Genomic DNA, 461,373 nt, shown 5'->3' on the forward strand with positions numbered 1-461,373 from the left:
AATTCTAGCTTTTTTATCAAAAGGAGGGACAAGGGGACTCGAGTTACGAAGCCGTCCCCTTATCCCCCTTTAAATCCCCCAAACCCCTCGCACGTTAGAGGTGGCATGTCTCAGTGCTTCGCACTGCATGCAGTTTATTCTAAAAAACCTACCTTAAATTTTAAAATTTCATAAACGAGTAATTTCGGCTCTAAAATTTTAGCTAAGCAATAAGCGAAGTCAAATTTTAGTAGTCAATTCTTAGGGGTGAGTTGAATTTTAAAATTTACAAGATAGTAAATTTCTATTTTTAAAAAACAGACTTTAAATTTAAAAGCTTTTGTTCAAAAAGGATACAAAGGGACTTAAATTACGCTCTGCTTGCAGTTACGAGATGAAGCCCGAGTAAAACCCCTCGGCACATTAGAGTGGTATGCCTCAGTGCTTCGCACTGCATGCGTTTTAAAATTTCATTAATTTTTTAGTGCACTTTATGCGTTGTTTTTTTTAATTTTTAAATACTTTTAGTAGCGCTATATGGCTTTTATTTGTATTTTAGGATAGTCAAAATTTATAAATTTCACTAGCCCCCAAGTGAGACAAAATGGGGCTAGAGTATGGATTATTTTTTAGCTACAAGAGCGTTTTTTAGTACATCATCAATCGTATCAACTGCGATGATCTTCATGTCGCTTTTTACTTCAGCTGGGATATCGACAAGGTCGCGGTCATAGTTTTTACGAGGTATGAGCGCTGTTTTGATGCCAGCTTTGTGAGCGGCGATCAGCTTCTCTTTTAGTCCTCCGATCGGTAGCACTCTACCCGTTAGCGTGATCTCGCCAGTCATCGCCACATCGTGTCTTACTTTTGTATCAGTAAGTATCGATGCGATCGCAGTTGCCATCGTGATGCCAGCGCTTGGGCCGTCTTTTGGCACCGCACCCTCTGGCACGTGCAAGTGAAGGTCATAGCGTCTATAAACGTCGCTGGCTTCTAGCTTGTGTTTGTCATCGTCAAATTTTGGCACGATAGCTATCGGCACTTTTAGCTTTTTGTTATCGATCAGTACTTTTACGACGCTAAATGCGATCTGAGCGCTCTCTTTCATCACATCGCCTAGCTGGCCGGTGATCTGCATATTGCCTTTGCCTTGGATCCTGATAGCCTCGATCCTTAGCACGTCGCCTCCGACACTCGTCCACGCAAGACCATTTACCAAGCCGATCTGATCTTTTTTATCAGCTGGCTCGATCTCATAGACCTTTTTCTCTAAAAACTCTTTTAAATTTTTAGCCGTGACGCTAATCTTGCCTTCATTCTTTTTAGTGAGGATATTTTTGGCGACTTTTCTTAGTATGTCAGCGATCCTGCGGCGTAAATTTCTCACGCCACTCTCTCTTGTGTAGTCGCTAATTATTAGCTCAAGCGCCTCTTTGCTGATGCTCACATCGCTTGGTTTTAGGCCGTGCTTTTTAAGCTCTTGAGGCAAGAGATATTTTTTAGCTATCTCAAATTTCTCTTGTGGGGTGTATGAGCTAAGCTCGATAAACTCCATCCTGTCGCGAAGTGCGGCTGGTATCATACTCACGTCATTTGCTGTGGCGATGAAGATGATCTTGCTAAGATCGATGTTGAAATTTAGGTAGTAGTCTCTAAATTTGTTGTTTTGCTCTGGGTCTAAAATTTCAAGTAAAACAGCGGTCGGATCGCCTCTGTAGCTTCTGCCAACCTTGTCGATCTCATCTAGTACAACCACTGGGTTCATTTGCTTAGCTTCTATGAGCCCTTGCACGATGCGGCCTGGCATAGCGCCTATATAGGTGCGGCGGTGGCCTCTTAGTTCGTTTACGTCCTCGAGTCCGCCAAGTGCGATCCTAACTAGCTCGCGCTTTAGCGCCTTTGCGATCGAGTTTGCAAGGCTGGTTTTACCCACACCTGGAGGGCCTGCAAAGCATAAAATGGCGCCATTATTTACCTTTTCGCCAACGCCCCTAAGCTCCAAAAGCTCACGCAATGCAAAATACTCTTCAATACGCTCTTTTGGCTTCTCTAAGCTGTAGTGGTCAGCATTTAGGTGCTTGCTCACTTCGGTGATAGATGACTTTTTCTTAGCTACATTTTCAAATGGGATCTCAAGTACCCAGTCAAGGTAGCTTTGCAAAGTGTTTGCATCGGCTGAGTCTGGGTGCATGCGAGAGAGCTTGTCTATTTGCTTTTTGATCTCTTTGTAGGCGTCCTCAGCCATAAATTTCTTCTTAGCGTCAAGCTTTTTATTATACTCTTCAAGCTCTTCTTCTCGGCTCGTGTCCGCTCCAAGCTCAGCTTGAATTTGCTTTAGCTGCTCTTTTAGAAAGTACTCTTTATTCGTCTTGTCGATCTTTGAATGGACTTTATTTTTGATCTCTTTTTGAAGCTTGTTTGCCTCGATCTCTTCGATGACGTAGTCGATGAGCTTTAGTAGGCGCTGCTCTAAATTTTCCTCGACAAAAAAGCTATAAGCGATCTGTTTTTTTAGGCGAAGTGCGCTTGAAACTAGGTCACAAACTCTGATCGCTTCAGCACTCTCTTCGATCGTCTTTAAAAGATCAGGCGGAAAAAAGTGGCTAAACTGCGAAAGCTCTCTTACTTTTTCTCTTAAAACCACGATGAGAGCGTCAGTTTTGACCTGTGATGGGCGCTTGACATGGAGCATATCGACGATACCACGGAGCGGATTTATGCCTGATTGTTTTAAAATTTTACCCTTGTCGATGCCCTGAAATAGCACTTTTACGCGTCCGTCAGGTAGAGGCACACGGCGCATTATCGTGCCGATAACGCCTGCGTCATAGATGCCGTCAAAGTCTCTAGCGCCGTCTTGCTGTGGCTTTGTAGGCACGACAAGGATCGGCGTTTCACCTTGTATGGCAAGTTCAAGCGCTTTTAAATTTTCTTCGTCGCTTAAAAAAAGCGGTGTTATCATAAATGGATATAAAAATAGCTCGTCCTCAACGATGATAGGGATCTCAGTTGGGAAGCTTTTGTTTTCGTTTATTTGCAAAATTTCTCCTATTCAAACAGTTTTCTATACCATGCCACGTCTGGTTTGATAAGATCAGAGCTTCTAAATGGCGACTCTTCTAGCTTTTGCTCGTAAATTTTAGCCGAAACGTCACGGCCAGTTCTCTTGTAAAGATCTGCTATTTGCATATCTAAGAAGTAAAGCGCTAGTTTAAATTTGATAAGCATAGTCTCGATAAGTGGCTTATACTCAGTGTTTGGATACATATAAAGAAATTTCTCGATCTCAGTTACGCTATCTTCCATTAGCTTTTGGTTGCGGTTTGGCTGGGTAAATGAGTCAAAATTTGCCTTTATCTTTAGATACTGAGCAAATTCTGTTTTTGGGCCGTTGTCGCCGTATCTTTTGATGTATTCATCAAGATAGTGATTTGCCATGAGATACTCTTCGTCATTTGCGTGAGCTTGGGCAAGGATGAGTAAAATTTGCTCCAAAAGTGGGCTTGCAACGTGCTCGCTAGCCATTGAAACGTAGTGTTTATCAGCTGACTCCAGATCGCCATCTTTGATGTCAGCGATGACCTGAGCGTACCACTCATCTGGGGTTAGATTGTAAAGTTCGGTGTATTTTTCAGCACAACCACTAAAAAGCCCTAAAAGAGCTACGACTGCTAGAAATTTAGAAAATCTTTTCATGCTTTTCCTTAAAAATTTTAAATTCACGTATTCTACATTTTTTGCCATTATTTTTGTATAAATTTTTTAAAACTATGCTAAAATAAGGCAATTTTACAAAACAGGAGTTAGTATGATTTTTAGTGTTAAAAGCCCTATTTTAGGCTTCGAGCATATCAAGACGATGGAACTTATTGAGCTCGACAAATTTTTTGTTAAGCTGGCAAGCAAAGATGACGAAACATCTTTTACTATGATAAATCCTTTTGCATTAAGAAGCTATGAATTTGACATACCAAGTTATTACGAAGAGCTTATGGAGATCAAAGAGAGCTCGCAACTTAGAATTTACAACATCATCGTAGTTGCGCTTCCGCTTGAGAAATCAACCGTGAATTTCGTAGCTCCTATCGTTTGTAATATGGACAACATGACCTTGTCTCAAGTGGTTTTGGATGTAAACAAATATCCACAATACGGACAAGCCGAGATGATAGAAAATTTTATACAAAAGTAAGTCGCAGGGAGGCTTTTAAAAACAATCCTTGGTTTTCTTTTGTATCAAGGAGATTGCAATGAAAACTATATGTCTTCTTCTCTTTATTATTACATTTAGCTGGTGTGCACCTAGGGAATGCACGCCAGACGAGGCAAAGTCTATCGGTTGTAAAGTTACTAAACCTTATAATGAAAATAGCACTAAGGTGCAGTATTTATGCTTTACAGATATTGAAGAGTATGTTGATGGTTCTCCTAAAAATATCCCACACTGCATAACAACTTATCCTAGAACTTGGACGGTAGACACAAAACCTTTTCCTCTTTTTACTTCACTAGCGCAAGATCACTTTCATGGCTATATTTCAAGCGGGTTTAAGTCATTAAAAACTGCTGTTGATGACCATTCTTCAGTAGGACTAAAACAAAGAGTTATAAATGGCAAGCTAAATACAAAAGTAAATGGTGACATGGCCACCATCGGTGCTACTGTTATGATCCAACGAGATGGTGAATATGACTTTGAACCTAACCCAACTAATAATAAATCATCGGTTTATTCTGAAAAAATTTTTAAAAATGATGGTAGCTTTAGTGTTAGTAACTATACGCAGTGTCAAAGTGATTTTATTTATAATCCAAATAAGCTTAGTTATTGCCAAAACTCGGCCTCATCTACATTTAGCTTTAGTGAAAAGAACACTCATATACAAAAATATCTAACTGGCAAAAACGTGGTCTACGCTAGACTATACTGGGGTAGTTCTATCTATCAAAACTGGAAATTTAAAAATGATGTAGCGTCAGATTTTATATCAAATGCATTGAACTTTATAAAAGGATATAGCAGGATAGACTTTAAGGTTCCTGGTGAAGAACAAGCCATAACGATAGACGCCAAACCAGAAGATATCTTTTGGACAGGTTCATTTAGCGAGTATCGACCAAAGTCAATGACTTTTGAAGCATACGATGGAGATCCAAAAGAGCACCACAAAACGGCTGTAAAAGCTGGCATAAGCTACGTATATGTTGCAAGTGCTGATGTAACAAAGATCGTTCAAAAGAGTCTTGGAACAACAGAAGAGGAGAGAACTTTTTCTGCTGGAAATATCAGAGCTACGAATACTCCTTTTAAATACGATTTACTAGAAGATAGTGATAGGTATTTTAGTAGAAATGGAAAATCAGTTGATTTAGGAGGCGTATGGGGCTCATTATTGTTTTCGCCAGTTAATAAAAATAAAAATGGCGGATATTGGATGCAGACACATCCTGCTCAATATGCTGGTTGGAGTCTGGTTATCATCTATGATTTTGATGATGAAACAGCCAGAGAAAATAATATAGAACCAAGGATGGTTAGTATATTTGACGGTCTTGAAAAGCTTGCTCCAGAGTGGCTTACAAATGATGAACTTAAAAAAGGGCCTTCTAAACCAAAAACTTCCAACATAGATGTTGATTTTACTAATCTTAATAATCCAAAACATGGAGATATAGGTGCTGCACTTACGATGCTCTCTTTTGGTGCTAAAAGGGAGGTTGAGGGTGATGATATAGAGATAAAGACAGAGCATAATGTTCTCTTTAAGAGTGTAACCAGTGAAAATAATAAAAAAGGCAATCAGTTTAACTCAACTATGACAAAATTTGGAGAGTTTATAAATCCTGGCAAGAATTTTACTAACCAAATCGATCTAGATATATTTGATATTTCAAAATTTATAAAAAATGAAGACACGAAAGCCCAGATACGTTTTACAGTTGCAACGACTTTGCTAGGAGATGATAACTTTAGGTCGGTAAATGCCGATCGTCCAAATTTAGCCTTAGTTGGTTTTTCTAGTCGTATGTATAGACCAGAAGTTTGTTATGATGAGTATATATACAAAAAAGAGCCAAATAAACCAAACAAGCCCGAAAATAAACCTTTTCAAAAATTTGTTTTTACTAAATTAGAACCAAATAAACCAGAAAAGGTTTCAAAAGATGCCATCTTGACAACAGTAGTTCGGATAAAAAATGAATCACCCAATGAAGATGCTGAAAATTTTGCTTTAAAGGCCATTGTAGCGTCAAGTCAAGAATACATTCAAGAGACAACATATGTAGTTCCAAATATAGATAAGCCATCGATGATGGATAATCTTCGGGATATGCTGAAAGATAATTACTACAACAAAGATAACACAAAACTACAAAAGCTAAACGGCAATGAACTAACCTTTTTCTTGGGGCAAGGCTCAAACATAAATAAAGGTGGGTTAATTAAAAAAAATACAGGCAATTATGCTTATGTAGTATATGATACTATGTTTGATCAGTCTCCAAATAATAACAAGCCTAAAGTCTTTAAAGGACATAGCTATAAATCAATGGTTGTAAATTCTAATAAAATAGAACCTTATGATACATACATTAAAAAATGTGATCCATATGAATACAACATCGCAATAGAAGGAGAAGACGAGCCAAACGACTTCATCCCAAGTAGCAAAGCAGATGATGGCACAGGGGCTTTTAAAAATAGACTTTTAACCCAGATAGTCTCAAAGCCATTTGATATCTATATCACAAACTACGGAGAGGACGGTAAAAAAAGAGCGCCAGATTCTCCAGTAGATGTAAAGGTGGAGTTGGTCACATCATGCGACGCTACATCAAATTTATATGAAAAAGATATAAATTTTAATCAGGATATGATTACAAATAAAATAAGTGAGATCTTACTAAAAGACATCAAAGTAGATAAGGCTTATAGTAGTCTTAAATTTAGAATTTCTCATCCTAACCCTAAGAAAAAAACAGATCCTACAGCACCAGATAAAATCACAGCATGTGAAAATTTAGATGACTTTGCCGTTAGACCAAGCCACTTTAGGCTCTGGGACAATGAGGCAGGTACTATTATGAGTACTTCAACAAAGTCTTTTACTGGCGGAGAGACATATAATGACGCCATTTCGCTTGCTGCTATGAAGCCAAACGATAGCGATCTAGCAAGAGGCTATGCAAATAGTCTATACGCAAGCCTTATAGCTAAAAATGGTAACGTCTGTAATGCCATTTTAGATAGCAAAAACAGACTAAATGTAAATTTTACAGAGGCAAGCGGAGGACTTGGCAAGATCACACGTAGTGCAAATAGCAACGATGGCTTTTCATACTCAGATATAGGTGATACAACTTTTTATGTAGTAGATAGCAGTTATACTTCAACAGATCAGCACGCTTCACCAAGAGGCGATGACTGTGTGAAAAAATATAGAAAACCAGCGTTTGATCCAAACAATCCAGCAGATGATCCAGATGGTATCGGTAGGGTTAGCTGTGATATCGAGCTCAAAAAAGAAGGCAATGTTACGTTTCAATTTATCCCAGAAGATATGCAAATAAGCAATTTAAAAATCGTAAAAGACGACGACGTGACTTATCTTGACAATGACGGCATGCAAAAAGTAAAACTTAGTTTTGATGTGACTGCAAAACTATCTGATACATTAAAAGGTCTGCATCCAGAGCTTTATGGCGACTATAGATACTCAGATGAAAAATATCTACCTGCAAAATTTTATGTCGATGCTTGCTATGCAAATGAGGCTAATTTTGAGCTAAAACTGCATAAAGTCCCTTTAAATTTTACAGATAACAACGGCAATGTTGGCACGCTTGAAAAGGCTAATGAAGAAATTTTGTTTTTTGAAGTTCTTGGATCAAATACTAAAAAATTAGCTGGTTCTAGCGCTAAAAAAGGTATGTTTTATATTAAAAAAAGTGCTTTTGAAGAAGGAAAGGCTAGCGCTGAGGTATTTTTTAACTTTGCTAGAAAAGTAGATCATGCCAAAAACCCTTTTACGGTATCTAGCGATGATTTTAGTCTTGATAATTTAGATACGATTATAAATTCTAAGTCTTATAAATATGAATCTCCAGCCAAAAAAACATCGGCAAATTTCTACTATGGCAGAGTATATGCGCCTTACTACGAGGGTCCTGCAGATGGATTTTTTGCCAAAATTTATTATGGTGTATACTGTGATGATTGCGACAAAGCTACATACTTAACAAGCGGTACTGGTATATGGCAAGCTTTTCCAGCGGCTACTTCATGGTATGTAAATCCTTCACATAAAGTAGGAGTGCTTAAATTTGATGATTTTAGCTTTTCTAATAATACGGTTTTGGGAAATAATGTAAGTGCTGTAAATAATGGCGAACAACTAATTTTCGTAAGCAACCAAAAGCCAGTTAAAGACATAGCAAAGATGCATGCAAATATGTGTCTAATATATAATGAATTTAATAAAGATGCTACAACAAATGATTTTACATTAAAATTTCTAGTGCCAGATGGTAACTGGGCTGGTAAGACACTAAAAGAAGGCTCAGAAAAGGGCGATGTCGGAAATGTAGTGGGCGCTGATGGAAATTTTAAAGACCTAAGCAAGAAGACAAATAGGAGAATTTCTTGGTAGAATCTAGCCATTTTTTTGTAGATTTTAGATTTCAAAAAATAAGCATACATTTAGAACCAAAAAGATATACTTGCCCACTATGGCAAGATGCCAATATGTTAGTTACATTATGGAGATTGTAATTTGAAAATTCTTTTTTTATTGATTCTATCTTTTTCTTATATATTTGCGTCTACAAATGACTTTGTAGTACCAACTGTATCTTGTGTTGCATCGGAGGTAAATAAATGCAATACAAAATACCCTGGTAGTGTTTGCACGGTTGATTACGACGGTCTCAGTCACTGCATTTTACATAAAAACAAACCCAGTATTATATATACAGACGAGATAACAAATCCAAACGGCAACGAGGATGATTATAAAGAACTTAATGGCTTTATAGATGAAAAATATACTGGTTTTAAGCAAAGAAAAAAATATGAAAGAATTATCGGTGATATGGATGTTATCGGTGCTAGCGTGATAGTTGCAAAAAGAGGGTATAGTTTTGAGCCTCGCATAGATGACACTGGAGGCGAACGTTTTGCCACAGTCTCTCGTGTCTTGCCACTTAAATTTGAAAATGAAGAACCTGGTTTGGGCAGTGCGTATGGTGGAAAATTTTTAAACTCATCTCGAGCGACATTTAATTTTAGTGATAAGAGTAATTACGAAAAGCTAAATATAGATAAAAGTAAGATTATTTATGCAAGGCTATATTGGGGTGGTGCTATTTATGAAGATTGGCAAGTAAATGATGCTATAGTAGATAATTTTTTTAAAGAAATCCACGGTATAAGAACGGTAAATTTTAAAACCCCAGATGGTAGAAAACACCGTATAGAAGCGCTCGAAGAAGATATACAGTGGCAAGCCTCTTTTTCAGAGTATCAAAGGCAGTCATCTACATTAAACACTCTTAAACATCTTTGTAAAAAACCTGGAACCAATCAAATAGGACCGTGTAATACAACACTAAATCATACAGTATTTACTGAAGGAATATGTAAGGATCCAGCTAACGGAAACGGCATTAGATGTACCCTTGGCATAAAAAGCGGATACCATATCCAATATCAAGCAAGTGCTGATGTGACCAAACTAGTACAAGAAAGCCTTGGCAAGACTGAAGCAGAGAGAACATTTGCAGTTGGTAATATCGCTTCAAGTATATTTGAGATCAAAAGAGATCTTGGCAATAAAATAAAAATAAATGGCAGCCCCTGGCCAGCTCAAAAATCTTATGGTTCATTTTTATATATGGACGGTGACTGGAGCTCATCTTATATCCCGGCACAATATGGTGGCTGGAGCTTAGTTATAGTTTATGATTTTGGCAACGATGGTATCAATAACAACGTAAAACCAAAAGCCGTAAATTTATATGATGGGCTATTTGTATTATCTACACCGTCATCTACTGCACAAGTAAATATATCAAAGCTTCATCTTAAATTTGATAAATTTTATACACCGTCAAGTGGTAATATTAACTCTAACTTGGCACTTCTTAGCTTCGGCGGTCGTCCAGAGGCAAATGGAGAAGATATCAGAATAAAAAAAGATGGTAATTTTTACAGTATAAATACAGGACCTTTTAATAAGAATATTCTTAACTATGGTGGAAGTCCTTATAATCCAGAAGGCAATCAATTCAACTCATCTATTACAAAATTTAATGTCCCTATGAACCCATATAAGCTTTACAATAATCAAATGGATTTGGACGTTTTTGACATATCTAGTTTCTTAAAACCTATGCAGAATGAAGTTGAACTAGAACTTCAGGCTAGTGTTACAAGAGATAGTGAAGGTAACTATATAGGAGATAGGGTAAATATTGGTATGGCTGGTTTTTCAACGCTACTTTATGAGCCTAATGTTTGCTATATAGAAGAATTGCAAGTTTTAAGAAATGGACAATGGAAAGATGTTCTGAAAAAAGCAGATGTGGGTACTGCAAAAGAAAAAGATAAAATAAAGGTAATAAAAAAAGAAGATCAGTTAAAAATAAAAGTTACCGTTAAAAATAGAGGCAATCAAAATGCCAACAATGTTTTATTAAGGGCTAAACTTGACAATAAAATCATGATTTATAAAGAAAATACTAGCTGTATAGAACTTATAAAGAGTGGTATATATGAAAAAAAATGCCCATTAGACAATAGTTTATCTTATGTTAAATTTAGACGTTCCGCAAACGAAGATATACTAGAATACTTTGTTGGCAATGATGCAACTGGCTCTCACGGTGGAACACTTGAAAAATTATCTAAAAATCCAACTAACATTAATTTTATCAGTACTATAGAATCAGAAGATGAAAAAAAAGAATATAAAAAAATAAACTATGAAGCAGAATATGAAAGCATAATAGATAGTAAGACCATAAGATACCAAGGCGTTATCAATGAATGTACTCCTCAAAATTATATTTTAAGTGTAGAGAATAAAAAAGAAGAAAATGACTTCTACCCAAGAAGTAAAGAAGATGATCCAAATGGAACATTTAAGAATAGACTTTTTACAAAGATAGCGAATAAACCTTTTGATATATATATTACAAACTATAGTAAGGCAGATGCAAAACCAAAAATACCCGACTCACCTGCAGATGTAGATATTAAACTTGTAAAGAACTGCAGCGATGAAAATTCTGTATTAGGTTATCCTGTAACACTTCATTTTACAAATAAGGACACTGAAAAAGTGAATGTAATTGTAAAAAGGCCTTATGAAAAACTTCATATTAAGCTTAAGTATCGTAGCAAGCTTGAAAATAAAGATATGGTAAAGTGTGAAGTCTTTGATGCATTTGCTGTAAGGCCAGCTATGTTTCGGTTATATGATAAGTCAGGCAGTGGCGGTGTATATAATGGTAGTAACGTACTTGTGGGAGGGAAAGACTATAAAGATATAACCTTGGCTGCTTACAATTACAATAAAGATAAAGATAAGGCAACTCTTGCAAATGGATATACAAATACCTTAATCGCAGGTAGCTCTGCAACAGGTGTAAATCGTTATATAGAAAACAATGTATCAATCTTGCCTGTGGATAAGGCAGGGTGCATAATCACCGAAGATACAAAAAAGAGACTAAGTGAAGATAATAAACTAAAGATAGCCTTTGATAATCCAGCAAAAGCAGTAGGCACTATAACTAATATAAAAACAAATAAAGAGGGATTTTCTTTCTCTGATATCGGAAATGCTAAATTTTATGTGGTAGATAAAAGCTATACAAGTATAGATAAAAAAACTCCACCGCTAGATAGTGACTGTGTGCTTGATAGCAGTGAGAATAACGAAGATGGTGAGGGTAAGATCGGTTGCGATATAGAATTTGGCAAGAGAGAATTTGGTTTTGAGCCAAATGATCTTGAAGTAAGCGAGTTTAAAATTTTGCCAAGAGGCATTAGCTACATCGCAAATGAAAACAGTGCGAGCTTTACTCCTATCTTGAGCTTTAAAGTAAAAGCTAGACTTTTTGATGATAATCCTGCACTTTTATATAAAGACGGTTGTTACTCAAACAATACACGCTTTAAGATAAAAGTAGGAGAAATGATAAGTGGCTATACTGATAACAATGGCACCTTACTAAAAAATGATACAGATGGGCTAGCTAAGCTAAATAGTGAAATTTTGTTTTTTGGCAATCTTGATGCTAGTAAAGTCGAAAAAGTAAGTCCATCTTCTTTACACGAAGGACTCTTTGAAGTTAAAAAAGAAGCGTTTAAAGGTGGCTACGCTGATGTAAATTTAAAATTTAATTTCAAACGCGAGAAAAATATGGCTAAAAATCCTTTTGAGGTAACAAGTGATACTTTCACGTTTGAAAGTTTAGTCGATGCAAATAAAACAAAAAATAATGGCAACTACAAAAAGCCAACCACAAAAACATCGGCGAAATTTTACTACGCTAGGACATACGCACCTTACTATGAGGGACCAAACACTGGCTTTAAGGCAAAAATTTACTACGGAGTGTATTGCAATGGTTGCGACGAGAGTAAATTTATGTTGCAAAAACCTGGATCAAGCGCTCGCTGGGAGGAGTTTGCGGGTACGCACTCATGGTATGTAAATCCCCTTCACGATGCTAGTTATGGCAATGTCGATAGTTACAGCTTTTCAAATCACACTACGCGAGATACAGCAAAAGAGACAGCACTTAGTGACGGCATCAGCTACATTTATGTAAAAAATGACCGAGCAGTTACGGATATAGCCAAGATGCATACGAAAAACTGGCTCATATATAATGAATTTGACAAAGACGCAGCGACAAATGATTTCACAGTGAGATTTCTCGTGCCAAATGGTGACTGGGCTGGCAAGACGCTAAAAAGTGGCTCAGGTAAAGGCGATGTAGGAAATGTCATAGGCGGCGAAAACAACTTTAACGATCTAAGCGATAAGACAAATAGGAGAATTTCTTGGTAAAAAGAGGCTTTTCTCTTATAGAGCTTATCCTCTCGATAGTCGTTGTGGCGATCATCAGCACGTCGATACCGCTTGTACTAAAGACCACATCTGAGCTAAATCAAAAGGCGGTTACACAAGAGAGTTTGATGAATGCTAAGACATATATGGGGCTTATCTTAAAAGCTCCTTTTAGCGACAAGGTTATCAAGGTCTCGACAAATGTCGGCGGCAGTAGCGCTGAGACAGCCTACTTTTTTCCTATCATCTTAAAGCCAGGTGATCATAGAAATGAATTTTATAAGATAAATAAAATAACAGGCGACGGACATAGAGTTTTTGCCTATGAAAATTCACCAGATCTAGCACCTGATGCGGCAGTGAGGTCCGTGGATTACTATGGCAGAATATTGGATAAAAATTTAAACACAACAAATCAAACCAGAGACTATATAGTTGGCTCAGAATATAACGTCAGAATAAAAAATGGTAATGGGGATTTTAAGCCAAATTTAGGGCTAGACAACAGCGACGTAAAAGAGATAGTAGTAACTGCAACTTCATACAAAAATGACACAAAACAAGAGACGACATCGGTGCTAAGAGCTTACGCTTTTAACCTAGGCGAGGGCGGCTCGCTAAATACGAAAGCTTGGAAATGAAAAGAGCCTTTACGCTCCTTGAGCTTGTAGTAGTTATAGTCGTACTTGGTATCATCGCTATGATGAGCTTTAACGCTATAATGAACATCTATTCAAACTACTTTCAAACAAGGACAGTAAATGAGCTCGAAACGCAAACAGAGATCGCACTGGAGCAAATTTCAAAGAGGCTAGAGCACCGCATAAAGCCAAGCGTGATAGCTAGAAAACCTAGTGGAGAGTTTTTGGCACTAAATGATAGCGGGGTAAATTTAAATGCCGAGTATGAAATTTTAGAATTTATCCCCTATGCGTATGAAATTTTTAATGACGTTATATCTCTTGATGCTAATGACAATGTCATAGAGCAGGGCGGAAAAGCAGGCAGATATAGTGGTTACGTGGATCTTGCTAAGAGCTCACCAACAACTGGCCTGATAAGTCCTGGAAGTAATTTCACTACTGGAGTGGTCGAGACCATAAAAGATTTAACTTGCAAAGATGATGCAAGAAATAGTAAATGCGTGGATTTTGAAAATAAAGATGGCGGCGTTGTAGCGATATTTTCTGATGTTTATTACAATGTACAAAGCTCTTTTGGGTATAGCAATGGAACTGTGCCTGTTGATCTAGACATAGCAAAAGTTGGCGTAAAAAGCACTGATGGCGATACTCTAGAAATTTCAGGTTTTGCAAACAAGCAAATTTCAGAGCAGTATCATCTAGCCTACACAGCAAACGCCATAGTGCCAGAGCAAAGCGCTGATCCAAAAGATACAGCAAATGGCGTCTTTGATCTAAATTTATACTACGACTATCGTCCATGGATGGGAGAAAAATATAAACCAAATGGCGAAAAAGCAACCCTTGCCAAAAACGTTACGAGGTTTGTTTTTACTGAAAAAAATGGCGTCATCGTGCTAAAACTTTGCATGAGGGCAAAAAACTCAGAGGTAACCATCTGCAAGTCAAAGGCGGTCTATTGATGAGGAGAGGTTTTACACTCATTGCGGCGATATTTTTTGTGGTTATCGCAAGCTCTATTTGTATGCTGGCTCTTTCGATCGCTAGCACTTCAGTTAAGCAAAATAGTGAAATTTATCTAAGAGAGCAAAGTGAGCTAGTAGCTCGCGCAGCGACTGAGTACGCCATGCTAGCTATCATAAGCAATGACTTTAGCGTCACTTGTCTTGGAAATGAGAGCAAAGAAGCAAGTGATGACAAACCAATAAATGGCGAATTTGGCGAGCTTTTTACCTTTAAAGTATATGTAAAATACTTTGGCGATATGGGAGATGCTTGTAAAAACAAAGATGCTGTTATAGTAAAAGGAGCAAACCAAGGTACGATAATGCTCGATGTTTTTGTCAGCTCAAAACCGGGAAAAGCCTCAAATCCTATAAATTTTCACAAACGAACTCTTCAAAAACTTTAAAATTTTATAAAGATTTTACTTTAATTTGCTTTTAGTTTCGTCGTGTTATAATCATCTTACTTTCTATAAAAGGAGATCGCGATGAACATAAGCATTGTAGGAAAACAATTTGAGCTAACAGAGCCCATCAAAAACTATATCCAAGACGCTTTTGACACCCTTGGCAAGTACAACCTTGACATCATCTCAGCAAGATGCGTAGTAGGAGCAGATGAAAAGCAAGGCAAAAAGGGCTTTAATGCAGAATTTTCTCTAAATATGGCGCATAAAGACACGATAGTCGTCCGCCAAAAAGATAAAGATCTCTATGCGGCGATAGATCTTGCTATCGAAAAGGCTTCAAAAGTTTTAAGAAGGGAACATGATAAGAAATTTACCGTAAAAGGCAAGGCCGATGATAAAGAATTTCGCTCAAGAATAGGCGAAGAAAAGATCGAAGGTGTCGAGGAGATCGTGCCTATGGAGCTTGAAATTTACAAACCTCTTGAGGTAGAAGAGGCACTTGATAAACTAAAATCAAGCGATAAACAATTTTATGTATTTAACGATGTCGATGCCAAAATGCGCGTCATCTACAAAAGAACAGACGGAACTTTTGGTCTATACTAAAACTAGGGGCGCTTTGCCCCTAGCTGATTTTTAATATAAAATTTCTATTCTTTAGTTATTTAAGCTATTTTTAAATGATTGCTAACTATAATACGACTTCTTTTAAGTGTTCCGGATTAGCTCAGCGGTAGAGTAGGTGACTGTTAATCACTTGGTCGCTGGTTCGAACCCAGCATCCGGAGCCATTTATCTTCAAAAGTCATTTTAAAATCCCGATTTTAACGATATTTCAAGAACTTTAAGTTTTCTTATTTTTTGTATTTTTCCCTTTATTTCCCCTTAGTTTTATTGCTATTTCAAAGTATATTGTTCTGTTTTGCTGTCAAAACATGATTATATGTCCGGCTTTTGGTGAAGTTAAAATAAATTTCTCCTCATTTATCCTAGCTTCATTTAAGGCTTTTATAATGCGCTCATTCAAACGAAAGTTGGAAATCAAAAATAAAAGGATCAATAATGAAAAATGTATTAGGTACGGCACTTTTGGCAGCAGTTTTAGGAGCGACAAGTTTGCAAGCAGCCATCACATCAAATGAGCCTTAAACATAGCTGAGAAAAACTTCCCAGGCTCAAGCGTCAAAGATGTCGAGATAGACGTAAAAAATGATGCGACATTTTACAAGATAGAGTCTTTTAAAGACGGCGTTAAACAAGATATCAAGATTGACGCCAATAGCGGACAAATCGTCAAAGTGGAAAATAAAAACAAAAAGCACATCTTGCCGATCGAAGCGGTAGATTTTTCAAAATTTGCTCTTAGCATCGACGAGGCTATGGCTAAAGCTCAAGCACTCGAGGCTGGTTGGAGCCTTGATGAGGCAGAGCTTGATAATAAAAATGGTGCTTGGATATACAAAGTAGAGCTTAAGCGTGATAGTAGCGAGAAAAAAGTGATCATAAACGCTCAAACTGGTGAGATAATGGGCAACTATACAAAGTGATCTAGCACCCTTTTTGGGCGTTAAATTTTTATAAAGGTGAAAAAGATGAGTGAAAATTTAGAGCAAAATTTAAACGATAACGTTGGTGAGCAGGGTTTAGAGAAAAATTTGAACGAAAATTTTAGCCAAAGCGTGAGAGAAAATTTAAGTAAAAATGCTGAGGCTGGTGCTAATAAAAATAGTTGCGAAAATTTAGGAGCGGGCGAACAAAGCCATGAAAATTTAGTTAAAAATTCAAGCGAGGCAAGCAGTAGCGCAAAAATTTTAAGCCAAGCAGCTTCAAACTGCAAAGCTAAAAATTTCTTTAAAAATGCGCTTGAAATTTCGATGCAAGGCATCTCTTGTGCGCTCATCTACGCTGGCAAGGCTGGAGTGTAGCTATCATTTGATGTTGATTTTACAGCAGCACTTAAAGGCGGCATGGCGCTTGATAAAACATATACTTTAGTAAGCGCATAAAAGATCATAAATGAGGGCGCTATCTTTAACAACGAGCAAAAACTCGGGGATTTGTTTATGACCTATGCCATAAATGGTGGCAAGATCGAGATGAAGCTAAGTGACAAAAAGGGAGAAAATCCAGCCGTTTCGCCAAATATAGTACAAGAGAGGGTTTCTAAATTTAGTCAAAGAGAAAATAAAATCCTAAGCATGCTAAAAGGCACGCCTGAATTTGTGCAAGCAATCTCAAGTGGTGACGATGAAGCGCTAAGAAAACTAGCACAAAAAGCAGATAAAGATATGAAAGAAATTTCTACTTCGTCGCTTAAAGTGAGTATAAAAGCCTTGCAAAATAGCAACGAGCTGATGAACTCTAGGCTATTTCAGGTCACACAGCTAAGGGCAAAGGCTGATATCTCGCAGTTTAAGCTAGCTGGACTTGAAAGTGACATCATGCCAAGCGCGAAGATGGCTTACGAAGCAGCAGAAGCTAGCAGGGAGAGAAACAACTTCTGGGCAAATGTAAATGGTGCTTATTTTAAAGATAAAATAAGCGATGGCGACCTTAAATTTTATGGTACAAATATCGGCTATGATAGAGGTTATGACGAGTTTATCCTAGGCGTAAGCGCTGGAGTAAGCAAGGCTAAATTTAGCTCAAATGTATTAAAAGACGATGCTAAAATTTATAGTTTTGGTGCGTATGGGCTTTTTGAAAGGGGGAGCTTATGAGATACAAAGCAATCTAAATTTTGCCTTTATAAACTCAAAACGCAGCCTAGATGAGGCGCAAAAAGCTAGTGTAAAAGGCAGAGGCGTCCTCTCAAGCAACTACTATAAATATAAAATTTCACTCTCTAACAGTGGCGAGTATGAGCAAAGCATAAAGCCTCTACTCGCACTAGAGCTTGGCACTAATGGCATTGATGGATTTAAAAATGACCGATATGATCAAAAGAGCATCAATGACTTTAATGTGGCTGTAGCAGCGGGAGTAGAATACGCTTTTAACAGCGATAAAAACGCATTTAGCGTGCAATTTTTAGTAAAACAAAGTGTATATAACTCAGAAGATAAGTCTTATGTTTCGCTTAATAATTCAAATGAGTATGTTGATTACAAGCTTGATAACAACAAGTTAAGCTATAAGCTTACTTTAAACTCAGAAACCAAACTTAGCGAAAATTTGGTTCTCTCTTCTCAGCTAAGTGGCATGCTTGATAATGATAAAAACTACGGCATAAGTGGTGGTTTAAAGATCGAGTATAAATTTTAAATTTATGTCAAAGTGAATTTAAATTTCACTTTGACGTTGTTAAAAAGCAGATTGTTTTAAATTTGGTAATTTTGAAATCTAATGAAAAATAGTGAAATTTAAAGCTTGAAAGTAAGTGGTGGGTTCACCAGGACTCGAACCTGGGACCATCCGGTTATGAGCCGGATGCTCTAACCAACTGAGCTATGAACCCACAGTTGAAAGAAAATCGTATTATACAAGAAAAAGCTTATCTAAATATAAAAAATAGCCTTTTTAATATGGTGTATAAAAACGAACAAATTTAAAAAGAAAAGCCCTAAAATAGGGCTTATAAATTATTTATAATTTTTTATTGCAGCGTCTAAAATCTCTTTTGCAGCATTTGCGTCTTTAAATTCTTTCACTTTAACCCATTTGTTTGGCTCAAGAATTTTATAAGTTTCAAAGAAATTTTTGATCTTATTTAGTGTCGCAGTTGGCAAGTCTTCGTAGCTTTTTATCGCCTCATATCTTGGATCGATTTTTGTAACTGGCACAGCCAAAAGTTTCTCATCCATGCCTGCTTCATCCTCCATCACCAAAACGCCTATCAAGCGGCAAGGGATGACGCTACCAGCTTGGAGTGGATACTCGTTTAGCACCAAAATGTCAGCTGGGTCACCGTCAGCTGCAAGTGTGTTTGGAACAAAGCCGTAGTTTGCTGGGTAGAACATCGCTGAGTAAAGCACGCGATCAACTACGACTGCACCGCTATCTTTGTCGATCTCGTATTTGATATTTGAGCCATAAGGTATTTCGATTACGGCATTGATTTTGTCTGGGTTTGAGCCAAATTTGATCTTTGAAACGTCCATATATTCGTCCTTTATGTTAAAAATTTTTATTTAAGAAAATTATCTTTTACTTGCTTAAATATGGTTTCACCAGTTTTATTAAGCATGCCTTGTGAATCTCCACCAAATGCACCCATTGTCAAACCTCCTTCAACTTTAAAGTCGGCTACTTGTTGTTTTGTATTTGTGTCTACTAGTTTTACTAATGTCATACTTTTGCCACGACCTGCTCCAAAACCTACAAAGTATCTCAAAGCACGATTGCCTTCTACATACTCTGTAACCTCACAATAAATTTCAAGATCGTTGCCTTTTTTCATATTTTTTTCAAGCAACTCATTTATCTTGGCTTCTATTGTTTTATCATTTTGACCATTTTTACACAAAGCATACGCATTATCGTATTTTATACCACTCGTGTTGTGTAAAGGTGTATTTAGCCCAGCTCTAGCACAACCGCTAAAACATAGCACAGCAAGTCCTCCGATCAGTAAAGATAAATATGCTGTTTTTGCCATTTAAGCCTCCTTGTCTAAACAAATTTATGATGTGATTTTAATTCTTTTTCTATTAAACACGGATAAAACTTGGATGCAAAAAAATGACTTAACTTACTTTACAACCTCTACGCTATCTACGTCGATTTCTGTTTTTGTGAAGTCTTTATCCACCTCGCCTCTTATTCTTAAAAGCGTATCTTCGTTGGCTGTTACATTGCCCCATTTTTTGTTGTCGATCTCAACAATGATAACGTCGCCATTTTTATCGACAAATTCATATTTGTCTGATTTGATGTGTGACTTTATCTTGCCCTCAAGCACGACCTTTGTGTCGTCATTTAGCTTTAAAGCCTCTTTTACGCTTATAACATTTTCACTTTGGTGTTTTGAGACAAAGCCTCCAGCTATTGCGATGCTAGCAGCCAGTGAAGCGATAATGATTTTTTTCATTTTTATCCTTTTAAAATTGGTTGTGAAATTTTAAAAGGATATTACATTTTTGGTGTTAATAAATGGTAAGTTTTAAAACCTTGCACCTTTTTGATGCAAGGTCTGTGAGTTATATAAGCTTAGCTAGTAAATTTTTGATGTCAGCTACGATCTCGTCGATGCCGCGTTCGCCATTTACTACGTGAAGTAGCTCTTTTTCGCTGTAAAACTTGCGGATAGGCTTGATCGGATCAAGATATACTTTCATGCGGTTGTTAAAGACTTCGTTGTTATCATCAGCGCCTCTTGCACGGCCAAGCACTCTAGCTCTTGCGACATCTTCGCTAACATCCACTTCGATGACGCCTTTTAGAGAAATTTCATCTTGCTCGCTTAAGACTTTGTCAAGCTCTGTCATTTGCTCAACGCTTCTTGGGTAGCCGTCGATTATGATATTTGATTTATTTGAACTTTTGATGGCTGATACGATCGCATTTACGACGACGTCAAGTGGGACTAAATTTCCTTTTGAGATAAAGCCGTCTATCAGTTTGCCAAGCTCGCTACCACTTGCGACTTCAGCTCTTAAAAGATCGCCAGTTGAAAAGTGTGCAAATTTCTCATCATGCTGTGCGATGATCGATGCGTCTGTTGTTTTGCCGCTGCCTGGAGCGCCTATGATTAAAAATAAATTTTTCATTCTTTCCCTTTTATTGCCTTTGTCTTTTGAGCGCTTTTGCGGAGCTAGTAAAATTTAGCTTGATGAACTAAGTGTTCTATCTGCGCAAAATTTTACGTCGCAACCACAAAAATCATCTCAAACTACTTAGGCAAGTTTTGATTTAATTAGCCGCCAAGTCGGAGGCATCTTTTTATAAATTTAAATTTAGGATGGAATTTTATCTAAGAAAAATATCTAAAGACAAAATTCCATCTCTTTTTAAAGGCAAATTTTAAGCCTTTTGCTCTTTTTCTCTTATCCTTAGTCCTAGCTCCCTAAGCTGTTCGTTGCTAGCGTAGCTTGGCGCCTTTGTGAGTGGGCACTGAGCGCGCTGTGTTTTAGGGAAGGCTATGACATCGCGGATCGAGCTTGCTTTGTTTACAAGCATATTTAGCCTGTCAAAGCCGATCGCGATACCGCCATGTGGAGGCGCACCAAATGTCAAGGCATCAAGTAAGAAGCCAAATTTCTCACGCTGCTCGGCTTCATCTATGCCAAGAAGCTTAAAGACCTTTTGTTGGATGTCATTTTTGTGAATTCTTATACTTCCGCCTCCAAGCTCAAAGCCGTTAAGCACGACGTCGTGAGCGATAGATAGGATGTCCTCAAGATCAGGCTCGTCAATATTTTTTGGCATAGTAAATGGGTGGTGCATCGCAGAGTAGCTGCCGTCGTCATTTTGCTCAAACATTGGGAAGTCAAGCACCCATAAGAACTCAAGTCTATCTTGATCGATGATACCCATTTGCTCTGCTAGGAAAATTCTAAATCTTCCCATATAATCAAGCACGATCTTTTTCTTGCCAGCGCCAAAGAATACAACGTCGCCAACTTTTAGCTCGCATCTTGAGACGATCTCATCAAGATCGCTTTGCTCAAAAAATTTGCAAAGTGGGCCTTTTAGGCCATCTTCTTTCATCTGGAAGTAGCCAAGGCCTTGCGCGCCAAATTTACGTACAAATTCCTCAAATCTATTCATCTCGCGCTTACTAAAGATATTGTCGCCATTTGGCACTTTTAGCGCTTTTATGCGGTTTTTCTTCTTATCTTTTGCGATAGAGCTAAAAATTTCATTGCTTGAGCGCTCGAAAATATCAATGACATCGATCATTTTTAGATCATATCTAAGATCAGGCTTGTCTGAGCCGTAAGTCTCGGTCGCCTCTTTGTAGCTCATACGTCTAAATGGCGTTTTGATGTCGTGTCCGCAGGCTTTAAAGATATCTTTTAACATCGTCTCAGCCATATTTATGATATCTTCTTGCTCGACAAAGCTCATTTCGATATCTATTTGAGTAAATTCTGGTTGGCGATCAGCCCTTAAGTCCTCGTCACGGAAGCATTTTGCTATCTGAAAATACTTATCAAAGCCAGAACACATCAAAAGTTGTTTAAATAGCTGCGGGCTTTGTGGTAGCGCATAAAACTGACCCGGATATACACGGCTTGGCACTAGATAGTCTCTTGCGCCTTCTGGAGTTGCACGTGTTAAAACTGGAGTTTCAAATTCGATAAAGCCCATTTTATCTAGGCTGTTTCTAGCTGCGATAGCTGCGCGAGAACGCATTTTAAAGATATTTTGCAAGCGCTCGCTTCTTAGGTCTAAAAAGCGGTATTTTAGCCTGATGTCCTCATTTACGCTCTCATCGCCTATCATAAATGGTAGTGGCTCGCTTGGATTTTCGATGATGAGCTCGCTTACTATCACTTCTATCTCGCCAGTTTTTAGCTTTGGATTGGTTAGTCCTTCGCCTCTAGCTCTTACTTTTCCTTTTGCTTTTAAGACATATTCATCTCTTACTTTTGCAGCCACGTCGTGTGCTTCTTTACTGTCAGCAGGGTCACAAACTAATTGTATAAGCCCGCTAACGTCTCTTAAGTCGATGAAAACAACGCCACCGTGGTCTCTATATGTGTTTGCCCAGCCACAAAGTATTACTTCTTTGCCGATATCAGCTTTGCTAAGATCGGTGCAATAATGACTTCGCATAAAATGCTCCTTTGCAATGTTTTTTAGGCAATTATAATCGCTTTTTTCTTTTGAAAAGCTTTGTTAAAATAAAATATGTTACAATCATTTCTATGAAAAATGAACAAAAATTTAATACCAAAAACGCCAAAAAAGTGGGACTTATCGCGAAAGATTATCCATTATTTAAGCAGGATTTAGCAAAGCTAGAAAAAATTTTAAAAAAGTATAACGCTGAAATTTTGCTTGAAAAAAGCTGTGCAAAGCAGGTAGAAAAAAGTGGCTTTGAGCTGATAAAATTAGCCAAAGAGTGCGAATTTCTTATCACGCTTGGCGGTGATGGCACGATCATCTCAACTTGTAGAAAGCTAGCTCATATCTCGCCACTAATCCTTGGCATACACGCTGGCAGGCTAGGCTTTTTGACAGATATCACGATAAATGAGAGCGAGAAGTTTTTTAAAGACTTTTTTGATGATAAATTTGAGGTAGAAATGCCTTTTATGCTTGATGTTACGCTTCACAAAAATGATGGCAAAACTGAGAAAAAGATAGCATTTAACGACGCAGTCATCGTTAGTAAAAATGGCGGCTCAATGACGCATATCGAGGCACTTTTAAATGAAAAGTATTTTAACTCATATTACGGGGACGGCGTCATAGTGGCAACTCCAGCAGGCACAACGGCATACAACATGAGCGCAAATGGCCCGATTATATATCCGCTAAGCGAGGTCTTTGCACTAACTCCGATCTGCTCGCACTCGCTCACGCAGCGTCCAGTCGTGCTTACTAAAAATCACACAGTCAAATTTAGAACAAATAGCGACGCCATTTTGGTTATAGACGGTCAAGACCGCTTTGATATGAGTAAAATTTCAGCCGTTAGCATGAGCCTGAGCGATAAAAAAGCGAGGCTGATACGCCATATTGGTAGGGATTATTTTCAAATTTTAAAAGAGAAACTTCACTGGGGTTATAATGATTGATCGAATTTTGATTAAGGATTATCTAAATTTTAAAAATGTCGAGCTAAATTTCAAAGAGGGTCTTAGTGTATTTACGGGCGTTAGCGGCGCTGGTAAGTCGGTGCTGATGAGCGCGATAATGGCTGTTTTTGGTCTAAAAGATAGTGAGGCAAGGCTGATAGAAGCTGACGTGGAGCATAAATTTGAGCTTGATGAGTTTGGCATAGAAAACGAAGAGATCAATATTTTCAAGCTTTTAAAAGATAAGAGCACGAGGTATTTTATAAACCAACAAGCCATTTCAAAGAAAAATTTAGCCCAAGTGGCGCGCGAGCACATCAAATATCTCTCGGCAAAAGAGGCAAATGAATTTGAAAATGAGAAATTTCTAAATTTGCTTGATAGGCTTGAAATTTCAAAAAATGAGAAATTTAAAGAGATAAAGCAGGAATTTGAAGAGGTTTTTTTAGAATTTTCTAAAATTTCAAAAGAGCTAGCCACTATAAAAGAGGAAGAGAAAAAGGTCGAGGAGCTAAAGGAGCTTGCTAGCTTCGAGATCGAGAAGATAAGAAGTGTTGGGCCTAAAAAAGGCGAGTTTGAAGAGCTTATGGAGACTAAAAAAAGGCTTAGTAAAAAAGATAAGATAAATGAGGCGTGGGCTAGGGCTGAGCGGATATTTGAGCTAGAGCATAGCGTAAATGAGGCGCTAAGCATCAGCGACCTTGATAGTGGCTTTTTTGAAGATGCGATGAACGAGCTAAGAGTTGCGCGTGATAGCCTAAACATGGAGGAGCTTGATGATATCGACGTGGAGAGCGTGCTTGATAGGATAGAGGCGCTTAATGCCATCATTAGGCGCTATGGCAGCGAGGAGGAGGCGTTAGAATCGCTTGATAAAAAGGAAAAAGAGCTTGCTAGATATGAAAATTTAAGCTTTGAAAAGAGCGAGCTTGAGAAGAAATTTGAGATTTTAAGCAAAAAGGCAAATGAGCTAGCCAGCACTTTAAGCAAGGCAAGAGGCGTAAATTTAAAAGAGCTTGAAGCGATGATAAATTTATACCTAAAAGAGCTTTATATGCCAGATATCACGCTAAAGATCGAGGGCAAAAAGCTTGATATTTTAGGCGCTGATGAAATTTGTTTAAATTTAAACGAGACCTCGCTTAAAAATTTAAGCTCAGGCGAGCTAAACCGCTTAAGACTGGCCTTCATAGCTGCCTCTAGTGAGATCACAAAAACTGGCGGTGATGTCATCATTTTAGACGAAATAGATGCAAATTTAAGTGGAAAAGAGGCGATGAGTATTGCAAACGTCTTGCTTAAGCTTGCAAATTTCTATCAAATTTTTGCCATTTCTCACCAGCCACAGCTTAGCTCAAAGGCAAATTCGCACTTTTTAGTAGAGCGTCACGGTGAGAGCTCAGTCGTAAGAGAGCTTGACAAAGAGGAGCGAGTAAACGAGCTTGCGCGTATGATAAGCGGCGAGCACATCAGCGAAGAGGCGATAAATTTCGCAAAAGGACTTTTAAAATAGCTTTAAATTTAAGTTTTAAATTTAAGCTTTGTGATTAGGTTTATTTGTTAAAATCCGAGCTAGTTTAATAAAAAATCACAGGAATAATATGGAAAGAATTCTAGTAGTTGATGATAATAAGGCACTTGCTAAGCTAATCGTCATGCAGATGGAAAAGAGTATTGAGGATATGGCGATCGACGTTGCGTATGATTTTGCCGAAGCCAAGATGCTTATTAGCGAGCACGGCAAAGATTATTTTATGACTATCTTGGATCTAAATTTGCCCGACGCACCAAATGGTGAGATCGTTGATTACGTCCTTGCACAAGGGCTCTGTGCTATCGTTTTAACTGGCAGCATTGATGATAAGACGAAAGAATTTTTTATAAACAAAGATATAGTTGATTACGTCTATAAAGGCAACATGGATGATATCAACTACATCTTTCAAATGATAAATAGACTAAGTAAAAATAGACAATACAAAGTCCTTGTTGTTGAGGACTCGCTGCCTTTTAGAAATATGATAAAAAAAATCTTAACTAGCCTTCAGTTTAAGGTCCTAGCAGCAGCCCACGGCGAAGAGGCGATGAGCTATTTTGCTGATAATCCTGATATAAATTTAATCATAACTGACTATAGAATGCCTGTCAAAGATGGTTTAGAAGTCTTAAAAGAGGTGAGAAAAGAGAAAGATAAAAACCACCTTGGCGTGATCGTGATGACCTCGCCTAGCGAAAAAACAGATGCTGCGATATTTTTAAAAAATGGAGCTAGTGACTTTATAGCAAAACCATTTTCTAAAGAAGAGCTTATTTGTCGTATAAATAACACTATCGAGGCGATGGAGAATATAAATAAGATAGCAAATTTTGCTAACCGCGACTTTTTAACTGGCGCTTATAATAGAAGATATTTCTACCAAGATATAGAAGAGTATGTTCAAACAGCTGAAGAGCTTGATGAGCCTTATGCGTTTGCTATGCTCGATATAGATCACTTTAAAAAGATAAACGATACATACGGGCATGATGGTGGCGATAAGATACTAAAGTCACTCGCAAAAATACTAACTGACAACACAAAAGGAAGCGATGTGGTCGCTAGGTTTGGCGGCGAGGAGTTTTGCGTCGTTCTTAAAAAGATAGTAAGAGAAGAGGCGATTAAATTTTTTGTAAATTTAAGAGCAAAAGTGGCTGAAAATGAGGTAGTGATAAAAGATAAAATCGTAAGAGTCACTGTTTCTATCGGCATATCTTTTGGAAAAGGTCACTGCGAGATAGATGATATGCTCGAAGCTTGCGACTCAGCGCTTTATGTTGCTAAAGAAAATGGTAGAAATAGGGTAGAAATAGCTTTATGATTATAGATACGCATTGCCATTTGGATAGTAAAGTTTATGATTTTGACCTAGAGCAAATTTTATTTGAAGCTAGAAATTTAGGGCTAAAAGGCTTTATTATCCCTGGAGCTGATATTAATGATTTACCAAAAGCGGCTAAAATAGCGCACGAAAAAAATGATATTTTCTTTGCCGTTGGGGTTCATCCATATGATAAAGAGAATTTTGATATTGAAACTTTAAGAGAATTTGCCAAAGATAAAAAGTGCGTGGCTATCGGTGAATGTGGGCTTGACTACTACCGCTTGCCAAAAGATGAAGAAGAAAAGATAAGAGAAAAGCAAGATCAAAAACGTGTTTTTTTAGCTCAACTTGATTTGGCTGTTGAGTTAAAAAAACCCGTTATTCTCCACATCAGAGAGGCTAATGAGGACTCTTTTAACATTTTAAAAGAGTATGCGCCAAAGCTTGAAGCTGGAGCGGTTTTGCATTGTTATAATGCTTCGCCACTTCTTTTGGAGCTTTGTAAATTTGGGAATTTTTACTTTGGCATAGGTGGTGTTTTGACATTTAAAAACGCTAAGAATTTAGTTGAAATTCTGCCAAAAATTCCTTTTGATAGGGTATTGATAGAGACTGACGCTCCATATCTCACGCCAGAACCAAATCGTGGCAAGAGAAATGAGCCGGCGTTTACGACATTTGTTGCTAAAAAGATAGCTGAAATTTTAAACCTTGAATTTGAAGTAGTTTGCAAAACGACTTCAAATAATGCCAAAAGGTTATTTAAGTGCTTTGCCTAAATTTTGGGCATTGTGCTTGCTTAAGATGCTAGCATCATTAAGCTTTGACACGAAAAAGGATAGAAATGAAAGCAATGCTTAAGATATTTTTATTATTTGCATGTAGCACCTTGCTACTAGCAAACGCTCCTGAGAAGAGCTCTTATGACACTCAGGTTAAAATTTTAAAGGAGCTAGACATCGATGCTAGCTTTATGAAAACTTCTCACTATGCAAAGATGAGACAAGGCATACAAAACTCACAGGTCAGAACATTTACAGATGCCTTGAAAAATGGCTATATGTATATACCAATGATAAAAGAGCAGATCAAAAAATCAGGCGTGCCCGAGTCATTTTTCTATCTAGCGATGATAGAGTCAGGCTTTTCAAATCACACCGTCTCAAACGCTAAAGCTACTGGTATGTGGCAATTTATGGAGCAAACAGCAAAAATTCACGGCCTAAAAGTAGGACAATATACAGATGAGAGAAAAGATCCAGTCGAATCAACTGTAGCCGCTACAAACTATCTAAGATCACTTAAAAATCAATTTGGCAAATGGTACTTGGCAGCAATGGCATATAACTGTGGCGATGGTGCGTTAAAAAAAGCTATACAAAAAGCTGGCACAGATGATCTTGTAACACTTCTTGATGCTGAGAAAAAATACCTCCCAGCTGAGACTAGAAATTTCATCATTAAAATTTTAAGAGCGGCATATATTGCAAAAGATGCGGACTTTTTGATATCTAAGGAGTCATCTTTACTAAACATAAATGGCGGATTAAGACTTACGAAAGTAAAAGTGCCAGGCGGTACAAATTTAGCTCAGATAGGCGACAGCATCGGTCTTAGCACAAAAAAGATGAAAAGCAATAACCCACATTTAAAATTTGTATTTACTCCTCCAACTTTAAAAGATTATTACGTTTATATCCCTGAAAATAAAAAGCAACTTTTCTCAGATAATTTCAAACCATTTAATGGTAAAAATAACTTCTATGCATACACAGTAAAAAAAGGCGAGACCTTGCTCTCTATCTCTAAAAAAACAGGCGTTAGCCACAGAGCGATCAAGGACTACAACGAGCTTAGCACAAACGCTGTAAGCTACAACCAAAAGCTGATAATCCCTTTTTCTACTCAAAATAAGTCGCAAAACTATGTAGTTCAAACAGGCGATACGATCGCATCTTTATCTAAAAAATTTAATGTAAGCGAAAAAGATCTAAAAGATGCAAATTCTTTAGCTAGTTCAAATTTAAATGTTGGAGCAAGTATTGTCATACCGTAAGAGCCTAAATTTCTACTTAGGACTAAGTTTTACACTTCTAATCACTGGCTGTTCTTGGAGTGGGGCTCCATTTACTCCAAGTGGTCCAACTAATGTAAGAGGCAACAACTCCGCCTCAGTTCAAAAAGCAACAATGAGACCATACACGATAAACGGCAAAACCTACTATCCAACCGTCGTAAGTGTCGGCGACAAAGCTAGCGGAACGGCAAGCTGGTATGGTCCAAATTTTCACGGCAAAACGACCTCAAATGGCGAAGTTTATAATATGTATAATATGACTGCGGCGCATAAGACTTTGCCGATGAATACAATACTTAAAGTAACAAATTTAAGAAATCAAAAAAGTGTTATCGTGCGCGTAAACGACAGAGGACCTTTTGTGGCTGACAGGGTGCTTGACCTTTCAAAAGCAGCCGCTATGAAGCTTGATGTAATTGGCACTGGCACAGCTCCAGTTAGCATGGAGGTTATTGGCTTTAATGAAGACATTAACGCTGTTACAACTGCTAGCGTGCAACCAACAAAACCAACAAGCACTGGCATAAAAGTGCCAAATCCAGTCTCTCCAACGGCCCCAGTTGGCGGCATCGTGATCTCATCAGAGCAACGCGTTGTGGGTGGAGATTTTATGGTACAAATTGGCTCGTTTAAGAACCTTGAAGGCGCAAACAGATACCAAAGAGAGCATAAAAGCATAGATGGTTATAGATCAGTCGTTAAGACATTTACGATAGATGGCTCAACCATTTATAGGGTATTTTTAAATGGCTTTAGAAGCGAGGACGAGGCTAGGGATTACGCGAGAAGCGGTAAATTCCAAGGCGCATTTATAGTAAGAGGTTAGGGCGTGAGAGAGGAAATTTTAGAACTAACTAGAAACACAAAAGAGACGCAAATCTCGATGAAACTTAAAATTTACGGCTCTGGAGTTGCAAAGATAAGCACAGGCATAGGCTTTTTTGATCATATGCTTGAAGCTTTCACCAAGCACTCTTTGCTTGATCTTGAAATTTCATGCAAGGGCGACACGCATGTGGATTTTCATCACAGCGTCGAGGATGTAGGCATAGTTTTGGGACAGCTTTTAAAAGAGGCTTTATATCCATTAAGTGGTGTTGAGAGATTTGGCGAGGCGAGCGTCGTTATGGATGAGGCGGCTGTTTTTTGCGCACTAGATCTTAGTAACAGAGCTTACCTCGTATATGAAAATTTTAATGAAAATGCTAAGGTTGGCGAGTTTGACACTGAGCTTGTGGAGGAGTTTTTTAGAGCAGTTGCGATAAATTCAGCTATAACTCTTCATCTAAATCAAATTCGTGGCAAAAACACTCACCACATCATTGAAGCAACGTTTAAATCATTTGCCGTAGCACTCCGCAGAGCGCTTGCCAAAAATGCAAGGATCGGCACTCCAAGTACAAAAGGCGTTTTATGATAGAAATTATATTTTTAGACGTTGATGGGTGCCTCACTGATGGCAAGATCATCTACAATGCAAACGGCGAAGAGCTTAAATTTTTTGATGTAAAAGATGGCTACGCGATAGAGAGCTGGCTAAAGCTTGGCAAGAAAGTGGCTATCATCACTGGCAGAAAGTCGGCTATCGTTGAGCGAAGGGCTGAGGATCTAAAGATAAACCACGTCTATCAAGGCGTTGGCGATAAATTTGAAGTAGCAAGCGAGATATTAAAATTTGAAGGGCTTAGCTTTAAAAACGCAGCGGCTATCGGCGATGACTACAACGACTATAAAATTTTAGACGCAGTTGCATGGAGCTTTAAGCCAAAAGATGCCATTAAAGAGCTTGATGTAAAGACAAAGCTAAAGCACAAAGGCGGCAATGGCGCTGTTAGAGAGATGATCGAGATGATCATAAAATCAGAAAATTTATATGACGAGTGGTCTAAGCGTTGGTTGTAAAAATTTTCTACTTCGTCGTGGCTATTTTTAGTGCTGTGATGATATTTTTAGCGGCTCAAGACCCATATCTAGCAAACGTGCTAAAGGTTGATACAAAGATATCAAATATGCAGGTAAATGACGTGGTTGATTATGAGATAAACTCGACCAAGATAAGCGGAGTTTATGAGAGTGACGAGCTAAACAGATATAGCGACAGGGATGAATTTTTAGACTTTAAAGCGAGAATTTTAAGGGGAAATTTAAGACATTTTCTAAGCTCAGACAAGGCTATCTCGCAAAACGATGAGATAATCTTTCAAAAAAATGCAAACTATGAAAACAACGATAGTTTGAAATTTAAAAGCGATGAAGTTATATATAATACAAAGACAAAAATAGTAAGATCAGAGGCAAATTTCACCATCACTAGAAACGGCGACAAAGCACTGGGTGATAGCGGAAGCTACGATCTTGGTAAAAAACAAACGCAGATAAAAGGGTTAAGGGCATGGGTAGAAGAAAAGCAGCGATTTTAGCGATGATTTTGGGCTTTACATTTTTAAATGCAGAGCAGGTTGAGATCACTTCAAATGATTTTTTCGCAGATGAAAACAAGCAGATCAGCGAATTTGTAGGCAATGTAAATATCAAAAAGGGTTCATACGATGAGCTAAAGGCAAACAAAGTCGTTGTGCATTTTGATAAAAAGCGCCAGCCAGTAAAATATGTAGCCACAGGCAACGCTAGAGCTAAAATTTTTATGAAAGATAAGCACTATGACGGCAAGGGTGACACGCTTACATATGAGCCTGCAAAGCAGACATACACAGTAACTGGCAACGGCTATTTGCATGAAGTGGAGACTGACAAAAATGTCTATGGCGACAAGATCGTAGTCAATCAAAAAGATGGCACATATAGCGTAAATAGCGATGAGAAAAAGCCGGTTAAATTTATCTTTCAGATCGAGGATAAAAGTAAGTGATAAGAGCTCTTGGCGCTAAATTTATCACTTCAAGCCCAAGCATAAAAGAGGCTCCAAGCTTTGTGACAAGCGAGGTGGTCTTTTTGGGCAGGTCAAATGTGGGTAAAAGTAGCCTCATAAACGCACTTGTAAATCAAAAAAATTTAGCCAAAAGCTCGTCCACTCCTGGTAAAACGCAGCTTATAAATTTTTTTGAGGCTGAGTTTTGCGAACAAAAAGATGAGCAAGAGGAAAAAGAGAAATTTAAACTCATCTTGGTCGATCTGCCAGGTTTTGGCTACGCAAAAGTAGCAAAGTCAAAACACGATGAGTGGCGTAAAAATTTAGATGAGTTTTTGAAATTTAGAAGCGACATCAGACTTTTTATACATCTAATCGACGCTAGACACTTTGACCTAGACATTGACGTGAACGTGGATTCTTACTTAAAAAGCTTTTTAAGAGCTGATCAAAAAATCTTAAATTTATACACAAAAAGCGACAAGCTAAATCAAAGCCAAAAGAGTGCGATAATGAAATTTGACCCAAGCGGCATTTTGGTCTCAACACTCAGTAAAAGTGGCATCGACAAGGCACGGGAAGCTATCATAAACCACGCTCTTGGTAGGTAAAATGCAAACCATAAGCAGCTTGGACATTAAAATTTTTAAAGGCTTTTTGTGGGCCATTTTTTTGCTCTCTTACGAGATCGCAACTACGCAGTTTGGCTTCTTGCCGCCACTTATTGGCATTTTTTTTACATATATGATTTTGGAGTATTCAAGAAAGCAAAAGCAGTATGATGAGTTTAAGCTTTCGTGGTATTTTTCGCTCATTTTCTTGGTCTTTGCTGAGCAAATTCACGGCTTTTATCTCTTTTCAACGATCATTGCATTTTTGCTATTTTACAACTTTGTGCTAGACTGGCTCTATACGACGATGAAGTGGCGAAACTGCCTGCTCATCATCTTTGTCGCCTCTGGCTATGTGCTAACTTTTCTTATAAATAATCTTTTTGCCTACGTCTTAAACAAGCCAAATTTGACTTTTAGCGCAGAGTATCTATTTTTTATAGCGCTTGAAAGTGTGCTTGCTATCGTGCTTTTTAGGGATAAAGTGCTATGAGAATGCGTATAGTTTTTGGCGTGATCGCTCTTTTTTGGATCATGCTTTTGGGGCGGATTTACCACTTAAGTGTCAATTCAAATACCTACTACAACGAGATCGCCGAGCAAAATGCGATAAAAACTATCTACATCCCGCCAGTTAGGGGCATCATCTTTGATGCGCACGACAAGCCTATGGCGGTCAATCGCCTTGGCTTTTCTATCTATGTAAGGCCGCATCTTAGCGCTAATAAAAAGGCGAAAATTTTAGACGATGAGTTGGCTTATATCGGATCGCTATTTGGCGATCTAAATGTCACTAAGCTTAAAAATGAATATATAAAAAACGACTCAGCCTACAACCAAGACTTCATAAACGTAGTCGAATTTGTTGATTATGATAAATTTTTGCCATTTTTTGCGCCCCTTTCTCTGCGTGAAAATTTAGAGATAAGACCAGCTTCAAAGCGCCACTATCCATACAATGACCTAGCTTCTCATATCATCGGCTACGTCGGCAGAGCAAACCAAAAAGATATGGAAAATGACCCTTTAACAAAGCTTACAAACTATATCGGTAGAAGCGGCGTAGAGCGCTTTTATAACCCGATCTTGCAAGGGATTCAAGGTTTTAAAAAGATCAAGGTAAATGCACTAAATGAGGAGATCGAGCAGGTGAGCTACCAAGCGCCACAAAGCCAAAACATAAAGCTTGCCGTCGATCTTGAGTTGCAGCAGTTCGTCGCTGACGTCTTTGGCAAAGATGCAGGAAGCGTCATAGTTATGAGCCTAAAAGATGGCGCTATCATCGCTGCTGGAAGCTTTCCGGAGTACGATCTAAATCCGTTTGTGCTTGGAATTTCTCAGGCTGAGTGGGAGGAGCTTGTAAAAAACGTCGATCACCCATTTACAAATAAGCTGATAAACGGCCTTTACCCGCCAGGATCTGTCGTAAAAATGGGTATGGCGCTTGCCTTTTTGGATAATGGCATGAGCAAATATGATAGCTTTTTTTGTAGTGGCTCGTATGAGCTTGGAGGGCGTAAATTTCGCTGCTGGAACTCGCATGGACACGGCAGCGTCAATATGAACACAGCCATTAGAGAGAGCTGTGATGACTATTTTTACAAGGGTAGCCAAAAGATAGGTATAGACGCCATTGTGCCGATACTTGAGCGCATGGGCTTTGGTAGGAAAACGGAGGTTGATTTGCCAAATGAATTTGTGGGAACACTGCCAAGTAGAGAGTGGAAGATGAGGAAGTATGGCAAGGCGTGGTTTCAAGGTGAGACGCTCATAACCTCTATCGGACAGGGAAATTTTCTAGTCACGCCTATGCAGGTGGCTAAATACACAGCTGGCCTTGCAACTGGGCTAAATGTGACGCCACATTTTTTAAAGAGCATTGATGGCAAGGATGTTGATTTTATGCCAACAGATGATGCTTTTACGCCGTTTGAGAAGTCGCAGCTACCTGCCATTAGGCATGCGATGTATGAAGTGGCAAATCACCCAAGAGGTACGGCAAATAGGCACTTTACAGGAAGCCTTGTAAAGGTTGCGGCAAAGACTGGAACGGCTCAGGTCGTTGGCATTTCACAAACCGAAAAGAAACGTATGAAAGAGGAGGATATGGCGTATCTGCAAAGATCTCACGCGTGGATGACAACCTATGCGCCTTATGAGGATCCACAATACGTCATCACAATGGTTGTCGAACACGGCGGTCATGGTGGTAGCGCTGCTGGACCAAAAATCTCTCAAATTTATAACAAGCTAGTTGAAATGGGATATATAAAACTAGATAAAGTTCAGACTGAGAAAGATAAAAAACAATAAATTCTATCTCTAAAAAAATTACTAAATATGTCTGTGCGTATTTGTTTGCTCGCAAAACGTGAAATGGTTCTTGAAAGATAAAAAATATAATTAATGATTAGCTATCTTATGGATGACATGTATTCTTAATTTTGATATTAATTAAAATGAATATTTAAATTTATAATGAAGTGATTAAAAATAGTTTTTGAAATTTTAGCCCAAGATAGGGCTAAAATTTATGGATTATAGACCTTCAAAAGGATTTGAAGCTACGTCTTTGCGATCAACTATATAAGGTATGATAGCTGCGTGGCGAGCTCTCTTGATCGCTTTTTCTACCATCTCTTGGTACCTTTTTGATGTGCCAGTTAGGCGTCTTGGCATGATTTTAAATCTCTCTGACAAGCAATACTTCAAAAGCGAAGTGTCTTTGTAGTCTATAAAATCAATTTTTGCTTCTGTAAATTTGCAATATTTGCGTGAATATTTTCTTTTTTCTGCCATTTTTTATCCTTTAAAATTAAAACGGTATTTCTTCATTGTTGAAACTATCAGCATCAACGTCTATATCAGGAATTTCTGAATAACTCTCTTGCTTTCTTTGCGGCGCAGCTTGTGGTCTAACTTCTTGTTGGCGGTTATATTGGTTATTTTGATATCCGCCTTGCTGTCCGTAGCCACCGCTATTTTGGCTATTCATAGAGTATCCGCCTTGTTGCGTTTGGTTATTTGAGCCAAGCATTTCCATGCTTTCAACGGCGATAGAGTGTTTTGAGCGATTTTGTCCGTTATTGTCGGTCCATTGGTCAAATTTGAGTCTTCCTTCGATAAGCAGCTTTGATCCCTTGTTGAGATATTGGTTTGCTATCTCTGCACTCTTGCCAAAAAATGATATATCAATAAAGCAAGTCTCATCTCTTCTTTCCCCATTTGAGGTGATTTTGCGTGTCACAGCTATACTAGAATTTCCTATGGCAACGCCGCTAGTAGTATATCTAAGCTCTATATCTCTGGTTAAATTTCCAACTAATACTACTTTATTGAACATTTTTTATCCTTGATTATTCTTCTGTAAATGTTTGCTCGTCTACTTTTTCAACTCTTGGCTCGCGTGGTGCTCTTGGCTCGCGAGGTTCTTTTTTAATAGTTTGCTTGATACCTTTGCAAAGTCTTTCCCAAGCCGCGATTTCGCGTTTGTTTTCATATTTAACGCTTAAAAATCTTATGATATCTTCTGTGATCCTTACGTTTCTTGTAAGCTCTGCAAGAAGTGCTGGTGGAGCTTTGTAGTAGATAACAAAATATGTTCCACGCTCATATTTTTTGATGGCATAAGCTAGTTTTCTAGTGCCCATCTCAACGACAGTAGCGATCTCGCCGCCGTTTTTTGTTATGACTTCTTTTACGAAATCAACCTTAGCTTTAACTTCCTCTTCCGTCAATGTTGGCTTAAGAATAAATAAAAGCTCGTAATGTTTCATTTTTTCTCCTTATGGATATTTAGCTCACTTTGTGAGCAAGGATTTTGCATTAAGCAAGGGTGGATTTTAGCTTAAATTTACTTAATATTTGCTGTTGATATTAGGTGTTGCAGATTTAAAATGGTCGATAAGACGAAAATTTCTTTATCCATTTTTGTATTTGTTTTTAGCTCTAGCTCGGCTAAATTTAGCGTTTTAAATATCTCTAAATAGGCATTTAAACTTAGCTTTAAGCTATTTGCTTTTAGTAAATTTGCCACATTTACAGGTGGCTGATAACCGATCGCTTCATCTAAATTTAAGCGGCCGTTTATCTTGATGTAAGAGTAAATTTTAAATAGCCTAAAAAATGCTTTGTAAAGTGAGTTTAGAAGTAAAATTTCATTAAAATTTGGATCTTCTAAGTAGGTAAAAAAGTCGTTTTTTATATCTTTTAGAGCCATAAATTTATTGAAAAAATCATCAAAATTTATCCCGCCAAGTCCAAAAACTAGCCTTTTTACATCATCTTGTTCGATATGGGTGTTTAGGCTCTTTAGCTTCGTTAGCTCACTTGCTGCAAGGTATAAATTTTCATTATGAGTAAAATAAAGTTCATAAAGTGCATTTTTGGTTATGTTTAGGCCTATTTTGGCTGAGTTTTTGGCTAGTAAATTTATCGCTTCATCTGGAGTTGAGGGCTTGAAAAATCTCGCAAAATTTGTTCCAAAAGCCTTTTGCGTGTCAAAAATTAACTTCATATCGGCCTCATAAAGCTCAAACAAAAAGCAGTTGTCCTGGCTCTTTGAGCAAAGCGAGATGAGCTCTTTTAGCTCTTTTGCCGGGATCTTTTTGTCGCTTTTTACATAGAGGATATTTTTGCCACCAAAAAGCGACTGCTCGCTTAGGTGAGAGCTTGCTTGCGCGTAGTTATACTCGTCAAAATAAAGGCTTAATAAATTTGCATCTTCGCTTGCATAAAAGCTCAAAATTTCCTTACCAAAAAGCTCGATCTGAAACTCGTCCGCCCCAAAAAGCAAGAAGTAGTTGCTTAAATTTGCATTTGCTAAATTTAGCTCCAAATCTTTTCTATACATCGATCTTTCTTACCACTTTTGCAAAAATTTTAGCACTCGCGATGTCGGCCTCTGTGATCTTTACGACAAGCTTTTGAAGTAAATTTGCGCTGTATCCAGTTATGAAAATCCTAGCGCCAACAAAATGATCATCAAGCTTAGCAACCAAAACATTTTGGTTTTCGCTCACGTAGCAACGCACCTCTTTGCCGATATTTGCGGCTGCCCAGCGTGCAAATTTCCTATCCATAAAGTCGTAGGCTACCTTGTCGGCCTCTCTTTCAAGCTCGCTTAAGGTTGCGCATGTGCTTTGGATGTTTAAAAGTAAGAAGTTGTAAAGCTTCTCATCTTTTGAAATTTTAGCCTTTAAAAGTCTGTGTAAAATAAGGTCAGAATAGCGTCTAATAGGGCTTGTAAAGTGTGTATATCTGTCAAATCCAAGCCCAAAGTGGCCTAAATTTTCACTTGAATATTCAGCCTTTTTTTGTGACTTGATAATGAGCTTGTCTATCTCTTCGCGGTTGCCTAGTTCATCGGCCTTTGCTTGGATCTTTCTTATCAAATTTGCAAGGTCGCTCTCGTAGGTAAAGTCAAGCCCTAAAAGCTGCAAGTCCTCAAGCAAGGTATCTATCTTTTTAAAATCAGGCGAAGTGTGGTTTCTAAAAACGCCCTTTGTGATGAGCTTCGCGGCGGCCTTGTTTGCTAAAAGCATGCAGTCTTCAACAAGTCTATGTGAGTCAGAGTCGCTTTCAAACCTAGTTTGCGAAATTTGACCCTCTTCATCAAGGCTCATTCTAAGCTCTTTTGTTCTAAAGTCAAACGCGTGTAAAAGCCTTTTTTTGCGAAGCTTCGTGGTGAGTTTAAAAAGTGGCTTGATCCATGAAATTTCACACTCTCTTTTGCCTTCTAAAATTTCATCGATCTCGTCGTAGTTAAAGCGCCTTTTTGAAAGGATGATCGCTTCAAAAAGCTCCTCTTTTTTTACCTCGTTGTTTGCATCGAGTGAAATTTTAAAACAAAATGCAAGGCGTGGAACGTCTGGCTTTAGCGAGCAGATATTTTCACTTAGCGCGCGCGGCAACATCGGCACTGAAATGTGTGGAAAGTAGATAGAAAAGCCTCTTTTTTTAGCCTCGCTATCAATGGCGCTATAAGCGGTCACATACTCGCTTACATCGGCGATTGCTACGTAAATTTCGCGCTTTTTCTCATCAAAATATATGGCATCGTCAAAGTCTTTGGCATCGACTGGGTCGATCGTGCAAAAGTCTAAATTTCTTAGATCAACCCTGTTTGGATACATGCTAGCATCGACTTCATCGCCAAAAGCCTTTGCTTCAAGCTCGCAAGCCTCGCTAAATTTATCGTTTTTATTGTAAATAGCAAGCGAAATTTTCTCGTCGCTTAATGGATCTTCTAAATTTCCTAAAACCTCGACTATTTCGTTGTTTAGATTGTTTATCTTTAATAGCGTCCCAAGTGGGAGCATCTTTAGACTTTTTTGAGTTGCTTTTAGGGTTGTGCTTAGTCCAGTTTTTAAATTTACCCCTAAAATGGCCGCCCCAAAGCGTTTGGTATAGACTACACTTGTCTCATTTGCAAGCTTTAGGCTCATTACTATTTTAGCGCTTTGGCGTTTTTTCTTAAGCGGCAAAAGCTTTGCTAACACGATATCGCCGAGGTGAGAGTTGTTTAAATTTTTATTTTCAACGATGATATCTTGCTTGAAGCGCTTGTCAAATGGCATGATAAAGCCAGTTGCGTTTTGGCTGATGTCTAGCTTGCCACAGACATAGCCGTTGTTTAGGTAAAATTTATCTTTATGTAAGCTTACGGCACCAAGGTTTAGGAGATTACGTAAGATCTCTTTGTCTTCGTTTGATATCTCTTTTTCTTTGATGCCAACTAGAAGTGATGTTAAAAATTCTTTCACAAATTATCTTTGACTTTGCTAACAGCCATTAAAAATGTATCTCTCTCAAAGCCATATTCATTTATAAGAAGTGTTGCGTTATTTACGCTTACATCGTCAAGCTGGTTAAAGATATTAACCGCTGTTTTTACTACCTTTAGAGCCCTTGCATACTCTTTTATGTGGTCAGGTGCCTCTTCAGGAGTGTTTGAGTAGAGGATAGAATTTCCAAGCTCGATCTCTAAATTCCACTGTTCAAAAATTTGAGCTGTAACCTCTTCGTTTGTGATGTCTAAAATTTCAGACTCTAAAAGCGCAAGATCATAGGTAGATGAAATTTGTTTTAACTTTGTTTTAAACTCAGCAACTTGGTTATTTTCTGTGAGCTCATGTGCTAAAACGATCTTGCCAACTTCAAGCATAAATGAAGCAGGAGAGAGAATTTCTAGATTTTTAGGTTTTATCTTTGAGTACCAGTGATACATCAAAGCATTTTGCATGATTGAGATATTTAAAAAATCTTGTGCGGTAATGTCATACGGCTCTAAATTTATAGAAAAGGTCTTTTTAATGGCACTTGATAGCGCAAAACCACGGATAGTAGCCATGCCAAAAAGTGAAATGGCTCTTGCGATAGTTGTGATCTCTTGAGAAAAACCGTAAAGTGGTGAGTTTGCTGAACGCAAGATATTTGCTGTTAGCATAGGGTCTTTTTCGACCACTTTTGTGAGGTCATTTATCGAGCTATTTTCGTCAGCATGTAGGCGCTGGATCTGTATGACAGTGTCGTCTAGTGGCGGAAGCGCTTTGATTTTTTTAAAAATTGATTCATTCATGTAAAGTGACTCTTTTGGTTAAAAATTTTGTCACATTATAGCAAAAAGCTGCAGCATAAAACTTAAAGATGCTTTTTTGCTCTTTTTCAGCAACGTTTTTGTTGCTAAAATGTATAATTTCGCCAAATTTTAACAATAGGAGAAACAATGGCTATAAATGTTTATTATGATAAAGACTGCGATTTAAGCCTTATTCAGAGTAGAAAAGTAGCAATCATCGGCTTTGGCTCACAAGGTCACGCACACGCTGAAAATTTAAGAGACAATGGTGTAAGCGTCGTAATCGGTCTTGCAAAAGGCGGCAAAAGCTGGGCAAAAGCTGAGGCAAAGGGCTTTGAAGTAAAAACTGTAAGCGAAGCTACAAAAGGCGCTGATGTAGTTATGATCCTAACACCAGATGAGCTTCAAGCTGAAATTTATAAAAATGAGATCGAGCCAAATTTAAAAGATCACGCTGCCATCGCATTTGGACATGGTTTTAACGTTCATTTTGGACAGATCAAAGCTCCAGCAAACATAGACGTCATCATGATCGCTCCAAAAGCCCCAGGACACACAGTTAGAAGTGAATTTGTAAGAGGTGGCGGCATACCTGACCTTATCGCTGTTGAGCAAAATGCAAGTGGAAAGGCTAAAGAGATCGCTCTAAGCTATGCTTGCGGTATAGGTGGTGGTAGAACTGGCATCATCGAAACTACATTTAAAGATGAAACTGAAACAGATTTATTTGGTGAGCAAGCTGTGCTTTGCGGTGGTCTTTGCGCGCTTGTAAATGCTGGCTTTGATACACTTGTAGAGGCTGGATATGAGCCTGAGATGGCGTATTTTGAGTGCTTACACGAGCTAAAACTAATCGTTGATCTAATGTATCAAGGTGGCATGGCTGATATGCGCTACTCTATCTCAAACACAGCTGAATACGGCGACTACGTAAGCGGCGTAAGAGTAGTTGGCGAAGAGAGCAGAAAAGCTATGAAAGAAGTTTTAAGAGAAATTCAAAATGGTAAATTTGCAAAAGACTTCATCCTAGAGAGAAAAGCAGGGTATGTTAGAATGAACGCTGAGCGCGGTATAGCCGAGAGAAGCTTGCTAAATAAAACTGGCAAAAAACTTCGCGCAATGATGCCTTGGATAACTAACGGCAAACTTATAGATCAAAGCAAAAACTAAGCCTTGAGCGAAAAAAAGACTACTAAGAAGCGTCCTGTAAAAAAGAGTGCAGGTCGCTCTCATAATAAAATTTTCCTTGGTATCGGTGTCATCGCTGCAATTTTGATAGTGGCACTCATCGCAGCTCTTAGCATCAAAAACAAAGATGTTGAGCAGATAAGTAAAGTAAATGAGCCAAAGAGCGAGAAGCAAATTTCAAAAAAAGCCGAGCAAAAAGTTGCTAGCAAAGATAAAAAACAAGAGTATGAGAAGAGAAAATACCCTCTAAAATTTGATGAAGATGAAAATTTAAGTAAAATTTTTACCGATCCTAAACACAAAAGCGAACTTGCTCTAAAGCCAAAAACTGAGCCAAAAGAGCAAAAAAAGATAACTCCTGAGATAAAACCTGAAGTAAAAGTAGAAGCTAAAAAAGAAGAGCCAAAAAAAGAGCAAAACGATACTAAAAATTTGCTTGCAAATTTATATAAAAATATGCAAAGTAGCGTAGATACAAGCTCTGAAGCAAAGAGTGAAGAAAAGCCTGAGCAAAAGGTCGAGCAAATAATCGAGCCATTTTACGCAGGCAAAAATGAAGTAAAAGCAGATACAAAAACAGAGCAAAATAAAAGCGCTGAAGCAAATTTAAGCATAAAAGAAAATTTAAAGCATAGTGAAATTTTAAAACCAGAACCTACTAAAAAAAGCGAGGTCGAGCCTAGCAAAAAAGACAAGAAGCAAATTTACAGCGAAAAACCGCAAAAAGAGGGCGCGAAAAAAGATGACTTTGCGGTTGTGCCATTTACTCCAAATAGCAGCGTAAAAGGGCGTGCCAAGCTGGTGCTAATAATCGATGATGTGGCGACATTTGAGCATGCTAGCATGATAAAGTCGCTTGGTCTAAAGATAACGCCGTCCATTTTCCCAGCGACAAAAACTCACCCAGATACACCAAATATCGCTAGGTCGTTTGAGTTTTATATGATACATCTACCGATGCAGGCAAAGCACTTTGATAGCCCAGAGATAGGCACTCTAACGATAAATGAGAGCTTTGAGAGTATGCATGAAAAGATAAAAAAGATACGCAAAGACTTCCCGCGTGCAAAATATACAAACAATCATACAGGATCGCGTTTCACGAGTGATTATGACGCTATGGACAAGGCTTATAGAGCGCTGATAGAGCAGGGCTTTATCTTCGTTGATAGCAAAACTATCGCTCAAACTGCGGTGGCAAGGGCTGCGAAAAAGTATAATCAGCCTTACATTTCAAGAGATATATTTTTAGATGATGATCCATCTGCCGCAGCTGTCAGACGTGAGCTTGTAGCTGCTGTAAATTTAGCCAAAAAAAGAGGCTACGCGATCGCCATCGGACATCCAAAGAAAAATACGATCGCAGTGATAAAAGCTAGCAAAAACAACATCTTAAAAGATGTAGAAGTTGTTTATCTAAAAGATATTTTATGAAGCTTGAAATCATCCCTGAGGTGCTAAATAGGCTAAAAAATCCCCCAAAAGAGCTAAATTTCATAGGCGACACTTCGCTTCTTAGCATGCCAAAAGTAGCAGTCGTTGGCTCAAGAAAGGCAAGTGTCTATACAAAAGAGTGTGTCACAGCGCTTTGTGCAGCGCTAAAAAATGCAAATGTCTGCGTGGTGAGTGGTGGGGCTATCGGTGTGGATATCACGGCGCACAAGGCTGCTATGCCACGAACTATCGGTGTTTTTGCAAATGGACTTGACATCATCTATCCAGCTCAAAATAGGGCGTCGATAAAAGAAATTTATGAAAAAGGCTTGGCTCTAAGCGAGTATGACGATGGCGAGCCACCGATCGCTTATAGGTTTTTAGAGCGAAACCGCATAGTTGTGGGGCTTGCACAAGCTCTGGTTGTCGCTCAGGCTGATCTAAGAAGCGGCTCTATGCAAAGTGCAAGGCTTGCAAATGAGCTTAAAATCCCTCTCTTTGTCCTGCCGCAGCGCATAAATGAGAGCAATGGAACAAATGCCTTGCTAGCTAGCAAAAAGGCCGAGCTTATCGATGATTACGTTAAATTTGCTTCGCTTTTTGGCGAGGTAAAAGAGCAAGAAAAAGCCGATGATGAAATTTTGAAATTTTGCAAAAACGGCGTGAGCCTTGATGAGGCATTGGCTAAATTTGGCGAAATCATCTACGAGTACGAGCTTGATGGGCTAGTTGAGATATCAAATTTAAGAGTGAAAAGCGTGCTATGAGAGAGAAATTTATGGCGATCGATGTTGGGCTAAAGCGCATAGGACTTGCTTTTGGCTTTGGCGAGGTCGTGACGCCCCTTGAGCCAGTTCTCAGAAAAAACAGAAACCAAGCCGCAAGAGATGTGAGCCAAAAAGTAAATGAATACGCTCCAAACACGTTAGTGGTAGGCGTGCCAATCGGTGGTAGTAGCGAAGACGAGATGAGAAGGCGCATAGAGCATTTTGTTTCGCTTCTTGACGTGCAGGCTAATATCGTCTATCAAGATGAGGCCTTTAGCAGCAGCGAGGCAAGTGAAATTTACACAAACACAAAGCGAGATGGCAGGCTTGATAGCGTCTCAGCCGCCATTATCTTAAAGAGATACCTAAAAATTTTATAAATTCCTAGCCACTATCCCCAAAGTCTCGTGCAAACTATCGCTAGTAAATGGCTGTCTAAGCGTAGTCATCTTCTCGCTTTTGATGCTTTTGGCTTCATCCTTGCTGATGATGACGATGTAGAAATTCTTAAGCTTTTGATAAGTTAGCATCTCATCAAACCTTGCTTTATCGCTTAGATACTCCTTTTGCACGAAGATGATGTCTGGCTTAAAAATGGCATCTTTTATGTGTAAATTTAAACTCTCAAAGCTCTTTTGCTTGCTGAGTTTCAGCCCAGTAAAGCTTAGCTCATGACTTAGCGTTAAAAATAAATTTTCATCATCGCAAGCTATTATCGCATTTTTGCCTATAAGGCTTGCTATCTCGACGCTTTGCCTTTTAAATGTCCCGCTTTTTGGTAGTGGCACGCTTATGCTTATATTAAAGCCATCCTCTGCTTTGCTCATCTTGGCATTTAGCTCTTTTAATAGCTCGCCAGCTTCTTTTACTAGCCTCTCATTTGGCTTTTGCGGGCATGAAGTACATCTTATATGTATGTCAAAATGCACCAAACTTAGGCTATAGCTTACTAGAGTAAAGGATATGAGCAATTTTGAGTTGCTAACGCTATTTAGGTAAAATTTGCTTAAATTTTTGATCACGCCTATTAGCTTGTGTGCTTCAAAGCTTAGATAGCGTGGGTAGTTTGGGTTGTAGTTAAAGACGATGGCATTCTTTCCAGCCGCCGCGTCCTTAAAAAGTGCCTCTAAAAAAAGCTCCATTTGCGCGACAAAATCGACATTTTTCATATCACAAGCATCCCATCGCCATAAGAGTAAAATCTATACTTTTCACTAACCGCCGTTTCGTAAATCCTCATCGTCTCATCAAGCCCTATGAAGCTAGTAACTAGCATTATCAGCGTTGATTTTGGTAAGTGAAAATTTGTTAAAAGGTAGTTTTGTCTGATAGGTTTATTGTTTAGATTTAAAAATAGCTTGCAAAAGCCGCTTGGCTGCTTGCTTCTAGCAAACTCTTCAACGCATCTAGTCACAGTCGTGCCAACGCCAAGTATGGGTCTATCTGAGCTTATGATCTCGCGCGCCTGCTCGCTGATCTCGTAAAATTCAGAGTGCATTTTGTGGTCATTTATGTTTTGGCACTCCACGCCTTTAAATGTCCCAGCGCCCACGTGAAGCGTGATGTAGGCGACCTCGTGCTTTGATTTTATCTGCTCTAGTATCTGCTCGCTAAAGTGCAGACTAGCTGTCGGAGCCGCGACTGCGCCGCTATTTTTAGCAAATATGCTTTGATACCAGCTCTCATCGTCCTTTGTATCAGCTCTTTTTATATATGGCGGAAGTGGGACGTGGCCGATCTTTTCAAGCTCGCTAAAAAGCCGCGCCGTATCTAAAATAACGCCATTTTTAGAGAAATTTACCACCCTTGAGCCATCATCGTTTAGCTCAAGCACATTTACCTTTATGCTATCAGCAAAATTTAAAACGCTACCGACACTTACTCTGCCCCTTATATAGACGCTAAATTTATTATCATTAAGCGGTTGATTTAGCATCACTTCGCAGGCACCGCCGCTTTGTTTGTGTCCTAAAATGCGGGCTTTAACTACCTTTGTATTGTTAAAAATGACCGCCGCATCCTCTGGGATGAGGCTGGATAGATCTTTAAATTTATAGTGTTTTATCTCTTTTGTTTTTTTAAGATAAACTAGCAGTCTTGCCTCTTCTTTGGGCAAAACTGGCTCTTTTGCGATGAGCTCATTAGGCAAAAAATAATCATAGCTTGAGATATCGTTTATGTCACTCATCGCCTGCGTCGCTGTTTGTGTCGCTATCTTGTTCATCGTCGTCGCTTTTGCCAGCTCTTTTGGCTACGATGATAGAAATTCCATAAAGTCCGATGAGTGGTAGTGCCATTAAAATTTGACTTATAACATCTGGCGGTGTCACTATGGCTGCAAAGATAAAGATGACGACTACTGCGTATCTGAAGTAGTCTTTTAACATCTTGTCATCGACTAGGCCTATCTTTGCTAAGAAAAATGTAATGACAGGCAGCTCAAATGAAATTCCAAAGCCAATCAGTAGCTTTGTAAAAAAGCCCACGTATTCGCCGATGCTTGGTAGTGCCGTAAAGAGCTGGCCGCCAAAATTTACCAAAAATGTAAAGCCAAGCGGTATGACCACGTAGTAGCAAAACGCCGCCCCGCACGCAAACATAAATGAAGCAGAGACCACAAATGGGATCACATATTTTTTTTCATTATCATAAAGTCCAGGTGCGACAAATAGCCAAAACTGCCAAAAAATGATGGGCAAAGCAAGCACCAAGCCAGCAAAAAAGGCGACCTTCATCGCAGTGAAAAATGGCTCTTGGATCTGTGTAAAGATGATGTTTGAACCAGCTGGCAAGACCTGCTTTAGCGGCTCGCTCATCCATGCAAGCAGTGGATTCCAAAATGTAAAGCAGATGCCAAAACAGACAAAAACGCTTACTATGCTTATAAAAAGCCTCTTTCTAAGTTCGATCAAATGGGGTCTTAGCTCTTCAAACATCACGCCTCTTTTTTATCGTTTAAGATCGCATCTTTAACTAAATTTGTTGGATTTTGTATATTTTCTACCGTTTTTTTCGTGTCGCTTACGACGTTTTGTATGCTCTCAGTGACGTCGCTTGCGCTTTTCTTGATCTCGTCAAGCTCTTCAAAAGTGAGCTTTTTACGCACACTTTGCGCGCTTTGAGTTATGCTCTCTTTGTACTTTTGAGCGTCCTCTTTTAGCTCTGCTATCTTCATCTCTTGATCAAATGTTGATTTTGCGTCATTTATGCCTTTTTTAAACATCTTTAGAAATTTGGCGATCTGCACCATAGCGCTTGGCAGCTTGTCAGGGCCCAAAACTAGCACGGCGATCACGGCGATGACCAAGATCTCAGAAAAACTCATTCCAAACATTTTTGCCTCTGTTAAATTTTATTTAAGCTTTGTATTTTATCTTGACTTTGCTCAAATTTTTATAAATTTAGCCCTCGATAAAGAGTGCGATCTCGTCGCTTAGTAAGAAATTTGGGTTGTAAAATTTGCCATTTTTAAAGAGCAGTTTTTCATTTTCTACAAGTAAATTTGCTCTTTTTTTCTGAGCTTCATTTAAGCGCCCAGTCTCCACGCCTACGATGCTTCTAAGCCCTAAAAATATGTGCTCTCTTACTAGTTCGCTTTGGCTTAAAATTTCTCTTTCTCTATGCGTTGGCTGCGTGATGTAGGCATCTATGCTACTTTTGGCGTAGTATCTGGTGGCGTCCTTAAAGCCCACGCTAAAAGCCCCCACACCAAGGTAGTTTTTGCCTTGCCAGTAGCCAAGATTGTGCTTGCAAATTTGGCCGAAATTTGAAATTTCATACTGCCCAAAGCCAGCCCTCTCGGTCTGCTCTATTATAAATTTAGCCAAAGTGTCGCTATCTTTTTTATAGCTTTTTTTGCCAGCAAATAGGGTGTTTTCTTCAAGTGTGAGCGAGTAGGCGCTTAGATGCGTGATAGCAAGACTTTTTAAGCTTTCAACCTCAGCCAAAAGGCGCTTTTTGGTATCAAATTTAGTATCATAGATGAGGTCTAAATTTATGCTCTTAAAGCCAGCTGCATGGGCATTTTCAACCGCTTTAAAAATTTGCTCCTTGCTGTGGATGCGCCCTAGAAATTTAAGCTTATCTTCAAAAAAGCTTTGCGCGCCAAAGCTTATGCGGTTTGCGCCTAAATTTTTTACATGCTTTAGCCAAGCTAAATTTGCTGAATTTGGATTTGCCTCAAATGTGATCTCGGTTTTAGGCGTGCAAAGTGGAGCTAAAATGCTAAAAATTTCATCATAAAACTTAGCATTTACCGCGCTTGGTGTGCCGCCGCCAAAAAATATGGTTGAAATTTTTTTTACATTTTGGCTTTTTAGCTGGAAATTTAGATCAAGGCAAAGCGCTTTAAAATAGGCGCTAACCTTCTTAAACTCGTCATCGCTTGAGCCAAAGGCGCAGTATGGACACTTACTCTCGCAAAATGGCACGTGGATATAAACTTGCAAATTTCTCTCTTTTTTAAATTTTGGCGATTATAAGAAATTTGGCATTTAGCGTAGTTTAAAAGTAGCTTTTTTGCCTTATTAGCTCGCTTGGTAAAAAGCCAAAAGTGCCTTTAAAAATTTTTGCAAAATGCGCTGCATTTGTGTAGCCAACGATGTTGGCAGCCTCTTTTATGCTGATATCATTTTGCTTTAAAAGGGCAAATGCCAGCTTTAGTCGCTCTTTTGCTAAAAGCTGATAGATCGTATCTTTGAAAAAGAGTTTAAAATTTTTCTTAAGCCAAAAGTCATTAGTGCCGCAAAGATGGGCTAGCTCTTTGATGCTTGGGGGATTTTGCATGCGAGTAAGTAAGATTTTCTTAGCCTTTAAAAGCACTTTTTCTTCGTCATTGCTAAAATAAATTTTCTCATCTTTTAAAGCTTTGCTCTTGTAGATAAGCTCTAAAATTTTTGACTCTATAAAGATCTCTCTCATCATACCATCATATAAATTTGTCGTCTCAAGCTCGTTTAAAACGCAAATTTGAGCCTTATCTTTTTTGTATTTTATAAGATCAAATTTCTCTTCAAGCCTAAGCTCACTAAAAATTTCAAGCTTATTTGCGTAGTGCTCTTCAAAAAGCAAGGTTTTAGTTTTATAAAATTTATTTTGATATTCAAAAACGCCTTTTAAGCTATCATTTACTAGCCCTATGCAAAACTCATCCCTGCTTAAAAGATACTCTTTTTTATCAAGCTTGAAGCAAAGGTTATCTTTTGCTTCGTTAAACATTAAAAATAGATATTTTTTACCTCCCTGGCTCTCTCTTTTGATGATTTCGTTGCATAAAATCTCGCTTTTTAGGTAGCTGATGCCATTATTTTGTTTAAAAAATTCTACATTTATCCGCTTGTTGTTTTGTGAGATTTTGCTTATGCCATATCTTTTATCTAAATTTATCATTTTATCCCTTGAGTGTTAAATTTAATCCCTCTAGCGTTATGTTTGATATTGATAACGATTATTTTATTTTAGTAAAATGTGATTTAAATTTTAATAAGGAGTTTTTTGTGAGAAGTCTATTAAAAATTTCTGTTTGTGCGGCAGTTTTTATAAATTTACCGCTTTTTGCAAATGAAGATAAGCTCTTGCCAGAGGTCAAAGTAGTGAGCGCAACTGGCTTTGAGCAAAACATAAAAGACGCCCCTGCAACGCTTAGCGTCATCACTCAAGATGCGCTAGAAAAGAGAAATCACAAGGACGTTGAAAGCATGGTCAAAGACGTGCCAAGCCTTTTTGGAGCGACACTTGGTGCGGCAAATAGGCGAGGCATCTCCATAAGGGGTCTTCGCAAAGATATACAAAGATCTTAGTAAATGGCATACCAGTGCCAGGAGATAACGCTTACAAAGGTCTAAGAAGCGTTGGAGGCTCATATAGCTTCATCCCTCCAGCAAGTGCGATAAGCCGCATCGAAGTTATACGCGGTCCTATGAGCTCACTTTATGGCAGTGACGCGTTGGGCGGTGTGATAAATATCATAACAGATGAGTTTAGTAACGACTTTCATGCAAATCTTGGCTCAAGCTATAAATTTGCAAGAAATAAAAATATAAGCGGCGAGTTTTATAACAGCCTCTATCTGCACTCTGGGCTAATAGACGATATTTTAAGTATCTCAGTTTATGGTAAAAATTTAAACAAGTCAGAGGATAAAATCTCATACGCAAACAGAGAGCAAAAGGATAGAAATTTTGGCACGAAGCTCTTTTTTAGACCAAATGAAAACAACGACATCACGCTTGAGCTTGCAAGAAGCGATGTGAAGTATAAAAGAAGCAAAGGCAAAACTTTAGCCTCTGGCACAAATAATAGCTCAGTCGATCTTGAGCGCATAAAAGGCGATATGATAAATTTAAGCCACGAAGCAAGGCTTGATGATATCTTGCTTCAAAGCTACCTCTCTTACGGCAAGATAAAAGAGATCGCACAACAAAATTTAACGCTAAAAACACTAAATTTTGATACAAAAGGTTCATATTTTACTGATAACAACGCCTTTACTTTAGGGCTAAACGCCAAAAAAGAAAAGCTTGATGAAAAGGCAACCACTGCAGATGCTGCAAATGTAAAAAGATATGACGTTTCGCTTTACGGCGAGGATGATTATCACCTTACAAAAGACTTTATCTTAAGCGCTGGGGTTCGTTACAACTACGATGAGAACTACGGTTCGCACGTTTCACCAAGAATTTATGGTATCTATAACTTAAATGACTTTTTTGCCCTAAAAGGCGGAGTTAGCACAGGATATGCGACGCCTGATATCAAGCAACGCACGCAAGATCTTGCTATGCCGTTTGCTGGAGGACTTGGAGCACAGCTTGGAAGAAGTGATCTCAAGCCAGAGACAAGCGTGAGCTATGAATTTGGCGGCGTTTATAATGACAATGAAGGCTTTGAAGCGTCGCTAACTGGCTTTTACACAAGCTTTAAAGATATGCTAGGCACCAAGCTTATCTGCACTCCAAGACCTGGCAACCCTTGCACGCATAAAGGTAAAATTTATCGCCGTGGGATTTGGGAGAGTGTAAATGTCGGCAAGGCTGAAATTTACGGAGTCGAACTAACAAATGAGTGGCAAGTCACAAATGCTCTTAGGCTAAATCAAAGCTACGTCTATACAAGATCAAAGCAAAAAGATGGAGCGGAGATAGGCAAAAGTTTAAACAACTATCCGCTTCATACATTTAAATTTGGAGCAAACTACGAGCTAAACAGATGGCTAAATTTCTGGTCTCAGATAAATTATTATGGCAGGAGCAAAGACTCACTTAGCTACGATGATGACATCAGACCTTACGTGATCGCTGATCTTGGCATAAATTACAACGTAACTAAAAATTTCAGCCTAAATCTAAGCGTTTATAACCTCTTTAATGAGTACTTTACGACAAGATCTGGCAGATACGACATCTTGATAGCTGACGGGCAAAAGATCGAGCTTGGGTTTAACCTAAAGTTTTAAAATGATAAAAATTTTGAAAAAATTTCATCTTATCTTGGCTTTTATCTTTGCCTTGCCGCTTCTTGTGCTTAGCATTAGTGGAGCGATCATCTCGTATCACGATGAGATAATCGATATCTTTAGCAAAGATGAGGTCGTTGCTGGCAAAAAGCCTTTAGAGATAGATGAAATTTTAAAAATTTTTAGCAAGAGCGAGCCAAATTTTAATCTTAGCTACCTAAAGATAAGAGCAGAGGCAAACAAAGCTTACGTCATAAGCGGAACCACTGAAAATGGCGAGTTTGAGTCGTTTTTCGTTGATCCTTACACTGGAGAAATTTCAGGCAAAAACAGCGCGGAGAAATTTATAGGGCTGGTTTTAAATTTGCATAAAAACTTAGCCCTCTCTCTTTTTAAAAATGAAAATTTGAGTAAATTTGCAAGCGAGCTAGTAGCGCTCTCTACGCTTGCGCTGCTTTTTATCTTGATAAGCGGTGCGACGATATATTTTTGGAGATTTAGAAGCAGGGTAGGGGAGGCTTTTAAGCTAAATTTAAAGGCAAGAAAATTTGCATTTTTATACTCACTACACGGCTTTTTGGGTATCTATCTTGGCGCTGTTTTAAGCGTGATTTGCATTAGTGGGCTTTACTTTTCTTATGAGAGCTTTGCTAAGGTTATAAATCAAATTTGTGGCGAAGAGAAGGTCTTTAAAAAGCCAAATTTTACAAACAAAAATGGCTTTAGTTTAAGCGATGAGCAAAAGGTGGCAAACCTTAAAAAAGCTTATGAAATTTTCATTTCTAAATTTGGAGACGAGTTTGATGCTTTAAATTTTATAGCAAATAGCGGCGGCGTCAAATTTATGCTCTTTTACCTGCCAAAGGGAGCTAATGAGAGAGATGGCGTTAGGCTTTTAGTAGATACTAAAAGCGAGCAAATTTCAAAAAATGCCATGCCAAAGTCATTTGAAATTTATAAATTTATGCTTGATCTGCACGCTGGATATATCTTTGGTGAGCTTGGTAAATTTATATTTTGTCTAGCATCATGCGGTGTGGTTTTGCTACTTTTTAGCGGAGGTGTGATTTATTACAAACGGCGTAAAAACTAACTCTTATTTATCTATCTCTTAACTCTTTTTCGTTATCATCTCAAATAAAATTTTTTTGGAAAAAACATGCAAAAAAAATATAGACCAAATGTAGCAGCTGTCATTTTGTCTAGCTCTTACCCTTTTAAATGCGAAATTTTAGTCGCAAAAAGGGTTGATATGGACGATATCTGGCAGTTTCCTCAAGGTGGCATAGATGAAGGCGAAAGTCCAAAACAAGCACTAAAAAGGGAGCTTAAAGAGGAGATCGGAACTGATAAATTTGACTTCTTGGAAGAGTATCCTGATTGGCTTAGCTACGACTTTCCAGCAAATGCGTCAAAGAGATTTTACCCATATGATGGGCAGACGCAAAAGTACTTTTTAGTTAGGCTTAAAAATGGTGCGAGCATAAATTTAAAGACCGAGCATCCAGAGTTTAGCGAGTATAAATTTGTAGATATCAACAAGGCTTTAGAGGGGATAAATCACTTCAAAAAGCCTATTTATGACAAAGTTTTGAGTTATTTTAAAGAGAAAGGATATTTTTGATGTTAATCGTTCAAAAATTTGGCGGAACTAGCGTAGGCACGCTTGAGCGCATCGAAGCTGTGGCAAATAGAGTCATAGAGACTAAAAACAGCGGCGCTGACGTGGTTGTGGTAGTTTCTGCGATGAGTGGAGTTACAAATCAATTGGTTGAATATAGTGAGTATTTCTCAAAGCACCCAGACGGCGTTGCTACTGATATGCTTTTAAGCTCTGGGGAGCAAGTAACCACCGCACTTTTGACGATTGCACTTAATGCAAAAGGATATGCGTGCGTAGGGCTAACTGGCGCAATGGCCGGGATAATAACAGATGAAATTCACACAAAAGCTAGGATAGAAAAGATAGACACCACTAGGCTAAAAGCTGAGCTAAAAGCCGGCAGGATCGTCGTAGTAGCAGGCTTTCAAGGCATAGACGACAAAGGCGATATCACGACACTTGGCAGAGGCGGAAGTGACCTTAGTGCGGTTGCATTAGCAGGGGCGCTTGAAGCTGATCTGTGTGAAATTTTTACCGACGTTGATGGCGTTTATACGACTGATCCAAGGATAGAAAAAAAGGCAAAAAAGCTAGAAAAGATAAGCTATGACGAGATGCTTGAGCTTGCCTCTGCTGGGGCAAAGGTGCTTCAAAATCGCTCAGTCGAGCTAGCAAAAAAACTAAATGTCAAACTAATCACAAGAAGCAGTTTTAACCACAACGAAGGTACATTAATAGCAAAGGAAGATAATATGGAAGCGGTTTTAGTAAGCGGTATAGCACTAGATAAAAATCAAGCAAGAGTAACTTTAAGAGGCGTAGTCGATAAGCCTGGCATCGCAGCTGAAATTTTCACAGCTCTAGCTCATCAAAATATAAATGTAGATATGATCATCCAAAACGTAGGACACGACGGCACGACAAATTTAGGCTTTACAGTGCCACAAAACGAGCTTGACCTAGCGAAAGAGACTATGCAAAAGCTCTCAGCTGCAAAGCATGTCGAGTATGACGATGCGATCGTGAAAGTCTCAGTCATCGGCGTGGGCATGAAGAGCCACAGCGGCGTAGCATGTCTAGCATTTGAGACGCTTGCAAAAGAGGGGATAAATATCCAGATGATCTCAACAAGCGAGATAAAAATTTCAATGATCGTCGATCAAAAATATGGCGAGCTGGCAGTTCGCGTGCTTCACGATGCGTATAAGTTAGATAAATAATGCAAGATTTTATCCAATGGACACTTGAGACTATAAGAAGCGAAAGATATATGAGCTGGATGGAGGAGAAGCGCGTCGAATGGACGCCTTTGCTCGCATCTAGGCTTAAATTTTTGCTTGATAGCAAGGCTTTTATAGTCATCTGCGACGATGAGCGAGAGTGGTTTGAAAACTATCTTTTAAGAAATATCAACCGCACAAAAAGCGAGCGTCCGTTTTTGCCATTTTTTAGCCTAAGATCGCTCTATCCAGCCTTTGACAGCATCGAGACAAACGAGCAAAAACAGCTTTTAAAAGATATGCTAAGTCTTGCCTTTCCAAATGGCTACATCTTTTTTTACATCGGTAAGAGCATAGATAAGCGCGTAAATTTAGCCAAGACTGATGAAAACAGCTATATGTGGCTCTTTGACGAGCAGGCGCAAAACAGCTTCACGCTAAGCTCAAGCGATGAAAACTTAGACATCAAACTTCTAAATTTATATAAACTTTTCGACAAGAGCATAGACGCCGTGCTCTTTGCAAAGGTGATGCTCTAAATGCTAAATAAAATCGTCATAACAAGCGATTTTGAAAATTTAAAAGCCAAGCTTGAAGCCGAGTTTGGCGTAAATAATCTAAGATTTTTTATAAGTGATGATTTTTTGCTTGAAAATGCAAAAGAGGTCATCGCCGAAGCTTACATCGCCGAAAAAGATGAAAAAATTTTAGTCATAGAGGCAAAGTCTTTTCGCACCGAGGCTCAAAACGCACTTTTAAAGATCATCGAAGAGCCCCCAAGAAACATCAAATTTATAATAGTAACGCAGAGTAAAAATTTACTTCTGCCAACGATAAGATCGAGGATGCTTATAGAAAACAAGCTCACCAAAAAGCCAAAAATGAGTGTTGATCTAAATTTAAAATCGCTTGGCCTAAAAGAGCTAACAAGCTTTATCGATCAAAAGATAGCAGAGGAGCAGGCGCAAAAATTTGGCAAAAACGAGCTAAAAGAGCTTGTCGGAGCCATCGTAACAAAGGCGGTTGATAGTGGGTATAAATTTAGCGGCGAGGAGATGGAGTATTTTTTCTCACTTATCAAGCTTGCTGATCTAAACGCCAAGTCTCACGCTATTTTGACGCCACTCTTGCTTACTATCTTTGAGAAAGGACGACGTTGAAATTTTATAAGATAAATAACAAAAGCGACTTTAATGAAATTTGCAAGGCCGTCTCACCAAGCCCGGCTGGTGCGAAACTCATGCGTGAAAAGAGCGAGATAAATTTTATTTTTATTGAGGAGATAAAGACCCCAGCGGCAAATATCCTAAAACAAGACGCCCTAAGTGTCGGCGCCGAGCTGGTGACGCATAATGATACGATTTTAGGTCGCGAGAGCCTAAACAAAGCCTTGCTAATGGCGACAAATGCGCAGCTTAGGCAGTTAGCTAAAAAAGAGAAGCTACAAGACTTTGGGCTTAAAAAGCTTGCCGTCTTTTTAGAAACTAAATTTATAAAGCCCACAAAGCCTCTTATAATGGGCGTTGCAAATATAAATAAAGATAGTTTTAACGAGCAAAGCCGCATAAATACGCAAAATGGCATAGCAAAAATAGAAGCCATGATAGAAGCAGGCGCCTACTACATCGATCTTGGCGGCGTTAGCTCAAGGCCAGGGAGCGAGTATTGCGGCCGCGAGGAGGAGTTTAGGCGCATAAAAGATATCGTGGAGGAAATTTATAGGTTAAATTTACACGAAAAGGCGAAATTTAGCCTTGATAGCTTTGATCCTTATTGCTTAGAATTTGCGCTAAATCACGGCTTTAAGATGATAAATGACATCACGGCAAATGTAAATTTAGCCCCGCTTGCTGCAAGATACGACGCCCAGTTTTGTATGATGCACATGCAAGGCGACCCTGCCACCATGCAGATCGCACCAAAGTATAATGACCTAATCGGCGAAATTTCAGACTTTTTTGAGCAAAAGATAGCCCTAGCAAGGGAGCTTGGCGCTAAAAAGATAGTGCTTGATGTTGGCATCGGCTTTGGTAAGACGGCTGAGCAAAATTTGTTGCTTATTAAACATTTGGAGCATTTTTTGAAATTTGGCTGCCCATTGCTAGTCGGTGCTAGCCGCAAATCAGTTATAAATCACTATTATCCAAGCGAGGTCAAAGACCGCTTACCAGGCTCACTTTACCTGCATCTAAAAGCCTTTGAAAACGGCGCGCAAATCATAAGAACGCACGATGTAGCCGAGCACAAGCAGCTTTTTAATATGCACGAGGCGATGAGCCAAGCCACGCTTTGGTAGGACGAGGCTAAATTTTGATAAAAGAGGCCAGATGAGAAATTTACTTCCGCCACCTTGGATTAAATTTCCAAGTATGGATCCATTTTCCATCGGCTGGAGGATGGGCGCTGGCGAGGATTATAAGTTTAAATTTAATGACTGGCTAAAAACACTGAGCCAAGATAAGCAGCGTCAATACCAGCAGCTCTTTGCTGAGCCTGCGACGTGGCGTGGCTACTGGGATGAGAGACTAGGCTCTGATGAAAGCACGCTTTTTATCAAAGATGAATTTGTCACCGATCTTTGGGAGCATGAGCCTAGATATGAGTTAAAGTGGCTTAAAAAGCGCTACAACGCTGGTAAGTCGGATAAATTTCTTCTATTTTGGGGTCATCAAAAGAGTGCAGGCATAAGTGCAAGCTGTCTTAGTCAGTGGTATAGCTCTATCTTTTGGGAAGATGAAACTAAATACATTTGCGCCGAGCAATATATGATGGCTAAAAAGGCTGAGTGCTTTGGTGATAAAGAGGCTTTAGAGCAAATTTTATCCGCCAAAGATCCAGCGCAGATGAAGGCGCTTGGCAGGCAGGTGCGAGGCTTTGATGCTAAGGTCTGGGACGAGGTCAAATTTGGCGTCGTGCTAAATGCTAGCTATCTAAAATTTAGCCAAAATGCCCTTTTGCGAGACTTTTTACTTCAAACTGGGAGCAAAATTTTAGTTGAGGCGAGCCCAGTTGATAAAATTTGGGGTATAGGCATGAGTGCAAGCGATGAAAATGCGCAAAATCCTATGAGGTGGCGAGGGCAAAATTTACTTGGCTTTGCGCTGATGAGGGCGAGAGACGAGATAGCAAAGGTCTATAAAAATGTCCATTTATGTGACGCTAGAGAGCTAAATTTGGATCATTTATAAAGTATGTTTAAGATAAAATGCGGTGTAAATTTGGAGCAAAAATGACAAAACAAGAGTATGAAAAAGCGGTAGATACGCTAAATGCGTGGGCTAAGGCCTACTACGACGAGGACGAACCACTTGCAAGCGACGAGGAGTATGATGCGCTATATCATGCGGTGCTTGAATATGAGAGGGCAAATCCAAGTGAAATTTCGCTATTTTCGCCGACTAAGCGAGTGGGTGGGAGCGTAAAAGAGGGCTTTAGCAAGGCAAGCCACATAAAGCGCATGTGGAGCATGGAGGATATCTTTAGTCTTGGCGAGCTTGATGCGTGGCTAAAGCGTGGCGATAAAGAGAACTTAACCTTTGTTGCTGAGCCAAAATTTGACGGAGCGAGCCTAAATTTACTCTACGAAAATGGCATTTTAGTTAGGGCGATAACCAGAGGCGACGGCGTTACAGGCGAAGATGTGACGCAAAATGCAAGGACGATAAATTCTGTTTTAAAGAGCATTAACTACAAATGGCTCATTGAAATTCGTGGCGAAGTTGTCATAAGAAAAGATGACTTTGAGCTACTAAACGCAGAGCGCGCAAAAAATGGTGAGGCGCCACTTTCAAACCCTAGAAATGCAGCCGCTGGAAGCCTTAGGCAGCTCGATAGCGCGGTTACTGCAAAAAGAAAGCTACTTTTCATACCTTGGGGCGTGGGCGAGCAGAGCCTTGGGCTAAAAGATCACAGCGAGGTGATGAAATTTGTGCGAGATCTTGGCTTTGAGAGGGATGAATTTTTCAAAATTTTAAAAAAAGATGAGCTTGAGGCTGCATACAACGAGCTACTAGCCAGCCGCGAGGCAAAGAGCGTGATGATGGATGGCATGGTGATACGTGTAAATGACCTTGCGCGCTGTGAGCAGCTGGGCTACACGGTCAAATTTCCAAAATTTATGGTGGCGTTTAAATTTCCAGCCATTGAAAAGGTGACTAGGCTAAGAGATGTCGCACTTCAAGTTGGCAGAAGCGGCGTAGTAACGCCTGTTGGTGTGCTTGATGAGATAAATATAGATGGCGCAAATGTAAAATCAGCCACCCTTCATAACTTTGACGAGATAGAGCGCCTTGGCGTCATGAAAAACGACTACATCGGCATCATCCGCTCAGGAGATGTGATACCAAAGATCACAAAGGTCTTTAAAGATAGGCGAGATGGCAGCGAGCAAGCGATTGATAGGCCTAAATTTTGCCCAGTTTGTGGCTCGCACCTGCTTGATGAAGGGGTCTTTGTAAAGTGTCAAAATTTAAGCTGCAAGGCAAGAGTGGTGGGCTCAATAATTCACTACGCATCGAAAAAGTGCCTAAACATAGACGGCCTTGGCGACGCGATCGTAAATTTGCTATTTGACAAGGGGCTGATCGCTTGCATAAAAGATATCTACGCCCTTAAATTTGATGATCTCATGGCGCTTGAAGGCTTTAAAGAGAAAAAGGTAAATAACCTTTTAAATGCCATTGAGGCTAGCAAAGGTGCGGAGCTATCGCGCTTTATCACGGGTCTTGGCTGCGAGCACATCGGCGAAGTGGCGGCTAAAAAGCTAGCAAGTAGCTTTGGACTAGGCTGGCTTGATGCTAGCTTTGAGGAGCTAACCTCACTTGAAGGTTTTGGCGCGGAGATGGCAAATAGTTTAACCGACTTTGCTGAGGTAAATAGAGATGAAATTTTAGCTCTTAGTCAGATCGTGCAGCCAAGCGTGACGCAGGCGCAGAGCATCTCAAACGCGCTAAGTGGCAAAACGGTCGTTATAACCGGCACGCTAAGTCGCCCAAGAGATGAGATAAAGGCGGAGCTTGAGAGCTTTGGTGCAAAGGTTTCTGGCTCAGTTTCTAAAAAAACGGACTTCGTCCTAGCTGGCGAGGAGGCTGGCAGTAAGCTAGAAAAAGCAAACGAGCTAGGCGTGCTGGTGATCGATGAGAGCGAATATGAGAGGCTAAAACTTGAGGTTTGATAACTACGTCGCAAGCGTTTTAAACATAAGTAGAAATAAGGCGAGCGAGCTTATAAAATCTGGCAAGGTGCTTGCAAATGGCGAAATTTGCACCAAGGTTTCAAGCGAGGTTAGCGAGGCTAAAATCTCGCTGCTTGATGAAATTTACGTTGGGCGAGGCGCTTTGAAACTAAAAAGCTTTTTGGAGGCTATGAAATTTGATCTAGCCGGCAAAAACGCACTTGATATCGGCAGCTCAACTGGTGGCTTTATGCAAATTTTACTTGAGCGTGGCGTAAAGAGCGTGACTGGCGTCGATGTGGGCACTGATCAGCTGGACGCCAGCCTAAGAGGCGATGAGCGGGTGAAAATTTATGAAAAAACTGACGTCAGGGTGTTTGCTAAAACGCATAAAAATGAATTTAACATCATAACCTGCGACGTGAGCTTTATCTCTTTGGCTGAAATTTTGCCAGCCATTTGCGAGCTTGCAAGCGAGAATTCGCTCATCATCACGCTTTTTAAACCGCAGTTTGAAGTGGGCGTTGGCGTAAAACGCAACAAAAAAGGCGTTGTCACCGACGCTAAGGCCGTAAATTTAGCGATGAAGCGCTTTGAAGTGCTAGCAAGTAGCTTGAAATTTGAACTGATAGCTTGCAAAGAGTGTGAGGTCAAGGGAAAGGAAGGAAATGCCGAATTTTTCTACGCTTTTAACAAAAGATAACATCACTGCCGTTGCGATCGGGCACTTTGACGGCGTGCATAGGGGGCACAAGCAGCTTCTAAAACAGCTTGGCGAGTTTGGCGGACTTGTCGTCATCGACAAAAACAAAGCCAACATCACGCCAAAGCTAAAGCGAGCCGAGTACTCAAACTATCCTTGCTTCTTGTATGATTTTGAGAGTATAAAAGGGCTTAGTGGCGAGGAATTTATCGCACTTTTAAAGAGGGATTTTAAAAATTTAAAAAAGATCGTTGTTGGATTTGATTTTAGATTTGGCAGAAACAGAGCGTGGGACAAGCACGATCTGAAAAGGATTTTTGATGGCGAGGTGGTCGTCGTTGATGAGGTTTGCTATGACGGCATGGGTGTGCATAGCTCATCAATTAGAGAGCTGATACGCCAAGGCAACATCGATGAGGCAAACAGGCTGATAGGCAGGGAGTACTCGATTGAGGGCAACGTGATAAAAGGGCAGGGCATCGGCGCAAAAGAGCTGGTTGCTACGCTAAATTTAGATATAAAAAGCTATCTTTTGCCGCGCGAGGGCGTCTATGCGACAAGAACGAGGATGGGCTCATACACCTATGGCTCGGTCACTTTTATAGGTAATAGGCTTAGCACGGATGGAAATTTTAGCGTCGAGACGCACATCTTAGACGAGGTCGCGCCAAAAGTGACGAAGCATGTTGCCGTTTGCTTCATAAAACGTTTGCGCGATAATAAAAAATTTAATAATCTTAGCGAGCTAAAAGAGCAGATAAAACGTGATATAAACGAGGCTAGGCAGTGCGTGGGCGTGTGCGATCTCTTTTTTGGAGAGACGATGAGATACTTTGACGGATATGGAGCTGGTATATGAGAGATGAAATTTTTAAAGAGCCTATAAACAAGCAGTTTGAATTTGATGACTTTGTGGCGAGCGTTTTTGATGATATGATCTCGCGCTCGGTGCCGTTTTACGACGTGAGCTCAAATTTAAACGCAAAGTTGCTTGCTAAAATTTTGCCAAAATCAGCAAAAGTGTGCGACCTTGGCTGCTCGACGGCAAACAGCCTGCTTTTGCTAAACAACCTTAGAAACGACCTAGTGCTAAGCGGCGTGGATAACTCTGAGGCGATGCTTGCAAATGCTAAAAACAAGGCAAAAGCTTATGGGGCTGATATTGAATTTGTTTTAGACGACATTTTAGATTGCGAGCTAGAGGGCTTTGACGCTGTTTTGGCAAACTACACATTGCAGTTTATCAGACCGCCAAAAAGGGCTGATCTGGTGCAAAAAATTTATAACGGACTAAATGAAAATGGCGTCTTTTTGTTTAGTGAAAAGATCATTTTTGAAGATAAAAAGCTTACTAAAAGCGTCATAGAAATTTACGAGGACTACAAGCAGGCGCAAGGCTACTCACGCTACGAGATCGCCCAAAAAAGGGAGGCGCTTGAAAATGTGCTGGTGCCATACACTGAAGAAGAAAATAGAAACTTAGCCCTAAATGCTGGCTTTAAGCGTGTCGAGAGCACATTTAAATGGGGAAATTTCATGAGCTTTATTGCATTTAAGTAAAATTTTCATTTAAAAAGTGGTTATTTTTGTAAATTTAAGCTAAATCATATATATATATATATATATATATATATATAGTTACACATAAAAAATAAGGATATTTTTTATGGAGCTAACACTACAAAACATTATAAATAAAGCTGATCAAAGTTTTAGTAAAGAATTTTTAGAACACTATATGTCTGGTAGCTTTGGCTCTATGAGCAAAAGCGAAACGGAAATTCTTATATTTCATCTACTTTCAAAACATTTTGAAATTTCATCAAACTACGAAATATCAAATTTTTTAAAAATAAGCGAAACAAAGGTAAAGAATCTAACTTTAAATGCGCATTTGAGGTATGGTCAAAGCAACAAAGACATCTTAAAAAAAATAATGCTTAGGATTTGCGATACACTCGATGTAAATTTTGATGAAAACATTGGTGAGATAAAAATTTCTGTAGAGAATCCTGTAGAAAAAAGAGAGCTTGTAAATGAGATCAAAAAGTTGGGTTCTTATGCTGACTTTAGTTTTAATAATGAAATTTTAAAAATAAAGATAAACGTTTTTTTAAAACTACTCAATCGTCTTGTTGGAGAAGATAATTTTAAAAAAGTCTTTCAAAAATACCTAAAAGAAAAAACAATTCAAAATGATGCATTATATAGTTCACTCACCACATGTCAGAAAGTGATGAAATTTTTAAAAAACAATAATATAACTCCGATTGAGATTTTAAAACAAATTATTAATATATCTTTTTAAAGGAAAAGAATGACAGAGTATTCAAAAAAGATTTTTGAGGATAGTGACCTTTTACATAAAAAATTAATTATGTATTTTGGTAGTATTGATGCAGCAAATAAGTACTTATTGTTATCGCAGATGTTTTTTGCAAAAGGCGGTAAAGCTTTTTTAAAATTCGATTCAACATGGAACTGGTTTGCTTTTATTTTTTCACCACTTTTTTTACTTTGCAGACGAATGTATTTTCTTGGTTTTTTGGTGATTCCTTTTATATTTATGCCTAATATTATTCTAAATTTTATCTATCCAGGATTACCTGGCGAGATTGGAAAAATAGAGAGTGTAATAAGTGGTATCTTGCTACTTTTTGTGCCTGTTATAATAGGTATGAGCGCTAACTATCTTGTAATTAAGCGATTTGAAAAATTTTTAGATATGCAAAACGACCAGTTGCTGATAAATAAAGGTTCATTAAATATCGTAGGTGGAATTTTACTATTTGTTATTAGCGTTGCACTAGGCGGTTCTTTATTACCAAATAGTAGTGTAAATTCTGATAACGAATTAGAAAATGCGCTTATGCAAAAAGAAGCACCAAAAGAAGATAATGAACCAGGTTTTTTGGATAAGCTGGCAAATGACTGGGAAAATGAGGTCAATAGGGCATTTGGAGGCGGTAGTGCTCGTAGCAACATGTTTATTGTTGAGTTTTTGCCAGGGGTTGCGGTAGTAGGAAATAGTGTAGTAAAAACTCAAGAGCTTGCTATTACTTCAAATGTTGATAGTGTAAAAGTGATCAGTGTTTCTGTAAATAAAGGCAATTGTCTAAGTGTGTCAGTAGATAGGACATTAAAATTTGGCGAATCTTTAAAATATAGTCTGCGTTGCAAACCACTTCAAGTAGATATAAAGACCTATGACGGCGATATGACTTTTAAATTTTAAAACGGAGACAGTATGAAGAAGATTTTATTAATTTTTGTATTTTGTATTTACAATCTTTATGCATCTGGAGAAAAGATGCATATTAAGGCAATAAAGCAAATGCTTGATGATGTTAGCAACTATTATGTAGTTAATGGAAAATTTGATGAATTTTCGAAAATGACAAAAATAAAAACCGAATATGCTGGGAAAGACGAATATGGAGATGATAGATACAAAATATTTTATAAGGGTGTAAATTGTGCTCAATTTTCATTTTCAAAAGTAGATGGCGAATTTTCGGGCGAGGTTGTTAATAAACATTTTGATGTTTGTAAAGAATTTGATGAAGACTTAGATGATATTGATGAATACTATGAAGCTTTTAAAGGAGAAGGGTATTGTTTAAGATATGCGTCAAGAACTAGGTATAAACAGCCATTAAATCAAATTTTGCAGATCATTATCAATGATTTTGAAAAATACAAGAAGAGCTCTAGGGTAGTATCTAACTTAGATGAAATTACAAATATTAGGATAGATAAGCGTCCTGTTTTAAAACCAAATCCAGATGTCGATACTCGCTCTTTATGGGGCTTTGCTGAATGTATTTTAATAGACTTTTATCCGAAACAAAAACGATTAGACGTTATCTTTAATGATCGTAAGTCTACCAGTTGCAAAGAATTTGCGATAGATGAGTGGTATGAGAGAATTTTTGAAAAATATAAGCCAAAAGAATAATCTTATTTTAAGGAGATAATATGACAGAGTATTCAAAGTCGGTCTTTAGTGATCCAAAATTGCTGCGTGAAAAATTGGGGTTATACCTAAAAACAAATGACGCATTAAAAGTAGAAATTTATGCACAAGCTGCTGAAAAATTTTTCTTAAGTGGTGGAAAGATGATGTTAAAATCAACACCAACTTGGTCTTGGTATGCTTTCTTTTTCTATTTCTTGCCACTTGTTTATCGTAAACTTTATGCAAAAGCTGTGATTTATTATTTGCTTAGCATATTTTTACCTATTACAATGATTGTCTTGCCTATGTATTTCAAGTATTATGTTATTAAGCGCTTTGAAAAATATCTTGATCTAGGGGATGATTCAGCACTAGTGCAGTTTGGCGGAAAAAATGTGATAGCTATATGGATTATAACGGTTATAATACCTATTGTATTGAGCTTAGCTATATCAGCAATTTTATTTTTTATGATAAAGAGTGCTGGTTCAAATGATGATGCAAGACAGGAGATGGCAGAGTATTTCTTTGATGAGGCAACAAAGAATTTTAAAACCACTAATAATGCACCAAATCTTGGAAAAATATTACAAGATGCTCTTAAATTTTATGATAAAAATGGCTATATGGATGAACTAGATATGATGACGTCAGAGCCATTAAATAAACCTACAGATGTTGGTGCAGAAGGTACCGTTTATGATTTCTATAATAACAACAAAAAATTGTGCATGAGATTAATCGTCTCTTCTAGAGGTGGTAAGTGGAGAGGCGGATTAAACCAAAAAGATCCAGACTGCAGCGGTTTTATAACTGATGTATTGTCTTCTGGTCATGCGCTAGATATACTTATGGATGAAAATGGTTTTGAACCTATGTCGCTTCGTGCAAAAAATCACTCTACGCCAGAGAATGTCTTAGAAACTTTAAGATTGCTTGTAGGCGATTACGATAAGTATAAAGCTGTAAATGATAAATCCATAACAAAAATCAGTCAATTTTCAAAGGCAAGACTTACGGACGAACTAGTGGATACAGAGGGTAGCGGTGAAGATACAAAGAGTATTTACTATAATAATAGAAATTGTATTTATGTTTATTTTTCACCATATGACGGTGCTTTAACAATGGGCTATCAATATGATAAAGATCATAGATGCGATGATCTTAAAAATAATGTTGAGATCAAAAATATAGTATCTAAATTTGCAACTCAAAATTAAAATTTAGCGGGATAGCTCCCGCTAAATTTACTCATTTATCGCTGCATTTCCGTGGTGGTGGAAGTCATCGTAGATGATCTTTGAAGTTTGGAATTTCTCGCGTTTTAGCTCGCGAACTCGTAAAAATTCCTCTTCATCGATCTTTTTGATCTGGATAGCTGCTTTAAATGTCGGAGTCTTACTGATGTAGTCCCAACCGCTGCTTGTTAGCTCGTTGCAAGAGCTCTCCCAGTAGTGGAAAGTCATCTGGATGATGCCATCAGGCACGATGTCAGTTACTTCAGCTTTTACGACGATGTAGCCGTATCTACTCCAAGCTTTGATAAAGTCGCCTTGTTTTAGTCCGTATCTTTCTGCAAGCGCTGGGCTCATCTCAGCGATAGGTCCGATGCTGTCGCCACCTTCTTCGATAGCACGTGAGCGTCTTGTCATGGTGCCAACTGTGTATTGATAAACTTTTCTTGTAGTTAAAAGCTGTATCGGATACTCAGCGTCAGTCTTCTCATCGACTGAACCAGCCATGATAGGATACTCAGGCGACATATTCATCTTCTTAGCAAACTCAAGTTTTGCGCTCTCGATCTCATCAGCTTTATCCACAAATAGGCATGGTACAAAGCGACCTTTACCATCAGGCGTAAAGAATTTTTTATCAAGATAGAGGCTTTGACCACCCATATCATCTTCAGTTGGGCATGGCCAGTGAAGTCCGTGATATTTTTTAAGCCTATAGTAGCTCATGCCGCCGTAGCGTCTAGGGTCGCATTTTCTAACTTCTTCCCAAATTTCTTCTGGTGAGTTGAAGTTAAAGCCCTCAGTTGCGCCCAAACGACGTGCGATCTCACAAACGATCCACCAGTCTTGTCTAGCATCACCTGGAGGTGTGATGACTGCTTCGTTGTGCTGGACACGGCGCTCTGCGTTTGTGTAAAGACCCTCTTTTTCACTACTTGCAACGCCAGGGAGAACGACGTCAGCTTTTAGTGAAGTCTCAGTTAAAAATAGATCTTGAACCACGTAGAAATCGACATTTGCGATGCCTTTTAAGAAGTGGTTTGTATTTGGCTCAGAGATGACTGGGTTTTCACCGATAGTCCAGAAGAAATGCACTCTGCCATCAAGGATCGCATCAGGTACTTCAGTTTTATGGATACCTATCTTTGAGTTTAAAAACCCAGGCTCAAGGTGCCAAATTTTCTCAAACCAAGCTCTTTGCTCTGGGTCGGTAACTGAGCCAAGATTTGGGAATATGTTTGGTAAAACGCCCATATCGCAGCAGCCTTGAACGTTCTCTTGACCTCTAAGCGGCAAGTCGCCTGTGCCAAGCTCGCAGATATTGCCAGTTATCAAGAATAAATTTGATACATCGCAAACTCCGCCAACGCCGTGGTTGAAGTGAGTTACGCCCATGCCGTGAGTGATGACGGCTGGTTTTGTTGTTGCATACATTCTTGCAGCTGCTCTGATATCCTCTGGATTTAGCCTTGTGTATTTAGCTACAACCTCTGGGGCATAGTCTTTTACAGCTTCTTTAACGTACTCGATGCCTATTGTGTGATCTCTTACAAATTCCTCATTTACAAGGCCTTCTTCGATGATAGTGTAAAGAAGTGCGTTGATAACTGGGATGTTGTGCTCAGGCTCTAGCTGCAAGTGGATGTCGGCTCTACTTGCAAACTCAGTCTTGATAGGGTCGATAACGATCAGTTTTGCACCGCGGTTTAGCGCTCTTTGGATGTGCATAGCTGCGATTGGGTGGCCATTTTCTGGGTTTGAACCTATCATTAATATACAGTTACTATAAGTGCCAATCTCTGTAAAGCTATTTGTGGCAGCTCCGTTTCCGATTGTTTTAGCAAGTCCTGCTACTGTCGGAGCGTGTCAAATTCTAGCGCAGTGATCGACGTTATTTGTACCTATTACAGCGCGCATTAGCTTTTGAGCGACGTAGTTGTCCTCTAATGTACAGCGTGCTGAGAAGTTTCCTGCTAGTGAGTCAGGGCCGTATTTCTCTTTTGCCTCTTTCATCTTTTCTACGACAAGATCAAGCGCCTCGTCCCAGCTGGCCTCTTCAAATTCACCATCCTTTGAAAAGACTCCATTTTTCTTTCTAATAAGCGGCTTTGTAAGTCTGTCTGGACTTGCAACGTAATCCCAGCCATAAAAGCCCTTTAAACATAAATTTCCTTGATTGACTGGATTGTCTTCGACGCCAGTAGCGGCACGAACGACGTTGTTTTCCACGTGCAAGGTTACTTGACAGCCTGTCCCGCAATAAGGACAGATGACTTTGCCTTCTTTCATCACTTTCTCCTTCTAATTATGCATTTTCTGCATATTTATTTTGAGTAATATTACTAGTGCGAAACTTAATCTTTTATGAAAAATTCTTTATTTAAAAAATAAATTTTAATTTTAAGTTATATTTTATATAAAAATTAAAAAGCCGAATATATAGGAATTTAAAAAATATGCTAAATTTGCAGGAATTTCTAAAATTTATCAAATAAGAAATAAATTGTGTAAATTTGACACAGAAGCTGAAAGATTAAAAATTAAATTTAAATTTAGTTTGTAGCAAGATATTTAAACTACAAAAAAAGAGAAATTTTAAGATAAAAAGTGAAATTTAAAAGGAGAGCAGGTCGCTCTCCGTGGGATTATTTATCTCTTAAGCCAAGCTCAGAGATTAGTTTTGAATATGTAGTGTAGTCTTTGTTTTTAAGATACTTTAAAAGTCTTTTTCTTTGACCAACTAGTTTCAAAAGACCTAAACGTGATGAAAAGTCTTTTTTGAAAATTTTAAGGTGTTCTGTAAGTTCAGTTATTCTAGCTGTTAAAAGAGCTATTTGAACTTCTGGAGAGCCTGTATCTCCCTCTTTTCTAGCGAATTTCGCAACTATTTGAGCTTTTTTAGCCGAATCCAAAGCCATGATGACCTCCTGATTGGTGAATTTTGGAAGAGCGATTATAGCATTTAAAACATAAAATTAGATAAAACGGCGCTTTTTAAAAATTAATGAAAAATGCAGTAAAAATTTTATAAAATTAGGGCTATTTAAAGAGTTAAGGAAGATAAATGCTTTTTACAAAGGCAAGCGAATACGCTCTACTTTCGCTTATTTTAATATCTCAAAAATCATCGCCAGTTGATGTCGATACGATCTCAAATGAGCTTAAAATTTCAAAAAGCTTTCTGGCAAAAATTTTACAAAATTTAGCAAAAGATGGAGTTTTAAAGTCATTTAAAGGAGCAAATGGCGGTTTTGCACTAAATGACGAACCTGAAAATTTAAGTATAAAAAAGATAATAGAGTGCGCCGAAAAGCGCGAGCTAAGCGTCTTTGAGTGCTCATCTTCAGCCCTTGGTTGCCCGTCAAACAAAGCCTCAAGCTGTCAAATTTGGTCGATGTTTAGCGGCCTTCAAGGCAAGATCGACGAGATGCTTGACGCGATCAAACTAAGTGACATCGTTAAGAAGTAAAGTTGGCAAAGCAAAAAAATAATATTTTGACTCTTGTCGCACCGTTTCTTGCGCCGATTGTCAAATTTAAAAGTCTTAGCATCGTTGGCATCATCGTTGCCATCCTTGCTATCATCATCGTGCCGCTTCCAAGCGCGGTGCTTGACTTTTTCTTGGCACTTTCGATCTCGATTTCTGTGCTTATTATTTTGATCTCTATTTACGTGCCAAAACCGACTGACCTTAGCACGTTTCCGACGCTTATTCTCATCATCACGCTATTTCGCCTCTCGCTAAACATCGCAACCACGCGTATGATCTTAAGCGAGGGTCATAACGGCCCAGAAGCGGTCAGTGAGATCATCTCAAGCTTTGGAAATTTCGTCGTTGGTGGCAACTTCGTCATCGGCACCATCGTATTTTGTATCTTGGTGCTCATAAATTTCATGGTCGTAACAAAGGGTTCAACCCGCGTGAGTGAGGTGCAAGCGCGTTTTACACTTGATGCGATGCCTGGTAAGCAAATGGCGATAGATGCGGACCTAAACGCAGGTCTAATAGACGAAAAAACAGCGCGCGAAAGACGTCAAGCCATCATCGGTGAGGCAAATTTCTACGGCGCGATGGATGGTTCGTCTAAATTTATAAAAGGTGACGCAGTAGCCGGCATCATCATCACTATCATAAACATCATCGGCGGCTTTGCTATTGGCTCGTTTCAACACGGCCTTGATATGGCGACATCGGCTCAGTATTATACGATCCTAACTATCGGTGATGGCCTTGTGAGTCAGATACCTGGACTTATCACTTCAACAGCGACCGCCATCATCATCACAAGGGCTAGCAAAGACGACGAGGACTTTGCAGAAGGCACGCTAAATCAGCTATTAGGAGACTATAAAACCTTGCTGATAGTGGGTTTCATACTATTTATGTTTGCCCTTGTTCCAGGACTTCCGACGCTTTCGCTTGGCTTTATAGCGCTGCTATTTTTAGGGCTTGGCTACATCATCAAGCAGACCAAAGATGGCGGGCTAAATTTAAACCTTGCGCCAAAAGAAAAAGCATCTGGCAAAAAAGCTGGCGGCGCTGCGCCAAGTGGGGCAGGGGCAGTAGCTGCAAGTGGCGGGGCTGCTAAAACTCCAAAGAAGAGCGACGAAGAGATCGCAAGAGAAGAAGAGACAAAGATAAATGATATCTTAAAGCTTGAAATTTTAGAGCTTGACCTAGGATATGGCCTACTAAAGCTAGCTGACGTGGATCTAATAGAGAGAATTCGCGCTATGAGGCGAAATATCGCTTCAAGTCTTGGCTTTTTGATGCCAAAGATAAGGATCCGCGACAACCTTCAGCTACCACCAAACGAGTACCGCTTCAAGCTAAAAGGCATTGTGATCGGTCAGGGAGAAATTTATGCGGATAAATTTTTAGCGATGGATAGCGGACTAGTGAGCGAAGATATCGAGGGTATTCCGACAAAAGAGCCAGCTTTTGGGCTGGACGCTCTTTGGATCGATGCTAGCGTCAAAGAGGACGCCATACTTAGCGGCTACACGATAGTTGATCCTGCAAGCGTCATCTCAACGCATATGAGTGAGCTCATCAAGCAAAATGCAGCCGAGCTTCTAACTCGCCAAGAGACGCAAAATTTACTAGACAAACTAAAGATCGACTACCCAGTCGTGGTCGAGGATACGCTAAGGATCGCGCCTATAAATTTAATCCAAAAGGTCTTAAAAACGCTGCTTAAAGACAATATCCCGATCAAAGACCTACTTAGCATACTTGAAGCCATCAGCGACATCGCCGAGGTTAGTAAAAATTTAGACATGATCATCGAGCACGTGCGTGCAGCGCTTTCACGCGTCATCACTTCGCTTTATGTAGATGAAAAGGGGCAGCTAAATTTCTACATCCTAGACACCGCCGCGCAGCAAAAGCTCATGGATGCGGTGCAGTATAAAGACGGCGCATATCACTTGATGATAAACGTAGCACAGACATCATCTATCGTGCAAGCACTTAGGCGTGAAAAAGAGAAGCGGCCGATGAGCCAGCACGGAGAGATGGTGCTTTGCGTGGAGCCAAGCTTGCGCAAATTTATAGCAAATATCTGCGCAAATTTTGCCATCGACATAGTGGTGCTAAGCTTTGCTGAGATCTCGGCAAATACGCCATTTGAAACGGTTGGCGTCATAGAAATAGAAAATTTATAAAGGAAAACGATGAAAATTTATCACCTCTCACACACCGATCTTGACGGATACGGCGCACAATACATAACAAATTTTTACTTCAAAGATGTGAAATTTCTAAACTCAAACTACGGCAGAGAGATAGATGATAAATTTGCTCAAATTTTATCTGAGATAGATGCCTCAAACGATGATAAAAACGTTATCTTGATCACTGATCTAAATTTAAGCCTAGCTCAGTGCGAGAGCTTTGAGGAGATGATAGATGGTAAAAATATAAAGCTATTTTTGCTAGATCATCACCAAAGTGGTGCTGAGTGTGCGAGTAGCTACCCTTGGTACTTTTTGGATAGTTCAAGGTGCGCTACGAAGATAACATACGACTTTTTTGCAGGCATTTTTGGTAAAAACAAAGAGCTTGAAATTTTTAGTGACGTCGTAAATGCCGTGGATATCTGGCTAAAAGATGATAAAAATTTCGAGATGGGCAAGGTCTGTTTGGGGCTTGTGGCAAACGCCAAAGAGATAAATAAGGTGATGTTTGAAGCTGAAAACAACCTCTATATGGATCATATCTTAAAAGAAGCGAGCAAATTTTTTAACGAGAAAAACGACTATATCGGCCTTGATATGCAGGTGCATGCCATTAAAAAGTCATTTTTCAAAGAGGACAAGGACGATACGCTAAGCAATCTAATCTCAAACTACGTCGTAAAAAAACTTAGTGAAAATAAAGAGAAATTTAGCATAAGCTATAAAGATCATAAAGGAATTTTAACCTACAATGTCGGCAATGTTTCGGTTATCGGCAACGACTTTTTAGTGGCAAATCCTGAATTTGACTTCTTTATCGACGTGACAAATAAAAAGACGCTAAGCTTTCGTGCAAATGGCAAGCTTGACGTTAGCGCCATGGCTAAGCACTTAGTTGGCGGCGGCGGACACGTCAATGCTAGCGGCGGCTTGTTTGCAAATTTCAAAGATGGCTTTAGCTATGAGCCGATCAAGGCGCAGATAGTTGATCTAATAACTAAAAAAACACAGGAGGAGATATGAAAGAAGAAGAGGTAAGCGTAGAGGAGCTTAGCTACGAGCTTAGCATGGTGCTTGAGGCGATGTTTTACTATGCTGGCGTAAAAAAAGATAAGCTTGAAGAGGCGGCAAATCTCTATGTTGAGTGCATCGACGATGCGTTAGAAAACTCTGACGCTAGCGGTAGCGACGAGGTCATAGAGATAGTTGAATATATGAAAAAACACCATCCAAAGTTATTTAAATAAGGAGAAAATATGAAGAAAATTTTAGTTTTTGCAGTGGCACTTTTTGCGTTAAATGCTATGGCAAATGAAAATTTAGACAAGGCAAATGAGCTTTATGCAAAGAAAAATTTTAACGAGGCCTATCTTGCGTTTAACAAAGCTTGCGGTGAGGGCGAGAAAAAAGCTTGCACGATGAATGCGATCATGCTATTTAACGGCGACGGCGTGGCAAAAGATAGAGCTCAGGCTGAGAAAATTTTTACAAAAATGTGCGACGAAAATGAGGGCATGGCCTGCGAAAAACTAGGCGAAATGACAGCTTATGGCCTTATAAAAGACAAAGACGACAATGAAGCAAAAAGCGAAGAGAAGGCAAAAGCTTTGTTTAAAAAAGCTTGCGATAACGGCTACAAACCAGCTTGTGACTTTGTAGCAAAATAGATCAAAAAGGGCTTAAAATGGGCTACAAACATAAAGATTTGATAGGAACTAGAGAGCTTAGCAAGGAAGAAATTTTATATTTTCTAGAGGCGGCGAAAGAGTTTAAGGAGCTAAATTTAAGCCAAGTTAAAAAAAATGACTACCTTCGTGGAAAGACCACGATCAACGCATTTTATGAAAACTCGACAAGAACTAGAACATCCTTTGAGATCGCGGCAAAGAGGCTTGGGGCTGATACGATAAATTTTAGCTCATCAAGCTCGAGCGTGACAAAGGGCGAGAGCCTAAATGACACGATGAATAACATGGCTGCTATGAGAACTGACATCATCGTGCTTCGTCATCCAAGCTCTGGAGCGGCGAAATTTGCAGCTGATAGGACAGAGGCTAGCGTTGTAAATGCAGGAGACGGCACAAATGAGCACCCAAGCCAAGCTCTGCTTGATCTTTTCACGCTAAGAGAGCATGGTAAAATTTTGGATAAAAACCTAAACGTGGCGATCATCGGCGACATCGCTAGAAGCCGCGTGGCAAGGTCTGACATCTGGGCGATGAAGAAATTTGGCATAAATTTAAAGCTCTTTGCGCCAAGGATGATGATGCCAAAAGACGCTGAGGTATTTGAGTCTCAAATTTGCAAAAATATGGAGGAGGCTTGCGAGGGTAGTGACGTCATCATCATGCTTCGCATCCAGCTAGAGCGTGGCGGTGCGGACGTGGCATTTCCAAGCTCGAGGGAGTACTCGAAATTTTTTGGACTAAATAAAAATAGGATAAAGCTAGCAAAGCCTGATGCGATCGTGCTGCACCCAGGACCGATAAATAGGGGCGTGGAGTTAAACTCAGACGTGGCTGATGGCACACACTCAGTGGTGCTTAACCAAGTAGAAAACGGCGTTGCGATAAGAATGGCGATACTAAATACGCTTGCAAAAAATAGGGGCTAACGATGAAAATAGCAATAATTAACGGCACTATCGTAAATAGCGACGAGAAATTTAAGGCAAATATCCTAATAGAAAACGGCAAAATAGCCAAAATCGGAAGTGAGAAATTTGAGGCAGAGAAGGTTATCGACGCCACAAATAAGCTAGTCATGCCAGGACTTATCGACATGCACGTGCATTTTCGCGATCCTGGTCAAGAGTATAAAGATGATATCATCTCAGGCTCGCAGGCCGCCGTGGCTGGAGGAGTGACCACCTGCCTTTGCATGGCTAACACAAACCCAGTAAACGACAACGCCTCGATCACAAGGGCGATGATAGAAAAGGCTAAAAACTGCGGACTGATCGATCTTTTACCAATCGCAGCCATCAGCAAAGGGCTTGGTGGCAACGAGATCGTTGAAATGGGTGATCTCATAGAGGCTGGCGCAGTTGCATTTAGCGATGATGGCTTGCCAGTTACAAGCTCAAGCGTGATGAGAGCGGCACTTGAGTACTCAAGTATGTTTAACAGCTTTTGCATAAGCCACTCAGAGGACTGCTCGCTTTGCAGGCAGGGCGTCATGCACGAGGGCAAGGTCTCAGCCATACTTGGACTTCGAGGCATGGCAAGGGAGAAAGAGGAGATCGCAGTGAGCCGTGATATGCTACTTGCAAAGCTCACTAAAGCGCACATCCACATCGCTCATGTAAGCTCAGAGTACTCGCTAAAGATCATCGAAATGGGCAAAAAAGAGGGCATAAACATCACTTGCGAGGCGACACCTCACCACTTTAGCTTTAGCGATGATGAAATTTTGAAAAATGCTTACGATACAAATTTCAAAATGTCACCGCCACTTCGTGAGATAAGTGACGTAAAAGCGGTAAGAGAGGCGCTAAAAAGCGGCCTTATAGACGTTATCGCCACCGATCATGCGCCGCACCACACGGACGAAAAGATAGTGGAATTTGACAAGGCGCCATTTGGTATCATCGGACTTCAAACCCTTGTGCCACTTACTCTTAAGCTCGTAAATGAAGGCGTTATAAGCTTAGAGCGCATGGTGGAGCTAACATCTACAAATGCAGCTAAGATGCTAAATTTAAAAGATAAAGGCAGACTTGCTGAGGGCATGCTAGCTGATATCGCGGTGATAGACCCTGAGATCGAGTACGTTTATGACGAGAAGATAAACCGCTCAAAATCGATAAACTCTCCACTCTTTGGCAAAAAGCTAAAAGGCGCAGCGACTACTACTATAAAAAGTGGCAAGATCGTTTATGAGTTTGGAAAATAATCTAAATTTGCTCGTGCGTGTGAGTAAATTTAGATCTACAAGAGCCAAAATTTGCTAGAAATTTCTAGCAAATTTTAGTTTTTTATGAGTTATATTTTTTAACAATACCGCGAACGACTTTTTCGATAAAAAGTGCAGAAGCTACTTCGCAGTGCTCTCTAGTAGAGTGAGGTGAGTAGATGTTTGGTCCTATTGAACATGCACTAAGACCCGCTTTTTTCTCCAAAAGCACTCCACACTCAAGTCCAGCATGCACGGCTGTTATCCTAGCTTCTGGCTTATAAATTTTAAGCTCTTCTAAGATATCGTTTGCAAATTTATCATTAACTGGCTTCCAAGCTGGGTTTCTGTCTTTTGAAATGACATTAAAACCAACTGCTTTTGCAAGCTCAGAAATTTCAAATTCCATTCTATTTAGCCCGTCTTTACTCATTGATCTTGCGAAAAAATTTATACATAGATAAAAAATGTAAATTTTAGTAACCATAGATGGCGCAATAAAGAAGTGATATAAAATATGATAGTGACATTAAATTTGTTAAATTTAGGCTACTAGAACTATCATTTATAGATTTTTGGTAGCTAAGATATATAAACCCATATATAAATAGGTAGGATGAAATTTGTTTTGATAAAAGCCTAAATTTATAGCCCTTATCAAAACGCTTAAATTTAAAGCCAAAATGGCTAAATTTTAACTCTCTTTTCTCTTATTTTTTTGATCTTACTTTTAACTACATGAAATTTTGAAGCCGCAGCCGAGCATAGATCCTTGTAGGTAACCAAAATTTTTGACTCTTTTTTAGTACAAATGACTGCAAAAACGCTCTCAAGGTCGATTCTCTCTTTTTGTGTTAAATTTTCCATCTATTTTCCTAGCAATTTTCTCATCTTATTGACAACAAATAATATTTCATCATCGTCAAGCTCACATAGCAGTTTGCAAACAGCAGCAGCAGCTTGCGGCTTTGAGTTACCAAGCCTCCAGTCCTGATATGTCCTCATAGGCACGCCAAGATCCTCTGCCATTTTTGCTTGTGAAATTTTCTTACCGATATTTTTTGCCTCAACTGCATTGTGAAGCAAATTAAATATATCACTTGTTTCAATCATTGAAGAATTATACGTTATTTATCATTAAATATACCTAAAATATTATATAAATAATGTAAAATAGTATATAAATATCAAAATAAAGTATTAAACATACTAAAAATTATTTATAATATACGTTATAACGTATAAAAAGTTTTTAAATTTTTGAATAAAATTAGAAATTTCGGGTTTTTATGTTGAAGTTAAATTTCTTATTTTGTTTTAAATTTTATTTCTTTTTACACAAAGCTTATATTATAGGCATTAGAAAAGTTTAGTTATATAGGCTAAATATATATAAATAAATTTTTTTAACTTATATACTTGACATTGATAAACTAAAGTTGTATAATCCGCTTAGCAATTAAAAAGAAAGAGTGCTAAAAGTGAGTAAAACAAATAAACGCGATTTGATACTAAATTCTATCATTGAAGCCTATTTGCAGAACAATGCGCCTATTGGCTCAAACGAGCTTGGATCTCGCATGAGCGTGGTGATACCGGCATCTACGATACGTGTTTATTTTAAAAAGCTTTCAGATGAAGGCGAGATCACAAAGCTTCACATCAGTGGTGGCAGAATCCCAACTATCGCTGCGATGAGGAGATATTGGAGCGAAATTTTTGGCGAAAACGACATAAATTTAGAGATAAATGATCCAAGAAGCTTAAAGATGCTCTGTGATGAGTTTGAGCTTTATTGTATGATTTTTGGCACGATCGATAAGGAGTTGCTAGAAATTCTAAATTTAAATGATAGATATCTGGTTTTAAATTTTAGCGGCGATGAGATCGTCATCAAATTTGACGCTAGGATGCATAAATTTTTAAACAACCTTATCGGAGTTAGTTTAGACAAGCTTGAGCTTATCTGTTCTCAAGTTGGTTTAAGCGAACTAAGAAGCAAGATTAGGGAACTTAAAAGGACTAAAATTTACTTTCAAGAAAATGAAATTTTAGCCTTTGATATGTTTAAGGATAGAAGCTTTAAGATGGTTTTTGACCCAAGTTTTAGCTTGCAGATGGATGAAAAACTTACATTTTCTCCTATGTTTGATGAAAATTACATGGGGCTTAAATTTAAAGCAAACTATCTTGGTAGCGAGGCGCAGATGATCTGCGCTGGCAGTGTTTATACTGATTATGCGAAATTTATAAATCTAATAAAGGAGGCCGCGTGAGCGAAAAGGTAAAAGAGCAAAATCTACCTGAGGTCGAGCCAGTGCAAGAGGCAGCTAGCGATAGCGTAAATTTAGACGCACTTGGCGATATCTCAAAAGTTGAGAAGCTCGAAAAAGAGCTTGGCGAGATCACTGATAAATATTATAGAGCAAATGCTGAGTTTGAAAATATCAAAAAGCGTTATGAAAAAGAGAAAGCAGACGTTGCAAGCTATGCAAATGAGAAATTTGCAAGGGACTTGCTACCAGTCATCGATGCGCTCGAGATCGCTGCAAATTTTGACCCAGAGGATGATGAATTTGCTAAAAAGATCAAAGAGGGCATTTTGATAACAATAAATCAGTTTAAGAAATGTTTTGAAAAGCATGGCGTGAGCGAGATCGCAACTGATGCCGAGTTTGATCCAAATGTGCATAATGCCGTTTTAAGGGTCGATAGCGAGGAGAAGCAAAGCGGTCAGATCGTGCAAGCTTTACAAAAAGGCTATATGATAAATGGTAGGGTTTTGCGCCCAGCCATGGTCAGTGTGGCAAACTAAATTTAAAAAATAAATCTAATAAAGGAAAAATATGTCAAAAGTTATAGGTATAGACTTAGGTACAACAAACTCTTGTGTGAGCGTTTTTGAACGCGGTGAGAGCAAGGTTATCCCAAACAAAGAGGGTAAAAACACAACTCCATCTGTTGTTGCTTTTACAGACAAAGGTGAAATTCTAGTAGGTGACGTTGCAAAACGTCAAGCAGTTACAAACCCTGAAAAAACGATATATTCTATCAAACGTATAATGGGTTTGATGAGTAATGAAAAAAATGCTGAAGAGGCAAAGGCTCGCTTGCCATATCATGTTGTAGATAGAAATGGCGCTTGCGCGGTTGAGATCGCTGGTAAGGTCTATACTCCGCAAGAAATTTCAGCAAAAATTCTTATCAAACTAAAAGAAGACGCTGAAGCATACCTTGGCGAGAGCGTGACAGACGCGGTTATCACTGTGCCTGCATACTTTAACGATAGCCAAAGAAAGGCTACAAAAGAGGCTGGTACTATCGCTGGTCTAAACGTGCTTCGTATCATCAACGAGCCAACAGCTGCGGCACTTGCCTATGGTCTTGATAAAAAAGAGGCTGAGAAAATTTTAGTTTATGACCTAGGTGGTGGTACATTTGACGTTACAGTGCTTGAAACTGGCGATAATATCGTTGAGGTTTTGGCAACTGGCGGTAACGCATTCTTAGGTGGTGATGACTTTGATAACAAGATCATCGACTGGCTAGTAAGTGAGTTCAAAAACGAAACTGGTATCGATCTAAAAGGCGATATCATGGCACTTCAACGCTTAAAAGAAGCCGCTGAAAATGCTAAAAAAGAGCTAAGCTCAGCTCAAGAGACTGAGATAAATTTACCATTTATCACAGCTGACGCGACTGGTCCAAAACACCTTGTCAAAAAGCTAACTCGCGCTAAATTTGAAGGCATGATCGACTCACTTGTGGGCGAGACTATCACTAAGATAAATGAAGTCATCAAAGATGCAGGTCTAAGCAAGGGCGACATCAAAGAGGTCGTAATGGTCGGTGGTTCAACTCGTGTACCACTTGTTCAAGAAGAGGTTAAAAAGGCATTTGGCAAAGAGCTAAATAAGAGCGTAAATCCAGATGAAGTCGTAGCTATCGGTGCTGCGATCCAAGGTGCGGTTATAAAAGGCGACGTAAAAGACGTGCTACTTCTTGACGTTACTCCACTTAGCCTTGGTATCGAGACACTTGGTGGCGTGATGACTAAGATCATCGAAAAAGGCACAACGATACCTACTAAAAAAAGTCAAGTCTTCTCAACTGCTGAAGATAACCAAAGTGCCGTTACTATCATGGTTTTACAAGGTGAGCGTGAGTTTGCAAGGGATAATAAATCACTTGGTAACTTCAACCTCGAAGGTATCCCAGCAGCTCCAAGAGGCGTGCCTCAAATCGAAGTTGAATTTGACATCGACGCAAACGGAATTTTAACCGTTTCAGCAAAAGATAAAGCTACTGGCAAAGCCCAAAACATCACTATCTCAGGATCAAGCGGTCTTAGTGAAGATGAGATAAATAGCATGGTAAAAGACGCTGAGCTTCACAAAGAAGAGGATAAAAAACGTAAAGATGCAGTTGAAGCTAGAAACCAAGCCGATGCACTAGTTCATCAAACTGAAAAGAGCATGAGCGAGCTTGGCGAGAAAGTCCCAGCTGATGATAGAAGCAACATCGAAGCTGCGCTAAATGATCTAAAAGAGGTCTTAAAAGATGAAAACTCTTCAAAAGAGCAGATCGATGCAAAAGTAGAAGCTCTAAGCAAAGCTAGCCACAAACTTGCAGAAGCTATGTATAAAAAAGATGAAAACGCTGGTGCAAACGGCAGCAACAACAAAAAAGACGACGACGTAATAGACGCTGAAGTCGAGTAAAAACTCCTAGAGCAGGGCACTTGCCTTGCTCTTTTAGCTTATAAATTTAAACCTCTAAACACTTTTTAATACACGCTTGCTACATCATCTTGTAAGATGAAAAGTATAAATTTTTAAAATTTAGCCACGCCTAAAAATTTAAGACCTTCTTACGATCTCTACCCATCTATCAAGCTCTTGTTGCTCGGCTTTTAGCGTGCTACTTTCGCCGTGCCCTGGGTAAAGCGCGAAGTCGCCCTTTAGATTTTTGCATTTTTCTAAACTTTCTAGCATCTCATTTTTATCTGAAAATGGAAAGTCCCAGCGCCCGATGCTACCTTTAAATAAAAAATCCCCACTAAAGATCGCGTCTTCTATCTCTATCATCGAGCAACCTGGTGTATGTCCTGGAAAATGGTGAAATTTAAAAGAAAAATCACCCACCGCAAAGCTCTCATCGCCTTGAGCTAAAACATCTGGCACAAAGGTATTTTTCATATAGCCAAAAATGTCACTCTCACACATAAAAGCATCAAATTTATTGATATAAACTGGGATTTTTAGCTCATTTTTTAGCTCGCTCACGTCGTAAATATGGTCAAAATGCCCATGAGTGCAAAGTATCGCCTTTAAATTTTGTGCATTTTGCAAAACCCACTCTTTTGCGCCGTCGCCCGGATCTATCACCAAACTTGAGCCATTTTTGGTAACGATGTAGCAATTTGTCCCAAAATCGCCAAAATTTTTATGCATTACTCTCATTTTCTACCTTAAATTTATTATTTCTTAAATATTTGCATCTTTTTACTTAAACTTAAAGAAAAATTTTAAATTTAATTAGTATAATTTTTGCAAAAGGAAGCAAATTTAGGCAAAGGGACAATGAAGGGGTATCAAAAAATAGAAGAAACCTTAGTTTTTAGCTTAAAAGATAAAACTAAAGGTAAAAAACTACTATTAGGCGTAAGCGGCGGTATTGATTCTGCTGTGGTTGCGACACTTTGTGCGAGAGCAAAGCCAGATGAAACTCATGCACTCATCATGCCAACAGCATCATCAAACAGACAAAATATGGATGACGCCTTAAATTTATGCGAAAAACTAAACATAAAATACAAGGTTTTATCCATAGAGGGCATTTTAAATGCCTTTTATGAAACGATAGATGCAAATTTAAGCAATTTAAGAAAAGGGAATTTAGCAGCTAGAGTTAGAATGAGCTTGCTTTATGATTATTCATCTAGTATAAACGCTCTAGTCATCGGCACAAGCAACAAAAGCGAGCTTATGCTTGGCTATGGCACGATATTTGGGGATTTGGCGTGCGCGATAAATCCTATCGGAGAGCTTTATAAGAGTGAAATTTTTGAATTTGCAAAACATCTTGGTGTTGATGAAAATTTTATCAAAAAAGCGCCTTCTGCTGATCTTTGGGATGGGCAAAGTGACGAGGGCGACATAGGTTACAGCTACGCTGTTATCGATGAAATTTTACAAAATTTAGAAAATAACAAGGAGCAAGTCATCAAAAAGTTTGGGTCAAAAGCGGTCTTGGATATAGAAAATAGAGTTGTTTCAAACAGGTTTAAAAGACAAATGCCGTTGATAGTGAAAATTTAAAGGATTAAAGATGAGAGAAATTCCGTTTTACAAACCAACTATCACTGAGCGCGAAAGTGAGCTTATCGAAGAGGCTTTGCATTCTGAAAATACCACTGATACAGTTGCTAAATTTGAAGAAAAGCTAAAAGAGTACTTTGGTGCTAAATTTGTTATCACTACAAACAACATCGCAGCAGCGCATCATCTAGCATTAAGTGCGATGGACACAAAGCGTGGCGATAAGGTCATCTGCTCGGTAAATGCCTTCCCTAGCGTGGCTCAGGCCGTTAGACATTTTGATGCTGAGCCTATCTTTGTCGATATCGATGAAGAGGACTTTAACATCAGTCCAGAAGCCCTTGAAAAGGTGCTAAAAGAGCAAAATCACAAAAAACTAAAGTGCGCTTTCATCTCACACATCGCTGGACAAAGTGCTAAGCTTGATGAGATAAAGGCTATCTGCGAAAAATACGGCATCGTCGTTTTAGATGATGCAAACCGAGGCATAGGACTAACTTATAATGGCAAAAAAGTCGGTTCAGACTCGTTTTTGTCATGCTTTCAGACAAACTCACGCGTGCAAAATCCTATCTCAACAGTTGGATTTTTCACGACAAATGACGAAGAGGTCTATAAAAAAGCAAAACTACTTCGTAACTATGCCCTTGTAAATGGTATAGATAAATTTGGTAGTTTAAGCTACATCTACGACGTTGTTGATATCGGTTTAAAATATGACATAAACTCGATAAATGCGGCATTTTCTATCGCTCAGCTTGAAAAGACAGACGAGCTTATAAAACGTAGAAAAAAGATCGCTGAAATTTACGATAAAGAGCTTAAAGAGTGTCACAACATCACAACTCCAGTCAAAAAACGCGAGCACATCTACACTCAGTACATCATCAAGATAAATAAAAACCGCGACAGCTTTGCTAGAGAGCTTTTGGAGCGTGGAATTCACACTTCGTTGCACTACATACCGATACATTTGCTAAGCTATTATAAAAATAAATATTCGCTTAAAGTAAATGACTTCCCAAATGCTCTAAAAGTGTATCAACAAGTCTTGTCGCTACCTATATATCATAGTTTGAGTGACGAAGAGGTGCAATACATCTGCAGCACAGTAAAAGAAATTTCTAAATCTCGTGTTTAAGAAATTTAACATCCTTTTGCACGCCTGGGCGAATGACTACTTCTTTCGCCCAAATTTCTTTCAAATTTCACTAGCATTTTTACTTCTGCCACTAAGTCTTATCTATGCTCTAGTCGTTATTTGCAAGAAATTTAGCGCGCAAAAAAAAGAGTTTGGTATAAAAATAATAAGCGTTGGAAATTTAACCCTTGGAGGAAGCGGCAAGACCCCACTTTGCGTCGCTATCGCTAAAAATTATGGGGGCGCTTTTATCATCCTTAGAGGCTATAAAAGAAAGAGCAAAGGCATGCAAGTTGTTGCAAGGGATGGAGAAATTTTACTTGACGTTGCAGCGAGTGGCGATGAGGCGATGATATACGCTACAAGCATCAAAAACGCAAATGTGATCGTTAGTGAAGATAGAAAAGTAGCGATAAATTACGCCAAAGAGCACGGCGCAAAGTATATCTTGCTGGATGATGGATTTTCTAAATTTGACATAGCTAAATTTGAGATCCTAGTGCGTCCAAACCCAGAGCCAAAGCTAAAGCTTTGCCTGCCAAGCGGGGCTTATAGATATCCATTTAGCTTTTATAAATTTGGTGATTTCATCGCACGTGAGGGGCAAACTCACTTTAGAAAGAGCGAAATTTTAAACAAAAGCGAAAAAATGGTGCTAGTAACCGCCATAGCAAACCCAGCCCGCCTTGAAGCATTTTTTAGCGAGTGCGTGGGGCAGGTCTTTTTCCCTGATCACTACGACTTTTCAAAAGAAGAGCTAAGTGAAATTTTACAAACCTACGGCGCGACCTCGCTTTTGATGACGCAAAAAGACTATGTAAAGGTAAAGGATTTTGGGCTGAGAGTATCGCTTATCACGCTTGAAGTTACGTTAAGTGAGGAGTTTAAAAAGGTTTTGGTGCAGCAAATTTAAGCCCATTTTGTTATAATGAGCCACTTTTAAAAAGGAAAATTTAGATCAAAATGAGAATTTTAATCACCTCAGTCGCAAAGAAAAAAGAGGCAAAAAAACTAAGCAAAAAGCTCGTGAAAAAGGGACTTGCAGCTTGCGTGAGTAGCTTTAGCGCAAAGAGCATTTATCTTTGGCAAGAGAAGCTTTGTGATGAAAAAGAGCAAATTTTACTCATAAAAACGGACGCGAAATTTAAAAAAGTAGCTAAATTTATAAGAAAGTACCACAGCTACGAAACTCCAGAAATTTTGGCACTTAAACCAAAAGATGTTTTTAAAGAATACGAAAATTGGATAAAAAATCAACCAAAAAAGGCAAAAAATGAGACTAACACCAACAAGAAGCGTAAAAGATGAAAAGGTAAAAAATGTAAATTTAAGCACAGCCATGCTTGCCCCAAGCTCCGCTCACGGCGGACTTTACGCGCCAAAGAAGCTACCAAAGATCACAAAGGCAAAGTGGCAAGAGCTCTCAAGCCTAAGCTACGAAAAGCTCGCACTTCACATCATCTCGCTATTTAAATTTGACGTGCCAGAGGCGTTTTTTAAAAAAGCGCTCAAGAGATATGCAAGCTTTGATGACCCAAAGCACCCAGTTATTTTTAAAAAAATAGATAAAAATTTATACGTAAATGAGCTCTATCATGGCCCAACAAGGGCATTTAAGGACATGGCGCTTCAGCCTTTTGGCTCGCTGCTTAGCCAGCTAGCAAAGGAAAGGGGCGAAAGATACCTTATCATGTGCGCAACTAGCGGTGACACGGGCCCTGCGACACTTCAAACCTTTGCAAACGATGAAAATATCAAGGTCGTTTGCCTCTATCCAGATGGCGGTACGAGCGAGGTGCAAAAGCTTCAGATGCAGACCATGCAGGGTGAAAATTTAAAGGTTTTTGGCATAAAAGGCGACTTTGACGACGCTCAAAGGGCGCTAAAAACGCTGCTTGCAAATGATAATTTTAAGGCCGAGCTTAAGAAAAAGCGCCTTAAACTAAGCGCGGCAAACTCGGTAAATTTTGGAAGAATTCTCTTTCAGATCATCTACCACGCCTACGCCTACGCAAATTTGCTAAAACAAAAGGCGCTTAAGGCAAACGAGAGCTTTGATATCATCGTGCCAAGCGGAAATTTCGGCAATGCACTTGGGGCGTATTACGCTAAAAAAATGGGCGCAAAGATCGGCAAGATCAAGATCGCCTCAAACGCAAATAACATCTTGACGCAGTTTTTTACGACCGGCGTTTACGACCTAAGAGATAAAAAGCTGGTTAAGACGATAAGCCCAGCCATGGACATTTTGATCAGCTCAAACGTCGAGCGCTTGCTATTTGATAAATTTGGCAGCGTTAGAACTAACGAGCTAATGCAAAGCCTCGCTAAAAATAAATTTTATAAGCTTAGCAAGCAAGAGCTTGAAGCGCTAAAAGAGGACTTTGAGGCTAGCTGGTGTGACGATAAAGAGTGTGAGGCATACATCGCAAAGCTCGCAAAGGACGGCTATGCGATCGATCCGCATACGGCAACTTGCTTTAAAATGGTGGATACTAGCCGAGTAAGCGTCATCACATCGACCGCGCACTGGGTGAAATTTACGCCAAGCATGATCAAGGCGTGCCAGATCAAAGATACAAAAGATGAAAAAGATGCGCTGGCAAAGACTGCTAAAACCTTAAACGATCATGTACCAAGCTCGATAAACTCGCTATTTAGTGCGAAAATTTTACACAAAAATATCATAAAAGAGGACGAGATCGAAAAGTGCGTCCTAGAATGGATCGAGCGATGATAATCATCCCAGCCCGCCTTGCCTCAACAAGGTTTAGCAACAAAATTTTAAAAGAGATAAACGGTGTGCCGATGTTCGTGGCGACTGCTCTTAGAGTAAGCGGTGTGGACGATGTGGCGGTTGCTGTGGATGAGCCAAGCGTGCTTGATATCGCCAAGGCTCACGGTATAAAAGCGGTGCTAACTAGCAAAGATCATCAAAGTGGCACTGATAGGATAAACGAAGCGGCGCAAATTTTAGGGCTAAATGGGGGCGAGATCATCATAAACGTGCAAGCCGATGAGCCATTTATCGAGCCTGAAAATATCGCTAAATTTAGGGCATTTTGCGAGCAAAATAAGGGGAAAGCATTTATGTTTTCTTGCTATAAAAAGATGGACGATGAGTTTGCGGATGATAAAAATTTAGTCAAAGTGGTGACTGATTTTGAGGGCTATGCGCTTTACTTTTCAAGGTCAAGGATACCATTTAACAGAAGCGAGTGCAAAAGCTATAAGGCGCATCTTGGCATCTATGGATACAGCGTAAAAAGTCTAAAAGAGTTTTGCGCGCTCATGCCTTCAAGCCTTGAAAATACCGAGAAGCTCGAGCAGCTGCGTGCCCTAGAAAATGGCAAAAAGATAGCGATGCTGGAGGTTGAGAGCCAAAGTATCGGTATCGACAGCGAAGAGGACTACCAAAGAGCGCTAGCTAAATTTGGCAAATGAGCCTAAATCTTGCTCTACTTGGGCGTTTTTGCTGTGGTGGAGCAAATTTTAAAATTTTATAAATTTGGGTAATGGTTTGGCTGATTTTTGCCTTTGATTTTTGAGCTCTTGCTCGCTTGCACGTCGCGATTTTGATTAAGCTCTAGCTGTGTTATTGGTTAAATTTACTACGAATTTCATATTTTTAATTTGTTTGAATAATTTTGCCTATTTGCTGAGATATTATAAATTGCAAACTTGACTGAAGTTTTTGATCTCGTGGTCTTGTCCGCACGTTGTTTGGCAAAAAAATTGATTAAATTTTTAGTTGCGTTGTTGCCTTGGCGCTAAACTAAATTTGGCTTATATTTTTATTTGTTGGCATATTTTAAAATTTGATAAATTTAAAATGATCGCTTGAACGAAGTTTTTATCTTTGGCTTTCGGTCTTGTAGCACGCGATTTGGTGCAAAATTTGATTAAAATTTGGTTGTTTTGCAGTCCTAGAACCAAAACAAATTCGCTGATATTTTTAAATTTTAATAAATTTAAGATGATCGCAAGTTTGCTTTTGCGATTTTACTCACATCACTGCACGATATAAATTTGATAGCCCAAATTTATTTTTTGCTAGATTTCTAGTTAGTTGCAAGGTCTGCAAAGCCTAGAGAAATTTGGCTGATAAATTTAAAATTCCAGCCAAATTTGCCCTTGTAATCTAAATTTTCTCAAGCTTTGCTATGAAATTTTTAGCATTTATAAAGCCGATTGTTCTAAGTGATTTTTGCTCTTCGCCGTTTTTAAAAAGTAGAAGTGCAGGTGGATCGATGAGGCCAAAATTTCTTAACATCTCATCATTTTGCGCCCCGCCACTTGTCACGTCGATGCGAATAAGCGTAAAATTTGCCAAAGCATTTTTCACGCCAGCGTCTTTAAAAGTGATATGCTCTATCTCTTTGCAGCTCGCGCACCACTCGGCGTAAAAATCCACCAGCACTGGCTTGCTTGAGCTTTTTATCATCTCATTTAGTTCGTTTAAATTTCTAGCTTGTTTAAAATTTAGCTCACTCTCGTTTTTGGCTAAATTTAGCCCAGAAAGCGGCGAAAATGCGTCTTTTGAGCCTAAAAATGCGCCAATTATTAACATGAAAGAGTAGATAAAAACTAGCATGCAAAGTGCTTTTTTAAATTTAGCCCAGCCGTTATTTGCTGCCTCAAACGCCCCAAGATAAATGGCTGCAAAGACGCCTATGACGCCATAACCTAGCAGCTCAAAAAACGCTCCAAGCACGCGTACAAGGATCCAAACGGCCATGACGAGCATCAAAAAACCAAAGAGTTTTTTAATTTCGTCCATCCAGCCACCGGGTCTTGGTAGGAGTTTGCCAGAGCTTAGCCCTATCACGAGAAGCGGTGCGCCCATGCCTAGCCCCATGATAAAGAGCATGATGCCCCCATAAATGGCGTCTCCGCTTTGCGCGATGTATAGAAGTGCGCCTGCTAGCGGTGCTGCCACGCATGGCGAAACGATGAGCGCAGAGGCAAAGCCCATGATGAAAACGCCGATGAGACCCGAGCTGTTTTGCGACTTTTTGCTGATCATATTTTCAAATTTAGAGGGCAGCTTGATGTCGTAAAAGCCAAACATACTAAAGCTTAAGATGACAAAAATGGCTGCAAATGCGCCAAGCACGTAGATGTTTTGCAAGGCCCCTGCGATGCCAAAGCCAAGTAGGCTTGCTCCAACGCCAGCAAGTGCGTAAGCAAGGCTCATCGCAACTACATAAACTAGCGAGAGCAAAAAGCCTTTTTTAGCATTTAGGCTGCCGCCCTTTGAGACGATGATGCTTGATAAGATCGGTATCATCGGAAATACGCAAGGTGTGAGCGAGAGTAGGAGGCCGTAGCCAAAAAATGTCGCAAGCGAGATAAAAAAGTTTTTGCTACTTAGCTCGTTTGCGATGCTTTGATCTTCTGAAAGCTCGGTAAATTCAGGATTAGTTTCATCTTTTTGCTCTTTTTCAAAGGCTATGATGCTAAATTTGCCAAATTTCTCAAAGATGTCATAAATTTTGTTTTGCGGGCGGTAGCAAATGCCATTTTTAGCGCAGCCTTGATAGCTTAAATTTAGCCTAGCATTGCCGTTTTTAAGATGCTCTTTTACTAAATTTAGTGGGATAAACAGCGAAAAATCTTTTGGATAAATTTCGTATTCGCCAGTGTTTTCACTCTTTGGCATATTTAGCAAAGAATTTATCTTCTCTTCGCCAAGCTTAACCTCAAAGCTATCTTTATAAAGGTAGATATTTTCGCCAAATTTAAACTTGATCTCAACGCCTTGTTCGTCGATACTTGGGCTTAAAACAAATGCCTTACTGACGTCTAAAACCTCGGCAAAAAGTGAGCTTGCAAACAAAATAAGAGAAAAAATAAATTTAAAAAACATGCTAATCCTTGCTAAATCAAAAGAGATGATTTTAGTCTAAATTCTTAAATTTATTCTATTTTATAGTAAAATCGTGAAAAAGCGTGAAATTTTTAAAAGGAGCGATGATGTCAAAAGATAAAAAACACCAAAAAAGCGATAAACTTGGCTACGAAGAAGAGCTAAGACTGCTTCAGATAGAACTTTTAAAATTCCAAAATCATGTCAAAGACAAGGGACTTAGAGTGCTTATGCTAATGGAGGGGCGAGACGCAGCCGGCAAGGGCGGCACGATAAAGCGCCTAACTGAGCATCTAAATCCGCGCGGTTGCCGTATCGTAGCGCTTACAAAACCAAGCGACGTCGAGAAGACGCAGTGGTACTTTCAAAGGTATGTGACGCATCTGCCAAGTGCTGGCGAGATCGTCATCTTTGATAGGAGCTGGTACAACAGGGCTGGGGTTGAGCCAGTGATGGGTTTTTGCACGCAGGCTGAGCATAAAGAATTTTTGCGTGAAGTGCCAAAATTTGAAGAGATGATCATAAACTCAGGCATCATTTTTTTTAAAATTTACCTCTCGATCACAAAAGAGGAGCAAAAAAAGCGCTTTAAAGAGCGTCTAAACGACCCGCTAAAGCAGTTTAAAATCTCTCCAGTAGATCAAAAAGCGCAAGAACTTTGGGATCAGTACTCCATCGCCAAATACTCGATGCTGCTAGCCTCTCACAATAGCATCTCGCCGTGGGTGATCGTCTCAAGTGACAATAAAAAAGAGGCGAGGTTAAATGTCTTTAAATTTATCCTAACTCACGTAGAATATCCAAAAAAGATAGATGAGTATATAAAATACGACAAAAGCGTCGTAAGAGATGGAAGCGAAGAGATCAAGCGCATAGAAGAGGGGCTTAATAAAGATAAGCTAAAAAGTATCGACTGAAAATTTAATTTTTTTGACTTGGCTGCAAATTTGGGTTTAAATTTACAGCCAAATTTTACTGCTAAACCCACCACATAAATTTAGCCAAAACGACCATTATCAGACAAAGAATAAGAGCTATGAGATGTGAAAATTTACCAAATGGATCTGGCTTTTTTAAGATAGTGACATTAAAAACAGAGATGAAAGTGATAAGACACATAAGAAGCAAAACCGCAATCTTTGCTAACAAGAGCTTTTGAAAGTCGCTTTGCCACCAACCATGCTCGCCTCCAAGATAGTCCTTTGCCATAAAAGCTCCACTTATTAAAAGCAGCAAAAATGCTGTGCCAAAAACCTTTGCACTGCCTTTTGTGTAAGCCTTTTTGACAGCTTCAAGGGTTTGTGGATTTATCGTTTTTTTGGCAAATGGATATATGCAAACATCAAAAAATACATAACCTATAAAAATAATGGCACAAACTAAATGCGTAATGAGAGAAAAAAGATACATTTTTTGCCTTTTTTGTTTGGCATTATATAAATTTTATTAGTTATATTTGCTGATTTTGATTAAGTATTGAGAAGTTGAAAAGATCCGAGCGAAAGCTCGCTCGGATAAATGTTTTTAGAAACTATATTTTGCTTCAAATCTGATACGATCTTGTTTGTAGCTTGCACCATCTTTTTTGTCTTTAGCAGCTGCATACCAAGAAAGGAATGTAAGTTTTTTGCTGTATTTGTAGCTGGCATCAAGATACCACTCGTCTCTTTTTGCTCTATCTTTACCAAGAGCCCAGCTGTGACCTTTGCCTTTAGTATATCCAGCGCCAAAGCCAAATTTATCTATGCTGTATCCAGTATTAACAAACCAGTAGTCGTTGTTTCCTTTGATGTGGTTGTAAAATTGTTGGCTTCCACTCATTCCACCATTTAGGATTTTTGCTGGGTTGATTAGATCACCATTTCCATCAAGTGTTACAAATGATGCCTTATCTTTATTTTTTGTATCACTATCTTTGTTTTTAGCATCAAAGTCTAGGTAGCCAGCATTAAATTTAGCACCATATGCTTTTAGACCAGCTTGAACTGCCCAGAAATTTGCATCAGCTACATTTTTATTATCTGATTCATTATGAACATATTGAGCTTTACCATTGATACTTACATCATCATTGATGTTAAAATTTAGACCAGCATCTGCACCATAGAGTGCGGCAACTTCAGAAACATTTGCGATAGCTATTTTAAATGAAAGTGGATCATAACTTCCAAGAGCTGCTAAATAATAGATATTTGCAGATGAATCGCTAAATGTATTTGAAGTAGTTAAAGTTTTTACTAACGGACCGTTTGTGTCTATATTCTTAGCATCTGAACCATCATCCTCTTCTAATGCATCAAAAGCTGCTGCAGCTAGAGTAAGACCTGAAATATCAGTATTTATTACTTTGATACCTGTGCCAGCTATATCTTTATTATCATAAAAAGTTCCTAACTTTTGTTTACCAGCTGCAACAGTAGTATTGCCTACTTTGTAGCCTAGATACATCTCATATACACCAAATGCTCCAGTTGTATTTGTTTTGTCTGTTCCAGTAGTTGCATCACCTGAGTTATCTTTAGCTTGATATCTTAAATTTAAAACACCAAAGAAGTTATCATCGATCGCAGCTTTAAAAGCTGTTTCCATTCTAAACGTATGATTTGCACTGTGTTTTTTTGTAGGAATTTTTGTGCTATTTTTAGTACTATCATTTGTATAACGATATCTTGCAAATCCTGAAAGATCTACGTTTTTTATAGCTTCTTCAAGCGGAGTTGCACTTGCAACACTTGAAAATGCACCTAAAGCAACCAAAGCAGCTAAGCTAACTTTTGTAAGTTTCATCTAAATATCCTTTTGATAAATATGTTTTGAAAGAATATTATCATAGAAAATTAATTTCATTGCTTAAATTTCGTTAAAAATTTCAAAAATTATTACCGATTGTTTACCAAAATAAGATAATGAGATAAGATTTGTCTTTAAAAATTTGAGTTTATTTGAAGTTAAAAGATGAGAAAATTATATCTCATCAGTTAAATTTAGCCGTTGTTTTTAGCTTGCGCCTCTTCGCGCTCTTTCTTTTGTCTTATGGCGGCTTCTTTTTGGATATTTTTTTGCTGAGTGACAAAGATATGCTCTTCGAGCGTGACTAGCTGAAAGACACCTTCAAAGATCTTGATCTCTTTTACGTAGCCTATCACTTTTACCTCTCTTTTTCTACTCTCTTCAAACCTTGCTTGTGCGTCAAATTCGACCACATCGCCAAGTTTGAGCGGTCCAAAGAAATTTATCCTAGCACCGATGCTAACGCAAAACTCTTCATTTATAGCTAAAAGTGCTGCGTAGTTAGCCCCCATGAAGACAAAACCGCTATGTATGAGCCCCTCAGCATCACTTACCATGTCAGCTGTGGTAAAAAATCTAGTTTTTGCGTGATTTTTCTCAAGTAAAAATGCCGTTCCACTAAAATTTAGCTTCGTCAAAGGTGCTGTTTTTATCTCGTTTCTTAGCGGGTTTTCATCCTCTGGGAGGATTATTTGCGACTCGTCTTTTGCTTCAAAAATATTTTCATCTGCCATATTTATCCTTAAATTTTAACTCTTACATAGGCTCTTTTTGGTGCTGGATAGCCCTCGATGGTCTTTGTGCTGTCATCTGGGTCTAGGAAATTTCCAAGACTCTCACCATCTATCCACTGTGTTTTTCGCTGTTCGTTTAGATCAGTCGCCTTTGTCTCAAGCAGGGTAAAATCCTTAAATTTAGCCCTCTCGCACCAGTTACAAAGCGCGCTAAGCGTTGGCACAAAGTAGATATTTGGGATTTTTGAGTACCTATCTTTTGGGCTTAACGCAAAGTCGCCATCCATATCTATATACATCGTATCTAAAAATAGCTCGCCACCAGGATTTAGCGCGCTTTTTAGCTCTTTTAGCATCTTTATAGGATCGCTTCTATGGTAGATGACGCCAAGGCAAAAAATGGTGTCAAATTTCGCTGCGTATTCTGGCAAGCCCTCTACCCCAAGAAGCTCATAGCTGATATTTGAGCGGATAAATTTATTTAAAAAAGCAAACTGCAAATATGTATGCACGCTAGGGTCAAAGCCAGTTATGCTTTTTGGGCCGTACCCAAGCATCTTAAACATATAATATCCATTGTTGCAACCCACGTCAGCCACGCACTTGCCAGCTAAATTTAGGTGTGGGGCAAGGATATTAAATTTAATAAAACTTTGCCACTCGCTATCTATATATATATCATCAAGTAAAAATGGCCCTTTTCGCCAAGGCTTTAGGCTAAGGGCGAGGTTGTAAATTTCATCTTTTTTAGCTCGGTTTAAATTTTTAAATTTGACATTTACACTATCAGAGAGGCTAAATTCGCAATCAAAATTTGCTAAATTTTCTATTTTATTTAAAATTTGCTTTTGCTGCTCGTTAAATTTGCTAAGATCCACGCTATTTCCAGTCTACGATGTTATGCGGACACTCTTTTTGGTAGGTGCCAGTCGCGTCATAATACTCTTTACAATCATTATAATATTGTGTCGAAACTCCACGCTCGTTCATATAAAGACAACCGTTGCAAAATAGCGCTATAAAGCCTAAAAATATAATCTTTTTCATGTGGCGGATTTTATCATAAATAAAAATTTTATGCTAGAATAGCAGGCAGTTTTAGAGCCAAGTTTGGCTAAGATTAAGCAAAAGGCATTTTATGCAAAGAAGAGATTTTTTTAAATTCAGTAGTTTTTTAGGTGCAGCAAGTCTGCTTCCAAGTGTCACTCTAGCTAGCGACGAGCCAGCAAGCCCAGTAGTTAGAAATTTTGACGTAAATTTCAAACATCTGCTTCTTGAAAAGGGCAAAAGCTCGAGAATTTGGCTACCGCTCCCACTAAGCACCACTTATCAGCAACTAACTCAAGACTACGTCATAAACACAACAGCTAAAAACGTTTATATCTCAGACACGCTAATACCTACAATGTATGGCGAATTTGAAGAAAACGAGCAAAGACCTATTTTAAATATCCAGTTTAAAATCCAAACAACAGAGCGCAATACCGACTTTAGTAAGGTAAATTTCGATCCAAATGAGAAGGTTGATCCTGCTGTTTTGGAGTTTTTAAAACCAACTTCACACATCCCAACTGACGGCGTCGTAAGAGCAAAAGCGCTTGAAATCGTTGGAAATTTAAATGGCGATTTGGAGCGCGCAAAAGCGATATATACGTGGGTTGCAAACACTATGCAGCGTGACAATAGCATCCTTGGATGTGGCACGGGCGATGTTAGAGCGATCCTAGAAAGTGGCAAGCTAGTTGGTAAATGCACCGACATAAACTCAGTTTTTGTGGGACTTTGCAGATCAGTAGGCATCCCTGCTAGAGAAATTTTTGGCATTAGAGTTGGTCAGTCTAGGTTTTCAGACCAAATGGGTAGCGCAAAAGACGGCGTAGCTAAAATTTCAGGCGGACAGCACTGCAGGGCTGAGTTTTATCTAAAAGGCTATGGTTGGATACCGGTTGATCCAGCTGACGTTACGAAGGTAAGACTAGGCGAGAAATTAACAAACGACGACGCTAAAATCGTAGCTGTTAGGGACTATTGCTTTGGTAACTGGGAGATGTGCTGGATAGGCTTTAACTACGGACGCGACTTTATCTTAAAGCCAACTCCAGAGCAAACACCGCTAAACAACTTTGGCTATCCATACGCTGAGGTTGATGGCAACACACAAAACTACTATTCGCCAAAAGAATTTAGCTACGACTACGTCTCAACAGAGCTAAAATGAGAGCCTTTTGGCTGATACTAACATCCATAGGTAGTGCTATCGGCGCTACCTTGTGCTGCTTGCCGGCACTTCTTTTCTTGCTTTTTGGCACATCTTTTTCATTTCTATCTTGGACACAAAATTTATACGAGTACCGCGTCCCTTTAAGCGTCGTGGCAATCATTTGCTTTGTGATCTCTGGTGTAGCTTTATTTTACAAGCCAAAAAGCTGCAACCTAAGCTATAAAAAGAAAAAATGGATACTTATATATATACTTTTTGGAGTGATTTTGCTTTTACTCCTTACATATCCGGAGCTTTTAGGAGAAATTTATGCGTAAAATTTTAGTTTTAACCCTTCTTGCACTTAGTTGCTACGCTGAGAAAACGATAGAAATTTCAGTACCCAGCATGCACTGTCCGCTTTGCACGGCGATAGTAAGAAAGGCCGCACTTAGCGTTGAGGGCGTAAAAAAGGCAGACGTGTCGCTAAAAGAGCGAAAAGCTGTCGTTATAGCAGATGACAAGGTCGATGAAAAAGAGCTTTTAAAGGCGGTTGATGCGACTGGCTATAAGGGCGAGATAAAATAAATTTAAAGGAGGCAAATATGTCAAAGAGTGAAATTCTAACGAAATTTGAGACACTTGCAGCGATACCGCACTGCAGTTACGATACTGACAAGATGCGTGATTTTTTAGCTGATTTTGCAAGAGATAAGGGCTGTGAAGTCGCGGTCGATAGCTTTGGCAACGTTCATGCATTCAAAGGCAAGCCAAAAATTTGCTTGCAAAGCCACTACGATATGGTCTGCATGGGCGATGCGCCAAAGATCGAGATCGTTTATGGCGATGATGGCTACATGAGGGCTAAAAACTCATCTTTGGGCGCTGATAACGGCATAGGCGTGGCCATCATGATGCAGATGATAAGCGAATTTGATGACATTGAGTGCCTCTTTACAAACAACGAAGAGGTCGGCATGGTCGGAGCTGCTTGCTTTAGCGGCGATCTAAAAGCCGATAAGCTTTTAAATTTAGACAGCGAAGAGGACGACCGTGTCACTATCGGCTGCGCTGGCGGTATAAATTTATTTGTCACTATCGCGCTAGATAGTAAAAAAACAAAAGAGAGCACGCTTTATGAAGTAAAAGTGAGCGGCCTACCAGGCGGTCACTCTGGCAATGAGATACATAAAAATATCCCAAATGCGATCAAGGTTTTGGCTACATTTGTCACTAAAAATGGCTGCAAGCTTGTTAAATTTGAAGGTGGCGAGCGAAGCAACTCTATCCCAAGCGGCGCAACTGCACTGGTTTTAAGTGATAAAGAACTAAAGAGCGAGTGTGAAAATTTAAGCGTGAAAAAGCTTGGCATGGGAGATGAAATTTTAGAAAATGGCGAGAAAATTTTAGCTTTAATAAACTCATTTTCACAAGGTGTAAGAGCCTATAACTGCGAACTAGGCATACCGCAAGATAGCGTAAATCTCTCTTTGGCAAAGATCAAAGACGACGGCACGCTTGAAGTGGAGTTTTTTGCTAGATCTATGAGTAAAGACGGGCTAAATAGGATGGAATTTGAAATTTCAGAGCTTGCAAAAGCAGTTGGTTTTAACGTCATTTCAAAAGATAGAAACCCAGCTTGGAAGCCTATAAATGATAAATTTGCAAACGATATCTTAGAAGAGCTTAAAATTTATAAGCCAGAAGCTAGGATAACAGCCGTGCATGCGGGACTTGAGTGTGGAGTGCTTTTGGAGAAAAAAGCGGGTCTTAGTGCATGTTCTATTGGACCAAACATCTACTCACCTCACTCTACAAGAGAGCACTGCGAAGTCGCTTCTGCACTTTTTATAGAAAAAGTCGTTCGCGGTATCGTTAAAAAATATAACTCATAAAAACAAAATTTGCTAGAAATTTCTAGCAAATTTTTCTATATCACCTTGTCTTTGCTTTTGCAAAGATCACTTAATATACACTCAAAACAAAGCGGTTTTTTAGCCTTGCAGGTGTAGCGCCCAAAAAGAACCATGCCTTGATGAAGTTTGCCAAGATCGGTTTTAAAGGCACGGCTTAGATCATCTTCGGTCGCTTCTGGCGTCTTTGCGCTACTTAAACCAAGTCTATGTGATACTCTAAAAACATGGGTATCAACAGCCATTACATTTGCATTTGTAGCTTCCAAAAGCACGACGTGAGCGGTCTTTTGCCCAACTCCAGCAAGCGCTTTTAGCTTCTCTTCATCAAGTGGAATTTCTCCGTCATAAAGCTCAACCACGCTGTTTGCCATTTTGATCAAATTTATGGCCTTGTTGTTAAAAAAGCTGCATGAGTTTATCAACAGTTTTAGACTGGCTAAATTTGCACTTGCTAGCTCAAAAACGTCTTTATATGCCTCAAATAGGGCAGGAGTGATCAAATTTACCCTTTTGTCGGTGCACTGAGCTGAGAGCATGACACAAACAAGAAGTTCATATAAATTTCTAAATTTAAGCTCGCTTTTTGCGTCCTTAAACTCGTCTAAAAGTCTTCTTTTTATCTCTAAAATATCTTTTTTTGTTCTCATTTGGTTATTTTACCTAAAATTACAAGTTAAACGAAAAGTTACCGCATTATTTGATATAATCTTGCCCATAAAATCAATTTTTTAAAGGATTTATATGAAAAAATTTTTGTTTCCAGCAGTTTTAAGTTTAGCTGCAGCTGTCACTCTAAACGCAGCAGTAGTTGCAACAGTTGATGGCGATGCTATAAACGATAGCGATATCTCAGCACTTTTATCAGCAGCTATGCCAGGTTTTGACGCTAGCAAGCTTCAACCAAATGAGAAAAAACGTATAATCGACGATCTAATCAACAGAAAACTTCTTTTAAAAGATGCAAAAGCGACAGGCATTGAAAAAGATGTTGATTACATCAAGGCTGTAAAAGCTGCACAAGAGGGCATCGCAGTTGAGCTTTATATGAGAAAACTATTTGACGGTATAAAAGTAAGCGATAGCGATTTAAGAGATTTTTATAACAAAAACAAAGCTAGCATGAATCAACCAGCTCAAGCAAGAGCAAGACATATCTTAGTTGAAGATGAAAAAACAGCAAATGACATCATCGCTCAACTTAAAAATTTAAAAGGTGAGGCTCTAACTAAGAAATTTGCAGAGCTAGCAAGCCAAAAATCAATCGACAAAGGCTCAGCAGCACACGGTGGCGAGCTTGGCTGGTTTGGTCAAAGCCAAATGGTAAAACCTTTTGCAGACGCAGCATTTTCAATGGCTAATGGCACAGTCTCAACTAAGCCAGTTAAAACTCAGTTTGGCTACCACGTTATCTTAAAAGAAGATGGCAAGGCAGCTGGCACTGTAAGCTTTGAACAAGCAAAACCAGAGATCGAGCAAGCTGTAAAAATGGAGAAATTCCAAGCTGCTGTTAGACAAAAAAGTGAAGCTCTACGCCAAAAAGCAAAGATAGAATACAAATAAAATTTGGAGGATAAAATGGGCGTTTTGGATATCGTAAAACCTGGTGTTTTAAGCGGAGATGATGTAACAAAACTTTATGCTTATGCCAAAGAGCAAGGTTTTGCAATACCTGCTGTAAATGTCGTAGGCAGCGACTCAGTAAATGCTGTTTTAGAAGCGGCAAAGGTTGCTAACTCGCCTGTTATCGTTCAGTTTAGTAATGGCGGTGCAGGTTTTTACGCTGGTAAAGCCTGCGAAAACGCAGCCGTTCTTGGTGCGATCGCTGGAGCAAAGCATGTTCATTTGCTTGCCAAGGCTTACGGCGTGCCAGTCATCTTACACACTGACCACGCTGCTAGAAAGCTTTTGCCTTGGATAGATGAGCTAGTAAAAGCAAGTCATGAGTATAAAAAAACTCACGGCGTGCCACTTTTTAGCTCTCACATGCTTGATCTTAGTGAAGAGAATATCAACGAAAATTTAAGCACGTGCGAGAAGTATCTAAAAGAGCTTAGCGAGCTTGGCATCAGCCTAGAGATCGAGCTTGGCGTCACTGGTGGCGAAGAAGATGGCGTAGATAACACAAGCGTTGATAACGCGCTTCTCTACACTCAGCCAGAGGACGTCGCGCTTGCTTATGAAAGACTAAGTAAGATAAGCGATAAATTTAGCATCGCAGCTAGTTTTGGCAATGTTCATGGTGTCTATAAACCAGGCAATGTTGTGCTAAGACCAGAAATTCTTAAAAACTCACAAGCCTATGTGGCAAAGAAATTTAATACAAAAAGCGACAAACCTGTAAATTTTGTATTTCATGGCGGTAGTGGCAGTGAGCTAAAAGATATCAAAAATGCTGTGAGTTACGGCGTTATCAAGATGAACATTGATACTGATACGCAGTGGGCTTTCTGGGACGGCGTGCGCGAGTATGAGGCTAAAAATAGAGCATACTTGCAAGGGCAGATCGGCAACCCAGAGGGTGAGGATAAGCCAAATAAAAAATACTACGATCCAAGGAAATGGCTAAGAAGTGGCGAGGAGAGCATGGTTAAGCGTCTTCAGACTGCTTTTAGCGACTTAAACTGCCTAAATAGGAACTAGTCCTATGCAAAATCAAAATGATTTTAGTGAGCTAAGCGTGCCAAAAGAGCGCCAAGCTCACTCTTTCTTTGTCTTTTTTAAAGTTATCTTTATCCCTTTAGTCATCTACATCTTGGCGATACTAGCGTATCTTGGCATTATAAATTTTCAGATGAAGCTTCACACCATCGTGATGATGGGCGTTATACTCTTTGTTGCTTTTGTATTTTCACGCCATAGTGCCTTGGTAGCTTACTCAAATTTCTTAACAAATGCCAAAGACTACAAGATAAGGCTAAAAGAATTTATCATCGCTCATCTCTTTGAAATCTCAAGCGTCAAAAAGGCAAACGCTAAATTTGAAGACTTTTTTGAGAGCTATACAAGAAATTTTAGAAATGACAACCTAGCAAACATCGGCCAAGCAGTCTTTCCTATGCTTGGAATTTTGGGCACATTTATCAGTATTGCTATCTCAATGCCAAGTTTTAGCTCAAGCACTGCAAACGGACTTGAAAAAGAGATCGCTATACTGCTAAACGGCGTGGCTACGGCGTTTTATGTATCGATTTACGGCATATTTTTAGCACTTTGGTGGATGTTTTTTGAAAAGATCGGCATTAGTAAATTTGAGAGATTTTACAGCGAGCAAAAAGAGCTAAGCCGTGAGTTTTTCTGGCAGGAAAATGAGCTAAATGCAAATTTCATGAAGGCAAGTGTAGGCTACTTTAAAGATAGTCACGATGCTTTTAAAATGGTGCTTGATGATAAATTTATAAAAGAGCTAAGCGAGCAGACAAATGAGAAATTTAAGAGCCTAAAAGAGCTTTGTGAGGTTGAGAAAAATATCATCAATCAAAGCAAGGCAGAGCTTAGCGCAAGTTTAAAAATGCTAAATGAATCTGGGCTAAAACAAGATGAGTTTGTAAAAATCCACTCCGATATATTAAAGGCAGTTGGCGCATTTTCTAACGCCTTTAAAGATATGGAGGTTAAAATTTTAACCGAGCATGCAAAACTTGGCGAAATTTTTAGTAGAAATTTAAACGCCACAAAAGAGAGCCAGCTTAAATTTGAGCAGACTATCAAGAGTTTTGATGCTATTTTAAAAGAATTTTCTCTCTCTTTGATGAAAGAGCAAAACGAGGCGTTAAAGGCATTTAGAACCTCGCTCGTGGAGAGTGCGACGATATTTAAGGCAGCTTATGAGCAAGAGGGTAGGAGCTTGGAGCGCGAAAAAGAGCGCGAGAGCCTCATTGCTGAGCTTAAGAAGAACATAGACGAGATCGATAAAGAAGCAAATTCTGTAATAGAAAAAATCGAAAATCTAGTGCAATGAAAATAAACAAAAATAACGAGGATCAATCGAGCTTTTGGGTTTCGTACGCAGACTTGATGGCGGGTCTGCTCTTTGTTTTTATGCTGCTAATAGGCGCTGTCGTCGTAAAATACGTCCTAACTCAAAACACTCTTGAAAATAAAGAGCAAGCCATCATCACAGCTTTAGCAAATTTAAAAGACGCTCAGGGCAAAAATTTCACCCTTGAAGAGCTAAATGACGCCCTAAAAAGCGAGCTTTCAAAGATAAGCGACGAAAACATAAATTTAAAAAAATCAAATGAAATTTTTGTCATCCAAATAGACGCCCTAAAAGAAAAACTAGCCCAGCTCATAGAGGAAAACAAGGACGCAAATGCGAGCATAAAAGAGCTAAATGTCAGCATTTTTGATCTAAAACAAAAGATGATCGTGCTAAATGATGAAATTTCATCAAAAGATAGGGCGCTTAGCGACGCAAATGCAAGCGGTGAGAAAAATTTAGCCAAGATCGCCTTTTTGCTCGAGCAAGTGAGCAAAAAAGAGGCTAGATATGACGAGCTTTTAAGGGACTTAAACGTCACTCGTGATAGGGTCAAAAACCTAACTGGCATAAGGGTAAAAGTGATCTCAGCCTTAAAAGATAGGCTTGGATCGAGCATCGAGATCGACCCAAACTCAGGCGCTCTAAAGCTTAGCTCCTCAGTGCTTTTTGATAAGGCAAGTGCGGTCTTAAAAGAAGAGGTCAAAGAGGAGCTAAAGGCGACACTTAGTAAGTATTTTGACGTGCTTTTAAATGACAAAGAGATCGCCTCAAACATCGATCAGATCGTCATAGAGGGATTTACAGATAGCGATGGAAGCTACATTTATAACCTAGAGCTTTCGCAAAAAAGAGCCTACGCCGTGATGGAGTTTATAAACTCATTTAGTGATGATGCACGCCTTAGAAAGCTGCTTGTCGCAAGTGGCAGAAGCTACAACGAGCTAGTTTTTAAAGACGGAGCCGAGGATAAGGACGCTTCAAGGCGTATAGAGATCAAATTTTCACTTTCAAACAAAGAGGCTATCAACGAGATAGAGAAATTTTTGGAGTTTAAGGGTGATTGAGCGGGTAGTCCTTAGGGGGCGAGAGTTTTGGCTTTTAAGAGATGATCTGCTAGGCGAGTTTAATGGTAACAAAGCAAGAAAGCTGGAATATTTTTTAAGCGCTGATCTAAGTGGCTTTGACGCGATCGTATCTCACGGCTCAAGCCAGTCAAATGCCATGTATAGCCTAAGTCTTTTTGCTAAGCTAAAAGGGCTTAAATTTTACTACGTCGTCTCTCATCTAAGCTCAAATTTAGAGCAAGATCCAGTTGGAAATTTCAAATTTGCACTTGAAAATGGCATGGAAATTTTTGTAAAAGAAGAGCGCGAGAAATTTGCTAAAGAGCTAGCAAAGAGCCAAAATGCACTATTTATAAACGAGGGCGTAGCGCAGAGTGAGGCTGAGTTTGGCTTTATCACGCAAGCACGCGAGATAAATGAGTGGAGTAAAAAAAGTGGCATAAGGCCTGATATATTCTTGCCCTCAGGCACTGGTACAAGCGCATGCTACCTAGCAAAGCACACCGATCTTAGGGTTTTTACAGCTCCTTGCGTAGGGGATAGCGACTATCTCAAAAAGCAAATTTACGAGCTAGATAAAGATAGCAAAGTGCAAATTTTAAATCCCCCAAAGAAGTATCATTTTGGAAATTTATACAAAGAGCTTTATGAAATTTGGCTTGAACTGTGCAAAAGCGGTGTTGAATTTGAGCTTATCTACGACCCAGTGGGCTTTATAACGCTTTTTACAAATTTAGATAAGCTTGGGAGCGAAATTTTATATATCCACCAGGGCGGAATTTTAGGTAACATTACACAAAAGCAAAGATATGAGAGAAAACTAAAAATAAAGGATCATAAATGAAGTTTTTACACAGCAGCGACGCTGACTTTGAGAGTAAATTTTCGCAGCTTGTTAGACGAAGTGACAATGACATGAGTGCCGTGATGCCAGTGGTTGCAGGCATCATAGACGAGATAAGAAAAGATGGCGATAGCGCGCTTTTTGCACAGATAGCTAAATTTGATAAATTTAATGTCACAAGCAAAAACGACATAATAATTGACGTAAAAGAGATGGAGGCGGCCTACAACTCGCTAGATAACGCCCTAAGAGTGGCTCTAAATTTAGCCCACGACAGGATAAAAAGCTATCACGAGCGCACGAAACCAAGCGACTGGACATATAAGGATGAGCACGACATCTTACTTGGCGCAAAATACACCCCAGTTGATCGCGCTGGCCTTTATATCCCAGGTGGCAAGGCGGCATATCCTAGCTCGCTTCTTATGAATGCCATCCCAGCAATCGTAGCTGGCGTAAAAGAGATCGTAGTTTGCACCCCAGCGCCAGGTGGCAAGGTAAATCCTCTGCTTCTTGCTGCGATGCATCTATGTGGCATCAAAACAGCCTTTAAAATAGGTGGTGCGAGCGCGATCGCAGCGATGGCTTACGGCACAGCGACCGTGCCAAAGGTCGATGTCATCACAGGACCTGGCAACATCTACGTAGCGACTGCTAAAAAGCTAGTTTATGGCGACGTAAATATCGATATGATCGCAGGCCCAAGCGAGATAGGCGTGATCGCTGATGATAGCGCGGATCCTCGCCATATAGCGATCGATCTACTCTCGCAAGCCGAGCACGACGAGATCGCGAGTGCCTTTTTGATAACGCCAGTGGAGGCCTTTGCAAGGGAAGTGCAAAGACACATAGAGGACGAGCTAAAAACTCTAAAACGCGAACCAATCGCGAGTGCTAGTATGAGAAACAAAGCTGCTATCATTGTCGCAAAAGACTTACAAGAGTGCTTTAAGCTGATGAATGAGCTTGCTGTGGAACACCTAGAGATCGCTACAAACGATGCCTTAAGCTATATGGACGAGGTAAAACACGCTGGAGCGATATTTTTTGGACATTTCACACCTGAAGCGATGGGCGATTATTTAGCTGGACCAAACCATACCTTGCCAACTGGCGGAAGTGCGAGATTTTACTCGCCGCTTGGAGTTGAAAATTTCATGAAGCGAAGCTCTATCATTTCAGTTAGTAGAAAAGGCATCATGCACCTTGGCAAACCATGCATGCAGCTAGCCGAAGCCGAAGGACTAACGGCCCATAGAAAATCAATCGCAGTGAGACTTGAAGACTAAAAAGGGCAAAGAATTTAGGAAAAATGGCTTTTTTCTAAATTCTTTTTATAATATTTTTTGCTTTAAGAAATATTTTTGCAACTTTTTATGAAATTTATAGTAAAATCTATCACGAAACTACTAAAAAAGGAGTTGATATGAAGTTAGGAACTTATACTGCAAACCAGGCTTCAGGAAACTATTATTTAGATCAAGCTAAAAATAGCGAGAAAAAGGCGCTAAACGCCATCTCTGCAAATAGCGAGATCAAAGCATCAGGTGCAAATTTGCAAATCGCAGAGAGCTTACTTTCGCAAACAAATGTCCTAAATGAGGGCATAGCAAATGCAAACGATATGATCGGCATGCTCCAGATCGCCGACTCAACGCTTTTAAATTTAAGCGAGAGCGCGGATAAGATCGGTGAGCTATCAAGCAAGCTTTCAAACCCAGCTATTTCAGCTAACGAGCAAAATGGTATAAAAGGTGAGATAAATGCGCTTAAAAATGCGATGAGTGACAGCGTAAAAGAGGCCAAATTTAACGGTAAAAACGTTTTTGACGCCGAGCTTGGCTTTTTCACAGGCGAGGGCGCAAGAAATGTAAATTTAAGTACAAATGCTCTTTTAAATGTTAAAGAAGATGGCTCAAATTCTGGCGATATCTTGAAAAATATAAATTCACTTCGCTCAGAGATCGGCTCGACACAAAACGCTGTATTTAGAGGTATGAACGCTCTAGCTGCCAGAAGCGTAGCAAACGCTAATAGTGTAGAAAACCTTGATAGTAGCGACATCGCGAAGAGCTTGGAAGAAAATTTACAAGCAAATTTAAAGCTACATGCTGCCTCTTTAGCTAAAGCTCACGATACTACGAGCTTGGCTGCAAAACTAGATAAACTTCTAGGCGAATAAAATTTTACCGGTCTTTGGCCGGTAAAACTCTCTTTTTATTTTTGATGCTTTATTTTTTGATTTTAGAATATATGTTCAAATCAAAAATTTGATATTTCTCGTTTTAAATTTTATAGCAAGCGTGCCCTCAAAACGAAGGTTAAGTTAATTATTCTTTTAGATGAGAGTTATATGCAATGTTTAAAACAATTTTTGTGTATAGATGCTATAAATTTTTTCAAAGAAAAGCCGTCCAAACAAGACCATATACACCAAAGTAGGGCAAGACATACAAAACATTAAATTTCTTACTGGTTTTTTCGCACTTTGGCCGCGAAAATAACTTAATTATAGACTAGAAAGTAAATTTCAGAAATTTAAAGAATTTAGATGCGGACGCCCAAAAGGGCAGGGCTTGTTAGCCCTCGATGTAGTTTTTGAGTTTTCTACCAACTTTTGGGTGTTTTAGTTTTTTGATGGCCGAGCTTTCTATCTGGCGGACGCGCTCACGAGTGACGTTTAGCGCCTTGCCAATCTCTTCAAGTGTGCGGTCGCTCTCATCTTCAAGCAAGCCAAATCTCATCGAAATAACTGCCTTTTCACGCTCATTTAGCTGTGAAAGCACATCGTCGATCTGCTCTCTAAGGTCACTTTTTAAAATTTGATCTATTGGTGATAGCGAAGTTTTGTCTTCAACAAAATCTCCAAATTTACCGTCCTCTTCGTTTGCGATAGGAGCTTCAAGGCTGATAGGCTCTTTTGTGATCTTGATCACCTGTTTTACCTTATCAACGCTTAGTCCGACCTCTTTTGCGATGACGCTTACGTCAGGCTCTTTTCCCTCTTCTTGGAGGTATTTGCGGTTGATTTTGTTGATACGATTGATCGTCTCTATCATGTGGATAGGTATCCTGATCGTCCTTGCCTGATCAGCGATCGCGCGCGAGATGGCCTGGCGGATCCACCATGTGGCGTAGGTTGAAAATTTATAGCCTTTTCTATATTCAAATTTATCAACCGCCTTCATAAGGCCGATGTTGCCCTCTTGGATGAGATCTAAAAACGGCAAGCCCCTGTTTGTATAGCGTTTTGCGATACTTACGACTAGACGTAAATTTGACTTGGCCATTCTAGCTTTTGCTTCGTCTGAAATTTTCTTTCCACGTTTGATCTGCTCTAAAATTTCTTTTAGTCTTGCTGGCTCAAGGTCAAAGCCTTGTTTGCTCGCCTCTTTTGTCGTAAAAAGCTTTTTAATCTCGACGTATGTTGAGACCATCGTAGCCTCTGGCACGCGGGCTGCGATCTCTTCTTTGCTAAGCTTAATGATATCTTTTAAGATGCTTTTGTGATTTTTCTTTAGCTCGTCGCTAAACATCGGCAAGCGATACTCCAAGCGTTTTAGCTCTCTGTCAAATTCATCGTCGCTTTTCAGAGCTGTCTCCATTGATTTTACGATCTCGCTGATTAGCTTACTTGTTGGACCAAGATCCATCAGCTTCTCTTTTAAAATTTTCTTTTTAAATGCAAGCGTCATCTTTGAAGCTGTGTCGTCGCTTTCTACTTTATCTTGCTTGTTTGCGGTCTTTAACCACTCTTTTTTAGCCTTTTCAAGGGCTTTAAAGCTCTCTATAACTTTTTCTGCACGTTTGTCGTTTTTGGCTGATTTTTTAGGAGTTTCGTTCTCTTCGTTCTCCTCATCCTCTTCATCTATATCCTCTTCGCCATCTTCATTTTCGTTTTCGCTCTCATCTTCAAAGCTTTTAAAGAGCTCTTTTACACGGCGTTCTCTGTTGATAAGTGGCTCTTTATAGTCAAGTATGAAATCGATCAAAAACGGCACCGAGCAAAATGCGTCGATGATGATATCCTCGCCAAGCTCGATCCTCTTGCTGATCTCCACCTCTTCTTCTTTTGTAAGAAGCGCGATCTGACCCATCTCTCTTAGATACATCCTTACTGGACTATCTGATCTTGACCACTCTAAAAGGTCGCTCTCGCCTGAAAGATCGAGATCCTCGTCGATATCTTGGTCGCTTTTTTGAGCATTTTCTTGACGTTTTTTGGCGTCAGCTAAATTTCTAAGCTTTGCAGCTTCAGCAGATGTGATGAGCTGAACTTTGTTTGTTTTTGCTAGTTGTTCTATCTTTTTTACTATCGTAGCCGTCGGAGCTTTGTCTAATAACTTTACTAATTTTTCGTATGTCAAAAAGCCTTTTGCATTTTCAACAAAAAGCTCTTCTATCTGAGAAAAAGAGTCTTTTGCGGCGCTCATAAAATTCCTTTCAAATCGTATCATTGTGATTTAAGTGTTGGTTAAAAGAAAATGGATTATACCCAAAATTTTTTAAATATGTATAAAAAGAAAGTTGGAACGATGATTGCTTAGTAGCTATAAAAATCAAATTTTGATTAGGAAAATTTATGCAAAATGGTTATTATCAAGCCACTGCTGGCATGGTAACGCAGTTTAACAGACTAAATGTCATCTCAAACAACCTTGCAAATGTAAATACGATCGGCTACAAGCGAAACGACGTAGTCATAGGTGACTTTGCAAGAATTTTTAAAGAGACGCAAGATGAGCTTCCACTTAAAAATCATACAAAAGATGGAGCGAAATTTCTAAATAGAACGCTTGATCGCGTGCCACAAGTGAGCGAAGAATACACCGACTTTAGCGCTGGTGGCTTTAAATACAGCTCAAACACGCTTGACTTTGCGATAAAAAGAGACGATGCTTTTTTCTTAGTCGATACTCCAAATGGCGTAAAACTAAGCAAAAATGGCTCTTTTAGCCTTGACGGCGACGGATATATCGTCACAAAAGAGGGTTATAGGGTGCTGCCAAGTGGCTATGAAGCGCAAAATCCTGGCCAAAGAGGCATCCAAGTGCCACAAGGCGAGGTTTTGACGGTTGATAAAAATGGAAATTTATACTCAAATAACAATCAATTTTCTAAATTTTATATCGCTCAGCCAAGAGAGATAAGAGATCTAAAAAAGGTCGGCGACAATCTCTTTGAAACGAGAAATTTTGACGACATAACCGAGCTTGACGAGGCTGATAGCGTTATGCAAGGCTACGCTCAGATGTCAAATGTAAATCCAGTCTTAGAAATGGTGGGTCTAATAGAAACCCAACGCTTAGTTGATATGTATCAAAAGGTTATGACAAGCCACATGACTGACCTTAACCAAGATGCTGTTCAAAAACTAGCCCTAAAAGCTTAATAAAAGGATAAAACTATGATGAGATCACTTTACACTGCGGCCACTGGCATGATCGCCGAGCAGACGCAGATAGACGTAACCTCACACAACATCGCAAACGTAAATACCTATGGATATAAGAAAAATAGGGCTGAATTTGCTGATCTTATGTATCAAGTCATGGAGTACGCAGGCACAGCTACGAGCCAGACTACTACAAGCCCGACAGGCATCGAAGTAGGTCTTGGCGTGCGCCCAACAGCGATAAATAAAATTTTCTCTCAGGGCTATTTTAAAGAGACTAGCAACAACCTAGATATGGTCATAGCTGGCAACGGCTTTTTTCAAATTCAACTCCCTGATGGCACGACGGCTTACACTAGAAACGGCGCATTTAAGCTTGACGCAAACGGCACGATCGTAAATAGCGACGGCTACCAGCTCATCCCTCAGATCACCGTCCCTGCAAATGCTACGCAAATTTCAATAGGCACAGACGGCACCGTCTCAGTTTTACAAGCTGGCGAAACAAACATGGCTCAGATAGGTCAGATCGAGCTAGCAAATTTCATAAACCCAGCCGGTCTTCACTCAATGGGCGATAATAACTACCTCCAAACAAGCGCTAGCGGCGACGTGGTGGTAGGTGTAGCAGGCCTCGACGGACTTGGCACCATTAGACAAGGCTTTGTCGAGATGAGTAACGTGCAACTTGTTGAAGAGATGACTGATCTTATCACTGGTCAGCGCGCATACGAGGCGAACTCAAAGGCGATAACTACGAGTGATTCGATGTTAGAGATAGTAAATGGACTTAAAAGGTAGGTAATATGGACGCGACTTTGGCTATTGTTGGACTTATACTCGTTGCTTTTACGCTTGATGTTTTTTACTTTTCACATAAAACTCCAAAGAGCAAGGGTCCAAAAGGGCAGGTGCATTAAATTTAGTTTGGTAATCCAAGCTAAATTTATAAGCCATTGTAAATTTGGCAGTCTTCGTCGTTACCTAGCTCGCAGGACTTGCCAAAGTACTTTTTAGCTAAATTTTTATCTCCTTCTGTTTCATAATAAATAACCCCAAGGTTGTGACAACCATCTCCAAAGCCCATTTCGCAAGCTTTTATAAAGAGTTTGCTAGCTCTTTTTTGATCTTTTTCTACATATTTTCCGCTATGAAGCATCATGCCAAGGCTATTGCAGCCTGCTGGAGCGTCTAGGTCGCAGCTCTTTTCAAAGAGCTCTTTTGCCTTTTTGGCGTCTTGCTTTACGCCATTTCCGTCATAGTATAAAAGTCCAAGGCCGTAGTATCCGTCGCCGTCGTTTAGCTCGCAAGCTCTTAAAAACAGCTCTTTTGACTTTTGATAGTTTTTATCTAGCGTATAGACAAAGCCGAGCCTTGCGCAGCCAAAGCCGTCGTTTAGCTCGCAGCCCTTTTGGTAAAATTTGGCTGTATTTTTGTTATTTACATCTTTTATGTAGTCCATGTCGTAGAGCACGCCCACGCTACTGCAAGCACTTGCGTGTTTTAACTCGCAAGCTTTTTTGTAAAACTCGCCCGCTTTTTGGTAGCTTTTGCTCTCTTGATATTTATTACCAAGTTCAAAGCAGCTTTTAGCCTCTTTGTTTTCGCACCGAGACTCAAGCTCTTTATGTTCTAAATTTGCGCCCCACAAAAGCACCGCAGAGGTTAAAAATAAGAAAGTCTTTTTCATTGCCTACCTTTTTAAAAATTTAAATAAGTTTAGATAAAAAGCTTTAAATTTATAGTAAATATCAAATTTAATACCCAAACTTCTCTAATAAATTTCTCATATCGCAGCCCTTTTTAAAGCCTAGCTCGCATGATCTTTGAAAGTAGCTTTTGGCAGTCGTTTTATCCTCTTTTTTGCCGTTATCTAAAAGCGCGTAGTTAAGAAATCTTGCGTATCTATTTAATATGATAGTTTGATTAAGCTCGCTATCAACGTCATTGTAGCTATTTTGGTAGTTGAGCGCAGCGCTGTAGCAACCCTCTTTCATATCATTTTCGCAAGCTAGTAAAAATATCTCTTTTAGCTTTTTGAAATCTTTATCATCGCTTGAAGAGTTATAAATTTTTGTAGCAGCCTTGTAACAGCTCGTTAAATTTGCTCTTATCTCACCCTCGCTTTGGCACATCTCGTCTAAATTTTCTGCATTTAGAAGCAAAAAGAGAGATAAAGAAAAAATTAGCTTTTTCATAAATGCTCTTTAGTGAAAATCTCTAACTATCTCGCAAGCCTCTTTAAGGCCTAGCTTGCAAGCTTTTTTAAGCTCTTCTTTTGCCAGCTTTTTATTCTTTTTTGTCCCTATACCATGATAGTAAAAGTATGCAAGATGTTTGCACCCACTTGCGCTATCTAGCCTGCATGCCTTGTTGTAATATCTAAACGCCACTTCATCATCTTTTTCTACGCCAAGAGCGTCGTCGTAAAGGCTGGCTAGGTTATTGCAAGCATCGGCAAAGTCAAGCTTGCAAGCTTTAAAATAGAGCTTACTGGCCTTTTCATACTCTTTTTGCTCTTGATATAAGCTCGCTAGGTTGTAGCAAGATATGCTAAAGTCGCTATCACAAGCCTTTTTGTAAAGCTTTACCGCTTCTTTGTAGTCGCGCTTTACGCCAGGCGTGTTGTGGTATAAAACTGCTAGATTGTAGCATCCTTCATAGAAATTTTGCTCGCAAACTTCTTTGTAAATTTTGCTTGCCTTTTTGTAGTCTCTTTTTACGCCGCCGCCGTTATTATATAAAACTGCGACGTTAAAACAGCTTTGTATAAAAGCTAGATCGCAGCCTTTTTTAAAAGCATCTAAAGCCATTTTGTGATCTTTCATCTCTTGATACTCAACACCAAGGTTGTGGCAGGCAAATTTGTTATTTTCATCGCAAGTTTTGTTAAGAATTTCTAGTGATTTTGTCACGTCTTTTTTTACGCCAAGCCCTTTTTTATAAAACTCAGCCAGATAGATGCATGCATCTAAATTTTTAACCTCGCACTCACTTTTATAAATTCCAAATAGCCTTTTATACTCATCCTCGCTGTATCTGCGGCTAAAATCAATGCAGTTATCCTCGATATTACAGCTATTTGCTTGAGGGATTTTGATATTTGGATTTGTTGTTAAAGCTATTAAATTTAGTGTTAAAAATATTAGTAAAACTATCTTTTTCATATAAATTTTCTTTATAAATTTTTGTTGTTATTTTATAAAATTTAGTTTTAAAATGCGAAAAGGTCATTAAATTTATAAGAACAAAATCTATTCTTTAAATTTAACTCTTTTAAATATATTTTTATCTTTTTTTGGTATTTTGAGCTAGTAAATTTTATAAGGAGAAATAATGAAAATAAACAAAATTTTATTTTTAATCGCCATATTTTTGGGCTTTGGCGTGGCAAACGCACAAGACAGCTTTCAGCATATCAGAAACGCTACCGCAAAGATAAACTATGCGGGAGTGAACTTTTTCTTGCACCAAAGGGTAAATATCCTGGCTTTGAGGGGACGCTAAACTCACACCTTAGAAATCCTTTGATGGAACTTCCTATGGATGCAAAAGAGGTGTATAAGGGCGTCGATGCGATCATCGTTACGCACACGCATCCTGATCACTGGGATGAGGTCGCGGCTGAAATTTTACCTAAAAATATCGTTATCTTTGCTCAGCATAACGATGATGCGGCGCTAATCAAAAAGCAAGGCTTTAAAGACGTAAGAGTGCTAGACGAATCGGCTGAATTTAAAGGAGTGAAACTATATAAAGCAGGCGGCGCTCACGGCACAGCAGAGATGTATGAAAACAAGCAGCTTGGTGCTATTTTGGGCGATGCGATGGGCGTAGTGTTTGAAGCAAAGGGGCATAAAACGCTTTACGTCATGGGCGATACACTTTGGACTGCGGACGTAAATAAGGCTCTAAACAAATTTAATCCTAGTGTAGTCGTGATGAATACGGGTGACGCTCGCGTGCTAGCATTTCCTGACAACGGTATCATAATGGGCAAAGCCGACGTAGCTCACGCTGCAAAAGTTCTTAATGGCGTGACTATCATCGCAGTGCATATGGACGCCGTAAATCACACAAGTGTAAGCCGTAAGGATCTTCGTGAATTTGTTAAAAAAGAAGGTATAGAGAGCAAGATCACTATCCCAAATGACGGCGAGATCATCAAATTTTAATCTCAAATTTTACCCTACAAGGCTAGAATTTCTAGCCTTTATCCTAAAATTTTTAAATTTTTGCTAACATTTCGGCTTTTTTATGAAGGTAAAATTTGACATTTAACTACGTTTTTAAACTATCTATTCCTATCTTTATGGGCTATTTCCCGCTTGGTGTCGCCTTTGGCGTGCTGGCAAAAAGCATGGGCGTTAGCGCATTTATCGCTGTGGCGCTTAGCACGCTAGCATACGGCGGCGCAGCGCAGTTTATGATGCTCTCGCTCTTTAGCGTCGGCACGAGCTATGTTGAGGTCTTTGTCGTGAGCTACCTTGTAAATTTGCGCCACACTTTTTATGGAATTTCACTTTTAAAAGAGTATAGCGGGATCAAATTTAGGCTTTTAAACATCGCGCTACTAACAGATGAGACCTTTGCGATATTTAAAAATTTAGGGCTAAAGGATGCAAGTGAGCGAAGTTTTGTCTTTGCCTGGCTAAATTTACTTGCTTGGTCTTACTGGGCGGCTGGAACGCTGCTTGGAGCGATACTTGGTGATCTTATAAAGGCCGATACAAAGGGGCTTGAGTTTAGTTTGACCTCGCTTTTTATAGTGGTTGTCATCGAGATGTTTAAAAATGATAAAAACTACCGCGTGCTCTTTGCGGCAGCGCTTTTTGGCGTGCTTGGAGTAAGCCTGTTTCCAGCTAAATTTGTGCTTGTTGACTCGATGGCGCTTTGTTTTATATTTTTGCTTTTGTTTAAGGATAAAATTTGATAAGTGTAAGCTCAAGCGAGATGGTGCTTTTTGTGGCGGTGCTTTTAAGCGCCCTAGCTACTTTTATCACGAGGGCGACGCCATTTTATGCGTTAAGAAACTATAAGCCAAACCCTTATTTGGACGCTATTGAGAAGCACATGGGCGTGATGATAATGGTCGTTTTGGTCTGCTACGGGCTAAAAGATACGAAATTTAGCGAGTTTCCATATGGCTTAAGCGAGATAGTGGCGGTATTTACAGCTGTTTTGGTGCATTTTAAATTCAAAAATGCCCTTCTTAGCATAGTCGTTTCAACTGGAATTTATATGCTTTTGATAAGAATTTTTTAAATAAATATAAATTTTAAAAATTAATAAATTTTTTAAATATATGACGTTATAATGCTCTAGCAAATTTTAATGCAAAGGAGTTAAAATGCGTTTAATCTTTAAGGCGGTGTTACTCATGATTTTAGGTGCTACTTTAGCGGTTGCAAAGCCAACCATCTACATCCTAGCTACTGGTGGAACGATAGCTGGAAGCGGCTCAGGTTCGCTTGATTCAAGCTATACTTCTGGAACTGTTACGGTCGATAAACTAATAGCAGCCGTGCCAGATATCAACAAGATCGCTACCATAAAAGGCGAGCAAATTTCAAATATCGGCTCACAAGATATGAATAACGAAGTTTGGCTTAAGCTTGCAAATAGAATAAATGAGCTTCTAAACAGCGGCAAAGCTGATGGTATCGTCGTTACTCACGGCACAGACACTATGGAAGAGACAGCTTACTTCTTAAATTTAGTCGTTAAAAGTGACAAGCCAGTTGTGCTTGTAGGTGCGATGAGAAATAGTGGCTCACTAAGCGCAGACGGCCCACTAAATTTATTTAACGCTGTAAATGTAGCTATCAGCAAAGATAGCGTAGGCAAGGGCGTTGTGGTTACTATGAATGACGAAATTCACGCAGCTAGAGAGGTTACAAAAACTAACACAACAGGCGTTGATACATTTAAATCACCAAACAGCGGCAAGATCGGCACAGTCTTTTATGGCAACGTAAAATACTATATGAACCCAATCAGAAAACACACAGCAAGCTCAGCTTTTGACCTAACTGGCGTAAAAGAGCTTCCAAGAGTTGATATCATCTACTCTCACGCAAATGACAACCCTGACTTTGTAAATGTAGCTGTCAAAAACGGCACAAAAGGCATCGTTAGCGCTGGTCTAGGCAATGGTAACCCTTACTTTAGCGTGTTAGAGGCTCTTGGTGAGGCTTCAAAAGCTGGCGTAGTGGTAGTTCGTGACTCACGTGTGGGAAGTGGCGAGACAACTATGAATGGCGAAGTTGATGACGCAAAATACGGCTTTTTAACAAGCGATAACCTAAACGCTCAAAAAGCTAGAGTGCTTTTGATGCTTGCTCTTACAAAAACAAGCGATAAGGCTAAAATTCAAGAGTTTTTCTTAACTCACTAAAATTTTATATTTTGGCAGATATCTCAAGATATCTGCTTTGTTTGTTATTCTAGTGGGTTTGTTAAATTTACTACCCACTGTCTTTTTTTGCAATTTCCTTTTTTCTTGCGGCCTTACGGTGATAATTTTTTCAAAATTTTAGCTTAAGATTAGGATTTTTATGCCAGTCCTGCTAAAATTTGCCTAAAACGACTGTAAGGCTGATCTTGCGAAATAATTAGTAAATTATTTTTGTATATTGCAAGATGGCATTATTAACTCTAACGTTTCAAACAGATTCTTGGAAAAATCATTTATTTGAAAATCTATTGGCAACTTACCATTTCCATCACCGCCTAAATGAGTTAAACCGCTTTTTGATAAAATACCTATTTGTATGAATTTATTAATTGCAATATATTCGCAGTCGTCACTTGTCATAAGCGGACTTTTTGGTTTATTTTTTACTAAATTATAAAAATACATAAAGTCCAAGTCGCTTAAAGAGTTTATGTTGGCAAGCAATGCATGTTCGTAATAATCAAGTTTGCCGTTTTGGAATAATCTACCGTATAATTTTGCCAATATTTTTGCATGTAAATCATAGGTTGTGGTTCTAGCCTTTTCTAATAAATCAAAAAGAATATTTATATTGTTATTGTCTATATCTTCATAAAATTTTTTCTTACTTCTATCACTCGACCGCTCTTCTTCGTGTATAAAATCTTGTAATCTAATTTTAAATCTTTCATCCATAAAACTATGCATAAAGTGTGAAACTACCTCTACTTTTGACTTATATAGCGTGGATGCCGCAGCTTTAATAAGAGCATAACTTTCTTTGCTGGCTAGTTCAACGATTTCTGTCGTGTAATCGCCTATATTGTCTAATAAATTTTCCATTGTAATTCCTTGTCTGTTAGTTAATGTTGCATTGTAATATAGCGCATTATTTATTATTTTATTATTTATTTTAAACTTATCAAATTTGATTTACTATTTGTCAAAAAAAATCAAGGCCTCTTATGAATTTCTTGCTCTTTTTTGTCACGATTTTCCCGATCTCCATGATGCCAGGCATCAACATGACCTATGCGATGAGCGTTGGCATGAGCCTTGGCTACAAGCACTCATTTTTCGTGATGACTGGGCAGCTTTTAGCACTTGCTTTTGTCTCATTTAGCTGTATGCTTGGCGTGGGCGCGGTGCTGCATCATTTTGAGTACGCATTTAAGGCGCTAAATATCATCGCAGGCCTTTATATGCTCTATCTTGGCGCTATGCTCTTTTTTGGCAAGGGCGAGCTTAGCATCACAAATGTCTCAAATTTGCCAAGCAAAAAGCAGATGTTTATAAATGGCTTCATCGTTAGCGTCTCAAACCCAAAGGCGTGGATATTTTTCTCAGCCTTGCTGCCTACATTTTTGGATAAAGACGCTCCATTTAGCCTAGTTCGCATGTGCGTTATCACCGTAACGCTCGTTTTCATCGAGTTTTTATCGCTAAATATCTACGCACTTGGCGGAGCTATGCTAAAGAAATTTTTACAAACGCACCTAAGACTACTTGAAATTTGCACCGCCGTCATCGTCTGCACGATCGGCGTGCTTTTACTTTTTAGATAAATTTATCCCCTTTTTACCTGATTTGGCTAAAATTTTCCAACTTTGCACTACCAAATGCGCAGTTTATCTTGCGTGAAATAGCACCAAAAAGCCAGAAAAACTACGATGCGGGTCTTGTGGCGATGCTAAAGGTTTGTGGTAGCTGCCAAACAAGGTGTGGTTTGCATGTGGGAGAGCCTTATTTTGAGGCTGAGGTGAAAGGTAACATGGATATCTTGTCCGAGTGGGTGAGAGAGTGCGATCAGGTGATGACATTTTAGAGCAAAAAAGGAGAATTTATGAGTTTGACATTTAGTGTAAAAAATAAAAAGAAATTGCTTGGCGGATATGCAAAGGCATTAAGCGAGCGTGAAATTTCAGCTCTTGTAGAGGGGCTTTTCTTTTTTAACAGTGCGCAAGAGGAGCCAGGAGCAAATGAGCTTGGCGCTGACGTGATGATAGCAGGCGTGTGGCAAAAGAGCGTTCGTGGCTTTGAGCTAAACTACGAAGATGGCGAGTATATCGTGCGTGTTTATACTCCAAGTGGCGTCGGCGACTGGCAGATCGCACTTGAGCTACTATCAAAGCTATCGGCTCAAACAGGCTCAAAAATAGAGTGCGACAACGAAAAAATTTATGATAGTGAGCAAATTTTAAAATTTGACTACGAGGCTGACATCATGTGGGGGCTTGAAGCGTTAAAAGATATAAAAGAGAAAAATCAAACTCTTTATATCTCTGGCGTGGAGCGAGACGTGGCGTTTGACGCGGTTATGGTAGATGAAATCTTTGCTAGTGCCAGCCCTGCGGCTAAATTTGATGAGATGATGAGGCATGTGCAGTATCTTGATGCATACAGCGCAAAAGAGCACCTCTATCAAGACAAAGACGGCAACGAAATCTTTGGCACATATACGCTTAGTGAAAATTTACCAACCATCTTGCCTTATGCTCCAGCTCCTTCGTGGCAGGCGCAAGAGGCGCTTGGAGATCGCAAGGTCTCACGCTGGGTGCTTACGCTAGTTGTGGGCGTGGATGATAGTGACGCTCACGTGCTTGATGAGTGTGAGTACGGTGCTTTCATGGCAAATTTACCAAAAGAGAAATACCACTTCATTGACGCTGCAAACGTGCTTGTTGAGCCACTTAGCGAAGATGAGATGAGAGAAATTTTGCAAAAGACAAAGGCTTAAATTTAGGGCTTTTGGGGCTTTAAAATTTGGCTTTTTGATTATTTATTTAGCTTCTTTTGGTTAAAATCAGCCCAAATTTACAAAACTAAAGGTTAAAAATGAAACAAGGCAAAGTTTGGAAATTTGGCGATAATATCGACACTGACATCATCATCGCCGCAAGATATTTAAACACTTCAGACGAAAAAGAGCTAGCAAAACACATCATGGAAGATGCCGATCCTAAATTTAGCTCAAAAATAGCAAAAGGCGACATCATCGTAGCTGGCGAAAATTTTGGCTGCGGTAGCTCAAGAGAGCACGCCCCACTAGCGCTAAAAGAGGCTGGCATAGCGGCTGTTGTGGCAAAGAGCTTTGCGAGAATTTTTTATAGAAATAGCTTTAACACAGGGCTTTTGATACTTGAGATCAAAGAAACCGACGAGATAAACGAGGGCGACACGCTAAAGATCGACGTAGATAACGGCGTCATCATAAATGAAAGCACAAAAAAAGAGTATAAATTTAACGCTATCCCGCCATTTATGCAAGAGCTTTTAAACGCTGGCGGTCTTATCGAGTACGCAAAAGCGAAGATGAACTAAGGGGCGGCGATGAAAAACTATAAAATTTGCGTTATAAAAGGCGATGGCATCGGCCCTGAGATCATCGATGAGGCGATAAAGGTTTTAGACGTCGTGAGCGCTGAGTTTGGTATCAAATTTGAGTATGACTACAAGCTAATGGGCGGCGCAGCTTACGACGTTTTTGGCGAGCCACTGCCAGATGAGACGCTAAGCTCAGCGCTTAGTAGCGACGCTGTGCTCTTTGGTGCGATCGGCGGCGAGAAATGGGACAGCCTGCCAAGACACCTAAGGCCAGAAAGCGGGCTTTTAAAGATCAGAAAAGAGCTAGAAGCTTATGCAAATTTACGCCCAGCCATCATCTTTGACGAACTAGTGGATGCTAGTACGCTAAAGCCAGAGGTGCTAAAAGGAGTTGATTTTGTCGTGGTTCGTGAGCTAACTGGTGGGCTTTATTTTGGACAGCCACGTGAAAAAGGCGAAGATAGAGCCTTTAACACGATGGTCTATACTAAATTTGAGATCGAGCGCATCGCAAAGATCGCCTTTGAGACGGCTATGCTTCGCAAGAAAAAGGTCTGTATGGTCGATAAGGCAAATGTCCTTGAGACAAGCCAGCTTTGGCGCGAGGTGACTAGCGAGGTGGCAAAAGGCTATCCTGAAGTAGAGCTTAGCTTTATGTATGTCGATAACGCAGCGATGCAGCTAGTAAGAGCGCCTGCAAATTTTGACGTCATACTGACTGAAAATTTATTTGGCGACATTTTAAGCGACGAAGCGAGCATGGTTTGTGGCTCGATAGGTCTACTACCAAGTGCTAGCATGGGTGGCAAAGTGGGAATTTATGAGCCTATTCACGGCTCAGCTCCAGACATCGCAGGGCAGGGCATAGCAAATCCGATCGCGACCATTTTAAGTGCAGCGATGATGCTAAGATACGCATTTGGCGAGAGCGAAGCGGCAGACGCGATAGAAAATGCCGTAAAAACAGCACTTGCAAAGGGATATAGGACAAAAGATATCGCCGCTTTTAACGCAGTTGAAATTTGTTCAACAAGCGAGATAGGCGACGTGATAGCAGGATTTATCAAAAAATGAAAAACACAATCACTGAAGCACTGATCTACGAGGCTCAAGGGCTAAAAGATGATGCGCTTGAAATTTACAAGAACATCTTAAAACAAGACCCGTCAAACAAGGACGCCCTTAGCGCGATAAACCGCCTGAGTGGACTTCGCAAAGAGCGCGTGATAAAAAATGAGCAGATGAAAGAGTTTTTTATCAGGATGAAAAGTGACGAAGAGATAAATGAATTTAAAAGGTGGTTGATAAGATTATGAAGCTTGATGATATCGCTAGGATGGCTATTAGTGAGGTTAGCGCCGAGCTTGAGAAGATAGAGGCGCTACAAAGCAAAAAGCAAGAAGAGCTTGAAAGGGAGAATTTAAAAAAAGAGCTTTTGGCTATGGAGACTAGAGAGCAAGAGGCGGCCGATGAGGCAGAGCTTGAAACAAGCGCGCAAAGCGAGCCAGAGCCAAAGGTGGCGCAAATTTCGCCAAAGAGCAGGGAGATAAGCGAGGAGGAAATTTTCTTAGCAAACCTTGCTGAGCGCATCGAAGTGCTTTTTGAGGGGCTTAAGCAAACTAGCGAGCAAGACCTTAGTCAAAGGCTCGAGCTAACGACTAAATTTTTAGAATTTACCCTTGCAAACATCGAAAATAGACTACAAAATCTCTCAAAATAATAAATTTGAGGCAAAAACTGGTATAGAAATCTACAAAAATAGCGAGCTAGACTTCTTTAGATCGCTATTTGCCCCTTTTAGCAAGCGCGTCTATCTAGTAGGTGGCTGCGTGAGAGATGCACTTTTGGGGCGAGAAATTTATGATTATGACATCGAAGTTTATGATATAAAGCCTCTCAAATTTGACGAACTGATGGCCGGCATAAAGGCTAGTGGTGTTGGTAAAAGCTACTTCATCTACAAATACAAAAACTACGACCTTGGCCTGCCACGAAGCGAGAGCAAGACGGGAAATTCGCACAAAGACTTTGCCGTAAGCTACATAAATGATCCAAGTCTTGCAAGTCTTAGGCGTGATTTTACGGTAAATGCCATGATGATGAACATCTTTAACGGCGAAATTTTAGACTTTCATGGCGGCAAAAAGGACCTTGAGAGCAAAACACTAAGGCACATCGATAGTGAGAAATTTAAAGAAGATCCACTAAGAGTGCTACGTGGCGTGCAGTTTAGCGCTAGGCTTGGTTTTAGCATAGCTGACGATACGCTAGAGCTTATGAAAACGCTTGATCTAGCGCATCTAAGTAAGGATAGGATAAATACCGAGCTCATTAAATTTTTTCGCTCAGAGCATCTTGAAAAAGGGGCGTTTTATCTTTTTGCACTCTCTCTTTTTGAGCAAATTTTTGGCGTGCAAATTTGTGAAAATAATGAGTTTTTGTCTGAGCTAAAGAGCGCTAGAAATTTCGTAGATGATGAGAGGCTGTTTTTGTATATGCTTTTTGGTAAATTTGAGCTTGACGCAAAAGAAATTTTAGAAAAAATGCGCCTGCCAAAGAGCTACTTTTCTATCTTAAAAGAGCCATTTTTTAAAGCAATGCCAAGTGATAGAGAGCTACTAGAAATTGCTCTAAATATGCCCTTAAAATCGTGGCTTGGAGCTTATAATAAAGAGCGCATAGAGCGTGCAAAAGAGCTTGGAATTTATGAGCGTAAATTTGAGCCAAAGATAGACGTGAGAGAGATCTTGGCGGCTGGCTTTAAAAACGAGATGATAGCGGCTGAGATAAAACGCAGACAAGAGCTTGAAATTTTAAGCTATCTTAGTAAGCGCAAATTTAGAAAATCTTAATCTTTAAAACTCTTAAAAGCCCATTTTGGCTAAAATGAGCCAGTTTATAACACTTTTTAAGGCAAGAAAAACTTATGTTTAACATAGTCCTAGTCCATCCTCAGATACCGCAAAACACCGGAGCTATCGGTAGAATGTGCGTAAATGCAAATTTAAAGCTGCACATCGTTAAGCCAACTGTCTTTGATCTGAGCGAAAAGGCTGTTAGACGTGCTGGACTTGATTATTGGAAAATCCTAAAGCCACAAATTTGGCAGAGTCTAGATGAGTTTTTGGAGGCAAATTTAAGCCACAAAGAGCGATTTTTCTTTGCTACGACAAAGACAAATAGGCTTTACTATGACGCTAAATTTGAGCCAGGAGATTTTATATTTTTTGGCGGAGAGAGCACAGGCCTGCCAAGAGAATTTATGGATATAAATTTTAAAAATGCCATAACAATCCCGATGGGAAAAGAGGGCAGGAGCTTAAATTTAGCCATGAGTGCTGGCATCATCGCGTATGAGGCGATCAGGCAAAACATCTCTAAATTTGACTTTAGGAGTAAGGTTTGAGAGCGCTTTTTGTATTAGTTTTTGCCGTTTTGGTCGCGTTTGCAAGCGATATAAGCATCGCAACTTATAATGTGCAAAATTTATTTGACTGCAAGGATGATGGCAGCGAATATCCTGACTTTAAATCTGGCACTTCAAAATGGGACTGCGAGGCGGCTAGCTTAAAACTAAAAAGAACAAAACAGGTCATAGACGCTATAAATACCGACATTATCGCACTTGAAGAGGTTGAAAACGAGCAGGTTTTAAGGGCTTTGGTTGATGGCAGTGAGTATAAATTTATAGCCTTTAGCAAGTCAAAAAACTCTCCAGTCGGACTAGCTCTTGTGTCAAAAATAAAGCCAAATGGCAGTGAAATTTTTGAAGTGCCAAATGTAAAAACTAGAAACATTTTAAAGGTCGTTTTTGAGGTGGAGGGTAAGAAATTTAGCGTTTTTGTTAATCACTTCCCAGCTTATAAAAACGGCATAAATATGCAAAAAAAGGCCGAAAGAACGCTAAGAGCAGCTCTTATTGATGAACAAAACGCCATTGTTTTGGGTGATTTTAACTCACCTTATGGGCAAAAATCCATCTTAAACGATATCATCGCAACTCGTGGATTTTACGATCTTTATAGCTTTCTCGCCCCAAAAGATAGATACTCCCATGCAGTTCATGGCAAAAAGCGGGCCATTGATCACGTTTTGCTATCGCCTAGCTTTATGGCAAATGGCGATCTAAGCTATGTTGATGGCAGTTTTGAGGTCTTTAAGCCAAGCTTTGTTGTCGATGAGCATGGCTTTGCAAAGAGTGATCTTTATTCAGACCACTTTGCGCTTAAATTTAAAATCTCAACCAAACCAAGTCCTACTAAATCAAATGAAAATTTAAAAAAAGAAGCTAAAAAAGTAGAGGATCAAAACTATAAAAAAGCTGACATTGACACGCTTTTTGAGCATCCTGAGGATGTGCCAGTGCTAGTTGAAAGAGCTGTTGTCATCTTAAAAGATAAGCATGGCTTTATCATCTCAAAAAATCGCCGTGGAATTTACGTTTTTGATCCTAAAAATAGTGCCGGCGTGGGCGATGAGCTTGACATTTTGATTAGACGAGTGAAATTTTACAAAGAGGCGCTTGAAGTGAGCTCTTATGAGATCATAAATGAGCATGACACAAAAGGCGTGAGTGAAAATTTACTTGATAGCTCAAAACTAAGTGAGGCTAGAAGTGGCGACGTGATCGCTAAAATTTCAGGCAAGCTGGAGAGTGGCTACTTGCATACGCCACATGGCAAAATCAGAGTTTATAGCAAAAAAAGGCTAAAAGATGGCGAGTATAGCTTTGAGCGAGCGAGGGTGAAAATTTATAAAAACGAAAAAGAGATCGTTGTGGAGTAGATGGTGCAAATTTTAGATATTTTTATGATCGCAGCATTTGTTTTGTTTGTGATATTTATGATAAGAGGCGTCATTTTGCAGGCGCAAGAGAAGGAGAGAGTAAGAGAGATGATAAGAGAAAAAAGAGAAAATTTTAATAAAAAGAGTGAGATATGAAAGAGTTGTTACTAGAGATCGGAGTCGAGGAGCTTCCAGCGATACCATTTTTAAGGGAGCTGCCAAACATCAATGCTAAATGGCAGGCTGTACTTGAAAAATACAACATCAAAAGTGAGTTTAAATTTTACTACACGCCGCGCCGTTTGGTCTTTTTCCATGAGAAATTCCCGCAGGCTCAGCCAGATAGTGTGGCTAGTTTCATTGGCGCACCAAAGCAAGTGGCGCTAAAAGACGGAGCTTTTACAAAGGCTGCACTTAGCTTTGCAAATAAATGCGGCATAAGCGAGAGCGAGCTTAAATTTAAAGAGATAGACGGCAAAGAGGTGCTTTACTACGAAAAAGAGGTAAAGGGCGAGCCAGTCGCTAAGATAATGGGCGACATGGTTGAGGAGTTTTTAAAGAGTCTTAGCTTTGGCAAGTCTATGCGCTGGGGCAACGGCGAGTTTGAGTTTATCCGCCCGATAAGATCGTTTTTGTGCTTGCTGGGCGATGAGGTCATTAAATTTAACAAATTTGGCGTAGAGAGCGGCAACTCTACATATCCGCACAGAAGCGTTAGCTACGACATGATAAAAATTTCAAGTATAAAAGAGTATTTTGATGGCTCAAAGAGCCGTGGTGTCGTGCTTGAAGCAGACGAGAGAGAGAAAATAATCCTTGATGAATTTGAAAAGATCAGCCAAAAAAGCGGGCTAAAGATCGAGATCGATAAAGACTTGCTAGCTGAAGTGGTGGCGATCACTGAGTATCCAACAGCGCTTCTTGGCTCGTTTGAAGAGGAGTTTTTGGAGGTGCCAAGCGAGGTCATCATCACATCGATGAAAGAAAATCAGCGCTACTTCCCAGTCTTTAAAGATGGCAAGCTAGCAAATGGCTTTGTTGTCGTTAGTAACGCCATCACAAAGGACTATTCGCTCATCATCAAAGGCAACGAAAAGGTGCTAAGAGCAAGGCTAAGTGACGCGATGTTCTTTTGGCAAAGTGACCTTAAGGCAGAATTTAGCCCAGAAAAACTAAAAAATATAACCTACCTAAAAGAGCTTGGAAGCATCTACGAAAAAGAGCTTAGAGAGCTAAAAGTGGCTAAAAAACTTGCTAGCAACTATGGCGAGCTACTTAAAAAAGAAGCTGGCGAGTACGGAGCTAAGCTGGAGCGAGCTGTGATGCTAAGTAAGGCTGATCTTACAACGCAGATGGTTTATGAATTTACCGAGCTTCAAGGCATCATGGGTGCTTACTATGCAAAGGCTAAAAATGAGGACGAAAACGTCGTTCTAGCCATAAAAGAGCAGTATCTGCCAGACGGCGAAGAGGCGCAGTGCCCAAGCAAGGTCTTTAGCTCGGTTGTGGCACTTTCAAATAAGCTTGATACGCTAATGGGGCTCTTTAGCATCGGCAAAATCCCAAGCGGCACCAAAGATCCATACGCTCTAAGACGCGCGGCAAATGGCGCGATAAAGATCGTTTTGGCACATAATTTGAAATTTAACGTAAAAGAAATTTTAGAAGATATCGCAAAAGAGTATAAGAAATTTGACGTTGAAGTGCTTATAAATTTCATCCTTGATAGGCTCTACACCTTCTTTGACGCAAACGCTTCTATCGTAAAAGCGTGCATAAAAAGCGGCGAAAAGGACATCTTGGAGCTAACTAAGATGATAGAGGCACTTGCTAAAATTTCAAGTGAGCCAAATTTTAGGGAGAATTTCTCGACATTTAAGCGCCTTGCAAACATTATAAAAGATGATAAATTTAGCAAGGTCGATGAGAGCCTCTTTGAGATAGATGCTGAAAAGGCTTTAAATGATGCATTTAAAGCGGTCGATAAGAGCTTGGCATACGAGCCAAGGCTAAAAGCGCTATTTGCTCTAAAACCGCAGATAGATGAGTTTTTTGACAAAGTCATGATAAACGTTGAAAACGAGAAAGTGCGAAATAACCGCGTCGCGATCATTGGTCAAATTTATAGTGAGATACTAAAAGTAGCTGATATAAAAGAGATCAGCTTTTAAATTTGTGCCAGCTTCAGGTTTTACACTTGAGCTGGCTTTTAAATTTACTCCCTAAAAATATCAAATTCTGGCTCGTAAGCCTTAGTTTTTACCCCAAAATATCCAAGCACTGAGCTAAAGACAAAATCATGCGAAAGACTTTCGTCTTTTCTAGATTTTAGCCTTTTTAAAAGCTCGCTATCGCTTGAAAAGATGATGGCTGGGATGTGCTTTTGCTCGTCTGGAGCGATGGAGTAAGGCAGTCCGTGTAAATATATGCCATTTTCGCCCAGGCTCTCTCCGTGATCTGAGAAAAAGAACATGGCAACTTCAAATTTATCTTTTTTTGCTTCAAGGGCGTTTATTAGCTCGCTTTGCAGATAGTCCTCGTATAAAATGGTGTTGTCATAAGTGTTTGCTATCTCATCTGGCGTGCATTTGTTTAGCTCGGCAGTGTCGCAGGTTGGGGTGAATTCTTTAAATTTGCTTGGGTAGCCTTTGTAGTAGATAGGACCATGCGAGCCTTGCAAATGTAGCACGATAAAGGTAGTGGAGTTTGCATCTTTTATGACCTTTTTTGCCTCGTCAAATATTACTTCATCAAAGCCAGCTGCTCTGTGATCTGAAGAGTGGTTTTGATCAAGATTGTCGCAAACGCCCTTGCAGCCGCCACTATTGTTGCCAAAAAAGTATGTTTTTATGCCAAGTTTATTGATGATATCAACTAAATTTTCACGAGCTTTAGCCTCGCGGTTACTAAAATTTTTTCGCTTTAAATCTGAAAATAGGCAAGGCACGCTAGTCTCTGTGGCAGTCCCGCATGAGTAGAAATTTGTAAAACTTACTACATCTTTTTGCTTGGTAAATTTGTTTGTATCGTTTTTAGCGTAGCCATTTAATGAGTAGTTTTTGCTCCTTTGTGTCTCGCCAACTATTAAAACTAAAATTTTCTTTTTATCGTTAGTAAGCGTTGCGTCATCTGCCACGTAGGTAAAAGGGAGCGGTTTTTGAAGCAAAATTTGAGCTAACTTTATGGCAGAATATACTGGATAAGACGGAAGTAAGACCGTTTTTAAGTAAATGTGTTCTCTAAAAAATGGTATGAAAATTTTTGAAGTTAATGAAAAAATAATAGCGATAGTAACGATCGAAAAAGCGATAATCTTTAATCTAATTTTTAGACTATTTTTAAAACTACCATAATTGATTTTTACGAAAACAACATAAATGCATGGCAAAATAGTTGCAAAGACAAACCACAATACTAAATTTATGCTTAAATAGCTAAAAGCTTCTTTATTATCAGTATGAAGGACGTTTAGTAGCATCTCTTTGTTTATGATAACGCCGTAATTTGACATAAAATAAGAACAAATCGAGCTAACAATAATTACAAAAATAGCAAAGGGTTTTAATAAATAAGGCAGAAATACAATGCAAAATACGCTTGCAAAAAGTGACGCAAGAAATATGCACATAATTGCGAAAAATAGGGTAGAAAAAGAAAATGAATTTGTTTCTAAAAATCCTAGAAAAATGCCCTTATATAAAAATATATGATTTATAAAAAGCATATATATTATAAATAAAGTTAAAAATTTAAAAAAACTTACTTCTATAAATTTATTGATATTAATCATTTAAAGATTCCTTTCACTTAAAGCATTTTTTGAAAAATTTAAATTTTTAAACTAAAACTATTTTTTCTTTTTCTTGCTTTTTAGCTTCTTGCTTTTTGACTTCTTTTCAGGCTCAGCTTTTTTCGTCTTTTGACTATCTTTTACACTAAGCTTTTCTTTGACCTTTTGCATGTCGTTAAAGCCGATGCCTTGAACCTTCTCAAGCTCCTCGACACTTGTAAATTTATGAGCTTTTCTATACTTTATGACGTTTAGTGCCTGGCTCTTGTTTAGCCCAAGGCTCATTAGCTCGCTCTTGCTAGCTGTATTTAGATCAGCGCCGTATGCAAGGCCTGCAAGCGCTAGACAAAGTAAAATTTTTAAACTTTTCATCTTATCTCCTAAAATAATAATCCATCGTTTTCTTGATCTTGAATGATGTCGTTTGTTGGCGTATTTTGCGGCAACGGCGAGTCGTTCGTGTAGTACTCATCAGCGCCATTATAGTATCCTTTATAGACGCCATCAGGCTGCTCAAACGCACGTCTTAGGGTAGGGTAGAGCTTGATGTAGCCCTCCATAAATTTCTTAAAGACCGGTGCAGCTGTCCTGCTGCCGCCCTCGACCTTTTTCATAGGGCTGTTATCGTCGTTTCCGTACCAGATGATGGCCTCGATATCAGGCGAATAGCCGCAAAACCAAGCATCGATGCTGTTGTTTGATGTGCCAGTTTTGCCAGCGATCTGGATGCCATTTACCTTTGCGTTGCGTCCGGTGCCGTTGTTTACGACGTTTTGAAGCAATGTTGTCATCAAAAATGCCTGCTCAGGTTTTAGCACTTGCTTCTTTTGAGGCTCATAGTCCATCGACGCGCCAAAGCTATTTTCTATATGCTTGATGAGTGTAGGCTCGACTACTTCGCCATCGTTTGGAAACATCGAGTAAAATTTCGCAAAGTCAAGTGGCGAAATTCCAAAGCTACCAAGTGCGATTGATAAATTTTCAGGGATGTCGTTAAAGCCCATATCCGTAAGCTGTTTGCGAACTGAGCTAAGACCAAGATCGTTTAGTAAATTTATGGTTGCGAGGTTGCGAGACTGGGTTAAGGCTGATTTTATCGTGATGTAGCCTTGAAAGCCGCCGCTATAGTTCTTTGGCGTCCACTCTTTGCCGTTGCCCATGTCAAACGTCTTAGCGATATCAGCTACTTGAGAGACGACTGAGTAGCCGCTATCAAGGGCTATTTGGTAGATAAATGGCTTAATGCTAGATCCTGGCTGGCGCTTGCTTTGGGTAGCGCGGTTGTAGCTACTTTTTGCGTAGTCGATGCCGCCAATTAGAGCTAAAATTTGTCCGCTTTGTGGATGAGTGACGACGATAGCGCCATTTAGCATCTCTGGATTTGCCTTTTTATCTCTTTTTAAAATTTCATTGTAGCCATAGACTAAAGCGTCCTGAGCGATCTTTTGCACGTTTAGATCGACGGTGCTTTGTATCTTGTAGCCGCCAGTTTTTATATCGTCAAATTTCTTTGAAGCCTCTTTTATGATCTCATCGACCACGTAAGGGGCTTTATTGCGTGTGAGCGTATCGTCAAAGACTGCTGGCTCTTCAAGCACGCCCTTGCGGTACTCATCCTCATTTATCCAGCCGATGCTATACATCCTTTCAAGAACCCTGTTTGCGCGGCTAAGAGAGAGGTCGAGGTGCTTTGTAGGATCATATGTGCTTGGCGCTTTTGGCATGCCAACTAGCATCGCTATCTCTTTTATGCTTAGCTCATTTAGCTCTTTTCTAAAGTAGCCCTCCGCAGCCGTTTTGATGCCGTAGTAGCCGTGTCCAAAATATACGTGGTTTAGGTATCTTTCGATGATATCCTCTTTGCTAAGCTCGCTTTCAAGCTTCATAGCAAGCACGACCTCTTTTATCTTTCTTGTAAATTTCTTCTCGCGGCTTAGGGCTAGGTTTTTTATAAGCTGCTGAGTTAGCGTGGATGCGCCTTCAACTAGCTTTCTAGCTTTGATATCCTTTATAGCCGCTCTTGCCATGGCTTCTACGTTGATACCGCCATGCTCAAAGTAGCTCGTATCCTCGATAGCCACGAGCGCTTCGATGACACGTGGCGGGATGTCGTTATACTTTACATAAATTCTGTTTTCTTCAAAGATGTTTGCGATAAGCTCGTTGTTTCTATCAAAAATTTGTGTCGCAAGCTTTGGCTTGTAGTCGATGATGGAGTAGGCGTCAAACCTCACTTGCGAATAAAAGTATAAAAACGCTCCACCAAGTGCGATGGCAACTACAAAGATAAATGCCAAGATATATTTCATAAAAATGCCTTTAATATTTTTAAATTTAGCCCCATTGCCGTGCTTGTCTCGCCGTGCTGGGAGATGATGTATTTTTTATTAAAATTTTCTATCGTCATGGCTCCAGCTTTGCCTTGCCACTCGCCACTTTCTAGGTAGCTTTTTAGATCTTGCTCGCTAAATTTAGCAAATTTATATGTGGTCTTGCTCACATTTATAAGCTCAAATTCGCCTAAAAATATCATCGCCGTATAGACGCTACACTCATTGCCACTTTGTAAATTTAGCATAGAAAGTGCCTCGTTTGTATCCTTTGCCTTGCCTAAAATTTTATACCCACACGCCACGCAGCTATCTGCAAAGAGTAAATTTAAAAGCTTGCCATTTGCCTTTAAAAACTGCTCTTTTTTAGCTTTTACGACGTTTTGGACATAAATTTCTGGTTTTAGGCTCTTTGCTATCATGCTCTCATCAAAACTGCAAGAAATTTGTTTAAATTCTATCCCAGCATCTTTTAGTAAATTTGCCCTTGTTGGCGAGCTAGAAGCAAGAGTGATCATCAAAAGCTCCTATAGCTCACACCAAGATAGACAGCCGCGAGTGAAGCTAGTAAATTTAGAGGCGTGAAGTAGTAGATGATGACGATTAGGCTCTCGTTTAGCTCGATCATCTCGTGTGATCTTAGAGTTTTTAAAGCCTTTTTGTATCTATAAAAGATGTAGCTTAAATTTAAGAGTAAAAATAGCTCTATCGCCCATTTGGTCGCTATTATCGCACTTGCCATCGGATTTTGCATTTTGCCATCATCAAAGTAAAAGATTATTATTAAACTAGTTAGCGCGATGACAAGAACTAGCGCAAAGATGGCTAGTCCAAAGCGTCTTATGATGTGAAGCAGGATGTGATAGCGCTCTTTATCTTCAAATTTATTTTTTATAAAATAGCTTCCAGCAAGCACCAAACCAGCTTGTAGCCCTATAAAAAGAGCTACGAAGCTAATGTGCAAGAAGATGATTAGTTGATCAAATTTAAAAAAAGCGATCTCTTGATGAATCATTTTTCTAAAGCTTGCCTTGCATACTCAAGTGAGCTTTTTATGGCGTCTTCGATAGCTAGAGCATTTTTGCCACCAGCTGTTGCAAAGTCGTCTTTTCCGCCGCCATTGCCGCCAAGAATTTGCGCTGCAAATTTAACCCAAGCGCCAGCTTTTAGTGGAGCATTTTTTACGCCAGCTGCAAGAGAAATTTTACCCTCTTCATCTGTTTGGATCAGTAAAATAGCAGCCTTTTCATGCCCATTTTTAAACTCATCTATCAAAGTTTTTATGTCGCCACCATCGATGTGTGCCACACAAAGTTTAGTTTCATTTACATTTATAAAGGCTAGCTCCCCAGAGCTTTTAGCGTTTTTTAGCTTATCTTTTAAGCCTTTTATCTCGCCTTTTAGCTTTTTAACGGCATTTAGTGGCTCTGTGCTTTTTAGCTCATCTTTTAGCTCTTCAAGCTCAGCTCTAAACGACCTTGCTAAATTTAGCGCAGCCCTTGAACAAACAGCCTCTATACGCCTAACGCCAGCACTTACGCCGCTCTCTTTTGTGATGAAAAACGATCCGATCTCATCTATATTTTTCACGTGTGTGCCACCGCAAAGCTCTTTGCTGACATCGCCAAAGCTCACAACTCTTACTTTGTCGGCATATTTTTCATTAAATAGTGCAATCGCTCCGCTTTTTTTAGCCTCTTCAAGCTCCATAACCTGTGTTTTTGCATGTGCGCCGTTTAAGATCCACTCATTTACAAGGTTTTCGACCTTTGAAATTTCTTCGCCAGTAAGCGCCTTTGGATGAGAGAAGTCAAATCTTAGCCTATCTGCCTCGACGTTTGAGCCAGCTTGAGCGATATGTGTGCCAAGCACGCTTCTAAGGGCTGCGTGAAGCAAGTGTGTAGCACTGTGATGACGTGCGATCTCCGCTCTATCACTGCCCACTTCGAGCTCTACTTCGTCGCCAACTTTTAGTGCCGCGCTAGTTTTTACTAAAGATAAATTTAGCCCGTGGAATTTTTGTGTATCAAGCACATTTGCTTTACCTGCTATCTTACCGCTGTCGCCGCACTGGCCGCCACTTTGAGCGTAAAATGGAGTGACATCAAACATCACCCAGCCCTCTTTGCCAGCATCTAGGCTATCTACATTTTTAAATTCTTCATCAAGTAGGGCTAGAATTTTACTTTTACTCTTAAGCTCTTCGTAGCCTATAAATTTATTCTCGCCAAATTTCTCAAGTAGCTCTTTAAAATCGCCCTTTGCACTCTTGTCGCCACTGCCTTTCCAAGCAGCTTTTGCACGTGCTTTTTGCTCGCTCATAAGCTCATCAAACCTTGCCTCATCGACCTTTAAGCCCTTTTCTCTAAGCATATCAGCCGTTAGATCAAGTGGAAAGCCAAATGTGTCATAGAGCTTAAACGCAGCCTCTCCGCTAAAAATTTCTTTTGTATTTTTAAGCTCACTCTCAAATAGTTCCAAACCACTAGCGATAGTTGCTAAAAATCTCTCTTCTTCAAGCTTGATCTGCTCTTTTACAGCCGCTTTTTTCTCGTTTAGATAGGTGTAGTGCTCTCCCATGAGCTCGCAAACTTTATCGACAAGCTTATACATAAATGGCTCTTTTATGCCTAGCAAGTATCCATGGCGGATCGCACGGCGTAAGATACGGCGAAGCACGTAGCCACGGCCTTCTTTGTCAAATGTCGTGCCCTGAGCTAGCAAAAATGTGACTGAGCGGATGTGATCGCTTATGACGCGGTAGCTAGCGCCACTCTCATAGACGTATGGCTTGCCACAAAGCTTTGCTACTTCGCTAATTAGTGGCATAAAAAGTGTGCTATCGTAGTTGCTAAATTTACCCTGTAAAATGGCAGTAACGCGCTCAAGTCCCATGCCTGTATCGATGCTTGGCTTTGGTAGTGGGCTTAGTTTGCCATCTGCGCTTCTTTCATATTGCATGAAAACAAGGTTCCAGATCTCTAAAAATCTATCTCCATCGCCGCCCATGTAATCTTCTGGTGTGTTAAAGTGCTCAGCGCCTTGATCGTAAAAAATTTCACTGCAAGGGCCGCATGGTCCAGTATCGCCCATTTGCCAGAAGTTATCATGGTCGCCGAAGCGGTAAATCCTCTCTTTTGCGATGTGAGTGCTCCAAATTTCAAACGCCTCATCGTCGCTTTCATGAACGGTTACATAAAGCTTATCTTTTGGTAGTTTTAGCACTTCTGTGACAAATTCCCAAGCGTAAGCGATCGCCTCTTTTTTGAAGTATTCGCCAAAGCTAAAGTTGCCAAGCATCTCAAAAAATGTGTGGTGGCGCGCTGTGTAGCCGACGTTATCAAGGTCGTTGTGTTTACCACCAGCTCTTATGCAGGTCTGACAGCTAGTGCGGATAGGTGGTGTTGGGCGTGGCACTTCGCCTGTGAAAATGCTCTTAAATGGTACCATGCCAGCATTTGTAAAAAGTAGTGTTGCATCGTTTGGCACGAGTGGTGCAGAAGCTACGACTTCGTGACCTTTTGATTTAAAAAAATCAAGATATGCCTTTCTTATATCTAAATTTTGCATTTTTATCCTCGTTAGTTTTAAAATTTTGCTTGATTTTAGCCAAAATTCGTTTGCGAAATTCTAAAAAGAGAAAAAATAGTGATATTTTGAAAACTATCTCTTGTTTTATCTATTTAAAAGCGATTTGTAAATAAAATAATTAAAAATTTCTAAAGTTTTAAAGGGTGAATGTGAAGCTAAAAATCGGCATTATCGGCTATTGCAGCACAGGCAAAAAACATTATTTAGAGCTTAGACGCTCAAACGAGTTTGAAATTTGTGGCATTTTTGACAAAGACAATGTTGATGAGTTTTGCAGAGCTGATTTTTATACTGATTTTAAAGAATTTATAGAGGTTGCCCAGCCTCAAGCAGTCGTGCTTTGCTCGCCAAGAGAGGAGATGGTTGAGGCATTTTGCCAGTGCGCAAAATACTGCCAAAACATCCTCATCTCACGTCCAGTTTTTAAAAGTATCGCAGATCTTAAAGAGATAAAATATGCCGCCAAAACAAATAAAACTAGGGTTTGCACGGGAATTTCTGAGCGTTTTAACCCAACTATCTTGTCACTTAAAAAAGCACTTTTAAAAGAAGAGGAAATTTATAGCATCTCAATCGCTCATTTTAAGCCACTTTGCGATGGAAATATCATAAATGAACTCTCAGTTTCTGACATCGACCTAGCAAAAAATATCATAAATTCTGAAGTCAGCGACTTTTACTACACTCAAACAAACAAGACAAATGCCAAAAGTGCCGATAACGCGGCGATAAGCTTTAAAAGTAAAAATCAAATTCTAGTGCATATCACTGACTCATTTTGTGGCTCACTAGAGCGCTTTAAGATAGAGGTAAATGCGAAAAATGGCGTCTATTTTGGCGATCTCATCGATCACAAGCTTCATCAAGTGAGCGAAAATGGACAGATGAATTTAAAGATAGATACAAATAATAGTGAGCTAAAAGCGCAATACGAGGCCTTTTACGATCTTTGCCAAAGTGGCGAGAGTAGCGAACTTTCAAACATAGATGACGCGATAAAGATAAGAGAACTATTTTGATGAAAAAAGCTCTTTTGCTTTTAAATATGGGCGGTGCAAACAGCCTTGATGATGTCGAAATTTTTTTAACAAATATGTTTAATGACCCATATATTTTGGGTATAAAAAATAAATTTATAAGAAAATTTGTAGCTTTCATGATCACAAAAGGCAGACTAAAATCAGCTCAGCATAACTACATGCAAATAGGCGGCAAATCGCCACTTTGCGAGCTTACAGCTAAGCTTTGTGACAAAATTTCAAGCTTGCAAAGCGAATTTGACGCGGTTGATTTTGCGATGAACTACACTTCGCCATTTGTAAAAGATGTGCTTAAAAAGTATGAAAAATTTGATGAGATAGTGCTTTTGCCGCTCTATCCTCATCACTCACGAACTACGATAACTTCGAGCTTAGCTGATTTTAAAAAGGCAAAAGAGGAGCTTAATTTTAAAGCTAAAATTTCACTTTGCGAGCCATTTTATGATGATGACGCTTACAATAAGATCATTATCTCCCACATCCGTGAAGCGATAAAAGATACCGATATAAGCGATATTAGCCTCATTTTTTCAGCTCACTCTTTGCCTCGCAAGATCATAGAAAATGGCGATATCTACGAAAAACACATAAACGAACATGTGCAAATTTTAGGCAAAATGCTAAAAGAGCAGGGGCTAAATTTTAAAGATGTGAGCCTTGCTTATCAGTCACGTCTTGGCCCAGTTAAATGGCTAGAACCATCTCTAAATGAGGCTTTGGCAAAGTGCGAAAATAAAAAAGCGCTTATCTATCCGCTCTCTTTTTGCATAGACAACTCTGAGACCATTTTTGAGCTAGTTATCGAGTATGCCAAGCTTGCAAAAGAGCTAAGCTTTAGCTTTTATAAAGTGGTAGAGTGTCCAAATTTTAGTGATGAATTTGCTAGTTTTATCCTAGAAAAATCAAAAAGCGCTAGAGAATTTAGCCTTTAGGAATAAATCTTGCTTATAAAGAGCATCTCAAATTTAAAAGGAGATGTATGAAGGTTCAAAATAACGATATTATCGATTATTTGTTGCAGTCAGGCTCAAGCAAAGCTAAAGATAAAAAAAATAGTTTTGATGAAATTTTAAGTCTAACGCTTGATAAGATCACAAGCGAGGCGAAGGTTTCAGACAAGCTTGAGCAGTTTAAGAAAAGGCTTACAGAAATCGGTGCTGCTGGCTTTATAAATGAGCTAAATTCAAACAAGATAGAAGAGAAAATAGCTCAGAAAAAAGAGGAGCTAACTGAGCTTTTAAGCATAAATGATCCGACTAAAACGCAGGATCAAAAAAATGAGCTACTTAAAATAATGGATAAAATTTTAAGTGACTACCGCAAAGAGCTAAACATGGCACTTACGAGCCAAACACTGCTTGAGAAGCAAAATAGCCTTGGCAAAAATACAAATAATTCTGTAAATTTAAGCTCTGTCTTAAATGAACTTGGACTTGCATAAATTCTGGATTTAGGCCGCTTGCCTAGATCCAGAATTTCTACTTTAAACTCTAAATTTGAAATTTAATATTTATATCTTAGAAGTTAAATTTAATCTAATGCTGGTTTTTGCTTTGCTTTGTCGTTTTTGAGCTTGTCTTTTTTAGCTTCAAACTCAGCTATGACATTAGGATCTGGGAATAAATAGCCATCTTCAACCATTAGATCAACTGCCTTTTTAAATGTCGGCAATGCACTTTGCGCACCAAAGTAGTAGTAAGGCTTTTTAGGGTCTCTTGCTAAAACGCCTATAGTGTAGCTGTTGCCTCTCGTGTCATTTACGAAGCCAAAAAACGAGCCATTATAGGTGTTGCTATATCCACCTTTGCCAGAAGCGATGTGTGCGGTACCAGTTTTTCCGCCTATTTCAAGACCTGGCGTAAATGCCTTTAAACCAGTGCCTTTTTCAACTGTTTTTATCAAAATTCTCTTCATTATCTTTGCGGTCTCTTGCGAGATGACCTGCGCTGGCTCTGCTTTTGGCAGATCGTATCGCTTGCCGTTTCGCTCAAGATATGCCACCATGTGTGGCGTCACCTCGATGCCTTTGTTGTTAAAGGTGTTAAAGGCTTTCAAAAGCTGCATAAATGTCGCTTGAAGGCCGTATCCGTAGCTAACTGTCGCTTTATAGGTCAATGAATTTAGTTTAGTAACCGTTGGCATCATGCCTACTTGCTCGTATGGCAGGTCGATGCCAGTCTTTCTTGAAAAGCCAAAATTTAAAAGCCCTTGATAAATTTGGGGACCATTTAGGCGTTCTACTAGCTGGATCATGCCGATGTTTGAACTATGCACGATGATGTCTTCAGCGCTCATAAAAGGCTCTGGGTGGGTATCTTTGATGATCCTTTTGCCTAGCTGATAGCGACCATTATAGGTATTTACTAGCTCAAAAGGATTTACTTTTTTTTCTTGAAGCAGTATGGAGAAGATAAATGGCTTAAAAACCGATCCAACCTCGTATGCATACTCGCTTGCGCTCGAATTTAGCGCGCTGTAATCTTGCTTTCTTATATTTGATGGATCATATCTTGAGCTAGAAGCTAGGGCTAGAATTTCTCCATTTTTGCTATTCATTATGCAGATGATTAGCTCTTTTGCATCTAGAAATTCACGCTTTTCATCTAAAATTTGCTCTAACTTGGTTTGAAATTTAAGCTGTACAGAAAGCACCGCGTTGTAGCCATCAACTCTTGTTGCTAAATTTGAATCACTGGTTAAGATTATATTGTTGCCAATATCACGCGGGCCAAGGATTTTGGCGTTTTGTATCGGAGCTAGGTAGTCCTCGTAGTATCTCTCAAGCCCTTTTACACCTTTGCTTTTGGTAAGTGCGTCGCTCTCTGTTTTACTCACGTAGCCAATAGCTGGCGTTAAGGCGTCTTTTGACATAAATTTACGGTTTTGACCGCTCTCCATCACTCGCATACCTTGAAACGAGGCAAGCCCAGTTTTTGGGTCAAGATATGAGATCAAAATGCCCTTGCGGTTTAGCTTTCTAGAGAGCTCTTGAAGGTAGGTAGCGCCCTTTGCGTCGATGCTGTAAGAGAGCGTGACAAGGCCTTTTGTGCCGTTTATGATCTTTCTTACTTTGTTTGGATCGTCGCCTCTATAAAGCGAGTAGAGCTTGATAAACATCTCTTTTTTGTTTGGATCGATGTTTCTGGTGTCAAGCATCACTTTGTAGAGTTTTTGGCTTGATGAGATGCTAAAGCCGTCTTTTGTGACGATATTGCCTCGGATTGCGGTATTTACGTCGCTTGTCTGAAGCTTAGGAAGCTTTCGCTCGATGCTTGCTCTATAAAATATAACGAGCACAAAGATTGAAATTCCAAAAGTAATTAATAAAAAAAGTATGGTTATTTTTGATTTTCTGGAATTCATTCAATGGCCTTAAATTTGCGTTCTTGAAATTTCTTTGTATGCGCTTAGTGCTTTGTTGCGAATCTCTAGCATAAGCTTCATACTAGTCTCTGCTTTGCCTATCGCGATAGCTGCTTGGTGCAAGTCTTTTACCTCGCCAGTTGCGAGATCAGCTATGGCTTTATCGGCGTTTATTTGAACCTTATTTAGCTCTTTTAAAGAGTCGTTTAGTGCGTTTTCAAAGCCGCCTTCTTCGCCCGCTTTTGCTATTTTGTTTGAATTTTCGTTTTTGTTTAACTTATCTAAATTTATGCTATTTATCATTATGCTTGTCCTGAAATAAGTGATATCGCACTTTGTGCTATTGTCTTTGCGTTTTGAAATGACGCTACATTTGCTTGATAAGCCCTTGTCGCCTCGAGCAAGTCAGCCATCTCGATGACTGGGTTTATATTTGGAAATGCGACGTAGCCATTTGCATTTGCATCTGGGTGGCTAGGGTCGTATTTTAGTTGAAAGTCTTTGTCGTCGCGCACCACTTTATCTACGATCACGCTAGTTAAGGCAGGGTGAGCGTTTTTGGGTGAGCTTGGGTCATCGAGTGGATTTTCATAATCAAGCAGACTTTGTGAGTTTTTAAGTTGATCGTTTAAAATTTTATCAAAGTTCATCTCTTTAAAGATGACCTCTTGTCTTCTGTAAGGACCGCCCTCAGCCGTTCTTGTGGTTTGAGCGTTTGCTATGTTTGAGCTGATGACGTTCATTCTGAAGCGTTGTGCGCTTAGTCCGTATCCACTAATATCAAAATCATTTAAGTATGACATCATCTCTCCTAGTTCTTAGCGCTTGCGTCTATTACGCTTTTAAAGATATTGCCCTGAGCCTTGTATGCGCCATCAAGGGCGTTTATCATAACTGTGTTTTTGCCCATTTCTGTTGTTTCAACATCAAGATCGACCGTGTTTGCGTCATTTCTAGCCATGTGACCATCACGCAAGAAAATTTGAGCTGTGTCGCTTTTTGGAAAATCAACCGCAGCCATGTGCGCTTCGTTTGTTTTAGCTAAATTTAGTTTTTTGCTCTCTGAAACGTTATAAATTTCATTTGCTTTTTCTCTTAAAACATCTTCAAATCTTACATCTCTAGCCTTGTAAAATGGTGTATCAACATTTGCAAGGTTGCCAGAGATGAGCTTTTGGCGTAGTTCTCTGCCTGCAAGGGCTGATTCGACTAATGGGCTAGATTTTGATCTATCTAAAACAAACATTTAAAAATCCTTATAAATTTTCACATTTTTATAAGCAAATGATGTTCCAAATATAAGGCAAATTTATTTTGTTTCATAAATTTTTGCCAAATCTTCTTTCATTTTTGTGACTTTTATGCCGCCAAGATAGTATTTTACTCCGTATTGTCCGCTATCTACGTCTGTTAAAATTTGATATTTGCCGTTTTTTATCACCACCTTAAAAGGTAGTGCGATCTCGTGTTTGTATTCGATATCTCTTACGATTTGCTCGGCAAGTCTGTCATTTATCTTTTGATCGTTTGTTATGAAGTAATAGGCGTTAAATTTTTGCATAAATTCATGCAAAACATACTCATTTGTGACATTTTCAAAGTGAGTTAGTCCGATTATCGTAAATTTATCTTTATTTTCAAGCTGATATTTTGTAAGCTCGGCTGCCTCTTTTTGGCAAGGCGGGCAAAATGTGCCAAAAATGTCGATCATTAAAACCTTATTTTCATCATTTTTGATAGCAAAGCCGTGATCTTTTCTAACCAAAGTAAGCTCCTTGCCGCTTACATCTACGAGCTTAACCTCTTCATTTGGGCTAAATTCTTTAAAATTTGCACTGCTGCTCTCATCATCGCCGCAACCAAAAAAAGCAAATAAAGTGATTATTAAAACGAGTAAATTTTTCATCTTATCCCTTAAACATATCTTTTTATAGCAGCTCTTGCCTCTTTGTCTGCCTCGCGCCTTTTTAAAGTCTCGCGCTTGTCGTGTAAATTTTTACCTTTTGCGAGGGCCAGCCTTGCTTTTACGATGTTTTTATCACTTAGATAAAGTGCTAAAACAACTAGGGCAAGCCCATCTTGTGAGACTTGACCGAAAATTTTATCGATCTGCTTTCTATGCATCAAAAGTTTTCTGGCTGCTCGCTCATTTGGACGAAATGCGCTGTGTGTAGTCTCAAGATAGCTGATATGGGCGTTTAGTAAGAAAAGCTCACCTTTTATGACGCGCACAAAGCTATCTTTTAAATTTGCTCTGCCAGCCCTTAGAGCCTTGACCTCGCTGCCTTTTAGCACGATGCCAGCTTCAAAGGTCTCAAGTATGCTAAAGTCGTGCAAAGCTTTCTTGTTTTTCGCTAGATCTTTTATCAAAATTTTACCTTTTATTTTACGCTAAATACGCTACTGCCGCTGCCGCTTAGAAATTTATCCCTAAACTCGTTCATCTGTGGATAGAGCTTAAAGCATGGGGCAAAAAGATCGTTTAGCTCCTCGTTTTTATAAATTTCAAGTAGCTCTGCGCTTTTTAAATTTTGCATCTTTTTTGCAGCATTAACGTCTATGTATTGTAAGAAATTGCTTCTAAATTCTTGATAAACCATCGGTGTAGAGCAAAAAACATTTGGCGTGAAGATATTTAAATTTGGCACTTCATCATCAAATTCTTCTATGATCTCGCCTATGCCGCTTACATTTGCTGCCTTGTAGCAACTTACAAAAAAGGCCACGTCAGCACCGATTTTAGAGGCTATTTGCATCAAATTTTCGCGTTTTATATTTAAATTTAGCTCGTCATTTACCATAAGTAAAAAAGTGGCGGCGTTTGAACTGCCTCCTCCTAGACCAGCACCTATTGGGATTTGTTTGTTGATGATGATTTTGTGAGAGCTAAAAAACTCATCTAGCTCATTTGAAAAGCCAGCTCTTTTTAGCTCGTCTATCGCTTTTTGTATGATATTCTCTTTTATCTCTTTGTTGTCGCATTCGATAGCAAAAGAATTTGACCTTTCAAAATAAATTTCATCAAAAAGCTGCTCGCAAAGAACAAAACGTGACAAAATTTCGTGGTAGTTGCCTCTGGTGCCAACTACCTTCAAAAATACGTTGATCTTTGCAAAGCTTTTCATTTCTCGATTTTTTTCGCAAGCTCGTGGATATCGGCTTCGCTTGCTTTTTTTGTGGCGTGGATATTTTCGTTTTTGATATCGTTTGCCAGCTCGCTTCTTAGTATCATTGTGTTGCGCGGAGCCTCGATACCAAGCTTAACGGTGCTTTTTGAGATACTTACTACGACGACTTTTATGTCGTTACCTAGTAAAATTTCTTCGTTTTCTTTTCTTGCTAAGATTAACATTTTTCTACCTTGTTTAAAGTGTAATTTATAGTATCATCCATGATTTGGATTACGCTCATAAATTTATCATAATTTAGCAAATAAATTCCTTGTATTTGTGTTTCAAAATCGTTAATTTTTAATTTCTTGCCGTCAAGTATGTTGTTAATATCCCCAAAATACGTATTTTGCTTAATATTTAAAAAATTGCAAATATTTAAAAATTTTTCATTTTCATAGCGAAATTTACCCTCGCTTACCCTCTTTAATGAGCTTAAAGTTACATTATAACCAACTTTTTGCCCAAAAATTTCTGCATAAGAGCGGATGTAACTCCCCTCACTTACGCTTAAACGAAGTGTCAAAAAAGGGTGTGAGTAGTTTAAAATTTGGCTTTCATAAATTTCCATAGTTTCTGGCTTTAGCTCAAATTCTTCGCCGCTTCTTGCTAGCTTGTAAGCTCTTGTGCCATTTACATGTTTGGCGCTAAATTTTGGCGGGATATAGCTTATCTTGCCTATTAGCTCGCCTCTAATGGCTTCAAGTTTTTCTAAACTTAGCTCTTTTACATTTAAAATTTCAGTGATATTTTCATTATCCATGCTTGGACTGCTCGCCCCAAGCCAGATCGTCGCCTCATAGACCTTTGGGCTTTTGTCTAAAAATCTAAAAAATTTCGTATACGAGCCAAAAGCGACTATCAAACAGCCACTCGCAAATGGATCAAGCGTGCCTGAAAATCCAGCCTTTTTGACGCCATATTTTCTCTTTAGTCGCCCTAAAAAGTGGTTTGAGCTCATGCCAGCAGGCTTGTTTGCCACGAAAATGGCGTTCATACGGCCTTTTCCACGAAGCTTGACATTATCTCTCTTACATTGCCACCAAAATTTATAGTCAGTTTAAACTCTTTTTTGATCTTGCTAACCGCGCTTACTCTGCCGATACCAAAAATTTTATGTTTAACAAGGTCGCCTTTTTTAAATTCATTGCTCTGTTCGATAACTAGCGAGCCATGCGTGATACCACTCTCGCTTAAAAATCTACTCTTATTTAGCCTTGTGCGCTGACCTTTGTAAAAGCGCGAATTTGCAAAGCTTAGGCTAAGCGTCTTTTTAGCTCTTGTTATCGCCACGTAAGCGAGCCTACGCTCCTCTTCGATGTCGCTACCATCGCCAATGAGCGGGAAAAATCCCTCTTCAAGGCCGATCACAAAAAGATGCTCAAACTCAAGTCCCTTGCTTGCATGCACGCTCATTATACTAATAGCTTCGTCGCTAATGCCGTCTTGCTCGCTTGTTAGCGTGATCTCGTTTAAAAACTCCTCCAGATCAAAGCTTGGATTTTGCTTGATCTGATCTTTTAAAACGGCATAAAACTCGTCGATGTTCGCCGCTCTTTCAGCTCCATCTGGCAAGCTCTCGTAGTATTTTTTTACGCCAAATTTAGCTTCAAATTTATCTATCAGGTCAAAAACCGAGCTGCTTTCTTGAAGCTCTTTTAGGTTGTTTGCAAACTCAAGAAGGGCTGATTTTACCTTTTTGCTAAAGGCTTCGTCGTTATCAGAGATGTTTGAGATCGCCTCGAAAATAGAAATTTTGCCCTCAAAGGCCATCTTTTCAAGCTTATCAAGGCTCACCTTGCCTAGTCCTCGCTTTGGGCGGTTTATTATGCGCCTTATTGAAAAGTCGTCATTTGGATTGTTTATCAGCCTTAAGTAGCTTATGATATCTTTGATCTCGGCTCTTTCGTAAAATTTAACTCCACCAACCATTTTATAGGCGATCTGTTCTTTGTTTAGCCCATCTTCAAGTGAGCGAGAGAGCGCGTTTATACGGTATAAGATCGCGATATCTTTGGCCTGCACGCCTTTGCTTAAAAGCTCTTTTATATTTTTTGCGATCTTGCCAGCCTCTAAATTTTCATCAAAACTCTCTATCAAATTTACAGCTTCGCCTTCGCCTTTTGTGCCTACAAGCTTTTTGCCAAGGCGGTTGCGGTTATGATCTATCAGTTCGTTTGCAGCCTTTAGTATCGCTTCACTCGAGCGGTAGTTTTTCTCAAGTCTGATAATCTTTACGTTGCTAAACTGATCCTTGAAATTTAAGATATTATCGATCTTTGCACCTCGCCAGCCGTAGATGCTTTGGTCATCATCGCCCACCACGCAGATGTTTTCGTGGCATAGGCAGAGCTTTTTTAGCAGTTTATACTGAAGATCGTTGGTGTCTTGATACTCATCGACCATTATGTATTTGTAGCGGTTTGAAATATCTCTTGCCAGCTCTTCGTTTTCGTCTAAAATTTTATATGTAAGACCTAGTAAATCATCAAAATCAACAAGGTTGTTCGCCTTTAAATAGTCCTCGTACTTTTCATAAATTTGCGCTGCTTGCTTGTAAAAGTTGTCTTTGCTCTTGTCAAAAGAGGAGAAATTTGCGTTTTTATAGACCTCTTCGACGCTTAAAAGTGAGTTTTTATAGTTTGAAATTTCACTTGACAAAATAGCCGTGGCGACTGGGCTTTCAAAGCTTTTAATGATGCGTTTTTTATCGTCTGTGTCGATTATGACGAAGTTGTTTTTTCTGTCAAGCTTTTCTATGTAGAGCTTTAAAAACAAAAGTCCAAATTTGTGAAATGTGCAAAGAAGCGGCGAGTAGTTTTTGCCGCTTTGGCTTAGCATCGCCATGGCTCTGCTGCGCATCTCGTTGGCGGCTTTGTTTGTAAAAGTAAGAGTTAGCGTGTTTGCCGCGTCTATGCCGACCTCGCCGATGAGATAGGCAAGCCTAGTCGTGATCGTCTTTGTCTTGCCACTGCCAGCACCCGCTAGTATGAGCATCGCACCGTCTATGTGGGTGGCCGCTTCGCGCTGGGCTTCGTTTAAATTTGATAGTAAATTTTCCATTTTTCGCTTTTTAAATTTTCTTTTGATTTTAGCCAAAAATGCTTAAAATTACTATCTTTTCTTAAATATATCTTTATTTTTTGGGTTTTGCAAAAAGACTGAGGCTGATTTTTTAGCGTGATCGACTTGCTTCTCTTTTGGCTTGTAGATAGAGAAATTTACAAGGATCGGGCTGTTTTCAACCAAAATTTGAACCACTGCTCCAAGTGGAAAAGAGACCACTGAGGCGAAATTTTCACTACCAAAGCCAGCCTCAAAGCTAAGCTCATCTTGCGTTAGCATGGTACTCTCAAGCGTGTAGCCACCAAGTGAGAACATAATGACTGGCATGCTAAAGCCACTGCTTATCTCATCTGGCAAGCTAGGCTCAAAGCTAACTAGCGGCAAATTTGCCATAACTGAGAAATTTACCCCCTTGTCAAGCAAAAAATCAATGCACTCATAGACGTGCATCTTCATCAAAAGCGCAAATTTCTCATCATCTAAAATTTCATCTAACATTTTATTCCTTTTGAAATTTCTAAAAATTCATCTACTAGCTTTTTAACTTCATTTATGCCTATCTGCCAGAAATTTTTATCATCTATGTCAAAGCCAAATTTGCCTACAAGCTCCCTTGGGCTAAGACTTCCACCAAGGCTTAAAAACTTGGTGTAAATTTCCACAAAATTCTCGCATTTGCCACTTTTGTAAAGTCCAAAAAGTGCAAGCACTAGAAGCTGCGCGTAAGAGTAGGCGTAGCAGTAAAATGGTGTGTGGATGAAGTGTGGGATGTAGCTCCACCAAATTTTGTAGTAGTCATTTAGCGTGACGCTTTTGCCAAACATCTTTTTGCTCTCTTTTAGCCAAATTTTATTTAGCTCATCTAGGCTGATCTCGCCCTCGTGTGCGTGCACGGCGCGCTCAAAGGTGGTGAAATTTATCTGGCGGTAAAGTGTGGCAAATATATCCTCGATCTTGCCAGCAAGCAGTGAAATTTTCTCTTTTTTGCTAAGGCTCTCTTTTATGTGGTCAAAAACTAGCATCTCGCAAAAGACAGACGCCGTCTCAGCCGTAGTTAGCGGAGTGTCTGAGTTTAGGTAGCTTACGCTATAAGAGAGCTTTTGATGCACGGCATGGCCAAGCTCGTGGGCAAGCGTAAAAAGGTCTCTTCTCTGGTTTGTGTGATTTAGCAAAACATAAGGATGCGTGTCACTTGATCCAGAGTGAGAAAATGCGCCACCCCGCTTGTTTGGCGCTGGGTAAACGTCGATCCAGCCGTCATTAAAGGCACTTTTGGCTATATCTCCAAATTTAGGTGAAAATGTCCCAAACGCCTTTAAAACTATCTTTTTGCACTCATCAAATTTATACTCCCCCTCGCTGCTAAGAGGCGCGTATCTATCGTAGTCATAAAGTTTTTTAAGGCCTAAAATTTCTTTTTTTCGCTCGTAAAATTTAGCAACTAAATCAAAATTTTTCTCCGTCACAGCAATTAGCGAATCAACGCTTTTTTTACTAATCTGATTTTCAAGGTGTCTTGGCTCTTCAGGAAGCTTGAAATTTCGCAGCTCGCAGCTCGTTTTTAGATCAGTTTTTATCATATTATATATGTAGCCAAGAAGGTGCTGGTGTTTGCTAAGCTCATTTGAGAGGCTTTTTGCTGCTAGCTTTCGCACGCTTTGGTCGCTCTCATGAAGCTTGGCTAAAATCTCTTCTTCATTTAAAAGCTCGCCTTTAAATTTAAACCTCATCTTGCTCATGCTCTCATCAAAAAGCCTTGAAAAGCCCTCTGCTCCGGTGCTTGCCGTGCGAAGTAGCACTCTCTCTTCCGCAACGCTAAGTTGGTGCGGTTTTGCTTTGGCGAGGTTGCTTAGATAGTAGCCATATTTTTTAGAGCTTTTGATGATCTCTTCTTGTTTTTTAGGGGCAAATTCATTAAATTTGATCTCAAAAAATATCAAATTTTCATTTGCTTTTGTCGCTATCTCATCGATTTTCGCGTAGAATGCACCCTTGCTTGTATCTTTGGCAAAATTTAAAAAAGCGTATGTCATTACTTTTGAAATTTTAGCTATCAAGCTTTCATATTCAGAAAATGCCTTTAAAAACTCGTCTGTTTTTAAAATTTCATAATTTTCAAGGTATTTATCTTTAAATTTCTCGCACTCTTTTTGTAAATTTAGTGCGTTTTGTTCGCACTCTTTTTCGTTTGCAAAAAGTGCTTTTAGATCCCAAATTTGCATATTTATCCTTTAAATTTTTGGGACATTTTACAAAAAAATGGATAAAAGTAAAATTTCAGCCAAAATTTAGCTGAAATTTTATGAAGGTTAGTTTGAAGTCTCTGAGGCTACGGCTGTAAAAAGCACGTCTGATGAGCTATTTAGTGCAGTTTCAACTGAGTCTTGGATGACGCCTATCGTAAAGCCAACTGTGACAAACTGCATAGCGATGTCATTGCCGATGCCAAAAAGTCCGCACGCTAATGGCACTAGAAGTAGTGATCCGCCAGCCACGCCTGAAGCACCGCATGCGCCAAGGGCTGAGATGAAGCATAGAAGTAGTGCATCGCCAAATGTAACCGTGATAGATGGGATAGAATTTACCGCAGTAAGCGCTAGGATGCTAATGGTAACTGCCGCACCGCCCATGTTTATGGTGGCTCCTAGTGGGATAGAGATCGAGTAGAGCTCCTCTTTTAGTCCTAGCTTTTTGCAAAGCGCCATATTTACAGGGATGTTTGCAGCCGAGCTTCTTGTAAAAAACGCTGAGATCGCGCTCTCTTTTAAGCAGATCATCACAAGTGGATAAGGATTTTTCCTAGTTAGTGCAAAAACCATCGCTGGATAGACGATAAATGCCACTACAAGCATCGCTCCAACAAGAACCAAGATCAGTTTGAGATATCCTGCAAGTGTCCCAAATCCAGTGTCATGAATGCTAATAGCAACCATACCAAAGATGCCAAATGGAGCAAGCCTAATGATAAATTTAACGATATGAGTTACGCCGTCGCTTATATCTTTAAATACCTTTTTGGTCTCAGGTGTAGCATATCTCATAGCGATGCCGCCACCTATCGCCCATGTGATGATGCCTATGTAGTTGCCATTTGCTAGGGCGGTTATCGGGTTTTCAACCATTTTATAAATAAGATCTTTTAATACGTTTGTGATGCCTTGTGGGGCAGACATATCAGCACTTTGCAGACCTTTTAGCGGTATCTCGATAGGAAATAAAAAGCTTGCAATGACTGCCACAACAGCTGCTAAAAAGGTACCTATAAGATAGAGTGTGATGATCTTTTGCATGCCTTTTGTATGACCAAAATCTTTTAAAATGATAGAGGTTGCAACTAAAACAAATACAAGAATAGGTGCGATCGCTTTTAGAGCGCCTTTAAACAAATCTCCTAAAACTGAAGCCGAAGCAGCGATAGAATCAGCCGAACTAGCCTTTTCTTTAGCTTCATTAAGCTGTTTTGCTTCATCTTGGCTAAGACGAGTTTTTATAACTTCATCTACGCTTAAGCCACTATCTTTTTGGATGGTTTGAATTTTAGCTGAGATTTGGTTGTAAGGGGCTGCCTGATAATGTGTGTAAAAGCCAACTAGGGCACCTAGGATGATACCAACTAAAATTTGAACGATCAAATTTCCGTCGGCGTATCTTCTTGCAATGTTTTTAAACATATTCATTTGACACCTTAATAAATTAGTTTTTTGTTGATTCTAGCTAAATGATTTTTAAATATAAAGAAATTTAAAAAGATTAATTGGCTTTTTATATAGATTTGTTACAATTGCACGAAAATTTAACCAAGGAAAAGGACTAAAATGTATCTATTTACTTCTGAAGTTGTAAGTCCAGGTCATCCAGATAAATGCGCTGATATTATCGCTGATAGCATTGTTGATACTATCTTAACGCAAGATCCAAATGGACGCGTCGCAAGCGAAGTTTTTGTCGCTGGAAAAAATATAATAATAGGCGGAGAGATAAACTCAAAGGTAAAACTCTCTTATAAAGACTACGAAAAGATCGTAAAAGATGCTCTTGCGCATATTGGATATGACGGAAAGAGCAACTTTACAAAAGAGCAGTGCTTGCACCCAGATGATATCGAGGTCAAAGTCTGCCTAAATCAACAAAGCCCAGATATAAATCAAGGCGTTGATCAAAGTGACGGCGAGATCGGAGCAGGTGATCAAGGCATCATGTTTGGCTTTGCGAGCTGCGAAGCAAAAGAATTTATGCCAGCAGCTATAACTTATGCAAGAATGCTTTGTGAAAAAGTCTATAAATTTGCCAAAGCAAACCCTGATAAACTTGGTGTTGATATAAAAACACAAGTTACGATTGATTATGGCAGTAAAGATAACTTTGAAAACTGCAAACCTCAAAGTATCCACACTATCGTCGTTTCTGCTCCTTGCGTGGAGAGCATGAAGATAGAAGAGCTTCGCGCATTAATACAAAATTTAATAGACGAAACTGGCCTTCCAAAAGAGCTATATAATAAAGAAAAAACGATCATCTATATAAATCCAACAGGTAGATATGTAAATCACAGCTCACTTCACGATAGTGGTCTAACGGGCAGAAAACTAATCGTCGATAGCTTTGGCGGATATAGCCCAATAGGTGGCGGCGCTCAGTCAAGTAAGGACTACACAAAGGTTGATCGCAGCGGACTTTACGCAGCGCGCTGGATAGCTAAAAACATAGTCGCTGCTGGCCTTGCTAAAAAATGTATCGTCCAGATAAGCTATGCAATAGGTGTTGCAAAGCCAACTTCAGTTAGCGTTGATACTATGGGAACTCACGCAAATGGCGTAAATGACGATATGCTTTCAAATTTTGTAAGCGAGCATTTTTCTCTAACGCCTCGCTGGATAACAAATAAATTTGGCCTTGATAAACCAAGCAAAGATACATTTTTATATGCAAAAGTAGCTGCAAAAGGCCAAGTGGGAAATGCAAAATACCCTTGGGAGAAGCTTGACGCAGTCGATACTTTTAAGGCTTTACTAAAAAAATAATCAAAAAAAGTGGCTTTATCTAAAAGCCACTTTAAATTTCTTTTAAAACTCATCCCAAAACGCTTTTTTAGGCTTTATGATCTCACTTTTTGAGCCATTTACGCTGTGATAGACTGCTTTATTATACTTTGTAGCAAGGTGTTTTATAAGCACTCTTTGAAGCACAGGTTCGCTACTTGGCACAAACCAGCCGTTGTTTGTGATGGCCACGACTGCGTCAAATTCGCCCTTATAAAGCTCCTCTCTTGTTGCTTCGTAGCAGATAGCGTTTCTGATTTTAACCCCGTCTATCTCGTAGTCACTAAAATTTTCAGCCTTTTTAAAGTCACTAGCTCCGCCAAAAAATAGCTTATTTACCGCATCTTGCATAAATTTTGGCAAAGGAATTTCTTCTCCAAATGGCACTAAAAATTTCTTATCCATTCGTCTAAGGGCGCCATCTTGAAACAAAAATGCAGAGTTATAAATTTGCTTATTTTCATAAGCAAGCGCGCCAGCTACGATAGTTATCTGCTTTGAAAGCTCTTTTAGCTCATCAACAAGTAGCGGCTCATTTGTCATAAATAATGGAAACGCACTCTCAGGCAGCACAATGAGGTGTTTTTGCTCGGCGATGGCGCTATTTATCATGTCTAAATTTTCATTTGTAAATTTCATGCGTAAGCTTTTATCCCAGCGCACTCTTTGAGCGACATTAGTATTTACTAGTTCTACCTCAAATGGCAGAGTCTTTGCCTCGTTACTTTTAAACTGCAAAGCGGCGATCAGGCAGATAAAAGCTAGGATAAATTTTAAAATTTTGCCTTTTAAACTCAAAAAAATAGCTGCTAAAAAAATAAATATAAGACCTCTCGTGCTTGGCTCAAAAGCGCCTAAAACAAGCGTGGCTTCAAGGTTAAACCAGTTAAAGCCAAATGGGTGCACATAGCTTATTAAAAATAGTAAAACGGCTCTTAGTGTCACAAAGCTTGGAAAAGAGGCTATCCAAAACAAAAGCCCATAAACAAGGGCTACAAAGAGGATGACAAATGGGATAAGCCAGACAAGCTCATAGTAGATAAAACTAAAGCCAATCCAGTAAAACCACAAAATTCCAGTGAAAAAGCCAGCCGCAAAAAAGCCAGCTCTGCTTAAATTTATGATGACATAAATTCCAGCTAGCGTAAGAAAAGGTGAGATGAAATTTAAAATTTGATTTTCAGCCATAGCTAAAAAAATGAAATTAGAAAGCAAAAAAGCACCGACAAAGGCTTTTATTATAATTTTAGTGCTAAAATGTCCGTTTAAAAATCTTACAAATAAGGAAATCCATGCAAAACGCTGATTTTTTAACATCATTACTACCTCTTGTTGTGCTTTTCGCCATATTTTACTTTTTGGTTATCAGACCTCAACAAAAACAACAAAAAGCCCACGCAGCAATGCTTGCAGCTCTTGACAAAGGCGATAAGATAGTAACTAATGGCGGACTTATATGCGAAGTGATTAAAGCCGAAAATGATTTTATCAAAGTTAAACTTAACGATGATGTAATCGTTCGTATAGCACGCGAGTTTGTAGCTAAAAAGATCGAAGATAAATAATGCGTAACGCAAGAGTTACATATAGGCTGATTATATTAATATTAGCCATAGTTTTTGGTTTTGGCTTTTCGGTGCCATCTTTCTTTCAGACCCAAAGCGGAGCTAAAATTTCGCTAGGACTTGACCTTCAAGGTGGTCTTCATATGCTTCTTGGTGTTGAAACTAACGAAGCCATCCACTCTAAGATCAAGTCAATCGCTGGAAGCATAAATTATTATGCCAAAAAAGAAGATGTGCTCATTGATAAATTTAAGATAAAAGAAGATAGTGTTGATTTTGCGCTACTTGATAGTGACGAGGCTCCAAAGGTTGATAAAGCGCTTGCTGAGATAAAAGGGCTTAATATCAAAAAAGATGGTCTAAACTATCACATCACTCTTACAGAGCAAGAGAGGCTTGATACGATCGAGTATGCGATCTCGCAAGCTGTTGAGACCATTAGAAACAGGCTTGATCAGTTTGGTCTAGCTGAGCCAACAGTCGCTAGACAAGGCAAAGATAATATCCTAGTCGAGCTTCCTGGCATAAAGACTGAAGAAGACGAGCAAAGAGCGAGAGATCTTATCGCAAAGGCTGCTCACTTGCAGCTTATGGCAGTTGATGATAAAAGACAAGATCAGGCTAATACCATGAGTGAGGCCGAGGCTGAAAGCTATGGTGACGTGATCTTTAAAGATGCTAAAAATGACCGCGTAAAATATGTCGTTAAAAATATCCCAGTGCTTGATGGCTCGATGCTAACTGATGCAAAGGTCGCATTTTCTCAGCAAAACAACCTACCGATCATAAATTTTACACTAAATTCAGAAGGCGCTAGAATTTTTGGTGATTTTACTGGTGCAAATGTGGGTAAAAGGCTTGCTATCGTGCTTGACGGCAAGGTCTATTCAGCTCCAGTTATAAACGAAAGAATAGGTGGCGGCAGTGGCCAGATCAGCGGTGGTTTTACCCTTGATGAAGCTCACGACGTAGCGATCGCACTTAGAAGTGGCGCACTTTTAGCACCTGTGAAGATGCTAGAAAAAAGAAGCGTTGGCCCATCTTTAGGCCAAGAGAGTATCAATCAAAGCATGGTTGCTCTTGCTGCTGGATCTATTTTAGTCGTGCTATTTATGCTAGTTTATTACGGAATTTCAGGCGTTTTTGCAAATATCGCGCTAGTTGCAGACGTCGTTATATTAGTCGCTGTTATGGCGCTTTTTGGAGCGACGCTTACTCTACCAGGTATGGCTGGTATCGTGCTAACTATCGGTATGGCTGTTGATGCAAACGTCATCATAAATGAGCGTATCCGCGAGCTTTTGCGTGAAGGCGTGGCAATAAGAACAGCTGTTCAAAAGGGATATGAGCACGCTATGAGTGCGATCATCGACTCAAACTTGACTACTATCATCACAGTTGCTGTGCTTTATGCTTATGGCACTGGTCCAGTTAAGGGCTTTGCTGTGACAATGGCGATAGGTATCATGGCTTCGATGCTAACGGCCATTTTAGGCACACATGGCATGTTTGATGCGGTTATGGATAAGATAGAAAAAAGCGGAAATACCAGACTTTGGTTTGGTTATAAAAGGAGCTAGAGATGCAAATTTTTACTAAGGCAAAAGTTTATGATTTTATGCGGTTTAGATTTGCTTCATTGGCACTTTCTATATTTTTATTTGTTGGCTCGATCTTTTTGCTTGCAACAAAGGGTCTAAACTACGGCATCGATTTTTCTGGTGGTACGCTTATCCAGCTAAAATACGACACCAAAGCGCCACTTGATAAAATTCGCGACGCTTTTGGCACAAATGAAGTGCTTAAAAACGCCTCTGTTACTGAGTTTGGAAGTGAAGATGAAGCTGTTATTAGGTTTTCAGGATCAAGTTCAAATTTAACTGGTGACATCGGCACTGAGATAAAGCAAATTTTAAAAGATACTGGAAATTTTGAAGTAAGACGTGTCGATATCGTTGGTCCAAAGGTTGGTGACGAGCTTAGAGAAAAAGGCCTAATGGCCCTTGGAATTTCACTAATTGGCGTGCTTCTTTATATTACATTTAGATTTGAGTGGAGATTTGCGCTAGCTGCGATCGCAACTGAAATTCACGATATAGTTATAACTGTTGGTGCTATTTCGCTATTTGATATAGATGTAAATTTGGACACGCTAGCAGCTGTATTAACAGTGCTTGGCTACTCGTTAAATGATACGATCATCATTTTTGACAGGATCAGAGAAGGCATAAAAGAGAGTAAGAGAACCGATATCGAGGGCGTTATCAACGAGTCAGTCTCAGCCACACTTTCAAGAACTATCCTAACTTCAGCCACTACGATGATGACTGTTGTTGTGCTATTTTTGTTTGGCGGAGATATGATACATGGATTTTCATTTATTCTTATCGTTGGTATAGTTATAGGAACGATCAGCTCGATCTACATCTCATCACCATTTCTTATCTGGTTTAAATTTAGCATCGAGCATTTTAGGGCTAGAGAGGCTGAAAAGCAAAGGATCAAAAAAGAGCGTGATAAAGAGCGTGCTATGTTTGAAAAAGGCGTTGTGTAAGGAGGGATAATGAACTGGGGAAAAGTTATCTACATATTTTTTGCGTTGATGAGTCTTACGACTACGGCGGAGTTTTTATATGATAAAAACGAGATCGCCCTTTTTGTGGCAGCTAGTATAAATTTAGTTTCTACGCTACTTAAGATTGGCGTTAAAAATTTACTATCAGCTGAGCTTTTTGCTAGCTCGCTGGTTGCTGATTTGCACCTTATACCAGCTTTTGTTATTTTGCAAGTATCTGAAAATGCAACGCTTAGCTATTCATTAGCTATTGGCGCAGTCATTGCAAATATATTTTCACTAGCCTTGGTATTAATAGAATCAAGCAAATCACAAGAAGAATTTTAGGAGAAAAAATGGCTGAAAAGAGAAAATATGAGCCTTTAAAGATAGAAAAAAAATGGCAAGAAATTTGGGATAAAAATGAGGAATTTGAGCCAAAAGACGACTTAAGCTTGCCAAAAAAATACATCTTAAGCATGTTTCCATATCCAAGCGGTCGCATACATATGGGGCATGTGAGAAACTACTCTATCGGCGATGCGCTGGCTAGATCATATAGAAAAAGCGGCTACAACGTGCTTCATCCTATCGGATTTGATAGCTTTGGTATGCCAGCTGAAAACGCAGCCATAAAACATAAAATTCACCCTAAAATTTGGACTTATGAAAACATCGACTATATGAAAAAAGAGCTTGCTAGCCTTGGCTTTTCGTTTTCTAAAAAGAGAATTTTAGCCACATCTGACCCACTTTACACAAAGTGGGAGCAAAGCTTTTTTATAAAGATGTTTGAAAAAGGGCTTGTTTATAGAAAAAATGCCATCGTAAACTGGTGTGAATACGATCAAACCGTGCTTGCAAACGAGCAGGTTGAAGACGGCAAATGCTGGAGATGCGGTAATGATGTGGTGCAAAAAGAGCTTCCAGGATATTACTTTAACATCACAAAATACGCTAGCGAGCTACTTGATGACCTAAAGCTTCTTGAGGGCAAATGGCCAAATCAAGTCATCACGATGCAAGAAAACTGGATCGGTAGAAGCTATGGCTTGGAGTTTAAATTTAGCCTTGATGAGGCATCAAAAGAGACTTTGGGCGGTAAATTTGATGGCTTTGAGGTATTTACTACAAGACCTGATACGATTTATGGCGTTAGCTACACAGCCCTTGCGCCAGAGCATCCTATCGTAAAAGCGCTTCTTGAAAGTGATAAATTTGATGAAAATAAAAAGGCAAAGATAAAAGCAATACTTAATCAAAGCCCAAGAGAGCGTCAAGCAAGCGATAAAGATGGAGAATTTTTAGGAATTTACGTCGTTCATCCACTCACAAATGAAAAGGTCCCAGTTTGGGTTGCAAATTTCATCCTAGCTGACTACGGTAGTGGCGCTATCATGGCTGTTCCTGCTCACGATCAAAGAGACTTCGAGTTTGCAAGTAAATTTAATCTACCTATAAAACCAGTCGTAAAGCCACTTGAGGGTGAGAGTGACGACTCTAAGGCGTATTCAGAATACGGAGTTGCTATAAATTCTGAGCTGATAAACGGCCTTAGCTCAGAGGATGCCAAAAGCTTTATAATAGAGAAATTTGAAAAAGATGGTCTTGGTAAAAGGATCACAAACTACAAACTAAGAGACTGGGGAATTTCTCGCCAAAGATACTGGGGCGCGCCAATACCAGTTGTGCACTGCAAATGCTGCGGCGTAGTGCCTGAAAAAGAGGAAAATTTACCTATCGCGCTACCAGAAGATGTCGAAATCACAGGCGAGGGCAATCCACTTGATAAACACCCAACTTGGAAATTTACAAAGTGTCCAAAATGCGGCCAAGACGCGATCAGAGAGAGTGATACGATGGATACATTCGTGGAGAGTAGCTGGTATTTTGCTAGATTTGCAAGCAATGAGAAGACGTGGGAGCAAAAAGCGCTTGATGAAAAGAGCGTGAATTATTGGATGAATGTAGATCAGTATATCGGCGGTATCGAGCATGCGATCTTGCACCTTTTATATGCTAGATTTTTTCAAAAGGTCTTAAGAGATCTTGGCTATCTAAGAGATGATGAGCCATTTGAAAATTTGCTAACTCAAGGCATGGTCTTAAAAGATGGCAAAAAGATGAGTAAAAGCAAGGGCAACGTCGTAGACCCTGATGATATTATTAACAAATATGGCGCCGATACGGCAAGGCTTTTTATTCTATTTGCTGCTCCTCCTCAAAAAGAGCTAGAGTGGAATGATAGTGCAGTCGAGGGCGCATTTAGGTTTTTAAATAGGCTTTGGGAAAAGGCACAAACCATCAAAAAGATGGATAAAATCCCAACTATAAATCACGAAAATTTAAGCAAAGATGAGAAATTTGCAAGGCTAAAAATTTATGAAGCACTTAAAAAATCAACCGAGGTCTTTGGTGATACATTTGCTTTTAATACTTTAATAGCTGCTTGTATGGAGGCGCTAAACGCCATAAATGCGCAGGATAATGAAGACGTAAATGCTGAGGGTTTTTTCATTATCTTAAATTTACTAGAACCAATCGTGCCACACATCGCAAACGAGCTTAGCGAAGAACTTTTTTGTAGAAAAAATTTCACAAAGATAGCTGTAAAAGAAGAGGTCTTTGTAAAAGATAGCATCGCTCTTGCAGTTACAGTAAATGGCAAGAAAAGAGCCGAGTTTGAAGTAGCAGCAAGCGAGAGTGAGAGTGAAATTTTAAAACAAGCTAAGCAAAACGTGGCTAAATGGCTTGAAGGAAAAGAAATTTTAAAAGAGATTTATATAAAAGGCAAATTGGTAAATTTTGTCATTAAAGGATAAATTTTGAGATATTTTTTAGCGTTTTTTATTGCGATATTTATATGCGGATGTGGCTATAAACCAGTTTCAAAGATCTCGCAGGATTTGGTTGGAGATAGAGTTTATGTTGATGTTATTATCAGCAAAGAAGAGCCAAAAAATAGTGTCTGGATAAAAGACGCCGTAAAAGAGGGCATGGTTGCAAGGCTACATAAATCACTATCAAGCAAAGATAGCGCTGATACTTCGATAATAGTTTCGGTGAAAAGCTTAAATTATGAGGCAATCATCTATGATGAATATGGCTATATCACATCTTATAAAGCTCTTTTAACTCTAAACTATAAAACCAAATTTAAAGATGGTCGTGTCATAGATATACCTGCTACTGGCGAGTATGATTTTAGTGTGGCAAGACGTCAAAAGAGCGTAAGATACGCAGATAGTGTTATTAGCGATACTCAAAAATATGAAGCCATAAAAGAGGCTTCAAAAGAGGCTTTTGATGAGTACATCGCAAATTTAGCTGTAAAAGGATACAAAAATGGCAGCAGTAACCGTTAGTCAAATAGTCAAGGAGGCCTTGAGCGAGATAAAAGATCGCCATTTGATGCTAACGCCAGAAAACTACACCGAAGTTTATAATGAAATTTCTAAAAAATATGGCTTTACAACCGAAGAGAGCAAAAAGATAGAAAAATATATCTCAAGGCTCGCTGATGACTACAAGGCGCAAGCTATAAGTCTTCATATAAAAACGGTTGATGAGTTTGTAGCTTTTATGACCGCTAGGCTCTCTCATGGTGCTAAAAATGGCGCAACCCAAGTGGTCGATGATAAAAAGTTAAAGTCACTAAACGCCTTTGCAAGAAGAATCCTTCAAGCCATCTCTATGCTTCATAACAAAGACGCAAAAGCTCTAGCGGAACAGGGCATGCAGCTACTTGCTAGAAGATATGATGAGAAAAATCTTGAAGATATGTGTCTTAAATGGTTTGACTTTGTAAGCTCTTACGATACTGAATTTTTGGACTTTTTGAAATATTACGGCGTGAGAGACTTTGACGATCTAAAGACTATGAGCGCTGAGCTTGAGAAATTCTTATCTCAAAAAAATGAGAGCGGCGAAGAAAACGCTCTAGTGGAGCTTTTAAATTTTGCCCTTGAGCCTTCTATCACAAAGGAGCTTGGCGAAGAGCTCAGCAGCATTAGAAGCGTTTTGAAGCAAAATCCACAAAGCCTAAATAGCAAAGAATTTCAAGATAAGATAAAAGGTTTTGTTGATCGCAGGATCGAAGAAGATAGAACCGAGATCATCGAAAAGGTTGGCTCATTAAACAACATCTTGCAAAGCATAGGCGAGAGGATTTCAGACATCGCAGCTAGCTCTCAAAGTAGCTCAGCTAAGGTGCAAAGCATCAAAAATGATCTTAAAAATGTAAATTTAAATGCAAATAGCATTGATCATGTAAAGAGTATGCTTATCGAGATCGCAGGTGCCTTGGAGATCGAGAGTAAGGAGCTTGGTCTTGAGATGAATAGCAAGCAAGCGACTATTTCTGAGCTTCAAAACAGGGTTATTAGCCTAGAAAAAGAGCTGGAGGCTGCTAAGCTTGAAAGCAAAGAGGACTTTTTAACAAAAGTTGCTACAAAGCGTGCATTGATGACTGAGATGCAGCGTATCGAAGAGGCATATAAGCGCTACGGCACGGACTATTCTATCTGCTTTGTTGATATTGACTTCTTTAAAAAGATAAATGACACATATGGACACGAAGCTGGTGACGTGATCCTTTCTGCAGTGGCTCAGGTGCTTAAGAAAAATGCTAGAAAGGTTGATTTTGTCGGTAGATATGGTGGCGAGGAATTTGTCATTTTGCTACCAAGCACGAGCCTAAAAGATGGAGTTAGATTTGGCGATAAGCTAAGAAGTATGATAGAAAATTTTAAATTTATCTATAAAAACGAGCGCATCAAAGTTACCATTAGCTCTGGTGTGGCTACAAGAAGTGCAAATTTAAGCGACACGATGACGCTTGAGGGCGCTGATAAGATGCTCTATCTTTCAAAAGAGGGCGGCAGAAACCAAGTCATGCCAAAGATAATCGAGGAAAAATGAGCCTAGCAAAATTTCTTGATGGCAAGCCACTTTACTACAAAGAGATCGACTATGGTAGGATCATAAGGGCTTATGATACGATCAAAGGCCATCTAAAGCCTTTTAAGATAATCCACATCATCGGCACAAATGGCAAAGGTAGCACGGGCCGCTTTTTAGCGCAAATTTTAAGCCAAAACGGCGCAAAAGTAGGCCACTACACGAGCCCACATATATTTAAATTTAACGAGCGATTTTGGCTAAATGGCGAGGTCGCTAGCGATGAAATTTTAGAGGTAGCTCATGAGCGTTTGCAAGCTCTTTTGAGTGATGAGTACAAGATAAAAACGAGCTATTTTGAGTATATGACGCTGCTTTCTGCAGTTCTTTTTGAGGGTTGTGACTACTTTGTCTGCGAGGCTGGCATGGGCGGCGTGCTGGATGCGACAAATGTCTTTGAAAAAGAGCTAAGCATCTTTACTCCGATCGGCTTTGATCACACGGCGATACTGGGAAATAGCATAGAAGAAATTTCACGCACGAAATTTGAAGCTATGGGCAAAAGAGCTATTTTAAATGATGAGATGAACGAGATAAGTGTGGCTATCGCAAAAGAGATCGCAAGTGAAAAAGGCGCAACTCTGAGCTTTCCAAGAGAAATTTTGACCAAAGAGAATTTAAGTGAGATTGCAAACTATGCAGATAAATTTAATCTTCCAGAGTTTTTGCGCTCAAATTTAACTCTAGCCTACGCCGCGGCTAAAATTTTAGATAGTAGCATAGATATCAAAAAGCTTGGCGCTTTATCGCTTCGCGGCAGATGTGAAAAGATCGCTTCAAATTTATACGTTGATGTCGGCCACAATGAGCTTGGCGCTAAGGCTGTGGCTAAGAAATTTAGCCAAAAAGAGTTTGGCGGTAAGAAGCTAACACTAATTTATAACTCGTTTTTAGATAAAGATTTCAAGGCAGTTTTAGCAGCTCTTAAGCCAGCCATTGAGGACGTGCTACTTTATCACTACCACTGCGAGGGCAGGGAGCTTGGTGGAGAGCTTATAAATAAGGCTTTAAATGAGCTTGAAATTTCGCATAGAGAGTTTGAGCCAAGCGATATGAACGATATAAAAGAGGCAAAAAACGGCAAAATTTACCTAGCATTTGGCTCGTTTCACCTGGCTGAAGCCTTTTTAAAAGAGTACTATGCAAGCAAAGGTCTATGAGTATCTTTTAACACACGCCCCACAAATTCTCATCTGCGAAGATGACAAAGAGGCGGCACTCTGCGCTGATGCGGCCAGTTTTGCTGGCTTTGGCGCATTTAAACTACCTGATTTTAGAGCTAAAAAGGGCGATGATCTAAGAAGCTTTAACGAAGAGCTCTTTGAAATTTCATCCGTTCTTAGCAAATACTATAAATTTGATGGCAAAAAGATCATCATAAGCCCATTTAGTACGCTTTTAAACCCACTTCCAACGCAAAAAAACTTAGAGAGCTCAACGATCAAGCTAAAAGATAATCTAAATTTAAGCGAATTTGCCGACTTGCTCATACGATTTGGCTACGAGTGCGTCGATATCGTTGAGAGCGTTGGCGAGTTTAGCATACGCGGCGAAGTGATCGACATTTACGGCGTAAATATGGACGATCCTGTTAGAATTTTACTCTTTGGCGATGAGGTGGAGAGTATCAGAAACTACAACACCGCCACGCAAATTAGCAACAAAAATGAGCTAAGCGAAGCCGAGATCGTGCCGTTTATAGCAAATTTGAGCAAAGATGAGTTTGAAAAAGTGAGCCAAAAGATCGAGGATATGCAAAGCGATGCTTTGGTGAGCGATCTAAATTCGCTTGGATTTTGGGCGATAGATAGCTTTAGCGACTATTTAAAAAATTTTAACTCAAAGCTTGTTAAAAAGATCGATTTTGAAATTTATGATGCGCCTGAAGATAAATTTAAGGGCATAGAAATTTTGCCTGAGCCAAAGGTCTATAAAGACCTAGAAGTCACTTTAAATTTGGACTTTTTTGAGCTAAATAAGAGCAAAAGTATAACCGTTCTTTCAAGAAACGAGGGGCTTTTTAAGGGCTATGAGCTTGATGGCTTTGCCAACGTAAAGCTTGAAATTTCGCCCCTTGTTGTAAATTTAACCTCAAATGACAAGATCGTAGTCTCTCTAAATAAATTTGAGAAAAAAAGGCGAGTTAAGCGCTCAAGCCTCGTGGTGGACGAGCTAAAAGTAAATGACTACGTCGTGCATGAAGATTATGGTATAGGCAGATTTTTAGGGCTTGAAAAGATCAAGGTTTTGGGCGCGACGAAGGAATTTGTGGTTATCGCCTACCAAAATGACGACAAGCTTCTTTTGCCGGTTGAGCATCTAAATTTGATAGATCGCTATATCGCTCAAAATGGCTCTATGGCGGTGCTTGATCGCTTAGGCAAGGCAAATTTTGCCAAGATAAAAGAAAAAGTTAGAGAAAAACTCTTCGCGATCGCCTCAAAGATCGTGGCGATGGCGGCAAAAAGGGAGCTAATCGCTGGTAAAATTTTACAAAAAGAGGATATCTCTTATCTAAATTTCGTCCAAGACGCTGGATTTTCATACACGAATGATCAGCAAAAAGCGGTAAATGATATAAAAGATGAGCTAAAAAGCGGCAAGGTGATGGATAGGCTGCTTAGTGGCGACGTTGGCTTTGGCAAGACCGAAGTTGCGATGAATGCCATATTTACCTGCATAAAATCAGGCTTTAGCGCATTTTTCTTCGTGCCAACGACGCTTCTTAGCTCGCAGCACTACAAGACGCTAAGCCAGAGATTTAGCAAATTTGGCATAAAGGTCTTTAGGCTGGATCGCTTCTCAAGCGCCAAAGAAAAATCAAGCCTGCAAAAAGCGCTAAAAGAAAATGAGCCCATAGTTTGCGTGGGTACGCATGCGCTTCTTGGCGTAAAGGCTGAAAATTTAGGGCTTATAGTGGTTGATGAGGAGCATAAATTTGGCGTTAAGCAAAAAGAGCAGCTAAAAGAAATTTCTCAGCACTCACACATCCTAAGCATGAGCGCCACGCCGATACCAAGAAGCCTAAATATGGCGCTTAGCAAGATAAAAACATATAGCATTTTAGCCACTCCGCCAAGCTCGAGGCTAGATGTGAGGACAAGCGTGAGAGAGTGGGACGAAAAGGTCGTCAAAGAGGCGATCATGCGTGAGCTAAGACGCGGTGGGCAGACCTTTTACATCCATAACCACATCGCAGACATCGAGCAGACGGCAAATGAGCTAAGAAAAATTTTGCCAAAGCTTAGAATTTTGATACTTCACTCAAAGATAAATGCAAAAGTCGCTGAAGACGAGATGATGAAATTTGAGCGGGGCGAGTATGACTTGCTACTTTGCACCAGCATCGTTGAAAGTGGCATCCACTTGCCAAATGCAAACACCATAATCGTAGAAAATGCTAATAAATTTGGCATGGCTGACCTGCACCAGCTGCGTGGTCGCGTGGGCAGAAGCGATAAGCAGGCTTATTGCTATTTTTTGGTTGAGGATAAAGAGGCCATTAGTAAAGACGCTCTAAAACGCCTTGTGGCACTTGAAGGCAACTCATTTTTGGGCGCTGGCTCAGTGCTAGCCTATCACGACCTTGAGATAAGAGGTGGTGGCAACATCATCGGCGAGGCGCAAAGCGGTCACATCGAGGCTATCGGCTACTCGCTATATCTAAAGATGCTAGAAGATGAGATAAACAAGCTTCTTAATCAAGACTCCGCAAAGCTTGATAAGATCGATCTAAAGCTTAGTGTGAGTGCCTTTTTAAATCAAGAATTTATAAGAGAAGATAGGCTAAGACTTGAAATTTACAGGCGTCTTAGCAAGTGTAAAGAGGTTAGCGAGGTCTATGAGATACAAAGCGAGCTTGAGGATAGATTTGGCAAGATAGATACATTTACAAAGCAGTTTTTAGACCTTATCATCATCAAAATTTTAGCTCTAAAAGCTGGCATAAAGACTATCTCAAATAGCGAGCAAAATATACTAATAACAAAAAATGATGACGAGAAGATCAGGCTAAAGTCACGTAGCAAGGACGATGACGATGTTTTAGCTGAAATTTTGGTCTATCTAAGAAAGGATAAGAAATGATAGATTGGGGAGTAAAGTACGCAGCGATTTATAAGAGCACAAAAGGGATGCTAAAGCCAGTTGAGGATATCGATTTTGTCGATATCGACTCACTTTATGGACTAGAGAAACAAAAAGAAATTTTGCTAAAAAATACTAGAAATTTTATAGCGGGTGACGAGGCAAATCACGTGCTTCTTTGGGGTGAGAGAGGATGTGGCAAGTCAAGCCTTGTAAGGGCTGTTTTTACTAAATTTTATAAAGAGGGACTTCGCATCATTGAGATTGGCTGCGAGGACCTAAAATACCTTGGCGACATCATCGACGAGATCAGAAAGAGCGAGTTTAAATTTATCATTTTCTGCGATGATCTAAGCTTTGAAAATGGCAGTAATGAGTATAAATTTCTAAAACCTATCATGGATGGCTCTATCCAAAAACCACCAAAAAACGTCCTTTTATACGCCACATCAAACCGCAGACATCTAATAAGCGAGTTTAAAAGCGAAAATGAAAACTCAGAGCTAATAGACGGAGAAATCCACTATAGCGACGCAGCTCAGGAGAAAATTTCTCTCTCAGACCGCTTTGGTCTTTGGATCAGCTTTTATCAAGGCAACTATGACGAGTACTTAAAAATGGTTGATTTTTACTTTAAAGACTACACTGGCGACAAAGAGGAGCTTCATACGCTTGCTAAAAATTTCGCCACGCTAAGAGCCAGCAGAAGTGGCAGGACGGCAAAGCAGTTTTATCTAACTTTTAAAGAAAATTTAAAATGAGATCAACTGATCTGTTTTTGGCTCTGCTAAATCACAAAAAGAGAAATTTTGACGAGCTAAAATGGCCAGGCGAGGGCACTTTTGAGGTTGTTTTAGGAGCTATTTTGGTGCAAAATACCAACTGGAAAAATGTTGAAAAAGCGCTAGATAATCTAAAAAAAGCCAGCAAAGATAGCCTGCAGGGCATTTGCGCGCTTGAAAATAGCGAGCTTGCCACACTCATAAAGCCAAGTGGCTTTTACAACACAAAGGCAAAACGGCTAAAGACGCTTTGCCTAGCTATAAAAAATGAATTTGGTGACTTTGAAAACTTTAAAGAAAACGCTAGCCGTGAGTGGCTCATAAGCGTAAAAGGCGTTGGCGCTGAGACTTGCGACGCGATACTTGCTTATGCTTGCGGCAAGCCTTACATGGTCGTTGATGCTTATGCGCTTAGGATAATGGCATATTTTGACTACATTTTTGAGAGCTACGACGAGGCGGCTGAGTGGTTTAGCTCGCTTGATTATGATGAAATTTACAAATTTCTTGATAGCGAGAAATTTGACGAAACTGAGGTTTTAAAGCTCTATCATGCGCTTATTTTGGAGTTTTGCAAAGAGAATTTCAAAGGCAAAATTTTAAGCCAGAGCGGACAAGAGGTGCTTGATAGCATTAAAAACTAAATTTTTATTTTAAATTTAGCGCAAATTAGGACTTTTTATGTTTTATTTTAAATTCTATGCTAAATTTACGAGAAATTTATTTTAGGAGGAGTGATGATCTACGATAACATCGTAAAAACGATCGGTAATACACCTATCGTAAAGGTTAAAACAGGTGCCAACGAGGCTGAAATTTACGTAAAATTAGAGTTTTTTAACCCAGGCGGCTCTGTAAAAGATAGGATCGCGTTTAATATGATCACTAAAATGCTAGCTGATGGCACGCTAAAACATGGCGACACTATCGTTGAGCCAACAAGCGGCAATACAGGTATCGGCGTAGCTATGTGCGGTGCTGCACTTGGCTTTAAAGTGATCCTTTGCATGCCTGAGAGTATGAGTATCGAAAGACGCAAGATCGTTGCAGCTTATGGTGCTCATCTTGAGCTAACTCCTGCAGCTGGTGGTATGAAAGCAGCGATCGCAAAAGCTACTGAGCTAGCTTCTCAGCCAAATCACGTAATGCTAAGCCAGTTTGAAAACAAGTACAACCCACAAGCTCACGAGCTAACAACAGCTGCTGAGATCGCGGCTGATTTTAGCAAGCTTGATGCCTTTGTAGCAGGCGTTGGCACAGGTGGCACGATAAGCGGCGTGGCAAAGGTTCTAAAAGAAAAAGGCTATGACACTAAGATCATCGCAGTAGAGCCTGAGGCATCACCGGTTTTAAGTGGCGGCAACCCAGGACCACATAAAATTCAAGGCATCGGAGCTGGATTTTTACCAAATACAATGGATATGAGCCTAGTTAGCGAAGTAGAAAAAGTAAGCAACGATGACGCACTAAACGCAGCTAGAGCGATCGCAAAGAGCGATGGTTTGATGATAGGCATAAGCGGCGGCGCTTCTTACGTGGCTGCAAAAAGAGTGGCTAAAAGACTTGGCGCTGGCAAAAAAGTGCTTTTCATAGCTCCAGATAACGGCGAGAGATACCTAAGTACAGAGCTTTACGGAGCGTAAAATTATGTGGGAGAGTCTAAAAGAGCTAGTTCAAACCATCCGTGAAAAAGACCCATCGGTGCATAGTTGTTGCTTTTTGGCGATACTTATAAACACTCCTGGCATCCATGCGGTTTTGTTTCATAAAATTTCACATTTTTTATATGAAAAAAAGTGGTTTTTTCTAGCTAGACTCATCTCGCAAATAGCAAGATTTCTAACAGGCATCGAGATCCACCCAGGGGCCAAGATCGGTAGGAGATTTTTCATAGATCACGGCATGGGCGTGGTTATCGGCGAGACGGCCGAGGTCGGTGATGATGTGATGATGTATCATCAAGTCACACTTGGTGGCACTGGCAAAGAGTGTGGCAAGCGCCATCCGACCATTAAAAATGGCGTGACTATCGCCGCTGGCTCAAAGATACTTGGTGCTATAACGATCGGCGAAAATGCTAAGATCGGCGCAAACTCAGTCGTGCTAAAAAACGTCCCAGCAAACGCAACCGTAGTTGGCATACCTGCAAGGGTTGTCAGGGTAAATGGGACAAAATTTGAACCAGAATTTATCATTTAAAATTTAAATTTACTCTCACTACACCATAAAAATGCAAATTTTTGATACGGCAAATTTACTATCCACTATGCTGCCAGCGTTTTTTAGCTTTGCGCTGCCTATTATAATATTTGTCATTTTAGTAAATTTGATAACAAAATTTATCAGGCGAAAGTTATATCAAAAATCTTACGTAAAATTTAACCAAAGAAATATAGCTGATACGCTTAACGCAACCTTTTATTGATGGCATAGCCTACGCTTATGAAAAAAGAGTGCCGATAAAAGAAGATATATATTGTGATTTTATATACCAAATGCCAAAAAGGATTTTAAAATCTGGTGTGAGTTTAAATTTGTAGAAAAAGGGGCGAGCGCCCCTATGATTATTTTAAAGTTTGGATGTATTCAGCTACTGCTTTTGCATCTTCATCGCTCATTGGAGTAGCGATAGGTTTCATCATAGCACCAAGACCAAATTTATTTGCTCCTGTTTTGTAGCCTTTTAGAGCTGCTTCGATAGCTGCTGCATCAAGTGATGTTAAAGCTGGAACTTTGTTATTGAAAACTTTTTCAGCTTTAGCGCCATGACAGGCAACGCATTTTTTATAGATAGTAGCGCCATCTGCAGCGAAAGCAGCAGTTGAAAGTAGTGCTGCAACACTTGAAACGATTAGTAGTTTTTTCATTTGTCATCCTTTTTAAAAAACGTGCTGGCATTATAATACAAAAATGTAAATTTGCAAGGGGCTGGTTAAAATATTTTGGCTATAATCACCAAATGATAAAAGAAACAGCCAACAAAGCACTTTTTTTAGACCGAGACGGTGTCATAAATGAAGACGCTGGATACGTTTGTGAGATTGAGGACTTTAAATTTATTGATGGTATTTTTGATGCGTTGAGGGAATTTGCTGAGGCTGGCTACAAGCTCTTTGTCGTGACAAATCAATCAGGCATCGGCAGGGGTTACTACACGCAGGAGCAGTTTGACGCTCTAAACAAATTTATGCTAGAAAGCTTTAAAAAAGAGCAAATTTTTATCACCAAAGTCTATTTTTGCCCGCACGCTCCAGAGCAAAAATGCACCTGCAGAAAGCCAAATCCAAAAATGATACTTGATGCTTGCAAAGAGTTTAACATCGACCTTGAAAACTCGCTAATGATAGGCGATAAGCCAAGCGACGTCGAGGCTGGCAAAAGGGCAGGTGTGGGTAGAAATTTCTTGCTTGATGGCGTAAATTTTAAAGATGTAAGAGATGTTTTAAATAAGCTAAAAAAGGAAAAATCACTATGAATTTAAACGGAAAAAAGATAGTTATAACTGGCGGCGCTGGCTTTATCGGCTCAGCTTTGGCGCACTATTTTGATGAAAATTACAAAGACACTCACGTGCTTGTCGTGGATAAATTTAGAAACGACGAGACATTTAGCAATGGCAACCTAAAAAGCTTTGGCCATTTTAAAAATTTGCTTGGCTTTAAGGGTGAAATTTACGCTGGCGATATCAACGACCCTAGCACGCTTGAGAAGATAAAAAGCTTTCGTCCAGACGTCATCTACCACGAAGCAGCGATCTCAGACACGACCGTAAAAGAGCAAGACGAGCTAATAAAAACAAATGTAAATGCCTTTGTAAATTTGCTTGATATCTGCGAGAGTTTGGGCGCAAAGATGATCTACGCTAGCTCAGGGGCGACTTATGGCAACGCAAAGAGCCCACAAACCGTCGGCGAGTGCGAAGCACCAAATAACGTCTATGGCTTCAGTAAACTAAGCATGGATAATATCAATAAAATTTACGCGAAACGCGGTGTAAGCGTGGTTGGGCTGAGATATTTTAACGTCTTTGGCAAGGGCGAGTTTTTTAAAAACAAAACCGCCTCGATGGTGCTTCAGTTTGGACTGCAAATTTTAGCTGGCAAGACCCCAAGGCTCTTTGAGGGCAGCGACCAGATCAAACGCGACTTTGTCTATATAAAAGATATCATTGACGCAAATATAAAAGCGCTTGACGCACCAAGTGGCGTCTATAACGCAGCTACTGGCAAGGCAAGAAGCTTTCAAGATATCGCTGATATCTTACAACGCGAGATCGGCGTAAATTTAGGTAACGAATATATCAAAAACCCATTTATCGGCTCATATCAGTTTCACACAGAGGCTGACGTGGCCCCAGCTCGCGAGGCATTTGGCTTTAGCGCTACTTGGAGCTTGGAAGAGGCGATAAAAGACTACTTGCCAGAGATAAAGAGAATTTACAAGGAAGAGCTAAATGGCTAAGAGAGTTAAAATTTTAGTCGTCGGCGACCTCATGCTGGACCACTACATCTGGGGTAGTTGTGATCGCATCTCGCCTGAGGCGCCAGTGCAGGTGGTAAAGATAAATAACGAAACCTACACGCTTGGTGGCGCTGGAAATGTGGTGAGAAATTTACTCTCTCTTGGCGCAAATGTGAGCGTGGCTAGCGTCTTAGGAGATGATGAGGCTGGCAAAAAGATAAGAGAGAGGCTTGCTGAGCTAAATGTAAAAGATGAGCTCATCCTTACTGAAAAAGGGCGTGAAAGCTCGATAAAAAGCCGCATCATGGCATCACACCAGCAAGTTGTCAGGATCGATAAAGAGAGCGTTGTAAAGATAAATTTAGAAGATGAGCTTGTCTTAAAAGTAAAAGAAAATCTTGCAAATTTCAAGGCTGTCTTGCTAAGCGACTACGGTAAAGGTGTGCTTAGCGAGAAGGTCTGCCAAGAGATCATAAACGAGTGCGTGAGGCTAAAAATACCAGTTCTCATAGACCCAAAAGGCAGCGACTACTCAAAGTATAAAAACGCAACCCTTCTAACGCCAAATAAAAAAGAGGCGAGCGAGGCTACAAATTTAAAGATAAAAGACAAGGCCGAGCTTGAAAAGGCGATAAAACAGTTAAAAGACGAGCTAAATTTGACCTATTCGATCATTACGATCTCAGAAGAGGGCATCGCGCTATATGACGACAGGCTGCACATCTTTGCGGCAAAAGCAAAAGAGGTCTTTGACGTCACTGGCGCTGGAGATACGGTGCTAGCTACACTTGGCTACATGCTAGCAAACGGGGCTGATATAAAAGAGGCGATAAAGATAGCAAACCTCGCAGCAGCCGTCGTCGTGGCAAAGATAGGCAGCGCAACGGCTAGCTTTAGTGAGATCGAGCAGCTGCTAAATAGCTCATTTGGAGCAAATTTCGAGCACAAGCGTAAAAGCGTTGAAGAGTTAGAGGAAATTTTGAGCCAAAAGGGCAAGAAAAAGGTCGTTTTCACAAATGGCTGCTTTGATATCTTGCACGCTGGACACGTAAAATACTTAGCCCGTGCAAGGGAGCTTGGCGATCTTTTGGTTGTCGGGCTAAACTCTGACGCTTCAGTTAAGAGGCTAAAAGGCGAGGCTAGACCTATAAACTCGCAAGATGATAGAGCCTGCGTGCTAAGTGGGCTTGGATTTGTCGATTATGTCGTGATATTTGATGAGGATACGCCTTTAAATTTAATAACAAAGATAAAACCAGACGTGCTTGTAAAAGGGGCTGATTACAAGGGCAAAGAGGTCGTTGGCAGCCAGATCGTAAAAGAGGTCAGGCTGATTGACTTTGTCGAGGGCAAAAGCACAACAGGGATAATAAAAAGGATAAAAGATGCTAAAAACGATGATAAAAAATGAGCTCGAGGCTCACCAAAAGACCTTTAGCGAGCATGTAAATTTACTTGACAGCTTAGAGCGTGCTTGCCAGATGGTGGCTGATACGCTAAAAAATGGCAAAAAGGTGCTCATTTGCGGTAATGGCGGCTCTGCGGCGGACGCACAGCACTTCGCAGCTGAGCTAACTGGCAGATATAAAAGCGAGCGCCAGCCACTACCTGGCATCGCGCTAACTACCGATACTTCGGCACTTACAGCTATTGGCAACGACTACGGCTTTGACTACATTTTCTCACGCCAGTTTGAGGCCTTAGCTCAGTCAGGCGACTTGCTCGTGGCGATCTCAACGAGTGGCAACAGCAAAAACGTCCTTGAAACTATAAAAAGTGCCAAGAAAATGGGCGCATCAGTGCTTGGGCTTAGCGGTAAAGGCGGTGGTGCGATGAATGAAGGTTGCAATCTAAATTTAGTCGTTAGCTCAAGCGATACAGCAAGAATTCAAGAGTCACACATCTTTTTCATACACACGATCTGCCAAGCTGTAGATGAGGCTTTTAGGGGCTAAAATGCAAGAAGCGATGGATAAATTTTTAAGTGATCCTAGCGAGAAAAATGAGATAAATTTGATATCGGCTTTAAAAAAGGCTACTTTTTTTGCTCCAGTGCTTTTAAACCAAGCACTTGCAAAGCCTGATGGCGGCGTAGTTTATGAGGAGGAGGGCTCAAATATCAAATTTATCCTGCTTGAAGATGAGGGCGAGAAGCTTAGCTATTTTCCGGCATTTACTAGCAAAGAGGCGATGAAGCTTTGGCGAAACGACAGCGAGCAAGAGAGCATTGAGATAGGCCTAAAGGAGTATCTTGCGATGCTAAAAGAGAGCAGTTATGCTGGCGTCGTTGTGGATGCTTTTAGTTATGACTTTGTGCTAAAAAGAGAGCTGATAGAGAAAATCCTCGCTTAGTGCGTAATAAAATTTATAAAATTTTATGTATTATTTTATGCAAATGGCTTTGATGAGGTAAATTTAAACTGCTGGCTTGTTTGATTTTGTTTTATGGGCTAGCTTTGCTGGGACTGGCGCTGATTTATAAATTTAACTTTTTTGAGCGCGTTTATTAAATTTGATATTAGAGATGAGTTGAGGCTAAATTTGTATGAGGGTTTAAATTTAATGAACCACAAAAATTTATTAATTTTTAAATGCTTATTGGCTGAAAATTTCAAATTTATATTTTAGCACTCTAGTGATACGTAACTTTAGCTTTTACTAGAGAGATTGATAACCACATAAGCTAAGACTAAAATTTATAACTGAGCTTAAATTTAATGAGCTGCAAAATTCATTATCTCGTTTATAAAACTTAGTTTCATATATCAAATTTACGCTTTTATTATTGGTAGTAAGATTAAATTTAATATACGATTTTCAAAGCCAAAAGGGCGCTTTGAATTTTGAAGATTGGTTGCTATCCTGCAGCAAAGATATGTGCATAAATTTTATAGTTTTTTGCTTGAGAAATTTACATCGCAGATGAGTTTTTGGGCTGTTTTAAAACAGCTGTGAAATTAAATTTATTCGATGATGCTTTAAATTTGGCTCTTAATGGATTAAATTTGACTTTCAGCATAGAAAATTTACAGGTCTAGTGCTGTATTTGCTAAGGTTGAAGCGGACATTTACCTGAAAACCTGAGTAAATTTGCTGCTTAAGGCTTTAAATTTTACTTTTCAGATTAAATTTATAGCTAAAATTAAGCCCAAAAAATAGTTGTAATAAACTAAAAATAAATAAATTTACCGATAGAAATTTTAAATTTTGCAGGCTTAACGCTTTAGTGTAAATATCGTAAAGGTAAAATTTACTGGTTGAGCTTTAAAATTCACTCTTTTGTGGGTCAAATTTGTTGCCTTTATACTCTAAATTTAAATGCAAAAGCAGTTTATCTCAGAGATAAAATAACTAAAATCAAATTCACGGTTTTACTCTAATTATTAATGTTTGTGGGCGCTCTAGCTTGAGAGTTGGAGTAAAATTTAGTTTTAAATTTGATCTTTGTAGATCAAATTCGCAGATAGAAATTTTAAATTTTTGCAGACTTGTTAAGATTGTTGTAGAAAATTTGGTGATAAAAAGTTTAAATTAACCTTTAGTAGATCAAATTTACAGACTAAAACGCTCTATTTGCTAAAAAATTTAGAAAGGTTTTCTATTTGAACGCCCTTTGCAAATAAATAGCCTCTATTTATCGCTGGGAGCTTTAAAATTCTAGCTTTTTCTTTAAATATTTTTGGCATTACGGCTTTACAAAATGGTGTCACTAAAACAAATTCATTAGCGTAGCCAACGGCGATCTTGCCACTTAGCACCACACTTGTTTGCTTTGCTAAATTTGCGCTCAGTTCATCTTTTTGAGCCTTGCTTAAAAGCACATTTAGCTCTTTTGCAGCCATATCGACGCCACGAACGACGTTACTATTATTTTTTATAATGAAAATTTCATCATCTATCTTTGTGATATTTGGCAGCAGATTTTGCCTATCAGCCTCCAAAAACTCAAAGCTTTTCTTCACGCCGCTAAAGTACTCGTTTAAAAATGGCTCACTAAAATTTAGCCTCACAAAGCTTCTTTTAAGCTTGCCTTCTAAATTTGTCTCATCGACAAAGTAGCACAAATCTCGTTCGTCAAGGTAGTTTTGTAGCTCTTTTTTGCGTAAATTTAAAAGCGGTCTAATTAGCCAAAAGTGTTTTCTTTTCTCAAGCTCGCTCATGCCAAAGAGCTCTTTTAGCCCAGCGCCCTTGCCAAGCTGCATCAAAAACCACTCAAATTTATCGTCAAATTGATGCGCTAAGATCAAATTTTCATAGCCAAATTTTTGGCAAATTTCACCAAAAAACTCATACCTCGCCTCGCGCGCATTTTTTTCAAAATTTGATCTATCTAAATTTACGCTTTTTATGTAGATTTTTTTGCCAAATTTGCTAGCAAGCTCTTTGGCACTCTCAACTTCAATTTTACTCTGCTTTCTAACGTTGTGATCGACTATGGCTAGATCAAATTTGACCCCAGCCTCGTGTAGAATGTAAAAAAGTGCAGTGCTATCGATGCCGTGCGAGAAGGCAAGTAGGTTTGCGCCCGAGCTTAGCCTACCAAGCACATTTTGGCTTATCATTTTGCTTTTTTGATGATTCTTGCGACTAGTTTTTGATCAACCACGTCGCTAACCTCACAAAGGTAGAGCGAGCCGATCTCAAGCTCTTTTACGTCGCTTTCATTAATCAAAATTTCGCCGTCTATATCTTTGTCCCAGATATCTTTTTTGGCAGCGTAAAACATCTCACCCTCGCTGCTAATGCCCTCAAGAGATGCGTAAATTTGCTTACCAAGCTCTTTTTGCAAGCTTTCATTTATCGCTTTTTTAGTTATCTTTTCTATCTTGCTTAGCCTTTTTGAGATGATTTTGGCTGGGATTTGCTCCATTTCAAAAGAGGCTGTGTCCTCTTCTTTTGAGTAGGCAAAGGCGGAAATTCTATCAAATTTAAACTCCTCTAAGAACTTACAAAGCTCATCAAAATCCTCCTCGCTCTCGCCCGGGTGTCCCACGATGACGCCAGTTCGTAAGAATGAATTTTCGGCATTTCTCATCAAATTTAAAAGCTCTTTTATCTTTTTAGCACCACTTCCACGCTTCATTATCTTTAGCATATTTTCGCTGATGTGCTGGATAGGCATGTCAAAGTAGTTGTGAAAGATAGGCGAAGCGATGATGCGCGAAATGAGCTCTTTGCTGGTCGTGCTTGGGTAGAGATAAAGTATCCTAGCACTCCTTACGCCTTCTATCTTTTCTATCTCGTCTATTAAATTTATTAGCCCGTCGCTAACGCCCTGATCGCGCATATAAGAGCTTGAGTCTTGGGACAAAAAGCTAAAGTCGTAGTAGCCTTTTTTGACCAAATTTTTAACCTCATTTACGATGTTTTCAAGCGAGCGTGATTTTAGCTTGCCTTTAAATGTCGGTATCGCGCAAAAGCTGCATTTTTGGTTACAGCCCTCTGAAATTTTGATGTAGGCGTGGTAGTTTGAGCCAGTTATTACGCGCTCTTCATTTGCTTGCAGATAAGTTTCTGGACTAAATAAATTTTGCTTTTTCAAGATGATCTCGTCGATCTTGTCATAGTCAGCCACGCCGGTAAAGAGATCGACTTCAGGTAGCTCTTTTATGAGCTCATCTTTGTAGCGCTGCATAAGACAGCCAGTCACTACTAGCAAAGAGCTATTTTTACGAGCTTCGTGCATCTCAAGTATGGTTTGGATGCTCTCTTCTTTGGCAGATTTGATAAAGCCGCAGGTATTTACGATGATGACGTCGGCGTCGCTGATATCGTCCGTGATATCGTAGTTTTGCAAGCGTCCTAGCATGATCTCAGAATCAACTAAATTTTTATTACAACCAAGCGAGATTAGATGAAGTTTTGGCATTTTTAGATCCAGATGTTGTCTATTAGCCTAGTTTTGCCTACAAAGGCGGCTACTAAGATGATGGTGTTGCCTTTTTCTACCTTTGAAATTTCATTTAAATTTCTATCCGTAACCGCGACGTAATCGACCTTTAGTGGCTCAAGCACCTCAAGCATCTTTGCCTTGACCTCGCTCGCGTCTTCTTCACCATTTTGGATCAAATTTAGCGCTTTATTTAGCGATCTTGAAAGCCTTAGCGCGTTGCATTTATCTTCGTCGCAGATATAGACGTTTCTGCTTGAAAGCGCTAGACCGTCTGGCTCTCTAACGATATCGCAGGCAACTAGCTCGATGTTTAGGAAAAATGTCTTTATCATATTTTGCACGATGATGAGCTGCTGGGTGTCTTTTTTGCCCATATAGACGCTATTTGCACGAGTTAGGCGAAATAGCTTGTTTAACACTCTTAAGACGCCGTCAAAGTGTCCTGGCCTAGTTTTGCCCTCTAAAATGGCTGAAAATTTCTTTGGAGCGACGATGAGAGGCTCGTCTTCAAAGTAGAGCTCTTTTTCGTCTGGTATAAAGATAGCGCTAACGCCGTTTTGCTCGCAAATTTGGATGTCGCTTTGCTCTTTTCTTGGGTATTTTTCTAGGTCTTCGCCTGGTAGAAATTGAGTTGGATTTACGAAAGTTGAGACGATGCTTATCTCATTTTCGCTCACGCATTTTTTTATAAGGCTAACGTGTCCGTTGTGAAGTGCGCCCATTGTTGGGACAAAACCGATCTTGCCGCTTGCGTTTGAGACAAATTCCTCAAGTTCTTTTATAGTTCTTATGATTTGCATATTTGACTCTTTTTATCTAAATTTTAACTTGGCATTGTAACAAAAAAGGATTAAAAGGGCGTAAATTTAAAAATGTAAGCAACTTTTGGCTAAAATCGGCAAAAATTTATGGAGAAAAACTTGGATAGTTACGAATACAACGAGCTTTTAAAGAAGCTACAAACAAAAGTTGAAAACATAGGCTCTATCGTAAAGCCTGACGAGATAAAGGCTAGGCTAAAAGAGATCGAGGCCATAGAGCAAGACCCTAGCTTTTGGCAAGATATCGCAAGAGCTGGGGCATTAAATAAAGAAAAGACAAAAATTTCAAACATGCTTGCTAAATTTAGTGACGCCAACCAAGCAGTTAGCGACGCTAAGGAGCTATTTGAGTTAGCAAATTCTGAAAATGATGAGGAGACTATAAATTCTCTCTTTGAAGATGCTAAAAATTTAGATGAAAAGATAGTAAATTTAGAAATTTCTATGCTTTTAAGTGGCGAGGATGATGGCAAAAACGCGATCGTATCGATCCACCCTGGAGCTGGCGGTACTGAGAGCAATGACTGGGCGAGCATGCTTTATAGGATGTATCTTAGATTTTGTGAGCGTGAGGGCTTTAAGGTCGAGACTTTGGACTTTCAAGAGGGCGAAGAGGCAGGACTAAAGGATGTGAGCTTTATCGTAAAAGGCGAAAACGCTTATGGTTACTTCAAGGCAGAAAATGGCATCCACAGGCTCGTTCGCACAAGCCCATTTGATAGCGCAGGACGCCGCCACACTAGCTTTTCTAGCGTCATGGTAAGCCCTGAAGTAGATGATGATATAGAGATCGAGATAGAAGAAAAAGATCTAAAGATAGACACTTATAGAGCCAGTGGCGCAGGCGGTCAGCACGTAAATAAAACAGAATCAGCCATCCGTATCACGCACATACCTACTGGCATCGTCGTGCAGTGCCAAAATGACCGCAGCCAGCACAAAAATAGAGCCACAGCGATGAAAATGCTAAAATCACGCCTTTACGAGCTTGAGCTGATGAAACAGCAAGAGGCGAGCAATAGCGTCGAAAAGAGCGAGATCGGCTGGGGGCACCAGATAAGATCATACGTGCTTTTCCCATACCAGCAGGTCAAAGACAACCGCAGCGGCGAGGCATACTCACAAACTGACGCGATACTTGATGGGGATATCAAAAAGATGATAGAGGGCGTCTTGATCGCTCAAAAGGCTGAGGCGTAGGAGCTAAAATATAGCTAGTTGTTAAATTTATGCGTTAAAATGCTTTAGGCTATTCAAAAAAAGATAATTCCAAAAATTAGATGTAGCCAAAGAGCGCTTGGGCATACTAAAATTTTGGCTCGGAATTTTTGTTACAATACTGGTTGGCCTTATTAGCTGGATTTTTACACACTACAAAGACTATGCTGATAAGCTAGAATTTTATAGTGTTTGCATGTGTGCAGTCGGCTTGTTGATTTTGATATTGCTTGGCAACGCAAAGTCTAAAAAGATATTAAAAGAGATAAAAGATTTAAAAAAATAAAGGATAAAAATGGGAATTTTTGTATCTGTTCTTATGATAGCAAGTGTGATTTTGATCGGATATTCAGCTCTAAATTCTGTTGAAACTAATTAAGAACTAAAATTTCATCTCTTTTAGCTTCATGCAGGCTTCTTCTTTGGCGTGATAGCAAGCCTCATCAAGATAAATTCTCGCTTTTTTATAGTCGTTTTTGCCAAGATATATAAGCCCTAGATCGTAGCTAGCTTCACTTGAGCCAAGGCTTGTGGCTTTTTCGTAAAAATATATCGCTTTTTCTAAATTTTTATTGACCCCAAGGCCGTACTCATAGATATATCCGGCGCTTCTAAGACCATCTATGTTGCCGTATCTGCCAGCTGTCTCAAACCAAAAAAGTGCCCTTAAGATATCCTTGCTAAAGCCTTTGCCATCACGAAAACAAACGCCAGTTTGCTGCATGGCTAGGACGTTGCCATCTTTTGCGTAGTCGTAAAATCTCTTGCAAGCCTTTGGATAGTTGCCCTCGTTATATAAGTAGATGGCGTCTGCTATCTGCTCTACTTCAGGATCAAGTGGTGGCTCGCTAAGACCTAAATTTTGTGAAATTTGCTCAACAGAGCAGCCCCAAAATAGCAAAAAGCTAAATAGAAAAATGATAAATTTTTTCATATTTGTCCTTGAAAATTTAGGCGATTTTATCGAATTTTATCTTATAATGATCGCAAATTTAAGCAAAAAGGAACGATATGGATCATAACGTACTTTTGACACAGCTTGGCTACAACGTAGATGAAACGACCACTGAGCATATGCGTAGAATTTTAAATAACACTGACGGCCTTTTGCCAAAGAGTGTGATCGAGCTAAACGATCATTTAAAGCCACACCTTTGCTTTGTAGCGATGAGCGGGAGCGAGGATAGGTTAAAGATAAAAAACGTTGCGACCGTCAAAGAGATAAAAGAGCGGGTTGATGAGATCATCAAAAGCTGGGCAAATAAATACAAAATGGATATCAAAAAGATAAACGAAACTACATACTACATAATAGGAAAAATTAAATGAAATATGACATTGTTATTATTGGATTTGGTAAGGCTGGCAAAACGCTAGCTGTAAAGGCTGCTGCGCTTGGCAAAAAGGTCGCGCTAATCGAGAGATCGCCAAAGATGTATGGAGGCACTTGCATAAACGTGGGCTGCATACCGACAAAACGCCTAATCACAGCTGCAAAAGAGGCGATATATGCAGACAATAGCGTTGAAAACGAGTATTACACGCTTAGCATCGAAAACAAAAATAAGCTAATCTCAGCTTTAAATTCTAAAAACTACGCGATGCTAAATGATAAAGAAAATATAGACGTGATCGATGGTGTCGGCTCGTTTAAAGATAAAAATAGCGTCCTAGTTACAACCTCAAACGGCGAGCAAAAAGTCGTTGAAGGTGAGTTCATCATCATAAACACTGGCTCAAAAGAGGCGTATGCACCATTTGAGATAACAAACTCAAACGTCTTTTCAAGCAAAACTTTGCTTGATCTAAAAATCATGCCAAAGCATCTTGTCATCGTTGGCAGCGGCTTCATCGGCATCGAGTTTGCATCGATGTTTGCAAATTTTGGCTCAAAAGTGACTATTGTTGGACGCTCACCACTTCTAAAAAACGAAGATGAAGATATAGCTAACAGCGTGAAAGATGCGCTAAACGTGCAGGGTATCGAAATTTTAGAGGGTTGCGAGATAGAGAGCCTAAAAGACAATGCGCTAAATTTCAAACAAGACGGTGAAGACAGGATCATCAAGGCAGATGCGTTCTTGGTGGCGCTTGGTAGGGTGGCAAATTTAGATGATCTAAATTTAAAAGCAGCTGGTGTTGAGCTAAATGAAAAAGGCTTTATAAAGACAAATGAGCGCCTTCAAACAAATGTATCAAACATCTACGCAGTGGGCGACGTGCGTGGCGGAGAGCTTTTTACTTACACTAGTTTGGATGACTTTAGGATAGTTTTCTCGCAAATTTTTGGCGATAAAAAACGCACCACACAAAACAGAAGCATCCACGCAAATGTGCTATTTACAGACACTCCACTAGCAAGAGTTGGCGTGAATGCAAAAGAAGCTAGCAAGCTTGGGCTAAATTTCAAGGAGCTAAAGCTTAGCATGGCAGCAGTGCCAGGAGCAAAGGTGCTAAATCACGATGTGGGTATGCTAAAAGCGATCGTTGAAGCAAGTAGTGGCGAAATTTTAGGGGCGAGCTTTCACTGCATCTACGCAAATGAGATCATAAACGAGATCGCGATCGCTATGAATTTAAAAGCAAATGCAAATTTCTTTAAAAACCAAATTTTCACTCACCCAAGCATCAGCGAAGCCCTAAATGACTTGTTTGGACAATACTAAAGGGACAAAAATGAAAAAATATCTACTACTTTTAACTGCTCTATTTTTCACAGGCTGCTTAAATGTCATCGGCATCGGGGATACGCCAAAACAAGATGACTCATGGCAACAGCCAAAGGACGAAAAGGTGGTGCAAAACAAAGAGCAAATTTCAAAAAATGCTATCGATCTTTTAACACCAAAGTGCGAGAGTGGCGATGCTGAAGCGTGCAACGACTTGGGCGTAAATTTTGAGCTTATGAAAGAGTATGACAACGCTTACGCAAACTATAAAAAGGCTTGCGATGCGAAGGTGCAGCTTGCTTGCTCAAACCTTGGCACGCTCTATGAAAACGGTCTTGGCGTAAAAAAAGATCCAAAAAAAGCGGTCGAAATTTACAAAGATAGCTGCAACAGCGGCGGCACACAGGCTTGCTACCACCTAGGCAACGCCTACCGCAAAGGCGAGATCGTAAAACAAGACTACTACCTAGCGATGGAGGCCTACACAAATGCTTGCAACGCTGGAGATCTGCCAAGCTGCGCAAATATCGGCGCGATGTATGAGCTAGGTCTTGGCATGAACAAGGATGAAAAGAGAGCTTATGGAATTTACAAAGTCGCTTGCTTTCGCGGTCTAAACAAGGCGTGCCCACAGATGAAAAGACTTGGCGCAAAGCTAGGCATGTAAGCAGGAAAATAAGTGAAAAAAGTTTTAAATTTCGGGCTTATCGTAGCTGCTAGCTTTATGCTAAGTGGCTGCTGGTCGTGGCAAAAGATGGTTAGCTTTGGCCTTTGGCAAAGTGATGAGGAGGCTAGGGTGGAGCGTCTTGAGCTTGAAAAAGAGAAGATGGCGCAAAACTGCGAGAGCGGGAATAGCATCGACTGCAACAACCTAGCTGTAAATTTTAGCAACGAAAAGGACTTCGTAAAGGCAAAAGGCTACTACGAAAAGGCTTGCAACGCTAGGCTTGCGACGGCTTGCTCAAATTTGGGTCAAATTTACGAGCAAGGGCTAGTCGATGAGCAAAAAGATATCGAAAAAGCTCTAAAGCTTTATAAACTAGCTTGCGATAGTGGCGACGGAGTAGGCTGCTACAACGAGGCCATGGGGCTAAAGTCCTACATCGAAAGCGAAAATTTAAAAACTCATAAGATAGATAGAACTAAGGCCGAGGCTAGAGTTTTAAAGCTTTTGGCAAAGAGCTGTGAACTTGAGTATGCTCAGTCATGCTTTTTGCTTGCAAAGCTAAGCGGCGATGAAGCAAAGGCAGACGCACTTTATAAAAGAGCCTGCCAACTTGGCAAATGCGTGGATAAAAAGTAAGAATTTGTGTAGCTTAAATTTATAAAAGCTACACAAAGTTAAATTTAGTTTGATCCGCTAAGTTTATATCCTACACCTGAGATGTTTTTGATGAGATCGGTGTCGGTTTTTGCCCTTATCTTATTGATAGTCATTCTAAGCGCTTCGTTACTCATCGACTTCTCGCTCCAGACATAGTTTTCTATCACTTCATAACTTACAACTTTTTCTATATTACTCACAAGCAAAAAGAAGAGTTTTGCCTCGTTTTTTGGCATCTGCACCTCTTCACCATTTTTGAAAAGCTGTTTGCTTGTCGTATCGTATTCATAAATTTCTTTAAATTTGATCCTACTTTCAAAAAGATCTTTTGTTGCCATTATGATCGTAGTTTGAAGCTCTCTTTAATGGTGGTTATATGTCTAAGTATATAGTGATGTCAGCCTCACCTATCGAGTAAGAGTATGACATGGCTTGGTATGATATTTTGACTTAGAAGCTCTTTATATAGTTTTATAACCTTGCTTTGTGCGTCAGTATCTGCGTGTAAGAGCTTGTTTGGCGCCTTGCAACATGGTGGTGGCTCTAGCTGGTTTTTATATCCATACCTTTGTTAAGGGCACAGCAATTTTAAATTTGATGCGGAGAAATTTATTAAACTTGGTTACTTTAACCCAAAAACTTTTATGTTAAAAGTTGTGTGGATCTTGTCGTTTTCGCCCTTCATCACGATAGGAAATTCTGCTTTTATGATGCTATCGTAGCTGCTAAGAGCGTCTAAAAAGTCATAAAATTTCTGAGGAGTTTTAAGTGAGCTGGTGACGTTTAGGCGGTATCTAAAGAACTTCTCAGTTGCGTTATTTTCGCCTTCTTCTATCTTACTAAGGCTTACCTCGCTAAAAAATTGAGATGCGAAATTTATAAATTTATCCTTATCAAAAGCTGTATCATAGGCCAAGATGATAGCACCATCTTTTTGTCTTGTCGCTTCAAGCGCTTTAAATTTAGCTTCAAATTCGTTTTTCACCTTCGTATATGATGAGGTTTGCGAGTAGTTTTGTCTTGAGAGGCTTTTAAATTCTTTTATATTTGGCACGATAAAGCCAAATATCATAATGAAGCAAACTATGATAAAAGCAAATATAAAAAGTAAAAGCTTTACAGGGTCGATTTTTTCTAAGCTCGTATCTTTTTTACTCATTATATCCCTCAGAATTATCAATCTTATTTGTGCTTATAAAGCCGTACCAGCCGTTTTTGCTCTGATAAAAACTAGTATTTGACGTGGTAAAAATCGACCTTAGTGGTGATGCTAAGAGCTGGTTAAAGACATCTTTTGTTGGCGTTATACCGCGGATTATGAGCGAGTTTTTATCCATAAAGACCTCTTCAAGCGTGATGCTATCAGGCACAAGGTCAAAAAGGTTATGTAGGCTTTGTTTTAGGATAGAATTTGACGTAAAGATGTCGTTTGCCGAGTCTATCTGCACGGCAAGTTTGGCTGAAATTTCATCCGTGGTGACTATCTTTTGGCTAAGCTCTTTTTGCTCGTTTGCTAGAAATTCTATATTTTTCTTAGTTGAGTAGTTTTTATAAACGATGAAGAAATTTGCCACCAAAAGCACCACAAAAACAAAGCCAATAAGGCTTAGCCAGAGCTTACTAAAGATAGATAGAAGCGGTCTTGGTTCTGGAGTGATGAAGCTAAATTTCATAGTGTTATCTCTTCTTGCATGATCTCATTCATGATGTGATTTGTGTTGATCGGATAGGCCGAAGTCTCCACAAACAGCTCAGACTGCAGGTATTGTAAAAATGTAGCACTTGTTTTTGTATTTTCAAAAACGATGATCTGCTCGATAAAATCGCCGCCGTAGATTGGATTTTCATAAAATTCTTTCATTGCCTTTGCGATGTAGTCAAACATCTTCATATCACGCCCAAAGATCGCCACCGACTTCTCGACGTTTGTCGAAGTTGGCATATTTAGCTCGTAGTTTAGATCTTCAAATTCTTTTGGCTTATCATCGCTTAAGAAATCATCCAAACTCTTAAAATCATCAAGCGCCGTTGCGCCATCTTCTTCTTTGACGATGAGATTGTCGATGTCTGTTATATCCTCTTCTTTTAGACTTTCGATCTCTTCGTTGCCCTCTTCAGCGTCGCTCATATTTAAAAATGTAGAGAGTTTCATCTGCTTATCTTTAAATATCGCAAGCGCAAAAGAGTGCGAGTGGATGTAGAGATATAGCGTAGTTTTAGGTGAAATTCCACGCTTTAAAAGCTCGTGAAAGAGCAGGGCGATAGGTGAGTAGATAAGATCGACGCTGCCTTGCCCAAAGAGGTTTTTATATCTTCTTATAGCATTTAAATTTGCATATATACTCCAGCTATCTTGCATCACAAGGCTGGTTAAATTTTGCGTGTTGATGTTAAATTTTTTGTATTCGTCAAAGTTAGCAGTAGGCAGCGCACCTTGTGAGTCGTCGTTAAAAAAGAGCGAAACATAGACGCCAAAATAGGCCTTTTCTTGCTCTTCTATGTATTTTAAAACTTTTTCATCGACATTTTCGATGCTTATGTCTGTAAATTTAGCATTTGTGGTTTTTATAAGCTTGCCATTTCTAAAGACCTGACCGTAGAAAATGCACTCATTGCCCTCGATCACGACGCTCAAGAAAAGGTTTGAAAAAAGCTTTCTGATGCTAAAAGACATAACTCTCCTAAATTTAGTGCATTATTTTTGATATGTTAGCTAAAAAGGGATTAAATAACTTTAAAACAGCTCGTTTTTTAGTTTAGCAAACGCCTCTTTCATCTTTAGAGCTTCGCTTTTTAGGCCATCATCAAGCAAAGCAGAATTTCTTAAGCTTTCAAAATCCTCTATCATCACATCACACATCATTTTGATGCGCTCATTATCAGCCTTGCTGACGCCACTTTGGCTTATTTTTTTGATGCGCTCTAAATACTCTTTGCCGTTTTTTATGTATGAACTAAATTTCATAGCTGCCTTGCTTTGATTTAGCGTGGTGGCGGCCATTTTGTTGTAGGCGTCAAGATCAAGGGCTTTTTGGCTTAAATTTAGAGCCTTTTCGTACTCTTTGCTCTCGTAGTAAAATTTCGCTTCAAGAGCGAGCTTATAGGAGTTGTCGCTGTAAAAAAATAGCCCAAACAAGGCTATTATAAAAATGGCTATAAAGATAGAAATTTTATTTTTCATGAATTTCGTCCAAAATTTCTCTTATCTCATCACTTATTTGCGGATTTTTATGCGCATATTTTTTCCACCAAATTTTTAAATTTGACCTAAAGTCCTCTTTATTTTGTAGCACACTCTTGCCGCCGTCATTTTGTGAGGCTTGCCAAAGCTCATTTTGTATCTTCTCTTTTGCCTCTTTTTGCTCTAAATTTGCCACGCTAAAAGGGGCTGAGAGGCTAAAATTTATAGTTGAAAATGGCTTTGGAAGTATCATCTTGTCCCAGCTTTTAAACTCCCAAAACGAGTTTGCTTCAAAATTTAGAGCATAAATTTCGCAAGATGACTTTTGTGCGATCACAGCAGCTCCGTCTGCGACGCTGTGTCTTGGTCCGCGTGGGCCATCTGGTGTGATGATGACGTCGTGGCCTTGCTTTATCTCTCTTAGGGCTTCTATGAGCGCCCTTGCACCGCCTTTTGAGCTGCTGCCTCTAATGGTGCCGATGCCAAAAAATTTGATTATTCTGGTGATGAGCTCACCATCTTTGTGGTCGCTTATTATCACCTTGCCTTGTTTTCTGTTTTGGCTGCTCCACCAGCGTCTGTAAGCAAAGCTCATAAAGCTAAGTCTGCCGTGCCAAAAGACGACGACGCAGCCATTTTGTGGTAAAAAATTTGGAGTGTAGCTCTTTTTGCAGGTTAGAAAAATGAGCCATATCAAAATGTAGATGAAAAAGACGCCAACATTTAGGGCGACCTTTTCAAGGGTGTTTTTAAAATTGCAGCTCGCCATACAAAACCATTCGTTTTGGGTTTGTGATCTTGACTTTTTGCGTAGTGCCAAGAAGCTCCTCGCTACCATCAACTTGAACTAAAAAGTTATTAAAACTTCGCCCAGCAACGCCGCCATTTGCCCTTAACTCTTCAAAATAGACATCAAAAATTTTATCTTTTTGCGCCGCCACGATCTCGTCTAAAATTTCACTGTGGCGATTTTGCAGACGTGTTAGCCTTTCTGAAGCGGTTTTATCATCTATTTGATTTGCAAAAGTAGCTGCCTTTGTAAGCGGACGAGGCGAATACTTAAAGCTAAAAATTTGCTCAAATCTAACTTGCTCAAGCACATCCATCGTATCTTCAAATTCGCTTTCGCTCTCGCCTGGAAATGCGACGATGATATCAGTCGAGATGCTAACATCTGGACACATTTTTCTAAGTCTTAGTGCACGGTCTAAAAACCACTCTTTTGTGTATCCACGCTTCATCTCGCGCAAAACTTTGGTGTTTCCGCTTTGAAGTGGCATGTGCATAGACTTGCAAATTTTTGGGTTATTTGTGAAAATTTCAAGAAATTTATCATCCATGTGAAGTGGGTGTGGGCTTGTAAATCTTATCCTCTCAACGCCATCTATCTCGCTTATCTTTACTAATAGGTCGCTAAAATCGATATTTTCTTGCACGCCTGAAAATCTTTTGCCGTAGTTATTGACATTTTGCCCTAGTAAAAATATCTCTTTTGCGCCGCTTTTTGCGGCCTTTTCTACCTCTTTTAAGATGAGGCTTGAGGGGATGGAAATTTCATCGCCTCTGGTGTGTGGGACGATGCAGTAGGTGCACTTTTTGTCGCAGCCGATCGAGATGTTGATATGGCTTTTGTATGGTGAGCCTCTAAATTCGCCAAATGCATATTCGCTCTCGTCATGGTTGATGTCGGTTGAGATAAATTTAGGCGTATTTACAGCCTTTGTGATCTTGCTAACATTTCTTGCGCCAAGGACAAAATCAACATAAGGTGCGCGCTTAAAAATTTCACTACCCAAATGGCTTGCAGTGCAGCCGCAAACGCCTATTTTTGCACCTCTTTTTTTGGCTTTTTCAAAGGCTCCGACCTCGCTAAAGAGCTTATGAACTGGCTTTTCACGAACTGAGCAGGTATTTATAAGGATTAAATCAGCTTCTTCGATGTTTTGTGTTAAGGAGTAGTCTTCTTTTTGTGAGAGCTCGGCTATGATATGCTCGCTGTCACGAACATTCATAGCACAACCTAGAGTTTGGATAAAGAGTTTTTTACTCATTAAAGTATATGCACTTCATACATATAATCGCTATCATCAAGCCCGTATTTTACGGTTCTGTGATAAACGCTTAGCCCTTTTTCTTCAAAGTGCTCGACTAAGGCGATTAGTTGTTTGTGTGTGTTTTCTTTATCAAAATAGAAAATTTTCTGACCCTCTTTTTCGACAGCTGCCTCTATCTTTTCTAATGAAATAGTTTTTGGTTTTGCGTCTAATTCGGCTCTTGCAAGTTTTAGCTCCATTTTTAATCCTTTCAAAATCTTAAATTTTAATCGGTCAATATACCCAAATCATCATAAAAAAAGGATTAAATAAAAGTTAATAACAAGCTTAATGTTATTAAAAGTATGGCTTATGTATAATTTCAAAACTTCACGAAAAATCCCCGAAATTTATCGTCACAATGGAGAAAAAATGGAAAGAATTTCAGATATCATCGAGTCAATTGCAAATGAGAAAAATTTAGAGATAGAAGATGTAAAAGAGCGCGTCATAAGAGCCTTGATAAACACTGCAAAAAGGGTTTATGGCGAAAATTATGAGTATGACGTGAGCATCGATGCTAATAAAAATTTAAAGCTTTATCAAAAAATTTCAATCGTAGCAAACGACGATGAGAGGCTTGCTGAAGACAATGAGCACTTTTTAAGCTTAAAAGAGGCTAAAAAGATAGATAGTGGCGTAGAGATCGGCGATGAGCTAACTTACGAACTAAGCCTTGATAACCTTGGCAGAACCGCAGCTCAAACGCTTCACAAAGAGCTTGAGTATCACATCCAGCGCCTAGTAGAAGAGAAAATTTTACAAAAATATAACGAAATGAGCGGTCACATGGTCTTTGGACCAGTTGTCAGAGTCGATAACGATGAAAACACATTTATCGAGATAGACGAGCTTCGTGCCATCTTGCCACGTAAAAACCGCATAAAAGGTGAGAAATTTAAAGTAGGCGACGTGGTAAAAGCGGTCATTAGAAAAGTTTTTACAGATAAAAATTTAGGCATAAAGGTCGAACTTTCAAGGACTTCACCTAAATTTCTTGAGGCGCTGCTAACTTCAGAGGTGCCTGAAATAAAAGATGGTGGCATCATTATCCAAGGAAGTGCAAGAATCCCTGGAGAAAGGGCGAAAGTAGCACTCATCTCAACCACTCCAAACATTGATCCAGTCGGCGCAACCGTTGGCACAAAGGGCGTTAGGATAAATGCCGTAAGCAAAGAGCTTCATGGTGAGAGCATCGATGCGATCGAATACACCACCGAGCCAGCGATCTTGGTAGCTCGCGCTATGGCACCTGCGATCATCACATCTGTAAAGATTGAAGAAAACAAGGCGATCGTGACACTTGCGAGCGAGCAAAAGAGTAAGGCGATCGGCAAAAACGGCATAAATATCCGCCTTGCAAGCATGCTAACTGGCTATGAGATCGAGCTAAACGAGCTTGGTTCAAAAACTAGCAGCAGCGGCGAAAATGGCGAAATGGTCAAGGATCTAAAAGCTCTTTTTGGTGATAACTAATGAAATTTCAAATAAGAAAAGCGACTGAGAGCGATATAGACGTGATTTGTGAGCTTGTAAGAGAGCTTGCGAGCTATGAAAAGATGAGCGATCAAGTAACTTTTACAAATGAAATTTTTGCAGACTCCATTTTTAATAAAAATCACGCAAAAGCCCTTATCTGCGAGAGTGAGGGCAGGGCTATTGGCTATGCTATCTATTTTTACACATTTTCTACATTTTTAGGGCTTGGCGGAATGTACCTTGAGGACATCTACGTCAAAAAAGAGTTTAGAAATCAAGGCATCGGCAAGGCATTTTTTAAATTTCTAGCTCAAATTTGCAAGGATGAAAATTTAAAAAGGCTTGAGTGGTGCTGCCTAAACTGGAATGAGCCAAGCATCAAATTTTATGAAAGCATGGGCGCTAAAAATCAATCTCTTGAGTGGAGAACCTACCGCTTAGACGGCGAAAATTTAGAAAATTTATTAAATTTATAGCTTATTTCTAAAAGTATGGTAGTTGGCTAAAAGCTCAAATTTGCTTTGAAATTTGAGCTCGCGAATTATTAAAATTTATATGTATATCCCATATAAAGACCGACATTTGTCTCTTTTATTTTTGCATTATCATATTTTGCTATAGAGCGATATTTTGTTCTATCAGCCTTTAGACCAAACTCAACTGCATTGTTTTCATTTATAGAGTATTCGGCGCCAACTCTTGCACCTAGTATCCAGCCAGTTGCGTTGCCTTTTTCAGAGCCATCATGCGTGTCAAATACATCCATTTTAAGCTTTGAAAAACCAGTATAGCCACCAAGAACTAGTTTTAGATCTTTTGCTACGCTCGGAGTATAGTCAGCTCCAACTATAAATTTATGAGTTTTCCATTTTATTATTGTGCCATCTTCGTCACCAAGTGACTTTTTGGCTTGAAAGTCATATATGTAAGCTCCATAAACTCTAGCTACGTCAAAGTCATAACCAGCTTTTATGCCAAGACCGGGTTGTGCTTTTTTAGCTTTTGATTTGCCATTGTCGCTTTTTGCTGTTAAATTTGAATTAAAAGAATAATCTCCTTCAACCCCAACAAACGCTCCTTGCGCTAAAGCAGCGGCACTAGCTAGGCTTAAACCTAAAGCAACTTTTAAAACTACATTTTTCATTTTTACTCCTTATTTAAAAAATGTTACGCAGCTATTTTAAATTTTCTTATATTAAATAAAGTTTAAATATTCAATGAAATTAATAAAAAACATAAAATAATTCAATTGTTTTCTTATCAGAATAAAATTTATAAAATCACTCAAAAAGAAGGAGTGTAAAGTGGCTAAGATGACAAAACGTGATATGGCTTATCATTTAGACGTTGATGTCGCAACGCTTTACAACTGGCGAAAACACAAACCAAACCTTTATCGTATCGTGATGCTTGGATTTAAATTTGATGAGCTTATCGAACAGAGTAAAAAGACTTGCAACGAGCTTTGCGAATATGAAAATTTAATCAATCAAGACATAGAAAAATTTAGTAAGTGATTTATAAATTTAAAGTGAGATGATGTAAGTTTTTAAAAGGTGGTTAGCCCACCTTTTGTTATTTTATCGGAGTTAGTTCTGTATCTTTATGGCTTAGTTTTATTTCCTCGCCTTTTATACATCTTGGGTTTAGCGTTTCTAGTGTTGCTAAGAATTCTGTCGCATTTTCGTCACCTATCTCTCCATATTTTTGTTCACCGTAATAATAAGGTGTCCCTTTTGCTATGCTATTTTTTATAACCTTGTAATCGTCTGATTCTTTTTCATTAAATTTATCTAGATCAACCTTTGTATCTTTATCTACTATCAGATAACCTTTTCCATTTTCTTCTAGTCTTGATTGGTCCTTTATATAGTCGTATTTGGTCGTATAGCTTACCCTTTTATAGACTTTGACTTCGCCTTTAAAATGCTTGATACTTCCCATATCAGCTTTGCAAATTTCAGCCAAAGTAGTTGGCTCACCACATCCAGTTAGTGTAAGCAAGCATTGCTGTAATGCTTGAAAAAACGACTTTTGTTTTCATATTTTTCCTTTTTGTATAAGTTAGAAATTCAGATTTTACAAAAAAAAAAAAAATAAAACTGAAAAAATTAAATTAATAAATTTAAAAAAGATTTGTTAGTAATTTTAGTATAAAAAAATAGAAATTTAAAAGAATTTGAGCTCAAAACAAGCGCTTCAAGCTCAGCTAAATTTACTCGTTTAGGATAGAGAGAAGCTCTTTGTTATCTTTTGTTTTTAGCATCTTTGCGTATAAGAATTTAAGCGCTTCGACGTCGTCCATTGTAGCAATCGCAGAGCGAATAGCCCAAATTTTTTGAAGCTCATCAGGCTTTTGAAGTAGCTCTTCTTTTCTGGTGCCTGATTTTAGCACGTTGATAGCTGGATAAATTCTGCGGTCTGAGATGTTGCGATCAAGCACGATCTCGCTGTTTCCAGTGCCTTTAAACTCCTCAAATATCACTTCGTCCATACGTGAGCCAGTGTCGATAAGTGCGGTTGCGATGATGGTTAGAGAGCCGCCGTGCTCTATGTTTCTAGCTGCACCAAAGAAGCGTTTTGGTTTGTGAAGCGCGTTTGCATCCACGCCGCCTGTTAGCACCTTGCCACTTGGCGGGGTCACTGTGTTGTAGGCACGCGCTAGACGGGTTATACTATCAAGCAAGATTATGACATCTTTGCCCATCTCAACTAGACGTTTTGCCTTTTCGATGACTAGCTCTGCTACGCGGACGTGGTTAAGCGCTGGTAGATCAAATGTCGAGCTAAATACCTCTCCTTTTACGCAGCGCTGCATGTCTGTAACTTCTTCTGGTCTTTCATCTACCAAAAGCACCATTAGCTGGGCTTCTGGGTGATTTTTAGCGATGCCGTGAGCTAGCTCTTTCATAAGCTCAGTTTTACCACTTCTTGGAGGTGCGACGATGAGGCCACGCTGACCCTTGCCAATAGGCGTGAAAAGGTCGAGCACACGGCCTGTTAGCTTCATCGGATCATACTCTAAATTTAGCTTTTCAGTTGGGAAAAGTGGTGTTAAGTTGTCAAAGAGTGGCCTCTCTTTTGCGTCTGCTAGAGGCATGTAGTTTACCGCTTCGATCTTTAAAAGGGCGTAGTATTTTTCTTGATCTTTTGGCTCTCTTACTTGGCCGGTGATGATGTCGCCCACACGAAGTGCAAATTTGCGGATCTGAGAGTTTGAAACATAAGCGTCGTTTGAGCTGTCGCTTAAATTTGCATCAACAGCCCTTAAAAAGCCGTAGCCCTCGTTTGTGATCTCTAAAATTCCAGTAAATAGTATAAAGCCGCCTTGTTTTGTCTGGGTTTTTAGTATCTCAAATATCAAATCCTGCCTGCGAAATTCGCGTGGATTTTCGACGCCAACGCCATTTGCGATCTGCACTAGCTCGTCTAAGCTAAGTGTTCTTAGCTCTTCGATCTTGTGTCCGTCGACTGGTACGTGGGTTCTTGATGCTTGATGTTTTTTTGTAGTTTTTGTGTTTTGAGCAGCACTTTGCTCGGTTTGGTTGTTGTTTTCCATTTTTCCTCTTTAAATGCGGGGATAAGATTGCAGAATTCTGGGCTTCAAAAGTTTTTTGAAAGTTTTGGCATTTTATAAAAATAAAACTTTGTTGTCAAGAAATGCCACAACCAAAGTCGCTAAAATAGGCAAATTTGCAGGCAAAATGACCTGCAAATTTATCTTAGTGCTCGCTTTTTAGCCCAGCGCCACACATCGAGATGATGCTTTTGCCATCTATCTTGTGTGATTTTACGTAGCTTGTGTATGCCGCGTAGATGGCTGCTGTGGTGTGCTCGACGTAAAAGCCACGGCTTGCTAGGAAATTTCTAGCTGGCATGATCTCATCTTCTTTTATCGTGATCACTTCGCGCTCGCCAGCGTAGTTGCTAGCTAAAATTTCAGCGCCACGAGCAGGTTTTGCGATCGCTATGCCCTCAGCCAAAGTTGGCTTAGATTTTATCGCAACTGGCTCGGTTGTCGCCCCAAGAAACGGCGCGCAATTTTCACTTTGGACTATAAAAATTTTAGGTAGCTTTTTGATCACTCCAGCCTCAAAAAGTTCTTTTAAAGCGATCTCGCAGCCTATTAGCAAGGTGCCGTTGCCAACTGGCAAAAAGAGATTTTCAGGGACAAAGCCAAGCTGCTCGTAAATTTCATATATATATGTTTTAGTGCCTTGGTAAAAAAGTGGGTTAAAGACGTGGTTTGCGTAAAATATGCCCTCATCTTTTGCCCTTTTTCTACAAGCATCTGCCGTCTCGTCGCGCGTGCCGTCAAAGACAACCGCCTTTGCGCCGTAGTACTCAAGCATCTTTATCTTTTTCTCGCTTGTGCCTTTTGGGACGTAAATTTCACACTCTATCCCAGCTCTTGCAGCGTATGCGGCGACTGAGTTTCCAGCGTTTCCGCTGCTATCTTGCAAGATCTTTTTGATGCCATGAGTTTTGCAAAACCAAATAAGCATCACCGCACCCCTATCTTTAAAGGAGAGCGTTGGCATCGCGTAGTCCATTTTAAGGTAGAGCGAGTCATCAAATTTCACGCTCTTTGTTAGCCCTTCGCCAAGGCTGATATCGCGCCAAAGATCGTTTTTGATAGGGAAAAATTCGCGGTATCTAAATAGACTAAACTCGCGCTGGTCGATCAAATTTAGATCAAATTTGGCTGGTTTAAACTCCAGATCATAAAGCCCGCCACACTCGCACGCAAATATAGGTGTCTCAAAATCTGCACTCTTGCCGCACTTTGAGCAGATAAATTTAGGCATTGTTGCTCCTTTTAAAATTTTCTATCAAGTATCGCTGTGGCTTCGATCTCTAGCAGGCAGCCAAAGTGAAGTTTATTTGTCGGCACTACGACGCGAGCTGGCTTGTGCTCGCCAAAAAATAGCGCATACTCGTCATCTATCTCGTCCCAAAAGTCGATATCTGGCGTATAGATGCGGCACATCAAGATGTCATTTCTTGTCGCATTTGCTAGTTTTAGCACGTTATCAAGGTTTTTTAAAGCCTGTCTTGTTTGCGCCTTTAGCCCCTCTGGGATCTGCCTAGTCTCTGGGTCCATACTAAGCTGTCCTGAGATGTATAGGATGCCGTTGTGCTCGGTTGCCAAAGAGTAGTGAGCCTTTTTCTTTTTTGAAATTTCGGTCTCATAAATTTTCATATTTTCTCCTTAAAAATTTAAAGGATTATAGATAAAAAATTATTATTACCACTTAAATTTCACAAATTTTCATAAAAAATTATATTTTTTCTTATCGAAATTTTAAAAATATTTTGGCTAAACTTAAACAAAAACAAAAGGCGCCTTATGCACCATATTTTAAAGGCATTTATCCCAACGGCAAATCTCATACAAAAAAGCTCGCCATTTGCCTGCGAAGTCGTGCTGCACGATCTCTCAAACCCGCAGCGCTCGGTCGTCTACGTAGCTGGCGACGTCACTGGTAGAAAGGTCGGACAAAGCTTTGACCACCTTGTAAGCGAGGTCTTAAATAGTAAAAATTTCAAAGACGACTATGTGGCAAACTACTTTTTTACAAAGGACGAAAAGCTGGTGAAGTCTTCAACCGCCTTTATCAGAGATGAGGCAGGCGAGATCATAGGGGCGATATGCGTAAATGTCGATGCAAGCGTGGCAAAGAGCCTTTTTGAAATGGCTGGGAATTTCTTAAAAACTGGTGAAAATGAGCCTCATGACGAGCAAAACGACGATGTGACAAAGATCGTCTTAGGCTTAATCGACAAGATCATCGCCAAAAACGAGGGCAAAAAGCTCAAAAAAGAGCAAAAGCTAGAACTCGTTGGCTTTATGAACGAAAAGGGTATTTTTAACATCAAGGGCGCTATCGAGGTCGTGGCAGCCAAGCTAAATGTTTCAAAGATCACGATATATGGCTATTTAGATCAGCTTAAAAAGAAGCGTCCGTGAAGTGTAGGTGCTCTCACTGCAAGCAAAGCTTTGACGAAAGCGCGATGATAGAGGCTAAGGGTGGGCTTAAATTTTGCTGTGTCGGCTGCAAGGGCGTCTATGAAATTTTAAATGAAAGCGGCCTTGGCGAGTTTTATGAGAGGCTTGGCAAAAACACGCTAATGCCTGCAAAAAACGGCACAAATGTCAAAAATTTAGCGGCAAATTTTAGTGAGCTGGTGACAAAAGAGGGCGAGTTTTCTAAAATTTCACTTCTCATTGACGGCATAACCTGCTCGGCGTGCATCTGGCTGCTTGAAAAGGCGCTTTTTAGCCTGCCTGGAATTTTGGAGGTAAATATCAACTCGCTTAGCCAAAAAGCGGTCATCGTTTACGATGAGCAAGAGCTTTTGGTGGAGCAGATAATCGAGAAAATTTATGCCGTTGGCTACACTCCAAAGGCCTACGCAGCGAGCCAAAAAGAGGACGAGCTAGTTAAAAAAAGGCGAAATTTCTACGCAAAAGCGCTTGTTGGCGTCTTTGCCACGATGAATATCATGTGGCTGGCGATCGCGCAGTATGGCGGCTACTTTAGCGGCATCAGAAGCGACGTGAAGGACCTACTAAGCTTCGCACAGTTTGTGCTGGCAACGCCTGTGCTTTTCTACACTGGTAGCGAGTTTTTCAAGGGGGCAAAAATCGCTATCAAAAACGCCTCGCCAAATATGGACCTGCTCGTTATCACGGGAGCTAGCATAACATATATCTACTCGATATTTGCGATGCTTACAAGAAGCGGTGAGAGCTATTTTGACTCGGTTGCGATGATCATAACCTTTGTTTTTATCGGTAAATTTTTAGAAATTTTAGGCAAAAAAAAGGCGCTTGAGACTTCAAATTTCTTAAGCGTTATGCTGCTTGCAAAAGTGTGTGTTTTAGAGGATGGCAAGGACGTTTTAAAAGAGCCAAAGGATGTAAATTTAGGCGAAAAGATCGTGCTTAGATCAGGCGAGAGAGCGCTGCTTGATGGGGTGGTGCTTAGCGGTGAGGCGAGCGTGGATAGCTCAAGCTTAACAGGCGAAAGCTTGCCACTTTTGCTAAGCTCTAGCAGCGAGGTCAAAAGCGGTGTCGTCTGCTTAAACGGGCAGATCGTCTATGAGGCAAGGCAAATTTTTAAAAACTCATATCTTAATAAGTTTATAAATTTACTCCAAAACGCAGAGCTAAAAAAGCCAAATATCGAGCTAGCAGTGAATAAAATCGCCTCGAAATTCTCTCTTGGCGTGCTTACTCTGGCATTTTTTACATTTTGGTTTTGGTATTTTAAATTTAGCTTTTCAGAAGCGGTAGTGACAGCCGTGAGCGTCATCGTGATCGCTTGCCCTTGTGCGCTTGCCCTTGCCACGCCAGTTAGCAGCGTTTGTGCCCTTGGGGTTGCCTTTAAAAACAAGGTGCTTTTTAAAGAGGCTAAATTTTTTGAAAGCCTTGCAAAGTGCGATGTGGCAGTATTTGACAAGACTGGGACGCTTACAAAGGCTAAATTTGAAGTTGGCGAGTTTTTTATAAAAGAGGGCGTGAGTATAGATAAAATTTACTCGCTTTGTCTCATCTCAAACCACCAAATAAGCGTGGCGGTGGCTGAGTTTTTAAAGCAAAAAGGCGCAAAAAAAGTTGAGCTTGAAAATGCAAATTTAAGCGTGGCAAAGGGAGTTAGCGCTGATATTATGGGTGAGCGTTTTGTGGCTGGAAGTAGGCGCTTTTTGGCTGAAAATGGGGTGAAATTTGAAGAGAGCGAAGAAAATGTGAGCTTTTTTGTGGGCAAGCAGGGCGAGCTGGTGGCTAAATTTTACCTAAAAGATAGCGTAAAGCCCGAGGCAAAGGCTTTGATAGACGAGCTAAAGAGCGCTGGCATGAAGGTGTGTATCCTAAGTGGCGACGTGCAAAATGTGGTAAAAAACGTGGCAGACGAGCTTGGCGTGAGCGAGTTTAGAGCAGGGATGCTGCCTGATGAAAAGGCTAAATTTATAGCTGGTCTTAAGCAGCAGGGCAAAAAGGTGCTGATGGTGGGGGACGGCATAAACGACGCAGCCGCGCTTAGCCTCGCTCACGTGGCTATTTGCATGGGAAGTGGCGCTGCGGTGAGCTTAGAGAAAAGCGACGTGGTGCTACTTGATGATAGCCTTCAAAGCCTTGCAAAAGCGGTGAAAATTTCAAAATTTACTTATAAAACGATAAAGCAAAATTTACTCTTTTGCCTGCTTTACAACGCCCTTAGCCTGCCATTTGCCGTGTGTGGCTACGTCATGCCGCTATTTGCCGCACTTTTCATGTCGGCAAGCTCGCTAAGCGTCATACTAAACTCGCTTTTTATAGTTAGAAAATTTAAGGACAAATAGTGGATACAACGACTCTTGCGATGCTTGTTTTTATCTCGGTTTTGATGGGGGCGGCATTGCTTTTTGGCGTGCTTTGGGGGATAAAAAATAGGCAGTTTGAAGACTACCGCAAATTTTTAGACGGAGCGAATTTAGATGGCGAAGATGCGCTAAATGAAGCTTATGCGCTCGAACTTCGCAAAAAAGAGGCGCTAAAAAAGAGGCTAGAAACTAGCAAAAATGAGCATGAAAGCAAGGGCGAGCATGATGAGGCCGACAAAAAACTCTAAAATTTTCCAAGAGATGGGCCTTGCAAAGATGGGCGCTAAAAAACTAGCCAGATAGCCAAGTGTGAAGAAAAAGCAAAACGAGGCAAGGCTAGCTCCCACGCCAAATATCAAATTTTCATCTTTAAATTTAGTCGAAACCGAGCCTATTAGGATCATCGTGTCAAGATAGACGTGTGGATTTAGCCAAGTAAATGCGAGCGTTAAAAGGATGTTTTTCTTTAAATTTGATCTGGCATAATCGCTGCTGGTATCCATGCGAAGATCCTTGAAAAAGCACGAGTGAAAGCTCATTAGCGCGTAAAAAAGTAAAAATAAAAAGCCGCCATATAGGGCGATTTGCTTGATGATGGGGAAGTTTTGCACGAGGCTGCCAAGCCCAAAAACTCCCGCAAAGATCAAGACAGCGTCGCTAATAGCGCAAATAAGGCAGATGATAAAGATATTTTCTCTTTTTATGCCCTGTTTTAGCACAAATGCGTTTTGCGCGCCAATGGCTAAAATGAGTGATAAAGAGGTGAAAAATCCAGATATAAATGCTTGCAAATTTATCCTTGTCGCTAAAGTTTGGCTTAAATTTAGCAAAATTTAACTTTATCATAACCATAAATTTATGCCTTTTTTTATAAAATCAGCAAATTAAAATTGCAAAAAGGAAAGCAGTTGCAAGCACTAGCCCTAAAATATCGACCAAAAAATTTTGACGAGCTCATCGGACAAGAAGCTGTAAGCAAGAGCCTAACTCACGCACTTGATGAGAACAGAGTGAGCCATGCTTATTTGTTTTCAGGCCTTAGGGGAAGTGGCAAGACATCGAGCGCTAGGATATTTGCAAAGGCTTTGGTCTGCGAGAAAGGGCCAACTTCTAGGCCTTGTGAGGTCTGCGCGCAGTGCGTTATGGCAAACGAGTCGCGCCACATGGATATCATCGAGATGGATGCGGCCAGCCACAGAAAGATCGACGACATAAGGGAGCTTATCGAGCAGACAAAATACGCTCCGACGGCTGCTAGATATAAAATTTTTATCATCGACGAAGTGCATATGCTAACAAAAGAGGCATTTAATGCCCTTCTTAAAACGCTTGAAGAGCCACCAAGCTATGTTAAATTTATCTTAGCAACGACCGACCCTTTGAAGCTGCCAACGACGGTGCTTTCAAGGACGCAGCATTTTAGATTTAAGCAGATAAGCAGATATGAGATCGTAAAACACCTTGAATTTATCCTTAGCAAAGAGGGCGTGAGCTACGAGAGGGAGGCGCTTGAGATACTAGCTAGAAGCGGCGGCGGCTCGCTAAGAGATACGCTAACCCTGCTTGATCAAGCTATCATTTATGGCGCTGGCAATATCACAAAATCAAGCGTGGCAGCGATGCTCGGACTTCTTGATCCAAGTAGGATCGAGCAGATCATCGAGCACGTCGCAAATGCCGATAAAAACGCCATAAGAGTGCTAGTAACCGAGCTTGAGACCTATGAGCCAGAGATGATCATAGATGAAATTTTGGCAAATTTAAAGCAGAGATTTTTAGACAATGATCCAAAATTTTCGCTTCTTATATATGAGAGATTTTTTAGGATTTTGGCGCAGGCAAAGTCGATGTTAAGTGTATCAAGCGATAATGGCTTTGTGCTGATGTTAATGCTCTTTATGATGATAGAGGCGCTAAATTTACAAGATATCGATGAAGCCATAAAGCTTGCTAAGAGCGAGCCTAGAGTGGCTATAGAGCCAAAAGCTGGCGTGAGTGAGCAAATCTTAGCCCTAAAAGAGGTGCCAAAGTCGCCCTACGAGCAGTTTGTGGCAAAAATTTATGATAGAAGCTTTGAGCTTGGAGAAATTTTTAAAAACCACATAAGTTTTAGCTTTTTAAATGAAAATGAGCTTGGCTTAGTTGTCAATGCTACTGGCGATGAGCTGGCATTTTTCAAAAAAAGCTGGGGCGTAATGCATGAAATTTTACATACAATTTTTGGTAAAAAGATCAAGATCGTAAATGCCAAAACACAAATTCCTGCCGCAAAGTCTGAGCTACAAACTAAGCCACAAGAGCCACAGGATAAATATAGCTACCTTGACGAGGAGATCGCCAAGATAAAGGCTAGACAGCAAGACGAGCAAAAAGATGAGCCAGTAAAAGAGCCTGTTACGGCACGACAGATCGAGGCAAATGCGCTATCTCAGCCACAAAATGACTTTGCAAAAGAGCTGATGTCGCTAAGTCAGAGCAAAAGTCCAGAGGAGCTTAAAAAGCAAAGAGAAGAGGGCGTGATAAAAGAGGCAAATAGGCTCTTTGGACAGCCTGAAGTGCAAAATAGCTAGGGGTTTGAATCTTTTGTAAATTTGCTTGATTTAGCGCTTTAAATTTGACTTTTCTGGCGTAAATTTCTAAATAAAAGTGGTCAAATTTAGTTTTTTTATAAATTTATCTGCTGCTATCCTGACTAAATAAAATCTCAAATTTATATTGCAAATTTAAAAGAGTTAGGGCTTGTTAAATTTGAACTTTTAATGAGGCAGATAAATTTAAAATTTTGGCAATTTTGCCCCTTGTTTGCAAAATCAAACTTAGCTTAAATTTTTACCGCCGTAGGATTTTATATTTCAAATTTGAAGTTTTAAATTTATCCGATGCGGTTTTTTGGATATAAGCTTAAATTTCTAAATTCGCATGAACTTAGTCTTATTAAATTTAACCTTTCTAAAGCAAAATTTCTAAATAAAATTAGTCAAATTTAGCTTGTTGTTTTGTTTTGATGCTTAAATTTAAAGCCAAAATTTATCTGCTATGACCATTTTTGCTAGGCAAAATATCTAAACTAAAAAAATTTACAATGGCTATGGCTTGTTAATTTTTAAATTTATCCTTTTGGACAAAATTTCTAAACAAAAGTAGCCAAAATTTAGATAGGTGTTTTTGTTTTTATGTTTAAAGCTTGAAGTCTTAAATTTATCCGCCATGGCTTTTTTGGATATGAGCTTAAATTTCTAAATTTGCATGAGTTTGGGCTTATTAAATTTAAAATTTATTCTTGTGCGTAAAGCCAAGTTTAGCCCAAAATTTAACTATATAGATTTTATTTTTTTAAAAAATTTATCTGTTGTAGTTAAAAAATTTCTAAGCGATAATGCTTATTAGATTTAGATTTAAATTTAATAATCGCAGAATTTTATATTTTAAATTTGATTAAAAAGTCTCCAAGCCCAAAAAAGCTTGGAGATTGAGTTTTAGCAAGAGAAGCAAGTCTTAAACTCGTAAGCGGTTGGGCGCGCTTCGTAAGGCCAAACCTGAGTTTCAAATTTCATGTGCTGATAAGTGTCGATGAAAAGATCGCTCATTATCGGTTTTAGGTATTCGTTATCGCGGATAAGCGCTTCAAGGCTGCCACGAAGTGTGTGTGGGAGCTGCTCGATGCCGCGCTCTCTGATCTCATCAAGATGGAGTTTAAATAAATTCTCATCCATCGGACCAACCGGCTCGTATTTGTGTTTTACGCCGTCAAGGCCTGCCATTAGCATCGCTGAGAAGGCTAGGTAAGGGTTTGCCGTGCTGTCTGGAAATCTCATCTCAGCTCTAACTGACTTCTCGCCAGCGCCGTAAGGTATGCGGATGCTCGCTGAGCGGTTTTGGCTAGAGTATGTGAGGATAGATGGCGCTTCAAAGCCTGGGATTAGGCGTTTGTAGCTGTTTGTGCTAGGGTTTGTGAAAGCTGCAACGCTTCTTGCGTGTTTTAAAACGCCGCCGATGTAGTGTCTAGCAAAGTCACTTAAATTTGCGTAGTTGCCCTCTTTATAAAATAAATTTTTGCCGTCTTTCCAGACTGATTGATGCACGTGCATGCCGCTGCCGTTGTCGCCATAAAGTGGTTTTGGCATAAATGTAACTGTCTTGCCGTTTAGGTGAGCGACCATGCGAACGACGTATTTGTAAATTTGAACGTTGTCAGCAGCCTCGACTAAGTTGCCAAATTTCACGCCGATCTCGCCTTGACCTTGTGCGACTTCGTGGTGTCCTAAAAATACTTCAAGGCCAACTTGCTCTAAAACTTGCATCATTTCAGCTCTTAGATCGACCATGCTGTCGATCGGCTGAGTCATCAAGTAGCCGCCTTTTCTGCGTGGGCGGTGGCCTGTGTTGTAGCTATCTTTGAAGTCTGCAGCGTCGTTCCACTCGCCTTCTTCGCTATCTACTTGATACATCGCACAGTTTGGGCTGTCGATGATTTTGACGTTGTCAAATACAAAAAATTCATTCTCAGGGCCAAAATATGCCTCGTCGCCAAGTCCGCTATCTTTTACATATTGCATCGCTCTTTTTGCGATCGAGCGAGGGCATTTTTCATAAATTTGACCTTTGTAAATGTCGTAGATATCGCAGAAAACAACGACTGTGATGTCAGAGGTAAATGGGTCCAAAAACGCAGATGTCGCTTCTGGCTTCATTATCATATCGCTCTTGTCGATTGGCTGCCAGCCGTTCATCGAGCTAGCGTCCATCGGGATGCCGTTTGTGAAATTCTCTTTTGTAACAGCTTTTATGTTGTAGCTTATGCTGTGCCAAGCGCCGTTTAGATCGGTAAATCTAAAATCTACAAATTTAACTTCATTTTCTTTGCAAAAATCAAAAAAATGATCGATGTTTTGGACAAATTTTCCCATTTTTTATCTCCTTCTAGTTTTTAATTTTCGTATTGTATCACAAAATTTTATATTTAAGATTATTTTTATATTTTATTTGACCCCAAACTAAAATTTTACTAATTCTCTATCTCTATTTTTAAATATCGCACACTTTGAATATCCCAAATTTCTAGCTATCTGCTCGCAAATTTCGCCGTTTTTGCCGATATCTTCTTTGGCGTGAGCGTCTGAGCCAAAGGTGATGGTTATGTCATTTTCGGCGACAAGTTCTAGTAAATTTATGCTTGGATATTGCTCGCCGACAGGCTTTCTAAAGCCAGCTGCGTTTATCTCAACTACCAAATTTGCCTCTTTTATCGCTTTTATCGCGTTTTTGGCTAGGATCCTGACATCTTTTTTAGGTAAAAATTTAAAGAGTTTTAAAAGATCGATGTGCCCCATGATGTCAAATTTACCAAGTTTGGCTGATCTTTCTATGTGGTCAAAATACTCTTGCCAAATTTGATCTAGGTCTTTGCCCTCGTAACCACCGATAAATTCAGGATTGTCAAACGCCCAGCCGTTAAAAAAATGCACAGAGCCTATTAGATAATCAACCTTTCTAGCAAAAACTCGCTCGTCCATAAAGCCATCTAAAAAGTCCATCTCGTAGCCAAGTAAAATTTCTATCTCACCGCTAAATTCCTCTCTTAAACGTAAAATTTCGTCTTCGTAGCTTTGCATCTCTTCAAATTTCATCCTATAAGCTTTATCGTAGTTCATCGGTGCGTGATCGCTAAAGCCAAAGTATTTTGTGCTAGCTTTTATGGCGCATCTCACAAATTCTAGCGGTTCGCCAACTGCGTGGTTGCAAAGCGGTGTGTGGTTGTGAATATCGACGGTCATTTTTAGCCTTTTAAAGTCGTTTATTTTTCAAAAATGCTACCTAAAATTTGATAAATTTAAAGATAAACGCATACTTTTTAAACTTTCTTTTTATTTAAATCCTATATAATCAAGGCAAATTTTATTAGGAGCTTTTATGACCCAAGAGGAACTTGACGCGCTTATGGCGGGCGGATTAGAGGATGATTTAGGTGATACTAAAGATGCCAGCCAAGAGGTCGCGGACGTCAAAGAGGAAACAGACGAGGTAGCAGAAGTTGCAGAGGCAATGAGTGCTAAAGCAGATGAGCCACAAGTAAAGTCAGAGAGTAGCTCAAAACAGAGCGAAAACTACAGAGTGAGTGCAGACGGCGTTTGGCCACCGCCACCACCAACTGAAGACCATAAAATGGTGCATCAGCTTGACGATGTGACAAGAGATAGTGAAGAGAAAGCTACTCAGATGTTTGACAAGCTTGAGACGATAAATAACTTTTTTATGGACGCTGAGAGCGACTCAAACAGCCTAAAAGATGCGATAAACTCAAACGTTGAGCTATTTACAACGCTAAGTGAGAAATTTCCAAATATTGCCGCATTTAGCGAGGCTTTAGAGAAAAACAACTCGCTTCTTGGCACGATCGATAATATCATCGGAAATTTACAAATGGGACAAGATGAGATCATGATGGCTATGGATATGATGCAGTATCAAGACATCCACAGACAAAAGATAGAGCGTGTTATCAACGTTATGAGGGCACTTAGCAAATATATGAATACATTGTTTGAAGGTCGTATCGATGATGATAAGCGCGTGGGATCTGCTGTTCATATCGCTGGTGATACAACGACTGAAAACCTTGTCAGTAACGACGACATCGAAGCCTTGATAGAAAGTCTAGGTAAAAAATAGTGCTAAAAAGGCCTGAGCTTTTATCTCCAGCTGGAAATTTAACAAAACTTAAAATCGCCCTTGAATACGGAGCCGACGCTGTTTATGGCTCTGTGGCTAGCTTTTCGCTAAGGACTAGATCGGCAAGGGAGTTTAACCTTGAAACATTCAAAGAGGCGATAGACTACACACACGAAAAGGGAAAGAAATTTTATGCGACCATAAATGCCTTTCCTTTTAACTCTCAGATAGAGCCACTAAAAAGGCACTTACAAACCATCTCAGCGATGAAGCCAGACGCCTTTATCATCGCAACTCCAGGCGTCATGAGCCTAGCAAAAGAGATCGCTCCAGATATCGAGATACACCTCTCAACTCAGGCAAACGTTATGAACGTTTTGGACGCTAAAATTTATCACGATATGGGCGCAAAACGCATCGTCGTGGCACGTGAAATGAATTTAAAAGATGTTATAAAGATAAAAGAGGAAATTCCAACTCTTGATATCGAAATTTTCGTCCATGGCTCGATGTGCTTTGCCTATTCTGGAAGATGTTTGGTAAGCTCCGTGCAAAGCGGTCGTATGTCAAACCGCGGCAGCTGTGCAAATGACTGCAGGTTTAAGTACGAACTTTATGCCAAAAATGAAGAGAGCGGCGTGCTTTTCCGCTTAGAAGAGGACGAAAATGGCACTCACATCATGAACTCAAAAGATCTTTGCCTCATCTCACACATCAAAGAGATCGTTGATAGCGGCGTGATAGATAGCTTTAAGATAGAGGGCCGCACAAAGAGCGAATACTACGCAGCCTGCACAGCAAGAGCCTATAAAATGGCGATAGATGACGCCATGGACGATAAATTTGACGCGCAAATTTATGAAAATGAGATAAATACACTGAAAAATCGTGGCTTTACGGACGGCTACTTGGTGCATAGACCCTATGAGCGAACCGATACGCAAAATCACACAAGTAGCCTAGAAGAGGGCACTCATCAGGTAAATGCTATAAGTGAAGATGGCGAGTTTTTTAAGTGCAAGTATAAAATTTTTCCAGATAAGGGCTACGAGATCGTAGCACCGACTGGCTCACACATAGATGATAGTGAAAATGAAATTTCAAAGGTCTATTCGCAAGATGGCAAGAAATTTATCAAATTTAAGCAGCTCGTTACCAAAAAAGGCAAGGTCATGAGCGAAATTCATAGCGGCAATGAAAATGAGATAAACCTTGGCGTTAAGCTGCCAAAATTTAGTTTTTTAAGGGAGAAAATATGAAATTTGTTTCTATTATAATGGGAAGTAAAAGCGACTATGAGATCGTCAGCGAGGCAGCAAAGACTCTGGAGAAATTTGGCGTAAAATATGAACTGATAATCAGCTCAGCTCACAGAAGCCCAAAAAGAACTAGCGAATACGTCGCAAATGCCGAGAAAAAGGGCGCAAAAGTCTTCATCGCAGCTGCTGGCATGGCAGCTCACCTAGCTGGAGCGATCGCTGCAAATACAACAAAACCAGTTATCGGCATACCAATGGCTGGCTCAGCTCTAAGCGGCGTTGATGCACTTTACTCAACCGTGCAAATGCCAAGTGGCATGCCAGTGGCAACCCTAGCTATCGGCAAGGCTGGCGCGATAAATGCAGCCTATCTTGCGGTGCAAATTTTAGCCATTGAAGATGAGGGGCTAGCAAGCGCGCTAAAGGCCGACAGAGAGGCAAAGATAAAGGCTTTAGAGGATGATTCTTTAAAGGTTGAAGTGATACTATAAAAGGAGAAGTGGTGCAGACCTATCTTGGAGTTGATGAATTTTGCAAACTTGTGCACTTGGAGCACGAAGTTATCGAGGATATGATAAATCGTGGCGTTTTGAAAACCAAAGAGGAAAATGGAGAAATTTTGATAGAAGCGAGCGAGGGAACGATGAGCGTAGTGCCTAGTGTTTCGCAAAATTTATCTTTGCAGCCGCAAAGCCAAGATGGTTTTACCTTTGTCGAAAAGACGATCGGCACGATACTAAATTTACACGAAAAGGTGCTTGACGCAAAAGATGAGACGCTTGAGACCTTAAGAAATGAGAATAAATTTTTAAAAGAGGCGCTTATTTCGATGCAAGAGCTCTATGACGAGGATAGAAAAACGGTCGAGACACTTACAAAACAGCTTAAAATTTCACAAGATGAAGTTGAATTTTTAAAACGAAAATACAAGCTCATGTGGAACCAAGCGGTTGAAAATTTCAACGGACAAAAGTAGTTTATGAAGACTATAAATTTAGAGGATAGTTTTGAAATTTACGGAGTAAAAACTCGTACTAAAAATGAAGATGAAATGGACGGCAACGGCAAAATTCCAGCTTTATGGTCCAAATTTATGAATGAATACTATGATGGCAAGAGTGAAATTTATAGTGTTTACTGTAACTACGAAAGTGATTTTAATGGACATTACGATAACTTCATCGGCACAATATCACGCCAAAAAGATAGTGAAAATTTAAATATACAAAGCGGAAAGTACGCTCTTTTTAGCTTTGCAAATGAGCCACAAAATGTTGCAAAATTTTGGGATGAAATTTGGAGATATTTTGAAAGTAGCGAGCTAGAAAGAACCTATAAAACAGACTTTGAAAAATACCTAAAAAATAAAATAGAAGTTTATATATCAATAAAATAAAAGGCAAAAAATGACATTTTCACAAATAATACTAACGCTTCAAAACTATTGGCAAGAGCAAGGCTGTGTCATACTTCAGCCATACGACATGCCAGCAGGTGCGGGCACATATCATCAAGCGACATTTTTAAGAAGCCTTGGACCAAAGCCGTGGGCGACCGCATACGTAGCTCCAAGCCGCCGTCCGACTGATGGTAGATACGGCGAAAACCCAAACCGCCTTGGTGCTTATTATCAGTTTCAAGTGCTTATAAAACCAAGTCCAGAAAATATCCAAGAGCTTTACCTAAAAAGCCTTGAAAGACTTGGTCTAAATTTGAAAAATCACGATATCCGCTTTGTCGAAGACAACTGGGAGAGCCCGACACTTGGTGCTTGGGGGCTTGGCTGGGAGGTCTGGCTAGACGGCATGGAAGTGACGCAATTTACCTATTTCCAACAAGTGGGTGGCATCGCATGCGAGCTCATATCTGGTGAGATAACATACGGTCTTGAGCGCTTAGCTATGTATCTACAAGATGTAAATAGCGTCTACGACATCGTTTGGGACGACTCTAGTGGCAACATCGTAACCTACGCTGATGTGCACAAGCAAGGCGAGTATGAGTGGAGCAAATATAACTTTGAAGTGGCAAATGTTGATATGCTTTTTAACCAGTTTGAAAACGCATTTGGCGAGTGCAAACGCTGCTTGGAGGCCAAAATTTCACTGCCAGCTTACGACTACTGCATGCTTGCAGCTCATACATTTAACGTCCTTGATGCGCGCGGAGCGATAAGTGTGACGCAAAGACAAGACTACATCTTAAAAATTCGCGAGCTTGCAAAAGAGTGCGCGCTAACATATAAAGAGAGCTTAGAGCAAAAGTAAAATTTGATGAAAATAGATGAAATTTATAAAAATTTAGATGAAATTTGCCCATTTTCGAGCCAAGAGTCTTGGGACAATAGTGGCTTGCAGGTTGGCTCATTTGACAGCGAATTTGAGCGAATTTATCTAAGCCTTGATATTGATAGCGAGGTTTTGCAAAATATATTGCCAAACTCGCTCATCATCACTCACCATCCACTCATTTTTAAAGGGCTAAAGCGCCTAGACTACAGCCTCTATCCAAGCTCGCTCATAAGAGAGATGATTATAAAAAATATCTCGCTCATTTCGCTTCACACAAATGCCGACCTTGCATTTTTAAATGAAAAATTTGTGACGCAGGTTTTGGGGCTTGAAATTTCAAGCAAAGAGGGCTTTTTGATCTACGCTGATGTGAATATGAAATTTAGCGAGCTTTGCAAATTTGTAAAAGAAAAACTTGGGCTAGAAAATTTAAGAGTAGTTCATGCAAAAGATGAAATTTCTAAAATTTGCATCTGCACTGGAAGCGGCGCAGATCTCATCCAAGATGTCAAAGCAGACGCCTTTTTAACAGGCGATCTAAAGTATCACCAAGCCCTTTATGCAAAGGAAAATGGACTAAATTTGATAGACATAAACCACTATGAAAGTGAGCGTTATTTTAGTGATTTTTTAGCAAAATATTTGCAAAATCTAAAAATTGAAGTTATAATAAGCAATTCTAAAAACCCATTTACATATTGCTAACAAAAAAGGAAACATTATGAATAAATATTTACAACAATTAGTTGAATTATCTGATCTTGACAAACAAATAGACGGTTTCACACCGCGCATACAAGAAGTAGAAAAAGCCTATAAAAGCATAGAAGAAGAGTGCGAAACTATAGCAGTTAATGCAGAAAGACTTGACGAAGAGGTAAATGATCTAAAATCACAAAAATCAGGCACAAACGCTCATATCGCTGAATTTAGCGCCAAGATCAAAGACGTAGCTAAAAAAAGCTCGAGCGCTAAAAGCGAAAAAGAGATAAAAGCGCTAGGTCTTGAAGAAGATATCGCAAAAGAGCAACTTGAAGCAGCAAACGAAGAGATCGCTAGACTTGAAAAACTAATAGACAATAAAAATGCTCAAAAAGATGAGCTAAATGCTAAAAAAACAGAGCTTGAAGGAAATTTAGAAAAGATAAAAAGCGAGGTTTCATCTGAGCTTGAAAAGATTGAAAAAGAGCGCAAAGAGGTATATGCTAAAAAAGATAAACTTGTCGCTGCGATGAACCAAAAGATCTTAGCGTTTTACGAAAAGATCAGAAAATGGGCTCACAACACAGCTGTTGTACCAGTCAAAAAACAAGCTTGTTATGGCTGCTTTATGCAGATAAATGATAAAACTTTCTCTGCGGTTGTAAAAGGCGAAGACATCGTTACTTGCCCGCATTGTGGCAGAATTTTATATAAACAAGAGCAATAACACGTTTCGTGATAATAATATATTATTTTTTAGCCTCAATACTCTACTTTTTTGGGGCTATTTTTCTACTTTTATTAAGTTTCAAAAAAAAATATCATAGATCGATCCCAGCACGTTTTTTTATCTTTAATAACCCCAAATTTCAAGACGCAGATGTGCATTTTCACGCTTGCTCGTTTGGCGAGGTGCAAGCGCTTAAGCCTTTGATGCAAAAAATTGACAGCAAGGCCATAAGCGTGGTGACAAATACTGGCTTTGAAGCGGCAAGTAAAATTTGCTCAAACACAAGATTTTTGCCATTTGAAATTTTCTTGCCATTTTGGTTAAAAAAGAGCAAAATTTTAGTCATTTTTGAGGCAGAGCTTTGGCTAATGCTAGTTTTTATGGCAAAGCTAAAAGGTAGCCGAGTGATCCTGGTAAATGCTAGAATTTCAGATAGGAGCTACAAAAGCTACTTAAAATTTGGCTTTTTTTACAGATATATTTTTAAATTTATAGATAAAATTTACGCCCAAAGTGAACTTGATAAAGAGAGGCTAAAGTCGCTTGGAGCGGGCGAAATAGAGGTCGTTGGTAACATAAAAGCTGCATTTTTGCCAAGCGTGAGTAGAGTTTATGAAAAGCCAAAAGCTAGAGTGATCGTGCTAGCAAGCACGCATGCTGGTGAAGAAGAGATGATTTTAGATAATTTAAATTTAAAAGAAAACGATCTTTTAATCATCGCACCACGCCATCCTGAGAGATTTGCAGAGGTTGAAAAGCTAGCTAGCGAGTACGCTAAAAAGTATGGCTTTAGTTTTGCAAAATTTAGCCAAACACATAAATTTGATGCTAAAGTAAATTTGCTTGACACTTTAGGCGAGCTTGTAAATGTCTATGCTATTAGCGATATAGTCGTGCTTGGAGGCAGTTTTGTGCCAAATATCGGCGGGCATAATCCAATCGAGTGTGCGAAATTTAACCCAGTGATAATCAGCGGCGAGTTTATATTTAACCAAAAGGCGCTATTTAGCCTAGTTGAAAACATCTATATCGCAAGGGCGAGCGAGATCGGCGGCATAATAGATAGTGGCGCCAAAAAAAGCAGTATCGCCGTGCAAGCAAGCGCTGATGCGATTATAGAAGATATAAGGAGTACTTTATGAGTGAAGAAAAAGCGTATAAAATTTTAGCCAAGCAAAAAAACATCTCAAACAACGAGGCAAAGGAGCTAATCGACAGTGGACTAGTCTATGCCAAGGGGCAAAAGGTGATGATCGCTCGTGCGCTGATGAGTGAAAATACTAAATTTAGCGTCGAAGATATGCCAAAGCCAAGCGTTATCTTTGAAGATGAAAATTTAATAGCAATTAATAAACCAGCTGCCATAACTAGTGAAAAAATCAGCCAAATGTATAAATTTCCGCTTCTTCACAGGCTCGATAAGGACACAAGCGGGGTGCTGCTTCTTGTAAAAAATGATGAATTTGCAAGCCTTGCCATAAATGAGTTTAAAAAGATGAAGGTTGAGAAAATTTACGTGGCCGCAGTTAGGGGTATCATGAGCGAGGAAGTGGTCGTAAATGAGCCGATCTTAACGATAAAAAATAAAAATGGTGCCATTTCAAAGATCTCAAAAGATGGCAAAGAGGCGATCAGTGAAATTTCACCGCTCATGGTTGTTGGCAAAAAAACGCTGGTAAAAGTGGTCATAAAAACAGGCAGGACGCATCAGATAAGAGTGCATTTAGCTAGTTTAAATTTACCTATTGTTGGCGATGAGAAATATGGCAAAAATAGGTCAAATAGAATGTTTTTGCATGCCTATTCTATCGCTCTTTTAAACTATAAATTTAAAGCGCCGATACCAAGAGAATTTAACTCTTTTGGATTTGAACTATCTAATAAATTTGAAATTTAAAGAGCAATAAAGAAATTATTTAGTAATATACGCCCTTTAATAACAATTTAGAAAGGTGATTAGTGTTCGAACAAATTAGCGAGTCTTTTAGATTAGCCGTTAGTAAGATACGTTTTGTAGATGACGAAAAAGCTCTAAAAAACGCACTTGACGTGCTTAAAAAAGCTCTTTTAAAAGCTGATGTTCACCATAAAGTCACCAAAGATCTACTCGCGTCTATCGAAAGCGAACTAAAGCAAACCGGCGTTGGCCAAAAGAATTTCCTAGATGCGATCAAGTCAAATTTAACGACTATCTTAACAGCTCCTGGCAATCAAGGCTTTGTCTATGCGCCAGTTGCACCGACTATTGTTTTGATGGCTGGCTTGCAAGGCAGTGGTAAAACAACGACAACTATCAAGCTTGCAAACTATCTAAAACTAAGAAAGAAAAAAGTTTTAGTTGCTGCTTGTGACTTGCAAAGATTAGCAGCTGTTGAGCAGCTAAGACAGCTCTGCGTTGCAAATGAGATCGATCTTTTTTATATAGAAAATGAAAACAACCCTATAAAAGTAGCAAAAGAAGCGCTGGAAAAAGCAAAAAGCGGTCTTTATGATGTGCTTTTAGTGGATACCGCTGGTCGTCTTGCGATCGATGAAAAATTGATGCAAGAGATAAAAGATGTAAAAAATGCGATAAATCCACATGAAATTTTCTACGTAGCTGACGCTATGAGTGGACAAGATGCTGTAAAAACAGCTACAAGCTTTAATGAAATTTTGGGAATTTCTGGAGTTATTCTTTCTAAATTTGACTCTGACTCAAAGGGCGGCGTAGCTATTAGTATAGCAAAACAGCTAAATATCCCACTAAGATTTGTCGGTACTGGCGAGAAAGTAGCTGATATCGAGAGCTTTATACCAGATCGTATCGTAAGCCGTATAATGGGCGAGGGTGACTTAGCTACTTTGGTTGAGAAAACATCGACTATTATTGATGAAAAAGAGGCAAAACGTCTAAATCAAAAGATAAAAAAAGGTCAGTTTAACTTTAACGACTTTTTAGATCAAATGGAAAGCGTTAAAAAGCTTGGTAGCATGAAGTCTTTGATGGGGATGATACCTGGACTTTCAGGACTTGCAAATCAGATAAAAGATATAGACCTTGATAATTCAAAAGAAATTTTGCATATTAAAGCTATGATAAACTCTATGACGCAAAAAGAGCGTGAAAATCCAGACCTTTTAAACAATAGCAGAAAAAGGCGTTTGGCAGCTGGCTCTGGACTATCTCAAGTAGAAGTAAATCGCTTTTTAAAGCAGTTTGAAAATGCCTCAAAGCTTGCTAAGAAATTTTCAGGAAAAGGCGGAGCAAAAGGACTTGCAAATATGCTTTCACAAGCAAATTTAAAAAGACCTGTTTGATAAAAGGGTTTAAATTTGGATATTTGTTATCTAAATTTAAGCTTTATTTAAAAACAAGAGGAGAATATAATATGGCAACAGTAGTAAGACTAACAAGAATGGGACGTAAAAAAAGACCTTTTTATCGTATAGTTGTTACAGATAGTAGAAAAAGACGCGATAGCGGTTGGATAGAGAGCATTGGTTATTATAACCCTATGGTTGAGCCAAATGTTATAAATTTCAACAAAGAGAGATTAGACTACTGGAAAAGCGTTGGCGCTAAACTTAGCGATAGAGTTGCGCAAATTACAAAATAATGGTTGAAAATTTTTTATACGAATATGCCAAGCTGATAGCTGATTTTCCTGAAAAGGTAACTATCGAGCGTCAAGAGCTTGGTGAAAATTTTGTCGAGATTATTATAAGTGCCGATAAGGTTGATACTGGAAAACTTATTGGCAAAGACGGCAAAATGATAAATGCTATAAAGACCGTTATTATTGGCTGTAAAGCCAAAGACAATACAAGTTATAGAGTAACGGTAAAAGCTATTGAATAGTGATATTGTTGAAGTCGCTACCATTGGGAGATGTGTTGGTTTAAAGGGCTATTTAAAGCTTCACAATAAGAGCGACTTCCCAGAACAATTTAAAAAAGGCGCAACCTTTTTTGATAAAAACAATGATCAGCTCATCATAAAAGACTACAACAAACAAAAAGAGCTGGTTTTGTTTGAAAATTTTGATGACTTAGATCTTGCCAAAACACTTGTAAATAGAACTATCTACACTACAAAAGAGCTCACTAGAAAAAACTGCAAGTTAAAAAAAGATGAATTTTTTCAGTTTGATATTATTGGATTAAAAGTAGTAGAAAATGGTGAAATTTTAGGCATTGTAGAAGATATTCAAGATAATTTTGCAAATTCACTTTTATACATAAAAACAGACGAAGAGCTTATCGTAGCCGGCAAACCAAAGAATTTCTACATTCCATATTTGGAGCGCTTTATCGAAAGCGTAAATTTGGAAAGTGGAGAGATTTTAGTAAAAGGTGCTAGAGATATCTTAGAAAATTCATGAAATTTACGTTTATTACACTTTTTGAAAATTTAGTCAAACCTTACTTTTGTGATTCTATTTTAAAACGTGCAATTAGCAATAAATTTATAGAAATTGATTTCATAAATCCAAGAAATTTTACCAACGATAAGCACAATAAAGTTGATGATTATATGATCGGAGGCGGAGCAGGGCTTTTGATGTTTCCACAGCCTTTGGATGAGTCGATCAAATTTTTAAAAGTAAAAGACAAAAATACCCATGTTATTTTTTTGACACCAGCCGGTAAAAAATTTAGTCAAAATGATGCAAAGAGGCTCTCTAAAAAAGATCATATTTGTTTTGTCTGCAGTAGATATGAAGGTCTTGATGAGAGAGTTGTTGAACTTTGGGCGGACGAAGTTTTTTGTATAGGTGATTTTATTTTAACTGGCGGAGAGCTGCCCGCACTTTGTATGAGTGACGCGATATCAAGAAATGTGCCCGGAGTTTTAGGAAACGACATGAGCCTTGAAGTGGAGAGTTTTGAGGGTAATCTGCTTGAAGCTCCATCTTTTACAAAACCTGATAATTTTAAATCCCTCTTTGTGGTTTCAGAGTTTTTAAAGGGTAATCATGCTAAAATCCACAACTTAAAAAACAAGATGGCTCACTGCAAAACAAGGTACTTTCGCCCTGATTTATATCAAAAGCTAAAGCCACATAAATAAGGAAAAACATGAGAAATAAATACATTGAAGCGTTTGAAAATGCTCAAATTGCTGGTAAGAATATCCCTGACTTCCGTGCAGGTGATACATTGCGTGTGGCTACTCGTATTCATGAGGGCGACAAAACAAGAATTCAAAATTTTGAAGGCATTTGTATAGCTAGACGTGGTAGCGGTACTGGCGAAACATTTATTATCAGAAAAATCGGTGCTAACAGTGTTGGTGTTGAGAGAATTTTCCCAATATTTAGCGACTCTATAGAAGAGATAAAGGTTCTTAGAAAAGGTCGTGTTAGAAGAGCTAAACTATTTTACCTACGTGAACTACGTGGTAAAGCAGCTAAGATCCGCGAACTTAGAAAATAAAACTTTTTCCCTGAAATTTTCAGGGATTTTCTCCTATAAACTATATTTAAAATCATTTTTATATTACTTCATATTTATACTTCATTAATCACTCTTTGCTAGAATTTTATCTCAAATTTACTTTTAAGGAATAAAAATGAAAAAAATATTGGTTTCACTTGCAGCTATTGCATCTTTGGCTATGGCAGCAATCAATCTAAACACAGCTACAAAAGAGGAGCTTATGAGTCTTGATGGTATCGGCAGTGCAAAAGCAGATGCTATCATCGAGTATAGAAAAGCAAATAAATTTAACTCAATCGACGATCTCAAAAATGTAAATGGTATCGGCGATAAAACTTTTGATAATCTAAAAGGTGAAATTTCTACTACTGGCAAGAGCGAAGTAAGCGAAAAAGCAAAAGCTGGTAAGAAGAAAATAGATGAGGCAAAAGATGAGATGAAAGAAAAAATCTCTGATAAAAAAGATAAATTTAAAAAGAAAGCTTCTAAAACTAAAGAAGAGCTAACTTCTAATAAAGATGATGAAACTAGTATGAGTGAAAAAGCAAAAGATGAAAAAGACAAAGTTGTTGACAAAGTAAAAGAAAAGAAAGAAAAAGCTGCTTCAAAAGCTAAATCTAAAAAAGAAAAACTTAAAGAGAAACTAGAGAAATAAAAATATTTTAAAACCTGCTTGTATTTACAAGCGGGTTTTATAAATTCATATATTTTTTTGTTTTAATTATAATTGACAAAAGATTTCATAATTTTCTTAAAATTTCATTGATCTGATAATTTGCTTCATTTTTATCTTTGGTCAAGACGTTTTTCTAAATTGTGTCAAAATACCTACCATTTAACTTTACCAACTAAAAATTTGTATGGAATTACACCGAAAAAACGACTATCAAAAGAGTGATTACGGTTGTCGCCAACCATGAAAAACGTATCTTTTTCTAACTTACATATAAAAGCATTTTGACAATCTTGAGTATCAAAATTTGATTTAGATGAAGCTATTTCTGAGGTATCTGCGCCATTAATAGTTTCTTTTAGCTCTTTTTGATACTCATGTTCTAATGTATTAAATATTATTACACTATCTTCATCATAGTGTATGCCTGTAAATTGTTCTTTATACGGATCAAAAATAAATTCTTTATCTTGCGGACGTTTTAAATAAAGACCATCGCAAGCGAACTGAATCTCGTCATCGCCAACAGCGAAGACGCGTTTCATACCGAATCAATCTTATATGTTGGCTCCATTGAGCTTGTTGGAACAAAGTATATCCTTAAGAAAAACACTTATGTTACAATAAATACTACAATGATACTAAGTGTAAAATTTATAAAAAATATTTTCATAAAGAGAGCATCTTTTGTCTACTAAGTTGGATGCATTGGATGCAATTGTATAGTATTTTTTTGGTTTTGATCTTAATATATCAAGACGATCGGATATAGCAGGTTTTTTCTTGACATATAATAATGTTTTTTGTATAATCTCAATTCTTTTTTAAATAATCATGTCTTGCTAGCTCAGTCGGTAGAGCATCTCACTTTTAATGAGGGGGCCGTTGGTTCGAATCCAACGCAGGACACCATTTTTTTGGGTTTATGACCCTTTCGTCTAGTGGCTCAGGACTCTACTTTCTCTGTGTAGGAACAGAGGTTCAAATCCTCTAAGGGTCGCCAGATATTTTAAATTTTAGGTCGCTTAGCTCAGTTGGTAGAGCGCCACCCTTACAAGGTGGATGTCATAAGTTCGAGTCTTATAGCGACCACCATTACTTTAGGTGCAGCGGTAGTTCAGTTGGTTAGAATGCCGCCCTGTCACGGCGGAGGTCGCGGGTTCGAGCCCCGTCCGCTGCGCCATCTACTTTTAAATTTTTTCTATTTCTTTTTATTTTTGTCTTTATTTTTAATTTTAATGCAAAATTTTTATAAAAATATTCTGTTAAATAATATGTAAAATAATACATAAAATATTGTCTTAAAACAGATTGAATATATTTTCTCTATTAAATTTTTTTTACTTTTATAGCTAAAATAATGATGAGAGCCTAATTTGCCTCGCGTTTTTAAATAAAAATATTTAAATTTTTAACCTACTTATCAAACTATACTTTTTTATTTAATGTAAATTTCAATTATCTTTCATATCGTCATCAGCGAACTAAAATAGCAATTTGTCTTTGTCTAAGGCATATTTTAAAATTTAAAGTCAAAATTGGTTTTATCACGAAATATGCATTTAAATTTTATGCTTTTGTGAGATAAATTTATCCTACTAAATAGTTAAATTTAGTCTCAAAAGCTTAAATTTTGGTGTAAATTCTTTTTTTCTCAAAAGTGATTGTCGGCAAAGAAAAAATATTATTTTTATCTCTTAGTTATCAAAATATCAATATAATCGTAAAAATTTATAAAAGGATAATTATGGCACTTGAAAATGTATTAAGAGCGATTGAAGATATAAAAAATGGAAAAATGGTCGTTATGGTCGATGATGAGGACCGCGAAAATGAGGGCGATCTAGTCTTTTCAGCAGCTAGTAGCGATATGCAAAAGGTAAATTTTGCCATCACTCATGCAAAGGGTGTGCTCTGTCTTGCGATGGACGAGGCGAACGCAAAAAGGCTTGATCTGCCGCTAATGGTAGCTAAAAACACATCAAGCCACGAGACAGCTTTTACGGTTACGATCGACGCAAAAGACGCAACAACGGGCGTTAGCGCATATGAGCGCGATATGACGATCAGGCTTGCAGCAGAGGCCAGCTCAAAGCCTGAAGACTTCGTGCGCCCAGGGCACATTTTCCCACTCATCGCCAAAAATGGCGGCGTGCTTGTTCGCACAGGTCACACAGAGGGCTCGGTCGATCTTTGCAAGCTTGCTGGCGTTAGCCCGATGGCGTCTATATGCGAGATAGTAAAAGAAGATGGCACAATGGCAAGACGCGACTACTTGGAGGAGTTTTGTAAGAAATTTGGGCTAAATATGATCAGCGTTTCTGATCTTGTTGAGTATAGGCTAAGCCATGAAAGCCTCATAAGAGTTGGCGAAAAAAGTGACGTTATGATCGCAGACTGCGCGGCTATAAGATACGATATTACAGATCACAAAGGCAAAATCCACTCAGCTTATCTTTTTGGTGAGCCAAAGAGCAAGGCAAATGTCAAATTTCAAAAGATCCTCGCCGATCACGAGCTTTTGAGCAGTCCAAAATATGACGAGCTTTTAAAAACTATCAAATTTTTAAGCCAAAATGGTGGAATTTTGATCTTTTTAGATAGCGACAACCAAAATTCGAGCAAAGACTATGGCATTGGAGCGCAAATTTTAAATCACTTTGGCGTAAAGGATATCGAGCTTCTAAGCTCAAATAAAAATAAAGAATTTGTAAGCTTAGCTGGTTTTGGGCTAAATATAGTCGGTTATAAAGAAATTTAAATATTCCAAATTTAGCCAGTTCATTTTGGTTCTGGCTAAATTTAATAATACTTTCTAGATCAAATTTTCGTAGGTTACTCACAAATTTAAACTAGCATTTCACATCAAATTTAATAAGTTTCTCTTTTGTTTAAGTTTATCTAGTATAAATTTAGTATATAAGCCTATTTTTATGCTAATACTAAATATTTTATTTTAAGTATATTTTATAAAATAAATCAAATTTAATTAAAAAAATTTCTAATATATCGCTAATTTACGTTATTTTTATAGATTTAATCACTATTTAATATAAAATATTATTTAAAATAAAAGATTAAATTTATATTTTAAATATTATAATTCTACTAATATTTCACAAGGAGGATGAAATGAGATCTATATCAAACAAGATCGCATTGACGCTTATTGTTCTTTTGAGTGTATGCTTTGCTGCGATGTCGGCTGTTAGCTACTTTAACGCAAAAGAGGAGGTGGTGAAGCTGATCAGCCAAAACCAAGATCAAATTCTATCTGACATAAAGTCTGTGACGCAAAGTTTTGTGAGCGACTACATGGAGGATTCGCAAAAGCTCGCCGACAAACTAACGGGAAGCGTTGGCAACGATGATGAAATTCTTGCCCGTTTAAAATCTACAAAAGAAAATTTAAAATCAATAGTTATAGGCGCCTATTTTGCATCGGCGAGCAATGGCCATACCTTCGGCTCTAACGGTAAAATTTTAACCCCAGAAAAAGATAAATACGACCCAAGGGGTAGGGGCTGGTATATCGCCGCAAAGAGTAGTGGAAAAACCATCTTTACAAAGCCATATATAGACATGGTCGCTCCAGAGCACGATCTGTGCATGACTTTCTCTACACCGATAGTAGAGGACGGCAAGCTTCTAGGAGCTACATTTACTGATGTTAATATCAGGCTTTTAAGCAAAAAGCTTCTAAAGATGGGTAAAACTGAGTTTGGCTATGTCTATTTTATGGACAAAGATGGTGTTATCTTATTACATGATGACGAAAGTCTTATAAATAGTTCTGTTGAAGCGACCAAGAATTTGGCGACTAAATTTGCTAGCAAGGACTTTGATGAAAATGGGCTAATCTCATATAAAAACGCAAAAAATGAAAACGTCTTGGCTAAAATTTTGCCACTAAATGACGATGGCTGGCTAGCAGTTGCTGCGATAAATGCTGATACTTTTACTAGTCAGACCATGCCACTACTAAAGATCCAAGCCATCATGGCTGTTGTCTTTATCGTGATCCTATCAGCCTTTGTATATTTCTTACTCAAGAGATCTCTTAATCCGATAAAAACTATCCAAGAAAAGCTTGAGGATCTATTTAAATTTGTAACTTATGAAGCAAAAGCACCAAGCAAGCTTGAGATAAGATCAAAGGATGAATTTGGTGTGATGAGTAAGGCTATAAATGAAAATATAGATAAGGTCGTAGCCGGCATCAAAAAAGATAGCACGATGATAGATGAGCTAAATCAAGTAGCAAATTTAATGATCAAAGGAAACCTTGGAGCAAAGATAGACTCAACTCCAAATAACCCATCGCTAAATGAGCTAAAAGAGCTACTAAATAAATTCTTCGCCTCTATCTCTGAAAACCTAAAAGGCGTTACAAACGTCCTTAGCTCATATACTAAAAATGACTTTACAGCAAAGGTTGAGATAAATGAAGAGCTAGAGGCTGACCTAAAGGCTATGATACTTGGAGTATCAAACATGGGCGAGGTAGTTTGCTCTATGCTAAACTCAAATTTAAACCAAGCTCAAGTACTAGAAGAAAAAGCAAAACTTCTAGCTAGCTCAGTATCTAAAGTAGCAAGCTCAGCAAATACTCAAGCAAATAGCTTACAAGAAAGCGCAGCAGCAGTTGAGCAAATGAGTAGCTCAATGAATGCCATCTCTCAAAAGACAGCTGATGTTATAAGACAAAGTGATGAAATTAAAAACATCATAACTATCATTAGAGATATAGCAGATCAAACAAACCTTCTAGCTCTTAATGCTGCAATAGAAGCAGCTAGAGCTGGAGAACATGGCAGAGGATTTGCAGTTGTTGCTGATGAAGTTAGAAAACTAGCTGAACGTACTCAAAAATCTCTAGGTGAGATAGAAGCAAATACAAATGTATTAGCTCAATCAATAAATGAGATGAGTGAATCTATAAAAGAGCAAAGCGAAGGCATAAATATGATAAATGAATCAGTTGCTCAAATAGATCACCTAACAAAAGAAAACGTTGTAATTGCCAACCAAGCAAACGAAGTAACATCAGAAGTAGATGAGATGGCTAAAGCTATTGTTGAAGAGGTTAGGAAGAAGAAATTCTAAAAATAAACTACTACAATTAAACACAAAGCATAGCTCTCTAAATTTAGAGAGCTATGTGAATTTAGACTACTTGTTTTTCTGCTTTAAACTTTAAATTTAATACTCAAGAAAATTCCAGCAAATTTTAAAATTTATGAGCGAGCATATCACGCTTCCAAATTCAGTGGCAAGTGATAACGAGACCTGAATTTGGTAAGTTGCTAAGGCGAGTGAGTAAAGTTTTAAAATTTGCAAAGACAGCTTAATTAAATTTCTAAATTTGCTTTATCAAAAAGGGGAGACAAGGGGACTTGAATTACGAAGCCGTCCCCTTATCCCCCTTTTTAAATCCCCTAATCCCCTCGCACGTTAGCGGTAGCATGCAATAGTGCTGACGCACTGCATGCGATTTGAAACTCCAGTAAATTTAAAATTTAGAGCCGTGATATGCCAGTTCAAATTTTAAATTTAAGAGACTTCCTAAACATTAAATTTCTAACTATTTATGCTTGGCTTCGTGCTCTAGTAACCAAATTTTAGTTGGCAGACCCTCGCCGCCTGAGTAGCCACCAAGGCCGCTGTGAGAGAGCACTCTGTGGCAAGGGACGATGATAGGCACTGGGTTTTTGGCATTTGCTGAGCCTGTTGCACGGTAAGCGTTTTTATGGCCAGCAGCAAGTGCTAGAGCTGCGTAGGTAGTCGTTTCGCCGTATGGCACTTTTTGCAAAACATCATAAATTTTGGCTCTAAATTTGGTCGTTTTTATATCAAGTCTAACGCTAAATTTTTTAAGCTCGCCCTTAAAATAGGCCTCCAGTTCATCTAAACAAAGCTTTAAATTTTCATCTTTTACCGCAACTTTTTCAAATTTATCTACAAAATTTATCTCACAAATTCCATTTTCACTAGCAACGATCTGCAAAATTCCAATGGGTGATTTTAGGTAGGCTTTTGACACATTTGCTCCTTGAAATTTGAATTTTTGGGCAAATTTTACTTTAGATTGTTTTGCTTTTTGATAAAATGCAAGCAAAATCAGCGATTTTGGACTAAAAACGAGCAAAATCACAAAGGAAATTTATGAGCTTTTTTACCGACTACGAAAAACACGTGAGTGAGCGAGAAAAAGAGGGCGTGCCACCGCTTGCGCTAAACGTCAAGCAAACAAGCGAAATTTGCGAGCTAATGAGACTTGCTGGCAACTCTAGTGGCGATGAAAAGGCGCAAAATGAGCTAAAATTTCTTATAAATTTGCTCGCAAATCGTGTAAATCCTGGCGTTGATGACGCGGCAAAGATAAAGGCAGAATTTCTTGGCGAGGTGATAGATGGGCTTAAAATAGACGGGCTTGATGCGGTTCGTGCCATTAAAATTTTAGGCAAGATGCTTGGCGGTTATAACGTAGAAATTTTGGTGCGAGCGCTAAAAAATAGCGACGAAACTATCGCACAAGCTGCGGCAAATGAGCTAAAAAATATCATTTTGGTGCATGAATATTTTGACGAGATAGTAAAGCTAGCAAATAGCAATAAATTTGCAAAAGAGGTGCTTGCTTCTTGGGCAAATGCCGAGTGGTTTAGGCATAAAAAGCCACTTGATGAGTGCATAAAGGCAGTGGTTTTTAAGGTGCCTGGCGAGACAAATACAGATGATCTAAGCCCAGCAAGTGAGGCCTATACAAGGGCTGACATACCGCTTCACGCAAAAGCGATGCTGGTTAAAAAGATGCCTGAGGGTTTAGAAATCCTAAAAGAGCTAAAAAGTCGCGGCAAGAGTGTGGCATACGTTGGCGATGTGGTCGGCACTGGCAGCAGCAGAAAGAGCGGTATAAACTCGATTCAGTGGCACCTTGGCGATGAGATAGAGGGCGTGCCAAACAAAAAAACCGGTGGCATCGTGATCGGCACAACCATAGCTCCGATATTTTTTAACACCGCTGAAGATAGCGGCGCGCTGCCGATAGTCGCAAACGTAAATGAGCTAGAAATGGGCGATGAGATAGAAATTTATCCATTTAAAGGCGAAATTTATAAGCTCGCAGGCAACGAAAAAAAGCTCGTGGCAAACTTTAAACTTAGCCCAAACACCCTAAGCGACGAGATAAGAGCAGGCGGCAGGATACCTTTGATGATAGGTAGGCAAGTGACTAAAAAGGCTAGAGAAGCCTTGGGGCTTGGCGAGGAGCAGATCTTCATAAAGCCAGATCAGCCAAAAGAGCTAGGCGGTGGCTATACGCTTGCTCAAAAGATGGTCGGCAAGGCTTGCGGAAAGGCTGGCGTGAGAGCTGGGGCATACGTGGAGCCTGAAATTTTGACCGTTGGCTCGCAAGACACCACTGGGCCCATGACTAGAGATGAGATAAAAGAGCTTGCTAGCCTTAGTTTTGGGGCGGATTTTGTCTTGCAAAGCTTTTGTCACACGGCTGCTTATCCAAAGCCAAGCGACCTCGAGATGCAAAAGAGCTTGCCTAAATTTATGACGTTTCGTGGCGGTGTGAGCCTAAAACCAGGTGACGGCGTCATCCACTCGTGGCTAAACCGCATGGTCTTGCCTGACACGGTTGGCACGGGTGGCGATAGTCACACGAGATTTCCTATTGGTATCAGCTTTCCAGCAGGTAGCGGTCTAGTGGCGTTTGCGGCGGTGCTTGGCATGATGCCGCTAAATATGCCAGAGTCAGTTTTGATCAAATTTAAAGGTGAGCTAAAAGAGGGCGTGACGCTTAGAGATTTAGTTAATGCGATACCTTATTTTGCTATCAAAAAAGGGCTTTTAAGCGTTGAGAAAAAGAATAAAAAGAACATTTTTGCGGGCAAAATTTTAGAGATCGAGGGGCTTGAGAGCCTAAAAGTGGAGCAGGCTTTTGAGCTAAGTGATGCTTCGGCTGAGCGCTCGGCGGCGGCTTGCGTGGTAAATTTAAGCGTTGAAAGCGTCTCGGAGTACGTTCGCTCAAACGTTGCGTTAATAGGGGCAATGATAAAAGCAGGCTATGAGAGCCATGAAACGCTGCTTAGACGAAAAGAGAAGATGCAAAAATGGCTGGAAAATCCAACTCTATTAAGAGCCGACAAAGACGCAAGCTACGCTGAAATTTTGGAGATTGATTTATCGCAGATAGACGAGCCGATCCTCGCCTGTCCAAACGACCCAGACGATGTGGCGACGCTAAGTGAAATTTTAGCTGATAGCAAAAGAGCGCACGATATCGACGAGGTCTTCGTGGGCAGCTGTATGACAAATATCGGGCACTACAGGGCGCTTGCTAGAATTTTAGAGCGTGAGAGCAAGCTCACTACTAGGCTTTGGATCGCTCCGCCAACAAAAATGGATAAAAAGACACTTGAAGATGAGGGCGTTTATGAGATATTTAAGAGGCTAAATGCTAGGACAGAGGTGCCAGGCTGCTCGCTTTGCATGGGTAATCAAGCAAGGGTGAACGACAACGCCGTTGTTTTTTCGACCTCAACAAGAAATTTTGACAACAGAATGGGCATGGGCGCAAAGGTCTATCTAGGAAGTGCCGAGCTAGCCGCTGTATGCGCGCTACTAGGGCGTTTGCCAAGCGTTGATGAGTATAAAAAAATAGTAAGAGATAGTCTTAGTTTAAACAAAGATCAAATTTATAAATACCTAAATTTTAATGAAATAAGCGAGTTTAGTATATAAATTTGTTACAATATCGCGAAATTTTAAGGAGCTTTGATGAAAAAAGTAGCTTTTTTTCTCTTTTTTAGCAGTTTTCTTTTTGTAAATTTACACGCATTAGAGTGCAGTGATCTTGCTAAAAAAGAGAGCTTTAAAACTACTCCAAACGAGCTTGCTTATGCGAATGAGGGGCTATTTTATTGCGATGGCTCGCTTTTAAATTTAAAAGAGGTAAAAGAGCTTTTTGATGCGAGCGTGGCTGTGAGAAGTGAGTCTCAAAGCTGCGTTGGCGAGGGCGTTTATAGAGAAAATTTAAATAAATTTAGATGGATCTTGCTAAAAGCCTCGTTTGCTCCTCTTCTCTATCAAAAAGAGCTTGCAAAGCCAGAAGCGGCTGAGGCTCAAAAAGACGCTCAGATGGAGTACTTTAGATACTGGGCGAATGAGAGCTTGTTTAACTTTTTAAAATATAAAAAATTCAGCGAAGCTTATAAAAACGCTCAAACTCCGCTGGTTAAATTTTATGAGGCTTTAGGCGTTGATAGTGCAAGCGCCGCCTACTACGCAACTAGCGTGATAAATGAGTTTTTAAGCTTTAGTGTCGGCAAGAAGGTAAATAAGGCAAAAACTCTAACTTCTGAGCAAAAGATGATGGCTCAAAAGCTAAGCCAAGACGAGCTTGCAAATTTGCTTTATTCTAAAAATTTCACCACCGCTGAGCTTACAAATTTACTTGATATCGCACTGCTAAATGACAAAAGTAGCGACATGATAGAAGAGATCATAAGGCGCGGGGCGGATCTAAATTTAGGCGATGAGACACCGCTATTTTTTGCTCTTAAAAATTTAGAAAGTGTAAAAATTTTGCTTAAAAATAGAGCCGATGTAAATCACAAAAATTTCTTTGGCAAAAGTGCGCTTTTTTATGCTGTGCAGTTTGAGGATGCGCCTCTTTGCGAGCTTTTGCTAAAAAGCGGGGCAAATGCAAACGAGAGCTACATCGACGAGCAGTCTAAGATGAATATGATAAATTTAGGCATGATGCAAGTAGAAGATACGTGTGGTTTGGAGCATACAAACAGAAGCGTTTTCATGCATGCAGCAGCTCACGCGACGCCAGAAATTTTAAAGCTTTTGATAGATAACGGTGCCGATATGAACGCCACTGATGATGCGGGATTTAACGCGCTTGATTATGCGATTAAAGATAAAAACGAAAAAAATATTAAATTTTTAGAAGAGCTTGGTTTAAAGCCAAATTTTAATTAGGAAGAGATATGAAAAAGACAGCTTTTGTGACAGGTGCGACATCTGGCTTTGGCGAGGCGATCGCTAGAAGACTTTCAAAAGAGGGCTACAAGATAGTCGCTCTTGCAAGGCGCGAAGATAGACTAAAAAAGCTTGCAAGTGAGCTTGGCAATACGCACATCATCGTAGCTGACATACGCGATAAAAAGGCTGTTTTTGACGCAGTTGATAGCCTGCCTGATAAATTTAAAGACATCGAAGTGCTTGTAAATAACGCTGGACTTGCCTTGGGACAAGAAAAGACGATAGACGCGAAGGTTGAGGACTTTGAGACGATGATAGACACAAACGTAAAGGGTCTTATCTACTCTACAAAGGCGGTTTTGCCACTACTTTACAAGCAAGAAAAGGGCTATATCTTTAATCTTGGCTCGACAGCTGGCTCATGGCCATATCCTGGAAGTAATGTTTATGGCGCTACAAAGGCCTTTGTAAAGCAGTTTAGTTTAAATTTAAGAAACGATCTAGTTGGCACAAATATCAGGGTGACAAACATCGAGCCAGGTCTTTGCAAGACTGAATTTAGCGAGGTTAGGTTTAAGGGCGATAAGGCAAAGGCTGATAGTCTTTATGAAAATACAAATTTCATCACGTCTGAGGATATCGCGACTATTTTGGTAAATTGTCTAAATATGCCTGGGAGTGTAAATATAAACAGAGTCGAAGTCATGGCAAATACGCAGACTTGGGCTGGACTTGCGATAGAAAAATTTTAAGGAGTTTATGTGAGACAAATTTTATTGTTACTATTTTTTAGTGTCGCGCTTTTTGGTGTTGATCCAGAAGTGGCAAAGAGAAACGCTGAAATTTACGGCGTATTCACGCTTATACCGCCTGTTGTGGCAATAGCACTTGCTTTTATCACAAAAGACGTTATATTGTCGCTATTTATCGGTGTTTTTAGCGGAACGTTTCTCATAAATATCATCAATGAAAACGTCTTTATGGGCATCGTAAAAGGCTTTACTGGCATCGTTTCAAGGGTCGTTGACTCGATGGCTGACAAGACCGACTCAGGCATCTTGCTTCAAGTGCTTTGTATAGGCGGTGTGGTCGCACTCATCACAAAGATGGGCGGCACAAAAGCGGTTGCTCTTTGGCTTAGCAAAAAGGCAAAAACTGGCGTTTCAGCTCAAATTTCAACTTGGCTTATGGGTATCTTTGTATTTTTCGATGACTACGCAAACGCTTTGATCGTTGGCCCTATCATGAGGCCAATAAGCGATAAATTTAAAATCAGCCGCGAAAAGCTAGCCTTCATCATCGACGCTACAGCAGCACCGATTGCAGGTATTGCTATCATCTCTACATGGGTCGGACTTGAGGTTTCGCTCATCGAAAAGGGCTACGAGCTAATCGGCGAGACAGGCATAAACGCTTATTCTATATTTATCGAGACCATTCCATATAGATTTTACAACCTCTTTATCTTGTTTTTCATCGTCTGCACAGCCTTGATGCAACGCGAGTATGGTCCTATGCTAGCAGCTGAAAGACGCGCTAGAAGAGGCGAGCTTCACTCAGGTAAAACTCAAATTCAAGACCTTGAAGATAAAACTCTTGAGCCAAAAGATGGCGTAAAACTAAGCGCTTCAAATGCGATAGTGCCGCTTCTTGTGCTAGTTATCGGCGCATTTACTAGCTTTTATTTTAGCGGTCTTGCTACACTTGAGGGCGATACTCTTAAAAATGCACTTGCAAATCCGCTTTCATTTTCAACATTTAAAGATACTTTTGGCGCAGCTGATTCTGCTACATCGCTATTTCAAGCAGCGCTACTTGCTAGTATAGTAGCTATCGTCATGGGTGTCTGGCGCAAAATTTTTGATGTAAAAGAGGCTATTAGCACATGGGTAAAGGGCTGGAAAACTATGATCATCACGGTTGTCATCTTACTTCTTGCTTGGAGCCTTAGCGCGGTTATCAAAGAGCTTGGCACCTCAAGATATTTGGTCGATCTACTAAGTGACTCAACGCCTAAATTTATCCTGCCTGTGGCTGTTTTCATCCTTGGCTCATTTATCAGCTTCTCAACTGGCACCAGCTACGGCACAATGGGCATTTTGATGCCTCTTGCTATCCCGCTAGCTTATGCAGTGGGCAAAAACTACGGCTTAGATGGCGATGCGATGCACGCTTATATGATCGTAAATATCTCAAGTGTTCTAACTGGCGCTATCTTTGGTGACCACTGCTCGCCGATCTCGGATACTACGATACTTTCATCAATGGGTGCAGGATGTAGCCACATCGATCACGTCTCAACGCAGATGATCTATGCACTTAGCGTTTGTGCGGTTTGTGTGCTTGTTGGCTACTTGCCGGTCGCACTTGGTCTTAGCGTTTGGATCGCACTTCCTTGCGGATTTTTAGCGATCTGGGCTTTAGTTAGATTTGTCGGTAAAAAAGTCGAAGAGAAAGCGGCATAAATTTGGACTGCAAATACCTAAAAGAGTGCGGATCATGCACTCTTTTTACCCCTTATAGTGAGCAAATTTCATTTAAATCTGATCTTATTAAGCAAAATTTCTCCCCATTTTATGATGGCAAATTTGATGTTTTTAGCTCAAGCCCAAAGCACTACCGCACGAGGGCTGAGTTTGGTATCTGGCACGAGGGCAGCAAGCTTAGCTATACGATGCACGCAAGCGAGAAGGGCAAAAGGGTCTTTATAGATGAGTGTCCAAAGGTCTGCGAGCAAATTTCACATCTCATGCCAAGACTACTTGAAAATTTACAAAATGATGAAATTTTACGCACAAAGCTCTTTGGGGTGGAGTTTATCGCCTGTAAAAGTGGCACCTTAGTCACGCTTCTTTATCACAAAAAGCTTGATGGTGAGTTTGAAGCGGCGATGAAAATTCTAGCTAGCAAGCTTGATGTGATGATCTTAGCTAGATCTCGCGGTCAAAAGCTGCTAAGTGGCGAGCTAAATTTAGTTGATGAGCTAAATGTCGGAGGGCAAATTTATAAATTTAGCCTAAGTGAAAATGCCTTTATCCAGCCAAATAAAGCGGTAAATGAGAAGATGATAGCTTGGGCAAAAGAGTGCGTGCAAGGTGGCGCTGACCTGCTGGAGCTTTACTGCGGACATGGAAATTTTACTATCCCACTTTCGTTTAAATTTAAAAATGTCCTTGCCACTGAAATTTCAAAAAGCTCGATCGCAAATGCCCTTAAAAACTGCGAGCTAAATGGGGCAGAAAATATCAAATTTTTACGCATGGACGCTGATGAGCTGATGAGCGCATTTGCTGGCGTTAGGGAGTTTAATAGGCTAAAAGATATAAAATTAAGCGACTTTAACTTCTCGCATGTCCTTGTCGATCCGCCACGCGCAGGACTAAGTGAAAGCGTCATAAATTTCATTAGAAATTTCAAAAACATCATCTACATCTCGTGCAATCCAGAGACATTAAAAGAAAATCTAAATGAGCTTACTAAAAGCCATAAAGTGATAAAATTTGCGCTCTTTGATCAGTTTGCCAACACTCATCACATCGAGTGTGGCGTGCTACTAGAGGCAAAAGATAAATTTTAAAAGGAAAGTTAAAAATGGTTTCATTAAACAAAATCATCCAAGCAAAGATAACAATCGGTCACTTTGTAAATAAAACACCGTTTGCGCTAAGTGCAAAACTTAGCAAAATTTTAGGCGCAAATGTCTATTTGAAAGAGGAAAATTTACAGCGAACCGGAGCTTACAAGATAAGAGGCGCTTACAATAAAATAGCTAGCCTAAGCGAGGAGGAGCGAAAACGTGGCGTCGTGGCTGCAAGCGCTGGCAATCACGCTCAAGGCGTGGCGATAAGTGCGAAAGAATTTGGCGTGCATGCTTGCATCGTCATGCCAGAATCAACCCCGCTTCTAAAGGTAGCTGGCACAAAGGATCTTGGCGCTGAAGTCATTTTAAAAGGTGATAACTTTGATGAGGCGTATGAATTTGCAGTAAATTACGCCAAAGAAAAAGATATGACCTTTGTTCATCCATTTAACGATGAGTATGTCATGGCAGGGCAGGGCACTGTGGGTCTTGAGATGCTTGATGAGATAAGCGACCTTGATATGGTTGTAGTGCCAGTTGGCGGCGGTGGCTTAGCTAGCGGTGTGGCAAGCTGTATAAAGCAAGTCAATCCAAAAACCAAAGTCGTTTGCGTCGGCGCAAAGGGCGCTCCAGCGATGTTTAATAGCTACGGCGCTAAAAAGAGCATAAACTCAAAGTCGGTTCGCACCATAGCTGATGGTATCGCTGTGCGTGATGCGAGCGAGATAACGCTTAAAAATATCGTTGAGTGCGTTGATGAGTTTGTGCAGGTCGATGATGAGGAGATCGCAACTGCGATTTTGTTCTTGCTAGAGACGCAAAAGATCGTAGTTGAAGGAGCTGGCGCAGCTGGCGTGGCAGCACTTATGCATGATAAGATCAAATTTAAAAAAGGCGCAAAGATAGGCGTGGTGCTAAGTGGCGGAAATATCGATGTTCAGGTGCTTTCTATCATCATCGAAAAGGGTCTTATCAAGTCTCACCGCAAGATGACCTTGCAAATCACACTTGTAGATAAGCCAGGAGCGCTCATGAGCCTAACTGATAGCTTAAAATCAGCAAATGCAAACATCGTCAAGATCGACTACGACCGCTTCTCTACTAAGCTTGACTACGGCGATGCAAGCATCACTATCACGCTTGAGACAAAGGGTCTTGAGCATCAAGAAAAGATCAAAGATACACTTAATAAAAACGGCTTTTCTTTCACTCAACTCTTCTAAATTTACAAGCTCGCTACCTTTTAAAGTAGCGAGCATTTCTAACTAAAACAATATCTCAAATTTAGCATTTACGCTGTTTGATCTTACATCTTTAGCAAAAGCTCCAGTGTAAGAAAGGCCTAAATTTACATTTTTATAGACATTTGCTTTTATGCCAAGGCTAGCTGTGCCAAGGTTTTTAACCTCTTTGCCCTCTAGCTCTAGATATCCAGCATTTGCGACATTTACACCGATAGTTGGTTTTGTGTCGCCAACTAGTCTGTTGTATGCTAGATCAGCTTCAAATTTCATCTTGGTGCTACCTAGGCTAAATGGTACGCTAGGGTTTAGACCAAGGCTAAAAATGCCTAAATTTCTAGTTTTTTCATCGACATCCATCTTAAAAATTCCTACATTTTGGCTTGTGCTATCAGTTTTCATGCGTAGATAGCTTGCACCCACATAAGGATTTAGTGAGAAATTTTCTGTATTAAAGCTAGTTAGGGCCAAATTTGCATAAGCATTAAGCGCTTTTTCTTTGCTTTTTATATGATCGTTTGAGTAAAAGCTTGCGATTGTTGCACTATTTTGAGTTTTGCGCTTAGCATCTGTGTATAGTACTCCAAGGTCTAGTTTAGTGTTAGCGATCTCGCTTTTGCCGTAGATGCCGATGCTTTTGCCTTTTGTCTTATAGGCATCATCACCGTCTTCTTTTACTTTTTCTGTGCTAGCACCAAGAACGCCGCCAAGTACAAATGCGTCATTTACACTGCCGTCAAATCCAAAAAGCTGTGTCATAGAGTTTGCTTTTATGTCATTAAATTTCATAGCATCAAACATGGTATTTGACCAAAATTTCATACCATTTGAGTCGCTTGCTCTTATGCCAAATGGGTCAGATTCGTGATTGATAACTGCATTTTTAAGCATGATGTTTTCTAGCAAAAATGCATTGTGCTGAGCTAAATTTGCCTCATTTGCAAATGTTTTTAGAGTTTGTTTTGCCTCTTTTGGTGTAGTGTAGATGAAGTGTCTATAAAGATCGCTTGTGATAACTGCTGGCCTGCTTCTAAATGGTGAAGGAAGTAGCGCTGGCTGGCTTGCTGTACTTTCTATGAGCTCTGCGACTTTCTTTTGGTTGTCATTAGCTGCGATACTTGTCATTGTATTTTTTGATTTTTTAAGAGTAAGCTCTAGCTTGTTGCCATTATAGTTTTTGCCAAGATCAAAAAACGCATACTCTCTTGAAAGGGTATCTTCATAGCCTTTGAAATTTCCAGTTGCTGTAAATGTCTTTGATTTTGTGCTGTCGTTATAGAGCCTTTGCATGATCTCTAAGTTTGGCTCACTTATGTTTATAAATGAGTTTTTCTCAAAGTTTAGATCTAAATTTGAAGCGCCGTTTGAGACGATGTAGCTACCGCCTGATTTGATAGTGGCTTTTACTACGTCATTTGAGCTTTTTTTGGTCACTTCTCCTAAAGATAGTTGCAAGGTAAATTTATTTCTACTAACCTTTGGCACGCTCATTTGTCTTACAATTTCTAGTGCGCCGCCATTTTCTACTATCACGTCGCTTGATTTTAGAGATTGATTAAGAGCTGTGATCTTGCCGCCTTTTATTATGGTCTTGCCAGTGTAAGAGTTGTCTCCTGCTAGACTTAGTGTGCCTTGACCTCTTTTTATAAGAGTACCTTCGTAGCCTTCACTTGCCCTTAGCTCTCTTGCTCTTTCTCTAGCGTTACCTATCTCAAGTTCGGCTTTTTGCTCTGGTGTTAAATTTGCTATTTTATCTAGCTCAGCCTTGCGCTCGGTCCAAATTTTAGCCTCTGCATCATCTTCTGTTTTTCTAAATTTGATAGCCACATCACTTATGTTGTTTGAGTAGATATCATCGCTATTTAAATTTACATCAAACACGCCTAGAAGCTGACCTGGTCCAAACATCGCCTTATATAGATCCACTACGCCCCAGCCCCAGCGCTCATCAGGCACTCCAAGCGCAGCACTAAAGCCTGAAATTTTTCTAGTATCTGCTGGCTCTTTGAAATCATCATGAACTTGCCTTGCAGTAGTTAGTAGCACCTCTCTTATCTGAGCGTTATTCATATATGGGTATCTTTGCATGATGACACCAAGTGCGCCAGTGACGTGTGGAGCTGCCATTGATGTGCCACCTTTTGTGTCGTAGTCTGCCTTGCCAGTTTTTAGATCAACGACGGTTGAGTATATAGGTTTTGCAGGTGCTGCCACGCTCCACCATTTTGAGTGGCCAGGTGTGTTGTAGCGCTGCGTGTCACCCTCTAGCTGGCCAGTGACGTTTAGCCAGTACTTCTCAGCATCAGGTCTAAAGTAAGGAAGCATCGCTCTTGTATATGACTCTTTCATCCCGTCTCTGTTGCCAGCAGTAAAAATTTGGATGACGCCATATCTTGTAGCGACCTCATAGGCTGCATCTAAGAAATTTTTGTCATTTACTACAAATGGATAGTAGCTTTTATATGCAGCATCAATATCTTTGATATCTAGGTTATTGCCGCCATCATACCCGGTAGCACCTTCGTAGGCTTTGTAAAATTTACGGTTTGAACCCCAGCTGTTATTTATCGCTCTAGCTCCACTCTTTGCTAGCCCTTCGTAAGAATTTAAAAAGAAGTAGTAGTCTTGATTTGGACCATATGTCATGCCGTCAGTACCGCCGGTATTGCCCATTATAAGTCTTGCATCAAATGCTACGCCGTGCATGCCCACACCATCTCTTGAAGCAGCTATCGTGCCAGCTACGTGAGTGCCGTGAGAGTCGTTTACTCCAGCTATCCAGTCACCATCTATGCTAAATTCTTCACCTTTTTTAAAGTCACCAAAGTCTTTTTTATTTTTTTTATCGCTGCCTTTTCCGACTAATGGTGAGTTGCCATGCTCGGTATCTGGGTATCTTTGACCATCTTTATAGTAGCTACCAGAGACTTTTAGCGCACTTACTCTGCCATCACTAAATTCTGGATGGCTAAGTAGCACACCAGAGTCCATCACACCAAGCGTTATGCCTTTGCCAGTTGCTCCAAGAGCATATGCAACGGCTGCATTCATGCTCACTAAACCCCAGTCGGCCTTGTACTCATCGCTCTGCCAGCTTTTTATATCGCCAAATTTACCTCTGTTTTGCTCACTAGCACTTAGCTGATTAGCAAGCAAAAGAGTGCAGCAAGCAACACTTAAAAGGATGCACTTTTTGCTTGAAACGGATCTTTTCATATCTCGTCCTTTACATAAAATTTAAATCAATTCTAAAATTCTTAAAATAAATTATTAATTAAAATAATAATAATTTAATGAAAAATCGTAGGCTAAATTTACGAAAATATACGCTTTTTACGCTATTTTTACATTTAAAGAGATATTTCATAAAAGACTTAATCTAAAATTAGTTATTTAAATATAATTTTTTTTATCTCTATTTTTAAAACTATTATTTATATATTTTTTTAAAGGATTATTATTTTTCATTAAATTTACAGGACTAAAATTTCGCAAATTTATTCAAGGATGAGATATGAAAAAGAGTTTATTAAGCCTTGCGTTGTTTTGCACTTTGGCTTTTTGTGCCGATGATGAGGTGGTTGGCAAGCAAAACGATCAAGTATGGATAGGATCTATGGGCGGATGCAAGCTTTATGTATTTTCACTAAAGACGACTGATGCGCCAGTAGATAAGCTAATAGCCAAAGATGAGGCGCAAAAAGAGCTTGTGGCAAATACTAAAAATTTACCAAACAAACACAACGTAATGTTTGCAAAGTGCGATGACTACACGGCGCTCATAGATAGCGGCTATGAAGATAGCTTGGAGGTTTTAAAGTATGATCTGCAAACTTTTGGCAATATAAAACCAGAGGATCTAACCTACGTTATCATCACGCACGCTCATCCTGATCACATAGGCGGGCTCATAGATGGCGGCAAAAAGACATTTAAAAATGCCAAGCTTTTTATAGATGAAAAGGAGTGGGACTACTGGATGAAGGGCAAAGATGAGAGGACAAAAGAAATTTTATCACTTTATAAAGATGATAAGAGCTTTTTTGATCATAAAAAGCCACTATTTGACGGAGCTCTAAAGATCAGAGCTATCCCAGCTTACGGCCACACTCCAGGGCACAACATGATAAGCTTTGAGGCAGATAACGACAAGATCATCTTTATAGCCGACCTTCTTCACGTCCTAGCAGTGCAAGAGGTCGAGCCAAGCATATCTATCACTTATGATATAGATCCAGCCCAAGCTGCAAAAACGAGAGAAAAGGTGCTTGATGGCTTGGAGGACGAGACTACAAAGATAATAGGAGCTCACATGCCTTATAAGAGCCCCATCACATTGCCAGAGTGAGTAAATTTCTTTTGCTTTACAAATTTAGGATAAAATGCGGGCTTTAAAGGAGAAAATATGAGCGAATACGCAAATTTGATATTAGCTATCTTGCTAGCTATTTTGGCATTTGCATTTTATAGGTCAAACAAGGCGCTAAAAAAGGCAAAAGATGATAGCGAAAATGTCTCAGTCAGCACTGAAATTTCGCAGCTTAAAAGCATCGGCGAGCTATCTGTTTTTCAAGTTTATAGCAAAGAGATCGTCACAAAGACAGATCATGCGTTTGGAAATTTCGGCAAAGAGTATCTAAGGTGGCTAGTGAGTGAAAAGAAGCTTTCGATGATATTTGAGTTTGAGATAAATTTCATCTACGATCTAACTAGCCCAAAGCTCGAGATCACGCAGATCGCAAACTCTAGCTATAAGATAAAAATGCCCCCATGTAAGTATAAATTTTCAATCGCCGATATGAAATTTTATGATGAGAAAAATGGCAAATTTATACCATTTTTGCTGCCTGACTCGCTAAATGGCTTTTTTGGTAGCACTTTTACTGAAGAGGACAAAAATAGGCTCATAGAAGAGGCTAGAAACGAAGTGAAAAAGATGAGCGTTCGCCTTATCTCGCAGCTTCAAAGCAAAATCCACAAATCAGCTCGCGACACGCTTGAGGCGATAGCTAAGAGCTTTGGCGCAAATAAGGTCGAGTTTGTCTTTGACGATAGTGACGAGCAGATAAATGAGCAACTAAATTTAGAAAATATCGCATAAAAATTAAATTTAAAGGAGAAAAAATGAGTGTAAATTCACAAGAGGTCACACAAACACCTGGTAACAACACAGTCTTTCAAACATGGGTCTTAAAAGGCGACAAAAAGGCATGTAAAGAGGGCTTTGCTAAGCTTTGTGCTTTGGTTGTAAATTTAAATAAAACTGCCAAAGTTAGATTTGGCGCAAATGAAAATGTAAATTGCGTCCTTGGCGTGGGTCATGATGCTTGGAAAAAGCTTGAAATTTCAAAAGAATTGCCAAAAGAGCTTGTAAATTTTAAAGCTATCAAAGGCGATAAACATGAAGCCGTTAGCACAAAGGGCGATATACACATCCATATCCGCGCTCTAAATGCGGCTGACTGTTTTGACATGGCGCAAAATATCAAAGAAGTTTTATTTAAATTTGCAGAGCTTACAGATGAGACTCAAGGCTTTAAGTACCACGACGGCAGAGCGATAATTGGCTTTGTCGATGGCACTGAAAATCCTGACGGCGAAGATAGAGACCACTTTGCAAAAGTTGGCAAAGAGGATGCTAAATTTAAAGGTGGTAGCTACGTTTTTGTGCAAAAATACTTCCACAAAATGAAAGAGTGGAACGCCACAAGCATAAGTGAGCAAGAAAAGGTTATAGGCCGCTCAAAAGAGTATGACATCGAGATGGACGAGAGCGTAAAACCTACAAATTCACACTCAGCTGCTGCAAATGTCGGCGACGATAAAAAGGTCGTGCGTGGCAATATGCCATTTACTGAAGGCAGCAAAACAGGCACTTACTTCATCGCTTATGCAAGCACATTTTCAACGGTTGAGCTTATGCTTAAAAAGATGTTTATCGGCGAGCCTAAAGGCAACTCAGATAGGCTGCTTGACTTTAGTACGCCAGTGACTGGGGCTTTATATTTTGCTCCTACGCTTGATATGCTTGGTGACTACGAGGGATAAATTTAGCTTGGGGCGAAGTAAATTTGCCCCTTTAAATTTATAAGGAAAAAGATGCCAGAGTGGTTTATCTACGCAGCTCTTTCGGCTGTTTTTGCTGCACTTACAGCGATCTTTGCAAAGCTAGGCGTAAAGGACATCGACAGCGATTTTGCGACATTTATAAGAACGGTCGTTGTCATTTTGATGCTTGTTTTGCTTTTAAGCGTGGCTAAAAAATGGCAACCGCTAAGCTCGTTAAGTCCCAAAAACTGGCTTTTTCTCATATTAAGTGGCATGGCGACTGGGCTTTCGTGGCTCATGTATTTTAAAGCTATGCAAGCAGGCAAGGTCTATCAAGTAGCGCTGGTTGATAAATTTAGCGTCGTGCTGGCTATCATTTTGGCTGTCATATTTCTTGGTGAGAGGCTAAATTTAAAAGAAATTTTAGCTGTTTGTCTTATCGTGTCTGGCGTGTTTTTACTCATTTTTAAATAAAATTTTCTGCATTATTCTTAAAGTATATTTTTAATTTTAATTTGTAATTAATTAAAAAGCCCCTAGAATTTGACAATTTCATTTTGAAGGGAGAAATATGAAAAAAATTATTCTATCAGCCATCGTAGCTTGTGCTGCATTTGGTGCAGGTATGAACTACACAGATGTCGTAAAGGACGTATATGCTGACGCAAACTCAGCTAAGAGCATAGGCAGGCTGCTACCAACCAACGCAGTTGAAATTTTGCAAACAAGCGGCGACAGAGCGCAGATCAAAGTAAAAGGCTATCAAAACCCAGCCGTTAGCAACGTAGTTTATTTTGCTGATGGCGCGAGGATCATCTCAGTAGCATTTGCAAAAACTGCACCTTTTGATATCAAAGTGATAAAAGAGGGCAAAAACGGCAAATGGAACGAGGTAGAAACGACAGTTTTCGTTCAAAAAGATGGCTTTAGCACAGATGTAAATGCGATGTTTGCAAAAGCTGATAAGATGTATAAAGAGAGCTGTGGCGTTTGCCATGCGTTGCCTCAAACTACGCACTTTAACGCAAATCAATGGCCGTCACTTCTAAAATCAATGATCGGCAGAACCGCAATAGAGAAAAAAGACGAGTGGCTAGTTATCGAGTACCTACAAAAACACTCATCTGACGTAAATTTAGGCAAATAAGGAGAAAAAATGAACGAGAACAGACGAGATTTTCTAAAAAAAGGTGCAACAGCACTTGCAGCGACACCTTTGCTTTCAAGCGTAACAGCATCAAATTTATTTGCTGATGGCGTAAAAAAGAGTGTTTTAAGAGATAGCGAAGTCATTACGGCCGCTCACTGGGGCATGCTAAAAGTGACAACTAAAAACGGCATCGCTGTAAAGTCAGAGCCTATCCAAAAGACAAGTGAAATTTACAATCCACTTCAGCACTACACACCAGATATGATCTACAAAAGTCGTATCAAGCACACAATGGTAAGAAAGAGCTACTTGCAAAACCCAGACAGCCCAAAACCAGAGCTTCGCGGCATCGATGAGTGGGTCGAGGTGCCTTACGAAGAGGCGATCAAGCTAGTTGCAAGAGAGCTTAAAAAGACAAGAGCGCAAAAAGGCTTACAAAGCGTTTTTGCAGGTAGCTACGGCTGGAAATCAAGCGGCAATGTGCATAACTCAAGAATTTTACTTCATAGATTTATGAATCTTAGTGGCGGCTTTGTTGGTTCGCTAGGCGACTACTCAACAGGCGCTAGCCAGATCATCATGCCTCACGTTGTAGGTAGTATCGAGGTCTATGAGCAGCAAACTAGCTGGCCAGTAGTGCTTGAAAACTCAAAAGTCGTAGTCATCTGGGGCGCAAACCCACTAGCTACTCTTCGCATAGCTTGGACAGCGACTGATGAACAAGGCTTTAAATATTTTGAAGAGCTAAAAAACAAAAAAGATATCAAAGTGATCGTGATCGATCCTATCAGATCTGAAACAGCGCAATACTTCGACAAAGCTCAGTGGATCGCTCCAGTGCCAAACACCGATACAGCGATGATGCTAGGCATGATGCACTACCTATATGAAAGTGGCAAATACGATAAAGAATTTATCGAAAACTACACTTATGGCTTTGATAAATTCCTCCCATATCTACTTGGCAAGACAGACAACACTCCTAAAAATTTAGAGTGGGCGAGCAAAATTTGTGGTATCGACAAAGATACTTTAAAAGAGCTAGCTGATACATTTGTAAGCAACCGCACGATGCTAATGAGTGGTTGGGGTATGCAGCGCGCTCACCACGGCGAGCAACCACACTGGGCGATGGTAACACTAGCTTCTATGATCGGTCAGATCGGACTTCCTGGTGGAGGCTTTGGCTTAAGCTACCACTACTCAAACGGCGGCGCACCAACATGCAAAGGCGCAGTCATCGGCGGCGTAAATAGCGCAAGCGTGGGTAAATTTAACGAAAAAGGCGAGTTTATCGGCACTGATACAGGCGAATTTGACAAACACGGTCGCTTCGTCGCAAAAGCAGCCGCAGTAGCAGGCACAGGTCAAAGCTGGCTACAAAAAGCAACCAACTACGCTTTTCCAGTAGCTCGTATCGCTGATGCGTTGCTTCACCCTGGCAAAGTGATAGATCACGACGGTAAAAAGATCACCTACCCAGACATCGACTTTATCTACTGGGTCGGCGGCAACCCGCTAGTTCACCACCAAGATACTAATACAAATTTAAAAGCGTGGAGAAAGCCAAGAACGGTTGTCGTTCATGAAGCTTACTGGACACCGACAGCAAAGATGGCTGATATTGTCTTTCCAGTCACCACAGAGTATGAGAGAAACGATATCACCATGACTGGCGACTACTCAAACATGAACATCGTGCCGATGAAACAAGTCGTTGAAAAATACCGCGAAGCAAAAGATGACTATCAAATTTTCACCGATCTTTGCAAGGCTTATGCTAAAAATTTAGCCATCGCCTACACAGATAACGGCAAAGACGAGTTTGACTGGATCAAAGAATTTTATGACGCAGCCTACGCTCAAGTAAAGGCCGTCCCTGAGCTTGCAAGCGACATGAAGCCATTTGAAGAGTTTTGGAATGAAAACAAACCAGTCACATTTGCCTCATCTCAAGATAGTGATAATTGGGTAAGACTTGGCGAATTTAGAGAAGATCCTGTGCTAAACGCTCTTGGAACACCTAGCGGTCTTATCGAAATTTACTCAGATACGATTGAAAAAATGGGCTATGATGACTGCAAGGCGCACCCAACTTGGTTTGAGCCGATCGAGTGGCTAGGCATGAAAGATAAACCAGCAAAATACCACATGATAAGCTCTCACCCAACTGACCGCTTGCACTCACAGCTAAGCCAAACTTCACTTCGTGAGAAGTATGCTATCGCTAACCGCGAGCCAGTGTGGATAAATGAAAATGACGCAAAAGAGCTTGGCGTAAAAACAGGTGATTTGGTGTGTGTATTTAACGCTCGTGGCGAGGTACTAGCTGGTGCTTATGTGACTAAAAACATCAAAGAGGGCGTTGTAAAACTAGCTGAGGGCGCTTGGTATGACGGCTTTGACAGCGGCATCTGCAAAAACGGCTCTGCAAACGTGCTAACCATAGATATCCCAACAAGTAAGCTAGCAAACGGCAACATCAGCCACACAGCTCTTGTAAATATCAGAAAATATCAAGGCGATGAATCACCAAAACTTACAGCGTTTTCTGAGCCAAAATTTTCTAAATAATTTCAAAGCAGGGGAGCGATCTCCTGCTTTTTATATAAAATTTGACAAATTTATGAAAAAAATTAAATAATTTTGATTAATTTTTATTATTTATTTGTAATTAATAATTATACAAAATCCCTAAAATACGTCATTTGCAAGCCAAAATTTATTAAATATTGCTTAAAGGTAATTTCTGGTTTCAAGTTTTATTTAATAATAAAAATTATACAATCCGCCCCAAAATACCAAAAAATGCCACTGGATAGTGGTTTTTGATCGAGGGATAGAAAAATAAAATGAATAATCTAAGTATAAAATCTAAAATATTACTCATCGTTTTTGTGAGTTTGCTTTGTCTAAGCGTGACTAGCGTTTACATTTTAAAAGGCGTTTTAAACAGCAGAAGTGAAGCTATTTCAAACCTTTCAATGAGCGAAGATATCATAAAGCAGGGCGAATTTATCCATGAGCTTCAAAAAGAGCGCGGTTATAGCGCAGCTTTCATAGCAAACGGCAAAGACTCTGAGAAAAATTTAAAAGAGCAAAGAGCTAAGGTCGATGGGATAGTGAAAGAGCTCTCAAACAAAGATGAGGTGTTAAGAGTACTTAGTGACATAAGGACAAAGGTCGATAAAAAAGAGAAATTTAACCTCCTTGGCGAATATAGCAGTATGATAGAAAACACGCTTGTCTTTTTAAATTCTCTCTCAAAAGACGCCAAGCCAGCTATAAAAGATGATGTGGCTAGGATTTTTAGCATTTCAAAGATCAAAGAGTACTACGGCATCACAAGAGCGATAATGAACGTCGCCTTTATCAAAGATGAGATCGACAAAAACACATATGTAAATTTGATCTCTCACGACGCAAACATCAAAAAGCTTTTAAACGACTATGTCAAATTTAATAGCGGCAAATACGCAGACAGCCTGCAAAAAGATATATTGCAAAGCAACGAATTTAAGCAAATAGATGAGATTATCAAAGACGCTATCGCTACTCCAGAAGAGACAGCCAGAAAGATAGAGGCGGCTAGCTGGTTTAAAACTATCACAAATTTGATCGATAGCCTCAGAAACTACGAGCTTTACTTGCTAAATGATATGAAAGAGCTAGCCACACACGACAAAGATAAGGCCAGCAACCTTGTGCTATTTATGGCTATAATGCTTGCCTGTTTTATTGTAGCACTCGTCTTTATCTCGCTTGTTGTTGGTAAAAATATCATCTCGGGTATCGATAGTGTTAAAAATGGACTAAGTGAGTTTTTCTTATATCTAAACAACGAAAAGAGCTCAGCAAAGCTTGTGGAGCTAAAGGGCAAGGACGAAATTTGCGTCATGTCCTCTCTCATCAACGACAACATTCAAAAGATACAAACAGCTAAAGAAAAAGAGAACACCTTCATCCAAAAAGCCAACACCTTTGTAAATGAGATAAAAGATGGCAACTATGAAGCAAGCTTAGAAGCTGACACTAATAACCCAGCTCTAAATCAACTAAAAAGCACATTTAAAGATCTACAACTTGCTCTTAAAAATGCAATCTCAAGTAATGGCAAAGATGTACTTGATCTACTAAACACCTATAAAAACCAAGACTTTACAAAAAGACTTGATGATGATGGTAAGATAGCAAGTGGTATAAACTCACTAGGTATTGAGATATCTAAAATGTTAAGTGACAACCTAGCTAAAGCCCAAACCCTAGAAGAAAAAGCAAAACTACTAGCTAGCTCAGTATCAAAAGTAGCAAGCTCAGCAAATACTCAAGCAAATAGCTTACAAGAAAGCGCAGCAGCAGTTGAGCAAATGAGTAGCTCAATGAATGCCATCTCTCAAAAGACAGCTGATGTTATAAGACAAAGTGATGAAATTAAAAACATCATAACTATCATTAGAGATATAGCAGATCAAACAAACCTTCTAGCTCTTAATGCTGCAATAGAAGCAGCTAGAGCTGGAGAACATGGCAGAGGATTTGCCGTCGTGGCTGATGAAGTTAGAAAACTAGCTGAACGTACTCAAAAATCTCTAGGTGAGATAGAAGCAAATACAAATGTATTAGCTCAATCAATAAATGAGATGAGTGAATCTATAAGAGAGCAAAGCGAAGGCATAAATATGATAAATGAATCAGTTGCTCAAATAGATCACCTAACAAAAGAAAACGTTGTAATTGCTAATGAAGCAAATGAAGTAACATCTGAAGTAGATGAGATGGCTAAAGCTATTGTTGAAGAGGTTAGGAAGAAGAGGTTTTAGCTTCTTAATATACAAACTTAAATTTGTTTAATGCAAACTACTGAATTTAATAAACTCCAATCTGGTTTAAGCTGGGTTGGGGTTTAATATTTTTTAAATTTAATTCTTTATATAGCTGCTTTAAATTTTATCTCGGTTTTTTTCTGCTCATACCTTTAGTATTTGCAAATTTTAAAATCCCACTCACCCCTAAGAATTGACTACTAAAATTTGGCTTCACTTATCGCTTAGCTCAAATTTTAGAGCCGAAATTACTCGTTCATGAAGTTTAAAATTTGCCGTAGTTTTTAACTGCATGCAGTGCATCAGCACGATTGCATACCACTTTGAACGTGCGAGGGGTTTAGGGGATTTTTAAAAAAAAAGGGGGGGGGGATAAGTGGACGGCCTCGTAACTCGAGTCCCCTTGTCTCCCTTTTGAATAAAAAGAATTTACAAATTTAATCAAGCTGTCTTTGCAAATTTTAAAATTTCACTCACCCCTAAGAACTAAAATTTGGCTTCGCTTACCGCTTAGCTCAAATTTTAGAGCCGAAATTACTCGTTCATAAAATTTTAAAATTTGATAGACGCTTACTAAAATACTTAGCAGATTTAGAGATATTTATTATTTGATATATAAATTATATGTATTTTTATATGTAAAATTTTACAAAATTTCAAGTCTTGCGCTGATGTCAGCAACGCCTTTTGAATACATTGCAGAAGTTACTATCGCATCAGCATTTGCAAATTCTTTTGCATTTGCTAAATTTACACCGCCAGCTGCTAGGATCATGGTATTTGGCGAAATTTCATCTCTTAAAGCTAGCACGTTTTTGATAAGCTCTGGGCTAAATTTGTCACACTGCACGACGTCACATTTTGCCTTTAAAAGCTTGCTTGCTTCTTCTAAAATTTCAGCCTCTACGCAGATTTTTCGCTCGACCATTCTGGCTTTAAACTCTGGTAAATATGAGATAAATTCATCAAAACTAGCGTAGGCTTTTATGTGATTTTTAAAGAAAAGAACGCTATCACTTAGTCCAAGTCTATGCATGCCGCCACCACCTTCAAGCACGGCTTTTACACAAAATTTCTTTGCAAATGGAAAGCTCTTTCTGGTTGCTAAGACTTCGCATTTTTCATTGACGCTTTTTGCAGCTTTTACCATTTTGTTTGTGTAGGTTGCGATGGCGCTGGCGTATTCTAGCGCGACTTGGGCTAGTTTCCAAGCCTTATGCACATCTTCGTAGCTGCCATAAATTTTTATGATCACATCGCCAGCCTTGCAAATTTGAGAGTTTTTGACAAAAATTTCACTCTCACACCCAAGTAGCCTCGCCACACTCGCTGCCACATCTACACAGCTTACGCAAATTTCATCACGCGAGTAAATTTCAAGTGAGGCTTTTTTATCGATATGTTGAAGCGACGTTGTGAAGTCAAAATAGGGTAGGTCCTCATTGATGTAGTCTAAAATTTCAGCGTCGCTTAGTCTCATTTTATGCCTTTTTTGAAGCGGTTTTTGCTTTTACGATCATCTTTTTAAAGATGCCGTTATCGTAAAGTCCAGCATGGTAAAGCGCAAAGCATGTAAATGCGATGCCAGAAACTACGTGAAATTTTTTAACAGATCTATTTTTCATAAAAAGTGCACTTAGGCAAACAGATGCCAAAGTGACGCTCATGCCAACCTTTGCTACTTGTCTATGAGTGTTTAGATCTAGTAGTTTGCCGCTTATCTTTATATCTTTTCCCAAATTTTCTCCTTTAGTTTTTGCTCCAGCAGCTTGTATTTTTGATGCCTAGACTCTCTGGGTCAAATTCTGGGTTTTTACCAGCTTTTCTTTGAGCTTCGTAGTCTTTTATCGCTATTATCACCACTTTTGATAATAAGAAAATGGCGATGATATTTATCGTAGCCATGGCCGCCATCGTGATATCAGCTATGTTCCAAGCGAGTTTTAAGTTCATTTGAGCGCCTATAAATATCATAATCACTGCTGTGATCTTAAATGCTAGCGTTAAATTTTTACTCTTAGTTAGAAATTTCATATTTGCCTGCGCGTAGTAGTAGTTGCCGATGAGTGAAGTGATGGCAAATAGCACTACTGCAAGGGTCGTAAAGTGTAGTCCAAAGTCGCCAAAATACTCTTTCATCGCTGCTTGAACGAGAGGTAGGGCGGTTAGCACTTCGCCACTTACGCCAGTTTGTTTTGTAAGATATGCCTGAGAAAAAAGCACGATCATACCAGAGGCGATACATATCGTCATATCGATAAAGACCGCCATTGCCTGAACTAGGCCTTGCTTGACTGGGTGGCTTGTGTGCGCCGCAGCCGCTGCATTTGGCGCTGAGCCCATGCCAGCTTCGTTTGAGAAAAGTCCTCTTTTTATGCCTATCACGATCACGCTTCCAGCAAAACCACCAAATATCGCTTTAAAATCAAATGCACTTTCTATGATCATCTTGATAACGGCTGGAATTTCTTTGAAATTTAAAACGATCGCGATGATAGCTAGCAAGATGTAAGTAAGCGCCATGAAAGGCACGATATATGAGCTAACTTTGCCGATGACGTGACTCTTGCTAAAAAACATCACAGCCGTAAATGCTGTAAGGATAAGTCCGATGCCAATAGGCAAGCCACTTTGCGCAAAGGTGATGTTGCTGCCTGCTTGATCGTAGTAAATTTCAAAGGCAGAGGTCATGGTGTAGCTTTGAAGCCCGTTAAAGCCGTAAGCATAGGTGATGATGAGGATGATAGCAAACAAAGAGCCAAGCCACTTTATGCCAAGCCCATTTTTGATGTAGTAAGCTGGACCGCCTTTAAAGCCAAAAACATCTTTGGTCTTATAAATTTGAGCTAGAGTACTCTCAATAAAGGCTGAAGCTGAGCCTAAAAACGCCATCAAACACATCCAAAAAAGTGCCCCTGGACCACCTGCGACGATAGCCGCTGAAATTCCAGCGATGTTACCGATACCAACGCGTGAAGCAGTTGAGATCATAAGCGCTTGAAATGGCGTTAGATGGTGCTTGTTATACTTATCCTTTTTTTCTACCAGAACTCTGCAAGCTTCAAAGAACATCCTAAACTGCACAAAACGGGTAAGATAGCTAAAGTAAATTCCTGAAGCTACAAGGATGATAACCAAAAAATATCCATATAAAAAGTCGTTGGCTACATCCATTTTGCCGTTTAAAAAGTTTAAGAAATTCTCAAACACCATCTATCCTTTCAAATTTATTTTGACTTGATCTTCACGCCCTTCATTGAGTTGAGCAGAAGCCAGATCGTCGTGCCATTGTGAAGCATAGCAGTTGCTATTGGATTTAGCATGCCAAGCGTTGCGGCACTTAGTATGGCTGTATTTACGCCAACGGTTGAGCGGAAATTTGAGCTTATTAGCTTCATCGTCTTATTTGCGAGCTCTTTTGCAAGCGCCACGCTCATAATGTCATCTTTTAAAAGGCTTATATCAGCCGTTGCTTTAGCGATATCTGCACCTTTGTGCATGCTGATGCCAACATTTGCTTTTGTTAGACTTGGCGCGTCATTTATGCCATCACCTACAAAGGCGACCTTTTTGCCTTCATTTTTTAGCTCTTCGATGATCGCTGCTTTGTCCGTTGGTAAGCACTCAGCATATACTCTATCAAGCCCTAGCTCGCGCGCTACCTCTTCAGCCTTGCTCTTGATGTCGCCACTTAGCATAACTATCTCTTTTACGCCAAGATTTCGTAGTTTTGCCACCATATCTTTAGCGTTTGCTCTCATATCATCTTTCATGGCTATCACACCAACAAGCTCTTTGTCGTATCCCACGTAAAGCAAGGTTAGACCGCTTTGCAAAGCCTTATTTATGAGCGTTTCGTGAGCTTTAAAGCTTATCATCTCATCATCTTCTAAGAAGTGCCTACTGCCGATGATCACCTCTTTGCCGTGCATCGCAGTTTTTACACCGTGAGCCACGATAAATTCGACCTCGTCGTGGTGAATATGGCTAAATCCACGCTTGTTTGCAGCCTCGACTATCGCTTCAGCTACTGGGTGGAAGTAGTGCTCCTCGGCACTTGCTGTTAAATTTAAGATATCAGCCTCTGAAAATCCATCTTTAAAAGAGTAAATTTCAACCACGCTTAGGCGTCCATGAGTTAGAGTGCCGGTTTTGTCAAAGACAAAGGTATCAACCGAGCTTAGAGCCTCGATCGCCTTTGCACCTTTTATGAGGATGCCGTTTCTGCCAGCTTTCGAGATGCTTGACTTAAACGCAACTGGCGTAGCAAGCTTAAGCGCGCAAGAGTAGTCGGCTTGAAGCACGCTAGCAACGCTGTTCATATTTTTATTTATAACATACGAAAGCCCAGCAAGAGAGAGCGTGACTGGCACAAGTTTATCAGCTAGTTTTAGAGCTTTTACGCCGATGGCTGATTTTTCATTAAGTGAAGTTTGGATGTACTCTTTGATCCTTGCGGTTGCGGTGTCGCTACCTACGTTTTCAGCCCAAATTTTGATCCTGCCTTCATCGACAACAGTGCCGCTTATGACGCGGTCGCCTCTAGCTTTTGCTACGGGTTCTGCTTCTCCAGTCATTGAGACTTGATTGACGTCAGCATTGCCCTCGACGATGTAGCCATCAACGCCTATCGTCTCGCCAGCTCCCACGACTACGATGTCGCCTTTTTTTAGATTTTCGGTTTTTACCTTTTCAAGCGTCTTTTCACCGTTTAAATTTCGCTCAACCCAGACCTCTTCGATGTTTGGTTTGGCTAGCTCTTTGATGAGATCATCACTTCTGTGACTAGCACTCTCCTCCATGTATTCGCCGATATTTATCATCAAATTTGTGCTATTTGCAGCCAAATGATCGCCCATTGCAAGGCTAGTGCCAATAGCTGTTGCTTCAAGCACCTTTGAGGTGATGCCCTCATGCCTTAGCTCTTTTGCGCCTTCTATTAAATTTGGAGCTGTGGCGTAAAGAGTTACGGCTGATTTTAGAGTTTTGTTGCTCATAAATGGCGTTACACCAAGTGCAGCAGCAGCTTTGTAGATATTTGCTTTGCTAGGCAGGCTCTCATCTTTTGGCTTGGTTGGAAAATCATAGCTCTTTATAAAATCTAAAATTTTCTCATAGCTCTTATCAAACTCGACAACGATGCTTTTTGCGTATTTATTTACACGCACGCTTTTTGCATCGGTTCGCTCTGAGATCGCAGCCTCAATGGCGCTGACATCGCTTCTAGCGTTTAGGCTCTCGCAAATAAACCTCGCTCTATTTTTGCTCTTGTGAGCTAAAGTGACCTTATTTTTGTGAGTCAAGTTCTGCTTTGACATCTTCAAAACGCTCTTTTAGTTCTTCTATGCCAGCGTTTATTAGCTCGCCACCTTTGATGATCGCTTTAAATACGCACTCTTGTGCTTTTGGATTAGTTAGCACATAAGCTGCTATGCCGCCCAAAAGTAGGCCTTTTACAAAGCCAGCTGCGTTAAAATTTTCAGGTACAAATGGTAAATTTTGAGCCGCATTGTTTATCGCATTATCAACTGCACTTGGCTGAGTTGCTGCTGCGTCATTTGCTGCTACTTCGTTTGCGTTTTCTTCATTGATATAAGGGTTATTCATTATTTGCTCTCCAATTTTATTAGTTCTTCAGCTATCAAAAGACCGCCGATGCCAGCTGCTGTGAAAGCTGCTGCGTTTAAATATTTTTTTTGTGCTATCAAATTTGAAGCGTGAATGCCAACAGCACCTACAAAACCGCCAGTTACTGCGTATTTTACTATCTTCTTAGCGACATCTTTTTTAGTTGCTCTGTTGTTTAGATAGTCATTAAAACCAAGCGCAGCCGCACCCATGCCAGCGATTAAGGCTCCGCTAATGAAGTGATCAAACGGAAGCCTTGTATTTGAAAGCGTAAAAAGATTATTTTCTTGCATTCTCTATCCTTAAGCTATATCGTTTGGTGTGATAGCTTTTGGAGCTGCTGGCTTTTTAGCGCGTGGTTTTCTTGTTTTTTTAACCACTTTTTCAGCCTCTTTTTCTACTTTTTTAACGCCACGTTTTGCTTTTTTCTCTTCTTTTACCATGAAGTCTTTTGCATCTTTTGCGACATTTTTGCCTTTTTTGTAAAGATCTTTTGCGGCCTCTTTGCCTTTATCTAGGCCGTCTTTTGCGCACTCTTTGATCTTGTCTCTTTTACTCCAAGCAACTACTGCTAAACCGCCTACTGCTAAACCTGCTAAAAATGGTAATGCCATTTTAAATCCTTTCTTTGTTTGATTTTGTAAATTATTCATCTTCTCCATCCTTATTTAAATTTTTGCTAACTACTGAAATGCCTAATGCCCCAAGTGCAAGCCCGCTAAAAAACGAGAAATTTGGGTTGTTTGTGATCTTTGCCAACTCGCTTTTATCAGCCTTACCACTTGCGATATTTTGCAAGCTTTTAGTTATCTCATTAAAGTCATTTTGATAGCTTTCTAAAATATTTGTTATGCCATTTTGCTCAAAATTTTGTGAAATTTCATTTAAATTTATCTCATTTTTTGCTCCAGCTCCGCTATAAATTTCTTTTAAGCAGTGCTTTAAAGAGTCGATGTATTCGTTATTTGAAGTAGCCCAAAGTCTAAAAAATAGATCTTTTAGTTCCTCATCATCTAAGCTTTCACAAAATTTTTCATACATTTTGTTTAGCTCATTTTCATAGTTTAGCGCTTCTATCAGCGCATATTCTTTATTTTTTGCCGGCAAAAAGATAGCTTCATTTTCACAAACAAGCTCATACTTATGCGCGCTTGCAAATTTCTCTATCAAGATGATTGCATTTTTTCTTACGCTTGCGATTTGATCAAATACTTCGCCAAACGAAGCTAGGCTTTCATATAGCCTTAGTGCGTTTTTTTCGCTCGTATAAGAGGCGTTTAAAAGCTCATTAAGCATATTTTACTTCTTTTGCTACTTCATTTACTTTAGCTGAAATTTCTTCTAAATTTTGCCCTTTTAAGAGATCCTCCCAGAGATTTTTAGGGAAAATTTCATGGTCGTATTCGATCGTTACAGAGCCGATTATCTTGTTAAATTTAACATTTTTTATGCCATTTATCTGAGCGATCATATCATCTAAACTAGCTAAATTTACGCTACTACTTAGCTCTTTTATCTTTGGGCTAACCCTTACTCTTAGTCTGCCATTTGTGTGAGCTATCATCGAAAAATAGCTTGCAACTTGTGCTAAAGTTTGTGTTTTTATATCCATTTTCATCCTTTTATTTTGTCTGCGTATTATCTAATCTGCAACTTAAATCAATCTGAAATTTTTTTGTCTTTCATTATCAAAAAGTAAAATGAAATGATAAATTTAAATCCCATTTTTTGCTTGGCAATCACTACAAATTCCATATAGTATCATCTTGTGAGACTCTGCGCTAAATGAACTTTGGCTACAAATTTGCTCCTGCCTTTGCTCTATCATCTCATCTTCAAAATCAACCACCTTTCCGCAAATTTCGCAGATCAGATGATCGTGAGAGGACTTTAAATTTAACTCGTAATTTTTAACACCATTTTGCTCAAAACTATTTGCCAGATGGTGCTCTTCAAGAAAATTTAAAAAGGTATATATAGAAGTCATTGAAATTTCATTTTTGTAAGTTTCATAAATTTTTTGACAAATTTCTTGAGCATTTAGATGTGACTTGCTTGCAAAAAGCACACGCAAAATTTGCTCTTTTATCTCAGAGCCTTTTTGACCAAAAGCTTTTAAAAACTCGTTAAAATGCTTGTAAAATAGTTCAAAGTCTTCCACAAAATCCCTATCAAATTGATAATGAATGTAAAGATTTTACAACTTTTCTACTAAAAAATGCATAAAATTTATTACAAATTCTAAGTAAAGTATTTTATAAGCTTCTTTTGGTATAGTTTCGCATTTTTTAAATCAGAATTAAGGAACGAAATGACTTACGACGAGCTAGAATTAGACGCCGTTTTGTTAGAGGTTTTGGAAAATAGAGGCAGCTTTGACTCGATGGATGACGAAGAGCTTTACGAGCTTATCGAGCAAGTCGCGCAATATACAGACGGCGACTACGAAGAGGCGTTTGAATATATGACTCAATTTTCTCCGATCCCTAAAAAACGCTTTGTATCACTATTTATGGTTTAGCAAAAGGCTAAGCCATAATCTTGCTAAATTTATAAACTAAAATTTCTAAAATCTTTAAAATGTAAAAAAGAGCTTGACTCTTCTAAAAGAGCCAAGATATGAGGTTATTATAAAAAGTATTTTGAGATTATCTCTTTAAATTTGATTGTATATTTGCTAGCTTTTGGGCTGTTGTTGTAGATATCTTCAAAGTCATACATTCTATCGTAGTAGTCGTTTGTATCTTGTGCGTTTATCTTAAGTCTTGCCACGTCTAAGCTAACGCCAACAAAAGCTCCACTAGTCTTGCCACGCTCCTCGACAAATGCTGAAATTTCAGGCAAATCACTAGCTATCGCCACTTCGTTACCAACGCCACCAGTCGCTTCTGCTTTTAGGCTGATCGTATCTTTTGCGTTAAATAAGCTTGCGTAGGCTTCAGAGTTTTTAAACAAGATGATCATATCAGCCGAGCTATATCCTAGCTGAAGTCCGACGCTGCCAGATGTGTAATTTACAAAAAACGGGCTTGACCACTCGCCATCGTCGTTTTTAGCGATAAATACGCCTTTGCCTTTTGAGCCAGTGATGATCGCGCCTGCTTTTGTTACGTCTGGGATGATGGCGATGGCTTTAATGCCTGTAAATTTGGTATTTGGTTTTAAATTTCTAGTGCCAAAAGCATTTAAAATGTTTATCGCATTTTTTAATTTTTGATTTTGGATCACGTCAGCGTTTAAATTTAACGCAAAAAATGAGCCGATCAAAAAGAGCAAAGTTAGAATTTTTTTCATCAAATTTCCTTATTTAAAATTTTTGTTATTATAGCCTAAAATAAACTATTATTTAAAAATTTATTAATGAAATTTTATGAGATTTCATTATAAAATGCCCATTTTTAAGGAAAAAATATGAGCTTAATACTTTTTGTCGAATACGTCGGTATCGCATCAGCTGCGCTTAGTGGCTTTTTGTTTGCAGTAAAAAGAGAGTGTGACTGGCTTGGCGTCTTTTTATCTGCATTTTTGACTGCACTTGGAGGCGGTATCGTGCGTGATATGCTCGTTGGCAGAGCAGTTTATTCATTTACTCACTACATGCCAGTAAGCGTCGTCATCTTTATGCTTGTCGCATCCAGGATCACAAATTTGCATATAAAAAGAGATGGTTTGGAGAAGAAATTTGTCTTTATCTTTGCCGACGCTATCGACGTTATCTGCTTTTCTATCGTTGGAGCGATGGTTGCGATTGAGTATAGCTACAACATCTTTGGCGTCATGATGATCGCCTTTTTTAATGGCGTTGGCGGCGGTATCTTAAGAGATATCTTGCTAAACGAAGTTCCATGGTTTCTGCGCACCGGACTTTACGGCACGATAAGCCTTGGCGTGGGGCTTGCTTACTTTATCCTATATCATCTAGGCCTTACCAACATATTTTTTACGATGCTCTTGCTTGCTGCTGGCATAACGGTCAGGATGTTTGCCTTTTATAGAGGCTGGAAGCTGCCTGATCTATGAAATTTAGCGAGTTTTTTGATATCTGGGTCAATGAAAACTACTATAAATTTGGCGTGGATATCGGCAAAAAGGGTGACTTTTACACAAATGTAAGCGTTGGCTACCTCTTTGGCGCCTGCCTTGCAAACTACTTTATAAAGCTACTTAAAAACGGAGAAATTTCTAGCTCTTGCAAGGTCGTGGAGATCGGCGCAAACTCTGGCGATATGCTGGCTGATTTTGCGCAAGGCATCTTTACGCTTGAGCCAGAAATTTTGCCAAATTTAGAGTTTATTATCATAGAACCTCATGAAATTTTACGCAAAAAACAGCTTGAGACATTTAAAAATCGCTTTAGTGACGAGGTTAGAGTAGGGCACTATGAAAATTTGGGCGAGTGCTTGTTTGATGAAATTTTTGTCATCTCAAATGAGCTGCTTGACGCATTTAGCTGTGAGGTGATAGATGCAGATAATATGCTTTTTGTGGATGATGAACTAAAATTTCACTGGCAAAAGGCAGATCAAAATTTGATAAATTTAGCAAAGAAATTTGGCATAAAAAGGGGTGAAATTTCAACTAGCTACGCTAAATTTGCGCTCCAGCTTGCAAATGCGGCTAAAAAAATTAGATTTTTAAGCTTTGACTACGGCGAATTTGAGCCAAAAAATGAATTTAGTCTAAGGGTTTTTAAAGATCATCAAGTTTTTTCTTTATTTGAAATTTCAAACCTTGCACCATATTTTAAAAGCTCAGATCTAACTTATAGCCTTTGTTTTAAGCAGATAAAAGAGGCTTTCTCTCTGGCTGGCTTTTTGATGCTTAAATTTAAAAAACAAAATGATGCTTTGGTTTGCGACTTTGGCTTGGATGAAATTTTATCTTTGGTACTTGAAAAAGGCAGCAAGCAAGCCTACGAAAACGCTGCAAAACAGGCAAAATTTCTACTCTCGCCTGAGTTTTTAGGCGAGAAGTTTAAATTTATAGAGTTTTTAAAGAGCTAGCCTGGCGATATCAGCGTAACCAGCCTCACAAGCCTTCAAAAGGTCGTTTGGAGCTATCTTTATCTGCTTGCCTCTTACTCCAGCGCTTACTAGCACGTACTCTTGCTCTTTTGCTCGCTCATCGATGAAGGTCGCAAAGTGCTTTTTCATAGCAAGTGGCGAGCAGCCGCCTCTGATGTAGCCGGTGATCTTCTCTAGATCTTTTAAATTTATAAGCTCGCAGCGTTTGGCACCGCATGCATGAGCAAGTGCTTTTAGATCAAGCTCCAGATCGCCTTGCAAGCAAGCAACGACAAAATTTTTAGGCTCGCACTGGCAGACGATCGTCTTATAAATTTGCCTTATATCTTGCTTGGTGCCAGCTGCTACGTGAACGGCTGAAAGATCGTTTAGATCGACTTCGTACTCAAGTATCTCATACTCTATTTTTAGCTTGTCTAAAAGCCTAGCGGCATTGGTTTTGTGTATCATCTTTTCTCATTTTTGTGAATTTTTTGTATAATTATAGCCAAAACTTAAAGGAGGAAAGATGGCTGAAGAAGTTGAAGAGAAAAAAGCAAAAAAAGGTGGCAATGGCGCTTTGATGATAATCATCATCGCGATATTTGTTTTATTGCTAGTTATCGGAGGGCTAGTGGCGTTTTTGATGCTTAGTTCTGACGAGCCAAAAGAGGCAAATATGGCGCAAACACCAGCTCAGACTCAAACTCAACCAGCACCCGCTCAAAACAAAGCAAAACGCGGTAGCAACGACTATTCGAACATGGGACCGATATATCCGCTTGACCAGTTCGTCGTAAATTTACTTAGTGAAAATGGATCAAGGTTTCTTAAAACTAAGATCGATTTAGAGCAAAGCGACGAGCTACTAACTGCCGAGCTTGATAAGAAAAAGGCACTTTTAAGAGATATCATCATAAGAACGCTCTCTTCTAAAACTTACGAAGAAGTAAGCACTGCAAAGGGTAAGGATAGGCTAAAAGACGAGATTGTCGGCAAGCTAAATGAAGTGCTAAATGATGGCTACATCAAAAACATATTTTTTACTGATTTCGTGGTGCAATGATAGGCATCGATATCGTTAAGATAGATAGAATTTCAAGACTAAAGGCTCGTCACGGCGAGCTTTTTTTAAAGAGATTTTTAAGCGATGATGAGATCGCGCTAGCAAAAAATGATGCGACTTTGGCTGGATTTTGGGCAGCCAAAGAAGCAGCTAGTAAGGCCCTTGGCGTGGGCATCAGCAAAGAGTGTGGCTTTTTGGACATTATGCTCAGCAAAGACGCAAGAAACGCACCAAAGATAAAATTTAGCCCAAGAATTTATACAAATTTTAATATCAAAGAAGCAAGCCTTAGTATAACTCACGACGGCGGGTTTGCTGTAGCTGCAGTGATGATAGTGTGAAATTTATCTGTTTTTTCTAACTTTTAGCTACTTTTTTGATATAAAGCCTAATTTGCAAATAAATACTTATATAAACTTTTTTACAAAAAAGACGAAATTTGATGTAATGCTTTGGTGATCATAAAAACTAAGGATAGTAAAATGCAAATTTCTAATAACCTTTCAACCCCTAACTATCTCTCAAGAGAAAACATAGCAAGAGAGATGGGCTTTAAATTTAACGATATAAACGAGATACTTAGTAACGATATGGGTCATGGTATGACATTTCCTAAGTATGCAAGGCTAGATGATAAAGAAAGAGCAAGAGAATACGACAGATACGATCACTCACTAACTGGCTTTGTAAAAGGCGAAGGAGAGGCAAGAGTAAGCATACTTGGCAAACTAATGGGCTATGACGACTCTTTTTCAAAAGATGAGATAGATGAGCTAAAGAAATTTATAGATGATAGCGGCGCTTTGGGGCTTGAGAGAAATCCAGCGTTTGAGCCAAAGGGGATTTTTAAAGATCCATTGAATAGTAAAAAGCTCAGTGTTGATGATTTTATAGACCAGTTTGCAAATAAAAAAATCCTCTCTTTTATAGCTTTTGGTGGTAGCAAAACAGCTGAACTGCTTGATAGCGATATGAGTGTTGATGAGTTCAAGGGCAAATGGGCTAAATTCGCACTAAAGGAGCGCTTTGGTTTAGAGCTTGACGAAGAGCTAGCAAAAGAGACCATAAATTCCGTAAATGATCTTGAAACACAAAACGAAGAAGATAAAAAAGAGAAGAAATTTACACCTATACAAGTTACTAAAAAATCTCAAACTTATAAGCTTGAAGCCGATGAGAGATTTAAGGAGCTTTATAAATTTATAAAGAGTGAATTTGATAGTGGCAAGAGTATGTTTGAGATTTTAGAAAAAGTGGCAAAGCTTAAAGTGGATAAGACGGCGTAAGGGGAAGTTGAAATGACGACTAGCATAAACGGACTTAGCAATACATCGATACAAGAAACCACTATCCAAAAAGAAAATATACCTAAAGATACCAAAGATGATGAAAAGGCCAAAATAGAAGCTTTATGGTATAGTCCAGTTGGAAAGAGCATAAAAGAGATTATTGACATAGACGAAAATGAAGATAATTGGGTTGCAAAAACGATAAGTAAAATAGATAATATGCTTTCTAAGCGTTACAATACCGAACAAGATCGCAACGCCATGTCGATGAAACAGCCAAAAACTTTAGAAGAAGCAAAAGATCAAGTCCTTATAATGTATTCTGATATATTAAAGGAAAACTCTGTTGATGGCAAGCCAACCATGATGGGCAAACTAATAGGTCTTGGCACAAAAGAAGAGGAGGCTGACCTAAGAGCATTTATGGACAGCATGTCTTCTCTTTATCCAAATAATAACAAGGAGTCGCTTAGTCTTTTAGATAGAACCGACCTAAGCATAGATGAATTTAAAACATTATTTGCCAAAGCAAGAGAAAAAGCAACAAAGGATGTCGAAGAACAAAGAAAGCAGATAATCAAAGAAGAGCAAGAATACAATGCAAATTTTGCTAAAGAGCAAAGTGAGAAGAAATTTAAACCTATGCAGGTTAAGAAGAAGTATGAGACCTATGATATAAACAAGGATCAAAAATTTCTCTATACAAGAGAGCTTTTAAATTTCAAAGAAAAAAGAGGCATAGATGTCTTAGAGCTTATGCAAAAGATAGACAAGAAGCAAATTTTAAATAAGATGGCTTGATAAATGAAGATAGCCACCTTTTAAATTTATCTATTTAAACTCTTGTCTCATTTTGAAGCTTTGTGGCATGAGCTAGCACACTATCTACTATCTCGCTAGCACTTTTGCCATCTTTTGAAGTGAGTAAATTTCTTTTTAGTAGCTCTTCTAAGATGAATTTAATCATCTTCTCATTTTTCAAAAGCCTTGAGAGAGGCACTATATCATCAGCTAGGCTTTGCTCGTTCATTAGCTTTGAGTAAGAGCTTGCCTCCACACTAAGCTTTGTCTCGCCACTATCACTAGCGATAGGGCTAAAGCTCTTTAAAAATCCCACAAACACACCAGCATTGCTATAAGTGTCATCTGCTTGATATACCGACATATCAGGGTTAAATGTATATTCATCACTGGCTCTTGCGTCAAGATGCTCTTTGCTAAAATTTAGCTCATAGACCTCGTGGCTTACTCCAAAGCCTCTAAGCTCATCTCTAACGCTTTTTGCATCGTTAATTTGATCAAATGTTTTATATACATTTGTAACAGATATTAAGCTCACATCTTTTAAGAAATTTGCATTTTTACCAAAGGTTTTTTGGTTGGTATCCATGCTAAAGCCTTTTGGTAAATTTGCTAGATCAGCTTCGCTATATCTATCTTTCTCGTCCCCTACAATGCTTTTAAAAAGTTTATAGTAGTGTTTTGTGGTATCAGCTACGTCTATCTTTTCAAAGGCAACCTTGCTTCTATCTTGTGTAAAGAGATATGTTTTGTTGTTGTATCTAACTATCTCATCAAGTGTGCTTTTATGGATTTTAAAGTCCTGTGGCAAGCCTGCAGCTTTGTTAAAGTCAGCTCCCATAAAGCCTGCCTTGTCTACTGTGTAGCCATAAGCTTGAAGATCACTGAAATTTAAAGAGATGAGGCTATTTTGTGAAGAAGAAGTGACATAAGTAAATTTAGCAGGCTCTTGGCTTGGCTCGCTAATCTTTTCTTTGGTCTTTTCGTTAAAAATATCACTAAAATTTGAAGATCTGCCTTGTTTGTGCTGTTGCTTAGTATATGAATTTACATTTGTGCTTAAGATGCTAATATCATTCATGGCTTGCTCCTTGATATTATCTGTAAAAAAGCAAGCATGATTTGTTCCAGAGTAAATTTACATCCACTCAAGCACTTGCGTGATATCTTTGGCGTAAAAGCACTTTAGACCTTGCGTGTCAAGCGGTTTGTTTGGGATGATGGCGTTTTTAAATTTCTGCGTTTTTGCCTCTTTTAGACGCTGATCGAGGTTGAAAATTTCTCTTATCTCACCGTTTAGACTTAGCTCGCCGATGAAGACGCTGTCCTTGCTGATAGGGCGGTTTTTGAAGCTGCTGATTATCGCTGCGATGACGGCTAGATCGGCAGCAGTCTCGCTTATCTTAACGCCACCTGAAACATTTATAAAGACGTCGTAGTGCCCAAGTGGAATTTCAAGTTTTCGCTCAAGTAGGGCTAGCAGCATATCTAGGCGGTTTTTCTCAAAGCCAGTCGAGCTTCGCTTTGGATAGGCGCTTTCGCAAACAAGTGCCTGAATTTCTATGCTAAGCGCCCTTGAGCCTTCCATGATGATAGTTATCGCGCTACCACTCATCGCCCCGCCACGTGTGAAAAATTTACTCGATACCTCATTTGCGCTCACGAGCCCTTGCTGGCTCATCTCAAAGATGCCAACCTCGCTTGTCGAGCCAAATCGGTTTTTAAACCCACGTAAAATTCTAAGCTCTCTGCTTGCATCACCCTCAAAATAAAGCACCACATCGACCATATGCTCAAGCACTCTTGGCCCTGCGATAGAGCCCTCTTTGGTTATGTGTCCGATGATGAAAACGCAGATATTTTGGCTCTTTGCAAGCCTCATCAGCTCAAATGTGATCTCGCGAACCTGCGTGATCGAGCCTGGAGCGGAGGTTATATTTTGGCTATAAAGCGTTTGTATGGAGTCAATGACTAGCACCTTGTAGTCGCTCTTTTGCACTTCTAGCAGGATATCTTCTAGGCAAATTTCAGTTAGCAGGTATAAATTTTTATCCACAGCATTTAGCCTGTTAGCTCTCATTTTTATCTGACTTTGGCTCTCTTCGCCGCTTACATAGAGTGTTTTTTTGCCATCTTTTGCTAAATTTGAGCCGATTTTTAGAAGCAGGGTTGATTTGCCAATGCCCGGACTGCCGCCTATAAGCACAAGTGAGCCCTCGACCACGCCACCACCAAGAACAAGGTCTAGCTCGCTATCTTTGGTGCTAAATCTCGTGAAATTTTGAATTTCAACTTCGTCTATGCTTATGGCTTTGCTAGGCGTGCTACTGCTTTTTGCTATCTCTTTGCTTATCTTTATCTCTTGCTGGCTAAGCTCGACAAAGCTATCCCAAGCCCCACATTGTGGGCATTTGCCCAGCCACTTTGCCTGTTGATTGCCGCAGGCTTGACACTCAAAAACTGGCTTTGCTTTTGCCATAATATATCCTTTTTAAAATTTTAACTACTATCACTCCAAAGGCCGCTCCGATCATGTCAGCCACGATGTCAAGCAGGCTAAAGCTCCTATTTGGTAAAAAAGCCTGAACGAGCTCTATTTGCACTCCAAAGGCTAAAAGTAGGGCTAAATTTTTAAAAATTTTAAACTCATAGCCAAGGTAGAGCAGTATATAAAGGACGAAAAAAGCTAAAAAATGGTTTGCTTTGTCCCACGAATTTTCGATGATCGCAGGACTTTTTGGAGTAAATGCAAGAAAATCAATCGCCAAAATGGCAGCAAAAAAGCAAATTTTACTAAGAAATTTTACCCTACTCAAAAATGGCGTCCATCAGCTCGTCTAAAAACTCGTCTGGGTTAAATTTGATGATATCATCCATGCTTTCGCCAACGCCTATATAAAATATAGGTAGCTCAAGCTCTCTTGCCACGCCAAATAGCGCTCCGCCCTTTGCAGTGCCATCAAGCTTTGTGATGATGACGCCATCAAGCGAGACGATCTCGTTAAATGCCTTTGCCTGAGCGACACCAGCGTTGCCCTGCGTGCCATCAAGTATGAGGATCTTGCGGTGAGGCGCCTTTTCGTAGGCTTTTTTGCTGATACGAACGATCTTATCAAGCTCGTTTGCTAAATTTGTCTGGTTTTGAAGCCTACCAGCCGTGTCTAAGATGACGCGGTCGATCCCTTTTGCAAGGGCCGAGCTGATCGTATCGTAAGCCACAGCTGAAGGGTCGTGGCCTTGCTGGGTGGCTACTATTGGCACATTTAGCCTGATTGACCATTGGCGTAGCTGCTCGATCGCTCCAGCTCTAAATGTATCGCAAGCGCCCAAAATGACGCTTTTGCCATTATTTTTATATAAATTTGCAAGCTTTGCGATGGTCGTCGTCTTGCCAGCGCCATTTACACCAAGGATGAGATCGACAAATGGCTTGTCAGGCTCGATCACACGCTCGTTTTCGTAGATAAAATAGCTACTCATAACGCGTCTAAGATCGGCTCTGCTCACTTCATCTTGTGGCGGCAAATAGTATAAAATCTCCTCTACGATCTCGTAAGCCACGTCAGCTTCTAGTAAAATTTCCTCTAAGCTCTCTTTGTCGATCTTGTTTGACTTCTTAGCCGAGCTTATCGCTCCAAAGGTCTTTTCAAAGCCTCTTTTTAAAAACTCAAGCATTATTTTATGGCCCTATTTATGTCAGTTTCAAGCATCTCTTCAGGCACAAGACCGATGTAGCCTTGAGCATAGTCACCGTTTGCTTTAAAAAGCGCAGATGCTGGGAGTCCTTTGATGCCGCCCATCGCCTTTTCAAATAAGAAATTTCCCTCGCCAACTGCGATGTCGTATTTGATCTTATACTTTTGTGCAAATTCTTTGACTTCGTCCTCGCTCTTGTCTTCAAGCAAGACAGCAACGATGTTTAGCTCATTTTTAAATTTCTCACTTAGGTTGTTTAAAGATGGGATCTCAGCCTTGCATGGTGGGCACCAAGTAGCGAAAAATACGTAAAGTGTCGCTTTTTTGCCATCTTTTACGTCAAAGCCGTTGCTTCTTTTTGTGATCTGCATAGTTGTGCCATTAAGCAGTTTTAGACTTATCTCTTTTACTTCGTCGCTTTGTGCGCTCTCATTCATTTTTGGAGTGAGTGTATCTTTGCTTAAATTTTCATCTTTGCTGGCATTTTCTTCTAAATTTTTACTTTGCACAGCTGGTTCGCTAGTGTTTTGCTCGCTCTTTTTGTTAGAGTCGTCACCGCATCCGAAAAATGCAAAAAGACAAAGTGATGTTATAATTACGCGTTTTAGTGTCATAAATTTCCTTTTGAAAAATGTTTCAGGATTATACAAGAAAGAGCATAAAATGAGCGTTAATTTAGAAAAAAACGAATTTAGAAAAAATGCAAGAGCAAATTTGATAAAGCTTACTAAATTTAGAGCAAAATGCACACATCATAAGGCAGCAAAAACGCTTTTAAATTTGATAAATTACACAAATTCTAAAAAGGTGCTCTTTTACTTGCCGCTTAACTACGAAGTCGATGTGCTTAAAATAAGACGAAATTTATCACATAAATGTGAAATTTTTGCCCCTTTTATGGTAGGTCTTAGCTTAGAGATGGTAAGATTGCGACTGCCATTTATAACTTATAAATTTAATGTCAGGCAGCCATCTGGCAAAAAAATGAATAATGTTAAACTCGATATGGCGGTAGTTCCAGCGATTGGGGTTGATGGAGCTATGGCAAGGATAGGGCACGGAAAAGGATTTTACGATAGATTTTTTGACACTTTGCCCGTTAAGCCAAAACTGATAGTTTTCTTAGAGGTAAAAGACTTTTACACCAAAGATGTGCTCTCGCAGGCGCATGATGCGGTGGGAGACTTTTATATAACCCCAAGTAAAAATTATATAAAAAGAGGAATAAATGATAGAGGTTTTAATAGGCTTAGGAGCCGGTGTGGTGGGCGTTGGAGCAGGGTATCTCTACGCTAAAAAGATAAATGATGCAAACTACAACATATTTTTAGAGCAAGCAAAAGCAAAGGCAAAAGCCATCGAGTATGAAGCTGAGCTAACGCTTAAAAACTCTAAAATTTCAGTCCAAGAGGCTGAATTTGAGGCTAAAAAAAGATACGATGACAAGACGACAAAGCTTCAAAAAGAGTATGCAAGTAAATTTGATGAGCTAACCAAAAAAGAGAAAATTTTGCTAAATGAGCAAGAGCTTTTAAATGAGAGCAAAGAGCTTTTTGAAAAAGACAAGCAAGATGCGAAGGTCACTTACGAAGAGGGCTTAAATTTAAAAGCGACTTATCAAAACAAAGTAGAAGAGGCGATAAGGGTGCTTGAGCACGCTGCTGGCTTAACGGAGGAAGAGGCAAAAGAGGTTGTGCTTAAAAAGGTCGAGGAGAAGTCACGAGCCGATATCGCTCACATCGTTAGAAAGTACGAAGAAGAGGCAAAAAGAGAGGCTAAAAAGAGGGTTAATTATATCTTGGCGCAGGCTACGTCAAGATTTGCCGGAGAATTTGCGGCCGAGCGACTGATAAATGTCGTAAATATCAAAAACGATGAGTTAAAAGGCAGGATCATCGGCAAAGAGGGACGTAACATCAAAACCCTTGAAATGGTGCTTGGCGTTGATATCATCATCGATGATACCCCGCACGCGATCATCTTAAGTAGCTTTAACCTTTACAGACGTGCGATCGCAACAAGAGTGATCGAGCTTTTGGTGGAGGACGGCAGAATTCAGCCTGCAAGGATAGAAGATCTGCACAAAAAAGTGACTGAAGAATTTGAGCAAAGTATACAAGAAGAGGGCGAGAACATCGTCATGGACCTTGGTCTAAATAAAATTCATCCAGAGATAGTAAAACTAATAGGCAAGCTTAAATTTAGAGCAAGCTACGGTCAAAACGCCCTTGCTCACAGCCTTGAAGTAGCTCACCTTGCTGGTATCATCGCGGCTGAGTGCGGCGGAGATGAGAAGCTAGCAAAAAGAGCTGGCATACTTCACGACATCGGCAAAGCGCTAACTCACGAGTACGAGGGCAGCCACGTTGATCTTGGAGCTGAAATTTGCAAACGCTACAAGGAGCATCCAGTTGTTATCAACGCGATCTATGCTCACCACGGACACGAAGAGGCGACAAGTATAGAAAGTGCTGCTGTTTGCGCAGCTGACGCACTAAGCGCAGCTCGTCCAGGAGCAAGACGTGAGGTGCTTGAGAGCTTCCTAAAACGTGTCGAAGAGATCGAAAACATCGCAAAAAGCAAAGAGGGCATCAAGCAAGCTTATGCGATCAACGCTGGTCGTGAGATCCGTGTCATCGCAAATGCTAAGCTCATAAACGATGATGAAGCCGTGCTTGTGGCAAAAGAGATCGCTCAAGAGATCGAGAGCAAGGTGCAGTATCCTGGTGAGATCAAAGTAAGCGTCATTAGAGAAACTCGCGCTATTGATTTTGCGAAATAACGGCAAGATATGAAATTTCTTTTATCATTAATAATGTTTTTCTCGCTTAGCTTTGCCAGCGAGGAGCTTGTACTAGAGTCGGCAAATTCGTTTATAACGACGATGAGAGGCGCTAGAAACGCTCCTATAAAAGAGCTTATCGAGCAGTCAAAAGCGACGATTATCTTTCCAAGTGTAAAAAAAGTCGGTTTTGTAGTTGGTGGCATGGGCGGAGATGGCATCATGGTCGTTGGCAACATCAACTCTCCAAGTGAAATTTTGCCAGTTAGTATAAGTGGCGGCAGCATCGGCATACAGCTTGGTTATGAAGATAGCTCGCTTGTGCTTTTTATATTTAAAGATAGCATCATCTATGACATAAAAGACGCTAAGATCACGCTTGATACGAAGCTTTCAGTGGCATTTGGCGATATCGGACGCAATTATAATAAAGTAAGCGATTTTAAATTTTCAAGCGACATCTACGCTTACGCTGCAAACGACGGCTTTTTCGCTGGGGCTAGCTTTGGCGGAGCAGTCATTAGCGCAAAGGATGAAATTTTAAAACAAAGTGGCTACGCATACGAGCAGCTAATATCTTCTGCTTCTAAACTTTTGGGGCAATGATGCAAGATATTATAAACTCGATCTCAACTTATGGCTACATCGTGCTATTTTTTTACAGCCTTGGTGGTGGCATGGTTGCGCTTATCGCTGCTGGAATATTAAGCTTTGCAGGCAAAATGGACATCACTCTTAGCATAATAGTCGCTGCCGTGGCAAACACGATCGGCGATACTTTGATCTTTTACGTCGCAAGGTTTAACAAAAGTTCGCTTATGCCTTATGTGAAAAATCACAAAAGAAAGCTTGCCTACGCTGGAATTTTGGCAAAGAAGCACGGTGATAAGATAATATTTATCAAGAAATTTATCTATGGCGTCAAAACTTTGGTACCTATCGCACTTGGACTTACAAAATACTCTTTTTATAAATTTAGTGTTATAAATTTGATCTCCTCGGTTCTTTGGGCGGTGATCGTTGGTCTTGCTAGCTATAAAGCAGGGGATTATTTCGTGAGTGTGAGTGACTATCTTGGCGCGCATGGATATATCATGCCACTTGCCATGGTTGGCTTATTATTTGGTATCTGGTTGTTTTTACAACACATTACAAAAAGGAGAAAAGTATGAAAAAGGTGATATCTGCTCTAATCGTAGTTATCGTGGTCGTCGCAGGCGCTGTCTATTTTGCCTCAAACAAGGTCGAGGAGAACTATCAAAGGATAGTTGATAGACTAAATGACGTAAATGGCTTTAAAGTTTCAGAAAACAGCTATCAAAAAGGTCTTCTTGGCTCAAAAGGGTCATTTGATCTTGTAGTTTCAAAAGATCTTTTGAAAAATTTAGCTGGCAAAGATGTAGATGAGGATCTAAATTTCAAGGTGGAAAATGAAATTTCTCACTCAGTGCTTGCATTTGTAAATGGCTTTGAGATCGACTCAAAAATTTCTATACAAAATGAAGCGATAAAAAATATCGTGGCTTCATTTCTTGGATCAAATGTCATCGCAACGGCTAAAACAAAGGCCAGCGTGAGTGGCGATAAAGATGTAAATGTTAAATTTAGCGACATTGACTTTAGCGACAAGCAAACTATGAACGTTCATACAAAGGATGTGAAATTTGGCTTGAAACTAGACGCAAAAGATAATGTAAATAGTGCAAACTTGGGTGTTAAAAAAGTTGCTTTAAAAGATCTTAATGAAGAAAATAAAGCAGAAGTTAATCTTGAAGGCGTCGATATAGATACAAGTTACACTGTACCAGTTGAAATTTCAAAGATATTTGAGAGCAAACTAGCTCCTTACGTAGCAAAGGCTAAGATCAAAAAACTAGCATTATTAGATGAAAAGGATGGCAATGTTGCTTTAGATGATCTTGAGTATAGCTCGAAATTTGAAGTCTCAAATGATCTTGGTAGCTCAAAAGATGTGGTGAAGATAGGTGCAGTTGCTGTTAATAAAGTGAAATTTACAGATTTTATCTTAGATAGCAAAATAGCAAATATCAACGTGCCAACTATAAATAATATACTTGATAGACTAAGTAATGTAAATGTTGATACAAATGATAGTATCTTTGCTGGGTTAAATTTGGACGAAGTAATGGGTCAAATTTTAGAGAAAAATCCAAGTGTGAAAGTGGATACATTAAGCTTTAAAAATGGCAATAATGCGATAAATTTAAAACTAGATGCTTCTATCAATGGCTTTAAAGGCGGAGAAAGTCAGCTTGCGATCTTTGATAAGCTATCACTTAATGGTGAGCTAAGCGCGGATGAGACTTTGGCTAAATTTTTTGATACGCTCTTTCCTGAGATGACTCTTATCGAGCCAACACTTATATCTGCTGGATATTTAAAAGAAGATGGCAAAAAAGTAGTAAGTAAATTTAAGTACGATCCAAATAAAAAAGATATTATTTTTAATGAAAAGGTTGGACTTCAAAATTTCTTTATGGGCTTTTAAAAAAATAGCCTGATTTTTATCTGCTTTTAAGCATCACTTCTATATACTTCACTTTCTGTTTTGCAGAACGCAGAGCAGAAAGTTCTTTTAACTTACAATTGTTAAACTATTAGTCAATCTTTGAAATCTAAACAAGTGATCGATTGAGCCAGTCTATTATGATTAAATAATAGATTAGACAAACTAATATATAAAACTAAAAGTTTTTTTGATTAAAAACTTCATAATAAAAATCCTATCTATTAGATTAGGTAATTAATATGGAGAGTTTGATCCTGGCTCAGAGTGAACGCTGGCGGCGTGCCTAATACATGCAAGTCGAACGGACAAGTAAGAGCTTGCTCTTATGAGTTAGTGGCGCACGGGTGAGTAATGTATAGCTAATCTGCCCTACACTAGAGGACAACAGTTGGAAACGACTGCTAATACTCTATACTCCTGTCTTACATAAGTTAGATAGGGAAAGTTTTTCGGTGTAGGATGAGGCTATATTGTATCAGCTAGTTGGTGAGGTAATGGCTCACCAAGGCTATGACGCATAACTGGTCTGAGAGGATGATCAGTCACACTGGAACTGAGACACGGTCCAGACTCCTACGGGAGGCAGCAGTAGGGAATATTGCTCAATGGGGGAAACCCTGAAGCAGCAACGCCGCGTGGAGGATGACACTTTTCGGAGCGTAAACTCCTTTTGTTAGGGAAGAACAATGACGGTACCTAACGAATAAGCACCGGCTAACTCCGTGCCAGCAGCCGCGGTAATACGGAGGGTGCAAGCGTTACTCGGAATCACTGGGCGTAAAGGACGCGTAGGCGGATTATCAAGTCTCTTGTGAAATCCTATGGCTTAACCATAGAACTGCTTGGGAAACTGATAATCTAGAGTGAGGGAGAGGCAGATGGAATTGGTGGTGTAGGGGTAAAATCCGTAGAGATCACCAGGAATACCCATTGCGAAGGCGATCTGCTGGAACTCAACTGACGCTAATGCGTGAAAGCGTGGGGAGCAAACAGGATTAGATACCCTGGTAGTCCACGCCCTAAACGATGTATACTAGTTGTTGCTAAGCTAGTCTTGGCAGTAATGCACCTAACGGATTAAGTATACCGCCTGGGGAGTACGGTCGCAAGATTAAAACTCAAAGGAATAGACGGGGACCCGCACAAGCGGTGGAGCATGTGGTTTAATTCGAAGATACGCGAAGAACCTTACCCGGACTTGATATCTAACAAATCATCTAGAGATAGAAGAGTGTCTGCTTGCAGAAATGTTAAGACAGGTGCTGCACGGCTGTCGTCAGCTCGTGTCGTGAGATGTTGGGTTAAGTCCCGCAACGAGCGCAACCCACGTCATTAGTTGCTAACAGTTCGGCTGAGCACTCTAATGAGACTGCCTTCGTAAGGAGGAGGAAGGTGTGGACGACGTCAAGTCATCATGGCCCTTATGTCCGGGGCGACACACGTGCTACAATGGCATATACAATGAGAAGCAATATCGCGAGATGGAGCAAATCTATAAAATATGTCCCAGTTCGGATTGGAGTCTGCAACTCGACTCCATGAAGCCGGAATCGCTAGTAATCGTAGATCAGCCATGCTACGGTGAATACGTTCCCGGGTCTTGTACTCACCGCCCGTCACACCATGGGAGTTGATTTCACTCGAAGCCGGAATACTAAATTAGTTACCGTCCACAGTGGAATCAGCGACTGGGGTGAAGTCGTAACAAGGTAACCGTAGGAGAACCTGCGGTTGGATCACCTCCTTTCTAGAGTACATATAGATATTCTCTCACAAGATATTTATAAGAAAGATATTCTCAATCATCCTTGTTTAGTTTTGAAAGATTGATAGACCTATAGGGGCCTATAGCTCAGCTGGTTAGAGTGCACCCCTGATAAGGGTGAGGTCACAAGTTCAAGTCTTGTTAGGCCCACCAGAGAATTTAATTGGGGAATTAGCTCAGCTGGGAGAGCGCCTGCTTTGCACGCAGGAGGTCAGCGGTTCGATCCCGCTATTCTCCACCATAAAATAGTTTAACAGTAAAAGTCTATATTAAGTGTTTTTAGAAACACTTAATATAGACTTTTAAGCGTCTTAATCTTTATTGATTACGAAGTTGCCGAAAGCAACTTTGTGCTTTAGGGGTTTTCAAAGGGTGCAACTCTTTGGTCGTAAAGACTAGCTTGCTAGTCTGCGAAGTCTAAATGTTCTTTTAATTAATATTGTTAATAGTCACAAGCAAGTTTTAAAAACAATTTTACAGGACTTGTTAAAGATTTAAATTTCTATTCTCTTTGCATTTAATGCAAAAGTTTGACATCACAATCTATTTAGGATTTAAAACTTATCTAAATAGTAGTCAATGCTTTCCGTCTTGAGAGCTAGAATTTAAATGTAGTAACATAAAGTTATCTTTAACAAGGAAGTGATGCGAATTAGAATAATCTAATATAGAAAAGGTAAGCTACAAAGAGCAAGTGGTGGATGCCTTGGCTAGTAGAGGCGATGAAAGACGTGCCAGGCTGCGATAAGTCTCGGGGAGCCGTCAAGGGGCTTTGATCCGGGAATTTCTGAATGGGGCAACCCAACTAATAGAGATATTAGTTACCGTATAACGGAGCGAACGAGGGGAATTGAAACATCTTAGTACCCTCAGGAAAAGAAATCAAAAGAGATTACGCTAGTAGCGGCGAGCGAACGCGTAAGAGGGCAAACCACTAGTTTACTAGTGGGGTTGTAGGACTGCAATATAGACTAAACTTAGCTAATAGAACAACCTGGAAAGGTTAGGCACAGAGGGTGATACCCCCGTATATGAAAGCTTTGTTTTACTTAGCAGTATCCTGAGTAGGGCGGAACACGTGATATTCTGTCTGAAGCTGGGTAGACCACTATCCAACCCTAAATACTACTACTAGACCGATAGTGCACAAGTACCGTGAGGGAAAGGTGAAAAGAACTGAGGTGATCAGAGTGAAATAGAACCTGAAACCATTTGCTTACAATCATTCAGAGCCCTATGATTTATCAGGGTGATGGACTGCCTTTTGCATAATGAGCCTGCGAGTTGTGATGTCTGGCGAGGTTAAGGAAACCCGGAGCCGTAGCGAAAGCGAGTCTTAATAGGGCGTTTAGTCAGACGTTGCAGACCCGAAACGATGTGATCTATCCATGAGCAGGTTGAAACCGGTGTAAGAGCCGGTGGAGGACCGAACCCGCTAGCGTTGAAAAGCTATGGGATGACTTGTGGATAGGGGTGAAAGGCCAATCAAACATCGTGATAGCTGGTTCTCTCCGAAATATATTTAGGTATAGCGTCATGTAGTAACACTAGGGGGTAGAGCACTGAATGGGCTAGGGCATACACCAATGTACCAAACCCTATCAAACTCCGAATACCTAGTGTGTAATCATGGCAGTCAGGCGGCGAGTGATAAAATCCGTCGTCGAGAGGGGAACAACCCAGACTAACAGCTAAGGTCCCTAAATCTCATTTAAGTGGAAAACGATGTGGAGTTACTTAAACAACCAGGAGGTTGGCTTAGAAGCAGCCATCCTTTAAAGAAAGCGTAATAGCTCACTGGTCTAGTGATTCTGCGCGGAAAATATAACGGGGCTAAAATGAGTACCGAAGCTTTAGACTTAGTTTTACTAAGTGGTAGGAGAGCGTTGTATTTGCATTGAAGGTATACCGGTAAGGAGTGCTGGAGCGAATACAAGTGAGCATGCAGGCATGAGTAGCGATAATTGGGGTGAGAATCCCCAACGCCGTAAACCCAAGGTTTCCTACGCGATGCTCGTCATCGTAGGGTTAGCCGGGTCCTAAGCAAAGTCCGAAAGGGGTATGCGATGGAAAATTGGTTAATATTCCAATGCCAACTATAATGTGCGATGGAAGGACGCTTAGAGTTAGAGGAGCCAGCGGATGGTAGTGCTGGTCGAAAGGTGCAGGTTGGAGTTCAGGCAAATCCGAGCTCCTTTAAGCCGAGGCCTTACAGGTGCGTGAAGTTCTTCGGAATGAATCGTAAATCCTTGATACTGTCGAGCCAAGAAAAGTTTCTAAGTTTAGTTATAGTTGCCCGTACCGTAAACCGACACAGGTGGGTGGGATGAGTATTCTAAGGCGCGTGGAAGAACTCTCTTCAAGGAACTCTGCAAAATAGCACCGTATCTTCGGTATAAGGTGTGCCTAACTTTGTGAAGGATTTACTCCGTAAGCATTGAAGGTTACAACAAAGAGTCCCTCCCGACTGTTTACCAAAAACACAGCACTCTGCTAACTCGTAAGAGGATGTATAGGGTGTGACGCCTGCCCGGTGCTCGAAGGTTAATTGATGACGTTAGCTCTGCGAAGCGTTTGATCGAAGCCCGAGTAAACGGCGGCCGTAACTATAACGGTCCTAAGGTAGCGAAATTCCTTGTCGATTAAATATCGACCTGCATGAATGGCGTAACGAGATGGGAGCTGTCTCGAAGAGGGATCCAGTGAAATTGTAGTGGAGGTGAAAATTCCTCCTACCCGCGGCAAGACGGAAAGACCCCGTGGACCTTTACTACAGCTTGACACTGCTATTGGGATAAAAATGTGCAGGATAGGCGGGAGGCTTTGATCCATAGACGCCAGTTTATGGTGAGCCATTGTTGAGATACCGCTCTTTTTTATTCTGATAGCTAACTAGCTTGAGTTATCCTCAAGTAGGACAATGTCTGGTGGGTAGTTTGACTGGGGCGGTCGCCTCCCAAAATGTAACGGAGGCTTACAAAGGTTGGCTCAGAACGGTTGGAAATCGTTCGTAGAGTATAAAGGCATAAGCCAGCTTAACTGCGAGACATACAAGTCAAGCAGAGACGAAAGTCGGTCTTAGTGATCCGGTGGTTCTGTGTGGAAGGGCCATCGCTCAAAGGATAAAAGGTACCCCGGGGATAACAGGCTGATCTCCCCCAAGAGCTCACATCGACGGGGAGGTTTGGCACCTCGATGTCGGCTCATCGCATCCTGGGGCTGGAGCAGGTCCCAAGGGTATGGCTGTTCGCCATTTAAAGCGGTACGCGAGCTGGGTTCAGAACGTCGTGAGACAGTTCGGTCCCTATCTGCCGTGGGCGTAAGAAGATTGAGGAGAGTTGACCCTAGTACGAGAGGACCGGGTCGAACCAACCACTGGTGTACGAGTTGTCCTGCCAAGGGCACCGCTCGGTAGCTATGTTGGGATGTGATAACTGCTGAAAGCATCTAAGCAGGAAGCCAACTCCAAGATGAATCTTCTTTTAAGAGCTCATATAGACTATGTGTTTGATAGGCTGGGTGTGTAATGGATGAAAGTCCTTTAGCTGACCAGTACTAATAGCTCGTCTGCTTATCTTTTAATAAGCATCACTTCCTTGTTAAGGATAAAAACTTAATAAGATATGTTTTTATAAAACTTTGTTTATGACTTTTAACTTTATCTAGTAGTGTTAAATAAGAGATTTAGCTATTATATCTTTTATTTAACACTGCCCGTGACTATACAGACGAGGAAACGCCTTGCTCCATCTCGAACCAAGAAGCTAAGCTCGTCCTGGCTGATGATACTCTCCCTTACTGGGATGTTGGAAAAGTAGGTCGTTGCGGGCTTTGTTGTTAATCTGCTTTAATTCTTATATTATTAATCCTAGTTTTTGTAAGTGTTACTTTCTACTTAAGTATAAAATTATTGGTTTTTTACTTTCTTATTTGTTTTTAATTGGTTTTTATTGATTAGGTGTAGTAAGATTTTTTATATTTGTTCTTATGTTATTGAGGTGTTTATCTTTTTAAATTTTTATTCTCTTATTGTTTTAAATTTTTTATCATTCGTTATATTTTTTTATTTGGTTTAGGGATAATTATTGTTGTTTGTTTTTAAACTGTGACGATAGCTGTAGTATTTGTTATTTGTACCTCAATTTTATAATACTGTAAGCTAAAAAAGAGTGTGCTGAAGTTTTAGATGCAAATATTATAGATATTTCTTTGCTGTCATATGGCTTGGCTAAAAGTTCGCAAGATTGTTATTTTAACTTCAATCATTGAGCTAAAATAAGCGTACAAAAGACTTCAAATGCAGTGCAAATTTTCACTTCAACTGTCAGCATTTTAAGAGGTATGCAAATAGCTTTTTTACACTAAATACAAAGATAAAGTTAAACCTTTTTATCAAAAACTTTTTTATCATTTTCTTCAATTTTTTGCATAATACGAAGCACATCGATACCTCGTTCTCTCTCAAGCTCTTGAAGCTTGAGCAAATATGAAAATTTCTCATCCTTAGTAATGTCATAAGTTTCAGTGTTTTTGCTTTCAGCTTGGATAGGCTTAAAAGATTTTTCTTTTATATCATTTAAATCTGGCTCATTGTTTTTATTGTTTAAAATTCTTTGAGCTTCTTCATTCATAGCATCTACTTGTGCGAAAAAATCTTCATTGCTCTTTTCTAGCTTCTCTGCCATCCTTGCTCTATCTTGTAGCCAGCGTTCTTTAAATTCACTGATACTAAGGTCAGCTGAGTTTAACAACTCATCGCTAATATCATCAGATATCATTGGCATAAAATCGCCTGTCTTGCTCTCTTGTATAAAGTGCAACAAAGAATTTGCTTCGTCATTGCTTATCGTGCTATCAAGTCCTGTTGCTTTACCCCAAATGGTTATCCTACCATCAGCTGCAATACCACTCATGTAGTTTCCAAAAATGCGCTGAAGAGCACTATTTGCTACAGCGTTATTGCTATCATCGTTTATTTTATTTTTATCAGGTTGTTGCTCTGCTTTTGTTTGTATGTTTTTCTCTTCCGCTCCAGCTGGCTCATACCTCATATTTTGATATGTAAATCCATTTACACTGCTTATCATATTTAAAAGCCTTTTGTTTGAGTGAAATTTTCTTAGTTTGTAAATCGACCTTTTAATAATTTAGTTTATATATGATTTCTCTACACAAAAGTCTTGCTAATAGAGCTTATCCTCTCACTCCAGGAATTTGCTAGAGAATTTATATCCTCTCTAGTTGGCTTAAATTTCTCATACTCGTTTGAAGTGACACTCTCTGCGCCAATGTTCTTTGATCTTGCATACATTAAAAGGGTTAGCTCTTTTAACCTTTCTTTTATGAGCACTTTTATGCTCTCGTTGTCCTTGCCCACTTTTTCAAAATCCACAAAGTACTCTTTATGCTCTCCAGTGCTTGAGATATCATTTAAGGCAGCGCTACTAAGCTTAGTCTTTGCACTATCACTTGGTAGTGGTCTAGAACTGCGTAAAAATCCCATAAAAAGAGCCTCTTTGCTGTAACCTTCATCTGACTTATAAAAAGAGATATCAGGATTAAAACTAAACTCATCACCTGCTTCACTCATCGTAAAATCAACCTCTTTTACTATGAGCCTAACGCCTGCACTTGAAAGCTCTTTACTTAGAGACTTAGCGCTATTTAGCTCATCAGTGCTAGAGTAGATGTTTGAGATAGTAGAGTTTGATAGATCTTTTAGTAAGTGTCCTTTGGCATCGTAGCTAGTGCCTTTTGTGCTGTAACCTTTTGGTAGTTTGCCTATATCTGCAAGGGTGTAGCTCTTTTTATCATCACCTAAAGTGCTAGACGTCATTTGGTCAAATAGTCTGTAGTAGTGCTTTATGGTGTCAGCCATATCGATGTTATCAAAGATCTTTATCTGCTCGTCTTTGCTCTTGATGCGGTTTAGTACATGGTTGCGCTCGGCAAATCTACTAAGCTCATCAAGCGTGCTTTTGTGAATTTTAAAGTCCTGTGGCAAGTCTGCAGCTTTGTTAAAGTCAGCTCCCATAAAGCCAGCTTTATCTACTGTGTAGCCATAAGCTTGAAGATCACTGAAATTTAAAGAGATGAGGCTGTTTTGTGAAGAAGAGATATAGTTAAATTTAGCTGGCTCTTGGCTTGGCTTAATACTCTCTTCTTTAGTCTTTTTGTTAAAGATATCACTAAAATTTGTAGATCTATCTTGTTTGTGTTGTTGCTTGGTGTATGAATTTACATTGGCGCTTAAGATGCTAATATCATTCATGGCATAACCTCCTAGCTTCTTGTATAGATTAAAACAAAAGGCGTTCCAGCAAATTTGATATTAAAAGAGTGTGGGGAGATGTGTGCTCCCCTACATAAAAAATGTTATTTATTTTTTATCGTCACCTACTTCTTCGCAAGCTACTTTATAGCGGTATTTGCACGCTAGCTCTAAGTAGCTTTTTTGAGATGCTGTATCGTTTTTCTCGCCGTAAAAGTCAGCTAACTTATAGCAAGCAAGACCAAATCTTTGCTCGCATGATTTTGCAAACAACTCATTTGCTTTGCTTTGCATTTTTGGGTCATCTTCGTAGTATTCGCCAAGCTCAAAGCAAGCTTTTGGCGTGCCAAGATCGCATGATTTAGTTAGTGATTTTACGATCGTTTCATTGTCTTTTTTTGAGTTGATTGATTTTGAGTTTAGTAAAACCGCAAGTCTATAGCAACCCCTTTTATCGCCTAGATCGCAAGCTTTTTGATAGTACATGACGCCTTTGTTGATGTCTCTTCTAGCATATGTTTTGCCAAGTTTTAAACACCAAACAGCTTCATTATTTGCGCATTTTTGCTCTATCCTAGCTATCTTTTCAGCTCTACCGCAACCCGAGATAAACAAGATCGCAACAGCAGTTAGAATAAAATTTTTAAACACATTTACTCCTTTATTGTTAAAAATTTATTTAACTGCATTATAAAATCATATAACTTAGATTAAAATTTAAAAAAGGAGTAGAAGGGTAAATTTGCCCCAAAAGGGACAAATTTATAGATATAGCATTGTCCCAAGGCGTATCATATTTGAGCCGCATTTTATCGCTAGTTCGAAGTCGCTACTCATGCCCATCGAGCAGATGCTTGCGCCTTTTGGCTTTAGGCTCTCGTAAATTTTATATGTTAGCTCAAAGCTTTTTTGCACCTCTTTTGGCTCATCCACATGCGCTCCGATGCTCATCACGCCTTTTAAATTGATATTTTTGCACTCGCTTTGGATGCGCTCATAAATTTCAATCGCATTTGCCACGCTCACACCTTGCTTTGTATCTTCATCGGCCGAGTTTATCTGAAGTAGCGTATCTAGCTTGTAGCTAAGTCTTTTATCAACCTCTACGGCTCTTTCGAAGCTATCGCAGCTTTGCCAAAGCACTGGCTTTAGGCTTATCATTTGATTGATTTTATTGTTTTGCAAGCGGCCGATCATGTGCCATTTAATATCGGTAAAATTTTGTAGCTCAAGCTCTTTTTTGGCTAGCTCTTGGACTCTGTTTTCGCCAAAATTTCTTTGCCCCTGTGCATAAAGCTCCATCACTTCGGCACGTGTGACATTTTTGCTAACGGCTATTAGCGTCACGTCTTTGCTTAAATTTTCTATCTTTTCAAGTAGATCTTTTAAAACTATCATCATAAACCTCCGCTTAATCTCATAATGTCATTGAATGTCGCGAGCACCATGATGCCAAGCAGCAGCGCCCAGCCGCAGTAGGTGAGTACGACAAGCACCCGCTCATTTACCTCGCGTCTAAAAATTAGTTCATAAATGTTAAATAAAATGTGTCCGCCATCAAGCGCTGGGATCGGAAAAAGGTTTAGCACGCCCAAATTTACAGAGATGAGCGCTACGATGGTTAAAAGCACGCTAAGGCTGATCTTGGCGGCCTTTGATGTGACATCGGCGATCTGCACGATGCCTCCCACCTCTTTTAGTGGCACAGCTCCAACGACTAGCTTTTCAAAGCTTTTAAAGATGAGTTTTGAAGCCTCGATCGTCTCGCCAAAGGCAAATTTTAGGCTCTCTAAACCTGTGTGATAAATTTTCACCACTTCGCCATTTGGAGAGATACCGATCAATGGGCGCTCGATCTTTTCATTAAATAAATTTATCGTCTCGCCTATCTTTGGTGTTAAATTTATAGTTAGTGACGAGCCATTGCGGTCTATCAAAATGGTGCTTGGCTCAAGTTTTACATTTTTACTGATCTCGTCCCACTCGTTTATTTTTACGCCATTTATCTCTAAAATTTTATCGTTTTTTATAAGACCTGCGCTCGCAGCTGCCGAGCCCTCAGCTATGTGGCCGACACTTGGAGCAAGTCTTTCAACACCGATAAATCCAAGCAAAATATATATGAAAAACGCCAATATAAAGTTAAAAAATGGCCCTGCAAAGAGGATGTAAATGCGCTTTAGCGGGCTTAGCACGTTGTAGCTGTCGGCGTCGTAGTTTTTAGCCTTTGGGTCGGTATCGTCTTGACCTTTTAGCTGCACGTATCCGCCAAGTGGGATCGCGCTTAGGCAGTAGTCGGTGCCGCCAAAGTTTTTTGTGTAAATTTTCTCGCCAAAGCCGATGCTAAAGGTATTTACTTTGACGCCTAGCGATCTTGCTGCTAAAAAGTGGCCAAGCTCGTGAAAAAATATAAGAAAACTAATGGCTAAAACGGTCACTAAAAAATAAAACGAATACGCATAAAGCCCAAGGCAAAGCAGAGCCAGCGTAAAGAGAATGCCTTTCAAAACTTACCTTTTTTTGAAAAAATTGATGAGATTTTAGCCAAAGTTTATAAATTTACTCTCAAATTTATCTTGCCATTTAGGCGAAAATTTCTTTTAGCCAAGAGAGTATTTTGGCTCTATTTAGCCCCTTGCTGACGCTGAAATAACTTTTATCTTTATCGTCTAGGTCAAATTTCACATTAAAACGTGACTTTATTTGATCTATAAATGGCTTTAAATTTAAAATATCAGGGCAGGGCAAAATATCATGTGGCAGCTCTTGCAAAAAGCTCATGCCCTCATCGTTAAAATTTACTCTAGCTCTTGGCACAGCGTCGTTTCTAAGCTCTATCTCAAATGTGTGGTCATACACAAATGGCGCAAAAAAGCAAATTTCTAAGTGAAATTTACTGGCTAACTCATCATCACTTAAGCCTTGATTGCTAAACCAGTAGCCAAAATTTACAGCATTTAGCGAGATATCAAAATCATAAGGATCAGCAGGGCTCACGCCTATACGGCGCAAAAGCTCATATATAGGCAGTTTTGCTTGCAAGTCATCATAATAGCCATAAAGCTTTGCAAGTAGCGGATGCGTGCGGCCGGCCTTCTCTTGCAAGCGTAAAATTTCAAAGATATATCTGTGCGCAAACGAGCGGTGCGATACCGAGCGAGTAGCCTGCGTGCTTAGATAGTCTAAAATTTCAGGGCTTTTTGAAAAGCTCATCGCGCTCCAAATGCCACGCAAAGTCTCAACGTCATTATCAAAGGTATCAAATTTATCTGCATGGGTTTTGTCGTATTCTAAAGCGCAGCTTAGTAAAAATTCATTTAGCTCGGGGCTTATCACGCCGCCGATCTTTTCTAAATTTTTAGCATCGTGATAGAAATTTGTGTTGATGATCTTTTGATTTAGTTTTTTGGCTTGTTTTTGCAGTGCTGGCTCTAAATTTGCAGTGCGTTCTAAAATAATCTCTTGCAGGTCATAGCTCAAATTTAACTCTTTTTCATAGCTTTTACGTAGGCAAAAATGTATTCAAACCCAGAATAAAGCGTGAGCGCAACAGCTATCCATAGCAAAAGCTCGCCACCAGGCCAGCTCATCAGTAAAAATCCAACCGCAAACATCTGCGAAACGGTTTTAACCTTGCCAGCCATCGAAGCTGCGACTTCGACGCCGTCACTTGCCATCACGACACGAAAGCCAGTTATAAAAAACTCTCTTACCAAGATAAGATAAACAGCCCAAGCGCTCGCTCTACCAAGCATCATAAGACCCAAAAATGCAGCTAAAATCAGCATCTTATCAGCTAGTGGGTCGAGGATAGCGCCAAGCTTGGTCTTTTGATCCCAGCTTCTAGCGATATATCCGTCAAAAAAGTCAGTCACCGAGGCGATCACAAAGATGAGAGCCGCGAAGTAGTTTATCCAGCTTATATGAATTTGTGTAAAAATTTCTGGTGCATTTACGAGCATAAAAAACATAAGCGGAGCTAGCAGTATCCTAAAAAATGCCAGTGAATTTGGTAAATTTAAGCTCACAAATATGCCTTTTTGCCTGTAAATTTAAAATTTCTCATTTAAAAGTCGTGCCGCCGTCTATCACAAATGTATGCCCAGTCACCCAGCTAGCCTTAGACGAGCATAAAAATAGACACGCTCCTGCTAGATCAGTCGGCTGTCCCATGCGGTTTAGCGGGCTAAGCTTTGCCGTCATATCACGCACCTCTTCGTAGTTTGTAAAGGCCCTTAGTGCGTCTGTCTCGATAGGGCCACCACTTACAACATTGACACGGATGTTTTTCTCGCCAAGCTCGGTAGCGGCGTATCTCGCCATCGCCTCAACGGCTGCTTTTGCTGTGCCGTGGCCTGCGTAGTTTTCGATATAGACTAAATTTCCAGTTGAGCTTAGGCTAATGATACTGCCACCACCCACTTTTTCCATGCGTTTTGCAGCCTCTTGTGCGCCCACGACAAAGGCATTTACGGTTGCTGTGAAGATATTGTTTATGCCTCTTGGTTTTAGCTTCATAAATTTAGTGTATCCACCAGCTACTGCGCGACCTGAGATGATTGCATTTGAGATGAAAAAATCAACCCTGTCAAAGTCCTCATCTATCTTTAAAAAAAGCTCCTTATAAGTCTCTGGCTCAAGGATATTTAGCGCGTAGGCTCTAGCTTTTATCTTGTAGGTAGCCTCAAGCTCTTTTGCCTGCTCTTTGGCAAGCTCCTCGTTTGAGTTATAGGTAAATGCTATATTTATGCCAGCTTTTGCAAATTCTTCGACTATAGCTCTGCCGATACCTCTAGTGCCTCCACTGATGACTAGCGTTTTACCTTTAAATTCGTTTAGTGTGTCCTTCATTAAAATCCCTTTATTTCGTAATTTTTAATAACTTCTTCGATCTTTTTGAAATTTTCTTTGCTCGGTTTGCAAAGTGGCAAGCGGTACTCCAAAGTGTCGATGAGCCCAGCTAGATACATCGCCGCTTTGATCGGTATCGGGTTGCTTTCGCAAAAGAGCGTTTTATTGATCGTGTAGAGGTTGTCATTTATCAGTTTTGCTTTTTTGTATTCTTCATTCATCGCAAGGTGCGTAAGCTGTGAAATTTGATCTGGTAAGAGATTTGCAGTGACTGAGATGACGCCCTTTCCGCCATTTGAGAGGATAGGGTAGTTTATAGCATCTTCGCCGCTAATGACTACTAAATCAGGCTCGTGAGCTAGTAGATCGACGCATCTATCGATACTTCCTGTCGCCTCTTTGATGCCGTAAATATTTTTACAATCTTTAAAAAGTCTAAAAACGGTCGCTGGCAAGATATCTACGCCAACTCTGCCTGGGACGTTGTAAAGAAGTACCGGAATTTCTATGCTATTTGCTATGGCCTTGTAGTGCTCGTAAAGCCCCTCTTGAGTTGGTTTGTTGTAGTAAGGAGCGACTGATAGGATGCCGTGAGCGCCGTGAGCTTGGGCAAATTTAGCGATACCTATGGCCTCGTGAGTGGCGTTGCTGCCAGCCCCAGCGAGCACCTTGACGTTTGTGCCTTTACATGCATCTACTGCTATCTCGATGCAAATTCTGTGCTCATCATGCGTTAGAGTCGCGCTCTCGCCAGTAGTTCCTACTGGTACAACGACGTCTATGCCGTGTTTTATCTGTCTTTTTATCAGTTTTTCAAAACTGGCTTCGTCTAATTTTTGATTTTTAAATGGCGTAATTAGTGCTGTCATCGCACCTTGAAGCGAATTTTTCACGTCTATTCCTTTTTTAAGATTATTGTCGTGCTAGTTTTTTCATTGAAATATCTATTTGCTATCTCTTTTAAAAGCTTAGCATCTATCTTATCTATATTTTTTTCAAGCTCATAAAGTGGCTTTATATCGCCTCTAGCAAGGTATGAGCCGTATAAATTTGCCACCTTACTTGCGCTCTCAAATGAGTAGATAAAGTCCGTTTTTATTAAATTTTTAACTCTTAAAACATCCTCTTTGTCGATCGGCTTTCTCTTTAGATCATCTATGATCTTTAAAATTTCGGTTTCAACCGCGCTAGCCTCGACGTCTGGGTTGCAAACTGCTAAAAATATAAATAAATTTTCATCAACGCAGCTCATATTGTAAGCGTAAATTTGATTTACAAGCATGAGTTCATCGACAAGGCGTTGCTGTAAAATGGAGCTTTTGCCAGTGGCTAGATATTCACTTATCGCATTTAGCCCCACTTGATCAGCATGCCTAAAGTCTGGAATTTTATAAGCGATAGCTAGCATTTGCGTTTGGCTATCTTTGTAGATGATAGCTCTTCTTGCGCCGTCTTGTTCGGGCTCTTTGCAGTGTAGTTTTGGGATGGCTCTTTTGTTTTTTACGCCGCCAAAATTTTTCTTAGCTAGCTTAAATGCCTCGTCTTTGCCGATGTCGCCACTTATCATCAAAATGGCGTTTTTTGGCTGATAATATGTAGCGTGAAATTCTTTTATATCAGCGATCTTCCAGTTTTCGATATCTTTTATAAAACCTATCGGCGTCCAGTGGTATGGATGGTAGATAAATGCGTGGTTGTAGAGCCTAAAGTAGAGGTATCCCATAGGGTTGTTGTCTGTTCGCCACCTGCGCTCCTCGTGCACCACCTCACGCTCAGGCTGAAATTCTTTATCTTTTAGGCTTAAATTTTTCATAAGCTCGGCAAAAAGACCAAGCGTTTTGTCTAAATTTTCATTTGAGGCTTTTATGAAGTAGTGAGTGTAGTCAAAGCCTGTGCTTGCGTTATTTACGCCGCCAAAGCCCTTTACGATCTCATCAAACTCGCCTGCACGTAAATTTTTGGTTGATTTGAAATTTAGATGCTCTAACATGTGAGCGATGCCGCTTTTGCCCATCACTTCGTTTCTGGAGCCAACTTTATAAAAAACATCGACGCTTATCACCTTTGAGCCAGGATTTACCGGCACGTGATAAATTTCAAGTCCGTTGTCTAGTTTAAATTTATTAAATTTTATCAATCTCTTGCCCTCTATTTTTTAACGTTTGCGCCGACTGCTTCGCTGATAGAGGCAAAGCCATCTCTTTTTAAAAGCTCTAAAATTTCTAAATTTATATCTCTTGCGATCATCGGCCCTTTGAAGATAAAGCTTGTAAAAATTTGGACCAAATTTGCTCCCATTTTTATGCGCTCATAAGCCTCTGCACCGCTATCTATGCCGCCACATGCGATAAGTGTCGTCTTGCCATAAAGCTCGTCTGCCACGGCTTTAAATATCTCTTTTGACTTTTGAGCGATCACCTTGCCACTTAGTCCGCCAAAATCTTTTAAATTTGACGAGTGAGAGAGCGAGTAATCAACGCTTGTATTTGAAATAAGCACGCCACTAGCGCCGTTTTCTACCGCACAGCTACAAAGCTTGATCGCATCTTCGTGGCTCATATCAGGAGCTATTTTAAAGATGATCGGCTTTTTAGTAAGTGGCAAAATGACGCTAAAAAGCTCTTTTATAAAGCTCTCATCTTGCAGTGCTCTTAAATTTGGCGTGTTTGGCGATGAGACATTTATGACAAATGTGTCGCAAATTTCGCTAAATTCTTTTACTAAAATTTCATAGTCTTTTATCGCATCTTCGTTTGGCGTAACCTTGTTTTTACCGATGTTTGCCCAGATCGGTATGGTAAAAGGATAGATCTTTTTTACTCTATTTTTGATAGCTTCACAGCCATCGTTGTTAAAGCCCATTGCATTTTGGATGCTCTCTTCGTCTATGAGCCTAAAAAGCCTTGGTTTTGCATTGCCAGGTTGTGGTTTTGGTGTAAATGTGCCAAATTCTAAATGCCCAAATCCAAGAGCCGTGAGCGCCTCAAACATCGTAGCGTTTTTATCAAAGCCGCCAGCTATGCCAACTGGGTTGTGGTAGGTGCTGGAGAATAAATTTTGTTTTAGCGCATTGTCATCGACCACGCATTTGTGCGCTAAAAAGCTTAGCGAGCCAGGGAAGATTTTATTTGCCCCAACCATCGCGACTTCAGCGATCTTGTGGGCAGTTTCAGGATCAAATTTGAAAAATATAGATTTTAAAGTATTGTAGTTTAAGCTCATTTTAACCTCTTTAAAATGCCTAAAAATTTACGCAAATCTTAGCAAAAATCGCCTTAAACTAAGGCTTTGCCCTTAAGTCTTGCATAAATTTCATTTCTTTTGCTAAGCTCCTCGTCGCTTCCACTATCAATGATCTTGCCATCACTCAAAACTGCGATCTTATCGGCACTCTCGACCGTGCTAAGGCGGTGAGCGATGACAAAGATGATCTTTTTGCTTCTTAGATTATTTATCGCCTTTGTGATCTCTTTTTCGCTCTCATTATCAAGTGCTGATGTAGCCTCGTCAAAGATGAGGATTTGTGGGTTTTGATAGAGCGCTCTTGCTATGGCGATGCGCTGTCTTTGACCGCCTGAGAGGTTGGTGCCAAATTCATTTAAGATAGTGTTTATGCCATCATCAAGCTTGCTTACAAATTCGTAAGCATTTGCTAGTTTTAGTGCGTTTATCACGGCATCTTCGTTAAATTCTCTGCCGTAAGCTACGTTTTTAGCAACTGTGTCGTTAAAGATATATACGCGCTGGGTTACAAGTCCGATATTTTGGCGAAGTGAGTGAATTTTGATATCTTTTAAATTTGTGCCGTTTATCAAAATTTCTCCGCCATTTACGTCATAAAATCTCATAAGCAAATTCATAAGCGAGCTTTTTCCGCCGCCACTTGAGCCAACAAGGGCTATAAATTCTGACTTATTTGCCTCTAAATTTACCCCTTTTAAGACCTCTTTGTCACCGTAGCTTAGGCGGACGTCGTTAAATTTGATCAAATTTATCTCTTCGTTTAGCTCATTTTGGCCATCTTTTATCTGGCTTACCTTATCCATCAAGAAAAACGTCCTCTCGCTTGCTGCGATGGCGTCTTGCATCTTATTATAGATATTTACTATGCGTTTTAGCGGGGTGTAGAGCATGAAAAGCGCTGTTAAAAACGAGAAAAATGCACCCATGTTTATCTGCCCGTCGATGACGTCTTTGCCGCCTATGATGATGACCGCTGCCACGCCTATTGAGCCGATGGTCTCCATTAGCGGGCTTACTAGCTGCTCGATCTTGACGCTTTTTAAATTTAACTTGAAAAATTTGTTATTTTCATCAACAAAGCGTGAATGCTCGTACTTTTGGGCGTTATTTGCTTTGATTATCTCGATATTTGTAAAAATTTCACTAAGCGCAGAGGTGATGTCTGATGTTTTTTCTTGCGACTGCTTTGAAATTTTCTTCATCCTCTTTGCAAGGCGCGAGATCGGATAGATCGCCACTGGCATGACGACAAGGGCAAAAAATGCTAGCTTTGGACTTTGATAGATGACGACGCAAAGAAGTCCGATGATAGTTATAAATTCCCTCGTAAGTTCAGGGATCATGCTTGAGACTATCGATCTTATACGGTCAATGTCGTTTGTTGTTCTGCTGATTAGCTCGCCAGTTCTAAATTCGTTGAAAAAGTCCATATCTAAATTTAAAAGGTTTGCAACCATCTTTTCGCGAAATCTTCTAATCGTATCTTGCCCGATATATGCCGTAAAATAGGCCTGCATGAAGGTTCCGATGTTTTTTATCACGTAGATTGCGATGATGGCGCAAGGCAAGATGTAAAGTAGCTTTTCGTTTTTCTCGACAAAAATTTTATTTAGCACAGGCTCCACAAGATAGGCACTTACCGCCGTTCCGCCACTTGCAAGTCCCATGCCGATGATAGCAAAGATGAAGTGTGGGATGTAGTCTTTAAAGTAAGGACCAAAGCGCTTTAGCACATCTTTTAAGCCAAAGTTATTCATTGTTTCTCTCCCAAACTGCGCCATTTGGCGTATCCATGATAGAGATATTCATTTGTGCTAGCTCATCTCTTATCTCATCAGCCCTTGCGAAATTTCTCTCTTTTTTAGCTGCCGTGCGCTCATCAAGAAGCCTCTTTATCTGCTCTTTTTGCTCGTCACTTACGCCAAACTGAAAATACTCTACATAGTTTGTGATAGCAATGCCTAAAATTTCGCCTATAAGACCCAAATTTGCCACCACTTCGGCTTTGTAGGCTTTATCTTTTGGGTTGTTGTCAAGTCTTTCATTGGCCGTTTTTACAAACTCATCGACACTTGCAAGCGCTTTTGAAGCGTTTAGATCATCACTTAGCGCTTCAAGTAGCTCGCTTCTAAAGCTCTCATTTATAGCACCTGCTGGCACGCCATCAACTCTTTTTTTGAGGCGGTAAATTTTATCAAGTCTCTTTTTTGAAGCCACAAGATCTTCATCTGAATAGTTAAAATGAGCCCTATAATGGCTCGTAAGTAAGTAATATCTAAGTACTTCGCCATGAACGTTTTTTAGGGCATCCTTTACAAAAAAGCTATTGTTTAGGCTCTTGCTCATCTTTTCGTTATTTACTTTTATAAATCCGTTGTGCATCCAGTATTTGCTTAAATTTTTATGATAGGCACATCTGCACTGGCTTGCCTCATTTTCGTGGTGTGGAAAGAGCAGGTCGATGCCGCCAGCGTGGATGTCGATCTCAAATTTATCGTTTTCTTTGTCGCTTAAAAACTCCCTTATCATCGCTACGCACTCGGTGTGCCAGCCAGGGCGACCCTTGCCAAATGGGCTCTCGTACCATTTTTCGTCAAATTTCCAAAGTACAAAGTCTTTTTCATCTCTTTTCTCGCAAAAACATACTACGCGTGCGATTAGATCGGTGTTGTTATCCTTGCCGCTAATGCTAAAATAGCCACTATCCTTGCTCGTGTCAAAGTAAATTCCATCGCACGTTTTATACGCCACGCCTCTATCCATAAGCACCTTGATGTAGCTAATGATCGCCTCCAAGCACTGCGTAGCCTTTGGCTTAAAGTCTGGATCAAGCACGTTTAAAGCGCCCATATCGCTCTCGTAGTGTGCTATATATTTGTTTGTGATCTCTTCAAGAGTTTGACCAGTCTGCGCCATTTTATTTAAAATTTTATCGTCGATGTCGGTGTAGTTTCTTGCAAATTTGACCTTGTAGCCAAGCGCTTTTAAGACCCTTCTTAAAAGATCAAAGCTAACGGCTGACTTTGCATGTCCCAAATGCGCGTCGTCATAGACTGTTGGGCCGCACAGATAGATGCTCGCTTCACCAACTTTAATCGGGCTAAACTCAACCTTTTCTCTTTTAGAAGTATCAAAAATTCGCATTAAATATATCCTTTAAAAATGTTAAACCAAAATAGAGCAAAACCGCCGCAACAGAGATAGCGGCTATAAATTTAGGCTCGATTATAGCTAAAAATCGCTTAGCTCCAAAGGCTCTTATATATAAAATAAGCTGCAAAAATCCCCCAAGCGAGCTTGCAAATGCAAGGCCAGCAGCTCCAAATTTCTGCATCAAAATGACAGCTAGGATCAAATTTATCACAAGGCAGATGATAGAAATTTTGGCTGCCTCTTTTTGCTTCATATTTGCATAAAGCCAAAGTGAGAAAATTTTAGCCAGTCCAAATGGCGTAAGCCCCACCAAATAGGCACTTAACACCTTGGCACACTCAATGGTGTTTGCCCTTACGAAATTTCCCCTTTCAAACAAAAGCCAGATGATAAACTCGCTTAGCACGACGCCTGCGATCGTGGCTGCTAGCAAGGCGCAAAGGAGCAGATAAAAGCTCTTTTTCGTCCAAACTAGGGCGTTTGCTTCGTCTTTTTGCTTTAAAAGTCTGGTTATCTTTGGAAAAAGCGCCTGAGAGAGCGCGATCGCAAAGATGGCAAGTGGGAGCTGAAAAATTCTATTTGCATAAAAAAGGTAGCTTATCGAGCCACTTACCAAAAAGCTAGCCAGCCAAGTATCCATAAATGCGCTTATTTGCATAGCACTTGAGCCAAGTAAGCCATGGTAGAAATTTATAAAAAAGCCTTTGCTCTGCGCTCTTTTGCCTTTAAAATATCCGCTTAGACCACCCCAAAAAATTTTATTTAAGGCGTTAAATTTCATGGCGATTAGATGCACTAAAACCTGCAAAATGCCGCCTGCAACAACGCCAAAGCTAAGATAAAGTGCGACCACACTCTCGCTCTTGCCACGAGCCAAAAGCAGTGAAGCTATCATGGCTAAATTTAGCAGCGCAGTAGAAAACGCAGTCGTGGCAAAATGCCCTTTATACTGAAGTAGCGCACCCATGAAAGTGACGATATAAACAAGGGCTAGATAGTAGAAATTTATGCGTACAAGTGGCACTGCATCGGTTATGTTTTGCTCGCTCAAGCCGCTTGCGATGATCTTTATAAAGTAGGGCGTAAATAAATTTACAAGAAGCGTCAAAACGCCTATAAAAAGTAGAAATTTGATGAAAATTTCAGCCTGAAAGGTCGCTTTTTTCTTGTTATTTGCAAAATTTGGCAAAAATGCCTGCGTAAAGGCGCCCTCGCCAAAGATACGGCGAAATAAATTTGGTATCTTAAATGCTATAAAAAAAAGGTCGCTAAATATGCCAGCACCAAGGATAGAGGCCGTCAAAAGATCTCTTATAAGCCCTAAAATCCTTGAAGTCATGATGCCAACTGAGTTTGAAAAAAAGCCTTTTATAAACATCGCCCACCTAGTAAATTTAAAAACGCACAATAGTAACAAAAGATGCTTTAAAGCTTACATAACCCAAATTTAATAAAGTTTTAGAGATAATAAGAGCCAAAATTTTATGTGAAATGGATCAAATTTGAGCGAAAACGTGCAAGAAAACGAGAGATTTTTACCACCAACGCAAATTCAAACTTCAACGCCTTATATATCGCTTAAAGAGCTAAGCAAACAATATAGCGTGCCGGTGGAATTTGTGGATTTTAGGCTTTCAAACATCCTCACATACTATAAAAACAAAGATAACGTCGAGCCAGTTTATGTTCCTGAAGAAAATTTAAGCTTTTTTGATGACAACACATTTTATCTCGACGAGACGCTAGAGATCGAGCAGGTCTATGACGTGGAGTTTTTTGACGTGAGGCTAAATGCCACGCCAAAGCTGCCAAAGATCGATATCGGCGTAAATTCAACCATCACAAAGGTTATCGCAAAGGTTAGAGCGAGCAAAGAGTGCGAATACGAGCAGCACTACGAAGATAAGCTTTATGAATACATCGCAAAGCAGCTTATGAAAGCTCAAATTTTAATAGGCATAAGGATCGGCAAGCTAAAAGAAGAACTAAAGCAAATCGCCTCAATAATTCACGTAAAAGGCGAGCTTGATAAGGACTACACGCTAAATTTAACCCAGGGCATCAACCCTAAAAAGGCGATCGATGCTAAGATTATCTACTACTACAAAGATAAGCTTAATGAGCTAAAAGAGGAAGATAAGGTTGATTACGCTGATAGGGGCTTTGTCTTTGGCGTGGCAAAAGATGAAGTGATAATGGAGGAGAAAAAGTCACACGAAGGCGCAAATGGACGCGATGTAAGAGGCAAGCTTATAGAGGTTGCAAAGCCAAAAGAAGAGAGTGAAAAAGAGATAAGCATAAGCGAAAATATCGAGCGCGTAGAAAATGACGAGAGCATAAAATACATCGCTAAAAAAGCAGGCTACGTGGTCGAGAAAAACGGCTCTTTTGACATCGAAGAGCGCATAGAGATAAATGAAGCAAATTTTAAAACGACTGGCTCGATCCAAGCAGGCACCGACACAAACGTCACTTTAGTGGTTCGTGAGACTGACACGATAAAAGACGCTATCGGCACTGGCATCATCGTGGAGGCTGACGAGATCGAGGTAAAAGGAAACGTCGGTGCAAATGCGATGGTCAAGGCAAATGATGTAAATATCGGCGGACAAACTCACCAAAAGGCTAAAATTTACGCCAAACACGCCAAAATTTCTATCCACATCGGCAAGGTAGAGGCTGAAAGTGTCGAGATAGATAGGCTAGAAGGTGGCACTGTCATAGCAAAAAGAGTAAAGATAAATAGCGTAGTTGGCGGCTCGATAACAGCTCAAAATATCCAGATAGACACGCTTGGCTCAAACTGCACCATCACAGCCTCGCACCTAATCGACGTTAGATATCTAAAAGGCACTGATAATAAATTTATCATTGACGCTAGCAAGATGCCAGAAAGTGCGGAGGCTACGCAAGATCAGTTAGGAAAGATAGAGAGCACCAAGTCAGAGCTAGCTACGCTTCTAAAAAACATAGAGAGCAAGAAAAATGTCATCAATGAGAACAAAGACTCGATATATACGATAAAAGCTAAGATCGAGGAGCTCTCAAAGGCAAAGGTGATACCGCCAGTTACGTTCATGAAAAAGCTAAAAGAGTATCAAGGGCTAGTTAATGAGTATAACACATTGCTTAGGATATTTAAAGAGAAAAAAGAGCTTTTGGCTGATCTAAAAGATGAGCTTGAGATGATGCAAAATGGCATATTCTCAGCCAAAGTGATAAACAGAGGCAACTGGATCGAGCTAAATGAGATAAGATTTGTCATCGTCGATCCTCCGCAAAATGTCACCTACGTCTCGAAGCAAAACGAGACCGCTCACGTCATCACGCTAGATAAATTTGATAACGGCGGCGAGGTCGAATACAAGATCAAAAAGTCAAACAAACTTGAAGACTACGCGGATATAAATTTCATGGAACAAAAGGTTAAATGATGATAAAAGCAATCGAAGGCGTCGTTACAAAAAAAGAGCCTGCATTTGCCATACTTAAGACAAATAGCGGCGTAAGTTATGGGATTTTCATCTCGCTTTTTTGCTCAGCAAAACTTAGTAAAGGCGAAAAAGTCGAGCTTGCCATAACGCAGATCATAAGAGAGGACGCAAATTTACTCTACGGCTTTTTAGACGCAAACGAGCAAAAGATGTTTGAGATGCTTATAAAGCTAAATGGCATCGGAGCTAGCACAGCGATGGCGGTTTGCTCAAGCCTTAGCTCGCAGGCATTTACAAACGCCATAATAAGCGGCGACGCAGACACTTTTAAAAGCGTGCCAGGCATCGGACCAAAGACAGCTAGGCGCATAATAGCCGAGCTAAGTGATGCAAAACTAATAAGCGACGAGAGCGTGCCAAGCTACCAAAATGAGGCACTTTTGGCACTTGAGGCGCTTGGCTTTAAGCGTGAGAAGATAGTAAAAATTTTGCCTGATTGTAAGAGTGAAAACACGAGCGATCTTATAAAAGAGGCACTTAAAAAACTAGGATAAGGATAAAAAAGATGAATTTAGGCGTGATATTTGGGGCAAAGAGTTTTGAGCATGAGATAAGCATAGTAAGCGCGATAGTTTTAAAAAACGTCCTAAAACAGGAGCTGAAATTTATATTTTGCGATGCAAACAGGGACTTTTACCTGATCGAGCAAAAAGATATGAGGGCAAATTTCTTTAGCTCTGGCAAATACAAAAGCTCAAAGAAGCTATCTTTAGCAAAGGGCGGCTTTTATGCGCACTCACTTTTTGGCGCAAATAAAGTTGAATGTGATGTCGTTATAAATTTGATCCACGGCATGGACGGAGAAGATGGCAAGATAGCGGCACTTTTTGACTTTTACGGGGTCAAATATATAGGTCCAAGGCTTGAAGCAAGCGCGCTTAGCTACAACAAAGAGCTTACTAAATTTCTAGCGCAAAAGGCTGGTGTAAAGGCGCTTGACTATGAGATGCTAACTCGTCAAAGCGAGCCAAAATTTCACTATCCTATTATATTAAAGCCAGCAAGACTAGGCAGCAGCATCGGCGTGAGCGTCGTGCATGATGATAGTGAGCTTGCCTACGCAAAAGACGTGGCGTTTGAATTTGACAAAGATGTTTTAGTAGAGCCCTTTATAAAAGGTGTCAAAGAGTATAACCTTGCAGGCTGCAGGATCGATGGAAAGATCAAATTTTCTATCGTTGAAGAGCCAAAAAAGAAAGAATTTCTTGACTACGAGCAAAAATATCTAAGTTTTTCAAATGAAAATAAGGTAAAAGAGGCGGAAATTTCTGAAGAGCTAAAACAAAAGCTTAAATTTAACTTTTCTAAAATTTATGATTGTGGATTTGACGGAGCGATCATTAGATGTGACTTTTTCGTGATAGATGACGAGGTCTATCTAAATGAGATCAATCCAAACCCAGGCAGCCTTGCAAACTATCTGTTTGAGGACTTTGAGAGCACGCTAAACGCACTTGCTAACTCACTTCCAAAAGAGCGTGAGATAAAGATTGATTATAAATTTATAAACTCTATCACTTCGGTAAAAGGCAGCGGCAAGCTCTAATTTATTTAGCGATATATAAAGAAGTTTGTGATATTTTACGTAAAATTTTACATAAAGAGCGACAATGGTAACTTTTACAAAAGATGAAATTTATACAGCAACCGAGGTGGTTAGAAATTTCAGCTCAGTCCTTTCACGCGTGAGAGCTAGCGAGCTAAAGCGCGCTGTCATCGTTAAAAACAACAAATTTGAAGCAGTTCTTTTAAATATGGAAGAGTATGAGCGCCTTTGCGAGGCTGTAAGCGTGCTTGAGAGCATTTACGCTGCTAAAAAGAGAGAAAACGATGGCGAGTAGGGCGGTAAAATACGGCTCAGACGAGTACGAGATCAGCTACGAAGTAGTAAATCCAAAATGCAAAAAAGTAGTGCTTTTCTTGCACGGCTGGGGCGCAAACAAAGAGATAATGAAAAAGGCTTTTGGGCACTATCTAAATGACTTTTGCCACGTATATATCGACATGCCAGGCTTTGGCAAAAGCTCCATTTTTAAGCCCTTAAAAACAAGTGACTATGCAAAAATCGTTGCAAATTTTTGCGCTGAGCTTGGCATAAAACCAGACATCATCGCAGGACATAGCTTTGGCGGCAAGGTCGCAACGCTTCTAAAGCCATCATATCTAGTGCTTTTAAGCTCAGCTGGCATAGTTGTTAAAAAGTCATTTATCGTGCGAGCAAAGATAGCAATTTTTAAAATTTTAAAGATATTTGGCTTTGGTAAATTTTACAAACTCTTTGCCACAAAAGATGTGAGCGGCATGAGCAGAGTAATGTATGAAACCCTAAAAAATGTCGTTGATGAGGATTTTACAAAGCATTTTGCTGACTTTGGGGGCAGGGCATTTATATTTTGGGGTGAAAATGACAAGGCAACGCCTGTAACAAGCGGCGAGAGCATAGATAGACTTATCAAAAATAGCTCATTTTTTCCGCTTAGCGGCGATCACTTTTTCTTTTTGCTCCACGCTAAATTTATAAGCGACGAGATAGAAAAAGGGATAAATTTTGAGCCAGATGAGGCAAAAAATGTCGTGCTAGATGACGATGAGAGCGGGATCGAGGAGATAAGATGAGTATATTTTTAAGTCTAAGCACAGTTTTATTTATCTTTGCGCTTGCTTTTTATGTGATCACTTGCTTTCAGTGGTTTTCATATAAGCCCGAGCGTGTGCTCTTTCACTTCACAAAGCCCGCTTGGCACGTATTTTTCTTTATCGTGCCTTTGGTGCTATTTTACACGACTGGCAAGTGGTTTTTTATCTACTTTTACTTTGCGCTTTTGCCAGCTCTTTATCTGTGGCATAAAAAACTTGATAAAAAGCTAGTCTTTACCGCTAGGATAAAGCACTTTTTTGTGATCCTTGCTTGCGCTATCATCTTAAACTACGCTTTAAATTTCATCATTCACAAGGCGTTTTTAGCTCCTATGCCACTTTTTGTCTTGGTCGTGAGCCTATTTTTTAGTGAAATTTTAGAAAAGATCAAATTTCAAGGCTTTAAAAACAGGGCGCTTAAAAAACTTGGCGCAAACAAAGAGCTAAAGATCATTTTAATCACCGCAAGCTACGGCAAAACGAGCATCAAAAATTTCTTATTTGAAATTTTAAAAGATAGCTTTGTCTGCTATAAAACGCCTCGTAGCGTAAATACAATGGCTGGCATCATCAAAGATATCAACGAAAATTTAAGTGAGCAAACGCAAATTTACATCGCAGAAGCAGGCGCTAGGCTAAAGGGCGACATCCTAGAGATCACTAAATTTCTAAATCCACAAATCGTCATCGTTGGCGAGATCGGCGCGCAACACATCGAGTACTTTAAAACGCTTGATAATATCCGCGCGACAAAGCTTGAAGCACTTCAAAGCGCTCGCTTGCAAATGGCATTTTTGCATAGCTCGACAAAAAAAGAGCCAAGCCAAAATATAGAAATTTACGATGAGAACCTAAAAGATATAAACGCAAATTTAGATGGAATTTTATTTACGCTTGATGGCAAAAACTACGCTTCGCCGCTACTTGGTAAATTTAACGCTACAAATTTAGCCGTCTGCGTCAAGGTGGCAAGATACCTAAAAATGAGCGATGAAGCGATAGATAGTGCGCTATCTAAGATGAAAAACGTCGAGCACCGTCTAAGCAAGATCGAGGCTGGTGGCAAGCTGATAATAGATGATAGCTTTAATGGAAATTTCTCAGGCATGAGCGCAAGCTACGAGCTAGTAAGTACCTACGCTGGTAGAAAAGTGCTGCTAACGCCTGGTATCGTCGAGAGCGATGCTGAGCAAAATGCAAATTTGGCCAAGGTGATAAATGAAATTTTTGACCTCGTCATCATCACAAGCTCACTAAACGCCCAAACTCTGCTAAAACACATCGTAAAGCCAAAGATCATCATCCTAAAGGACAAGAACAAAATGCAAGAAATTTTAGCCCAAAACACGCATGCTGGCGATCTTATACTTTTTTCAAATGACGCACCGAGTTTTATATGAAAAAGATAGTTTTTTTAGCTTTAGTCTTAAATTTAGCCTTTGGCTTTGACATCGATGACTACGACAGGGGCAATGAGGCACTAAACGCCGGAGACTACGCAACTGCGTATGAAATTTTTTACGATGGTTGCGAGCAAAAAGATGTGCTTTCGTGCGAGGCTTTGGGTGATATGTTTGTAAATGAAGAGATAAACGAGCAGATGGATAGTGATCTAAAAAAGCACTCAAATATCGAGCTTGGCGTGAGCTATTTTATGAAAAGCTGCGATCTTGGCTACCAAAACGCCTGCGATGATGTGATGAGCCTAAAGGACGATCTAAATATCACCTTGCCATCTGGTGTCTATGAAAACGCCAAAGCTAGATATGATGAGCTTTTTGAAGAGTTTAAAGAGCAAGAAGCGAATAAAACTATCGAAGCCGAAGAGCCAGCTAAAAAGTAAATTTAAGTTTGTGAGATTAAATTTAAACTAATTTTTTCGTGGCATAGAAATTGATCTATTTGCAATAAATTTAATCGATAAAATTACTTGAATGCTAGAGCAAAGCTATTTTGCGTTGCGAACATCTACCGCAAATTTAGCTTTGCTCTAACGATTAGTCAAGCAAGCATAAACACGAAAATTCTACTGCTTTCTTCATGATAAATTTCACTCGTCTATCGCCTTTGATATCTTTTCTAAATTTTGCTTTCTTACGCTCTTATCAGTGATAAAAAGATCGATGACCCACCAGATGATTATAATAATTTCAAAAATGCTGATAATTTTAGAATATGTTTTAGCCAAATCCATCAAATATAGTATTTCTTCAGGGGTTATCCATTCGTCCACAGAAATTATTACCTTAGAAAATAAGAAAATAAAAACTATATATAAAATAAAAAGAGCAAGCTTTGCTAGACCAAGGGCAGTTTGTCCTATCATAAAGCGATTTACGCCAAGCACTCCAAAGACGAAGCTACCCACCCAAAAGACAATCGTAGGTGATTTTAAGTTAAGCTGTGGGATTTTTGAAACCAGATCATTTATTTTTGTTTCATCAAAAGAGTTGAGCTTGTCTTCTAATGTTTTTAGCTGAGCATGATTTTTTGGCAGCTTGTCTTGCAGCATTGCTATAACAGAACTTGCGTTCATTCTCTCTCTTTTTTTTGTAAATTTTACTCGCCAGCTAAGTCTTCAGCCACTTTTGCAGCAAGCTTTAGCTTGTCACTATCAAAGTGCGTGTAAATTCGTGAGGTATTTAAGCTTGCATGCCCAAGAGCTTCTTGCACAAGGACTAGGTCTTTTTGCTTTTTATAAAGCATCGTTGCAAAGGTGTGTCGCAGCATGTGAGCGCCATTTTTCTCTTTTCTGATACCAGCTTTAAATAAAATTTGCTCAACTATGCGGCTAACATAAGCCTGTGTGAGCCTCATGCCTTTTTTATTTATAAAAAGATAGCCCTCTTTATTGATGTAGTTTATGGCGATTGCGTTTAGATGAGCTTCGATTAGGTGTCGCTTTATCATTACTATGCGGTATTTGTTGCCTTTGCCACGAATTCTAATGATAAAAAGATCGCCGTCCTCTGTTATATCTTTTCTCTTTAAATTTAGTGCCTCGCTCACACGGATACCAGTAAATATAATGACCTTTATGATGAGCTTGTTGCGGTTTGAGTTTTGTTTAAAGTCGCTCTCCTCGATCGCATCAAGAAATTTCTTGACCTCCTCTTCGCCCATAAACTCAGGCAGTTTTTGCCCTTTGTTGCCACTAACGCCGCCCCAGTTTTTTAAATTTATATCAAAAACATGAGCCTTGCCGTCTTCTTCATTTTGCTTGTCTAAAAAGGCAAAGAAATTTATCACTGAAATTCTGTAGTTTTTCTTGCTCGCGTCACTTAGTCCGCCAGTGGTGCTGGCTAGAATTTCACTTAGCAGCTCTTCATCTATCTGCTTTAGGCTGCTAAGCTCATAAAATTTCATCGTCTCATATATCTTTTTAAGCGGGTTAAAGTAGGTATTTATGCCAGTTAGCCCCGCATTTCTTGCGCTTTTTACCAGCCCATCAAGCTGCTCTATATTTTTTATCTCGCGGCTTAGGGCAAAATTTACACTTGCAAGTGCCTTTGGGTCTCTTAGCTCCTTGTTTGAAAGCGAGCTAAGTTTAAATTTGACATAGCGAGTGAGCCAAAAGATAAATGAGCTATCAAAACTATCTTTACAGTCAAGTGGAAATTTCATGCTTAAAGCGTTCTCTCTTTTATCACTCTGGCTGTCTCTATGGCGATCTCAAGCTCTTCGTTGGTTGGGATGATGAGCGTTTTTATCTTAGCACCTTCTTCATCTATGCACCTCTCGCCTCGCTCGTTTGAGAAATTTAGCTCGTGGTTGATGTGGATGCCAAGATGCTTTAGATCGTCGCAAATTTTTTGCCTTGTATTTGGTGCATTTTCGCCGATGCCGCCGGTAAATATGAGCGCATCAACACGCCCTAAAATGGCGTAGTATGAGCCGATGTACTTTTTCACTCGGTAGCAAAACATATCAAATGCAAGCTTAGCTCGCTCGTCGTTTTGCATCTTAGCCACGACCTCTCTCATGTCACTTGAGCCACAAATTCCAAAAAGTCCGCTCTTTTTATTTAAAAAGTTATCGATCTCGTTCCACTTTAAAACGCCGATATTTAGTAGGTAGATGACCACGGCTGGGTCCATATCGCCGCTTCTTGTGCCCATTATGAGACCTTCAAGCGGACTAAGACCCATTGAAGTGTCGATACTTTTGCCATTTTGCACAGCACAAGCCGAGGCGCCGTTGCCTAAGTGAAGCGAGATAGCGTTAAATTTATCAAATTCTATGCCAAGCATTTTTGCAGCTTGCTTGCAGACATATCTGTGCGATGTGCCGTGAAAGCCGTATTTTCTGATGTGATGAGTCTTGCAAACATCGTAGGGTAGAGCATAGCGGTAGGCGTACTCTGGCATACTTTGATGAAAAACCGTATCAAAAACGACCACGTGAGGCACGTTTTTGCTCTCTTTCATCGCATTTTTGATGCCAGCAAGGTGCCCTGGGTTGTGAAGTGGGGCAAGAGGGCTTATCTCCTCGATCTTTTTGATGACGCTTTCATCAACGATCATAGAGCTAAAAAAGCTCTCGCCGCCATGCACTATCCTGTGTCCTATGCCGTCAAGCTCGCTTAGATCGTGCAGTGTATGCGATGTGGTAAAGAGCTCATTCATCGCCTCAAGTCCGTCGTGGTGATCTTTTATGAAGCGTTTTATCTCATAAACTTCGCCATTTGCCTTTAGCACCGCCCTTGAGCTAGAGCTGCCGATCTGCTCGACTAGACCGCTTGCTAGGCTCGTTTTTGTCTGCATTTCAAAAAGCTGAAATTTTATCGAGCTGCTGCCTGAGTTTAAAACTAAAATTCTCATATCACTCTCCTGCTTGTATCGCGCTTATTAAGATGGTATTTACCACGTCTTCGACGAGGCAGCCTCGGCTTAGGTCATTTACTGGTTTTTTTAGCCCTTGAAGTATCGGGCCTACTGCTAGGGCATTTGCACTTCGCTGAACTGCTTTGTAGCAGATGTTTCCGCAGTTTAAATTTGGAAATATAAATACATTTGCCTGTCCTGCGACATCAGAATTTGGCATCTTTTTGCTAGCCACGCTTAGATCAATCGCCGCGTCAAACTGAATTGGCGCAGCTATTTTTAAATTCTTATCAAGCTCGCTCGCCTTTTTGGCAGCCTCTTTTACAAACTCCACGTCAGCCCCGCTACCACTATCAGCTGTTGAGTAGCTTAGCATAGCGATCTTTGGGTTAAGCCCAAAGGCACTTGCCGTTTGAGCGCTACTTAGCGTGATGCTAGCTAGTTCATCGCTGCTTGGATTTGGCGTGACGGCGCAGTCGGCAAAGAGTAAAATTTCCTCTTCAAGCGCCATGAAAAATGCCCCGCTTACCACGCTTACATTTGGCTTTGTTTTTATGATCTGCAAAGCAGGCCTTATCGTATCAGCCGTGCTCATCGTAGCGCCACTTACTAAGGCGTCTGCTATGCCTTCATGTATTAGCATCGTGGCAAAGTAAATTTTATCTTTTGCAAGCGCATTTGCCTTGGCTTCATCGACGCCTTTATGTTTTCTTAGCTCATAAATTTTCTTTGCAAACTCTTCGCTCAGCTCGTTTTGTACTGGGTTTAGCACCTTTGCCTTGCTTAAATTTAGCCCCAAATCGGCCGCCTTTTTTGAAATTTCGCTCTCAAGCCCTAGCAAGATCACCTTTGCCGCCCCTTTTTCTAGCACGATGTGGGCTGCTTTTAAAATTCTCTCATCATCACTTTCTGGCAAAACAACTGTTTTGTTTGCCGCCTTGGCTCTTTTTAGAAGCAGGCTTTGAAATTTAAATGGCGTGATGATCTCGGCGTTGTAGCTTAAAATTTCATCAAAATTATCGGTTATTAGAAGCTTTGAGTTTAAATTTAGCGCCCTAAGCTCGTTTGCGTTTTCGTCAAAAACTGGAGCGTTTAAATTTCTAGCTAGCTTTAAATTTAGCTCGCTCTTGCCAAAGACACTAAAGCCCTCACAGCCAATGACTACGACAAAGTCGCTCTTGGCCTTTAACTCTTCAAATTTATCTATAAATTTTAAAAAAAACTCCTTTTCACTTAAATTTATTAGATTTTTTTTGTCGTTTTCGTCCGGAGTTATCTTAAAGATCTCAACTTTTTTGAATTTTGTAGCTATAATTTCCTGCAAATATGCTAGATTTTTGTCTGAAAAAATGTAACAACTTTTCATTTGTGACCTTTTTGGGAACTTAAATTGCTTAATCTTAGCACAAAGATACTTATTTTAAGGCATTTTATGAACTATAAAAAGATTTGGCTCGTCACATTTGCGGGCATTTTTTACACAGGTTGCACCCCAAGTGCAGATCCTCACATCAATATGAAACCTCCAGTTTATGTCGAGCAACTCCCTTCAAAAGATAGTGGTAGCGGACAAAGCAACGCTGGCAGCCTCTTTGGCAAGGGCGAAAATCCGCTATTTTCAGATAGAAAGGCGATGAATGTAAATGACATCGTAACCATCGTCATCTCTGAAAACGCAAGTCAAATTTCAAGTGGCAGCAAAAGCACCAACAAAGATAGCACCATTTCGCTTGGTGGCGGCGTTTTCACAGCTGGAGCCGCGCCGCTCTCAACCGTAGCTGATAATCTAAACAAATACGGCGACATCGGTTTTAAAGCAGGTGGTGGCAATAAATTTACAGGTAGTGGCACGAGCAACAGAAGCGAGAAATTTACCGCGACAATCTCAGCTAGGATCATCAAGATCCTAAATAACGGCAACTACTTCATCGAAGGCAGCCGCGAGCTACTAATAAATGGCGAAAAGCAGATCATGCAAGTAAGCGGCGTCATCAGACCTTACGACATCTCGCAAAACAACGAAATCGACTCAAAATACATAGCTGACGCCAAAATTTTGTATAAAACTGAGGGCGAGCTAGACAAATCAACCAAAAAACCTTGGGGCACAAGACTTATGGAGGCTATCTGGCCATTTTAATGCAAATTTAAAAGCCTAAATTTAATTCATTTAGGCTTTTGTGATTTTATACCTTAAATTTCACTCTTCTTAAAAATACTAAATTATTTTTAAAATTATTAAAAATTTAATTGATATTTACTTTCAGAAAAATAGAATTTTTGCCATATAATTTCTCAAAATAGGATAAATTCTCACTAAAAATTATTTTTTAGCATATTTTAAGATTATTGATTTCAAGGCATTTAAAATTTTATTTTAAAATTTATTTAAATATAATTATTAATACAATAAAATAATATTTGTCTTTTTTAAAAAAGATAAGATACAAAATAAACAAATTTCTAACGAAGGAGCTTATATGAATAATGACTTGCGTCAAAAGATAAATAGACGCTTAAGCGAACTTAGTGCATTGCCTAAGATGAAAAATGACACTAGTATTGCGCAGCTTTTAAAAGATAAGGGCTTTACTAGGCGTGATTTTATGAAGTGGGCTGGTGCGATGACAGCTTTTATGGCATTGCCAAGTGCGATGACACCGATGGTTGCACGTGCTGCTGAGCTAAGCGATAGGCTCCCCGTGATATGGCTTCATATGGCTGAGTGTACTGGTTGCAGCGAGGGCTTACTAAGAACTGACGCTCCAAGCATAGATAGTCTTATATTTGACTACATAAGCCTTGAATACCACGAAACTATCATGGCAGCTGCTGGCTGGCAAGCTGAAGAAAATTTAGAGCATGCGATCGAAAAATATAAGGGCAGATACATCCTGCTAGTTGAGGGTGGCGTCCCAACGGGAGCAACTGAGCACTTTTTAACAGTCGGACCTCACGGCACAAGCGGCAAAATCCACGCTGTAAATGCCTCTGCTAATGCGGCTGCTATCTTTGCCATTGGCACCTGTTCTAGCTTTGGCGGTATCCAAGCAGCTAAGCCAAATCCAACAAATTCAGTCGGTCTTTCAAAGGTGACTGACAAGCCAGTCATAAACGTGCCAGGCTGTCCTCCAAGCGAGAAGAACATCGTTGGCAACGTGCTTCACTTTTTGCTATTTGGCACACTTCCTGCGCTTGATGTTTATAACAGACCAAAATGGGCTTATGGCTTAAGAATTCACGATCTTTGCGAGAGACGTGGTCACTTTGATGCAGGCGAGTTTGTCCAAAGTTTTGGCGACGAGGGTGCAAAAAATGGCTACTGCTTATACAAAGTAGGCTGTAAAGGTCCATATACATTTAACAACTGCTCGCGCGAGAGATTTAATCAACACACATCATGGCCAGTTCAAGCAGGTCACGGCTGTATAGGCTGCTCAGAGCCAGACTTCTGGGATACGATGGGGCCGTTTGAAGAGCCGATGGCTGATAGGCTATTTGACACTGTTTTGGGGCTTGGCGCTGATAATGTAAGTGATAAAATAGGCATTGGAATTTTAGCACTTGCTGGTGTTGGCATAGCGGCTCACGCTGCACTAGCTTGTATGAATAAAGATAAAGAATAAGGCGAAAAAATGAGTGAAAAAAGAATAGTAATAGACCCTATAACACGTATCGAAGGGCACTTAAGAATAGAAGTCGTAGTCGATGAAAACAATGTTGTCAAAGAGGCTTACTCTGGCTCAACTCTTTGGAGGGGCTTAGAGCAGATAGTAAAAAACAGAGACCCAAGAGATGCTGGCTTTTTCATGCAAAGAATTTGCGGTGTTTGCACATACTCACACTACAGAGCAGGTATAATTGCGGTTGAAAACGCACTTGGTATAAAACCCCCATTAAATGCTGAGCTAACTAGAACGCTTATGAACGCAGCTTTATATCTTCACGATCACATCGTACACTTTTATCAGCTTCACGGCATGGACTGGGCAGATGTCGTCTCTGCACTAAGCGCAGACGTGCATAAGGCTAGCGAGGAGGCGTTTAAATATACAAGCACGCCATTTGCCACGGGAGCAGATAAACTAAAAGAGGTAAAAGAGAGGGTTGAAGCCTTTGTTAAAAAGGGCAACCTTGGACCATTTGCCAACGCATACTGGGGACATAGCACATATAAATTTACTCCTGAGCAAAATTTAATCGTCCTCTCTCACTACTTAGAGTGCCTTAGGATCCAAAGAACAGCAGCTCAGATGATGGCTATCTTTGGTGCGAAAAACCCACATCCACAAAGTCTAACAGTTGGTGGCGTGACCTGCGTGATGGACCTGCTTGATCCAGCCAGAATGGGCGAATATATGAGTAAATTTGCCGAGATAAAAGAATTTGTAGATAGAGCTTACTACCCAGATATTTTGATGGCAGCTAAGGCTTATGCAAACGAGCCAAGCGTTCTAAACGACGTTGGCGTATCAAATTTATTCTGCTACGATGAGTTTTTGATCGGCAAAAATGACCATCTATTTAAAGGTGGCATTATCTTAAATGGTGATATTAGCAAGGTTTATGATATCGACGAAAATAAAATTACAGAAGAGGCTACAAGATCTTGGTATAAAAACGACAAAGCACTTCACCCATATGACGGCGAGACAGAGGCAAGCTACACTGGTCTTGTTGATGGCGAGAGCATAGACGGCGAGGGCAAGCTAGCTCACAGCAAGCTTTTTGACACAAAGGGCAAATATAGCTGGATCAAAGCACCAAGATATGATGGCATGCCTATGCAAGTAGGACCGATCGCAAGCATCGTCATAAACTACGCTAAAGGCAACGAGAGAGTTAAAAAGATAGTTGATGGGTTTTTAGCAAAGAGTGGCTTGCCACTAAGTGCAGTCTTTTCAACTCTAGGCAGAACCGCTGCTCGTATGCTTGAGGCAAAAGTGGTAGCAGAGCACACAATGGACGCATTTAATGCCTTGATCGAAAATTTAAAGACAGATCAAGAGACTTGCACAAAATATGTAATAGATAACAAAAAAGAATATAAAGGAAATTTTCAAGGCAACGCTCCAAGAGGCGCGCTAAGCCACTGGTGCCGCATAAAAGATGGCGTCATCTCAAACTGGCAAGCAGTCGTGCCAAGCACATGGAACGCCTCTCCAAAAGACGCCAAAGGCCAAATGGGCAGCTACGAGGCGTGCTTAGTTGGTTTAAAGATCGCTGATCTTTCAAAACCACTCGAGATAATACGAAAAATTCACTCTTACGACCCTTGCATCGCGTGTGCCGTGCATGTTATGGATACGAAGGGAAATGATTTGAGTACTTATAAGATAAATCCAAATTTGTAAGGAGAAAAGATGTCACATAAAAATCCTGACAGGATCAGCGAATATGAATTCTCCATCGGCGTTAGGCTGACACACTGGATTAGATTTATAGCTATCACGCTTTTGGTTGTGAGCGGCTACTACATCTCTTATGTCTTTATGAGTCCAGAGATCACAAGCGAGCCTACAAATTTCATGCAAGCAAAGTGGCGTTTGGCGCACCAGGTCGCTGGCTTTGTGCTAATAGCGGTATTTATCTTTAAATTCTATCTATTTGTCTTTGATAAACACAGCAAAAAAGAGTGGATGAGCGTGCTTGACTTTTTAAGTCCAAAGGTTTGGATAGCGCAGATAAAGTACTACATCTTTATGGGGCCGCACCCGCACTTAAGGGGCGTTTATAACCCATTGCAGTTTGCCTCATACTTTTTCTTTTACGTCATCTTAACGCTCATTTGCCTAACTGGCCTAGTGCTTTACGCTCACGTTTATCACAATGGACTTGGCGGAGCGATCTACGAGCCAGCGAGATACTTTGAAGAGCTTATGGGCGGACTAGCAAATGTTAGAACGATACATAGAATTTGCATGTGGATCATCATGATATTTGTGCCTATTCACGTTTATATGGCGATATTTAACGCTGTTAAAGGCAAAAATGGAGCGATGGACGCCATCGTTAGTGGCTATAAATTTGTAAAAGAACACTGATGAAAGTGCTAGTTCTTGGCATCGGCAACGTTATGTTTGCTGATGAGGGCATAGGTGTTCATTTTGTAAATTTGATGGCTAAAAACTATAAATTTACAAGTTCTAAAAACGAGCTTACTCTAATGGACGGGGGCACTTTAGCCCTCGCTCTAACTCACATTATAAGCGAATTTGACTATCTTATCGTCGTTGATTGCATTAGCGCAAATGGCGCAAGCGTGGGCGATGTTTATTTTTTCGACTTTCTAAACGTACCAAATTTTATCAGCTGGGACGGCTCGGCTCACGAGATCGAGATGCTTCAAACCCTTCATCTAATGGAGCTTGCAGGCGACAGGCCGACAACCAAAATCTTAGGCATCGTGCCTAGCCGCATAGAGTCATCAAATTTTAGCCTCTCAGATGAAGTGATAAAAGCTTCTAATATCCTAGAAAAAACGCTTATTGAGCACTTAAAAGAGCTTGATTTTAAGTGTGAAAAGGTGGCAAATTTCACCCTAAACGACACCATCGATGACTACGCCAAAAAAGGTTTAAAATGATACTTGCTTTTAAATTTGACTGCTTTAAAGACCCAGCCTTTTTGGCGCCATTTTTACGCTCATTAGCTAAAGATCTTAAGCACTCTATAAGCTGCAAAGATGATCAAATTTGCCTAAAGGTAAGTGGCTCAAATGAGGAGCTTAGCGCCCTAGCAGACAGTGCTAGCGTCATCTTGCCTTATAGCCTTTATATAAAGCATAGCGAGGTCGATACAGCAGATGAGCTTGACGTGGCAGGTGAAATTAAAAAGATAAAATTTGGCACGCTTAGCCCATCTCAAGCGGCGGCATTTTTGGCTAATGGCAAGGCTATTTTAAATGAAAGTGGCACGCTTGCTTTTTGTAAATTTGATGGCGAGATAACGCTTGATAATTTTAATGAAAAGCTAAAAACCTGCCTAAATTTACTAAAAAATGGTAAGAGCGTTTGCGTAGAGCAAGATGAAAATTTATATGAAATTTCTCTTGGGGTAAAATTTGATGCAAATTTTTTGATGCCTGTAAATTTAAAGCAGCTGCCAAAAATTTTTATAGCTGGTGATAGGGCGCAGATCGCACTTGCTAGCTTTGAAAAGCCACTTTTGGCACTAAAAACGACAGCTATTTATAGGCAAAACCACGAGGGCGCACCGCTATTTTTTGACGTGATGGCGCCAAATGACCTTTTTCTTTACGCCCTTTGCGAACAGCTAAATAAAGATGGCTTTAGCTTTTTAAGCGTTTCTGTAAAGGAGCAAAAAAGCGCCCTTTCAAGGCTTGCTTTGCTTGAAAATAGCGCACTTTTAAGCCCATTTTTCTATACAAAAGATAATGAATTTGAGCTTAGAATTTTAAGCGATACAGCTTTGGGGCTAAAATTTAGCAAATTTAGCGATGATGAAATTTGCCTACTTTCAAAATCAAGCAAAACGCAGCTTCTATTTTTACCAAAATTTAGTAGCTTTGAAGAAATTTATGAGCTTATAAGAGTTGATGAGGGCGGCGAAATACTACTTGAAAACTTCAGTAAAGAGCGCGCCCTGCCGAGTGGTAAATTTAGCTCAAACGCTAGCTTTTTCTCGCTATTTTGCATAGCAGGACGCTTGCTTGGCACAAGCAGTGACTTTAAAAAAGCAGGGGAGAATTTGCTTCATATGGCAGCTGATTTTAGCGGCCAAAAGGGCGTTAGGATCGATTATAAAATGAAAGATGACTTTGGTTTAGACGGGGTTAAGTTTGTAAAAAGTATTATTTCATTTATCCTTGCTGGCGCTGGAGAGAAGAACATCAGCTTTGGTTGCACCGAGTCTTTGGCGCATTTTTTGAGCGATTTTAGCTATGAAAAACGAGATAAATTTAAGATCAAAAATGTTACTTTAAGCGGGGATTTATTTTACAATAAGGTAGTTAGCAACTTGATAAAAAAGCACCTAAGTCCAAATATAAAAACAAATTTTTACCCCGGATTTGGCATTGAGATCAAGCTTTAGATATGAGATCAAGGGCTTAGTTCAAGGCGTTGGTTTTAGACCTTTTGTCTATACTTTGGCGCATAAATTTGCCCTCGTTGGCGAAATTTACAATGATGATGAGGGCGTGAAGCTAAATTTTAGCGGCGAAGATGCCAGCTTTTTGGCTTTTGAAAAGAAGCTTTATGAGAAGCTACCAACCCTTGCTAGGATCGATGAGTTACATAAATTTAAGATAGATCAAATTTATGAAAAACTTGAGATAATCGCCTCAAAATCAGCCACCAAACAAGCGCCTATTTTGCCTGATTACGCACTTTGTGATGACTGCTTGCGCGAGTTTTATGACCCTACAAATCCACGCTACAAATATCCATTTATAAACTGCACCAACTGCGGACCGAGATTTTCCATCATCAAAGCATTGCCTTATGATAGGGTAAATACGACGATGAACGAGTTTAAGATGTGTAAATTTTGCGAGAGCGAATACAAAGATCCGCTAAATCGTCGCTATCACGCAGAGCCGATCTCTTGCCCAAACTGCGGACCAAAACTCTACCTAAAAGATAAATTTGGCAAAGTCTTAGCTAGTAAAAACGAAGCGGCAAAAGAGGCGGCTAGGCTCATAAACGAGGGCAAAATTTTAGCCATTAAGGGCCTTGGTGGCTTTCATCTGGTTTGCGACGCGACAAATGAAGCAGCAGTTTGCGAGCTAAGAGCTAGAAAGCACCGCCCAAGTAAGCCATTTGCGTTGATGAGTAAAAATTTACAAAACGCTAGAGAGATAGCGCAAATTTCAGAGGCTGAGGCGAAGCTTCTTACTTCAAATTTAAAGCCAATCGTCTTGCTTGAGGCAAAAAATGGCTCAAATATCGCAAAAAGTGTCGCTCCAAATTTAAATAAGCTTGGCGTTATGCTCGCATTTAGTGGCATACATCTTTTGCTTTTTGACCACCTCAAGCACGACATCATCGCAACTAGTGCAAACATCTCAGGCGAAGTCGTTATAAAAGATGAGAACGAGCTAAGGGAGAAACTAGGCGACGTCATAGACTTTTATCTTGATCACGACCGAGAAATTTACTCGCCAAGTGACGATAGTATCGCATTTTGCGTTGGAGATGAGATAATTTTTACAAGAACAAGTCGTGGGCTAAATCCAAATTTCATCCATACAAATTTCAAGCAAAAAGGGACATTTTTAGCCCTTGGAGCGGAGCTAAAAAGCTCATTTTGCATCTACAAAGACGGCCTTTTGATGCTTAGCCCATATATCGGCGATCTAAAAAACGTGGCGACTTTTGATAGGTTTAAGGACATTTTCACCCTTTTTGAAACGACTTATGATCTAAAAATAGACAAGGTCATAGCCGATCTGCATCCAAATTTTTTAAATACAAAATGGGCGAAGGATCAGGGCTTTGAGCTAGTTCATCTGCAGCATCACTACGCGCATTTGCTAAGTGTGATCTTTGAAAATGATTTGCCAGACAAAGAGTATCTTGGCTTTTGTTTTGACGGCACTGGATACGGAGAAGACGGCAAAATTTGGGGTGGCGAGGTTTTTAGGGTTGATAAAAAGAGTTACGAGAGAGTTTATCACTTTGATGAATTTAGCTTATTTGGCGGTGAAAATAGCATAAAAAATATCTATCTCATCGCTTATTCTATTATTTTGAAGTACGAGCTTGAGGACGAGGGGCATAAATTTTTAGTAAATTTTGATGAAAAGGTGCTTAGAAATTTCAAGATGATGGAGCAAAAGGGGCTAAATTTAGTAAAAACCAGCTCTGTTGGTAGGATATTTGACGCATTTGGTGCGATAATATGTGGCATTTTTCACTCGAGTTTTGAGGGCGAAAGTGGCATGAGGCTTGAGGCACTTTATGATAAAAATTTAGATGTGTGTTACAAATTTAGTCTAAATGACGGAGTTATCGGCTTTAAAGATGCCTTTAAAAGTGCGCTAAAAGATGAGCCAAGAGTGGCTGTAACGGCATTTATAAATGGCATGGCTGATATTATTTTTGAAATTTCTAAAAGTGAGAAAAAAGAGATTTTGCTAAGTGGTGGAGTTTTTCAAAATAAGACTTTGCTTGAGCTTATTTACAAAAAATTTACTAAAGCAAATTTGAAATTTTATATCAATAAGAAATTCTGCAGTAACGATTCTAACGTAAATTTAGGGCAAATTTATTATTATTTATCCACATTTTCTAATAAGTGATGTATAATAATTATAAACGGTAATCAAACGAGAAAGGAGCAAAAAATGGATAGTGTTATACGTTTTAGTGTTTCTTTGCCTAGTCAATTACTAGACGAACTAGATAGAAAAGTTAGCGAACAAGGCTACGCTTCTAGGAGTGAATTTACAAGGGATTTGATCCGTGAAAAGATCGTAAGCGACAGCTGGAAGGACGCTAACGAGGAGTTGATTGGGGTTTTGACGCTCATTTATGTGCATCATCACAACGATTTGGTGAATAAAAAAATGGATATCGAGCATGACTCTGATGTGAAGATTATCTGCACAAACCACGTTCATGTCGATCACCACAACTGCTTAGAAACGATCTCGATAAGAGGTGAGGCTAGCAAGATAGAGCGCTTTGCTGACAGGATTGCTGGCTTAAAGGGTGTTAAGTTTTCTAAACTTACAAAGGCCGCTGTGCCTAAATTTTAAGCTAAAAGCTTTTTTGGCTCTTAAATTTAGGATTTTTGAAAAAAGCTAGCAGCGCTTTCTTGGCTGCAGAGCTTGTCTTATTTTGTCTTTTTGGTAGTTTTTAGCAGTTTTTGTGATCCATTTTTGCAAATTGATAGCGGGTTTTGCTATTTCTTGCTTGCCTGATATCTTTTTTGTGGCGAAAGTTTGATGACCGTTTGTTTTTTACTTGGGCTTTGGCTAAAGCTAAATTTGCAAAAGCCCGCCCAAGTTTTTTGGCTTTTTAAATTTCTCCCTTTTTTTGCTTTATTTTTGTTCTAGCATTTTTGTCGCTTGTATGCTATCATTAGCCACAAAAAAATGTCATTTAAAGAGAATGAAAGATGAATTTTTACAATAGAAATTTTCTAGCCAAAGAGCTAGATCGCTGGCAAAAAGAGGATGTGGTCGATAAGGCCACCGCTTTAAAAATAGCAAATTTATATGATATAGATATAAACGCTCATAGCGAAAAGACTAGCTTTATCTTAAAGTTGGTTGCCTATCTCTTTTTCGCGCTGGCATTTTTTACCCTTGTTGGAGCTTACTGGGAGGAGATACCAAGGATGGGGCGCCTTGTCATCATCTTTGGTGTGCTTGCTCTTTTAAATTTTGGCGGAGTTTATTATCTCAAAAAGGGCAAAGATAAGCTTGGCACGGCCACGCTCTTTTTGGGAAATTTCTGCTACGGAGCAGCCATAGCGCTTATCGCTCAAATTTATAACATTAGCGACGAGCCAAGTGGCGGAGTTTTGCTCTGGAGCGTTGGAGCTATGGCGCTCTCTTTTGCTAGCAAAAAGGCTTTACTGGTGGCTCAAAGCCTTGTTTTTGCGACGATCTGGTTTGTTTTAAAGGGCATGGGCGGCGAGTTTGCTTATGAATTTATCGTCTTTATAGCTCTTGGCGCCTACACGCTTTACAAAAGTGACTCTATTTTTCTTGCGATTGTGCTTTTAGCGGATATATTTTTCTACATCGTTTCGCTTTGCGCTAAGATCAGTGGGTTTGATGAATTTTATGGCTATGATGATCTTATGTTTAGAGCGCCGATGGCTGCTACTTTATCGCTCTCATACGCGCTTTTACTTGTCGCGCTCTTTAGCACGTTAGCTGGCTTTAGAGATAGGCTAGCGCACCTTGTAAAAGGCTTTGGCAAGTATCTTGGCATCATTATCTTGATTGTTTGCTTGATAGCTTATGCAAATGGCGACATCTACGAGCTAGAAGAAGATAAATTTTGGTTTGCAAAAGCATTTTTTTATAGCAGTTTTGGCAAGGTTTTTGCCGTATTTAGCATCGCTAGCATTGCGCTATTTTTCAAAGAGAAAAACAAAAGCGGCTTGCTTCTTGGCTTGATACTCTTTGCGTTGCCATTTGTCTTTAGCTTGGGCGTCGGATATGCAAATATCTTCTTCTCGCTAGCAAACATCATCGTTGCTGCCGTGCTTATCAAAAATGGCGAGCTAACGCTAGGACTATGCATGATATTCTTAGTTGCGGTGGTTAGATACTTTGAGCTAATAGGCGATTATTTGGGGGCTACGGCGCTATTTATCATCTTTGCCTTCGTCGTACTCGCAGTCGCTGCTAAAAAAGGACGTACAAAATGAAGATAAGATCACTGATACTAGCCATAATCTTTCAAATTTTACTAATAATTGCGATGCTCGCATACGCGCTCATGCCACTTTATCTTGGAAAAGAGATAAAAGTGAGGGTAAATCTTTACGATCCAAGGGATCTCTTTCGCGGAAACTACGTGAGCTTAAGCTATGATTTTTCAAATCTGCAGCAGTCTAAATTTGATGAAAAAACTGGCGTTGAGAGATATATATATGATAGAAATATCTCAAAAAATGATGAAATTTACGCCATTTTAAAGCAAGATACTAATGCCACTTACGCTTTTGATAAATTTAGCTTTTCTAAGCCAAAAGATGCTCTTTTTCTAGCTGGCAAATTTGATGGATATTCATTTGTAAAATATGGCATCGAAGAGTTTTACATGCCAACTAAAAAGGCAAAGCAAACTGAGCGAGAGATGATGGATCAAGACGTGGATGCTGTTGCTGTTTTGATGGTGATGGATGATGGTAGGGCAAGGCTAAAAGATATCATCATCACACCAAATGGCAAAAAAAGAAGCAATGATGAAAAATTTGAAGAAGATAACTACGTAGATGATAACGAGAGTATAGATGATAACGAGAGCCTTGAAGAGCCAGTTCGCTTGCAAGATCAAAGGTAAATTTAAAGGGATGATTAAAAACGGGTTAATTTATCTCATTTGCATAAAATGCCCTTAAATTTTAATTTTATTTTTAAATTTAAGCGTTAAAATCTCTGAAAATTAATAAAAAAGGATAATAAAATGTGTAAAGATTGCGGTTGTTCAATGGGAAATCACGCCCACACTCACACTCACGCTGATGGCACTACTCACTCACACCCACACACTCACGACGGGCATACAGATCACGCTCATGACGCACACGAGCATAGCCACGAGACTCACGCGCACCCTGTGCTAAACGAGAGCAAAACCATAGATGTGATAGAGAAAATTCTATCTGAAAACGACAAAGAGGCCGCTCACAACAGAGCGCATCTTGACGAGAAAAAGATACTTTGTGTAAATTTGATGAGTAGCCCAGGCGCTGGCAAGACTACGCTTTTAGAGGCTACGATAAAGGCTGGTAAATTTAAAATAGGCGTTGTAGAGGGCGATTTAGAAACCAATCAAGATGCTGACCGCATAGTAAAAGCTGGTGCAAAAGCTCATCAGATAAGTACAGGTCAGACCTGCCACTTGGACGCATTTATGGTGCATGAGGGGCTTCATCACCTGCCACTAAACGAGCTTGATCTAGTCTTTATAGAAAATGTTGGAAATTTAGTCTGCCCTGCAAGCTACGACGTTGGCTCACACTTTAACGCCGTGCTTCTTTCAGTGCCAGAGGGCGATGACAAGGTGAGTAAATATCCAGTGATGTTTAGGGCTGCTGACGTGCTTTTGATCACTAAAGCTTCGCTTGCGCCACACTTTGACTTTGATATCGAGCGAGTGAAAAACGACGCTAGAAAGCTAAATCCAAAGGTTGATATATTTGTAGTAGATAGCAAAACAGGCGAGGGCATCGATAAGTGGATAAGTTATTTGGAATTTAAAAAAGAGCTAAGATAATGTGCCTTTCGATCCCTTCAAAAGTAATAGAAATAGATGAAAACAACGTTGCTACCGTTGAGACTCTGGGCGTTACTAGAAAGGTAAGCCTAGATCTCATATCTGAAGAGGTAAAGGTTGGCGAATACGTGCTAATCCACGTTGGATACGCCATGCAAAAGATCGATACGCAGTTTGCGCTTGAGAGCTTAGAGGTCTATCAAAAGATCGCTGAGGATATGGACGCGGGGAAAATTTGATGGATCTTATCAATGATTTTCGCGATAAAAATTTAATCCTTGCCCTTTCAAAACTGATACAAAAAGAGAGCGTAAAACCGCTAAATATCATGGAAATTTGCGGCGGCCATACGCATAGCATTATGAAATTTGCACTGCCAAGTTTAGTTGGAGAGCATATAAATTTCGTCCACGGCCCAGGCTGTCCAGTCTGCGTGATGCCAAAAAGCCGCATAGATGAGGCCTGTAAGCTTGCTAGTATGGAGAATGTGATCTTTTGCACGCTAGCTGATATGCTAAGAGTGCCTGGCTCAAAGACAAGCTTACAAAAGCTTCGCGGTGAGGGGCACGACATAAGGGCACTTTACACGCCGCTTGATGCGCTAAATATCGCTAAGCAAAATCCAGATAAAAAGGTCATATTTTTTGCCATTGGCTTTGAGACGACGACTCCGATGAGCGCAAATTTGGTTGAAAAAGTGGTGCAAGAGGGCATTAAAAATTTATACTTTCATATAAATCACGTAACCGTCCCAGCTCCAGTTAGAGCTATAATGAGCGATCAAAACGTGAGGATAGACGCATTTTTAGGACCAAGCCACGTAAGCGTCATCACGGGTAGCAAAATTTATAAAGAGCTAGCGAGCGAATTTAAAAGACCAATCGCCATTAGTGGTTTTGAGCCGCTTGATATCATGGCAAGTGTGCTAAATTTAGTCCGTCAGCAAAACGCAGGCACTTATGAAGTCTATAACGAGTACGCAAGGGCGGTCAAAGAAGAGGGCAACGTCAAGGCAAAAGAGCTCATAGCTAAGTATTTTGAGCCGTGCGACTTTGTCTGGAGAGGTCTTGGAGAGATAGCGCAAAGCGGTATGAAGCTAAAAGACGAGTTTGCCTATCTTGACGCTAGAGTGCAGTTTGACTGCAGCGTAGAGAGCGCTGGCGAGAGCAAGGCTTGCATTTGTGGGCAAATTTTAAGGGGGCTAGCAAAGCCGACTGATTGTAAGGTCTTTGGCAAGGTCTGCAACCCGCAAAATCCGATAGGATCGTGCATGGTCTCAAGCGAGGGCGCTTGTGCGGCATATTTTAAATACGCAAGAGTTGGTTAAGGAATTTAATGAAAAAGATAATGCTAAGCCACGGCGGCGGTGGCGAAGAGATGAACTCGCTTATAAACGAGACGATATTTAAAATTTTTGATAACGAAATTTTAAGGCAGAGCAACGACTCAGCGATACTAAATTTAAACGGCAAGATCGCATTTAGCTCCGATAGCTTTGTGGTAACTCCCATTTTCTTTAATGGCGGTGATATCGGCAAGATCGCAGCTTGTGGCACGATAAACGACCTAGCGATGGTTGGAGCAAGCGCAAAATACCTAAGCTGCTCACTCATCATCGAAGAGGGGCTTAGTATAGAAGAGCTTGAAAATGTGCTTGGCTCGCTTGCAAAAACTTGCAAAGAGAGCGGCGTGAGCGTGGTTTGCGGCGATACGAAGGTCGTGCCAAAGGGCAAATGCGATAAAATTTTTATAAACACAGCAGGCATCGGCGAGATAGTTTGCGAAGGCGTGGAGCTTAAAAATTTAAAAGCAGGGGCAAAAATTTTAATCTCTGGAGATGTTGGCAGACACGGTGGCGTGGTGCTTGCTGCAAGAGAGGAATTTGAGCTTGGTCTTGATCTAAAAAGTGACTGCAAAAGCCTAAAAGAGGTTGCTTTAAAGTTATTTAGTGCTGGCATAAAACCACAAACTATGCGCGATGCGACTAGAGGCGGACTAAGTGCGGTGCTAAATGAGTGGGCTAAATTTAGCAAATTTGACATCTTAGTTTTTGAAGAAAATATCAAGGTCGCAGACGAAGTGATGGGCGTTTGTGAGCTGTTTGGATTTGAGCCTTATGAACTTGCAAATGAGGGCACTTTTGTGATGGCTGTCGATGAGAGCCAGGCTGAAGAGGCGCTTAAAATTTTAAGAGAATTTGATAAAAACGCGATGATAATTGGCAAAGTTTTGGACGCCAAGAACGAACGTGTCATCATCGAAAATGCCTATAAATCAAGAAGATTTCTCGAGCCGCCAAAGGGCGAGCTACTACCAAGGATCTGCTAATGCACGAGCTTAGTATCGTTCAAAATTTAGTCAGCCTTTGCGAGAAAAATGCCGCCAAAGAAAATGCCAAAGAGATAAGTAAGATCGAGATAAAAGTTGGCCGCTTAAGCGGAGTGGAGCCACACTATCTAGAGAGTGCCTTTGATGTTTATAAGACTGGCACGATCTGCGAAAACGCCGAGCTTGTCATAAATTTACAAGGCATTGTTGTAGAGTGTTTGGATTGTGGATTTGGCGGAGAGCTTAGCGAAAATGACTTCACCTGTCCAAAGTGCAAAAGCCAAAATTTAAAGGTAACTGACGGCGAAGATATGTATCTCATGCGCCTTGAGATGAAGTAAAATTTTACGTATTATAATGCGTAAAATTTTATGAATTTATTGATTTTTTATGGATAGTGTTAAATTTTTCTCAATCAAACGCCTAAAGAGCTATAAAAACGAGTAAGAGTATAAAATAAACTTTTTGTTAGTGTGGGCTGTCTTAAAAGCTTGGTGCTTTAGAAATTGTCACTAGAAATTTAGCTTTTAAGGCTTTGGTGGATAATAACAAGGTAGATATTTTAAGCTCTTTTGGCGGCTACTTTGAGCTAGATGATCTCTTTGTCTCAAAGCAAACTTTTGGGTTTTGGGCGAAAATCATCGATGAAGCCAAAATCCACAATGATATCGTCAATCTTGATAAGCTTGATTTTAAAAAGTATTCTAAATTTAACCGCAAAAATAAACTTTTAAACTATCAAAAAGTAAAGATTTTATATGACCTTGCTGTTAAAATTCGAAACCGAGCATTTTCATTTTGAAAATCTTTATAAGCTAAATGACGATCAAACACCGAGAATTTCAACTCGTATTGGTAAAACTTTAGTAGGTATTGACCCGCAAATGTTAGAAAATTTTATTAATGATGCGTTGTTTTGTTTTGATGAGGATCTGGCAAGATACTTAGAATGAGTGGCGGATAATAAGCTCCGCCGTGAACTTCGTCGCAATTATACTAAACAATAATTATTTTATGCTTAACACTTTACTCAAATATCAAAAACGGAGCTTGCAGGACATTTCTTATTATTTTTAGCGGTGAGAGCAGGGCATCTTGCAAGATTTGTGTTGAGTACTCGGGCTTTTCAGTCGTGCCGCGTATGGCGATGACGGTTGAGAGCGAGCGGTCTTTGCCAAGGATGATTTGGTTGATAAGTGGGATTTTGTCGATGATGCCGCTTGCGTCTTTTAGTATCTTTAGCTCAAGGTCGATGTTTATCTTTTTGCTCTTTAGATCGATCGTGCCACGTCCGCCGATATCTGCGCTCGTGCCTATCATCTCAATCGCTAAAAACTCGATCACGTCGCCCTTTCTAGTAAGTAAAATTTTGCCGTTTTTAACAGTAAAACCCTTGTCGTTAAAATCAGGCGTTTTAAAGCTAAGAAGCGACGGCACCGAGTTTAAAAAGCTTAAAAGCCTTTGATAAAATATGTAGTCTTTTAGATATGTGCCAAAAAATCTCACCTCAGCCTTGAAATTTTTAGAGCTCTCTCCAAGCATTTTTAGGCGAAATTTACCGCCCTCAAAGCTCTTGGTGCCTAAAAGACCATTTATAAACTCGCCACTTATATCAGTTGCGTCTAAATTTATGCTTTTCTTATCGCTAAAATATCCAACTCTGCCTTGCTTTGCTAGTCCATTTAGCGAGGTGCTTTTGCCTTTTTTCTCGGCGCTAAAGCTGGTAAATGGCAAGGTTTTGTTTAAGTCCTTTAAGATGATGTCGCTATTTTTTGCAAAGAGCTCAAGTGGCGTGCCTTGCTCTTTTGTGCTGTTGTCATCAAGCACTAGTAAATTTAGATCATTACTCTTAGCTTCTATGCCCTTTTCAGCGATATTTAAAGAGAGTTTTTTGCTTGCACTTTGCACCTTTACGCCAGCCTTTGAGACTGTGATCAAAAAGTCGTCACTATCATATTTTGAGCCATTTTTATCCAAAAACGGCATGTCAAATTTAAGCCCTTTTGCCAAAATTTCAAGATTAGTAAAGTCCTTGCTTTTTATGCTCACATCTTCAAAGCCAAGCACGCCATTTTGCTTTAAAACTGGGGAGTTTTGCATTATAAAGTTGCTATTTTTTGTAGCTATCACGCTCTCATCGCCAAAGCTTAAATTTATCCCAAAAGGCTCAATGCTAAGTGTGGTCTTATCTGGCTTGCTAAAGTCAAGAAGTGCGCTAAATGGCTCATTTTTAAAGGCTAAAATTTCATCATTTTTCTCTTTTAGATCAAAGCTTTCTATGACGCCTTTTATCTCGCCGATGCTTTTTTGTAAATTTATATCTGCTTTTGCATTTGCTCTGAAAAAATCAAGCCCAAAGCCGCTTGCATCGATGTTTAGCGCCGAAGTATTTATGAGCTTTACAAGGGCGCTTTTAGCGTTAAATTTACTCCCAGCGATATCTAAAACCGCGTCACTTATCTTAAAATCGCCATTTGCGATAACGCTCTTTTCATCAAAATTTTCTAAGCTCTTTTCGTCAAGTTTTATCAAAATTTTTAAGCCAGCATCCATTTTGCCGCTTAGCTGCCTAACTGGCACGTTGATCTTATAAGCTCTTAGTATCTCATTTATCGCCTCATCGTAAATAGAATTTGTCTTTATAAATAGCTCTAAATTTGCGCTCTTTTCATCAAAGATGTTGTTGATCGCGACGTTTGAGCCATCAAGCTTTTTGCCCTTATAAACAGGCGCTGTAAGGTCAAATTTAAGCGTTGAGTTATTAAGTGTGATGTTTGCCTCAGCGACATTTACAGCGGGCAGGTCTTTTTCAAATTTTACTAGCAAATTTTTAGCATAGGCAGTCGCATTTAGGTCGTTTAGATAAAAGTCGTTTTTGGCTAGGTCAGCCTTGCCGTTTATCTCGTTTAGATGATAGTCATCAGCCACGATGTAGCCATATATCCAGTTTTTAACCTCGCTGTTTAGGTGTATGCGACTATCAAGCTCAGCGATGAAGTCCTTGATACTGCCAGCATTTACGTCATAGGCTTTGTAGGTTAAAAGCGTATCTTTTAAGGCAAAGCTAAGCTTGCCATTTAGCTCGTGCGAGGTGAAATTTCCATCAAATTTATAATCATCCTTGTCAAAATTTGCACTGCCCTCGCCGCTAATGCTTACATTAAAATCTTTAAGGCTTAAATTTCTTACTATGAAGCGGTCTACGCCATTTTGTTGCTCGTTTTGAAATTTGATATCGATGTTTAGATAAGGGCTATCAACGAAAAATATATCGTCTAAAAATAAAATTTTGATCTTAAAATCATCGCCGATTTGCACGCTCTCAAGCGAAATTTCTTGAAAAAAGGTCTCAAGATAATCAACGCCTTGACTAAGGTTTAAAAGCTGCTTGTCGCTGGCTTTTTGCTCTGCGTTTTGTTTAAATTTAGGTAGCTTGATCTGCTTTGCTCTTACAATTATTTTTTTATCTAACTTTATATATAATTGCTCCAATTTTACGCCGTAAAGCTCGAAATCGTTAATTTTTATGCCGTATTTTAAAAGCAAAAGAAGCGAAAGAATCAAAATGATAAAAAATTTTATAAAAAAGCCGTATCTGGATATTTTCTTTGATATCGTACTCATCGTTGTCCTAAGTGTATTTGTTTATTTGGCACGCCCCATAAACACGAGCAAGGTCGTCTTTGTGCCAAAGGGAAGTGTGGGCGAAATTATATCTTATTTAGCTAATCGCAACTTTAACTTAAGTGCGATCGACAAGTATGCCATGCGCTTCATCGGCTCGCCTCAGTCTGGCTGGATCGAGATAGGCAAAGATAAAATTTCAAGGGTTGATTTTTTAAAAAGACTTGCCAAAGCAAAGGCTGCGATGACAGAGATCACGCTAATACCTGGTGAGACTACGATCGTTTTTTTAAACCAGATAGCAGCCCAGCTTGAGCTTGACGGAGCTAAACTAAATAGCGAGTATAACGCCCTTGCGCCAGTAAGCGACGGCTTTTTGATGCCAAATACCTATAAAATTCCAATAGGCATCAGTGAAAGACATCTAGCCTATTACCTTGTAAATTCATCTAAAAAGGCGCAAAGCGAGATCAGTAGGAAAATTTTTGGCGAGTACAACGAGAAAAAATGGTTTAAAATTCTAACCATCGCCTCCATCATCCAAAAAGAGGCTGCAAACGACGCTGAGATGCCTCTTGTCGCCTCAGTCATCTACAACCGCCTAGATAAGGGCATGAGGCTGCAGATGGATGGCACGCTAAATTATGGCATCTACTCGCACGATGTGATCACAGCTGAGCGCATAAGAAGCGACATGAGCGAGTTTAACACCTATCTAAATGACGGCATCCCACCAAGCCCAGTCTGCTCTGTCTCAATAAGTGCGATAAAAGCGGCGATAAACCCTGCAAAGAGCGATTATTTATACTTTGTACTTGATAAAAAGGCGAAAAAACACATTTTTTCAAAAACATTAAGCGAGCACAATCAAAATATCGCAAAATAGGGCTAAAATACAACTAGCTTTAATAAAAAACGTGATAAATTTCAAAAAATCAAAAGGGCTAAAATGAGTGACATTATCTGGACCAAAACCGACGAAGCACCGCTTTTTGCAAGCTACTCTCTCTTTCCTATCGTAAAGAGCTTTTTATCCCGCGCTGGCATTAGCATAACAAGGGCTGATATCAGCTTGGCTGGGAGAATTTTATCTCTTTTTAGCAAAGAGCTTGGACTAAATAAGGCCGATGAGCTAGAGCTTTTGGGTGAGCTAACCGCGCACAAAGAGGCAAATATCATAAAACTGCCAAACATCTCAGCCACGCTCGTTCAGCTAAAAGCGGCGATTGAGGAACTTAGAAGCAAGGGCACAAATGTGCCATTTTATCCAGACGAGATCATCACAGACTACGACGAAGAGGTCGCTAAAAAATACCAAAAAGTGCTAGGAAGTGCGGTAAATCCAGTGCTAAGACAAGGAAACTCAGATAGAAGAGTCCTGCCTCCGGTTAAAGAATTTGCCAAAAAGCACCCGCACAGCAACGGCAGCTGGGATAAGGCAAATAAAACTAAAATTTGCTACATGCAAAAGGGCGATTTTTATGAAAATGAGCGCTCTATTATCGCTAGCAAAGATGAGAAATTTTATATAAATTTTATAAGTACAGACGGCAAAAAAGAGCTTTTAAAAGAGCTTGCTGTCCAAAGTGGTGAGATAGTAGATGCTACCTTTTTAAGTGCAGATGAGCTAGATAAATTTTATGAAAGCTGCTTTGAGACGGCGCTAAAAGAGAATTTGACCTTGAGCTTACATCTAAAATGTACGATGATGAAGGTTAGCGACCCAGTCATCTTTGCACATGCAATAAAGAGCTATTTTAAAGAGGTTTTTGAGCTATTTGGTGAGGAGTTTAAGGCTCATGGCGTTGAGGCAAAAAACGGCTTAAAAGATATGTTTTTTAAAATTTCAACTCTTAAAAATAAAGATGAAATTTTGGCTAAATTTGATGAAATTTTGAGCAAAAAGGCAAAAATCTGGGCATTAAATGAAAATGCCAGCAACTTTGACGTGCCAAATGACGTTATCATCGACGCCTCAGTGCCAGCGCTCATTAGAAACTCTGGAAAGGTAAAAGATAGAAGCGGCGAGCTAAATTTCTCGCTTTGTATGATCCCAGATAGGACCTACGCTAGGGTTTATGAGGCCTGCGTGGCGGACTTTAAGGAGTATGGCGCGCTTGATGTAAGCAACATTGGCAGCGTGGCAAACGTGGGACTAATGGCTAAAAAGGCCGAGGAGTACGGCAGTCACGATAAGACCTTCATCGCAAAAGAGGACGGAGAATTTGTAGTTTTTGATGAGGCGGGCAAGAGCGTCTTTAAATTTAGCGTCAAAAGTGGCGACATTTTTAGGATGACTCAGGCTAAAGAAGATGCGATAAATGCGTGGTTTGAGCTTGCTTTAAAAAGAGGCGAAATTTCAAAAGATGAGCTTATATTTTGGCTAGATAGTAGCCGTGCTCACGATAGAAATTTGATAGCTAAATTTGAGAAATTTAGAGATAAATTTACTAGTGCTGGCGTGAAATTTGAAATTTTAAACTACGAGCAAGCAACTAAAAAATCGCTTAAAGCGATAAGAGCTGGCAAAGACGTCATAGGCGTAACCGGCAACGTTTTAAGGGACTATCTAACTGATCTTTTCCCGATATTTGAGCTAGGTGGCAGCTCAAAAATGCTCTCAGTCGTGCCACTACTTGCTGGTGGAGCGATGTTTGAGACAGGAGCTGGCGGAACGGCTCCGACACTTGTAAAAGAGCTAAAAGAGAGAAATCATCTGCTTTGGGACAGCCTTGGCGAGTTTTTAGCACTTAGTGCTTCGCTTGAACATCTAGCGTTTTTTATGCGAAAAAAAGAGGCAAAAGAGCTAAGCGAGGCGCTAAATAGAGCGGTCGCTAGCTACCTAGACGAAAATAAAACTCCAAATGCCACTCTTGATACTAGAGAGTCGCATTTTTATTTAGCGCTATTTTGGGCGAGAGAGATGGCAAAAAGTGGCGGGATTTTGAGCGCAATATTTGCAAATTTAGCAGACGAGCTAGAGAAAAATGAAGGTGAAATTTTAAAGCAGATCAGAGAAAAAGATGGTGCAAGCGCGGAATTTGGCGGATACTACCTGCCAGACGAAGCAAAGGCAAATGAGGTCATGAGACCAAGTGAAATTTTAAATAAAATAATAGGATAAAAGATGAAAATAAGTGTAGTTGGAGCTGGAAACGTCGGTGCGAGCATAGCTTATGCGCTTTGCATGAGAGAGCTTTGCGATGAGATCGCACTTATGGATATATTTGGCGATGTGGCGCGTGCAAAGGCGATCGACCTAGCTCAGTCAAGCTGCGTCTTTAACGCTAAAACTAGCGTTTGCGGTGGCGATGATTTTGTACTCATTGAAGGCAGTGACATCGTCATAGTCACAGCTGGAAGCCCAAGAAAAGAGGGTCAAACCAGAGAAGATCTGCTACTTAAAAACGCCGTTGTCGTAAAACAAACTGCGCAAAAGATAGCTGAATTTGCACCAAATGCGGTGATAATCGTAGTCACTAATCCGCTTGACGTGATGGTCTGGACGGCACATAAATTTAGCGGTTTTAGCAAAAACAAAGTGATCGGCATGGCTGGTGAGCTAGATAGCGCAAGGTGCAGATATGAGCTAGCGCTTTTAAAAGATAAGGACGCCAGCAAGCTAAGAGCAAAGATCGTCGGTGCTCACAATGATGAGATGATCGTATCAGCCAGCAATATCAGTGAAAATTTAAATGAAAATGAGCTAAAAGTGCTCAAAAAAGAGACAAGTACTGGCGGCGCAAAGATCGTTAAACTGCTTGGCACTTCGGCTTACTACGCGCCAGCGGCTGCAGCTGTGAAGATGTGCGAGATGATCGTTGGTAAGAGTGATGAGATAATAAGCGCTAGCGTGCTAATAGACGATGAGCTAAGCTGTGGCAGGCTAGTAAGGCTCGGACGTGATGGCTTAAAAGAAATTTTAGAGCTAAATTTAGACGAAGACGAGCAAGAGCAACTAAACAAAAGTGAAGCTGAAATTAGAAAAAATATCAAATTTTTAAAAGAAAACTTAGAGTAGGAAGATATATGATCGTAAAAGAAAATGTCCCAGTTTGGGTCGATGAGAGCAGGTGTAAGGCCTGTGATGTCTGCGTGAGCTACTGCCCAGCAGGCGTGCTAGGTATGAGGCTTGAGCCAAAGGCGGTGCTTGGCAAGATGATAGAAGTGGTCTATGCTGACTCATGCATAGGATGCCGTGACTGCGAGCTTCACTGTCCTGATTTTGCCATCTATGTGGCTGATAAAGGCTTTAAATTTGCAAAGCTAACGCCTGAGAGCAAAGAGCGAGCTGCGGCTGTAAAGGCAAATAAATTTGCCAAGCTTGGAGAGAGCGCATGAGAGAGGTAGTATCAACTGGAAATGCCCTAGTAGCAAGGGCTGCGGTCGAGTGTGGCTGTAACTTCTTTGGCGGATATCCTATCACTCCAAGCAGCGAGATCGCCCACGAGCTAAGCGTGCTTTTGCCAAAACATGGCGGCACATTTATACAAATGGAAGATGAGATAGCTGGAATTTCAGTAGCTCTTGGCGCAAGTGCGAGTGGCGCTAAAGCGATGACTGCTAGCTCAGGGCCTGGAATTTCACTAAAGGCTGAGCAAATAGGGCTTGGCTTTATCGCTGAGATACCGCTTGTCATCGTAAACGTCATGCGTGGCGGCCCTTCAACTGGCCTGCCAACCAGAGTCGCACAAGGCGATATCTTGCAGGCTAAAAACCCAACTCACGGCGATGTAAATATGATCGTCCTTGCGCCAAGCAGCCTAGAGGAGTGCTACACGCAGACGGTGCGTGCCTTTAACCTCGCAGCTAGGTTTATGACGCCGATTATGCTGCTGCTTGATGAGACGATAGGTCACATGCAAGCTAGAGTGCGCCTGCCAGAGATTAGCGAGCTTGAAATTTATAAAAGAAAAGAGTTTAGCGGCGAGCCAAAAGAGTATAAGCCTTACGAGGCAGCCCACGACGAGCCAGCCACGCTAAATCCTTTCTTTAAAGGCTACCACTACCATATAACAGGGCTTCATCACGGTGCTACTGGTTTTCCAACAGAAGATGGCAAGATCGTTGAAAACTCGATGAATAGGCTGTTTGATAAGATAAATTTACACACTGACGAGTGCGAGAAATTTGAAGAGTTTATGCTAAATGATGCTGAAATTTGTATCATCGCCTTTGGAAGTGTCGCTCTTTCAGCCAAGCAAGCGATCTTAAATTTACGTGAAAAAGGGCTAAAAGTAGGGCTATTTAAGCCACTCACACTCTTTCCAGCTCCAGCTAAAAAACTAAAAGAGATATCAAATAAATTTAATAAAATTTTAGTCTGCGAGCTAAATTTAGGTCAGTATAGCGGCGAAATTTCAAAGATCATCTTAAGAGATGACTTTGCAAAACTGCTAAAAGCAAACGGCAGACCGATAAGCCCAAGCGAGATCGAGGCGAAGATAGGAGAAATTTATGGCTTTTAATTATGATAAATATTTACGAACAGATAAAATGCCTACTCTTTGGTGCTGGGGCTGTGGCGACGGCGTCATACTAAAGGCGCTCATCCGCGCTATCGACACGATGGGCTGGGACATGAACGACGTTTGCGTGGTCTCAGGCATAGGCTGCTCTGGCCGCTTTAGCGGATATCTAGACTGCAACACCATTCACACGACGCACGGCAGAGCCATAGCCTACGCCACTGGCGTAAAGATGGCAAACCCAGACAAGCATGTCATCGTAGTAACTGGCGATGGCGACGGACTGGCGATCGGAGGCAACCACACGATACACGGATGCCGCCGAAATATCGGGCTAAATCACATCTTAATAAACAACTTCATCTACGCACTAACAAACTCGCAAACCAGCCCAACAACGCCAAAGGGCATGTGGACGGTCACGGCACAGTATGGCAATATCGATCCTAGCTTTGACGCCTGTAAGCTCGCAACCGCCGCAGGTGCTAGCTTTGTCGCGCGCGGTAGCGTCATCGAGCCAGAGAAGCTTACAAAGCTCTTTGTAGAGGGCTTTAGCCACGATGGATACAGCTTTTTTGATGTATTTTCAAATTGCCATATAAATTTAGGCCGCAAGAACAAAATGGGCGAGGCGGTGAAAAATTTAGAGTGGATAAAGGGCCGCACGACGAGCAAGGTCAAATTTGACATGCTAAGCGATGAGGAGAAAAATGGCATTTTCCCACTTGGCGTGCTTCACAAAGATGAAGAAAAGATCGAATACACCAAAGCTTACGACATGGTAAGAAAGGCTGCTATGAGCGGCGAAGCGATAGATTTTAAGGAGCTAGCATGAAGTCACAGCTAAGATTTGTCGGCGTTGGCGGACAGGGCGTCATACTAGCAGGCGAGATCCTCTCAGCTGCTAAGATAAAGGCGGGCGGATACGGTGTCAAGGCATCTACCTACACATCTCAGGTGCGTGGCGGCCCAACGAAGGTCGATATCATACTTGACGAGAAAGAAATTTTATATCCTTATGCAAACGAGGGCGAGATAGATTTCATGCTAGCAACTGCGCAGATAAGCTACGATGCCTTTAAAAGTGGCGTAAAAGAGGGCGGCGCGATCGTTGTCGAGCCAAATTTGGTAAAAGTAAGTGATGAGGACAAAAAGCGCTGGAAAATTTATGAAATTCCTATCATCTCTATCGCAAAAGACGAGGTCGGAAACGTCATCACCCAAAGCGTCGTAGCCCTTGGTGTGGCTGTGGCGATGAGTGGCTGCATGGATGAAAATTTAGTGCGTGAAGAGATGCTAGCAAGCGTGCCAGTTAAGGTCAAAGAGGCAAATGCAAAAGCTTACGAGCTAGGGCTAAAATACGCAAAAGAGCTTTTAAAATAAATTTTTGGCTAAATTTAAATTTAGCCAAAACCTCCCAAAATGGATCAGATAAAACTAGAAAATTTCCGCAAAGAATATGGCTTTGAGATGCCGATCATTAGGAGCTTGTTGCCTGGTGAGTGCATAAAGATAAGAGAGAATTTACTTCATAAATTTAGCCTAGATGATATAGATCGGTTTTTTAAGATAGATAAATTTAGCAGGCTTGATGGCTTTAATGCGGACGAAGAAAATTTTGATCTCAAGACCGCTTTTAGCAAGCTTGGCATCGCCACGCCAAATGAAATTTGCATAAATTTTAATAAATTTGAGAGCATTGATATTTTGCGCTTCGATGATCTCTCTAAATTTTTTAGTGATATCTGGTATCCGTCACTTGATGACATTGAGATATTTGATATAAATTTAAGCTTTATTATTTCAGTCAGACACTACGGGGCTATCTATCATTTTACTTTCTAGCTATCAAAAATTTACAAATTTATATGATTTTTGATAATCATACGATTTTTATCTCATTTAAATTTATTAGTTTTAATTATTTATTTAGTTTTAAGAAATATCCTCAAAGATACGTAAAATTGGCTATTTTATAACATTTTATCTATTTTCATTAATATATATTGCGAGATAATATTATTTTTATCTTTATTAAAATAATAAATTTATAAGTAGTAGCCACAAATACGATAAAATGGTCTTTTATCAAATGATTTTAGCTATCAAATCTCACTATACAACCTAAAATAAATTCTTATGTTTCTTTTAAGTAAATTTTATGTAAAGTTACATCATTAATTTTTTAATTAATCTACTTATTTTAAAAAATATTAAGAAATAAACTGGCGGTGCGTCTTAACGCTAATAAACTTATTAAAATAGGAAGTTATCAATGAGTGAAAAATTTACCAGAAGAGAATTTCTACAAAGCGCCTGTATCAGCGTAGGTGCGCTAGCTACAACAGCTGGTGCGACCAATGTTTTTGCTGGCGAGTTGCCAAAGGGCAATGAAAATGGCTTGCCATCTGTTGATGTGCTAATAATCGGCTCTGGCGGTGCAGGACTTCGTGCAGCAACAGCCGTTCGCAAACAAAACCCAAATTTAACAGTCGTAGTTGCCACAAAGATGATGCCATCACGCAACGCGACCTGTATGGCAGAGGGTGGTATAAACGGCGTTACTGACTTTAGCAATGGCGACAGCTTTAAGCTTCACGCCTACGACACCGTAAAAGGTGCGGCCTATCTTGCTGATCAAGATGCAGTTGTGAAATTTTGCGAGGCAGCAGGCGCAGTTATCCACGAACTAGACTACAACGGCATGCTCTTTTCTCGTAAAGATAATGGCGACGTGGCATTTCGTTTCATGGGTGGCGCTAGCAAAAAACGCTGTAACTACGCAGCTGATAAAACCGGACACGTTTTGATGCACGCCTGTCTTGACGACGCTATCACAGCTGGGGTTAAATTTCTAATGGATCATGAGCTACTTGAGATCGGTCTTGAGGACGGCAAGGTCGAAGGTGTCGTTCTTCGCAACATCCAAGATGGTCAAATTTACCCAGTCCTTTGCAAGTCACTTGTTATCGCAACTGGTGGATATACTAGAATTTTCTATAACCGCACTTCAGTTCCATTTATAGCAACAGGCGATGGTATCGCTGCTGCGCTTAAAGTAGGTCTTGGTTTTGAAGACCCTGAGATGCTTCAGTTTCACCCAACTGGCGTTCAAAATGGCGGCACACTTATCACAGAGGCAGCTCGTGGTGAGGGTGGTTACTTGTTAAACAACAAGGGCGAGCGCTTTATGAAAAACTATCATGAAAAAATGGAGCTAGCTCCTCGTGACGTCGTCGCTCGTGCTATCGAGACAGAAATTCGCGAAGGTAGAGGCTTTGGCGAGGGCATGAGCGCTTATGTACTTTGTGATGTTCGCCACCTTGGCAAAGATACTATTATAAAAAAGCTTCCAAAAATTCGCCACACAGCGATGCTCTTTCAAGACATCGACCTAGTCGAGCAACCAGTGCCTATCCGCCCAACAGCTCACTACTCAATGGGTGGCATAGAGGTAGCTAAATTTGATGATATGAGCACAAAAATCCCTGGAATTTACGTAGGTGGCGAGGCCTCATGCGTATCTATCCACGGTGCAAACCGTCTTGGTGGAAACAGCCTAACTGATGCAGTAGTCACTGGCGATCTAGCTGGCAAAGGTGCTGGCGCTTATGCTCAAAATGCAAAATTTGCAAGCGGAAAGAGAACTTCTGAGCTAGCAAAAATGTGGCAAGATAAATTTAAATCTATCGCAACAGGCGAGGGCGGCGTAAATGATATGTACGCACTTCGTGAAGAGCTTGGTAAAAATAACTGGGATCTAATGGGTATCTTTAGAACTGGCGCAAAACTAGATCAGCTCTCTAAAAATCTAGAAGCCATCCAAGCAAAATATGACACCATCAAAGTGCCAAATCAAAATCCAGTCATGAACACAGCATTTACTGACTACGTCGAGCTTGGCAACCTTATACTTCTATCTCGTGCAGCATGTCTTGCAGCGCAAAATCGTCTTGAGAGCCGCGGCGCTCACACAAGAGAGGACTATCCAAAAAGAGATGATGTAAATTTCTTAAAACACAGCATAGTCACACTAAAAGACAGCAAGTTGGAGCTTGGCTACAAAGATGTTGTGACAGGCATATTTTCACTTGACGGCAAGAAGCCAGAGTAAGGAGCTAGGATGAAAATTATTATCGACCGTTTTGACGGAACTAAAAAATATGAATCAACTTATGAGCTAACAAATGAAGAGGTCAAAGGCAAAACGCTCTTAACAGTGCTTTTTGATATCAAACAAAAAAAGGATGCGACGCTAAATTTCACAGCATCTTGTCGCTCAGCGATATGCGGTGCGTGCGCTGTTAGAGTAAATGGTCACTCATATCTAGCTTGCGACACAAAGATGAACGAGCTTTTGGCTGAGTATGGCAACCCAGATACTATTAGAATTTCACCACTTGGAAATTTCAAAGTTATCTCAGACCTTATGGTGGATTGGGAGCCAAGTATAGAAAATTTACGCAAGATCAAACCAAGCATCACTGCTAAGTCAGAATTTAGCGCTGCAAAAGGCTGTAAGCAAAGCCAAAAAGAGTACGATAAAGTAGCGCTTGAGTGGGACTGCATACTTTGCGGAGCCTGTGCTAGCGAGTGTAATAAGCTTGAAGCAGATGCGAGTGATTATATGCAACCATTTGTCTTTGTGCATGCTTATAGAGCCGCCTTTGATTCACGTAGCAAAGATCCTATGCCACACCTAAAGCCAGCTATCGACAACGGACTTTGGATGTGTGTAAAGTGCCAAGAGTGTGCTGACCGCTGTCCAAAAGGCATAAGCGCATGCAGCGACATAACAGATCTTCGTATCATGGCTATACAAAAAGGCTTTAATGAGGGCATGGGGCCAGATCACGCTGAGGCGTTTTTAACTGATCTAGTTGATGGCTCAGGCAGACTAAATGAGATCAAGCTTGCACTTCGTTCAGAAGGCGTTATCAAAAATATTGGCAAAATGGATATCGCAGCAAATTTAATGCTTGCTGGCAAGATGAATCCGCTTCATATTTTTGGTGAAGAGGATATTGAAGGACATGATGATCTAGTAAAAATGATAAATGCGGCTCGCAAAGCTGCTAGTAAGGAGTAATTATGCAAAATGAATTCGCTTTTTTCCCAGGATGCGTACTCTCTCAAGCAGCTAAAGAGGCTAAGATGTCGCTTGAGGCTATCGCTCCAGTACTTGGCTGGAAGCTTCACGAGATAAAGGGCTGGAGCTGCTGTGGTGCTCAACAAGCACAAGACGTCGATCCTATCGCTGCACTTGTGGCAAACGCTAGAAATATAGCGCTTGCAGAGCAGATGAATATGCCGATGCTTACGACATGTTCAACCTGTATGCTAACTCTAACAAGAGCAAAAAGCACGCTTGATAAGGGCGCAAAAGATCGTATCAATACATTTTTAGCTGAAGGCAATATGAAATATAACGGCTCAACCGAGATCACAAGCCTTCTTTGGGAGCTTTATCAAAATGTCGATACGCTAAAAGCAAAGGTTGTTAAACCACTTAGCGGCCTAAAAGTAGCGCTATTTTACGGCTGCCACAGCCTAAGACCTGAAAAAGATCTGCACAATAGAGAAAGTTCAGTCAATCCAAAGAGCTTTGAAACCGTTGTAAGCGCACTTGGTGCCACTATCGTGCCATTTGAGAAAAGACTTGACTGCTGCGGCTTCCACGCTAGCTATCCAGCTGGAAAATCAGTAAGAAAAATGTCAAGCCAGATCGTAAATAACGCTGATCAAAATGGTGCAGACGTAGTTGTAACTCCGTGCCCACTTTGCCAAATGCAACTTGACATCTATCAAGAGAGATATCAAGATGAGAACCACTCAGATGTTAGAAAACCTATCATCCACCTCTCTCAGCTTGTAGGTCTCGCGCTTGGTCTATCTGTTGAAGATCTAGGTCTTGATCTAAACATCATCGACGCTAGCAAGATAGCGTAAAATTTATCCCACGTCTTTTGGCGTGGGAGATTTCAAACATAAATTTTTCAAAATAAATAAAATTTGATAACAAAATAGTTTTAAAATTTACTTTGTGACATAGAAATTTACTTGCAGCTAAAATTTATTTAAATTTACTCTTTTATATCATCGTAAAAATAGCGCTCCATCAGATAATAGCAATAAATTTTCGATATAAAAAAGAGTGGCAAAATGACAATTTTTTATCTAAAATCAATTATTTTACTTTATTAAAATAGTCTATAAATTTAATTTTACGTAGTTTTATATATAAAATAATATGTAAAATTTTATGCAAATAAAGCTAAATTTGCTCGTTTTTGCTCTCTACTATCTTTTTTATAAGCTCCATATCGCCGTTCATTGCTAAACTCATGAAGCAAATGCCGTTTGCGCCAGCTTTTATGGCCTCTTTGTAGTTCCCGCTGTCTAGTCCGCCAAGTGCGTAAATTTCTTTGTCTAAGCTTTTTAGCTCACTTATAAAATTTAGCCCTTTTGGCTCCAAACCCGCCTTGCAAGAGGTGGCAAATATATGAGAAGCAACGAGCACGTCAGCGATAGAGGCTGAAATTTTAGCCTGTTCTAGGTCGTGAGCTGGGGCGTAAATTTTAGCTGTTTTTCTAAATTCATCCAAAAAAACGCCGTGATTTTTAAAAAAATCAAGCTGCGATGAAGTGAGCCAAAAGTCGCTCTTTAGCTTGCAAGCTACGTCAAAAAATTGATTAATGATAAATTTCTTGCGGTAGTTTTCACAAATTTGAGCCACAACCCTAGCAAGGTCGTAAAATTGAGCCTCGCTTAGACCCTTTGCACGAAGCAAAATTTCATCCACGCCAGCCTTGCAAAGTAGCTGTATCCTCTTTAAAAAGTCATCGCCATCATAGCTTTCAAAGTCGGCCACGCAGAGAATTTTAAACATAGACATACTCGCTCATCAAGGGCTCTAAGCCGTTTGCTTTTATCATAGCCTTGATCTCATCCACGCTTCTGTCGTCGCTTATCTCAAACTGCTCGTCACCCTTTTTCTCTTCGCCGTGAGCTCCGATGCTTACTTTTACGCCAGCACTTATCTTATTTGCGGCGATCTTTACGGCGTTATCGCGAAATTTCGCCTTTTCTCTGGTTGAGATCGTTATGCTAGCTGTTGGCATGAAAATTCTATAAGCGCAGATCACTTGCAAAAGCTCGCGCTCGCCCACGTCGCGTGGATTGATACGGTCGTTGTTGATGATAGGGCGAAGTCTTGGGCACGAAAATGCGATCTCGGCGTGCGGATATTTTTTTTGAACCAAGCTTGCGTGCAGTGCGGTCGCAAAGGCGTCAAGTCTAAAGTCATCTATGCCAAGAAGTGCCGCAAAGCCAACCCCTCTCATGCCTCCAAGAAGCGCTCGCTCTTGCGCGTTTATGCGGTAAGGGAAAATTCTCTTATTACCGCCAAGGTGGATCTTCTCGTATTTTGTGGGGTTGTAGGTCTCTTGAAAGACGGTCACGTAGTCTGCGCCACTTTTGTGAAGCAGGGCGTAGCCGTCTGAATTTAATGGATAAATTTCAACCCCAACGACTTTAAAAAATTTCTTTGCTAAAGCGCAGGCGTTTGCGATGTAGGCGACACTTGAGTTGGTCTCGCTCTCGCCAGTTAGAATTAAAATTTCTTCCAAGCCGCTCTTTGAAATTTCTCTTAGTTCTCTTGTGATCTCCTCGTCACTTAGCTTTGCCCTTTTTATATTGTTTTTAGCGTTAAAACCGCAATAAACGCAGAGATTATCGCAGTAGTTTGCTATGTAAAGTGGGGTAAAAAGCGTGATATTTGAGCCAAAATTTGCCCTTGTCTTTGCCTGAGCGAGCTGGGCTATTTGCTCTAAAAATGGCGCTGCAGCAGGTGAGAGCAGGGCTTTTAAATTTTCAAGCGAGCAGTGCTTTGCATTAAGAGCTGCTTTTACGTCTGCTTCGGTGTAAATTTCTGGTTTATAGCTCGCGCGCTCTTTTAAAATTTCATTCATTATCTCGCTGCCAACATCCTGCATGTGAGGCAGCAGCTGCATGTGGTCGGTTCTTGTAAATTTCATCAGTCTAAAAATCCAGTGAGCGGAGATGAGGCGTTTGCGCTTTTGCTCTTTGCACCAAGGCCTGCTAGATAGGCGTTGCGACCAGCGATGATGGCCTCTTTGAAGGCTCTTGCCATGAGCGGGATATTTTTAGATGAGGCGATGGCTGTGTTTGCCATGATAGCAGCCGCTCCCATCTCCATAGCTTCGCACGCTTGTGAAGGCCTGCCGATGCCAGCATCTACGATGATCTGCGTATCAAGCTCGTTTATCAAAATCTCAATAATATCTTTAAAAACTAGCCCCTGATTTGAGCCAATGGGCGCAGCTAGAGGCATTATGCAGCTTGCCCCTGCGCTTAGCATCGCTCTTGCGGCATTTAGATCTGGAAACATATAAGGCATTGGCACAAAGCCGTCATTTGCCAAGGCTTCGCAAGCTTTTATCGTCTCAGCGTTGTCTGGAAAGAGAAATTTAGAGTCAGTTATGATCTCTATCTTAACAAGCTCGCCACATCCAAGCTCACGTGCGAGCTGGGCGATGCGAACGGCCTCTTTGGCGTTTCTAGCGCCACTTGTGTTTGGCAAGAGCGTCACGCCTTTTGGGATAAAGTCAAGTATATTTCGCTCTTTACTTTCGTTTATGCGCCTAAGAGCAAGGGTTAGGATCTGCGCTCCAGCCTCGTTTATAGCTGAGTCGATTAGCTCGTGTGAATACTTACCAGAGCCAAGGATAAAGCGGCTTTGAAACTCCTTGCCGCCAAGGATCAAACTACCACTTTGCACTTATGCCTCCAAGCCCATAAGTAGTCTAATGGCTAAATTTGCCTCGTGGTTTGCGCAGATCGCAACGCGTGGTGCCATGAGCCCTTGACCGATTTTCGCCTCGTTTGTGAGGTCGCCGCAAAGATAGACATTTTTGGCAAATTTTATGGTTTTTATGAGATTTGAGCTAAAGTATCCTGCCATGCCAGAAGCGCCGATGATCTTTTTCTCTTTTAGGCTGGCGCCCGCTTCGTTTAGTATCATCGCCTTGCCAGCGACATTGTCAAAGGCTTCGCATAAAATTTCGCACTCGCCAAAGACGCTAGCCACATTTTTTTCATCTAAAAATATATCGTGAGTTTCGACCTCGACAAAGGGATTTACGTCATTTATCAGCTCTTTAAGCGCCTGCGTCTTTTTTAAGCCGATGTGGCGGACGAAATACTGCTGGCGGTTTAAATTACTTGGCTCAACGACGTCAAAGTCAGCAAGCACTAGCTTTTTTACGCCAACTCTTGCTAGGCTTAGCGCGATATTTGAGCCAAGACCGCCAAGTCCAGCCACGCCGATCACGGCTTTACTTAGGGCTAAATTTAGCTCAGGGCTGTTTCGTGAAGCGATCATCGCGCGTAAAACTTCACGCTCAGGCATCACGCCACGCCTTATAAATACGACATTTGAGCCATCTTTTAGCTCGCTATCTTCTTTTATAGCAAAGCCATCAACGATAAAAATGTCCGGCTTTGTCGCGTTAAATTTCTCTAAAAATTTATAAATTTCACTCTCTTTATCGCCAAGAGCAAGCTCTTTTAGCTCGCTAAGGCTTTTTACTGGCACCTTAAATTTTGCGCCATTTAATACAATCTCTATCATTTTCTCCTCATCCACCGCCAACTAAAGTGACGATCTCATAGGCTTTGGCTTCGCTCATGAAGCGCTCACGCCAAAGCTTTTTTGGCAAAATTTCTCCGTCTCGCTCAAGGGCTATAAATTTAAGCTCATAGCCATTTTGAGCTAAAAAATCATAAACGCTTATATCGTTTTCAAGCTCGAAAATTTTGCCATTTACTCTAAATTTGATCATTAAATTTTGTAGCTTTTTACAAAATTTGCGATCCTCTCGATCGCTCTTTTTATGCTCTCGATGTCTGTCGCAAAAGAAATTCTAAAGTATCCATCCATGCCAAAGCCCACGCCTGGTACGGTCGCTACATTTACCTCTTCAAGCATTTTTTTGCAAAATCTAAGTGAGTCGCCATCTATATCTTTGCATTTTACAAATAGATAAAACGCTCCATCAGGCTTAACTACGCTTAACCCATGGATAGCATTTATCATCTCAACTGCCACATCGCGTCTTCTTTCATACTCTTTTCTCATGTTTTCGATATCGTCATCAGTTTCGCCAAGAAGCGATGGGATAGCGCCTATTTGCACGATCGAGCTGATGTTACTTGTGCTTTGGCTTTGAAGCTTTTTGATGCCAGCAATGAGCCAGTCCATTGAGCTTGCTATATAGCCAAATCTCCAGCCAGGCATCGCGCCACACTTGCTTAGTCCATTTATCGTGACCGTTCTTTTAAAAAGATCCTCACTCACTGAGGCTACTGCGTGAAATTTCTTGCCGTAGATCACTTTTTCATAAATTTCATCGCTTGTGATGATGATATCACTGCCCTTTAAAACCTCGCCAAATGCCGCGATCTCATCTTTTGTATATACGGCTCCAGTTGGGTTTGTCGGGTGATTTAGCGAAAAGACTTTGGTTTTTGGTGTGATCGCTTTTTTTAGCTGCTCGGCTGTGACTTTGAAATTTGTGCTCTCGTCTGCTTCGATAAAGACAGGCACGCCGCCACAAAATTTAACGATCTCAGGGTAGCTCACCCAGTATGGAGAGGGGATGATGACCTCGTCGCCTGGGTTGATAAGTGCTTGAAATACATTAAAAAGTGAGTGTTTTGCGCCGATGTTTGTGACGATTTGATTTGCTTTGTAGTCAAGTCCGTTATCTCTTTTTAGCTTTGCTCTAATGGCGTCAATGACCTCAGGCAGGCCCGGCACTGGCGTGTATTTGCCGCTTTTGCTATCGTTATCAAGTGCGTTTTTTACAGTTTCTCTTATCTTTTTTGGAGTCATAAAGTCAGGCTCACCAGCTGAAAGCGAGATCACGTCGATGCCAGCAGCCTTCATCTCTTTGGCTTTTGTACTGATCGCGATTGTGATTGATTCACTCAATGTTTGCATTCTGTTTGCTAGTTGCATTTTCGTCCTTTTTAGTTGATTGTCTTTAAGTAGCTATTATCATTTAAAAATAGATAAAGTTCGCCCAAAATTTGCTTCTTTTGTGTTTCGTTTATCAGAGTTGATTTCTCTAAGCGTTCATTTAGAGTGTCTTGGATCTCGTAGATATCGTAGTCCATGTCCTCCATGATATCAAGGATCGACTGGCTCTCTAGTAAATTTGTGACCTTGTAGCCATCACTTGTTATCTCCACGGTAGCTTCTGTCGGATGAGTAAAGAGGTTATGCTTCATGCCGATAACTTCTTGATATGCGCCAACTAGGAAAAATCCCAAGAAATAATCCTCCTTCTCCACATCCACGTCGTGCAAAAGTAGCGGATTTTTTTCGTCATCATAGCTGATCTCGCCGTCGCTATCGCAAGTGATGTCCCAGATCGAAGCCGGCAGTGTAGGGCGCTCATCGAGCCTGTCAAGCGGCATGATAGGGAAATTTTGCTTTAGTCCCCAAAAGTCTGGCAAGCTTTGAAAGATCGAGAAATTTAGCAGGTATCTCTCTTGAACCTCTTTTTGAATTTTAGTTAGATCGCTTGAGTTGCTCTTGTTGCCAAGCATTACGACAGCCTTTTTGCTAATGAGCCTTAAAAGCACCTCTGCGTTTGATCTATCTTGCAAATCGACATAGCCTAGGTCAAAAAGCGTGAGGATGCTCTCGGTGTGGTGGATAGCGTCGTGCAGGTACTCTAGGGCGTTTGAAGGCTTAATTGACTTGTAAAGATCAACTAGTTCGGTTATTAAATTTGGATTGTTTTTCTTTAAATTTAGCTTCTCTTCGGTGTATTCTTGAGAAAATAGCTCAAGCACAGGAGCGACTAAAAGTGCGTGAGAAGCAGCGATATAGCGACCTGACTCTATGAAGATATCTGGCTCGATCTCCTTTTTTTGCTCGCTTATGGTTTTAAGCATATAAACAACGTCGTTTGCGTATTCGTTTAGCGTATAGTTTCTGCTGCTTTCTTCTTTAAACTGCGAGTACTCGATCGCAAGGCCTCCACCTAAATTTATCGCTTTTAAATTTGAGGCACCCATTTTTCTAAGCTCAGCGTAGATGTTGCCAGCCTCGATGAGTGCTTTTTTGAGCGGATGGATCTCGCTTATTTGAGAGCCGATGTGAAAGTGTATCATCGTGAAGTTTTCAAGTAAATTTGCCTTTTTTAGCATCTTTACAGCTTCTATTAGCTCGGTTGATGTTAGTCCAAATTTAGAGTGTATGCCTCCACTTTTTGCCCAAAGTCCTGAGCCTGTCGAGTGCAGTCTTACCCTAAGTCCGATCTTTGGTTTTGGTTTAAAGCGCTCTTTTGCGATGGCGATTATCGCTTCAAGCTCGTTTAAGCCCTCGATCGTTAGCGTGATATTATGCCCCATTTCAGCGGCGATAAAGCCTATGTTTATCATCTCTTTATCTTTAAAGCCATTTACAGTTATAGGCGCTTTGTCGTTGTTATAAGCCATAGTTAGAAGTAGCTCAGCCTTGCTACCAGCCTCAAGGCCGTAGTTGTAGGGTTTGCCAAGGCGAACTAGGTTTTTTACAAAGCCTGGATATTGATTTACTTTAAGCGGAAAGACGGCGTTAAAGCTGCCTTTGTAGGCAAATTCTTTCTTTGCCTTTGCAAAGCTTGCGTGGATCTGCTCGATCTGCTTTTGGATAAGGTGCGGAAAGCGAAGCAGCAGTGGACCTCTGTAGCCATCGTCTCTTATCTCTTTTACGATGTCGATGATCGCTGGCTTGCTAGCTTCGTTTATGCAGACTTTGCCGTCTTCTATTACAAAATTTGAATTGCCCCAAATGCTAAGTCCAAAATCATTCATCCCAGCTCCTTTTCAAGCTCATCTAAATTTATCGTTTTTTCATCTTTGGTCTCTAAATTTTTATACCAAATTTTATTCTCTTTCATCTCGTTTTCGCCCACACAAAGGAAAATTTTTGCATTTTTATTGTCGGCATTTTGTAGATGTTTTTGAAGTTTTTTGGCTTCGTATGAAATTTCGACCTGATATTTTTTGCGAAGTTTTGAGCCAAGATTATAGATAAAATCAACATTCGCCGCATCAAGCGCGCAAAGATAAACTCCGTCTCGCTCATCCTGGGCCTCGCCTAAAATTTCCATTATCCTCTCAACACCCATCGCAAAACCAACGCCGTAACTTGCTCTACCGCCAAGATATTCAACGAGCCTATCGTATCTGCCACCCCCTGCTACTGCACTTTGTGAGCCGATCTCGTTGCTGATAAACTCAAACGCCGTCTTGCAGTAGTAGTCTAAGCCGCGAACGAGCTTAGTGTCTATCTCAAATTTAACGCCATTTGCCGTTAAAATTTCTTGCAGTTTTGCAAAATCAGCCTGCGCCTCATCACTTAAGCTATCAGTGATGACTGGAGCATTTTTGTAAATTTCTTGGCAGCTCTCGACCTTGCAGTCAAGCACGCGGATAGGGTTTAAAAGCTTGCGTCTTTTGCAGTCTTCACAAATTTTTTCATCGTTTTCATCTAGAAATTTGACAAGTTTTTCTTTGTAAGACTTCATCGAGCTCTCGTCGCCAAGTGAGTTTATTTTTAAGGTTGTTTTTATATTTAGTCTGTTGAAAATTTCGCTCACCATCAAAATAATGCTCGCATCTTCATAGACGCTGCCCTCGCCAAAGCACTCACAGCCAAACTGGTGAAACTCTCTTAAGCGGCCTTTTTGTGGGCGCTCGTAGCGAAACATCGAGCCATGATAAAAGCAGCGTTTTGTCACATTTGCCCTATCAAGTTTTGCCTCGATAAAGGCTCTAACCACGCCAGCTGTGCCCTCAGGACGCAAGCAAACGTCGTTGCCGCCTTTGTCTTCAAACTGATACATCTCTTTGCCTACAATGTCGCTACTCTCGCCGACACTTCTTTTAAAAAGCGCCGTCTCCTCGAGGTGCGGGGTCAAAATTTGCTCATATCCGTAGTTTTTTGCGACTTCCTCGCAGGTTTTGATTATCTGTGCGTAAAGTTTTGCGCGAGCTGGAAGCATATCTTTCATGCCACGAAGTGCCGTTATCATCGCATTATCCTTTTTATTTTTTTGTGATTTTACTTAAAATTTATAAAATTTTCTATCTCTTTTGAAATTAGCTCTATGCTTTTAGATGCGTCTATAAAAAGCGTTTCAAAGCCATTTTTGATAAGAATTTCCTTCATCAGGCTTTGCACTTTTAAAAGATACTCTAGCCCACGAGCCTCGATCTTATCGCTTGTGCCTCTTGTTTTTAAGCGCGAGCTTATTAGCTCATGGCTTGCTTCAAAAAAGATGATCTTATCTGCAAATTTATCATTTAGTGCAAATTTATTAAGCTCTAAAAGCACATTTTCATCTAAGTTTTCATCATTTGCCAAAGCGTAGGCAATGCCCGAGATAAAGCCTCTGTCGCTTAAAATGAGCTTACTTAAATTTGGAGCAACCAGCTTTTCAAAATGCTCAGCCCTATCAGCCAAAAAGAGTAAAATTTCAGCCCTTTTGCCTATTTTGATGCTTGAGCTTAGTAAAATTTCTCGCAAATTTTCACCAAGCTGCGTGCCGCCAGGCTCTTTTGTGACGATGGCATCACTAAATTTAGAAGCTAAAATTTCTATCTGCGTGCTCTTACCAACGCCGTCAATGCCTTCAAACAAAACATACATTTTACGCCTTTAAATTTTTAAGAATTTTTGCTGGCACTAGGTTGCTCACATCGCCGTCGTGGCGCAAGACTGATCGGACGATCGAGCTTGAGATGAAGGCGTTATTTAAGCTTGGCATAAGATAAACCGTCTCAAATTCGTCCCAAAGTGCGGCGTTTGCGTAGCCGATTTGTAGCTCGTATTCAAAGTCGCTAACCGCGCGAAGCCCCCTGATGACGGTGTTTATGCCGTGCGACTTAGCAAAATCAACAAGCAAGTTATCAAAGCCAAGAACGCTTACATTTTTTAGCTCACAAACTGCCTCTTTTGCCATTTCGATGCGCTTTTCATGTGCGAACATCGGCTGTTTACTGTCACTTTTTGCAACTGCGACGATTACTTTGTCAAAAATTTTTGTAGCCCTTATGATGACGTCTAAATGGCCGTTTGTGATGGGATCAAATGTCCCTGGATAGATGCAAGATTTTTTCAAATTTGCCACCTTTTGTAAAGATTATTTTGGATTTTTAAAGCATCAAGCCACTTGCCGATGATGAAATTCTCCATATCAAGAAGGCTCTTTATGCCTGCATAGTAGCCTAAAACTGGCGGAGCGATGATGGCTCCAAGAGATGAGAGCAGCTGCATCTGAGAAAGCGCGATCGTAGAAAATGGCATCTCTCTAACGCCCAAAACTAGGGTTTGTCTCTCTTTTAGCGCGACACTTGCAGCTCTTGTGATGAGCGTGTCGCTTATGCCGTTTGCAACTTTTGCCAAAGTATTAGTAGAGCAGGGCGCTATGATCATTGCTTCAACGCCAAACGAGCCAGAAGCTGGACCAGCACTAAGGTCTTGATCATCATAAATTTTTACGCCAAGATCATCTAAATTTAGCTTTAAATTCTCTTCAGCCTCCAAGACTTTCAGGGCGTTTTTGCTAACTATGACGTGCGCCTCGCAACTATCTTTGGCGGCATTTACTAGCTTTAGAAAAAGCCCAGCTCCGCTTGCTCCGGTGGCTGCAAAAACTACTTTTTTCATCTTATAACTGCCTCATCTTTGCCTGAAACTGTGGCCTGTAAAATTTTATTTTCTCTTGTTCTTATCTTTATCATATCGCCTAAATTTCCATCTTCAAGCGCCTTTACCTCGGCGATTATCTTGACGCCACCCTCGCTTAAGACTGCATTTAGTATTTGACCTTTTTTTACTAAGCTTATGGCGTTAAATTGACGTTTGGTTAAAATTTCTCCGCTTCTTATCTGCACTTTTGTAACAAGTGTTGAGGCACTAAGTCCAAAAAGCGCGTCACGTGGCCATTTGCTAAACTCGATCATCGTTGGTTGGTAGTCAAGCAGGCTTAAAATGTGGTTTGTATTCATTGAATTTATAGCGATAAAAACTGGCATTTTGGCGTTAAAGCTAAATTTAAAATAAAGGCTTTTTAAGCTTAGATCAACATCTTCAAACGAGGCTCTAAAAACGCCTTTTTGGCTATTTTGATCGTTTAAGAAGATATTTTTAAAGACTAAGTCTTTAAAATTTGCAGGGAGTTTGTTTTGCGGGCTGATGCTAAGATCGCTCACGCTGATGCCTGGATACTCGTTGCTGATCTCTCTTAGAAAGTGCATCTGAATTTCATCCATGATAGAGCAGTTTTTCACAAAAGCCACGCTACCGCCGCTTTTGTCATTATATGTTTTAAAATTTGCTGTTAGAATTTCATATAGTTTTTTACTATCTATCTTGGCAGCTCTTTTACCCTCTAAGTTTAAAATTTCATTATCTTCGCCTTCAAAGCCAAAAGTACTGAGTGAAATTTGATCATTTACGACACAATACATCGGATAGATGCTGACTTCATTTGCAAAAAGTTTTGTGGAAAATAAAAAAATGAGTATAAAAAAGATGGAGCGGGAAACGAGATTCGAACTCGCGACCCCAACCTTGGCAAGGTTGTGTTCTACCCCTGAGCTATTCCCGCAATCAAAATGAAGTCCGCATTTTATCAGATTGTTTTTCATTTGTCAAGGATTATGGAAGTTTTATGAGTGAAATTTCGCTATTTTGTAAAATTTCACCTTGATCAGAGCTAGTTATCAACACAAAATCGCTCTTTAATATATGATTTATCATGCCTGAGCCATATTTTCCGCCATCAGTTGCTATAAATTTACCATCAATTACATTGCCAAAAACAGCATTTGCTCTGCCCGATTTTACCTTCAAATTTTCACTATTGATAGCTTTTTGCGTTACAAAGCACTCGTTTTTTAGAAGTGGCAAAACAAGCATCATCGTGCAAAGATAAGCAGCCATAGGGTTGCCAGGCAAGATAAAAACAAGCTTGCCATCTTTTTCGTAAGCCTTGCAAGGTCTGCCAGGTCTTATGTCAAGGTGTGAGAAAATTTCATCGTATCCAAGCTCGCTTAGGGCTATTTTCATGAAGTCAGCCTCACCAGCGCTCGCTCCGCCAGAGCAGATAACGATGTCGTAGTTTGCAGCGTTTAAAAATGCCTGTTTTACAGCATTTAGCTCATCTTTTATGATGCCAAGATATGAGCTTTTTTGACCGATTGAGCTAAGAAGCGCAGCGATACCAAAGGCATTTGCATTGTAAATTTCATCCTCGCTCGCTCTTTGCCAAGGCTCGATGATCTCGTTTCCGCTTGAGTAAATTCCAACACTAGGCTGCTTTTTCACATCTATAAAGCTTATACCCTGAGCTGCTAGCATCATCACGCTTCTTGTGTTTAAATTTTCGCCACTTTTTAGTAAAATCTCACCAACCTTTGTCTCTTCGCCTTTAAAGCGGTAAGCATCGCCTTTTTTAAGCTTAGCTGGTGCTTTCACAAACTCGCCCTCAACGACGCAGTCTTCAAATCTCATGACCGTGTCAGCACCTTTTGGCATCTTGGCACCTGTCATGATCTTCACGCACTCGTTTTTGCCGATAGCTAGCTGCTCTTTATCGCCTGCAAAGGCACTTGCGATGATCTTATAGGGCTCATTTTTTTCATCAAATTTAACAGCAAATCCATCAAGCGCTGAGTTATCAAAGCAGGGCAGGTCTTTGACCGCTATCACGTCATTTGCTAAGGTCTTACCAAGAGCCTCGCTAATGGGTAAAATTTCACTCTCATTTTTTGGTTTAAATTTAGCTTTTAAAGCCTCAACTGCGTCATTTACTAGCATTTTTACTCCTCAAGCCTAACGATTTTTGCCCCAAGGCTTTTAAATTTCTCCTCCAGCCTCTCATAACCTCTATCAAGGTGGTAAATTCTATGCACCAAACTCTCGCCATTTGCGATAAGAGCGGCTAGTATCAGCGCTGAGCTCGCTCTAAGATCTGTCGCCATGACATCAGCTGCATTTAAATTTGCAGGGGCATAAACGCTTGCGATGTGACCATTTAAGCGGATATCAGCGCCCATTCTAGCTAGCTCGCTAACGTGCATAAAGCGGTTTTCAAAAAGCCTCTCATCTATCGTGCTAACGCCATTTGCCGCAAGACAAAGCGCCATAAACTGAGCTTGCATATCGGTTGGAAAGCCAGGATACTCAGTCGTTCTTATCTCGACTGGTTTTATCTCATTTGTCGGTAAAATCGTGATCTTATCGCCATCCACTTCGATGCCAAAGCCCATCTCTTCAAATTTATTTAAAATGGCCGTCATGTGCGCAGCATTCGCCCTTGTGACTGAAATTTTGCTATTTGTGATGGCTCCAGCGCAAAGGTATGTGCCAGCCTCGATCCTATCAGGGATGACCTCGATATCACAAATTTCAAGCAGTTTTTGACCGCTGCCAGTGATCTTTAGCTCGCTTGTGCCTATGCCTTCGATCTTTACGCCACTTTGAGCCAAAATTTCACAAATTTGCACCACTTCAGGCTCAAGCGCGACGTTAAAAAGCTCTGTCGTGCCGTGAGCTAGAGCTGCTGCCATGATGATGTTTTCGCTGCCAGTTACGGTGATCTTATCAAAAACTATCTTTGCGCCTTTTAGACCATTTGGCGCGGTTGCGACAACGTAGCCTTGCTTTATCTCGATATTTGCGCCCATTTTCTCAAGTGCGCTTAGGTGTAGATCAATAGGTCTTTGTCCGATCGCACAGCCTCCAGGAAGGCTCACTTCGCAATGTCCAAAGCGCGCTAGAAGCGGACCAAGCGTCAAGATAGAAGCACGCATCTTTCTAACGATGTCGTAGTTTGCCGTGGTCGAATTTACGCTGCTTGTATCAATACTTAGTGAGTTTTCATCTTTAAATTCGCACTTTGCACCAAGATTAACTAGCAACTGGCAAAGCGTCTTTATGTCAGCGACATTTGGGATATTTGTTAAATTTATTTTATTTTTAGCAAGTAGGGTTAGGGCGATGATAGGTAGGGCGGCATTTTTGGCTCCGCTGATCTTTACTTCGCCGCTTAATTTGGCATTGCCTTCTATTTTTAGATAGTGCATCATTATTTTTTGCCTTAAGAAAATATATTTTTTGCCGATTATATTGTTTTTAAACTTAGAGTAAAGAAAACAGGGCGCTATTTTCGCTTTATTTACATTTAAGAGTTAAAATTACGAAAATTAATTATTTTGGATAAAAATATGTTAAGTTTAATAAATAAAAGAATATTTTTTGCACTATGCGTTGCACTTTTTACAGGTTGTTCTTTCACCTCAAATGAGCCTAAAATCCCACAAAATGACTACAATCAAACCGCCTCTACAAACGAAGACTTTAGCAGACAAACTTCAAGTGAGCTTTTAGACGAAGATGACGACAGAGCTGATAAAGAATTTGGTTCATTTTTTAAAAAATACTTAAATACTAGAGCAGGGGGCGACTGCTCAGGCTTTGTATCTATCGTAAATGCAAAATATAAAAATATGTATTTTGATGAAAAAACTATCAATAACTACTACAGCAAGGGCGGCAGAAAGTCAAAAGCCATCTACAACTTCTATGAAAGCCAAAATTTAATCACTCATAAAAATCCAAAAAAAGGCGATCTTATCTTCTTTTCAAACACCCTTGGTAAAGGCATACAAAAAAATAAAGACAAGAAAAACGTCACTCACGTCGGCATTGTAACAGCTATACTCCCGGACGAAACGGTGAAATTTATCCACAACTCTGGCGGCAAGATCATCCACAGCTATATGAATTTAAAACAAAAAAACACGCACCTAAAGGGCGACAAAGAGATAAATAGCTACGTTGTAAGGTGCTCAAACGCTAGCTGCCTAGCGGCAAACAGATTTGCTGGATATGGCAAAGCTAAGTAGCCCAGCTACATTTGCGCTTATCCTTTTAAATTTAGCTGCATTTTTTGGTATTACTTTTCTGCACTCGCGTGAGTTATGGCTCGCGCTTGGCTTAAACATCTATTTTTTAGAAAAACTCTATATATTTCAGCCCCTCACATCTATCTTTATGCACGCAGGCGCAGGTCACTTGCTCATGAATATGCTCTTTTTATATCAAGTTGGCACGATGAGCGAGCTATATCTTGGCACGAAAAAATTTATCATTTTTTATATTGTTGGCGGCGTTTTGACGCAAATTTTAAGCTTTATTTATATATATTTTGCATTTGAAAATGAGAAATTTATAAATTTAGTCGGTGCAAGCGGAGCTTTGTGTATGCTCTTTGGCATGCTGGCGACATCGGTGCTTTACTCAGACAAAAAGACGTGGTTTGGCTACTTTGCCATCGTTGTTGCCATGAGCTTTTTGCCGCTACTTATGGGCATAAATGTCGCATGGTACGCACACTTTATTGGCTGGGCTGTCGGCTGTTTGTATGCTAAATTTTACTTAAAGAGAGCAGATGAGATTTTACGATGAGATCTGGGACATTTTAAACGAAGGCGACGTGGGGCTTAAATTTTTAAAATTTGAGCTATTTTACGAGAAATTTAGATCAAATTTGGATATTTGTTTTGATGAAATTTCTGCGCCAAATGAGCTAACTACCCCATGCTACGCTAAATTTTGCGACGTTGTTAGTATGAAAGAGCTAAACAAAAAGGTAAAGCCAAAAGATAAAAACCTAAATTTCATCCACTCGGTCGCTCACATCGAGTTTAGTGCCATTGACATCGCGCTTGATGCTTGTTATAGATTTAGAGGGCTGCCAAGGGAGTTTTACGAGGACTGGCTGGAGGTGGCTGAGGATGAGATCAGGCACTTTTGTATGATAGAAAATTTACTTACAAAGCAGGGCGGTAGATACGGCGAACTAAGCGTGCATGATGGCCTTTTTATCGCACTTCAAAAGACCTCAGATAGGCTCACTAGCCGCATGGCGCTACTGCCAAGATATATGGAGGCAAACGGCCTTGATGCAAACGCTCACATCATCAAAAGGCTAGAAGCTGAGGGCAGGCAAGAAGAGCTCATAGAGTGCCTAAAAGTCATCTTAAAAGAGGAAGTCTCTCACGTTTATAAGGGCGATAAATGGTTTAAATTTGCCTGCAAAAAAGAGGGCGTCGATGAGAAAAGCTACTTTGACATCATATTAAATTTATATCCAAATTCATTTCAAAGTATGAGAGAGATCAACGAAAAAGACCGCTTAAAGGCTGGATTTAGCGAGGAAGAGCTTAGTTGGATAAAGAATTTCTCAAAGGAGAGATCATGAGCAAAATTTACTTTATAAGGCACGCAAAAGCAGTTGATGAGAATAAAGACGGTGCAAAAGACGCCTCAAGAGAGCTTAGCCCAAAAGGAAAAGAGGACGCTAAATTTATGGCTAGCAGGCTAAAAATGTATAATGTGATGCCTGGAACTATCTTTTCAAGCAGTGCCAAAAGATGCGAGCAAACAGCAAAAATCATCGCTAAAACTTTAAAATTTAAAGAAAAATCCATAGAGATAAAAGACGAGCTTTACGACATAAGTTTTGAGGATCTTTTGGAGTTCGTAAGAAATTTAGATGAAAATTTAGATGAAATTTTCATCATCACGCACAATCCAAGCATAACTGAAATTTGCGAGTATCTAAGCGACTCATCGATCGATAATATCCCAACTTCAGGCATTTTTTGCATTGAGTTTGAGTCTGAATTTAAAGAGCTAAAAGAGGGCAGTGCAAAAGCTTTGTTTTTTGACCACCCAAAGAAACATCAAAGATAAGTTTTATTAAAAATCCGCAAATTTACTCATCGCAATTTGACAGATACAAAGAACATCTGCTTATTTGATTTTTCAAATGCAAGTTTTACTTTTGAACCAAAAATCATTTTCTACTCAAATTTTAAAATTTATCACTCCAGTTTTGAAAATTTAACCATTTCAAGTTAAAACTGCTAAGCATAAAAGCAAATTTAAAATCAACCATAATTGCAATGCCAAAATATGACAAAAGGTAAAATGCAAGGTATTTTATATATTTTGTATTGAAAACTGTAATTTTCAAATTGATATTTTAAAATCTTTATTCTGCTCTTTTTAAAGTTTTAAATGGCTATATTTGGCTAGGTTTTGCATTTTATATTTTGTGTGATCTAAATTTATACATTAAATTTGGCGTAAAAAAATTTGTAAGAAAATGAGTTAAATTTTACACTTTTCAAAAATGGTTAAATTTTAAAAATTGGTAATATGAATTTGAAATTGTGAAATTTGCATTTATCTTATACATAACTTAAAATTTGATCTACCATATTTTGAAAATGATGAGCGAGTGTTTTTCCAAAAAACTGATAAAGTGATCATATACGTGCTAAATTTAAGAGCAGTATAAAAAAATAAGAACAATCCATGATTTTTGTTTTTGTGCGCCAAATATTGAAATTGCGCGTTAAATTTTGGAGTAAGGGGTTAATTTTACTATTAAAAGCAACTATAAAAACCCAAATTTGTATTTGTATGTTGATGTATGTGATATTGGGCGATAAATTTATTAAATTTGTTATTAAAATACGCCTGAAAACTATTTTTAAAGACAAAGTGCGTGAATTAAATTTTATCGTTAAAAAGCGTGCGGATATCTAGTGTGAAGTTTTTGGGCATAAATATAGGTGAGTCTAAAATTTTAAGCACGCCGTCATCAAATGAGAGAAATTCCACTACTCTTTTGCGTTTGTTGTCAGTTTTTATGCTCATATCGGCTAGGCGAAGTATCTTTATGATCTGCATTTTATCTGCCGTCCATTCACAAAAAGCTAGAAATTTAGAGTCGTCTGAAAACAAAAAGCAAGCTGTTGCCCTGTCGCTAAGTAAAATTTGATCGGCACAGTCATCTTTAACTAAATTTTGATCCAAATTTGATAGATTTTTTGCGTGGTTTAAGAGCTCGTTTTTTAAATTTAGATAGTGCTCGCCATTTATAAAAAGTCGTAGCTCGCCAATGGTTGGAGCGCCCATAGTGACCTCGCAACCTACAAATTTGGCGCTAAATTTGCCATCGTTGCTACACGCGTTTGCCTCGTAGTCCCAAGCTGAACTCATAAATTTACCTATTAAATTTGCCAGCCATCGCTTTATAGATATTTAACTCGTCTTGTAAAAGTGTGTATTTTGCTTTTAGCAACCCTATTTTGGCCTCCAGCTCGCTATTTTTCGCCTCTAAAAACTGCTTTAGCTCGACCTTGCCGTAAGAGTATTTTAGCTCATAAATTTTTGAAATTTCTTCGTAGTTTTTTATCTGCTCTTGATAGTTAGCAAGCAGTGTTTCGTCATTTAAGTAGCCTTTGTAAAATGCGTCTATCTCGTTTAGCGCGCTATTTAGAGTGCTTATATAGTTTAGTTTTGCAAGCTCAAAATTTGCCTCGCTAACCTTTAAATTTGACTTTAGCTTGTGGTAGTTTAAAAATGGCAAATTTAAAGCGATGTTGCCATTTAGAAATTTAAGACTAAAGGCTTCCTCTTTTTTGTCGGTGCTGCTTTTGAGGCTAGCTCCTAGCGTGATGCTTGGATAAAACTCTTTTTGGCTCGCTTTGTAGTTTAAGATGCCCTCTTCTATGCGGTAAATAGCCGCTCTTAGATCAGGGCGGTTTGCTATGGCGCTTGTTGGCACATCTAGATCAACGCCCACGCTTTTTACAGGGCTTAGCGTGAGGTCTTCAAATTTAAGCTCAAATTCTGGCCTCTCATTTAGCAAAATCCTAAGCGTTTTTTTAGCACTCACAAGCTCTTTTTTGGCACTTTCTATCTTATTTTGAGCGCTCAAAAGCTGTGAGTTTATCTGTTTTAGGCTTAGCACCTCCTCTTTGCCAAGTTTAAATTTAATCCCAACTATCTCATTTAGCTTCTTATAAATTTCTAAAATTTGCTCATAAGTTTTTATGCTATCATTTAGATATAAAATTTGAAAATAAGCGTCTGCCACGGAGTTTATCACACTTAGTTTGCTAGCTTCCAGATCAAATTTGCTAGCATCTGCTTCAAACATCGCTGCGTCTTTGCTGTTTGCTAGCTTTTGCCAAAGGTCAAGCTCGTAGCTAAGCCCTATGCTTGAGCCAAAACTTCTACTAGAAGCGCCGCCCTCTTTTATATTTTTACTACTTGATGCCTCGATGCCAGCGTTAAAGCTTGGGATGAGATTTGCCTGCAAAACGCCAGCTTGAGCGAGCGCTTTATTTACATTTATCGCAGCTTTTGCAAGGTCGGTGTTGTTTTTAAGCGCAAGCGCTACAAGCTCATTAAGGTAGCTTTGGTGATACTGCTTCCACCAAGAAGTGTCTAAATTTAGCTCACGGCTGGCGTTATCTTCAAGTAAAATTTGCTTGTAGTTTTCATCTATATTTTTAACAGCGCAACCGCTTAAAACGAGCACCAAAGCTAGGCTTAGAAATTTCATATTACTCCCTTGAAAGCGCATCTATTGGATTTAGTTTTGAGGCGTTTTTGGCAGGCATGTAGCCAAAGATGATGCCAATCGCCATCGATGTGACAAGTGCAAGCACGATCGAGCCGTTTGAAAAGATCATGCTAAAGCCGTTTAAGAAGTTGTTAAAGATGTAGCCGATAGCGTAGGATAGGACGATGCCGATGGCTCCGCCGATAAGGCAAAGCAAGACCGCCTCTATCAAAAACTGCTGCAAGATGTTGCTCTGTCTGGCTCCGATCGCCATTTTTATGCCTATCTCTTTGGTGCGCTCGGTGACTGAGACTAGCATGATGTTCATGACGCCTATGCCCCCAACTACGAGCGAAACGACGGCTATGCTTGAGATGAGAAGGCGCATGGTCGAGATGGTCTCTTCGATCGTTTGCTTGATGCTATCTGAGTTTCTTGTAAAAAAGTCCTTTTTGCCGTGCTTGATCTCTAAAAGCTCAGTTAGTGTTTTTTCGGCGATTTGCGCATTGACACCTTCATTTACTTTAGCTGTGATCGAGTTTATAAATTTATCCCCAGTGATCTTGTTTAGCACAGTCGTGTAAGGGGCGTAAATTTTAAGCGTGCTTGAATCGCCCATCTTAAAATCATCCTTTTGCAAAACGCCGATAATGCGAAGTGGCTTTTTGTTAAAAAGTATGGTTTTGCCGATAGGATCTTCGTTTTTAAAGATGCTATTTTTGGTGTTTTGATCGATTAAGGCGACTGAAGCTGAGTTTAAAACCTCGTCATCATCGTAAATTCTGCCCTCTTCTAGCTTTAGCCCATTTACGTCAAAGCTCCCTACTCCACCACCCTTTAGGCTCGCACTTAGCGAGATATTTTCATAGGTTAGCACGCCTGAGGTGCTTGTATTTGGCGTGACAGAGTCTAAAAAGGACTGCTTAGCAAGCATGTTTGCGTCGCTTATGGAGAGCGTTTTTACCTTGCCTGAGAGCATATCGCCAAAGCCTTTGCCTGGCATGATATCGATCGTGTTAGTGCCGATCTTTCTGATACCAGCTAAAATTTGCTCCTGCGAGCCTTTGCCAAGGGCCACGACGCTAATGACTGCGGTTATGCCGATAATAATGCCAAGCATGGTTAAAAGCGATCTTAGTTTGTGAGCTAACATCGCATTTACCGACATTTTAAAGCTCTCTATGAGCTGATCTTTATAGTAGGTAAATTTGCTCTTTTCTGGCTGAGTTTGCTTTGCAGCCTCGTAAATTTCGCTATTTTTGACATTGTCGTTTACGATCTTGCCATCTTTTATCTCGATCACCCTGCTCGCGTACTCGGCGATATTTGGATCGTGCGTGACGATGATGATAGTGTGGCCTTTTTTGTAAAGATCAACTAAAATTTCCATCACTCTTAGACCACTTTTGCTATCAAGCGCACCTGTTGGCTCATCAGCCAAGATGATCTCGCCACCATTCATCAGCGCCCTTGCTATGGAGACCCTTTGCTGCTGTCCGCCTGAAAGTTTGTTTGGTAAATTTTTAGCTTTTTCACTAAGTCCAAGAGAGTCTAAAATTTCCATCCCTCTTTTTTCTCGCTCGATCTTGTTTGCACCTGCGTAGATGCTTGGCAGCGCTACGTTTTCAAGGGCATTCATCGTGCCAAGAAGGTTGTATCTTTGAAATATAAAGCCAATTTTATCCCTTCTAAGCTTGGCAAGGGCGTCGCTGTCAAATTTTGATATATCTTTGCCGTCCAGCAAATACTCGCCGCCACTTGGGCTATCTAAGCAGCCAAGGATGTTCATAAGAGTCGATTTACCAGAGCCAGACTGGCCGATGATGGCTATAAACTCGCCCTTTTTTATCTCTAAATTTATGCCGTGTAGGATCTCTATCTCATTGTCACCTAGCTTAAAGCTTTTGGTGATATTTTTTAGACTTATCACTTAAAACTTCTTATGTTCTTTTGCGATCATCTTGGCGATCTCGCTTGATGAGCCTTGAGATGTGATGATCTCGTCGCCTTCATTTATACCGCTAATTATCTGCGTATCGAGGTTATCTTTTATGCCAGTTTTGACCGCTGTTTTTACGGGCTTGCCATCTTTTAGCACATAGACAAAAGTGCCGTTTTCATCTTTTTTGATGCCGATGCTTGGCACGATGATGGCGTCCTCAACATTTGCTATTAAAAGCTCGTTTTGCGTGGTCATGCCTATCCTTAAAATTCCATCTTTATTATCAACGATGCTTTGCGCGTAGTAATAGACCGCCGAGCTGCTACTAGAGCTACTTGAGTATGAAGACTTACTGCTACTGCTTGAGCCGTAGCTGCCATCACTTAGTGTGGTGAGCCCTGGGTCGATCGAGCTAACAGCCGTTTGAAATTTCTTAGTTGGCTCAGAGAGGATCGAGTATTCAATTGGCGTGCCGACTTTTATCTTGGTGATGTCTCCCTCTGCTATTTGCATTTTCATCTTCACATGGCTAAGATCGGCGATATTTACGATAGTTGGCGTAGTTTGGTTGGCATTTACAGTTTGACCCTCCTCAACCTGCACGCTTACAACGGTGCCGTCCCTTGGTGCGGTGATCTTTGTATAGCCTAAATTTATCTTAGCAGTACTTAGCTCGATATTTGTCTGCTTGATCTGTGCTTCAAGCTCCTTTATCTTTGCGCTGTTTGCGCTAAAAGTGTTTTTTGCGCTTTCAAATTCTTGCTTTGAAGTGGCGTTTTTGGCAAAAAGTGCATTTTCTCTATCAAACTGCGTTTTAGCGATATTTAGAGCTACTTTTGCGCTTTCAAGCTGGGCTTTGTAGATAGCAAGCTGTGCTTCTTTATTATCGATGCTATTTTGCTGGGTCGAGCTATCGATACTTGCGATCATATCGCCCTTTTTGACCTGATCTCCAAGCTTAACGTAGAGCTTTTTTATCTGACCGCTCACCTGAGCTCCCACGTCGATTAGCTCGGTAGCGAAAATTTCTCCAGTCGCATCGACCTTTTTGCTAAATGAGCCCTTCTTTGCCTTTTTGGTGATAAACTCCACCTTTTCATCTTTTACCTTAAAAAAATTATCATAGACAAAATATCCACCGACGCCTAAAATAAGTAGAATTATTAAAATTTTAGTTTTTTTCATCGCTTCTCTTTGTAAAAAATTGGTAAATTCTACTTCACAATAGTAAATACTCTCTAAGCTTCCTCTTTTGCCATGCCAGCCTCTATCAAAAACCTGCTTGGCTGGTAGGTCACCTTCTTTATCTTGTCGTATTTTGCGTAGCTAAGATAAAGCTCGTCTTTAGCCCTAGTAACTGCGACATAAAATAGCCGCCTCTCTTCTTCTAGGCTGCCGCCCATGGACATTAGCTTTAAATTTGGAAAGCGGTTTTGCGCGAGATCTACTATAAAAACTTGGTCAAACTCAAGCCCCTTGCTCGCATGCACGCTAAGCAAGCTAACGCCCTGCCCTTCGCTCATCTCGTTGCTTCCAAGGGCTAAGAAGTTGTAAAATTTACTGATATCTTGATATTTTTTAGCTAGCTCGCTTAGCACCACGCTCTTTGCCATTATGCGCTCTTTGACCTCTTTTTTTAGAGCAAGATCGACGTTGCCATTTTTTAGAGTTGCCCTTTTTGTGCTGATGTTTTCGACGATTAGTGAGTAAATTTTGCTAGTTTTTATCTCATTTATCATCGTGGCTGGCTTTGAGATATTTCTCATGCCTCTTAAAAAGTTGTAAATTTCATATAAAAACTGCGCCCCACTCTCGCTTAGCTTTTGTAGCTTTAGCACAGGGTGGCCTAGAAATTTATCGCTAAAGCCAAGCTTAGAAAACCTTGAAACCTCGGCAAATTCATCAAGGTCGTCAAAAAGGCCTAGCTGATAGTTTCGCCTTTTGTTTGATGAGATATTTACGCTCTCGTCTGGCTCAACTATCCCTTTTATCAAATTTCCATGTCCAAGCTTAAGCAGTGCGTCAAAAATTTCTTTGCTAACTGCGCTGCCAACGCCTTTTGCGTATTCGCAGATATGGATAAATGCCATTATATCTTTTGGATTGACATAAATTCCCATTATGTCGATGAGTGCTTTGATCTCGCGGCTCTCAAAGAAGCTTACCCCGCCCTTTCGCTTTGAGCCAATGCCTCGCTCTTTTAGCGCGACCTCGATGCCGTCAGCTGATGAGTTGTTTCTAAAGATGATAGCAATATTTTCTCTATTAAACGGCGAAAATGAGATGATATCGGCGATATTTTGATACTGATCAAAAAGCTCGTTATAGACAAGCAGCCTTGGAGGCTTAAAATTTCCCTCGCGGCTAACTGTGAGGTGCTTTTCATAAAGCCTTGGATTGTTATTTATGACCTTATTTGCGAGGGCAAGTATGCTTGAGCTTGAGCGGTAATTTACATTTAAAGCGTAGATATTTGCGTTTGGGAAGCGATCTTTAAATGAGCCAATGATCTCGATATTTGCGCCGTTAAATGCGTAGATGCTCTGGTCAAAATCGCCCACGCAAAAGAGGCTCTTTGTCTTAAATGCGTCTATGAGGCTGCCTTGAAGCGTGTTTGTATCTTGATACTCGTCGATCAAAATTTCATCATAAGCTAAATTTGCCCCATTCTTTAGCTCGTCGCGCATTTTTATGAGAAGATCGTTAAAATCAGCGTAAGAAAATTTAGCCTTTTCAGCCTCAAACTCTTCTAAAACATCTTCATAAATTTCAGCATAAACGCCCTGCTCTTCGCTCTTGTCACTTATCCATTTGCCAAATGTTGTGCCTTGTTCGCTGTTTTGAAAGAGCGAGTAAAGATCGTATAAATAGGCTCCGCCGTAAGGCTTGACGTCGCTTAAATGGTAAAATTTACGCCTCTCAACAAGACTTTTTAAAAGCGTCTTTAGCTCGCTTGGCTGCTTTAGCGTGACGCCTTTATCAAGGCTTTTTAAAAGCGAAAATGAGACCGAGTGAAAGGTGCCTGCGGTGATTTTAGAGGTGATTTGTTTGTCAAAATACCTATTTAAGCGCTCTATCATCTCACTGGCTGCTTTGTTGGTGAAAGTTAGAAGCAAAATTTTTTCTGGCTTTACACCTAAATTTAAAAGATGAGCGATGCGAGCGACGATCGTGCTAGTCTTGCCAGTGCCAGCTGAAGCGATGATGAGATTGTGTCCAAATGGCGCAGTTGCAGCGGTGTATTGTTCTTTGTTTAACCTAGATAAGGGCATTGTTTCCTCTTTATTAAAAAGGCCTAATTATAGCTACTTAAACTTTAACAGCTATAATCACGCGGATGAAAAAGTTTAAATTTTTAAAATTCCTTGCCCTATTTTTGGCTCTATTGGTCGCTATTTTTTTGATACTTGATCAAATTTATCCACTAAATTTAGACGCGCTTAAAAAAGACGAAGCCAAAATTTTGCTTGATAAAAATGGCGAGATCATAAATATGAAGCTTAGTAGCGATGGAATTTGGAGATTTCACGAGCAAAGCTTCCCAAGCTCGCTAAAACAATGCGTCGTGCTCTTTGAAGATAGATATTTTTACTACCATTTTGGCGTAAATTTTGCCTCCATTTTTAGAGCATTTTTCCACAACCTAAGAAGCGACAACCGCATAGGCGCTAGCACTATCACGATGCAAGTAGCTAGGATGCTGGAGCCAAGTGATAGGAGCTATAAAAATAAGATAAGAGAAATTTTTAGAGCATTTCAGCTAGAGCTTCACTTTAGCAAGGATGAAATTTTAAATTTATACCTAAATTTAGCCCCTTATGGCGGCAATATCGAGGGTGCAAAGGCGGCAAGCTTCTTTTACTTTGGTAAGGAGCTAAACGAGCTTAGCTACGCTCAGGCCGCACTTTTAAGCACAATACCAAAAAATCCAAATAAAAATAGGCTTGACCGCGTCTCAAACATAAATGCCCTAAAAAATAGGGTCATAAAAATGCTTTACAAGGCAAATTTAATCGATCTTAGCGCCTTTAAAAGAGCACAAGCTGAGCCATTTAAAAATGTAAGGATAAGAGCTGTCGTAAATGCTAGCGACTACGCAAATGTCGCTTTTAAAAACCAAATTTCAAAGGCGAGTTTGGATCTAAATTTACAAAAAGATATGCTTAAAATTTTAAAAGATGCGATGTTTTCACTTATGGCTAAAAACGCAAATAACGCCGCAGCCGTGGTCATCGACAACAAAAAAATGAGCGTTGTTGCATTTATCGGCTCGCACGATGAGCGTGCGCGTGATGGCAAAAACTCAGCCCTAAATATGAAGCGAAACACAGGTAGCACGCTAAAGCCTTTTATCTACTCTCTTGCGCTTGATAGTGGCCTAATCACGCCAAATTCGCAGCTAATCGATACGCAAATTTATGTAAATGAATATGTGCCAAAGAACTTTAGTAACGACTTTTTGGGGCTTGTAAGTGCCAAAGACGCTCTAAATTTTAGCCTTAATATCCCAGTCATAAATTTAGACTTAAAGCTAAAAGACAACTCTCTTTATGAGCTGCTTGAAAAGGTAAATTTAGTTGATGAAAACAAGGAATTTTACGGCTCTTCGATAGTTTTAGGCAGTGCTGAGATGAGCCTGCTTGATCTTGCACATCTTTATACGATATACGCAAATGATGGCGTTTATAGGCCGCTTGAGTTTGCTGGTAAAAACTACAAAAATGAAGATAAAAACATAACCCTCATCTCGCCTCAAAGCGCCTATCTAACCGCTAAAATGATGAGTGAAGCCTCAAGGTCATATCTAAAAAATGCTTGGCAATACGCGCAAAATACGCCAAAAATAGCCTTTAAAACTGGCACTAGCGCAAACTCACGCGATCTTTACGCCATAGGTGTCAATGAAAACTACACGGTAGCCGTCTGGGTGGGCAACTTTAACGCCGAAAAGACTGACAAGCTAACTGGGCTAAATGACGTCTCAAAGATCGTTTTTGATATGTTTAAGATCACAGCGCAAAGGCAAAATTTAGAGTTTATGAGCGAGCCAGAGGGCATTAAAAAAGTGCCAACCTGCCTTGATGCTTTTAGTTTTGAAACGTGCAAAAAAACGGCACTTGATGATAGGATAGTTGGAGTTAAACTGCAAGATAAGTGCGAGAGTTTAAGGGGCGAGGAGCTTGAGTTTTTGATAAAAAATGGCTTTTTAGACAAGAACGAGGTCAAAAATAGCCCTTGTGCTGAAGTTTTCAAAGACAAAAAGCCAGTTTTTGCCTACCCATATAACGGCGAGGAGATCGTGACAGATGAAAATGTAACACAAATTGTGCTAAAATGCTACGCGTTTTTAGGTGATGAAATTTACCTAAAAGTGGATGATTTGAACTTTTCTAAGATAGAAAATGCAAGCGAAAAAAGGCTAGATCTAACTCTTGGTGAGCACACTTTAAAATGCCTTGATCAAAACTCAAATCAAAGTGAAATAACAATAAAAATAAGGAGATAAAATGCAGCAAAAAGCGCTACTTCTAGCACTTTTAGGAGCAGTAAATTTATATGCTTTAAGTCTAAATGGCACCGCCGAGGTAAAGTCGCCTTTAAGCGTGGAATTTGGACTAGAAGATGATGTTAGCAAAAATCTCATAGGCACGCTAAGTGAGAAAAAGCTTATCTCGTGCGAGCCAGCACTAAGTGGCACGGTGAAATTTAACGCTCAAAGCCTTACGCTTTTTACAAAAGATATGCACGCAGGTGCTGAATACAGCTGTAAGTTAGAAAATGGCAGCAGCGCTAGCTTTGAGACAAAAGAATTTGCGCTTGAGAAGATAGAAAAACTCACTGATAGCAAATTTATCCTTAAATTTAATGACGAAGTTAGCGAAGAGCTTGTGAAAAAAATAGCCGTAAAAGGTGCAAGCTTTAATGCCTTGCAACTCTCTCAAAATAGCTTTGAGCTTGATCTTGATAAAAATATAAGCGAGCCTACTTTTGAGTTTGGAGAAAATTTTGAGAGTAAATTTGGCGCTAAACTAGAAGGCGATGGCGTGGTGAAATTTAGTGAGCAAGCAAGTGATGAGAGCACAAGCATAAACGCTGAGGCAAAAAGCTTTGAGATAGCTAAAATCTATCCAGTAAGCCTAGATAATGGCATCTTAGCATTTAGAATTTATCTAAAAGAGTGGCTAAGCGATGACAATAATCTAAAGAAATTTATAAAGATAAAAGGCGTAAAAAGCTTTAGTATAAGCGACGTGTCATATAAAAATGATGATGAAAATGGCGCGCCAAATTCTGAGCTTGAGGGATATGATTATTACATCGATATCACAAGCGATGAGTTTAAGCCACAAAATAGCTACGAGATCACGATAAAGCCGGGCTTTGGAGATGATAGAAATGTCATAAGAGAGGCTAAAACATACGAGGTGGTCGCTAGTAACTTCACTCCATTTGCAAATTTCACAAATGAAGAGCCTTATATCTCAAGCGTTGGGGAGATCGGCATTAGAAGTGCAAATTTACCTGAGCTAAATGTGAGCGTTGAAAAGTTAAGCGATCAAAATTTTAGATACTTTTTAAATTTTAATGACAATAGCGAAGATCTAAGCAATTTTAGCTCAAAAGTAGCAAGCAAAAGCTACAAGTTAGAGGGTGCATTAAACGAAATTTCACTAAACAAGATCAAGCTTGACTTTGCAGGAGCAGGAGACGGCGTTTATAAGATAAGCTTAAACTACGGCAAAGATAAGAGCGTCTCAAAGGTCGTCTATCTAAGCGACATCGCCATAAATGCAAAGCTTGGCAAGGATGAAATTTTCGTCTTTGCAAACCGCCTCGGCGAAAACACAATGCTGCCAAACGCAAATGTAAAAATTTATGGCAAAAGAAACGAAGAGATCGCAGTTGGCGCGACAAATGATGTTGGTGTATTTAAATTTAACAAAAAAGATATCTGCAAAGAGATCTCATCAGTCGTCGTCTCACTTGGCAAGGAGCAAAATTTCCTCATCATAAAAGATGGCGAAGCGCTAAATGAGGCAAAGCTCATCAGTCAAAATCCAAGCGAGAGCATCGATGCTTACACGCATTTTGCCTCAAATATCATAAGACCAAACGAGAGCTTAAAAGGAGCAATTTATCTAAGAGATAGGGACTTTAACCCGCTTAAAAATATGCCAGTAAAGATCAAATTTATCGATCCACAAGGCAAAAGTAGCGCCCAGATCACGCAAAATACAAATGATGTTGGCATGATAAATTTTGAAAAAGAAATTTTAAGTGATCTAAGCGGTAGATTTAACATGCAGATAATCTACGCTAGCAAGGTAATAGCAAGCGTGCCATTTTATGTCGAGAGCTTCGTGCCAAACAAGATAAAAAATGACATAGCCATAGACGCGGACAAATTCTTTTCAAATGAGCTAGTAAAAGTAAATTTAACAAGTAGCTATCTCTTTGGCGGAGCAGCTAGCGACCTAGCTGGCAGTATGCAGGTTAGCTTCTTTGATGATGAGTATAAAAATAGCGAATTTAAAGAGTATAAATTTAAAAATGACACCCTAAAAGCGGCTGCTTATCCAAGCATAGAAAATGATCTAACTCTTTCAAAAGATGGCAAATCAAGCCAGATGATAGATCTTAGCTTTAACACTAAAAACGCACCTTCTATCATAAAAGGCGTCATAAATTTCAACGTAAATGACGATGGCAAAAATGTAAGTGACGCAAAAAGCTTTACACTCTATCCTTACAAAGATATGGTTGGCATCGCTGCTAGCACGGCATTTGCTGATCCAAATGAAGATGTAAAGATAAGAACAGTCGTCGTTGATATGCCAAGCCAAAAGGCAGTGAAGTCAAATTTGAAATTTGATATAAAACGTGTCTCATGGCAGTATCAAAGGGACGCAAATGGCTATATAAAATGGATCCAAACGCTTGAAGATGTGGATAGCTTTTATAAAAATAATGGCGAGTTTAGCTATAAATTTACGCAAAGTGGCTCATACGTCATCACTGCTACAAATTTAGTAAGTGGCGCAAGCACGAGCTTAGACATCGATGTGAGCGGTTATAACTACTCAACTCTAGCGCCTACAAAAGAACTTAGCAAGTCTCAGATAAGGCTAAACAAAAGCGTCTATAAAAAAGGCGACGAGCTAAGCGCAGATATAAGCTCAGCCATAAAAGAAGGCATCGCACTTGTCACGCTTGAAGACGCTGGCGTTAAAGCCTACAAGGTCGTCAAGATCAAAAACAACTCAGCAAATGTTAAATTTAAACTTGACTTTGACTTTAACGGCCTTTATGTGAGTGCAAATATCTACCGCATGACTGACGCTGGACTAACTCCGTTTAGAACATACGGCAAGGTCTATGCAAACGGCGATAAATCTTCAAGAAAGATAGAGCTTAGCTTAGAAGCGCCAAAAAGTGCAAAAAGCGATGAAAATATCAAAATTTCACTAAAAACAAAGCCAAAAGCTTATCTGAATTTATTTATCACAGATGTTGGCGTGCTTGATATCACTTCACAAAAACCAGCCGATCCGCTTAAGTTTTTTGACAAAATTTTACCTGATGGCGTCTTTGACTACGACATTTACAATATGCTCACAAACTACAAGGTCGAGGGCAAAACGCTAAGCTTTGGCGGTGATGCCGCGGCGATGGCTGTGGCGGCGAAAATGGCAAAGCATGCAAGCCCAGTTGATAGCAAAAATGTAAAAACTTATGCAAATTTAGTGAGCCTTCAAGCGGACGACAAAGGCGAAATTTCATACGAATTTAAAACGCCAAATGGCTTTAACGGCGCCATTAGAGTAGATGCTGTGGCAAATGACGCAACTGCAATGAACGCCGTAAATAGCGAGATAAAAGTAAAAGATGATGTGATTATTAAGCCAAGCGCTTTAATTTATCTTTTAAAAGGCGATGAATTAAGCGCAAATTTAAGGCTTATAAATACAACAAATACAGACAAAAACCTTACTATAAATGTAATATCGAGCAAAAATTTAAACATCAAAACGCAAGAAAAAGCCAACCTAAAGCCGCTTGAAAACAAGGCGTTTGTGCTTAAAATTTCAGCCCTTGAAACAGGTGCTGGCGAATACAATATAACAGTAAGCGACAAAAATAGCTCAAAAACGCTTCAAAATTTACTAGGCGTCATTAGTCCTTATACGATCAGCACCTACGCAAAGAGCAGTGTCTTTGACAAAGAGAGTAAAATTTCACTACCAAAAGGCTATCACGATGTGAGTATTGATGCGTCAAGCTCGGTCTCAAGCGTGCTTTTGGCAGCTTCAAATAATTTAGTAGAGTATCCTTACGGATGCGCGGAACAAAGGAGCTCAAGACTGCTTGCGCTTTTAAATTTAAAACCAAAAGATGAGCTTGAAAAAGGAGATCAAAAGAGATTTATCGTTAGTGGCATAGATGAGCTAGTTAAGATGCAAAAACCAGATGGTAGCTTTGGCTACTGGAGCGATCTAGGCGAGACAAATGCATTTGCAAGCATCTTTGCAACTGATGTTTTACTTGATCTTAGCGAGGCTGGATATGAGGTAAGCAAAGGCGTCAAACAAAATGCGCTAAACTCTCTCTTAAAATACGCAAATAACGACCTTGAGGCACTTTACGCTCTTTATGTAAGCTCACGTGCAAATATGGCTGACAGATCGATCTTAAATAAAATTTACGACGACAAAGCCTACAATAAAACAGCACTAAGTAAATACCTAATGGCAGCAGCTCTAAAGCTAAACGGCCTAAATGACGAGGCAAAGGTCGCGCTAAAAGATATCAAAAATGCTAAAACAAGCGAAGAAAATGAATCTGATTTTAGCTCAAAAGTAAGAGATAACGCCTTTATCTTATACTTGCACGCAAAATACTTTGATAAAAACGACTACTCAGACGACCTTGCAAATTTCTTGATAGTAAATTTAAATGAGCTAAGCTCAACGCAAGAGCGTGCATTTACGCTAAGAGCGCTAAATGCCTACTTTGGCAAAGATAGCGGCGAGAAAAATAACAAATTTAAGCTTAGCTACAACAGCGAAAGTAAAGAATTTGACGGTCTTTTAAGCACGTCATTTACTACAAAAAATGGCGAATTTAGCATCGCTCCACTAGGCTCAAACAAGCTCTACGCAACTATATTAAGCTACGCTTACTTGCCGCTTGAAATTAAACACAAAATAGAGCCAAAAGAGCTTGACATCTACCGTATTTTTGTCGATGAAAAAGGCAAAGAGCTGGGTCTTGACAGCCTAAAAGTAAATGACGTCATCTACTCAAAAGTGGTGATAAACTCAAAAACAATGGTTAAAAACGGCGTTATAAACGAGATCGTAAGTAGCTGCTTTGAGCCGATAAATGAAAATTTAAGCAACTTTAGCAAGAGCTTAAAAAACAGCTTGCAAGTTGAGTATAAGAGCATAAAAGATGACCGCGTGCTAAGCTTTTACACGCTTGGTAGCGACGAAAAAGACGCCGTGCTTTACACACCTTATAGAGTAAGACTTGGCGGTAAATGTTCTCTTGGCGCAGTCACAACTGAAAATATGTACAACGAAAGACAAAACGACTACGACCTAGCCGTGAGAAGCTTTAACGTTAAATAGCTATTTAAACCACGGGGCGTTTAACCGCCCCAAGCCCATATTTCCCCACTTTTGCAAAGATTTTTTTAAACAAATTTTAGATAACATTAAGCATTTTTTAAACGAAACTGAGGAGACAAAAGTGGCAGAATTTTACAATGCAAAAGAGATAGAAGACAAATTTTATAAAATTTGGGAAGAACGCGGATACTTCGAGATAGACGCAAACAAAGATATCCAAAAAGATGGACGTAAATTTTGCATTATGATGCCACCTCCAAACGTGACTGGCTCGCTTCACATCGGACATGCCCTAACCTTCACACTTCAAGATATTATGACTCGCTACAAGAGGATGGACGGCTACAAGACACTTTGGCAGCCAGGCCTCGACCACGCTGGTATCGCTACTCAAAACGTCGTTGAAAAGCAGCTTTTGGCTCAAGGGATCAAAAAAGAAGAGCTTGGACGTGAGAAATTTGTAGAAAAAGTGTGGGAGTGGAAAGAAAAAAGTGGCGGCATGATAGTTCATCAGATGCGAAAACTTGGCATCACTCCGGCTTGGTCACGCCAGAGATTTACTATGGATGAGGGCTTAAGAAGAGCTGTGAAAAAGGCCTTTGTAAATTTATACGACAAAGGGCTAATTGTCCAGAAAAACTACATGATAAACTGGTGTACGCACGATGGCGCACTCTCTGACATCGAGGTCGAGCACAAGGAGAACAAAGGCAAGCTTTATCATTTGAGATACTACTTTGCAGACAATCCAAATGAATTTGTCGTAGTTGCGACTACACGTCCTGAAACCTACTTTGGTGATACGGCGGTAATGGTAAATCCAAACGACGAGCGCTATAAAAATTTAATCGGCAAAAAAGTGGTGCTACCTATCATAAATAGAGAGATCGAGATCATCGCAGACGAGCACGTCGATATGGAGTTTGGAACAGGCCTTGTTAAGGTCACGCCTGCGCACGATCAAAACGACTACGAGGTTGGCAAAAAACACAACCTTGAGTTTATCACCGTATTTGATGAAAAGGGTATTTTAAACGACAAGTGCGATAAATTTGCAGGTCTTGAGAGGCTTGAGGCTAGAGATATCGTAGTGGCCGAGCTTGAAAAACTTGGCAATGTCGAGAAAATCGAGGACTACGAAAATCAAGTAGGCTACTGCTACCGCTGCAAAAACGTCGTCGAGCCATATATCTCAAAGCAGTGGTTTGTCAAAAAAGAGATCGCAGACGAGGCGATACAAAAAGTCTCAGAGGGTCTTGCTAAATTTTACCCGCCACACTGGATAAACAGCTTTAACGCGTGGATGAGAGAGCTAAGAGATTGGTGTATCTCACGCCAACTTTGGTGGGGACATCAAATTCCAGTATTTTACTGCGATGATTGCGGTCACATGTGGGCTGACGAGGACGAGCCATGCGAGTGCAAAAAGTGTAAAAGTAAAAATATCCACCAAGACCCAGACGTGCTAGATACGTGGTTTAGCTCTGGTCTTTGGCCATTTAGCACGCTTGGCTGGGGCAATGAAAATGAGCTAAAAAATGAAAAGTGGTTTGAAGGCGATTTGGCTGAATTTTATCCAAACAACCTTCTCATCACTGGCTTTGATATATTATTTTTCTGGGTTGCTAGGATGATGTTTCAGGGTGAAAACGCCCTTGGCAAGCTACCATTTGACGACATCTACCTACACGCACTTGTAAAAGATGAATTTGGCAGAAAGATGAGTAAAAGCCTTGGCAACGTCATCGACCCGCTTGATAGCATAAATGAATATAGCGCCGATATCTTGCGCTTTACGCTAACTCTTCTAGCTGTTCAAGGACGCGATATCAAGCTAAGCGACGCCAAGATGAAGCAGGTAAGAAATTTCACCAACAAGCTTTATAATGCGAGCAAATACCTCATGTTAAATGAGAGCAAATTCCCAAATTTAGAGGATATCAAGCTTCAAACAAAGCTTGGAATTTATATGAATAGCCGCTTTAACGAGTGCGTGAGAGAGGTGCGTGAAAACATCGACGCCTACCGCTTTAATGACGCTGCAAACACACTTTATAAATTCCTTTGGGATGAGTTTTGCGACTGGGGTATCGAGCTAAGCAAGGCTGATAAAGCGAGCGTAAAAGAGCTTGGAAGCATATTTAAAGAGGCGATGAAACTGCTAAATCCTTTCATGCCGTTTTTATCAGAGTATCTATTTCAAGAGCTTAGCGGCACACAGCTTGAAAATGCAAAATCAATAATGGTGATGAGCTATCCAGAGGTAAAAGAGCGAAATTTAGATGTTGAGAAGAAATTTGAGCTAGTTATCGAGGCGATTGTCGCTATTCGCCGTGCAAAAGCTACTATCGATCTTGGCAACTCAAAGATCGCAAAAGCCTTTGTTAAATTTAATGAAAAAATAGACCTTGACGAGGTTAAAGAGTATATTAAACTGCTTGCAAAATGCGAAGAGATCGGCTTTGTAGATGAAAAAATAGAAAACTCAATAAGAGATGTGAGTGAAAATTTAGAGGCATTTGTCCCACTTGAGGGGCTTGATATGAGCGGTATCATCACAAGACTAAGGTCTCAAAAGACAAAGCTTGAAAAAGAGATAGCCAAACTCTTAGGCATGCTAAATAACCAAAATTTCGTTGCAAACGCACCAAAAGAGGTCATAGAGACAAACAAAGAGGCCTTGCAGAGCGCTGAGGCTAAATTTAAAAAAGTATGCGAAGAGTTAAAGGCTCTTGGCGAGTAGGTTTTTGCGGTAAAAGTTGAAGGGTAGCGTTTCTTTGGCAGTTTGTCGTGTCACGCTACCCTGGGTGCTAATGTATTGTCTTACTAAAATGAAATTTATCGCCCTGCACTATCTTGCATGTAAATTTAAAATTTAAAGGATCAAAAATGAGTGAAAAAATAAAAATAGCAGTTTTAGGATATGGAAATTTAGGTCGTGGCGTCGAGCTTGCGGTGCGAAATAGCAAGGATTTGGAGCTAACAGCAGTCTTTAGCCGCAGAGATCCAAGCGAGGTAAAAACGTGTGGCGCACCGGTTTTTAGCGTGGATGAAATTTTATCGCACAAGGGCAAATTTGATGTTTTAGTCCTTTGCGGTGGTAGCGCAACTGACCTTCCAACGCAGACGCCAGAGTTTACAAAAGAGTTTAACGTAGTTGATAGTTTTGACACGCACGCAAAAATCCCAGAGCACTTTGCCGCAGTGGATGCTGCTGCTAAAAAAGGTGGCAATGTAGGTGTCATCGCTGTTGGCTGGGACCCGGGGCTATTTTCGCTAAATAGACTATTTGGCGAGAGCGTTCTTGAAAATGGCAGCAGCTACACATTTTGGGGCAAAGGCGTGAGTCAAGGCCACTCAGACGCTATCCGCAGAATAAAAGGCGTCGTGGATGCTCGTCAATACACAGTGCCCATAGATAGCGCACTAGAGCAAGTTCGCGCTGGGGAAAATCCAAATTTAACCACAAGAGAAAAACACCTGCGTGATTGCTACGTAGTGGCGCAGGACGGCGCTGATAAGGCACGCATCGAGCATGAGATAAAAACGATGCCAAATTATTTTGCTGACTACGACACGAGCGTGCATTTTATCGATCTGGAGACGCTTAAAAAAGAGCATGGCGGTATCCCACATGGGGGATTTGTATTGCGAAGCGGAGTGAGCGGAGAGCATGGCGAGAACAAACACTTGATCGAGTTTTCGCTAAAACTTGACTCAAATCCAGAATTTACAGCAAGCGTGCTTGTTGCCTACGCCAGAGCAGCATATCGCTTGGCGCAAAGGGGAGAGAGTGGCGCATTTAGTGTATTTGACATCGCTCCAGCACTTCTTTCGCCAAAGAGCGCTGATGAGCTAAGGCGAGAAATTTTATAAATTTATGCAGTTAAAAATAAGGAAAATTTAGTGATAAAAATAGAAAATTTAACCAAATTTTATGGCGATACACAGATCCTTTTTGATGTAAATTTAGAGGTTAAAAAGGGTGAAATTTTTGCTATCGTGGGGCACAGCGGTGCTGGTAAATCAACGCTTTTAAGGTGCATAAACGGACTTGAAAGCTATCAAGGTGGCAGCTTAAAAGTCTTTGGTCAAGAGATAAAAAATTTAGATGAGACACAGCAAAGACATTTGAGGCGAGATGTTGGGATGATATTTCAGCATTTTGCCTTGATGGCTAGAAAAAATGTCTTTGAAAACGTCGCTACTCCGCTTAAATTTTGGGGATATAAAAGTGACGAAACTGAAAAAAGAGTGAGAGAGCTTTTAAATTTAGTTGGTCTTGAAAGCAAGGCAAAAAGCTATCCAAGCGAGCTAAGTGGCGGTCAAAAACAGCGTGTTGCCATCGCTAGAGCGCTTGCTTTAAATCCTAAAATTTTACTAAGTGACGAGGCGACCTCGGCTCTTGATCCAAACACGACAAATCAAATTTTAGAGCTGCTTGAAAAGATAAATAAAGAGCTAGACATCAGCGTCGTCATCGTCACACACGAGATGGAGGTGGTAAAATCGATCGCAAAACGCGCCATCTTGCTTGAAGGTGGCAAGATCATAGGCTCTGGAAGCATCGAAGAGCTATTTTTAAAGCCAGATGAGAAGATGAAAGAGTTTTTGGGTGAAGTTGAAATTCTGCCAAGCACTGGCACAAATATCAGGCTATTTTTCCCAAAAGAAGTGGCTCAAAACAGCGTGATCACGCACATGGCAAGAAGCCTAAATATCGACTTTAACATAGTCTGGGGCAAGCTTGAGAAGCTAAACGACAACGTCCTTGGCTCGCTTGTCATAAACATAGATGAAAAAGATAAAGAAAACGTGCTTAACTATATCAAGCAAAGTGGCGTTTTGTGGGAGGTTGCTTGATGTTTGGTATTGATTTTTCTAAATTTCCAGATGTTTTTTCTAGGATACTTTTGCCAGCTATCGGCGAGACGCTATATATGAGCATAGTCTCCACCCTGCTCGCTTTTGCCATAGGCCTTATACCTGCGGTTTTGCTCATCCTTTCAGACAAAAACGGTCTAAAGCCAAACAAACAGCTTTACTTCGTCCTTGATATCGTTATAAACGTGCTTAGAAGCTTTCCGTTTATCATTTTGATCATCGTGCTCTTTCCGGTAACAAAAATGATCGTAGGCACAAGCATCGGCACCACAGCTGCGATCGTTCCGCTAACTATCGGAGCGGCTCCGTTTGTAGCAAGGCTCATTGAAAATGCTCTAAAAGAGGTTGATAAAGGCATCATCGAAGCAGCACAAAGCTTTGGAAGCTCGAAATTTCAGATCATTTTCCGCGTGATGTTTGTAGAGGCACTTCCTGGCATCATCTCGGCATTTACACTAACGCTTATCGTAAATATCGGCTTTTCAGCGATGGCTGGTGCAGTTGGCGGTGGCGGACTAGGATCAGTCGCTATAAACTATGGATATCAGAGATTTCGCCCAGATATCATGCTCTACACCGTGGTTATTCTTATCATTATGGTTCAAATTTTCCAAGTTTTAGGCAACTATCTCTATAAAATTTCAAAAAAATGATTTTAAAAACATAGCAAATGCTAATGCCACACATAAGATAAAAGCGATAAAAATTGCCATAAATTTTGGCTTAAAAAACCTATTAAGAAGTATTATTTCCGGCAGGCTAACCCCTGCCGCCGTTATTACAAACGCTCCAAATGCGGCCGCACTAGCACCCGAGGCAAGAAGTGCTAAGCCAATTGGCACTAGCGATTCTACTCTAACATAGAGTAAAATTCCAAATAATGCCGAAATAAGTATCGAGGCGATGTCGCTAGAACCAAGGTAGTTTGAGATAAGCTTTTGTGGAACAAATCCGTGTATAGCGGCACCGATAAACATCGCAAGTAGTATGTAATAAAATAGTTTTTTATACTCTTTTACCGAGTTTAAAAGCGCCATTTTGTAAATATTTTTACTATTTTTTATATCCTTGCAAGAGCAAGCTTGTGTCTGATTAATGGGTGTAAAAACAAAGCCTTTAGTTGGATTGTATGGGCTAAATTTTGGTTTTAAAAAATCATCTTTTAAAAATAGATTTTGATCTGCTTTTGATAACAAAAGACCAAAAGCAAGCGATGAGATAAAAATGACCGTAAAATAAATAATGCTAAATTTAAACCCAAAACTCATAAAAAGAAGCGTTAAAATTACAGGATTAACAAGCGGAGAGCTTAACAAAAATACGCTACTAACGCCAAGTGATACGCCGCTTTTTAAAAACCCATTTAAAAGCGGTATAGTAGAGCATGAACAAAACGGCGTAATAGCGCCAACCAAAAACGCCTTGATAAAGCTTGAAATTCTTGTGTTTATAAGGTGTTTTTTGAGTTTTTGGCTAAATTTTTCAGATACGATAAATACCAAAAAAGAGACACAAAAAAATAGTAGTGAAATCTCTGTAAAATAAAGTATGAAAAATTTGATAAACTCAAATATATTGTGTTGATTAAAAAGATCGAGCATTTTTTTACCTTTAAATTTTTTATATGATTATATACTAATATAGGAATATAGTCAAGTATAAATTTAGCTCTTTTAAGTTAAAATAATAAAAAAGGTATAAAAATGCAATATGTTGATATTCTTGCGCTAAAAAGCGAATTTATGAGAGTTTTGGCTCATCCTGTTAGGATCGGGATAGTTGAGGTTTTAGGTGATAAAAAGATGAGCGTAGGTGAAATTTGCGAGCTTTTAAATAAAGAACAAGCAACGGTTTCAAAGCATCTTGGGGTATTAAAAAATGGAGGAATTTTAAAAAGCGAGAAGTCCGGACTTAATGTTTTTTACTCGGTTGATATTTGCTGTTTGCCAAATTTTTTGGAATGTTTAAAAAATATTTTAGAGGAAAAAGCTGCCAAAAACTCAAAAAATGCAAGAGGTGTCATAAAAAGTCTAAGATAAATTTCTAAAATTTATTTTTTTTTAAAGTTTATTTATTTAGAATGCGCGAAATTAATTTAACCGAAAGGATCTAAAATGAAATCAGATATGTGCCAGATGTGCCGCCTACTAAAAAACGCGTCGTCGAAAGACTAATCTCTAAGCACAGAATTTCTTTTTAAGTGCTTAGAAAAAGCTTAAGCGCTTAAAAAGAAATTTAACCTTCTAGCTTAAATTTATCCTTTTTTGGTGCTTGGCAAATTTTAAAAAAGGATAACAAATGAAAAAACTACTTCTTACCTCTTTAGTTGCCCTAGGCCTTAGCGTTAGCGCAAATGCTGCTGACAAGTCAAAAACAATAATCGTCGGTGCTACACCTATCCCACATGCTGAAATTTTAGAGGTTGTAAAGCCTATTTTGGCAAAAGATGGCTACACGCTTGAGATCAAAGAATTTAACGACTACACCACGCCAAACCTTGCGACAGAGGACGGCGACCTTGATGCAAACTTCTTTCAGCACATCCCATATCTTGAAGAATTTAACAAAAACAAAGGCACTCACCTTGTAAAAACAGTTGGCGTACATCTCGAGCCAATGGGCGTTTATTCTAAAAAGATTAAAGATATCAAAGAGCTAAAAGATGGCGCAGTTGTCTCTATCCCAAATGACCCAACAAACGAGAGCCGCGCACTTGACATCGTAGCTAGCGCTGGACTTATCAAGCTAAATGACAACCCACTAAAAACCCCACTTGATATAGTTGATAACCCTAAAAAGCTTAAATTTGAAGAGATCGAGGCTGCTCAAGTGCCAAGAACGCTTGATGACGTTACTATCGCAGTTATCAACACAAACTACGCGCTAAATGCAAATTTAAATCCAACAAAAGACGCGCTTGTGATCGAGGGTAAAGATAGCCCATACGTAAATTACGTAGTTGTTAAAGCTGGCAACGAGAACAGTCCTAAAACTAAAGCCCTTGATAAAGCTATCAACTCACCAGAAGTTAAGAAATTTATCGAGACAAAGTATAACGGCGCTATCATCCCAGCGTTTTAATCAAATTTATAAAAAGCGACGTAAAAGCTTTTACCTTTTTAGCGTCGCTTTACCAAAACAAAAAAAGGAAAAACAATGAAATTTATCAAACTTTTAACCGCATCTTTAGTTGCTCTAAGCCTTCACGCAGCCGACAAAGACCACACTATCATTGTTGGCGTCTCACCAGTGCCACACGCTGAAATTTTAGAATTTGTAAAACCAAAGCTAAAAGATAAGGGCTACGACCTTGTCATCTCTGAAATTTCAGACTACTCTATCCCAAATGTCGCCACAGAAGATGGTAGCTTAGACGCAAATTTCTTTCAGCATTTGCCATATCTTGAGGAGCAAAACAAGGCTAGAGGTTTGCATCTTGTAAGCGTTGCAAATGTCCATGTCGAGCCACTTGGCTTTTACTCTAAAAAGATAAAAAACATAAAAGATCTAAAAGATGGCGCAAAAGTGGCGATCGCTTACGATCCGTCAAATGGCAACAGAGCGCTTAGAATTTTAGAAAAAGCTGGTCTTATAGAGATCGATAAAAACGTAAAAGTTGCAACTGTAAATGACATAACTAAAAATCCTAAGAATTTGCAGTTTGTCGAGCTAGAAGGCGCTCAGATCCCAAGAACGCTTGACGATGTCGATATCGCTGCTATTAGCACAAATTTTGTCCTTGATCTTGGCATGAGCGTGGCAAAAGACGCACTTTTACTTGAAGACGCTAACAGCCCTTATGCAAACATCATCGTCACAAGAGCTGGCAACGAAGAGAGTCCTAAGATCAAAGCTTTAGTTGATGCGGTGCTTAGCCCTGATACTAAAAATTTCATCATCACTCGCTACAAAGGCGAGGTCATACCTGCATTTTAAAAATTGGGCGAGCTTTCGCCCTACTTCCTTATAAATTTTTACTACCCCATTTAATTTAAATTTTATCACTCCATGTTAGTTACTATTAGTAAATAAAGCTTTGCTACAATGGCTCGCTTTATTAAATTTTCGGAGTAAAAATGCTACATGACATTATTGATTTTATCGTTTCAAGCGTGAGTAGCTGGGGCTATGCTGGCATATTTGTGATGATGTTTTTAGAGAGCTCATTTTTCCCATTTCCAAGCGAAGTGGCGATGATACCAGCTGGATATCTAGCTCACAAAGGCGAGATGAGCCTAGCGCTTGCCTTTATCTCAGGCACGCTTGGTAGCCTGCTTGGAGCCATTTTCAACTACTATCTTTGCTACTTTTTTGGACGTGAGATCATCTTAAAATACGGCAAATTTGTCGGCATCACTCACGAAAAGATGGATAAATTTGAAGCATTTTTTAATAAACACGGCGAAATTTCAACATTTAACTCACGCCTCATCCCAGGAATTCGTCAGTATATAAGCCTGCCAGCAGGGCTTGCAAAGATGAATATTTTTAGATTTTGTCTATTTACCACGCTTGGCGCTGGGATTTGGTGTGCGGTTTTGCTTGGAGTTGGCTATTTTCTAGGCTCAAATCCAGACAAACAGACGCTTCTAGCTATCACGATCGCTCTTTTAACTGTGGTTGTTGTAATAAGTGCTATCTATATAGTAAAGCAAAGAAAGAGGTGAATACATATAAAAATACATAAAATTTAGTGTATTTTGCTAAATTTGGCTCAAATTTTTAGATAAATTTAGCCTAGCTGATTGCTCTCATTTTTTCTAGGCGAGCTAAATTTCTTGAAATTTTCTCTAGCTCACTTTGCTCGCAAACCTCCTCACCTGAGTAGAAAAATTTTACATTTGGAGTTAATTTGATATTTGAAATTTGAAGTTTAAGCTCGCTTATAAGGCGCTTTACCGTCCCTTCGTTTCCGTCTATTATGCTTACGTTTGAAGGTAAAATTTCTCTTAAGCTATCTTTGAAATAGTTAAAATGTGTGCAGCCAAGCACCAAAAAGTCAAATTTACTTAGATCAAATTTACCTAGCTCATCTTTTAGATACGACTTCACGTTTTCACTCTCAAACTCAGCCTTTTCAGCGAAATTTACAAGGCGAGGCAGAGCTAGCAGCTCGGTTTTATCTTTTGCATTTAAATTTGTGATCAGCTCTTTTAGTTTTGCGCCATTTACGGTGACTGGAGTGGCTATGACAAGCGTTTTTAGGGCGTCATCATGACTTAGATCGTGAGCCTTTTTTACAGCTGGCTCCATGCCGACGATCGGCACGCTTAAATTTGCTCTAAGCTCTTTTATCGCCACGCTTGTTGCAGTGTTGCACGCTACTACGACAGCCTTTGCGCCATTTTTAACAAGAAATTTCACCGCATTAAAGCTAAATTTTAAGATCTCATCCCTGCTCTTTTGTCCGTATGGGACATTTTTCACGTCTGCGTAATATAAAAATTCATGCTCGCTAAGCTTGCTTAAAGCTTCGTTTAAAACGCTAAGTCCGCCAAGCCCCGAGTCAAATATACCTATCTTCATGCCCATCCTTAAAGCCTGCAATTATAGCAAATAATATCTTTGTAAGCCGTTTTTTATTATACTTTGGCTCATTTTAAAGTTGGAGCTAAATTTGGCAGTTGATAAGGTTATTTTCTATCTTTGCGCGACTTTGATCGCCATAAGCATCATTTTTTCACTATCTTTGCCAGTTTTTACAGTTTTATTTTTTAACTACGACGAATTTCACTTTTTCATCCGCCAGTTTGCAGTCGGCTGTATAGGAATTTTTCTCATGTGGTGGCTCTCAAGGCTAAATCCAGACAAAGCGCTCGTTTGGATAGGCTTTGGACTGCTTATCTCGTGCGGTATCGCTATGGGGCTCATGCACGCCTTGCCAGCTTCGATGGTGACTGACTCTGGAGGTGCTAGACGCTGGATCAGACTGCCTGGCTTTTCGCTTGCGCCTGTTGAGTTTTTCAAAGTCGGTTTTGTCTATTTTTTAGCATGGAGTTTTACTAGAAAATTTAGCGACGGCAAGAGGACTTTGATGGCTGAGCTAAAGATACTTTTGCCTTATATCATCCTTTTTGGTATCGCTATCTTTCTTATCGCCGTTATGCAAAACGACCTTGGTCAGGTTGTAGTTTTGGCACTTACCTTTGTGACGATGGCACTTTTTGCAGGGGCTAGCGTTAGGCTCTTTGGTATCGGTATATTAGGCGCTGCCTTTGTCATGACGGTAGCGATAGTTAGCTCAGAGCACAGAATTTTGCGTATAAAGTCATGGTGGGGCACGATACAAAACATGGTTCTTTCTTTCTTGCCAGATAGCGTGGCAAACGTGCTTAGGGTGGCAGACGCGCCAGAGCCTTATCAAATTTCTCACTCACTAAATGCGATCAAGCATGGCGAGTTTTTTGGCGAGGGGCTTGGAGCTGGGATATTTAAGCTTGGCTTTTTAAGCGAAGTGCATACGGACTTTGTGCTAGCTGGCATAGCTGAAGAGGTCGGTGTTTTTGGCATTTTGTGTATCACAGCGATCTTCATCACGCTACTTTATAGGATATTTAGAATTTCAGCTAGGAGCGAAAACAAGGTCTATCACCTATTCTCACTTGGTATTGGGCTTATCTTGTCGTTTTCATTTTTGATGAATAGCTACGGCATCACATCGATCACGCCGATAAAAGGTATCGCTGTGCCATTTTTGAGCTATGGCGGTAGCTCCGTGCTTGCTATATGCATCGGCATCGGCATGGTCTTGATGGTTAGTAAAAAGGCAAAACTATGATAGTCATTTGTGGTGGCGGCACTGGAGGGCATTTGGCGATCGCTAGAAGCTTTTGTGAAGAGCTAAATGAGAGAGGCATAAAGCCTATTTTCATTGGTTCAACTAGCGGTCAGGATAAATTTTGGTTTGAAAATGATGATAAATTTGCAAAGAAATTTTTTCTACCAAGCAGTGGCGTCGTAAATAAAAGGGGTCTTGCCAAGCTAAAATCACTAACAAATATCATAAGCCTAGCGCTAAAATGCAGGCAAATTTTTAAAGAAAATGGCGTAAAAGCAGTCATCAGCGTGGGAGGCTACTCAGCAGCCCCAGCAGCTATAGCAGCCATCATCTCAAAAACGCCACTTTTCATCCACGAGCAAAATGCCGTAACTGGCAAGCTAAATAAAATTTTAAAGCCGTATGCAAAGGGCTTTTTTAGCTCTTATGATGAGCTCTCGCCCTGCCCTTACCCTGTGGCAAAGAAATTTTTTGAAAGCCAAAGAACAAGAGACGAACTAAAAACTATACTATTTTTAGGTGGCTCGCAAGGGGCAAAAGCGATAAATGAGCTAGCTCTAAATTTAGCCCCATATCTTAAAGAAAAAGGTATAAAGATCATTCATCAATGCGGCAAAAACGCCCTTGATGAGCTGAAAAAGAGATATGATGAGCTTGGATTTAGCGAGGTAAATTTAGAAATTTTTGACTTTAGCAAAGAGATAGAAAAGAAGATGAGTGAGGCTGATCTTGCCATATCAAGAGCTGGTGCTAGCTCGCTTTGGGAGCTTTGCGCAAATGCCCTGCCTTCTATCTTTGTGCCATTTCCTTATGCTGCTGGCAATCACCAGTTTTATAACGCTAAATTTCTAAAAGATAAAGGCATAGCTGAAATTTGCCTGCAAAATGGCGAAAATTTAGACAAAGATGAAGTCATAAAAATGATCGAGAGCTTTGATCTAAACAAAAGCAGCAAAGCGCTAAAAGATATCCTTTTGCCAAATGGGGCAAAAGAGATAGTGGATAAAATCTTAAGCTAGATCCTCGCCTATGGCGTAGGCTTTTAGTTCTCGTAGCTCGTAAATGAGGTAGTGATAGATAAGCTCGTTTGTCTTTAGGCTCTTGCCTGAAAGCACTGGCTTTATCATCTCAATGATCTTATCTGTGATGCCTGCGATCTCAACCAAAAGTAGCTCATCACCCCTTTGCTTGGCAACCCTTATGCAGTTATAAAAAAATGTGTAGATAGTTTTAAAATTTTCCAAAACGACATTTGAGACGATTTGAGAGTCGAGATGTAAAATTTTATTCATCCTATTTTGTAGTTCCATTAGCTCGGCAAGTAGCCCTCTTATCATCGCTGTGTCGCCACTTCTTGAGAAGATACTCTTCTTCTTTTTTTTGTTTTGTATCTGATACTCAGCGACTAAAACCTGCATAATGTTTGAGATATTTGTCAGGCTCTCTTGTAGGTTTTGATTAGCCTTTAGGCTCACTCCAGCCTTTTCTATCTTGTAGTATAGGCTCTTGTTTGTCTGCTCGAGGTATGAGCTAATGTTTTCGTAGTAATCTTCAGTATTAAAGACATTTTTAAAAAAACTGCCCTCATCTGTTGTGCTGTAAAGTCTTTTTTTGATCTCTTCGACATTTTTATTAAAAGTAAGCGCATCGATCTTTGTCTCAGGCTCGACAACGCCGTTGTTTTCGATAACTTCCAAGTTTTTCTTAAGCGTATTTATCAGCTTATCAATCTCATTAAAATCCATTTTGCCTCTTTGAAGTTTTTGGCTATTTTACTATAAAAAACTGAAGTTTTCGCTTGCAATTCTTAAAAAGATATTTATACTTCTTTTAATAAAATATCTCAAAAAAGGAGCAAAAATGAATGGTGAAGTTTTTAACTCTTGCATTATCGTAGCCTCTATAAAGCAAGCATTAAAGTCAAATTTAGAGCTAAACTACAAAAGCGAAAAATATATAAAAAGCCTAGTTTTTGACTTTATCTTAGGTGATGAGCCAGAAAAAAGAGAGCAAGCTAGCATAAATGAGTGGTTTAAGCACGCCTTAAAGCTTGGGCTAAGCGACGTGAGATATGCCACAAATTTGACGGTCTCTTCAGAGGAGCGCTCGCTGCAAGGCTTTTCAAACGTAAGCTACAAGTCTATTCTTTGCATTTATAAAGATAAAATGAGCTACTTTGTGCCCCACTGGAGCTTTGAAGAAGACAAAAAGGGCTGGGATATAGTCTATAAAGAATTTAGTCTAAATGGCATGCCAGAGATTCAAAAATTTAGTGATAACACTTTGGAATTTAAGGATCTTCTCACAAAAATCGCTAAATTTGCAGATGAGATAGAGTGCGATAATTTTGGCGATTGCTTTAGGGAAGGGCTAAAAGCGCTAAACGAGCCAGAAAAGATAGAGCAAAATATCATAAACGCTCCACTTATGCCAAAGCTAAATTTGGCTCTTTTTAATGCGGCAAGTGCAGCTGATGTCTTTGGTGGTATGGGCTCATGGAACGACGACGCAGCAGGCTGGGCGAAGCGTAAAAAGCGTGACAAAGAGTACGATGAGCTTAGTGCAGAGCTTTTTACGCAGATGCATAAAGCCACTCTTTTTGCCATAAATGAGTGGTAGCTAGCCGTTTATCTGATAGATCTTTTTTCGCTGGCTTGAGCTGCCGATGTTTAGAATTTTGCGGTATTTGGTGATAGTTCGGCGAACGATTTGGATGTTAAATTTAGCTTGGATGAGCTCTTGGATTTTTAGATCAGAAAGTGGCTTTTTGCGGTCTTCGTTTTTTATAAGCTCTAGCAAAAATTCCTTTATCGCGGCGTTTGAAGTCTCCTCATCAAAGCCAGTTGCAAAGAAATTTTTAAGTGCGACCGTACCTCTTGGGGAGCTTAGATATTTGTTCGCGATCGCTCTTGAGATGGTTGAAGGGTTGCGTCCAAGCTCGTCAGCTAGGTCTTTTAGCTTCATAGGCTTTATATCGCCACCCAAAAAGTAGTCATACTGATACTCAACTATCATGAGCCCTATCTTATAAAGTGTCGCCTTTCTCATCTCAAGGGCGTCTATGAGCTCGCTTGCCTCTTTTATGCGCGAGCTTACAAAGGCCTCTTTCTCGTCTAGCCCCTCGGTATCGATAGAAATTTCAGGATAATAGTCGTCATTTATCTGCACGCTTATGCCACTACTTGTGCTTAGCACGAAGATATCAGGCACCTTTTGGCTCGCTTCTTCTAGATACTCAATGGCTGGGGGATTTTTAAATTTCTTTATGATCTTTAGCGCGTCATCGTAAAATTTAAGCTTTCTAAGCTTCTCTATATTTTCAAAATTTAAGATAATCTTTTTTGCGCACTCTATGATCTCATCACTCGCCTCTGCCTCGCCAAGCTGAAACAAAAAGCTCTCTTTGACATCCTTTGCACCCACGCCACAGGGCTCAAGATAGGTAAATCTAGCCCTAACTCGCTCCACCTCATTCTCATTAAAACCCGCAAAAATTTCATCATCGTAAGAAAAATAGCCCTCATCATCTAAGCACTCGATGATCTTATATGCGATATCTTGGGACTTTTGCGTGGGGAAAAGTGGTGGATTTATCTGGCTAACGAGTTTTTCATACAGGCTTTCTTTATAGATGCTTAAAGCCTCGATGCTCTCGCTAACCGAGTTTTTGCTAACTTGCTCGAAAAAATTTCGCTTTTTTTCGCTTTTTTCTAAATTTTTGTGTTCGATCGTGGCAAAAGGATTATCTTTTATAAAAGGCCCAAGCGTCTCTTTTAGCTCATCAAGCCCGCTTTGAAGGATAGGAAGCCAGCTTCTTAGCGTTTGGTTTAGTTTGATCTTTGGCGCTAAAGTTTGCTTTTGCCTTAGCATCATCTACTCAAGTAGCTTAAATTCTTCGCCAAGATAGTGCGTTCTAACGAGCTTATTGTTTGCTACTTCGCTCGCACTGCCGCTTGCTAGCAGCGAGCCATCTTTGATGACGTAGGCTCTGTCGCAAATGGCTAGCGTCTCACGGACGTTGTGGTCTGTTATCAAAACGCCGATGCCTAGCTTTTTAAGGTCTCTAACAATGCTTTGTATGTCGCTAACTGCGATAGGATCGACGCCTGCAAATGGCTCATCAAGCAGCAAAAATTTTGGCTTTATGATGAGGCTTCTAGCGATCTCACAGCGTCTGCGCTCGCCGCCACTTAGACTAACGCCCTTTCTTAGGCGAATAGGCTCGATATTTAGCATATTTAGCATCTCATTTACTCTTTTAGAGATCTCTTCTTTGCTTTGATTTAAAATTTCAGCCCCAAGGAGCAAATTTTCTTCTACGCTTAGCTCTTTAAATATGCTTGACTCTTGCGGCAAATAGCCAATACCAAGGTGCGCTCTTTTATGAAGCGGGACATTTGTGATCTTTTCGTCGTTTAAAAAAACATCTCCGCTAGTTGGCGAGATGAGCCCGCAGATCATATAAAAAGTGGTCGTCTTTCCAGCGCCATTTGGCCCAAGAAGCCCCACCACTTCGCCACTATTTACCTCTAAAGATATACCTTTTATGATCTCACTTTTCTTAATCGTCTTTTTTAGATCTTTTACTTCTAGTTTATGCACTTATAACCTCGTATTTTCTGCCATTTTTGCTAGGAGAAATTTTTACTAACGTATAGCTCTCGCCGTTTTTCTTTAGAGCTTTTTCTAAATTTTCATCGCCCCACTCTACTAGATGAAGCCCCTCTTCAAACAAATTTTCAAAAAGGCCGTTTTTTGCCATCCCGTCAAATCCAATCTGATAGATGTCGTAGTGGTAGATATCTTTACCATAAATTTGCATCAAAGAAAATGTGGGCGACGTCACGCTCTCGTCTATGCCGTGCGCCTTGATGATCGCTTTTACAAGCGTCGTTTTGCCACTTGCTAGATCGCCACTTAGTAGCACCACGCCACTTTTTGGCAGCACCTGCACAAGCCCATCAAGCTCATTTTCTAAAAGCTCAAAAACCATCAAAGCTCTTTTACATACTCGCTTTGAGCGCTTTTTGGTATGCTCTTTGTAGTTGGGATCGCTAGCACCTCGTATCTCGCCTCACGTGTTAGAAATTTGATAGTGATAACGTCGCCGATCTTTACATCTTTTGCCGCTTTTGCCTGCACGCCGTTGATGCTCACAACGCCGCTTTTGCACATATCTTCGCTAACGGCACGCCTTTTGGTGATATTTACTACGTTTAAAAATTTATCTACTCTCATGCGGCGGATTTTAACAAAAATAGCCTTAAATTTTTAATCCTTTAGATATTTTAAAAGCTCTTTTAAATTTAGAGGTATGGCGCTGCCATGGGTTTCATTTTTAAAAAGCTCAAAGTGATAATTTACGCCACTTTGCTTTAAAATTTGGGCTAGATCGCTCGCCTTTAAAATGTCAGCTTTGTCAGTTTTGCCCTTTCTCTTTTCAAGCTCACCAACGCTAAGAAAGACAAATTTAGCTTTTAATTTCTCTTTAAATTTACCCTCACTCACGTTTTGCTTTAAAATTTCAGACTCACCCCACCAAAGAGATGGCGAAGCGATAAAGAAATTTGAAAATACGCCATCATTTTTTAGCAAGACATAGAGCGTAAAAAGCCCGCCAAAAGAGTGTCCATAAAGGCTCTTTTGGCTATTTTGCACGTTAAATTTCTCATCAATTAGCGGCACTAAATTTCTAGTTAAAAAGTGGTAAAACGCATCTGCCCCACCACCCTTACTAAACTCCTCGCCCTTCGCCTTTGGCGTGAGATCTCTTGTGCGTTTTTCTACCTCATAGCTTTTGTTGCTGTCATATCCTATGCCTATTATTAGCGGGGCAGCCTTGCCATCAAATTCATTTAAGAGCATGTTAAACTGGGCATTTGCGTCAAGCAAGAAAAGCACATTTTTAACCTCATTTTGCCCCTTTAGCTTGGCTGTGAAAATTTTATAAATTTCATCATTTGCGCTCATTTTAAAGGTCGAAATTTCAAATTTACTAGCGGCTTTTTGGCTAAGTGGCTCAGGCGTTTGGCTAGGTCCTGCGTGCAAAGTCTGCGTCACGCCAAGCGTAAAAAGTAAAATTTTAAAGGCTCTTACCATTTTGCAGCGACCTTAAACCAAAATCTCCTGCCCTCTTGCGGATACCAGTAGTAGTTGCCGTCGTCTGCTAGCGCCTCATCGTATCTTACTTTATCAAAGATGTTGTAGGCATTTAGGCTAAGAGTCAGATGCTTGTTTGCGTCCCAGCTCACGCCTGTATCGAAGGTGAGTAGGTCTTTTGTGTTCTCTCTTACGCTGTTGCCAGCACCAAAATTTACGCTTGTTAGCTTGCTCTCATAGTTTGCGCCAAAAAATGTCTTGACGCTTTTTATAGGCTTATATGTAAGCGTGGCGTGAAGTGCGTGCTCTGGCGTTGCTGTTAAACTTTTGCCATCAAGTCTAGCTAGGTTTGTCTCGCTAAATTTCATAGGGCCTCTTGGCGTGTTTATCGTTGGGTTGCCAGTTTTTATCTTTGACTTATTATAGGTGTAGTTTGAGCTTAAAATTAGATTTGAAAGGATGTCATAGTCGCCACTTAGCTCTACGCCCCAAACGGTCGCACCCTCAATGTTAAAGTAAGTTCCCCAGCCAGGGCAATTAACGTGTGGTGCATTTGTGCAAGTGCCAAAGGCTGGAATTTTATTTACATTACTGCCGTCGGTGTCTAGGATTTTATCTTTAAATTCATTTCTAAAAAGCGTCACCGAGCCTCTAAAATCAGCCTGATTGTCATAATAAGCCCCAACCTCATAAGTCGTGCTCTTTTCTGGTTTTAGATCTTTGTTGCCAAAATCAACTATCCTCCAGCCACCTTGGATAGTGCCTACTTCTGGAGAAATTTGATTGACATCAGGTGTTTTATAGCCAGTCGCTACGCCACCTTTTAGGCTTAGCGTATCTGTGGCGTTATAGACTAGATAGGCTCTTGGCGAGAGGTGGTTACCAAAAAATTCGTTGTGTGTGAGCCTTGAGCCAAGCGTTAAAAAGAGCTTCTCATCTAAAATTTGCCACTCATCTTCGATAAATCCCGCATGTTCGCTCATCGAGTAGGTCTTTGGGTCTTTTAAGCCGTTTCTTGAAGCGTTTGAGACGATAAAGGTTGTACCGACATTTTGCTTACTAAAGTCATAGCCAAAAGTTAGAGTGTGTGCGCCAAAAAATGTTGTAAATTTTGAGTTAAAGTTGTGATTTTTAGCTTTTGCAGGTATGAGGCTGTCAAAAAGGCTACTTCTTTGTGTCTCATCATAAATGTAGCTGATATCGGCATTTAGGCTATCAAATTCGCCAAGATAGCCCACGCCATAGCTCTTTTTCTCGTAGTCATAAGCGTTTAAAACCTTATTTGTCTTTATAGTGGCTGTTTTGCCGACTGTGCGCGAGTAGTCGTGCCTTTCGTTTGAACCAAGGATGAAAAATTTATTGTGTTCATCTGGCGTGATCCAAAGCTTTGCACTCAAATTTCTCTTATCGCTCTTTTGATAGCCGCCTTTGTAATTATCCTCATCTCTTAGCTTTTTGTATCCCCAAAGCTGAAGCGCGAAAAGGTCCTTATAAAGAGGTAAATTTAGATAAAAGTCGCCTTGTCTGCCGTCGCCTATGCCTTTGTGAGTGTTTATCGTGGTTGAGATGCCGACGTTGCCACTAAATTTTGAAAAATCCTTTTTGGTAATGATATTTATAACGCCTCCAACCGCGTCGCTACCATAAAGCGAACTCATAGGGCCACGGATGACCTCTATACGCTCGATAGCCTCAGCTGGCGGGATGAAATTTGAGTTCATATCCCCTGCTCCACCCTTTGGATTTGCGCTGCTTGAATTCACTCTTTTGCCATCAATTAAAACTAGCGTTTGAGACTTCTCCATGCCGCGTATCGAGATACCACTAGCTGGACCATCCTCGCCACCGACAACATTTACGCCTGGCACTTTTTGCGCGATTGAGTGAAGTGAGGTAAAGCTATCTTTTGTAAGCTCATCGCCACTTATCACGCTGATGCTTGCAGGGGCTTCTTTGATTTGCTGCGAAAAGCCACTCGCACTTACTACGACGCCATCTAGCTTAGTTTCGTTGTTCTCTTTCTCTACTGCATAGAGAGAATTTGCCACACAAGCACTAAGGCAAATGGCGATAAATTTTGATCTATTCACGGATATCCTTTTGTTAAATTTAATCATTGATAATGAAAGCGAAACGCAAATTTAACAAAGCAAGCATAAAAACAATATTAATTATCATAATTTTAAATGATAATGTAGAAAAAATTTATGAAAATAAAATTTAAATCAATCTATGAGGAGCTAGACCCAAGTCGAGTCTAGCAAATTTGAAGTTATTTTGAGGCGACCATTTCGTTGTATGAGTTAAATATCTCTCTACTAAGATCTTCGAGTTTTCTAAACTCAGTGACAAAATGTTTTAAATTTTTCTCGTTATAGCCCTTGCCAGCTTCTGTCAAGATGGCTTTGATATTTTTGTTAAATTCATCCACTAAATGGCGTGATTTCTCGTATGTTTTAGTGTGGCTAAAGCTCTTTGCGCACTCATTTTCATACCACGCTACAAGATCGTCTGCGTCTTTTGCTATATCATCGCCGTAACCTTGCTCATTTACAGTGTCTGAATAAACACCCACTTTATAGACGATGATAGCTATCTTTGCGATGATGCCAAAGGTCTTGTCTTCTACATATTTTGATCTTTGGGCTGTCTCTTTTGCATTTTGATTAAAGCTAGCTAAAGTTTGTTTGAAATTTTCGACATTTGCTGTGGCGATCTTTGAAATTTCATCTATCTTTTTAGAGTTTTCATCTATATCTTTGGCTTCTTGCTGAAGTGTTTGGATATTTACGCCGATCTCGTGTGTCGCTTTTTGAGTGTTTTCAGCTAGTTTTCTAACCTCATCAGCAACAACTGCAAAGCCACGTCCATGCTCGCCTGCGCGTGCTGCTTCGATAGCTGCGTTTAGGGCTAGCAAATTTGTCTGCTCAGCTATATCTTTTATCAAATTTACAACCGAAGTGATATCATCTGTTCTGCTATTTAGCGTGCTTATAGCGTGGCTTGAGCCCTCTATCAGCTCTTCAAGCGAGCTCATATTTACGCTTAGCTCATTGATGCTTTGTGTCGTATCCTCGGCGATCTTAGCTGTATCTTGTGCCATGTGTGCCATTTGGCTTAGGTTTTTGATGCTCTCATTTAGATCGTTTCTAACATCTTCTATGCCATCGTTGCCATTGCCAAGCGTGTCAAGCTCTTTTGAAAGCAGGCCTCTTACCTTACTTTTGTGACTATCTTTTATACCAGTTACGCCGTTGCTCATAGAGATGGCATTTTGTTTAAATATACCGCGAAATCCCTCTGTAAAGATATTTCTATATGTTAGTCCGCTTTGAGCAGCGTCTATTGAGGTTGAAATTTCTCTTTGGAGCGCCTCAACTTGATCAAGCAAGTCATTTATACCAAGTGCTACCTCATAAAGAGGGTCATTTTCTTTTACATTTACTATCCTAGGCTCTAAGATGCCGTTTCTAGCTGAGCCCACTACGCTTAAAATTTCATTTATAGAGTCAAGTTTTTTTCCAAACATCATTATAGCCTTTGAAGGTTATTTACAAATTCATCATAACTTATATTTTTTTCTTTTAAAAAATCAGTTAAAAATTTCATCGAAGCATCCATGCCACCGCTCTTTTCTACCGATAACAACTTTTGATATATAGGCTCTATTATCTCAATCGCCTTTGGATTTGGCTTGCGCCTAACTGAGTAGTAGCCAACTGGATTGTTTTGCACATCAAGCGAAGTTGTGATATTTGCAAATACCCAGTAGTACCCACCATCAAAGCTTTTGTTTTTAACATAAGCAAAAATTTCTTCTCTATTTTTTATGCGCTCCCAAAGTAGCTTAAAAACAGCTCTTGGCATATCTGGGTGTCTTATGATGTTATGAGGCTTACCCAAGACTTCAGCTTGCTTAGCTCCAACTATCTTTAAAAATGGCTCGTTACAATACGTAATACGTCCTTTTAAGTCGGTCTTTGAGACCAAAAAGGCGCTCTCTTCAACCATGTGTTCTTTGTTTTCAGACATCTTCTCTCCTTTAAGATTTTAATTATTTTAGTTTTTAACGGCTTTTGATAGATCCCACATCGGCAAAAATATACCAAGAGCTAGTAAAAGCACCATACCTGCTATAAAAACGAGCAAGATAGGCTCTATATAGTTTGAGATGTTATCAATAATATCGTTAAATTTCATCCTGTAATAGTCAGTTACTTTTCCAGTCATATCGTCTAAGCTACCGCTTTGCTCGCCAGCGCTTATCATCTGTATGAGCATATTTTCATATAAATTTGTATCTCTAAAGGCCTCCGTTAGGCTAACACCCCTACCAACAAGTATCTTAACGCCGCTTAGCTTCTTTTTGATATCCTTGTTTGAGACCGTTATCACAGCCGTATCAAGGGCATCTGCTATAGGCAAACCAGCTCGAACAAGCTCTGTAAAGATGAGGTTAAATCTGCTCATATTTGAATAAAATATGATCTTACCAATGAGATAGACTTTCAAAAGGTATTTATCGACCTTATCTTGAAATTCTTCACTATCAAGGTAGTATTTTCTAAGCAAATATCCGATAAATGCAAGTACTCCAAGGATATAAAAGCCGTAGTTTGTCATGACGTATTCGATATTTAGCAAAATTTTAGTTGGCAGTGGTAGCTCTGCATTTAACTGCTCGAAAATTTCTCTAAACTGCGGCACAACAAGTATCATAAGGATGACAAAGGCTATGATGATCGCGCAGATAACGGTTATCGGATAGCGGATGGCTTTTTTAAATTTTTGCTGATTGTCCCAGACCTCTTGCAAGATAGAGGCGAGCTTTGCAAGCGCATCAGCCATATTACCAGTGCTTTCCCCTAGTCTTATCATCGCAAGCGTCACGTCGCCTAGCTCTTCTTTAAAATTTTCTATACTATTTGTGAGGCTTGAGCCTTGATTTAGCTCCTCATCTATAGTCTGAAATATAAATTTAAGGCGCTTATCCTCGGTAGAGTTTGCAACCTCTTTAATGCTATCGTGGATAGAAATTCCAGCATTTGTCATAACGCTAAGCTGCCTTATGGTGGCAACTAAATTTGGGATTTTCACCTTTGGATTAGTAAAAGCCTTTGCGATCACGTTTTGTAAATTTTCAAAGTTATTTATACTAGAAGTTTGCGTCTCTTTGATCTTTACGATCATACCAGTGACATTTGCTTTATCTTTGATCTCGCTTTTATTGTTCGCTCTTAGGCTCATCTTATGGCGTTTACCATTTTGGATGTACTCAACCTCAAAGTATTTCATATCTTAGCAACCCTATAAACTTCTTCAAGCGTGGTTATACCATTTGCTGCTCTTATGACGCCATCATGAAACATATCTATAAAGCCCTCTTCGTAAGCTACGCTTTTAAGCTCATCTTTAGAGGCACCATTTGCAACCATGCTTGCTATATGGTCACTAATAGGTAAAATTTCACTTATCATCTCACGTCCGAGATACCCAGTTTGCGAGCATTGCGGACATCCGACGCTTTTATAAAACTGGTAGTTTTCAGGGACAAATTTCTTAACTTCGTCAAATGCCTTTTGAGATAGAGTGATCTTTTGTTTGCAGTGTGGGCAGAGCTTTCTAACAAGCCTTTGAGCCTCTATGCAAACGAGCGCGCCACTTACTAGATAAGGCTCGATGCCCATATCTATCATACGAGGAAGTGCGCTAATGGCATCATTTGTGTGAAGCGTAGAAAAGACAAGGTGACCAGTAAGTGCCGCTTGTATCGCTATGCGAAGCGTCTCTTGATCCCTGATCTCACCTATCATTATGACGTCTGGATCTTGCCTCAAGATAGAGCGAAGGGCTGAGACGAAGGTAAGTCCAGCTTTTTCATTTACATGCACTTGTTGGATCATATTTAGCTGGTATTCGACCGGATCTTCAACTGTGATGATCTTAGTTTTTACGCTTTTTATATCATTTAGAGCGCCGTAAAGTGTCGTAGTCTTACCTGAGCCTGTTGGACCAGTAACAAGGATGATGCCATAAGGTGCTTTCATGCTCTTTTTAAATTTAGCGAAGTTATCAGGATGCATGCCAAGATCTTCTAAATTTATAATGACCTTTGACTTATCCAAAATTCTTAAAACTATACTTTCGCCGTTTAAGATAGGTAGCGTCGAGATACGAAAATCATACTCTTTGTCTAAAATTTGAGCTGAAAATCTACCGTCTTGTGGGCGGCGGCGCTCTGCGATGTCCATGTTTGAAAGTAGCTTCATACGGCTAACCATCGGCGGATAGATATCTTTATCAAATATAAATGTCTCGCTTAGCATACCATCGATCCTGCTTCTTACGATGCAGTTTGTCTCGGTCGGCTCTATATGGATGTCGCTGGCTCTGCTTTGGATGGATGTTTTTAAGATGATCTCTATTAGCTTTAAAATTCCAGAGTTTTCACTGTTTTGACCTTGACTAGCTGAGCTTGAAAGCTCTCTTCTGATCTCTGTTATCACATCTTTTATGCTCTCATTTAGCGCTAGCTTGCTTATATATTTTTCTATCTGAGTTGGCTGAGCGATGGCAACTTTTAGTAGTTTTCTATTAAATAAATTTTGCACCTTATCTTGAGCCATAACGTCAAATGGATTTTTAAAAGCGACATATACGCTTATCTCATCTTCTTTTACTGGGATCGCGCTATATGTCTTTAGCTGAGCAGTGCTTAGCTTTTCACTGATGCGGTAGTCGATATCGATATCATCAAGGTCAAAGTATAAAACCTTAAATTTCTCGCTTATAAATTTAACAAAAGCCTTTATATCAAGCTCAAGATCGTTTGAAATTTCATCGATATTTACATGTCCTCTTCTGTAAATATCAGACAAAATTTCCATAAAATCTTCATCGTTTATTAAATTTTCATCTCTTAAAATTTTAACAAGACCTTTGCCTTCTTGCTCGCTTATCTGCTTTATCTTTTCTATATCTGATGTGCTTAGTTTGCCGTTTTGTTCTATATTTTTTAAGATTACATTTTCTACATTTTTCATTATCTATACTCTATTTGTGATTTCAGGTCGTTATTTTTAAAAATTTTAAGCACTAGCTTTGGTATTTGTCCATTTGTTGGGCTTATCTCATATCTTGTGTCAGAATTTGGCTCTTCAAAGATAAATGTGCCAAGCTCTTCGACATACTCTTTTTTTACAAATTTATCAAACAAAAATGAAAGTATATAATCACTCTTTGGAAGCCTGATATAGCTTATATCAACGCCATCTATCATAGCGTGAAATAAGAGCTTTTTCTTAAACAAGATGTCAGCAAAATAGGCAGCATTTTCTCTTGATTTTTCACTCTTTACTAGCTTATCAATCGGAGTTGCTAGCCTGTTTAGATCATTCATCTTTATGCAGGCGATGCCAAACATAGAAATTTGCTCTTCGTTATTTTGTGTTTTTAAAAAGTCCTCAACCTTTTGGTTGCAGACTTTTGCGTAGTTTGCGCTATTAAAGTCATCCCTTATCTCAGTTAGACTTACAGCGTAAATTTGACAAACTAAAACCAAAAATAGGGCGATAAATCTCATAACGTTCCATCTCTCATTTTACTTATTAGCGTGTTTATCGAGGCTTTGTTTAAATTTTTATTGTACTCGTTTAGCGCTTTTATGGCGTCATCTTTTTGTTTTAGCTTATATTTTGACTTTGCAAAGATGATCCATGACTCCTCTAAGCTATTATCTATATCGTTTGCAGCAAGCGACCACTTTATAGCTTCTTTGAAATTATTATTTCTAAAATTTAATCTCGCAAGCTCAAGTGCAATAGTTGGATTATTTGTCTTTAAAAATTGTTCTCTTAGCACGCTCTCTTCATTTGATGCTGAAGTTACTTGTATATTTACACGCTTTCTAGCTGGCTTTGACTCAAGATCTATCACTTCATCTTGTGGCACGCTTATACCATTTTGCTCGGTAAGTGGCTCTTCATCAGGGATATTTAGCTTAAGCCAACCTTGTGAGCTTCTTTGCCTTTTTGGGTCATTTTTTAAAGTATCGTTTGTCTCGTTTATCTTTACAACCTCTTCAAGCTTTTTAGCTATCTTATCAGCTAGCTCATCTTGCTTTTTGCCCTCTTCAAATTTAGCCTTAGCAACCTCGCTCTTTTGCTTTAGCTCACTAAGAACGCTTACATTTGTCTCATTTTTTTCTACCATTTTTACTGTGGTTGCATTTTTGGCTAAAACTTTATCGCTTTTATTAGCAAGACTTGGAGCTTTTTCTAAACTTAGAACTATCAACGCAGCCAGCAAAATGATGATAAGCAAAAGCTCGATTATTAAAATTTTAGAGTTTTTGGCAGTAAAAATTTTATGCAAAAAGCCACCATTTTTTTTCTTGTAGCTCTCATAAAGCTTTTCAAGTCTTTGAATTTCTTGTGGTTCAAGCATCGATTAGCCCCGCATCAAGTGCAGCCATGGTAAGTATCATAATATTTGCCTTATCGCCGCTAAGTTTTGAAGGCTGATACTGCTCGTAGTATTCGCAAATTTCATAGAATTTATACATTATCTTATTTAACGTTCTTAAATTTCCACCGCAAAATGAGTAGGCGCACTCGTAGTCTTTTTTATCAAATTTAAGGTATTTATCATAGTTTTTTTGACTAAGCTTTCTTTGCAAGTATATGATGATCTCATTTACATCAGCGCTACTTAGCTCTATACTCTCCCAAATTCTAGTCTGAAAATAATCTTTCGCCAAAATATCTTCATTTTCAGTTTTATGTATCGTAAAAAGAAATTTAAACATCCTAGTATCAGCCATAAGCCTTATCTTCTCGATAAGCTCAGTCGGATAGAGCTGTGCTTCATCTAGGATAACCGTCATTTGATTTTTTAAAATTTCATCTTTGCTGCTAAAGTCTTTTGAATAAAATTTTATAAAGCTCTCAAAGTTGTTTATATCTTCAAGCTTTTTTCCATAAATTTGCTCACAAAGTGCTTCGATAAATGTCGCCTCGCTAAAAAACGGATGCGGAAAAAAGATGAGGCTTTTGTCTTCTTTTAGATCATTTGCGATCTTGTTTAGTAAAAAGGTCTTGCCGCTACCTGGCTTACCATAAAACAAGATGAGCTTTAGTGGCTTTTTTAGAGCTAAAACTATCTTGTTGTAGCAGCTTATAGAGTTGTCTAAATTTACGAAATTTAAACTCTCGTCTTCATCTATAAAAACATCTTTTATATGCGTATAAATATTTTCGTTACTCATAGATCGATTTAGAAAATCCTAGATCTTTTAGCGACTGCTGAACTGGTTTTGGATCTTCAAGATCAACAACTCTTGGTGTGATGACAAAGATAAGCTCAGTAGTTCTTACGCCATCTCTTGTGCTTTTAAAGACACTTCCTATCAAAGGTATGTCAGCTAGAAGTGGCACAGCTGTGTTTTGCTTATCTTTGGTCTGTCCGATAAGTCCGCCAAGTATGATCGTATCGCCACTATTTACCTGAACTACGGTTGAGAGTTTTTTCTGAACTGTATCAGGGGCGATCTCTCTAATGGCTGTATTTTGTGATCTTGTGTCATCTTCTGCATACTTAAAGCTGCTTAAGCTTGGGTTGATGCGAAGCATGATCTTATTGTTATCTGAGACTTCTGGGAGTAAATTTAACAAGATACCGATAAATACAGAGTATTGTTTATAAGTTGTTGTAAGCCTGTTGTTATTGTTATTGTTGCTACCATTATCTGTCTCTTCCATCACGCGGTAGTTTATATTGTCACCAACAGAGATTAGCGCTTGTTGGTTGTTTAGAGTGGTTACTTTTGGACTTGAAACAACCTTTGTTTTACCATTTGTTTCAAGGAAATTTATCATACCATCAAGGCTAAAGTTTAAATTTGCAGCGATATTTAGTGTGCGGCCAAAGCCATCGCTTAAGCTGTTGCCCTTGTTTGTCCAGCTTGCACTTGAGCCGGTGCTAGAGCCTTGGTTGCCTATATATGAGTTAAATCCAAGCTCAAATTTACTCCAATCAACACCTTGTTTATACTCATTATTTAGATCAACTGCGATGATAGAAACATCGATAATGACTTGTTTTTTAAGTCTTCTTTGCATCTCAGCTATATATTTTTCAACACGTTTTAGCTGTGATGGGGTAGCTGTAACCGTGATAAGTCCAGCATTTTGGTTTATGATAGGATCTGGCGCTGTGATGTGCTCACTGCTATTGTTTAAGATAGCTTTTAGCTCAGCATCAAGCTTCTCCCAGAAGTCAAATTTCTCAGTTGTTCTTATCAAGTTATTTTCATTTTTTATATCGCTCGAACCATTATCGCTACTTGAACTATTGCCTACCTCTGATGGAGAGGCATCAACAGAAGCTTTTGTAATGGCTGTGCCTTCACGGATAGAGGTTATATAGTCTATTTTAAAAATTTTCGTTTGAAGCGATGAGATTTTTAAGACATTATTTAAAAACTCATAGCTTAAATTTTTTTCGTTTAAAAGCAGATCAAAGACCTCGCTTAGGCTCATATTTCTTATATTTACGCCAAAGACTTTATCATCAAGCTCTTTTTTGCTATAAGCATCTTTTGCAACGATACTAAAATCACACATTTCAGAGAGCTGGTTTAAAACATCTCCAAGACTTATATCGTCTGTGATCTTCATGCTAAAATTTTTACTCAAGCATGTGCTTGGTTTTGCCATCATAGGAGTAGCTAAAAATGAAGCCAACGCCACAGTTATAATAAATTTACTTAATTTTGATACCAACATTTTTACTTCCATTTTTAAGAGTTAGTTCTTGTTTTTCATCATCTTTTACGATGATAACCTTGCTATTTTGAACGCTTGTGATGTTGTAATCATCAACCATATCTCCCACTTTATACCACTTGCCATTTATATTTGCTTTATTTAGCAAAATGGCCTTTAGCATAAACCCACTTGCAGAAGAGTATTTTGTAGTGTTTTGATCGCCTTTTGGAGCAACTGGCAAATTTAGCTTGAAAGGATCTTGCAAGCTAGAAATTTCACCGCTATTAAGCCCTTTTCTTTGCTCTTTTATCTTAACAAAAACTTCATCATAGTTTTTCATCTCGCCTTCAAACTCACTGCCAAATAGACCAAGAGATAAAATTAAAAATAAGCCAAATTTTTTCATCAGTACTTCATACCCCACACTGAGATAGAGAGCTTAGCTCCTAGATCTTTTTGAGTGGAATTTATATCCATTTTGTGAAGATCTACTACGAGTTTTGACTCTTCAAGTCCGTTTATATAGCTAAGCATATCTTTAAAATTTCCAAGACAAGTGACATCTATATTTAAAATTTGCTCTATCTTTTGGAAATTTGGCTCTTTTATATCGCTTTTAAGCTCTAAAATTTTTATATTATTTTGCTTTGCTAAAAGCACAATACTATCTATATAGTTTGCCCAGTTTTGATTGTCAAAAAGCAAAAAAGAAAGCTCTTTAAGCTTTGAATCAAAATAGGTATTAAATTTCAAAATATTCGTGTAGCGAAGTTTTAGATTACTTAAATTTCTATTTTCTTCATTTATCTTAAAATTTCTATCGCCATCAGGAGAGCTTACTGAGGCTAGATAGTTTCTGGTGTTTTCTAGCTTTGTAGAAATTCTCGTATGTTTATCAAGCTTTTCATCAAAGAAATTTTGCGCAGGATCAAAGCATAGCATATAGACAAGGTAAGCTATGATAAGCGCTGAGCCAAGAAAAATGAGGTTTGTTTCGTTTGGCTTTTTGCTATCAAAGTATTGATCTATTTTGCTTAAAATATCTTGTCTCATTGTCTAATCTCTATGCTTATATTACTTTCATACTCGTGTTTAGCGTCATCTGAGCGAATTTTTTTAGTATTTACCAAGTATTTTTCATCTTTGCTGATATCTTTGATCAACTGGGTTATCCTTTTTTCATTATCACTAACCGCAGTTATGGTCAAATTTCTATCGTTATTTACGATGTTTGTGATATGAACTGCGTTTAGATTTAAAATATCGGTAATTTTAAAAAGATTTAAACCCTTCATAGCGTAATTATCTTTTTTATTTTCGATCTCAGCAAGCAGACCTTTTCTGAAATTTAGCTTTTCATTCTCTTTTTGAGTTTGCTCTTTTACTGCCTCTTGTTCTCTTGAAATTTTAGCTAGCGTCTCTTTTATCTGCATCTCTTGGGCGTTTAGGACGCTATATTCGTCATTTAGCCTTGCGCTATCTTTTTCTAAAACAAGACCAGCTATGTAGTTGTAAGCTGGATATAACATACTTAACACAAATGCCGCAGCGCAAGTGAGCAAGAATTTACCACTTTTTCTTTTAACAAATGGATCTGGACGAAGCATATTTGAGAGGTTAAAGTTCTCATAAAATGGCTCTTTGGTATAAAATCTACCATATAAAGCCATAACGTTATAACGCTCGTTGATAGTATAGTTTTTGTTGTTTATCGCAACTTTTATGTTTATATACTCTGCATCCAAACCAAGTTTGGTTGAGATAAAATTTGCAAAATTTTTGATCTCATAGTCACAATCTATGTAAATTTTCTTTATAGATATGCCATTTTGGCTATTTATAATATTTAATATATCGTTAAAATAAAAAATATAATCTTCAAAAACTGTGTTTAGATCGTAGTTAAAGCCATCATCATCTTTATTTACAAGTCCTCTTTGAGACAAAACTTCAATAAATTTTTCATCACTCAAGCGATCGCCGCTTTGCTCTAAGAATTTATCTTTAAGGTAGTTTAGGTTATAGCGGATTTCTCTAGCTGTAAAAAAATCACCATCTAAATATATACTTAAAAATGATTCATCTTTTCTAAGCGCGATAAAGCAGTCTGCTTGAGTGCTAGGAAGCAAGCCTTTTTTATAAATAGCAGAGTAGATCAAAGGCTCAGGCGCAAGATAGTCGATATATGGGACTTTTTTTGCAACCGCTTTAAAGGTCGAATTTATATCTTCATTTGTGATAGCAAAAACAGTAAAAATTCTCTCTTGAGCTTTTGTAGAGCCTTCTGAGAAAAATATCTTATTATCAAGTGCAGGATCTAGTGAAAGCTCTGCATAGACCTTTGAATAAAGCTCCTCGTAAAGGGTGTCGTTATCAACGCTTCTAGGGATAAAAATAGTTGTTGTTTTTAAGTCTTTAAATTTTATGTATGAGATGAAAAAGTCGCGTTTATTGACTGTTTTTGAAAAGTTAAAAGCTTCTACATTGCTGTTGTGATAACGAAATCCTTTATAGTCATACGGATCTAGTGCGACTATAGAAATTTCACTATTTTTTTTAATATTCATCATGAATCAAAAGACCTTCCTAAACGCTTATATTTGGTATTTTAATATCTTTAAAATAAAAAATCAATAGCCGATTATCTGATTTAGGCTCTTTTCTTCTTTGCTCCAGCCTTTTTTAACGACTACATCGAGCTTTAAAAAGACCTTTGTGTTGGTTAAATTTTGTATTAACTTTCTTGCAAAAATTCCTATTCGTTTAATAGTTTCACCATTTTTCCCGATGATCATACTTTTATGGATATCACGCTCTGTGATGATGCTCGCATAAATTTCAGTTATACCTGTTTTTTCTTTTACGCTTTTTATGATCGCGTCGCTAAGATATGGTATCTCGTCGCTTAAATTTTCATAGATCGCTTCAAGTATAAATTCTCTAAAAATTTCCTTCTCGTTTGTCGGCGTAAGAAATTCTGGATCATAAAAGTACTCATGCTCTGGCAAAAGCTTGCAAATTTCATCAAGAAGCGGCTTTTTATAGGTAGGCTGCTTGGTACTAAAAGTAAGCAAAGCTGCAAATTTATCTTGAAATTTCTGATACTGAGTGATCTTTTCAAGCACTTTTGCATTTGAGCTCTCATCGACTTTTGTTAGCACTAAGATATGCGGTTTTTCTGGATTTAGAGCTAGAAATTTCTCATAGTCGCTTGTATCATCATGGATAGGCGCTAAAAATACGATGAGATCGCAGTCTCCCATCGATTTTATAGCTTGGCTGATTAGTAGTTGATTTATCGCCTTGTTGCTCTCGTGAAGTCCTGGCGTGTCGGTAAAGATGATCTGATCTTCGCCATTCATCACGATGCCATTTATCTTTCTGCGAGTTGCATTTTGCTTGTGCGAGACAATGGCGATCTTTTCGTTTAGTAGCGCATTTAAAAACGAGCTTTTGCCAGCATTTGTGCGTCCTATGATGCTAACAAAGCCTGATTTCAAAGTATGTACCTCGCTAGATCTTGATCCTCAACCACGTCTTTTAGGCGCTCTTTTACAAGCTCTTTTGTCACATTTATCTTCTCACCGCTCTTTTCACTAGCCTCAAAGCTGATATCTTCTATCACGCGCTCGATCACCGTGTGAAGGCGTCTAGCGCCGATATCTTCCATCTTTTCATTTGCTGCGTGAGCGATCCTTGCTATCTCTTTTATCGCTTCATCGTCAAATTCTAGCTCGACGTTTTCAGTTGAAAGAAGCGCGATATATTGTTTTAAAAGCGAATTTTTTGGCTGAGTTAAAATTTGATAAAGCGCATCCTCATCAAGACTATCAAGCTCGACCCTTAGTGGGAAACGGCCTTGAAGCTCTGGGATGAGATCGCTTGGTTTGCTTATATGAAAGGCGCCAGCTGCGATAAACAAAATGTGATCTGTCTTTAAATTTCCAAATTTGGTATTTACATTTGAGCCCTCAACGATAGGTAGCAAATCTCTTTGCACGCCTTCTTTGCTTGGGTCTTGCCTGTTTGAGCTACCTGAGCCAACGGCAACCTTATCGATCTCGTCTATAAAGATAATACCCTCGTTTTCAGCTCTTCTTAAAGCCTCAGTTTTTACACTCTCAAGATCTAAAATTTTATCATTTGCCTCGCTTTGAAGGGCTTTTTTAGCGTCTTTTACCTTCATCTCTTTTTTGATATTTTTGCCACCGATGCCAATTATCTTTATAAAGCTCTCTTGCATCTGCGCCATATCAGGTGGCACATTTGAGCCAGCTTCAAGCGGGTTTTGCTGCACCTCTATCTCTATACTTAGCTCGTCAAGCTCGCCATTTCTTAGCCTATTTAGCATTTTTTCATAGCTCTTTGCATATTCTGCTTGCTTCTCTTCGCTCGCACCTTTTGGAAGTGGCGGAAGTAGCTTTGAGACGATCTTTTCTTCGATGTAGGCATTTATCTTGTCTTGGTTTTTCTCGCTTTGCTCGTTTTTTACGAGATTATATGATGCCATAGCAAGGTCTCTTACCATACTTTCAACATCACGACCAACAAAGCCAACCTCAGTATATTTACTAGCCTCGACCTTAATAAAAGGTAGCCCCATCATCTTTGAAAGGCGCCTTGCGATCTCGGTTTTACCAACGCCAGTTGAGCCGATCATCAAGATATTTTTTGGCATGATGTCATCTTGCAAGCTCTTTTCAAGCTTCATGCGGCGGTAGCGGTTGCGAAGTGCGATCGCTATGATCTTTTTAGCGTCCTTTTGACCGATCACGTAGTCATCTAAAAATTTAACAATTTCTCTTGGTGTTAAGTTCATTTTCTCTCTTATTCTAAAACATAAGTTTTGATGTTTGTATTTGTATAGATGCAAATTTCGCCGGCGATCTTAAGGCTCTCTTTGACTAGTTCCTCTTCATCGATATCGGCAAATTTATCTAAGGCACGGGCTGCTGAAAGTGCATAGTTGCCGCCGCTTCCGATAGCTGCTATCTTGCCATCTTCAGGTTCTACTACATCTCCAGTGCCACTAAGTAAGAAAATTTTATCCCTATCAAGCACAAGCATCATAGCTTCAAGCTTTCTTAGATACTTGTCTTTGCGCCACTCTTTGCTAAATTCTATCACCGCCTTTAGCAAGTCGCCCTTTGTATGCTCTAAATTTTTCTCAAACATATCAAAAAGGTTAAACGCGTCAGCAGTGCTACCAGCAAAGCCAGCTAGGACTTTGCCATTGTGAATTTTGCGGATTTTTACAGCATTGCCTTTTAGCACGGTGTTGCCAAAGCTCACCTGTCCGTCGCCGCCGATGACTGATTTGTTTTTGCCTTTGTAGGCCAAGATGGTTGTCGCATGAAACATCTACTCTCCTTGCACATCAACCTTAAGGCTCGCATTTATCGAGTGTCCAAGCTTTATAGAAACATCATAAAGACCAACTGCTTTTAGGTGCGTGTCTAGGTCGATAGCCTTTTTCTCAACTACCAAATGATGCGTCTTTTCAAGCTCTGCTGCGATCTCCTCTTTTGAAACTGAGCCAAAAAGCGAGCCATTTGCGCCAAGAGTTTTCTTGACGACGACTGTCACTTTTGCAAGCTCTTCTTTAAGCTTTTCTAAATTTGCGATCTCATATTTTAGCTCTTCAGCCTTTCTTTTTTGAGCTGCCTCGTATTGGCGAAGGACATCTGGAGTGGCTGCTTTTGCAAAGCCTTTGCCGATCAAGAAGTTGTTGCCGTAGCCATCTTTTACCTCTTTTATCTCGCCAGCTTTTCCAAGTCCTTTTACATCTTTTATTAATAATACTTTCATTTTTGTCCTTTTTAAAATTTATTGTTAGTCAAATTTTCGCCCATTTTTGCGTGCGATTATAAAGCGAAGTGCATTTAGTTTGATAAATCCCTCCGCATCTTTTTGGTCATAAACGCTGTCCTCTTCAAACGTGCAGTACGCCTCACTAAATAGATTATCATCTTTGCTGTTTCTACCAAGGATGATCACATTGCCTTTATAAAGTTCAACTTTAACAGAGCCATTTACGTGCTCTTGGCTCTTGTCGATAAGTGCTTGGAGCATATTTCGCTCAGGTGACCACCAGTAGCCGTTATAAACTAGCTCGGCATATTTTGGCATGATCTCATCTTTTAAGTGAGCTGCACCGCGGTCAAGCGTGATGCTCTCTATCACACGATGTGCTTTTAGCATTATCGTGCCGCCTGGTGTTTCGTAGCAGCCGCGGCTCTTCATACCAACTGAGCGGTTTTCTACGATGTCAAGTCTGCCGATGCCGTGTTTTGCACCAAGGCGGTTTAGCTCGGTTAAAATTTCAGCTGGGCTCATTTTTTTGCCGTTTATGCTCACTGGATCGCCTTTTTCATAGCCGATCTCTATGATCTCGCTCTTATCTGGAGCATCTTTTGGGCTTACTGTCCATCTCCACATATCATCTTCTGGTGCGTGGCTCGGGTCTTCAAGTACTAGGCCTTCGTAGCTTATGTGGAGTAAATTTGCGTCCATTGAGTATGGGCTTTTGCCTGGTTTTTTGGTGATATCTATGCCGTTTTTCTCAGCGTATGCCAAAAGTTTTTCACGGCTGTTTAGATCCCATTCGCGCCATGGAGCGATGATAGTTAGATTATCACCAAGCGCGTAGTAGCCAAGCTCAAAGCGAACTTGGTCGTTGCCTTTGCCTGTTGCTCCGTGGCTCACGCCGTCAGCACCAACAAGTCTTGCGATCTCGCTTTGGCGTTTTGCTATTAGTGGGCGCGCGATTGATGTGCCAAGTAGATATTCGCCCTCATAGATGGCATTTGCTCTAAACATTGGAAATACATAATCACGTACAAATTCTTCTCTTAAGTCTTCTATAAAAATATTTTCAGGTTTTACACCAAGTGCTAGGGCTTTTTTACGTGCAGGCTCTAGCTCTTCGCCTTGTCCGATGTCAGCTGTAAATGTGACTACTTCGCATTTGTATTCGTCTTGAAGCCACTTTAAAATAATACTTGTGTCAAGTCCGCCTGAGTATGCTAAAACAACTTTTTTTACATCTTTTTTCATAGCTGTCCTTTTGTTGAAATGGTCGTATTTTAGCCTAAATTGATTAATCTTTAATAAATTAATCTATTAAATAATGTAAGTAAAATTTTATTTTTCTGATAGTTTTTGTCTGCGAAAATTACAAATTTTAGTTTAAGTGAGATTTGCTTGCAAATTTTAAATTTACAAGCAAAGTGTTTTTCTAAACGCCTAGAAATTTAGCAAGGGCAAAATAAAATATAGCCGATGAGATAGCAGCTGCAGGAAGCGTGATGAGCCAAGCTAGGATGATAGGTCTTACCATTTTCCAGTTTGCATTTTTATTTACAATACCGATACCCAAAACTGCGCCTATTAGGATATGCGTCGAGCTAACCGGTATGCCAAGCTTTGTAGCTAGAAGTATGACGATACTTGAGGCAAGCTCCGCGCTAAAGCCAGTCGTAGGTAAAATTTCAGCTAGTTTTGAGCCAATAGTTGTGATCACCTCTTTACCTAAAAACCAGAGTCCAACAACAAGTGAGATGCCAAAGGTTACCATTGCGATGCTTGGGATCGGCGAGCTTTCGTTTATAGAACCAGTTTTTAGCACGTCAAGCACGGCTGCAAATGGTCCAACTGCGTTTGCGATGTCGTTTGCGCCATGTGAAAAAGCAAAAGATGAAGCGGTAAAAATTTGAAACCATGAGAAAATTCTATTGATGCTCTTTTCGCTATCGTTTTTGCTCATAACGTTTATGATAGCAAGGCTTGCAAGATACGCTAGTGCGCCGATGACGAAGATGATCCAAACTGTTTGAATGATACTAAAGGCTAAATTTATATGCTCAAGTCCTTTAAAAAGCATCATTGATGAGATGACCATCGCGGCAAATCCAGCGATGATAGGGATGTGCTTTTTCATAGCCTTAAAAGTATCTATCTCTTTTTCGCTATCTTTCATGATACGAATTTTTGAGCGGTATTCGCTGTATTCAGTAGTTTCGATCTCGTCCTCATCGATAACTGCGATCTTTGAAAGAGTGGCTATCTGCTCCTCAGCTGGCTTTGTTTTAAGCGCTTTTATGAAGCTTTCTTTATAGGCTTTTCTCTCAGCTTTTAGCGCTTTTAAATTTGTCTTTAGCTCGTGCGTTGGCTCGATTATTTTGCTCTTTACGTAGCCAAATATAATGTAAGACATCACGCCACCAAGCAGTGGTGAGATGACCCAGCTAACGGCGATCCTGCCAATCTCGCCCCAAGAGACCATATTAAGTGGTTCAGGATCTTTTATCATAAAACCCATTGCAAGTCCTGCGCCAACGATGCCGCCAACAATCGAGTGAGTTGTCGAGACTGGCAAACCCTTTTTAGACGCATAAAATAGCCAAAGACCAGAGCTTAGAAGGGCTGAGATCATGATGATGACAAATTTCATCGGGTTTATGTCGCTTGGAAATTTCACGATCTCGTTTCTAATGGTATTTGTAACCTCAGATCCTGCAAATATCGCGCCGCTAAGCTCAAAAATGGCTGCGATGACGAGAGCTTGTTTTAGTGTGAGTGTTTTTGCGCCGACGCTTGTGCCAAAGCTGTTTGCAACGTCATTTCCGCCGATATTAAACGCCATAAAAAGACCAAACATACCAGCGATTAAGAATAAAAAGTAGTTATTTGCCGGGATGTATTGATAGCCCCAAACGAAAAATCCAACGCTGCAAATCGCAAAAATAACTAACGCCAAGAAGTTATCTCGAAGCAATCAAGCCCCCTTGTAAGAGTTTTTAGCAAAATTATATCTTGAAAATTATTAAAGTTTTTAGAATTTTCTCACTTTAAATGATACTAAATTATCATATGTTAGAATTTGGCAAAAATATTAAGGATAAATTTTGGTTATAGCGATCGATCTTGGCTCAAACACCTTTCGCGTGGCGCTTATAAAAAAAGTGCAAAATGGCTTTAGTAACGAGCAAATTTATGAAAAGATAGTTGGAGCTGCAAGGGGCTTAAACGAAAGTGGCAAGATAGGCTTGGAGGCTAAAAATAGGCTTTTTGAAGCGATAGCGGAGGCTAAAAGCAAATTTGACTTTACTAAATTTAAATGTGTGGCAGTCGCAACTGAGGCCTTTAGAGTGGCATCAAATAGCGAAGAAATTTTTAGTGAGATAAGAGAGAAATTTGGCATAAATTTTCATATCATTGATGGGCAAGCTGAAGCAAAACTTACATTTTTAGGCGTGCAAAATGCCTTAAGAAAGCTTGGCATAAATGATAAATTTAGCCTGATTGACATCGGCGGTGCAAGCTCAGAGATAGGCGAAGAGGGAAAATTTATAAGCTTTAAATTTGGCATCATCACCTTTTACGAGAGGTTTAAAACGCTTGATCTGATGCAAGAAAATGCAAAAATTTATACAAAAGAGGCAAGTGAATTTCTAACAAGCCTTGACAATAGACTTATTGTTCTAACTTCTGGCGTGCCGACCACTATCGCAGCACTAAAGCTTGGGTTAAACTACGAGAGCTATGATCCAAAAAAAGTGAGTGGATATGAGCTTAAAAATGACGATCTTGCTTGGTTTGTAAATGAGCTTTTAAAGATGAATGACAAAAGCGCTGACGTGGCGGTTGGAAGAAGCAGAAAGTATCCGCTCATCGCTGGGACACTGCTCTTAAAAGAGCTACTAAACGAGCAAGAAGCGAAATTTATAGTTATCGACGATGGGCTCAGAGAGGGCGTTGGAGCAGCTTATCTGCAAGGCTTATTTCAAGAAATTATCACAAAATTTTAGTTATGATTTCAAAAATTTAAAGGAGAGAAAATGAGTATAAGAGAGCAAATTTTAGCTGACATAAAAGAGGCTATGAAGGCAAAAGATGAGTTTAAAAGGGACACTTTAAGAACGCTAAATGCAGCACTTAAACAAGTTGAAGTCGATCAAAGGATCGAGATGACCGACGAGGTCGTGCTTCCGCTACTTCAAAAAGAGATCAAAAAGAGGGCTGACTCGGTTGAGCTCTATCTAAAGGGAGCAAGAGAGGATTTAGCCAAAAAAGAGCAAAGCGAGATCGAGCTTATCAAAGCATATCTGCCAGCTCAGCTAAGTGATGATGAGCTAAAAGAGAAGATCAAAAGTATCATCGAAAAGGTTGGTAAAAATTTAGGTGCTGTAATGAAAATGGCAAAAGATGAGATCGGAGCGAGCGCTGAAGCAAAACGCATAAGTATGATCGCAAAAGAGCTTTTGGCTTAAAAACAGATAAACCCATGCAAATTTTCGCATGGGTTTTAAAAGCTATAGTTAAATTTTAAATGCTATAAAAGCATTTCATTTATTTTTAAATTTTTAAAAAGCTACTTTAAAAAATAAAATAAATTTACATATTTTTTTAAAAAACCTTGACAAATGGCATTAAAGTCTATATAATTACAACTCTTAAAAACATTGGGGTATCGCCAAGCGGTAAGGCAACTGGTTTTGGTCCAGTCATTCAGAGGTTCGAATCCTCTTACCCCATCCACACTTTAAAATCCCAAATAACTCTTATCGCGGAGTAGAGCAGTGGTAGCTCGTCGGGCTCATAACCCGAAGGTCGGCGGTTCAAATCCGTCCTCCGCAACCAAATACCGATTTCATCGGCACTCCGAGCCACTTTTTAAAACGCTTAAATTAAACTAAAATTGAGTTAAGCAAAATTTCGATAGTTTCTTGAGATTTTTTAACGTTTGCAGTTATATATTTTTGAGTTGTAATTATATTTGTATGCCCTAAAGTAAAAGATACTTGCTCGATAGGAATTTTAAGATAATTAATTGAGTAAGTGCCTATTAAATGCCTAATATCGTGTAATCTTATCTTTGGTAAATTATTTCTTTTAAGAAGTGAAGCCCAGCTTTTACGTAAATCTTTAAATTTATTATCTGTCATAGGATTGATAAAGACATAATCATTAAGGCGTTTTTGCTCTTTGGCAACTATATACCTTTTATAAAGCCTAGTATATAGAGCTCATCGCTCATCTTATAGATCATATCTCTTTTCGCCTTATTGATCTTAAAAGGGATAGTATAAGTCCTTGTTTTAAAATTTATATCACTAAATTTAAGGCTTAATACTTCATTTTTACGCCTGCCGTGAAGCAAGAAAAAGAATATATCAGATTATCATCAGTGTTTTCGCAAATAGCTTTTATAAAGCGTTTTTGAATAGCTATCGAATAATCAAAATACCTTTTATTGTCAATTTTTGGAAGCTCTATAAAATCGCAAGGATTTTTACTTATTAACTCAAGATTGATGCCTAGTTTAAAGATAACTTTGTGAGTTTTTTAAAATGCTTTTTATATATAAGAGTATTATAGAGGAATTGCTAAGCAACACGGTATTCAAATTTACTTATAAATTTGAATACCTTTTTAGTTGACAAGCCATTTTTAAACTAAAATTTCTCTTTGGCCTTTTGCATTTACAGGGCTTAAAACGCCCATTTTTTCCATTTGTTCGATTATATTTGCAGCTTTGTTGTAGCCTATTTTTAGGCGTCTTTGTAGGTAGCTGATCGATGTTTTTTGCTCGCTTAAGATGATCTCTTTTGCCTCTTCATAAAGCTCATCAAGCTCTTCTTCGCCTAGCGCACCGGCAGCCGAGCTAGCACTAGAGCCCTCCTCTGCTAGAAATTTCTCATCGTAGATCACATCTTGTTGCTCTTTTAAGAAATTTACGATTGTTTCTATCTCTTTTTCACTCGCAAATGGCGCATGCAGCCTGATCACTCCAGGGCTTCCAGGAGGTGTAAATAGCATGTCCCCACGTCCTAGTAAGCTCTCAGCTCCCATTTGATCAAGGATAACCTTACTATCGATCCTCTGCCCTACTCTATAGCTTATCCTGCTTGGTAAATTTGCCTTTATAAGGCCAGTCACGACGTCGACACTTGGGCGCTGGGTCGCTACTATCAAGTGTATGCCACTAGCCCTTGCCATCTGTGCTAGACGGCCTATGTAAAGCTCCACGTCCTTGCCGCTAGTCATCATAAGATCGGCTAGCTCATCGATGATCACGACGATGTATGGGAACTGCTCGCCGCCCTCACTCTTCATCTTTTCGTTGTAGCTTTCTATATTTTTTGTGCGAGTTTGGCTCATTATCTTATATCTTCGCTCCATCTCAGCGACCATGTTTGAAAGCGCTGTGATCGCCTTTTTAGCCTCTGTGATAACCGGTGTCAAAAGGTGTGGGATGTCGTTATATATGCTAAATTCAAGCATCTTTGGATCGATCATCATTAGGCGTAAAGTTTGTGGGCTATTTCTATAAAGCAAGCTTAAAAGCATCGCATTTATGCCCACACTCTTGCCTGATCCTGTTGTACCAGCGATTAGCAAATGTGGAAGCTTTTTAAGGTCGGTCACAAAAGGAGCGCCCACGATATCTTTGCCAAGAGCCATAGTTAGCGGACTACTCGCGTTTTTAAAGACTTCGCTATCTAAAATTTCTTTTAGATAGATCGTCTCTAAATTTTGATTTGGCACCTCGATACCAACGACGTCTTTGCCAGGGATCGGCGCTTGGATACGGATAGTTTGGGCCTTTAGCGCCATCGCTAGGTCATCTTGTAAAGTGAGAATTTTACTTACTTTGATGTGTGGGGCTGGGCGAAACTCAAATGTCGTGACGATAGGGCCAGTATAAGTTCGCACCACGTCGCCATCTATCTTAAATTTACGCAGTTTGTCGAGTAAATTTGAAATTTGCTGATCAATCTCAGCTTCATTTATATTGTGCGAGCGCTTTGGAGGGTCGTTTAGAAATTTAAGTGGCGGCAGGACAAAGTCTTTTGGCTTTTCGACCTTGCCGCGTTCTATCTGATCAAGAAGTTTTTTGTTTTCAGCCACTTCATTTAAAATTTCAACCCCGCTTATAGTTGCAGGTCTGCTCTCTTGTGCCGGCTCCATCTCTGGCTCTGGCCCACTCTCTAAATTTGGCTCATCATCATTTAGCACCTGAGCATCTATAAGCTCTTCTTCTTTTATCTCTTCGGCTTTTGGCTTTTTGCGCTCTATCTTTGGTATCTGCCTTGCCCTTACCTCTTTTACGCCTCTGCTTTTTTCTTCATAGCTATTTGGCTCTTTATCTACAAAAGCCTTTCTTAAAACGATGATAAAATTTTCTCTAAAAGCAAGCCCAAGAGAGATGATAAATATCATAAGTATAGCAACCGCAGTGCCAATAGCGCCGATGACTTCTTTTAGAGCTGAGACTATAAAGCCGCCTATCACGCCGCTATTTGCTCCAGAAGTGGTTAGCGCTTGAAACATCAAAAATGCGATAAAAAATAGAAAAATCCCAACCACAAACTGGGCAAAATCAAAGTCAAATTTCTTAAAATTTTTATATACAAAATATCCTAGAACGATAAGTAAAAATGGATAAACATAGGCTATAAGTCCAAAATATTTAATGTTAAAAACGCCAAGACTTTGTCCAAGTGAGCCTACAAAATCAGCAGTCGGAGCAGCCGTAGCGATACCAAAATATATAAAAAAACAAACAAAAATAGTAAATAATATATGTCTTAAAATTTTAGATCCTTTTGTTAAAAAGGCTTATTATAGCACGCTTGAGTTTAATTTTTAAAAAATCAGCAAGCTATGCCTGCTGATTTATCATTTTAGTTTAGGTAGTTTAGCAAGCTTAGTTGATTTATCTTAGCGCTTGCTTGAAGTGTCGCTTGATATGAGAGTGAAAGCTGTGTAAATTTAAGATATGACTCCGCATAGTCTGCGTCTATGACGTCATTTTTAACAGTTAGCACATTTACTTTCATGACCTCTGCACGCTGATTTGTCGCAGTTAGAAGCTTTGTTTGAGAGCCTATCTTTGTAAGCTCTTTATTTGCATGATCCACCAAGTGATCTAGCCTTTTTAAAGCGCCTTGCATGCCTGTATTTCGTGGGTCGTGATTGTTAGCGTCTGCTCTATAGTAGCCATTTCTAACGGCAAATATCATATCATCAAGGTCTTGAAAGACACTTGTGCTTGGCTCATCGATAGTTAAAGCATTATTTTCGTTAAAGCTAAATACTGAGCCCTTGCCTTGAGTGTGACCAGCAGCGCCAGCGGTGTTTATGCCGGTGCTATCTCCGTCAAATATATCTCCATTTTTCGCATCATACATGGTTAGCTCTATATTTGTGACAGATTTTGTCTTGTCAGTTAAAACCATCCTGCCTTTATCATCTAAATTTACCTCTACTGCGCCTTTAGTCTTTGACAAAGCGTCTTTATAGGCGTTATAGTTTTGATCTCTTCTTACCTTTTCGATATCTGTATCAAAGTTTGCATTTTCTGCGTGTGGAGGATTTGGGATATTATCGCTTGCAGCCATCGCTACGATATCCATTAGCTGACGATATGTAAAGTCGCTTGCATAGGTTCTGTAACTGCCAAATTCATCTGAGTTATAGACGGTCAAATTTCTAGTTGGAGATACCACGCCAGCAGCAGTTGTTGATGTTATTTGAAACTGCACTGGGGTATTTACGCCACCTGCTTCGCCCATTTTTACTTTGATGTCATACATTGTGCCAGTGATTGATTTTACTTGAAGACCTATCTCTTGATTATCTATGTTGTAAAGCTCCCTCTTTCTAGCATCGACATCTTTTGGGTATAAATTTCTATTGTAGCTCTCTTTTGTGCCAGAGACCTCGCTTAGCTTTGTCTGATCAGTTGCAAACTCGCCTGTTCTTCTAGCAACTTGAGGCAAATTTGCGATTAATTCATTGTCTTTTCGCTCAAATCTAACTTTGTCATAGTCAAATGCGTTTGTTAAATTTCCATCTTTATCAAGGTATTTGCTCTTTGTAAATTCAGTTATATGAACCGTTTTTGGCACAGCATTTGCCATATTTTCAAGGCTTTGTAGCGAATTTACCGTATCAAGTGTATTGTTTGGAGCTATCGCACCACGATTTGCCGCCACAGAAGTAGCTGCAACCATGTGAAAGTCTATCGTTTGATTACCTTTAGTAAGGTCTTTTATATTAAATTGTCCGTCGTTATTTATGCTCACATCGACAACTTTTGTCGTCTTTGTGTTGCCAAATTCCATACCGATCTTCTCCATCAAACCAGCCATTGACGTATCAGCACTCATCTTAAATTTACTTGTAAATGTCGTGCCATCTGGCTTTTTGCCTTGCATGAAAAAGTATGTGTCAGGGAAATTTACATTTGAAGTATCCAAAAAGTCGAAATCAGGCTCGATCGTGCCTTTATAAGAGCCATCGCTGCCCACAACTGAGTCGCTAGCGTAGTTTAGACCGATCATATTTTTTATCTTACTATTTTCGTCAAGATATTTTGGAGCATAGGAGATGTCGGTTCTAGTTTGATCGGCTAGCATCACGTTTGTTGTTAAAATTTTGTTGTAGTCGCCATCTTTTCCTAAAAATAGATCAAATCCCGGGATATTGTAAGGAAGCTCAACCTGCGCGCCAGCTGAAGTTTTCATATAGTCGCGGTTGCCTTGATATTTGCCTGAGCCATCTATCGGCTTAGTATCCACAGCACTTCCTGAGAATAAAAACTGCCCATTTATAGAGGTATTTGCGATATTTACAAGGTGGTTTTTGATGCCCTGAAGGTCGTTTGCCAAAGCTTCAAGAGAGGTTGTGCTATGCACGTCGCTAGCTGCTTGAACGACTTTTGTTTTAAAATTTTCAAGCTGTTTTTCAAATTCTTTCAGTGCATTGTCTGTGTTTTTTGCAAAATTTACTGACTTACCAGTAGCATCAGCCACTTGAGTGAGAGTGGTCGCTTCATAATCAAGCCTCATAGCATCGTTATAAACCGCGGCACCGTCGTATGGATCTTGGATTTTAAGTCCGTTTGAGAGCTGCTGGTAGCTTTTATTTACGCCAACCATATTTTTTTGATAGTCGTGCAAAGTCTGACTAAAACGTAGTTGATTTGTAATTCTCATAATTTTTCCCTAAATTTTTATTCACTCTAAGCAAGAATAATTCCGCTTTGTGATATATCGGTGAAAATTTGATTTTTTTTAGTGCAAAAAAGTTTTATTGTATAATCTGCCAAAATTTACATATATAAAATAGGAAAGAAAATGGCGTTAAAAATCCTCTTCTCACCAAGCGAAAGCAAAATTTCTCTAAACACAAGTGATAAATTTGATGGAAAAAATTTGATATTTCCCATGCTTTTTAGCAAAAGGGCTGAAATTTTAAACAGATATGATGAGTTTTTAAAAAGTGCAAATTTAGACGAGATAAAGAAGCTTTTTGGGCTAAAACAACTTGTTGATAGCAAAGAGCTAAGAGCTAGCCTCTTTGACCAAGGCGCGATAAAGGCCATCTTAAGATATGACGGAGTGGCATATAAGCACCTAAACTACCGCGGGCTAAGCGATGGGGCTCAAAAATATATAGATAATAATGTTTTAATATTTTCAAATTTATTTGGGCCAATTTTAGCAAAAGATGAGATAGTTGAGTACAAACTAAAGCAAGGCAAAAAGCTAGCTGGCTTTGATATTTCAAAATTTTATGAGCAAAATTTTAGCAAAGCGGTCGATCACTTTTTAGAAAATGATGAAATTTTAGATCTTAGGGCTAAATTTTATGAGAAATTTTATGTGATAAATAAAGAATTTACAACATTTTGTTTCTTGAAAAACAAAAAGATACTAAGCCATCATGCAAAAGCTTATAGAGGTGAGGTTTTGCGCCAGATCGCAAATGCTAAAGTGACAAGCAAAGATGAACTAATGGCTCTAAATTTTGAAAATTTAAAGCTTGTAGATATGAAAAAAATAGGGCTAAAAAACGAGCTTACGTTTGAAATTTGTGAGTGAAAGTTCAAATTTTGGTCTTTTTTACTAAAAAAATGCAAAAAAAGAGCTAAATTTAGGGAAAAAGTATTGTATTTTTTTTTAAAAGAGTGTAGAATTGCCGCATAACTTCTTAAAAGGATGGTTCATGAAAAAAGCTGAATTTATTCAAGCGGTTGCCGACAAGGCTGGTCTTTCAAAAAAAGATACTCTAAAAGTTGTTGATGCTACTTTGGAGACAATCCAAGCGGTTCTTGAAAAAGGCGATACAATTAGCTTTATAGGCTTTGGTACTTTCGGTACTGCTGACAGAGCTGCAAGGAAAGCTAGAGTTCCTGGAACTAAGAAAGTAATCGACGTTCCTGCTAGCAAAGCAGTCAAATTCAAAGTTGGCAAAAAACTTAAAGAAGCAGTTGCTGCTGGTGCTGCTAAAAAAGGTAAAAAGAAATAATTTTCTTTTTCGGGGAGCAACTCTCCCCTTTTTCTTTCTTCACACAATTTTAAAATTTCAATCTTAACTTAGCCCGAGTGGTGAAACTGGTAGACGCGTCAGACTCAAAATCTGATAAGGGCAACCTTGTGTCGGTTCGAGTCCGACCTCGGGCACCATAACACTAAATCTTAAGACTTCCCAAAACATCCAAAAGCGTAAAAATCTCCGATATAGATGGATTTTAAAGAAATTTTTTTCGTATATTTTAAAATACCAAAGGATATAAAAATATATTTGCAAATATTCATTTTTTACTAAATAATAACGGAGTAAAATAAAAAAGCACAAAAGTACTCCGTAAAAAATGCCAAAGATACCCACCCCGCCAACAGATAGAAAGATCAGGGCGCTAAAGCCGAAAGATAAGATTTATAAGAAATGCGACAGCAGAAGTTTATATATTTTTGTAGATCCTAGCGGTCGTAAATATTTTGCTCTCAAATACAAAAGCTCGGCCGATAATAAAATCAAAAGGCTAAATTTTAGCAATTTTCCCGAGTTTAGTTTGGCAATGGCGCGCGAGGAGAGGTTTAAGCTGGAGCAAAAGCTAAGAGACGGCATCGACGTCAAGCGCGAGAGCGAGATAAACGAGCAGGCAAATTTTAAAAAACTCGCGCAAAGATGGCTCGAAATAAAAGCCCCTAGCGTGGAGCCAAATACCCTGAACAGAGGTAAAAGGCTGCTTGTAAATATATGCCTATCCATTTTTTGAAAATAGATGCATTACGGACATCACCGTAACCGAAATCATAGAAATTTTAAAAAAGATAGAGGCCAAGGGCAGCCTTGAGATGACGAAGCGGCTCTATTTGCTTTTAAATCAAATTTGACAATCAGCCTACTATATTGCGCCACATAACGTGATCGCGAGCATTAACTACCGCTTCACGTTTAAAAAAGTAAAAGAGAAAAATTACGCGACGCTTACCAAAAACGCCGATATTAAGGCTCTTTGGCAAAGTATAGACAAATACAGCGGCGACGTTTGCACCGCATTCGCGCTCCTTAACCTCTCCGAACTCTTTTCAAGAGCTTAATAGTATTTTAAAGTTTTATTTTTTGCCCTTTTTGATATAATTGCCTAATTGATATTTGGATTATACTAAATTTTTCTAAGTATTAGAGAAAGGGATAAAATGGATGCTTTTGATGAGCGAATGCAAGAATTATATCATTATTACGGCGCTTCAAACGATAATCAGCCATCTAAAAAACTTGTGTTAAGCAGCAATTCGGCAATAGTAGTTTGGAGAAAAGATAGAAAAATACCTACAAAATACTTACTTAAAAATTAATATATAAAAACAGTAGTCATCAAAATTTGGACGATGCCGATCTCTGTTTTATCCACAAAACAATCTCCATTAAAGCAAGCGCGGGCGACGGTAACGAGTTAGAGTCCGTGAGGGGCTACCAAATGGGCGAGCTGATGCCGATTGCCAAGGCCTTCTTTGAAGTCCCACTGGGTAAAAAACCTAGGTAACATGGAGGTGGACGGCGAAAGCATGACGCCGATACTAAGGAGCGGAGATTGGGTCATTTTTCGCGCGAGGACGGCGCATTTACCGGAGACGGGCTTTACATGGTAAATTTTAGCAATCAGCTCATGGTAAAAATCCTGCAACTCACGCCATACGGCATGCTTAAAATCGTTTCGGTCAATCCGGATTTTAAAGCTACGAGGTCGATCTAAACGAAACCCAGGCGCATTTTAAAATCGTGGGTAAGGTAGTAAAGAGCATAGTTTAAATTTTATGACATAAACGCGAAAAGCGGTTATATTATGATATAATTTCATAAAATTATATATAGGGATTGAAAATGATAGCTAGTTTTGAAGTTTGCGGATATGCATCCATATCTCAAAACATTAAGATAGACTTCACTGCAAAACAAAATCAAAGACTAAAAAATACAAAATACGAAAGTAATTACTTTTCGGATACTAGATTAGCTAAAAGCGCGGTTTTATTCGGCAAGAACGCTACAGGCAAAACGAATATATTAAAAGCCTTAGAAAGCATACTTCGCATAATAGAAAACGGATTAAACATAGAAAAAGAATCTCAGTTTATAAATTCCGACATAGGTTATACCGAATACAAGATAACTATTACGGACAATAAAAAAGACAGTTACGTGTATGAGATTAAGTTTGATAAAGAGCGGATAATAATCGAAAATTTAACAAAAAACGAAGTTTTGATTTATCGATTCAATAAGGACAGTTTAACATTTCCGATAGCTACCGAATATGAAAAGATACTATCCGTCGTTTCACGAGATACCGTCTTAAACAAAATAAAAGACAACAACGTCAAAGAACTACGCGGTTTTCAGGGTGCAGTAAAGGTATATGGATATAATAAAAATATAAACACGTTCGATATTATGGCTAGTCAAGATAGAGTGATTCCTTTTGATCTATTTGATAAAGATTTTTTTACAGAACATAAAGATACCGTATTAAATATATTAGAGATTGTAGACGATAGCATTACTGATTTTGATTTTATAGATATAAAAGACGATAGATTTTCTTTGATTTTAAAAAGAGATCATAAAAGCTTTGCGTTTGAAAAAGAGAGCTCGGGCGTAAAAAAAATAATAGAGCTTATGGTGGGGCTGGTATATGCGATAGATAGCGCAGACTCCGTGCCAGAGTCGGTTATGATAATAGACGAGCTAGATAGCTCTATTAGCACCATCTCTCTAATTAGGCTATTAAACGGGGTAATTAACTCATCGTCAAATACTAAAGGACAATTTATATTAAGCTCTCATAATCCGCTAATCTTTGATACCGATATGCTTGCTCCGTCTCAAATTTACATAGTAGGCAAAGAAAATACCGCCACAACATTAAAAGCGTTAAGCGAATTTGAGCTAAGAAATGATAAGAAAAAAGCATACATGGACTATTTAAGAGGCGATTATGAATAAACGAAAGATAGTTATAAAATTCATCGTCGAAGGCCAAACGGAGGAGCATTATTTAAAACATTTTAGAAGCGAGCACTTAGGCGACGAGTTCGTTTTTAACATAACAAACGTTAAAAATGGAAACTATAAGAGTTTTATAAAAATAATAGAGCAATATAGGGGAACTCCTATTCCTATTTTTGTAGTAGCCGATTTAGACAGAGCCACCGGCGATAAAACAGAGTTAGGGCATTTAAAAAAGCTATGCACTAGCCTTAGCTATGTAAATAAATATAGCAATATATTTTTAACATATAAAAATTTTGAGACATTTTTATCGGCTCATTTTAAAAATAACGCTGATGTATGTAGTGTTTTAGGCGTCAATAGATGTAATATAAAAAATAATCAAAATATATACGAATCCATAAAAAACAAAGGCGGCTCATATGAAAATACGACCACAAATTTAAGCAAAAACAATATTTGCTACCACAAATCAAATTTTATATTTCCAAAAGAACTAGATACTGCTAAAATTGATGCTAAACAATCGTCTTTAATATGTTTAAAAGAATATTGCGAATTCATAAAAAAACATAGATAATTACCGTAAATATTATTAAACACACTAATCCCAAAAACTATACCCGTTATCGCTTACAGCTTGCGCTACGGCTTGCGAGCCGTATAAATTTATATCTATCTTTTTATTGTCAGTTATTTGATTTTGGCTCGTTTGCGTCCTCATCTCGTGGCGATCTTGCACAACTTTATCTACAGATCCAGCCGTAGTTTGCTCGCCGATAGCGCTGGAGCCGTTTTTTTGTCTACACTTAAGCCTGTTTTTCTGCTTATCCATTTTCTTAGCCTAGAGTCAACTATGAAATTAAATATATCTTTTATCACGCCTATTATCGCTTAGTTATGAAATCTATAACCACCGCAAAAGCCCTTCCTACCGTTCGACCAGCATCGGCAAAACCCGCCAAGCTCTCCTTGGTGGCTTCACTTTTGGAGAAAACGAGCTAAAACAATCGACCATTTATACTTACATATTAATCGAACCTCGGGCACCATTAAAAACTTAAACATTTTATAAATTTAGCCGATATTGTTTGCAACATCTTTAAAAGGATTTTAGATGAATGTCACACCGCAAAAGTATGATTTTATAAATTTAAATGATTTGCAAAATCTTTCCAAAAGATTTTTAAATCATAGCGATCACAATAGTTCAAAAGTAAATTTAAGCCAGTTTAACGAGCTTTATGAAGCAAATAGAACAGACACCATCTACATAACTGAAGCTGATATCAAAGAATACAACAAACGTCTAGCAACACAAAAAGCAGAAGAAATTTTAAAAGACTACTCGCAAAATTTAATAAACATCAACAACAAATTTTACTCAGATGAAACTTCTAATGGCTTTAGCAAAAACGCCTACTTTAAAAATATAAACGCCACAGATGATGCTACCATGCTACCTGTCTTAAAAAGTGGCTACTTAGAAAATACAAAATTTAAAAATTTAAACGACTACGCCCACTCAAACACACTAAAGACAAATTATGGTGAAGTGGAAGTCTTTTTAGATATTTACGGCGATAACGACGAGCTAGGCGTTGGAAAGCTAGAAAACAATAGCGCACTTTTTAGCTTTGATAGTAATAATGACGGCACACTAGATCAAAAAGATATACTCTTTGACAAGCTAAAAGTAAGAGGATACGACAAAGATGGAAATGAAAAAATAACAAATTTAAGTGACGTCACGGCTAGAGTTGATCTTAGGCAGTTTATCAGCACAAATGTCATAAATCACAACCAAATAACAAGAGAAGAACTAAATCATAAAGCGGTGATCACAAACAATCCCGATCTTTACGTAGATACAAAAGAGATCGATCACAGGCACTCCTACTACGCCTCAGATCCAAATACCTTGTTTGCTGCTGAAAATAGATATGAAAAGATAGGTAAAAATGATATAAATAATTTCTTTAAAAAATATGCTCAAAATAACGGCTGGGTCGATCTAAGACACAATAATATCTTTGGCAAGGATAGCTCTTTTAAAAATTTCGCTTACACAAAAATAGGCTTTGATGATACTGCGAGACTAAGCGAATTTAACCCGATCATCGAGCCAAGCAAAGAGCACAAAAAAGATGAAAATTTCTCATACACAAAATTTCAAAAAGATAGTTTTATGAAATTTTATAATGACTACAACGCTGAGCTTGATGCACATAATAAGACGATAGAAAATCTTAGCGCCAATTTAAAGAAATTTGACGAAAATGCGGACGCTTACATATCAAAGCTTGAAGATACAAAATCAGCCAAGATGATCGCAATGGAAAATGAATTTAAGCAAGCAACTGGGCTTGATTTTAGTATCTCAAATTTAAAAAAGGTAAAAAAGGCTTTTACTACAAATGAAGCCACAGCTGCCACTGCACTGCGAGATAGCGATAGCGTCATAGCTATGAAGCTAAATCAAGATGGCACGATAAGACTAAAATTTGATAGTGGCAGAGAACTAGACGCAAATGAGCTTTACAATGACACTGGCAAGCTAAATACGCCAAGCGAGCTAAAAACTAGCGTAAATTTAGAGACAAAAAAGATGGATAATGCGCAGCTAAATAGCCTAAATTTCAAAGACATCGGCGTCATGCAAAACGGTAAGATCACAAGCCTAAAAGATGCTGGTGCGATCGCTATCATCAACTTATCAAATAAATTTGAGAGCAAATTTTTAATCAGCCTAAATAGTGGCAAAAGCATATCTGTAAGAGAAATTTATAATATCAGTTATCTTGAAAACGATCTAAAAAATAAAGAAAAGATAGATGAGAGAGATAAATTTTACAAAAAGGTTGATGCTAGGGTTTAAATTTAAGAGTAAAATCCAAAAAAGTTTATTGTAATTTAATCTTTTGGGGCATATAATCAATTCTTTGTAAATTCCAAACTTAAAAGAGACTGCTATGAATTTCACACCACTTTTTGCAATATTTTTCATAATCGCAACTGGTTTTTTTGCTAAAAAAGTCGGCATTGTTGAGCAAAAGCACTCGATCCCTTTTGTGGATTTTGTCCTTTGTTTTGCAATGCCTGCGCTAATCTTTGATAAAATTTACCACGTAAATGTCGATGCCTCGCTTATAAATACGATCTTAATCGGCTTTGCCTCAACCGCCATTAGCGCTGTTTTGGCATTTGTCATAGGTAAGGTTTTTAAATTTACCAAAATAACAACCGTCAGTATGGTCATGCTAAGCCTTTTTGGTAACACCCTATTTGTCGGTATGCCTGTCATTCAGGGCTTCTTTGGCGACGAGATGGTAAATGAGGTCATCTTTTACGATCAAATAGCCACTGGTATCCCACTTTCGATCCTTGGACCACTCATCCTATCTTTTGCCGCGCCTGAGAAGGTTTCGCTATTTCAAAATACAATGAAAATTTTAAAATTTCCACCATTTATAGCGCTTATTATGGGTCTTATTTTAAAAGAAGTTCCACTTCCAGATTTTATCTTTGCGCCACTTAGGATGTTTGAAGGTAGCGTCACTCCAGTCGCACTTTTTGCGATCGGCGTTGGTCTTAACTTTAGTAGTATCACAAGCTCATATAAAGGCGTTAGTGTCGTGCTTTTGTGTAAGATGATATTGCCAGCTATCGTATTTTTCATCATATTAAAAGTCTCAGGCATCCAGATGAGCAAAACTTGGGTCGTTGGTCTCTTTCAATGTGCGATGCCGACATCAGCCCTTGCAAGCGCGATGGTCATAAAAGCTGGACTTGATAGCTCACTAGCCATCTCATCAGTTGCTATTGGCGTGCTTTTTTCATTTATCACGCTTCCAGTTATCTATTTTGTATTTGCGTAAATTCACACTTATTTCACACTAAGTGACTACAATTGCAACATAATTTAATTTAAAGGAGACTTTATGAAAAAGTTAATCTTAGTTGCACTTGGTGCTATGTTTATGTTTGGCGGTCTTGCAAATGCTACTGAAATGATGCAAAAGGACAAGATGGGCAAAGATGAGATGATGAAGAAAGAGCAGATGATGAAAGATGATATGTCTAAAAAACATCCTGTCAAAAAACACGAAGCTAAAAAAGAAGACATGGGCATGAAAGACGAAATGAAAAAAGACGACATGGGTATGAAAAAAGACGACATGGGCATGAAAGACGAAATGAAAAAAGATGACATGGGTATGAAAAAAGACGACATGGGCATGAAAGACGAAATGAAAAAAGGCATGTAAAGGCACTTGATGGTCAGAATTTTGCTTGTTGAAGATGATGAAACATTACTTGATCTAATAAGCGAGTATCTGGGCGAAAATGGTTACGATGTCACCACTACAAACAATGCCAAAGACGCACTAGATCTTGCATACGAGCGAAATTTTGACCTACTTATACTAGACGTCAAACTCCCGCAAGGCGACGGCTTCTCCCTACTTTCATCGCTACGTGAGCTTGGCGTCACAACACCTAGCATATTTACCACCTCGCTAAACACCATAGACGACCTTGAAAAAGGCTACAAAAGCGGCTGCGATGACTATCTAAAAAAGCCATTTGAGCTAAAAGAGCTACTTATCCGCATGCAAGCTCTCATAAAAAGAAATTTCTCACACCAAAACGGCGAAGATATCAAAATTTTAGATGATCTTTGCTTTCACCCACAGAGCAAAACTCTAAGTAAAAACGGCGAAAATGTAAATATCTCGAGCAAAGAGAGCGACCTGCTCGCCCTATTTTTGCAAAACAAGGGCAAAATTTTAACCAAAGATGAAATTTTTAATAAAATTTGGAAATTTGACGAGGAGCCAAGCGAGCTTAGCCTTCGTGTATATATCAAAAATTTACGCCAAATTTTAGGCAAAGATGCCATTTTAAACAAGCGTGGAGACGGCTACATCTATGTCTGAAAAGACGCAAATTTTATTTAAAATTTTATCCCTCTATCTTGTTAGCTCCGTGCTCTTTCTGGGCTATTTTTTCATAAACGACTACAAAAATAAAAAAAATGCGCTCATCTTAAATGAGGTCAAAATGCTAAAAGAGATAAAGATGGGCATTTACATGAAAGCTAGAATGAATGGACTTGACTCAATCTCAAGTCTAACAAAAGAAAAAGGCGTGCATGCTTGCATCGTGCTAAAAAATGATGAGAAAATTTACAAAGACTTTGACTGCCAAAAGATAGACAAAAGTAAAAATGTAAATTTGATCGGCGGCAAGGTCTCGATATTTGAAAAGATCCAATACATGGATGACAACGCCACAGACGAGCTATCGCACGCTGATATTTTTCTAGTTGGCAAAGATATCAAGGTTGAAATTTTATCTTTGCAAATTTCAACCACACTAAAGGCGCTCTTTTTCCTTTTCGCCCTGCTCTTCATCGCCTTTTACCTCGCAAAACTAAGCCTAAAGCCACTTTATGAAAAGATAGATACGCTAAATCACTTCATAAAAGACTCAACGCACGAGATAAACACGCCTCTAAGCGTCATTTCTATGAGCATAGAAACGGCCGATCTTGAAAACCTAAATGAGCGAAATTTAAAGCGTTTTAACAACATCAGCCTTGCCGCAAAGAGCCTAGGCAGCATCTATGACGCGCTCGTTCATTTAAGTTTTAACCTTGATAGGCCAAGCAAAAAAGAGCTAATAGATCTAAATTTGCTAACCACGCAAAGGTTAAACTATTTTTCACCATTTTTTGCCAAACGCGGACTTAAGATAGACGCTAGCCTAAAGCCTAGTTTTATAAACGCAGACCTTGAAGATGTGAGTAAAATTTTAGACAACCTCTTAAGCAACGCCTCAAAATATGCAGCGCCAAATTCAAAGGTTAGCATCATTTTAGAGCCAAATTTCTTTAGCATAAGCAACACTGGACGTGGCATCAGTAAAGAGCAGCAGATGAAAATTTTTGATCGCTACACGAGATTTAACGACGATCAAGGCGGCTTTGGCATAGGGCTAAATTTAGTAAAAGAGTGCTGCAAGAAAAATGGCATCGCCGTAAAATGCCAAAGTGAGCTTGATGGCGAGACTACATTTTCACTATCTTGGCAGAGTTAAATTTAAAACACCGCCCTATTCTAAACAATAAAATTTATTAAAAAATAGAATTTATATCCAAAATTTATTTTTGATAAATTTTATTAATATTATAATCCTTTTACAAAATCTTAATCAAGGAGAAAAGTATGAAACTACTTGAAAAATACGGGCTTTTCATAAATGGTGAGTGGCGTGACGCAAAAGACGGCGCTACACTTGATGCCAAAAATCCAGCAAACGGCGAGCACCTTGCAAAGATCGCTGACGCTACCGAAGAAGATGTAAATGACGCAGTTCGTGCTGCACGTGAGGCTTTTAAGAAATTTAAACACACCACAATTAGCGAGCGTGCAAAGCTACTAAACAAGATCGCTGATATCATCGACGAGCACAAAGAGCACCTTGCAAAAGTCGAGAGTATGGACAACGGCAAGCCGATTAGAGAGACGCTAAATGTCGATATCCCTTTTGCAGCCGAGCATTTTAGGTACTTTGCTGGCGTTATCATGGGCGAAGAAGGCAGCGCAAACGTGCTTGACGAGAAGCAACTCTCTATCGTTTTACGCGAGCCAATAGGCGTTGTGGGTCAGATCGTGCCTTGGAATTTTCCATTTTTAATGGCAGCTTGGAAGCTAGCTCCGGTGATCGCAGCAGGCGATGCGAGCGTGTTTAAACCTTCAAGCGAGACAAGCCTAAGCGTGCTTGAGCTATTTAGGCTGATAGATAAAATTTTGCCAAAAGGTTTGATAAACATAGTAACAGGCAGAGGCAGCAAGAGCGGCGAGTGGATCAAAAACCACCCAGGCCTTGACAAGCTAGCATTTACTGGCTCAACCGAGATCGGCCGTGATATCGCCATAGCTGCTGCACGTCGTATCATCCCAGCCACACTTGAGCTTGGCGGCAAGAGCGCAAATATCTTCTTTAGCGACGCAAATTTAGACAAGGCGCTTGACGGTCTTCAGCTTGGAATTTTATTTAACCAAGGTCAAGTTTGCTGCGCAGGGTCTAGAATTTTCGTAGAAGAGAGCTTTTATGATAAATTTATCGAGGCTGCTGTTAAGAAATTTAGCACCATAAAAGTTGGCGATCCGCTTGATCCTAAGACTCAAATGGGCTCTCAGATCAATAAAAAACAAGCCGAGCAGATCTTAGAGTACGTAGAGATCGGCAAAAAAGAAGGTGCAAAAGTAGCAGTCGGCGGCAAAGCCTACACCGCAAATGGTTGCGACAAGGGCGCATTTGTCGAGCCAACGCTGCTAGTTGATGTGACAAACGATATGAGAGTGGCTCAGGAAGAAATTTTTGGACCAGTTGGCGTCGTCATCAAATTTAAAGATGAAGCCGAGCTTATCAAAATGGTAAATGACAGCGAATACGGCCTTGGTGGCGGAATTTTCACACAAGACATCACAAAAGCACTTCGAGTTGCAAGGTCTATGGAGACTGGCAGAGTTTGGATCAACACTTACAACCAAATCCCAGCAGGAAGCCCATTTGGCGGATATAAAAACTCAGGTATCGGCCGTGAGACGCATAAGATCATACTTGAGCACTACACTCAGATGAAAAACATCATGATAGACCTTACTGGCAAAGTAAGCGGCTTTTACGCACAATGATTTTAGGGGGTTTTGCCCCCTCTACTGCTTTAAATTTCATAAATAAAATTTCATTCTAATTTTATCAGCAATTAACAATCTTTATTTTTAAGCTTAATAGACTAAAATTTGCGCCAAAGGAGAAAATTTGAGCGAGCAAATTTACATTATCGGCGACGTTCACGGCTGTTTTAACACACTTTTAGAGCTTATCAAGCAGTTTCCAAACAAAGAAAAATCTCAAATTTGCTTTGTTGGCGACGTGATAGATCGTGGGCTTTTTAGCTGCGACGTGGTCGAACTTATCATGCAAAATGACTATAAAATAGTAATGGGAAATCACGAGCGAAGGCTGCTAAACAATAAATTTGAGTTTTTAAACAATAAAGTGCCATTTGACAGGAGCTGGTTCTTTGGAAATGGTGGCGAGGCGACATATAGATCATATCTTGGACAAAGCACAGAGTTTAAGCAAAGGCATGTGGATTTTTTAGAAAGCAGGCCAGTTTATCTGGAATTTAAAGATTATAAAACCCAAAATGGCGAGCATCTGGTAGTCTCTCACTCAGCCGTTGGCAATATGTGGGAGCTAAGAAACGATAAATATGCTAGCGAAGAGTTTAGAAGGCACCTGCTCTCAGGTAGAGGCGATGAGCTACAAGTTAGTGGCATATTTAATGTCTATGGGCACACGCCAGTAAGAGAGGTAAAATTTTATAAAAATAGCGCAGATATCGACACAGGCTGTGTTTTTAACGAAGTTGGTTTTGATAAACTAAGTGCGTTAGAGTTTCCATCGATGAAAATTTATACGCAAAGAAATGTCGAAAATTTTAATAAAAAGGATAAAGATGTGGTTTTCTAAAAAGAGTTCTAGCTTTGCTAGCAGAGTTGATAAATTTTGGAGCGAATTTGGTAAAAATTTAGACGTCATCAAGCGTAATTTAGAGGATAAAAATTACGAATCTGCAAGTAAAATGACTGAAGAGGCGCTAAATTTATGTTTAGTAGATCCAACCTTTATGATAGGTCTTGTTAATGACAAGATCGATCTAGTGCTCACCCCAGAAGGGATGAAATATAGGCTTTTTTGGCTTAAATTTATCAAATCACGCATGCCAAAAGAGTATGAAGCAAAACTTACTTGCACGCTTGGCAAACCACGTGCACCACGCGAAGTAGCAACTATACAGATGTATGGCGTGAGTGTTGATGCAAACGAGGTCATGGTCTATGCAAATTTTGAAGAAAAAAGCGTGGATATGTGCCTATATAACGAAACTTTAAGCAAGCTAAAAAGCGAAGATGAAAACAAGGCCTACACGCTAGCTTTCATACTTTGCGACAACGTTGTTGGCGAGACAGCGATGATAAACACGCTTGGAGACTTCGAGATCGTAGATGAGCCAAGAGAAAAAGGCGTCGCACTTACCGACTTTGCCGATCTTATAGATGATAAATTTGGCAAAGAGGCATCAAGCGAACCGCTTAAGCAGTTTAGCTTTTATGAGCTAGAGCCTCGCTCAGATGCACTAAGAGATGATGTATTTATGGGATATACGAGCCTAACTACGCTACTAAATGAGTACTACGACGGAGCAAGCGATGCTTACAATGAAGCTTTCGAGCTTGGCATAAATTTCTGCTTTTTAGCGCTAGATCACGGTGGCGACGTGCAGTTTGGTGTTGATAGCAAAAACAAGATAGAAGATGAGCTAGAAGGTAGTACTTTTTGCGAAGGCATGGGCGCAGCGACTGGCACTAAGCACTCTTATGTTGATCTCATCTGCTTTGATAAAGACGAGCTTGAGAAAAAGGCTAAAGAATTTAGCAAAGAGCTTGGTATAAAGATAGAAATTTGCGAATTTAAACGCTGATACTACATAAAATTTTACATAAAATAATACATATGCTAGCTGGTAAATTTAAAATTTCACCAGCTAGCACAAACTATCAAATTTTTCCTTTAAATTTAGAGCTATTTGAGAGATAGGCGCAAAACTTAAGCCCATATAAAAAGATGATCCACGAGATGTAGATCCACACAAAGAAGAAAAGTACGGCTGAAAATGAGCCATAGACGCTTAAATAGGTCTTGTTGTAAAGGACGTAATAGACAAAGGCTGACTTGCCAAGATACCAAACGAGTGAGGCGGCAAACGAGCTAAAAAACGCGCTTTTAAATTTTATCTCGTCATTTACTGAGATAAGATATGTGACGCAAAATATCACCCAAATGATGAGATATGGCACGATGCTTAAGAAATTTATCCAGCTTGTAAATTTAGTCGAGTTTAGCATCTCTTGCACAAGGCTTGAGAGGTAAAAACTACCAGCAAGTCCGAGTGGCGCAAGCGTGATGAGCGTCCAGTACGAGCTAAGTGCCGACCAAAATCCCCTAGCCTTGCTAGCTCTTGTCACTTTTAAGACTACGTATTCATAATCGCTAAAAAACATAGCCGAAGTAAATATCATCGCCACAAAGCCAACTATGCCTAAATTTCCGCTATTTTGGAGGAAATTTTGCAAGTAGTTTGAGATGATCTCTTGATTGCTTGGCAAAAGAGCTGAGAAGACAAAGTCTTGAATTTTGGCGTAATAATCCTCAAAGCTAGGCAGTTTTGTAAAGATAGAAAACGATATAAGAAGTATCGGAATGATCGATAAAATCGTATGAAAACTAAGACTTGCTGCGTAGTGAAAGAGCTCTTTGTCCTTAAGAGCAGCTAGCAAATTTAAACTACTCTTTAAATCGCTCTTACTTAAGGACAAACGGCTCATTGATCAGTTATCTTCTTCAAAAAGTTTTTCGTAGTGAGCGTCGTAGTTGTTGATGTGCTCGCTATTTAGCTTCCAAAATACAGTGTCTATGTCGCTAACTCTTGTATAAAATGGTAGTTGATAATACTCAACTTCGCCAGTTTTAAACTCTTTTAGCACTTTAAAGCTTTGGCAATCAGCAAAAACGCTTCTGCCATCCATCGCGACAAAGATAAGACCAGCTGCACTTTGAGCGCACATCTTTCTAAAGTCGTCTCTGCTTGGATTTGGCTTGTATTCGTAGCTTAAGTATGCTCCAACAAGGTCTGGATGGATAAATATCATATTAGGAAATGCGCCTAAAACCTCTTCATAAATTTCTTTATTTGGCACGACAATTAGTGAGCGGTTATAAAGGTAGTTTAGCACGACTATATCGCCACTTGCAGGTGCGATGCCAGGGAGTGGGAGAGCCTTTTGCTCAAGCAGGTCAAACACCTCAAATCTAACCTTCGCAAAGCCGGCATTTTTAGAGACAACGCTCACTCTTGCGATGATAGAGCTATCAGTGTCAAATTTGTGAAGCACGATACCGCTTGATCCGATCAAAATTTCAGGACTATCAACTATCGTTGCTGTGCCGTCACTCTCGACGCTAATAAGAGGAGTTCTATACTCATTTAAAGAAAAATCAGCCCCAAAAGCAAAGCCAAAAAACAGCGATAAAATCACGATTATACGTTTCAAAAATATCTCCTAAGTTTAAATTTTTAGAGCGATTATAGCCTAAAATGCTTTATCTTTTGCAAAATTAAAGCAAGTTTTAGTTAAAATCCCCTCCAGCTTTTTAAAAGGATATCGATGCCTCGTATATTTGTGATTTTTGCAATATTATGTATAAATTTATATGCCATAAAACCAACTGTTGATGAGCTTAGTTGGCCAAATGGCAGCAGCTTTTTAAATTTTCTTGAAACAAATAAAATCCCACTTTCACTTTATTACAACCTAGCAAGCGAAGATCAAGAGCTAACAGAAGAGATCATCGCTGGCACAAAATATCAAATTTACAAAGACGATAACGGCGAGGTTAAACAAGCTCTCATCCCCGTTAGTGACGAGCTTCAGATACATATTTATAGAGATGACAAGGGTAAATTTCAGCTTGAGTTTATCCCGATCTTATACCAAAGCGAAGATAAAGTTTTAGCCCTAAAAGTCGATAAATCAGTCTCTGAAGATATCTTTGACTACACTGGCTCTGGCACGCTAGCACTTGGCTTTAAAGAGGTTTTTAGCGGCAGCGGGATCGATTTTAAAAAGATAAACAAAGGTGATACGATCGCTATCGTTTATAACCAAAAACTACGCATGGGACACTCTTTTGGCACACCTGAAATTTACGCAGCGATGATAGAGACTAAAAACAAACGCTACGTGATGTATAAATTTGAAGATAAATTTTATGATAAAAACGGCAAGAAAAACGATAAATTTTTGCTCGTTCGCCCTCTTGCAAACGCAAGAATCACATCAAATTTCACTCTAAAAAGATGGCATCCGATCCTTCAAAGATATAGAGCGCACCTTGGAGTTGATTACGGTGCTCCAAAAGGCACACCGATCAAGGCTGCAGGCGATGGCACGGTAAAATTTGTTGGACAAAAGAGCGGCTACGGCAGAACCGTCATCATCTCTCACGCTGGCGGCTACGAGACACTTTATGCCCACCTAAATGGCTTTGCAAAGGGCATAAGAAGCGGTCTTAGAGTAAAACAAGGCACGCTAATAGCATATGTTGGTACAAGCGGCATGAGTACTGGCCCTCACCTACACTTTGGCCTCTATCTAGGCGGCAAGCCGATCAATCCAGAAAGCGCCATCAAGGTCGTAAAAAATATAGAAGACAAAAAAGAGTCGGCTAAATTTAAAGCAGTCATAAATAGAAATGATGAGCTGATAAGACAAGCTCTAAGCAACGACAAAGAGTATCACAAGGTGGAATTTTTCCCTAACGTAATAGATTTTTAAAGGTAAAACTTGAGCCAAGAACTAGAAGAAGCAAAAGAGCTGATAGATCAGCACTTAGATGAAAATTTAGAAGACGGCGAGCTCTCCCCTTACGAGCTAGCCCAGCATCTTAAAACACTTAAAAAGCACGATGAAGAGCTTTTTGCTCAGTACCTTGAAAAGCTAGATCCTGAAATTTTGGGTGATGTGGCGATAGAACTTCCTGATCACATGCTAAAAGACGTGATCGACACGCTCCCAGCTGAAAAGATCGTAGAAGCGCTTGAAGAGCTAGAGAGTGACGATGCGACAGACCTACTTCAATACATCGAAGATATCGACGAAGACAAGGCTAGAGAGCTTTTTAACGAGCTAGATAAAGAAAATCAAAACGAAATTTTAAGACTTAGAAGCTACGATGAAGATAGAGCTGGTGCGCACATGCAAACAGAGCTATTTTCAGCTCATCTTGAAGAGAAGCTTGGCAGCGCAGTTGCAAGACTAAGACAAGAGAAGCAAGAAGGAAAACTAGAAAATGTCTCGCAGCTTTTCATCATCGATAAAAATAGCGTCTTGCAATACGCCATCCCACTTGAAGATCTCATCCTCTTTGACTTTACAAAGACGCTAAAACAAAATATCGAATCAACCCAGATCGACCACTACAAGCCTCACATGGCAAACGATATGGATCTCATGCAAGATGTCGCTGATATGTTTCAAGAGTACGATCTAAACGTTATCGCAGTTACAAGTAGCACTGGAATACTGCTTGGTCGTATCACATATGATGATATCCACGACTACATCCAAGAGAGCGCAACAGAGCAAATTTATAACCTAGCCGGCGTTGATGACGAGTCAGAAGAGGACGATACACTATTTAAAGCGGGTCGTGGCCGTGCGGTTTGGCTTGGTATAAATTTACTAACAGCACTCTTTAGCTCATCTATCATCGGACTTTTTGACGAGACGATCGCAGCTTACGTCGCACTTGCCGTGCTTATGCCAATAGTCGCTTCAATGGGTGGCAACACTGGTACGCAAGCACTTGCTGTTACGGTTCGCCGTTTGGCACTTGGCGAGATAGAATTTAAAGATGCAAAGAGCGTTTTAAAGCGTGAGGTGACTATCTCACTCGTAAATGGCCTCATCTTTGGCACTATCATGGGCGTCATCGCCGCTGTTTGGTTTGACAAAGGCATGCTTGGAGTAGTCATTGGCCTTAGTATGGTTACAAATTTATTCTTTGCTGGCTTTTTTGGCACGATCATACCTTTGACGCTAAGGCGCTTTAACATCGATCCTGCCGTTGGCTCGGCGGTCATTCTTACTACATTTACTGATGCGATAGGATTTTTTAGCTTTTTAGGACTTGCAAAATGGATACTACTATAACAAATTTAGAAATTTTACCTCTTGGTGAGTCAAAATACCTAAAGCCATTTAAGATGAAATTTAAACAAAATGGCTTGCAAAGGGACTGGGACTGCGTCAAGGTGATGAATAGCGTTAGTATATTTTTGTATCACGAGCAAAAAGATGCATTTTTGTTTGTCAAGCAGTTTCGTCCAGCCGTTTGGTACTCGCAAGAAAAAGAAGGCATCAAAACAAACGAGCAAGGCTTTACCTATGAGCTTTGTGCAGGGCTTATGGATAAGGGGCTAAGCGAAGAGCAAACAGCTAGAGAAGAGGCGGTCGAAGAGGTCGGATATGAGCTAAAAGAGATGGAGCGCATCACGATGACGTATGGCGCTTTTGGCTTTGGCGGCAACATGCAAACGATGTTTTACGCAAAGATCGATGAGAGCATGAAGGTAAATGCAGGCGGCGGCATTGACGGCGAAGATATCGAGCTAGTTTTTATAAAACGAGAAGATATGATGAAATTTGCCTTTGACGAGAGCAAGGTCAAGGGCTTTGGGCTCATCTTTGCCTACTTGTGGTGGGAGAAATTTAAAGGCTAAAAAGAGACCTTTTTGATAAGCGCAAAGACAACAACCGCCACAACAAAAATGCCAACCAATATAATGTAATCCGACATAAAAAACCTTTACGTTTAAAATTTGCACTATTGTAACTAAATTTTTAACAAAATAAGAACTTTATAACCGCACATATCATAAAATAATCAAAAATCATAAGGAGAAAATGATGAGCGAAAACGAAACTCTTTTTATCAACCGCGAATTAAGCTGGCTACGCTTTAACTCAAGGGTGCTCGCTCAGTGTGAAAAGGATATACCTTTACTTGAAAAGTTAAAATTTATAGCCATTTATATGACAAATCTTGATGAATTTTATATGATAAGAGTGGCCGGTCTAAAGCAGCTTTTTGCAGCTGGCGTGACGACAAGTAGTAGCGACGGCATGAGCCCGCTTGATCAACTACGTGAGATCAGAAAATATCTTCAAGATGAGCAAAATTTGGTCGAAGCTCACTACAAAAGCACCGTAGATGCGCTTAGTAAAGAGGGTCTTTTTATCAAAAACTACGACGAGCTTGATAATAGCTTAAAGCAAAAATGCGACGAATACTTTTTCTCAAACATCCTGCCAGTAATCGTGCCTATCGCTGTTGATGCGACTCATCCATTTCCGCACCTAAACAACCTTAGCTTCTCGCTAGCCGTTAAGCTTGCTGACATCGAGCATCCTGAAATTTTAAAATACGGCATGATAAGAATTTCAAGAGTTTTGCCAAGATTTACCCAGCCAAGTAACAACGTTTTCGTGCCTATTGAAACAATCGTGCACCGCCACGCAGAAGAAATTTTCCCGGGATATAAGCTCATTAGCTCAGCTGCCTTTAGAGTGACAAGAAACGCTGATATCGTCATAGAAGAAGAAGAGGCAGATGATTTTATGATGATACTTGAGCAAGGGCTAAAGCTTCGTAGAAAAGGGGCTTTTGTGCGTATGCAGATAGACAAAGACGCTGACGCTGATATCTTAGAGTTTTTAAATTTTCATATGAAAATTTTTCACAAAGATATCTACTTTTCAAGCATCCCGCTCACACTTAGCTCTCTTTGGGAGATAGCTGGGAGCAAGAACTTTAGCCACCTAGCAAACACACCCTACGCCCCAAAAACCCTGCCTCCATTTGGCAACGGTGTCTCGATCTTTGATGCCATAGACAAAGAGGACGTGCTGCTAGTTCATCCATTTGAGAGCTTTGATCCAGTCGTTAGCTTTATAAGAGAGGCTAGCAAAGATCCAAAGGTGATCTCTATACGCATGACGCTTTACAGAGTCGATAAAAACTCGCCGATCATTCAAAGCCTAATAGACGCTGCAAGCGACGGCAAACAAGTAACCGTGATGGTCGAGCTAAAAGCAAGGTTTGATGAAGAAAATAACCTTCACTGGGCAAAGGCACTTGAAGATGCTGGCGCGCACGTGATATATGGCATCACAGGCTTTAAAGTCCATGCAAAAGTTAGCCAAGTGATCCGCCAGATCGGCGATAAACTCAAATTTTACATGCACTTTGGCACTGGCAACTACAATGGTAGCTCGGCAAAAATTTACACTGACGTAAGCCTATTTACCAGCAAAGAGGAATTTAGCCAAGATACGACCTCATTTTTTCACATCCTATCAGGATATAATAAAAACCGCCGTCTAAACGCCCTTAGCATGTCGCCCTTTCAGATAAAAGAGCGCATCATCGAAAAGATAAGAGTGGAGGCTAGCAAAGGCAGCGAGGGCAGGATCATCGCCAAAATGAACGCGCTAATAGACGAAGACGTGATAAACGAGCTTAGCCGTGCCTCAAACGCAGGCGTGAAGATCGACTTAATCGTCCGAGGTGTCTGCGGACTAAGGCCTGGCGTAAAAGGCAAAAGCGAAAATATCAGAGTTCGCTCGATCATCGGTAAATACTTAGAGCACGCTAGAATTTTATATTTCAAACACGCTAATCCAAAAATTTACATCTCAAGTGCTGACTGGATGCCACGAAATTTAGAGCGTCGCTTGGAGCTCATGACGCCTATCTTTGAGCCAAGACTGCAAGAGAGGCTGCTTGAAATTTTAGAGCTTCAGCTAAGCGATAATGACCTAGCATTTGAGCTACAAAATAACGGCGAATACACAAAAGTAGCTAGACGCGAGGGCGAAAAAACGATCTCTTGCCACGAAGTTTTAGAAAACTACATCTCTAAAATTTACAAATCCGTCAAAAAAGACACCGACAAAGCAAAAGCAGATATGCTTGCAAGCAAGCTTTTAAAAGAGAGCTAAAAGATAAATGGCTTTTAAATTTAAGTTTAAAAGCCATTTTTACCATAAATCCTAAATCTTAAATCCAAATTTTTAAAATTTCATATACTTTAAATTTACATTTTAAGCCTTTGTAGTGCTAACTTTTATCACATAATAATTTTTATATATAAATTACTCATAAAATTTCATAATTAATTATCAAATTTTATATTTTAAATATTACATAAGCATAGGCGTTATAATATTTAAACAAATTCCAAATCAAAGGAGGCTTTATGAAAGAGAGTAGTGATACTAAAAAACTCGTCATCGGTACGATCACTCTTGCAATTGCGATCGTTTTCTTTGGAGGTTTTTTACAAAACACCTATGGTGGTATCTTTGACTTTAGCAAACTAGCAGGTCAATTTCCAGAATGGTTTAAAACAGGAAGTGGCACTAGCGCAAAAGGTGGCTTTTTATTTGCCCTTAGCCTCGCCCCTGCCGTTATGCTCGCACTTGGTTTTGTCGCTATTTTTGAGAAATACCATGCACTTTACGCAGCTTCAAGACTACTAACGCCTGTTTTAAAGCCACTTATTGGCATACCAGGATGCTGCTCTATCTCTTTGATAGCAAGCACACAAAGCACCGACGCAGGTAGCTCAACAGCTAAATTTTTACGTCAAGATGGTCTCATCTCGCACAAAGAGCTTCTCATCTTTGCAGCGTTTCAGTTTAGCGCTGGTGCGATGATCACAAATTTCTTATCTTCATTTGCACCTGTTTTACTAGTGACCGACAAAGCTGGCAACACAGCCCCTGCTACCATAGCCATGGTGCTTGGCATAGTCTTTGTCTTTAAAATTTTAGGAGCAAATTTGATGAGACTTTATGTCAAAAAATTTGTCAAAGAGAACGAGGAGTAAGAGATGACTGAAAATAAACTAATAACCGACGTATTTGTAGAGGGCGCTAGAAAAGGCTGGGACATCGCCGTAAAAAACACTATCCCAAATGTGCTTATGGCCTTTGTCATCATCCACATCCTAAAAGTATCTGGCGCGCTTAGCGTGATAGGCAAATTTCTAGGATTTATCATGCTCCCACTTGGTCTTCCAGGTGAGTCCATAGCCGTTTTCATGGCTGCATTTTTGAGCTGGGGTGGCTCAGCGGGCGTGCTAGTTGCGCTTGTGGGAGACGGTACGCTAAATGCAAACGATATCGCTGTCTTGCTTCCTGGCATGGCGCTAGTTGGCTCAACTGTGCAGTACATGGGACGAGTTTTAGGCGTGCTTGAAGTACCAGGCAGACACTATCTAGTACTCTTTGGGATTTGCATCCTAAATGCCTATTTAGCGATGTTTGTGATGAGCTTGCTCGTATAAGGATAAAAGATGAAAGATAGTGAAATAGACAAATATTTGGCTGATCTAAAGGAGCTAACCGATATCGAAAGCCCAACTTCAAGCATCGACGGCGTAAACGAAGTTGCGGCTTGGTTTAAAAAAAGGGCTGAAATTTTAGGCCTAAAAAGTAGGAGCATAAAGCTTGGCACCGACAAGGTCGCTCCTTGTATTTTCATCTCAAACGACCTTGAGGCAAAAAGCTACGACTTTTTATTCATCGGGCACATGGACACCGTTTTTCCTGTAGGCACAAAGGCTGATGTGCCATTTAGCAAGATAGATGAGCGCATAAACGCACTTGGCGCGATCGACGATAAAGGCGGCAGCCTACTCTCGCTTTACGTCACCAAAGAGCTTGATCTTAGCAAACTAAAGATCGGCCTCTTTTTAAACTCTCACGAGGAGACTGGCTCAAATTTCGCCAAAGACGCCATAAGAGAGCTAGCCAAGAAGTCTCGCTACGCCCTAGTCGTCGAGCCTGCAAGAGAAGATGGCTCGATGGTGGCTACTAGAAAAGGCGTGATCTCTTATGTGCTAAATTTCCGTGGCGTTAGCGCGCACGCTGGCAACCACCCAGAGCGCGGACGCTCAGCTGTCGTGGAGGCTGCAAATTTCATCGTTGAGCTCTCAAAACTCACTGATTTTAAGGCAGGCCATACATTTAATAGCATAATGACAAAAGGTGGCGACGCCCAAAACGTCGTGCCAGACTTTGCCAGTGTGACATTTGAGATGAGATATCGCCATGCTAGCTCGGTGGAGTTTTTGCATAAGAAGATGGATGAAATTTTATCTCATCCGATAGTGCCAGAAGTGAGCTGTGAGCGCATACTCATAAACGAAGAAGGACCGATGATAGACGAGGTAAATTTACCAAATATCAAAAAGATCTTTGACGAGGCTGCGAAGGCCACTGGCACAAAGGTTGCTTGGGTCGATGCTGGCGGACTAAGTGATGGCAATATCAGCGCATCGGCTGGTTGCCCTACGATAGACGGCCTTGGTCCAACTGGTGGCAACATGCACACAAAAAACGAGTATCTAGAGATAAACTCGGTAGTCAAAAAGTGCAACCTAATAGTTGAAGCGATCAAAAAACTTTCGTAGTTCAGGCAAGCTATATGCTTGCCTAATTTTTAAATTTATAACATTACAGCGATCAAAACCTACCCAAATATCTCAAATTTATGAAATAGCTCTGGCTCATCTTTTACCACGCCTCGTCTAATAAGATCAGCCACCACTTCACGTTCGCAGTCAGTTTGCATAGGCCAACCACGCATGTAGCACTCCAGCTCACTCTTGCTCGTCGCATCCACGCAGAAATTTTTGATTTCACCACGCAAATAGGCGTTTTACTCTGCTTTTTAAACTGCCTAAGCTCCTTAACATTTGGCGCAACGCTTTGAATTTTAGCCAAAAGTTTATCATCACTTAAAAGGCTAAATTTAACCCCAAATTTAGCTAGTAATTTTAGCAAAAGTAAAATTTCACATTAGCACAAGCTCTAAATTTAGCTACAAAAGCAAAACCGCCTAGCAAACTGCGTTATCGATAGCGACGGATTGGCTATTTTACGCATACAAAACTGGCTTTCACGAGAAATTTATCAAAATGGCAAAGTTGTTTTAAGGATTTTGTAAAGATCGGCGTGTATGCGGATAGACCGCGGCGTTTTTGAAAGCACGATGATTGCAAACTGCACTAATATAGATAGTTTCTTTAAAAAATCGCACCTAAATCAAATTTCTAAATTTCAAGCCAAGCAGCTTAAATTTAAAACGCCCTACTCCAAAGCTTTTAAAACTGGCTCTGGTTTTAGTTTTACGCTTGGGGCATTTTTGCTAAAGTTTATGAGATCTTCTGTCGTTTGGATGCTAAAAGGTAGGCGCTTGAGGCAGACTTTAAAGATTTCAGCTGCTGCTATAGCGTCATTTAGGGCTCTGTGGTGGGTGTTATTTATGCCAAGGAGTTCTTTTAGCGAGCCAAGGCCGTATTTTTGCGAGGCGATGGTGCGGCGGCTAAGATCGATGGTGCAAAGCTTTCTGTTTAGCAGTATGCCAAGACCGATCTCATTTAGACTATGCGAGATAAATCCGTAGTCAAAATTTACGTTGTGGGCGATAAAAACGCTAGTTCCAAGAAAAATTTTAAACCGCTCCAGCACGTTTAGCAAATTTGGCGCACCGACTAGATCGCTTGCTCTTATGCCAGTTAGCTCCGTGATATTTTCAGGCACCACACTAGCTGCCACAAAGCTTTCAAAGCGCCCTATTTCAGTGCCATTTTTCATTTTTATAGCGCCTATTTCGATGATCTGGCCATTTGTCGTGCCACCAGTCGTTTCGATATCCACGACGCAAAATTCCTGCTCGCTTATATCTCTAAATCTCGTGCCAAGCTCGATCTCGTTGCTTTCATTTCTAGTGATGTCAAGCCCAAGAGTTCGCCACATATCAAGGTCACGCACGTCAATGAGCGATGAAATTTCCTCAATATCGCTAAATTTTAAGATAAACTCGTGATAGCCTAAATTTTCCCTAGCTAAAATTTCAATGCTATTTTCTAAACGCTGTTTTTTTGGTTTCAAAACTCAAGCTTTATGGCGCGAATGGCTTGTTCGTAAGAATTTGATGAGAAGATATAGCTGCCAGCCACCAAAACATCAGCCCCAGCCTCTTCAAGATCAGGCGCATTTAGTCCGTTTACGCCGCCATCTACTTCGATGAGGCACTTGGCGTTTTTGCGCTCTATTAGCTCTCTTAGTGCCCTTGTTTTCTCAAGCACGACTGGCATAAATTTCTGACCACCAAAGCCAGGATTTACGCTCATTAATAGCACCATATCGACTTCATCGATGATATGCTCGATCGCACTAACTGGCGTGTGTGGATTTAGCACGATGCCAGGACCAACGCCGTTTTTTCTGATGTGATCGATGAGCCTCATCGGATGCTTCTCTTCTTCGATGTGAAAGGTTAGAAATTTTGGTTTTAGTGGTAAAAAAAGATCAGCAAAAAATGAGTTATTTTCAACCATTAAATGTATGTCAAGTGGCTTTGTAGCGGCCTTTGCAACGGCACTTACCACGACTGGTCCGATGGTTAAATTTGGCACAAAATGCCCATCCATAACATCAACATGCACCAGATCGCACCCAGCCTCGCAAATGGCTCTTATCTCAGCTGCCAAATTTCCGAAATCAGCCGACAAAATACTAGGTGCAACGTACATTTTAAATCCTTATTTACTTATAAAAATCACGCCAGTTTGGCTCTCTTTTGCATTTAATGTGGCAAAAATTCCACTGCTTGCTCTATCGAAAAACATCTCATTTTCGAAAAATTTAAAGTTGCTAAGTTTTACCTTTAAATTTCTCTCGATGAAAATATCTAAAATTTTGCTTGCAATGATACTAAAAATTTGAGAAAATCCGCTTAAACAGCCACACTCCAGATCGCCATTATCTGAAAAAATGGAGCAAATTTTGCTAAGCTTGTCCTTTTTAACGCCAAGCAAAATTCTCATCTGTACGTCGCCATAAAAGAGCACACAAGCCCGCAAATAGTCATTTTCGCCCTCTACATTAAAGTTGCTAATCTTTGCATCAAGGCATAAAATTTCACTCTCTATCAAAGGCGAGAGCACGTCTGTGACGCTTGAGATCACAAGTGGCAAAAACTCAACTAAGCTTTTATTCATCTTTGTGGGCTCTATATCGATAAGGCGCTTTTTAAAATAGAGCGTCGAGTCATCTTTGAAAAAATCATCCATCTTTTTATATAAAAGTATCTTTGCCGCTTTTAAATTTGAGGCAAGTGTCTCTGAGATGTTGCCCTCATTTAAGCCACAAATCGCCACTATAGCACCACTTTTTTGGCTCAGCTCAGATAGCTTTATCAAAAAACTAGCACCTATGGTATTTAAAGCACCGACCGAATCAGACCAAAAAACAAAGAATTTAAAGCCTATCTTTTGTAGTCTTTCGTGAAATTTATAGTCAAAATTCTGCACAAAAGAGCTATCTATGAGCCCTACCGTCTTGTAAATAACGACGTCGCCTCTTACAAAGGTGCTAAACTCTTTTTTGCCTAAAACGATGTGATTTAGGGTGCTGATGGTATATTTGTAAGCTTGCTTGGCGGCGTTAAATTCTTCCACGCTTTTTACAAATTTACACTTGTAGCACTTTTGCTCCAAAAGCGAGTTGATGTAGTCTTTATACTGCTCATTTTTGTTATAAATCACGATAGCTTCGCTACTATCTGCTAGCGTATCGTTTAAAAACAGCGTCGCAACTCTTTCATTTTCAAAGAGTGAAAATCTCAAAATATTTTTTGAAGTCTTTGCCACAAGCTCGTAAAAAGTATCGTCATAGTCGCAAACTGCAAACTCAGCGCCTATCTGCTTAGCTATGTCTGAGAGATGCTCGCACGTGCTATTTAGCCAAAGCGGGCTAAAAAAGGTGACATTTTTTAATGAAAGCAAAATAGCACTTATCTGCCTTGCGCAAATTTGCTCCACATCGGCCTTTTTGATACTTGAAGGGGTGATATTAACCTCCAAAAATCCAAATGGCCTAACAATGGCCAAAGAGCCCTCAAAAGTTACTTTCATTTTCTAAGAGCCTTTTTTAAATTTATAACCATATCAGCCGAAGCATGGACGCTAACATCAGTGATCCTATCTATGCCAAAGTCAAAAAATTTAGCAGTGCTAGCCTCATAAGAGAGCAAAATTTTAAAGTATTTTAAAACCAAAACCTCTTCTCTAGTGAGCCTATCGCTCTCCCATCCTGCAAGCTTTAAAAGCACTCCAAATAGCGAAATATCAAACCTTCGCTGCAAGATCCTATCAAAGCTCATATCAGAAAAACCAACGATATGTTTAAGTGAGTGTGGATACTTCAAAAAGATCAGCTCGCAAAATATAAGCAAAATTAGCGCGTAGGCAGCTAGAAACAAATTTTTTTGATTTTTTAGCCCAAGATAGTTTAAAAGTTTGCTCCAGTCAGATAGGAATTTGGCATTAAACTCCGTCATCGAGTGTAAATTTACACCAAAATTTTTATATCTTTTTGGAGATTTGATAAAAACAAAATAAGAGCAAATTATCATTTTTAGGTTGTCTATGCCTAGCGGATAAGCCATCGCATAGATATCTCTAGTGTGGTTTTGAACGCCAAAATCGCCTAAATTTACTATCGTAGCAAAGTACGCTTTAAAAGTCTCACTACCCCTCAAAAGTTCCATAGCAGCAGTGATGTCGCCCTCATCCAAGTGCTTTTGACACTCATAAAAAGCATCGGGCATTTTATAGATAAAATTTGAAATTTCATCTATTTGATTTTTAGTTAGCATTTTGTTTTACCGATTTTTTATTTTGGGGCTATTTTAGCCTTAATTAAATAAAAAATCAACAAAACTTATAAATATAAATGTTCATTTTAAGCAATACTTTGGTTTTGTTTAGATAAAATTAGCAGAAATTTTTGTTTATAAGGAAAAAAAATGTCAAAAAGATGTGCGATAACTGGCAAAGGACCAATGGTAGGCAACAACGTGAGCCACGCCAACAATAAAACTAAAAGAAGATTTTTACCAAATCTTAGAACTATCCGTGTTACTCTAGAAGATGGCACAACAAGAAGAATAAAAGTTGCTGCTTCTACTCTAAGAACTATGAAAAAGCAGTCAAACTAAGAGATAAAATGAAGAGGAATTTATGTCTTTTCTCTCAAGACTTTTAAAATTCCTCAACTGGTCAAACTCCGCAAAACCAGAAATAAGCCTAGATACTGAGCTTTACGAACAACTAAAACCTTTTAGATTTCCACTAATTTCAGTCGTACTACTGTTACTTTTTGGAACACTGGGTTATATCTTTATAGATAACTTCTCTCTCATAGATGCCTTTTACCAAGCAGGCATGACCTTCACGACAGTCGGTTTTACCGAAGTTGCACCCATTACTCCAAAGGGGCGAATTTTTACTATAACATTTATCCTTGTTGGCTTCATCATTTTTACGCTATCAATCGGTATCGTTGTAGAAGTTCTAAAAAGAGGCACATTAATTAGCATTTTAAAGGAAAGGCGCATGCTTTACAAGATCGCAAGACTAAAAAATCACTTCGTTATTTGTTATCACAATCTCTACACGATCGAGCTTAGCGCTCAGTTTCGTGAAAATCACATACCATTTGTAGTGGTTGACGACAGAGAAGATATCGCAGAAATAGCTCAAATTTACAAGTATCCATACTTCATAAAAGCTCAGCCTCACACTCAAATCGCCTTTTTAAAAACGCATCTTTCAAGCGCAAAAGGACTAATCACCCTTAGCCCAAATATCGCTGATAATATCGCACTTATCGCTTCTGTTAGACTTTATGAAAAAGAGATAGGCCGCAAAAAACCTTACCACATCATCACAAACTCAGATAGCGAAGATGATACGCAAAGGCTAAAAAAACTTGGCGCTGATAACGTAGTAAGCCCATCTCGCCTAGTCGCACAGCGTCTAAGCGCCATGAGCGTAAGACCTGATATGGAAAATTTACTCGAGCAATTTCTATACACAAAAAGCTCGCCTATCGACATAGAAGAAATTCTTGTGCCTGATTACTCTTGGATCAGGTTTAAAAGACTAAAAGAGACACACCTAAGAAATATCACGAATGCTGACGTGGTAGGCATTAGAGACATAAATAACAAATTTATCCCTATGCCAAATGGCGATACTCTAATCGGCACTGGCACAAAGCTTTTAGTCATCGGTACAGTTGATGGCATACGTCTAACCAAACGCCTAGTAAAGAGCAAGCACAAGCCAGAAGAGCTAAAATACGTTTAGTTTTTGCATTTTGTTATAAATTTGGCTTAACCGCTAAGCTTTTATAGATCTAAATTTAGATAGCCAAACATTTACAAAGCCTTGTTAGAATTTATAAATTTTTTACAGGAGCTACGTATGTTACACGAATACACTGATCTCATAAATGAGTTGAAAAAAGTAGATGTTCATTTTGCCGCACTTTGCAAAAAGCATGACGAGCTAAATGAAAAAATAGACAGTAAAGCTGCGCAAGCCTCTGAGCTTGATGCCTTGAAAAAAGAAAAATTAAAACTAAAAGACGAAATTTACGCCCAAATTTTAAAATACAAAGAGCAAAAATAAGTAAAATTCAAACTAATAGTGGAGCCAAATTTCGCTTAGCTTGCATTATTTTGAGCTTTTACTAGACTACAAATTTAAAAAGCCCAAATTTCTTTGGGCTTACAAATTTTATATAGCTTTTATCATCACTTTTGTTAGAAGTTCTGAAAATTTAGCTGGATTTTCTAGGCTCATACCCTCATTTAGCCTTGCCATATCAAGAAGCAAAGGCGCTATATCATAAACCATCGCCTCGTTTTTCTCAAGTTTTGCAAAAATTTCATGATCAGCATTTATCTCCAAGATCGGCTTAACTTTTGGAGCATTTGCGCCTTGTCCCATCTGTTTTAGCATCTCTTGCATAGCGTAATCAGGGTCGTTTTTGTCGTATATTAGCACCGCAGCCGAGCTTGAGAGCCTTGAGCTTAGCCTAACATCTTTAACCTCGTCTTTTAATATCTCTTTCATCTTAACAAGAGTGTTTGCAACCTTGCTCTCATCGACCTTCTCATCGCTATTGATCTCGTCATTTATATCAGCATGTGAGACTGATTTTAGAGGTGTTTTGTCAAATTCATTTACCATTGGCATGACGATCGTGTCGATCTCTTCATCCATTATTAACACTTCGATGTCATTTTTCTTAAAGCTCTCAAGAAGCGGCGAATTTCTTAGCATATTTTCGTTGTTACCGCTGATATAATAGATCGACTTTTGATCCTCTTTCATCGCCTCTTTGTACTCTTTTAAGCTGATAAGCCCGTCTCTTTTTGAGCTTTTAAATAGACAAAGATCTAAAATTTGCTCTTTTTCAGCGTTAAAGCCATAAAGTCCCTCTTTTAAAACCTTGCCAAATAGTTTGTAAAATTTTATGTATTTTTCTTGGTCATTATCTTTTACTTTTGCAAGCTCACTTAAAATTTTCTTCACACTTTGCTCTTTAACGCTTCTCATGATCGCATTTTCTTGCAAAATTTCACGGCTAACGTTTAGCGGCAGGTCTTCAACGTCGATCACACCTTTGATAAATCTTAGATACGGCGGCAAAAGCTCTTTTGCATCGTCAGTTATAAAAACCCTCTTCACATAGAGCTTCACGCCACTTTGATAATCAACCCTAAATAGATCAAACGGCTCAGTGCTTGGCACATAAAATAGCGTCGAGTACTCGATCTTGCCCTCAGCCTTTGTGTGGATATAAAGTAGCGGGTCGCTGCTGTCATGTGAAATTTGCTTATAAAAGTCATTGTAGTCTTGCTCTTTGAGGCTTGATTTGCTTAGTCTCCAAAGCGCATTTGCCTTGTTTATCTGCTCGTTTTTGCTCTCGTATGTGCCTTCTTTTTCGCCTTCTTTTGGTGCGACGTAGCTCTCTTTATCCATAAATATAGGATAAGGGATGTGGTTTGAATACTTTTTGACTATCTCCTCTATGCGCCAAGAATTTGCAAACTCATCGTCGTTTAAATGCAGGATTATATCCGTGCCAAAGCCATCTTTGCTAGCCTCTTCGATCTCGTAGCTTTTCGCGTCAGATGTCCATTTATAGGCTTTGTCACTTAGTGCACGTTTGCTTATGACTTCGATCTTGCTTGCCACCATAAATGCTGAGTAAAAGCCCACGCCAAACTGGCCGATCAGCGAGCTATCTTTCTTTGCATCGCCGCTTAAGCTTTGCATAAAGCCCTTTGTACCACTTCTTGCAATGGTGCCTAAATTTGCGATAAGCTCATCTTTATCCATGCCGATACCGTTGTCGCTGATGGTTAAAATTTTAGCCTTTTCATCTACTTTGATATCGATCCTTGGAGTGTAGCTTAAGCTTTTATACTTTTCATCTGTCAAGCATAGGTAGTTTAGCTTGTCAAGCGCGTCGTTTGAGTTTGATATGAGCTCTCTTAAAAATATCTCTTTGTTTGAGTAAAGAGAGTGGATCATTAAATTTAAAAGGTCATTGACCTCGGTTTGAAATTCAAATTTATCTGCCATTTTCTTTTCCTTGTTTTAAATTTTTTGGCAGATTATAACACAAAGTGATAAAAACACTCTTAACATTGATAGTAATACTATCAAGTTTTTTATAAAATTTTAGACATATATGACAATTTTTAAATAAAATAAAAATATAAATTTAATTTTTATTATTAAAAATACTAGTTTGTATAGTATTTATTTAAAATAATGCAAATTTAGCTATAAAATCTTTTATAAAATGTTGCTAGCTTGCTTTACAAAATAAGAGACAAATATCTATATAAATAGATATCAAAGATAAAAAACAATAAATTTAAGCCCTTTGGTTAAAAATTCAAATGTTTTATCTATATTTTCTAATACAAGAGGTTGTACATTAAAAAACTAAAACATAATAGCCCTGTGATGTTTTTAGTTTTAAGGGCACTTAAGTCAAAGCTATTTTAAAAATTTAATTCACCAATAATCACTATGCAAGAAATCTTTAGCGCCATGCTTTGCAAATTTTTCATCACTCTAGCTTTAATCGCAAAATATGACACAAGCACTGTGTATTTCATTAAAATTTAAATCGAGACAAATAGCAAACTAAAAACTAGTTAAAAAATGCATACGAAAGCAAACATAAAAATAGCAGCTAAAAAGCATCAAATTTAAAGAGGTAACAGTATATAAACCACCCCTTCATAAAAGTGGTGGCTATAAATTTCAGTGGTTACAAATTTTGTTTATGAAATTTTCTTTTGTTTTGGACGAAAGACTTTCATCACGTTTTCATCGGTCTCGATAAATGCACCCTCGATCAGGTCTATGCAGTATGGCACCGCTGGAAATACAGGTTCTAAGCACTCTTTTATCGCTTTTGGCTGACCTGGTAAATTTATGATGAGCGCGTGACCTCTGATGCCTGCTGTTTGGCGTGATAGGATCGCTGTTGGGACGTATTGCAAGCTTGCAGCTCTCATTAGCTCGCCAAAACCTGGCATCATCTTCTCGCAAACTGCCTCAGTAGCCTCTGGAGTGACATCTCTCACTGCTGGTCCTGTGCCTCCAGTCGTTAGCACAAGGTCGCATCCTAGCACGTCTATCATGTGCACGAGCCTCTCTTTTATGAGATCAAGCTCATCTGGGATCACCTCGTAAAAATACTCTCTCTCGCTTACTATCCAGCCGTCAAGTACCTCTTTGATCGCTGGACCTGATTTGTCCTCGTATGTGCCCTCGCTTGCGCGATCGGACATAGTTAGAATTCCTATTTTTGCTTTCATTTTTTCTCCTTTATTAGTAGTTTTCATTTAAAATTTTAGCAAGCGTCTCTTTATCTACGCTCTCATAAGCAAGTAGATATGAGCTTATCCTTGCGATCTGCTCGTTTGTGCCCTTTAAAAAGGAGATTATCTCCTCTTTTGCCTGTTTTAAAATTTCTTCCACATCGTTTGGATTTGGCACGAAAGAATTTCCCATGCCGTATTCATAAACCATCTTTGAGGCGATCTCTTTTGCTAAATTTAGATCGTTGCTTGAGTTTGAAAAGATGTCATTCTCATCTATCTCAAGCTTGCACATGCCAGAGATAAGCACCTTTATGCGCGAAAGCATCTGAGACTTTGACTCGATCTCTTGCTCAGTCGCCATAAAGCGGTCTTCTATGAGCGAAATTTTTTCAAATTTCACATCAAACCAGTAAGCACTTAGCGCCTTTGCGCCTTGATAGATGGCTTGAATTTTCTTCTCGCTCTCGCTGTAGCTTAGCACCTTTTTCTTGCCGAGCAAAACCTTGTTTAAAACAGCTTCAAAGTCCCTCATCCTAAGCACGCTCTCGCCGTTTCTTAGAGCATTTATCGCGGCTTCATTTACAAGCGTGCTAAGCGCTGCACCAGAAAAGCCAACACTCATCCTAGCGATATCCTCGGCTGGCACTTCGCAGTTTTTATCTTTTAGATATGTGTTTAGGATCGCTACCCTGTCGTTAAAATCAGGCATTGATAAAAATATACGCCTATCAAAGCGGCCCGATCTAAGTAGTGCCTCGTCGATCATCTCGATCCTATTTGTTGCAGCTATGACGATGACGCCTGAGTTATCTTCAAAGCCGTCCATCTCGGTTAGTAGCTGATTTAGCGTGGCTTCTCGCTCGTCGTTTCTAGTGCCGCCCCTGCTCTTGCCAACGGCGTCTATCTCGTCGATAAAGATGATTGAAGGTGCGTAAGATTTGGCTCTGCTAAATAGCTCTCTAACTCTTTTTGCACCCATGCCGACGTAAATTTGAACAAAACTTGCGCCATTTTGGTAAAAAAACGGCACATTAGCTTCACCTGCAACCGCCTTTGCCACAAGTGTCTTGCCAACACCTGGAGGGCCGATCATTAGCACGCCTTTTGGCATTTTGATACCAAAATTTCTATATTTTTGCGGATTTTTAAGAAAATCAACTATCTCACTAAGCTCGCTTTTGACCTCGCTAATACCTGCCACATCGCTAAATCTCACGTTTGAGATGACTGGCATCGCATTTTGGTTTAGCACGTTTTCTATCTCAAAAGCGCCGTCTTTTTTGTTTAAAAGGCTCTCCTCTTTTTTCTTAATAGCCCTAAAAATATAGGAGTACCAAAGCACAAGACAAACAAAGATGATGCTTCCCCAGACCATGCCAGGCGTGATATACTGCACGCTTCGCTCGACTGGGACCTTTTTGATGAGCTCTTTTATGTCTATGCCCTCTTTTATGATGGCAAAGCGGTTATTTTGCGCATAGAGGATGACCTCGTCTTCGTCGATGACCGCTTTATCGATGAAATTTCCATCCATTAGTTGCATATATTGCGAGTAGGTGATGTTTCGTGGCTCTTTGCTCACAGCAAAAAGTAGCGCTAGTATCAAAGCCGCAGCGGCTATCACTAGGATATTTTTCTTGTTAAATTTAAATTTTTGCATAATTGGCATCTGGCTTAATTTCATATTCGCTTACCTCCAACCACTCTTTTGTTATGTCGTTTTGACTAGAAATTTTAGCTTTGTTATAAAACTGGTCAAAGCCCTCGTAAAAGTCGCCATTTTTTTGCTCGACTAAAATTTTTAAAGCCACGTTGTATTTTTTTCTAAAATTTTCATTATTTTGCAAAGCAATGCCTTGTAAAATTTTGAGCCTACTCTTTGCCACGTCGCCGCTAACGTCGCTTTTTAGCGTCGCTGAGTGCGTATCACGCCTTGGCGAATAGACAAAAGCATGCAAATGCGTGATAGGAAATTTCTTGAAATTTTCCACCGCTTCTGCCCAAATTTCCTCACTTTCCCCTGGATGACCCACGATATAGTCAGTCCCCAAAGCAAAGCCAAGTGAGCTTAGTTCATTAAAAAGCTCTAAGTCGCTAAATGCGTTGTTTCGCCTGCGCATGATCTTTAGCATCGCCTCGCTCGTGTGCTGAAGTGCGATGTGTAGATGGCGCTCCAGCCACTCCTCTTTTAAAATTTCTCTAAAGCTCTCATCTATCTGGCTTGGCTCGATACTGCCAAGTCTTATGCGTCTGATGCCTGAAATTTTGCCTAAATTTGCTAGCAATTTGCCAAGAGAGCTATTTGTATCTTTGCCGTAACTGCCTATGTTTGTGCCAGTTAAAACAAGCTCATTATAGCCATTTTGAGCTAAAATTCTAGCTTCTTTTAAGATCATCGCCTCGTCCATGCTCCTAGCTCTGCCACGCACTGATGGGATGATGCAGTAGCTGCAGTTAAAGTTGCAGCCCTCTTGTATCTTTATAAAGGCCTTTGTGTGATTTTCGTAGTTTGTGACGATGTTTTTATCGACTGAGTTTAAATTTCCAAGCTCAAAAAAAGGCTTTTCTTGTTTTAAAAGCTCGTTTAGATCGCTCTTTTTACTAGCTCCCAGCACGCCAAAAATGCCGCTATTAAACAGCTCTTTGCCTTTGCTAACTGCGCCACATCCTGTTAGTATGACCTTTGCCCCGCGTCTTTTTACGCCGTTTATATAGTTTCTAACGCCACTATCAGCCGAATTTGTCACGGTGCATGAGTTTATCACGACGATATCAGCGACCTCCTCGTCGTTTGTGATCTCGTAGTCTTTGATGTAGCTCTTTAAAAGCTCGGTGTCATAGATGTTTGTGCGGCATCCAAATGTCTTAAAAAATATCTTTTGCATTAGATATTTTCGCCCTCTTGCTCAGCGTGAGCTACATGATCGCTTGGCGTTTCTTTCTTGCCTATAAACATAGTTTGTGTTGGATAGGCTATCTTTATATCATCGTGAGCTAAAAATGCCTCTATGATCTCAGCGCTTATCGTGCTTCTTAGAGCGAGCGTGGCGTATGAGTTAGACATATACCAGCATGAGATATTGATGCCGTAAGGCTCAAAAAATGTATAAATTCTTGGCTCTACATTTGGATTTTTGATGCTGTACTGGCTTCTTAGCTTATTCATCTGGCGTTTTGCGATGTCTGTATAGCCTTTTGAATATTTTTTAACGATATTTTTTGCTAGATAGGCTGCCTTTTTGTGATTGCTATCAAAGCTTATCACGACATCTATGCCGTCCCAAACTGTCTTCATGCCGTAGTGCGAGTAGTTTGCGATGAGGTCTGTAAAGATGTAGTTATTTGGCACAAAGATGATCCTACCTGCACGGCGGTTTGTCTTATAAGTTGAGTAGCTAACGTCTTCAAAAACGGTTAGGCGAAGCAGTGAAATGTCTATCACATCGCCCACAAATTCGCTCCCGTCGTGATAGACCCTGACGCGGTCTCCCACGTGGATCGTACCACCAAACATGATAACCATCCAGCCAAGCATACTCATAAACATATCTTTCATCGCGATGGCGATACCAGCTGAGGCAAAACCTAGCACGGTGACTAGATATGTGACGTTTTCGATGTATGAAAAGAGTAGGATTATGATGATAACGGTGATGTTTAGCACGTTTAAAAATTTATTGACCGTGTAAAATCTCTCGTTATCCGTGATCGTTCTTTTAACGATAAATTTAGCGATAAATGTTAGTCCGATCGTTAAAAGGATGACGATGGCTGTGTAGCCCATGCTTAAAAACTGAGCCTTGATGTCAGAGGTCGTCAAATTTATCGCCTCATCAGCCCTTTTTTCATAGACGCTATAAGTGGTATCAGCGATCTGTTTTGCCGCTTTGAAGTCGCCTATCTCTTGTTTTACAAGGTTTAGACTTGCTCTATTTTGCTCGCTATCATCTATCAAATTTAGTCTATTTAGTAAATTTTCTTTTGCTTCAAGCTTTTCAAGCAAGGTGTCAAGCTCTTTGATGTGTCTTTGGTATTCGATCTTGTCGCTTCTTATCTTTTTGATGTATGAAAAGCCAGATACCAGCGCCACTGGGCTATTTATCCTAGGTGGTGTCTCCATTTCTGGGGCTGCTAGCATATTTGAAAATGGCGTTTTCTCATACTCTTTTAGCAAATTTATCTGCTCTTTTAGAGTTTGACTTCTCTTTATGAGATCGCCACCTCTTTTTGAGCCTTTATCAAGCTTTTTAAGCTCATTTTCATTTTGCTCTAGCTCATCAAGAAGCTTTTGATAGGTGTTGTAGTTAGCGTATCTCGTGATCCAGATGTTGTTTTTTAGGGAGTTATCTAAGTTTGAAATTTCTTTTATAAGCTCGCTATTTTGTAAATTTTGTGAGACATTTTGCTCAAGTGTAGCGTTTTCTTCAGCGTAAAGCGCAAAACAAAAAAGTAGAAAAACTAGGATCTTTTTCATTTAAATTCTCTCAAAGTTTCTAAAACGTCCTCTTTTTTGACGTCATTTTTGATGAACGCACTGCCGATTTTATCTGCAATGATGAAATTTATCTTATCACCTTTTGTCTTTTTATCCATAAAAAACGCCTCGTAAAATGCATATTCATTTTCTATTTTATAGCTTACAGGCAGATCAAACTTCACTAAAACCTGCTTGATCTCTTTTGCCTGCACCTCACTCATGAGACCTAGTCTAACGCTTAGGCGATTTGCCATATTCATACCTATCGCCACCGCTTCGCCGTGTAAAAATTCCTTGTAATTTGTCTCATTTTCGATGACATGAGCAAAGGTGTGACCGTAGTTTAGGATGGCTCTTAGCCCCTTTTCTTTTTCATCTTGCTCGACCACTCTAGCCTTTAAATTTATCGACTTTTCAACTAGCTTTGCTAAATTTTCATCGTCTAAATTTACGCTCTTTAGCCAGCTAAACATCTCTTTATCAAAGGTTATCGCCATTTTCAAGGCTTCAGCCACGCCAGCTGCAAATTCTCTCTTTGGCAATGTTTTTAAGAAATTTATCTCGCAAAAAACTGCCTTTGGCTGATAAAATGAGCCAATTAAATTTTTGCCAAATTTGTTATTTACCCCAGTTTTTCCGCCCACACTTGCATCGACTTGTGCTAGAAGCGTGGTTGGGATATTAATGAAGCTTATCCCTCTTTCATATATGCTTGCCGCAAAGCCGGTCATATCGCTGATTACGCCACCACCAAGGGCTATGAGCGTAGATGCGCGGTCAAATTTACTAACAAAAAGCTGCTCTAAAATTTGCCCTATCGTCTCAAGGTTTTTATACTCCTCGCCGTCTGGCACGCTTATGATAAATTTCTCATCGCACTTTAAAACGCTAAGTAGCTTTTCAAGGTGAAGCCCCGCCACTTTGGCGTTTGTGACGATGCCAACCTTGCCCTTTAGCTCTAATCTCTCAAGCTCATTTATATAAATTTTATAGCTTGACGCCTTTTCCTTAAGGTTTAAATTTATCTGCATTTTCTACTCACTTACTGGCACAAAAAGCTGTGCGTTTTGGCTTAGTTTTTTATAAAGTCTATTTAAATTTGTCGATAAAAAGGCAAAAGCGCTGCCATTTGCCACGTTTTTAGTAAACATCACAAAATGAAGCAGATCATTTGTGCCTTTTAGCTTCACTAGCGGGTTTTTGAGGCTGTGATTTTCTATCTTTATGCGCTTTGAAAAGAGCGTGCTAATGCTCTCAAAGTGCTCTTTTAGCGCTTCATCGTCGCTATGCTTGTTATCAAAATAGTAAAATCTCATCTCCAAATCAAGCTGCGCGCAGCAGTCTGTGATGACAGCTGATTGATTTTCGACCTCTTGGCTTTGATCGCCCAGTATCACGCCCTCTTTTATCTTTGAGAGCAAAATTTTACCCGTTTTTAGCACTGGGATTTTAAGCTCATAAAATAGCTTTTGAAATTTAAAAAAGTATCTATCATCGCTTATGATTAGTCCGATATCGTGTTTTAAAACGTCATCTTTTATCGATTTATTGTCACTATTAAAATAATCCATCAAAACAAGGATATTTTTCTCTTTTATCGCCTTTAGCGTCTCTAAATTTTCGCCTAAAGTTGGGTTTATCACCCTAAAGATAAGGCGTTTGTTATTTAGCTTTGAGTGCACATATAGGCTATCTTCGATGAGCTTGCTAACTCGCTCTTTACTCATCGACTTCATATCTATTAGCGTGTAGATGTTGCTGCCAAACGGACTTGGAAACTGCCCGCTTTCGCGTTTTATCGAGCGGTAAACGTTTTGAAGCACGTTTGGATCGCCAACGATTAGCAAGATATCGCTTGGCTGGATCATTGTGTTTGGCTTTGGCAAGATGATCTCAGCACCCCTGTAAATAAGCGCTATCCGCCATCTTTTTTGAGCGATCGAGCTTACGTGACGATACATATATGAGCTGCCAATAGGCACCTTAACCTCCATGATCTCGCCCTCACTAAAGCCGATATTATCAGCATATACAGGCATGTCTGGCAGATAGTCCATAAGCCTAGAAGCTGCGATATCTCTTATATCAACCACGCTTAGGTGCTTATCGCTTGCAAAAGTCTCCTTGCACTTTTCATCAAGCTCCCACGAGTTCATAAAAATGGTCTCAGTCTTTGTGCTGATCTGTCTTAAATTTTCATAAACGGCAACCGCTTCATTTTTGTTCTCACTCACGATACAAAACTGGCTAAAATAGCCATCACTTATGCTCTTTAGCTTTGAAAGACTGGTTGGATCAAACTGATAAAATGTGAAATTTTCGTAATTTGCCTTTTGGCTGTGATCTTCGTTTGAAACAACGATGTAGTGGTGTAAATTTGACTTTGCTCCAAGAAGTCTATCTAAAAAATTTCTTGCAAAAGCTCCACCAGCGATTATTAAAATTTTCTTCATTAATTCTCCGTATTTTAAAGCCGCATTATAACAAAAGGTCTTTAAAATAAGCTATTTTTGGCTGTAAATTTAAGCTTTCACAGCCAAAAAAATTTAAGAGAAATTTAGTAGATTATTTCAGAGATTAAAGTATCGATAGCTGAATTTGCAGCCTTGTTTATCGTCTCAAAAATGGTGCTTGAGCTTGGATCTGGGCAGAAAATTTCTTTTGTGATCATGCCTGATTTTAGCGAAGTGTTTGCGTTAAACAACTCATACGCTAGCGAAACTTCGGCCTTATCGCCTCTTATTTGAAGTGAGATGATGCTAACTTTTAGCCTAAGATCCTTTGCATTTGGCGAAAATATCGGCTTTGCAGCGCAGTTTGAGTAAAGTCCTTTTACAAGCGACTTATAGATCATTTCGCTTGGCTCAGAGACAAATTTGGCGTCTGTCAAATATCTTATCTTATTGTTTTCAGCGACGATTAGTATCTTTCTGGTATCGACCATATCAAGGGCGCTTACGTTTTCTATGAAGACATTTTTTAGCTCTTTTTGCTTGTTTTCAGCCGAGCACTCCTTGTTTGAGTAGTGAATTTCATACATAGTTGCCATTGGCACGTCGGTCTTTAGCGAGCAGCCAAAAAATAAAAATGCAGCCGCTAGAAAGATTAAATTTCTCATTTTTTATCTCCTTTGTCATTTGGCACTGGATTTGTGAAGAAAAACTCGTAAGGATTGTCCTCAAGTCTTTGAAGCGCGCCTCTAAACTCACGTAGCGTCTTATCAAATCCATTTAAAAACTCGCTAGCCTCTCTAAGAAGCGGAGAGACCGTATTTCTAAGGTCATACTCGCCGTTTTTTACCTTTTGAGTGAGGATATCTTGAAGCGAGCTATATCCAGTGACAGCCGAATTTGCTGATTTGAAAACTGAATTTGCACTTGCAATTAGAGTGTTTAAATTTTTAGCAAGCTCTTTTGTGTCGGTTTTGTTTAGGCTGTCGGTGAAATTTTTTACATTTTTAACGATGCTATCAACCTCGCTTAGACCATTTTCATCGGTTAAAACCTGAGTAAATTTATCGATATTTCTTAGGATTGATTCGATGTGAGAGATATTTTCAGCTGAGAAAAAGCCATCAACCTTATCAAGGGTTTGATTTATCTTTAAAGTGATGTTTTCAGCGTTATTTCCAAGCTTTGAAAGAAGGCTCTCTTCAAGCTTTAAAATAGGCTTATCGCCTGGCTTAAAATCCTTCGTGCCTCGGCTTATATTGATACTAGCCACGCCACTAATAGCCTGAACTTCAATACTTGCCACGCTATCAGCCTTTATAGGTAGGTCTTCTCTTATCTTCATTGTGATGTTTATAAGAGCGTTTTTGTCATCGACAAAATTTATATCACTAACGCTTCCTGCTGGCACGCCGATAAATTTAACCGTAGAATCAACCTTTAATCCGCTTGGCAGCTCGCTTGTGTGGATGTAATACTCTTTAAAATCAACCTTTGTGTTATTTTTGCTAGTCATCCACCAGATAAATATGGCAAATGCTGTAAGGCAGGCTATGAAAAACATGCCGACAATAGTATAAGAATTTCTATTTTCCATCTATTTTTTCCTCATTTTAAATAGCTCTTCAAGCGGGTTGTTTTCAAGATGCTCAAGCTCTTTTATATCTCCCTCAAAGGCTATCTTTTTGTTATCTATTATCAAAAATCTATCCAAAATATCAAAAATGCTATCCGCATCATGCGTCACCATGACGACAGTTACGCCGATGCTATCACGAAGCTCTTTTATGAGCGCATCCATCTGGCGCGAGCTAACTGGATCAAGGCCGCTGTTTGGCTCATCTAAAAATAGCACCCTTGGACTTAGCACCAAGGCTCTTGCGAGTGCAGCACGCTTTTTCATACCGCCACTTAGCTCGCTTGGATATAACATCGAGACCTCTTTTTTAAGCCCAACTTTTTGTATCCAAAACATCGCTATCTCATCGATCTGGCGCTTGTTAAATTTAGAGTACTCATGAAGCAAAACACCCACATTATCAAGGATCGTCATCGAGCTATAAAGCGCTCCAAACTGAAACATCGTCCCACTTTTTAGCTTTATCTCTTGCTGTTCTTGTTGGCTACTTTTCCACATATTGACGCCGTCAAACGTTATATCGCCCTTATTTGGCTTTTTTAGATATATCATCGTCTTCATTAGCGTCGTTTTACCAGTGCCACTGCCGCCTAAAAAGCCGTAAATTTCAGCCTCTTTGACGCTCCAGCTCACATTATCGTGCATTATCTTGTCACCATAACTTGTCGTTATGTTTTTTCCAACTATTATCTCGTTCATATCTTTAGCCACATAAAAATTATCGCGAAAAATGCATCAAGCGCAATGACCCAAAATATCGCATTTACAACGCTAACGGTTGTCATCGCTCCAAGGCTTTGGGCGTTTTGACTAACACCAAATCCCCTCATGCAGCCAATGATCGCTATCACCGCGCCAAAAAATGGAGCCTTTATCATGCCAACAGCAAAGTGCCTAAGCTCAACCATCTCACGAAATCTATTGAGATAGTCGCTAAAGCTGATATCAAGTATCGTTTGGCAAATGATCATCTGCCCTAAAATGCTTATGCCATCAGCTATAAAGATGATGACAGGCACACAAAGCACCATGGCGATGATGCGCGGCAGCACCAAGAAGTTAAAAGGTTCAAAGCCCATCGTCTTCATCGCGTCTATCTCCTCAGTTAGCTTCATAGCACCAATTTGTGCAGTAAAGCTGGAGGCCGACCTGCCTGCCACAACGATAGCAGCGATGAGCGGTGCCACCTCTCTAAGCGTTAGCATGCCCATGATCTCGACTATAAATATACTTGCCCCAAAGCTTGCAAGCATCGCACTACCAAGATATGCAAGCACGACGCCTATCAAAAAAGCGGTGAGCGAAACGATGAAAACGGCATTTACACCGCCATCTTTTATGTAGTTGCTAAATTCTCTAAACCTTAAATTTGCAGGATTAAATAAAATCCTCACGCTTTTTATCAAAAACTCGCCCAAAAACGAGCCAAACTCAACTAAATTTACAAATCCCTCGCAAATTTTCTCACCGAGGCGTGAGAAAAAATTTAGGCTATTGTGCGGTGGCATATATCTAAAGTCGATCTTTTCGTCATTTAAAAGATCGCCCATCGCCTTTATCTTCTCGTCGTTTGTGATGATCTCAAATTTCTTGCCATTTAGCGTGTTTTTTAAAAGGATCAAAACAGCGTAATCAATGCTCTTTAACTCACTAAAGTCAAATTTAATATTGCCGTTAAGCTTTTGGATTTTTTTAAAAATACTTTGTAAATTTTTTGCCTCTTTGTAGCTAAACTCACCTGCAAATTTTATGGTCGCAGTGCCGTTTGCTTCGGTAAAAACGATATCATTTCTTTTTTGCAAAAAGTTCCTTTGCCTTAAATTTTCTGGATTATATTATAAATTTTGTTAAAATAAAAAATCAAAAATTTTAAGGACTTAGATGAAATTTGAAGTTATAAAAAAAGATGGCAACGCAAGGCGCGGCGTCCTAACAACCGCTCACAGCGTGATACAAACGCCAGTTTTCATGCCAGTTGGCACGGTTGGCGCAGTTAAAAGCTTAGATGCCTTTGATATGAGTGAAATTTTAGACGCAAAGATAATTTTAGCAAACACCTACCACATGTATCTGCGCCCTGGTAGCAAGGTCGTGCGTGAGTTTGGCGGACTTCATGGATTTTCTAAATTTGATCGCTCGTTTTTAACTGATAGCGGCGGATTTCAGGCATTTTCGCTTAGGTCAAACACCAAAAACGACGATGGCGGGATAAAATTTAAAAGCCACATCGACGGCAGCACGCACTACTTCACGCCAAGATCCGTCCTTGACACACAGTATGACCTGGGCAGCGACATAATGATGATACTTGATGATCTAGTCGCCTTGCCTGCTGAGCAAAAAAGGATAGATCTAAGCATAAAGCGAACGATAAAATGGGCAAAAGAGGCGATTGATTACCACAAATTTATGCAAAGCAAGGGCGTTGGCCTGCAGCAAAATATCTTTGGCATCGTTCAAGGCGGCACCGACTATGAGGCACGTAAATTTTGCGCGCAGGCGCTAAACGAGATGCCATTTGACGGCCTTGCCATAGGAGGGCTAAGTGTTGGCGAAAGCAATGAGGCGATGTATGACACGGTTGAGGCGGTTATGCCATTTATGGATGAGCTTAGACCTCGCTATCTAATGGGCGTTGGCACGCCTGAAGATCTTGTAGAAAACGTGGAGCGAGGCGTTGATATGTTTGACTGCGTCATGCCAACTAGAAACGCAAGAAATGGCACGCTATTTACTAGCTTTGGTAAGATAAATATAAAATCAGCCAAATTTATAAACGACCACGCGCCGATAGACCCAGCTTGTCAGTGCTACACCTGCAAGCGCTACTCAAGAGGCTATCTAAACCACCTTTTTAAGGCTAGAGAGCTAACATTTTTTAGACTAGCAAGCCTTCACAACCTGCACTACTATCTAAATTTAATGAAAGAGATGAGAGAGGCGATAGAGGTCGGCGAATTTGCTAAATTTAAGCGAAATTTCTACACAAAAAGGGTAAATAATGAGTGCTAGTCTTAGTGGATATTTTTACGGCGAAGAATTTGACTATATAGTCTTAAATTTTGGTGCTAATTCGCAGAAATTTCTCTTTAAAAATGGGCAAATTTTTAAAGAAGAGCTAAACTCGCCTTGTGATAAAAATGAGTTTTTAGAGACGATAAAAAAGTTGCTCGATCACTTTTTAAATAAAATCTTAGAGCACGAAAGCGAGCTTGAAAACTACGAGCAAATTTACACAGGCAGCGCAAAGGTGGCAAATTTTGCCAAAAAATATCACGTTTTAAGATATGAGATCAGGCAATTTGAGAGTAGAATTTCTAGAATTTATGAGGCTTTGCAAATTTGTGCAGCTGAGCAAAATGAGCTAAAAAAGGAGCTAAAAAACAGCATACATAAGTGCGGCGTGCTAAAGAGCATGATCGGCGAGTACTCGCTCAGGGTCGAAGATATCTATACATTTATACAAAGCGACAAAAACGACAAGATAAACAAAAATATCTACCTTTTAACGCTACTTTCGGCGTTATTTTTACCGATAAATTTCATCACTGGCTTTTTTGGTATGAATACAAACGGCATGTTTCTAAGCTCATTTAAAGATGGCACATTGATAGTTTTTGCCTTTGTAGCGATGCTTTGCGTGCTATTTTTTATATTTTATTACAGGTCAAATAAGGATATTAGTTAAATTTATAGTAGGTTTGGCAAGTTGATCCAACCTGCCAAGTAAATTTGAAGTTATTTTTTCTTAATGATGATCTTCTCGCCGTTGCTATCAATGGTGATCTCATCGCCACTTTCAAGCTCATCTTTTAAAATCATATCAGCGATCTTATCTTCAACTAGCTCATAAAGCGCTCTTCTAAGAGGTCTTGCGCCATAGACTATGTCAAAGCCAGCTTTTGCGATAAATTTCTTAGCCTCTTCGCTTAAAACTGCCTTGATACCGCGGTTGTGAAGAGTTTTTTCAAGCTCTTTAAACATGATCTCAACGATAGAGATTAGTCCTTGCTCGTTTAGAGGATTAAAGATGATAGTATCATCAAGTCTATTTAAAAACTCAGGTTTAAAGTAGTTTTTAAGCTCGTTTTTAACAGCCACGTCACGCTCTTCGCCCTTTAGCTCCATTATGAAATTTGAAGCGATGTTTGAAGTTAAAATGATGATCGTGTTTTTAAAATCAACCGTTACGCCTTTGTTATCAGTCGCGCGTCCATCATCTAAAATGCCAAGAAGTATGTTAAATACGTCTTTGTGAGCCTTTTCAACCTCGTCAAAAAGTATGACTGAGTAAGGTCTTCTGCGAACCGCCTCTGTTAGCTGACCGCCCTCATCGTAGCCTACATATCCTGGAGGCGCACCAAGAAGCCTGCTCACGCTATGTTTTTCCATATATTCGCTCATATCAAAGCGGATAAGCGCCTTCTCATCGTCAAACAAGAACTTAGCCAAAGCCTTAGCAGACTGAGTTTTACCAACGCCTGTTGGTCCAAGAAATAAAAATGAACCAATCGGTCTTTGACCCTCATTTAGCCCAGCCTTATTTCTCTTAACAGCACGTGCAAGTGCGTGTAGTGCGTCATCTTGACCGACAACGCTCTCTCTTAGATGCTCTTCGATGCGCAGATATTTCTCTTTTTCGCTTGTTAGCATCTTTTTAACTGAAATTCCAGTCCATTTGCTCAAAATTTCAGCTACAAGCTCTTCATCGACTTGATTTTTAAGAAGCACACCCTCTTTTTTCATGTGCTCCCATTTTTCTTCAAGCTCGTGTTTGTGCTTTTTAGCGTCCGCTATCTTGCCGTATTCTATCTCGGCAGCTTTTTGAAGATCGCCATTTCTTTTTGCTATCTCAGCTTGTGATTTTAAGCTATCGATCTCTTTTGTAGCTTTTGAAATTCCACCAAAAACGGCCTTTTCGTTTTCAAATTTAGTATCAAGCGCTAGCTTTTTCTCATTTAGGTCAGCTATCTCTTTTTCGATCTCGCCAAGTCTTTCTTTATTTTTATCCGCATCCTCCATCTTTAGCGCTTCTTTTTCTACTTGAAGCGTTACGATCTCGCGTTTTATCTTTGAAAGCTCGTATGGCTCGCTCTCTATTTGCATCTTAAGCTCAGCTGCTGCCTCGTCTATAAGGTCTATCGCCTTATCTGGCAAGAAGCGGTTTGCGATGTATCGGTCACTTAGCCTTGCAGCGGCAACTAGCGCACTATCTGTTATGGTGATACCGTGGTGAACTTCAAGACGCTCTTTTATACCACGTAAAATTTGAAGCGCCTCATTTACACTTGGCTCTTTGACGTCTATTGGCTGAAAACGTCTTTGAAGTGCTGCATCTTTTTCAAAGTATTTTCTATACTCTTTTAATGTTGTCGCACCAACAGCGTGAAGCTCTCCACGCGCAAGAGCTGGTTTTAGGATATTTGCAGCGTCCATTCCGCCCTCGCTCGCACCAGCTCCAACTATGGTGTGAATTTCATCTATAAAAAGTATGATATTGCCAGCTTTTTTGACCTCGTCAATGACAGCTTTTAGCCTATCTTCAAACTCGCCTCTATACTTTGCACCAGCTACGACTGCACTCATATCAAGCGCGATGACACGCTTGTTTGCAAGGCTTGTTGGCACATCGCGAGCAACTATCTTTTGAGCTAGCCCCTCAACGATAGCTGTTTTACCAACACCTGGCTCGCCAAGCAAGATAGGGTTATTTTTGCTCTTTCTTATTAAAATTTGCATCATCCTAGTGATCTCTTCATCACGGCCGATGACTGGATCAAGCTCTTTATTTAGCGCTTTTTGCGTTAGATCGATACCAAATTTCTCTAGGCTATCAAGGGTATCATCGCCGGTTTGGCTATCTATCTTTTTACCACCTCTTATGCTCTCAAGGTTCTTTTTGATCTCTAAGATATCGCAAAATTTGCTTAAAATTTGTTTGATCTCACTAAGCTCAAGAGCCGAGATGATCCATGTATCAACAGCTATGTAGCTATCGCCCATGCTTACCATTAAAGCTTTTGCATTTTCAAGCGAATTTATAAGCTCTCTTGAAACTGAAACGTTATCTTTTGTGACATTTGAGCTGCTTGGGAGTGACGAGATCTTGCTTTTTATCTCAAGCTCGACTGCGTCTTTGCTTATGTTCATCTTATTAAATACTTGATTTAAAATAGAATTGCTATCAGCGAGCAAAGCCCAAAAGACGTGAAGTGGCACAACTTGTGGATTTTTAGAAAAGATCGCTAAGCTAACGCCTTTTTCAAGTGTCTCTTGCATCTGTGCTGTTAAATTTTCTGTTATGTCAGCCATTAAAGCTCCTTAAGTTATTTTATAATGGCGGCATTATATAACTTTAGTCTTATATTGTCAAGTATTTTTATAGTCTTTGTCACTCTTTTTATATAATTGCTAAAATTTACTGTTATAAATTTGTGTTAAAAATAGACAAAAGCTAAAAATATAAGGCTAAATTTATACTTTTTTTAGCCAAAAGCTAATAAAATTGGACTAAAAAACATAGGAGAAATTTTGAATAAATTTACTAGATCTTTTGTGCTAAAAATAACAGGCGCCCTACTCATCTCAAGCGTAGCAGTAAATGCACTTTTTGCTAAAACTGAAGATGAGGCGAGTGCAAAACTTGAAGCACTTTCAAAACTTACAAAAACCATCTCAACAGTTGAAAAATACTACGTTGATGACATTAAATTTAAAGAGATAATCGACAAAGCCATCGCTGGTTTGATGCAAAATTTAGACGCTCACTCGAGCTTTTTAAATGAAAAAGCATATAAAGATATGCAGGTGCAAACAAGCGGAGAATTTGGCGGACTTGGCATAACAGTTGGCATGAAAGATAGCGCACTAACTGTTATCTCGCCTATCGAGGACACTCCAGCTGATAAAGCAGGCATAAAAGCAGGCGATATCATTTTAAGGATCGATGGCAACTCAACTATCGGCACAACGATAGATGAAGCCGTAAATAAGATGCGCGGCAAGCCAAAAACTCCGATAACAATTACAATTTTGCGAAAAGGCGAGCAAAAGCCATTTGACGTAAAGATCATAAGAGATCTTATAAAGGTTGAGTCTGTCTATGCAAAAATGATAGAGAATGACAACATCCTTTATATACGCGTCACAAATTTTGACAAAAACGTCGTTACAAAGGTCAAAGATGCTATCAAAGAGCACCCAAAAGCAAATGGCATCATACTTGATCTTAGAAACAACCCTGGTGGTCTTTTAAATCAAGCTGTCGATCTAGTGGATCTTTTCGTAGATAATGGCATCATTGTATCTCAAAAAGGTCGTGATGCATCTGAAAATGTAGAGTATAAAGCAAGTGCTAGCAAAACCTTATCAAAACTCCCACTTGTTGTCCTTGTAAATGGCGGAAGCGCAAGTGCTAGCGAGATCGTCAGTGGCTCACTGCAAGATCATAAGCGTGCGGTGATAATTGGCGAAAATACATTTGGCAAAGGCAGCGTTCAGGTGATCTTACCAATAGACGACACTGAAGCCTTAAGACTAACCATCGCAAGATACTACCTGCCAAGTGGCAGAACTATCCAGGCTGTGGGCGTCACGCCTGATGTAGTCGTGCATCCTGGCAAAGTGCCACAAAGTGATGATAGTGCATTTAGCATCAAAGAGAGCGAGCTAAAAGCACACCTAAAAAGCGAGCTAAACAAGATAAATCCAACAAGTGAAGGCAATAAAACTGAAGCAAAAGATGATAAAAACATAATCACACAGAAAAAAGTCGATGAGGATATTCAGTTAAAAACAGCGATTGATACGATCAAAATTTTAAAGATAAAACAACAATAATCTAAAGGAGAACAACATGCAAAAAAGAGAGCTTATCTACGAGGGAAAAGGCAAGAAAATGTACGCCACAGACGATCCAAATCTACTTGTGGCTGAATTTAAAGACGATCTAACAGCATTTGATGCTCAAAAAAGAGGCAACGAAGCTGGCAAAGGCGCACTAAATAATAAAATCTCTACTCAGCTTTTTAAACTGCTAGAGAGCAAAGGCATCGTGACTGACCTAGTTGAGACAATAAGCGACACTGAGCAAGTGGTCAAAAAATGCGAGATCATACCTCTTGAAGTTGTTGTGAGAAATATCGCAACTGGCTCACTTAGCAAAAGACTTGGCATAAAAGAAGGCACAGTTCTACCTTTTACACTTGTTGAGTTCTACTACAAAAATGACGATTTACACGATCCGCTTGTTACTGACGAGCACTGCATCATCATGGGTCTAGTAAAGAGTGAAAAAGATCTTCAAACTCTAAGACACACAGCAAGAGAGATCAACTCTATCTTATTTAAATTCTTTGCAGAGAGAAATTTAAAACTAGTTGATTTCAAAGTCGAATTTGGTATCGACAAAGATGGCAACATCATCTTAGCTGACGAGATAAGCCCTGATAGCTGTAGATTTTGGGATGCTACAACAAACGAAAAACTTGACAAAGATAGATTTAGACAAGACCTTGGTAGCGTAAAAGTAGCTTACGAAGAAGTTTTAAGAAGAATTCTTTCTTAAGGACAAAGATGAAAGCTGTCGTAAATATAGCATTAAGAAGCGGGGTCTTAGATCCTGCTGGTAAGGCAGTGGAGCACGCGCTAAATTCGCTTGGATTTAGTGGCGTGTCAAATGTCAGGATAGGCAAACAAATCGTTTTAGATATCGATGAGAGCGATAAAAACAAAGCAAACGAGCAGCTAAAAGTGATGTGTGAAGAGCTACTAGCAAACACCGTCATCGAAGACTATGAGATCGTGCTATGAAAGTAGCGATCATACTTTTTCCTGGCACAAACTGCGAAGAAGACACAGCTCACGCTTTTAAACTACTTGGCTGCCAAACGCAGATCATCTGGCATAAAGAAGATAAGATCGATGCTGATCTAGTCGTTTTGCCTGGTGGTTTTAGCTACGGCGACTACCTAAGAACGGCTGCGATAGCTAAATTTAGCCCAGCTATGCAGGCTGTAAAAGAGCATGCGAAAAAAGGCGGCTATATCCTAGGAATTTGCAATGGCTTTCAGATGCTTCTTGAGCTTGGACTTTTAAAAGGTGCGATGAGAAGAAATGAAAATTTAAATTTCGTCTCAAAATACCACCATCTAAAAGTGATCTCAAATAACAATAAATTCTTAGCAAATTTAGCCAAAAACGAAGTGGTAAATATCCCTATCGCTCACGGCGAGGGCAACTACTACACTGATGAAGATACGCTAAAAAGCCTATATGATAACGAGCAAGTCCTGCTAAAATACTGCGACAGCCATGGCAATGAGATAAACCCAAATGGCTCAGTTGATAGCATAGCTGGGATTTGCGATGAGAGCAAGAGGATCTTTGGTCTTATGCCTCACCCTGAACGCGCTTGCGAGAAAATTTTAGGCACAGATGATGGCATGAAGATGTTAAAAGGGCTAGTTTGGTAAAACGAACACTTTTTATCGCCCTACTCGCGCTAAATTTATTTGCTGCAAACACTGATGAAGTCAGCGTTTTTGACATGATGGACGAGGCAAGAGAGGATAAATTTGTAAATAGCCCAAGTTCAAAGCCACAAACAAAGACTCCAAGCGAAGAAGAAATATCAAGAAAGCTCGTATCTCCACGCTCTATCGCCCCACAGCCAGAGCGTATCACTCCAGAGCAGATGCGAAATATCGTACCGACAAACGAACCAGACATCAGCGTCCCTGATAATCAAGTCTATGACAAGATAAAAATAAAAGACCTCCTTTTAAAAGCGACAAATATCCCTAAAAATGTCGTCGTAGGAGAAATTTTTAGCGTTGAGATCGTAGCTGATACGCAAAGCGACCTTGAGTTTGAGTTTGAGACACAGCTTGATGAGACAAATATCAAATGGCTAAATAAGAAGAATTTTCAATGGGTAAAAGGCGAAGAAAACAAATACATCGGCACTTTCTACCTTGAAGCAACGAGCATTGATGCAAAGACTTTACGAGTTAGCTTGGATCTAAAAAGAAATGGCGAGAACTATCAAAACTCAAACATAAATATCTTTTTACCAAAGCTAAAAGAGCTTAGAAGTGACGAGAACTACAACCACATCGTCGCTGACAACCTTGAGGTAAAGAAATTTAAAACGACTAAATTTGATGATATAAACAACATCATGGTCGTGGAAATTTACGGCAACAATGTCGATCTAAGCGCCTTTAATATCGAAAATAAAACGATCCTAAAGCAAGGCGTAGATACGATAAACGGCGACTTTAACTCGCAAAGCGCATATTATTTTGCGGTATTTAAGCCAAACAAAAAGACGCTTGACTTTAACTACTACAACCTAAAAAAAGCTAAATTTGAGAGCTTTTCACTGCCTGTGAGCGTCGAAGAGGACGAGGTTAGCACGCAAATCGGTCTAAATCCAAAACAAAGCGAATTTAGCACTTACAAAGATATCACGATCTACTCTTTGGTCGCTATCTTTATCTTGCTAGCGATCTGGCGAAGAAAGCTAAGCTACTTCTTTGTGGCAGCTGTTTTTATCGCACTTGGAATTTACACTTACAATCCTTTTGGCAAAGCAGTGCTTAAGCCAGATGTGAGCGTCACTATATTGCCAACTAAAAATTCAACAGTTTTTTATACATCTCGTAAAAACGAAAATGTTGAAATTTTAGACACAAAAGATGACTACTCAAAAATTTTATTTGCGGACGGCAAAATCGGCTGGGTAAGAAAGGGTGATCTTGTCAAAAATTAGAGCTTTTTTCTTTTCTATTGAATTTGTAATAAGCGTCGTTATTGTCGTACTTTTTATGTGGCTCTTTAACTCTAAAAATAGAGCCATAAGAAAATTTTGGGGCAGATCGCAGAGGTTTTTTGGTGGATATAAGCTTGAAGTGATCGGTAAATTTAGCGACGAAGCAAATATCTTGCTGATAAATCACCAAAGCATGCTTGATATCATCGCACTTGAAGAGATCCATCCTAAAAATATCTGCTGGATCGCAAAGGCACAGATAGGTAAGATCCCGATCATCGGTAAAATTTTGAGCCTTCCTAAGATGATAGCAGTCGAGCGAGAAAATAAGCACTCGCTAATAAAGCTTTTAAGCGAAGCAAAAGACAGAGTAAAAAATGGCCGTGTTTTAGCGATATTTCCAGAAGGCACAAGGTCTCAAACCAAAGAGCTCTTGCCATTTAAAGGTGGTGCGAAGCTGCTAGTTGAAAAGCTAAATTTAAAGGTTCAGCCTATCGTGATCGTTGGAAGCGATGCGATGAAAGTGAAAGAATTTAGCTTTAAAAAGGCTGACATCAAGCTCTTTTGCCTTGATCTAGTTGATACCTCAAAACAAAACTGGCTAGAGGCGACTAGAGAGAGCATGCAAAAAGTCCTAGACGAAAATAGAAAATAAATTTAGCTTTGTAAATTTACTATTAAAATTTCATATTTCTAAAGCAAATCACTGTAAAGGTTTAAAGTCATAAGGCTACAAAGCAGATGTTAGTGTGATATTACCTTGCAAGTTTAGGCAAATCATATTATTAAAATTTTACTCGCCGACGATTTGTTTGATATCTTTTATAAGTTTTTGTATATCAAAGCATGTGTCCAAATTTACTATATCTTACTAATACATTACCCATATTAGTTAAGCCATTTTGTTATGAGCATTAATTTTTTTTCATATACAAAAATTTGTTTTTACAATAAAAATTCAACCATTTAAACTAGAACTCTTACCGGCTACTTTTTATTAGCAGTGGGCTTTTATTTATCCATAAATATGGTTTATGATTTTAGTGAAATAAAAAAATAGAAAATTTAAATTTAAATTATAGAAGTACGACAACTATTTGGCGGAGAGCTCCGCCAAATTTAGTTTTTCTTAAAAAATCTCAATATCTTTGCTTGAAATTTAAACTGCTCTGAAAGCTCCATTATCGGATATGCTCCAGCGTATTTTTTGCCACCAGGCAGGTCTTTACTAACGCCTCCGCGTGCTGCGATCTGAGCGAAGTCTCCGACACTTACGTGTCCAGCTGAGCCACTTTGTCCGCCCATGACGACGTTTCTGCCTAGCACCGTTGAGCCAGCAAGCCCAGTTTGTGAGACGATGAGGCAGCCATTTCCAAGCTCGCAGTTGTGGCCTATTTGAACAAGATTATCTATCTTTGTGTATTTTGCGATCATTGTGCTTTCAAAGACGCCACGATCTATCGTCGTGCAAGCGCCGATCTCGACAAAATCACCCAAAACAACATTGCCATTGTGATAAATTTTCACATGCTCGCCAGTTTTTGTATGCGCATAGCCAAAGCCGTCGCTGCCTATAACGCAGTTTGCTAGCAGGTGACACTCATTGCCGATGACGCAGTCATTGTAGATGACGACGTTTGGGTGGATGATGCAGTTTTTACCGATAGTTACGTTATCGCCCAAAAAAGCTCCAGCCATCACTATCGTGTTTTCACCCACGCTCACGTTTGAGCCGATATAGACATTTGGCATTATAGTTGCACTCTCGGCGATATTTGATGGTTTTGGCTCGCAAAAAAGCGGCTTAGCGTAAATTTTACTAAGGATAGCAAACGCAAGGTGCGGGTTGTCGCACACAAGCGCTACCATGCCAGCTGGCACGAAGTCCAAAAGCGCATTTGTCACCAAAATAGCTCCAGCGTTTGAGCTGCTTATAAATTTAGCATTTTTCTCGCCATCGCAGTATGTTAGCTCAGCTTTATTTGCATTTTTTAAAGAATTTAGAGCAAAAATTTCAAGATCTTCTCCGCTAAAAGTAGCATCTACTTTTAAGGCTATTTCACTTAGTTTCATCATATATCCATTATCACAGATCCGCCGCGCACGACATCAACTGGGTTAAATTTCTTTATCGATTTTAAAAAGCTCTCTACCCTACTCGCATCATCAGCCACCATGACGACGATGTAGTTTTCGTTTGTATTTGTGACGATGCCATTGTATGTCTTTAGTATCGCCTCAAGGCCGGCAAAATTCTCGCCAAGTGGGATTTTCACAAGAGCCATCTCTTTTTCGACAAATTCGCCACTTTCTATGACTTTATATGTTGGGATTAGCTTGTGAAGCTGTTTTACGATCTGCTCTAAAACCCTCTCATCGCCGCTTGTGACGATGCTTAGTCTTGAGAAGTTGCTCTCAGGTATCGGAGCGACTGTGAGCGTGTCGATGTTGTAGCCCCTGCCCGCAAAAAGCCCAGAAATCCTAGCCAAAACGCCATGTTCATTTAAAACTATAACCGAAATCGTTCTTCTGATACTCATTTTTCTTCCTTGCTCTTTAATATCATATTATAAATCGCAGCCCCAGCTGGAACCATAGGAAGCACGTCCTCAAAGCGGTCAATCCTCACGTCGATAAGAGCTGATTTTTTACTCTTGATCGCCTCTTTTAAAGCCTTTTTAAACTCATCTTTGCTCTTGCATACAAAGCCAACACCGCCAAATCCTTCAGCGATCTTTACAAAATCAGGCTGCAAGCTAAGATCAGTCGATGAGTAGCGCTTTTCATAGAAAAATGTCTGCCACTGGCGCACCATGCCTAAGAAGTTGTTGTTTAAGATGATGTTTATGACAGGGACATTTGTCTCATAAGCAGTCATTAGCTCTTGGATATTCATAAGTATCGAGCCATCTCCTGTAAAATTTACAACCAAATACTCAGGCTTGGCACACTTTGCGCCGATCGCTGCAGGGAGGCCGTATCCCATCGTACCAAGGCCGCCACTTGTGACAAGCTGTCTTGGGCGGTTAAATGGATAAAACTGCGCCACCCACATCTGGTGCTGACCGACGTCAGTTGCGATGATAGCCTCAGGACCAACTATCTTTGCGGTCTCTTCAACTACCCATTGAGGCTTTAAGACCTTGTCGCTATCTGTGTAGCCAAGCGGATTTAGCTTTTGATATCTATCTAAAATTTCTCTCCAAGGCGCATAGTTTTTAGGCTCACCTTTCACCTCTTCATAAAGCTCGCTTAGCACGTTTGTAAGGTCGCCAACTATCGGATAGTGAGCGTTTATGATCTTTGAGATAGAGCTTGGATCGATGTCGATATGAATGATCTTTGCATGTTTGGCAAACTCGTCAGTTTTGCCTGTGACCCTATCGCAAAATCTAGCTCCAAGCGAGATAAGAAGGTCACACTCGCTAAGCGCCATATTTGAAGCGTAGCTGCCGTGCATGCCTGCCATGCCTAAATTTAGCTCATCTTTTGCATCAAGCACGCCAAGAGCCATCAGCGTTTCGACTGCTGGGATGCCAGTTTTTTTCATAAATTTACGTATGATCTCGCTTGCTCCAGATGCGACTGCGCCGCCACCGATGTAAAGAAGTGGTCTTTTTGCTTCATTTATCGCAGCAGCTGCTTTTTTGATCTGCTTAGAGTTGCCTTTATAGGTCGGCTTGTAGCTTGGGATAGAAATTTCTTTTGGATAGACAAAGTCGCCAAGCTTTGAAGTTACGTTTTTTGGGATATCGATATGAACTGGTCCTGGGCGGCCTGATCTTGCGATATAAAACGCTTCTTTTATGATGCGAGGTAGCTCCTCGACGCTATTTACTAAGAAGTTGTGTTTGACACAGGGGCGTGAAATGCCGACTGCATCGATCTCTTGAAAGGCATCTGTACCGATCATAAAGGTTGGTACTTGACCGCTTATAAGCACAACTGGGATGCTGTCGCTGTAAGCTGTGGCAAGACCAGTGACCGCGTTTGTAAAGCCAGGACCGCTTGTTACAAATGCAACGCCCACTTTGCCGCTAACCCTTGCGTATCCGTCTGCTGCGTGCACGGCCGCTTGCTCGTGACGAACCAAAACGTGTTTGTAGTAAGTTTGTTTGTATGTTTCATCGTAGATATTTAAGGCTGCGCCGCCTGGATAGCCAAAGACTATGTCAACGCCCTCTTCGTGCAAGGCTTCGCTTATCATCTGCGAACCAGAAATTTGTTTTATCATCACTTTAGCCTTTTGATAAATTTATCGCAAATTATATCCCAAAGCATTTTAAATCCATTTTAACTTTTTAGCGAAATTTGGGCGTTATCTTAAATTTTTTGAAAAAAATTTGAGTTAAAAAAGCGAAAAATACAAAATATTTTACATATATTTATGCATATTATTTTTAGTATTTTGATAAATTTGGCAAATTTAGAGCAAAATTTAAAAAACAGGGGGACGCCAACCAAGCCAACCAAGCCAACCAAGCCAACCAAGCCAACCAAGCCAACCAAGCCAACCAAGCCAACCAAGCCAACCAAGCCAACCAAGCCAACCAAGCCAACCAAGCCAACCAAGCCAACCAAGATAAACAGATAAACAGATAAACAGATAAACAGATAAACAGATAAATTTAACTAGAAATTTTCATAAAAATGGCAAGAAATTTTATCTAGTATGTAAAAACAACCTTAAGCTAAGCCATTTTTAAGTGCAAAAACCAATCTTTTAAATTTAAAAGTAAATTTGACCTAACCAAAGAGAGCAAATTTAAATTTGTAGATAAATTTTACCCCCAAACAAAGCGCCAAAAGGATTTAAAATTTCGACTTAGTCCTTATCAAATTTAGCTTTTTTACAGCCTCTTCAAAGTCGTCAGAGCTTACAAAAACATCAATGTTTTCATTTTTCTTATAGACCTTGTCGTAGTATTTTGTGAGTAAAATTTCAGCCACTTTGGCGATGTCATTTTCATTAAATTTAGCCACCGCCTCATCTCTAGCCTCTTTGTCGATAAAGGGTGAAATTTTCTTTATACACTCATCAAAAAAGGCTTTATTCACGCTTTTATAGTCGCTTGTGATGCAAGAAATTCTATTTTCTAAACTTGCGCTAACCTCAACACAGATGCCGCAACGCATCGCCTCATAAAGGCTTTTAGGGAGTGTTAGCGAGCCGATCCTTCTGCTCTCGCCCTCAATAAAGCAAATTTGATCTTTTAGTGTGATGAGCTTCTCAAAGAGCGCATCTTCAAAGCTTTTTTGACTAGGCTGCGCGCCGTTTATCGCGCCAAAGACTGAGCCTAAGTGATTTGCCATCGCTTCAAGGTCGATTGACGGCGAGAGTGCCCTTATTAGCTTACTTTTGTAACAGCCAGTGTTGCCAAAAAGAGTGATAAATTTCGTGCTTAAAGGACGCTCTAGAAATTCTAAAACGTGATTTCTATAAGCCTTATAGCCGCCATTTAGTCTATAAATTCTATATCCGATCATGCTTAGCACATAGGCAACCGAGCTTGATCTAAGTCCGCCCTTTGCGCAGTATATCCCAACTGCTGAGCCAACCTTAGCCCTTTTATAGACCTCATCGATGATATTTTGTAAATTTTTGCAGATGTATTTTGCTCCAAGGCTCTTGGCTAGGGCCCTGTCACTTTTGTAGATCGTGCCTACCTCTTTGTGCTCAGCGTCATCAAGTGCGTATAAATTTAGAGCATCTTTTATATGCGAGTAGGCATATTCATGCGGCGATCTAGCGTCTATCAGGACTTCAAACTCGCCTCTTTTTTCAAGCCACTGCTCGATATCAAGCTCAAATAACGCCACTAAAAGCCTTTTTTAGCTTTTGATAAAGCGGATGAAACGGCGTGCCATTTACCCTGACATCGGCGATCGTTGTGATGAAATTTGTATCCCCGCTCCACCTTGGCACAAGGTGATAATGCACGTGCTCAGCTATGCCAGCGCCTGCTGCCTTGCCTAAATTCATACCGATATTTACGCCTTGCGCGTGAAGCTCGCGCTTTAAAATTTCAACCCCAAGCCTTACAAATTTACTCATCTCAAACCACGTCTGCTCGTCAAGCTCCTCGATCTTGTCGGTGTGGTGATTTGGTATGATCATAAAGTGACCTGGCGAATACGGATATAAATTCATGATCCCAAAGCAGTGCTTAGCACGAAAAAGCACGCCATTTTTTTCATCGTCCTCTTTTGAATTTATAACCTCGCAAAAGACGCAACTATCTTTTTTTGCGCTGAAATACTCGCTTCTCCAAGGGGCACAAAGGTGCTGCATCACTCGCCCTCCTTTATCTTTTTAACGGCATTTTTTATATCATCTTGCCTCATGAAATGCTCTCCTATCAAGAAGGCATCAACTCCGATCTTGCTTAGCTCGCAAAGCTGCTCATGCTCGTAAAGACCGCTTTCGGCGACTATTATCTTGCCGTTTGGCAAAAGCGGCACGAGCTTCTCGCAAAGGCTCATATCCATCGTAAAATCATCTAAATTTCTATGATTTATCCCTATTATATTTGCTCCTGCAAAGACCGCCTTTTTCACATCGCTCGCGTCATGGGTCTCTACTAAGACCTCAAGCCCCAAGTGGTGCGCGTACTCAAGTAGCTCTTTTAGCTCGCCTTGAGTTAGCGCTTTAGCGATGAGCAGGATAAAGTCCGCTCCATAAACAAGAGCTTCTAAAATTTGATACTTATCAACGATAAAGTCTTTTCTAAGGATCGGCCTTGAGGCGTAGCGGCGAACTTGCGTGATATACTCTATGTCGCCCTTAAACCAATGAGGCTCGGTTAGGATACTAAAAGCATTTGCGTACTGCTCGTACTCCTGAGCGATCTTGATCGGCTCAAAGTCCTCTCTTATCACGCCCTTGCTTGGACTTGCTTTTTTTATCTCGGCTATGATCTTTATAGGCTCATCTTTGCTTGATCTAAGTGCGCCCAAAACGTCTCTTGGCACGTATGGGTTGTATGCGAGCGAGCGACCCAGCCACTCCTGCGGATAGTCAGCTTTTCGCTTTTTTAGATCCTCTTTTGTCTTTTTTATAATCTCATCAAGTATCATTTTTTAAGCCTTTTGTTTAAATTTATTATGCAGCGCTCGATTAGATGTAAGTGCTCTTTTGCCTCTTTTGAAGTCCTAAAATCAACATCTTTCATCGCGTGAATCATTATGCCCTTTGCCTTTTTGCACTCGCCAAGCTTGAAGTACCCCCACGCTAGCGAGTCCTCATAATAAGGCGAATCAGGCGATATCTCAAGCGCTTTTTGCACCATCTCTACGCCCTTTCTAGGGTCTATCTCGTGGTCAATGAGCAAGTAGCCGTAGTAGTTAAAAAACATATCGTTATTAAGCTTTGGCACGCTAGCTTCAAATTTATCTAAGATATCAGTGATTTTCTTTTCATCTAGGCTATCTTTGTTCATCTCATACTCGTAGATGGCGGCCTTTGCTAAGAAATTTAGATCCCTGCTATCGTTATAAATTTTAACCGCCAAAACGTATGCATCGCCAAAATTTCCAGTAGCAGCGTAAAGATCCATCAGTGTAGCGTCGTTGTAGCCATATTTTTTCAAAATTTCAATAGCCGCTTTATAATTTTTAGCATAGACAAAATACTGCACGATCTTGTCAAGATAAGAGGTGTCGTGAGTGATGTCGTAGATCTCTTCAAAAAGCTCGATCACCTTTGGGAAATTTCTTTGCTGAGAGTAAATTTCAGCCAAAAGCTCGCATGTCTTTTGAGTGCAGCCCTGCTCCTCGCGGAATTTCTCGAGGTATTTTGTCGCATCATTTACATTATCCATGCGGTTTAAAAGTATATCAACGATGCGGAGTAAATTCTCCTCTTCAGGCTTTAGCGAGTATGCCTCTTCAAAGTATTTTAGCGCCGTTACCGTATCATTTTGCATCATGCAAATGGTGCCAAGCATGAGCAAATTTTGAGCATTTGGCTCTTTTGTGGCAAGCTCTTGCATCAGCTCTTTTGCCTCGTTTAGCTTAGAGAGATTGACCAAATTTGCCACTTTGATCCTGATAAAATCGCTATCGTCTTTTAAACTCTTCTCGCCCTCACTCATAAGGCTATCTAAATTTTCATTTTTTGTAGCAAAGGCTAGCTTGATCGCCTCTTTTAGATAGGTCTTTTGATTTGTCTCTTTAAAAAGCCCTAGATAGGTCTGGATACTAGCATTTACATCGCCACTATCTTGCGAGATGAGAGCTTGCATTAGGCGTAAATTTACACTTTTGTTATCATCTGCAAGTAGATGCGTGCTAAAAAATACGCTTATAAAAATTATTAAAATTTTACGCCAATGCATTCTGCTCTTAGCTCCTTTAAGTTTTTTTTAAAATAATCCCAAAACGGAAATGTCCTGCACTGCTTAGGTCTTAGCTCATAAACCGAGCAGTTTTTATTTTTCTCATCAAAAAATATGCAAGCAAAACCGTCATCATAAGGCTTTTCTTTGATGCTTCGCCTAAGCCCAACACTTATTAAAAATTTGCTCTCAAACTCATCTTTTGAGATATCAAAAGCGGCGCAAAATTTTAAAATTTCACCCTCATCTATCCAGATATAGCCACTCTCGCCAGTGCAACATTTGCCCCCGCAACTCTCGCAAAAACTAGGATCAAACTCATAGCTAAAACCATCAGCCCTCACGCGATCTCCTTGTAAGAGATGCTGTTTGTATCAGCTTTTTTAAAGATCTCACTTGCTTCTTTCGTGTGTGAGCCATCTTCGCTCATCACAAGAGGTGGTAGGACTTTTAGCTTTGAGTTTGAGTTGTTTCGCACTTCAAGTAAAGCCAAATTTGCTGGCTTATCCTTTTTGGTATGGACAAATTTTAAGCTCACCAAATTTAGTTTATACTCTTTCAAACAAGCCACTATCTCGCTAAGATCATCTGGTGCATAGCAAAAAAACGCCCTTTTATGTGGCTTTAAATTTACGCTTATGCCTCTTATAAAATCCTTTAAATTTAGCGAGCTTGCATATCTGCTAACTTTTATGTGTTCATTTTGGCTTTTTGTAACACCGTCATGATAAAAGGGCGGATTTGAGATGATTAGATCAAATTTCTCACTATCTTTAAAATTTGCAAAATCAGCCGTTATGGCGCTAGCCTCTAGGCAGTTACTCTTTGCGTTAAAGCTAGAAATTTCGCTATTTAGCTCTAAAAGATCAAGCATGCTTAGATCTATCTTTTTAAAATCACGCTTAAGCAAAAGTCCAAGTATCCCGCACCCTGCTCCAACGTCCAAAACTCTGCCAGAAATTTCGCCTACGCCAGAGCAGATAAAATCATAAAGAACGAGCGTATCGCTGTTGTAGCGATAGCCATTTTCAAGCTGGGCTAAGATCATCTATAAACCTTGATGATAAAGCCGCGCGTCACATCTTTTACGATCACTTCGGAGCTAAAGCTGATCCTTGCAAAGTCGCCAAATTCCTCTTTTATAAGCTCAGCAGCCGCCTTTGCACGCTCTTTGCCAACGCCGTAATTTACGTAGTTATTTAGCTTGCCAAGGTCATCTTTTTTGATATTTTGAGTGACATTTGATGGGATGACAAAATTTTTTTTATCCACGATCGGGATGATCTCATACATGTAGTTTGAGTTAAATCTCTGCAAAAACTCACTCACTCTGTTTTTGCACATTATGCTAACCTTGTCCTTTGCGTCCATATCGTCGCATTCTATGCTAGAGATGAGGACTAGCTTTGTTGGGGTTTCAGGCTTTGTCGTAGCTTGCAAGATATTTTTTAAATTTACATTTTCATTTTCAAGCTCATCTTGTCTGTTTAAATTTTGCTCGATATCTTTTTGGAGCTCGACTATCTGGGCATTTACACTACCGCTACCGCCTTTGTGAGTGGTTGAGCTTAGCTCATTTATCTTTGAATTTAGCCTCTCTATCGTCTTGTTACTCTCATTTAGCTTTTGCTTTGCATTTTCTAGTTCATTTTGCAAACTTAGTAAATTTTTGCCACCACTTTTGTTGTTGTCTGCTAAAAATGTTGAGGTATCAACTATCTTTTTTTGTAGCATGTTTATTTGCTGACGCAAAATTTCATAGTTTTGCATATCGATCTTTAGCGTTCTTTTTTGAGTTTCTAGCTCGCTTTGTTTAGAAAGGAGCATTTGGCTTGTCTTTGTGACATTTTCTTCAAGCTCTTTTATCTTTGCTTCTTTTAGATCGAGCTTTGAGCTCAAATTCTTTAGCTCGCCCTCGTTTGAGCCAAGTTTCTGCGACTGCAAAGAGATGGTTTGGTTTTGATCAAATAGCGTTTTTAGAAATTTAGTTGTCTTCGTATCAAGTGCTTTTAGCTCTTCTTGGCTCTTTTTAAAACTCTCTTCACTCAAACTTAGCTTTTTGCTTAGCTCGCTTAGAGTTGAATTTGCGTCTAAATTTTGCTTTTCAAGCTTTTTATTTATGGCATTTGCCCTCTCAAGCTCTTTTTTAAGCGAGCTTATATTTTCATTTGCAAGCTTGTTCTCTTGCTCGCTTTTTAGGCTCTTTTGTTTTAGATCGTCAAAACTCTTATGAAGTGCCGCAAGCGAGGCGTTTAGCTCTAAATTTTTGCCATTATAGCTTTGTGCCATTAGATCTTTTGAGTTTAAATTTTTCTTGATCTCTTCAAGCTCGTAAATTCTATCTTTTAGTGCAGTCTTGTTTGACTCAAGAGCCTCCTGCAGATCGATTATCTTATTTGCCTTTTTAGAAAGCTCATCCTCCATAACGCTCTTTTGTGTCTCAAAGCCATCATTTAGCGCATTTATCTCTTTTTCGTAGCTAAATTTTTGAGTGTCGGCGTCATTTTTAACTCGCTCGATCTCCTCTTTTAAAAGCAAAATTTCTTTTTTCTCGCCTCTATCTTTTTCACTTTGAGCTTTTTCATACTCTTTTATAAGAGCCTCTTTTTGCGTAAGCGTCGCATTTAGCTCGTTATTTTGCTCTTTTAAAGCGGTGTAGTTTGCCTCAAAGCTCTCTTTAAATTTATTAAAGCTGGCCTTGGCATCTTTAAGTTTGCTCTCATCGCCATTTCTAGCGTCATTTATCGCATTTTCAAGGTCGATTATCTTTTTCTCATAAGCCTTTGAGCTCTCTATCATATCAGCTTGTGCTTCATTTAGGCGCTTTGTCAAAGCTTGGATATTTTCAAAGTGTTGCGCCTCAAGCTCGCCAAGAGCTTTTTGATTTTTTTCAACTATCTCGTTTTTTTCATTTTCGATATTTCTTTTCATCTCTGAAATTTTGCTTATGAAGTCTAAATTTTTCTCGCTCATATCGACATTATCAGCGGCTAAAATTTCATTTTTCTTGCTTAGCTCGCGCACTTGCTCTTGAAGCTCTTTTACATTGTTTGATAAATTTAGATCCTTATCATCAACAAAATTTTGCATGTAACTCTTTGGAGTGATGTAGCCGCCATACTCGTAAAGATCATCTTTGCTTACATATCTTTGCTTCTCTTCTTCGGGGAGATCATCAAAATTTATAGAATAAATCGTTTGATTAGTATCTTTTGGCGCCTCGTCCTCTTTTTGAAATTTCAAAAATGAGAGAGAAAAGCCAGCTATCAGACAAACAATAGCTAGTGCGATTTTATTTATCAAGCTTGTGCCTTGCCTTTTAAGATGTCTTTGATGACGCCATGAGCGTGATTTAGTGCGACCACGATCGAGCCACCATTTTTTAAAACGATGTCGCCTCCAACGTAAAGTCCTGGCACGCTGCTTTGGTAGCTGCTATCAACTATCGGAGTGCCTTTTTCATCAGTTTTTATCTGGCATTTTTGTAAAAAATCAACCGGACTTGAGCCACCGATCGCATAAACAACCCTATCATAGACACGAATTTTGCCGTTTTCATAATGCACTCTTACCTTGCCCGATTCGTTATCGATCTCGGTTATATCGTGATTTAGCCTTACTTTTATCTTATTGTGCTTCTCAAGCTCCCAAAGAGCGCTTAAATTTGTCTCATTTACACGGCTAAATTTATCTTTTCTGTAAGCGATCGTCGTTTTGTTATACTGACAAAGCTCGATAGCGTACTCAACCGCAGAGTTGCCACCACCCACAACTAGCACTTTTTCGCCGTTTGTGCAGTTATCAAGGTTAAAATTTACAACTGAATTTAGTGATGGTGGGATCTTATAATCAGGCTTGTTTGGTCGTCCCATTTTGCCAATAGATACCATGACGTTTTTGGCTTCATAGACAGCTTTTGAGGTAGTTACTTTAAAAATTTCTCCCTCTTTTTTTACGCTTTCGACCTCAGAGTTAAAAAACGCCTCGATCTTTTCAGAGTCAAGTAGCTTGTCAAAATAATCAAGCGTGCTCTCTTTTGTGCCATCTTCAAACGAAACTAGCCCATGTATCGTGCTATCTTGCCCTTTATACTCTTTATCCACGCGTTTATTGTCTTTATAAAATTTTCTTATAGTCTGGCTGTGGTTGTCGCCTTTTTCAAGGAGTAAAACATTACTTAAGCCATTTCTTTTAGCCTCTACTACGCTAGCTATACCACAAGGTCCGCCGCCAACTACTATTAGATCATAAATATTTGCCATATTTTTCTCCAAATTTTATAAATTTTAAGCTTTTTTAACTAGATCAGCCATCAAAAATGCAAGCTCTAAAGCCTGATCAGCATTTAGTCTTGGATCGCACTGCGTCTCATATCTCTCTTTTAGCGAGCTTTCAGTGATGTTTAGCGCGCCACCGGTGCACTCTGTCACATCTTTGCCAGTCATCTCAAGATGCACGCCACCAGCTCTTGTGCCCTCGGCTTTATGAATTTCAAAAAAGCTTCTAACCTCGCTTAAAATTTTACTAAATTCACGAGTTTTGTAGTTGTTCGAGGCTTTAACGGTATTGCCATGCATAG

General features: G+C 39.6%; 451 protein-coding genes, 12 tRNA genes, 3 rRNA genes and 5 pseudogenes (1 of these 471 only partly in view). 272 read left to right on the plus strand and 199 right to left on the minus strand.

Annotated features, from left to right (window positions below; all coding sequences use genetic code 11):
* Positions 1-601 precede the first annotated feature (601 nt).
* Positions 602-3,019, minus strand: a complete 2,418-nt coding sequence (gene lon, locus MTT29_RS00005) for an endopeptidase La (RefSeq protein ID WP_429799379.1) — start codon at positions 3,017-3,019, stop codon at positions 602-604.
* A gap of 8 nt (positions 3,020-3,027) precedes the next feature.
* Positions 3,028-3,675 (minus strand): outer membrane protein assembly factor BamD, encoded by a 648-nt coding sequence (locus MTT29_RS00010; RefSeq protein ID WP_148814759.1) that lies wholly within the window; start codon positions 3,673-3,675, stop codon positions 3,028-3,030.
* A 112-nt stretch (positions 3,676-3,787) separates the two neighbouring features.
* On the opposite strand from MTT29_RS00010, the gene fliW reads away from it, so the two are divergent.
* The 13 genes and pseudogenes from fliW (at position 3,788) to MTT29_RS00075 (ending at position 18,383) form a co-directional block, all read left to right on the plus strand.
* Entirely contained in the window at positions 3,788-4,171 is a 384-nt protein-coding gene (gene fliW, locus MTT29_RS00015) for a flagellar assembly protein FliW (protein ID WP_298037388.1), read from the plus strand.
* A 58-nt stretch (positions 4,172-4,229) separates the two neighbouring features.
* On the plus strand, positions 4,230-8,630 hold the full coding sequence (locus MTT29_RS00020; RefSeq protein ID WP_429799380.1) for a hypothetical protein: 4,401 nt from the start codon (positions 4,230-4,232) through the stop codon (positions 8,628-8,630).
* 123 nt (positions 8,631-8,753) lie between these two features.
* Positions 8,754-13,061: a hypothetical protein gene (locus MTT29_RS00025; RefSeq protein ID WP_429799381.1), complete on the plus strand. Its 4,308-nt coding sequence runs from the start codon at positions 8,754-8,756 to the stop codon at positions 13,059-13,061.
* Complete coding sequence (locus MTT29_RS00030; RefSeq protein WP_429799382.1) at positions 13,055-13,702, plus strand: type II secretion system protein; 648 nt, start codon at positions 13,055-13,057, stop codon at positions 13,700-13,702. The genes MTT29_RS00025 and MTT29_RS00030 overlap by 7 nt, the downstream gene beginning before the upstream one ends.
* Positions 13,699-14,667, plus strand: a complete 969-nt coding sequence (locus MTT29_RS00035; RefSeq protein WP_429799383.1) for a prepilin-type N-terminal cleavage/methylation domain-containing protein — start codon at positions 13,699-13,701, stop codon at positions 14,665-14,667. Before MTT29_RS00030 ends, MTT29_RS00035 begins: the two co-directional genes overlap by 4 nt.
* Positions 14,667-15,116, plus strand: coding sequence for a hypothetical protein (locus MTT29_RS00040; protein ID WP_429799384.1), 450 nt, complete (start codon positions 14,667-14,669; stop codon positions 15,114-15,116). The genes MTT29_RS00035 and MTT29_RS00040 overlap by 1 nt, the downstream gene beginning before the upstream one ends.
* Positions 15,117-15,197: 81 nt before the next feature.
* A complete protein-coding gene (gene hpf, locus MTT29_RS00045) occupies positions 15,198-15,725 on the plus strand; it encodes a ribosome hibernation-promoting factor, HPF/YfiA family (protein ID WP_004317788.1) in 528 nt (175 codons plus the stop codon).
* A 110-nt stretch (positions 15,726-15,835) separates the two neighbouring features.
* A tRNA-Asn gene (locus tag MTT29_RS00050) sits at positions 15,836-15,910 on the plus strand.
* 360 nt (positions 15,911-16,270) lie between these two features.
* Positions 16,271-16,411, plus strand: a pseudogene (locus tag MTT29_RS00055) (PepSY domain-containing protein); the annotation flags it as partial.
* 6 nt (positions 16,412-16,417) lie between these two features.
* Positions 16,418-16,666 (plus strand): PepSY domain-containing protein, encoded by a 249-nt coding sequence (locus MTT29_RS00060; RefSeq protein ID WP_429799385.1) that lies wholly within the window; start codon positions 16,418-16,420, stop codon positions 16,664-16,666.
* A gap of 45 nt (positions 16,667-16,711) precedes the next feature.
* Positions 16,712-17,044, plus strand: a complete 333-nt coding sequence (locus MTT29_RS00065) for a hypothetical protein (RefSeq protein ID WP_429799386.1) — start codon at positions 16,712-16,714, stop codon at positions 17,042-17,044.
* Between the two features lie 138 nt (positions 17,045-17,182).
* Positions 17,183-17,839 carry a hypothetical protein gene (locus tag MTT29_RS00070; RefSeq protein ID WP_429799387.1) on the plus strand — a complete coding sequence of 219 codons (657 nt, stop codon included), beginning with the start codon at positions 17,183-17,185 and terminating at the stop codon, positions 17,837-17,839.
* Positions 17,820-18,383 (plus strand): hypothetical protein, encoded by a 564-nt coding sequence (locus tag MTT29_RS00075; protein WP_429799388.1) that lies wholly within the window; start codon positions 17,820-17,822, stop codon positions 18,381-18,383. Before MTT29_RS00070 ends, MTT29_RS00075 begins: the two co-directional genes overlap by 20 nt.
* Positions 18,384-18,499: 116 nt before the next feature.
* On the opposite strand, the gene MTT29_RS00080 is transcribed toward MTT29_RS00075, so the two are convergent.
* The 6 genes from MTT29_RS00080 to aspS all read right to left on the minus strand — a co-directional run bounded on the left by MTT29_RS00080 (position 18,500) and on the right by aspS (position 22,838).
* Positions 18,500-18,576: transfer RNA gene (locus tag MTT29_RS00080), tRNA-Ile, on the minus strand.
* Between the two features lie 124 nt (positions 18,577-18,700).
* Positions 18,701-19,219 carry an inorganic diphosphatase gene (gene ppa, locus MTT29_RS00085; protein WP_009294194.1) on the minus strand — a complete coding sequence of 173 codons (519 nt, stop codon included), beginning with the start codon at positions 19,217-19,219 and terminating at the stop codon, positions 18,701-18,703.
* A 26-nt stretch (positions 19,220-19,245) separates the two neighbouring features.
* Positions 19,246-19,716 carry a DUF4410 domain-containing protein gene (locus MTT29_RS00090; RefSeq protein WP_429799389.1) on the minus strand — a complete coding sequence of 157 codons (471 nt, stop codon included), beginning with the start codon at positions 19,714-19,716 and terminating at the stop codon, positions 19,246-19,248.
* A 93-nt stretch (positions 19,717-19,809) separates the two neighbouring features.
* Entirely contained in the window at positions 19,810-20,148 is a 339-nt protein-coding gene (locus tag MTT29_RS00095) for a NirD/YgiW/YdeI family stress tolerance protein (protein WP_429799390.1), read from the minus strand.
* A 109-nt stretch (positions 20,149-20,257) separates the two neighbouring features.
* Complete coding sequence (locus tag MTT29_RS00100) at positions 20,258-20,827, minus strand: adenylate kinase (protein ID WP_004317610.1); 570 nt, start codon at positions 20,825-20,827, stop codon at positions 20,258-20,260.
* A 253-nt stretch (positions 20,828-21,080) separates the two neighbouring features.
* Complete coding sequence (aspS, locus tag MTT29_RS00105) at positions 21,081-22,838, minus strand: aspartate--tRNA ligase (protein ID WP_012140086.1); 1,758 nt, start codon at positions 22,836-22,838, stop codon at positions 21,081-21,083.
* A gap of 92 nt (positions 22,839-22,930) precedes the next feature.
* Here aspS and MTT29_RS00110 point away from each other — a divergent pair, with 92 nt between their 5' ends.
* The 13 genes from MTT29_RS00110 (at position 22,931) to mrdA (ending at position 34,537) form a co-directional block, all read left to right on the plus strand.
* Positions 22,931-23,806, plus strand: a complete 876-nt coding sequence (locus MTT29_RS00110; protein WP_429799391.1) for an NAD(+) kinase — start codon at positions 22,931-22,933, stop codon at positions 23,804-23,806.
* Positions 23,799-25,319 (plus strand): AAA family ATPase, encoded by a 1,521-nt coding sequence (locus tag MTT29_RS00115; RefSeq protein ID WP_429799392.1) that lies wholly within the window; start codon positions 23,799-23,801, stop codon positions 25,317-25,319. Before MTT29_RS00110 ends, MTT29_RS00115 begins: the two co-directional genes overlap by 8 nt.
* An 88-nt stretch (positions 25,320-25,407) precedes the next feature.
* Positions 25,408-26,664: a GGDEF domain-containing response regulator gene (locus MTT29_RS00120; RefSeq protein WP_429799393.1), complete on the plus strand. Its 1,257-nt coding sequence runs from the start codon at positions 25,408-25,410 to the stop codon at positions 26,662-26,664.
* The gene (locus tag MTT29_RS00125; protein WP_429799394.1) at positions 26,661-27,446 is read left to right on the plus strand and encodes a TatD family hydrolase; all 786 of its coding nucleotides are present in this window, start codon (positions 26,661-26,663) and stop codon (positions 27,444-27,446) included. The genes MTT29_RS00120 and MTT29_RS00125 overlap by 4 nt, the downstream gene beginning before the upstream one ends.
* A gap of 65 nt (positions 27,447-27,511) precedes the next feature.
* Positions 27,512-28,723, plus strand: coding sequence for a transglycosylase SLT domain-containing protein (locus MTT29_RS00130; protein ID WP_429799395.1), 1,212 nt, complete (start codon positions 27,512-27,514; stop codon positions 28,721-28,723).
* Positions 28,710-29,570 carry a septal ring lytic transglycosylase RlpA family protein gene (locus MTT29_RS00135; RefSeq protein WP_103568611.1) on the plus strand — a complete coding sequence of 287 codons (861 nt, stop codon included), beginning with the start codon at positions 28,710-28,712 and terminating at the stop codon, positions 29,568-29,570. Before MTT29_RS00130 ends, MTT29_RS00135 begins: the two co-directional genes overlap by 14 nt.
* A 15-nt stretch (positions 29,571-29,585) precedes the next feature.
* On the plus strand, positions 29,586-30,161 hold the full coding sequence (gene hisB, locus MTT29_RS00140; protein ID WP_035142991.1) for an imidazoleglycerol-phosphate dehydratase HisB: 576 nt from the start codon (positions 29,586-29,588) through the stop codon (positions 30,159-30,161).
* Positions 30,158-30,646 carry a KdsC family phosphatase gene (locus MTT29_RS00145; RefSeq protein ID WP_004317467.1) on the plus strand — a complete coding sequence of 163 codons (489 nt, stop codon included), beginning with the start codon at positions 30,158-30,160 and terminating at the stop codon, positions 30,644-30,646. Before hisB ends, MTT29_RS00145 begins: the two co-directional genes overlap by 4 nt.
* A complete protein-coding gene (gene lptC / locus MTT29_RS00150; RefSeq protein ID WP_021086384.1) occupies positions 30,637-31,164 on the plus strand; it encodes an LPS export ABC transporter periplasmic protein LptC in 528 nt (175 codons plus the stop codon). Before MTT29_RS00145 ends, lptC begins: the two co-directional genes overlap by 10 nt.
* Positions 31,137-31,613, plus strand: coding sequence for a lipopolysaccharide transport periplasmic protein LptA (gene lptA / locus MTT29_RS00155; protein ID WP_103568007.1), 477 nt, complete (start codon positions 31,137-31,139; stop codon positions 31,611-31,613). The genes lptC and lptA overlap by 28 nt, the downstream gene beginning before the upstream one ends.
* Entirely contained in the window at positions 31,610-32,224 is a 615-nt protein-coding gene (gene yihA / locus MTT29_RS00160; RefSeq protein WP_012140077.1) for a ribosome biogenesis GTP-binding protein YihA/YsxC, read from the plus strand. The genes lptA and yihA overlap by 4 nt, the downstream gene beginning before the upstream one ends.
* A 1-nt stretch (position 32,225) precedes the next feature.
* Positions 32,226-32,717 carry a hypothetical protein gene (locus tag MTT29_RS00165; RefSeq protein ID WP_429799396.1) on the plus strand — a complete coding sequence of 164 codons (492 nt, stop codon included), beginning with the start codon at positions 32,226-32,228 and terminating at the stop codon, positions 32,715-32,717.
* Complete coding sequence (gene mrdA, locus MTT29_RS00170; RefSeq protein WP_429799397.1) at positions 32,714-34,537, plus strand: penicillin-binding protein 2; 1,824 nt, start codon at positions 32,714-32,716, stop codon at positions 34,535-34,537. Before MTT29_RS00165 ends, mrdA begins: the two co-directional genes overlap by 4 nt.
* 225 nt (positions 34,538-34,762) lie before the next feature.
* Here the strand turns inward: mrdA and rpsR are convergent, their stop codons facing one another.
* The 6 genes from rpsR to MTT29_RS00200 all read right to left on the minus strand — a co-directional run bounded on the left by rpsR (position 34,763) and on the right by MTT29_RS00200 (position 39,803).
* Complete coding sequence (gene rpsR / locus MTT29_RS00175) at positions 34,763-35,023, minus strand: 30S ribosomal protein S18 (protein WP_087582546.1); 261 nt, start codon at positions 35,021-35,023, stop codon at positions 34,763-34,765.
* 16 nt (positions 35,024-35,039) lie between these two features.
* Positions 35,040-35,567, minus strand: coding sequence for a single-stranded DNA-binding protein (locus tag MTT29_RS00180; RefSeq protein WP_429799398.1), 528 nt, complete (start codon positions 35,565-35,567; stop codon positions 35,040-35,042).
* Positions 35,568-35,580: 13 nt separating this feature from the next.
* Positions 35,581-36,000 carry a 30S ribosomal protein S6 gene (gene rpsF / locus MTT29_RS00185; protein ID WP_072594569.1) on the minus strand — a complete coding sequence of 140 codons (420 nt, stop codon included), beginning with the start codon at positions 35,998-36,000 and terminating at the stop codon, positions 35,581-35,583.
* Between the two features lie 77 nt (positions 36,001-36,077).
* Positions 36,078-37,076, minus strand: coding sequence for a DNA polymerase III subunit delta (holA, locus tag MTT29_RS00190; protein ID WP_429799399.1), 999 nt, complete (start codon positions 37,074-37,076; stop codon positions 36,078-36,080).
* Positions 37,069-38,988 (minus strand): RNB domain-containing ribonuclease, encoded by a 1,920-nt coding sequence (locus MTT29_RS00195; protein WP_429799400.1) that lies wholly within the window; start codon positions 38,986-38,988, stop codon positions 37,069-37,071. The genes holA and MTT29_RS00195 overlap by 8 nt, the downstream gene beginning before the upstream one ends.
* A complete protein-coding gene (locus MTT29_RS00200) occupies positions 38,985-39,803 on the minus strand; it encodes an HDOD domain-containing protein (RefSeq protein ID WP_103567760.1) in 819 nt (272 codons plus the stop codon). Before MTT29_RS00200 ends, MTT29_RS00195 begins: the two co-directional genes overlap by 4 nt.
* Positions 39,804-39,950: 147 nt before the next feature.
* On the opposite strand from MTT29_RS00200, the gene ilvC reads away from it, so the two are divergent.
* From ilvC to ruvX, 4 genes are read left to right on the plus strand one after another with little or no spacing between them, the layout of a single operon-like run.
* Positions 39,951-40,973, plus strand: a complete 1,023-nt coding sequence (gene ilvC, locus MTT29_RS00205) for a ketol-acid reductoisomerase (RefSeq protein WP_103559128.1) — start codon at positions 39,951-39,953, stop codon at positions 40,971-40,973.
* A gap of 3 nt (positions 40,974-40,976) precedes the next feature.
* On the plus strand, positions 40,977-42,425 hold the full coding sequence (locus MTT29_RS00210; RefSeq protein ID WP_429799401.1) for a divergent polysaccharide deacetylase family protein: 1,449 nt from the start codon (positions 40,977-40,979) through the stop codon (positions 42,423-42,425).
* Entirely contained in the window at positions 42,422-43,192 is a 771-nt protein-coding gene (dprA, locus tag MTT29_RS00215; RefSeq protein ID WP_429799402.1) for a DNA-processing protein DprA, read from the plus strand. Before MTT29_RS00210 ends, dprA begins: the two co-directional genes overlap by 4 nt.
* Positions 43,189-43,572, plus strand: coding sequence for a Holliday junction resolvase RuvX (ruvX, locus tag MTT29_RS00220; RefSeq protein WP_149715804.1), 384 nt, complete (start codon positions 43,189-43,191; stop codon positions 43,570-43,572). The genes dprA and ruvX overlap by 4 nt, the downstream gene beginning before the upstream one ends.
* Here the strand turns inward: ruvX and MTT29_RS00225 are convergent.
* From MTT29_RS00225 to MTT29_RS00250, 6 genes are all read right to left on the minus strand, one after another.
* A complete protein-coding gene (locus MTT29_RS00225) occupies positions 43,567-44,361 on the minus strand; it encodes a hypothetical protein (protein WP_429799403.1) in 795 nt (264 codons plus the stop codon). The two genes, ruvX and MTT29_RS00225, sit on opposite strands and share 6 nt — an antisense overlap.
* Entirely contained in the window at positions 44,358-45,380 is a 1,023-nt protein-coding gene (gene queA / locus MTT29_RS00230; RefSeq protein ID WP_429800436.1) for a tRNA preQ1(34) S-adenosylmethionine ribosyltransferase-isomerase QueA, read from the minus strand. The genes MTT29_RS00225 and queA overlap by 4 nt, the downstream gene beginning before the upstream one ends.
* Complete coding sequence (gene tatC, locus MTT29_RS00235; RefSeq protein WP_429799404.1) at positions 45,373-46,128, minus strand: twin-arginine translocase subunit TatC; 756 nt, start codon at positions 46,126-46,128, stop codon at positions 45,373-45,375. Before tatC ends, queA begins: the two co-directional genes overlap by 8 nt.
* Positions 46,128-46,526, minus strand: a complete 399-nt coding sequence (gene tatB / locus MTT29_RS00240) for a Sec-independent protein translocase protein TatB (protein ID WP_012140063.1) — start codon at positions 46,524-46,526, stop codon at positions 46,128-46,130. The genes tatC and tatB overlap by 1 nt, the downstream gene beginning before the upstream one ends.
* A gap of 67 nt (positions 46,527-46,593) precedes the next feature.
* Positions 46,594-47,640: a radical SAM family heme chaperone HemW gene (gene hemW, locus MTT29_RS00245; protein ID WP_429799405.1), complete on the minus strand. Its 1,047-nt coding sequence runs from the start codon at positions 47,638-47,640 to the stop codon at positions 46,594-46,596.
* A gap of 55 nt (positions 47,641-47,695) precedes the next feature.
* A complete protein-coding gene (locus tag MTT29_RS00250; RefSeq protein WP_429799406.1) occupies positions 47,696-48,580 on the minus strand; it encodes a helix-turn-helix domain-containing protein in 885 nt (294 codons plus the stop codon).
* Between the two features lie 107 nt (positions 48,581-48,687).
* On the opposite strand from MTT29_RS00250, the pseudogene MTT29_RS00255 reads away from it, so the two are divergent.
* From MTT29_RS00255 to MTT29_RS00330, 16 genes and pseudogenes are all read left to right on the plus strand, one after another.
* Positions 48,688-50,645, plus strand: a pseudogene (locus tag MTT29_RS00255) (TonB-dependent receptor domain-containing protein).
* Position 50,646: 1 nt separating this feature from the next.
* Positions 50,647-51,738 carry a PepSY-associated TM helix domain-containing protein gene (locus MTT29_RS00260; RefSeq protein WP_429799407.1) on the plus strand — a complete coding sequence of 364 codons (1,092 nt, stop codon included), beginning with the start codon at positions 50,647-50,649 and terminating at the stop codon, positions 51,736-51,738.
* Positions 51,739-51,804: 66 nt separating this feature from the next.
* Positions 51,805-52,269 (plus strand): RNA pyrophosphohydrolase, encoded by a 465-nt coding sequence (locus MTT29_RS00265; RefSeq protein ID WP_012140061.1) that lies wholly within the window; start codon positions 51,805-51,807, stop codon positions 52,267-52,269.
* Positions 52,269-53,468 carry an aspartate kinase gene (locus MTT29_RS00270; protein WP_002939482.1) on the plus strand — a complete coding sequence of 400 codons (1,200 nt, stop codon included), beginning with the start codon at positions 52,269-52,271 and terminating at the stop codon, positions 53,466-53,468. The genes MTT29_RS00265 and MTT29_RS00270 overlap by 1 nt, the downstream gene beginning before the upstream one ends.
* Positions 53,468-54,007, plus strand: coding sequence for a HobA family DNA replication regulator (locus tag MTT29_RS00275; protein WP_429799408.1), 540 nt, complete (start codon positions 53,468-53,470; stop codon positions 54,005-54,007). The genes MTT29_RS00270 and MTT29_RS00275 overlap by 1 nt, the downstream gene beginning before the upstream one ends.
* Positions 54,008-54,628 (plus strand): DNA polymerase III subunit delta', encoded by a 621-nt coding sequence (locus tag MTT29_RS00280; protein WP_103635330.1) that lies wholly within the window; start codon positions 54,008-54,010, stop codon positions 54,626-54,628.
* Entirely contained in the window at positions 54,625-55,764 is a 1,140-nt protein-coding gene (gene folP / locus MTT29_RS00285; RefSeq protein ID WP_429799409.1) for a dihydropteroate synthase, read from the plus strand. Before MTT29_RS00280 ends, folP begins: the two co-directional genes overlap by 4 nt.
* A 31-nt stretch (positions 55,765-55,795) precedes the next feature.
* Positions 55,796-56,656 (plus strand): NADAR family protein, encoded by an 861-nt coding sequence (locus tag MTT29_RS00290; protein ID WP_429799410.1) that lies wholly within the window; start codon positions 55,796-55,798, stop codon positions 56,654-56,656.
* A gap of 41 nt (positions 56,657-56,697) precedes the next feature.
* Complete coding sequence (ligA, locus tag MTT29_RS00295) at positions 56,698-58,641, plus strand: NAD-dependent DNA ligase LigA (protein WP_429799411.1); 1,944 nt, start codon at positions 56,698-56,700, stop codon at positions 58,639-58,641.
* Positions 58,631-59,344: a 23S rRNA (cytidine-2'-O)-methyltransferase TlyA gene (gene tlyA, locus MTT29_RS00300; RefSeq protein WP_429799412.1), complete on the plus strand. Its 714-nt coding sequence runs from the start codon at positions 58,631-58,633 to the stop codon at positions 59,342-59,344. The genes ligA and tlyA overlap by 11 nt, the downstream gene beginning before the upstream one ends.
* Entirely contained in the window at positions 59,310-60,203 is an 894-nt protein-coding gene (locus MTT29_RS00305; RefSeq protein WP_002939474.1) for a bifunctional riboflavin kinase/FAD synthetase, read from the plus strand. Before tlyA ends, MTT29_RS00305 begins: the two co-directional genes overlap by 35 nt.
* Positions 60,200-60,904, plus strand: coding sequence for a carboxy-S-adenosyl-L-methionine synthase CmoA (cmoA, locus tag MTT29_RS00310; protein ID WP_429799413.1), 705 nt, complete (start codon positions 60,200-60,202; stop codon positions 60,902-60,904). The genes MTT29_RS00305 and cmoA overlap by 4 nt, the downstream gene beginning before the upstream one ends.
* Positions 60,905-61,010: 106 nt before the next feature.
* Positions 61,011-61,652 (plus strand): hypothetical protein, encoded by a 642-nt coding sequence (locus MTT29_RS00315; protein WP_429799414.1) that lies wholly within the window; start codon positions 61,011-61,013, stop codon positions 61,650-61,652.
* A 9-nt stretch (positions 61,653-61,661) separates the two neighbouring features.
* Positions 61,662-62,579, plus strand: coding sequence for a DUF2628 domain-containing protein (locus MTT29_RS00320; protein ID WP_149708805.1), 918 nt, complete (start codon positions 61,662-61,664; stop codon positions 62,577-62,579).
* 12 nt (positions 62,580-62,591) lie between these two features.
* Positions 62,592-63,302, plus strand: coding sequence for a hypothetical protein (locus tag MTT29_RS00325; protein ID WP_103636777.1), 711 nt, complete (start codon positions 62,592-62,594; stop codon positions 63,300-63,302).
* A gap of 20 nt (positions 63,303-63,322) precedes the next feature.
* Positions 63,323-64,525 carry a DUF2628 domain-containing protein gene (locus MTT29_RS00330; RefSeq protein WP_103647692.1) on the plus strand — a complete coding sequence of 401 codons (1,203 nt, stop codon included), beginning with the start codon at positions 63,323-63,325 and terminating at the stop codon, positions 64,523-64,525.
* A 27-nt stretch (positions 64,526-64,552) separates the two neighbouring features.
* Here MTT29_RS00330 and fdhF read toward each other — a convergent pair whose 3' ends face one another.
* Both fdhF and rpsO read right to left on the minus strand, forming a co-directional pair.
* Entirely contained in the window at positions 64,553-66,829 is a 2,277-nt protein-coding gene (gene fdhF, locus MTT29_RS00335; RefSeq protein WP_103569325.1) for a formate dehydrogenase subunit alpha, read from the minus strand.
* A gap of 356 nt (positions 66,830-67,185) precedes the next feature.
* Positions 67,186-67,458, minus strand: a complete 273-nt coding sequence (rpsO, locus tag MTT29_RS00340) for a 30S ribosomal protein S15 (protein WP_004317763.1) — start codon at positions 67,456-67,458, stop codon at positions 67,186-67,188.
* A 146-nt stretch (positions 67,459-67,604) separates the two neighbouring features.
* On the opposite strand from rpsO, the gene MTT29_RS00345 reads away from it, so the two are divergent.
* From MTT29_RS00345 to MTT29_RS00375, 7 genes are read left to right on the plus strand one after another with little or no spacing between them, the layout of a single operon-like run.
* Entirely contained in the window at positions 67,605-68,009 is a 405-nt protein-coding gene (locus MTT29_RS00345) for an Rrf2 family transcriptional regulator (protein WP_107790896.1), read from the plus strand.
* Between the two features lie 2 nt (positions 68,010-68,011).
* Entirely contained in the window at positions 68,012-70,207 is a 2,196-nt protein-coding gene (flhA, locus tag MTT29_RS00350; protein ID WP_429799415.1) for a flagellar biosynthesis protein FlhA, read from the plus strand.
* Between the two features lie 9 nt (positions 70,208-70,216).
* Positions 70,217-71,242, plus strand: coding sequence for a DHH family phosphoesterase (locus tag MTT29_RS00355; protein WP_429799416.1), 1,026 nt, complete (start codon positions 70,217-70,219; stop codon positions 71,240-71,242).
* Positions 71,239-71,466 (plus strand): hypothetical protein, encoded by a 228-nt coding sequence (locus MTT29_RS00360; protein ID WP_002942640.1) that lies wholly within the window; start codon positions 71,239-71,241, stop codon positions 71,464-71,466. Before MTT29_RS00355 ends, MTT29_RS00360 begins: the two co-directional genes overlap by 4 nt.
* Positions 71,467-71,475: 9 nt before the next feature.
* Positions 71,476-71,886 (plus strand): tetratricopeptide repeat protein, encoded by a 411-nt coding sequence (locus MTT29_RS00365; protein WP_429799417.1) that lies wholly within the window; start codon positions 71,476-71,478, stop codon positions 71,884-71,886.
* A 17-nt stretch (positions 71,887-71,903) separates the two neighbouring features.
* Complete coding sequence (locus MTT29_RS00370) at positions 71,904-72,833, plus strand: aspartate carbamoyltransferase catalytic subunit (RefSeq protein ID WP_103569329.1); 930 nt, start codon at positions 71,904-71,906, stop codon at positions 72,831-72,833.
* Between the two features lie 2 nt (positions 72,834-72,835).
* Positions 72,836-74,113: a dihydroorotase gene (locus tag MTT29_RS00375; protein ID WP_429799418.1), complete on the plus strand. Its 1,278-nt coding sequence runs from the start codon at positions 72,836-72,838 to the stop codon at positions 74,111-74,113.
* A gap of 82 nt (positions 74,114-74,195) precedes the next feature.
* Here MTT29_RS00375 and MTT29_RS00380 read toward each other — a convergent pair whose 3' ends face one another.
* The 3 genes from MTT29_RS00380 to MTT29_RS00390 form a co-directional block, all read right to left on the minus strand.
* On the minus strand, positions 74,196-74,546 hold the full coding sequence (locus MTT29_RS00380) for a hypothetical protein (protein WP_239651949.1): 351 nt from the start codon (positions 74,544-74,546) through the stop codon (positions 74,196-74,198).
* A 254-nt stretch (positions 74,547-74,800) separates the two neighbouring features.
* Positions 74,801-74,980 (minus strand): hypothetical protein, encoded by a 180-nt coding sequence (locus MTT29_RS00385; RefSeq protein WP_429799419.1) that lies wholly within the window; start codon positions 74,978-74,980, stop codon positions 74,801-74,803.
* Positions 74,981-75,226, minus strand: coding sequence for a DNA-binding protein (locus tag MTT29_RS00390; protein ID WP_009294123.1), 246 nt, complete (start codon positions 75,224-75,226; stop codon positions 74,981-74,983).
* Positions 75,227-75,594: 368 nt separating this feature from the next.
* Between MTT29_RS00390 and MTT29_RS00395 the strand changes: the two genes are divergently transcribed.
* The 3 genes from MTT29_RS00395 to dnaK are packed head-to-tail and all read left to right on the plus strand — an operon-like array spanning position 75,595 to position 78,834.
* The gene (locus MTT29_RS00395) at positions 75,595-76,389 is read left to right on the plus strand and encodes an HrcA family transcriptional regulator (protein ID WP_429799420.1); all 795 of its coding nucleotides are present in this window, start codon (positions 75,595-75,597) and stop codon (positions 76,387-76,389) included.
* Positions 76,386-76,928 carry a nucleotide exchange factor GrpE gene (gene grpE, locus MTT29_RS00400; RefSeq protein WP_429799421.1) on the plus strand — a complete coding sequence of 181 codons (543 nt, stop codon included), beginning with the start codon at positions 76,386-76,388 and terminating at the stop codon, positions 76,926-76,928. Before MTT29_RS00395 ends, grpE begins: the two co-directional genes overlap by 4 nt.
* A 31-nt stretch (positions 76,929-76,959) precedes the next feature.
* Positions 76,960-78,834 carry a molecular chaperone DnaK gene (gene dnaK / locus MTT29_RS00405; protein WP_429799422.1) on the plus strand — a complete coding sequence of 625 codons (1,875 nt, stop codon included), beginning with the start codon at positions 76,960-76,962 and terminating at the stop codon, positions 78,832-78,834.
* Between the two features lie 138 nt (positions 78,835-78,972).
* On the opposite strand, the gene MTT29_RS00410 is transcribed toward dnaK, so the two are convergent.
* Entirely contained in the window at positions 78,973-79,575 is a 603-nt protein-coding gene (locus MTT29_RS00410; RefSeq protein ID WP_429799423.1) for an MBL fold metallo-hydrolase, read from the minus strand.
* Positions 79,576-79,695: 120 nt separating this feature from the next.
* Between MTT29_RS00410 and MTT29_RS00415 the strand changes: the two genes are divergently transcribed.
* The 6 genes from MTT29_RS00415 to kdsB are packed head-to-tail and all read left to right on the plus strand — an operon-like array spanning position 79,696 to position 85,018.
* Positions 79,696-80,433, plus strand: coding sequence for an NAD+ synthase (locus tag MTT29_RS00415; protein WP_103635338.1), 738 nt, complete (start codon positions 79,696-79,698; stop codon positions 80,431-80,433).
* A 10-nt stretch (positions 80,434-80,443) separates the two neighbouring features.
* Positions 80,444-81,574 carry a DegT/DnrJ/EryC1/StrS family aminotransferase gene (locus MTT29_RS00420; protein ID WP_103635339.1) on the plus strand — a complete coding sequence of 377 codons (1,131 nt, stop codon included), beginning with the start codon at positions 80,444-80,446 and terminating at the stop codon, positions 81,572-81,574.
* Positions 81,567-82,487, plus strand: coding sequence for a tetraacyldisaccharide 4'-kinase (locus MTT29_RS00425; protein ID WP_429799424.1), 921 nt, complete (start codon positions 81,567-81,569; stop codon positions 82,485-82,487). Before MTT29_RS00420 ends, MTT29_RS00425 begins: the two co-directional genes overlap by 8 nt.
* A gap of 50 nt (positions 82,488-82,537) precedes the next feature.
* Positions 82,538-82,882: a divalent-cation tolerance protein CutA gene (gene cutA / locus MTT29_RS00430; RefSeq protein ID WP_429799425.1), complete on the plus strand. Its 345-nt coding sequence runs from the start codon at positions 82,538-82,540 to the stop codon at positions 82,880-82,882.
* Positions 82,848-84,311: a threonine synthase gene (gene thrC / locus MTT29_RS00435; RefSeq protein ID WP_429799426.1), complete on the plus strand. Its 1,464-nt coding sequence runs from the start codon at positions 82,848-82,850 to the stop codon at positions 84,309-84,311. The genes cutA and thrC overlap by 35 nt, the downstream gene beginning before the upstream one ends.
* A complete protein-coding gene (gene kdsB, locus MTT29_RS00440) occupies positions 84,308-85,018 on the plus strand; it encodes a 3-deoxy-manno-octulosonate cytidylyltransferase (protein ID WP_429799427.1) in 711 nt (236 codons plus the stop codon). Before thrC ends, kdsB begins: the two co-directional genes overlap by 4 nt.
* 697 nt (positions 85,019-85,715) lie before the next feature.
* Here kdsB and dsbD read toward each other — a convergent pair.
* Complete coding sequence (gene dsbD / locus MTT29_RS00445) at positions 85,716-87,443, minus strand: protein-disulfide reductase DsbD (protein ID WP_429799428.1); 1,728 nt, start codon at positions 87,441-87,443, stop codon at positions 85,716-85,718.
* 107 nt (positions 87,444-87,550) lie between these two features.
* On the opposite strand from dsbD, the gene ppk2 reads away from it, so the two are divergent.
* Positions 87,551-88,360 (plus strand): polyphosphate kinase 2, encoded by an 810-nt coding sequence (ppk2, locus tag MTT29_RS00450; RefSeq protein WP_087582513.1) that lies wholly within the window; start codon positions 87,551-87,553, stop codon positions 88,358-88,360.
* A 61-nt stretch (positions 88,361-88,421) separates the two neighbouring features.
* Here the strand turns inward: ppk2 and MTT29_RS00455 are convergent, their stop codons facing one another.
* The 5 genes from MTT29_RS00455 to MTT29_RS00475 form a co-directional block, all read right to left on the minus strand.
* Positions 88,422-88,853, minus strand: a complete 432-nt coding sequence (locus tag MTT29_RS00455; RefSeq protein WP_429799429.1) for a trehalose-6-phosphate synthase — start codon at positions 88,851-88,853, stop codon at positions 88,422-88,424.
* A gap of 114 nt (positions 88,854-88,967) precedes the next feature.
* Positions 88,968-90,230 carry a major outer membrane protein gene (locus MTT29_RS00460; RefSeq protein ID WP_429799430.1) on the minus strand — a complete coding sequence of 421 codons (1,263 nt, stop codon included), beginning with the start codon at positions 90,228-90,230 and terminating at the stop codon, positions 88,968-88,970.
* Between the two features lie 197 nt (positions 90,231-90,427).
* Positions 90,428-90,967 (minus strand): thioesterase, encoded by a 540-nt coding sequence (locus MTT29_RS00465; protein ID WP_087580924.1) that lies wholly within the window; start codon positions 90,965-90,967, stop codon positions 90,428-90,430.
* Positions 90,968-90,975: 8 nt separating this feature from the next.
* Entirely contained in the window at positions 90,976-91,845 is an 870-nt protein-coding gene (gene cmoB, locus MTT29_RS00470; RefSeq protein WP_429799431.1) for a tRNA 5-methoxyuridine(34)/uridine 5-oxyacetic acid(34) synthase CmoB, read from the minus strand.
* Between the two features lies 1 nt (position 91,846).
* Positions 91,847-92,014, minus strand: coding sequence for a hypothetical protein (locus MTT29_RS00475; RefSeq protein WP_002942642.1), 168 nt, complete (start codon positions 92,012-92,014; stop codon positions 91,847-91,849).
* Positions 92,015-92,105: 91 nt separating this feature from the next.
* Between MTT29_RS00475 and MTT29_RS00480 the strand changes: the two genes are divergently transcribed.
* Genes MTT29_RS00480 through MTT29_RS00495 form a run of 4 tightly spaced genes read left to right on the plus strand, consistent with a single transcriptional unit; the run spans position 92,106 to position 95,062 of the window.
* Complete coding sequence (locus tag MTT29_RS00480; RefSeq protein ID WP_429799432.1) at positions 92,106-93,185, plus strand: transglutaminase domain-containing protein; 1,080 nt, start codon at positions 92,106-92,108, stop codon at positions 93,183-93,185.
* Entirely contained in the window at positions 93,182-93,505 is a 324-nt protein-coding gene (locus tag MTT29_RS00485) for an aryl sulfotransferase (RefSeq protein WP_429799433.1), read from the plus strand. Before MTT29_RS00480 ends, MTT29_RS00485 begins: the two co-directional genes overlap by 4 nt.
* Complete coding sequence (locus MTT29_RS00490; RefSeq protein ID WP_429799434.1) at positions 93,498-93,755, plus strand: heavy-metal-associated domain-containing protein; 258 nt, start codon at positions 93,498-93,500, stop codon at positions 93,753-93,755. The genes MTT29_RS00485 and MTT29_RS00490 overlap by 8 nt, the downstream gene beginning before the upstream one ends.
* 17 nt (positions 93,756-93,772) lie before the next feature.
* Complete coding sequence (locus tag MTT29_RS00495) at positions 93,773-95,062, plus strand: M28 family peptidase (protein ID WP_429799435.1); 1,290 nt, start codon at positions 93,773-93,775, stop codon at positions 95,060-95,062.
* A gap of 35 nt (positions 95,063-95,097) precedes the next feature.
* On the opposite strand, the gene nth is transcribed toward MTT29_RS00495, so the two are convergent.
* A complete protein-coding gene (gene nth, locus MTT29_RS00500; RefSeq protein ID WP_429799436.1) occupies positions 95,098-95,730 on the minus strand; it encodes an endonuclease III in 633 nt (210 codons plus the stop codon).
* Between the two features lie 94 nt (positions 95,731-95,824).
* On the opposite strand from nth, the gene MTT29_RS00505 reads away from it, so the two are divergent.
* From MTT29_RS00505 to MTT29_RS00535, 7 genes are all read left to right on the plus strand, one after another.
* Positions 95,825-96,643: a peptidylprolyl isomerase gene (locus MTT29_RS00505; RefSeq protein ID WP_009294116.1), complete on the plus strand. Its 819-nt coding sequence runs from the start codon at positions 95,825-95,827 to the stop codon at positions 96,641-96,643.
* Between the two features lie 15 nt (positions 96,644-96,658).
* A complete protein-coding gene (fbaA, locus tag MTT29_RS00510) occupies positions 96,659-97,723 on the plus strand; it encodes a class II fructose-bisphosphate aldolase (protein WP_021092185.1) in 1,065 nt (354 codons plus the stop codon).
* 4 nt (positions 97,724-97,727) lie between these two features.
* Positions 97,728-99,041, plus strand: coding sequence for a MotA/TolQ/ExbB proton channel family protein (locus tag MTT29_RS00515; protein ID WP_429799437.1), 1,314 nt, complete (start codon positions 97,728-97,730; stop codon positions 99,039-99,041).
* Positions 99,038-100,129: an OmpA family protein gene (locus MTT29_RS00520; RefSeq protein WP_429799438.1), complete on the plus strand. Its 1,092-nt coding sequence runs from the start codon at positions 99,038-99,040 to the stop codon at positions 100,127-100,129. Before MTT29_RS00515 ends, MTT29_RS00520 begins: the two co-directional genes overlap by 4 nt.
* Positions 100,122-100,973 (plus strand): pyridoxal-phosphate dependent enzyme, encoded by an 852-nt coding sequence (locus MTT29_RS00525; protein WP_429799439.1) that lies wholly within the window; start codon positions 100,122-100,124, stop codon positions 100,971-100,973. Before MTT29_RS00520 ends, MTT29_RS00525 begins: the two co-directional genes overlap by 8 nt.
* On the plus strand, positions 100,970-102,262 hold the full coding sequence (hisD, locus tag MTT29_RS00530) for a histidinol dehydrogenase (protein ID WP_429799440.1): 1,293 nt from the start codon (positions 100,970-100,972) through the stop codon (positions 102,260-102,262). The genes MTT29_RS00525 and hisD overlap by 4 nt, the downstream gene beginning before the upstream one ends.
* 137 nt (positions 102,263-102,399) lie before the next feature.
* The gene (locus MTT29_RS00535; protein WP_429799441.1) at positions 102,400-103,155 is read left to right on the plus strand and encodes a flagellin; all 756 of its coding nucleotides are present in this window, start codon (positions 102,400-102,402) and stop codon (positions 103,153-103,155) included.
* Positions 103,156-103,552: 397 nt separating this feature from the next.
* Here MTT29_RS00535 and rpoD read toward each other — a convergent pair whose 3' ends face one another.
* Complete coding sequence (gene rpoD / locus MTT29_RS00540) at positions 103,553-105,406, minus strand: RNA polymerase sigma factor RpoD (protein WP_021092252.1); 1,854 nt, start codon at positions 105,404-105,406, stop codon at positions 103,553-103,555.
* Positions 105,407-105,555: 149 nt separating this feature from the next.
* Here rpoD and MTT29_RS00545 point away from each other — a divergent pair, with 149 nt between their 5' ends.
* Positions 105,556-106,365 carry a flagellar hook-basal body protein gene (locus tag MTT29_RS00545; protein WP_103647669.1) on the plus strand — a complete coding sequence of 270 codons (810 nt, stop codon included), beginning with the start codon at positions 105,556-105,558 and terminating at the stop codon, positions 106,363-106,365.
* A gap of 15 nt (positions 106,366-106,380) precedes the next feature.
* Positions 106,381-107,169, plus strand: coding sequence for a flagellar basal-body rod protein FlgG (gene flgG / locus MTT29_RS00550; RefSeq protein ID WP_103587128.1), 789 nt, complete (start codon positions 106,381-106,383; stop codon positions 107,167-107,169).
* Positions 107,170-107,314: 145 nt separating this feature from the next.
* Here flgG and MTT29_RS00555 read toward each other — a convergent pair whose 3' ends face one another.
* The 3 genes from MTT29_RS00555 to MTT29_RS00565 form a co-directional block, all read right to left on the minus strand.
* Positions 107,315-108,058: a tetratricopeptide repeat protein gene (locus MTT29_RS00555; RefSeq protein ID WP_429799442.1), complete on the minus strand. Its 744-nt coding sequence runs from the start codon at positions 108,056-108,058 to the stop codon at positions 107,315-107,317.
* 67 nt (positions 108,059-108,125) lie between these two features.
* Positions 108,126-108,566: a hypothetical protein gene (locus MTT29_RS00560; protein ID WP_429799443.1), complete on the minus strand. Its 441-nt coding sequence runs from the start codon at positions 108,564-108,566 to the stop codon at positions 108,126-108,128.
* 9 nt (positions 108,567-108,575) lie between these two features.
* The gene (locus tag MTT29_RS00565) at positions 108,576-109,535 is read right to left on the minus strand and encodes an SEL1-like repeat protein (protein WP_429799444.1); all 960 of its coding nucleotides are present in this window, start codon (positions 109,533-109,535) and stop codon (positions 108,576-108,578) included.
* A 169-nt stretch (positions 109,536-109,704) separates the two neighbouring features.
* Here MTT29_RS00565 and MTT29_RS00570 point away from each other — a divergent pair, with 169 nt between their 5' ends.
* The 5 genes from MTT29_RS00570 (at position 109,705) to MTT29_RS00590 (ending at position 112,765) form a co-directional block, all read left to right on the plus strand.
* Complete coding sequence (locus MTT29_RS00570) at positions 109,705-109,875, plus strand: hypothetical protein (protein ID WP_429799445.1); 171 nt, start codon at positions 109,705-109,707, stop codon at positions 109,873-109,875.
* A gap of 23 nt (positions 109,876-109,898) precedes the next feature.
* The gene (locus MTT29_RS00575; RefSeq protein WP_429799446.1) at positions 109,899-110,543 is read left to right on the plus strand and encodes an MBL fold metallo-hydrolase; all 645 of its coding nucleotides are present in this window, start codon (positions 109,899-109,901) and stop codon (positions 110,541-110,543) included.
* A gap of 95 nt (positions 110,544-110,638) precedes the next feature.
* A complete protein-coding gene (locus MTT29_RS00580; protein ID WP_429799447.1) occupies positions 110,639-111,301 on the plus strand; it encodes an AzlC family ABC transporter permease in 663 nt (220 codons plus the stop codon).
* Entirely contained in the window at positions 111,298-111,633 is a 336-nt protein-coding gene (locus MTT29_RS00585; protein WP_429799448.1) for a branched-chain amino acid transporter permease, read from the plus strand. The genes MTT29_RS00580 and MTT29_RS00585 overlap by 4 nt, the downstream gene beginning before the upstream one ends.
* 85 nt (positions 111,634-111,718) lie before the next feature.
* Complete coding sequence (locus tag MTT29_RS00590; RefSeq protein ID WP_429799449.1) at positions 111,719-112,765, plus strand: type II asparaginase; 1,047 nt, start codon at positions 111,719-111,721, stop codon at positions 112,763-112,765.
* Between the two features lie 225 nt (positions 112,766-112,990).
* On the opposite strand, the gene MTT29_RS00595 is transcribed toward MTT29_RS00590, so the two are convergent.
* Positions 112,991-113,647, minus strand: a complete 657-nt coding sequence (locus tag MTT29_RS00595; protein ID WP_429799450.1) for a hypothetical protein — start codon at positions 113,645-113,647, stop codon at positions 112,991-112,993.
* A 122-nt stretch (positions 113,648-113,769) separates the two neighbouring features.
* On the opposite strand from MTT29_RS00595, the gene MTT29_RS00600 reads away from it, so the two are divergent.
* From MTT29_RS00600 to glyS, 12 genes are all read left to right on the plus strand, one after another.
* On the plus strand, positions 113,770-114,369 hold the full coding sequence (locus MTT29_RS00600; protein ID WP_429799451.1) for a LysE family translocator: 600 nt from the start codon (positions 113,770-113,772) through the stop codon (positions 114,367-114,369).
* Between the two features lie 68 nt (positions 114,370-114,437).
* On the plus strand, positions 114,438-114,629 hold the full coding sequence (locus MTT29_RS00605) for a hypothetical protein (protein WP_429799452.1): 192 nt from the start codon (positions 114,438-114,440) through the stop codon (positions 114,627-114,629).
* An 18-nt stretch (positions 114,630-114,647) separates the two neighbouring features.
* Entirely contained in the window at positions 114,648-115,541 is an 894-nt protein-coding gene (locus MTT29_RS00610; RefSeq protein ID WP_429799453.1) for a DUF4299 family protein, read from the plus strand.
* 98 nt (positions 115,542-115,639) lie between these two features.
* Positions 115,640-116,125, plus strand: coding sequence for a 3-isopropylmalate dehydratase small subunit (locus MTT29_RS00615; protein WP_012140000.1), 486 nt, complete (start codon positions 115,640-115,642; stop codon positions 116,123-116,125).
* A gap of 9 nt (positions 116,126-116,134) precedes the next feature.
* The gene (gene leuB / locus MTT29_RS00620) at positions 116,135-117,202 is read left to right on the plus strand and encodes a 3-isopropylmalate dehydrogenase (RefSeq protein ID WP_149718852.1); all 1,068 of its coding nucleotides are present in this window, start codon (positions 116,135-116,137) and stop codon (positions 117,200-117,202) included.
* Positions 117,199-117,444 (plus strand): hypothetical protein, encoded by a 246-nt coding sequence (locus tag MTT29_RS00625; RefSeq protein WP_002941772.1) that lies wholly within the window; start codon positions 117,199-117,201, stop codon positions 117,442-117,444. Before leuB ends, MTT29_RS00625 begins: the two co-directional genes overlap by 4 nt.
* Complete coding sequence (locus MTT29_RS00630) at positions 117,441-117,848, plus strand: CiaD-like domain-containing protein (RefSeq protein WP_429799454.1); 408 nt, start codon at positions 117,441-117,443, stop codon at positions 117,846-117,848. The genes MTT29_RS00625 and MTT29_RS00630 overlap by 4 nt, the downstream gene beginning before the upstream one ends.
* On the plus strand, positions 117,808-118,980 hold the full coding sequence (locus MTT29_RS00635; protein WP_429799455.1) for a CCA tRNA nucleotidyltransferase: 1,173 nt from the start codon (positions 117,808-117,810) through the stop codon (positions 118,978-118,980). The genes MTT29_RS00630 and MTT29_RS00635 overlap by 41 nt, the downstream gene beginning before the upstream one ends.
* Before the next feature lie 74 nt (positions 118,981-119,054).
* Positions 119,055-119,534: a tRNA (cytidine(34)-2'-O)-methyltransferase gene (locus MTT29_RS00640; RefSeq protein ID WP_429799456.1), complete on the plus strand. Its 480-nt coding sequence runs from the start codon at positions 119,055-119,057 to the stop codon at positions 119,532-119,534.
* Entirely contained in the window at positions 119,531-120,913 is a 1,383-nt protein-coding gene (locus MTT29_RS00645) for an endonuclease/exonuclease/phosphatase family protein (protein ID WP_429799457.1), read from the plus strand. The genes MTT29_RS00640 and MTT29_RS00645 overlap by 4 nt, the downstream gene beginning before the upstream one ends.
* Before the next feature lie 3 nt (positions 120,914-120,916).
* Positions 120,917-121,069, plus strand: a complete 153-nt coding sequence (locus MTT29_RS00650) for a hypothetical protein (RefSeq protein WP_180997164.1) — start codon at positions 120,917-120,919, stop codon at positions 121,067-121,069.
* Positions 121,066-123,084: a glycine--tRNA ligase subunit beta gene (glyS, locus tag MTT29_RS00655; protein ID WP_429799458.1), complete on the plus strand. Its 2,019-nt coding sequence runs from the start codon at positions 121,066-121,068 to the stop codon at positions 123,082-123,084. Before MTT29_RS00650 ends, glyS begins: the two co-directional genes overlap by 4 nt.
* A gap of 44 nt (positions 123,085-123,128) precedes the next feature.
* On the opposite strand, the gene MTT29_RS00660 is transcribed toward glyS, so the two are convergent.
* Genes MTT29_RS00660 through alaS form a run of 6 tightly spaced genes read right to left on the minus strand, consistent with a single transcriptional unit; the run spans position 123,129 to position 130,603 of the window.
* Complete coding sequence (locus MTT29_RS00660; protein WP_107860950.1) at positions 123,129-124,703, minus strand: phosphoethanolamine transferase; 1,575 nt, start codon at positions 124,701-124,703, stop codon at positions 123,129-123,131.
* 57 nt (positions 124,704-124,760) lie between these two features.
* On the minus strand, positions 124,761-125,075 hold the full coding sequence (locus MTT29_RS00665) for a helix-hairpin-helix domain-containing protein (protein WP_103581770.1): 315 nt from the start codon (positions 125,073-125,075) through the stop codon (positions 124,761-124,763).
* 8 nt (positions 125,076-125,083) lie between these two features.
* Entirely contained in the window at positions 125,084-127,012 is a 1,929-nt protein-coding gene (locus tag MTT29_RS00670) for a transglycosylase domain-containing protein (RefSeq protein ID WP_107832811.1), read from the minus strand.
* On the minus strand, positions 127,009-127,551 hold the full coding sequence (maf, locus tag MTT29_RS00675) for a septum formation inhibitor Maf (RefSeq protein WP_103598469.1): 543 nt from the start codon (positions 127,549-127,551) through the stop codon (positions 127,009-127,011). Before maf ends, MTT29_RS00670 begins: the two co-directional genes overlap by 4 nt.
* Positions 127,551-128,048 carry a 3-isopropylmalate dehydratase gene (locus tag MTT29_RS00680; protein ID WP_103598470.1) on the minus strand — a complete coding sequence of 166 codons (498 nt, stop codon included), beginning with the start codon at positions 128,046-128,048 and terminating at the stop codon, positions 127,551-127,553. Before MTT29_RS00680 ends, maf begins: the two co-directional genes overlap by 1 nt.
* Positions 128,045-130,603, minus strand: coding sequence for an alanine--tRNA ligase (gene alaS / locus MTT29_RS00685; protein ID WP_429799459.1), 2,559 nt, complete (start codon positions 130,601-130,603; stop codon positions 128,045-128,047). The genes MTT29_RS00680 and alaS overlap by 4 nt, the downstream gene beginning before the upstream one ends.
* Positions 130,604-130,773: 170 nt before the next feature.
* On the opposite strand from alaS, the gene MTT29_RS00690 reads away from it, so the two are divergent.
* From MTT29_RS00690 to MTT29_RS00700, 3 genes are read left to right on the plus strand one after another with little or no spacing between them, the layout of a single operon-like run.
* On the plus strand, positions 130,774-131,643 hold the full coding sequence (locus MTT29_RS00690; RefSeq protein WP_012139985.1) for a Gfo/Idh/MocA family protein: 870 nt from the start codon (positions 130,774-130,776) through the stop codon (positions 131,641-131,643).
* Positions 131,643-132,596, plus strand: coding sequence for a ferrochelatase (gene hemH, locus MTT29_RS00695; RefSeq protein ID WP_429799460.1), 954 nt, complete (start codon positions 131,643-131,645; stop codon positions 132,594-132,596). The genes MTT29_RS00690 and hemH overlap by 1 nt, the downstream gene beginning before the upstream one ends.
* A 47-nt stretch (positions 132,597-132,643) precedes the next feature.
* Complete coding sequence (locus tag MTT29_RS00700; protein WP_021084467.1) at positions 132,644-133,105, plus strand: hypothetical protein; 462 nt, start codon at positions 132,644-132,646, stop codon at positions 133,103-133,105.
* 89 nt (positions 133,106-133,194) lie between these two features.
* Here the strand turns inward: MTT29_RS00700 and MTT29_RS00705 are convergent, their stop codons facing one another.
* From MTT29_RS00705 to sstT, 13 genes are all read right to left on the minus strand, one after another.
* Positions 133,195-135,027, minus strand: a complete 1,833-nt coding sequence (locus MTT29_RS00705; RefSeq protein ID WP_149718264.1) for a peptidoglycan D,D-transpeptidase FtsI family protein — start codon at positions 135,025-135,027, stop codon at positions 133,195-133,197.
* Between the two features lie 9 nt (positions 135,028-135,036).
* On the minus strand, positions 135,037-135,330 hold the full coding sequence (gene fliE / locus MTT29_RS00710; protein ID WP_002941937.1) for a flagellar hook-basal body complex protein FliE: 294 nt from the start codon (positions 135,328-135,330) through the stop codon (positions 135,037-135,039).
* Positions 135,330-135,830 carry a flagellar basal body rod protein FlgC gene (flgC, locus tag MTT29_RS00715; RefSeq protein WP_012139981.1) on the minus strand — a complete coding sequence of 167 codons (501 nt, stop codon included), beginning with the start codon at positions 135,828-135,830 and terminating at the stop codon, positions 135,330-135,332. Before flgC ends, fliE begins: the two co-directional genes overlap by 1 nt.
* Before the next feature lie 8 nt (positions 135,831-135,838).
* Positions 135,839-136,273 (minus strand): flagellar basal body rod protein FlgB, encoded by a 435-nt coding sequence (gene flgB / locus MTT29_RS00720; RefSeq protein WP_103558540.1) that lies wholly within the window; start codon positions 136,271-136,273, stop codon positions 135,839-135,841.
* 63 nt (positions 136,274-136,336) lie between these two features.
* A complete protein-coding gene (locus MTT29_RS00725) occupies positions 136,337-136,933 on the minus strand; it encodes a TlpA disulfide reductase family protein (protein ID WP_429799461.1) in 597 nt (198 codons plus the stop codon).
* 8 nt (positions 136,934-136,941) lie between these two features.
* On the minus strand, positions 136,942-137,394 hold the full coding sequence (smpB, locus tag MTT29_RS00730) for an SsrA-binding protein SmpB (protein ID WP_035170093.1): 453 nt from the start codon (positions 137,392-137,394) through the stop codon (positions 136,942-136,944).
* Positions 137,395-137,408: 14 nt separating this feature from the next.
* The gene (locus tag MTT29_RS00735) at positions 137,409-138,152 is read right to left on the minus strand and encodes a 4-(cytidine 5'-diphospho)-2-C-methyl-D-erythritol kinase (RefSeq protein WP_429799462.1); all 744 of its coding nucleotides are present in this window, start codon (positions 138,150-138,152) and stop codon (positions 137,409-137,411) included.
* Positions 138,149-138,379, minus strand: coding sequence for a carbon storage regulator CsrA (csrA, locus tag MTT29_RS00740; protein ID WP_002941828.1), 231 nt, complete (start codon positions 138,377-138,379; stop codon positions 138,149-138,151). Before csrA ends, MTT29_RS00735 begins: the two co-directional genes overlap by 4 nt.
* A complete protein-coding gene (gene truB, locus MTT29_RS00745) occupies positions 138,373-139,194 on the minus strand; it encodes a tRNA pseudouridine(55) synthase TruB (RefSeq protein WP_103636977.1) in 822 nt (273 codons plus the stop codon). Before truB ends, csrA begins: the two co-directional genes overlap by 7 nt.
* Entirely contained in the window at positions 139,191-141,260 is a 2,070-nt protein-coding gene (locus tag MTT29_RS00750; RefSeq protein ID WP_429799463.1) for an ATP-dependent helicase, read from the minus strand. Before MTT29_RS00750 ends, truB begins: the two co-directional genes overlap by 4 nt.
* 51 nt (positions 141,261-141,311) lie before the next feature.
* Positions 141,312-141,761 carry a hypothetical protein gene (locus MTT29_RS00755; RefSeq protein ID WP_225723746.1) on the minus strand — a complete coding sequence of 150 codons (450 nt, stop codon included), beginning with the start codon at positions 141,759-141,761 and terminating at the stop codon, positions 141,312-141,314.
* Positions 141,755-143,485 (minus strand): M3 family oligoendopeptidase, encoded by a 1,731-nt coding sequence (locus MTT29_RS00760; protein ID WP_103599345.1) that lies wholly within the window; start codon positions 143,483-143,485, stop codon positions 141,755-141,757. The genes MTT29_RS00755 and MTT29_RS00760 overlap by 7 nt, the downstream gene beginning before the upstream one ends.
* Positions 143,486-143,572: 87 nt before the next feature.
* Positions 143,573-144,940, minus strand: a complete 1,368-nt coding sequence (gene sstT / locus MTT29_RS00765; protein WP_429799464.1) for a serine/threonine transporter SstT — start codon at positions 144,938-144,940, stop codon at positions 143,573-143,575.
* Between the two features lie 138 nt (positions 144,941-145,078).
* On the opposite strand from sstT, the gene metK reads away from it, so the two are divergent.
* On the plus strand, positions 145,079-146,284 hold the full coding sequence (metK, locus tag MTT29_RS00770) for a methionine adenosyltransferase (protein WP_429799465.1): 1,206 nt from the start codon (positions 145,079-145,081) through the stop codon (positions 146,282-146,284).
* A 42-nt stretch (positions 146,285-146,326) separates the two neighbouring features.
* Here the strand turns inward: metK and MTT29_RS00775 are convergent, their stop codons facing one another.
* A complete protein-coding gene (locus MTT29_RS00775) occupies positions 146,327-147,619 on the minus strand; it encodes an apolipoprotein N-acyltransferase (RefSeq protein ID WP_429799466.1) in 1,293 nt (430 codons plus the stop codon).
* Here MTT29_RS00775 and yajC point away from each other — a divergent pair.
* The 13 genes from yajC to epsC all read left to right on the plus strand — a co-directional run bounded on the left by yajC (position 147,595) and on the right by epsC (position 162,447).
* The gene (gene yajC, locus MTT29_RS00780) at positions 147,595-147,867 is read left to right on the plus strand and encodes a preprotein translocase subunit YajC (protein WP_002941849.1); all 273 of its coding nucleotides are present in this window, start codon (positions 147,595-147,597) and stop codon (positions 147,865-147,867) included. The genes MTT29_RS00775 and yajC overlap by 25 nt on opposite strands.
* Positions 147,867-149,447, plus strand: a complete 1,581-nt coding sequence (gene secD, locus MTT29_RS00785) for a protein translocase subunit SecD (RefSeq protein WP_429799467.1) — start codon at positions 147,867-147,869, stop codon at positions 149,445-149,447. The genes yajC and secD overlap by 1 nt, the downstream gene beginning before the upstream one ends.
* 2 nt (positions 149,448-149,449) lie before the next feature.
* Entirely contained in the window at positions 149,450-150,421 is a 972-nt protein-coding gene (gene secF / locus MTT29_RS00790) for a protein translocase subunit SecF (protein WP_429799468.1), read from the plus strand.
* A gap of 9 nt (positions 150,422-150,430) precedes the next feature.
* Positions 150,431-150,769 (plus strand): DUF6394 family protein, encoded by a 339-nt coding sequence (locus MTT29_RS00795; protein WP_002942000.1) that lies wholly within the window; start codon positions 150,431-150,433, stop codon positions 150,767-150,769.
* Positions 150,770-150,777: 8 nt separating this feature from the next.
* The gene (gene leuS / locus MTT29_RS00800) at positions 150,778-153,243 is read left to right on the plus strand and encodes a leucine--tRNA ligase (RefSeq protein ID WP_429799469.1); all 2,466 of its coding nucleotides are present in this window, start codon (positions 150,778-150,780) and stop codon (positions 153,241-153,243) included.
* 3 nt (positions 153,244-153,246) lie between these two features.
* Positions 153,247-153,786, plus strand: a complete 540-nt coding sequence (gene lptE, locus MTT29_RS00805) for an LPS assembly lipoprotein LptE (protein ID WP_087580875.1) — start codon at positions 153,247-153,249, stop codon at positions 153,784-153,786.
* Positions 153,767-155,341 (plus strand): diguanylate cyclase, encoded by a 1,575-nt coding sequence (locus MTT29_RS00810; RefSeq protein ID WP_429799470.1) that lies wholly within the window; start codon positions 153,767-153,769, stop codon positions 155,339-155,341. Before lptE ends, MTT29_RS00810 begins: the two co-directional genes overlap by 20 nt.
* Positions 155,338-156,540, plus strand: a complete 1,203-nt coding sequence (locus MTT29_RS00815; protein ID WP_429799471.1) for a Mur ligase family protein — start codon at positions 155,338-155,340, stop codon at positions 156,538-156,540. Before MTT29_RS00810 ends, MTT29_RS00815 begins: the two co-directional genes overlap by 4 nt.
* On the plus strand, positions 156,521-159,466 hold the full coding sequence (mfd, locus tag MTT29_RS00820) for a transcription-repair coupling factor (RefSeq protein ID WP_429799472.1): 2,946 nt from the start codon (positions 156,521-156,523) through the stop codon (positions 159,464-159,466). The genes MTT29_RS00815 and mfd overlap by 20 nt, the downstream gene beginning before the upstream one ends.
* On the plus strand, positions 159,463-160,227 hold the full coding sequence (locus MTT29_RS00825; RefSeq protein WP_021085579.1) for an ATP-binding protein: 765 nt from the start codon (positions 159,463-159,465) through the stop codon (positions 160,225-160,227). Before mfd ends, MTT29_RS00825 begins: the two co-directional genes overlap by 4 nt.
* Positions 160,224-160,892 (plus strand): endonuclease III domain-containing protein, encoded by a 669-nt coding sequence (locus tag MTT29_RS00830; protein ID WP_429799473.1) that lies wholly within the window; start codon positions 160,224-160,226, stop codon positions 160,890-160,892. Before MTT29_RS00825 ends, MTT29_RS00830 begins: the two co-directional genes overlap by 4 nt.
* 93 nt (positions 160,893-160,985) lie before the next feature.
* Positions 160,986-161,891 (plus strand): cysteine synthase A, encoded by a 906-nt coding sequence (gene cysK / locus MTT29_RS00835; RefSeq protein ID WP_429799474.1) that lies wholly within the window; start codon positions 160,986-160,988, stop codon positions 161,889-161,891.
* A 4-nt stretch (positions 161,892-161,895) separates the two neighbouring features.
* Positions 161,896-162,447 carry a serine O-acetyltransferase EpsC gene (gene epsC, locus MTT29_RS00840; RefSeq protein ID WP_429799475.1) on the plus strand — a complete coding sequence of 184 codons (552 nt, stop codon included), beginning with the start codon at positions 161,896-161,898 and terminating at the stop codon, positions 162,445-162,447.
* 365 nt (positions 162,448-162,812) lie between these two features.
* On the opposite strand, the gene MTT29_RS00845 is transcribed toward epsC, so the two are convergent.
* On the minus strand, positions 162,813-163,115 hold the full coding sequence (locus MTT29_RS00845; RefSeq protein ID WP_009294052.1) for a c-type cytochrome: 303 nt from the start codon (positions 163,113-163,115) through the stop codon (positions 162,813-162,815).
* 35 nt (positions 163,116-163,150) lie between these two features.
* Between MTT29_RS00845 and gmhB the strand changes: the two genes are divergently transcribed.
* From gmhB to MTT29_RS00875, 6 genes are all read left to right on the plus strand, one after another.
* Positions 163,151-163,723 (plus strand): D-glycero-beta-D-manno-heptose 1,7-bisphosphate 7-phosphatase, encoded by a 573-nt coding sequence (gene gmhB / locus MTT29_RS00850; protein ID WP_429800437.1) that lies wholly within the window; start codon positions 163,151-163,153, stop codon positions 163,721-163,723.
* Positions 163,720-164,709 (plus strand): ADP-glyceromanno-heptose 6-epimerase, encoded by a 990-nt coding sequence (gene rfaD / locus MTT29_RS00855; RefSeq protein ID WP_429799476.1) that lies wholly within the window; start codon positions 163,720-163,722, stop codon positions 164,707-164,709. The genes gmhB and rfaD overlap by 4 nt, the downstream gene beginning before the upstream one ends.
* Entirely contained in the window at positions 164,702-166,120 is a 1,419-nt protein-coding gene (gene rfaE1, locus MTT29_RS00860; protein WP_429799477.1) for a D-glycero-beta-D-manno-heptose-7-phosphate kinase, read from the plus strand. Before rfaD ends, rfaE1 begins: the two co-directional genes overlap by 8 nt.
* On the plus strand, positions 166,095-166,664 hold the full coding sequence (gmhA, locus tag MTT29_RS00865) for a D-sedoheptulose 7-phosphate isomerase (protein WP_429799478.1): 570 nt from the start codon (positions 166,095-166,097) through the stop codon (positions 166,662-166,664). Before rfaE1 ends, gmhA begins: the two co-directional genes overlap by 26 nt.
* A gap of 1 nt (position 166,665) precedes the next feature.
* On the plus strand, positions 166,666-167,061 hold the full coding sequence (locus MTT29_RS00870; protein ID WP_009294047.1) for an SseB family protein: 396 nt from the start codon (positions 166,666-166,668) through the stop codon (positions 167,059-167,061).
* A gap of 1,054 nt (positions 167,062-168,115) precedes the next feature.
* Positions 168,116-168,244, plus strand: a complete 129-nt coding sequence (locus MTT29_RS00875; protein ID WP_021089606.1) for a hypothetical protein — start codon at positions 168,116-168,118, stop codon at positions 168,242-168,244.
* A 34-nt stretch (positions 168,245-168,278) separates the two neighbouring features.
* On the opposite strand, the gene tilS is transcribed toward MTT29_RS00875, so the two are convergent.
* The 3 genes from tilS to panC are packed head-to-tail and all read right to left on the minus strand — an operon-like array spanning position 168,279 to position 171,402.
* A complete protein-coding gene (gene tilS, locus MTT29_RS00880; RefSeq protein WP_429799479.1) occupies positions 168,279-169,271 on the minus strand; it encodes a tRNA lysidine(34) synthetase TilS in 993 nt (330 codons plus the stop codon).
* Positions 169,268-170,578 carry a 30S ribosomal protein S12 methylthiotransferase RimO gene (gene rimO, locus MTT29_RS00885; RefSeq protein ID WP_429799480.1) on the minus strand — a complete coding sequence of 437 codons (1,311 nt, stop codon included), beginning with the start codon at positions 170,576-170,578 and terminating at the stop codon, positions 169,268-169,270. Before rimO ends, tilS begins: the two co-directional genes overlap by 4 nt.
* Positions 170,579-170,580: 2 nt before the next feature.
* The gene (panC, locus tag MTT29_RS00890; protein WP_429799481.1) at positions 170,581-171,402 is read right to left on the minus strand and encodes a pantoate--beta-alanine ligase; all 822 of its coding nucleotides are present in this window, start codon (positions 171,400-171,402) and stop codon (positions 170,581-170,583) included.
* A 120-nt stretch (positions 171,403-171,522) separates the two neighbouring features.
* On the opposite strand from panC, the gene prfB reads away from it, so the two are divergent.
* Entirely contained in the window at positions 171,523-172,623 is a 1,101-nt protein-coding gene (gene prfB / locus MTT29_RS00895) for a peptide chain release factor 2 (RefSeq protein WP_148814656.1), read from the plus strand.
* 400 nt (positions 172,624-173,023) lie between these two features.
* Here the strand turns inward: prfB and MTT29_RS00900 are convergent, their stop codons facing one another.
* Positions 173,024-173,575 (minus strand): tetratricopeptide repeat protein, encoded by a 552-nt coding sequence (locus MTT29_RS00900; protein WP_429799482.1) that lies wholly within the window; start codon positions 173,573-173,575, stop codon positions 173,024-173,026.
* Positions 173,576-173,652: 77 nt separating this feature from the next.
* On the opposite strand from MTT29_RS00900, the gene MTT29_RS00905 reads away from it, so the two are divergent.
* Genes MTT29_RS00905 through MTT29_RS00920 form a run of 4 tightly spaced genes read left to right on the plus strand, consistent with a single transcriptional unit; the run spans position 173,653 to position 176,613 of the window.
* The gene (locus MTT29_RS00905) at positions 173,653-173,970 is read left to right on the plus strand and encodes a type II secretion system protein (RefSeq protein ID WP_429799483.1); all 318 of its coding nucleotides are present in this window, start codon (positions 173,653-173,655) and stop codon (positions 173,968-173,970) included.
* On the plus strand, positions 173,967-175,307 hold the full coding sequence (locus MTT29_RS00910) for a dihydrolipoyl dehydrogenase family protein (protein WP_429799484.1): 1,341 nt from the start codon (positions 173,967-173,969) through the stop codon (positions 175,305-175,307). Before MTT29_RS00905 ends, MTT29_RS00910 begins: the two co-directional genes overlap by 4 nt.
* 10 nt (positions 175,308-175,317) lie before the next feature.
* Positions 175,318-175,977 (plus strand): tetratricopeptide repeat protein, encoded by a 660-nt coding sequence (locus MTT29_RS00915; protein ID WP_429799485.1) that lies wholly within the window; start codon positions 175,318-175,320, stop codon positions 175,975-175,977.
* Positions 175,978-175,989: 12 nt separating this feature from the next.
* Positions 175,990-176,613 (plus strand): tetratricopeptide repeat protein, encoded by a 624-nt coding sequence (locus MTT29_RS00920; RefSeq protein WP_429799486.1) that lies wholly within the window; start codon positions 175,990-175,992, stop codon positions 176,611-176,613.
* A 44-nt stretch (positions 176,614-176,657) separates the two neighbouring features.
* Here MTT29_RS00920 and MTT29_RS00925 read toward each other — a convergent pair whose 3' ends face one another.
* The 8 genes from MTT29_RS00925 to MTT29_RS00960 form a co-directional block, all read right to left on the minus strand.
* Complete coding sequence (locus MTT29_RS00925; protein WP_429799487.1) at positions 176,658-176,972, minus strand: winged helix-turn-helix domain-containing protein; 315 nt, start codon at positions 176,970-176,972, stop codon at positions 176,658-176,660.
* A gap of 284 nt (positions 176,973-177,256) precedes the next feature.
* Positions 177,257-177,793 carry a hypothetical protein gene (locus MTT29_RS00930; protein WP_002942078.1) on the minus strand — a complete coding sequence of 179 codons (537 nt, stop codon included), beginning with the start codon at positions 177,791-177,793 and terminating at the stop codon, positions 177,257-177,259.
* A complete protein-coding gene (locus MTT29_RS00935; protein WP_002941847.1) occupies positions 177,786-178,307 on the minus strand; it encodes a membrane protein in 522 nt (173 codons plus the stop codon). Before MTT29_RS00935 ends, MTT29_RS00930 begins: the two co-directional genes overlap by 8 nt.
* A complete protein-coding gene (locus MTT29_RS00940) occupies positions 178,304-179,308 on the minus strand; it encodes a hypothetical protein (RefSeq protein WP_429799488.1) in 1,005 nt (334 codons plus the stop codon). Before MTT29_RS00940 ends, MTT29_RS00935 begins: the two co-directional genes overlap by 4 nt.
* Positions 179,309-179,368: 60 nt before the next feature.
* Entirely contained in the window at positions 179,369-179,815 is a 447-nt protein-coding gene (locus tag MTT29_RS00945; RefSeq protein ID WP_429799489.1) for a hypothetical protein, read from the minus strand.
* Positions 179,805-180,584, minus strand: coding sequence for a lysophospholipid acyltransferase family protein (locus MTT29_RS00950; RefSeq protein WP_429799490.1), 780 nt, complete (start codon positions 180,582-180,584; stop codon positions 179,805-179,807). Before MTT29_RS00950 ends, MTT29_RS00945 begins: the two co-directional genes overlap by 11 nt.
* Positions 180,565-181,866 carry a tRNA (N6-isopentenyl adenosine(37)-C2)-methylthiotransferase MiaB gene (gene miaB, locus MTT29_RS00955; protein WP_109146372.1) on the minus strand — a complete coding sequence of 434 codons (1,302 nt, stop codon included), beginning with the start codon at positions 181,864-181,866 and terminating at the stop codon, positions 180,565-180,567. The genes MTT29_RS00950 and miaB overlap by 20 nt, the downstream gene beginning before the upstream one ends.
* Positions 181,866-182,108 carry an HP0268 family nuclease gene (locus tag MTT29_RS00960; protein ID WP_002941786.1) on the minus strand — a complete coding sequence of 81 codons (243 nt, stop codon included), beginning with the start codon at positions 182,106-182,108 and terminating at the stop codon, positions 181,866-181,868. The genes miaB and MTT29_RS00960 overlap by 1 nt, the downstream gene beginning before the upstream one ends.
* A gap of 172 nt (positions 182,109-182,280) precedes the next feature.
* Here MTT29_RS00960 and nusA point away from each other — a divergent pair, with 172 nt between their 5' ends.
* Both nusA and MTT29_RS00970 read left to right on the plus strand, forming a co-directional pair.
* Positions 182,281-183,384, plus strand: a complete 1,104-nt coding sequence (gene nusA, locus MTT29_RS00965) for a transcription termination factor NusA (RefSeq protein ID WP_012139939.1) — start codon at positions 182,281-182,283, stop codon at positions 183,382-183,384.
* Positions 183,384-183,863: an N-acetyltransferase family protein gene (locus MTT29_RS00970; RefSeq protein WP_429799491.1), complete on the plus strand. Its 480-nt coding sequence runs from the start codon at positions 183,384-183,386 to the stop codon at positions 183,861-183,863. The genes nusA and MTT29_RS00970 overlap by 1 nt, the downstream gene beginning before the upstream one ends.
* A 68-nt stretch (positions 183,864-183,931) precedes the next feature.
* Here the strand turns inward: MTT29_RS00970 and MTT29_RS00975 are convergent, their stop codons facing one another.
* Positions 183,932-184,531, minus strand: coding sequence for an outer membrane beta-barrel protein (locus MTT29_RS00975; RefSeq protein ID WP_148788617.1), 600 nt, complete (start codon positions 184,529-184,531; stop codon positions 183,932-183,934).
* A 160-nt stretch (positions 184,532-184,691) separates the two neighbouring features.
* On the opposite strand from MTT29_RS00975, the gene MTT29_RS00980 reads away from it, so the two are divergent.
* Positions 184,692-184,904, plus strand: coding sequence for a transcriptional regulator (locus tag MTT29_RS00980; RefSeq protein ID WP_002941953.1), 213 nt, complete (start codon positions 184,692-184,694; stop codon positions 184,902-184,904).
* A gap of 58 nt (positions 184,905-184,962) precedes the next feature.
* Here MTT29_RS00980 and MTT29_RS00985 read toward each other — a convergent pair whose 3' ends face one another.
* The 4 genes from MTT29_RS00985 to MTT29_RS01000 form a co-directional block, all read right to left on the minus strand.
* Entirely contained in the window at positions 184,963-185,391 is a 429-nt protein-coding gene (locus tag MTT29_RS00985) for a hypothetical protein (RefSeq protein ID WP_429799492.1), read from the minus strand.
* Between the two features lie 211 nt (positions 185,392-185,602).
* A complete protein-coding gene (gene rho, locus MTT29_RS00990) occupies positions 185,603-186,946 on the minus strand; it encodes a transcription termination factor Rho (RefSeq protein ID WP_002941811.1) in 1,344 nt (447 codons plus the stop codon).
* A gap of 163 nt (positions 186,947-187,109) precedes the next feature.
* Complete coding sequence (locus MTT29_RS00995) at positions 187,110-188,195, minus strand: threonine synthase (RefSeq protein ID WP_429799493.1); 1,086 nt, start codon at positions 188,193-188,195, stop codon at positions 187,110-187,112.
* An 11-nt stretch (positions 188,196-188,206) separates the two neighbouring features.
* Positions 188,207-188,590, minus strand: coding sequence for a RidA family protein (locus MTT29_RS01000; RefSeq protein ID WP_103567345.1), 384 nt, complete (start codon positions 188,588-188,590; stop codon positions 188,207-188,209).
* Positions 188,591-188,737: 147 nt separating this feature from the next.
* Here MTT29_RS01000 and MTT29_RS01005 point away from each other — a divergent pair, with 147 nt between their 5' ends.
* From MTT29_RS01005 to ccoS, 3 genes are read left to right on the plus strand one after another with little or no spacing between them, the layout of a single operon-like run.
* Positions 188,738-189,358 carry a helix-turn-helix transcriptional regulator gene (locus MTT29_RS01005; RefSeq protein ID WP_429799494.1) on the plus strand — a complete coding sequence of 207 codons (621 nt, stop codon included), beginning with the start codon at positions 188,738-188,740 and terminating at the stop codon, positions 189,356-189,358.
* Entirely contained in the window at positions 189,355-191,733 is a 2,379-nt protein-coding gene (locus MTT29_RS01010; protein WP_429799495.1) for a heavy metal translocating P-type ATPase, read from the plus strand. The genes MTT29_RS01005 and MTT29_RS01010 overlap by 4 nt, the downstream gene beginning before the upstream one ends.
* Positions 191,733-192,002 (plus strand): cbb3-type cytochrome oxidase assembly protein CcoS, encoded by a 270-nt coding sequence (gene ccoS / locus MTT29_RS01015; protein WP_429799496.1) that lies wholly within the window; start codon positions 191,733-191,735, stop codon positions 192,000-192,002. Before MTT29_RS01010 ends, ccoS begins: the two co-directional genes overlap by 1 nt.
* Here ccoS and MTT29_RS01020 read toward each other — a convergent pair.
* Positions 191,937-192,545 carry a LysE/ArgO family amino acid transporter gene (locus MTT29_RS01020; RefSeq protein ID WP_429799497.1) on the minus strand — a complete coding sequence of 203 codons (609 nt, stop codon included), beginning with the start codon at positions 192,543-192,545 and terminating at the stop codon, positions 191,937-191,939. The two genes, ccoS and MTT29_RS01020, sit on opposite strands and share 66 nt — an antisense overlap.
* A 117-nt stretch (positions 192,546-192,662) precedes the next feature.
* Between MTT29_RS01020 and MTT29_RS01025 the strand changes: the two genes are divergently transcribed.
* Positions 192,663-194,324 carry a DNA polymerase III subunit gamma/tau gene (locus MTT29_RS01025; RefSeq protein WP_429799498.1) on the plus strand — a complete coding sequence of 554 codons (1,662 nt, stop codon included), beginning with the start codon at positions 192,663-192,665 and terminating at the stop codon, positions 194,322-194,324.
* 906 nt (positions 194,325-195,230) lie between these two features.
* Here the strand turns inward: MTT29_RS01025 and glnA are convergent.
* Together glnA and MTT29_RS01035 are read right to left on the minus strand one after the other, a co-directional pair.
* Positions 195,231-196,661: a type I glutamate--ammonia ligase gene (gene glnA, locus MTT29_RS01030; RefSeq protein WP_103575036.1), complete on the minus strand. Its 1,431-nt coding sequence runs from the start codon at positions 196,659-196,661 to the stop codon at positions 195,231-195,233.
* A gap of 87 nt (positions 196,662-196,748) precedes the next feature.
* On the minus strand, positions 196,749-197,528 hold the full coding sequence (locus MTT29_RS01035; protein WP_429799499.1) for a histidinol-phosphatase: 780 nt from the start codon (positions 197,526-197,528) through the stop codon (positions 196,749-196,751).
* A 136-nt stretch (positions 197,529-197,664) separates the two neighbouring features.
* On the opposite strand from MTT29_RS01035, the gene MTT29_RS01040 reads away from it, so the two are divergent.
* The 17 genes from MTT29_RS01040 to MTT29_RS01120 all read left to right on the plus strand — a co-directional run bounded on the left by MTT29_RS01040 (position 197,665) and on the right by MTT29_RS01120 (position 209,481).
* Complete coding sequence (locus tag MTT29_RS01040; RefSeq protein ID WP_103571343.1) at positions 197,665-198,423, plus strand: chemotaxis protein; 759 nt, start codon at positions 197,665-197,667, stop codon at positions 198,421-198,423.
* Positions 198,423-199,682 carry a peptidase U32 family protein gene (locus tag MTT29_RS01045; RefSeq protein ID WP_429799500.1) on the plus strand — a complete coding sequence of 420 codons (1,260 nt, stop codon included), beginning with the start codon at positions 198,423-198,425 and terminating at the stop codon, positions 199,680-199,682. The genes MTT29_RS01040 and MTT29_RS01045 overlap by 1 nt, the downstream gene beginning before the upstream one ends.
* Entirely contained in the window at positions 199,679-200,173 is a 495-nt protein-coding gene (gene purE, locus MTT29_RS01050; protein ID WP_429799501.1) for a 5-(carboxyamino)imidazole ribonucleotide mutase, read from the plus strand. The genes MTT29_RS01045 and purE overlap by 4 nt, the downstream gene beginning before the upstream one ends.
* An 11-nt stretch (positions 200,174-200,184) precedes the next feature.
* Positions 200,185-200,658, plus strand: coding sequence for a DUF3972 domain-containing protein (locus MTT29_RS01055; RefSeq protein ID WP_103620667.1), 474 nt, complete (start codon positions 200,185-200,187; stop codon positions 200,656-200,658).
* Positions 200,659-200,661: 3 nt separating this feature from the next.
* Positions 200,662-201,078: a GyrI-like domain-containing protein gene (locus MTT29_RS01060; RefSeq protein WP_429799502.1), complete on the plus strand. Its 417-nt coding sequence runs from the start codon at positions 200,662-200,664 to the stop codon at positions 201,076-201,078.
* 10 nt (positions 201,079-201,088) lie between these two features.
* Positions 201,089-201,949, plus strand: a complete 861-nt coding sequence (glyQ, locus tag MTT29_RS01065) for a glycine--tRNA ligase subunit alpha (protein WP_429799503.1) — start codon at positions 201,089-201,091, stop codon at positions 201,947-201,949.
* 6 nt (positions 201,950-201,955) lie between these two features.
* Entirely contained in the window at positions 201,956-202,678 is a 723-nt protein-coding gene (locus MTT29_RS01070; RefSeq protein WP_429799504.1) for a Nif3-like dinuclear metal center hexameric protein, read from the plus strand.
* A 16-nt stretch (positions 202,679-202,694) separates the two neighbouring features.
* Positions 202,695-203,402, plus strand: coding sequence for a zinc ribbon domain-containing protein (locus MTT29_RS01075; protein ID WP_103634791.1), 708 nt, complete (start codon positions 202,695-202,697; stop codon positions 203,400-203,402).
* Positions 203,403-203,410: 8 nt separating this feature from the next.
* A complete protein-coding gene (gene waaA / locus MTT29_RS01080; RefSeq protein ID WP_429799505.1) occupies positions 203,411-204,547 on the plus strand; it encodes a lipid IV(A) 3-deoxy-D-manno-octulosonic acid transferase in 1,137 nt (378 codons plus the stop codon).
* A complete protein-coding gene (locus MTT29_RS01085) occupies positions 204,544-205,302 on the plus strand; it encodes an RluA family pseudouridine synthase (protein ID WP_429799506.1) in 759 nt (252 codons plus the stop codon). The genes waaA and MTT29_RS01085 overlap by 4 nt, the downstream gene beginning before the upstream one ends.
* Positions 205,303-205,364: 62 nt before the next feature.
* A complete protein-coding gene (ffh, locus tag MTT29_RS01090) occupies positions 205,365-206,705 on the plus strand; it encodes a signal recognition particle protein (protein ID WP_103575948.1) in 1,341 nt (446 codons plus the stop codon).
* Positions 206,706-206,776: 71 nt separating this feature from the next.
* Positions 206,777-207,004 (plus strand): 30S ribosomal protein S16, encoded by a 228-nt coding sequence (gene rpsP, locus MTT29_RS01095; RefSeq protein ID WP_009293992.1) that lies wholly within the window; start codon positions 206,777-206,779, stop codon positions 207,002-207,004.
* Positions 207,004-207,246, plus strand: coding sequence for a KH domain-containing protein (locus tag MTT29_RS01100; RefSeq protein ID WP_009293991.1), 243 nt, complete (start codon positions 207,004-207,006; stop codon positions 207,244-207,246). The genes rpsP and MTT29_RS01100 overlap by 1 nt, the downstream gene beginning before the upstream one ends.
* Complete coding sequence (rimM, locus tag MTT29_RS01105) at positions 207,239-207,769, plus strand: ribosome maturation factor RimM (RefSeq protein ID WP_429799507.1); 531 nt, start codon at positions 207,239-207,241, stop codon at positions 207,767-207,769. The genes MTT29_RS01100 and rimM overlap by 8 nt, the downstream gene beginning before the upstream one ends.
* Positions 207,766-208,458 (plus strand): tRNA (guanosine(37)-N1)-methyltransferase TrmD, encoded by a 693-nt coding sequence (trmD, locus tag MTT29_RS01110; RefSeq protein WP_429799508.1) that lies wholly within the window; start codon positions 207,766-207,768, stop codon positions 208,456-208,458. The genes rimM and trmD overlap by 4 nt, the downstream gene beginning before the upstream one ends.
* An 8-nt stretch (positions 208,459-208,466) precedes the next feature.
* On the plus strand, positions 208,467-208,823 hold the full coding sequence (gene rplS, locus MTT29_RS01115; RefSeq protein ID WP_002941851.1) for a 50S ribosomal protein L19: 357 nt from the start codon (positions 208,467-208,469) through the stop codon (positions 208,821-208,823).
* A gap of 136 nt (positions 208,824-208,959) precedes the next feature.
* Complete coding sequence (locus MTT29_RS01120; protein ID WP_429799509.1) at positions 208,960-209,481, plus strand: ComEA family DNA-binding protein; 522 nt, start codon at positions 208,960-208,962, stop codon at positions 209,479-209,481.
* A gap of 173 nt (positions 209,482-209,654) precedes the next feature.
* On the opposite strand, the gene MTT29_RS01125 is transcribed toward MTT29_RS01120, so the two are convergent.
* Positions 209,655-210,044, minus strand: a complete 390-nt coding sequence (locus MTT29_RS01125; RefSeq protein ID WP_429799510.1) for a S26 family signal peptidase — start codon at positions 210,042-210,044, stop codon at positions 209,655-209,657.
* Positions 210,045-210,335: 291 nt separating this feature from the next.
* Here MTT29_RS01125 and MTT29_RS01130 point away from each other — a divergent pair.
* The 7 genes and pseudogenes from MTT29_RS01130 (at position 210,336) to MTT29_RS01160 (ending at position 214,605) form a co-directional block, all read left to right on the plus strand.
* Positions 210,336-210,411: transfer RNA gene (locus MTT29_RS01130), tRNA-Lys, on the plus strand.
* Positions 210,412-210,426: 15 nt separating this feature from the next.
* A tRNA-Glu gene (locus MTT29_RS01135) sits at positions 210,427-210,502 on the plus strand.
* Between the two features lie 16 nt (positions 210,503-210,518).
* A tRNA-Val gene (locus MTT29_RS01140) sits at positions 210,519-210,594 on the plus strand.
* An 11-nt stretch (positions 210,595-210,605) separates the two neighbouring features.
* Positions 210,606-210,682 (plus strand) — tRNA-Asp (locus tag MTT29_RS01145).
* A 564-nt stretch (positions 210,683-211,246) separates the two neighbouring features.
* Positions 211,247-212,260, plus strand: coding sequence for a bifunctional 3,4-dihydroxy-2-butanone 4-phosphate synthase/GTP cyclohydrolase II (locus tag MTT29_RS01150; protein ID WP_429799511.1), 1,014 nt, complete (start codon positions 211,247-211,249; stop codon positions 212,258-212,260).
* 437 nt (positions 212,261-212,697) lie between these two features.
* Positions 212,698-213,417, plus strand: a pseudogene (locus tag MTT29_RS01155) (PDC sensor domain-containing protein); the annotation flags it as partial.
* A 597-nt stretch (positions 213,418-214,014) separates the two neighbouring features.
* A complete protein-coding gene (locus MTT29_RS01160) occupies positions 214,015-214,605 on the plus strand; it encodes a methyl-accepting chemotaxis protein (RefSeq protein WP_429800438.1) in 591 nt (196 codons plus the stop codon).
* A gap of 478 nt (positions 214,606-215,083) precedes the next feature.
* Here MTT29_RS01160 and MTT29_RS01165 read toward each other — a convergent pair whose 3' ends face one another.
* A complete protein-coding gene (locus MTT29_RS01165; RefSeq protein ID WP_429799512.1) occupies positions 215,084-215,542 on the minus strand; it encodes a methylated-DNA--[protein]-cysteine S-methyltransferase in 459 nt (152 codons plus the stop codon).
* A 122-nt stretch (positions 215,543-215,664) separates the two neighbouring features.
* Here MTT29_RS01165 and MTT29_RS01170 point away from each other — a divergent pair, with 122 nt between their 5' ends.
* From MTT29_RS01170 to ilvA, 6 genes are read left to right on the plus strand one after another with little or no spacing between them, the layout of a single operon-like run.
* Entirely contained in the window at positions 215,665-218,250 is a 2,586-nt protein-coding gene (locus tag MTT29_RS01170; protein ID WP_429799513.1) for a bifunctional aconitate hydratase 2/2-methylisocitrate dehydratase, read from the plus strand.
* A gap of 36 nt (positions 218,251-218,286) precedes the next feature.
* Complete coding sequence (locus MTT29_RS01175; RefSeq protein ID WP_429799514.1) at positions 218,287-219,498, plus strand: ankyrin repeat domain-containing protein; 1,212 nt, start codon at positions 218,287-218,289, stop codon at positions 219,496-219,498.
* Positions 219,499-219,506: 8 nt separating this feature from the next.
* Positions 219,507-220,253: an SDR family NAD(P)-dependent oxidoreductase gene (locus tag MTT29_RS01180; protein ID WP_429799515.1), complete on the plus strand. Its 747-nt coding sequence runs from the start codon at positions 219,507-219,509 to the stop codon at positions 220,251-220,253.
* A gap of 9 nt (positions 220,254-220,262) precedes the next feature.
* Positions 220,263-221,966, plus strand: a complete 1,704-nt coding sequence (locus tag MTT29_RS01185; protein ID WP_429799516.1) for a Na+/H+ antiporter NhaC family protein — start codon at positions 220,263-220,265, stop codon at positions 221,964-221,966.
* 2 nt (positions 221,967-221,968) lie between these two features.
* The gene (trmA, locus tag MTT29_RS01190) at positions 221,969-223,078 is read left to right on the plus strand and encodes a tRNA (uridine(54)-C5)-methyltransferase TrmA (protein WP_429799517.1); all 1,110 of its coding nucleotides are present in this window, start codon (positions 221,969-221,971) and stop codon (positions 223,076-223,078) included.
* A 14-nt stretch (positions 223,079-223,092) separates the two neighbouring features.
* A complete protein-coding gene (ilvA, locus tag MTT29_RS01195) occupies positions 223,093-224,304 on the plus strand; it encodes a threonine ammonia-lyase (RefSeq protein ID WP_009293964.1) in 1,212 nt (403 codons plus the stop codon).
* 42 nt (positions 224,305-224,346) lie between these two features.
* On the opposite strand, the gene MTT29_RS01200 is transcribed toward ilvA, so the two are convergent.
* Positions 224,347-227,538: a S8 family serine peptidase gene (locus MTT29_RS01200; protein WP_429799518.1), complete on the minus strand. Its 3,192-nt coding sequence runs from the start codon at positions 227,536-227,538 to the stop codon at positions 224,347-224,349.
* A 298-nt stretch (positions 227,539-227,836) separates the two neighbouring features.
* On the opposite strand from MTT29_RS01200, the gene MTT29_RS01205 reads away from it, so the two are divergent.
* The 7 genes from MTT29_RS01205 (at position 227,837) to MTT29_RS01235 (ending at position 236,340) form a co-directional block, all read left to right on the plus strand.
* A complete protein-coding gene (locus tag MTT29_RS01205) occupies positions 227,837-228,670 on the plus strand; it encodes an MBL fold metallo-hydrolase (protein ID WP_103590786.1) in 834 nt (277 codons plus the stop codon).
* Between the two features lie 57 nt (positions 228,671-228,727).
* Positions 228,728-229,423, plus strand: a complete 696-nt coding sequence (locus MTT29_RS01210; protein ID WP_012139892.1) for a DUF4230 domain-containing protein — start codon at positions 228,728-228,730, stop codon at positions 229,421-229,423.
* A gap of 23 nt (positions 229,424-229,446) precedes the next feature.
* Entirely contained in the window at positions 229,447-230,370 is a 924-nt protein-coding gene (locus MTT29_RS01215) for a Dyp-type peroxidase (RefSeq protein ID WP_429799519.1), read from the plus strand.
* A 51-nt stretch (positions 230,371-230,421) separates the two neighbouring features.
* Positions 230,422-230,844: an EamA family transporter gene (locus MTT29_RS01220; RefSeq protein WP_429799520.1), complete on the plus strand. Its 423-nt coding sequence runs from the start codon at positions 230,422-230,424 to the stop codon at positions 230,842-230,844.
* A 97-nt stretch (positions 230,845-230,941) separates the two neighbouring features.
* Complete coding sequence (locus tag MTT29_RS01225; RefSeq protein WP_002942837.1) at positions 230,942-231,517, plus strand: cytochrome c; 576 nt, start codon at positions 230,942-230,944, stop codon at positions 231,515-231,517.
* 9 nt (positions 231,518-231,526) lie between these two features.
* Positions 231,527-234,094 (plus strand): molybdopterin-dependent oxidoreductase, encoded by a 2,568-nt coding sequence (locus MTT29_RS01230; protein ID WP_429799521.1) that lies wholly within the window; start codon positions 231,527-231,529, stop codon positions 234,092-234,094.
* Positions 234,095-234,372: 278 nt separating this feature from the next.
* Positions 234,373-236,340, plus strand: coding sequence for a methyl-accepting chemotaxis protein (locus MTT29_RS01235; RefSeq protein ID WP_429799522.1), 1,968 nt, complete (start codon positions 234,373-234,375; stop codon positions 236,338-236,340).
* Between the two features lie 649 nt (positions 236,341-236,989).
* On the opposite strand, the gene modD is transcribed toward MTT29_RS01235, so the two are convergent.
* From modD to MTT29_RS01285, 10 genes are all read right to left on the minus strand, one after another.
* Positions 236,990-237,823: a ModD protein gene (gene modD / locus MTT29_RS01240; protein ID WP_429799523.1), complete on the minus strand. Its 834-nt coding sequence runs from the start codon at positions 237,821-237,823 to the stop codon at positions 236,990-236,992.
* 1 nt (position 237,824) lies between these two features.
* Positions 237,825-238,082, minus strand: a complete 258-nt coding sequence (locus tag MTT29_RS01245) for a hypothetical protein (protein ID WP_021088499.1) — start codon at positions 238,080-238,082, stop codon at positions 237,825-237,827.
* Between the two features lie 10 nt (positions 238,083-238,092).
* Positions 238,093-239,556 carry an alanine/glycine:cation symporter family protein gene (locus MTT29_RS01250; protein WP_416202989.1) on the minus strand — a complete coding sequence of 488 codons (1,464 nt, stop codon included), beginning with the start codon at positions 239,554-239,556 and terminating at the stop codon, positions 238,093-238,095.
* A 14-nt stretch (positions 239,557-239,570) separates the two neighbouring features.
* Positions 239,571-241,661 carry a heavy metal translocating P-type ATPase gene (locus tag MTT29_RS01255; RefSeq protein ID WP_429799524.1) on the minus strand — a complete coding sequence of 697 codons (2,091 nt, stop codon included), beginning with the start codon at positions 241,659-241,661 and terminating at the stop codon, positions 239,571-239,573.
* The gene (locus tag MTT29_RS01260; RefSeq protein ID WP_012001864.1) at positions 241,630-241,950 is read right to left on the minus strand and encodes a hypothetical protein; all 321 of its coding nucleotides are present in this window, start codon (positions 241,948-241,950) and stop codon (positions 241,630-241,632) included. The genes MTT29_RS01255 and MTT29_RS01260 overlap by 32 nt, the downstream gene beginning before the upstream one ends.
* Positions 241,950-242,264 (minus strand): hypothetical protein, encoded by a 315-nt coding sequence (locus tag MTT29_RS01265; protein WP_012001863.1) that lies wholly within the window; start codon positions 242,262-242,264, stop codon positions 241,950-241,952. Before MTT29_RS01265 ends, MTT29_RS01260 begins: the two co-directional genes overlap by 1 nt.
* A 9-nt stretch (positions 242,265-242,273) precedes the next feature.
* Positions 242,274-242,585: a hypothetical protein gene (locus tag MTT29_RS01270; RefSeq protein WP_035142523.1), complete on the minus strand. Its 312-nt coding sequence runs from the start codon at positions 242,583-242,585 to the stop codon at positions 242,274-242,276.
* 31 nt (positions 242,586-242,616) lie between these two features.
* The gene (locus tag MTT29_RS01275) at positions 242,617-243,267 is read right to left on the minus strand and encodes a ferritin-like domain-containing protein (RefSeq protein WP_429799525.1); all 651 of its coding nucleotides are present in this window, start codon (positions 243,265-243,267) and stop codon (positions 242,617-242,619) included.
* Positions 243,260-243,583, minus strand: a complete 324-nt coding sequence (locus tag MTT29_RS01280) for an HMA2 domain-containing protein (RefSeq protein ID WP_021088492.1) — start codon at positions 243,581-243,583, stop codon at positions 243,260-243,262. The genes MTT29_RS01275 and MTT29_RS01280 overlap by 8 nt, the downstream gene beginning before the upstream one ends.
* 102 nt (positions 243,584-243,685) lie before the next feature.
* Positions 243,686-244,132, minus strand: a complete 447-nt coding sequence (locus MTT29_RS01285; RefSeq protein WP_429799526.1) for a Fur family transcriptional regulator — start codon at positions 244,130-244,132, stop codon at positions 243,686-243,688.
* A 150-nt stretch (positions 244,133-244,282) separates the two neighbouring features.
* Here MTT29_RS01285 and MTT29_RS01290 point away from each other — a divergent pair, with 150 nt between their 5' ends.
* Positions 244,283-244,492, plus strand: a complete 210-nt coding sequence (locus tag MTT29_RS01290) for a hypothetical protein (protein ID WP_002942234.1) — start codon at positions 244,283-244,285, stop codon at positions 244,490-244,492.
* A 107-nt stretch (positions 244,493-244,599) separates the two neighbouring features.
* On the opposite strand, the gene MTT29_RS01295 is transcribed toward MTT29_RS01290, so the two are convergent.
* Positions 244,600-245,265: a lipid-binding SYLF domain-containing protein gene (locus MTT29_RS01295; protein WP_429799527.1), complete on the minus strand. Its 666-nt coding sequence runs from the start codon at positions 245,263-245,265 to the stop codon at positions 244,600-244,602.
* A 117-nt stretch (positions 245,266-245,382) separates the two neighbouring features.
* On the opposite strand from MTT29_RS01295, the gene MTT29_RS01300 reads away from it, so the two are divergent.
* Positions 245,383-245,991: a trimeric intracellular cation channel family protein gene (locus MTT29_RS01300; RefSeq protein WP_021088495.1), complete on the plus strand. Its 609-nt coding sequence runs from the start codon at positions 245,383-245,385 to the stop codon at positions 245,989-245,991.
* Positions 245,988-246,974: an SAM-dependent methyltransferase gene (locus tag MTT29_RS01305; protein WP_429799528.1), complete on the plus strand. Its 987-nt coding sequence runs from the start codon at positions 245,988-245,990 to the stop codon at positions 246,972-246,974. The genes MTT29_RS01300 and MTT29_RS01305 overlap by 4 nt, the downstream gene beginning before the upstream one ends.
* Here MTT29_RS01305 and ybaK read toward each other — a convergent pair.
* The gene (ybaK, locus tag MTT29_RS01310) at positions 246,963-247,445 is read right to left on the minus strand and encodes a Cys-tRNA(Pro) deacylase (protein WP_429799529.1); all 483 of its coding nucleotides are present in this window, start codon (positions 247,443-247,445) and stop codon (positions 246,963-246,965) included. The two genes, MTT29_RS01305 and ybaK, sit on opposite strands and share 12 nt — an antisense overlap.
* Before the next feature lie 58 nt (positions 247,446-247,503).
* Here ybaK and fliL point away from each other — a divergent pair, with 58 nt between their 5' ends.
* The 4 genes from fliL to MTT29_RS01330 all read left to right on the plus strand — a co-directional run bounded on the left by fliL (position 247,504) and on the right by MTT29_RS01330 (position 250,130).
* Positions 247,504-248,040: a flagellar basal body-associated protein FliL gene (gene fliL / locus MTT29_RS01315; protein ID WP_429799530.1), complete on the plus strand. Its 537-nt coding sequence runs from the start codon at positions 247,504-247,506 to the stop codon at positions 248,038-248,040.
* On the plus strand, positions 248,037-248,381 hold the full coding sequence (gene acpS / locus MTT29_RS01320; protein WP_103558468.1) for a holo-ACP synthase: 345 nt from the start codon (positions 248,037-248,039) through the stop codon (positions 248,379-248,381). The genes fliL and acpS overlap by 4 nt, the downstream gene beginning before the upstream one ends.
* Positions 248,382-248,522: 141 nt before the next feature.
* Positions 248,523-249,326, plus strand: coding sequence for a hypothetical protein (locus MTT29_RS01325; protein ID WP_429799531.1), 804 nt, complete (start codon positions 248,523-248,525; stop codon positions 249,324-249,326).
* Positions 249,327-249,338: 12 nt separating this feature from the next.
* On the plus strand, positions 249,339-250,130 hold the full coding sequence (locus MTT29_RS01330; RefSeq protein WP_429799532.1) for a cell surface protein: 792 nt from the start codon (positions 249,339-249,341) through the stop codon (positions 250,128-250,130).
* 34 nt (positions 250,131-250,164) lie between these two features.
* Here MTT29_RS01330 and MTT29_RS01335 read toward each other — a convergent pair whose 3' ends face one another.
* Genes MTT29_RS01335 through MTT29_RS01355 form a run of 5 tightly spaced genes read right to left on the minus strand, consistent with a single transcriptional unit; the run spans position 250,165 to position 254,440 of the window.
* The gene (locus MTT29_RS01335; RefSeq protein ID WP_429799533.1) at positions 250,165-251,211 is read right to left on the minus strand and encodes a Cj0814 family flagellar-dependent secreted protein; all 1,047 of its coding nucleotides are present in this window, start codon (positions 251,209-251,211) and stop codon (positions 250,165-250,167) included.
* 57 nt (positions 251,212-251,268) lie between these two features.
* Complete coding sequence (gene radA, locus MTT29_RS01340) at positions 251,269-252,609, minus strand: DNA repair protein RadA (protein WP_429799534.1); 1,341 nt, start codon at positions 252,607-252,609, stop codon at positions 251,269-251,271.
* On the minus strand, positions 252,584-252,946 hold the full coding sequence (locus MTT29_RS01345; RefSeq protein WP_429799535.1) for a VanZ family protein: 363 nt from the start codon (positions 252,944-252,946) through the stop codon (positions 252,584-252,586). The genes radA and MTT29_RS01345 overlap by 26 nt, the downstream gene beginning before the upstream one ends.
* A complete protein-coding gene (ftsY, locus tag MTT29_RS01350; protein WP_429799536.1) occupies positions 252,939-253,805 on the minus strand; it encodes a signal recognition particle-docking protein FtsY in 867 nt (288 codons plus the stop codon). Before ftsY ends, MTT29_RS01345 begins: the two co-directional genes overlap by 8 nt.
* Complete coding sequence (locus MTT29_RS01355; protein ID WP_103615734.1) at positions 253,805-254,440, minus strand: TlpA family protein disulfide reductase; 636 nt, start codon at positions 254,438-254,440, stop codon at positions 253,805-253,807. Before MTT29_RS01355 ends, ftsY begins: the two co-directional genes overlap by 1 nt.
* Before the next feature lie 49 nt (positions 254,441-254,489).
* Between MTT29_RS01355 and MTT29_RS01360 the strand changes: the two genes are divergently transcribed.
* From MTT29_RS01360 to rrf, 10 genes are all read left to right on the plus strand, one after another.
* Positions 254,490-255,122, plus strand: coding sequence for a 5-formyltetrahydrofolate cyclo-ligase (locus MTT29_RS01360; protein WP_103565722.1), 633 nt, complete (start codon positions 254,490-254,492; stop codon positions 255,120-255,122).
* The gene (gene rny, locus MTT29_RS01365) at positions 255,055-256,608 is read left to right on the plus strand and encodes a ribonuclease Y (RefSeq protein WP_429799537.1); all 1,554 of its coding nucleotides are present in this window, start codon (positions 255,055-255,057) and stop codon (positions 256,606-256,608) included. Before MTT29_RS01360 ends, rny begins: the two co-directional genes overlap by 68 nt.
* 9 nt (positions 256,609-256,617) lie before the next feature.
* Positions 256,618-257,214, plus strand: coding sequence for a lipid-binding SYLF domain-containing protein (locus MTT29_RS01370; RefSeq protein WP_429799538.1), 597 nt, complete (start codon positions 256,618-256,620; stop codon positions 257,212-257,214).
* Complete coding sequence (locus tag MTT29_RS01375) at positions 257,214-257,780, plus strand: DedA family protein (RefSeq protein ID WP_429799539.1); 567 nt, start codon at positions 257,214-257,216, stop codon at positions 257,778-257,780. Before MTT29_RS01370 ends, MTT29_RS01375 begins: the two co-directional genes overlap by 1 nt.
* The gene (locus MTT29_RS01380; RefSeq protein WP_429799540.1) at positions 257,777-259,117 is read left to right on the plus strand and encodes a DUF945 family protein; all 1,341 of its coding nucleotides are present in this window, start codon (positions 257,777-257,779) and stop codon (positions 259,115-259,117) included. The genes MTT29_RS01375 and MTT29_RS01380 overlap by 4 nt, the downstream gene beginning before the upstream one ends.
* Before the next feature lie 257 nt (positions 259,118-259,374).
* Positions 259,375-260,885: ribosomal RNA gene (locus tag MTT29_RS01385) — 16S ribosomal RNA — on the plus strand.
* Positions 260,886-260,979: 94 nt separating this feature from the next.
* Positions 260,980-261,056 (plus strand) — tRNA-Ile (locus tag MTT29_RS01390).
* A 12-nt stretch (positions 261,057-261,068) separates the two neighbouring features.
* Positions 261,069-261,144, plus strand: a tRNA-Ala gene (locus tag MTT29_RS01395).
* Between the two features lie 433 nt (positions 261,145-261,577).
* A 23S ribosomal RNA gene (locus MTT29_RS01400) occupies positions 261,578-264,482 on the plus strand.
* 133 nt (positions 264,483-264,615) lie between these two features.
* Positions 264,616-264,734: ribosomal RNA gene (gene rrf / locus MTT29_RS01405) — 5S ribosomal RNA — on the plus strand.
* The 16S, 23S and 5S rRNA genes sit together here with 2 tRNA genes alongside, the layout of an rRNA operon.
* Positions 264,735-265,282: 548 nt before the next feature.
* On the opposite strand, the gene MTT29_RS01410 is transcribed toward rrf, so the two are convergent.
* The 14 genes from MTT29_RS01410 to murJ form a co-directional block, all read right to left on the minus strand.
* On the minus strand, positions 265,283-265,990 hold the full coding sequence (locus tag MTT29_RS01410; protein ID WP_429799541.1) for a hypothetical protein: 708 nt from the start codon (positions 265,988-265,990) through the stop codon (positions 265,283-265,285).
* 80 nt (positions 265,991-266,070) lie between these two features.
* Positions 266,071-267,174 carry a Cj0814 family flagellar-dependent secreted protein gene (locus tag MTT29_RS01415; RefSeq protein WP_429799542.1) on the minus strand — a complete coding sequence of 368 codons (1,104 nt, stop codon included), beginning with the start codon at positions 267,172-267,174 and terminating at the stop codon, positions 266,071-266,073.
* A gap of 108 nt (positions 267,175-267,282) precedes the next feature.
* Positions 267,283-267,825 (minus strand): tetratricopeptide repeat protein, encoded by a 543-nt coding sequence (locus MTT29_RS01420; RefSeq protein WP_429799543.1) that lies wholly within the window; start codon positions 267,823-267,825, stop codon positions 267,283-267,285.
* 111 nt (positions 267,826-267,936) lie between these two features.
* On the minus strand, positions 267,937-268,575 hold the full coding sequence (locus tag MTT29_RS01425; protein ID WP_429799544.1) for a YggS family pyridoxal phosphate-dependent enzyme: 639 nt from the start codon (positions 268,573-268,575) through the stop codon (positions 267,937-267,939).
* Positions 268,572-269,681 (minus strand): RIP metalloprotease RseP, encoded by a 1,110-nt coding sequence (rseP, locus tag MTT29_RS01430; RefSeq protein WP_429799545.1) that lies wholly within the window; start codon positions 269,679-269,681, stop codon positions 268,572-268,574. Before rseP ends, MTT29_RS01425 begins: the two co-directional genes overlap by 4 nt.
* Before the next feature lie 76 nt (positions 269,682-269,757).
* Positions 269,758-270,654, minus strand: coding sequence for a hypothetical protein (locus MTT29_RS01435; RefSeq protein ID WP_429799546.1), 897 nt, complete (start codon positions 270,652-270,654; stop codon positions 269,758-269,760).
* 2 nt (positions 270,655-270,656) lie between these two features.
* A complete protein-coding gene (gene pgsA, locus MTT29_RS01440) occupies positions 270,657-271,202 on the minus strand; it encodes a CDP-diacylglycerol--glycerol-3-phosphate 3-phosphatidyltransferase (protein WP_035143555.1) in 546 nt (181 codons plus the stop codon).
* A gap of 34 nt (positions 271,203-271,236) precedes the next feature.
* Positions 271,237-272,025 (minus strand): enoyl-ACP reductase, encoded by a 789-nt coding sequence (locus MTT29_RS01445; protein ID WP_429799547.1) that lies wholly within the window; start codon positions 272,023-272,025, stop codon positions 271,237-271,239.
* A complete protein-coding gene (gene dapA / locus MTT29_RS01450; protein WP_048809936.1) occupies positions 272,025-272,894 on the minus strand; it encodes a 4-hydroxy-tetrahydrodipicolinate synthase in 870 nt (289 codons plus the stop codon). Before dapA ends, MTT29_RS01445 begins: the two co-directional genes overlap by 1 nt.
* A 26-nt stretch (positions 272,895-272,920) precedes the next feature.
* Positions 272,921-274,162: a M16 family metallopeptidase gene (locus tag MTT29_RS01455; RefSeq protein WP_429799548.1), complete on the minus strand. Its 1,242-nt coding sequence runs from the start codon at positions 274,160-274,162 to the stop codon at positions 272,921-272,923.
* 11 nt (positions 274,163-274,173) lie between these two features.
* A complete protein-coding gene (locus tag MTT29_RS01460; RefSeq protein WP_429799549.1) occupies positions 274,174-275,247 on the minus strand; it encodes a quinone-dependent dihydroorotate dehydrogenase in 1,074 nt (357 codons plus the stop codon).
* Positions 275,248-275,300: 53 nt separating this feature from the next.
* Positions 275,301-277,025 carry an ABC transporter ATP-binding protein gene (locus MTT29_RS01465; RefSeq protein ID WP_429799550.1) on the minus strand — a complete coding sequence of 575 codons (1,725 nt, stop codon included), beginning with the start codon at positions 277,023-277,025 and terminating at the stop codon, positions 275,301-275,303.
* A complete protein-coding gene (cysS, locus tag MTT29_RS01470; RefSeq protein WP_429799551.1) occupies positions 277,018-278,412 on the minus strand; it encodes a cysteine--tRNA ligase in 1,395 nt (464 codons plus the stop codon). The genes MTT29_RS01465 and cysS overlap by 8 nt, the downstream gene beginning before the upstream one ends.
* Positions 278,399-279,799 carry a murein biosynthesis integral membrane protein MurJ gene (gene murJ / locus MTT29_RS01475; RefSeq protein WP_429799552.1) on the minus strand — a complete coding sequence of 467 codons (1,401 nt, stop codon included), beginning with the start codon at positions 279,797-279,799 and terminating at the stop codon, positions 278,399-278,401. Before murJ ends, cysS begins: the two co-directional genes overlap by 14 nt.
* A gap of 124 nt (positions 279,800-279,923) precedes the next feature.
* On the opposite strand from murJ, the gene MTT29_RS01480 reads away from it, so the two are divergent.
* The 7 genes from MTT29_RS01480 to MTT29_RS01510 all read left to right on the plus strand — a co-directional run bounded on the left by MTT29_RS01480 (position 279,924) and on the right by MTT29_RS01510 (position 286,395).
* Positions 279,924-281,855, plus strand: coding sequence for a flagellar assembly protein A (locus MTT29_RS01480; protein WP_429799553.1), 1,932 nt, complete (start codon positions 279,924-279,926; stop codon positions 281,853-281,855).
* A complete protein-coding gene (ruvA, locus tag MTT29_RS01485; RefSeq protein ID WP_021085097.1) occupies positions 281,855-282,409 on the plus strand; it encodes a Holliday junction branch migration protein RuvA in 555 nt (184 codons plus the stop codon). The genes MTT29_RS01480 and ruvA overlap by 1 nt, the downstream gene beginning before the upstream one ends.
* An 11-nt stretch (positions 282,410-282,420) precedes the next feature.
* Positions 282,421-283,461: a D-alanine--D-alanine ligase gene (locus MTT29_RS01490; protein ID WP_103557996.1), complete on the plus strand. Its 1,041-nt coding sequence runs from the start codon at positions 282,421-282,423 to the stop codon at positions 283,459-283,461.
* Positions 283,462-283,525: 64 nt separating this feature from the next.
* Positions 283,526-283,756 (plus strand): type II toxin-antitoxin system Phd/YefM family antitoxin, encoded by a 231-nt coding sequence (locus tag MTT29_RS01495; protein ID WP_103573938.1) that lies wholly within the window; start codon positions 283,526-283,528, stop codon positions 283,754-283,756.
* Positions 283,746-284,531 (plus strand): alpha/beta fold hydrolase, encoded by a 786-nt coding sequence (locus MTT29_RS01500; protein ID WP_429799554.1) that lies wholly within the window; start codon positions 283,746-283,748, stop codon positions 284,529-284,531. Before MTT29_RS01495 ends, MTT29_RS01500 begins: the two co-directional genes overlap by 11 nt.
* The gene (locus tag MTT29_RS01505) at positions 284,528-285,952 is read left to right on the plus strand and encodes a Mur ligase family protein (RefSeq protein ID WP_429799555.1); all 1,425 of its coding nucleotides are present in this window, start codon (positions 284,528-284,530) and stop codon (positions 285,950-285,952) included. Before MTT29_RS01500 ends, MTT29_RS01505 begins: the two co-directional genes overlap by 4 nt.
* Positions 285,949-286,395 (plus strand): hypothetical protein, encoded by a 447-nt coding sequence (locus tag MTT29_RS01510; RefSeq protein WP_429799556.1) that lies wholly within the window; start codon positions 285,949-285,951, stop codon positions 286,393-286,395. Before MTT29_RS01505 ends, MTT29_RS01510 begins: the two co-directional genes overlap by 4 nt.
* Positions 286,396-286,602: 207 nt before the next feature.
* Here MTT29_RS01510 and MTT29_RS01515 read toward each other — a convergent pair whose 3' ends face one another.
* From MTT29_RS01515 to pta, 4 genes are read right to left on the minus strand one after another with little or no spacing between them, the layout of a single operon-like run.
* On the minus strand, positions 286,603-287,088 hold the full coding sequence (locus tag MTT29_RS01515; RefSeq protein WP_429799557.1) for an NINE protein: 486 nt from the start codon (positions 287,086-287,088) through the stop codon (positions 286,603-286,605).
* A 23-nt stretch (positions 287,089-287,111) separates the two neighbouring features.
* The gene (locus tag MTT29_RS01520) at positions 287,112-288,176 is read right to left on the minus strand and encodes a tyrosine-type recombinase/integrase (protein ID WP_429799558.1); all 1,065 of its coding nucleotides are present in this window, start codon (positions 288,174-288,176) and stop codon (positions 287,112-287,114) included.
* 2 nt (positions 288,177-288,178) lie between these two features.
* A complete protein-coding gene (locus tag MTT29_RS01525; protein WP_429799559.1) occupies positions 288,179-289,372 on the minus strand; it encodes an acetate kinase in 1,194 nt (397 codons plus the stop codon).
* Between the two features lies 1 nt (position 289,373).
* Entirely contained in the window at positions 289,374-290,741 is a 1,368-nt protein-coding gene (gene pta / locus MTT29_RS01530; RefSeq protein ID WP_429799560.1) for a phosphate acetyltransferase, read from the minus strand.
* Positions 290,742-290,807: 66 nt separating this feature from the next.
* Between pta and flgH the strand changes: the two genes are divergently transcribed.
* The 16 genes from flgH (at position 290,808) to MTT29_RS01610 (ending at position 306,430) form a co-directional block, all read left to right on the plus strand.
* Positions 290,808-291,515: a flagellar basal body L-ring protein FlgH gene (flgH, locus tag MTT29_RS01535; RefSeq protein ID WP_002940928.1), complete on the plus strand. Its 708-nt coding sequence runs from the start codon at positions 290,808-290,810 to the stop codon at positions 291,513-291,515.
* Positions 291,516-291,855: 340 nt separating this feature from the next.
* The gene (locus MTT29_RS01540) at positions 291,856-293,001 is read left to right on the plus strand and encodes a hydrogenase small subunit (RefSeq protein ID WP_429799561.1); all 1,146 of its coding nucleotides are present in this window, start codon (positions 291,856-291,858) and stop codon (positions 292,999-293,001) included.
* Between the two features lie 9 nt (positions 293,002-293,010).
* On the plus strand, positions 293,011-294,729 hold the full coding sequence (locus tag MTT29_RS01545; protein ID WP_429799562.1) for a nickel-dependent hydrogenase large subunit: 1,719 nt from the start codon (positions 293,011-293,013) through the stop codon (positions 294,727-294,729).
* A gap of 9 nt (positions 294,730-294,738) precedes the next feature.
* The gene (gene cybH / locus MTT29_RS01550) at positions 294,739-295,419 is read left to right on the plus strand and encodes a Ni/Fe-hydrogenase, b-type cytochrome subunit (protein WP_429799563.1); all 681 of its coding nucleotides are present in this window, start codon (positions 294,739-294,741) and stop codon (positions 295,417-295,419) included.
* Complete coding sequence (locus MTT29_RS01555; RefSeq protein WP_429799564.1) at positions 295,419-295,961, plus strand: HyaD/HybD family hydrogenase maturation endopeptidase; 543 nt, start codon at positions 295,419-295,421, stop codon at positions 295,959-295,961. The genes cybH and MTT29_RS01555 overlap by 1 nt, the downstream gene beginning before the upstream one ends.
* Complete coding sequence (locus MTT29_RS01560) at positions 295,958-297,430, plus strand: hypothetical protein (protein ID WP_429799565.1); 1,473 nt, start codon at positions 295,958-295,960, stop codon at positions 297,428-297,430. Before MTT29_RS01555 ends, MTT29_RS01560 begins: the two co-directional genes overlap by 4 nt.
* Entirely contained in the window at positions 297,414-299,639 is a 2,226-nt protein-coding gene (gene hypF, locus MTT29_RS01565) for a carbamoyltransferase HypF (RefSeq protein ID WP_429799566.1), read from the plus strand. The genes MTT29_RS01560 and hypF overlap by 17 nt, the downstream gene beginning before the upstream one ends.
* 45 nt (positions 299,640-299,684) lie before the next feature.
* The gene (gene nikR, locus MTT29_RS01570; RefSeq protein WP_009293882.1) at positions 299,685-300,098 is read left to right on the plus strand and encodes a nickel-responsive transcriptional regulator NikR; all 414 of its coding nucleotides are present in this window, start codon (positions 299,685-299,687) and stop codon (positions 300,096-300,098) included.
* Between the two features lie 362 nt (positions 300,099-300,460).
* Complete coding sequence (locus MTT29_RS01575) at positions 300,461-301,726, plus strand: DUF2157 domain-containing protein (protein WP_429799567.1); 1,266 nt, start codon at positions 300,461-300,463, stop codon at positions 301,724-301,726.
* The gene (locus MTT29_RS01580) at positions 301,723-302,364 is read left to right on the plus strand and encodes a GDYXXLXY domain-containing protein (protein ID WP_429799568.1); all 642 of its coding nucleotides are present in this window, start codon (positions 301,723-301,725) and stop codon (positions 302,362-302,364) included. Before MTT29_RS01575 ends, MTT29_RS01580 begins: the two co-directional genes overlap by 4 nt.
* A 123-nt stretch (positions 302,365-302,487) precedes the next feature.
* Positions 302,488-303,300: a hydrogenase nickel incorporation protein HypB gene (gene hypB / locus MTT29_RS01585; RefSeq protein ID WP_103571373.1), complete on the plus strand. Its 813-nt coding sequence runs from the start codon at positions 302,488-302,490 to the stop codon at positions 303,298-303,300.
* On the plus strand, positions 303,300-303,539 hold the full coding sequence (locus MTT29_RS01590; RefSeq protein ID WP_009293878.1) for a HypC/HybG/HupF family hydrogenase formation chaperone: 240 nt from the start codon (positions 303,300-303,302) through the stop codon (positions 303,537-303,539). Before hypB ends, MTT29_RS01590 begins: the two co-directional genes overlap by 1 nt.
* Entirely contained in the window at positions 303,539-304,627 is a 1,089-nt protein-coding gene (gene hypD / locus MTT29_RS01595) for a hydrogenase formation protein HypD (protein WP_429799569.1), read from the plus strand. Before MTT29_RS01590 ends, hypD begins: the two co-directional genes overlap by 1 nt.
* An 8-nt stretch (positions 304,628-304,635) precedes the next feature.
* Positions 304,636-305,628 (plus strand): hydrogenase expression/formation protein HypE, encoded by a 993-nt coding sequence (gene hypE / locus MTT29_RS01600; protein WP_429799570.1) that lies wholly within the window; start codon positions 304,636-304,638, stop codon positions 305,626-305,628.
* Complete coding sequence (hypA, locus tag MTT29_RS01605; protein ID WP_021087609.1) at positions 305,628-305,969, plus strand: hydrogenase maturation nickel metallochaperone HypA; 342 nt, start codon at positions 305,628-305,630, stop codon at positions 305,967-305,969. Before hypE ends, hypA begins: the two co-directional genes overlap by 1 nt.
* A 197-nt stretch (positions 305,970-306,166) precedes the next feature.
* The gene (locus MTT29_RS01610; protein WP_234399553.1) at positions 306,167-306,430 is read left to right on the plus strand and encodes a hypothetical protein; all 264 of its coding nucleotides are present in this window, start codon (positions 306,167-306,169) and stop codon (positions 306,428-306,430) included.
* 224 nt (positions 306,431-306,654) lie between these two features.
* Here MTT29_RS01610 and MTT29_RS01615 read toward each other — a convergent pair whose 3' ends face one another.
* Positions 306,655-309,120 carry an AsmA-like C-terminal domain-containing protein gene (locus MTT29_RS01615; RefSeq protein ID WP_429799571.1) on the minus strand — a complete coding sequence of 822 codons (2,466 nt, stop codon included), beginning with the start codon at positions 309,118-309,120 and terminating at the stop codon, positions 306,655-306,657.
* A 73-nt stretch (positions 309,121-309,193) separates the two neighbouring features.
* On the opposite strand from MTT29_RS01615, the gene mltG reads away from it, so the two are divergent.
* The 11 genes from mltG to sdhE all read left to right on the plus strand — a co-directional run bounded on the left by mltG (position 309,194) and on the right by sdhE (position 320,669).
* The gene (mltG, locus tag MTT29_RS01620; RefSeq protein ID WP_107797190.1) at positions 309,194-310,138 is read left to right on the plus strand and encodes an endolytic transglycosylase MltG; all 945 of its coding nucleotides are present in this window, start codon (positions 309,194-309,196) and stop codon (positions 310,136-310,138) included.
* Between the two features lie 63 nt (positions 310,139-310,201).
* Entirely contained in the window at positions 310,202-312,376 is a 2,175-nt protein-coding gene (locus MTT29_RS01625; protein WP_429799572.1) for an NADP-dependent isocitrate dehydrogenase, read from the plus strand.
* Positions 312,377-312,379: 3 nt separating this feature from the next.
* Positions 312,380-313,273: a lactate/malate family dehydrogenase gene (locus MTT29_RS01630; protein ID WP_429799573.1), complete on the plus strand. Its 894-nt coding sequence runs from the start codon at positions 312,380-312,382 to the stop codon at positions 313,271-313,273.
* Positions 313,274-313,281: 8 nt separating this feature from the next.
* The gene (locus MTT29_RS01635; protein ID WP_009293870.1) at positions 313,282-313,593 is read left to right on the plus strand and encodes a 4Fe-4S dicluster domain-containing protein; all 312 of its coding nucleotides are present in this window, start codon (positions 313,282-313,284) and stop codon (positions 313,591-313,593) included.
* Positions 313,590-314,720, plus strand: a complete 1,131-nt coding sequence (locus MTT29_RS01640) for a 2-oxoglutarate synthase subunit alpha (protein ID WP_103558486.1) — start codon at positions 313,590-313,592, stop codon at positions 314,718-314,720. Before MTT29_RS01635 ends, MTT29_RS01640 begins: the two co-directional genes overlap by 4 nt.
* A complete protein-coding gene (locus MTT29_RS01645; protein ID WP_103598803.1) occupies positions 314,710-315,555 on the plus strand; it encodes a 2-oxoglutarate ferredoxin oxidoreductase subunit beta in 846 nt (281 codons plus the stop codon). Before MTT29_RS01640 ends, MTT29_RS01645 begins: the two co-directional genes overlap by 11 nt.
* Positions 315,552-316,103 (plus strand): 2-oxoacid:acceptor oxidoreductase family protein, encoded by a 552-nt coding sequence (locus MTT29_RS01650; protein WP_429799574.1) that lies wholly within the window; start codon positions 315,552-315,554, stop codon positions 316,101-316,103. The genes MTT29_RS01645 and MTT29_RS01650 overlap by 4 nt, the downstream gene beginning before the upstream one ends.
* Before the next feature lie 39 nt (positions 316,104-316,142).
* On the plus strand, positions 316,143-316,565 hold the full coding sequence (locus MTT29_RS01655) for a heat-shock protein (protein ID WP_429799575.1): 423 nt from the start codon (positions 316,143-316,145) through the stop codon (positions 316,563-316,565).
* A gap of 430 nt (positions 316,566-316,995) precedes the next feature.
* Positions 316,996-318,834 carry an 8-methylmenaquinol:fumarate reductase flavoprotein subunit gene (gene sdhA / locus MTT29_RS01660; protein WP_429799576.1) on the plus strand — a complete coding sequence of 613 codons (1,839 nt, stop codon included), beginning with the start codon at positions 316,996-316,998 and terminating at the stop codon, positions 318,832-318,834.
* 9 nt (positions 318,835-318,843) lie between these two features.
* Entirely contained in the window at positions 318,844-319,809 is a 966-nt protein-coding gene (gene sdhB / locus MTT29_RS01665; RefSeq protein ID WP_429799577.1) for an 8-methylmenaquinol:fumarate reductase iron-sulfur subunit, read from the plus strand.
* A gap of 2 nt (positions 319,810-319,811) precedes the next feature.
* Positions 319,812-320,669 carry an 8-methylmenaquinol:fumarate reductase membrane anchor subunit gene (gene sdhE / locus MTT29_RS01670; protein ID WP_429799578.1) on the plus strand — a complete coding sequence of 286 codons (858 nt, stop codon included), beginning with the start codon at positions 319,812-319,814 and terminating at the stop codon, positions 320,667-320,669.
* Between the two features lie 325 nt (positions 320,670-320,994).
* On the opposite strand, the gene MTT29_RS01675 is transcribed toward sdhE, so the two are convergent.
* From MTT29_RS01675 to murA, 15 genes are all read right to left on the minus strand, one after another.
* Positions 320,995-321,609 (minus strand): thiamine phosphate synthase, encoded by a 615-nt coding sequence (locus MTT29_RS01675; RefSeq protein WP_429799579.1) that lies wholly within the window; start codon positions 321,607-321,609, stop codon positions 320,995-320,997.
* Entirely contained in the window at positions 321,602-322,756 is a 1,155-nt protein-coding gene (gene thiH, locus MTT29_RS01680; RefSeq protein ID WP_429799580.1) for a 2-iminoacetate synthase ThiH, read from the minus strand. Before thiH ends, MTT29_RS01675 begins: the two co-directional genes overlap by 8 nt.
* On the minus strand, positions 322,756-323,520 hold the full coding sequence (locus MTT29_RS01685; RefSeq protein ID WP_429799581.1) for a thiazole synthase: 765 nt from the start codon (positions 323,518-323,520) through the stop codon (positions 322,756-322,758). The genes thiH and MTT29_RS01685 overlap by 1 nt, the downstream gene beginning before the upstream one ends.
* Positions 323,521-324,372 carry a sulfur carrier protein ThiS adenylyltransferase ThiF gene (thiF, locus tag MTT29_RS01690; protein ID WP_429799582.1) on the minus strand — a complete coding sequence of 284 codons (852 nt, stop codon included), beginning with the start codon at positions 324,370-324,372 and terminating at the stop codon, positions 323,521-323,523. It abuts the gene before it with no gap.
* Between the two features lie 7 nt (positions 324,373-324,379).
* Entirely contained in the window at positions 324,380-324,583 is a 204-nt protein-coding gene (gene thiS / locus MTT29_RS01695) for a sulfur carrier protein ThiS (RefSeq protein ID WP_429799583.1), read from the minus strand.
* Positions 324,583-325,761, minus strand: coding sequence for a pyridoxal phosphate-dependent aminotransferase (locus tag MTT29_RS01700; protein ID WP_109146170.1), 1,179 nt, complete (start codon positions 325,759-325,761; stop codon positions 324,583-324,585). Before MTT29_RS01700 ends, thiS begins: the two co-directional genes overlap by 1 nt.
* An 11-nt stretch (positions 325,762-325,772) precedes the next feature.
* On the minus strand, positions 325,773-327,608 hold the full coding sequence (gene speA, locus MTT29_RS01705; RefSeq protein ID WP_002940876.1) for a biosynthetic arginine decarboxylase: 1,836 nt from the start codon (positions 327,606-327,608) through the stop codon (positions 325,773-325,775).
* Positions 327,605-328,831 (minus strand): histidine--tRNA ligase, encoded by a 1,227-nt coding sequence (gene hisS / locus MTT29_RS01710; RefSeq protein WP_429799584.1) that lies wholly within the window; start codon positions 328,829-328,831, stop codon positions 327,605-327,607. Before hisS ends, speA begins: the two co-directional genes overlap by 4 nt.
* Before the next feature lie 29 nt (positions 328,832-328,860).
* A complete protein-coding gene (tmk, locus tag MTT29_RS01715; RefSeq protein ID WP_429799585.1) occupies positions 328,861-329,448 on the minus strand; it encodes a dTMP kinase in 588 nt (195 codons plus the stop codon).
* A 1-nt stretch (position 329,449) separates the two neighbouring features.
* Positions 329,450-329,920 (minus strand): pantetheine-phosphate adenylyltransferase, encoded by a 471-nt coding sequence (gene coaD / locus MTT29_RS01720; protein WP_012001782.1) that lies wholly within the window; start codon positions 329,918-329,920, stop codon positions 329,450-329,452.
* On the minus strand, positions 329,917-330,468 hold the full coding sequence (locus MTT29_RS01725; protein WP_429799586.1) for a UbiX family flavin prenyltransferase: 552 nt from the start codon (positions 330,466-330,468) through the stop codon (positions 329,917-329,919). The genes coaD and MTT29_RS01725 overlap by 4 nt, the downstream gene beginning before the upstream one ends.
* Positions 330,465-331,271 (minus strand): flagellar basal body P-ring formation chaperone FlgA, encoded by an 807-nt coding sequence (flgA, locus tag MTT29_RS01730; protein ID WP_429799587.1) that lies wholly within the window; start codon positions 331,269-331,271, stop codon positions 330,465-330,467. The genes MTT29_RS01725 and flgA overlap by 4 nt, the downstream gene beginning before the upstream one ends.
* Before the next feature lie 65 nt (positions 331,272-331,336).
* Positions 331,337-331,411 (minus strand) — tRNA-Gly (locus MTT29_RS01735).
* Between the two features lie 50 nt (positions 331,412-331,461).
* Complete coding sequence (locus tag MTT29_RS01740; RefSeq protein WP_429799588.1) at positions 331,462-332,622, minus strand: molybdopterin molybdotransferase MoeA; 1,161 nt, start codon at positions 332,620-332,622, stop codon at positions 331,462-331,464.
* 2 nt (positions 332,623-332,624) lie between these two features.
* A complete protein-coding gene (gene murA / locus MTT29_RS01745) occupies positions 332,625-333,893 on the minus strand; it encodes a UDP-N-acetylglucosamine 1-carboxyvinyltransferase (RefSeq protein ID WP_429799589.1) in 1,269 nt (422 codons plus the stop codon).
* A 138-nt stretch (positions 333,894-334,031) separates the two neighbouring features.
* Between murA and MTT29_RS01750 the strand changes: the two genes are divergently transcribed.
* The 4 genes from MTT29_RS01750 to MTT29_RS01765 are packed head-to-tail and all read left to right on the plus strand — an operon-like array spanning position 334,032 to position 336,564.
* Complete coding sequence (locus MTT29_RS01750) at positions 334,032-334,712, plus strand: NlpC/P60 family protein (RefSeq protein WP_429799590.1); 681 nt, start codon at positions 334,032-334,034, stop codon at positions 334,710-334,712.
* A complete protein-coding gene (locus MTT29_RS01755) occupies positions 334,696-335,274 on the plus strand; it encodes a rhomboid family intramembrane serine protease (protein ID WP_429799591.1) in 579 nt (192 codons plus the stop codon). Before MTT29_RS01750 ends, MTT29_RS01755 begins: the two co-directional genes overlap by 17 nt.
* Positions 335,258-336,070 carry a ferritin-like domain-containing protein gene (locus MTT29_RS01760; RefSeq protein ID WP_429799592.1) on the plus strand — a complete coding sequence of 271 codons (813 nt, stop codon included), beginning with the start codon at positions 335,258-335,260 and terminating at the stop codon, positions 336,068-336,070. The genes MTT29_RS01755 and MTT29_RS01760 overlap by 17 nt, the downstream gene beginning before the upstream one ends.
* On the plus strand, positions 336,067-336,564 hold the full coding sequence (locus MTT29_RS01765) for a SixA phosphatase family protein (protein WP_429799593.1): 498 nt from the start codon (positions 336,067-336,069) through the stop codon (positions 336,562-336,564). Before MTT29_RS01760 ends, MTT29_RS01765 begins: the two co-directional genes overlap by 4 nt.
* 825 nt (positions 336,565-337,389) lie before the next feature.
* On the opposite strand, the gene MTT29_RS01770 is transcribed toward MTT29_RS01765, so the two are convergent.
* Genes MTT29_RS01770 through MTT29_RS01790 form a run of 5 tightly spaced genes read right to left on the minus strand, consistent with a single transcriptional unit; the run spans position 337,390 to position 344,446 of the window.
* Entirely contained in the window at positions 337,390-337,881 is a 492-nt protein-coding gene (locus MTT29_RS01770) for a flagellar protein (protein WP_429799594.1), read from the minus strand.
* 4 nt (positions 337,882-337,885) lie between these two features.
* Positions 337,886-339,232, minus strand: a complete 1,347-nt coding sequence (locus MTT29_RS01775; RefSeq protein WP_429799595.1) for a TolC family protein — start codon at positions 339,230-339,232, stop codon at positions 337,886-337,888.
* Position 339,233: 1 nt separating this feature from the next.
* On the minus strand, positions 339,234-341,162 hold the full coding sequence (locus MTT29_RS01780; RefSeq protein WP_429799596.1) for a MacB family efflux pump subunit: 1,929 nt from the start codon (positions 341,160-341,162) through the stop codon (positions 339,234-339,236).
* A complete protein-coding gene (locus tag MTT29_RS01785; RefSeq protein WP_429799597.1) occupies positions 341,163-342,359 on the minus strand; it encodes an efflux RND transporter periplasmic adaptor subunit in 1,197 nt (398 codons plus the stop codon).
* Positions 342,360-342,412: 53 nt separating this feature from the next.
* Positions 342,413-344,446, minus strand: coding sequence for an ATP-dependent helicase (locus MTT29_RS01790; RefSeq protein WP_429799598.1), 2,034 nt, complete (start codon positions 344,444-344,446; stop codon positions 342,413-342,415).
* Between the two features lie 65 nt (positions 344,447-344,511).
* Between MTT29_RS01790 and pbpC the strand changes: the two genes are divergently transcribed.
* The 6 genes from pbpC to MTT29_RS01820 all read left to right on the plus strand — a co-directional run bounded on the left by pbpC (position 344,512) and on the right by MTT29_RS01820 (position 357,342).
* A complete protein-coding gene (gene pbpC, locus MTT29_RS01795) occupies positions 344,512-346,680 on the plus strand; it encodes a penicillin-binding protein 1C (protein ID WP_429799599.1) in 2,169 nt (722 codons plus the stop codon).
* A gap of 1 nt (position 346,681) precedes the next feature.
* A complete protein-coding gene (locus MTT29_RS01800) occupies positions 346,682-351,805 on the plus strand; it encodes an alpha-2-macroglobulin family protein (protein WP_429799600.1) in 5,124 nt (1,707 codons plus the stop codon).
* Positions 351,806-351,926: 121 nt separating this feature from the next.
* A complete protein-coding gene (locus tag MTT29_RS01805; RefSeq protein ID WP_429799601.1) occupies positions 351,927-354,548 on the plus strand; it encodes a valine--tRNA ligase in 2,622 nt (873 codons plus the stop codon).
* 146 nt (positions 354,549-354,694) lie between these two features.
* On the plus strand, positions 354,695-355,681 hold the full coding sequence (locus MTT29_RS01810; protein ID WP_429799602.1) for a diaminopimelate dehydrogenase: 987 nt from the start codon (positions 354,695-354,697) through the stop codon (positions 355,679-355,681).
* A gap of 30 nt (positions 355,682-355,711) precedes the next feature.
* Entirely contained in the window at positions 355,712-356,668 is a 957-nt protein-coding gene (locus tag MTT29_RS01815; protein WP_429799603.1) for a methionine ABC transporter ATP-binding protein, read from the plus strand.
* On the plus strand, positions 356,668-357,342 hold the full coding sequence (locus MTT29_RS01820; protein WP_002940443.1) for a methionine ABC transporter permease: 675 nt from the start codon (positions 356,668-356,670) through the stop codon (positions 357,340-357,342). Before MTT29_RS01815 ends, MTT29_RS01820 begins: the two co-directional genes overlap by 1 nt.
* Here the strand turns inward: MTT29_RS01820 and MTT29_RS01825 are convergent.
* The gene (locus tag MTT29_RS01825; protein ID WP_429799604.1) at positions 357,331-358,290 is read right to left on the minus strand and encodes a permease; all 960 of its coding nucleotides are present in this window, start codon (positions 358,288-358,290) and stop codon (positions 357,331-357,333) included. The genes MTT29_RS01820 and MTT29_RS01825 overlap by 12 nt on opposite strands.
* A 102-nt stretch (positions 358,291-358,392) precedes the next feature.
* Between MTT29_RS01825 and MTT29_RS01830 the strand changes: the two genes are divergently transcribed.
* From MTT29_RS01830 to MTT29_RS01845, 4 genes are all read left to right on the plus strand, one after another.
* Entirely contained in the window at positions 358,393-358,728 is a 336-nt protein-coding gene (locus MTT29_RS01830; protein WP_103599125.1) for an ArsR/SmtB family transcription factor, read from the plus strand.
* Between the two features lie 259 nt (positions 358,729-358,987).
* Positions 358,988-359,770, plus strand: a complete 783-nt coding sequence (locus MTT29_RS01835; RefSeq protein ID WP_002940462.1) for a MetQ/NlpA family ABC transporter substrate-binding protein — start codon at positions 358,988-358,990, stop codon at positions 359,768-359,770.
* Between the two features lie 75 nt (positions 359,771-359,845).
* A complete protein-coding gene (locus MTT29_RS01840) occupies positions 359,846-360,625 on the plus strand; it encodes a MetQ/NlpA family ABC transporter substrate-binding protein (protein WP_103573531.1) in 780 nt (259 codons plus the stop codon).
* Between the two features lie 140 nt (positions 360,626-360,765).
* Positions 360,766-361,356: a DedA family protein gene (locus MTT29_RS01845; RefSeq protein WP_429799605.1), complete on the plus strand. Its 591-nt coding sequence runs from the start codon at positions 360,766-360,768 to the stop codon at positions 361,354-361,356.
* A gap of 70 nt (positions 361,357-361,426) precedes the next feature.
* Here the strand turns inward: MTT29_RS01845 and murI are convergent, their stop codons facing one another.
* Entirely contained in the window at positions 361,427-362,215 is a 789-nt protein-coding gene (gene murI / locus MTT29_RS01850; RefSeq protein ID WP_429799606.1) for a glutamate racemase, read from the minus strand.
* A 91-nt stretch (positions 362,216-362,306) separates the two neighbouring features.
* Here murI and MTT29_RS01855 point away from each other — a divergent pair, with 91 nt between their 5' ends.
* Together MTT29_RS01855 and murG are read left to right on the plus strand one after the other, a co-directional pair.
* Entirely contained in the window at positions 362,307-363,467 is a 1,161-nt protein-coding gene (locus MTT29_RS01855; protein ID WP_009293817.1) for an FtsW/RodA/SpoVE family cell cycle protein, read from the plus strand.
* Positions 363,464-364,486 (plus strand): undecaprenyldiphospho-muramoylpentapeptide beta-N-acetylglucosaminyltransferase, encoded by a 1,023-nt coding sequence (gene murG / locus MTT29_RS01860; protein ID WP_429799607.1) that lies wholly within the window; start codon positions 363,464-363,466, stop codon positions 364,484-364,486. Before MTT29_RS01855 ends, murG begins: the two co-directional genes overlap by 4 nt.
* On the opposite strand, the gene MTT29_RS01865 is transcribed toward murG, so the two are convergent.
* Entirely contained in the window at positions 364,478-365,212 is a 735-nt protein-coding gene (locus MTT29_RS01865) for an imidazole glycerol phosphate synthase (RefSeq protein ID WP_429799608.1), read from the minus strand. The two genes, murG and MTT29_RS01865, sit on opposite strands and share 9 nt — an antisense overlap.
* Positions 365,213-365,327: 115 nt before the next feature.
* On the opposite strand from MTT29_RS01865, the gene MTT29_RS01870 reads away from it, so the two are divergent.
* Positions 365,328-366,086: an RNA polymerase subunit sigma gene (locus MTT29_RS01870; protein WP_429799609.1), complete on the plus strand. Its 759-nt coding sequence runs from the start codon at positions 365,328-365,330 to the stop codon at positions 366,084-366,086.
* Here the strand turns inward: MTT29_RS01870 and MTT29_RS01875 are convergent, their stop codons facing one another.
* From MTT29_RS01875 to MTT29_RS01985, 23 genes and pseudogenes are all read right to left on the minus strand, one after another.
* On the minus strand, positions 366,087-367,337 hold the full coding sequence (locus tag MTT29_RS01875; RefSeq protein WP_429800439.1) for an RNA polymerase factor sigma-54: 1,251 nt from the start codon (positions 367,335-367,337) through the stop codon (positions 366,087-366,089).
* Positions 367,338-367,340: 3 nt separating this feature from the next.
* Positions 367,341-368,069: an LPS export ABC transporter ATP-binding protein gene (lptB, locus tag MTT29_RS01880; RefSeq protein ID WP_009293825.1), complete on the minus strand. Its 729-nt coding sequence runs from the start codon at positions 368,067-368,069 to the stop codon at positions 367,341-367,343.
* Positions 368,062-368,460 (minus strand): tRNA (adenosine(37)-N6)-threonylcarbamoyltransferase complex ATPase subunit type 1 TsaE, encoded by a 399-nt coding sequence (tsaE, locus tag MTT29_RS01885; RefSeq protein WP_012001754.1) that lies wholly within the window; start codon positions 368,458-368,460, stop codon positions 368,062-368,064. Before tsaE ends, lptB begins: the two co-directional genes overlap by 8 nt.
* Positions 368,460-368,705, minus strand: coding sequence for an RNA-binding S4 domain-containing protein (locus MTT29_RS01890; RefSeq protein ID WP_087585885.1), 246 nt, complete (start codon positions 368,703-368,705; stop codon positions 368,460-368,462). Before MTT29_RS01890 ends, tsaE begins: the two co-directional genes overlap by 1 nt.
* Positions 368,706-368,738: 33 nt before the next feature.
* Positions 368,739-369,566, minus strand: coding sequence for an alpha/beta hydrolase (locus MTT29_RS01895; RefSeq protein ID WP_429799610.1), 828 nt, complete (start codon positions 369,564-369,566; stop codon positions 368,739-368,741).
* Positions 369,560-371,656 (minus strand): TonB-dependent receptor domain-containing protein, encoded by a 2,097-nt coding sequence (locus tag MTT29_RS01900; RefSeq protein ID WP_429799611.1) that lies wholly within the window; start codon positions 371,654-371,656, stop codon positions 369,560-369,562. Before MTT29_RS01900 ends, MTT29_RS01895 begins: the two co-directional genes overlap by 7 nt.
* 182 nt (positions 371,657-371,838) lie before the next feature.
* Positions 371,839-372,546: pseudogene (locus tag MTT29_RS01905) on the minus strand (methyl-accepting chemotaxis protein); the annotation flags it as partial.
* 551 nt (positions 372,547-373,097) lie between these two features.
* Positions 373,098-373,598 (minus strand): PAS domain-containing protein, encoded by a 501-nt coding sequence (locus MTT29_RS01910; protein WP_196088361.1) that lies wholly within the window; start codon positions 373,596-373,598, stop codon positions 373,098-373,100.
* Between the two features lie 27 nt (positions 373,599-373,625).
* Positions 373,626-374,861: a type II secretion system F family protein gene (locus tag MTT29_RS01915; RefSeq protein ID WP_148824345.1), complete on the minus strand. Its 1,236-nt coding sequence runs from the start codon at positions 374,859-374,861 to the stop codon at positions 373,626-373,628.
* Positions 374,858-376,609: a GspE/PulE family protein gene (locus MTT29_RS01920; protein ID WP_087581683.1), complete on the minus strand. Its 1,752-nt coding sequence runs from the start codon at positions 376,607-376,609 to the stop codon at positions 374,858-374,860. The genes MTT29_RS01915 and MTT29_RS01920 overlap by 4 nt, the downstream gene beginning before the upstream one ends.
* The gene (locus MTT29_RS01925) at positions 376,609-377,148 is read right to left on the minus strand and encodes a hypothetical protein (RefSeq protein ID WP_107714731.1); all 540 of its coding nucleotides are present in this window, start codon (positions 377,146-377,148) and stop codon (positions 376,609-376,611) included. Before MTT29_RS01925 ends, MTT29_RS01920 begins: the two co-directional genes overlap by 1 nt.
* A complete protein-coding gene (locus MTT29_RS01930) occupies positions 377,145-378,011 on the minus strand; it encodes a CDC27 family protein (RefSeq protein WP_429799612.1) in 867 nt (288 codons plus the stop codon). The genes MTT29_RS01925 and MTT29_RS01930 overlap by 4 nt, the downstream gene beginning before the upstream one ends.
* The gene (locus MTT29_RS01935; protein ID WP_103558079.1) at positions 378,004-378,831 is read right to left on the minus strand and encodes an ATP-binding protein; all 828 of its coding nucleotides are present in this window, start codon (positions 378,829-378,831) and stop codon (positions 378,004-378,006) included. The genes MTT29_RS01930 and MTT29_RS01935 overlap by 8 nt, the downstream gene beginning before the upstream one ends.
* The gene (gene mshL, locus MTT29_RS01940) at positions 378,824-380,350 is read right to left on the minus strand and encodes a pilus (MSHA type) biogenesis protein MshL (protein ID WP_429799613.1); all 1,527 of its coding nucleotides are present in this window, start codon (positions 380,348-380,350) and stop codon (positions 378,824-378,826) included. Before mshL ends, MTT29_RS01935 begins: the two co-directional genes overlap by 8 nt.
* On the minus strand, positions 380,328-380,738 hold the full coding sequence (locus MTT29_RS01945; protein WP_429799614.1) for a hypothetical protein: 411 nt from the start codon (positions 380,736-380,738) through the stop codon (positions 380,328-380,330). The genes mshL and MTT29_RS01945 overlap by 23 nt, the downstream gene beginning before the upstream one ends.
* Positions 380,738-381,385, minus strand: coding sequence for a hypothetical protein (locus tag MTT29_RS01950; protein WP_012001744.1), 648 nt, complete (start codon positions 381,383-381,385; stop codon positions 380,738-380,740). The genes MTT29_RS01945 and MTT29_RS01950 overlap by 1 nt, the downstream gene beginning before the upstream one ends.
* Positions 381,382-382,902, minus strand: a complete 1,521-nt coding sequence (locus MTT29_RS01955) for a hypothetical protein (RefSeq protein ID WP_012001743.1) — start codon at positions 382,900-382,902, stop codon at positions 381,382-381,384. The genes MTT29_RS01950 and MTT29_RS01955 overlap by 4 nt, the downstream gene beginning before the upstream one ends.
* A 60-nt stretch (positions 382,903-382,962) precedes the next feature.
* Complete coding sequence (gene era, locus MTT29_RS01960; protein WP_021086219.1) at positions 382,963-383,832, minus strand: GTPase Era; 870 nt, start codon at positions 383,830-383,832, stop codon at positions 382,963-382,965.
* Complete coding sequence (gene hslU / locus MTT29_RS01965; RefSeq protein WP_021089127.1) at positions 383,829-385,151, minus strand: HslU--HslV peptidase ATPase subunit; 1,323 nt, start codon at positions 385,149-385,151, stop codon at positions 383,829-383,831. The genes era and hslU overlap by 4 nt, the downstream gene beginning before the upstream one ends.
* Positions 385,152-385,159: 8 nt before the next feature.
* Positions 385,160-385,693, minus strand: coding sequence for an ATP-dependent protease subunit HslV (gene hslV / locus MTT29_RS01970; protein ID WP_021084582.1), 534 nt, complete (start codon positions 385,691-385,693; stop codon positions 385,160-385,162).
* On the minus strand, positions 385,694-386,140 hold the full coding sequence (gene rplI, locus MTT29_RS01975) for a 50S ribosomal protein L9 (RefSeq protein WP_103568810.1): 447 nt from the start codon (positions 386,138-386,140) through the stop codon (positions 385,694-385,696).
* 24 nt (positions 386,141-386,164) lie between these two features.
* On the minus strand, positions 386,165-387,388 hold the full coding sequence (locus MTT29_RS01980; protein ID WP_429799615.1) for an argininosuccinate synthase: 1,224 nt from the start codon (positions 387,386-387,388) through the stop codon (positions 386,165-386,167).
* Positions 387,389-387,569: 181 nt separating this feature from the next.
* A complete protein-coding gene (locus tag MTT29_RS01985) occupies positions 387,570-389,108 on the minus strand; it encodes an inorganic phosphate transporter (RefSeq protein ID WP_103615305.1) in 1,539 nt (512 codons plus the stop codon).
* Between the two features lie 130 nt (positions 389,109-389,238).
* On the opposite strand from MTT29_RS01985, the gene MTT29_RS01990 reads away from it, so the two are divergent.
* The 4 genes from MTT29_RS01990 to MTT29_RS02005 all read left to right on the plus strand — a co-directional run bounded on the left by MTT29_RS01990 (position 389,239) and on the right by MTT29_RS02005 (position 390,973).
* On the plus strand, positions 389,239-390,141 hold the full coding sequence (locus MTT29_RS01990) for a disulfide bond formation protein DsbA (RefSeq protein WP_429799616.1): 903 nt from the start codon (positions 389,239-389,241) through the stop codon (positions 390,139-390,141).
* A 30-nt stretch (positions 390,142-390,171) separates the two neighbouring features.
* Complete coding sequence (locus MTT29_RS01995; protein ID WP_009293851.1) at positions 390,172-390,603, plus strand: GatB/YqeY domain-containing protein; 432 nt, start codon at positions 390,172-390,174, stop codon at positions 390,601-390,603.
* A gap of 193 nt (positions 390,604-390,796) precedes the next feature.
* Positions 390,797-390,871: transfer RNA gene (locus MTT29_RS02000), tRNA-Gln, on the plus strand.
* Positions 390,872-390,898: 27 nt separating this feature from the next.
* Positions 390,899-390,973, plus strand: a tRNA-Met gene (locus MTT29_RS02005).
* Positions 390,974-391,020: 47 nt separating this feature from the next.
* On the opposite strand, the gene MTT29_RS02010 is transcribed toward MTT29_RS02005, so the two are convergent.
* The 3 genes from MTT29_RS02010 to MTT29_RS02020 all read right to left on the minus strand — a co-directional run bounded on the left by MTT29_RS02010 (position 391,021) and on the right by MTT29_RS02020 (position 396,336).
* The gene (locus MTT29_RS02010) at positions 391,021-391,329 is read right to left on the minus strand and encodes a tyrosine-type recombinase/integrase (protein WP_429800440.1); all 309 of its coding nucleotides are present in this window, start codon (positions 391,327-391,329) and stop codon (positions 391,021-391,023) included.
* Between the two features lie 454 nt (positions 391,330-391,783).
* Positions 391,784-393,931 (minus strand): DNA translocase FtsK 4TM domain-containing protein, encoded by a 2,148-nt coding sequence (locus tag MTT29_RS02015; RefSeq protein ID WP_429800441.1) that lies wholly within the window; start codon positions 393,929-393,931, stop codon positions 391,784-391,786.
* 89 nt (positions 393,932-394,020) lie between these two features.
* Entirely contained in the window at positions 394,021-396,336 is a 2,316-nt protein-coding gene (locus MTT29_RS02020) for a flagellin (protein ID WP_429799617.1), read from the minus strand.
* A gap of 141 nt (positions 396,337-396,477) precedes the next feature.
* Here MTT29_RS02020 and MTT29_RS02025 point away from each other — a divergent pair, with 141 nt between their 5' ends.
* The 8 genes from MTT29_RS02025 to MTT29_RS02060 all read left to right on the plus strand — a co-directional run bounded on the left by MTT29_RS02025 (position 396,478) and on the right by MTT29_RS02060 (position 401,222).
* The gene (locus MTT29_RS02025; protein WP_429799618.1) at positions 396,478-397,224 is read left to right on the plus strand and encodes a YaaA family protein; all 747 of its coding nucleotides are present in this window, start codon (positions 396,478-396,480) and stop codon (positions 397,222-397,224) included.
* A gap of 124 nt (positions 397,225-397,348) precedes the next feature.
* Positions 397,349-397,651, plus strand: coding sequence for an HU family DNA-binding protein (locus MTT29_RS02030; protein WP_012001719.1), 303 nt, complete (start codon positions 397,349-397,351; stop codon positions 397,649-397,651).
* Positions 397,652-397,722: 71 nt separating this feature from the next.
* A tRNA-Leu gene (locus tag MTT29_RS02035) sits at positions 397,723-397,809 on the plus strand.
* Positions 397,810-397,997: 188 nt separating this feature from the next.
* Positions 397,998-398,405: an Arm DNA-binding domain-containing protein gene (locus tag MTT29_RS02040; RefSeq protein WP_258030368.1), complete on the plus strand. Its 408-nt coding sequence runs from the start codon at positions 397,998-398,000 to the stop codon at positions 398,403-398,405.
* Positions 398,406-398,442: 37 nt separating this feature from the next.
* Positions 398,443-398,523 (plus strand): hypothetical protein, encoded by an 81-nt coding sequence (locus MTT29_RS02045; RefSeq protein WP_429800442.1) that lies wholly within the window; start codon positions 398,443-398,445, stop codon positions 398,521-398,523.
* A 306-nt stretch (positions 398,524-398,829) separates the two neighbouring features.
* Positions 398,830-398,988 (plus strand): hypothetical protein, encoded by a 159-nt coding sequence (locus tag MTT29_RS02050; protein WP_180999949.1) that lies wholly within the window; start codon positions 398,830-398,832, stop codon positions 398,986-398,988.
* Positions 398,989-399,514: 526 nt separating this feature from the next.
* Positions 399,515-400,636 carry an AAA family ATPase gene (locus MTT29_RS02055; protein WP_103573816.1) on the plus strand — a complete coding sequence of 374 codons (1,122 nt, stop codon included), beginning with the start codon at positions 399,515-399,517 and terminating at the stop codon, positions 400,634-400,636.
* Positions 400,629-401,222, plus strand: a complete 594-nt coding sequence (locus MTT29_RS02060) for an RloB domain-containing protein (RefSeq protein ID WP_103573817.1) — start codon at positions 400,629-400,631, stop codon at positions 401,220-401,222. Before MTT29_RS02055 ends, MTT29_RS02060 begins: the two co-directional genes overlap by 8 nt.
* Positions 401,223-401,246: 24 nt before the next feature.
* Here MTT29_RS02060 and MTT29_RS02065 read toward each other — a convergent pair whose 3' ends face one another.
* Complete coding sequence (locus MTT29_RS02065; protein WP_103573818.1) at positions 401,247-401,477, minus strand: hypothetical protein; 231 nt, start codon at positions 401,475-401,477, stop codon at positions 401,247-401,249.
* Positions 401,478-401,759: 282 nt separating this feature from the next.
* Here MTT29_RS02065 and MTT29_RS02070 point away from each other — a divergent pair, with 282 nt between their 5' ends.
* From MTT29_RS02070 to MTT29_RS02105, 8 genes are all read left to right on the plus strand, one after another.
* On the plus strand, positions 401,760-403,520 hold the full coding sequence (locus MTT29_RS02070; RefSeq protein WP_429799619.1) for a response regulator: 1,761 nt from the start codon (positions 401,760-401,762) through the stop codon (positions 403,518-403,520).
* 94 nt (positions 403,521-403,614) lie between these two features.
* Positions 403,615-404,520, plus strand: a complete 906-nt coding sequence (locus MTT29_RS02075; RefSeq protein WP_148785350.1) for an AEC family transporter — start codon at positions 403,615-403,617, stop codon at positions 404,518-404,520.
* 63 nt (positions 404,521-404,583) lie between these two features.
* Complete coding sequence (locus MTT29_RS02080; protein ID WP_021085558.1) at positions 404,584-404,910, plus strand: hypothetical protein; 327 nt, start codon at positions 404,584-404,586, stop codon at positions 404,908-404,910.
* 9 nt (positions 404,911-404,919) lie between these two features.
* Entirely contained in the window at positions 404,920-405,582 is a 663-nt protein-coding gene (locus tag MTT29_RS02085) for a response regulator transcription factor (protein ID WP_002940533.1), read from the plus strand.
* Positions 405,575-406,744, plus strand: a complete 1,170-nt coding sequence (locus tag MTT29_RS02090) for a sensor histidine kinase (RefSeq protein WP_429799620.1) — start codon at positions 405,575-405,577, stop codon at positions 406,742-406,744. The genes MTT29_RS02085 and MTT29_RS02090 overlap by 8 nt, the downstream gene beginning before the upstream one ends.
* Before the next feature lie 128 nt (positions 406,745-406,872).
* The gene (locus MTT29_RS02095; protein ID WP_429799621.1) at positions 406,873-408,348 is read left to right on the plus strand and encodes an aldehyde dehydrogenase family protein; all 1,476 of its coding nucleotides are present in this window, start codon (positions 406,873-406,875) and stop codon (positions 408,346-408,348) included.
* Between the two features lie 127 nt (positions 408,349-408,475).
* Positions 408,476-409,192 carry a metallophosphoesterase gene (locus MTT29_RS02100; RefSeq protein WP_429799622.1) on the plus strand — a complete coding sequence of 239 codons (717 nt, stop codon included), beginning with the start codon at positions 408,476-408,478 and terminating at the stop codon, positions 409,190-409,192.
* The gene (locus MTT29_RS02105) at positions 409,179-410,204 is read left to right on the plus strand and encodes a hypothetical protein (RefSeq protein ID WP_429799623.1); all 1,026 of its coding nucleotides are present in this window, start codon (positions 409,179-409,181) and stop codon (positions 410,202-410,204) included. The genes MTT29_RS02100 and MTT29_RS02105 overlap by 14 nt, the downstream gene beginning before the upstream one ends.
* Positions 410,205-410,280: 76 nt before the next feature.
* Here the strand turns inward: MTT29_RS02105 and MTT29_RS02110 are convergent, their stop codons facing one another.
* Positions 410,281-411,108, minus strand: a complete 828-nt coding sequence (locus MTT29_RS02110) for a YihY family inner membrane protein (protein ID WP_429799624.1) — start codon at positions 411,106-411,108, stop codon at positions 410,281-410,283.
* Positions 411,109-411,111: 3 nt separating this feature from the next.
* On the minus strand, positions 411,112-411,834 hold the full coding sequence (locus MTT29_RS02115) for a plasminogen-binding N-terminal domain-containing protein (protein ID WP_429799625.1): 723 nt from the start codon (positions 411,832-411,834) through the stop codon (positions 411,112-411,114).
* 114 nt (positions 411,835-411,948) lie between these two features.
* Here MTT29_RS02115 and MTT29_RS02120 point away from each other — a divergent pair, with 114 nt between their 5' ends.
* The 7 genes from MTT29_RS02120 (at position 411,949) to MTT29_RS02150 (ending at position 419,822) form a co-directional block, all read left to right on the plus strand.
* Positions 411,949-413,118 carry a peptidoglycan DD-metalloendopeptidase family protein gene (locus tag MTT29_RS02120; RefSeq protein ID WP_429799626.1) on the plus strand — a complete coding sequence of 390 codons (1,170 nt, stop codon included), beginning with the start codon at positions 411,949-411,951 and terminating at the stop codon, positions 413,116-413,118.
* A gap of 9 nt (positions 413,119-413,127) precedes the next feature.
* Complete coding sequence (gene mgtE, locus MTT29_RS02125; RefSeq protein ID WP_429799627.1) at positions 413,128-414,495, plus strand: magnesium transporter; 1,368 nt, start codon at positions 413,128-413,130, stop codon at positions 414,493-414,495.
* A complete protein-coding gene (locus tag MTT29_RS02130; RefSeq protein WP_103578625.1) occupies positions 414,480-415,064 on the plus strand; it encodes an NUDIX domain-containing protein in 585 nt (194 codons plus the stop codon). The genes mgtE and MTT29_RS02130 overlap by 16 nt, the downstream gene beginning before the upstream one ends.
* Positions 415,065-415,227: 163 nt before the next feature.
* Positions 415,228-417,345 (plus strand): RNA degradosome polyphosphate kinase, encoded by a 2,118-nt coding sequence (locus MTT29_RS02135; RefSeq protein ID WP_429800443.1) that lies wholly within the window; start codon positions 415,228-415,230, stop codon positions 417,343-417,345.
* Positions 417,346-417,602: 257 nt separating this feature from the next.
* Positions 417,603-418,235, plus strand: a complete 633-nt coding sequence (locus tag MTT29_RS02140) for a nucleoside recognition domain-containing protein (RefSeq protein WP_429799628.1) — start codon at positions 417,603-417,605, stop codon at positions 418,233-418,235.
* Between the two features lie 3 nt (positions 418,236-418,238).
* Positions 418,239-418,694: a YjiG family protein gene (locus MTT29_RS02145; RefSeq protein WP_002942766.1), complete on the plus strand. Its 456-nt coding sequence runs from the start codon at positions 418,239-418,241 to the stop codon at positions 418,692-418,694.
* A 9-nt stretch (positions 418,695-418,703) separates the two neighbouring features.
* Positions 418,704-419,822 (plus strand): M20/M25/M40 family metallo-hydrolase, encoded by a 1,119-nt coding sequence (locus tag MTT29_RS02150; RefSeq protein WP_429799629.1) that lies wholly within the window; start codon positions 418,704-418,706, stop codon positions 419,820-419,822.
* A 59-nt stretch (positions 419,823-419,881) separates the two neighbouring features.
* On the opposite strand, the pseudogene MTT29_RS02155 reads toward MTT29_RS02150, so the two are convergent.
* From MTT29_RS02155 to MTT29_RS02175, 5 genes and pseudogenes are all read right to left on the minus strand, one after another.
* A pseudogene (locus tag MTT29_RS02155) lies at positions 419,882-420,159 on the minus strand (menaquinone biosynthesis decarboxylase); the annotation flags it as partial.
* Between the two features lie 342 nt (positions 420,160-420,501).
* Positions 420,502-421,305 (minus strand): 3'-5' exonuclease, encoded by an 804-nt coding sequence (locus MTT29_RS02160; RefSeq protein ID WP_107832441.1) that lies wholly within the window; start codon positions 421,303-421,305, stop codon positions 420,502-420,504.
* Positions 421,302-421,949: a ribulose-phosphate 3-epimerase gene (gene rpe / locus MTT29_RS02165; RefSeq protein ID WP_103567484.1), complete on the minus strand. Its 648-nt coding sequence runs from the start codon at positions 421,947-421,949 to the stop codon at positions 421,302-421,304. Before rpe ends, MTT29_RS02160 begins: the two co-directional genes overlap by 4 nt.
* A gap of 9 nt (positions 421,950-421,958) precedes the next feature.
* Positions 421,959-423,332, minus strand: a complete 1,374-nt coding sequence (locus MTT29_RS02170) for a hypothetical protein (RefSeq protein WP_429799630.1) — start codon at positions 423,330-423,332, stop codon at positions 421,959-421,961.
* Complete coding sequence (locus MTT29_RS02175; RefSeq protein WP_429799631.1) at positions 423,329-424,075, minus strand: hypothetical protein; 747 nt, start codon at positions 424,073-424,075, stop codon at positions 423,329-423,331. The genes MTT29_RS02170 and MTT29_RS02175 overlap by 4 nt, the downstream gene beginning before the upstream one ends.
* 150 nt (positions 424,076-424,225) lie before the next feature.
* On the opposite strand from MTT29_RS02175, the gene rpmB reads away from it, so the two are divergent.
* From rpmB to MTT29_RS02190, 3 genes are all read left to right on the plus strand, one after another.
* A complete protein-coding gene (gene rpmB / locus MTT29_RS02180; RefSeq protein WP_002942221.1) occupies positions 424,226-424,417 on the plus strand; it encodes a 50S ribosomal protein L28 in 192 nt (63 codons plus the stop codon).
* Positions 424,418-424,439: 22 nt separating this feature from the next.
* Entirely contained in the window at positions 424,440-425,570 is a 1,131-nt protein-coding gene (locus MTT29_RS02185; protein ID WP_012001697.1) for a potassium channel family protein, read from the plus strand.
* A gap of 117 nt (positions 425,571-425,687) precedes the next feature.
* The gene (locus tag MTT29_RS02190) at positions 425,688-425,894 is read left to right on the plus strand and encodes a DUF465 domain-containing protein (RefSeq protein ID WP_002942218.1); all 207 of its coding nucleotides are present in this window, start codon (positions 425,688-425,690) and stop codon (positions 425,892-425,894) included.
* Positions 425,895-426,002: 108 nt separating this feature from the next.
* On the opposite strand, the gene htpG is transcribed toward MTT29_RS02190, so the two are convergent.
* From htpG to MTT29_RS02245, 11 genes are all read right to left on the minus strand, one after another.
* The gene (gene htpG / locus MTT29_RS02195; RefSeq protein ID WP_429799632.1) at positions 426,003-427,859 is read right to left on the minus strand and encodes a molecular chaperone HtpG; all 1,857 of its coding nucleotides are present in this window, start codon (positions 427,857-427,859) and stop codon (positions 426,003-426,005) included.
* 713 nt (positions 427,860-428,572) lie between these two features.
* Entirely contained in the window at positions 428,573-429,112 is a 540-nt protein-coding gene (mog, locus tag MTT29_RS02200; protein ID WP_002940911.1) for a molybdopterin adenylyltransferase, read from the minus strand.
* 13 nt (positions 429,113-429,125) lie between these two features.
* On the minus strand, positions 429,126-430,778 hold the full coding sequence (locus MTT29_RS02205) for an ATP-dependent metallopeptidase FtsH/Yme1/Tma family protein (RefSeq protein WP_429800444.1): 1,653 nt from the start codon (positions 430,776-430,778) through the stop codon (positions 429,126-429,128).
* Positions 430,765-432,003 carry a tRNA (N(6)-L-threonylcarbamoyladenosine(37)-C(2))-methylthiotransferase MtaB gene (gene mtaB / locus MTT29_RS02210; protein WP_429799633.1) on the minus strand — a complete coding sequence of 413 codons (1,239 nt, stop codon included), beginning with the start codon at positions 432,001-432,003 and terminating at the stop codon, positions 430,765-430,767. The genes MTT29_RS02205 and mtaB overlap by 14 nt, the downstream gene beginning before the upstream one ends.
* Positions 432,003-433,592, minus strand: a complete 1,590-nt coding sequence (locus tag MTT29_RS02215; protein WP_103573081.1) for a mechanosensitive ion channel domain-containing protein — start codon at positions 433,590-433,592, stop codon at positions 432,003-432,005. Before MTT29_RS02215 ends, mtaB begins: the two co-directional genes overlap by 1 nt.
* A complete protein-coding gene (gene aroB, locus MTT29_RS02220) occupies positions 433,589-434,626 on the minus strand; it encodes a 3-dehydroquinate synthase (RefSeq protein ID WP_429799634.1) in 1,038 nt (345 codons plus the stop codon). The genes MTT29_RS02215 and aroB overlap by 4 nt, the downstream gene beginning before the upstream one ends.
* Before the next feature lie 3 nt (positions 434,627-434,629).
* Positions 434,630-436,048, minus strand: a complete 1,419-nt coding sequence (locus MTT29_RS02225; RefSeq protein ID WP_429799635.1) for a COG3400 family protein — start codon at positions 436,046-436,048, stop codon at positions 434,630-434,632.
* Positions 436,049-436,152: 104 nt separating this feature from the next.
* Positions 436,153-436,713 carry an ABC-type transport auxiliary lipoprotein family protein gene (locus MTT29_RS02230; RefSeq protein ID WP_002940902.1) on the minus strand — a complete coding sequence of 187 codons (561 nt, stop codon included), beginning with the start codon at positions 436,711-436,713 and terminating at the stop codon, positions 436,153-436,155.
* Positions 436,710-437,642, minus strand: coding sequence for an MlaD family protein (locus MTT29_RS02235; protein ID WP_103568857.1), 933 nt, complete (start codon positions 437,640-437,642; stop codon positions 436,710-436,712). The genes MTT29_RS02230 and MTT29_RS02235 overlap by 4 nt, the downstream gene beginning before the upstream one ends.
* A complete protein-coding gene (locus MTT29_RS02240) occupies positions 437,643-438,383 on the minus strand; it encodes an ABC transporter ATP-binding protein (RefSeq protein ID WP_012001687.1) in 741 nt (246 codons plus the stop codon).
* Complete coding sequence (locus tag MTT29_RS02245) at positions 438,380-439,486, minus strand: MlaE family ABC transporter permease (RefSeq protein ID WP_429799636.1); 1,107 nt, start codon at positions 439,484-439,486, stop codon at positions 438,380-438,382. The genes MTT29_RS02240 and MTT29_RS02245 overlap by 4 nt, the downstream gene beginning before the upstream one ends.
* A 79-nt stretch (positions 439,487-439,565) precedes the next feature.
* Between MTT29_RS02245 and tgt the strand changes: the two genes are divergently transcribed.
* A complete protein-coding gene (tgt, locus tag MTT29_RS02250; protein ID WP_429799637.1) occupies positions 439,566-440,696 on the plus strand; it encodes a tRNA guanosine(34) transglycosylase Tgt in 1,131 nt (376 codons plus the stop codon).
* A complete protein-coding gene (locus MTT29_RS02255) occupies positions 440,686-441,372 on the plus strand; it encodes a CorA family divalent cation transporter (RefSeq protein WP_103601150.1) in 687 nt (228 codons plus the stop codon). Before tgt ends, MTT29_RS02255 begins: the two co-directional genes overlap by 11 nt.
* Positions 441,373-441,422: 50 nt before the next feature.
* On the opposite strand, the gene MTT29_RS02260 is transcribed toward MTT29_RS02255, so the two are convergent.
* Entirely contained in the window at positions 441,423-443,996 is a 2,574-nt protein-coding gene (locus MTT29_RS02260) for an ATP-dependent Clp protease ATP-binding subunit (RefSeq protein ID WP_429799638.1), read from the minus strand.
* 219 nt (positions 443,997-444,215) lie between these two features.
* Here MTT29_RS02260 and MTT29_RS02265 point away from each other — a divergent pair, with 219 nt between their 5' ends.
* The 6 genes from MTT29_RS02265 to MTT29_RS02290 are packed head-to-tail and all read left to right on the plus strand — an operon-like array spanning position 444,216 to position 449,113.
* Positions 444,216-445,523, plus strand: coding sequence for a S41 family peptidase (locus MTT29_RS02265; protein ID WP_429799639.1), 1,308 nt, complete (start codon positions 444,216-444,218; stop codon positions 445,521-445,523).
* A gap of 16 nt (positions 445,524-445,539) precedes the next feature.
* Positions 445,540-446,250, plus strand: coding sequence for a phosphoribosylaminoimidazolesuccinocarboxamide synthase (purC, locus tag MTT29_RS02270; RefSeq protein ID WP_009293856.1), 711 nt, complete (start codon positions 445,540-445,542; stop codon positions 446,248-446,250).
* Positions 446,251-446,258: 8 nt separating this feature from the next.
* Positions 446,259-446,495: a phosphoribosylformylglycinamidine synthase subunit PurS gene (gene purS / locus MTT29_RS02275; protein WP_087577064.1), complete on the plus strand. Its 237-nt coding sequence runs from the start codon at positions 446,259-446,261 to the stop codon at positions 446,493-446,495.
* Complete coding sequence (gene purQ, locus MTT29_RS02280) at positions 446,492-447,157, plus strand: phosphoribosylformylglycinamidine synthase I (RefSeq protein WP_012001682.1); 666 nt, start codon at positions 446,492-446,494, stop codon at positions 447,155-447,157. The genes purS and purQ overlap by 4 nt, the downstream gene beginning before the upstream one ends.
* Positions 447,151-448,458 carry an SH3 domain-containing protein gene (locus tag MTT29_RS02285; protein ID WP_103586363.1) on the plus strand — a complete coding sequence of 436 codons (1,308 nt, stop codon included), beginning with the start codon at positions 447,151-447,153 and terminating at the stop codon, positions 448,456-448,458. The genes purQ and MTT29_RS02285 overlap by 7 nt, the downstream gene beginning before the upstream one ends.
* Complete coding sequence (locus MTT29_RS02290; RefSeq protein WP_429799640.1) at positions 448,439-449,113, plus strand: lysophospholipid acyltransferase family protein; 675 nt, start codon at positions 448,439-448,441, stop codon at positions 449,111-449,113. Before MTT29_RS02285 ends, MTT29_RS02290 begins: the two co-directional genes overlap by 20 nt.
* 464 nt (positions 449,114-449,577) lie before the next feature.
* Here MTT29_RS02290 and lpxD read toward each other — a convergent pair whose 3' ends face one another.
* Genes lpxD through MTT29_RS02305 form a run of 3 tightly spaced genes read right to left on the minus strand, consistent with a single transcriptional unit; the run spans position 449,578 to position 452,689 of the window.
* Positions 449,578-450,531 (minus strand): UDP-3-O-(3-hydroxymyristoyl)glucosamine N-acyltransferase, encoded by a 954-nt coding sequence (lpxD, locus tag MTT29_RS02295; RefSeq protein WP_429799641.1) that lies wholly within the window; start codon positions 450,529-450,531, stop codon positions 449,578-449,580.
* Positions 450,531-450,992 carry an acetolactate synthase small subunit gene (gene ilvN, locus MTT29_RS02300; protein WP_223227413.1) on the minus strand — a complete coding sequence of 154 codons (462 nt, stop codon included), beginning with the start codon at positions 450,990-450,992 and terminating at the stop codon, positions 450,531-450,533. Before ilvN ends, lpxD begins: the two co-directional genes overlap by 1 nt.
* Positions 450,993-450,994: 2 nt before the next feature.
* Entirely contained in the window at positions 450,995-452,689 is a 1,695-nt protein-coding gene (locus MTT29_RS02305) for an acetolactate synthase large subunit (protein ID WP_429800445.1), read from the minus strand.
* Positions 452,690-452,845: 156 nt separating this feature from the next.
* On the opposite strand from MTT29_RS02305, the gene MTT29_RS02310 reads away from it, so the two are divergent.
* The gene (locus MTT29_RS02310; protein ID WP_429799642.1) at positions 452,846-453,052 is read left to right on the plus strand and encodes a hypothetical protein; all 207 of its coding nucleotides are present in this window, start codon (positions 452,846-452,848) and stop codon (positions 453,050-453,052) included.
* Between the two features lie 218 nt (positions 453,053-453,270).
* Here MTT29_RS02310 and mnmH read toward each other — a convergent pair whose 3' ends face one another.
* The 9 genes in view from mnmH to MTT29_RS02355 are tightly spaced (at most 24 nt apart) and all read right to left on the minus strand, a layout consistent with a single transcriptional unit that may run on beyond the window.
* Entirely contained in the window at positions 453,271-454,278 is a 1,008-nt protein-coding gene (gene mnmH, locus MTT29_RS02315) for a tRNA 2-selenouridine(34) synthase MnmH (RefSeq protein ID WP_429799643.1), read from the minus strand.
* Complete coding sequence (locus MTT29_RS02320; protein WP_002942290.1) at positions 454,265-454,750, minus strand: HIT family protein; 486 nt, start codon at positions 454,748-454,750, stop codon at positions 454,265-454,267. Before MTT29_RS02320 ends, mnmH begins: the two co-directional genes overlap by 14 nt.
* Entirely contained in the window at positions 454,750-455,535 is a 786-nt protein-coding gene (gene trpC, locus MTT29_RS02325; protein ID WP_429799644.1) for an indole-3-glycerol phosphate synthase TrpC, read from the minus strand. The genes MTT29_RS02320 and trpC overlap by 1 nt, the downstream gene beginning before the upstream one ends.
* Positions 455,532-456,794 carry a tetratricopeptide repeat protein gene (locus MTT29_RS02330; protein WP_194169737.1) on the minus strand — a complete coding sequence of 421 codons (1,263 nt, stop codon included), beginning with the start codon at positions 456,792-456,794 and terminating at the stop codon, positions 455,532-455,534. Before MTT29_RS02330 ends, trpC begins: the two co-directional genes overlap by 4 nt.
* On the minus strand, positions 456,773-457,138 hold the full coding sequence (locus tag MTT29_RS02335; RefSeq protein WP_429799645.1) for a YkgJ family cysteine cluster protein: 366 nt from the start codon (positions 457,136-457,138) through the stop codon (positions 456,773-456,775). The genes MTT29_RS02330 and MTT29_RS02335 overlap by 22 nt, the downstream gene beginning before the upstream one ends.
* On the minus strand, positions 457,135-457,842 hold the full coding sequence (locus tag MTT29_RS02340) for a tRNA1(Val) (adenine(37)-N6)-methyltransferase (protein ID WP_429799646.1): 708 nt from the start codon (positions 457,840-457,842) through the stop codon (positions 457,135-457,137). The genes MTT29_RS02335 and MTT29_RS02340 overlap by 4 nt, the downstream gene beginning before the upstream one ends.
* Positions 457,839-460,097: a hypothetical protein gene (locus MTT29_RS02345; protein ID WP_429799647.1), complete on the minus strand. Its 2,259-nt coding sequence runs from the start codon at positions 460,095-460,097 to the stop codon at positions 457,839-457,841. Before MTT29_RS02345 ends, MTT29_RS02340 begins: the two co-directional genes overlap by 4 nt.
* Entirely contained in the window at positions 460,094-461,056 is a 963-nt protein-coding gene (locus tag MTT29_RS02350) for an NAD(P)/FAD-dependent oxidoreductase (protein ID WP_429799648.1), read from the minus strand. Before MTT29_RS02350 ends, MTT29_RS02345 begins: the two co-directional genes overlap by 4 nt.
* Before the next feature lie 24 nt (positions 461,057-461,080).
* Positions 461,081-461,373, minus strand: partial view of a class II 3-deoxy-7-phosphoheptulonate synthase gene (locus MTT29_RS02355; protein WP_429799649.1) — the 3' end only. Its footprint extends 1,048 nt past the window's final position; only the last 293 of its 1,341 coding nucleotides appear in the window; its start codon lies off the right edge, out of view; its stop codon occupies positions 461,081-461,083.

It is taken from the genome of Campylobacter concisus, assembly GCF_050447485.1.
Classification (GTDB): Bacteria; Campylobacterota; Campylobacteria; order Campylobacterales; family Campylobacteraceae; genus Campylobacter_A; species Campylobacter_A concisus_BQ.

Coding starts and splice junctions, on each gene's coding strand:
- MTT29_RS00010 (WP_148814759.1), bottom strand. CDS start 3,675: ATGAAAAGATTTTCTAAATTTCTAGCAGTCGTAGCTCTTTTAGGGCTT.
- fliW (WP_298037388.1), top strand. CDS start 3,788: ATGATTTTTAGTGTTAAAAGCCCTATTTTAGGCTTCGAGCATATCAAG.
- MTT29_RS00020 (WP_429799380.1), top strand. CDS start 4,230: ATGAAAACTATATGTCTTCTTCTCTTTATTATTACATTTAGCTGGTGT.
- MTT29_RS00035 (WP_429799383.1), top strand. CDS start 13,699: ATGAAAAGAGCCTTTACGCTCCTTGAGCTTGTAGTAGTTATAGTCGTA.
- MTT29_RS00040 (WP_429799384.1), top strand. CDS start 14,667: ATGAGGAGAGGTTTTACACTCATTGCGGCGATATTTTTTGTGGTTATC.
- hpf (WP_004317788.1), top strand. CDS start 15,198: ATGAACATAAGCATTGTAGGAAAACAATTTGAGCTAACAGAGCCCATC.
- MTT29_RS00065 (WP_429799386.1), top strand. CDS start 16,712: ATGAGTGAAAATTTAGAGCAAAATTTAAACGATAACGTTGGTGAGCAG.
- MTT29_RS00070 (WP_429799387.1), top strand. CDS start 17,183: ATGACCTATGCCATAAATGGTGGCAAGATCGAGATGAAGCTAAGTGAC.
- ppa (WP_009294194.1), bottom strand. CDS start 19,219: ATGGACGTTTCAAAGATCAAATTTGGCTCAAACCCAGACAAAATCAAT.
- MTT29_RS00090 (WP_429799389.1), bottom strand. CDS start 19,716: ATGGCAAAAACAGCATATTTATCTTTACTGATCGGAGGACTTGCTGTG.
- MTT29_RS00095 (WP_429799390.1), bottom strand. CDS start 20,148: ATGAAAAAAATCATTATCGCTTCACTGGCTGCTAGCATCGCAATAGCT.
- MTT29_RS00100 (WP_004317610.1), bottom strand. CDS start 20,827: ATGAAAAATTTATTTTTAATCATAGGCGCTCCAGGCAGCGGCAAAACA.
- aspS (WP_012140086.1), bottom strand. CDS start 22,838: ATGCGAAGTCATTATTGCACCGATCTTAGCAAAGCTGATATCGGCAAA.
- MTT29_RS00110 (WP_429799391.1), top strand. CDS start 22,931: ATGAAAAATGAACAAAAATTTAATACCAAAAACGCCAAAAAAGTGGGA.
- MTT29_RS00115 (WP_429799392.1), top strand. CDS start 23,799: ATGATTGATCGAATTTTGATTAAGGATTATCTAAATTTTAAAAATGTC.
- MTT29_RS00120 (WP_429799393.1), top strand. CDS start 25,408: ATGGAAAGAATTCTAGTAGTTGATGATAATAAGGCACTTGCTAAGCTA.
- MTT29_RS00125 (WP_429799394.1), top strand. CDS start 26,661: ATGATTATAGATACGCATTGCCATTTGGATAGTAAAGTTTATGATTTT.
- MTT29_RS00130 (WP_429799395.1), top strand. CDS start 27,512: ATGAAAGCAATGCTTAAGATATTTTTATTATTTGCATGTAGCACCTTG.
- MTT29_RS00145 (WP_004317467.1), top strand. CDS start 30,158: ATGATAGAAATTATATTTTTAGACGTTGATGGGTGCCTCACTGATGGC.
- lptA (WP_103568007.1), top strand. CDS start 31,137: ATGGGTAGAAGAAAAGCAGCGATTTTAGCGATGATTTTGGGCTTTACA.
- MTT29_RS00165 (WP_429799396.1), top strand. CDS start 32,226: ATGCAAACCATAAGCAGCTTGGACATTAAAATTTTTAAAGGCTTTTTG.
- mrdA (WP_429799397.1), top strand. CDS start 32,714: ATGAGAATGCGTATAGTTTTTGGCGTGATCGCTCTTTTTTGGATCATG.
- rpsR (WP_087582546.1), bottom strand. CDS start 35,023: ATGGCAGAAAAAAGAAAATATTCACGCAAATATTGCAAATTTACAGAA.
- MTT29_RS00180 (WP_429799398.1), bottom strand. CDS start 35,567: ATGTTCAATAAAGTAGTATTAGTTGGAAATTTAACCAGAGATATAGAG.
- rpsF (WP_072594569.1), bottom strand. CDS start 36,000: ATGAAACATTACGAGCTTTTATTTATTCTTAAGCCAACATTGACGGAA.
- holA (WP_429799399.1), bottom strand. CDS start 37,076: ATGTATAGAAAAGATTTGGAGCTAAATTTAGCAAATGCAAATTTAAGC.
- MTT29_RS00200 (WP_103567760.1), bottom strand. CDS start 39,803: ATGAATGAATCAATTTTTAAAAAAATCAAAGCGCTTCCGCCACTAGAC.
- ilvC (WP_103559128.1), top strand. CDS start 39,951: ATGGCTATAAATGTTTATTATGATAAAGACTGCGATTTAAGCCTTATT.
- dprA (WP_429799402.1), top strand. CDS start 42,422: ATGAAGCTTGAAATCATCCCTGAGGTGCTAAATAGGCTAAAAAATCCC.
- ruvX (WP_149715804.1), top strand. CDS start 43,189: ATGAGAGAGAAATTTATGGCGATCGATGTTGGGCTAAAGCGCATAGGA.
- MTT29_RS00225 (WP_429799403.1), bottom strand. CDS start 44,361: ATGAAAAATGTCGATTTTGTCGCGCAAATGGAGCTTTTTTTAGAGGCA.
- queA (WP_429800436.1), bottom strand. CDS start 45,380: ATGAGTGACATAAACGATATCTCAAGCTATGATTATTTTTTGCCTAAT.
- tatC (WP_429799404.1), bottom strand. CDS start 46,128: ATGTTTGAAGAGCTAAGACCCCATTTGATCGAACTTAGAAAGAGGCTT.
- tatB (WP_012140063.1), bottom strand. CDS start 46,526: ATGTTTGGAATGAGTTTTTCTGAGATCTTGGTCATCGCCGTGATCGCC.
- MTT29_RS00250 (WP_429799406.1), bottom strand. CDS start 48,580: ATGATAAATTTAGATAAAAGATATGGCATAAGCAAAATCTCACAAAAC.
- MTT29_RS00260 (WP_429799407.1), top strand. CDS start 50,647: ATGATAAAAATTTTGAAAAAATTTCATCTTATCTTGGCTTTTATCTTT.
- MTT29_RS00265 (WP_012140061.1), top strand. CDS start 51,805: ATGCAAAAAAAATATAGACCAAATGTAGCAGCTGTCATTTTGTCTAGC.
- MTT29_RS00270 (WP_002939482.1), top strand. CDS start 52,269: ATGTTAATCGTTCAAAAATTTGGCGGAACTAGCGTAGGCACGCTTGAG.
- MTT29_RS00275 (WP_429799408.1), top strand. CDS start 53,468: ATGCAAGATTTTATCCAATGGACACTTGAGACTATAAGAAGCGAAAGA.
- MTT29_RS00280 (WP_103635330.1), top strand. CDS start 54,008: ATGCTAAATAAAATCGTCATAACAAGCGATTTTGAAAATTTAAAAGCC.
- MTT29_RS00290 (WP_429799410.1), top strand. CDS start 55,796: ATGAGAAATTTACTTCCGCCACCTTGGATTAAATTTCCAAGTATGGAT.
- ligA (WP_429799411.1), top strand. CDS start 56,698: ATGACAAAACAAGAGTATGAAAAAGCGGTAGATACGCTAAATGCGTGG.
- MTT29_RS00305 (WP_002939474.1), top strand. CDS start 59,310: ATGCCGAATTTTTCTACGCTTTTAACAAAAGATAACATCACTGCCGTT.
- cmoA (WP_429799413.1), top strand. CDS start 60,200: ATGAGAGATGAAATTTTTAAAGAGCCTATAAACAAGCAGTTTGAATTT.
- MTT29_RS00315 (WP_429799414.1), top strand. CDS start 61,011: ATGGAGCTAACACTACAAAACATTATAAATAAAGCTGATCAAAGTTTT.
- MTT29_RS00320 (WP_149708805.1), top strand. CDS start 61,662: ATGACAGAGTATTCAAAAAAGATTTTTGAGGATAGTGACCTTTTACAT.
- MTT29_RS00325 (WP_103636777.1), top strand. CDS start 62,592: ATGAAGAAGATTTTATTAATTTTTGTATTTTGTATTTACAATCTTTAT.
- MTT29_RS00330 (WP_103647692.1), top strand. CDS start 63,323: ATGACAGAGTATTCAAAGTCGGTCTTTAGTGATCCAAAATTGCTGCGT.
- rpsO (WP_004317763.1), bottom strand. CDS start 67,458: ATGGCTTTGGATTCGGCTAAAAAAGCTCAAATAGTTGCGAAATTCGCT.
- MTT29_RS00345 (WP_107790896.1), top strand. CDS start 67,605: ATGCTTTTTACAAAGGCAAGCGAATACGCTCTACTTTCGCTTATTTTA.
- MTT29_RS00355 (WP_429799416.1), top strand. CDS start 70,217: ATGAAAATTTATCACCTCTCACACACCGATCTTGACGGATACGGCGCA.
- MTT29_RS00360 (WP_002942640.1), top strand. CDS start 71,239: ATGAAAGAAGAAGAGGTAAGCGTAGAGGAGCTTAGCTACGAGCTTAGC.
- MTT29_RS00365 (WP_429799417.1), top strand. CDS start 71,476: ATGAAGAAAATTTTAGTTTTTGCAGTGGCACTTTTTGCGTTAAATGCT.
- MTT29_RS00370 (WP_103569329.1), top strand. CDS start 71,904: ATGGGCTACAAACATAAAGATTTGATAGGAACTAGAGAGCTTAGCAAG.
- MTT29_RS00375 (WP_429799418.1), top strand. CDS start 72,836: ATGAAAATAGCAATAATTAACGGCACTATCGTAAATAGCGACGAGAAA.
- MTT29_RS00380 (WP_239651949.1), bottom strand. CDS start 74,546: ATGAGTAAAGACGGGCTAAATAGAATGGAATTTGAAATTTCTGAGCTT.
- MTT29_RS00385 (WP_429799419.1), bottom strand. CDS start 74,980: ATGGAAAATTTAACACAAAAAGAGAGAATCGACCTTGAGAGCGTTTTT.
- MTT29_RS00390 (WP_009294123.1), bottom strand. CDS start 75,226: ATGATTGAAACAAGTGATATATTTAATTTGCTTCACAATGCAGTTGAG.
- dnaK (WP_429799422.1), top strand. CDS start 76,960: ATGTCAAAAGTTATAGGTATAGACTTAGGTACAACAAACTCTTGTGTG.
- MTT29_RS00410 (WP_429799423.1), bottom strand. CDS start 79,575: ATGAGAGTAATGCATAAAAATTTTGGCGATTTTGGGACAAATTGCTAC.
- MTT29_RS00415 (WP_103635338.1), top strand. CDS start 79,696: ATGAAGGGGTATCAAAAAATAGAAGAAACCTTAGTTTTTAGCTTAAAA.
- MTT29_RS00420 (WP_103635339.1), top strand. CDS start 80,444: ATGAGAGAAATTCCGTTTTACAAACCAACTATCACTGAGCGCGAAAGT.
- cutA (WP_429799425.1), top strand. CDS start 82,538: ATGAGAATTTTAATCACCTCAGTCGCAAAGAAAAAAGAGGCAAAAAAA.
- thrC (WP_429799426.1), top strand. CDS start 82,848: ATGAGACTAACACCAACAAGAAGCGTAAAAGATGAAAAGGTAAAAAAT.
- kdsB (WP_429799427.1), top strand. CDS start 84,308: ATGATAATCATCCCAGCCCGCCTTGCCTCAACAAGGTTTAGCAACAAA.
- dsbD (WP_429799428.1), bottom strand. CDS start 87,443: ATGTTTTTTAAATTTATTTTTTCTCTTATTTTGTTTGCAAGCTCACTT.
- ppk2 (WP_087582513.1), top strand. CDS start 87,551: ATGTCAAAAGATAAAAAACACCAAAAAAGCGATAAACTTGGCTACGAA.
- MTT29_RS00455 (WP_429799429.1), bottom strand. CDS start 88,853: ATGTATCTTTTTTCTCTCATTACGCATTTAGTTTGTGCCATTATTTTT.
- MTT29_RS00460 (WP_429799430.1), bottom strand. CDS start 90,230: ATGAAACTTACAAAAGTTAGCTTAGCTGCTTTGGTTGCTTTAGGTGCA.
- MTT29_RS00465 (WP_087580924.1), bottom strand. CDS start 90,967: ATGGCAGATGAAAATATTTTTGAAGCAAAAGACGAGTCGCAAATAATC.
- MTT29_RS00475 (WP_002942642.1), bottom strand. CDS start 92,014: ATGAAAAAGATTATATTTTTAGGCTTTATAGCGCTATTTTGCAACGGT.
- MTT29_RS00480 (WP_429799432.1), top strand. CDS start 92,106: ATGCAAAGAAGAGATTTTTTTAAATTCAGTAGTTTTTTAGGTGCAGCA.
- MTT29_RS00485 (WP_429799433.1), top strand. CDS start 93,182: ATGAGAGCCTTTTGGCTGATACTAACATCCATAGGTAGTGCTATCGGC.
- MTT29_RS00490 (WP_429799434.1), top strand. CDS start 93,498: ATGCGTAAAATTTTAGTTTTAACCCTTCTTGCACTTAGTTGCTACGCT.
- MTT29_RS00495 (WP_429799435.1), top strand. CDS start 93,773: ATGTCAAAGAGTGAAATTCTAACGAAATTTGAGACACTTGCAGCGATA.
- nth (WP_429799436.1), bottom strand. CDS start 95,730: ATGAGAACAAAAAAAGATATTTTAGAGATAAAAAGAAGACTTTTAGAC.
- MTT29_RS00505 (WP_009294116.1), top strand. CDS start 95,825: ATGAAAAAATTTTTGTTTCCAGCAGTTTTAAGTTTAGCTGCAGCTGTC.
- fbaA (WP_021092185.1), top strand. CDS start 96,659: ATGGGCGTTTTGGATATCGTAAAACCTGGTGTTTTAAGCGGAGATGAT.
- MTT29_RS00515 (WP_429799437.1), top strand. CDS start 97,728: ATGCAAAATCAAAATGATTTTAGTGAGCTAAGCGTGCCAAAAGAGCGC.
- MTT29_RS00520 (WP_429799438.1), top strand. CDS start 99,038: ATGAAAATAAACAAAAATAACGAGGATCAATCGAGCTTTTGGGTTTCG.
- hisD (WP_429799440.1), top strand. CDS start 100,970: ATGAAGTTTTTACACAGCAGCGACGCTGACTTTGAGAGTAAATTTTCG.
- MTT29_RS00535 (WP_429799441.1), top strand. CDS start 102,400: ATGAAGTTAGGAACTTATACTGCAAACCAGGCTTCAGGAAACTATTAT.
- rpoD (WP_021092252.1), bottom strand. CDS start 105,406: ATGAGCGCCGCAAAAGACTCTTTTTCTCAGATAGAAGAGCTTTTTGTT.
- MTT29_RS00545 (WP_103647669.1), top strand. CDS start 105,556: ATGCAAAATGGTTATTATCAAGCCACTGCTGGCATGGTAACGCAGTTT.
- flgG (WP_103587128.1), top strand. CDS start 106,381: ATGATGAGATCACTTTACACTGCGGCCACTGGCATGATCGCCGAGCAG.
- MTT29_RS00555 (WP_429799442.1), bottom strand. CDS start 108,058: ATGAAAAAGACTTTCTTATTTTTAACCTCTGCGGTGCTTTTGTGGGGC.
- MTT29_RS00560 (WP_429799443.1), bottom strand. CDS start 108,566: ATGAAAAAGCTAATTTTTTCTTTATCTCTCTTTTTGCTTCTAAATGCA.
- MTT29_RS00565 (WP_429799444.1), bottom strand. CDS start 109,535: ATGAAAAAGATAGTTTTACTAATATTTTTAACACTAAATTTAATAGCT.
- MTT29_RS00570 (WP_429799445.1), top strand. CDS start 109,705: ATGAAAATAAACAAAATTTTATTTTTAATCGCCATATTTTTGGGCTTT.
- MTT29_RS00575 (WP_429799446.1), top strand. CDS start 109,899: ATGGAACTTCCTATGGATGCAAAAGAGGTGTATAAGGGCGTCGATGCG.
- MTT29_RS00590 (WP_429799449.1), top strand. CDS start 111,719: ATGCGTTTAATCTTTAAGGCGGTGTTACTCATGATTTTAGGTGCTACT.
- MTT29_RS00595 (WP_429799450.1), bottom strand. CDS start 113,647: ATGGAAAATTTATTAGACAATATAGGCGATTACACGACAGAAATCGTT.
- MTT29_RS00600 (WP_429799451.1), top strand. CDS start 113,770: ATGAATTTCTTGCTCTTTTTTGTCACGATTTTCCCGATCTCCATGATG.
- MTT29_RS00610 (WP_429799453.1), top strand. CDS start 114,648: ATGAGTTTGACATTTAGTGTAAAAAATAAAAAGAAATTGCTTGGCGGA.
- MTT29_RS00615 (WP_012140000.1), top strand. CDS start 115,640: ATGAAACAAGGCAAAGTTTGGAAATTTGGCGATAATATCGACACTGAC.
- leuB (WP_149718852.1), top strand. CDS start 116,135: ATGAAAAACTATAAAATTTGCGTTATAAAAGGCGATGGCATCGGCCCT.
- MTT29_RS00625 (WP_002941772.1), top strand. CDS start 117,199: ATGAAAAACACAATCACTGAAGCACTGATCTACGAGGCTCAAGGGCTA.
- MTT29_RS00630 (WP_429799454.1), top strand. CDS start 117,441: ATGAAGCTTGATGATATCGCTAGGATGGCTATTAGTGAGGTTAGCGCC.
- MTT29_RS00640 (WP_429799456.1), top strand. CDS start 119,055: ATGTTTAACATAGTCCTAGTCCATCCTCAGATACCGCAAAACACCGGA.
- glyS (WP_429799458.1), top strand. CDS start 121,066: ATGAAAGAGTTGTTACTAGAGATCGGAGTCGAGGAGCTTCCAGCGATA.
- MTT29_RS00660 (WP_107860950.1), bottom strand. CDS start 124,703: ATGATTAATATCAATAAATTTATAGAAGTAAGTTTTTTTAAATTTTTA.
- MTT29_RS00665 (WP_103581770.1), bottom strand. CDS start 125,075: ATGAAAAGTTTAAAAATTTTACTTTGTCTAGCGCTTGCAGGCCTTGCA.
- MTT29_RS00670 (WP_107832811.1), bottom strand. CDS start 127,012: ATGAAATATATCTTGGCATTTATCTTTGTAGTTGCCATCGCACTTGGT.
- maf (WP_103598469.1), bottom strand. CDS start 127,551: ATGATCACTCTTGCTTCTAGCTCGCCAACAAGGGCAAATTTACTAAAA.
- MTT29_RS00680 (WP_103598470.1), bottom strand. CDS start 128,048: ATGATTCATCAAGAGATCGCTTTTTTTAAATTTGATCAACTAATCATC.
- alaS (WP_429799459.1), bottom strand. CDS start 130,603: ATGCAAAATTTAGATATAAGAAAGGCATATCTTGATTTTTTTAAATCA.
- hemH (WP_429799460.1), top strand. CDS start 131,643: ATGAAAAAAGCTCTTTTGCTTTTAAATATGGGCGGTGCAAACAGCCTT.
- MTT29_RS00700 (WP_021084467.1), top strand. CDS start 132,644: ATGAAGGTTCAAAATAACGATATTATCGATTATTTGTTGCAGTCAGGC.
- MTT29_RS00705 (WP_149718264.1), bottom strand. CDS start 135,027: ATGAATTCCAGAAAATCAAAAATAACCATACTTTTTTTATTAATTACT.
- fliE (WP_002941937.1), bottom strand. CDS start 135,330: ATGATAAATAGCATAAATTTAGATAAGTTAAACAAAAACGAAAATTCA.
- flgC (WP_012139981.1), bottom strand. CDS start 135,830: ATGTCATACTTAAATGATTTTGATATTAGTGGATACGGACTAAGCGCA.
- flgB (WP_103558540.1), bottom strand. CDS start 136,273: ATGTTTGTTTTAGATAGATCAAAATCTAGCCCATTAGTCGAATCAGCC.
- MTT29_RS00725 (WP_429799461.1), bottom strand. CDS start 136,933: ATGAAAAATTTACTCGTTTTAATAATCACTTTATTTGCTTTTTTTGGT.
- MTT29_RS00735 (WP_429799462.1), bottom strand. CDS start 138,152: ATGAAAAGCTTTGCAAAGATCAACGTATTTTTGAAGGTAGTTGGCACC.
- csrA (WP_002941828.1), bottom strand. CDS start 138,379: ATGTTAATCTTAGCAAGAAAAGAAAACGAAGAAATTTTACTAGGTAAC.
- truB (WP_103636977.1), bottom strand. CDS start 139,194: ATGAACGCCATTTTCGTGGCAAACAAGCCTGCTGGCATGAGCTCAAAC.
- MTT29_RS00750 (WP_429799463.1), bottom strand. CDS start 141,260: ATGGAAAATTTACTATCAAATTTAAACGAAGCCCAGCGCGAAGCGGCC.
- MTT29_RS00755 (WP_225723746.1), bottom strand. CDS start 141,761: ATGTTAGATGAAATTTTAGATGATGAGAAATTTGCGCTTTTGATGAAG.
- MTT29_RS00760 (WP_103599345.1), bottom strand. CDS start 143,485: ATGCAAATTTGGGATCTAAAAGCACTTTTTGCAAACGAAAAAGAGTGC.
- sstT (WP_429799464.1), bottom strand. CDS start 144,940: ATGAATATGTTTAAAAACATTGCAAGAAGATACGCCGACGGAAATTTG.
- metK (WP_429799465.1), top strand. CDS start 145,079: ATGTATCTATTTACTTCTGAAGTTGTAAGTCCAGGTCATCCAGATAAA.
- yajC (WP_002941849.1), top strand. CDS start 147,595: ATGCAAAACGCTGATTTTTTAACATCATTACTACCTCTTGTTGTGCTT.
- MTT29_RS00775 (WP_429799466.1), bottom strand. CDS start 147,619: ATGTTAAAAAATCAGCGTTTTGCATGGATTTCCTTATTTGTAAGATTT.
- secD (WP_429799467.1), top strand. CDS start 147,867: ATGCGTAACGCAAGAGTTACATATAGGCTGATTATATTAATATTAGCC.
- secF (WP_429799468.1), top strand. CDS start 149,450: ATGCAAATTTTTACTAAGGCAAAAGTTTATGATTTTATGCGGTTTAGA.
- MTT29_RS00795 (WP_002942000.1), top strand. CDS start 150,431: ATGAACTGGGGAAAAGTTATCTACATATTTTTTGCGTTGATGAGTCTT.
- leuS (WP_429799469.1), top strand. CDS start 150,778: ATGGCTGAAAAGAGAAAATATGAGCCTTTAAAGATAGAAAAAAAATGG.
- MTT29_RS00810 (WP_429799470.1), top strand. CDS start 153,767: ATGGCAGCAGTAACCGTTAGTCAAATAGTCAAGGAGGCCTTGAGCGAG.
- MTT29_RS00815 (WP_429799471.1), top strand. CDS start 155,338: ATGAGCCTAGCAAAATTTCTTGATGGCAAGCCACTTTACTACAAAGAG.
- mfd (WP_429799472.1), top strand. CDS start 156,521: ATGCAAGCAAAGGTCTATGAGTATCTTTTAACACACGCCCCACAAATT.
- MTT29_RS00825 (WP_021085579.1), top strand. CDS start 159,463: ATGATAGATTGGGGAGTAAAGTACGCAGCGATTTATAAGAGCACAAAA.
- MTT29_RS00830 (WP_429799473.1), top strand. CDS start 160,224: ATGAGATCAACTGATCTGTTTTTGGCTCTGCTAAATCACAAAAAGAGA.
- cysK (WP_429799474.1), top strand. CDS start 160,986: ATGATCTACGATAACATCGTAAAAACGATCGGTAATACACCTATCGTA.
- epsC (WP_429799475.1), top strand. CDS start 161,896: ATGTGGGAGAGTCTAAAAGAGCTAGTTCAAACCATCCGTGAAAAAGAC.
- MTT29_RS00845 (WP_009294052.1), bottom strand. CDS start 163,115: ATGAAAAAACTACTAATCGTTTCAAGTGTTGCAGCACTACTTTCAACT.
- rfaD (WP_429799476.1), top strand. CDS start 163,720: ATGAATTTAAACGGAAAAAAGATAGTTATAACTGGCGGCGCTGGCTTT.
- rfaE1 (WP_429799477.1), top strand. CDS start 164,702: ATGGCTAAGAGAGTTAAAATTTTAGTCGTCGGCGACCTCATGCTGGAC.
- gmhA (WP_429799478.1), top strand. CDS start 166,095: ATGCTAAAAACGATGATAAAAAATGAGCTCGAGGCTCACCAAAAGACC.
- MTT29_RS00870 (WP_009294047.1), top strand. CDS start 166,666: ATGCAAGAAGCGATGGATAAATTTTTAAGTGATCCTAGCGAGAAAAAT.
- tilS (WP_429799479.1), bottom strand. CDS start 169,271: ATGATAAGCCAAAATGTGCTTGGTAGGCTAAGCTCGGGCGCAAACCTA.
- rimO (WP_429799480.1), bottom strand. CDS start 170,578: ATGCCAAAACTTCATCTAATCTCGCTTGGTTGTAATAAAAATTTAGTT.
- panC (WP_429799481.1), bottom strand. CDS start 171,402: ATGCAAATCATAAGAACTATAAAAGAACTTGAGGAATTTGTCTCAAAC.
- MTT29_RS00900 (WP_429799482.1), bottom strand. CDS start 173,575: ATGAAAAAATTTATCATTTTTCTATTTAGCTTTTTGCTATTTTGGGGC.
- MTT29_RS00905 (WP_429799483.1), top strand. CDS start 173,653: ATGGATCATAACGTACTTTTGACACAGCTTGGCTACAACGTAGATGAA.
- MTT29_RS00910 (WP_429799484.1), top strand. CDS start 173,967: ATGAAATATGACATTGTTATTATTGGATTTGGTAAGGCTGGCAAAACG.
- MTT29_RS00915 (WP_429799485.1), top strand. CDS start 175,318: ATGAAAAAATATCTACTACTTTTAACTGCTCTATTTTTCACAGGCTGC.
- MTT29_RS00925 (WP_429799487.1), bottom strand. CDS start 176,972: ATGGCAACAAAAGATCTTTTTGAAAGTAGGATCAAATTTAAAGAAATT.
- MTT29_RS00930 (WP_002942078.1), bottom strand. CDS start 177,793: ATGAGTAAAAAAGATACGAGCTTAGAAAAAATCGACCCTGTAAAGCTT.
- MTT29_RS00935 (WP_002941847.1), bottom strand. CDS start 178,307: ATGAAATTTAGCTTCATCACTCCAGAACCAAGACCGCTTCTATCTATC.
- MTT29_RS00940 (WP_429799488.1), bottom strand. CDS start 179,308: ATGTCTTTTAGCATCAGAAAGCTTTTTTCAAACCTTTTCTTGAGCGTC.
- MTT29_RS00945 (WP_429799489.1), bottom strand. CDS start 179,815: ATGAAAAATAAAATTTCTATCTTTATAGCCATTTTTATAATAGCCTTG.
- MTT29_RS00950 (WP_429799490.1), bottom strand. CDS start 180,584: ATGGCGAGCTGCAATTTTAAAAACACCCTTGAAAAGGTCGCCCTAAAT.
- miaB (WP_109146372.1), bottom strand. CDS start 181,866: ATGAGTAAAAAACTCTTTATCCAAACTCTAGGTTGTGCTATGAATGTT.
- MTT29_RS00960 (WP_002941786.1), bottom strand. CDS start 182,108: ATGGAGCTAAAACTTGCAAGAGCCGAATTAGACGCAAAACCAAAAACT.
- nusA (WP_012139939.1), top strand. CDS start 182,281: ATGGAAAGAATTTCAGATATCATCGAGTCAATTGCAAATGAGAAAAAT.
- MTT29_RS00970 (WP_429799491.1), top strand. CDS start 183,384: ATGAAATTTCAAATAAGAAAAGCGACTGAGAGCGATATAGACGTGATT.
- MTT29_RS00975 (WP_148788617.1), bottom strand. CDS start 184,531: ATGAAAAATGTAGTTTTAAAAGTTGCTTTAGGTTTAAGCCTAGCTAGT.
- rho (WP_002941811.1), bottom strand. CDS start 186,946: ATGGAAAACAACAACCAAACCGAGCAAAGTGCTGCTCAAAACACAAAA.
- MTT29_RS00995 (WP_429799493.1), bottom strand. CDS start 188,195: ATGCCTAAATTTATCTGCTCAAAGTGCGGCAAGAGTGCAGATTTTGAG.
- MTT29_RS01000 (WP_103567345.1), bottom strand. CDS start 188,590: ATGAAAATTTATGAGACCGAAATTTCAAAAAAGAAAAAGGCTCACTAC.
- MTT29_RS01005 (WP_429799494.1), top strand. CDS start 188,738: ATGCACCATATTTTAAAGGCATTTATCCCAACGGCAAATCTCATACAA.
- glnA (WP_103575036.1), bottom strand. CDS start 196,661: ATGGGAAAATTTGTCCAAAACATCGATCATTTTTTTGATTTTTGCAAA.
- MTT29_RS01035 (WP_429799499.1), bottom strand. CDS start 197,528: ATGACCGTCGATATTCACAACCACACACCGCTTTGCAACCACGCAGTT.
- MTT29_RS01040 (WP_103571343.1), top strand. CDS start 197,665: ATGACCCAAGAGGAACTTGACGCGCTTATGGCGGGCGGATTAGAGGAT.
- purE (WP_429799501.1), top strand. CDS start 199,679: ATGAAATTTGTTTCTATTATAATGGGAAGTAAAAGCGACTATGAGATC.
- MTT29_RS01060 (WP_429799502.1), top strand. CDS start 200,662: ATGAAGACTATAAATTTAGAGGATAGTTTTGAAATTTACGGAGTAAAA.
- glyQ (WP_429799503.1), top strand. CDS start 201,089: ATGACATTTTCACAAATAATACTAACGCTTCAAAACTATTGGCAAGAG.
- MTT29_RS01070 (WP_429799504.1), top strand. CDS start 201,956: ATGAAAATAGATGAAATTTATAAAAATTTAGATGAAATTTGCCCATTT.
- MTT29_RS01075 (WP_103634791.1), top strand. CDS start 202,695: ATGAATAAATATTTACAACAATTAGTTGAATTATCTGATCTTGACAAA.
- MTT29_RS01085 (WP_429799506.1), top strand. CDS start 204,544: ATGAGTGAAGAAAAAGCGTATAAAATTTTAGCCAAGCAAAAAAACATC.
- rpsP (WP_009293992.1), top strand. CDS start 206,777: ATGGCAACAGTAGTAAGACTAACAAGAATGGGACGTAAAAAAAGACCT.
- MTT29_RS01100 (WP_009293991.1), top strand. CDS start 207,004: ATGGTTGAAAATTTTTTATACGAATATGCCAAGCTGATAGCTGATTTT.
- trmD (WP_429799508.1), top strand. CDS start 207,766: ATGAAATTTACGTTTATTACACTTTTTGAAAATTTAGTCAAACCTTAC.
- rplS (WP_002941851.1), top strand. CDS start 208,467: ATGAGAAATAAATACATTGAAGCGTTTGAAAATGCTCAAATTGCTGGT.
- MTT29_RS01120 (WP_429799509.1), top strand. CDS start 208,960: ATGAAAAAAATATTGGTTTCACTTGCAGCTATTGCATCTTTGGCTATG.
- MTT29_RS01125 (WP_429799510.1), bottom strand. CDS start 210,044: ATGAAACGCGTCTTCGCTGTTGGCGATGACGAGATTCAGTTCGCTTGC.
- MTT29_RS01150 (WP_429799511.1), top strand. CDS start 211,247: ATGGCACTTGAAAATGTATTAAGAGCGATTGAAGATATAAAAAATGGA.
- MTT29_RS01160 (WP_429800438.1), top strand. CDS start 214,015: ATGCTAAACTCAAATTTAAACCAAGCTCAAGTACTAGAAGAAAAAGCA.
- MTT29_RS01170 (WP_429799513.1), top strand. CDS start 215,665: ATGAGCTTTTTTACCGACTACGAAAAACACGTGAGTGAGCGAGAAAAA.
- MTT29_RS01175 (WP_429799514.1), top strand. CDS start 218,287: ATGAAAAAAGTAGCTTTTTTTCTCTTTTTTAGCAGTTTTCTTTTTGTA.
- MTT29_RS01180 (WP_429799515.1), top strand. CDS start 219,507: ATGAAAAAGACAGCTTTTGTGACAGGTGCGACATCTGGCTTTGGCGAG.
- ilvA (WP_009293964.1), top strand. CDS start 223,093: ATGGTTTCATTAAACAAAATCATCCAAGCAAAGATAACAATCGGTCAC.
- MTT29_RS01200 (WP_429799518.1), bottom strand. CDS start 227,538: ATGAAAAGATCCGTTTCAAGCAAAAAGTGCATCCTTTTAAGTGTTGCT.
- MTT29_RS01205 (WP_103590786.1), top strand. CDS start 227,837: ATGAAAAAGAGTTTATTAAGCCTTGCGTTGTTTTGCACTTTGGCTTTT.
- MTT29_RS01210 (WP_012139892.1), top strand. CDS start 228,728: ATGAGCGAATACGCAAATTTGATATTAGCTATCTTGCTAGCTATTTTG.
- MTT29_RS01215 (WP_429799519.1), top strand. CDS start 229,447: ATGAGTGTAAATTCACAAGAGGTCACACAAACACCTGGTAACAACACA.
- MTT29_RS01220 (WP_429799520.1), top strand. CDS start 230,422: ATGCCAGAGTGGTTTATCTACGCAGCTCTTTCGGCTGTTTTTGCTGCA.
- MTT29_RS01225 (WP_002942837.1), top strand. CDS start 230,942: ATGAAAAAAATTATTCTATCAGCCATCGTAGCTTGTGCTGCATTTGGT.
- MTT29_RS01230 (WP_429799521.1), top strand. CDS start 231,527: ATGAACGAGAACAGACGAGATTTTCTAAAAAAAGGTGCAACAGCACTT.
- MTT29_RS01235 (WP_429799522.1), top strand. CDS start 234,373: ATGAATAATCTAAGTATAAAATCTAAAATATTACTCATCGTTTTTGTG.
- modD (WP_429799523.1), bottom strand. CDS start 237,823: ATGAGACTAAGCGACGCTGAAATTTTAGACTACATCAATGAGGACCTA.
- MTT29_RS01250 (WP_416202989.1), bottom strand. CDS start 239,556: ATGGTGTTTGAGAATTTCTTAAACTTTTTAAACGGCAAAATGGATGTA.
- MTT29_RS01255 (WP_429799524.1), bottom strand. CDS start 241,661: ATGTCAAAGCAGAACTTGACTCACAAAAATAAGGTCACTTTAGCTCAC.
- MTT29_RS01260 (WP_012001864.1), bottom strand. CDS start 241,950: ATGAATAACCCTTATATCAATGAAGAAAACGCAAACGAAGTAGCAGCA.
- MTT29_RS01265 (WP_012001863.1), bottom strand. CDS start 242,264: ATGCAAGAAAATAATCTTTTTACGCTTTCAAATACAAGGCTTCCGTTT.
- MTT29_RS01270 (WP_035142523.1), bottom strand. CDS start 242,585: ATGGCATTACCATTTTTAGCAGGTTTAGCAGTAGGCGGTTTAGCAGTA.
- MTT29_RS01275 (WP_429799525.1), bottom strand. CDS start 243,267: ATGCTTAATGAGCTTTTAAACGCCTCTTATACGAGCGAAAAAAACGCA.
- MTT29_RS01280 (WP_021088492.1), bottom strand. CDS start 243,583: ATGGATATAAAAACACAAACTTTAGCACAAGTTGCAAGCTATTTTTCG.
- MTT29_RS01290 (WP_002942234.1), top strand. CDS start 244,283: ATGACTTACGACGAGCTAGAATTAGACGCCGTTTTGTTAGAGGTTTTG.
- MTT29_RS01295 (WP_429799527.1), bottom strand. CDS start 245,265: ATGAAAAAAATTCTAACTTTGCTCTTTTTGATCGGCTCATTTTTTGCG.
- MTT29_RS01300 (WP_021088495.1), top strand. CDS start 245,383: ATGAGCTTAATACTTTTTGTCGAATACGTCGGTATCGCATCAGCTGCG.
- MTT29_RS01305 (WP_429799528.1), top strand. CDS start 245,988: ATGAAATTTAGCGAGTTTTTTGATATCTGGGTCAATGAAAACTACTAT.
- ybaK (WP_429799529.1), bottom strand. CDS start 247,445: ATGATACACAAAACCAATGCCGCTAGGCTTTTAGACAAGCTAAAAATA.
- fliL (WP_429799530.1), top strand. CDS start 247,504: ATGGCTGAAGAAGTTGAAGAGAAAAAAGCAAAAAAAGGTGGCAATGGC.
- acpS (WP_103558468.1), top strand. CDS start 248,037: ATGATAGGCATCGATATCGTTAAGATAGATAGAATTTCAAGACTAAAG.
- MTT29_RS01325 (WP_429799531.1), top strand. CDS start 248,523: ATGCAAATTTCTAATAACCTTTCAACCCCTAACTATCTCTCAAGAGAA.
- MTT29_RS01330 (WP_429799532.1), top strand. CDS start 249,339: ATGACGACTAGCATAAACGGACTTAGCAATACATCGATACAAGAAACC.
- MTT29_RS01335 (WP_429799533.1), bottom strand. CDS start 251,211: ATGAATGATATTAGCATCTTAAGCACAAATGTAAATTCATATACTAAG.
- radA (WP_429799534.1), bottom strand. CDS start 252,609: ATGGCAAAAGCAAAGCCAGTTTTTGAGTGTCAAGCCTGCGGCAATCAA.
- ftsY (WP_429799536.1), bottom strand. CDS start 253,805: ATGCTTGAGTTTTTAAAAAGAGGCTTTGAAAAGACCTTTGGAGCGATA.
- MTT29_RS01355 (WP_103615734.1), bottom strand. CDS start 254,440: ATGACACTAAAACGCGTAATTATAACATCACTTTGTCTTTTTGCATTT.
- MTT29_RS01360 (WP_103565722.1), top strand. CDS start 254,490: ATGAGCGTTAATTTAGAAAAAAACGAATTTAGAAAAAATGCAAGAGCA.
- rny (WP_429799537.1), top strand. CDS start 255,055: ATGATAGAGGTTTTAATAGGCTTAGGAGCCGGTGTGGTGGGCGTTGGA.
- MTT29_RS01370 (WP_429799538.1), top strand. CDS start 256,618: ATGAAATTTCTTTTATCATTAATAATGTTTTTCTCGCTTAGCTTTGCC.
- MTT29_RS01375 (WP_429799539.1), top strand. CDS start 257,214: ATGCAAGATATTATAAACTCGATCTCAACTTATGGCTACATCGTGCTA.
- MTT29_RS01380 (WP_429799540.1), top strand. CDS start 257,777: ATGAAAAAGGTGATATCTGCTCTAATCGTAGTTATCGTGGTCGTCGCA.
- MTT29_RS01410 (WP_429799541.1), bottom strand. CDS start 265,990: ATGATAAGCAGTGTAAATGGATTTACATATCAAAATATGAGGTATGAG.
- MTT29_RS01415 (WP_429799542.1), bottom strand. CDS start 267,174: ATGAATGATATTAGCATCTTAAGCGCCAATGTAAATTCATACACCAAG.
- MTT29_RS01425 (WP_429799544.1), bottom strand. CDS start 268,575: ATGATGATAGTTTTAAAAGATCTACTTGAAAAGATAGAAAATTTAAGC.
- MTT29_RS01445 (WP_429799547.1), bottom strand. CDS start 272,025: ATGAAGGACACACTAAACGAATTTAAAGGTAAAACGCTAGTCATCAGT.
- dapA (WP_048809936.1), bottom strand. CDS start 272,894: ATGACAGCACTAATTACGCCATTTAAAAATCAAAAATTAGACGAAGCC.
- MTT29_RS01460 (WP_429799549.1), bottom strand. CDS start 275,247: ATGAGCTTAAACTACAATACTTTAAAATCTATATTTTTCAAATTTGAT.
- MTT29_RS01465 (WP_429799550.1), bottom strand. CDS start 277,025: ATGAATAACTTTGGCTTAAAAGATGTGCTAAAGCGCTTTGGTCCTTAC.
- cysS (WP_429799551.1), bottom strand. CDS start 278,412: ATGCGAATTTTTGATACTTCTAAAAGAGAAAAGGTTGAGTTTAGCCCG.
- murJ (WP_429799552.1), bottom strand. CDS start 279,799: ATGTTTATAAAAGGCTTTTTTTCAAACTCAGTTGGCATCATGACTTCA.
- ruvA (WP_021085097.1), top strand. CDS start 281,855: ATGATAAAAGCAATCGAAGGCGTCGTTACAAAAAAAGAGCCTGCATTT.
- MTT29_RS01490 (WP_103557996.1), top strand. CDS start 282,421: ATGAATTTAGGCGTGATATTTGGGGCAAAGAGTTTTGAGCATGAGATA.
- MTT29_RS01495 (WP_103573938.1), top strand. CDS start 283,526: ATGGTAACTTTTACAAAAGATGAAATTTATACAGCAACCGAGGTGGTT.
- MTT29_RS01500 (WP_429799554.1), top strand. CDS start 283,746: ATGGCGAGTAGGGCGGTAAAATACGGCTCAGACGAGTACGAGATCAGC.
- MTT29_RS01505 (WP_429799555.1), top strand. CDS start 284,528: ATGAGTATATTTTTAAGTCTAAGCACAGTTTTATTTATCTTTGCGCTT.
- MTT29_RS01510 (WP_429799556.1), top strand. CDS start 285,949: ATGAAAAAGATAGTTTTTTTAGCTTTAGTCTTAAATTTAGCCTTTGGC.
- MTT29_RS01515 (WP_429799557.1), bottom strand. CDS start 287,088: ATGAACGCAAGTTCTGTTATAGCAATGCTGCAAGACAAGCTGCCAAAA.
- MTT29_RS01520 (WP_429799558.1), bottom strand. CDS start 288,176: ATGAAATTTCCACTTGACTGTAAAGATAGTTTTGATAGCTCATTTATC.
- MTT29_RS01525 (WP_429799559.1), bottom strand. CDS start 289,372: ATGAGAATTTTAGTTTTAAACTCAGGCAGCAGCTCGATAAAATTTCAG.
- pta (WP_429799560.1), bottom strand. CDS start 290,741: ATGAAAAGTTGTTACATTTTTTCAGACAAAAATCTAGCATATTTGCAG.
- flgH (WP_002940928.1), top strand. CDS start 290,808: ATGAACTATAAAAAGATTTGGCTCGTCACATTTGCGGGCATTTTTTAC.
- MTT29_RS01540 (WP_429799561.1), top strand. CDS start 291,856: ATGAATAATGACTTGCGTCAAAAGATAAATAGACGCTTAAGCGAACTT.
- MTT29_RS01545 (WP_429799562.1), top strand. CDS start 293,011: ATGAGTGAAAAAAGAATAGTAATAGACCCTATAACACGTATCGAAGGG.
- cybH (WP_429799563.1), top strand. CDS start 294,739: ATGTCACATAAAAATCCTGACAGGATCAGCGAATATGAATTCTCCATC.
- MTT29_RS01555 (WP_429799564.1), top strand. CDS start 295,419: ATGAAAGTGCTAGTTCTTGGCATCGGCAACGTTATGTTTGCTGATGAG.
- MTT29_RS01560 (WP_429799565.1), top strand. CDS start 295,958: ATGATACTTGCTTTTAAATTTGACTGCTTTAAAGACCCAGCCTTTTTG.
- nikR (WP_009293882.1), top strand. CDS start 299,685: ATGGATAGTGTTATACGTTTTAGTGTTTCTTTGCCTAGTCAATTACTA.
- MTT29_RS01575 (WP_429799567.1), top strand. CDS start 300,461: ATGAATTTTTACAATAGAAATTTTCTAGCCAAAGAGCTAGATCGCTGG.
- MTT29_RS01580 (WP_429799568.1), top strand. CDS start 301,723: ATGAAGATAAGATCACTGATACTAGCCATAATCTTTCAAATTTTACTA.
- hypB (WP_103571373.1), top strand. CDS start 302,488: ATGTGTAAAGATTGCGGTTGTTCAATGGGAAATCACGCCCACACTCAC.
- MTT29_RS01590 (WP_009293878.1), top strand. CDS start 303,300: ATGTGCCTTTCGATCCCTTCAAAAGTAATAGAAATAGATGAAAACAAC.
- hypD (WP_429799569.1), top strand. CDS start 303,539: ATGGATCTTATCAATGATTTTCGCGATAAAAATTTAATCCTTGCCCTT.
- hypE (WP_429799570.1), top strand. CDS start 304,636: ATGAAAAAGATAATGCTAAGCCACGGCGGCGGTGGCGAAGAGATGAAC.
- hypA (WP_021087609.1), top strand. CDS start 305,628: ATGCACGAGCTTAGTATCGTTCAAAATTTAGTCAGCCTTTGCGAGAAA.
- mltG (WP_107797190.1), top strand. CDS start 309,194: ATGATAAAAAATTTTATAAAAAAGCCGTATCTGGATATTTTCTTTGAT.
- MTT29_RS01625 (WP_429799572.1), top strand. CDS start 310,202: ATGAGTGACATTATCTGGACCAAAACCGACGAAGCACCGCTTTTTGCA.
- MTT29_RS01630 (WP_429799573.1), top strand. CDS start 312,380: ATGAAAATAAGTGTAGTTGGAGCTGGAAACGTCGGTGCGAGCATAGCT.
- MTT29_RS01635 (WP_009293870.1), top strand. CDS start 313,282: ATGATCGTAAAAGAAAATGTCCCAGTTTGGGTCGATGAGAGCAGGTGT.
- MTT29_RS01640 (WP_103558486.1), top strand. CDS start 313,590: ATGAGAGAGGTAGTATCAACTGGAAATGCCCTAGTAGCAAGGGCTGCG.
- MTT29_RS01645 (WP_103598803.1), top strand. CDS start 314,710: ATGGCTTTTAATTATGATAAATATTTACGAACAGATAAAATGCCTACT.
- MTT29_RS01650 (WP_429799574.1), top strand. CDS start 315,552: ATGAAGTCACAGCTAAGATTTGTCGGCGTTGGCGGACAGGGCGTCATA.
- MTT29_RS01655 (WP_429799575.1), top strand. CDS start 316,143: ATGGATCAGATAAAACTAGAAAATTTCCGCAAAGAATATGGCTTTGAG.
- sdhA (WP_429799576.1), top strand. CDS start 316,996: ATGAGTGAAAAATTTACCAGAAGAGAATTTCTACAAAGCGCCTGTATC.
- sdhB (WP_429799577.1), top strand. CDS start 318,844: ATGAAAATTATTATCGACCGTTTTGACGGAACTAAAAAATATGAATCA.
- sdhE (WP_429799578.1), top strand. CDS start 319,812: ATGCAAAATGAATTCGCTTTTTTCCCAGGATGCGTACTCTCTCAAGCA.
- MTT29_RS01675 (WP_429799579.1), bottom strand. CDS start 321,609: ATGTTTAAAATTCTCTGCGTGGCCGACTTTGAAAGCTATGATGGCGAT.
- thiH (WP_429799580.1), bottom strand. CDS start 322,756: ATGAAATTTACAAGAACCGACCACATGCAGCTGCTGCCTCACATGCAG.
- thiF (WP_429799582.1), bottom strand. CDS start 324,372: ATGATAGAGATTGTATTAAATGGCGCAAAATTTAAGGTGCCAGTAAAA.
- thiS (WP_429799583.1), bottom strand. CDS start 324,583: ATGATCAAATTTAGAGTAAATGGCAAAATTTTCGAGCTTGAAAACGAT.
- MTT29_RS01700 (WP_109146170.1), bottom strand. CDS start 325,761: ATGCAACTAGCAAACAGAATGCAAACATTGAGTGAATCAATCACAATC.
- speA (WP_002940876.1), bottom strand. CDS start 327,608: ATGAATGATTTTGGACTTAGCATTTGGGGCAATTCAAATTTTGTAATA.
- hisS (WP_429799584.1), bottom strand. CDS start 328,831: ATGATAACGGCACTTCGTGGCATGAAAGATATGCTTCCAGCTCGCGCA.
- tmk (WP_429799585.1), bottom strand. CDS start 329,448: ATGTATGTTTTGTTTGAAGGCATTGACGGCGTTGGTAAGAGCACGCAG.
- MTT29_RS01725 (WP_429799586.1), bottom strand. CDS start 330,468: ATGAAAAAAGTAGTTTTTGCAGCCACCGGAGCAAGCGGAGCTGGGCTT.
- flgA (WP_429799587.1), bottom strand. CDS start 331,271: ATGTATTGTGTCGTAAATGATCAAATTTCACTCAGTACTTTTGGCTTT.
- MTT29_RS01740 (WP_429799588.1), bottom strand. CDS start 332,622: ATGCTAGTAAATGACGCAGTTGAGGCTTTAAAAGCTAAATTTAAACCA.
- murA (WP_429799589.1), bottom strand. CDS start 333,893: ATGATGCACTATCTAAAAATAGAAGGCAATGCCAAATTAAGCGGCGAA.
- MTT29_RS01750 (WP_429799590.1), top strand. CDS start 334,032: ATGTTAAGTTTAATAAATAAAAGAATATTTTTTGCACTATGCGTTGCA.
- MTT29_RS01755 (WP_429799591.1), top strand. CDS start 334,696: ATGGCAAAGCTAAGTAGCCCAGCTACATTTGCGCTTATCCTTTTAAAT.
- MTT29_RS01760 (WP_429799592.1), top strand. CDS start 335,258: ATGAGATTTTACGATGAGATCTGGGACATTTTAAACGAAGGCGACGTG.
- MTT29_RS01765 (WP_429799593.1), top strand. CDS start 336,067: ATGAGCAAAATTTACTTTATAAGGCACGCAAAAGCAGTTGATGAGAAT.
- MTT29_RS01770 (WP_429799594.1), bottom strand. CDS start 337,881: ATGAGTTCAGCTTGGGACTACGAGGCAAACGCGTGTAGCAACGATGGC.
- MTT29_RS01775 (WP_429799595.1), bottom strand. CDS start 339,232: ATGAAATTTCTAAGCCTAGCTTTGGTGCTCGTTTTAAGCGGTTGCGCT.
- MTT29_RS01785 (WP_429799597.1), bottom strand. CDS start 342,359: ATGAAAAAAACTAAAATTTTAATAATTCTACTTATTTTAGGCGTCGGT.
- MTT29_RS01790 (WP_429799598.1), bottom strand. CDS start 344,446: ATGCCCTTATCTAGGTTAAACAAAGAACAATACACCGCTGCAACTGCG.
- pbpC (WP_429799599.1), top strand. CDS start 344,512: ATGAAAAAGTTTAAATTTTTAAAATTCCTTGCCCTATTTTTGGCTCTA.
- MTT29_RS01800 (WP_429799600.1), top strand. CDS start 346,682: ATGCAGCAAAAAGCGCTACTTCTAGCACTTTTAGGAGCAGTAAATTTA.
- MTT29_RS01810 (WP_429799602.1), top strand. CDS start 354,695: ATGAGTGAAAAAATAAAAATAGCAGTTTTAGGATATGGAAATTTAGGT.
- MTT29_RS01820 (WP_002940443.1), top strand. CDS start 356,668: ATGTTTGGTATTGATTTTTCTAAATTTCCAGATGTTTTTTCTAGGATA.
- MTT29_RS01825 (WP_429799604.1), bottom strand. CDS start 358,290: ATGCTCGATCTTTTTAATCAACACAATATATTTGAGTTTATCAAATTT.
- MTT29_RS01830 (WP_103599125.1), top strand. CDS start 358,393: ATGCAATATGTTGATATTCTTGCGCTAAAAAGCGAATTTATGAGAGTT.
- MTT29_RS01835 (WP_002940462.1), top strand. CDS start 358,988: ATGAAAAAACTACTTCTTACCTCTTTAGTTGCCCTAGGCCTTAGCGTT.
- MTT29_RS01840 (WP_103573531.1), top strand. CDS start 359,846: ATGAAATTTATCAAACTTTTAACCGCATCTTTAGTTGCTCTAAGCCTT.
- MTT29_RS01845 (WP_429799605.1), top strand. CDS start 360,766: ATGCTACATGACATTATTGATTTTATCGTTTCAAGCGTGAGTAGCTGG.
- murI (WP_429799606.1), bottom strand. CDS start 362,215: ATGAAGATAGGTATATTTGACTCGGGGCTTGGCGGACTTAGCGTTTTA.
- murG (WP_429799607.1), top strand. CDS start 363,464: ATGATAGTCATTTGTGGTGGCGGCACTGGAGGGCATTTGGCGATCGCT.
- MTT29_RS01865 (WP_429799608.1), bottom strand. CDS start 365,212: ATGGATTTTAATGAGATTGATAAGCTGATAAATACGCTTAAGAAAAAC.
- MTT29_RS01870 (WP_429799609.1), top strand. CDS start 365,328: ATGAATGGTGAAGTTTTTAACTCTTGCATTATCGTAGCCTCTATAAAG.
- MTT29_RS01875 (WP_429800439.1), bottom strand. CDS start 367,337: ATGCTAAGGCAAAAGCAAACTTTAGCGCCAAAGATCAAACTAAACCAA.
- tsaE (WP_012001754.1), bottom strand. CDS start 368,460: ATGGTTTTTGAGCTTTTAGAAAATGAGCTTGATGGGCTTGTGCAGGTG.
- MTT29_RS01890 (WP_087585885.1), bottom strand. CDS start 368,705: ATGAGAGTAGATAAATTTTTAAACGTAGTAAATATCACCAAAAGGCGT.
- MTT29_RS01895 (WP_429799610.1), bottom strand. CDS start 369,566: ATGGTAAGAGCCTTTAAAATTTTACTTTTTACGCTTGGCGTGACGCAG.
- MTT29_RS01910 (WP_196088361.1), bottom strand. CDS start 373,598: ATGTCTGAAAACAAAGAACACATGGTTGAAGAGAGCGCCTTTTTGGTC.
- MTT29_RS01915 (WP_148824345.1), bottom strand. CDS start 374,861: ATGAAATACTTTGAGGTTGAGTACATCCAAAATGGTAAACGCCATAAG.
- MTT29_RS01920 (WP_087581683.1), bottom strand. CDS start 376,609: ATGAAAAATGTAGAAAATGTAATCTTAAAAAATATAGAACAAAACGGC.
- MTT29_RS01925 (WP_107714731.1), bottom strand. CDS start 377,148: ATGAGATTTATCGCCCTATTTTTGGTTTTAGTTTGTCAAATTTACGCT.
- MTT29_RS01930 (WP_429799612.1), bottom strand. CDS start 378,011: ATGCTTGAACCACAAGAAATTCAAAGACTTGAAAAGCTTTATGAGAGC.
- MTT29_RS01935 (WP_103558079.1), bottom strand. CDS start 378,831: ATGAGTAACGAAAATATTTATACGCATATAAAAGATGTTTTTATAGAT.
- mshL (WP_429799613.1), bottom strand. CDS start 380,350: ATGTTGGTATCAAAATTAAGTAAATTTATTATAACTGTGGCGTTGGCT.
- MTT29_RS01945 (WP_429799614.1), bottom strand. CDS start 380,738: ATGAAAAAATTTGGCTTATTTTTAATTTTATCTCTTGGTCTATTTGGC.
- MTT29_RS01950 (WP_012001744.1), bottom strand. CDS start 381,385: ATGAGACAAGATATTTTAAGCAAAATAGATCAATACTTTGATAGCAAA.
- MTT29_RS01955 (WP_012001743.1), bottom strand. CDS start 382,902: ATGATGAATATTAAAAAAAATAGTGAAATTTCTATAGTCGCACTAGAT.
- hslU (WP_021089127.1), bottom strand. CDS start 385,151: ATGAACTTAACACCAAGAGAAATTGTTAAATTTTTAGATGACTACGTG.
- hslV (WP_021084582.1), bottom strand. CDS start 385,693: ATGTTTCATGCGACAACCATCTTGGCCTACAAAGGCAAAAACAAATCA.
- rplI (WP_103568810.1), bottom strand. CDS start 386,140: ATGAAAGTATTATTAATAAAAGATGTAAAAGGACTTGGAAAAGCTGGC.
- MTT29_RS01980 (WP_429799615.1), bottom strand. CDS start 387,388: ATGAAAAAAGATGTAAAAAAAGTTGTTTTAGCATACTCAGGCGGACTT.
- MTT29_RS01995 (WP_009293851.1), top strand. CDS start 390,172: ATGAGTATAAGAGAGCAAATTTTAGCTGACATAAAAGAGGCTATGAAG.
- MTT29_RS02020 (WP_429799617.1), bottom strand. CDS start 396,336: ATGAGAATTACAAATCAACTACGTTTTAGTCAGACTTTGCACGACTAT.
- MTT29_RS02025 (WP_429799618.1), top strand. CDS start 396,478: ATGGCGTTAAAAATCCTCTTCTCACCAAGCGAAAGCAAAATTTCTCTA.
- MTT29_RS02030 (WP_012001719.1), top strand. CDS start 397,349: ATGAAAAAAGCTGAATTTATTCAAGCGGTTGCCGACAAGGCTGGTCTT.
- MTT29_RS02040 (WP_258030368.1), top strand. CDS start 397,998: ATGCCAAAGATACCCACCCCGCCAACAGATAGAAAGATCAGGGCGCTA.
- MTT29_RS02050 (WP_180999949.1), top strand. CDS start 398,830: ATGGATGCTTTTGATGAGCGAATGCAAGAATTATATCATTATTACGGC.
- MTT29_RS02055 (WP_103573816.1), top strand. CDS start 399,515: ATGATAGCTAGTTTTGAAGTTTGCGGATATGCATCCATATCTCAAAAC.
- MTT29_RS02060 (WP_103573817.1), top strand. CDS start 400,629: ATGAATAAACGAAAGATAGTTATAAAATTCATCGTCGAAGGCCAAACG.
- MTT29_RS02065 (WP_103573818.1), bottom strand. CDS start 401,477: ATGGATAAGCAGAAAAACAGGCTTAAGTGTAGACAAAAAAACGGCTCC.
- MTT29_RS02070 (WP_429799619.1), top strand. CDS start 401,760: ATGAATGTCACACCGCAAAAGTATGATTTTATAAATTTAAATGATTTG.
- MTT29_RS02075 (WP_148785350.1), top strand. CDS start 403,615: ATGAATTTCACACCACTTTTTGCAATATTTTTCATAATCGCAACTGGT.
- MTT29_RS02080 (WP_021085558.1), top strand. CDS start 404,584: ATGAAAAAGTTAATCTTAGTTGCACTTGGTGCTATGTTTATGTTTGGC.
- MTT29_RS02085 (WP_002940533.1), top strand. CDS start 404,920: ATGGTCAGAATTTTGCTTGTTGAAGATGATGAAACATTACTTGATCTA.
- MTT29_RS02090 (WP_429799620.1), top strand. CDS start 405,575: ATGTCTGAAAAGACGCAAATTTTATTTAAAATTTTATCCCTCTATCTT.
- MTT29_RS02095 (WP_429799621.1), top strand. CDS start 406,873: ATGAAACTACTTGAAAAATACGGGCTTTTCATAAATGGTGAGTGGCGT.
- MTT29_RS02105 (WP_429799623.1), top strand. CDS start 409,179: ATGTGGTTTTCTAAAAAGAGTTCTAGCTTTGCTAGCAGAGTTGATAAA.
- MTT29_RS02110 (WP_429799624.1), bottom strand. CDS start 411,108: ATGAGCCGTTTGTCCTTAAGTAAGAGCGATTTAAAGAGTAGTTTAAAT.
- MTT29_RS02120 (WP_429799626.1), top strand. CDS start 411,949: ATGCCTCGTATATTTGTGATTTTTGCAATATTATGTATAAATTTATAT.
- MTT29_RS02130 (WP_103578625.1), top strand. CDS start 414,480: ATGGATACTACTATAACAAATTTAGAAATTTTACCTCTTGGTGAGTCA.
- MTT29_RS02140 (WP_429799628.1), top strand. CDS start 417,603: ATGAAAGAGAGTAGTGATACTAAAAAACTCGTCATCGGTACGATCACT.
- MTT29_RS02145 (WP_002942766.1), top strand. CDS start 418,239: ATGACTGAAAATAAACTAATAACCGACGTATTTGTAGAGGGCGCTAGA.
- MTT29_RS02150 (WP_429799629.1), top strand. CDS start 418,704: ATGAAAGATAGTGAAATAGACAAATATTTGGCTGATCTAAAGGAGCTA.
- rpe (WP_103567484.1), bottom strand. CDS start 421,949: ATGTACGTTGCACCTAGTATTTTGTCGGCTGATTTCGGAAATTTGGCA.
- MTT29_RS02170 (WP_429799630.1), bottom strand. CDS start 423,332: ATGAAAGTAACTTTTGAGGGCTCTTTGGCCATTGTTAGGCCATTTGGA.
- MTT29_RS02175 (WP_429799631.1), bottom strand. CDS start 424,075: ATGCTAACTAAAAATCAAATAGATGAAATTTCAAATTTTATCTATAAA.
- rpmB (WP_002942221.1), top strand. CDS start 424,226: ATGTCAAAAAGATGTGCGATAACTGGCAAAGGACCAATGGTAGGCAAC.
- MTT29_RS02185 (WP_012001697.1), top strand. CDS start 424,440: ATGTCTTTTCTCTCAAGACTTTTAAAATTCCTCAACTGGTCAAACTCC.
- MTT29_RS02190 (WP_002942218.1), top strand. CDS start 425,688: ATGTTACACGAATACACTGATCTCATAAATGAGTTGAAAAAAGTAGAT.
- htpG (WP_429799632.1), bottom strand. CDS start 427,859: ATGGCAGATAAATTTGAATTTCAAACCGAGGTCAATGACCTTTTAAAT.
- mog (WP_002940911.1), bottom strand. CDS start 429,112: ATGAAAGCAAAAATAGGAATTCTAACTATGTCCGATCGCGCAAGCGAG.
- MTT29_RS02205 (WP_429800444.1), bottom strand. CDS start 430,778: ATGCAAAAATTTAAATTTAACAAGAAAAATATCCTAGTGATAGCCGCT.
- mtaB (WP_429799633.1), bottom strand. CDS start 432,003: ATGCAAAAGATATTTTTTAAGACATTTGGATGCCGCACAAACATCTAT.
- MTT29_RS02215 (WP_103573081.1), bottom strand. CDS start 433,592: ATGAAAAAGATCCTAGTTTTTCTACTTTTTTGTTTTGCGCTTTACGCT.
- aroB (WP_429799634.1), bottom strand. CDS start 434,626: ATGCAGATAAATTTAAACCTTAAGGAAAAGGCGTCAAGCTATAAAATT.
- MTT29_RS02225 (WP_429799635.1), bottom strand. CDS start 436,048: ATGAAGAAAATTTTAATAATCGCTGGTGGAGCTTTTGCAAGAAATTTT.
- MTT29_RS02230 (WP_002940902.1), bottom strand. CDS start 436,713: ATGAGAAATTTAATCTTTCTAGCGGCTGCATTTTTATTTTTTGGCTGC.
- MTT29_RS02235 (WP_103568857.1), bottom strand. CDS start 437,642: ATGGAAAATAGAAATTCTTATACTATTGTCGGCATGTTTTTCATAGCC.
- MTT29_RS02240 (WP_012001687.1), bottom strand. CDS start 438,383: ATGAACGAGATAATAGTTGGAAAAAACATAACGACAAGTTATGGTGAC.
- tgt (WP_429799637.1), top strand. CDS start 439,566: ATGAAATTTGAAGTTATAAAAAAAGATGGCAACGCAAGGCGCGGCGTC.
- MTT29_RS02255 (WP_103601150.1), top strand. CDS start 440,686: ATGAGTGCTAGTCTTAGTGGATATTTTTACGGCGAAGAATTTGACTAT.
- MTT29_RS02260 (WP_429799638.1), bottom strand. CDS start 443,996: ATGGCTGACATAACAGAAAATTTAACAGCACAGATGCAAGAGACACTT.
- purC (WP_009293856.1), top strand. CDS start 445,540: ATGCAAAAAAGAGAGCTTATCTACGAGGGAAAAGGCAAGAAAATGTAC.
- purS (WP_087577064.1), top strand. CDS start 446,259: ATGAAAGCTGTCGTAAATATAGCATTAAGAAGCGGGGTCTTAGATCCT.
- purQ (WP_012001682.1), top strand. CDS start 446,492: ATGAAAGTAGCGATCATACTTTTTCCTGGCACAAACTGCGAAGAAGAC.
- lpxD (WP_429799641.1), bottom strand. CDS start 450,531: ATGAAACTAAGTGAAATAGCCTTAAAAGTAGATGCTACTTTTAGCGGA.
- MTT29_RS02310 (WP_429799642.1), top strand. CDS start 452,846: ATGCATATTATTTTTAGTATTTTGATAAATTTGGCAAATTTAGAGCAA.
- MTT29_RS02320 (WP_002942290.1), bottom strand. CDS start 454,750: ATGCAGCACCTTTGTGCCCCTTGGAGAAGCGAGTATTTCAGCGCAAAA.
- trpC (WP_429799644.1), bottom strand. CDS start 455,535: ATGATACTTGATGAGATTATAAAAAAGACAAAAGAGGATCTAAAAAAG.
- MTT29_RS02330 (WP_194169737.1), bottom strand. CDS start 456,794: ATGCATTGGCGTAAAATTTTAATAATTTTTATAAGCGTATTTTTTAGC.
- MTT29_RS02340 (WP_429799646.1), bottom strand. CDS start 457,842: ATGATCTTAGCCCAGCTTGAAAATGGCTATCGCTACAACAGCGATACG.
- MTT29_RS02350 (WP_429799648.1), bottom strand. CDS start 461,056: ATGGCAAATATTTATGATCTAATAGTAGTTGGCGGCGGACCTTGTGGT.